Source organism: Enterobacter sp. BNK-8, assembly GCF_048685095.1.
In the GTDB taxonomy this organism is placed as follows: Bacteria; Pseudomonadota; Gammaproteobacteria; order Enterobacterales; family Enterobacteriaceae; genus Enterobacter; species Enterobacter quasiroggenkampii.
Map to the genome: position 1 here is coordinate 3,193,600 of NZ_JBLQTN010000001.1, position 460,060 is coordinate 3,653,659.

At 56.6% G+C, this 460,060-nt stretch carries 417 protein-coding genes, 11 tRNA genes, 3 rRNA genes, 2 other RNA genes, 6 pseudogenes and 1 other annotated feature (2 of these 440 running past the window's edge); of the genes and pseudogenes, 181 read left to right on the forward strand and 258 right to left on the reverse strand.

The annotated features are described in order from the left end of the window. The 4 genes from ACMGGU_RS15370 to ACMGGU_RS15385 form a co-directional block, all read left to right on the forward strand. On the forward strand, positions 1-915 hold the 3' portion of the coding sequence (locus ACMGGU_RS15370) for a PTS transporter subunit EIIC (RefSeq protein ID WP_045908554.1). It extends 630 nt beyond the left edge of the window; only the last 915 of its 1,545 coding nucleotides appear in the window; its start codon lies off the left edge, out of view; the stop codon is at positions 913-915. A gap of 12 nt (positions 916-927) precedes the next feature. Further along, the gene (locus ACMGGU_RS15375; RefSeq protein WP_045908553.1) at positions 928-2,295 is read left to right on the forward strand and encodes a 6-phospho-alpha-glucosidase; all 1,368 of its coding nucleotides are present in this window, start codon (positions 928-930) and stop codon (positions 2,293-2,295) included. A 90-nt stretch (positions 2,296-2,385) separates the two neighbouring features. After that, positions 2,386-3,231, forward strand: coding sequence for a 3-mercaptopyruvate sulfurtransferase (sseA, locus tag ACMGGU_RS15380; protein ID WP_262781307.1), 846 nt, complete (start codon positions 2,386-2,388; stop codon positions 3,229-3,231). Further along, a complete protein-coding gene (locus tag ACMGGU_RS15385; RefSeq protein WP_048029586.1) occupies positions 3,231-4,001 on the forward strand; it encodes a MurR/RpiR family transcriptional regulator in 771 nt (256 codons plus the stop codon). The genes sseA and ACMGGU_RS15385 overlap by 1 nt, the downstream gene beginning before the upstream one ends. A gap of 17 nt (positions 4,002-4,018) precedes the next feature. Here ACMGGU_RS15385 and sseB read toward each other — a convergent pair whose 3' ends face one another. The 11 genes from sseB to trmJ all read right to left on the reverse strand — a co-directional run bounded on the left by sseB (position 4,019) and on the right by trmJ (position 12,814). After that, positions 4,019-4,795: an enhanced serine sensitivity protein SseB gene (gene sseB, locus ACMGGU_RS15390; protein ID WP_032648693.1), complete on the reverse strand. Its 777-nt coding sequence runs from the start codon at positions 4,793-4,795 to the stop codon at positions 4,019-4,021. 141 nt (positions 4,796-4,936) lie between these two features. After that, positions 4,937-6,223 carry an aminopeptidase PepB gene (gene pepB / locus ACMGGU_RS15395; protein WP_420300707.1) on the reverse strand — a complete coding sequence of 429 codons (1,287 nt, stop codon included), beginning with the start codon at positions 6,221-6,223 and terminating at the stop codon, positions 4,937-4,939. Positions 6,224-6,283: 60 nt separating this feature from the next. Beyond that, positions 6,284-6,484: a Fe-S cluster assembly protein IscX gene (gene iscX / locus ACMGGU_RS15400; RefSeq protein WP_003860650.1), complete on the reverse strand. Its 201-nt coding sequence runs from the start codon at positions 6,482-6,484 to the stop codon at positions 6,284-6,286. 1 nt (position 6,485) lies between these two features. Then, entirely contained in the window at positions 6,486-6,821 is a 336-nt protein-coding gene (fdx, locus tag ACMGGU_RS15405; protein ID WP_003860652.1) for an ISC system 2Fe-2S type ferredoxin, read from the reverse strand. A gap of 1 nt (position 6,822) precedes the next feature. Continuing rightward, a complete protein-coding gene (gene hscA, locus ACMGGU_RS15410; protein ID WP_420293223.1) occupies positions 6,823-8,673 on the reverse strand; it encodes a Fe-S protein assembly chaperone HscA in 1,851 nt (616 codons plus the stop codon). 14 nt (positions 8,674-8,687) lie between these two features. Further along, the gene (gene hscB / locus ACMGGU_RS15415; RefSeq protein ID WP_024908642.1) at positions 8,688-9,203 is read right to left on the reverse strand and encodes a co-chaperone HscB; all 516 of its coding nucleotides are present in this window, start codon (positions 9,201-9,203) and stop codon (positions 8,688-8,690) included. A gap of 80 nt (positions 9,204-9,283) precedes the next feature. Continuing rightward, a complete protein-coding gene (gene iscA / locus ACMGGU_RS15420; RefSeq protein ID WP_003860659.1) occupies positions 9,284-9,607 on the reverse strand; it encodes an iron-sulfur cluster assembly protein IscA in 324 nt (107 codons plus the stop codon). Positions 9,608-9,620: 13 nt separating this feature from the next. Further along, entirely contained in the window at positions 9,621-10,007 is a 387-nt protein-coding gene (gene iscU, locus ACMGGU_RS15425; protein WP_003860661.1) for a Fe-S cluster assembly scaffold IscU, read from the reverse strand. Between the two features lie 24 nt (positions 10,008-10,031). After that, positions 10,032-11,246: a cysteine desulfurase gene (gene iscS, locus ACMGGU_RS15430; protein ID WP_008502157.1), complete on the reverse strand. Its 1,215-nt coding sequence runs from the start codon at positions 11,244-11,246 to the stop codon at positions 10,032-10,034. Between the two features lie 119 nt (positions 11,247-11,365). Continuing rightward, positions 11,366-11,857, reverse strand: coding sequence for a Fe-S cluster assembly transcriptional regulator IscR (gene iscR, locus ACMGGU_RS15435; RefSeq protein WP_045399615.1), 492 nt, complete (start codon positions 11,855-11,857; stop codon positions 11,366-11,368). 231 nt (positions 11,858-12,088) lie between these two features. Then, positions 12,089-12,814 (reverse strand): tRNA (cytosine(32)/uridine(32)-2'-O)-methyltransferase TrmJ, encoded by a 726-nt coding sequence (gene trmJ, locus ACMGGU_RS15440; RefSeq protein ID WP_008502159.1) that lies wholly within the window; start codon positions 12,812-12,814, stop codon positions 12,089-12,091. Positions 12,815-12,945: 131 nt separating this feature from the next. Here trmJ and suhB point away from each other — a divergent pair, with 131 nt between their 5' ends. Further along, positions 12,946-13,749 (forward strand): inositol-1-monophosphatase, encoded by an 804-nt coding sequence (gene suhB / locus ACMGGU_RS15445; protein ID WP_003860668.1) that lies wholly within the window; start codon positions 12,946-12,948, stop codon positions 13,747-13,749. Between the two features lie 59 nt (positions 13,750-13,808). Here the strand turns inward: suhB and ACMGGU_RS15450 are convergent, their stop codons facing one another. Next, positions 13,809-14,789, reverse strand: coding sequence for a nickel/cobalt transporter (locus ACMGGU_RS15450; RefSeq protein ID WP_420300708.1), 981 nt, complete (start codon positions 14,787-14,789; stop codon positions 13,809-13,811). Beyond that, on the reverse strand, positions 14,780-15,418 hold the full coding sequence (locus tag ACMGGU_RS15455) for a DUF1007 family protein (protein ID WP_048029583.1): 639 nt from the start codon (positions 15,416-15,418) through the stop codon (positions 14,780-14,782). Before ACMGGU_RS15455 ends, ACMGGU_RS15450 begins: the two co-directional genes overlap by 10 nt. 125 nt (positions 15,419-15,543) lie before the next feature. Between ACMGGU_RS15455 and csiE the strand changes: the two genes are divergently transcribed. After that, a complete protein-coding gene (gene csiE / locus ACMGGU_RS15460; RefSeq protein WP_126534752.1) occupies positions 15,544-16,821 on the forward strand; it encodes a stationary phase inducible protein CsiE in 1,278 nt (425 codons plus the stop codon). Here the strand turns inward: csiE and ACMGGU_RS15465 are convergent, their stop codons facing one another. Further along, positions 16,822-17,961 carry a 3-phenylpropionate MFS transporter gene (locus tag ACMGGU_RS15465; protein ID WP_048226250.1) on the reverse strand — a complete coding sequence of 380 codons (1,140 nt, stop codon included), beginning with the start codon at positions 17,959-17,961 and terminating at the stop codon, positions 16,822-16,824. 173 nt (positions 17,962-18,134) lie between these two features. Between ACMGGU_RS15465 and ACMGGU_RS15470 the strand changes: the two genes are divergently transcribed. Further along, positions 18,135-18,557: a DoxX family protein gene (locus ACMGGU_RS15470; protein WP_024908634.1), complete on the forward strand. Its 423-nt coding sequence runs from the start codon at positions 18,135-18,137 to the stop codon at positions 18,555-18,557. Positions 18,558-18,611: 54 nt separating this feature from the next. On the opposite strand, the gene glyA is transcribed toward ACMGGU_RS15470, so the two are convergent. Next, complete coding sequence (gene glyA / locus ACMGGU_RS15475) at positions 18,612-19,865, reverse strand: serine hydroxymethyltransferase (protein ID WP_008502165.1); 1,254 nt, start codon at positions 19,863-19,865, stop codon at positions 18,612-18,614. A gap of 304 nt (positions 19,866-20,169) precedes the next feature. Between glyA and hmpA the strand changes: the two genes are divergently transcribed. Then, on the forward strand, positions 20,170-21,360 hold the full coding sequence (hmpA, locus tag ACMGGU_RS15480) for an NO-inducible flavohemoprotein (protein WP_252077936.1): 1,191 nt from the start codon (positions 20,170-20,172) through the stop codon (positions 21,358-21,360). 80 nt (positions 21,361-21,440) lie between these two features. On the opposite strand, the gene glnB is transcribed toward hmpA, so the two are convergent. The 5 genes from glnB to purL form a co-directional block, all read right to left on the reverse strand. Then, positions 21,441-21,779 carry a nitrogen regulatory protein P-II gene (gene glnB, locus ACMGGU_RS15485; protein WP_003860685.1) on the reverse strand — a complete coding sequence of 113 codons (339 nt, stop codon included), beginning with the start codon at positions 21,777-21,779 and terminating at the stop codon, positions 21,441-21,443. 80 nt (positions 21,780-21,859) lie between these two features. Beyond that, positions 21,860-23,197 (reverse strand): two-component system response regulator GlrR, encoded by a 1,338-nt coding sequence (gene glrR / locus ACMGGU_RS15490; RefSeq protein ID WP_045908542.1) that lies wholly within the window; start codon positions 23,195-23,197, stop codon positions 21,860-21,862. Next, positions 23,184-23,921 (reverse strand): two-component system QseEF-associated lipoprotein QseG, encoded by a 738-nt coding sequence (qseG, locus tag ACMGGU_RS15495; RefSeq protein ID WP_063622277.1) that lies wholly within the window; start codon positions 23,919-23,921, stop codon positions 23,184-23,186. Before qseG ends, glrR begins: the two co-directional genes overlap by 14 nt. Before the next feature lies 1 nt (position 23,922). Beyond that, the gene (gene qseE, locus ACMGGU_RS15500; RefSeq protein WP_262781313.1) at positions 23,923-25,350 is read right to left on the reverse strand and encodes a two component system sensor histidine kinase QseE/GlrK; all 1,428 of its coding nucleotides are present in this window, start codon (positions 25,348-25,350) and stop codon (positions 23,923-23,925) included. Positions 25,351-25,880: 530 nt separating this feature from the next. After that, on the reverse strand, positions 25,881-29,768 hold the full coding sequence (gene purL, locus ACMGGU_RS15505; RefSeq protein WP_262797265.1) for a phosphoribosylformylglycinamidine synthase: 3,888 nt from the start codon (positions 29,766-29,768) through the stop codon (positions 25,881-25,883). Positions 29,769-30,035: 267 nt separating this feature from the next. Here purL and mltF point away from each other — a divergent pair, with 267 nt between their 5' ends. Beyond that, a complete protein-coding gene (gene mltF / locus ACMGGU_RS15510; RefSeq protein ID WP_048029578.1) occupies positions 30,036-31,586 on the forward strand; it encodes a membrane-bound lytic murein transglycosylase MltF in 1,551 nt (516 codons plus the stop codon). Here the strand turns inward: mltF and tadA are convergent. The 4 genes from tadA to murQ are packed head-to-tail and all read right to left on the reverse strand — an operon-like array spanning position 31,474 to position 34,943. Further along, positions 31,474-31,980 carry a tRNA adenosine(34) deaminase TadA gene (gene tadA / locus ACMGGU_RS15515; protein ID WP_214608234.1) on the reverse strand — a complete coding sequence of 169 codons (507 nt, stop codon included), beginning with the start codon at positions 31,978-31,980 and terminating at the stop codon, positions 31,474-31,476. The two genes, mltF and tadA, sit on opposite strands and share 113 nt — an antisense overlap. 57 nt (positions 31,981-32,037) lie before the next feature. After that, on the reverse strand, positions 32,038-32,673 hold the full coding sequence (gene yfhb / locus ACMGGU_RS15520) for a phosphatidylglycerophosphatase C (RefSeq protein ID WP_045908537.1): 636 nt from the start codon (positions 32,671-32,673) through the stop codon (positions 32,038-32,040). A 3-nt stretch (positions 32,674-32,676) separates the two neighbouring features. Next, positions 32,677-34,038 (reverse strand): PTS transporter subunit EIIC, encoded by a 1,362-nt coding sequence (locus ACMGGU_RS15525; RefSeq protein ID WP_045908536.1) that lies wholly within the window; start codon positions 34,036-34,038, stop codon positions 32,677-32,679. A gap of 11 nt (positions 34,039-34,049) precedes the next feature. After that, a complete protein-coding gene (murQ, locus tag ACMGGU_RS15530; RefSeq protein ID WP_045908535.1) occupies positions 34,050-34,943 on the reverse strand; it encodes an N-acetylmuramic acid 6-phosphate etherase in 894 nt (297 codons plus the stop codon). A gap of 117 nt (positions 34,944-35,060) precedes the next feature. Here murQ and ACMGGU_RS15535 point away from each other — a divergent pair, with 117 nt between their 5' ends. After that, complete coding sequence (locus tag ACMGGU_RS15535; protein WP_045908534.1) at positions 35,061-35,909, forward strand: MurR/RpiR family transcriptional regulator; 849 nt, start codon at positions 35,061-35,063, stop codon at positions 35,907-35,909. A gap of 46 nt (positions 35,910-35,955) precedes the next feature. Then, complete coding sequence (locus tag ACMGGU_RS15540; protein WP_008502177.1) at positions 35,956-36,216, forward strand: YfhL family 4Fe-4S dicluster ferredoxin; 261 nt, start codon at positions 35,956-35,958, stop codon at positions 36,214-36,216. On the opposite strand, the gene acpS is transcribed toward ACMGGU_RS15540, so the two are convergent. From acpS to rseD, 12 genes are all read right to left on the reverse strand, one after another. Beyond that, positions 36,213-36,593: a holo-ACP synthase gene (gene acpS, locus ACMGGU_RS15545; RefSeq protein WP_008502178.1), complete on the reverse strand. Its 381-nt coding sequence runs from the start codon at positions 36,591-36,593 to the stop codon at positions 36,213-36,215. The two genes, ACMGGU_RS15540 and acpS, sit on opposite strands and share 4 nt — an antisense overlap. After that, the gene (pdxJ, locus tag ACMGGU_RS15550) at positions 36,593-37,324 is read right to left on the reverse strand and encodes a pyridoxine 5'-phosphate synthase (protein WP_045908533.1); all 732 of its coding nucleotides are present in this window, start codon (positions 37,322-37,324) and stop codon (positions 36,593-36,595) included. The genes acpS and pdxJ overlap by 1 nt, the downstream gene beginning before the upstream one ends. A 33-nt stretch (positions 37,325-37,357) precedes the next feature. Further along, the gene (gene recO, locus ACMGGU_RS15555; protein WP_023333058.1) at positions 37,358-38,065 is read right to left on the reverse strand and encodes a DNA repair protein RecO; all 708 of its coding nucleotides are present in this window, start codon (positions 38,063-38,065) and stop codon (positions 37,358-37,360) included. A 17-nt stretch (positions 38,066-38,082) separates the two neighbouring features. Further along, on the reverse strand, positions 38,083-38,988 hold the full coding sequence (gene era / locus ACMGGU_RS15560; RefSeq protein ID WP_262797269.1) for a GTPase Era: 906 nt from the start codon (positions 38,986-38,988) through the stop codon (positions 38,083-38,085). Then, on the reverse strand, positions 38,985-39,665 hold the full coding sequence (gene rnc, locus ACMGGU_RS15565) for a ribonuclease III (protein ID WP_003860711.1): 681 nt from the start codon (positions 39,663-39,665) through the stop codon (positions 38,985-38,987). Before rnc ends, era begins: the two co-directional genes overlap by 4 nt. A 222-nt stretch (positions 39,666-39,887) precedes the next feature. Beyond that, complete coding sequence (lepB, locus tag ACMGGU_RS15570) at positions 39,888-40,862, reverse strand: signal peptidase I (protein WP_420300709.1); 975 nt, start codon at positions 40,860-40,862, stop codon at positions 39,888-39,890. Between the two features lie 15 nt (positions 40,863-40,877). Next, positions 40,878-42,677 carry a translation elongation factor 4 gene (lepA, locus tag ACMGGU_RS15575; protein ID WP_008502183.1) on the reverse strand — a complete coding sequence of 600 codons (1,800 nt, stop codon included), beginning with the start codon at positions 42,675-42,677 and terminating at the stop codon, positions 40,878-40,880. Between the two features lie 184 nt (positions 42,678-42,861). Continuing rightward, positions 42,862-43,338, reverse strand: coding sequence for a SoxR-reducing system protein RseC (gene rseC, locus ACMGGU_RS15580; RefSeq protein WP_032653064.1), 477 nt, complete (start codon positions 43,336-43,338; stop codon positions 42,862-42,864). Then, entirely contained in the window at positions 43,335-44,288 is a 954-nt protein-coding gene (gene rseB, locus ACMGGU_RS15585) for a sigma-E factor regulatory protein RseB (RefSeq protein WP_023308851.1), read from the reverse strand. The genes rseC and rseB overlap by 4 nt, the downstream gene beginning before the upstream one ends. Next, the gene (rseA, locus tag ACMGGU_RS15590) at positions 44,288-44,938 is read right to left on the reverse strand and encodes an anti-sigma-E factor RseA (RefSeq protein ID WP_008502186.1); all 651 of its coding nucleotides are present in this window, start codon (positions 44,936-44,938) and stop codon (positions 44,288-44,290) included. Before rseA ends, rseB begins: the two co-directional genes overlap by 1 nt. A 31-nt stretch (positions 44,939-44,969) precedes the next feature. Then, a complete protein-coding gene (rpoE, locus tag ACMGGU_RS15595; protein WP_006176728.1) occupies positions 44,970-45,545 on the reverse strand; it encodes an RNA polymerase sigma factor RpoE in 576 nt (191 codons plus the stop codon). Continuing rightward, positions 45,542-45,625, reverse strand: a complete 84-nt coding sequence (gene rseD, locus ACMGGU_RS15600; protein WP_223605340.1) for a rpoE leader peptide RseD — start codon at positions 45,623-45,625, stop codon at positions 45,542-45,544. Before rseD ends, rpoE begins: the two co-directional genes overlap by 4 nt. 343 nt (positions 45,626-45,968) lie before the next feature. On the opposite strand from rseD, the gene nadB reads away from it, so the two are divergent. Further along, positions 45,969-47,588: an L-aspartate oxidase gene (nadB, locus tag ACMGGU_RS15605; protein ID WP_414456079.1), complete on the forward strand. Its 1,620-nt coding sequence runs from the start codon at positions 45,969-45,971 to the stop codon at positions 47,586-47,588. Here nadB and trmN read toward each other — a convergent pair. Continuing rightward, positions 47,573-48,310 (reverse strand): tRNA(1)(Val) (adenine(37)-N(6))-methyltransferase TrmN, encoded by a 738-nt coding sequence (trmN, locus tag ACMGGU_RS15610; protein WP_126534758.1) that lies wholly within the window; start codon positions 48,308-48,310, stop codon positions 47,573-47,575. The two genes, nadB and trmN, sit on opposite strands and share 16 nt — an antisense overlap. A 132-nt stretch (positions 48,311-48,442) precedes the next feature. Here trmN and srmB point away from each other — a divergent pair, with 132 nt between their 5' ends. Next, positions 48,443-49,771 carry an ATP-dependent RNA helicase SrmB gene (gene srmB / locus ACMGGU_RS15615; protein ID WP_023344704.1) on the forward strand — a complete coding sequence of 443 codons (1,329 nt, stop codon included), beginning with the start codon at positions 48,443-48,445 and terminating at the stop codon, positions 49,769-49,771. Positions 49,772-49,822: 51 nt separating this feature from the next. On the opposite strand, the gene grcA is transcribed toward srmB, so the two are convergent. Continuing rightward, positions 49,823-50,206 (reverse strand): autonomous glycyl radical cofactor GrcA, encoded by a 384-nt coding sequence (grcA, locus tag ACMGGU_RS15620; protein ID WP_008502190.1) that lies wholly within the window; start codon positions 50,204-50,206, stop codon positions 49,823-49,825. Between the two features lie 314 nt (positions 50,207-50,520). On the opposite strand from grcA, the gene ung reads away from it, so the two are divergent. Continuing rightward, positions 50,521-51,210, forward strand: coding sequence for a uracil-DNA glycosylase (gene ung, locus ACMGGU_RS15625; RefSeq protein ID WP_420300710.1), 690 nt, complete (start codon positions 50,521-50,523; stop codon positions 51,208-51,210). A 40-nt stretch (positions 51,211-51,250) separates the two neighbouring features. On the opposite strand, the gene ACMGGU_RS15630 is transcribed toward ung, so the two are convergent. After that, a complete protein-coding gene (locus ACMGGU_RS15630; RefSeq protein ID WP_008502192.1) occupies positions 51,251-52,351 on the reverse strand; it encodes a tRNA/rRNA methyltransferase in 1,101 nt (366 codons plus the stop codon). Positions 52,352-52,555: 204 nt separating this feature from the next. On the opposite strand from ACMGGU_RS15630, the gene trxC reads away from it, so the two are divergent. From trxC to ACMGGU_RS15655, 5 genes are all read left to right on the forward strand, one after another. Next, positions 52,556-52,975: a thioredoxin TrxC gene (trxC, locus tag ACMGGU_RS15635; protein ID WP_045908528.1), complete on the forward strand. Its 420-nt coding sequence runs from the start codon at positions 52,556-52,558 to the stop codon at positions 52,973-52,975. 69 nt (positions 52,976-53,044) lie between these two features. Then, positions 53,045-53,743, forward strand: coding sequence for a tRNA-uridine aminocarboxypropyltransferase (gene tapT, locus ACMGGU_RS15640; RefSeq protein WP_420300711.1), 699 nt, complete (start codon positions 53,045-53,047; stop codon positions 53,741-53,743). A gap of 35 nt (positions 53,744-53,778) precedes the next feature. After that, the gene (locus tag ACMGGU_RS15645; RefSeq protein WP_420300712.1) at positions 53,779-56,442 is read left to right on the forward strand and encodes a bifunctional acetate--CoA ligase family protein/GNAT family N-acetyltransferase; all 2,664 of its coding nucleotides are present in this window, start codon (positions 53,779-53,781) and stop codon (positions 56,440-56,442) included. 110 nt (positions 56,443-56,552) lie between these two features. After that, on the forward strand, positions 56,553-57,908 hold the full coding sequence (pssA, locus tag ACMGGU_RS15650; RefSeq protein WP_023294337.1) for a CDP-diacylglycerol--serine O-phosphatidyltransferase: 1,356 nt from the start codon (positions 56,553-56,555) through the stop codon (positions 57,906-57,908). Positions 57,909-57,953: 45 nt separating this feature from the next. Beyond that, the gene (locus ACMGGU_RS15655; RefSeq protein WP_045908525.1) at positions 57,954-58,277 is read left to right on the forward strand and encodes a YfiM family lipoprotein; all 324 of its coding nucleotides are present in this window, start codon (positions 57,954-57,956) and stop codon (positions 58,275-58,277) included. On the opposite strand, the gene ACMGGU_RS15660 is transcribed toward ACMGGU_RS15655, so the two are convergent. The 8 genes from ACMGGU_RS15660 to rluD all read right to left on the reverse strand — a co-directional run bounded on the left by ACMGGU_RS15660 (position 58,274) and on the right by rluD (position 69,593). Next, positions 58,274-59,569, reverse strand: a complete 1,296-nt coding sequence (locus ACMGGU_RS15660; RefSeq protein ID WP_045908524.1) for an MFS transporter — start codon at positions 59,567-59,569, stop codon at positions 58,274-58,276. The two genes, ACMGGU_RS15655 and ACMGGU_RS15660, sit on opposite strands and share 4 nt — an antisense overlap. Before the next feature lie 209 nt (positions 59,570-59,778). Next, a 5S ribosomal RNA gene (gene rrf, locus ACMGGU_RS15665) occupies positions 59,779-59,894 on the reverse strand. A 70-nt stretch (positions 59,895-59,964) separates the two neighbouring features. After that, a 23S ribosomal RNA gene (locus ACMGGU_RS15670) occupies positions 59,965-62,869 on the reverse strand. 182 nt (positions 62,870-63,051) lie between these two features. After that, positions 63,052-63,127 (reverse strand) — tRNA-Glu (locus ACMGGU_RS15675). Between the two features lie 85 nt (positions 63,128-63,212). Beyond that, positions 63,213-64,754: ribosomal RNA gene (locus ACMGGU_RS15680) — 16S ribosomal RNA — on the reverse strand. Together the 16S, 23S and 5S rRNA genes with 1 tRNA gene alongside form the textbook arrangement of a ribosomal RNA operon. A 427-nt stretch (positions 64,755-65,181) precedes the next feature. Then, complete coding sequence (gene clpB / locus ACMGGU_RS15685) at positions 65,182-67,755, reverse strand: ATP-dependent chaperone ClpB (protein ID WP_045909253.1); 2,574 nt, start codon at positions 67,753-67,755, stop codon at positions 65,182-65,184. Positions 67,756-67,884: 129 nt separating this feature from the next. After that, a complete protein-coding gene (yfiH, locus tag ACMGGU_RS15690; protein WP_048226733.1) occupies positions 67,885-68,616 on the reverse strand; it encodes a purine nucleoside phosphorylase YfiH in 732 nt (243 codons plus the stop codon). Continuing rightward, entirely contained in the window at positions 68,613-69,593 is a 981-nt protein-coding gene (rluD, locus tag ACMGGU_RS15695; protein ID WP_008502468.1) for a 23S rRNA pseudouridine(1911/1915/1917) synthase RluD, read from the reverse strand. Before rluD ends, yfiH begins: the two co-directional genes overlap by 4 nt. 131 nt (positions 69,594-69,724) lie before the next feature. On the opposite strand from rluD, the gene bamD reads away from it, so the two are divergent. The 4 genes from bamD to pheA all read left to right on the forward strand — a co-directional run bounded on the left by bamD (position 69,725) and on the right by pheA (position 72,499). Then, positions 69,725-70,462: an outer membrane protein assembly factor BamD gene (gene bamD, locus ACMGGU_RS15700; protein ID WP_069720409.1), complete on the forward strand. Its 738-nt coding sequence runs from the start codon at positions 69,725-69,727 to the stop codon at positions 70,460-70,462. Between the two features lie 268 nt (positions 70,463-70,730). Continuing rightward, positions 70,731-71,072 carry a ribosome-associated translation inhibitor RaiA gene (raiA, locus tag ACMGGU_RS15705; RefSeq protein ID WP_008502470.1) on the forward strand — a complete coding sequence of 114 codons (342 nt, stop codon included), beginning with the start codon at positions 70,731-70,733 and terminating at the stop codon, positions 71,070-71,072. A gap of 110 nt (positions 71,073-71,182) precedes the next feature. Beyond that, positions 71,183-71,308 (forward strand) — a sequence feature (Phe leader region). Next, positions 71,184-71,231 (forward strand): pheA operon leader peptide PheL, encoded by a 48-nt coding sequence (gene pheL, locus ACMGGU_RS15710; protein WP_100249759.1) that lies wholly within the window; start codon positions 71,184-71,186, stop codon positions 71,229-71,231. Its footprint overlaps the feature before it by 48 nt. A gap of 30 nt (positions 71,309-71,338) precedes the next feature. After that, on the forward strand, positions 71,339-72,499 hold the full coding sequence (gene pheA, locus ACMGGU_RS15715) for a bifunctional chorismate mutase/prephenate dehydratase (protein WP_021242003.1): 1,161 nt from the start codon (positions 71,339-71,341) through the stop codon (positions 72,497-72,499). Here the strand turns inward: pheA and ACMGGU_RS15720 are convergent. From ACMGGU_RS15720 to aroF, 3 genes are read right to left on the reverse strand one after another with little or no spacing between them, the layout of a single operon-like run. After that, a complete protein-coding gene (locus ACMGGU_RS15720; RefSeq protein WP_167213859.1) occupies positions 72,496-73,368 on the reverse strand; it encodes an SMP-30/gluconolactonase/LRE family protein in 873 nt (290 codons plus the stop codon). The two genes, pheA and ACMGGU_RS15720, sit on opposite strands and share 4 nt — an antisense overlap. Positions 73,369-73,428: 60 nt before the next feature. Beyond that, positions 73,429-74,550, reverse strand: a complete 1,122-nt coding sequence (gene tyrA / locus ACMGGU_RS15725; RefSeq protein WP_048226728.1) for a bifunctional chorismate mutase/prephenate dehydrogenase — start codon at positions 74,548-74,550, stop codon at positions 73,429-73,431. Positions 74,551-74,560: 10 nt separating this feature from the next. Further along, the gene (gene aroF / locus ACMGGU_RS15730) at positions 74,561-75,631 is read right to left on the reverse strand and encodes a 3-deoxy-7-phosphoheptulonate synthase AroF (protein WP_045909256.1); all 1,071 of its coding nucleotides are present in this window, start codon (positions 75,629-75,631) and stop codon (positions 74,561-74,563) included. A 214-nt stretch (positions 75,632-75,845) separates the two neighbouring features. Between aroF and ACMGGU_RS15735 the strand changes: the two genes are divergently transcribed. The 4 genes from ACMGGU_RS15735 (at position 75,846) to ACMGGU_RS15750 (ending at position 78,621) form a co-directional block, all read left to right on the forward strand. After that, a complete protein-coding gene (locus ACMGGU_RS15735) occupies positions 75,846-76,220 on the forward strand; it encodes a DUF2799 domain-containing protein (RefSeq protein ID WP_048029288.1) in 375 nt (124 codons plus the stop codon). Between the two features lie 138 nt (positions 76,221-76,358). After that, positions 76,359-76,910, forward strand: a complete 552-nt coding sequence (locus ACMGGU_RS15740) for a YfiR family protein (protein ID WP_198925595.1) — start codon at positions 76,359-76,361, stop codon at positions 76,908-76,910. Next, on the forward strand, positions 76,903-78,123 hold the full coding sequence (dgcN, locus tag ACMGGU_RS15745; RefSeq protein WP_045909259.1) for a diguanylate cyclase DgcN: 1,221 nt from the start codon (positions 76,903-76,905) through the stop codon (positions 78,121-78,123). The genes ACMGGU_RS15740 and dgcN overlap by 8 nt, the downstream gene beginning before the upstream one ends. Before the next feature lie 12 nt (positions 78,124-78,135). Then, a complete protein-coding gene (locus ACMGGU_RS15750; protein ID WP_045909260.1) occupies positions 78,136-78,621 on the forward strand; it encodes an OmpA family protein in 486 nt (161 codons plus the stop codon). A 2-nt stretch (positions 78,622-78,623) separates the two neighbouring features. On the opposite strand, the gene ACMGGU_RS15755 is transcribed toward ACMGGU_RS15750, so the two are convergent. The 7 genes from ACMGGU_RS15755 to ffh all read right to left on the reverse strand — a co-directional run bounded on the left by ACMGGU_RS15755 (position 78,624) and on the right by ffh (position 84,041). Continuing rightward, entirely contained in the window at positions 78,624-79,994 is a 1,371-nt protein-coding gene (locus ACMGGU_RS15755) for a PepSY-associated TM helix domain-containing protein (protein ID WP_420300713.1), read from the reverse strand. Positions 79,995-80,032: 38 nt separating this feature from the next. Continuing rightward, positions 80,033-80,437, reverse strand: coding sequence for a DUF2946 domain-containing protein (locus tag ACMGGU_RS15760; protein WP_420300714.1), 405 nt, complete (start codon positions 80,435-80,437; stop codon positions 80,033-80,035). A gap of 132 nt (positions 80,438-80,569) precedes the next feature. Further along, complete coding sequence (gene rplS / locus ACMGGU_RS15765) at positions 80,570-80,917, reverse strand: 50S ribosomal protein L19 (protein WP_002914145.1); 348 nt, start codon at positions 80,915-80,917, stop codon at positions 80,570-80,572. Between the two features lie 43 nt (positions 80,918-80,960). Next, positions 80,961-81,728: a tRNA (guanosine(37)-N1)-methyltransferase TrmD gene (trmD, locus tag ACMGGU_RS15770; protein WP_008502493.1), complete on the reverse strand. Its 768-nt coding sequence runs from the start codon at positions 81,726-81,728 to the stop codon at positions 80,961-80,963. A 31-nt stretch (positions 81,729-81,759) separates the two neighbouring features. Further along, the gene (rimM, locus tag ACMGGU_RS15775; protein WP_029741020.1) at positions 81,760-82,299 is read right to left on the reverse strand and encodes a ribosome maturation factor RimM; all 540 of its coding nucleotides are present in this window, start codon (positions 82,297-82,299) and stop codon (positions 81,760-81,762) included. A gap of 15 nt (positions 82,300-82,314) precedes the next feature. After that, complete coding sequence (gene rpsP / locus ACMGGU_RS15780) at positions 82,315-82,563, reverse strand: 30S ribosomal protein S16 (protein ID WP_003863133.1); 249 nt, start codon at positions 82,561-82,563, stop codon at positions 82,315-82,317. Between the two features lie 116 nt (positions 82,564-82,679). Then, complete coding sequence (gene ffh, locus ACMGGU_RS15785; protein WP_014884878.1) at positions 82,680-84,041, reverse strand: signal recognition particle protein; 1,362 nt, start codon at positions 84,039-84,041, stop codon at positions 82,680-82,682. A 166-nt stretch (positions 84,042-84,207) separates the two neighbouring features. Between ffh and ACMGGU_RS15790 the strand changes: the two genes are divergently transcribed. Both ACMGGU_RS15790 and ACMGGU_RS15795 read left to right on the forward strand, forming a co-directional pair. Continuing rightward, entirely contained in the window at positions 84,208-84,999 is a 792-nt protein-coding gene (locus ACMGGU_RS15790) for a cytochrome C assembly family protein (protein WP_420300715.1), read from the forward strand. A gap of 18 nt (positions 85,000-85,017) precedes the next feature. Next, a complete protein-coding gene (locus tag ACMGGU_RS15795) occupies positions 85,018-86,304 on the forward strand; it encodes an HlyC/CorC family transporter (protein WP_420300979.1) in 1,287 nt (428 codons plus the stop codon). A gap of 52 nt (positions 86,305-86,356) precedes the next feature. Here ACMGGU_RS15795 and grpE read toward each other — a convergent pair whose 3' ends face one another. After that, complete coding sequence (gene grpE, locus ACMGGU_RS15800) at positions 86,357-86,950, reverse strand: nucleotide exchange factor GrpE (protein ID WP_032646909.1); 594 nt, start codon at positions 86,948-86,950, stop codon at positions 86,357-86,359. A gap of 122 nt (positions 86,951-87,072) precedes the next feature. Between grpE and nadK the strand changes: the two genes are divergently transcribed. From nadK to bamE, 3 genes are all read left to right on the forward strand, one after another. Continuing rightward, entirely contained in the window at positions 87,073-87,951 is an 879-nt protein-coding gene (gene nadK / locus ACMGGU_RS15805) for an NAD(+) kinase (protein WP_008502500.1), read from the forward strand. An 85-nt stretch (positions 87,952-88,036) separates the two neighbouring features. Continuing rightward, complete coding sequence (gene recN / locus ACMGGU_RS15810) at positions 88,037-89,698, forward strand: DNA repair protein RecN (protein ID WP_048029282.1); 1,662 nt, start codon at positions 88,037-88,039, stop codon at positions 89,696-89,698. Positions 89,699-89,836: 138 nt separating this feature from the next. Next, positions 89,837-90,175 carry an outer membrane protein assembly factor BamE gene (gene bamE / locus ACMGGU_RS15815; RefSeq protein WP_008502502.1) on the forward strand — a complete coding sequence of 113 codons (339 nt, stop codon included), beginning with the start codon at positions 89,837-89,839 and terminating at the stop codon, positions 90,173-90,175. A gap of 104 nt (positions 90,176-90,279) precedes the next feature. On the opposite strand, the gene ACMGGU_RS15820 is transcribed toward bamE, so the two are convergent. Then, positions 90,280-90,567: an RnfH family protein gene (locus ACMGGU_RS15820; RefSeq protein ID WP_420300716.1), complete on the reverse strand. Its 288-nt coding sequence runs from the start codon at positions 90,565-90,567 to the stop codon at positions 90,280-90,282. Next, a complete protein-coding gene (locus ACMGGU_RS15825) occupies positions 90,557-90,994 on the reverse strand; it encodes a type II toxin-antitoxin system RatA family toxin (protein WP_420300717.1) in 438 nt (145 codons plus the stop codon). The genes ACMGGU_RS15820 and ACMGGU_RS15825 overlap by 11 nt, the downstream gene beginning before the upstream one ends. Before the next feature lie 156 nt (positions 90,995-91,150). Here ACMGGU_RS15825 and smpB point away from each other — a divergent pair, with 156 nt between their 5' ends. Beyond that, positions 91,151-91,633, forward strand: coding sequence for an SsrA-binding protein SmpB (gene smpB / locus ACMGGU_RS15830; RefSeq protein WP_024908331.1), 483 nt, complete (start codon positions 91,151-91,153; stop codon positions 91,631-91,633). An 89-nt stretch (positions 91,634-91,722) separates the two neighbouring features. Next, positions 91,723-92,086, forward strand: a transfer-messenger RNA (tmRNA) gene (gene ssrA / locus ACMGGU_RS15835). Between the two features lie 141 nt (positions 92,087-92,227). On the opposite strand, the gene ACMGGU_RS15840 is transcribed toward ssrA, so the two are convergent. From ACMGGU_RS15840 to ACMGGU_RS15850, 3 genes are all read right to left on the reverse strand, one after another. Continuing rightward, positions 92,228-93,274 (reverse strand): bifunctional transcriptional activator/DNA repair enzyme AdaA, encoded by a 1,047-nt coding sequence (locus tag ACMGGU_RS15840; RefSeq protein ID WP_420300718.1) that lies wholly within the window; start codon positions 93,272-93,274, stop codon positions 92,228-92,230. Continuing rightward, positions 93,258-94,034 carry an isocitrate lyase/PEP mutase family protein gene (locus tag ACMGGU_RS15845; protein WP_420300719.1) on the reverse strand — a complete coding sequence of 259 codons (777 nt, stop codon included), beginning with the start codon at positions 94,032-94,034 and terminating at the stop codon, positions 93,258-93,260. Before ACMGGU_RS15845 ends, ACMGGU_RS15840 begins: the two co-directional genes overlap by 17 nt. A gap of 131 nt (positions 94,035-94,165) precedes the next feature. Further along, positions 94,166-94,957, reverse strand: coding sequence for a nucleotidyltransferase domain-containing protein (locus tag ACMGGU_RS15850; RefSeq protein ID WP_196352661.1), 792 nt, complete (start codon positions 94,955-94,957; stop codon positions 94,166-94,168). 330 nt (positions 94,958-95,287) lie between these two features. On the opposite strand from ACMGGU_RS15850, the gene ACMGGU_RS15855 reads away from it, so the two are divergent. Further along, complete coding sequence (locus ACMGGU_RS15855; RefSeq protein WP_048226669.1) at positions 95,288-96,091, forward strand: DUF4225 domain-containing protein; 804 nt, start codon at positions 95,288-95,290, stop codon at positions 96,089-96,091. Here the strand turns inward: ACMGGU_RS15855 and ACMGGU_RS15860 are convergent. Beyond that, positions 96,069-96,383, reverse strand: a complete 315-nt coding sequence (locus ACMGGU_RS15860) for a hypothetical protein (protein ID WP_045909269.1) — start codon at positions 96,381-96,383, stop codon at positions 96,069-96,071. The two genes, ACMGGU_RS15855 and ACMGGU_RS15860, sit on opposite strands and share 23 nt — an antisense overlap. Before the next feature lie 403 nt (positions 96,384-96,786). Here ACMGGU_RS15860 and ACMGGU_RS15865 point away from each other — a divergent pair, with 403 nt between their 5' ends. Together ACMGGU_RS15865 and ACMGGU_RS15870 are read left to right on the forward strand one after the other, a co-directional pair. Next, positions 96,787-97,143, forward strand: a complete 357-nt coding sequence (locus ACMGGU_RS15865) for a hypothetical protein (protein WP_420300720.1) — start codon at positions 96,787-96,789, stop codon at positions 97,141-97,143. Between the two features lie 105 nt (positions 97,144-97,248). Next, positions 97,249-97,809, forward strand: a complete 561-nt coding sequence (locus tag ACMGGU_RS15870) for a YceI family protein (RefSeq protein WP_420300721.1) — start codon at positions 97,249-97,251, stop codon at positions 97,807-97,809. Here ACMGGU_RS15870 and ACMGGU_RS15875 read toward each other — a convergent pair. Genes ACMGGU_RS15875 through ACMGGU_RS15885 form a run of 3 tightly spaced genes read right to left on the reverse strand, consistent with a single transcriptional unit; the run spans position 97,801 to position 99,654 of the window. Then, positions 97,801-98,592 (reverse strand): anti-sigma factor family protein, encoded by a 792-nt coding sequence (locus tag ACMGGU_RS15875; RefSeq protein WP_414456198.1) that lies wholly within the window; start codon positions 98,590-98,592, stop codon positions 97,801-97,803. The genes ACMGGU_RS15870 and ACMGGU_RS15875 overlap by 9 nt on opposite strands. Further along, on the reverse strand, positions 98,589-99,146 hold the full coding sequence (locus ACMGGU_RS15880; protein WP_420300722.1) for a sigma-70 family RNA polymerase sigma factor: 558 nt from the start codon (positions 99,144-99,146) through the stop codon (positions 98,589-98,591). Before ACMGGU_RS15880 ends, ACMGGU_RS15875 begins: the two co-directional genes overlap by 4 nt. Then, the gene (locus ACMGGU_RS15885) at positions 99,127-99,654 is read right to left on the reverse strand and encodes a tetratricopeptide repeat protein (protein WP_023294382.1); all 528 of its coding nucleotides are present in this window, start codon (positions 99,652-99,654) and stop codon (positions 99,127-99,129) included. Before ACMGGU_RS15885 ends, ACMGGU_RS15880 begins: the two co-directional genes overlap by 20 nt. A 761-nt stretch (positions 99,655-100,415) precedes the next feature. Here ACMGGU_RS15885 and ACMGGU_RS15890 point away from each other — a divergent pair. The 4 genes and pseudogenes from ACMGGU_RS15890 (at position 100,416) to ACMGGU_RS15905 (ending at position 115,374) form a co-directional block, all read left to right on the forward strand. Beyond that, positions 100,416-110,515, forward strand: a pseudogene (locus tag ACMGGU_RS15890) (BapA/Bap/LapF family large adhesin). An 80-nt stretch (positions 110,516-110,595) separates the two neighbouring features. Beyond that, a complete protein-coding gene (locus ACMGGU_RS15895) occupies positions 110,596-111,999 on the forward strand; it encodes a TolC family outer membrane protein (RefSeq protein WP_045909274.1) in 1,404 nt (467 codons plus the stop codon). Then, the gene (locus tag ACMGGU_RS15900; protein WP_420300723.1) at positions 111,996-114,194 is read left to right on the forward strand and encodes a type I secretion system permease/ATPase; all 2,199 of its coding nucleotides are present in this window, start codon (positions 111,996-111,998) and stop codon (positions 114,192-114,194) included. The genes ACMGGU_RS15895 and ACMGGU_RS15900 overlap by 4 nt, the downstream gene beginning before the upstream one ends. A gap of 10 nt (positions 114,195-114,204) precedes the next feature. Further along, a complete protein-coding gene (locus ACMGGU_RS15905; protein ID WP_086374946.1) occupies positions 114,205-115,374 on the forward strand; it encodes an HlyD family efflux transporter periplasmic adaptor subunit in 1,170 nt (389 codons plus the stop codon). A 48-nt stretch (positions 115,375-115,422) separates the two neighbouring features. Here the strand turns inward: ACMGGU_RS15905 and ACMGGU_RS15910 are convergent, their stop codons facing one another. Then, the gene (locus ACMGGU_RS15910; protein ID WP_196346665.1) at positions 115,423-116,160 is read right to left on the reverse strand and encodes an AraC family transcriptional regulator; all 738 of its coding nucleotides are present in this window, start codon (positions 116,158-116,160) and stop codon (positions 115,423-115,425) included. Between the two features lie 97 nt (positions 116,161-116,257). Here ACMGGU_RS15910 and ACMGGU_RS15915 point away from each other — a divergent pair, with 97 nt between their 5' ends. Then, entirely contained in the window at positions 116,258-116,677 is a 420-nt protein-coding gene (locus ACMGGU_RS15915) for a nuclear transport factor 2 family protein (RefSeq protein ID WP_196346664.1), read from the forward strand. Between the two features lie 2 nt (positions 116,678-116,679). Here ACMGGU_RS15915 and ACMGGU_RS15920 read toward each other — a convergent pair whose 3' ends face one another. The 8 genes from ACMGGU_RS15920 to ACMGGU_RS15955 all read right to left on the reverse strand — a co-directional run bounded on the left by ACMGGU_RS15920 (position 116,680) and on the right by ACMGGU_RS15955 (position 125,342). Beyond that, entirely contained in the window at positions 116,680-117,198 is a 519-nt protein-coding gene (locus ACMGGU_RS15920; protein ID WP_048029268.1) for a DUF6622 family protein, read from the reverse strand. 84 nt (positions 117,199-117,282) lie between these two features. Then, on the reverse strand, positions 117,283-118,317 hold the full coding sequence (locus ACMGGU_RS15925; protein WP_111967724.1) for a fimbrial protein: 1,035 nt from the start codon (positions 118,315-118,317) through the stop codon (positions 117,283-117,285). A gap of 11 nt (positions 118,318-118,328) precedes the next feature. Further along, on the reverse strand, positions 118,329-120,857 hold the full coding sequence (locus ACMGGU_RS15930; RefSeq protein WP_420300724.1) for a fimbria/pilus outer membrane usher protein: 2,529 nt from the start codon (positions 120,855-120,857) through the stop codon (positions 118,329-118,331). 44 nt (positions 120,858-120,901) lie between these two features. Next, entirely contained in the window at positions 120,902-121,561 is a 660-nt protein-coding gene (locus ACMGGU_RS15935; protein ID WP_420300725.1) for a molecular chaperone, read from the reverse strand. A gap of 38 nt (positions 121,562-121,599) precedes the next feature. Continuing rightward, entirely contained in the window at positions 121,600-122,145 is a 546-nt protein-coding gene (locus ACMGGU_RS15940) for a fimbrial protein (protein WP_045909280.1), read from the reverse strand. Between the two features lie 99 nt (positions 122,146-122,244). Next, positions 122,245-122,868, reverse strand: a complete 624-nt coding sequence (locus ACMGGU_RS15945) for a LuxR C-terminal-related transcriptional regulator (protein WP_063622322.1) — start codon at positions 122,866-122,868, stop codon at positions 122,245-122,247. A gap of 384 nt (positions 122,869-123,252) precedes the next feature. Next, positions 123,253-124,434 carry a PLP-dependent aminotransferase family protein gene (locus ACMGGU_RS15950; protein WP_325819528.1) on the reverse strand — a complete coding sequence of 394 codons (1,182 nt, stop codon included), beginning with the start codon at positions 124,432-124,434 and terminating at the stop codon, positions 123,253-123,255. 20 nt (positions 124,435-124,454) lie between these two features. After that, positions 124,455-125,342, reverse strand: a complete 888-nt coding sequence (locus tag ACMGGU_RS15955; protein WP_048029264.1) for a LysR family transcriptional regulator — start codon at positions 125,340-125,342, stop codon at positions 124,455-124,457. Between the two features lie 97 nt (positions 125,343-125,439). Here ACMGGU_RS15955 and ACMGGU_RS15960 point away from each other — a divergent pair, with 97 nt between their 5' ends. After that, a complete protein-coding gene (locus tag ACMGGU_RS15960; RefSeq protein ID WP_420300726.1) occupies positions 125,440-126,042 on the forward strand; it encodes a short chain dehydrogenase in 603 nt (200 codons plus the stop codon). Here the strand turns inward: ACMGGU_RS15960 and ACMGGU_RS15965 are convergent. The 7 genes from ACMGGU_RS15965 to ACMGGU_RS15995 form a co-directional block, all read right to left on the reverse strand. Then, positions 126,036-126,770 carry a class I SAM-dependent methyltransferase gene (locus ACMGGU_RS15965; RefSeq protein ID WP_420300727.1) on the reverse strand — a complete coding sequence of 245 codons (735 nt, stop codon included), beginning with the start codon at positions 126,768-126,770 and terminating at the stop codon, positions 126,036-126,038. The two genes, ACMGGU_RS15960 and ACMGGU_RS15965, sit on opposite strands and share 7 nt — an antisense overlap. Before the next feature lie 125 nt (positions 126,771-126,895). After that, positions 126,896-128,275, reverse strand: coding sequence for an amidohydrolase family protein (locus ACMGGU_RS15970; protein WP_420300728.1), 1,380 nt, complete (start codon positions 128,273-128,275; stop codon positions 126,896-126,898). Between the two features lies 1 nt (position 128,276). Further along, a complete protein-coding gene (locus ACMGGU_RS15975) occupies positions 128,277-129,233 on the reverse strand; it encodes a carbamate kinase family protein (protein ID WP_069720364.1) in 957 nt (318 codons plus the stop codon). Beyond that, on the reverse strand, positions 129,230-130,783 hold the full coding sequence (locus ACMGGU_RS15980) for a hypothetical protein (protein WP_048226635.1): 1,554 nt from the start codon (positions 130,781-130,783) through the stop codon (positions 129,230-129,232). Before ACMGGU_RS15980 ends, ACMGGU_RS15975 begins: the two co-directional genes overlap by 4 nt. An 11-nt stretch (positions 130,784-130,794) precedes the next feature. Further along, positions 130,795-132,210 (reverse strand): DUF1116 domain-containing protein, encoded by a 1,416-nt coding sequence (locus ACMGGU_RS15985; RefSeq protein ID WP_262805775.1) that lies wholly within the window; start codon positions 132,208-132,210, stop codon positions 130,795-130,797. Beyond that, entirely contained in the window at positions 132,210-133,751 is a 1,542-nt protein-coding gene (gene fdrA / locus ACMGGU_RS15990) for an acyl-CoA synthetase FdrA (RefSeq protein WP_420300729.1), read from the reverse strand. The genes ACMGGU_RS15985 and fdrA overlap by 1 nt, the downstream gene beginning before the upstream one ends. Before the next feature lie 109 nt (positions 133,752-133,860). Continuing rightward, positions 133,861-134,466: an ankyrin repeat domain-containing protein gene (locus ACMGGU_RS15995; RefSeq protein WP_048029257.1), complete on the reverse strand. Its 606-nt coding sequence runs from the start codon at positions 134,464-134,466 to the stop codon at positions 133,861-133,863. A 320-nt stretch (positions 134,467-134,786) separates the two neighbouring features. On the opposite strand from ACMGGU_RS15995, the gene ACMGGU_RS16000 reads away from it, so the two are divergent. Next, positions 134,787-135,716 (forward strand): LysR substrate-binding domain-containing protein, encoded by a 930-nt coding sequence (locus ACMGGU_RS16000; protein ID WP_248222183.1) that lies wholly within the window; start codon positions 134,787-134,789, stop codon positions 135,714-135,716. On the opposite strand, the gene ACMGGU_RS16005 is transcribed toward ACMGGU_RS16000, so the two are convergent. Continuing rightward, entirely contained in the window at positions 135,713-135,871 is a 159-nt protein-coding gene (locus ACMGGU_RS16005; RefSeq protein ID WP_045909293.1) for a YqaE/Pmp3 family membrane protein, read from the reverse strand. The genes ACMGGU_RS16000 and ACMGGU_RS16005 overlap by 4 nt on opposite strands. 181 nt (positions 135,872-136,052) lie before the next feature. Here ACMGGU_RS16005 and ACMGGU_RS16010 point away from each other — a divergent pair, with 181 nt between their 5' ends. The 3 genes from ACMGGU_RS16010 (at position 136,053) to ACMGGU_RS16020 (ending at position 137,142) form a co-directional block, all read left to right on the forward strand. Then, positions 136,053-136,352 (forward strand): ArsR/SmtB family transcription factor, encoded by a 300-nt coding sequence (locus tag ACMGGU_RS16010; RefSeq protein ID WP_420300730.1) that lies wholly within the window; start codon positions 136,053-136,055, stop codon positions 136,350-136,352. A gap of 9 nt (positions 136,353-136,361) precedes the next feature. Further along, positions 136,362-136,883, forward strand: coding sequence for a rhodanese family protein (locus tag ACMGGU_RS16015; protein ID WP_262766828.1), 522 nt, complete (start codon positions 136,362-136,364; stop codon positions 136,881-136,883). A 79-nt stretch (positions 136,884-136,962) separates the two neighbouring features. Continuing rightward, complete coding sequence (locus tag ACMGGU_RS16020; protein ID WP_048029253.1) at positions 136,963-137,142, forward strand: hypothetical protein; 180 nt, start codon at positions 136,963-136,965, stop codon at positions 137,140-137,142. Positions 137,143-137,181: 39 nt separating this feature from the next. Here the strand turns inward: ACMGGU_RS16020 and stpA are convergent, their stop codons facing one another. Further along, a complete protein-coding gene (gene stpA, locus ACMGGU_RS16025; protein WP_048029252.1) occupies positions 137,182-137,586 on the reverse strand; it encodes a DNA-binding protein StpA in 405 nt (134 codons plus the stop codon). Positions 137,587-138,080: 494 nt separating this feature from the next. On the opposite strand from stpA, the gene alaE reads away from it, so the two are divergent. Continuing rightward, a complete protein-coding gene (alaE, locus tag ACMGGU_RS16030; protein ID WP_023617655.1) occupies positions 138,081-138,530 on the forward strand; it encodes an L-alanine exporter AlaE in 450 nt (149 codons plus the stop codon). Positions 138,531-138,562: 32 nt separating this feature from the next. Here the strand turns inward: alaE and ACMGGU_RS16035 are convergent, their stop codons facing one another. Continuing rightward, a complete protein-coding gene (locus ACMGGU_RS16035; RefSeq protein WP_008502568.1) occupies positions 138,563-138,907 on the reverse strand; it encodes a DUF2002 family protein in 345 nt (114 codons plus the stop codon). Positions 138,908-139,067: 160 nt separating this feature from the next. On the opposite strand from ACMGGU_RS16035, the gene ACMGGU_RS16040 reads away from it, so the two are divergent. The 13 genes from ACMGGU_RS16040 (at position 139,068) to leuA (ending at position 153,891) form a co-directional block, all read left to right on the forward strand. Beyond that, positions 139,068-139,394, forward strand: coding sequence for a DUF883 domain-containing protein (locus ACMGGU_RS16040; protein ID WP_008502569.1), 327 nt, complete (start codon positions 139,068-139,070; stop codon positions 139,392-139,394). A gap of 252 nt (positions 139,395-139,646) precedes the next feature. Further along, positions 139,647-139,886 carry a glutaredoxin-like protein NrdH gene (nrdH, locus tag ACMGGU_RS16045; RefSeq protein ID WP_021241966.1) on the forward strand — a complete coding sequence of 80 codons (240 nt, stop codon included), beginning with the start codon at positions 139,647-139,649 and terminating at the stop codon, positions 139,884-139,886. Continuing rightward, entirely contained in the window at positions 139,883-140,293 is a 411-nt protein-coding gene (nrdI, locus tag ACMGGU_RS16050) for a class Ib ribonucleoside-diphosphate reductase assembly flavoprotein NrdI (protein ID WP_024907682.1), read from the forward strand. Before nrdH ends, nrdI begins: the two co-directional genes overlap by 4 nt. Continuing rightward, a complete protein-coding gene (gene nrdE / locus ACMGGU_RS16055; RefSeq protein WP_048029251.1) occupies positions 140,266-142,410 on the forward strand; it encodes a class 1b ribonucleoside-diphosphate reductase subunit alpha in 2,145 nt (714 codons plus the stop codon). The genes nrdI and nrdE overlap by 28 nt, the downstream gene beginning before the upstream one ends. 9 nt (positions 142,411-142,419) lie before the next feature. Continuing rightward, positions 142,420-143,379 (forward strand): class 1b ribonucleoside-diphosphate reductase subunit beta, encoded by a 960-nt coding sequence (nrdF, locus tag ACMGGU_RS16060; RefSeq protein WP_420300731.1) that lies wholly within the window; start codon positions 142,420-142,422, stop codon positions 143,377-143,379. A 330-nt stretch (positions 143,380-143,709) separates the two neighbouring features. Further along, on the forward strand, positions 143,710-144,912 hold the full coding sequence (gene proV / locus ACMGGU_RS16065) for a glycine betaine/L-proline ABC transporter ATP-binding protein ProV (protein ID WP_008502574.1): 1,203 nt from the start codon (positions 143,710-143,712) through the stop codon (positions 144,910-144,912). Further along, positions 144,905-145,969 (forward strand): glycine betaine/L-proline ABC transporter permease ProW, encoded by a 1,065-nt coding sequence (gene proW, locus ACMGGU_RS16070; protein ID WP_008502575.1) that lies wholly within the window; start codon positions 144,905-144,907, stop codon positions 145,967-145,969. The genes proV and proW overlap by 8 nt, the downstream gene beginning before the upstream one ends. Before the next feature lie 9 nt (positions 145,970-145,978). Next, positions 145,979-146,974, forward strand: coding sequence for a glycine betaine/L-proline ABC transporter substrate-binding protein ProX (gene proX, locus ACMGGU_RS16075; RefSeq protein WP_048029249.1), 996 nt, complete (start codon positions 145,979-145,981; stop codon positions 146,972-146,974). Positions 146,975-147,139: 165 nt separating this feature from the next. Continuing rightward, positions 147,140-148,324, forward strand: coding sequence for an MFS transporter (locus tag ACMGGU_RS16080; RefSeq protein ID WP_420300732.1), 1,185 nt, complete (start codon positions 147,140-147,142; stop codon positions 148,322-148,324). Positions 148,325-148,637: 313 nt separating this feature from the next. Further along, positions 148,638-149,168, forward strand: coding sequence for a transcriptional repressor MprA (gene mprA, locus ACMGGU_RS16085; RefSeq protein ID WP_023308933.1), 531 nt, complete (start codon positions 148,638-148,640; stop codon positions 149,166-149,168). 126 nt (positions 149,169-149,294) lie between these two features. Further along, the gene (gene emrA / locus ACMGGU_RS16090; protein ID WP_045909303.1) at positions 149,295-150,467 is read left to right on the forward strand and encodes a multidrug efflux MFS transporter periplasmic adaptor subunit EmrA; all 1,173 of its coding nucleotides are present in this window, start codon (positions 149,295-149,297) and stop codon (positions 150,465-150,467) included. A gap of 16 nt (positions 150,468-150,483) precedes the next feature. Beyond that, positions 150,484-152,031, forward strand: a complete 1,548-nt coding sequence (gene emrB / locus ACMGGU_RS16095) for a multidrug efflux MFS transporter permease subunit EmrB (RefSeq protein ID WP_028014182.1) — start codon at positions 150,484-150,486, stop codon at positions 152,029-152,031. Positions 152,032-152,235: 204 nt separating this feature from the next. Further along, positions 152,236-153,891, forward strand: a complete 1,656-nt coding sequence (leuA, locus tag ACMGGU_RS16100) for a 2-isopropylmalate synthase (protein WP_069720354.1) — start codon at positions 152,236-152,238, stop codon at positions 153,889-153,891. On the opposite strand, the gene ACMGGU_RS16105 is transcribed toward leuA, so the two are convergent. From ACMGGU_RS16105 to mltB, 19 genes are all read right to left on the reverse strand, one after another. Continuing rightward, a complete protein-coding gene (locus tag ACMGGU_RS16105; protein WP_395299535.1) occupies positions 153,878-154,642 on the reverse strand; it encodes an AraC family transcriptional regulator in 765 nt (254 codons plus the stop codon). The two genes, leuA and ACMGGU_RS16105, sit on opposite strands and share 14 nt — an antisense overlap. Positions 154,643-154,706: 64 nt before the next feature. After that, complete coding sequence (gene luxS / locus ACMGGU_RS16110; RefSeq protein WP_014833019.1) at positions 154,707-155,222, reverse strand: S-ribosylhomocysteine lyase; 516 nt, start codon at positions 155,220-155,222, stop codon at positions 154,707-154,709. A 153-nt stretch (positions 155,223-155,375) separates the two neighbouring features. Then, complete coding sequence (gene gshA, locus ACMGGU_RS16115; protein WP_420300733.1) at positions 155,376-156,920, reverse strand: glutamate--cysteine ligase; 1,545 nt, start codon at positions 156,918-156,920, stop codon at positions 155,376-155,378. 83 nt (positions 156,921-157,003) lie between these two features. Continuing rightward, on the reverse strand, positions 157,004-157,432 hold the full coding sequence (locus ACMGGU_RS16120; RefSeq protein WP_021241956.1) for a YqaA family protein: 429 nt from the start codon (positions 157,430-157,432) through the stop codon (positions 157,004-157,006). Then, complete coding sequence (gene yqaB, locus ACMGGU_RS16125; protein WP_032648006.1) at positions 157,429-157,995, reverse strand: fructose-1-phosphate/6-phosphogluconate phosphatase; 567 nt, start codon at positions 157,993-157,995, stop codon at positions 157,429-157,431. Before yqaB ends, ACMGGU_RS16120 begins: the two co-directional genes overlap by 4 nt. 250 nt (positions 157,996-158,245) lie before the next feature. Continuing rightward, positions 158,246-158,322: transfer RNA gene (locus tag ACMGGU_RS16130), tRNA-Arg, on the reverse strand. Between the two features lie 27 nt (positions 158,323-158,349). Beyond that, positions 158,350-158,426 (reverse strand) — tRNA-Arg (locus tag ACMGGU_RS16135). A 29-nt stretch (positions 158,427-158,455) separates the two neighbouring features. Further along, positions 158,456-158,532 (reverse strand) — tRNA-Arg (locus ACMGGU_RS16140). A gap of 64 nt (positions 158,533-158,596) precedes the next feature. Next, positions 158,597-158,673 (reverse strand) — tRNA-Arg (locus ACMGGU_RS16145). Between the two features lie 4 nt (positions 158,674-158,677). Continuing rightward, positions 158,678-158,770 (reverse strand) — tRNA-Ser (locus tag ACMGGU_RS16150). Between the two features lie 342 nt (positions 158,771-159,112). After that, positions 159,113-159,298 (reverse strand): carbon storage regulator CsrA, encoded by a 186-nt coding sequence (gene csrA, locus ACMGGU_RS16155; protein ID WP_000906486.1) that lies wholly within the window; start codon positions 159,296-159,298, stop codon positions 159,113-159,115. Between the two features lie 241 nt (positions 159,299-159,539). Further along, complete coding sequence (alaS, locus tag ACMGGU_RS16160) at positions 159,540-162,167, reverse strand: alanine--tRNA ligase (RefSeq protein ID WP_008499543.1); 2,628 nt, start codon at positions 162,165-162,167, stop codon at positions 159,540-159,542. 131 nt (positions 162,168-162,298) lie between these two features. After that, the gene (gene recX / locus ACMGGU_RS16165) at positions 162,299-162,799 is read right to left on the reverse strand and encodes a recombination regulator RecX (RefSeq protein WP_032640869.1); all 501 of its coding nucleotides are present in this window, start codon (positions 162,797-162,799) and stop codon (positions 162,299-162,301) included. 69 nt (positions 162,800-162,868) lie between these two features. Then, positions 162,869-163,927: a recombinase RecA gene (gene recA, locus ACMGGU_RS16170; RefSeq protein ID WP_024907698.1), complete on the reverse strand. Its 1,059-nt coding sequence runs from the start codon at positions 163,925-163,927 to the stop codon at positions 162,869-162,871. Positions 163,928-164,016: 89 nt separating this feature from the next. Next, positions 164,017-164,514: a nicotinamide-nucleotide amidase gene (gene pncC, locus ACMGGU_RS16175; protein ID WP_045908520.1), complete on the reverse strand. Its 498-nt coding sequence runs from the start codon at positions 164,512-164,514 to the stop codon at positions 164,017-164,019. A 129-nt stretch (positions 164,515-164,643) separates the two neighbouring features. Continuing rightward, on the reverse strand, positions 164,644-165,522 hold the full coding sequence (locus ACMGGU_RS16180; protein ID WP_048029245.1) for a metal ABC transporter substrate-binding protein: 879 nt from the start codon (positions 165,520-165,522) through the stop codon (positions 164,644-164,646). 14 nt (positions 165,523-165,536) lie between these two features. After that, positions 165,537-166,397 (reverse strand): metal ABC transporter permease, encoded by an 861-nt coding sequence (locus ACMGGU_RS16185; protein ID WP_395299536.1) that lies wholly within the window; start codon positions 166,395-166,397, stop codon positions 165,537-165,539. Then, positions 166,394-167,047, reverse strand: a complete 654-nt coding sequence (locus ACMGGU_RS16190; protein ID WP_196346645.1) for a metal ABC transporter ATP-binding protein — start codon at positions 167,045-167,047, stop codon at positions 166,394-166,396. Before ACMGGU_RS16190 ends, ACMGGU_RS16185 begins: the two co-directional genes overlap by 4 nt. A 300-nt stretch (positions 167,048-167,347) precedes the next feature. After that, the gene (gene mltB / locus ACMGGU_RS16195) at positions 167,348-168,448 is read right to left on the reverse strand and encodes a lytic murein transglycosylase B (RefSeq protein WP_395299537.1); all 1,101 of its coding nucleotides are present in this window, start codon (positions 168,446-168,448) and stop codon (positions 167,348-167,350) included. A gap of 251 nt (positions 168,449-168,699) precedes the next feature. On the opposite strand from mltB, the gene srlA reads away from it, so the two are divergent. From srlA to gutQ, 7 genes are all read left to right on the forward strand, one after another. Beyond that, on the forward strand, positions 168,700-169,263 hold the full coding sequence (gene srlA, locus ACMGGU_RS16200; protein ID WP_003862164.1) for a PTS glucitol/sorbitol transporter subunit IIC: 564 nt from the start codon (positions 168,700-168,702) through the stop codon (positions 169,261-169,263). Then, positions 169,260-170,219 (forward strand): glucitol/sorbitol-specific PTS transporter subunit IIBC, encoded by a 960-nt coding sequence (gene srlE, locus ACMGGU_RS16205; protein ID WP_251894906.1) that lies wholly within the window; start codon positions 169,260-169,262, stop codon positions 170,217-170,219. Before srlA ends, srlE begins: the two co-directional genes overlap by 4 nt. Before the next feature lie 12 nt (positions 170,220-170,231). Next, on the forward strand, positions 170,232-170,594 hold the full coding sequence (gene srlB / locus ACMGGU_RS16210) for a PTS glucitol/sorbitol transporter subunit IIA (protein WP_022649147.1): 363 nt from the start codon (positions 170,232-170,234) through the stop codon (positions 170,592-170,594). A 14-nt stretch (positions 170,595-170,608) separates the two neighbouring features. Then, positions 170,609-171,388 carry a sorbitol-6-phosphate dehydrogenase gene (gene srlD / locus ACMGGU_RS16215; protein ID WP_023294411.1) on the forward strand — a complete coding sequence of 260 codons (780 nt, stop codon included), beginning with the start codon at positions 170,609-170,611 and terminating at the stop codon, positions 171,386-171,388. 92 nt (positions 171,389-171,480) lie between these two features. Continuing rightward, complete coding sequence (gene gutM / locus ACMGGU_RS16220) at positions 171,481-171,840, forward strand: transcriptional regulator GutM (protein WP_045908515.1); 360 nt, start codon at positions 171,481-171,483, stop codon at positions 171,838-171,840. A 63-nt stretch (positions 171,841-171,903) separates the two neighbouring features. Beyond that, complete coding sequence (gene srlR / locus ACMGGU_RS16225) at positions 171,904-172,677, forward strand: glucitol operon DNA-binding transcriptional repressor SrlR (RefSeq protein WP_021241949.1); 774 nt, start codon at positions 171,904-171,906, stop codon at positions 172,675-172,677. After that, positions 172,670-173,635 carry an arabinose-5-phosphate isomerase GutQ gene (gene gutQ, locus ACMGGU_RS16230; protein ID WP_008499559.1) on the forward strand — a complete coding sequence of 322 codons (966 nt, stop codon included), beginning with the start codon at positions 172,670-172,672 and terminating at the stop codon, positions 173,633-173,635. The genes srlR and gutQ overlap by 8 nt, the downstream gene beginning before the upstream one ends. Here gutQ and norR read toward each other — a convergent pair. Further along, positions 173,632-175,146, reverse strand: coding sequence for a nitric oxide reductase transcriptional regulator NorR (gene norR, locus ACMGGU_RS16235; RefSeq protein ID WP_420300734.1), 1,515 nt, complete (start codon positions 175,144-175,146; stop codon positions 173,632-173,634). The genes gutQ and norR overlap by 4 nt on opposite strands. A gap of 188 nt (positions 175,147-175,334) precedes the next feature. On the opposite strand from norR, the gene norV reads away from it, so the two are divergent. Continuing rightward, positions 175,335-176,777, forward strand: coding sequence for an anaerobic nitric oxide reductase flavorubredoxin (norV, locus tag ACMGGU_RS16240; RefSeq protein WP_420300735.1), 1,443 nt, complete (start codon positions 175,335-175,337; stop codon positions 176,775-176,777). Next, on the forward strand, positions 176,774-177,907 hold the full coding sequence (norW, locus tag ACMGGU_RS16245) for an NADH:flavorubredoxin reductase NorW (protein WP_420300736.1): 1,134 nt from the start codon (positions 176,774-176,776) through the stop codon (positions 177,905-177,907). Before norV ends, norW begins: the two co-directional genes overlap by 4 nt. Positions 177,908-177,988: 81 nt before the next feature. Here the strand turns inward: norW and ACMGGU_RS16250 are convergent, their stop codons facing one another. The 4 genes from ACMGGU_RS16250 to ACMGGU_RS16265 form a co-directional block, all read right to left on the reverse strand. Further along, positions 177,989-179,011: a HoxN/HupN/NixA family nickel/cobalt transporter gene (locus tag ACMGGU_RS16250; protein ID WP_420300737.1), complete on the reverse strand. Its 1,023-nt coding sequence runs from the start codon at positions 179,009-179,011 to the stop codon at positions 177,989-177,991. Further along, on the reverse strand, positions 178,989-181,229 hold the full coding sequence (hypF, locus tag ACMGGU_RS16255; RefSeq protein WP_420300738.1) for a carbamoyltransferase HypF: 2,241 nt from the start codon (positions 181,227-181,229) through the stop codon (positions 178,989-178,991). Before hypF ends, ACMGGU_RS16250 begins: the two co-directional genes overlap by 23 nt. Positions 181,230-181,234: 5 nt before the next feature. Then, the gene (gene hydN / locus ACMGGU_RS16260; RefSeq protein ID WP_032643033.1) at positions 181,235-181,780 is read right to left on the reverse strand and encodes an electron transport protein HydN; all 546 of its coding nucleotides are present in this window, start codon (positions 181,778-181,780) and stop codon (positions 181,235-181,237) included. Positions 181,781-181,914: 134 nt separating this feature from the next. Continuing rightward, the gene (locus ACMGGU_RS16265) at positions 181,915-182,928 is read right to left on the reverse strand and encodes a LacI family DNA-binding transcriptional regulator (RefSeq protein ID WP_069720345.1); all 1,014 of its coding nucleotides are present in this window, start codon (positions 182,926-182,928) and stop codon (positions 181,915-181,917) included. Positions 182,929-183,142: 214 nt separating this feature from the next. Between ACMGGU_RS16265 and ascF the strand changes: the two genes are divergently transcribed. Both ascF and ACMGGU_RS16275 read left to right on the forward strand, forming a co-directional pair. After that, a complete protein-coding gene (gene ascF, locus ACMGGU_RS16270; protein WP_024907719.1) occupies positions 183,143-184,594 on the forward strand; it encodes a PTS cellobiose/arbutin/salicin transporter subunit IIBC in 1,452 nt (483 codons plus the stop codon). An 18-nt stretch (positions 184,595-184,612) separates the two neighbouring features. Continuing rightward, entirely contained in the window at positions 184,613-186,037 is a 1,425-nt protein-coding gene (locus tag ACMGGU_RS16275; RefSeq protein ID WP_262802295.1) for a 6-phospho-beta-glucosidase, read from the forward strand. 88 nt (positions 186,038-186,125) lie between these two features. Here the strand turns inward: ACMGGU_RS16275 and hycI are convergent, their stop codons facing one another. From hycI to hycA, 9 genes are all read right to left on the reverse strand, one after another. Then, positions 186,126-186,581, reverse strand: a complete 456-nt coding sequence (hycI, locus tag ACMGGU_RS16280) for a hydrogenase maturation peptidase HycI (protein WP_063622347.1) — start codon at positions 186,579-186,581, stop codon at positions 186,126-186,128. Then, positions 186,574-186,984 (reverse strand): formate hydrogenlyase maturation HycH family protein, encoded by a 411-nt coding sequence (locus ACMGGU_RS16285; protein WP_420300739.1) that lies wholly within the window; start codon positions 186,982-186,984, stop codon positions 186,574-186,576. The genes hycI and ACMGGU_RS16285 overlap by 8 nt, the downstream gene beginning before the upstream one ends. Then, positions 186,981-187,748 carry a formate hydrogenlyase subunit HycG gene (gene hycG / locus ACMGGU_RS16290; RefSeq protein ID WP_174341001.1) on the reverse strand — a complete coding sequence of 256 codons (768 nt, stop codon included), beginning with the start codon at positions 187,746-187,748 and terminating at the stop codon, positions 186,981-186,983. The genes ACMGGU_RS16285 and hycG overlap by 4 nt, the downstream gene beginning before the upstream one ends. Further along, positions 187,748-188,290: a formate hydrogenlyase complex iron-sulfur subunit gene (locus tag ACMGGU_RS16295; RefSeq protein WP_008499573.1), complete on the reverse strand. Its 543-nt coding sequence runs from the start codon at positions 188,288-188,290 to the stop codon at positions 187,748-187,750. The genes hycG and ACMGGU_RS16295 overlap by 1 nt, the downstream gene beginning before the upstream one ends. Before the next feature lie 9 nt (positions 188,291-188,299). Next, on the reverse strand, positions 188,300-190,009 hold the full coding sequence (gene hycE, locus ACMGGU_RS16300; RefSeq protein WP_045908505.1) for a formate hydrogenlyase subunit HycE: 1,710 nt from the start codon (positions 190,007-190,009) through the stop codon (positions 188,300-188,302). A gap of 15 nt (positions 190,010-190,024) precedes the next feature. Next, the gene (locus ACMGGU_RS16305; RefSeq protein WP_420300740.1) at positions 190,025-190,948 is read right to left on the reverse strand and encodes a respiratory chain complex I subunit 1 family protein; all 924 of its coding nucleotides are present in this window, start codon (positions 190,946-190,948) and stop codon (positions 190,025-190,027) included. A gap of 1 nt (position 190,949) precedes the next feature. After that, entirely contained in the window at positions 190,950-192,764 is a 1,815-nt protein-coding gene (gene hycC / locus ACMGGU_RS16310; RefSeq protein WP_420300741.1) for a formate hydrogenlyase subunit 3, read from the reverse strand. Further along, positions 192,761-193,369: a 4Fe-4S dicluster domain-containing protein gene (locus ACMGGU_RS16315; protein ID WP_023308971.1), complete on the reverse strand. Its 609-nt coding sequence runs from the start codon at positions 193,367-193,369 to the stop codon at positions 192,761-192,763. The genes hycC and ACMGGU_RS16315 overlap by 4 nt, the downstream gene beginning before the upstream one ends. Positions 193,370-193,439: 70 nt before the next feature. Continuing rightward, positions 193,440-193,904 carry a formate hydrogenlyase regulator HycA gene (hycA, locus tag ACMGGU_RS16320; protein ID WP_032653166.1) on the reverse strand — a complete coding sequence of 155 codons (465 nt, stop codon included), beginning with the start codon at positions 193,902-193,904 and terminating at the stop codon, positions 193,440-193,442. Between the two features lie 210 nt (positions 193,905-194,114). Between hycA and hypA the strand changes: the two genes are divergently transcribed. From hypA to ACMGGU_RS16370, 10 genes and pseudogenes are all read left to right on the forward strand, one after another. Then, on the forward strand, positions 194,115-194,465 hold the full coding sequence (gene hypA / locus ACMGGU_RS16325) for a hydrogenase maturation nickel metallochaperone HypA (RefSeq protein ID WP_039265546.1): 351 nt from the start codon (positions 194,115-194,117) through the stop codon (positions 194,463-194,465). A gap of 3 nt (positions 194,466-194,468) precedes the next feature. Further along, positions 194,469-195,332 carry a hydrogenase nickel incorporation protein HypB gene (gene hypB, locus ACMGGU_RS16330; RefSeq protein WP_045908502.1) on the forward strand — a complete coding sequence of 288 codons (864 nt, stop codon included), beginning with the start codon at positions 194,469-194,471 and terminating at the stop codon, positions 195,330-195,332. After that, positions 195,323-195,595, forward strand: coding sequence for a HypC/HybG/HupF family hydrogenase formation chaperone (locus ACMGGU_RS16335; protein ID WP_063622353.1), 273 nt, complete (start codon positions 195,323-195,325; stop codon positions 195,593-195,595). Before hypB ends, ACMGGU_RS16335 begins: the two co-directional genes overlap by 10 nt. A 2-nt stretch (positions 195,596-195,597) precedes the next feature. Beyond that, positions 195,598-196,718, forward strand: a pseudogene (hypD, locus tag ACMGGU_RS16340) (hydrogenase formation protein HypD). Continuing rightward, complete coding sequence (hypE, locus tag ACMGGU_RS16345) at positions 196,715-197,725, forward strand: hydrogenase expression/formation protein HypE (protein ID WP_420300742.1); 1,011 nt, start codon at positions 196,715-196,717, stop codon at positions 197,723-197,725. The pseudogene hypD and the gene hypE overlap by 4 nt, the downstream one beginning before the upstream one ends. Before the next feature lie 55 nt (positions 197,726-197,780). Beyond that, positions 197,781-199,853, forward strand: coding sequence for a formate hydrogenlyase transcriptional activator FlhA (gene flhA, locus ACMGGU_RS16350; protein WP_048224598.1), 2,073 nt, complete (start codon positions 197,781-197,783; stop codon positions 199,851-199,853). Positions 199,854-200,007: 154 nt separating this feature from the next. Further along, entirely contained in the window at positions 200,008-201,006 is a 999-nt protein-coding gene (locus tag ACMGGU_RS16355) for an ABC transporter substrate-binding protein (RefSeq protein WP_048029226.1), read from the forward strand. Next, on the forward strand, positions 201,006-202,043 hold the full coding sequence (locus ACMGGU_RS16360) for a FecCD family ABC transporter permease (protein WP_420300743.1): 1,038 nt from the start codon (positions 201,006-201,008) through the stop codon (positions 202,041-202,043). Before ACMGGU_RS16355 ends, ACMGGU_RS16360 begins: the two co-directional genes overlap by 1 nt. Further along, entirely contained in the window at positions 202,043-202,804 is a 762-nt protein-coding gene (locus ACMGGU_RS16365) for an ABC transporter ATP-binding protein (protein ID WP_420300744.1), read from the forward strand. Before ACMGGU_RS16360 ends, ACMGGU_RS16365 begins: the two co-directional genes overlap by 1 nt. 16 nt (positions 202,805-202,820) lie before the next feature. Then, positions 202,821-204,041, forward strand: a complete 1,221-nt coding sequence (locus tag ACMGGU_RS16370) for an MDR family MFS transporter (RefSeq protein ID WP_048029224.1) — start codon at positions 202,821-202,823, stop codon at positions 204,039-204,041. Between the two features lie 5 nt (positions 204,042-204,046). Here ACMGGU_RS16370 and ACMGGU_RS16375 read toward each other — a convergent pair whose 3' ends face one another. Further along, the gene (locus tag ACMGGU_RS16375) at positions 204,047-204,391 is read right to left on the reverse strand and encodes a nitrous oxide-stimulated promoter family protein (protein WP_045418265.1); all 345 of its coding nucleotides are present in this window, start codon (positions 204,389-204,391) and stop codon (positions 204,047-204,049) included. Positions 204,392-204,566: 175 nt separating this feature from the next. Between ACMGGU_RS16375 and ACMGGU_RS16380 the strand changes: the two genes are divergently transcribed. Together ACMGGU_RS16380 and mutS are read left to right on the forward strand one after the other, a co-directional pair. After that, positions 204,567-204,797 (forward strand): SymE family type I addiction module toxin, encoded by a 231-nt coding sequence (locus tag ACMGGU_RS16380; protein WP_045908493.1) that lies wholly within the window; start codon positions 204,567-204,569, stop codon positions 204,795-204,797. Between the two features lie 113 nt (positions 204,798-204,910). After that, positions 204,911-207,472 carry a DNA mismatch repair protein MutS gene (gene mutS, locus ACMGGU_RS16385; RefSeq protein WP_262797161.1) on the forward strand — a complete coding sequence of 854 codons (2,562 nt, stop codon included), beginning with the start codon at positions 204,911-204,913 and terminating at the stop codon, positions 207,470-207,472. Between the two features lie 137 nt (positions 207,473-207,609). Here mutS and ACMGGU_RS16390 read toward each other — a convergent pair whose 3' ends face one another. The 3 genes from ACMGGU_RS16390 to ACMGGU_RS16400 are packed head-to-tail and all read right to left on the reverse strand — an operon-like array spanning position 207,610 to position 209,861. After that, the gene (locus ACMGGU_RS16390; RefSeq protein WP_003862116.1) at positions 207,610-207,831 is read right to left on the reverse strand and encodes a non-oxidative hydroxyarylic acid decarboxylases subunit D; all 222 of its coding nucleotides are present in this window, start codon (positions 207,829-207,831) and stop codon (positions 207,610-207,612) included. Between the two features lie 10 nt (positions 207,832-207,841). Further along, positions 207,842-209,269, reverse strand: coding sequence for a non-oxidative hydroxyarylic acid decarboxylases subunit C (locus ACMGGU_RS16395; RefSeq protein WP_420300745.1), 1,428 nt, complete (start codon positions 209,267-209,269; stop codon positions 207,842-207,844). Continuing rightward, positions 209,259-209,861, reverse strand: a complete 603-nt coding sequence (locus tag ACMGGU_RS16400; RefSeq protein WP_008499595.1) for a non-oxidative hydroxyarylic acid decarboxylases subunit B — start codon at positions 209,859-209,861, stop codon at positions 209,259-209,261. Before ACMGGU_RS16400 ends, ACMGGU_RS16395 begins: the two co-directional genes overlap by 11 nt. Before the next feature lie 172 nt (positions 209,862-210,033). Here ACMGGU_RS16400 and ACMGGU_RS16405 point away from each other — a divergent pair, with 172 nt between their 5' ends. Beyond that, positions 210,034-210,441, forward strand: coding sequence for a MarR family winged helix-turn-helix transcriptional regulator (locus ACMGGU_RS16405; protein WP_023294441.1), 408 nt, complete (start codon positions 210,034-210,036; stop codon positions 210,439-210,441). Here ACMGGU_RS16405 and ACMGGU_RS16410 read toward each other — a convergent pair. Further along, complete coding sequence (locus ACMGGU_RS16410) at positions 210,438-211,325, reverse strand: LysR family transcriptional regulator (protein WP_333075716.1); 888 nt, start codon at positions 211,323-211,325, stop codon at positions 210,438-210,440. The genes ACMGGU_RS16405 and ACMGGU_RS16410 overlap by 4 nt on opposite strands. A gap of 108 nt (positions 211,326-211,433) precedes the next feature. Here ACMGGU_RS16410 and ACMGGU_RS16415 point away from each other — a divergent pair, with 108 nt between their 5' ends. Together ACMGGU_RS16415 and ACMGGU_RS16420 are read left to right on the forward strand one after the other, a co-directional pair. Continuing rightward, positions 211,434-212,636: an MFS transporter gene (locus ACMGGU_RS16415; protein ID WP_262811442.1), complete on the forward strand. Its 1,203-nt coding sequence runs from the start codon at positions 211,434-211,436 to the stop codon at positions 212,634-212,636. Further along, positions 212,633-213,013: a DUF4440 domain-containing protein gene (locus ACMGGU_RS16420; RefSeq protein WP_262811443.1), complete on the forward strand. Its 381-nt coding sequence runs from the start codon at positions 212,633-212,635 to the stop codon at positions 213,011-213,013. The genes ACMGGU_RS16415 and ACMGGU_RS16420 overlap by 4 nt, the downstream gene beginning before the upstream one ends. 52 nt (positions 213,014-213,065) lie before the next feature. Here the strand turns inward: ACMGGU_RS16420 and rpoS are convergent, their stop codons facing one another. Both rpoS and nlpD read right to left on the reverse strand, forming a co-directional pair. Further along, the gene (rpoS, locus tag ACMGGU_RS16425) at positions 213,066-214,058 is read right to left on the reverse strand and encodes an RNA polymerase sigma factor RpoS (RefSeq protein ID WP_008499600.1); all 993 of its coding nucleotides are present in this window, start codon (positions 214,056-214,058) and stop codon (positions 213,066-213,068) included. Positions 214,059-214,117: 59 nt separating this feature from the next. Further along, positions 214,118-215,191 carry a murein hydrolase activator NlpD gene (nlpD, locus tag ACMGGU_RS16430; protein WP_240613108.1) on the reverse strand — a complete coding sequence of 358 codons (1,074 nt, stop codon included), beginning with the start codon at positions 215,189-215,191 and terminating at the stop codon, positions 214,118-214,120. Here nlpD and ACMGGU_RS16435 point away from each other — a divergent pair. Further along, complete coding sequence (locus ACMGGU_RS16435; protein ID WP_369751013.1) at positions 215,133-215,264, forward strand: peptidase; 132 nt, start codon at positions 215,133-215,135, stop codon at positions 215,262-215,264. The genes nlpD and ACMGGU_RS16435 overlap by 59 nt on opposite strands. 94 nt (positions 215,265-215,358) lie before the next feature. Here the strand turns inward: ACMGGU_RS16435 and ACMGGU_RS16440 are convergent, their stop codons facing one another. The 11 genes from ACMGGU_RS16440 to cysG all read right to left on the reverse strand — a co-directional run bounded on the left by ACMGGU_RS16440 (position 215,359) and on the right by cysG (position 224,154). Then, a complete protein-coding gene (locus tag ACMGGU_RS16440) occupies positions 215,359-215,985 on the reverse strand; it encodes a protein-L-isoaspartate(D-aspartate) O-methyltransferase (protein WP_008499604.1) in 627 nt (208 codons plus the stop codon). After that, positions 215,979-216,740, reverse strand: coding sequence for a 5'/3'-nucleotidase SurE (gene surE / locus ACMGGU_RS16445; protein ID WP_021241911.1), 762 nt, complete (start codon positions 216,738-216,740; stop codon positions 215,979-215,981). The genes ACMGGU_RS16440 and surE overlap by 7 nt, the downstream gene beginning before the upstream one ends. Further along, positions 216,721-217,770, reverse strand: a complete 1,050-nt coding sequence (truD, locus tag ACMGGU_RS16450; RefSeq protein ID WP_045908488.1) for a tRNA pseudouridine(13) synthase TruD — start codon at positions 217,768-217,770, stop codon at positions 216,721-216,723. The genes surE and truD overlap by 20 nt, the downstream gene beginning before the upstream one ends. Continuing rightward, positions 217,767-218,246, reverse strand: coding sequence for a 2-C-methyl-D-erythritol 2,4-cyclodiphosphate synthase (ispF, locus tag ACMGGU_RS16455; protein WP_008499607.1), 480 nt, complete (start codon positions 218,244-218,246; stop codon positions 217,767-217,769). The genes truD and ispF overlap by 4 nt, the downstream gene beginning before the upstream one ends. Next, positions 218,246-218,956 carry a 2-C-methyl-D-erythritol 4-phosphate cytidylyltransferase gene (ispD, locus tag ACMGGU_RS16460; RefSeq protein ID WP_048029219.1) on the reverse strand — a complete coding sequence of 237 codons (711 nt, stop codon included), beginning with the start codon at positions 218,954-218,956 and terminating at the stop codon, positions 218,246-218,248. Before ispD ends, ispF begins: the two co-directional genes overlap by 1 nt. Positions 218,957-218,975: 19 nt before the next feature. Next, a complete protein-coding gene (ftsB, locus tag ACMGGU_RS16465; protein WP_008499609.1) occupies positions 218,976-219,287 on the reverse strand; it encodes a cell division protein FtsB in 312 nt (103 codons plus the stop codon). Between the two features lie 166 nt (positions 219,288-219,453). Next, a complete protein-coding gene (locus ACMGGU_RS16470) occupies positions 219,454-219,780 on the reverse strand; it encodes a DUF3561 family protein (protein ID WP_008499610.1) in 327 nt (108 codons plus the stop codon). Positions 219,781-219,838: 58 nt separating this feature from the next. Continuing rightward, complete coding sequence (cysC, locus tag ACMGGU_RS16475) at positions 219,839-220,444, reverse strand: adenylyl-sulfate kinase (protein WP_252077779.1); 606 nt, start codon at positions 220,442-220,444, stop codon at positions 219,839-219,841. Next, on the reverse strand, positions 220,444-221,868 hold the full coding sequence (cysN, locus tag ACMGGU_RS16480; RefSeq protein WP_420300746.1) for a sulfate adenylyltransferase subunit CysN: 1,425 nt from the start codon (positions 221,866-221,868) through the stop codon (positions 220,444-220,446). Before cysN ends, cysC begins: the two co-directional genes overlap by 1 nt. A 9-nt stretch (positions 221,869-221,877) precedes the next feature. Beyond that, on the reverse strand, positions 221,878-222,786 hold the full coding sequence (gene cysD / locus ACMGGU_RS16485) for a sulfate adenylyltransferase subunit CysD (RefSeq protein ID WP_008499613.1): 909 nt from the start codon (positions 222,784-222,786) through the stop codon (positions 221,878-221,880). A gap of 9 nt (positions 222,787-222,795) precedes the next feature. Next, entirely contained in the window at positions 222,796-224,154 is a 1,359-nt protein-coding gene (gene cysG / locus ACMGGU_RS16490) for a siroheme synthase CysG (RefSeq protein WP_048224629.1), read from the reverse strand. 237 nt (positions 224,155-224,391) lie between these two features. On the opposite strand from cysG, the gene ACMGGU_RS16495 reads away from it, so the two are divergent. Beyond that, positions 224,392-225,435, forward strand: coding sequence for an aminopeptidase (locus tag ACMGGU_RS16495; RefSeq protein ID WP_048029216.1), 1,044 nt, complete (start codon positions 224,392-224,394; stop codon positions 225,433-225,435). A gap of 98 nt (positions 225,436-225,533) precedes the next feature. Here the strand turns inward: ACMGGU_RS16495 and cysH are convergent, their stop codons facing one another. Genes cysH through cysJ form a run of 3 tightly spaced genes read right to left on the reverse strand, consistent with a single transcriptional unit; the run spans position 225,534 to position 229,801 of the window. After that, positions 225,534-226,268 (reverse strand): phosphoadenosine phosphosulfate reductase, encoded by a 735-nt coding sequence (gene cysH / locus ACMGGU_RS16500; protein WP_008499616.1) that lies wholly within the window; start codon positions 226,266-226,268, stop codon positions 225,534-225,536. A gap of 15 nt (positions 226,269-226,283) precedes the next feature. Continuing rightward, a complete protein-coding gene (cysI, locus tag ACMGGU_RS16505) occupies positions 226,284-227,996 on the reverse strand; it encodes an assimilatory sulfite reductase (NADPH) hemoprotein subunit (protein WP_008499617.1) in 1,713 nt (570 codons plus the stop codon). After that, a complete protein-coding gene (gene cysJ / locus ACMGGU_RS16510) occupies positions 227,996-229,801 on the reverse strand; it encodes an NADPH-dependent assimilatory sulfite reductase flavoprotein subunit (RefSeq protein WP_420300747.1) in 1,806 nt (601 codons plus the stop codon). Before cysJ ends, cysI begins: the two co-directional genes overlap by 1 nt. Before the next feature lie 306 nt (positions 229,802-230,107). Here cysJ and queD point away from each other — a divergent pair, with 306 nt between their 5' ends. After that, a complete protein-coding gene (gene queD, locus ACMGGU_RS16515) occupies positions 230,108-230,470 on the forward strand; it encodes a 6-carboxytetrahydropterin synthase QueD (protein WP_420300748.1) in 363 nt (120 codons plus the stop codon). Here the strand turns inward: queD and ACMGGU_RS16520 are convergent. Further along, positions 230,458-232,803 (reverse strand): helix-turn-helix transcriptional regulator, encoded by a 2,346-nt coding sequence (locus ACMGGU_RS16520; RefSeq protein WP_420300749.1) that lies wholly within the window; start codon positions 232,801-232,803, stop codon positions 230,458-230,460. The genes queD and ACMGGU_RS16520 overlap by 13 nt on opposite strands. Before the next feature lie 171 nt (positions 232,804-232,974). Here ACMGGU_RS16520 and ACMGGU_RS16525 point away from each other — a divergent pair, with 171 nt between their 5' ends. Next, complete coding sequence (locus ACMGGU_RS16525; protein ID WP_420300750.1) at positions 232,975-234,144, forward strand: M20 aminoacylase family protein; 1,170 nt, start codon at positions 232,975-232,977, stop codon at positions 234,142-234,144. Positions 234,145-234,169: 25 nt separating this feature from the next. Then, complete coding sequence (locus ACMGGU_RS16530) at positions 234,170-235,567, forward strand: MFS transporter (RefSeq protein WP_420300751.1); 1,398 nt, start codon at positions 234,170-234,172, stop codon at positions 235,565-235,567. A 17-nt stretch (positions 235,568-235,584) separates the two neighbouring features. On the opposite strand, the gene queE is transcribed toward ACMGGU_RS16530, so the two are convergent. The 3 genes from queE to ACMGGU_RS16545 form a co-directional block, all read right to left on the reverse strand. Further along, complete coding sequence (gene queE / locus ACMGGU_RS16535; protein WP_021241905.1) at positions 235,585-236,256, reverse strand: 7-carboxy-7-deazaguanine synthase QueE; 672 nt, start codon at positions 236,254-236,256, stop codon at positions 235,585-235,587. 72 nt (positions 236,257-236,328) lie between these two features. Beyond that, complete coding sequence (locus ACMGGU_RS16540) at positions 236,329-237,018, reverse strand: N-acetylmannosamine-6-phosphate 2-epimerase (protein WP_395299548.1); 690 nt, start codon at positions 237,016-237,018, stop codon at positions 236,329-236,331. Further along, positions 237,018-238,577, reverse strand: coding sequence for a PTS transporter subunit EIIC (locus ACMGGU_RS16545; RefSeq protein WP_063436634.1), 1,560 nt, complete (start codon positions 238,575-238,577; stop codon positions 237,018-237,020). The genes ACMGGU_RS16540 and ACMGGU_RS16545 overlap by 1 nt, the downstream gene beginning before the upstream one ends. A 165-nt stretch (positions 238,578-238,742) precedes the next feature. Here ACMGGU_RS16545 and ACMGGU_RS16550 point away from each other — a divergent pair, with 165 nt between their 5' ends. Next, positions 238,743-239,567: a MurR/RpiR family transcriptional regulator gene (locus ACMGGU_RS16550; protein WP_032675434.1), complete on the forward strand. Its 825-nt coding sequence runs from the start codon at positions 238,743-238,745 to the stop codon at positions 239,565-239,567. 358 nt (positions 239,568-239,925) lie between these two features. After that, a complete protein-coding gene (locus ACMGGU_RS16555) occupies positions 239,926-241,035 on the forward strand; it encodes an SDR family oxidoreductase (RefSeq protein ID WP_262797171.1) in 1,110 nt (369 codons plus the stop codon). Between the two features lie 54 nt (positions 241,036-241,089). Here the strand turns inward: ACMGGU_RS16555 and eno are convergent, their stop codons facing one another. From eno to rlmD, 5 genes are all read right to left on the reverse strand, one after another. Next, positions 241,090-242,388: a phosphopyruvate hydratase gene (eno, locus tag ACMGGU_RS16560; RefSeq protein WP_024909267.1), complete on the reverse strand. Its 1,299-nt coding sequence runs from the start codon at positions 242,386-242,388 to the stop codon at positions 241,090-241,092. An 82-nt stretch (positions 242,389-242,470) separates the two neighbouring features. Then, on the reverse strand, positions 242,471-244,108 hold the full coding sequence (gene pyrG / locus ACMGGU_RS16565; protein WP_032648095.1) for a glutamine hydrolyzing CTP synthase: 1,638 nt from the start codon (positions 244,106-244,108) through the stop codon (positions 242,471-242,473). 223 nt (positions 244,109-244,331) lie between these two features. Beyond that, positions 244,332-245,123 carry a nucleoside triphosphate pyrophosphohydrolase gene (gene mazG / locus ACMGGU_RS16570; protein ID WP_032675437.1) on the reverse strand — a complete coding sequence of 264 codons (792 nt, stop codon included), beginning with the start codon at positions 245,121-245,123 and terminating at the stop codon, positions 244,332-244,334. A gap of 66 nt (positions 245,124-245,189) precedes the next feature. Then, positions 245,190-247,421: a GTP diphosphokinase gene (gene relA / locus ACMGGU_RS16575; RefSeq protein ID WP_008499628.1), complete on the reverse strand. Its 2,232-nt coding sequence runs from the start codon at positions 247,419-247,421 to the stop codon at positions 245,190-245,192. Between the two features lie 51 nt (positions 247,422-247,472). After that, entirely contained in the window at positions 247,473-248,771 is a 1,299-nt protein-coding gene (gene rlmD, locus ACMGGU_RS16580; RefSeq protein WP_045908473.1) for a 23S rRNA (uracil(1939)-C(5))-methyltransferase RlmD, read from the reverse strand. Between the two features lie 57 nt (positions 248,772-248,828). Here rlmD and barA point away from each other — a divergent pair, with 57 nt between their 5' ends. Further along, positions 248,829-251,588: a two-component sensor histidine kinase BarA gene (gene barA / locus ACMGGU_RS16585; RefSeq protein ID WP_048029196.1), complete on the forward strand. Its 2,760-nt coding sequence runs from the start codon at positions 248,829-248,831 to the stop codon at positions 251,586-251,588. Positions 251,589-251,677: 89 nt separating this feature from the next. Here barA and ACMGGU_RS16590 read toward each other — a convergent pair whose 3' ends face one another. The 8 genes from ACMGGU_RS16590 to syd all read right to left on the reverse strand — a co-directional run bounded on the left by ACMGGU_RS16590 (position 251,678) and on the right by syd (position 260,031). Beyond that, complete coding sequence (locus ACMGGU_RS16590; RefSeq protein WP_420300752.1) at positions 251,678-252,817, reverse strand: glycerate kinase; 1,140 nt, start codon at positions 252,815-252,817, stop codon at positions 251,678-251,680. A gap of 77 nt (positions 252,818-252,894) precedes the next feature. Further along, a complete protein-coding gene (gene gudD, locus ACMGGU_RS16595) occupies positions 252,895-254,235 on the reverse strand; it encodes a glucarate dehydratase (protein ID WP_420300753.1) in 1,341 nt (446 codons plus the stop codon). 12 nt (positions 254,236-254,247) lie between these two features. Next, positions 254,248-255,588 carry an enolase C-terminal domain-like protein gene (locus ACMGGU_RS16600; protein ID WP_063622376.1) on the reverse strand — a complete coding sequence of 447 codons (1,341 nt, stop codon included), beginning with the start codon at positions 255,586-255,588 and terminating at the stop codon, positions 254,248-254,250. Further along, positions 255,588-256,943: a galactarate/glucarate/glycerate transporter GudP gene (gene gudP / locus ACMGGU_RS16605; RefSeq protein WP_032675441.1), complete on the reverse strand. Its 1,356-nt coding sequence runs from the start codon at positions 256,941-256,943 to the stop codon at positions 255,588-255,590. The genes ACMGGU_RS16600 and gudP overlap by 1 nt, the downstream gene beginning before the upstream one ends. A gap of 333 nt (positions 256,944-257,276) precedes the next feature. Next, positions 257,277-257,726 (reverse strand): flavodoxin, encoded by a 450-nt coding sequence (locus tag ACMGGU_RS16610; protein WP_229226456.1) that lies wholly within the window; start codon positions 257,724-257,726, stop codon positions 257,277-257,279. A 24-nt stretch (positions 257,727-257,750) separates the two neighbouring features. After that, a complete protein-coding gene (gene truC, locus ACMGGU_RS16615; protein ID WP_229226455.1) occupies positions 257,751-258,527 on the reverse strand; it encodes a tRNA pseudouridine(65) synthase TruC in 777 nt (258 codons plus the stop codon). Then, on the reverse strand, positions 258,524-258,853 hold the full coding sequence (locus ACMGGU_RS16620; RefSeq protein WP_023309024.1) for a YqcC family protein: 330 nt from the start codon (positions 258,851-258,853) through the stop codon (positions 258,524-258,526). The genes truC and ACMGGU_RS16620 overlap by 4 nt, the downstream gene beginning before the upstream one ends. A 632-nt stretch (positions 258,854-259,485) precedes the next feature. After that, positions 259,486-260,031 carry a SecY-interacting protein gene (gene syd / locus ACMGGU_RS16625; protein ID WP_262811455.1) on the reverse strand — a complete coding sequence of 182 codons (546 nt, stop codon included), beginning with the start codon at positions 260,029-260,031 and terminating at the stop codon, positions 259,486-259,488. Positions 260,032-260,100: 69 nt separating this feature from the next. On the opposite strand from syd, the gene queF reads away from it, so the two are divergent. The 5 genes from queF to xni all read left to right on the forward strand — a co-directional run bounded on the left by queF (position 260,101) and on the right by xni (position 266,536). Further along, positions 260,101-260,943 (forward strand): NADPH-dependent 7-cyano-7-deazaguanine reductase QueF, encoded by an 843-nt coding sequence (queF, locus tag ACMGGU_RS16630; protein WP_021241894.1) that lies wholly within the window; start codon positions 260,101-260,103, stop codon positions 260,941-260,943. A gap of 116 nt (positions 260,944-261,059) precedes the next feature. Beyond that, a complete protein-coding gene (ppnN, locus tag ACMGGU_RS16635; protein ID WP_008499641.1) occupies positions 261,060-262,424 on the forward strand; it encodes a nucleotide 5'-monophosphate nucleosidase PpnN in 1,365 nt (454 codons plus the stop codon). 515 nt (positions 262,425-262,939) lie between these two features. Beyond that, on the forward strand, positions 262,940-264,235 hold the full coding sequence (locus tag ACMGGU_RS16640) for an HAAAP family serine/threonine permease (protein WP_420300754.1): 1,296 nt from the start codon (positions 262,940-262,942) through the stop codon (positions 264,233-264,235). Between the two features lie 65 nt (positions 264,236-264,300). After that, positions 264,301-265,668 carry an L-serine ammonia-lyase gene (locus ACMGGU_RS16645; RefSeq protein ID WP_420300755.1) on the forward strand — a complete coding sequence of 456 codons (1,368 nt, stop codon included), beginning with the start codon at positions 264,301-264,303 and terminating at the stop codon, positions 265,666-265,668. Between the two features lie 112 nt (positions 265,669-265,780). Continuing rightward, a complete protein-coding gene (xni, locus tag ACMGGU_RS16650) occupies positions 265,781-266,536 on the forward strand; it encodes a flap endonuclease Xni (protein ID WP_021241892.1) in 756 nt (251 codons plus the stop codon). A 62-nt stretch (positions 266,537-266,598) separates the two neighbouring features. Here xni and rlmM read toward each other — a convergent pair. The 4 genes and pseudogenes from rlmM to ACMGGU_RS16670 form a co-directional block, all read right to left on the reverse strand. Then, a pseudogene (gene rlmM / locus ACMGGU_RS16655) lies at positions 266,599-267,698 on the reverse strand (23S rRNA (cytidine(2498)-2'-O)-methyltransferase RlmM). Further along, positions 267,691-268,086 carry a DUF423 domain-containing protein gene (locus ACMGGU_RS16660; RefSeq protein WP_008499646.1) on the reverse strand — a complete coding sequence of 132 codons (396 nt, stop codon included), beginning with the start codon at positions 268,084-268,086 and terminating at the stop codon, positions 267,691-267,693. The pseudogene rlmM and the gene ACMGGU_RS16660 overlap by 8 nt, the downstream one beginning before the upstream one ends. Positions 268,087-268,125: 39 nt before the next feature. Further along, positions 268,126-269,043, reverse strand: a complete 918-nt coding sequence (gene gcvA, locus ACMGGU_RS16665) for a glycine cleavage system transcriptional regulator GcvA (protein WP_008499647.1) — start codon at positions 269,041-269,043, stop codon at positions 268,126-268,128. Positions 269,044-269,392: 349 nt separating this feature from the next. After that, on the reverse strand, positions 269,393-269,620 hold the full coding sequence (locus tag ACMGGU_RS16670; protein ID WP_008499648.1) for a YgdI/YgdR family lipoprotein: 228 nt from the start codon (positions 269,618-269,620) through the stop codon (positions 269,393-269,395). A gap of 192 nt (positions 269,621-269,812) precedes the next feature. Here ACMGGU_RS16670 and csdA point away from each other — a divergent pair, with 192 nt between their 5' ends. Beyond that, entirely contained in the window at positions 269,813-271,018 is a 1,206-nt protein-coding gene (csdA, locus tag ACMGGU_RS16675) for a cysteine desulfurase CsdA (RefSeq protein WP_420300756.1), read from the forward strand. Continuing rightward, positions 271,018-271,464 carry a cysteine desulfurase sulfur acceptor subunit CsdE gene (gene csdE / locus ACMGGU_RS16680; protein ID WP_420300757.1) on the forward strand — a complete coding sequence of 149 codons (447 nt, stop codon included), beginning with the start codon at positions 271,018-271,020 and terminating at the stop codon, positions 271,462-271,464. The genes csdA and csdE overlap by 1 nt, the downstream gene beginning before the upstream one ends. Here the strand turns inward: csdE and tcdA are convergent. Both tcdA and mltA read right to left on the reverse strand, forming a co-directional pair. Beyond that, on the reverse strand, positions 271,455-272,261 hold the full coding sequence (gene tcdA / locus ACMGGU_RS16685; protein ID WP_006811804.1) for a tRNA cyclic N6-threonylcarbamoyladenosine(37) synthase TcdA: 807 nt from the start codon (positions 272,259-272,261) through the stop codon (positions 271,455-271,457). The genes csdE and tcdA overlap by 10 nt on opposite strands. A 75-nt stretch (positions 272,262-272,336) precedes the next feature. Then, positions 272,337-273,434, reverse strand: a complete 1,098-nt coding sequence (gene mltA / locus ACMGGU_RS16690; protein ID WP_021241890.1) for a murein transglycosylase A — start codon at positions 273,432-273,434, stop codon at positions 272,337-272,339. A gap of 208 nt (positions 273,435-273,642) precedes the next feature. Between mltA and ACMGGU_RS16695 the strand changes: the two genes are divergently transcribed. The 3 genes from ACMGGU_RS16695 to ACMGGU_RS16705 all read left to right on the forward strand — a co-directional run bounded on the left by ACMGGU_RS16695 (position 273,643) and on the right by ACMGGU_RS16705 (position 273,961). After that, positions 273,643-273,719, forward strand: a tRNA-Met gene (locus ACMGGU_RS16695). Between the two features lie 44 nt (positions 273,720-273,763). Then, positions 273,764-273,840 (forward strand) — tRNA-Met (locus tag ACMGGU_RS16700). A gap of 44 nt (positions 273,841-273,884) precedes the next feature. After that, positions 273,885-273,961: transfer RNA gene (locus tag ACMGGU_RS16705), tRNA-Met, on the forward strand. An 87-nt stretch (positions 273,962-274,048) separates the two neighbouring features. Here the strand turns inward: ACMGGU_RS16705 and amiC are convergent. Then, a complete protein-coding gene (gene amiC / locus ACMGGU_RS16710) occupies positions 274,049-275,302 on the reverse strand; it encodes an N-acetylmuramoyl-L-alanine amidase AmiC (RefSeq protein ID WP_021242006.1) in 1,254 nt (417 codons plus the stop codon). A gap of 227 nt (positions 275,303-275,529) precedes the next feature. On the opposite strand from amiC, the gene argA reads away from it, so the two are divergent. Beyond that, a complete protein-coding gene (gene argA / locus ACMGGU_RS16715; RefSeq protein WP_023294467.1) occupies positions 275,530-276,861 on the forward strand; it encodes an amino-acid N-acetyltransferase in 1,332 nt (443 codons plus the stop codon). 34 nt (positions 276,862-276,895) lie between these two features. On the opposite strand, the gene recD is transcribed toward argA, so the two are convergent. The 12 genes from recD to rppH all read right to left on the reverse strand — a co-directional run bounded on the left by recD (position 276,896) and on the right by rppH (position 295,237). Continuing rightward, positions 276,896-278,716 carry an exodeoxyribonuclease V subunit alpha gene (gene recD / locus ACMGGU_RS16720; protein WP_395299554.1) on the reverse strand — a complete coding sequence of 607 codons (1,821 nt, stop codon included), beginning with the start codon at positions 278,714-278,716 and terminating at the stop codon, positions 276,896-276,898. Continuing rightward, complete coding sequence (gene recB, locus ACMGGU_RS16725; protein WP_252077773.1) at positions 278,713-282,255, reverse strand: exodeoxyribonuclease V subunit beta; 3,543 nt, start codon at positions 282,253-282,255, stop codon at positions 278,713-278,715. Before recB ends, recD begins: the two co-directional genes overlap by 4 nt. After that, positions 282,252-285,134 carry a pitrilysin gene (gene ptrA / locus ACMGGU_RS16730; protein WP_126533995.1) on the reverse strand — a complete coding sequence of 961 codons (2,883 nt, stop codon included), beginning with the start codon at positions 285,132-285,134 and terminating at the stop codon, positions 282,252-282,254. Before ptrA ends, recB begins: the two co-directional genes overlap by 4 nt. A gap of 139 nt (positions 285,135-285,273) precedes the next feature. Further along, positions 285,274-288,648 carry an exodeoxyribonuclease V subunit gamma gene (gene recC / locus ACMGGU_RS16735; protein ID WP_063622383.1) on the reverse strand — a complete coding sequence of 1,125 codons (3,375 nt, stop codon included), beginning with the start codon at positions 288,646-288,648 and terminating at the stop codon, positions 285,274-285,276. 12 nt (positions 288,649-288,660) lie between these two features. Next, on the reverse strand, positions 288,661-288,984 hold the full coding sequence (locus ACMGGU_RS16740) for a prepilin-type N-terminal cleavage/methylation domain-containing protein (RefSeq protein WP_045909886.1): 324 nt from the start codon (positions 288,982-288,984) through the stop codon (positions 288,661-288,663). Further along, a complete protein-coding gene (locus ACMGGU_RS16745) occupies positions 288,969-289,370 on the reverse strand; it encodes a DUF2509 family protein (RefSeq protein WP_126533996.1) in 402 nt (133 codons plus the stop codon). The genes ACMGGU_RS16740 and ACMGGU_RS16745 overlap by 16 nt, the downstream gene beginning before the upstream one ends. Further along, positions 289,367-289,927 (reverse strand): prepilin peptidase-dependent protein, encoded by a 561-nt coding sequence (locus tag ACMGGU_RS16750; RefSeq protein WP_126533998.1) that lies wholly within the window; start codon positions 289,925-289,927, stop codon positions 289,367-289,369. Before ACMGGU_RS16750 ends, ACMGGU_RS16745 begins: the two co-directional genes overlap by 4 nt. After that, positions 289,921-290,382 (reverse strand): prepilin peptidase-dependent protein, encoded by a 462-nt coding sequence (locus ACMGGU_RS16755; RefSeq protein ID WP_111967523.1) that lies wholly within the window; start codon positions 290,380-290,382, stop codon positions 289,921-289,923. Before ACMGGU_RS16755 ends, ACMGGU_RS16750 begins: the two co-directional genes overlap by 7 nt. 184 nt (positions 290,383-290,566) lie before the next feature. Beyond that, entirely contained in the window at positions 290,567-291,361 is a 795-nt protein-coding gene (gene thyA / locus ACMGGU_RS16760; protein WP_014885081.1) for a thymidylate synthase, read from the reverse strand. Between the two features lie 6 nt (positions 291,362-291,367). Next, positions 291,368-292,243, reverse strand: coding sequence for a prolipoprotein diacylglyceryl transferase (lgt, locus tag ACMGGU_RS16765; protein ID WP_048224706.1), 876 nt, complete (start codon positions 292,241-292,243; stop codon positions 291,368-291,370). Positions 292,244-292,447: 204 nt separating this feature from the next. Beyond that, positions 292,448-294,694: a phosphoenolpyruvate--protein phosphotransferase gene (gene ptsP, locus ACMGGU_RS16770; protein ID WP_032643187.1), complete on the reverse strand. Its 2,247-nt coding sequence runs from the start codon at positions 294,692-294,694 to the stop codon at positions 292,448-292,450. Positions 294,695-294,706: 12 nt separating this feature from the next. Further along, a complete protein-coding gene (gene rppH / locus ACMGGU_RS16775) occupies positions 294,707-295,237 on the reverse strand; it encodes an RNA pyrophosphohydrolase (RefSeq protein ID WP_013098553.1) in 531 nt (176 codons plus the stop codon). Positions 295,238-295,920: 683 nt separating this feature from the next. On the opposite strand from rppH, the gene mutH reads away from it, so the two are divergent. The 3 genes from mutH (at position 295,921) to ACMGGU_RS16790 (ending at position 298,132) form a co-directional block, all read left to right on the forward strand. Further along, positions 295,921-296,613, forward strand: a complete 693-nt coding sequence (mutH, locus tag ACMGGU_RS16780; protein WP_047747241.1) for a DNA mismatch repair endonuclease MutH — start codon at positions 295,921-295,923, stop codon at positions 296,611-296,613. Positions 296,614-296,741: 128 nt separating this feature from the next. Next, positions 296,742-296,960, forward strand: a complete 219-nt coding sequence (locus tag ACMGGU_RS16785) for a YgdI/YgdR family lipoprotein (RefSeq protein WP_008499668.1) — start codon at positions 296,742-296,744, stop codon at positions 296,958-296,960. A 131-nt stretch (positions 296,961-297,091) separates the two neighbouring features. Beyond that, on the forward strand, positions 297,092-298,132 hold the full coding sequence (locus ACMGGU_RS16790) for an NADP(H)-dependent aldo-keto reductase (protein ID WP_023309049.1): 1,041 nt from the start codon (positions 297,092-297,094) through the stop codon (positions 298,130-298,132). 92 nt (positions 298,133-298,224) lie between these two features. Here the strand turns inward: ACMGGU_RS16790 and lplT are convergent, their stop codons facing one another. Together lplT and aas are read right to left on the reverse strand one after the other, a co-directional pair. Further along, positions 298,225-299,418: a lysophospholipid transporter LplT gene (gene lplT, locus ACMGGU_RS16795; RefSeq protein ID WP_126533999.1), complete on the reverse strand. Its 1,194-nt coding sequence runs from the start codon at positions 299,416-299,418 to the stop codon at positions 298,225-298,227. Next, a complete protein-coding gene (aas, locus tag ACMGGU_RS16800) occupies positions 299,411-301,570 on the reverse strand; it encodes a bifunctional acyl-ACP--phospholipid O-acyltransferase/long-chain-fatty-acid--ACP ligase (RefSeq protein WP_045909892.1) in 2,160 nt (719 codons plus the stop codon). The genes lplT and aas overlap by 8 nt, the downstream gene beginning before the upstream one ends. A gap of 425 nt (positions 301,571-301,995) precedes the next feature. Here aas and galR point away from each other — a divergent pair, with 425 nt between their 5' ends. Continuing rightward, positions 301,996-303,012 carry an HTH-type transcriptional regulator GalR gene (gene galR / locus ACMGGU_RS16805; protein WP_021242019.1) on the forward strand — a complete coding sequence of 339 codons (1,017 nt, stop codon included), beginning with the start codon at positions 301,996-301,998 and terminating at the stop codon, positions 303,010-303,012. Here the strand turns inward: galR and ACMGGU_RS16810 are convergent. After that, a pseudogene (locus tag ACMGGU_RS16810) lies at positions 302,973-303,457 on the reverse strand (GNAT family N-acetyltransferase). The gene galR and the pseudogene ACMGGU_RS16810 sit on opposite strands and share 40 nt — an antisense overlap. A gap of 220 nt (positions 303,458-303,677) precedes the next feature. On the opposite strand from ACMGGU_RS16810, the gene ACMGGU_RS16815 reads away from it, so the two are divergent. Beyond that, the gene (locus ACMGGU_RS16815) at positions 303,678-304,715 is read left to right on the forward strand and encodes a LacI family DNA-binding transcriptional regulator (RefSeq protein ID WP_111967509.1); all 1,038 of its coding nucleotides are present in this window, start codon (positions 303,678-303,680) and stop codon (positions 304,713-304,715) included. On the opposite strand, the gene lysA is transcribed toward ACMGGU_RS16815, so the two are convergent. Then, positions 304,685-305,947: a diaminopimelate decarboxylase gene (lysA, locus tag ACMGGU_RS16820; RefSeq protein WP_047072216.1), complete on the reverse strand. Its 1,263-nt coding sequence runs from the start codon at positions 305,945-305,947 to the stop codon at positions 304,685-304,687. The genes ACMGGU_RS16815 and lysA overlap by 31 nt on opposite strands. Positions 305,948-306,068: 121 nt before the next feature. On the opposite strand from lysA, the gene ACMGGU_RS16825 reads away from it, so the two are divergent. Next, positions 306,069-307,001, forward strand: a complete 933-nt coding sequence (locus tag ACMGGU_RS16825) for a LysR family transcriptional regulator (protein ID WP_126534000.1) — start codon at positions 306,069-306,071, stop codon at positions 306,999-307,001. A gap of 19 nt (positions 307,002-307,020) precedes the next feature. Here ACMGGU_RS16825 and ACMGGU_RS16830 read toward each other — a convergent pair. Beyond that, positions 307,021-307,568 (reverse strand): annotated as a pseudogene (locus ACMGGU_RS16830) (flavodoxin family protein). Between the two features lie 190 nt (positions 307,569-307,758). On the opposite strand from ACMGGU_RS16830, the gene ACMGGU_RS16835 reads away from it, so the two are divergent. Next, a complete protein-coding gene (locus ACMGGU_RS16835; RefSeq protein WP_074180413.1) occupies positions 307,759-308,151 on the forward strand; it encodes a winged helix-turn-helix transcriptional regulator in 393 nt (130 codons plus the stop codon). Positions 308,152-308,165: 14 nt separating this feature from the next. Here the strand turns inward: ACMGGU_RS16835 and ACMGGU_RS16840 are convergent, their stop codons facing one another. The 6 genes from ACMGGU_RS16840 to ACMGGU_RS16865 all read right to left on the reverse strand — a co-directional run bounded on the left by ACMGGU_RS16840 (position 308,166) and on the right by ACMGGU_RS16865 (position 314,757). Next, positions 308,166-308,858 carry an aspartate/glutamate racemase gene (locus ACMGGU_RS16840; RefSeq protein WP_045909899.1) on the reverse strand — a complete coding sequence of 231 codons (693 nt, stop codon included), beginning with the start codon at positions 308,856-308,858 and terminating at the stop codon, positions 308,166-308,168. A 133-nt stretch (positions 308,859-308,991) separates the two neighbouring features. Further along, the gene (locus ACMGGU_RS16845) at positions 308,992-310,407 is read right to left on the reverse strand and encodes a sugar porter family MFS transporter (RefSeq protein WP_045909900.1); all 1,416 of its coding nucleotides are present in this window, start codon (positions 310,405-310,407) and stop codon (positions 308,992-308,994) included. Between the two features lie 314 nt (positions 310,408-310,721). Next, positions 310,722-311,483 carry a 2-dehydro-3-deoxy-D-gluconate 5-dehydrogenase KduD gene (gene kduD / locus ACMGGU_RS16850; RefSeq protein WP_045909901.1) on the reverse strand — a complete coding sequence of 254 codons (762 nt, stop codon included), beginning with the start codon at positions 311,481-311,483 and terminating at the stop codon, positions 310,722-310,724. A 63-nt stretch (positions 311,484-311,546) separates the two neighbouring features. Further along, positions 311,547-312,383, reverse strand: coding sequence for a 5-dehydro-4-deoxy-D-glucuronate isomerase (gene kduI / locus ACMGGU_RS16855; RefSeq protein ID WP_045909902.1), 837 nt, complete (start codon positions 312,381-312,383; stop codon positions 311,547-311,549). A 235-nt stretch (positions 312,384-312,618) separates the two neighbouring features. Further along, complete coding sequence (locus ACMGGU_RS16860; protein WP_045415627.1) at positions 312,619-313,797, reverse strand: acetyl-CoA C-acetyltransferase; 1,179 nt, start codon at positions 313,795-313,797, stop codon at positions 312,619-312,621. Positions 313,798-313,890: 93 nt separating this feature from the next. After that, on the reverse strand, positions 313,891-314,757 hold the full coding sequence (locus tag ACMGGU_RS16865; RefSeq protein WP_048029146.1) for a LysR family transcriptional regulator: 867 nt from the start codon (positions 314,755-314,757) through the stop codon (positions 313,891-313,893). Positions 314,758-314,862: 105 nt separating this feature from the next. On the opposite strand from ACMGGU_RS16865, the gene ACMGGU_RS16870 reads away from it, so the two are divergent. Further along, positions 314,863-315,324, forward strand: a complete 462-nt coding sequence (locus tag ACMGGU_RS16870) for a multidrug/biocide efflux PACE transporter (RefSeq protein ID WP_111967506.1) — start codon at positions 314,863-314,865, stop codon at positions 315,322-315,324. Positions 315,325-315,443: 119 nt separating this feature from the next. Next, complete coding sequence (locus ACMGGU_RS16875) at positions 315,444-316,673, forward strand: amino acid permease (RefSeq protein WP_196365329.1); 1,230 nt, start codon at positions 315,444-315,446, stop codon at positions 316,671-316,673. Positions 316,674-316,711: 38 nt separating this feature from the next. On the opposite strand, the gene ACMGGU_RS16880 is transcribed toward ACMGGU_RS16875, so the two are convergent. Next, positions 316,712-317,182, reverse strand: a complete 471-nt coding sequence (locus ACMGGU_RS16880) for an Lrp/AsnC family transcriptional regulator (protein WP_008499685.1) — start codon at positions 317,180-317,182, stop codon at positions 316,712-316,714. Between the two features lie 115 nt (positions 317,183-317,297). On the opposite strand from ACMGGU_RS16880, the gene ACMGGU_RS16885 reads away from it, so the two are divergent. Further along, positions 317,298-317,909, forward strand: coding sequence for a LysE family translocator (locus tag ACMGGU_RS16885; RefSeq protein WP_048029141.1), 612 nt, complete (start codon positions 317,298-317,300; stop codon positions 317,907-317,909). A 27-nt stretch (positions 317,910-317,936) separates the two neighbouring features. Here the strand turns inward: ACMGGU_RS16885 and ACMGGU_RS16890 are convergent, their stop codons facing one another. Continuing rightward, the gene (locus ACMGGU_RS16890) at positions 317,937-318,209 is read right to left on the reverse strand and encodes a GNAT family N-acetyltransferase (RefSeq protein ID WP_008499687.1); all 273 of its coding nucleotides are present in this window, start codon (positions 318,207-318,209) and stop codon (positions 317,937-317,939) included. 10 nt (positions 318,210-318,219) lie between these two features. Beyond that, positions 318,220-318,450 (reverse strand): 4Fe-4S mono-cluster protein YjdI, encoded by a 231-nt coding sequence (yjdI, locus tag ACMGGU_RS16895; protein ID WP_008499689.1) that lies wholly within the window; start codon positions 318,448-318,450, stop codon positions 318,220-318,222. A 176-nt stretch (positions 318,451-318,626) separates the two neighbouring features. On the opposite strand from yjdI, the gene ACMGGU_RS16900 reads away from it, so the two are divergent. The 9 genes from ACMGGU_RS16900 (at position 318,627) to ACMGGU_RS16940 (ending at position 327,594) form a co-directional block, all read left to right on the forward strand. Then, complete coding sequence (locus tag ACMGGU_RS16900; RefSeq protein ID WP_420300758.1) at positions 318,627-320,267, forward strand: ATP-binding protein; 1,641 nt, start codon at positions 318,627-318,629, stop codon at positions 320,265-320,267. Further along, the gene (locus tag ACMGGU_RS16905; protein WP_420300759.1) at positions 320,251-320,946 is read left to right on the forward strand and encodes a response regulator; all 696 of its coding nucleotides are present in this window, start codon (positions 320,251-320,253) and stop codon (positions 320,944-320,946) included. The genes ACMGGU_RS16900 and ACMGGU_RS16905 overlap by 17 nt, the downstream gene beginning before the upstream one ends. Positions 320,947-321,114: 168 nt before the next feature. Next, positions 321,115-322,203 (forward strand): ABC transporter substrate-binding protein, encoded by a 1,089-nt coding sequence (locus tag ACMGGU_RS16910; protein WP_048224731.1) that lies wholly within the window; start codon positions 321,115-321,117, stop codon positions 322,201-322,203. Positions 322,204-322,283: 80 nt separating this feature from the next. After that, complete coding sequence (locus tag ACMGGU_RS16915) at positions 322,284-324,053, forward strand: ABC transporter permease (protein WP_023294491.1); 1,770 nt, start codon at positions 322,284-322,286, stop codon at positions 324,051-324,053. After that, complete coding sequence (locus ACMGGU_RS16920; protein WP_039265500.1) at positions 324,046-325,116, forward strand: ABC transporter ATP-binding protein; 1,071 nt, start codon at positions 324,046-324,048, stop codon at positions 325,114-325,116. Before ACMGGU_RS16915 ends, ACMGGU_RS16920 begins: the two co-directional genes overlap by 8 nt. A gap of 183 nt (positions 325,117-325,299) precedes the next feature. After that, the gene (locus ACMGGU_RS16925; protein ID WP_088204235.1) at positions 325,300-325,791 is read left to right on the forward strand and encodes an Hcp family type VI secretion system effector; all 492 of its coding nucleotides are present in this window, start codon (positions 325,300-325,302) and stop codon (positions 325,789-325,791) included. Further along, positions 325,788-326,201, forward strand: coding sequence for a polymorphic toxin type 44 domain-containing protein (locus tag ACMGGU_RS16930; protein WP_252152166.1), 414 nt, complete (start codon positions 325,788-325,790; stop codon positions 326,199-326,201). Before ACMGGU_RS16925 ends, ACMGGU_RS16930 begins: the two co-directional genes overlap by 4 nt. Continuing rightward, positions 326,179-326,604, forward strand: coding sequence for a hypothetical protein (locus ACMGGU_RS16935; protein WP_262802534.1), 426 nt, complete (start codon positions 326,179-326,181; stop codon positions 326,602-326,604). The genes ACMGGU_RS16930 and ACMGGU_RS16935 overlap by 23 nt, the downstream gene beginning before the upstream one ends. Positions 326,605-326,787: 183 nt before the next feature. After that, positions 326,788-327,594 (forward strand): DUF4225 domain-containing protein, encoded by an 807-nt coding sequence (locus ACMGGU_RS16940; protein ID WP_111967501.1) that lies wholly within the window; start codon positions 326,788-326,790, stop codon positions 327,592-327,594. On the opposite strand, the gene ACMGGU_RS16945 is transcribed toward ACMGGU_RS16940, so the two are convergent. The 3 genes from ACMGGU_RS16945 to actS all read right to left on the reverse strand — a co-directional run bounded on the left by ACMGGU_RS16945 (position 327,591) and on the right by actS (position 329,387). Next, positions 327,591-327,905: a hypothetical protein gene (locus ACMGGU_RS16945; protein ID WP_015673660.1), complete on the reverse strand. Its 315-nt coding sequence runs from the start codon at positions 327,903-327,905 to the stop codon at positions 327,591-327,593. The genes ACMGGU_RS16940 and ACMGGU_RS16945 overlap by 4 nt on opposite strands. A 584-nt stretch (positions 327,906-328,489) precedes the next feature. Beyond that, positions 328,490-328,563: transfer RNA gene (locus ACMGGU_RS16950), tRNA-Gly, on the reverse strand. An 80-nt stretch (positions 328,564-328,643) separates the two neighbouring features. Further along, complete coding sequence (gene actS / locus ACMGGU_RS16955; protein WP_045335243.1) at positions 328,644-329,387, reverse strand: amidase activator ActS; 744 nt, start codon at positions 329,385-329,387, stop codon at positions 328,644-328,646. 163 nt (positions 329,388-329,550) lie between these two features. On the opposite strand from actS, the gene idi reads away from it, so the two are divergent. After that, positions 329,551-330,093: an isopentenyl-diphosphate Delta-isomerase gene (gene idi / locus ACMGGU_RS16960; RefSeq protein ID WP_039265495.1), complete on the forward strand. Its 543-nt coding sequence runs from the start codon at positions 329,551-329,553 to the stop codon at positions 330,091-330,093. Between the two features lie 38 nt (positions 330,094-330,131). Here idi and lysS read toward each other — a convergent pair whose 3' ends face one another. The 5 genes from lysS to xerD form a co-directional block, all read right to left on the reverse strand. Further along, positions 330,132-331,649, reverse strand: coding sequence for a lysine--tRNA ligase (lysS, locus tag ACMGGU_RS16965; RefSeq protein ID WP_021242046.1), 1,518 nt, complete (start codon positions 331,647-331,649; stop codon positions 330,132-330,134). Between the two features lie 9 nt (positions 331,650-331,658). Then, a protein-coding gene (gene prfB, locus ACMGGU_RS16970) for a peptide chain release factor 2 (RefSeq protein WP_102046748.1) occupies positions 331,659-332,757 on the reverse strand; the annotation gives its coding sequence in 2 pieces (ribosomal slippage) (positions 331,659-332,681 and positions 332,683-332,757; 1,098 coding nt in all). A 90-nt stretch (positions 332,758-332,847) separates the two neighbouring features. Then, complete coding sequence (recJ, locus tag ACMGGU_RS16975) at positions 332,848-334,581, reverse strand: single-stranded-DNA-specific exonuclease RecJ (protein WP_048029122.1); 1,734 nt, start codon at positions 334,579-334,581, stop codon at positions 332,848-332,850. A gap of 5 nt (positions 334,582-334,586) precedes the next feature. Next, entirely contained in the window at positions 334,587-335,300 is a 714-nt protein-coding gene (dsbC, locus tag ACMGGU_RS16980; RefSeq protein WP_023333302.1) for a bifunctional protein-disulfide isomerase/oxidoreductase DsbC, read from the reverse strand. A gap of 28 nt (positions 335,301-335,328) precedes the next feature. After that, positions 335,329-336,225, reverse strand: a complete 897-nt coding sequence (xerD, locus tag ACMGGU_RS16985; protein ID WP_008499709.1) for a site-specific tyrosine recombinase XerD — start codon at positions 336,223-336,225, stop codon at positions 335,329-335,331. Between the two features lie 101 nt (positions 336,226-336,326). On the opposite strand from xerD, the gene fldB reads away from it, so the two are divergent. Next, on the forward strand, positions 336,327-336,848 hold the full coding sequence (gene fldB, locus ACMGGU_RS16990; protein WP_395299559.1) for a flavodoxin FldB: 522 nt from the start codon (positions 336,327-336,329) through the stop codon (positions 336,846-336,848). A 6-nt stretch (positions 336,849-336,854) separates the two neighbouring features. Here fldB and ACMGGU_RS16995 read toward each other — a convergent pair whose 3' ends face one another. Beyond that, entirely contained in the window at positions 336,855-337,265 is a 411-nt protein-coding gene (locus ACMGGU_RS16995; protein ID WP_021242050.1) for a protein YgfX, read from the reverse strand. Next, on the reverse strand, positions 337,246-337,512 hold the full coding sequence (sdhE, locus tag ACMGGU_RS17000; RefSeq protein ID WP_006178375.1) for an FAD assembly factor SdhE: 267 nt from the start codon (positions 337,510-337,512) through the stop codon (positions 337,246-337,248). Before sdhE ends, ACMGGU_RS16995 begins: the two co-directional genes overlap by 20 nt. Positions 337,513-337,806: 294 nt before the next feature. On the opposite strand from sdhE, the gene ygfZ reads away from it, so the two are divergent. Continuing rightward, complete coding sequence (ygfZ, locus tag ACMGGU_RS17005; protein WP_045909913.1) at positions 337,807-338,787, forward strand: tRNA-modifying protein YgfZ; 981 nt, start codon at positions 337,807-337,809, stop codon at positions 338,785-338,787. Positions 338,788-338,871: 84 nt separating this feature from the next. On the opposite strand, the gene trhA is transcribed toward ygfZ, so the two are convergent. Then, positions 338,872-339,531, reverse strand: coding sequence for a PAQR family membrane homeostasis protein TrhA (gene trhA, locus ACMGGU_RS17010; RefSeq protein WP_045335239.1), 660 nt, complete (start codon positions 339,529-339,531; stop codon positions 338,872-338,874). A 265-nt stretch (positions 339,532-339,796) separates the two neighbouring features. Between trhA and ACMGGU_RS17015 the strand changes: the two genes are divergently transcribed. Both ACMGGU_RS17015 and bglA read left to right on the forward strand, forming a co-directional pair. Further along, positions 339,797-340,528 carry a MurR/RpiR family transcriptional regulator gene (locus tag ACMGGU_RS17015; protein ID WP_021242053.1) on the forward strand — a complete coding sequence of 244 codons (732 nt, stop codon included), beginning with the start codon at positions 339,797-339,799 and terminating at the stop codon, positions 340,526-340,528. Positions 340,529-340,644: 116 nt separating this feature from the next. Continuing rightward, entirely contained in the window at positions 340,645-342,078 is a 1,434-nt protein-coding gene (gene bglA, locus ACMGGU_RS17020) for a 6-phospho-beta-glucosidase BglA (RefSeq protein ID WP_023294510.1), read from the forward strand. A gap of 77 nt (positions 342,079-342,155) precedes the next feature. Here the strand turns inward: bglA and ACMGGU_RS17025 are convergent, their stop codons facing one another. The 8 genes from ACMGGU_RS17025 to ACMGGU_RS17060 all read right to left on the reverse strand — a co-directional run bounded on the left by ACMGGU_RS17025 (position 342,156) and on the right by ACMGGU_RS17060 (position 352,188). After that, a complete protein-coding gene (locus ACMGGU_RS17025) occupies positions 342,156-342,899 on the reverse strand; it encodes an SDR family oxidoreductase (RefSeq protein ID WP_420300760.1) in 744 nt (247 codons plus the stop codon). A 70-nt stretch (positions 342,900-342,969) separates the two neighbouring features. After that, on the reverse strand, positions 342,970-345,843 hold the full coding sequence (gcvP, locus tag ACMGGU_RS17030; protein ID WP_395299560.1) for an aminomethyl-transferring glycine dehydrogenase: 2,874 nt from the start codon (positions 345,841-345,843) through the stop codon (positions 342,970-342,972). A gap of 127 nt (positions 345,844-345,970) precedes the next feature. After that, positions 345,971-346,360: a glycine cleavage system protein GcvH gene (gcvH, locus tag ACMGGU_RS17035; protein WP_008499718.1), complete on the reverse strand. Its 390-nt coding sequence runs from the start codon at positions 346,358-346,360 to the stop codon at positions 345,971-345,973. A gap of 23 nt (positions 346,361-346,383) precedes the next feature. Further along, positions 346,384-347,478, reverse strand: coding sequence for a glycine cleavage system aminomethyltransferase GcvT (gcvT, locus tag ACMGGU_RS17040; protein WP_045910150.1), 1,095 nt, complete (start codon positions 347,476-347,478; stop codon positions 346,384-346,386). A 396-nt stretch (positions 347,479-347,874) separates the two neighbouring features. After that, complete coding sequence (ubiI, locus tag ACMGGU_RS17045; RefSeq protein WP_262778839.1) at positions 347,875-349,077, reverse strand: FAD-dependent 2-octaprenylphenol hydroxylase; 1,203 nt, start codon at positions 349,075-349,077, stop codon at positions 347,875-347,877. A gap of 12 nt (positions 349,078-349,089) precedes the next feature. Continuing rightward, complete coding sequence (gene ubiH, locus ACMGGU_RS17050; RefSeq protein ID WP_420300761.1) at positions 349,090-350,268, reverse strand: 2-octaprenyl-6-methoxyphenyl hydroxylase; 1,179 nt, start codon at positions 350,266-350,268, stop codon at positions 349,090-349,092. Continuing rightward, positions 350,265-351,578, reverse strand: coding sequence for a Xaa-Pro aminopeptidase (gene pepP / locus ACMGGU_RS17055; protein ID WP_420300980.1), 1,314 nt, complete (start codon positions 351,576-351,578; stop codon positions 350,265-350,267). Before pepP ends, ubiH begins: the two co-directional genes overlap by 4 nt. A 31-nt stretch (positions 351,579-351,609) precedes the next feature. Continuing rightward, positions 351,610-352,188 (reverse strand): YecA family protein, encoded by a 579-nt coding sequence (locus ACMGGU_RS17060; protein ID WP_024906571.1) that lies wholly within the window; start codon positions 352,186-352,188, stop codon positions 351,610-351,612. Between the two features lie 168 nt (positions 352,189-352,356). Between ACMGGU_RS17060 and zapA the strand changes: the two genes are divergently transcribed. The 3 genes from zapA (at position 352,357) to ACMGGU_RS17075 (ending at position 353,532) form a co-directional block, all read left to right on the forward strand. Beyond that, positions 352,357-352,686, forward strand: a complete 330-nt coding sequence (gene zapA / locus ACMGGU_RS17065; protein WP_006811891.1) for a cell division protein ZapA — start codon at positions 352,357-352,359, stop codon at positions 352,684-352,686. A gap of 41 nt (positions 352,687-352,727) precedes the next feature. Beyond that, a non-coding RNA gene (gene ssrS / locus ACMGGU_RS17070) (6S RNA) lies at positions 352,728-352,911 on the forward strand. 24 nt (positions 352,912-352,935) lie between these two features. Continuing rightward, entirely contained in the window at positions 352,936-353,532 is a 597-nt protein-coding gene (locus ACMGGU_RS17075; RefSeq protein ID WP_104950158.1) for a 5-formyltetrahydrofolate cyclo-ligase, read from the forward strand. 102 nt (positions 353,533-353,634) lie between these two features. Here the strand turns inward: ACMGGU_RS17075 and serA are convergent, their stop codons facing one another. Then, entirely contained in the window at positions 353,635-354,867 is a 1,233-nt protein-coding gene (gene serA / locus ACMGGU_RS17080) for a phosphoglycerate dehydrogenase (protein ID WP_021242062.1), read from the reverse strand. A 266-nt stretch (positions 354,868-355,133) separates the two neighbouring features. Beyond that, positions 355,134-355,793 carry a ribose-5-phosphate isomerase RpiA gene (rpiA, locus tag ACMGGU_RS17085; protein ID WP_014885151.1) on the reverse strand — a complete coding sequence of 220 codons (660 nt, stop codon included), beginning with the start codon at positions 355,791-355,793 and terminating at the stop codon, positions 355,134-355,136. 127 nt (positions 355,794-355,920) lie between these two features. Here rpiA and argP point away from each other — a divergent pair, with 127 nt between their 5' ends. Next, positions 355,921-356,814: a DNA-binding transcriptional regulator ArgP gene (gene argP / locus ACMGGU_RS17090; protein ID WP_008499727.1), complete on the forward strand. Its 894-nt coding sequence runs from the start codon at positions 355,921-355,923 to the stop codon at positions 356,812-356,814. A 43-nt stretch (positions 356,815-356,857) separates the two neighbouring features. On the opposite strand, the gene ACMGGU_RS17095 is transcribed toward argP, so the two are convergent. From ACMGGU_RS17095 to tkt, 7 genes are all read right to left on the reverse strand, one after another. Continuing rightward, positions 356,858-357,589, reverse strand: a complete 732-nt coding sequence (locus tag ACMGGU_RS17095) for an oxidative stress defense protein (protein WP_008499728.1) — start codon at positions 357,587-357,589, stop codon at positions 356,858-356,860. Between the two features lie 91 nt (positions 357,590-357,680). After that, complete coding sequence (gene argO, locus ACMGGU_RS17100; RefSeq protein WP_021242063.1) at positions 357,681-358,316, reverse strand: arginine exporter ArgO; 636 nt, start codon at positions 358,314-358,316, stop codon at positions 357,681-357,683. Between the two features lie 145 nt (positions 358,317-358,461). Beyond that, positions 358,462-359,316, reverse strand: coding sequence for a small-conductance mechanosensitive channel MscS (locus ACMGGU_RS17105; protein WP_039265487.1), 855 nt, complete (start codon positions 359,314-359,316; stop codon positions 358,462-358,464). Positions 359,317-359,502: 186 nt separating this feature from the next. Further along, positions 359,503-360,582: a class II fructose-bisphosphate aldolase gene (fbaA, locus tag ACMGGU_RS17110; protein WP_008499731.1), complete on the reverse strand. Its 1,080-nt coding sequence runs from the start codon at positions 360,580-360,582 to the stop codon at positions 359,503-359,505. 92 nt (positions 360,583-360,674) lie between these two features. Beyond that, the gene (gene pgk, locus ACMGGU_RS17115; RefSeq protein WP_008499732.1) at positions 360,675-361,838 is read right to left on the reverse strand and encodes a phosphoglycerate kinase; all 1,164 of its coding nucleotides are present in this window, start codon (positions 361,836-361,838) and stop codon (positions 360,675-360,677) included. A gap of 49 nt (positions 361,839-361,887) precedes the next feature. Continuing rightward, entirely contained in the window at positions 361,888-362,907 is a 1,020-nt protein-coding gene (gene epd, locus ACMGGU_RS17120) for an erythrose-4-phosphate dehydrogenase (RefSeq protein WP_045909922.1), read from the reverse strand. A gap of 325 nt (positions 362,908-363,232) precedes the next feature. Continuing rightward, positions 363,233-365,224: a transketolase gene (gene tkt, locus ACMGGU_RS17125; protein WP_395299562.1), complete on the reverse strand. Its 1,992-nt coding sequence runs from the start codon at positions 365,222-365,224 to the stop codon at positions 363,233-363,235. A 272-nt stretch (positions 365,225-365,496) separates the two neighbouring features. Here tkt and ACMGGU_RS17130 point away from each other — a divergent pair, with 272 nt between their 5' ends. Next, positions 365,497-366,255 (forward strand): M48 family metallopeptidase, encoded by a 759-nt coding sequence (locus tag ACMGGU_RS17130; RefSeq protein ID WP_021242066.1) that lies wholly within the window; start codon positions 365,497-365,499, stop codon positions 366,253-366,255. 209 nt (positions 366,256-366,464) lie between these two features. After that, a complete protein-coding gene (locus ACMGGU_RS17135) occupies positions 366,465-367,733 on the forward strand; it encodes an OprD family outer membrane porin (protein WP_032653315.1) in 1,269 nt (422 codons plus the stop codon). 49 nt (positions 367,734-367,782) lie between these two features. On the opposite strand, the gene speB is transcribed toward ACMGGU_RS17135, so the two are convergent. Then, the gene (gene speB, locus ACMGGU_RS17140) at positions 367,783-368,703 is read right to left on the reverse strand and encodes an agmatinase (protein WP_008499737.1); all 921 of its coding nucleotides are present in this window, start codon (positions 368,701-368,703) and stop codon (positions 367,783-367,785) included. 448 nt (positions 368,704-369,151) lie between these two features. Between speB and ACMGGU_RS17145 the strand changes: the two genes are divergently transcribed. The 6 genes from ACMGGU_RS17145 (at position 369,152) to ACMGGU_RS17170 (ending at position 384,145) form a co-directional block, all read left to right on the forward strand. Continuing rightward, entirely contained in the window at positions 369,152-369,712 is a 561-nt protein-coding gene (locus tag ACMGGU_RS17145; protein ID WP_045909925.1) for a fimbrial protein, read from the forward strand. Positions 369,713-369,775: 63 nt separating this feature from the next. Continuing rightward, the gene (locus ACMGGU_RS17150) at positions 369,776-370,510 is read left to right on the forward strand and encodes a molecular chaperone (protein WP_196365315.1); all 735 of its coding nucleotides are present in this window, start codon (positions 369,776-369,778) and stop codon (positions 370,508-370,510) included. A gap of 32 nt (positions 370,511-370,542) precedes the next feature. Beyond that, a complete protein-coding gene (locus tag ACMGGU_RS17155; RefSeq protein WP_420300762.1) occupies positions 370,543-373,125 on the forward strand; it encodes a fimbria/pilus outer membrane usher protein in 2,583 nt (860 codons plus the stop codon). A gap of 105 nt (positions 373,126-373,230) precedes the next feature. Further along, entirely contained in the window at positions 373,231-374,142 is a 912-nt protein-coding gene (locus tag ACMGGU_RS17160; RefSeq protein ID WP_231597130.1) for a fimbrial protein, read from the forward strand. Positions 374,143-374,159: 17 nt separating this feature from the next. Next, positions 374,160-375,893 (forward strand): ShlB/FhaC/HecB family hemolysin secretion/activation protein, encoded by a 1,734-nt coding sequence (locus tag ACMGGU_RS17165; RefSeq protein ID WP_395299564.1) that lies wholly within the window; start codon positions 374,160-374,162, stop codon positions 375,891-375,893. A gap of 14 nt (positions 375,894-375,907) precedes the next feature. Then, complete coding sequence (locus tag ACMGGU_RS17170) at positions 375,908-384,145, forward strand: hemagglutinin repeat-containing protein (RefSeq protein WP_420300763.1); 8,238 nt, start codon at positions 375,908-375,910, stop codon at positions 384,143-384,145. Between the two features lie 53 nt (positions 384,146-384,198). On the opposite strand, the gene speA is transcribed toward ACMGGU_RS17170, so the two are convergent. The 4 genes from speA to ACMGGU_RS17190 form a co-directional block, all read right to left on the reverse strand. After that, positions 384,199-386,175 carry a biosynthetic arginine decarboxylase gene (gene speA, locus ACMGGU_RS17175; RefSeq protein WP_008499744.1) on the reverse strand — a complete coding sequence of 659 codons (1,977 nt, stop codon included), beginning with the start codon at positions 386,173-386,175 and terminating at the stop codon, positions 384,199-384,201. 8 nt (positions 386,176-386,183) lie between these two features. Further along, on the reverse strand, positions 386,184-386,315 hold the full coding sequence (gene yqgB, locus ACMGGU_RS17180; RefSeq protein ID WP_127312443.1) for an acid stress response protein YqgB: 132 nt from the start codon (positions 386,313-386,315) through the stop codon (positions 386,184-386,186). A gap of 94 nt (positions 386,316-386,409) precedes the next feature. Continuing rightward, on the reverse strand, positions 386,410-386,553 hold the full coding sequence (locus ACMGGU_RS17185) for a hypothetical protein (RefSeq protein ID WP_418250466.1): 144 nt from the start codon (positions 386,551-386,553) through the stop codon (positions 386,410-386,412). A gap of 116 nt (positions 386,554-386,669) precedes the next feature. Next, the gene (locus tag ACMGGU_RS17190) at positions 386,670-386,840 is read right to left on the reverse strand and encodes a hypothetical protein (RefSeq protein WP_045335271.1); all 171 of its coding nucleotides are present in this window, start codon (positions 386,838-386,840) and stop codon (positions 386,670-386,672) included. 138 nt (positions 386,841-386,978) lie between these two features. Here ACMGGU_RS17190 and metK point away from each other — a divergent pair, with 138 nt between their 5' ends. The 8 genes from metK to ruvX all read left to right on the forward strand — a co-directional run bounded on the left by metK (position 386,979) and on the right by ruvX (position 394,131). Continuing rightward, entirely contained in the window at positions 386,979-388,133 is a 1,155-nt protein-coding gene (gene metK / locus ACMGGU_RS17195; protein WP_048224801.1) for a methionine adenosyltransferase, read from the forward strand. Between the two features lie 427 nt (positions 388,134-388,560). Beyond that, the gene (gene galP, locus ACMGGU_RS17200; RefSeq protein ID WP_048029084.1) at positions 388,561-389,958 is read left to right on the forward strand and encodes a galactose/proton symporter; all 1,398 of its coding nucleotides are present in this window, start codon (positions 388,561-388,563) and stop codon (positions 389,956-389,958) included. Positions 389,959-390,016: 58 nt separating this feature from the next. Next, positions 390,017-390,514, forward strand: coding sequence for a SprT family zinc-dependent metalloprotease (locus ACMGGU_RS17205; RefSeq protein WP_021242073.1), 498 nt, complete (start codon positions 390,017-390,019; stop codon positions 390,512-390,514). Positions 390,515-390,608: 94 nt separating this feature from the next. Then, positions 390,609-391,316, forward strand: a complete 708-nt coding sequence (gene endA, locus ACMGGU_RS17210) for a deoxyribonuclease I (protein WP_021242074.1) — start codon at positions 390,609-390,611, stop codon at positions 391,314-391,316. Between the two features lie 52 nt (positions 391,317-391,368). Continuing rightward, a complete protein-coding gene (gene rsmE / locus ACMGGU_RS17215; protein WP_021242075.1) occupies positions 391,369-392,100 on the forward strand; it encodes a 16S rRNA (uracil(1498)-N(3))-methyltransferase in 732 nt (243 codons plus the stop codon). 19 nt (positions 392,101-392,119) lie between these two features. After that, positions 392,120-393,067 (forward strand): glutathione synthase, encoded by a 948-nt coding sequence (gene gshB, locus ACMGGU_RS17220; RefSeq protein ID WP_023326040.1) that lies wholly within the window; start codon positions 392,120-392,122, stop codon positions 393,065-393,067. An 87-nt stretch (positions 393,068-393,154) separates the two neighbouring features. After that, a complete protein-coding gene (locus ACMGGU_RS17225) occupies positions 393,155-393,715 on the forward strand; it encodes a YqgE/AlgH family protein (protein WP_008499752.1) in 561 nt (186 codons plus the stop codon). Next, complete coding sequence (gene ruvX / locus ACMGGU_RS17230; RefSeq protein ID WP_021242076.1) at positions 393,715-394,131, forward strand: Holliday junction resolvase RuvX; 417 nt, start codon at positions 393,715-393,717, stop codon at positions 394,129-394,131. The genes ACMGGU_RS17225 and ruvX overlap by 1 nt, the downstream gene beginning before the upstream one ends. A 10-nt stretch (positions 394,132-394,141) precedes the next feature. On the opposite strand, the gene ACMGGU_RS17235 is transcribed toward ruvX, so the two are convergent. Beyond that, a complete protein-coding gene (locus tag ACMGGU_RS17235) occupies positions 394,142-395,122 on the reverse strand; it encodes a type IV pilus twitching motility protein PilT (RefSeq protein ID WP_126534038.1) in 981 nt (326 codons plus the stop codon). Positions 395,123-395,139: 17 nt separating this feature from the next. Here ACMGGU_RS17235 and ACMGGU_RS17240 point away from each other — a divergent pair, with 17 nt between their 5' ends. From ACMGGU_RS17240 to ACMGGU_RS17265, 6 genes are all read left to right on the forward strand, one after another. Next, positions 395,140-395,841: a YggS family pyridoxal phosphate-dependent enzyme gene (locus ACMGGU_RS17240; RefSeq protein ID WP_045909932.1), complete on the forward strand. Its 702-nt coding sequence runs from the start codon at positions 395,140-395,142 to the stop codon at positions 395,839-395,841. A 21-nt stretch (positions 395,842-395,862) separates the two neighbouring features. Next, positions 395,863-396,429: a YggT family protein gene (locus tag ACMGGU_RS17245; RefSeq protein WP_063622418.1), complete on the forward strand. Its 567-nt coding sequence runs from the start codon at positions 395,863-395,865 to the stop codon at positions 396,427-396,429. After that, complete coding sequence (yggU, locus tag ACMGGU_RS17250) at positions 396,426-396,722, forward strand: DUF167 family protein YggU (protein ID WP_045909934.1); 297 nt, start codon at positions 396,426-396,428, stop codon at positions 396,720-396,722. Before ACMGGU_RS17245 ends, yggU begins: the two co-directional genes overlap by 4 nt. Positions 396,723-396,725: 3 nt before the next feature. Beyond that, positions 396,726-397,319, forward strand: a complete 594-nt coding sequence (locus tag ACMGGU_RS17255) for an XTP/dITP diphosphatase (protein ID WP_025912468.1) — start codon at positions 396,726-396,728, stop codon at positions 397,317-397,319. Continuing rightward, positions 397,312-398,454, forward strand: coding sequence for a radical SAM family heme chaperone HemW (hemW, locus tag ACMGGU_RS17260; RefSeq protein ID WP_420300764.1), 1,143 nt, complete (start codon positions 397,312-397,314; stop codon positions 398,452-398,454). The genes ACMGGU_RS17255 and hemW overlap by 8 nt, the downstream gene beginning before the upstream one ends. 63 nt (positions 398,455-398,517) lie before the next feature. Then, complete coding sequence (locus tag ACMGGU_RS17265) at positions 398,518-398,880, forward strand: endonuclease domain-containing protein (protein ID WP_420300765.1); 363 nt, start codon at positions 398,518-398,520, stop codon at positions 398,878-398,880. 61 nt (positions 398,881-398,941) lie between these two features. Here the strand turns inward: ACMGGU_RS17265 and ACMGGU_RS17270 are convergent, their stop codons facing one another. The 3 genes from ACMGGU_RS17270 to trmB are packed head-to-tail and all read right to left on the reverse strand — an operon-like array spanning position 398,942 to position 400,760. Beyond that, complete coding sequence (locus ACMGGU_RS17270; protein WP_008499762.1) at positions 398,942-399,658, reverse strand: DUF2884 domain-containing protein; 717 nt, start codon at positions 399,656-399,658, stop codon at positions 398,942-398,944. Between the two features lie 56 nt (positions 399,659-399,714). Continuing rightward, positions 399,715-400,041, reverse strand: coding sequence for a YggL family protein (locus ACMGGU_RS17275; RefSeq protein WP_003862421.1), 327 nt, complete (start codon positions 400,039-400,041; stop codon positions 399,715-399,717). Further along, positions 400,041-400,760, reverse strand: coding sequence for a tRNA (guanosine(46)-N7)-methyltransferase TrmB (gene trmB, locus ACMGGU_RS17280; protein WP_025760376.1), 720 nt, complete (start codon positions 400,758-400,760; stop codon positions 400,041-400,043). Before trmB ends, ACMGGU_RS17275 begins: the two co-directional genes overlap by 1 nt. A 144-nt stretch (positions 400,761-400,904) precedes the next feature. On the opposite strand from trmB, the gene mutY reads away from it, so the two are divergent. From mutY to ACMGGU_RS17300, 4 genes are all read left to right on the forward strand, one after another. Beyond that, positions 400,905-401,957 carry an A/G-specific adenine glycosylase gene (gene mutY, locus ACMGGU_RS17285; RefSeq protein WP_420300766.1) on the forward strand — a complete coding sequence of 351 codons (1,053 nt, stop codon included), beginning with the start codon at positions 400,905-400,907 and terminating at the stop codon, positions 401,955-401,957. 25 nt (positions 401,958-401,982) lie between these two features. Beyond that, positions 401,983-402,255: an oxidative damage protection protein gene (locus ACMGGU_RS17290; protein ID WP_008499765.1), complete on the forward strand. Its 273-nt coding sequence runs from the start codon at positions 401,983-401,985 to the stop codon at positions 402,253-402,255. Between the two features lie 124 nt (positions 402,256-402,379). Continuing rightward, positions 402,380-403,456: a membrane-bound lytic murein transglycosylase MltC gene (mltC, locus tag ACMGGU_RS17295; protein ID WP_420300767.1), complete on the forward strand. Its 1,077-nt coding sequence runs from the start codon at positions 402,380-402,382 to the stop codon at positions 403,454-403,456. A gap of 218 nt (positions 403,457-403,674) precedes the next feature. Next, on the forward strand, positions 403,675-404,931 hold the full coding sequence (locus tag ACMGGU_RS17300) for a nucleoside permease (protein ID WP_008499767.1): 1,257 nt from the start codon (positions 403,675-403,677) through the stop codon (positions 404,929-404,931). Between the two features lie 80 nt (positions 404,932-405,011). On the opposite strand, the gene citG is transcribed toward ACMGGU_RS17300, so the two are convergent. Genes citG through ACMGGU_RS17340 form a run of 8 tightly spaced genes read right to left on the reverse strand, consistent with a single transcriptional unit; the run spans position 405,012 to position 412,323 of the window. After that, the gene (citG, locus tag ACMGGU_RS17305; protein WP_420300768.1) at positions 405,012-405,815 is read right to left on the reverse strand and encodes a triphosphoribosyl-dephospho-CoA synthase CitG; all 804 of its coding nucleotides are present in this window, start codon (positions 405,813-405,815) and stop codon (positions 405,012-405,014) included. Beyond that, a complete protein-coding gene (gene citX, locus ACMGGU_RS17310) occupies positions 405,793-406,332 on the reverse strand; it encodes a citrate lyase holo-[acyl-carrier protein] synthase (protein WP_023618643.1) in 540 nt (179 codons plus the stop codon). The genes citG and citX overlap by 23 nt, the downstream gene beginning before the upstream one ends. Then, positions 406,329-407,852, reverse strand: coding sequence for a citrate lyase subunit alpha (gene citF, locus ACMGGU_RS17315; protein ID WP_420300769.1), 1,524 nt, complete (start codon positions 407,850-407,852; stop codon positions 406,329-406,331). The genes citX and citF overlap by 4 nt, the downstream gene beginning before the upstream one ends. 10 nt (positions 407,853-407,862) lie before the next feature. Beyond that, positions 407,863-408,738, reverse strand: coding sequence for a citrate (pro-3S)-lyase subunit beta (citE, locus tag ACMGGU_RS17320; protein WP_023344877.1), 876 nt, complete (start codon positions 408,736-408,738; stop codon positions 407,863-407,865). Next, positions 408,735-409,028 carry a citrate lyase acyl carrier protein gene (gene citD, locus ACMGGU_RS17325; RefSeq protein WP_021242087.1) on the reverse strand — a complete coding sequence of 98 codons (294 nt, stop codon included), beginning with the start codon at positions 409,026-409,028 and terminating at the stop codon, positions 408,735-408,737. The genes citE and citD overlap by 4 nt, the downstream gene beginning before the upstream one ends. A gap of 16 nt (positions 409,029-409,044) precedes the next feature. After that, positions 409,045-410,067, reverse strand: coding sequence for a [citrate (pro-3S)-lyase] ligase (citC, locus tag ACMGGU_RS17330; RefSeq protein WP_420300770.1), 1,023 nt, complete (start codon positions 410,065-410,067; stop codon positions 409,045-409,047). Between the two features lie 13 nt (positions 410,068-410,080). Further along, positions 410,081-410,944, reverse strand: a complete 864-nt coding sequence (locus tag ACMGGU_RS17335) for a fumarylacetoacetate hydrolase family protein (protein ID WP_045134818.1) — start codon at positions 410,942-410,944, stop codon at positions 410,081-410,083. Positions 410,945-410,961: 17 nt separating this feature from the next. Then, positions 410,962-412,323 carry a 2-hydroxycarboxylate transporter family protein gene (locus ACMGGU_RS17340; protein WP_021242090.1) on the reverse strand — a complete coding sequence of 454 codons (1,362 nt, stop codon included), beginning with the start codon at positions 412,321-412,323 and terminating at the stop codon, positions 410,962-410,964. Positions 412,324-412,667: 344 nt separating this feature from the next. Between ACMGGU_RS17340 and ACMGGU_RS17345 the strand changes: the two genes are divergently transcribed. Continuing rightward, on the forward strand, positions 412,668-414,293 hold the full coding sequence (locus ACMGGU_RS17345) for an ATP-binding protein (RefSeq protein WP_262778826.1): 1,626 nt from the start codon (positions 412,668-412,670) through the stop codon (positions 414,291-414,293). Next, positions 414,283-414,975 (forward strand): response regulator, encoded by a 693-nt coding sequence (locus ACMGGU_RS17350; protein ID WP_262796664.1) that lies wholly within the window; start codon positions 414,283-414,285, stop codon positions 414,973-414,975. The genes ACMGGU_RS17345 and ACMGGU_RS17350 overlap by 11 nt, the downstream gene beginning before the upstream one ends. An 88-nt stretch (positions 414,976-415,063) precedes the next feature. Here the strand turns inward: ACMGGU_RS17350 and ACMGGU_RS17355 are convergent, their stop codons facing one another. Continuing rightward, on the reverse strand, positions 415,064-417,199 hold the full coding sequence (locus ACMGGU_RS17355; RefSeq protein ID WP_262796663.1) for an ornithine decarboxylase: 2,136 nt from the start codon (positions 417,197-417,199) through the stop codon (positions 415,064-415,066). A 181-nt stretch (positions 417,200-417,380) separates the two neighbouring features. Here ACMGGU_RS17355 and ACMGGU_RS17360 point away from each other — a divergent pair, with 181 nt between their 5' ends. From ACMGGU_RS17360 to ACMGGU_RS17370, 3 genes are all read left to right on the forward strand, one after another. Next, positions 417,381-418,094 carry a DUF554 domain-containing protein gene (locus ACMGGU_RS17360; RefSeq protein WP_032653359.1) on the forward strand — a complete coding sequence of 238 codons (714 nt, stop codon included), beginning with the start codon at positions 417,381-417,383 and terminating at the stop codon, positions 418,092-418,094. Positions 418,095-418,189: 95 nt separating this feature from the next. After that, positions 418,190-418,265, forward strand: a tRNA-Phe gene (locus ACMGGU_RS17365). Between the two features lie 543 nt (positions 418,266-418,808). Continuing rightward, positions 418,809-419,627 (forward strand): DUF4225 domain-containing protein, encoded by an 819-nt coding sequence (locus ACMGGU_RS17370; protein WP_023326053.1) that lies wholly within the window; start codon positions 418,809-418,811, stop codon positions 419,625-419,627. On the opposite strand, the gene ACMGGU_RS17375 is transcribed toward ACMGGU_RS17370, so the two are convergent. Both ACMGGU_RS17375 and ACMGGU_RS17380 read right to left on the reverse strand, forming a co-directional pair. Further along, positions 419,605-419,931, reverse strand: coding sequence for a hypothetical protein (locus ACMGGU_RS17375; protein WP_039265473.1), 327 nt, complete (start codon positions 419,929-419,931; stop codon positions 419,605-419,607). The two genes, ACMGGU_RS17370 and ACMGGU_RS17375, sit on opposite strands and share 23 nt — an antisense overlap. 282 nt (positions 419,932-420,213) lie before the next feature. Then, a complete protein-coding gene (locus ACMGGU_RS17380) occupies positions 420,214-420,741 on the reverse strand; it encodes a LuxR C-terminal-related transcriptional regulator (protein WP_045909946.1) in 528 nt (175 codons plus the stop codon). Between the two features lie 672 nt (positions 420,742-421,413). Here ACMGGU_RS17380 and pgaA point away from each other — a divergent pair. The 4 genes and pseudogenes from pgaA to pgaD all read left to right on the forward strand — a co-directional run bounded on the left by pgaA (position 421,414) and on the right by pgaD (position 427,561). Continuing rightward, the gene (gene pgaA, locus ACMGGU_RS17385; RefSeq protein ID WP_420300771.1) at positions 421,414-423,852 is read left to right on the forward strand and encodes a poly-beta-1,6 N-acetyl-D-glucosamine export porin PgaA; all 2,439 of its coding nucleotides are present in this window, start codon (positions 421,414-421,416) and stop codon (positions 423,850-423,852) included. Positions 423,853-423,860: 8 nt separating this feature from the next. Beyond that, positions 423,861-425,810, forward strand: a complete 1,950-nt coding sequence (pgaB, locus tag ACMGGU_RS17390) for a poly-beta-1,6-N-acetyl-D-glucosamine N-deacetylase PgaB (RefSeq protein ID WP_420300772.1) — start codon at positions 423,861-423,863, stop codon at positions 425,808-425,810. After that, positions 425,803-427,130: pseudogene (gene pgaC, locus ACMGGU_RS17395) on the forward strand (poly-beta-1,6-N-acetyl-D-glucosamine synthase). The gene pgaB and the pseudogene pgaC overlap by 8 nt, the downstream one beginning before the upstream one ends. Continuing rightward, positions 427,130-427,561, forward strand: a complete 432-nt coding sequence (gene pgaD, locus ACMGGU_RS17400) for a poly-beta-1,6-N-acetyl-D-glucosamine biosynthesis protein PgaD (RefSeq protein ID WP_406915542.1) — start codon at positions 427,130-427,132, stop codon at positions 427,559-427,561. The pseudogene pgaC and the gene pgaD overlap by 1 nt, the downstream one beginning before the upstream one ends. A 52-nt stretch (positions 427,562-427,613) precedes the next feature. Here pgaD and gss read toward each other — a convergent pair whose 3' ends face one another. From gss to ACMGGU_RS17430, 6 genes are all read right to left on the reverse strand, one after another. After that, on the reverse strand, positions 427,614-429,476 hold the full coding sequence (gene gss, locus ACMGGU_RS17405) for a bifunctional glutathionylspermidine amidase/synthase (RefSeq protein WP_111967476.1): 1,863 nt from the start codon (positions 429,474-429,476) through the stop codon (positions 427,614-427,616). 182 nt (positions 429,477-429,658) lie between these two features. Next, a complete protein-coding gene (locus ACMGGU_RS17410) occupies positions 429,659-430,636 on the reverse strand; it encodes an ABC transporter ATP-binding protein (protein WP_111967475.1) in 978 nt (325 codons plus the stop codon). After that, complete coding sequence (locus tag ACMGGU_RS17415) at positions 430,633-431,610, reverse strand: ABC transporter ATP-binding protein (protein ID WP_031275156.1); 978 nt, start codon at positions 431,608-431,610, stop codon at positions 430,633-430,635. The genes ACMGGU_RS17410 and ACMGGU_RS17415 overlap by 4 nt, the downstream gene beginning before the upstream one ends. Next, positions 431,603-432,448, reverse strand: a complete 846-nt coding sequence (locus ACMGGU_RS17420) for an ABC transporter permease (RefSeq protein WP_048029034.1) — start codon at positions 432,446-432,448, stop codon at positions 431,603-431,605. The genes ACMGGU_RS17415 and ACMGGU_RS17420 overlap by 8 nt, the downstream gene beginning before the upstream one ends. A 5-nt stretch (positions 432,449-432,453) precedes the next feature. Then, positions 432,454-433,407 (reverse strand): ABC transporter permease, encoded by a 954-nt coding sequence (locus ACMGGU_RS17425; RefSeq protein WP_080347320.1) that lies wholly within the window; start codon positions 433,405-433,407, stop codon positions 432,454-432,456. 45 nt (positions 433,408-433,452) lie between these two features. Beyond that, positions 433,453-435,042, reverse strand: a complete 1,590-nt coding sequence (locus ACMGGU_RS17430) for an ABC transporter substrate-binding protein (protein WP_334761409.1) — start codon at positions 435,040-435,042, stop codon at positions 433,453-433,455. A gap of 245 nt (positions 435,043-435,287) precedes the next feature. On the opposite strand from ACMGGU_RS17430, the gene yghU reads away from it, so the two are divergent. From yghU to ACMGGU_RS17450, 4 genes are all read left to right on the forward strand, one after another. After that, positions 435,288-436,154, forward strand: a complete 867-nt coding sequence (gene yghU / locus ACMGGU_RS17435) for a glutathione-dependent disulfide-bond oxidoreductase (RefSeq protein ID WP_334761407.1) — start codon at positions 435,288-435,290, stop codon at positions 436,152-436,154. Between the two features lie 158 nt (positions 436,155-436,312). Beyond that, positions 436,313-436,645 (forward strand): glycine zipper domain-containing protein, encoded by a 333-nt coding sequence (locus ACMGGU_RS17440; protein WP_008499797.1) that lies wholly within the window; start codon positions 436,313-436,315, stop codon positions 436,643-436,645. Positions 436,646-436,837: 192 nt separating this feature from the next. Further along, complete coding sequence (locus ACMGGU_RS17445) at positions 436,838-437,170, forward strand: type II toxin-antitoxin system RelE/ParE family toxin (RefSeq protein WP_008499798.1); 333 nt, start codon at positions 436,838-436,840, stop codon at positions 437,168-437,170. Between the two features lie 12 nt (positions 437,171-437,182). Continuing rightward, entirely contained in the window at positions 437,183-437,509 is a 327-nt protein-coding gene (locus ACMGGU_RS17450) for a DNA-binding protein (RefSeq protein ID WP_196346562.1), read from the forward strand. A gap of 44 nt (positions 437,510-437,553) precedes the next feature. Here the strand turns inward: ACMGGU_RS17450 and ACMGGU_RS17455 are convergent, their stop codons facing one another. From ACMGGU_RS17455 to ACMGGU_RS17465, 3 genes are all read right to left on the reverse strand, one after another. Beyond that, a complete protein-coding gene (locus ACMGGU_RS17455) occupies positions 437,554-437,826 on the reverse strand; it encodes a hypothetical protein (protein WP_048029031.1) in 273 nt (90 codons plus the stop codon). A 203-nt stretch (positions 437,827-438,029) separates the two neighbouring features. Continuing rightward, positions 438,030-438,284, reverse strand: coding sequence for a hypothetical protein (locus tag ACMGGU_RS17460; protein WP_048029030.1), 255 nt, complete (start codon positions 438,282-438,284; stop codon positions 438,030-438,032). Positions 438,285-438,409: 125 nt separating this feature from the next. Then, positions 438,410-439,957 (reverse strand): methyl-accepting chemotaxis protein, encoded by a 1,548-nt coding sequence (locus ACMGGU_RS17465; protein WP_069719969.1) that lies wholly within the window; start codon positions 439,955-439,957, stop codon positions 438,410-438,412. Positions 439,958-440,507: 550 nt separating this feature from the next. Here ACMGGU_RS17465 and ACMGGU_RS17470 point away from each other — a divergent pair. Both ACMGGU_RS17470 and ACMGGU_RS17475 read left to right on the forward strand, forming a co-directional pair. Then, positions 440,508-443,054: an autotransporter domain-containing protein gene (locus tag ACMGGU_RS17470; RefSeq protein WP_420300773.1), complete on the forward strand. Its 2,547-nt coding sequence runs from the start codon at positions 440,508-440,510 to the stop codon at positions 443,052-443,054. A gap of 181 nt (positions 443,055-443,235) precedes the next feature. After that, positions 443,236-444,276, forward strand: coding sequence for an aldo/keto reductase (locus ACMGGU_RS17475; RefSeq protein ID WP_048224895.1), 1,041 nt, complete (start codon positions 443,236-443,238; stop codon positions 444,274-444,276). Between the two features lie 52 nt (positions 444,277-444,328). Here ACMGGU_RS17475 and ACMGGU_RS17480 read toward each other — a convergent pair whose 3' ends face one another. Both ACMGGU_RS17480 and ACMGGU_RS17485 read right to left on the reverse strand, forming a co-directional pair. Next, a complete protein-coding gene (locus ACMGGU_RS17480; protein WP_008499805.1) occupies positions 444,329-444,817 on the reverse strand; it encodes a TIGR00645 family protein in 489 nt (162 codons plus the stop codon). 82 nt (positions 444,818-444,899) lie between these two features. Beyond that, positions 444,900-445,403 (reverse strand): ESA_00282 family adhesion-associated protein, encoded by a 504-nt coding sequence (locus tag ACMGGU_RS17485; RefSeq protein ID WP_045909961.1) that lies wholly within the window; start codon positions 445,401-445,403, stop codon positions 444,900-444,902. Between the two features lie 103 nt (positions 445,404-445,506). Between ACMGGU_RS17485 and ACMGGU_RS17490 the strand changes: the two genes are divergently transcribed. Together ACMGGU_RS17490 and ACMGGU_RS17495 are read left to right on the forward strand one after the other, a co-directional pair. Further along, the gene (locus ACMGGU_RS17490; RefSeq protein ID WP_008499807.1) at positions 445,507-445,911 is read left to right on the forward strand and encodes a hypothetical protein; all 405 of its coding nucleotides are present in this window, start codon (positions 445,507-445,509) and stop codon (positions 445,909-445,911) included. 1 nt (position 445,912) lies between these two features. Continuing rightward, the gene (locus tag ACMGGU_RS17495) at positions 445,913-446,359 is read left to right on the forward strand and encodes a hypothetical protein (RefSeq protein ID WP_045909962.1); all 447 of its coding nucleotides are present in this window, start codon (positions 445,913-445,915) and stop codon (positions 446,357-446,359) included. Here the strand turns inward: ACMGGU_RS17495 and ACMGGU_RS17500 are convergent. The 3 genes from ACMGGU_RS17500 to exbB form a co-directional block, all read right to left on the reverse strand. Beyond that, a complete protein-coding gene (locus tag ACMGGU_RS17500; protein ID WP_420300774.1) occupies positions 446,356-447,807 on the reverse strand; it encodes a methyl-accepting chemotaxis protein in 1,452 nt (483 codons plus the stop codon). The two genes, ACMGGU_RS17495 and ACMGGU_RS17500, sit on opposite strands and share 4 nt — an antisense overlap. Positions 447,808-448,081: 274 nt before the next feature. After that, the gene (gene exbD / locus ACMGGU_RS17505; protein WP_045909964.1) at positions 448,082-448,507 is read right to left on the reverse strand and encodes a TonB system transport protein ExbD; all 426 of its coding nucleotides are present in this window, start codon (positions 448,505-448,507) and stop codon (positions 448,082-448,084) included. 4 nt (positions 448,508-448,511) lie between these two features. Next, a complete protein-coding gene (exbB, locus tag ACMGGU_RS17510; RefSeq protein ID WP_021242115.1) occupies positions 448,512-449,243 on the reverse strand; it encodes a tol-pal system-associated acyl-CoA thioesterase in 732 nt (243 codons plus the stop codon). 251 nt (positions 449,244-449,494) lie between these two features. Between exbB and metC the strand changes: the two genes are divergently transcribed. Then, entirely contained in the window at positions 449,495-450,682 is a 1,188-nt protein-coding gene (gene metC, locus ACMGGU_RS17515; protein WP_045909965.1) for a cystathionine beta-lyase, read from the forward strand. 143 nt (positions 450,683-450,825) lie between these two features. Beyond that, entirely contained in the window at positions 450,826-451,485 is a 660-nt protein-coding gene (yghB, locus tag ACMGGU_RS17520; protein ID WP_024906512.1) for a DedA family general envelope maintenance protein YghB, read from the forward strand. Between the two features lie 48 nt (positions 451,486-451,533). Here the strand turns inward: yghB and ACMGGU_RS17525 are convergent, their stop codons facing one another. After that, positions 451,534-452,433 carry an AraC family transcriptional regulator gene (locus ACMGGU_RS17525; protein WP_045909966.1) on the reverse strand — a complete coding sequence of 300 codons (900 nt, stop codon included), beginning with the start codon at positions 452,431-452,433 and terminating at the stop codon, positions 451,534-451,536. Positions 452,434-452,627: 194 nt separating this feature from the next. Here ACMGGU_RS17525 and yqhD point away from each other — a divergent pair, with 194 nt between their 5' ends. Both yqhD and dkgA read left to right on the forward strand, forming a co-directional pair. Then, positions 452,628-453,791: an alcohol dehydrogenase gene (yqhD, locus tag ACMGGU_RS17530; protein ID WP_045909967.1), complete on the forward strand. Its 1,164-nt coding sequence runs from the start codon at positions 452,628-452,630 to the stop codon at positions 453,789-453,791. 105 nt (positions 453,792-453,896) lie between these two features. After that, positions 453,897-454,724, forward strand: a complete 828-nt coding sequence (gene dkgA / locus ACMGGU_RS17535; protein WP_045909968.1) for a 2,5-didehydrogluconate reductase DkgA — start codon at positions 453,897-453,899, stop codon at positions 454,722-454,724. A gap of 41 nt (positions 454,725-454,765) precedes the next feature. On the opposite strand, the gene ACMGGU_RS17540 is transcribed toward dkgA, so the two are convergent. The 5 genes from ACMGGU_RS17540 to parC form a co-directional block, all read right to left on the reverse strand. Then, on the reverse strand, positions 454,766-455,167 hold the full coding sequence (locus ACMGGU_RS17540) for a carboxypeptidase-like regulatory domain-containing protein (RefSeq protein WP_045909969.1): 402 nt from the start codon (positions 455,165-455,167) through the stop codon (positions 454,766-454,768). A gap of 115 nt (positions 455,168-455,282) precedes the next feature. Beyond that, positions 455,283-457,457, reverse strand: a complete 2,175-nt coding sequence (locus tag ACMGGU_RS17545) for a YgiQ family radical SAM protein (protein ID WP_045909970.1) — start codon at positions 457,455-457,457, stop codon at positions 455,283-455,285. A 131-nt stretch (positions 457,458-457,588) separates the two neighbouring features. Beyond that, the gene (gene ftsP / locus ACMGGU_RS17550) at positions 457,589-459,001 is read right to left on the reverse strand and encodes a cell division protein FtsP (RefSeq protein ID WP_045909971.1); all 1,413 of its coding nucleotides are present in this window, start codon (positions 458,999-459,001) and stop codon (positions 457,589-457,591) included. A 58-nt stretch (positions 459,002-459,059) separates the two neighbouring features. Next, positions 459,060-459,797, reverse strand: coding sequence for a 1-acylglycerol-3-phosphate O-acyltransferase (gene plsC, locus ACMGGU_RS17555; protein ID WP_024906505.1), 738 nt, complete (start codon positions 459,795-459,797; stop codon positions 459,060-459,062). A gap of 163 nt (positions 459,798-459,960) precedes the next feature. Further along, positions 459,961-460,060: the final stretch of a DNA topoisomerase IV subunit A gene (gene parC / locus ACMGGU_RS17560; protein WP_045909972.1), read on the reverse strand. The gene runs 2,159 nt beyond the window's last position; the window shows 100 of its 2,259 coding nt (coding positions 2,160-2,259); the start codon falls outside the window, past its right edge; the stop codon is at positions 459,961-459,963.

A 460,060-nucleotide genomic window follows, 5' to 3' on the forward strand; every position in this document is an offset into this window, starting at 1 on the left:
GGACCGTTTGGCGTGGCCATCTACGGCTTCCTGGAACGCATTCTGGTCCCCACTGGCCTGCACCATCTGGTCTATACCCCGTTCCTCTATACCGAACTCGGGGGCACGCAGGAGGTCTGCGGCACGGTGTATCAGGGCGCGCGCAATATCTACTTCGCTGAGATGGCCTGCCCGGACGTGAAGCAGCTCAGCAGCACCGTGGTGTGGGACGCCCGCGGCATCAGCAAGATGTTTGGCCTGCCCGCCGCGGCGCTGGCGATGTATATGACCGCCAGGCCAGAGCGTAAAGCGGCGGCGAAAGCGATTCTGATCCCGGCGGCGCTGACCTCGCTGCTGGTCGGCGTCACCGAGCCGATTGAGTTCTCCTTCCTGTTCGTCGCCCCGCTGCTGTTCGTGGTGCACGCGGTGCTGACCGGCATCGGCATGATGCTGTTCTCCCTGCTGGGCGTTCACGCCATCGGCGCCAACGGGATTATCGACTTCATCCTCTACAACCTGCCGCTCGGCACGGCCAAGTCCAACTGGCCGATGTACATCCTGGTCGGGCTGATCATGTTCGCCCTCTACTTCGTGGTGTTCCGCTTCCTGATCCTGCGCTTCAACATGAAAACGCCGGGCCGTGAAGATGAGGACCAGGAGACGCGCCTCTACAGCAAGCAGGAGTACCAGGCGAAGGGCAATAACGACGGGCTGGGCGAGTCCATCGTGGTGGGGCTGGGCGGCCGGGAAAATATTGAAGTGGTGGACAACTGCTACACCCGCTTACGCGTCACGGTAAAGGACGTCGCCATTATCGACGAGCCGCGTCTGAAGGCGACCGGCGCGAAAGGGATTATCAAACAAGGTAACAACGTTCAGGTGGTCTATGGGCTGCATGTCAAAAAAATGCGAGAAGCCGTTGAGACGTTTCTCTGAAAGGAGCTAAAGATGTTTACACCCCCATTCATTCTGTCGATTGCCGGCGGCGGCAGCACCTACACGCCGGGCATTGTGAAAAGCCTGATGGTGCGCCTGCAGGATTTCCCGCTGGCCGAAATTCGCCTGTACGATATCGACGAGGCGCGTCAGAACACCATTGCGCCGGTCGTCGAGAAGGTCATTCGCGACCACAGTCAGCACATCAAATTTACCGTCACCAGCGACCCGGAAGTGGCCTTCAGCGGCGCGCATTTTGTCTTCGCCCAGATGCGCGTCGGCCAGTACAAAATGCGCGAGCAGGATGAGAAGATCCCGCTGCGTCATGGCGTGGTGGGCCAGGAAACCTGCGGCCCCGGCGGGCTGGCCTACGGCCTGCGCACGATCCTGCCGATGGTGGAGCTTATCGATCTGGTCGATCGCTACGCGCATGAAAAAGCCTGGATCGTGAACTACTCCAACCCGGCGGCGATCGTCGCGGAGGGCGTGCGCCGTCTGCGGCCAAATGCGCGGGTGCTGAACATCTGCGATATGCCGGTGGCCGCCATGCGCAATATGGGGGCGATTCTGGGTGTCGATCGCCGCAAGCTGGAAGTGGACTACTTCGGCCTGAACCACTTCGGCTGGTTTACCCGCGTGCTGGTGGACGGCGAAGACAAGCTCCCGGCGCTGCGTAAGCATATCGCGAAGTTTGGCCTGCTGACGGAAGATGCGGCTAAAACCGATCCGCAGCATTCCGACCCCTCCTGGGTGAAAACCTGGCGCAACATCAAGCCGATCATGGACAATTTCCCCGAGTATCTGCCGAACCCGTATCTGCAGTATTACCTGATGCCGAACCAGATTGTGGCGCACCAGAACCCGGACTATACCCGCGCCAACGAAGTGATGGACGGGCGCGAGAAAAAGCTGTTCGCCGCCGCCGAAGAATATCAACGCACCGGAATTTTACCGGATGCCTTCCACGTGGGCGTCCACGGCGAGTTTATCGTCGATGTGGCCTGCTCGCTGGCCTTTAACCTGCGAAGCCGCCATCTGGTGATGGTGGAAAACCGCGGGGCGATTACCAATTTGCCGTACGATGCGGTGGTGGAAGTTCCCGCTTATATCACCTCCGAGGGCCCAGAACCGATCCGTATTGGTCAGGTGCCGCTGTTCCATCAGACGCTTTTGCAACAGCAGCTCGCATCTGAACAGCTGCTGGTGGAGGCGACTATCGAAGGCAGCTATGAGAAAGCCTTGCAGGCGTTTACCCTCAACCGCACCGTGCCGACCATGGAACATGCAAAAGCCATTCTGGATGAGATGATTGAGGCCAACCGCGACTACTGGCCAGCGCTGCAAAAAGCCTGGCAGGACGGCGAACCGGTGAAAAAATAGGGGTTTGCTCGCGAGTTGAACGTGGTTTGCTTGTCGGTGTCAGAAAAAACACCGACAATCCTTTTTTACGGAAAAGAATGGAGGCAACCCATGTCCACCTCATATTTTGTCGCTGCCGACTGGCTGATTGAGCACGGCGACGATCCGGAAGTTCAGATTATCGACGCGCGTATGGCCCCTCCGGGACAAGAGCATCGTGACGTGCCCGGTGAATACCGTGCCGGGCATCTGCCGGGGGCGGTATTTTTTGATATTGAAGCCCTCTCCGATCACACCTCTCCCCTGCCGCACATGCTGCCGCGCCCGGAAGCGTTTTCCGTGGCGATGCGCGAGCTGGGCATCAGCAAAGACAAGCACCTCGTTGTCTATGATGAAGGTAACCTCTTCTCCGCGCCGCGCGCGTGGTGGATGCTGAAAAACTTCGGCGTGGAAAAAGTCTCGATTCTTGCCGGTGGGCTGGCGGGCTGGAAGCGCGACGAGCTGCCGCTTCAGCAGGGTGATGTCACGCTGCCGGAAGGTGAATTCGACGCGACCTTTGACACCCACGTGGTAAAACGCCTGACCGACGTGCTGGTCGTGAGCCATGAAAAAACGGCGCAAATCGTCGATGCCCGCCCTGCTCCTCGCTTCAATGCCGAAGCGGATGAACCGCGTCCGGGGCTGAAGCGCGGACATATTCCGGGCGCGCTGAACGTGCCGTGGGGCGATCTGGTTTTTGAGGGCGAGCTGAAAACTACTGACGAACTGCGCGCCATTTTTGACCGGGCAGGGGTTGATTTGCATCGTCCAGTGATTGCCAGCTGCGGTTCCGGCGTAACGGCCTGCGTGGTCATTCTGGCACTCGCCACGCTCGGCATAAGCGACGTCACGCTCTACGACGGCGCCTGGAGCGAATGGGGTGCGCGAGACGATCTGCCTGTCGAACCCGCAAAATAATGGATAACCGCCTGGCCACGCTGTTAACGCGCGGAGCGTCATTGACCCGCGCGGAGTATCGCGTCCTCGCCCACCTCACGGAGCATCCGCTGCTGGTGGGCAATATTACGGTTCGCGAGCTGGCGCAGGCGACGTTCGTTTCTACCGCCACCATTATGCGGCTGTGCCAGAAGCTGGGGTTCAGCGGCTTTAGCGAGTTTATCTGGCACTGCAAGCAGCTGCTCACCGACACGCCGCACATTGCCGTTCAGGGGCAATCGCCCCCTGAGCTCCCGGCGCTGTTTAATCAGTTTATCGCCAACTATCAGCACACCTTTCAGTGGGTCACCCAGGACAAACGCCAACAGTTTGCTAACCTGCTGCGCCAGAAAGAGAGTTTCTTTCTCTACGGGGCCGGGTTCTCTTATCTGTTTGCGGAGTACCTGACCAAGAAGCTGCAGGTGCTGGGCAAAACGGCGTTTATCTCCGGACCGGGCGACAGCCGGAACATTTTTCTCAGCAATGCCGCTCGCTATCAGGTGTTTATTGCCGTCTCGCGCAGCGGCGAAACGGAGCAGGTGCTGGATAAAGCGCGGATAGCCAAAAACGTCGGCATGACCATCGTCGCGTTTACCCGCGCCTCGGCCAACACGCTGGCGGAGATGGCCGACGTTCACTTTGCGCTCTATGACGAAGCGGTACACTTCGCTGCCGAAGCCGCAGGGGTGACGTCGTTTGAGTCGAATCTGGTGCTGCTGATGGATTTACTGCTGCTGGAAGCAACGGGGTGACATTCACCCCGCAGAAATCAGATGATGCGGTTGGTTTTGAGATCGCGCAGGAACCCGCCCCAGCGACGCTCATAGAACGGCGTGATGTGCTCGGTAATAAAGTGGCTGATGCCCTTCTCACCGTTTTTCACCTGACAGATATCAATTGGTTCATCGCCCGGTAGCGTGTCGGTCGCCACGCTGCCCGCCGCCTGAACGATCTCGTCGAAATCGCCATCGGCTTCAATACCGATCAACAGCACCGGCTTTTCGTCCGCACGCTCTTTGATGGAGCAGAGAAACGCGCGCCTGACGGGCTTGAGGGTTTTGAACAGCGTCGTCAGGGAATCAATCATCTGCGCGGGTGGCTCGGCCACTTCAGACAGCAGCAGCGTTTCGCCCCCTTCCAGCACTTCCTGCGTGCTGAGCGGGTTGCCCTCTTCGCCAATCAGGTGGCTGATTTCACGCGGCGTAAACTCTTTCCCGGTCGGCAGCTTCGCGTTGAGGAACAGCGTCTGGCCGAGCGTCATTTCAAACAAGGTACGCACCGGCATCACCACGAACGCCTGTTCGTCTTCAACCGCTTCCTGCAGCGCTTCCAGCGAGGTGAAGAACGGGATCACCGACGTGCCGTCGTCTTTCTCCCAGTGCAGCAGATCCAGCGCGCTGTCTTCTACGACCTGCTCACCTTCCGCGGCGGTGCCCGGCACCCAGACGGTGGACTCCAGCAGCGTGCGGAAAAATGCCGGACGGTGAGCGGGCTCGGTCGCCGCCTGCTCCAGCAGGGTTTCTAATTCGTTTTTGGTATCTGACATAGTTTGGCTACTTCAAAAAATGCCGGGTGGCGCTTCGCTTACCCGGCCTACAAAACCGTAGGCCCGTGCAAGCGCAGCGCCGCCGGGCAATATGATGAATCCGAAGGCGCGCGTAAGCGTAGCGCCACCCGGCAAAAAAGATTACTCAGCCGTCAGCAGGTTCGCCACGGTACGCACGCCCAGACCGGTCGCACCCGCGGACCACTGCTCAACCGCCGCTTTGCGGTACGTTGCAGAGCAGTCAATGTGCAGCCAGCCCTCGTGGTAGTTCTCAACAAAGTGAGACAGGAACCCTGCTGCGGTGCTTGCCCCCGCCGGATACGCCGCGCTGGCGGTGTTGTTCAGCTCGGCAAAGTTGGACGGCAGCTGGCTACGGTGGAACTCGGCCAGCGGCAGACGCCAGAACGGTTCGTTTTCCGCCGCGGCGCTGGCCAGCAGGCGTGCGGCCAGCTTGTCGTCAAAGCTGAACAGCGCGTGGTAGTCGTTACCCAGCGCGGTTTTCGCCGCACCGGTCAGAGTCGCCATGTCGATGATCAGCTCAGGCTTCTGGGCAGACGCGTCGATCAGGCCATCGGCCAGCACCAGACGGCCTTCGGCGTCAGTGTTCATCACCTCAACGTTTTTGCCGTTGCGGTAGCGAATGATGTCGCCCAGCTTGAAGGCGTTACCGCTGACCATGTTGTCCGCGCAGCACAGGTACAGCTTCACGCGCTTTTTCAGACCGCGGGTGATGGCAAACGCCAGCGCACCGGTGATGGTGGCCGCGCCGCCCATGTCGGACTTCATGGAGTCCATGAACGCGCTCTGCTTCAGGCTGTAGCCGCCGGTGTCGAAGGTGATGCCTTTACCTACCAGGCAGGCAAAGACAGGGGCGTCTTTATCGCCGGTTGGGTTGTAGTCCAGCGCCAGCAGCACCGGTGGACGCTCAGAACCACGGCCCACGGTGTGGATCCCCATGTAGTTCTGCTCGCGCAGGTCTTCGCCCTTGGTGATGCGGTAGGACATCTTGTCGCCCGCCACGCCGCACAGCAGGTCAACGGCGCGCTGCGCCAGCTGCTCAGGGCCTAACTCTTCCGCCGGAGCGTTAATGGTGTCGCGTACCCAGTCGATGATTTGCAGACGGCTTTCCAGCTCTTTCTGACCGGCTTCGTCGAGGTTCGACCACTCAATTTTGCGGGTGCCTTTCGGCCCTTTGTAACCCGCCCAGAACGCCCAGCTGCGGTCGGTGTCCCAGCCTTCGCCTTCCAGCGAGACATGCTTAATGCCCAGACCGTCAATTTTACGCGCGGCGCGCTGGATCAGGCCCAAATCATCGTTGCCCGTCAGGTGCAGGGTAATACCGTCGTTGTTGATGCTGTAGCTGGCTTTCTCGCCCCAGCGCGCGTCGGCGGGCTGCGTAGAGAGCGTAATCTTCATCGCTTCGGTCATTTTATTTTTCCTTATTAGCAACTAGCAAACGGGCCGCCTGAAGGCAGCCCGTTTTGTTATTTATTCTGCTTCATCTAACCAGACTAACAGAATCGCCTCCAGAATTTTTTCATTGGATGCGTTTGGATCGTCGTCGAAATCTTCCAGATCGCAGATCCACTGATGCATATCGGTGAATCGTACGGTCTTCGGATCGAGATCCGGGTTCGCGTCGTAGAGCGCTTCGCCGATTTCACGGCTGTCTGTCCACTTCAGTCCCATATTAATGCTCGCGTGCGTGGTTGATGGTGTAGCGTGGGAACTCCACGACCAGATCTTCATCGGTCACCGCAGCCTGGCAGCTTAAGCGGCTGTCTGGCTCCAGACCCCATGCTTTATCCAGCATGTCGTCTTCGTCTTCGGTGCTCTCGGCGAGAGAGTCAAAACCTTCACGCACGATGCAGTGGCAGGTGGTGCAGGCACAGGATTTTTCACAGGCGTGTTCCACTTCGATACCTGCACGCAGGGCCACATCGAGAATGGTTTCACCGGTCTTCGCTTCCAGAACAGCGCCATCCGGACAGAGGTCCGCATGAGGCAAAATTACAATCTTTGGCATATTAAACCTCGTCCACGGACTGGCCTTTCAGCGCGACGCGGACAGATTTGTCCATGCGGCGAGCAGCAAAGTCCTGGGTTTGTTTATCAACGTTTTTAATGGCTTCTTCTATTGCGTCAGCGTCATTACCTTCGGCCACGGCGCTTAAGCGCGCGGCAGCGTCGTCAATCACCTGGCGCTCAGCGGCGCTTAACAGCGCGGCGTCGGCAGCGAGCGCGCCGTTCAGACTCTCCAGCACGCGTGCGGCTTCCACTTTTTGTTCCGCCAGCATACGCGCCTTCACATCCTGCTCGGCGTAGCTCATTGAGTCCTGAATCATGGAGGCGATTTCGCCATCGGTCAGGCCGTAGGACGGCTTCACCTGGATGGACGATTCCACGCCGGTGGATTTTTCCATCGCCGTGACGCTCAGCAGGCCGTCGGCATCCACCTGGAAGGTGACGCGAATATGCGCCCCGCCCGCAGGCAGCGCCGGGATACCGCGCAGCGCAAAGCGCGCCAGAGAACGGCAGTCCTGCACCAGCTCGCGTTCGCCCTGCATTACGTGGATGGACATCGCGGTCTGGCCGTCTTTAAAGGTGGTGAACTCCTGCGCGCGCGCCACCGGAATGGTAGTGTTACGCGGGATCACTTTCTCCACCAGGCCGCCCATGGTTTCTAAGCCCAGCGACAGCGGGATGACGTCCAGCAGCAGCATTTCGCTGTCCGGCTTGTTGCCGACCAGAATATCGGCCTGGATTGCGGCGCCCACGGCAACCACTTTGTCCGGGTCGATAGAGGTCAGCGGCGTGCGGCCAAAGAATTCGCCCACGCGCTCGCGCACCAGCGGCACGCGGGTCGAACCGCCCACCATGACTACTTCCAGCACCTCGTTCGCCTCAACGCCCGCATCTTTCAATGCGCGACGGCAAGCCAGCAGGGTGCGTTTAACCAGCGGGGCAATCAGATCGCTGAACTGATCGCGGGTGATATCACCCTGCCAGCCCGCAACATTGACGGTAACCGTCTGCGCATCGCTCAGGGCGATTTTGGCGTCGATGGCCGCATCCAGCAGTTCACGCTGTACGCGCGCATCGCTGCGATCGCTGATGCCCGCCTGCTCGCGGATGTAGTCCGCCAGCAGATGGTCGAAGTCATCACCTCCCAGCGCGGAATCCCCGCCGGTCGCCAGCACTTCAAACACCCCGCGGCTCAGGCGCAGGATAGAGATATCAAACGTCCCGCCGCCGAGATCGTAAACCGCGATCACCCCTTCCTGACCGGAATCGAGGCCGTAGGCAATCGCCGCCGCCGTCGGTTCGTTCAGCAGACGCAGCACATGCAGGCCCGCCAGACGCGCGGCGTCTTTGGTGCCCTGACGCTGTGCATCGTCAAAGTAGGCAGGAACGGTGATCACCACGCCGTCCAGATCGCCACCGAGCGTTGCCGTAGCACGCTCAGCCAGCGCTTTGAGGATGTCAGCAGAAACACGAATCGGGTTCAGCAGACCGGCCGCGGTCGCAATCATCGGCAGGCCGTTTTCACTTGCCTGCAGCTGATACGGCAGATGCGGGTAGCGGGTCTGAATATCGGCCAGCGAGCGGCCGATCATGCGCTTGACGGAGCTGATGGTATTCGCCGGATCGCGCGCGGCGTTAGCGCGGGCGTCATAGCCTACCGCGTGACCCTGATGCTGGTAGTGGACCACGGAAGGCAGCAGATGGCGCCCCTGCTCGTCAGCCAACGTTTCCGCCTGGCCGCTGCGCACGGTCGCCACGAGGGAATTGGTGGTGCCCAGATCAATACCCACCGCCAGACGACGCTGGTGCGGTGCGGCACTTAAGCCAGGCTCACTAATTTGTAATAAGGCCATAATTGCTTCCGAAATTAAAAATCGAGCAGCTTTTCTTCGAGTTGTTCAGCACTGCTTCGCAGTTTATCGAGAAAACGGAGTTTGCGCACAGTATCTGCCGCCACGTCCCAGGTCTCGTTGTTCAGTTGCTCCACCATCTGCTGATGGCGGGTATCGAACATGCCCTTTACGCGCGTAATAAAGCTTTCCAGACGCGCTTCGTCTTTGGCCTGTTCAATCTCATCGAGCTCTTCGCGAAGCTCCAGCTGCTCCATCAGAAACGCCGTGTCACGCACGGTGTGCTGTTCGCTCGCCAGATCAAAACCGTGGAGCGAGAGCAGATATTCAGCGCGCGCCAGCGGATGGCGCAGCGTCTGCCAGGCCTGGTTGATGGTGGCAGAGTGAGAAACCGCAGCCAGCTGCTCTGCCTGAGTACCGCTCGCGAATTTGTCCGGATGGTACTGACGCTGCAGATCCTGAAAACGGATCGTCAACGCCTGGAGATCAATCGGGTATTGAGCGGGTAGTCCGAAGAGAGTGAAGTAATCCATAACAATCTCAGGGGTAGCCTGTTAAAACAAACCCCACGCGTAGCGGGTAACGCCACGGTGGGGTTTCGGATGACGCGCGGTTAAACGTGGAAGCTTTCGCCGCAACCACACTCGTCTTTGACGTTCGGGTTCGTGAATTTGAACCCTTCGTTCAGGCCTTCTTTAACGAAGTCCAGCTGAGTGCCGTTGAGGAATTGCAGGCTTTTGCCATCGACCACCACCTTCACGCCCTTGTCTTCAAACACGGTGTCGTCAGACGCCGGTTCGTCAACAAACTCCAGTACGTAAGCCATACCAGAACAGCCGGAGGTACGTACGCCCAGTCGCAGGCCAAAGCCTTTACCACGGTTCGCCAGAAAAGAGCTTACTCGCGCGGCAGCGCTGTCGCTAAGGGTAATCGACATACTCAAACCTCAATTATTTTGCTTCACGTTTGCTTTTGTAATCCGCAATGGCGGCTTTGATCGCGTCTTCTGCCAGAATTGAGCAGTGAATTTTCACCGGTGGCAGTTCGAGTTCTTCAGCAATATCCGTGTTCTTGATTGCCTGTGCTTCGTCCAGAGACTTGCCCTTCACCCATTCGGTGACCAGGGAGCTGGACGCGATAGCAGAACCGCAGCCGTAGGTCTTGAAGCGCGCGTCTTCAATGATACCTTCATTGTTGACTTTAATCTGCAACTTCATCACGTCGCCACACGCTGGCGCACCGACCATGCCGCTACCAACAGATTCATCGCTGTTGTCAAAAGAGCCAACGTTGCGTGGGTTTTCGTAATGATCGATGACTTTTTCGCTGTATGCCATGATTGAATTCTCCTTATGTACCGATTAGTGATGTGACCATTCAATGCTGTTCAGATCCACGCCCTGCTTGAACATTTCCCACAGTGGAGAAAGGTCGCGCAGACGGCCAATGGAGTTGCGAACCAGCTTGATGGTGTAGTCAATCTCTTCTTCGGTAGTGAAACGACCTAAAGAGAAACGGATAGAGCTGTGTGCCAGCTCGTCAGTCATACCCAGCGCGCGCAGCACGTAGGATGGCTCAAGGCTTGCAGACGTACAGGCAGAACCGGAAGAAACCGCCAGGTCTTTCAGCGCCATGATCAACGACTCGCCTTCAACATAGTTGAAGCTGACGTTGAGGATGTTTGGAGCACCCTGCTCGAGATCGCCGTTCAGATACACTTCTTCCATATCTTTCACGCCGTCCCACAGACGGTTACGCAGCGTGCGCAGGCGTGCCATCTCGGTTTCCATCTCTTCTTTTGCAATGCGGTAGGCTTCGCCCATGCCCACGATCTGGTGAACAGGCAGCGTACCGGAACGCATGCCGCGCTCGTGACCGCCACCGTGCATCTGCGCTTCGATGCGGATACGTGGTTTACGACGAACGTACAGCGCGCCAATCCCTTTCGGGCCATAGATTTTGTGGCCGGAGAAGGACATCAGGTCCACTTTCAGTTGGCTCAGGTCGATAGGCAGTTTGCCCACGCTCTGGGTCGCGTCCACGTGGTAGATGATACCGCGCGCGCGGCACATTTCGCCGATGGTCGCGATGTCTTGTACCACGCCGATTTCGTTGTTGACGTGCATGATGGAGACCAGAATGGTGTCATCACGCATGGCCGCTTCGAGCTCTTTCAGATCGATAATGCCGTTGCTCTGTGGCGCCAGGTAGGTGACTTCATACCCTTCACGCTCCAGCTGACGGCAGGTGTCCAGCACGGCTTTGTGTTCGGTTTTGCTGGTGATGATGTGCTTGCCTTTTTTCTGATAAAAGTTGGCTGCACCTTTGATCGCCAGGTTGTCGGATTCAGTCGCACCGGAGGTGAAAACAATCTCACGCGGGTCGGCACCCACCAGGTCAGCAATCTGATTACGGGCGATATCGACCGCCTCTTCAGCATGCCAGCCAAAACGGTGTGAACGGGAAGCTGGGTTACCAAAGTTTCCGTCCAGGGTCAGACACTGCATCATTTTCTCGGCAACACGCGGGTCCACCGGCGTGGTTGCGGAGTAGTCGAGATAAATCGGTAATTTCATTGCTCTATAAACTCCGTACATCGCTTCAATGCAAGGAATCAGGCAACCGGCTGGATGTACGACCGAGTACACGGGGCGAGTCTTCGCCCCGGCCTGATTCTGAAATACTTATCGTTTTATTACGCGCGTAATTTGACGTCGATAGCGTCCTGCGCGCGGGTGCTGCGTTGGGAATCATGGCCGTGCTGACGGCCCGATACGTCCAGAACTTCTTGGTTGTTCACCAGCTCACCGAGGGTGATGTTGTTCAGGAAGCCGGTCAGACGGTCGCTCAGATCGCGCCACAGCGCGTGGGTCAGGCACTTATCGCCGCCCTGGCAGCCGCCTTTACCCTGGCAACGGGTCGCGTCAACGGATTCGTCAACTGCGCTGATCACTTCGCCAACTGCAATACTGCCCGCGTCTTTACCCAGCAGATAACCGCCGCCTGGGCCACGAACGCTGGAAACCAGTCCATTTTTACGCAGTCTGGAGAACAGCTGTTCCAGGTAAGAGAGGGAGATCCCTTGTCGTTCAGAAATATCAGCCAACGGAACCGGGCCCGCTTCGGAGTTGAGCGCAACGTCCAGCATCGCGGTCACGGCATAACGCCCTTTAGATGTCAGTCTCATGTCTTACTTAACCTCAAACTCGCCCCTGCCCGGGGTTTTTTATTGTAAAATGGGGTATTGCATAGCAGGGCCAAGTCTGACATTCCTGACTAAAATGGTCAACTATTTACTTGACTGTTTTAGTCAGGTATTTAACCTTCCGTGCCGTTTTTTGTCGGGTGACGCTTCGCGTACCCGACCGACGGTTTTGTAGGCCGGGTAAGCGAAGCGCCACCCGGCGAACAGACGACACTACTCTTTATTCTTTTGCTCAATCGACGCCAGGATCCCGCGCAGGATGTTCAGCTCCTGGCTTTCCGGACGCGCGCGGGTGAACAGACGGCGCAGCTTATTCATTACCTGACCCGGGTGGCCTTCGCGGATAAAGCCGGTCGAGAGCAGCGTCTGCTCCAGGTGACCGTAGAAACGCTCAAGGTCGTCCACCAGCGGGTAAGCCGTCTCTTCTTTAGGCTCAACCTCTTTTTCCTGCGTTGCCAGCCACGCCATACGCACTTCATAGGCGATAACCTGCACCGCCATCGCCAGGTTCAGCGAGCTGTACTCCGGGTTTGCCGCAATCGCGACGTGATAATGACACTTCTGCAGTTCGTCGTTGGTCAGGCCAACGCGCTCGCGGCCAAATACCAGCGCAACCGGTGCCTGTTCTGCTTCCGAGACACTTTTCAGGCCGCATTCACGCGGATCGAGCATTGGCCACGGCAGCGTGCGCGAACGCGCGCTGGTACCGACAACGAGGCTGCAGCCAGCCAGCGCTTCGTCAAGGGTATCGACGATCTGGGCATTGCCGATCACGTCGCTGGCCCCGGCCGCCAGCGCAATAGCCTGCGAGTCAGGTTTCACCAGCGGGTTAACCAGCCACAGGTTCGTTAAGCCCATGGTTTTCATAGCGCGGGCAACGGAGCCCATGTTGCCGGTATGCGATGTTTCGACCAGCACAATTCGAATGTTTTGCAGCATAATTTTTAATGTCTGAATTCAGTGTCTGAAGAATATTCGGGCATATTATCATAAACGGGAGACATAATCCGATCCCGCTGCTATACTCTGCGCCGATTTTCCTGTTCTTTAACATCCAGTGAGAGAGACCGATGCATCCGATGCTGACCATCGCCGTGCGCGCAGCGCGCAAGGCGGGTAATGTAATTGCCAAACACTACGAAACGCCAGACTCCGTAGAAACCAGCCAGAAAGGCAGCAATGATTTCGTGACAAACGTCGATAAAGCCGCAGAAGCGATTATTATCGAAACGATCCGCAAATCTTACCCACAGCACACCATCATCACCGAAGAAAGCGGTGAACATGAAGGTACCGATCAGGATGTTCAATGGGTTATCGATCCACTGGATGGCACCACCAACTTCGTCAAACGCCTGCCACACTTCTCTGTGTCTATCGCAGTACGCATTAAAGGCCGTACTGAAGTCGCCGTTGTGTACGATCCAATGCGTAACGAACTGTTCACCGCGACCCGCGGTCAGGGCGCGCAGCTGAACGGCTACCGTCTGCGCTGCAGCAACGCACGCGATCTGGACGGCACCATCCTGGCGACCGGTTTCCCGTTCAAGGCGAAACAGCACGCGACCACCTATATGAATATCCTGGGCAAACTGTTCACCGAATGCGCGGACTTCCGTCGCACCGGTTCTGCTGCGCTGGATCTGGCCTACGTGGCAACCGGCCGCGTTGACGGTTACTTCGAACTCTCACTGAAGCCATGGGATTTTGCTGCGGGCGAGCTGATCGCGCGTGAAGCAGGCGCCATTGTGTGCGACTTCACCGGCGGCCATAACTATATGTCTACCGGCAACATCGTTGCGGGTAACCCACGCGTTGTTAAAGCCATGCTGGCCAACATGCGTGATGAACTGAGCGATGCGCTGAAGCGTTAATCCAGTTTGTTAAGCCCGGTGGCGCTACGCTTACCGGGCCTACAAAATCCCTCTGTACGCTAGAAAGGCCGTAATCCCCTTCCCACCGGTACCGCACTCATCCACATTGTCACCGCAGCCACCAGCAGAATCACCCCACCCGCCAGCGCAAGCGTGGTCCACCCTATCTGTCGCCACAGCACCGGCGTTTTATTGCCGCTGAATTTGACCGCCAGCTGACGGAAGCTGTGTACCAGCAGCGCTAAAGACGAAATGGTGAGAGAGGTTCCTGCCGCCATCGCCAGCGCGGACAGCATGCCCCAGCCGAACACGCCGATGACCTTACTGAACAGCAGCACCATGATGGCACCCGAGCACGGGCGCATCCCCATCGAGAGAACAATCATTAGCCGCGCGCGCCAGTCGTCGCCGTTCTGTAATTGTTCCTGCGTGGGCAAATGCTGATGTCCGCAGCCGCAGTGTTCATCATGAACGTGATGCGGCGTAAAGGATTTGAACATGGGCTTTTTCAGCAGCGCGCGCAGTTTTTTCAGCGCCCGCCAGCACAGGATCAGCCCCAGCACGCCCACCAGCGCATAGCTCCCTTTCTCCAGCCAGAAGCTGCTCATGTGCAGCTGGCGCGCCGGAAGCTGCAAAAGTGAAAGCACAACAACGACCAGCGCAATCGCCACGCCGCCCTGTAGCAGCGAGGAAGCCAGCGTCAGGCCGATGCTCGATTTCAGCTTTGACGGATGGGTGGCGAGCCAGGTCGTAATCACGATTTTGCCGTGCCCCGGCCCTAGCGCGTGCAGAACGCCATAGACAAAACTGAACGCCAGCAGGGATCCGCCCGCTTTGGTCGGGTTCTCCGCCACCGCCTTCAGCAGTCCGCTCATCTGCTGGTTGACCTCACGCTGCCAGATAATGCTTTTCATCATGACCTGCGGCCAGGCCTGCCACAGCCACAGCGCGCCGCAAACCGCTAACAGCAAAAAGAGCGCCAGCGGCCAGAGATGCAGCCAGCGGCGAGGTTTCCGAACCGGAGAGGAGATCACTGACATTGTAACGTCACCTCCTGTGCGAACTGTTTACCCAATTCCATATCCTCGGGTGGGGCATCGTCCTTGTCGAGTGAGACCGCAAAGTTCAACATCTCTTCGCTGGGCTTCGGGGTATGAACGCCAATTTTGCAGCTTTTTTGCAGCGCGTCCGGCAGTCGTACGTCGCTGTCTTTGTCATAGCGCATATCAACATAGTAGGTGGGATCAAAAGTGGAAAACGTGTACGTTTGCCCGGCCAGCGGCTGAGGATGCGCCAGCGGAAGCACGAACGTCAGCACCGCCTGGTGCCCTTCACGCGTCATCCCGTATTCCGTTGGTCGGTTCAGAAATTTGACCTTTTGGCCGTTATGCCAGAACTCGGTGAAGTAATGCTGGCCGAGCACGTTGGCCATTACTTCCGCTGCCAACTTTTTCCAGATCTCGTCGCCGGGCTTCGCGTTTCCCGCGTCATAGAGCAGGTCAGCCGAGGTGATTTCATCCATCGTCCAGCGCATTTTCAGGCCACTCAATTGCGTGCCGTCGGTGACCAGCTCGGTTTTAAGGTCAATAAAGCTGTGAGGGTGTGCGCTGGCAGTTAAGCTGATAACCGCCAAAAATAACGCTATCGCACATTGTTTAACTGTTTGCATCAATTCCTCACGTCAAAAATTCTGTGATGTTCCCCAGCAATCCTGAATGAAAGGCCTGCCGGCGCGCTTTTCAGCGCTCATCCTTTAGCTATTCTTATCAAACATTCACACTGGATACCCGACAGATGATGACGACGCTTGAAATTCCATCTGTGCTTTCCAGTTCGCAGCGCCGCTGCCAGGTGCTTTTGATGCTTTACCTGCCCGATGCTGCCGTCACCGCACAGAGCATAATCGCTGCCAACGGCGTGGACGACGCGATGGCACGGCAAGATATAGCCGAGACGCGCGATGAAATCCAGCGCTATCACCGGCTGGATATCGTTACGCACCACGACGGCTGCTACCGGATTGAAGGCACAGCCCTGAATCAGCGTTTATGCCTGCTGCACTGGCTGCGCCGGGCGCTACGGCTTTGCCCGCAGTTCGTCTCGCACCAGTTTACCCCCGCATTAAAAACCGCGCTTAAACAACACGGCATCGCGCGCCCGCTTTACGACGATGCGAACCTGCGGGCGCTGATCGGCTTCTGCTCACGCAAGCTGCAGCGCCAGTTTGAATGCCGCGACGTCCAGTTTTTACAGCTCTATCTGCAATACTGCCTCATTCAGCACCAGCTCGGGAATACGCCGCAGTTTTCCCACGTTCAGCGCAGCTGGACCCAGTCGAGAGGGGAGTATTTTACGGCGCAGGAGATCGTGCGCCACTGGAGACGACGCGTCCCGCAGGGTGCCCACGGGGATGAACAGCTGTTTCTGGCGCTGCTGTTTATGATGCTCCGCACCCCCGATCCGGTGCTTGATAAGCACCAGCAGGATCAGCGTCTGCGCCGAGCCATCGTGCGCATGGTGGCCCGCTTTCGTTCGCAGACCGGGATGAACTTCAGCGATGAACAAGGGCTGACCGATCAGCTGTATATCCATCTGGCTCAGGCGCTTGACCGTTCGCTGTTTGAGATCGGCATCGACAATAGCCTGCCGGAGGAGATCCACCGCCTTTATCCCCGACTGTTACGCACGACGAAAGAGGCGCTGTTTGAGCTGGAGGCGGAATTTGGGCTACGTTTTTCCGATGAAGAGATGAGCCTCGTGGCGGTGATTTTTGGGGCCTGGCTGATGCAGGAGACTGACCTGCATGAAAAACAGGTGATCCTGCTGACGGGAGACGATAAAGCCAGTGAGGAGCAGATCGAACAGCAGCTTCGCGAGCTGACGCTGCTGCCGCTCAACATTCGCTATCTGACGCTGCAGGCTTTTCAGAAAGAGGGAGCGCCGCGCGAAGCCGCGCTGGTTATCACCCCCTACCCTACGGCCCTGCCGCTGTTCTCGCCGCCGTTGATTCATGCCGTTGAGACATTGAACGCGCAGCAGCAAGAACATATTCGCGCCATGCTGGAATCGTAGTTACGCGCGTGCGGCCACTTTAGGGCGAACAACGATGGCGGGCAAGGCGACCAGCGCCATCACCCAGAAGACGCCGTGCCCCAGGTGCTGATAGAGGAACCCCGCAAACACCGTCATGATCGCGATACTGCCCCCCATTGCCACTGCCGAATAGACGGCCTGCAGGCGAATCACGTCCCCGCCCTCGCGCGCAGCGATATAGCGCATGGCCGCCAGATGGCACACGGTAAAGGTGCCGCAGTGAAGAATTTGCGCCACAATCAGCCACGGCAGATCGGTCGTCCAGCCCATAATCCCCCAGCGCGCCACGCCGCACACGGCGGAAAGCAGCAGCAGGTCACGCGCGCCAAAGCGGCGGAACAGTTTTTTGCTCAGGGCAAAGATAATGACTTCGGCCACCACGCCCAGCGACCACAGATAGCCCACGGCGGAAGCGGAATATCCTGCGCCTTGCCAGTAGATGGCGCTGAAACCATAGTACGCCGCATGTGCCCCCTGAAGGAGGCACACGCACGCCAGAAAACGCCAGCTCTGTGCGACCAGGCTCCGCCATGCGGGCCAGCCAGCGCTCTCCTGATGGCGGCTTTCCCCTTGCGGCATCACCGATGGTCGCAGCAGCATGCCCAGCAGCATCGAGGCAATACCGATGCTCAACAGGGCAAGAATGGCGCGGTAATCGTACAGGCTGACCAGTTTGCCCACCAGCGCCGAGCCAATCACAAAGGCGATAGAGCCCCACAGGCGCACGCGACCGTAATCCATGGTGATCTGCTTTTGCCAGGTGTTCGCCAGGGCATCCGTTAAAGGCACCAGCGGTGAGAAGAACAGGTTAAAGCCGACCATCACCACCATCAGCCAGGCAAACTGGTGGCTGACCCAGAAGCAGGCCACAAAGACCAGGGTCAACAGAGCAAGAATACGCACAGCCTTGATCAGTAAGGAGGGATCGCTGACGCGCGGGGCGATCAGCAGGCTGCCGAGAAAACGCGCCACCAGCCCGGCTCCCAGCAGGACGCCGATGGTCTCGGGCGTCAGGCCGATACCCTTAAGCCAAACGCTCCAGAAAGGCAGAAAAATGCCGTAGCTAAAGAAATAGGTGAAATAACTGAGCGCCAGCCAGCGCGTGGAATGCAAGACCATGAATCCCTCCCGAAATCGAGGCCATAGTCTGGCGAGAATATAAAAATTAAGCAAGTAGATAGCCTGCTATAAATTAACGAAAATTTAACATTTTGCACAATCGTCTGGCTTATGGCAGGGAATGAAAATATGTATTACGTTTAAATTACTCCACTTGCAGAGGTTTTTCTGCCATGAACTCACTACGTTATCTCGATTTCGGCCAGTCACGTCACCTGCTGCTGCTCATTGGCCGCATCGCACTTGTCGTGCTGTTTATTATCTTTGGTTATCCAAAACTGACGGGGTTTAGCGGCACCGTACAATACATGACCTCGCTGGGCACGCCGATGCCCATGCTGGCGGCCATTATTGCGGTAGTCATGGAAGTGCCTGCCGCTATTCTGATCGTACTGGGGTTTTTCACCCGTCCTCTCGCGGTACTGTTTGTGTTCTACACTCTCGGAACGGCGGTGATTGGGCATCATTACTGGGATATGACCGGTGATGCGGTCGTACCGAATATGATTAACTTCTACAAGAATATCAGTATTGCTGGCGCCTTTATTTTGCTGGCGATTGTCGGACCTGGCGCCATCTCCCTGGACCGGCGTTAAGCCATAAAAAAAGGCCGCATGCGCGGCCTTTTTTATTTCTGCAAAGCAGAGGAATTATGCGTAAACCGGGAAGCGTGCGCAGATATCCAGAACTTTACCTTTGACGCGCTCGATGACGGCTTCGTCATTGATGTTGTCCAGAACGTCACACATCCAGCCAGCCAGCTCTTTCACTTCTGCTTCTTTGAAGCCGCGGCGAGTCACGGCCGGGGAACCGATACGGATACCGGACGTCACGAACGGGCTCTTCGGATCGTTTGGCACGCTGTTTTTGTTCACGGTGATGTTGGCGCGGCCCAGGGCTGCGTCAGCTTCTTTACCGGTCAGGTTCTTATCAACCAGATCCAGCAGGAACAGGTGGTTTTCAGTCCCGCCGGATACCACTTTGTAGCCACGGTTCAGGAACACTTCCACCATCGCTTTGGCGTTCTTAGCAACCTGCTGCTGGTAAACCTTGAACTCTGGCTCCATCGCTTCTTTCAGCGCGACCGCTTTTGCCGCGATAACGTGCATCAGTGGGCCGCCCTGCGCGCTTGGGAACACCGCGGAGTTCAGTTTTTTGTACAGCTCTTCGTCACCGCCTTTCGCCAGGATCAGGCCACCGCGTGGACCCGCCAGGGTTTTGTGGGTGGTGGTGGTCACAACGTGAGCGTGTGGAACCGGGTTCGGGTAAACGCCTGCAGCGATCAGACCCGCAACGTGCGCCATGTCAACGAACAGGTAAGCACCGATGCTGTCTGCGATTTCGCGCATTTTTGCCCAGTCAACGATACCGGAGTAAGCAGAGAAGCCACCGATGATCATCTTCGGTTTGTGCTCTTTAGCCTGCTTCGCCATGTCTTCGTAGTCAATTTTACCGGACTCATCAATACCGTAAGGGATGATGTTGTACAGTTTGCCGGAGAAGTTAACCGGGGAGCCGTGAGTCAGGTGGCCGCCCTGTGCCAGGTTCATACCCAGAACGGTATCGCCCGGCTGCAGCAGCGCGGTGTAGACCGCGAAGTTAGCCTGAGAGCCAGAGTGCGGCTGGACGTTTGCATAGTCAGCGCCAAAAAGTTCTTTCGCACGATCGATAGCCAGCTGCTCAACGATATCAACGTACTCGCAACCGCCGTAATAGCGTTTGCCCGGGTAACCTTCAGCGTATTTGTTGGTCAGCTGAGAACCCTGCGCCTGCATAACGCGCGGGCTGGTGTAGTTTTCGGAGGCGATCAGTTCGATGTGCTCTTCCTGACGTACTTTTTCCTGCTCCATAGCCTGCCACAGTTCGGCATCATAATCGGCAATGTTCATTTCACGCTTTAACATCCGCATCTCCTGACTCAGCTAACAAGTAAATTTTGGCCTGAAAAGGCAGTCCTGTTGGACGACGGGCAACAGTATAACTGATTAGTTGTGTGATAACAGGTCTTGACAAACGATTTTACGCAAACGTTTTCCTTCCCGCCACGCAAGGGTTTGAGGAATAAAGCGCTCGCCCTTTCCAGCGGATTTCTTTTCAGGTTTGTGATGCATATTTTTCATCTTGCAAAGAACCATTTACAACGCAGGGGTATTTTTTATAAGATGCATTTAAAATACATCATTAAAGTGACATCAAAAGGACGCGCTCATGCTCGACGCTCAAACCATCGCTACCGTAAAAGCCACCATTCCCCTGCTGGTGCAAACCGGCCCTAAACTCACCGCCCATTTCTACGATCGCATGTTCACGCACAACCCGGAGCTCAAAGAGATTTTCAACATGAGCAACCAGCGTAACGGCGATCAGCGTGAAGCGCTGTTCAACGCCATCGCGGCGTACGCCAGTAATATTGAAAACCTGCCAGCGTTGCTGCCTGCGGTGGAAAAAATCGCGCAGAAACATACCAGCTTCCAGATCCAACCCGAGCAGTACGACATCGTGGGTGGTCACCTGCTGGCAACCCTCGACGAAATGTTCAGCCCGGGCCAGGAGGTGCTGGACGCGTGGGGTAAAGCCTACGGAGTGCTGGCAAACGTGTTTATCAACCGTGAAGCGCAGATCTACAGCGAAAACGCCAGTAAGAACGGCGGCTGGGAAGGCACGCGCGCGTTCCGCATCGTTGAGAAAACGCCGCGCAGTGCGTTAATCACCAGCTTCGAGTTTGAGCCGGTGGACGGTCAACCGGTGGCCGATTACCAGCCAGGGCAGTATCTGGGCGTGTGGCTGAAGCCTGAAGGTTTCCCGCATCAGGAGATCCGTCAGTATTCTCTTACCCGCAAGCCAAACGGTAAAGGCTACCGCATTGCGGTGAAGCGTGAGGACGGCGGTCAGGTTTCCAGCTGGCTGCACAACGAAGCGAACGTGGGCGACGTGGTCCATCTGGCCGCGCCAGCGGGCGACTTCTTTATGACCGTTGAAGCCCATACGCCGGTCACGCTGATCTCTGCGGGCGTCGGCCAGACGCCGATGCTGGCGATGCTTGATACGCTGGCAAAATCACACCACGGTGCACAGGTTAACTGGTTCCATGCCGCCGAAAACGGCGACGTGCACGCTTTTGCGGATGAGGTGAAAACGCTCGGGGCCTCCCTGCCGCGTTTCACCGCGCACACCTGGTATCGCCTGCCGACGGATGCAGATCGCGCAGCCGCACGGTTTGACAGCGAAGGTCTGATGAATTTAAGCCAGATGGAAGGGGCGTTTAGCGCGCCGGACATGCAGTTCTACGTCTGTGGACCGGTGGCGTTTATGCAGTATGCCGCGCAGCAGCTGGTGGGGCTGGGTGTGAACAAAGACAGCATTCATTACGAGTGCTTCGGCCCGCATAAGGTGCTGTAATCGCCCGGCGGCGCTTCGCTTGCGCGGGCCTACGAAGAGTTTTGTAGGCCGGGTAAGCGCAGCGCCACCCGGCAAGAACGTTAAATCGCGGCGTCGTCTTCTTCGCCGGTACGGATACGGATGACGCGCGCCACGTCAAAGACGAAGATTTTACCGTCGCCAATTTTGCCGGTTTGCGCCGTGCGGATAATGGTGTCCACGCAGGTGTCCACGATATCGTCGCTGACCACGATTTCAATTTTCACTTTCGGCAGAAAGTCGACCATGTATTCTGCGCCACGGTAAAGCTCGGTGTGACCTTTCTGACGACCAAAACCTTTCACTTCCGTCACGGTCATCCCGGTGATGCCGACTTCCGCCAGCGCTTCACGCACATCATCCAGTTTGAAAGGTTTAATAATCGCATCAATCTTTTTCATGGTGGGTCCTTAAACTCTTGCCTGTAAGCTGCCTCGTAATCGATTGCTCACAGTACCATATTCAGGCGAATTTTGCGGTACTACTCTTTAAAATCGTTCGCTTCCAGCTCGTGACGCGAGAGCAGCTTGTAAAACTCGGTGCGGTTGCGTCCGGCCATCCGCGCCGCGTGGGTCACGTTGCCTTTGGTGATCTGCAGCAGCTTGCGCAGATAGTTCAGCTCAAACTGGTTACGCGCTTCGGCAAACGTCGGCAGCGCCGTGTTTTCCCCTTCCAGCGCCTGCTCCACCAGCGCGTCGCTGATGACCGGTGAGGAGGTCAGCGCCACGCACTGCTCAATCACGTTGACCAACTGACGCACGTTACCCGGCCAGCTTGCGGCCATCAGCCGCTTCATCGCATCGGTGGAAAACGCGCGCACGAACGGTTTATGACGATCGGCCGCCTGACGCAAAAGATGGTTCGCCAGCAGCGGGATGTCTTCCGCACGTTCGGCCAGCGCCGGGATCTTCAGGTTGACCACGTTCAGACGGTAGTAGAGATCTTCGCGGAACTCGTTGCGGGCCATCACTTTTGGCAGATCGCGGTGGGTAGCGGAGATAATTCGCACGTTAATATCGATATCGCGGTTGCTGCCCAGCGGGCGCACTTTGCGCTCCTGCAGCACGCGCAGCAGCTTGACCTGCAGCGGCGCGGGCATGTCGCCAATCTCGTCCAGGAACAGCGTGCCGCCTTCCGCCGCCTGGAACAGCCCTTCACGGCTGCTTACCGCGCCGGTGAATGCGCCGCGGGCATGACCAAACAGTTCGGATTCAAGCAGCTGCTCCGGGAGCGCGCCGCAGTTAATCGCAATAAAGGCGTTCTTGCTGCGCGGGCTGGCGTTATGAATCGCCTGCGCGAGGATCTCTTTTCCGGTTCCGCTCTGGCCGTTGATGAGCACGCTGACGTCAGACTGCGCCACCATCCTCGCCTGTTCAAGCAGGCGCAGCATCACGGGACTGCGGGTGACGATAGGCTCCCGCCACGCTTCATCCCCCGCCGGAGCGGCATGTTCCAGCGCGCTGTCGATAGCCTTATACAGCGCGTCTTTGTCCACCGGCTTGGTCAGGAAACTGAATACCCCCTGCTGCGTCGCGGCAACCGCATCCGGGATCGACCCGTGCGCGGTCAGGATAATCACGGGCATCCCCGGCTGCTGCTTCTGGATCTCCGCAAACAGCTGCAGGCCGTCCATTTCATCCATCCGCAGGTCGCTTATCACCAGATCGATTTTCTCGCGGCTGAGAATTTTCAGCCCCTCCAGCCCGCTTTCCGCGGTCACGACGCTGTAGCCTTCACTCACCAGACGCATCCCCAGCAGCTTTAACAGACCGGGATCGTCATCCACCAGTAAGAGATGGGCTGGTTTACGGCTCGTCATGCTTCACATCCTCTTGTTTCGGCGTATCGCTGTCCGGCGCAGCGGATGAACTCCCCGGCTGATATTTACGCGACGAGAGCTGTCTTTCGATATCGGTCAGGTTCTCCAGCTTACGCGTTGTGGTATCCAGCTGCGTACGTAAATGTTGCTGCTGTTGGCGCAGCGTATCAAGCTCGCTATCGGTTGACTGTTGCAGCTTGCTGTAGCGGGAGCGCTCTTCAGAAAGCTGAAGCTGTAGCGTCTGTCCCTCGCGCCAGAGCTGGTATACCGGGCGGATCTGTACCGGAAGATTGACTACAAACGTGTCCAGTCGGGTCACGTTGGCGCGGCGTTCGACGGGAGTGATTTTCGCATCCGCCAGCAAAATCCCACGCTTGAACGCGTCCTGCCAGGTATCATCATCCAGCATCGCCGCTTTCGCGCGGGCATCAACCGGCGCCAGACGCTGGGAGCAGTCTATCCCGCGCAGCCAGAACAGCGGGTTACTTTCGACGTCATGCCCTGAGAGGTTCCAGATGTCGTCACAGCGGGTTGAGAGGAAATCGGCCAGCTGGTTATCGGGCCATTTATCTTCTTGTTTATCGCTAATCGCACTTTGCGGCACATGGGAAACACACCCAGCCAGAAATAAACAGGGCAGGCTCAGGCGAAGCGTGCTGCGGGAAAACACCGCGCGTACGGCGCGGGAAAAGACGTGTGACATACTCACCAGACATAGATTCATTTTATTGATTTTTCCGGCTCAGGGGCAGTTCAATACGGAAGCAAACATCCGAACGTTCGTCCGTGGCAATGTTTAGCTCACCCTGCATGCGTCGTATGCAGTCCCGGGCGATGCTTAAGCCCAGACCACTGCCTTTCACCGCACCTTTCCGCTGATGACTCCCCTGGAAAAAGGGCTCGAAGATCATGGTTTTTTCGTCATCGGGGATCGGGGTGCCGGTGTTAGCGACGTCTATAAACACCCGGAAACCCTTCGTATAGCTTCGGATATAAATGTTACCGGATTCAGTACCATAGTGCACCGCATTGGAATAAAGATTATCCAGCACGCTCATTAGCAGCATGGGTTCAGCGAGACAGGTCGGCGCATTCAGCTCTACACCGGTATGCATCATTTTAGCTCTTGCTGGCAAGCTATGGGCGGAGATCACCATATCCACCAGCGGTTCAATGTCGACGTTTTCCAGTACAACCGCCCCGTCAGCCAGCTTGCGGTTGTAATCCAGCAGTTGCTCAATCAGCTTCTGCAGATTGCGGCTGCTGTTATCCAGGATCTCGACAATTTCTTTCTGTTCGGGCGTAAGCGGCCCTGCCACTTCGTCCGCCAGCAGTTCCGTCCCTTCGCGCATGCTGGCGAGCGGCGTTTTAAGCTCATGGGAGATATGGCGCAGGAACTGATGACGCTGTGATTCAAGCCACGCCAGGCGCTCGGACAGCCAGATAATGCGCTGGCCTACGGATCGCAGCTCGCGGGGACCTTTAAAGGCGACCGTATCTCCGAGTGATTTCCCCTCCCCCAGGCGGTTGATCATCCGCTGAATGCCCTTCACCGGGCCGATGATCATGCGGGTAAAGAGCAGAACCAGCCCGAGGCTCACGAGGAACAGCACCAGCGCCTGCCAGCCGAAGAACTGGCCGCGCTCGGCGATCTCCTGCTGAAGCTGCTGGCCGCGCGAGAAAATCACCGTGCGCGTTGACTGCACCATCTCGGTGTTCGCGTTGGCGAAGGCTTCCAGGCGCGCGGCGGCGGCGGCATCGGGTCCACTATTTTGGCACTGCAGCTGTGCGAGATCGTTCAGATCCTGACGTAACGCCTGATACAGCTTGTCGTCAGGCAATACGCCGGCGTGGGCATCCAGCATTTCGCTGTAGCGCTTGCGCTGACTCTGGTACACCTTTTCCAGCGTGCGATCGTCAAGCACGCAGTACTGACGATAGCTGCGCTCCATCTCCAGGGCGGCGTTGGTCATGGCCTCACTGCGCCGGGCGTCAATGAGCGTCGTGCGGTTGGTTAATGCCGCCTGCGCGCTCAGCGCGTTCAGGCTTTGCCACGCCTGCCAGGCAAGGATCAGCAACGGCAGCAGGATCAGCAGAAAGGCCATCATGACGAGCTGTCGCAGGGAGCGGGGAAAAACGGGCCAGCGTTTCAACGCATTACTCTCTTAATGGGGTTTACGCAGAGCGTAACTGAGTCTGCCCTTCAGATACAACAAAGCCGGGTAAAAACCCGGCTTTGTCATGGAATGAGGCGGTGCCTAACTCGACGTTTCGCCCTGGCCTGATAAAGCATCGCTATGATCAGTAGTTGGACGGCAGGCACCTTTTTGTGCGTCATTCGAAGTTTATGTAGCACGTCCCGAAGGGGCTGACATAAGAAGGTGAATGAGCCACTGGTTAATATTATGCAACACTCGTGCCAGAATGCAAAACAAAAAATTAACACCTTGAAATATATGATTTTTACTCGTTTAACCCGTTCGTTATCGGTTGAATGATTTTCAGGCTAAGTGTCGCTGTTTAGCAACACCTTAGCGGAAACCTTTCCTGCTGCATATAAATCAATAAGTTAAATGTCTCCTTTTGGAGACACCCAAACTAAAGTGTTGTCGCGATTTTGCGACAGAGACAAAAAAGCCCGGTGGCGCTCGCGCTTACCGGGCCTACAGTCAGGACGCTAAACTTAACCCAGCTGCTTACGCGCGTTGCGGAAGATACGCATCCACGGGCTGTCCTCGCCCCAGTTTTCCGGGTGCCAGGAGTTGCTCACGGTGCGGAACACGCGTTCCGGGTGCGGCATCATGATGGTTGCACGACCGCTTTCGCTGGTTACCGCGGTAATACCGTTCACCGAACCGTTCGGGTTGGCCGGGTAGGTTTCCGTGACCTTGCCGAAGTTATCGACAAAGCGCAGCGCTACCAGACCTTTGCTCTCCAGCTGAGCCAGATGCGCGGCATCACGCACTTCGACCTGACCTTCGCCGTGGGACACCGCGATTGGCATCTGTGAACCGACCATTCCCTGCAGCAGCAGAGACGGGCTCTGGGTCACTTCCACCAGGCTGAAGCGCGCTTCAAAGCGGTCAGACTGGTTACGCACAAAGCGCGGCCAGGCTTCGCTGCCCGGGATCAGCTCGCGCAGGTTAGACATCATCTGGCAGCCGTTACACACGCCCAGCGCCAGGGTCTGCGGACGATGGAAGAAGGTTTCGAACTCGTCGCGCACGAGGCTGTTGAAGAGGATAGATTTCGCCCAGCCCTCGCCCGCACCCAGCACGTCACCGTAGGAGAAACCACCGCACGCCACCAGCGCCTGGAAATCTTCCAGACCGGTACGTCCGGCCAGCAGGTCGCTCATGTGAACGTCGATAGCGTCAAAGCCCGCGCGGTGGAAGGCGGCAGCCATCTCAACGTGGGAGTTAACGCCCTGCTCGCGCAGCACGGCCACTTTCGGACGCGCACCGGTCGCAATGTACGGCGCGGCGATGTCTTCGTTGATGTCGAAGGAGAGCTTCACGTTCAGGCCTGGATCCTGGTCATTGGCCTTCGCGTTGTGCTCCTGATCGGCACATTCCGGGTTATCACGCAGGCGCTGCATCTGCCAGGTGGTTTCCGCCCACCACATGCGCAGCGTGGTGCGGCTTTCGCTGAACACGGCGTGACCGTCAGCTTCAATGACGAAGCGATCGCCCTGAACGGCTTTACCCAGATAGTGCACGCAGTCAGCCAGACCGTGCTGCGCCAGAATCGCTTCAACCGCGTCGCGATCTGCCGCACGCACCTGAATCACGGCGCCCAGCTCTTCGTTAAACAGCGCCGCCAGACGATCTTCGCCCAACGTAGCGATGTTGGCTTCAACCCCACAGTGGCCGGTGAAGGCCATCTCAGCCAGGGTCACCAGCAGGCCGCCGTCGGAACGGTCGTGGTAGGCCAGCAGCTTACGCTGCGCCACCAGCGCCTGGATGGCGTCGTAGAAGCCTTTCAGCTGCGCCACGTCGCGCACGTCGGCTGGCTTATCGCCAAGCTGACGGTAAACCTGCGCCAGCGCGGTGGCGCCCAGCGCGTTGTGGCCTTTACCCAGGTCAATCAGCAGCAGGGCGTTATCTTCGGTCGCCAGCTGCGGCGTAACGGTGTGACGTACGTCTTCCACGCGGGCAAACGCGGTGATCACCAGCGACAGCGGGGAGGTCATCTCGCGCTGCTCGTTACCTTCCTGCCAGCGGGTTTTCATCGACATGGAGTCTTTGCCCACCGGAATGGTCAGGCCGAGGGCAGGACACAGCTCCTCACCCACCGCCTTCACGGCTTCATACAGGCCAGCGTCTTCGCCTGGGTGACCGGCAGCGGCCATCCAGTTTGCGGACAGCTTGATACGTTTGATGTCGCCAATCTGCGTGGCGGCAATGTTGGTCAGCGCTTCACCGACCGCCAGACGGGCAGAGGCCGCGAAGTCCAGCAGCGCGACCGGGGTGCGTTCACCCAGCGCCATCGCTTCGCCGTAGTAGCTGTCGAGGCTCGCGGTGGTCACGGCGCAGTTCGCCACCGGGATCTGCCACGGGCCAACCATCTGATCGCGGGATACCATACCGGTCACGGTACGGTCGCCGATGGTCACCAGGAAGGTTTTCTCAGCAACAGCTGGCAGGTGCAGCACGCGATTAACGGCTTCAGCCACGGTAATGCCCTGGCGATCCAGCGCTTTGCCCGCCGCTTTACGGGTCTGCACGTCGCGGGTCATCTTCGGTGTTTTACCGAGCAGAACGTCGAGCGGCAGATCGATCGGCTGGTTGTCGAAATGGGTGTCGCTCAGAGTCAGGTGCTGCTCTTCGGTCGCTTCACCGATGACGGCATACGGCGCGCGCTCGCGGCGGCACAGCTCGTCAAACAGCGGCAGCTGATCCGCCGCAACGGCCAGCACGTAGCGCTCCTGGGATTCGTTACACCAGATTTCCAGTGGGCTCATGCCCGGCTCATCGCTCAGGATATCGCGCAGGTTGAAACGGCCACCGCGACCGCCGTCGCTCACCAGCTCCGGCATGGCGTTGGACAGACCGCCCGCGCCCACGTCGTGGATAAAGAGGATCGGGTTAGCATCGCCCAGCTGCCAGCAGCGGTCGATCACTTCCTGGCAGCGACGCTCCATCTCAGGGTTGTCACGCTGCACGGACGCGAAGTCGAGATCCGCATCAGACTGGCCGGAGGCCATCGAAGAGGCCGCACCGCCGCCCAGACCGATGTTCATCGCCGGGCCGCCGAGCACGATCAGCTTCGCGCCGACGACGATCTCGCCTTTCTGCACGTGATCGGCACGGATGTTGCCGATCCCGCCCGCCAGCATGATCGGTTTGTGGTAGCCGCGCAGCTCTTCGCCGTTGTGGCTGTCCACTTTCTCTTCATAGGTACGGAAGTAACCGTTCAGCGCCGGACGACCAAATTCGTTGTTAAACGCCGCGCCGCCCAGCGGGCCTTCGGTCATGATATCCAGCGCGGTCACAATGCGCTCTGGCTTGCCGAAATCTTCTTCCCACGGCTGTTCAAAGCCCGGGATACGCAGGTTGGAGACGGAGAAACCGACCAGACCCGCTTTGGGTTTTGCACCACGACCGGTCGCCCCTTCGTCACGGATTTCACCGCCGGAGCCGGTCGCCGCCCCCGGCCACGGGGAGATCGCGGTCGGGTGGTTGTGGGTTTCAACCTTCATCAGGATATGCGCGGGCTCCTGATGGAAGTCATAGCGCCCTGCTTCGCGATCGGCGAAGAAGCGGCCCACCTCGGAACCTTCCATCACCGCGGCGTTGTCTTTATAGGCAGACAGCACGTGGTCAGGGGTTTGCTCCATGGTGTTTTTGATCATTTTGAACAGCGACTTTGGCTGCTGTTCGCCGTCAATAATCCAGTCGGCATTGAAAATCTTGTGACGGCAGTGCTCAGAGTTCGCCTGCGCGAACATATAGAGCTCGATGTCGTTCGGGTTACGGTTGAGCTTAACGAACGCATCCTGCAGGTAGTCGATTTCGTCTTCTGCCAGCGCCAGGCCGAGACGCAGGTTGGCGTCAATCAGTGCCTGACGGCCCTGCCCCAGCAGGTCCACGCTCTGTACCGGCGCAGGCTGATGGTGGGAGAAAAGCTTCTGCGCGTCATCGAGAGAGGCAAACACGCTCTCCATCATGCGGTCGTGCAGTTCAGCCGCAACCGCCTGCCACTGCGCGTCGCTCAGGGTAGAGGCTTCCACGTAGTACGCCACGCCACGCTCCAGACGGTTAATCTGGCTCAGGCCACAGTTGTGGGCGATGTCGGTGGCTTTGGAAGACCAGGGGGAGATGGTGCCCGGACGCGGCGTCGCAAGGATCAGTTTGCCGGTTGGCGTATGGCTGCTGAGGCTTGGGCCATACTTGAGCAGGCGTTCCAGCTGTACGCGCTCCTCTGCATTCAGGGGGGCATTCAGGTCAGCAAAATGGACATACTCAGCGTAAATATTGCTTACCGGAAGGTCGGCCGCCTGAAAACGTGCCAGCAGTTTGGTAATACGGAAGGCAGACAGTGCAGGCGAACCACGCAGAATTTCCATCATAAGTCTCTCGTCTTCGAAGCGCCGGGGCGCTTACAGTGTGCGCAAGGGGGGAAAACGGGCGTCATTATAGAGAATCCTGAGCGCCGACGAAACCGTTTGCGTCGAAATAAAATTGACGAAGAGATTTAACAATAGATGTGACCTGTCTCTCTAATTGGTTGCCAAGTGGCGCAAGTTTACGCAAAATGCCGCTCATTCAATGGCAAACCTTATTGTTAACATGGCTACAGCAGACTGAGGCAACCGGCGTCGCAGAGAATTAACTAATTGAAAAAATTAAAGATTAATTATCTGCTCATCGGCATTGTAACGTTGCTGCTGGCAGTGGCCCTCTGGCCTTCCCTCCCCTGGATCGGCAAAGCCGAAAACCGTATCGCCGCCATTCAGGAGCGGGGGGAATTGCGCGTCAGTACCCTTAACTCTCCGCTGATTTACAGCGACATCAACGGCAAAATCATTGGTCTGGATTATGAACTGGCACAACAGTTCGCCGATTATCTTGGCGTGAAGCTAAAAATCACCGTCCGCCAGAATATCAACCAGCTGTTTGATGACCTCGATAACGACGATGCCGATATGCTTGCCGCTGGGCTGGTGTATAACAGCGAGCGCAGCAAAAACTACCAGCCAGGCCCGACCTACTACTCCGTTTCGCAGCAGCTGGTTTATCGCGTCGGGAGTCTGCGCCCGCGCTCGCTGGCCTCGATTAACGATCGGCAGCTGACGATTGCCCCCGGTCACGTGGTGATTGACGATCTGCGTGAGCTCAAGGAGAAGAAATATCCGGACCTGAGCTGGACGGTGGATGCGAAACTCGGCACGACGGAGCTGCTGGAGCAGGTAAAAGATCAGAAAGTCCCCTATACCATCGCCGATTCGGTCGCGATCAGCCTGTTCCAGCGGGTACATCCAGAAATCGCCGTGGCGCTGGACGTCACCGACGAGCAGCCTGTGACCTGGTTTACTCAGCTCGATGACGATCAGACCCTCTCTGCCGCGATGCTCGATTTCTTCAACACCATGAATGAAGACGGTACGCTGGCGCGCCTGGAGGAGAAGTACCTCGGGCATGGTGATGACTTTGACTACGTTGACACCCGCAGCTTCCTGCGTGCGGTAGACAGTGTCCTGCCGGACCTGCAGCCGCTGTTCGAAAAATACGCCCAGGAAATTGACTGGAAACTGCTGGCGGCTATTTCTTATCAGGAATCCCACTGGGATACCCAGGCCACGTCTCCGACTGGCGTACGTGGTTTGATGATGTTAACCAAAAATACCGCGCTGAGCCTGGGCGTCAATGACCGTACCGATGCGGAACAGAGCATCAGCGGCGGCGCGCGCTACCTGCAGGATATGATGGCCAAAGTCCCGGAAACGGTGCCGGAAGAGGAGCGGATCTGGTTCGCGCTGGCGGCCTACAATATGGGCTATGCGCATATGCTGGATGCGCGAGCGCTGACGGCAAAAACGAAAGGCAACCCGGACAGCTGGTCAGACGTAAAGCAGCGGCTGCCGCTGCTAAGCCAGAAGCCATGGTATAACAAGCTGACGTACGGCTACGCGCGCGGGCATGAAGCCTACGCCTACGTGGAAAATATCCGTAAATATCAGATTAGCCTGGTCGGGTATCTGCTGGAGAAAGAGAAAGAGGCGACAGAGGCCAAACAGCTGGCCCAAAGCTACCCTGTCGTGGCGCCGGATGAGCTTAATCGGCCGACGGCTTCAATTCTGCCTTTTGCTGCTTTTTCTGCTGACGGCGCATTCGAAAGAAATCGCTTAATAGCCCCGAACACTCTGGTGCAAGCACCCCGCCGATAGTCTTCACCTGGTGGTTCATCCCCGGGTGACCCAGCACGTCCATCAGTGAACCGGCCGCGCCGGTTTTTTCATCCCGCGCACCGAAGACCAGAGTCCCGATCCGGCTGTGTACCATCGCCCCGGAGCACATTACGCACGGCTCCAGCGTCACATACAGCGTGGTATCAAGCAGGCGATAGTTTTGCAGCACCAGACCGCCCTGACGAAGCGCCATGATTTCGGCGTGCGCCGTCGGATCGTGGCGGCCAATGGGACGGTTCCACCCTTCACCAATCACCTGGTTATTGTGGACCAGCACGGCGCCCACGGGCACTTCGCCCTCGTCCCAGGCACGCTGAGCCAGCGTCAGCGCATGGCGCATCCAGTATTCATGGTCGAGTTCAGGGTTGGACAACGGTTGATACTCCAGTCGAAAAGCGGGGCGCATTATACACGCCGATTATGGATAAGACTATTCGAGTTGCTGGAGTTCACCTGATGGCGTAACGCGCCAGCGGTGCTGGCAAAAATAGAGCAGCGGGTTGTCCTGTTTACTGTCGCTGTAGCCGCTGTACAGGCGCAGCGGCGTACCGATGCGTTTCTCCAGCTGGACCACTTTTTCATGTCCCAGGCAGCGCATCGTCAGCACCCAACCTCCGTAGCCGCGGGCAATTTGCGTGGCAATAAGATTCACGCGCGGAAGCCAGGGGGTATCAAAATAGACTTGCTCCACCAGCGTCTGCGGGGAGCCGGTAATCAGCCAGATGTCCGCATCATTCGCGTCGAGATAGCCCGTAAGGCGCGCCTGCACCACCGGAAAGGCGGCAACGTGGCCGCGAAACCAGTGCGCAAAATCCTGCTCCAGCTGTTTAAGCCGCGCTTCGCTGTGCCCAAACGTACATCCCCACAGCAACAGGCTCATCGGCCATCGCGCCGCACGGCCTTTCACCAGCAGCGCGATACCGATCGCCGGTAAGAGCGGTAGCACGAGCAGCGCATTCAGAGGTAGACGCCGCAGCAGGTAACGCATAAACGTACCAAACATATCCTGCTGATGCAGCGTGCCATCCAGGTCGAAAAAGACAACGCGACGCGCGTGATTTGCCAAACCTTACTCCTCTGGGTCGTTGAATCCTAATAGCCAGGTAAACAGGAACCCGGCGATCACCGCTACTAAATAGCCTAACAGATAGAGCATCACTTTTCCGGTCACGATGGTTAATGCCAGCGGTAAACCCGAAATGCCAAAGGTAATAACGGTTGCGACCTTCCAGTAGCTGATCAGCGCCCCGCCTACCGCGCCGCCCAGACAGGCCGCGAGGAACGGTTTACCCAGCGGCAGTGTGACGCCAAAAATCAGCGGCTCGCCAATACCGAGCAGGCCGACCGGGAGTGCGCCTTTAATCACCTTTTTCAGACGCGCGTTGCGGGTTTTCATCAGTACCGCAATTGCCGCGCCGACCTGCCCTACCCCCGCCATCGACAGGATAGGCAGCAGCGCATTATAGCCATGCGCCTGCACCAGCTCGACGTGGATCGGCACCAGACCCTGATGCAGCCCGGTCAGCACCAGCGGCAGGAAAGTACCCGACAGCACCGCGCCCACTAACAGGCCGCCGCGGTCAATCGCCAGCGACGCACCGTGGGCGATGGCTTCAGAGATCCACCCGCCTAACGGCTGGAGGGCGACAATCGCTACGCTACCGGTAATCAGCGTAGTCAGCAGCGGGTTGAGAATCAGCTCAATCGAGCCTGGCAGAACCGCGCGCAGCCGTTTCTCGATCCAGCACATCAGGATGACCACCAGCAGCACCGCGATCACCCCGCCGCGGCCCGGCTGAAGCGCCTCACCAAACAGCGTGATCTGCGCCAGCTGCGGGCTGGACAAGATGCCCGCCATCACCCCGCCCATCGCCAGCGATCCGCCAAACACCTTCGCGGTATTGACCCCGACCAGAATGTTCATGATGGCGAACACCGCGCTGCCGAAGATCCCAAGAATCCCCAGTAGGTTCGGATACTGCGTGGCGAAATCCCCCACAATATCCGGTCGCTTGAGGATATTGATGATCCCGGTGATCAGGCCCGAAGCAATAAACGCCGGGATCAGCGGAATAAAGACGTTTGCGAGCTGTCGCAGCGCGTCGCTCATCGGGGCTTTATATTTGGCCTTCACCTGCGCTTTGGTGCGCTCAGCATCGTCAATCGACACGCTCGCGCTAACGCCCATCAGCGCCCGCATGGCATCGACAACCTGCGCCGCTTTCCCCGGGCCGACAATCAGCTGATGCTGCTGACCCTGTTTCACGTAGCCGCTGACCCCGGACAGTTGCTTCAGACGTGGCACGTCAAGCTGGTCGTCGTTATGCACCTCGACGCGTACGCGCGTCATGCAGTTTTCGAGACGCTGAATATTTTTTTCCCCACCGATCCCCTGCAGGATACCGCTGGCGAGCGCTGCTGTTTTGTCCATACACGCCTCTGTTAGTTTTCTAATGCCGCCCGTAAGAAGCCGTTATGCGCATCGAGTTTGGCTCTCGCGCTCGCCGCATCCAGCCCGCTTAAGATCATCAGAATGGCAGGCTTAACATCGTGATCGGTCTGTTTGAGCACCGCTTCCGCCTCTTCACGCCCTGCGCCCGTCGCCTCCATCACCATGCGGCAGGCTCTGTCCACCAGCTTGACGTTGGTGGCCTGCATATCCACCATCAGGTTCTGATACACCTTGCCGAACTTCACCATCGCGCCGGTGGAGATCATATTGAGCACCAGCTTTTGCGCGGTCCCGGATTTCAGGCGCGTGGAGCCGGTGAGCGCTTCCGGCCCAACCACCGGAGAGATAGCGATAGCGGCCACCTGTGCAATCGGTGAGCCAGGGTTACAGGAGATGGCGACCGTCGTGCAGCCGGTCTGGTTAGCGTATTCCAGCCCGCCAATCACGTACGGCGTGCGCCCGGATGCCGCCAGCCCGACCACCAGATCCTTCGCCGTCAGATTCAGCGCCTTCAGGTCATCCTCGCCCAGCTGTTTGTTATCTTCCGCCCCTTCAACGGCTTTCAGCAGCGCACCGGGTCCACCGGCAATCAGCCCAACCACCAGACCATGCGGCACTCCAAAGGTGGGCGGACATTCTGACGCGTCCAGGACCCCAAGACGCCCGCTGGTCCCCGCCCCCATGTAAATAATACGTCCACCTGCCTTGAGGGCTTCCGCCGCCGCATCTACCGCTTTCGCCACCTCAGGTAATGTCTCTTTCACTGCCTGCGCGACCAGCGTATCCTGTTGATTAAAGCGGTTAACCAGCTCCAGGGTGGAGAGCGCATCCAGATCCATGGTTTGCGGGTTACGCGTTTCAGAAACAAGTGAGCCAAGATTCATTTTTGTACCTCAAGAATTTTTAATTCATAATAATCACACTATAATGGAATATAAAATTCATTCAGGCGAGCAAAATCCGTATTTGCGCAGATAATCACATTTTCGCCAGGAGACCGTATGAACTGTTTAATTCGCATTCGCCAGCGCTACGCAGGCTTTGCCCAAAGCGACAAGAAGCTGGCGGATTTTCTGCTTTCTCAACCCGATCACGCGCGCCATCTCAGCTCGCAGCAGCTGGCGAGTGAAGCCGGGGTGAGCCAGTCCAGCGTGGTGAAATTTGCGCAGAAGATTGGCTTTAAGGGATTCCCCGCCCTCAAGCTGGCGATCAGTGAAGCGCTGGTCAGTAACCCCAATCCGCAGTCCATGCCGGTGCATAATCAGATCCGCGGAGACGATCCGATGCGGCTGGTCGGCGAAAAGCTGATCAAAGAGAACGTGGCGGCCATGCATGCGACGCTCGATGTGAATACGGAAGAGAAGCTGCTGGAGAGCGTGGCGATGCTGCGCGGCGCGCGGCGAATCATTCTGACCGGCATCGGCGCGTCCGGACTTGTGGCGCGTAACTTTGGCTGGAAGCTGACAAAAATTGGCCTTAACGCCATCGTCGAACAGGATATGCACGCCCTGCTGGCGACCGTACAGGCGATGGATCCTGACGATCTGCTGCTGGCGATCTCCTATTCCGGCGAGCGCCGCGAGATCAACATGGCCACCGATGAAGTCCTGCGCGTCGGCGGTAAAATTCTGGCGATCACCGGTTTTACGCCGAATGCCCTGCAGCAGCGGGCCACGCGCTGTTTATATACCATTGCCGAGGAACAGGCCACGCGCAGTGCGGCTATCTCGTCCACAAGCGCACAAATGATGCTGACGGACCTGCTGTTTATGGCGCTGGTGCAGCAGGATCTGGAGCGTGCGCCCGAGCGCATTCGCCACAGCGAAGAACTGGTAAAGAAACTGGTTTGACGCGTATAATGCCCGCCCAGTTTGTGTTGTTTCTGAGAATTTCCTGATGGCGCTGTTAATTACCAAAAAATGCATTAATTGCGATATGTGCGAGCCCGAATGCCCGAACCAGGCCATTTCGATGGGCGACAGCATTTATGAGATTAACAGCGACCGCTGCACCGAATGCATCGGCCACTATGAAACGCCGACCTGTCAGAAAGTGTGCCCGATCCCCAATACCATCCTGAAGGATCCGGCACACGTCGAGAGCGAAGAGCAGCTATGGGATAAGTTTGTCCTGATGCACCACGCGGACAAACTTTAACTTTCGATGATCACCGTTGCGCTGGCATAGTGGCGCTCATCGGCGATCGTCACGTGCACGTGATTCACGCCCAGCTTCTCGGCCAGCTTTTGCGCCTCGCCCCATAAGCGCAAGCTTGGCTTACCCAGCTCATCGTTAAACACTTCAAACTGGTTGAACGCCAGACCGTTACGAATGCCGGTTCCGAAGGCTTTGGCGGCCGCCTCTTTTACCGCAAAGCGCTTCGCCAGGAAACGCACAGGCTGCTGATGCGCTTCCCAGATGGCCCATTCGTTATCGCTCAGCACGCGTCTTGCGAGGCGATCGCCGCTGCGGGCGATCACCGCTTCAATGCGAGCTATTTCAACGATATCGGTGCCTAAGCCCAGAATGGCCATTACTGACGCGCTTCCTGCATCAGGCGTTTCATCTCTGAGACCGCCTCTTTCAGGCCGCTCATCACCGCACGGCCAATAATCGCGTGACCGATGTTCAGCTCGTGCATTTCCGGGATGGCGGCAATGGGCTTCACGTTATGGTAGGTCAGGCCGTGACCGGCATTGACCTTCAGACCCAGGCTCGCCGCGTAGGTGGCCGCTTTAGCAATACGCTCCAGCTCTTTCGCCTGCTCTTCATCATTTTTGGCATCGGCATAGCAGCCGGTGTGAATTTCGATATACGGCGCGCCCACGTCGGCTGCCGCTTTAATCTGGGTGAAATCGGCGTCAATAAACAGCGAAACCAGGATACCGGCATCCGCCAGGCGCTTGCAGGCATCGCGCATTTTGTCGAGCTGACCGGCCACATCCAGACCGCCTTCGGTCGTCACTTCCTGGCGTTTTTCCGGCACCAGGCAGCAGAAGTGCGGCTGGGTCTCACAGGCAATCGCCAGCATCTCTTCGGTAACCGCCATCTCCAGATTCATACGGGTATCCAGCGTCTGGCGCAGAATGCGTACGTCGCGGTCGGTGATGTGGCGACGGTCTTCACGCAGATGAACGGTAATGCCGTCGGCGCCAGCCTGTTCAGCGATAAACGCCGCCTGAACCGGATCGGGATACGCCGTGCCGCGCGCATTACGCAGCGTGGCGATGTGATCGATGTTGACGCCTAACAGTAATTCAGCCATGACAATCCTCGGTTTTCTTTTCGATTCTGTAGTCTAACGTTTCGGCACAAACTGCCTGAATAATTCGCGGCTCTTTAAGGGCTTGCCGCCAAGATACGGCTTGAGGGCAATCCGGGTAAAGCGTTTTGCTGCGCGCAGGGTATCCTGATCGGGAAACTCGCGCTCATACAGCGCCCGGAGCTGGCGCCCGGTAAAGGTGCTGTTGTCGATCACGATGCTGGCAATAAAGCCCTTTTCTTCGCGGTAGCGGTAGGTCATGGTGTCTTCCACTTCGTCACCGCTGCCCGCACAGTGCAGAAAATCGACCCCGTACCCAAGATGGCCAAGCAGCGCCAGTTCAAAACGCCGCAGCGCAGGCTCGGGCGTGCCGGTTGCGCCAGCCAGCGCCTGGATACAGTGCAGATAATCAAAGAAAAGTTCAGAGAAGCGCGTTTCATGTTCAAGAACGCGTGAGATGAGTTCATTGACATACAGGCCGCTGTAGAGCGTGATGCCCGAGAGAGGAAGCGCCAGGGAGACGGCTTCGGCGCTGCGCAGGGTTTTGACTTCCCCTCGCCCACCAAAACGTACCAGCAGCGGCGTGAAAGGCTGTAAGGCACCTTTCAGGTTAGAACGTTTGGAACGTGCGCCTTTTGCAACAAGGCGCACGCGGCCAGACTCTTCCGTGAAGACGTCCAGCATCAGGCTGGTTTCGCTCCAGGGACGACTATGCAGGACAAAGGCACGCTGCCATCCATCCATATGCTCGTCGTCTTGAGTTACTGGTCTTCGCCGTAACCGAGGCTGCGCAGAGCACGCTCATCATCGGCCCAGCCAGATTTCACTTTCACCCACAGTTCGAGGTGAACCGGCGCTTCGAACATCTCCTGCATGTCCTTACGGGCTTCAATGCCGATAGTTTTGATCTTGGCGCCTTTGTTGCCGATCACCATCTTCTTCTGCCCTTCACGCTCAACGAGGATCAGGCCGTTGATGTCGTAGCCGCCACGCTCGTTGCTCTGGAAACGCTCGATCTCCACCGTCACAGAGTACGGCAGTTCAGCACCCAGGAAACGCATCAGCTTTTCACGGATGATTTCAGACGCCATAAAGCGCTGAGAACGATCGGTGATGTACTCTTCAGGGAAGTGGTGAATCGCTTCCGGGAGATGCTTACGCACGATGCCCGCGATGGTATCCACGTTCAGGCCGGTCTCAGCAGACAGGGGAACGATGTCGAGGAAGTTCATCTGGCTACCGAGCCACTGCAGATGCGGCAGCAGGTCGGCCTTTTCCTGCACGTTATCAACCTTGTTGACCGCGAGGATGACCGGCGCTTTGCCGTCACGCAGCTTGTTCAGCACCATCTCGTCGTCCGGCGTCCAGCGGGTGCCTTCCACAACGAAAATCACCAGCTCTACGTCGCCGATCGAGCTGCTCGCCGCCTTGTTCATCAGGCGGTTGATGGCACGCTTCTCTTCCATGTGCAGGCCCGGGGTATCGACGTAGATCGCCTGATACGCGCCTTCAGTATGGATGCCGACGATGCGGTGACGCGTGGTCTGCGCCTTACGCGAGGTGATGGAAATCTTCTGCCCAAGCAGATTATTCAGCAGGGTGGATTTGCCAACGTTCGGACGTCCGACGATGGCAATAAATCCGCAATAGGTTTTTTCTTCGCTCATTCCAGCTCCAGCATTTTTAACGCCTGTTCGGCGGCAGCCTGTTCAGCCTTACGACGGCTTGAACCTGTGCCTACCACCGGTTCACTCAGGCCACTGACCTGGCAATGGATGGTAAATTCCTGATCGTGCGCTTCGCCGCGAACCTGCACCACCAGATAAGACGGCAGCGGCAGATGACGACCCTGCAAATATTCCTGCAGACGCGTTTTCGGATCTTTTTGTTTATCGCCCGGGCTGATTTCGTCCAGACGGGTCTGATACCAGTTCAGGATCAGCTTTTCTACGGTCTGGATATCGCTGTCCAGGAACACACCACCAATTAATGCTTCGACCGTATCGGCAAGAATAGATTCACGACGGAAGCCGCCGCTTTTCAGTTCACCCGGCCCAAGACGCAGACATTCGCCCAGTTCAAATTCACGCGCGATTTCCGCAAGGGTATTACCCCGAACCAGCGTGGCACGCATGCGGCTCATATCCCCTTCATCCACGCGCGGGAAACGATGATAAAGCGCATTCGCAATCACGAAACTTAAAATAGAGTCGCCTAAAAACTCGAGACGCTCATTATGTTTGCTGCTGGCACTGCGGTGGGTTAATGCCTGTTGCAACAACTCCTGATGATGAAAAGTGTAGCCCAGCTTCCGTTGAAGCCGATTAATTACGATGGGGTTCATGCGATACCAATAAATGAATGCGTCAAAAATGCAGCACACGAAACCGACCTGAGAAAACCAACGCGGTTTCGTGTGCCGTGGCACCCTTGCAGGGCCAACCTTAAACTTCGGGGGAATATTCTATACACAACGACAGGGGATGTCGTTAGTTCGAAGAGATTTATCGGTGAAATAATTCGTGTAGCCGCTTTAATTAGCGGCTACACGTTCATTTAGTGAGAATTAATGGATTCCGCCAATACGATTCAGGCGAACACCGGTCGGCCATTCGCCTTCCTGTTTCTCAAAACTCATCCAGATGGCGGTGGCTTTACCGACCAGATTCGCTTCCGGCACAAAGCCCCAGTAACGGCTGTCCGCGGAATTATCGCGGTTGTCACCCATCATGAAGTAATGTCCTGGCGGTACAATCCAGCTCGCCAGCTGCTGGCCCGGCTGGCGATAGTACATACCCAGCTGATCCTGCGCGATTGGCACGGTGAGGATTCGGTGCGTCACGTCACCCAGCGTCTCTTTGCGCTCAACCAGACGGATACCGTTATCTTTGGTTTCGCCTTTCGGTACCAGGAAGAATCCGCTGGTCGCTTCGCCGCCGTTACGACGGGCAAAGGTCTGCACAAAATCACTTGGCTCAACGTTTGAGTAGGTGATTGGCAGCGCGTTTTCACAGGCGGTACCGGAGCTGCAGCCTGGCTGAACGGTGACTTCTTTCGCAACCGGATCGTAAGTGACTTTGTCACCCGGCAGACCTACCGCGCGCTTGATGTAGTCCAGGCGCGGATCTTCCGGATATTTGAACACCACGATGTCGCCACGTTTCGGATGGCCGGTTTCGATCAGCGTTTTCTGGTAGATAGGATCTTTAATGCCGTAGGCAAACTTCTCTACCAGAATAAAATCACCAATCAGCAGCGTTGGCATCATTGAGCCTGATGGGATCTGGAACGGTTCGTAAATAAACGAACGTACCACCAGCACAATCGCCAGCACCGGAAATACCGAGGCGCCCGTTTCCAGCCAGCCCGGCTTCGGGCCGACTTTCTTCAGGGTTTTCGCGTCAATCCCATCGCCAGTAGCTGCCTGTGCGGCAGCCTGACGTTCACGACGTTTTGGGGCGAAAATAAACTTATCCAGACACCACAGCAGACCTGTCACCAGGGTAGCAATGACCAGGATCAGGGCAAACATGTTCGCCATGCCAACTCCTTAGGGTTATTTGCCGTCTTTACCAACATGAAGGATGGCAAGGAATGCTTCCTGCGGCAGCTCGACGTTACCGACCTGCTTCATACGCTTCTTACCTTCTTTCTGCTTCTGGAGCAGCTTTTTCTTACGGCTGACGTCACCGCCATAGCACTTCGCCAGAACGTTTTTACGCAGCTGTTTCACGGTGGAACGCGCGATAATGTGGTTGCCGATGGCAGCCTGAATCGCGATATCGAACTGCTGACGCGGGATCAGATCTTTCATCTTCTCAACCAGCTCGCGACCACGGTATGGCGCATTGTCGTTGTGGGTGATCAGCGCCAGCGCATCCACACGCTCGCCGTTGATCAGCACGTCTACACGCACCATGTTGGAGGCCTGGAAGCGTTTGAAGTTGTAATCCAGTGACGCATAGCCACGGGAGGTGGACTTCAGACGGTCGAAGAAGTCGAGTACCACTTCCGCCATCGGGATTTCATAGGTCAGCGCGACCTGGTTACCGTGGTAAACCATGTTGGTCTGCACGCCGCGCTTCTCAATACACAGCGTAATGACGTTACCGAGGAATTCCTGCGGCAGCAGCATGTGACATTCGGCAATAGGCTCACGCAGCTCGTGAATATTGTTCAGCGGCGGCAGCTTGGACGGGCTGTCGACGTAGATCACTTCTTTCGAGGTGGTTTCAACTTCATACACTACCGTCGGCGCGGTGGTGATCAGGTCCAGATCGTATTCACGCTCCAGACGCTCCTGAATGATCTCCATGTGCAGCAGACCGAGGAAGCCACAGCGGAAGCCGAAGCCCAGCGCCGTTGAGCTTTCTGGCTCGTAGAACAGGGAGGCATCGTTCAGGCTCAGCTTGCCAAGCGCATCACGGAAGTTTTCATAGTCGTCAGAGCTGACCGGGAACAGGCCCGCGTAAACCTGCGGCTTCACCTTTTTAAAGCCCGGCAGCGCTTTTTCTGCCGGGTTACGCGCACCGGTCAGGGTATCGCCCACCGGCGCACCGAGGATGTCTTTGATAGCGCATACCAGCCAGCCTACCTCGCCGCATGTCAGCTCGGTACGGTCAACCTGTTTTGGCGTGAAGATACCCAGACGGTCGGCGTTGTAGACCTGTCCGGTACTCATAACCTTGATTTTGTCGCCTTTGCGCATGGTGCCGTTTTTAATACGCACCAGGGAGACAACGCCCAGATAGTTATCGAACCAGGAGTCGATAATCAGCGCCTGCAGCGGGGCATCCGGATCGCCTTCCGGGGCCGGAATATCACGCACCAGGCGTTCCAGCACGTCGGTCACGCCGACACCGGTTTTAGCAGAGCAGCGCACGGCATCGGTCGCGTCAATGCCGACAATATCTTCAATCTCTTCCGCGACGCGCTCAGGATCGGCGGCTGGCAGGTCAATCTTGTTCAGAACCGGCACAACTTCGAGGTCCATTTCCATCGCGGTGTAGCAGTTTGCCAGGGTCTGGGCTTCTACGCCCTGCCCGGCATCGACTACCAGCAGCGCGCCTTCACAGGCCGCGAGCGAGCGTGAAACCTCATAGGAGAAGTCAACGTGGCCTGGGGTGTCGATAAAGTTCAGCTGATAGGTTTCGCCATCAGCCGCCTTGTAATCCAGCGTGACGCTCTGCGCTTTGATGGTGATACCGCGTTCGCGTTCCAGGTCCATGGAGTCCAGAACCTGGGCTTCCATTTCACGATCAGACAGGCCACCGCAAATCTGGATAATACGGTCAGACAGCGTCGACTTACCGTGGTCAATGTGAGCAATGATCGAAAAGTTACGTATGTTCTTCATATAGTTAAATAATTATGCCTTACGAATTCCTGGAGGCCGCTGTTCTTAGCCTGACGTTTTTCAGTGCGAAAACGCAGCATTCTACACTACATCTCCGCTACCTGGAAATGGACTTAGCGCCAGGTATAGCGTGAAGAAAGGACGTTTTCTGTTTTAAGACGTAAAAATGATAAAGCCCGATGAATCACCGGGCCTCAGAAGAGAGCGTCTCGACGCGAAGCTGGTCTGGCGCCAGCCCAACGCTGAGAATGACAGGCTGCCACTCCTCGCGCGCGGCAAGCGTCGGGGAGAGGCCTTTGGCAAGCCAGAATCCCCCCAGACCACCTAATGCGGCACCGCACATGGCGGCTCCGTCGGTGCCAAACAGCATCTGGAAAACGCCGCCCATAATAAACAGCCCGATCAGCGGAGAGAGATAGACCAGCATGGCGGAGCTGAGCAGACTGCCTTCCGCGATGCCGAGTTCAACCTTCTGCCCGGCCATCAGCGGCTGTTCGCTTGGCACAGAAATCGTGTGCGATGTTTGCGGCCCGAGCTTATTCAGCACGCGGCTGCCGCAACCGGCTCGGGATGCGCAGCTATTACATGAGGCTTTTACATCGCAACTCACCAGCGCAATGCCGTTTTGCCACGAGACTACCGTCGCCCACTCTTTGATCATTGTGCGGCCCTGAATTTAATGCTGTCGGAGATGCGCTTCGCCGTTTGCGGAGGAAGTTCACCTACAATGGTGATCTCTGCGTTATCGCGTACCGTTGTGCTCACCGTACGGCGCCCGGTACGCAGCATTTGTTCGGCGCTGTTTGCCGTTGCGCGATTGATATTCACCGAGAAGCTGAACAAACCATCGGAATAAAGGCGCGATTCCACCGGCGTTTCAATCGTTGGCAGCTGACGACGGCTGCTGGACACTTCGCTAAACCCTTGTGGGATCCAGGCAGGTACCCAGTTGAAATTAACGGAATCGCCTGCCGGAACGGAAAGCAGCGGCGGCAGGCTGGCCTTAGCCAGATTCTGCATGCTGTTGCCAACCTGATTGTTCACGCTGAAGGAGATAACGCGGAACTGTTCCAGCGTTTCACCGTCACGATCAAGCAGATCTACACGCATGGGGAGTTTGGTTTCCGCGTCGATCCAGACAATATAGCTGTAGCGCGTTCCATCCCGGGCGACAACGCGGATCACCTCACACAGTCTGTCCGCAATACGCGTACGCCCTACCGAGATAAAATCGTAGTAAGGGGCCAGCCGTTTGAAGTCGGTGTAAATGAGTGACGGCAGAGAATCAACGATATAGTCGCCATTCAGCGTGAAAGGCTCCAGGCCGGGCTCGAAATAGCTGATTTCGTTACCACGCTGGACAACTTCCCGACGCGGGCCATCCATCTGTAAAAGCTGGGCGAGCGGCTGGTTATCAAGACGGGCATGGCGATAGCGTAACGACTCGACGCCCTGCTTATTGATGCTGATAAATGCCAACTCGTAATTGAGTGACTGGCTGGCCAGATTCATTTGCTGCAACAACGCCCCGGATGATACATCAGCCGAGGCGTTGGCAGAGAAGAACAGGCTACCCGCCATCAGAGACATGGCGAACCAAAGTTGCTTCATTACTGCGATTGCGTTCCTAAAGTTTGGTTTCCGGGCACCTGCACAGCAGCTTGCTGTGTCTGCGCCTGCTCAAACTGAAGCTGTTCAGAGTGCAGACGACGCTGCAACTCGTAATCCTGCAACATCGCATTAATGCGACGGCGCTGCTCCTGAACCTGCTGTTGCTGGCCGCCGCTGGCGGAAGCATCAGCCGGTACGCCCAGGCTTACCGGGCTGGCTTTGCCCATCATCGGCAGTGTGTTAAACACTGGCGCTTCTGGCTGCTGATTAGTTTCAGACTGAGTATTATAGTGCTGGACGCCAACGATAACTGCAAGCGATACGCATGCAGCCACACCCATTTGTGTAAGCTGGCTGGCCCACGGACGCACCTTTTGCCAGAATGGCATTTTCTGCCACTGGTGAGGCGCGGGTTGAGCTTCAGGAATCAGCGGAGTGGTCTGATGAACAGGCTCATTCTCAATCGCCGCCATGACGCGGGCTGAGATATCGAAATGGAGAACCTCGCCGGTGTCACCGCGAAGGGTGTCACGGATGAGATGGTAACTCTCCCAGGTCTCTTGCATTTCGGGAGAATGAGACAGCTCGTTGAGCAGCTCACTATCCACCGTTTCACCATCCATTAAAGCGGAAAGTTTTTCTTTCTGCATGCCTAATACCTTTTCCAGTATCCCGCTATCGTCAACGCCTGATAAGCGGTTGAACTTTATTATCAATAGCTTCTCGCGCACGGAAAATTCGTGAACGTACCGTGCCGACCGGACAATCCATGATAGCGGCTATCTCTTCATAGCTCAGACCATCCAGCTCCCGTAACGTAATTGCCATGCGTAAATCTTCCGGGAGCGACTCGATCGTGCGAAAAACGATTTGTCTCAGTTCTTCTGACAACATTAAGTTCTCAGGGTTCGAAATTTCTTTCAATGCGCCGCCACTTTCGAAGTTTTCGGCGTCGATTGCGTCCACATCACTAGAAGGCGGACGACGGCCCTGAGCGACCAGATAATTCTTTGCCGTATTGACCGCAATACGGTACAGCCAGGTATAAAAAGCACTATCTCCCCGGAACGAATCCAGCGCGCGATAGGCCTTAATAAAAGACTCTTGCACCACATCAGGCACATCGCCTGACGGTACATAGCGGGAAACCAGGCTCGCCACCTTATGCTGGTAGCGCACCACCAGTAAGTTAAAGGCTTTCTGATCTCCCTTCTGGACCCGTTCAACCAGGACCTGGTCCGTTAACTGCTCGCTCATCCGAGGTAATGTCTCCCCAAACCTAAATTCCACGCGTTATCGAAACGCCACTCTAAAAATACCGCACTTTGAGCAAGCACCGAATTAGAGTGTCTGATCTTCAATAAGTTCCGTAACGCCTTTGTTTTTGTTCATCGCGCCGCAGACTGTTCATTTTCTCTCATTATAAGTCTGTTCACGATACGCACCACTTTCTGACAAGAAACATCTTTTTCCCGCCAGAAGAGTAACGCAACCCAGTCTTTATTTCATCACAAAATCTGACGCTAACGATCTGCTTCGCAAAATAATTTCACTCATTTACCCTCCGTTTACCTCTGCTTACGCGTTTAGTCATTGCAACAGTCATTAAAAAAAACGTGCGATAAATCGCATTCAGGTGCTATTCTGGCCTAACACTGTTTAGTAAATTAAACAACAATCATGAACACAACACCTGAACTCCATTGTGATGTACTGATCATCGGCAGCGGCGCTGCCGGTCTCTCTCTGGCGCTACGCCTGGCTGAGCATCAAAACGTTATCGTTCTGAGTAAAGGGCCGATAAGCGAGGGTTCCACGTTTTATGCCCAGGGCGGGATTGCCGCCGTGTTTGATGAGACAGACAGCATTGCCTCCCACGTCGACGATACGCTGATTGCCGGGGCCGGAATCGTGGATGCGCATGCCGCAGAGTTTGTCGCCAGCAATGCCCGCCATTGCGTGCAGTGGCTCATCGACCAGGGCGTCTTATTCGATACGCAGGTTCAACCCAACGGTGAAGAGAGCTACCACCTGACGCGTGAAGGCGGCCATAGCCACCGCCGCATCCTGCACGCAGCGGATGCCACCGGGAAAGAAGTGGAGACCACGCTGGTCGGCAAGGCGCTGAGCCATCCTAATATTCGGGTGCTTGAACGAAGTAACGCCGTTGACCTGATTATCTCCGACAAGATTGGCCTGCCGGGCACGCGTCGCGTGGTGGGCGCCTGGGTCTGGAACCGCAATAAAGAGAAGGTGGAAACTTGCCAGGCGAAAGCTGTAGTGCTGGCCACGGGCGGTGCCTCTAAAGTGTATCAGTACACCACGAACCCGGACATTGCCTCCGGAGACGGTATCGCGATGGCCTGGCGCGCCGGCTGCCGGGTAGCGAACCTTGAGTTCAATCAGTTTCACCCAACCGCCCTGTACCATCCTCAGGCGCGCAACTTCCTGCTGACGGAAGCCCTGCGCGGCGAAGGCGCCTATCTGAAACGCCCTGACGGCACCCGCTTTATGCCGGACTTTGACTCTCGTGGCGAACTGGCCCCGCGCGATATCGTTGCCCGCGCCATCGACCATGAAATGAAGCGTCTTGGCGTGGATTGCATGTATCTTGATATCAGCCACAAGCCTGCAGAGTTTATTCGCCAGCACTTCCCGATGATTTACGAAAAGCTGCTCAACCTTGGCATCGATTTAACGCGCGATCCGGTGCCGATTGTGCCAGCCGCCCACTATACATGCGGTGGGGTGATGGTTGACGATCATGGGCGTACCGATGTCGATGGCCTGTATGCTATCGGTGAAGTCAGCTATACCGGGCTTCATGGCGCGAACCGTATGGCGTCTAACTCGCTGCTTGAGTGCCTGGTCTACGGCTGGTCGGCCGCAGAAGACATCACCAAACGCATGCCCTACGCCCGCGAGACAGAGCGCCTGCCTGCCTGGGATGAAAGCCGCGTGGAAAATCCGGACGAGCTGGTCGTGATCCAGCATAACTGGCATGAGCTACGGCTGTTCATGTGGGATTACGTCGGGATTGTACGCACCACGAAACGTCTTGAGCGCGCGCTGCGCCGCATCACCATGCTGCAGCAGGAAATTGATGAGTATTATGCCAATTTCCGCGTATCGAATAATCTGCTGGAGCTGCGCAATCTGGTGCAGGTTGCCGAGCTGATCGTTCGCTGCGCGATGATGCGTAAAGAGAGCCGCGGGTTGCACTATACGCTGGACTATCCGGATCAGCTTGCGGAATCCGGCCCGTCGATCCTCGCCCCGCAGGTTTACATAAACAGATAAAACGCCTGGGTCAGGGCAGTGTAATCTTCGGAATAACGCTGGTCTGGCCCACGGATCACCATTCGATCGTTAAAGCATTCACCCTCTTTCGGCGAGAGCGCCAGCAGCACGCGGTGTGGCAGTCGGCCTTCCGTATCCGAAATATCGGTACGCAAACGTAACGTCCAGCCAATCTCCTGCGCGATACCGATGAACGTGTTGCCGGTACTCTCTGGCAGGACCACGCAGAAAAAGCCTTCTTCGGAGATGAGTTCGGCCGCACTGGTGAGCAGCGCTTTATGATCGAGGGAACGGGTATAACGCGCCTGTTCGCGCTCAGGAGTCCCGCACTCAACGCCGGGCGCATAGTAGGGAGGATTGCTGACGATCAGATCGTAACGCGCGGTTTGTTCAGGCGCCCAGGCGAGCACATCGGCGCAGTCCACTTTCATGCGGGCAGTCCAGGGGGATTCGGCCACATTTTCACTTGCCTGCTCTGCCGCCTGCGCATCCAGTTCGACGGCATCGATGGTGACATGTTCTTCCGTGCGCTGCGCCAGCATTAACGCCACCAGCCCGCTGCCGGTACCGATATCAAGAATACGCTTAACCCCTGCGACAGGCGCCCACGCGCCCAGTAAAATACCGTCCGTACCGACCTTCATGGCACAGCGATCGTGAGCGACAAAAAATTGTTTAAACGTAAAACCATCGCGGCGCAGCTGCGCTTTGAGTTGAGACATGTCGGAGCAACCTTCTAAGTGAAACTGGAGTAGCATAGGGGAAAGCGAAGTGGTCGAAAAGCGATATCCATACAAACAGATGAAGATTACAGCCGTAACGTCTATAATCAGCGCCCCACACAGAGGTAGAACATGACTGTAACGACTTTTTCCGAACTTGAACTCGATGAAAGCCTGCTCAATGCACTTGAGAGCAAAGGCTTTACACGCCCGACCGCCATTCAGGCAGCGGCCATTCCGCCTGCGCTTGAGGGCCGCGATGTGCTCGGTTCTGCGCCAACCGGCACGGGGAAGACAGCAGCCTATTTGCTGCCTGTGTTGCAGCATCTGCTCGATTTTCCACGTAAAAAATCTGGCCCGCCGCGTATTTTAATCCTGACGCCGACGCGCGAACTGGCCATGCAGGTGGCCGATCACGCGCGTGAACTTGCGGCAAATACCCATCTGGATATCGCGACCATCACCGGCGGCGTTGCGTATATGAACCACGCCGAAGTGTTCAGCGAAAACCAGGACATCGTCGTTGCGACGACGGGCCGCCTGCTGCAGTACATTAAAGAAGAGAACTTCGACTGCCGTGCGGTTGAAACGCTGATCCTTGACGAAGCCGACCGTATGCTGGACATGGGCTTCGCACAGGATATCGAGCATATTGCGGGTGAAACGCGCTGGCGTAACCAGACGATGCTGTTCTCTGCCACCCTCGAAGGGGAAGCGATTAAAGACTTCGCAGAGCGTCTGCTGGAAGATCCGGTAGAAGTGTCTGCCACGCCGTCCACGCGCGAGCGTAAGAAGATCCACCAGTGGTACTACCGCGCGGACAACCTTGAGCACAAGGTCGAATTGCTCAAACACCTGCTGAAGCAGGAAGATGCGCTGCGCACAATCGTGTTTGTCCGTAAGCGCGAGCGCGTGCATGAGCTGGCAGAAATGCTGCGTAACGCCGGGATCAACAACTGCTATCTTGAAGGCGAGATGGCGCAGATCAAGCGTACCGAAGGCATTAAGCGCCTGACCGATGGCCGCGTTAACGTGCTGGTTGCCACAGACGTTGCCGCTCGCGGGATCGACATCCCTGACGTCAGCCACGTCATTAACTTCGATATGCCGCGCAGCGGCGATACCTATCTGCACCGTATTGGCCGTACCGGCCGCGCGGGCCGCAAAGGGATTGCTATCTCACTGGTCGAAGCGCATGACTACCTGCTGCTGCAGAAAATTGGCCGCTATGTTGACGAGCCGCTGAAAGCGCGGGTTATTGATGGCTTGCGCCCAACCACACGTGCGCCGAGTGAAAAAATGACGGGTAAACCGTCCAAGAAAGCGCTCGCGAAACGTGCTGAGAGAAAAGAGAAAGAAAAAGAGAAACCACGCGTGAAGCAGCGCCACCGCGACACCAAAAATATTGGTAAGCGCCGTAAGCCAAGCTCTGCCGCGCCAGAGACAAAAACGGAAGAGTAAAAAAAAGCCGGGGAAAACCCCGGCTTTTTTATTCCCCCCGTAGCTGAAGCCTTACAGGCTTTCAGTAAAGGTACGCGCGATAACGTCGCGCTGCTGTTCTGGGGTCAGAGAGTTGAAGCGTACCGCATAGCCGGACACGCGAATGGTCAGCTGTGGGTATTTTTCTGGGTGCTCAACCGCGTCCATCAGCGTTTCGCGACGCAGTACGTTTACGTTCAGGTGCTGACCACCTTCCACGCGCACTTCCGGTTTTACTTCCATTGGAATTTCACGGTATTCGATTTCGCCCAGTTTGCTCACCGGCACGATTTCATCTTCAGCAAAACCCGCTTTCGCGACGACACAGCGCGCTTCGTTTTTCTCGCTGTCCAGCAGCCAGAAAGAGTTGAGCAGATCGTCATTTGCAGCTTTAGTAATCTGGATACCTGTAATCATGTGTTGCCTCCCTTAGGCTACATTAACTGATGTCGGCCTCTCGCGGCCAATTGGTAAAACCATTGTTTCTTGTGTGTATATATATCATTCACACCCCGGTGATTTATTGATTTAAATCAACAAAAACACCAACCACATAAAGAGTGTGGTTTGAATTTATTGCTTTAGATCAATTTCACGACCTAACCAATTCAATTTAACCTGCACATTTTCAACATAAATTTAGCCACTTAGCGCGCATTTCAGTGTGCTATTTTGCTCACCGGGCTTTAACAGGTAAGCTAGTCAGAGATTGAAATTCGCAGGAGAGCGAGATGACGACACCTTTAACCTGGCATGACGTGCTGGCAGAAGAAAAGCAGCAGCCCTATTTTATCAATACGCTCAGCACCGTTGCGGCTGAGCGCCAGTCCGGACAGACGATTTACCCGCCGCAGAAAGATGTGTTCAACGCCTTTCGCTACACCGAACTGAGCGATGTGAAAGTGGTCATTCTGGGCCAGGATCCCTATCACGGCCCGGGTCAGGCGCATGGGCTGGCGTTTTCCGTTCGTCCCGGCGTGGCGATCCCCCCTTCTCTTCTCAACATGTATAAAGAGCTTGAGGGAACCGTGCCCGGGTTTACCCGGCCAAACCATGGCTACCTGGAAAGCTGGGCGCGTCAGGGCGTGCTGTTATTGAACACGGTACTCACCGTTCGGGCCGGCCAGGCGCACTCGCACGCCAGCCTGGGCTGGGAGACGTTCACCGATAAAGTCATCAGCCTGATCAACGAACACCGTGAAGGGGTCGTGTTTTTACTCTGGGGATCGCACGCGCAGAAGAAAGGGGCGATTATTGACCGTCAGCGTCATCACGTGTTGAAAGCGCCGCACCCGTCACCGCTGTCTGCACATCGCGGTTTCTTTGGCAGTAATCATTTTGTTCTGGCGAACGAATGGCTGGAAAAACGTGGCGAAACGCCCATTGACTGGATGCCTGTGTTACAGGCAGAGAGCGAATAGTATTTGAATGTGCCGGGTCGGCCCCGGCACATGAAGAGGCTTATGCCTTATTCTGACGCCACCACTCGGCCAGCAGTACACCGGTCGCAACGGATACGTTCAGACTTTCCACATTGCCTGTCCCATCAATAGAGACGCTCAGATCCGCACTGGAGAGCGCCGCATCAGACAGACCATCGCGTTCCTGACCCAGCACCAGCACCATTTTGCGTGGCAGCGTCGCTTTAAACAGCGGCGTACCGGCATGGCTCGAGGTGGTCACGATGGAATAACCCGCTTTACGGAACTGCTCAAGGGCATCCAGCACGCTGTCGCCGGTGATCGGCTGTACGTGTTCGGCTCCGCCTTCCGCAGTACGGATCGCGGCACCGGATTCCAGCAGCGCGGCATCCTGCAACAGCACGCCTTTCACGCCAAAGTGCGCGCAGCTACGCATCATTGCGCCCAGGTTATGCGGGTTGCCCACGTCTTCCAGCGCCAGTACACAGTCATCGGCATCCGCCTGACTGACCCACTGCTGAACGGTCGTACCGTTACGTTTTTTGATCAGGAAGCAGACGCCGCCGTGGTGTTCGGTACCGGATGCTTTGGTCAGCTCGGCATCATCAACCACGTGGTAGGCTTTGCGGTTTGCCGCCATCCAGCGCAGCGCTTCTTTAAAACGCGGGGTTACGCTCTGAATAAACCAGGCGCGGACGATACATTCAGGACGGCTCTGGAACAGCGCCTGGCAGGCGTTCTCACCATACACGCGAGTCTCTTCCGCACGCTGACGGCGCAGCACTTCCGGGTCAATAAAGCTTTTACCGCTGATACCGCCGTGATCGGCCTTTTCTGGCGTTTCGTCGCCAGGGGCACGAGAAACGGTGCGCCACGGGGAGGCGTTATCACGTGAGAAGTCATCCCGCGGACGGTCATCGCGTTTGCGATCGTCACGCTTGCGGTCATCACGTTTGCGGTCATCACCGCGGTTGTTTCTGTCATCGCGGGCGGGGCGACGGCCACCGTCTGCACGAGAAGACGCCGGACGCCCGCCACCTTTTCCGGTACGCGGATTTTGGGTGCGTTTATCAGAGTCATCATCACTGCGGACATACATCACTTTGACCTTGCCGCTTTTATTTTTCATTTCGTCGTTCATGCTTTTCTCCACCAGCGCTGCGCGAAGCGCGCAGATTACCCGATGTGCCAGCGCATAGCCATAATTTCGTACAAAAGCCTGTGACTATTGTTCTCATTGAATAAAACGCATTGTTGTTTCAAACAGGCTCATTGATAATATGTAACATATTAGAAACATTATCGGCATTTTGCCGCTGTCCCACGGCTCTATCAGAGGTTAGTTATGAATACCGTATGTGCCAACTGTCAGGCTCTTAACCGCATTCCGGACGATCGGATTGAAGATGGTGCGAAATGCGGACGCTGCGGCCATGAATTGTTTGATGGCGAGGTCATTAACGCGACGGGTGCTACGCTGGACAAACTCCTCAAGGACGATCTTCCTGTTGTGGTTGATTTCTGGGCGCCCTGGTGCGGCCCATGCCGTAGCTTCGCGCCGATCTTCGAAGACGTGGCCGAAGAGCGCAGCGGAAAAATACGTTTCGTTAAGGTCAATACTGAAGCTGAACCTGAACTGAGCGCCCGTTTTCGCATTCGCAGCATCCCGACCATTATGATTTTCAAAAATGGTGAAGTGCTCGATATGCTCAACGGTGCGGTGCCTAAAGCGCCTTTTGAAAGCTGGTTAAACGAGTCGCTGTAACATTCTCGGGGCACATCTTGTGCCCCGTTCTCGCCTCTGCGAAAATAGGGTTTTTCCTGCATTTCGCCCATGACTGATAACGCTGTTCTTCAATTACGCGCCGAACGCCTTGCGCGCGCTACCCGCCCCTTCCTCGCGCGCGGAAACCGTATTCGCCGCTGTCAGCGCTGCCTGCTGCCGCTGAAGGTTTGCCTGTGCGAAACGCTGGCACCGAGTACGGCGGAGAGTCGTTTTTGTCTGGTCATGTTCGATACCGAGCCGATGAAGCCCAGCAATACAGGTCGCCTCATTGCCGATATTCTGCCGGATACCGCGGCATTTCAGTGGTCCCGTACTGAGCCCCCTCAGGCGCTGCTCGACTTAGTGGCAAGCCCGGACTATCAGCCGATGGTCGTTTTCCCTGCGTCATATGCAGGTGTCGATCGCCGGGTGCTTTCGACGCCGCCAGCCGGTAAACCGCCGTTGTTTATTATGCTGGACGGCACCTGGACCGAAGCGCGAAAAATGTTTCGTAAAAGCCCGTATCTCGACGCACTGCCGGTGATTTCTGTCGATCTGTCCCGCGTCTCCGCCTATCGCCTGCGTGAAGCGCATGCTGACGGGCAATACTGCACCGCCGAAGTGGCCATTGCGCTTCTGGACCTGGCGGGTGATACCGCTGCGGCTCACGCCCTGGGCAACCATTTCTCCTGTTTCCGGGAACGCTATCTGGCGGGAAAAACCGTTCATAAGGGCAGCGTCACAGCAGCCGAGACGGAAAGCGTTTAAAATCATCAGGTCGCTTGCATTCACAGGAGGCCTGCATGAGCCAGCGAGGGTTAGAAGCGCTACTTCGTCCTAAATCCATTGCCGTCATCGGCGCATCAATGAAACCGGATCGTGCTGGCTATCTGATGATGCGCAACCTGCTGGCCGGGGGATTTAATGGTCCCGTCATGCCCGTCACACCGGCGTATAAGGCGGTTCAGGGAGTGCTTGCATGGCCTGATGTACAGAGCCTGCCTTTCGTACCGGATCTTGCCGTACTGTGTACAAACGCAAAACGGAATCCGGAACTGCTGGAATCGCTCGGCAAGAAAGGCTGTAAAACCTGCATTATTCTCTCGTCTCCGCCTGAACAGAAAGCCGAGCTTCTGGCATGCGCCAGCCGCTATCAAATGCGCATTCTTGGGCCAAACAGTCTGGGCCTGCTCGCCCCCTGGCAGGGGCTGAATGCCAGCTTCTCTCCGGTTCCAATCCGCAAAGGCAAGCTCGCGTTTATCTCGCAGTCGGCTGCAGTATCGAACACCATTCTCGACTGGGCGCAGCAGCGTGAAATGGGATTCTCCTACTTCATTGCGCTCGGCGACAGTCTGGATATCGACGTCGATGAGCTACTGGATTTTCTGGCGCGTGACGGTAAAACCAGTGCGATCCTGCTTTATCTTGAGCACCTCAGCGACGCGCGTCGTTTTGTCTCGGCGTCGCGAAGCGCGTCGCGCAATAAGCCTATCCTGGTGATCAAAAGCGGACGCAGCCCTGCGGCACAGCGTCTGCTGCATTCGCATTCCGGCATGGATCCCGCCTGGGACGCCGCCATTCAGCGCGCGGGTTTGCTGCGGGTACAGGATACGCACGAGCTTTTTTCCGCCGTTGAGACGTTAAGCCATATGCGCCCGTTGCGCGGCGAGAAGTTAATGATTGTCAGTAACGGCGCCGCCCCTGCCGCACTCGCCCTGGATGAGCTGTGGCGGCGCTTCGGCAAGCTGGCCACGCTGAGTGAAGAGACGCTGCAGCGCCTGAAAGACGCGCTTCCGACCAGCGTGACGCCCGGCAATCCGCTTGATTTGCGCGATGACGCCAGCAGTGACCGCTATATCAGGGCAATTTCCATTTTGCTGGATAGCCAGGATTTCGATGCGCTGATGATTATCCATTCCCCCAGCGCGGTCGCGCCGGGCAGCGAAAGCGCGCGCGCGCTCATTGAGGCCGTGCGCAATCATCCGCGAGGCAAATATGTCACCCTGCTGACCAACTGGTGCGGTGAGTTTTCTTCGCAGGAGGCTCGGCGCCTGTTCAGCGAAGCCGGACTGCCAACCTACCGCACGCCGGAAGGCACCATTACCGCGTTCATGCACATGGTGGAATATCGCCGCAACCAGAAACAGCTCCGCGAGACGCCGGCGTTGCCCGGCAATCTGACGGCCAATACCGTCGACGTTCACCGGCTGTTGCAGCAGGCAATCGAAGAAGGCGCAACGTCGCTGGATACGCATGAAGTCCAGCCCATTCTGGGCAGCTACGGGATGCAGACCCTGCCGACCTGGATCGCCAGCGATAGCGCTGAGGCCGTGCATATTGCCGAGCAGATTGGCTATCCGGTTGCCCTGAAGCTGCGCTCCCCGGATATTCCGCATAAGTCTGACGTTCAGGGGGTGATGCTCTACCTGCGTACGGCGACTGAGGTGCAGCAGGCCGCAGATGCCATTTTTGACCGGGTCAAAATGGCGTGGCCACAGGCAAGGATCCACGGCTTGCTGGTGCAAAGCATGGCTAACCGCGCAGGCGCTCAGGAGTTACGGGTGGTGGTCGAACACGATCCCGTCTTCGGCCCGCTCATCATGCTGGGGGAAGGCGGTGTGGAGTGGCGCCCGGAGGAACAGGCCGTGGTGGCGTTACCGCCGCTGAACATGAACCTGGCGCGTTATCTGATTATCCAGGCGATCAAAAGCAAAAAGATCCGCGGCCGGAGCGCGCTGCGTCCGCTTGATATTGCCGGGCTAAGTCAGTTCCTGGTACAGGTCTCTAACCTGATTGTGGATTGTGCCGAGATCCAGCGGCTGGACATTCATCCGCTGCTCGCCTCCGGCAATGAGTTTACGGCGCTGGACGTGACCCTGGATATCGCGCCCTTTGAAGGAGACAGAGAAAGCCGTCTGGCGATCCGCCCGTATCCCCTGCAGCTGGAGGAGTGGGTTGAGATGAAAAATGGGGAACGCGCCTTGTTCCGCCCTATTCTGCCGGAAGATGAGCCCCAGCTGCGGGCCTTTATCTCTCAGGTCACGAAAGAGGATCTCTATTATCGCTATTTTAGCGAAATCAACGAATTTACCCACGATGATTTAGCCAATATGACCCAGATCGACTACGATCGAGAAATGGCGTTTGTTGCCGTTCGTCGCGCCGATAAGGGTGATGAGATCCTCGGCGTCACGCGTGCGATTTCTGACCCGGATAACGTCGATGCGGAGTTTGCCGTGCTGGTACGCTCCGATCTTAAAGGTCTGGGCCTGGGAAGACGACTGCTGGAAAAACTCATCAGTTATACGCGAGATCACGGATTGTTACGCCTTAATGGCATTACTATGCCTAACAATCGCGGTATGGTGACCCTGGCGCGAAAACTTGGGTTTGACGTTGATATTCAGCTGGACGAAGGTATTGTTGCCTTGTCCCTCAGTCTGTCATCAGCAGACAAACGCGAGTAAGCTACTGGAAATGTTACCCACTTTGGACGGGACTGGTGGTATCATTGTCCGCTTATGTTGTTTGCATAGTACAGACAACCCTTCAATGAACAGAGAAGAAACGCACTGTGATGTTGTCAAAATTTAAGCGTAATAAACATCAACAACACCTTGCTCAACTACCGAAGATTTCTCAGTCAGTTGATGATGTAGAGTTCTTTTACGCTCCCGCTCATTTTCGGGAGACGCTTCTGGAAAAGATTGCCAGCGCTACGCGACGCATTTGCATTGTGGCACTGTATCTTGAACAGGATGAAGGCGGGCGCGCGATCCTGAACGCGCTCTATGAAGCCAAACGTCAGCGTCCGGAACTGGATGTACGCGTGCTGGTAGACTGGCATCGCGCCCAGCGTGGCCGTATTGGCGCTGCCGCGTCAAACACCAATGCTGACTGGTATTGCCGCACAGCGCAGGAAAATCCTGGCGTTGACGTGCCTGTTTATGGCGTCCCGGTGAATACCCGTGAAGCGCTCGGCGTTCTTCATTTCAAGGGGTTCATTATTGATGACAGCGTGCTATACAGCGGCGCCAGTCTCAATGATGTCTACCTTCATCAGCTCGATAAATATCGCTACGACCGTTACCATCTGATCCGTAATCCGCAGATGGCCGATATCATGTTCAACTGGGTTGATAAAAATCTGGTTCATGGCCGTGGTGTTAATCGTCTTGACGATCCCGAGCGCCCTAAAAGCCCGGAAATCAAAAATGATGTTCGCGCCTTCCGCCAGGAGCTGCGCGATGCGGTCTATCATTTCCAGGGCGATGCGAATAACGAAGAGTTATCCGTTACCCCGCTGGTAGGGCTCGGCAAATCGAGCCTGCTGAACAAAACGATTTTCCATCTGATGCCGTGCGCGGAGCAGAAACTCACTATCTGCACGCCGTATTTCAACCTTCCTGCCGTGCTGGTGCGTAATATCATTCAGCTGCTGCGCGAGGGTAAAAAAGTGGAAATAATCGTGGGTGATAAAACGGCAAACGACTTCTTTATTCCCGAAGATCAGCCGTTCAAAATCATCGGTGCATTGCCTTATCTCTATGAGATTAACCTTCGCCGTTTCCTGAGCCGCTTACAGTATTACGTCAACACTGACCAGCTGGTTGTGCGTCTCTGGAAAGATGAAGACAATAGTTACCATCTAAAAGGCATGTGGGTCGACGATGAGTGGATGCTGCTGACCGGTAACAACCTGAACCCGCGCGCGTGGCGACTGGATCTGGAAAACGCTATCCTGATCCATGATCCGCAGCATGAGTTAGCCGCCCAACGTGAACGCGAGCTGGAGCTGATTCGCACCCATACAACCGTGGTGAATCACTACCGCGAACTGCAGAGCATTGCCGATTATCCGGTGAAAGTTCGCAAGCTTATTCGCCGCTTACGTCGTATCCGTATCGACCGACTTATCAGCCGTATTCTGTAATGTCCAGGCCCTGTCACCCGCAGGGCTTTTTTATGGGGCCCGTTGATGCGTATTCCTCTGTTACTGAGCGTCATTTTCCTGAGTGGCTGTAGCCATATGGCCAACGATAGCTGGTCCGGACAGGATAAAGCACAGCATTTTCTCGCCTCCGCGATGTTGTCCGCAGCCGGTAATGAATATGCCCAGCATCAGGGATACAGCCGGGATCGTAGCGCGGCGATCGGGCTGATGTTCTCAGTAAGTCTTGGGGCATCAAAAGAACTGTGGGATAGCCGCCCCGCAGGGAGCGGCTGGAGCTGGAAAGATTTCGCCTGGGATGTCGCCGGCGCAACGACCGGCTATGCCGTATGGCAGATGGCGCGGTATTAAAGTCGAATGCCTTTCCCTTTGCGATGCAGCATCAGGGAGACAACAAACGCCAGTGCCCCCATTCCCGTTACGTACCAGAAGAATGTCGTTTCGCTTCCCCATGATTTAAGCGACAGCGCTACGTACTCCGCCGATCCGCCAAACACCGCGTTGGCGACCGCATAAGAGAGCCCTACCCCTAACGCACGGACCTGCGCCGGGAACATCTCGGCTTTCAGTATCCCGCTGATGGAGGTGTAGAAACTGACAATCACCATCGCCACCATCACCAGCGCAAAGGCAGCATACGGTGAAGAGACATGCTGAAGCGCAGTCAGAATGGGGACGGTACATAATGCCGACAATCCGCCAAAAATGAGCATCGACGTACGTCGGCCAATTTTATCCGAGAGCGCGCCGACGATCGGCTGTATGAGCATAAAGACAAACAGTGCCACGGTCATGACCACGCTGGCGACGTTTGCGTGCATGCCGGTGGTGTTTACCAGGTATTTTTGCATATAGGTGGTGAACGTATAAAAACTGAGAGAGCCGCCTGCAGTGAAGCCCAGCACCATCAGGAAAGCTTTGCGGTTACGCCATAACCCTTTGAATGTTCCCGCCTCCTTCAGCATCCTGACCTCTTTCTGAGAGGTTTCATCTAGCTGACGGCGTAGCCAAAGTGCAACGACCGCCAGTACAGCGCCCATTGCGAAAGGGATCCGCCATCCCCAGGCGTGAAGTTGTTCGTCCGTCAGAATTTGCTGCAGGATCACCACCACAAGAATGGCCAGCAGTTGACCGCCAATCAGCGTGACGTACTGGAATGAGGCGTAAAAACCTTTACGGCCTTCCAGTGCAATTTCACTCATGTAGGTTGCACTGGTACCGTATTCACCGCCCACCGATAATCCCTGGAATAAGCGGGCCAGCAAAAGTAGTGCCGGTGCCCAGGTACCAATCGATGCATATCCTGGTAAGCAGGCGATCACCAGCGAGCCAAAGCACATCATGCACACCGAGATCAGCATAGAGGCCTTACGCCCGCGACGATCCGCAATACGGCCGAACAGCCAGCCCCCGATGGGCCGCATCAAGAAGCCTGCGGCGAAGACTCCTGCCGTTTGTAGCAGCTGCGTGGTGGTGTTGCCGGAGGGGAAGAAAATATGTGCGAAGTAGAGTGAACAGAATGAGTAGACGTAAAAGTCGAACCATTCAACCAGATTCCCTGAAGAGGCGCTGATGATTGCCCATACCCTTCTTCGGGTATCACTGTGAGCCAGCGTCCCGTTTGATGTCATGCTTTCTGTCATTGTGATTATGCTCCTGCCATAAACTGCGGCGTATTGAGCCTGGAGACTCAATAACCTCGTAAATGAAATGTTATAATTTTGTTATAAATCACATTGAGACAGAGATCACACATTCCATTAGCAGGATAAGGGATTAAGACAAAAGCCAGAGTGGGAAAACAAAAGCAAAAAACCCCGCACCTTCCGGTACGGGGTTCTTCTTAATTGATGCCTGGCAGTTCCCTACTCTCACATGGGGAGACCCCACACTACCATCGGCGCTACGGCGTTTCACTTCTGAGTTCGGCATGGGGTCAGGTGGGACCACCGCGCTAAAGCCGCCAGGCAAATTCTGTTAATCTGTATCAAAGCTGGAAATCGTGTCTGTCTCGTCGCCGAAACATCTTCGGCGTTGTAAGGTTAAGCCTCACGGTTCATTAGTATCGGTTAGCTCAACGCATCACTGCGCTTACACACCCGACCTATCAACGTCGTCGTCTTCAACGTTCCTTCAGGACTCTCAGGGAGTCAGGGAGAACTCATCTCGGGGCAAGTTTCGTGCTTAGATGCTTTCAGCACTTATCTTTTCCGCATTTAGCTACCGGGCAGTGCCATTGGCATGACAACCCGAACACCAGTGATGCGTCCACTCCGGTCCTCTCGTACTAGGAGCAGCCCCCCTCAATTCTCCAGCGCCCACGGCAGATAGGGACCGAACTGTCTCACGACGTTCTAAACCCAGCTCGCGTACCACTTTAAATGGCGAACAGCCATACCCTTGGGACCTACTTCAGCCCCAGGATGTGATGAGCCGACATCGAGGTGCCAAACACCGCCGTCGATATGAACTCTTGGGCGGTATCAGCCTGTTATCCCCGGAGTACCTTTTATCCGTTGAGCGATGGCCCTTCCATTCAGAACCACCGGATCACTATGACCTGCTTTCGCACCTGCTCGAGCCGTCACTCTCGCAGTCAAGCTAGCTTATGCCATTGCACTAACCTCCTGATGTCCGACCAGGATTAGCTAACCTTCGTGCTCCTCCGTTACTCTTTGGGAGGAGACCGCCCCAGTCAAACTACCCACCAGACACTGTCCGCAACCCGGATTACGGGTCTACGTTAGAACACCAGCCATTAAAGGGTGGTATTTCAAGGACGGCTCCATGCAGACTGGCGTCCACACTTCAAAGCCTCCCACCTATCCTACACATCAAGGACCAGTGTTCAGTGTCAAGCTATAGTAAAGGTTCACGGGGTCTTTCCGTCTTGCCGCGGGTACACTGCATCTTCACAGCGAGTTCAATTTCACTGAGTCTCGGGTGGAGACAGCCTGGCCATCATTACGCCATTCGTGCAGGTCGGAACTTACCCGACAAGGAATTTCGCTACCTTAGGACCGTTATAGTTACGGCCGCCGTTTACCGGGGCTTCGATCAAGAGCTTCGCGTTACCGCTAACCCCATCAATTAACCTTCCGGCACCGGGCAGGCGTCACACCGTATACGTCCACTTTCGTGTTTGCACAGTGCTGTGTTTTTAATAAACAGTTGCAGCCAGCTGGTATCTTCGACTGATTTCAGCTCCACCCGCAGGGGCTTCACCTACATATCAGCGTGCCTTCTCCCGAAGTTACGGCACCATTTTGCCTAGTTCCTTCACCCGAGTTCTCTCAAGCGCCTTGGTATTCTCTACCTGACCACCTGTGTCGGTTTGGGGTACGATTTGATGTTACCTGATGCTTAGAGGCTTTTCCTGGAAGCAGGGCATTTGTTACTTCAGCACCGTAGTGCCTCGTCATCACACCTCAGCGTTAAAAAACGACCGGATTTACCTAATCGTTCCGCCTACATGCTTAAACCGGGACAACCGTCGCCCGGCTAACATAGCCTTCTCCGTCCCCCCTTCGCAGTAACACCAAGTACAGGAATATTAACCTGTTTCCCATCGACTACGCCTTTCGGCCTCGCCTTAGGGGTCGACTCACCCTGCCCCGATTAACGTTGGACAGGAACCCTTGGTCTTCCGGCGAGCGGGCTTTTCACCCGCTTTATCGTTACTTATGTCAGCATTCGCACTTCTGATACCTCCAGCATGCCTCACAGCACACCTTCAACGGCTTACAGAACGCTCCCCTACCCAACAACACATAGTGTCGCTGCCGCAGCTTCGGTGCATGGTTTAGCCCCGTTACATCTTCCGCGCAGGCCGACTCGACCAGTGAGCTATTACGCTTTCTTTAAATGATGGCTGCTTCTAAGCCAACATCCTGGCTGTCTGTGCCTTCCCACATCGTTTCCCACTTAACCATGACTTTGGGACCTTAGCTGGCGGTCTGGGTTGTTTCCCTCTTCACGACGGACGTTAGCACCCGCCGTGTGTCTCCCGTGATAACATTCTTCGGTATTCGTAGTTTGCATCGGGTTGGTAAGCCGGGATGGCCCCCTAGCCGAAACAGTGCTCTACCCCCGAAGATGAATTCACGAGGCGCTACCTAAATAGCTTTCGGGGAGAACCAGCTATCTCCCGGTTTGATTGGCCTTTCACCCCCAGCCACAAGTCATCCGCTAATTTTTCAACATTAGTCGGTTCGGTCCTCCAGTTAGTGTTACCCAACCTTCAACCTGCCCATGGCTAGATCACCGGGTTTCGGGTCTATACCCTGCAACTTAACGCCCAGTTAAGACTCGGTTTCCCTTCGGCTCCCCTATACGGTTAACCTTGCTACAGAATATAAGTCGCTGACCCATTATACAAAAGGTACGCAGTCACACCACGAAGGTGCTCCCACTGCTTGTACGTACACGGTTTCAGGTTCTATTTCACTCCCCTCGCCGGGGTTCTTTTCGCCTTTCCCTCACGGTACTGGTTCACTATCGGTCAGTCAGGAGTATTTAGCCTTGGAGGATGGTCCCCCCATATTCAGACAGGATACCACGTGTCCCGCCCTACTCTTCGAGTTCACAACCTGTGTGTTTTCGTGTACGGGACTGTCACCCTGTACCGTGCGACTTTCCAGACGCTTCCACTAACACACAAGCTGATTCAGACTCTGGGCTGCTCCCCGTTCGCTCGCCGCTACTGGGGGAATCTCGGTTGATTTCTTTTCCTCGGGGTACTTAGATGTTTCAGTTCCCCCGGTTCGCCTCGTTAACCTATGTATTCAGTTAACGATAGTGTGACGAATCACACTGGGTTTCCCCATTCGGACATCGCCGGGTCAAAGGTTCATATCACCTCGCCGGCGCTTTTCGCAGATTAGCACGTCCTTCATCGCCTCTGACTGCCAGGGCATCCACCGTGTACGCTTAGTCGCTTAACCTCACAACCCGAAGATGTTTCACTTCTGATTGCGAAAATTTGAGAGACTCGAACACACCTTAAAGATGTGTCGTTTCAATTTTCAGCTTGATCCAGATTTTTAAAGAGCAAATATCTCAAACGTGACTCGCAAGTCAGTTTTGAGATATGACGGCAGGTGACTTTCACTCACGAACCAGCAAGTGGCGTCCCCTAGGGGATTCGAACCCCTGTTACCGCCGTGAAAGGGCGGTGTCCTGGGCCTCTAGACGAAGGGGACACTGAAGTCTCAATCGCAAGACGCCTTGCTATTTACTTTTCATCAGACAATCTGTGTGAGCACTACAAAGGCAGGTTCTTTAAGGTAAGGAGGTGATCCAACCGCAGGTTCCCCTACGGTTACCTTGTTACGACTTCACCCCAGTCATGAATCACAAAGTGGTAAGCGCCCTCCCGAAGGTTAAGCTACCTACTTCTTTTGCAACCCACTCCCATGGTGTGACGGGCGGTGTGTACAAGGCCCGGGAACGTATTCACCGTAGCATTCTGATCTACGATTACTAGCGATTCCGACTTCATGGAGTCGAGTTGCAGACTCCAATCCGGACTACGACGCACTTTATGAGGTCCGCTTGCTCTCGCGAGGTCGCTTCTCTTTGTATGCGCCATTGTAGCACGTGTGTAGCCCTACTCGTAAGGGCCATGATGACTTGACGTCATCCCCACCTTCCTCCAGTTTATCACTGGCAGTCTCCTTTGAGTTCCCGGCCGGACCGCTGGCAACAAAGGATAAGGGTTGCGCTCGTTGCGGGACTTAACCCAACATTTCACAACACGAGCTGACGACAGCCATGCAGCACCTGTCTCAGAGTTCCCGAAGGCACCAAAGCATCTCTGCTAAGTTCTCTGGATGTCAAGAGTAGGTAAGGTTCTTCGCGTTGCATCGAATTAAACCACATGCTCCACCGCTTGTGCGGGCCCCCGTCAATTCATTTGAGTTTTAACCTTGCGGCCGTACTCCCCAGGCGGTCGACTTAACGCGTTAGCTCCGGAAGCCACGCCTCAAGGGCACAACCTCCAAGTCGACATCGTTTACGGCGTGGACTACCAGGGTATCTAATCCTGTTTGCTCCCCACGCTTTCGCACCTGAGCGTCAGTCTTTGTCCAGGGGGCCGCCTTCGCCACCGGTATTCCTCCAGATCTCTACGCATTTCACCGCTACACCTGGAATTCTACCCCCCTCTACAAGACTCTAGCCTGCCAGTTTCGAATGCAGTTCCCAGGTTGAGCCCGGGGATTTCACATCCGACTTGACAGACCGCCTGCGTGCGCTTTACGCCCAGTAATTCCGATTAACGCTTGCACCCTCCGTATTACCGCGGCTGCTGGCACGGAGTTAGCCGGTGCTTCTTCTGCGGGTAACGTCAATTGCTGAGGTTATTAACCTCAACACCTTCCTCCCCGCTGAAAGTACTTTACAACCCGAAGGCCTTCTTCATACACGCGGCATGGCTGCATCAGGCTTGCGCCCATTGTGCAATATTCCCCACTGCTGCCTCCCGTAGGAGTCTGGACCGTGTCTCAGTTCCAGTGTGGCTGGTCATCCTCTCAGACCAGCTAGGGATCGTCGCCTAGGTGAGCCGTTACCCCACCTACTAGCTAATCCCATCTGGGCACATCTGATGGCAAGAGGCCCGAAGGTCCCCCTCTTTGGTCTTGCGACGTTATGCGGTATTAGCTACCGTTTCCAGTAGTTATCCCCCTCCATCAGGCAGTTTCCCAGACATTACTCACCCGTCCGCCGCTCGCCGGCAAAGTAGCAAGCTACTTTCCGCTGCCGCTCGACTTGCATGTGTTAGGCCTGCCGCCAGCGTTCAATCTGAGCCATGATCAAACTCTTCAATTTAAGTTTGATGCTCGTGAATTAAACTTCGTAATGAATTACGTATGTTCACTCAGAGACTTGGTATTCATTTTTCGTCCTAGGACGTTAAGAATCCATGTCACTTTGAGTGCCCACACAGATTGTCTGATAAATTGTTAAAGAGCAGTGCCGCTTCGTTTTCGCTGCGGCGCGGGGTGTGCATATTACGCTTTCCCGCTTCAGAGTCAAGCGTTTATTTTTGCTTTTCTCTGCTGACCCGGCGGCGTGTGTGCCGTTGTTCCGTGTCAGTGGAGGCGCATTATAGGGAGTAATTCTGAACCTGCAAGGATAAAGTGAAATTTATTTACTGACCGCTCACTTTCCAGGCAAAACCGACTCCAGACCTCAATTTTCGCCTGGTTTTTAAACAAAAACGAGCCGCAAGCGGCTCGTTTTTGCGTTTTGTGACTTACTGCACTGCCACGATGCGATCGTCGTTGGCTTCCAGACGGATAACTTTGCCTGGAACCAGCTCCCCGGAGAGGATCTGCTGCGCCAGCGGGTTTTCGATCTGCTGCTGGATAGCGCGTTTCAATGGACGCGCACCGTACACCGGATCGTAACCATTCTTACTCAGCAGCTTCAGCGCATCGTCGGAGATGTGAATTTCATATCCACGCTCTTCCAGACGTTTGTACAGACGCTGCAGCTGGATCTGCGCAATCGACGCAATGTGTTTCTCACCCAGAGGATGGAATACCACCACTTCATCAATACGGTTGATGAACTCCGGACGGAAGTTATGGCTTACTACACCCAGCACCAAATCCTTCATATGGCTGTAGTCCAGTTCACCGAAACGTTCCTGAATCAAATCGGAACCCAGGTTCGAGGTCATAATGACAACCGTATTACGGAAGTCGACCGTTCTCCCCTGCCCGTCGGTCAGACGACCATCGTCCAGCACCTGAAGCAGGATGTTGAACACATCCGGATGCGCTTTTTCCACCTCATCCAGCAGGATGACGGAATAAGGACGACGACGCACCGCTTCTGTCAGGTACCCACCCTCTTCATAACCCACATATCCTGGAGGCGCCCCGACCAGACGCGAGACGGAGTGTTTCTCCATAAACTCGGACATGTCGATACGCACCATCGCATCGTCGCTGTCGAACATAAAGTTAGCCAGCGCTTTGCACAGCTCGGTTTTACCGACACCGGTCGGCCCCAGGAACAGGAACGAACCAATCGGGCGGTTCGGATCGGACAGCCCTGCACGGCTACGACGAATAGCATTCGATACCGCTTCAACCGCTTCATTTTGACCAATCACACGATTGTGGAGATCGTTCTCCATGCGCAGCAGTTTTTCACGCTCGCCTTCCAGCATGCGCGCCACGGGAATACCGGTCCAGCGTGCCAGGACTTCCGCGATCTCGGCATCCGTCACTTTATTACGCAACAGACGCATCGTTTTACCTTCTGACTGCGTCGCGATCTCAAGCTGTTTTTCCAGCTCAGGAATTTTGCCGTACTGCAGCTCAGACATTCGCGCCAGGTCACCCACGCGTCGCGCCTGCTCAATGGCAATTTTTGCCTGTTCGAGTTCAGCTTTAATAGTCTGCGTACCGGAAAGGGAGGCTTTCTCGGCTTTCCACTCTTCTTCCAGCTCGGAATACTGGCGCTCTTTATCGTCCAGTTCTTCATTGAGCATATCGAGGCGTTTCTTACTGGCTTCATCAGACTCTTTCTTCAGCGCCTGCTGTTCCAGCTTGAGCTGAATGATGCGTCGGTCGAGTCGGTCCAGTTCTTCCGGCTTCGAGTCAATCTGCATACGAATGCTCGACGCCGCTTCATCAATCAGGTCGATCGCTTTATCCGGCAGCTGACGGTCAGCAATATAACGATGCGAAAGCGTCGCCGCCGCAACGATCGCCGGGTCGGTGATCTGCACATGGTGGTGCAGTTCATAGCGCTCTTTCAGACCACGCAGGATGGCGATGGTATCTTCAACGCTTGGCTCGGCAACAAACACTTTCTGGAAACGACGTTCCAGCGCAGCATCTTTCTCTATGTACTGACGGTACTCATCCAGCGTGGTGGCACCGACGCAGTGAAGTTCACCGCGCGCCAGCGCAGGTTTCAGCATGTTCCCGGCATCCATCGCGCCGTCTGCCTTGCCGGCACCGACCATGGTGTGCAGCTCATCGATAAACAGGATAACGTTGCCTTCCTGCTTCGCCAGGTCGTTAAGCACGCCTTTAAGGCGCTCTTCGAACTCGCCGCGGTATTTCGCACCGGCCACCAGCGCGCCCATATCCAGCGCCAGTACGCGGCGACCTTTCAGGCCTTCCGGCACTTCACCGTTGACAATACGCTGCGCCAGCCCTTCAACGATGGCGGTTTTACCGACACCCGGTTCACCAATCAGCACCGGGTTGTTCTTGGTACGACGCTGCAGTACCTGAATGGTACGACGAATTTCTTCATCACGGCCGATCACCGGGTCAAGTTTGCCCTGTTCAGCACGCTCGGTCAGATCGACCGTAAATTTCTTCAAAGCCTGACGTTGGTCTTCGGCTCCCTGATCGTTCACGCTTTCACCTCCGCGCATATTCTCAATCGCCTGAGTCACATTGGCGGTGGTCGCACCGGCAGATTTCAGCAGGTCGGTCAAGGTACCCCGTGATTCAAGCGCCGCCAGAACAAACAGCTCTGACGAAATAAAATTGTCCCCACGTTTTTGCGCCAGCTTGTCGCAAAGGTTCAGGACGCGCACCAGATCCTGCGACGGCTGAACGTCGCCGCCGGTCCCTTCGACCTGCGGTAAACGGCTCAGCGCCTGATCGATAGCGGTGCGTAACTGGCCAGCATTAATGCCAGCGGACGTTAATAAAGGACGTACCGATCCCCCTTCCTGATTCAGCAAGGCGCTCATTAAATGAAGAGGTTCGATAAATTGGTTGTCGTGCCCCAGTGCGAGGGACTGGGCATCGGCGAGAGCAAGCTGGAATTTATTAGTAAGACGATCCAGACGCATAACTCCTCCCATAACAGGTCAAATTTGCTACTGGAGATTAAATGAGGTCATCCCTCAATTATTCAAGGTTAATGACCTGAATTATGTGAAAAGAAAACGGCACGTGCCGGATCGTCTTGATTCTTTAGGTTATATCAGCCAAATGAAACTTGCCATACGCCCCGTCGTCTTGTCGCGGCGATAAGAGAAAAAATCACCCTTTTCGGTGAATGTACAGCGATCGCCGCCGAAGATCTGCGTTATGCCGACGCTGTTCAGGCGCTGACGAGCAAGCTGGTAAATATCGGCGAGATATTTATCTCCAGAAGGCAGGAAGGCGTCCACCGCTTGCGGATCTTTATCCATAAAGGCTTCGCGAACCTCCGGCCCCACTTCAAAAGCGCGAGGACCAATGGCCGGGCCAAGCCAGGCCATAATATTGGCGGGCTCATCCTTAAAGCAGGCGACGGTTTCTTCCAGCACGCCTTCACACAGTCCACGCCAGCCCGCGTGCGCTGCAGCCACCTCGGTGCCTGCACGGTTGCAGAACAGCACCGGCAGACAATCGGCGGTCATTACGGCACAAACGGTTCCCGGAGTATTGCTGTAAGAGGCATCAGCGCGTTTAGAAGCATAGGGTTCTCCCGTCAACTTCAGCACCGCCTTGCCATGAACCTGTTCCAGCCAGACCGGATTTGAAGGCAGGTTCCCCGCAGCAAACAGACGCCTGCGGTTCTCTTCCACGTGTTCCAGGTTATCGCCACAGTGTGCGCCGAGGTTCAACGACGCCCACGCGCCCTGGCTAACACCGCCAATACGGGTTGAACTGCAGGCAGCCACGCCGGCAGGCAATGGCCACTCCGGGACAATCAGTTTGGTCATAACCAGTCCACTTGATCCTTATGTTCTTCGAAATCGGCACGCATGGCGTCAATAAGGTCCACCATATCCTGCGGGATAGGCGCATGCCACTCCATCTGAATGCCGGTGATAGGATGGTAAAGACGCAGCATGGTCGCGTGCAGCGCCTGACGGTCGAATTTACGCAATACGCTGATGAACTCATCCGATGCGCCTTTAGGCGGACGAGGACGACCACCGTAGACCTGATCCCCCACCAGCGGATGGGTAATGTGGGCCATATGCACGCGGATCTGGTGGGTACGTCCGGTCTCCAGACGCAGACGCAGACGCGTATGGATACGGAAATGCTCCATAATGCGATAGTGCGTCACCGCCGGTTTACCCATCGGATGCACCGACATATGGGTACGCTTGGTTGGGTGACGGCTAATAGGCTCTTCTACCGTCCCGCCAGAGGTCATATGCCCAATGGCTACCGCCTCATACTCACGGGTGATTTCGCGCAGCTGCAGCGACTCCACCAGACGGGTCTGAGCAGGAACGGTCTTCGCCACCACCATCAGACCGGTAGTGTCTTTATCCAGACGGTGCACGATGCCCGCGCGCGGAACATCCGCGATCGGCGGATAATAATGGAGAAGTGCGTTAAGTACCGTACCGTCAGGGTTTCCCGCACCCGGGTGAACAACCAGATCGCGCGGCTTGTTGATCACCAGAATGTCATCATCTTCATAGACGATGTCCAGTGGGATATCCTGCGGCTCGAAGCGGATTTCCTCTTCGATTTCAGCATTGATGGCGACAGCTTCCCCACCTAACACTTTCTCTTTTGGTTTGTCCCAGATCTTGCCGTTTACCATCACGCGCTGGTCAAGGATCCATTCTTTTATGCGTGAACGCGAATAATCAGGGAACAATTCGGCCAAAGCCTGATCTAAGCGTTGACCGAGCTGATTTTCGGAGACTGTTGCGGTGAGTTCTACTCGTTGTGCCATAAACTGCTTCTTCGTTTAACGTTGGGTTTTACGGCTTTGCCGTTTAATATAGTGTGCTATTGTAGCTGGTCTTAATCGGGAGCAGGAACAGAGTTTCTCCCGGACAAACATTTGAGGAAAGTCAAAACGTCATGACGCGCATGAAATATCTGGTGGCAGCGGCCACGTTGAGCCTGGCTTTGGTGGGCTGCTCCGGTTCAAATGAACAGGTCCCTGACAATCCGCCGAATGAAATCTATGCGACTGCACAACAAAAGTTGCAGGACGGTAACTGGAAACAGGCGATAACGCAACTGGAAGCGTTGGATAATCGCTATCCATTTGGTCCGTATTCGCAGCAGGTACAGTTAGATCTCATCTACGCATACTATAAAAATGCCGATCTGCCGCTGGCTCAGGCAACCATCGATCGTTTCATGCGTCTGAACCCGACTCATCCTAACATCGACTACGTGATGTACATGCGCGGCCTCACCAACATGGCGCTGGACGACAGTGCGCTGCAGGGCTTCTTCGGCGTGGATCGTTCCGACCGTGACCCGCAGCATGCGCGTGATGCCTTCAATGACTTCTCCAAGCTGGTGCGCGGCTATCCGAACAGCCAGTACGTGACCGACGCCACCAAACGTCTGGTGTTCCTGAAAGATCGTCTGGCGAAATATGAATACTCCGTGGCGGAATATTATACCCGCCGTGGCGCATGGGTTGCCGTGGTTAACCGCGTAGAAGGTATGCTGCGTGATTACCCGGATACTCAGGCAACGCGCGACGGCCTGAAGCTGATGGAAAATGCTTACCGTCAGATGCAGATGACCGGTCAGGCTGAAAAAGTGGCGAAAATCATCGCCGCGAACAGCAGCAACACCTGATTTTGCCTCAATGCAAAACGGCAGCCCGAAGGCTGCCGTTTTTTTATTCGTTTCTGAGCGTCGCTGAAGCGCGTTAGCCTCAACACATCCTGTCAACTATGGCCCCAATTTATGCCTTCTACAAGGTAAATCTCACCTCTTCCTGCCCTGCCTCACAAAAAAGATTCCCTGACAAAAACCGACAAAATAACGTGATCTAAATCACACATTTTGACATTAGGTCGGGTATGCTGGAATCACCAAGACGGAAAGACAAGAGGTAAAATTTATGACAATGAACATTACCAGTAAACAAATGGAAATTACTCCGGCAATTCGCCAGCACGTCGCAGACCGTCTCGCCAAACTGGATAAATGGCAAACACATTTGATTAATCCACATATCATCCTGTCCAAGGAACCGCAGGGTTTCATCGCTGACGCAACTATCAATACTCCAAACGGCCATCTGGTCGCCAGCGCAAAACATGAGGATATGTACACCGCTATTAACGATTTGATCAACAAGCTGGAACGGCAGCTCAATAAAGTGCAACACAAAGGTGAAGCCCGTCGCGCCACAACGTCGGTGAAAGACGCCAGCTTCGCGGAAGAAGTTGAAGAAGAGTAATCCTTTAAATTGAGTGTACCGCCAACGCGCCTTCGGGCGCGTTTTTTGTTTTTTATTGACAGGGTGAAAACAGTACGGGTACTTTAACGGTATCACTCACAGGATGACTTTATGAAACTTACGCCGTTCTTCTTCGCATTCTTTTTTACCTTCCCCTGAACGGGAGGCGTTTCGTCGTGTGATAAAGAATGCGAAGACGAACAACAAGGCCTCCCACACCGGGGGGCCTTTTTTATTGATAACGATAAGATGAGACAGGCAACACTATGACACCGGAAAACCCGTTACTGGATCTGCGAGTAAAAATCAGCGCGCTGGATGAGAAACTGCTGGCGCTGCTGGCCGAACGCCGCGCCCTTGCCGTTGAAGTGGGTAAAGCCAAGCTGGACTCCCATCGTCCGGTCCGTGATATCGACCGCGAGCGGGATCTGCTGGAACGGCTCATTCAGCTCGGCAAAGCGCATCACCTCGATGCCCACTACATCACCCGGTTGTTCCAGCTCATCATCGAAGATTCCGTTCTGACCCAGCAAGCGCTACTGCAGCAGCATCTCAATAAAACCAATCCGCACTCTGCGCGTATCGCTTTCCTCGGGCCAAAGGGCTCCTATTCTCACCTGGCCGCACGTCAGTATGCCGCTCGTCATTTCGAAGAATTTATTGAAAGCGGCTGCGCGAAGTTTGCCGACATTTTTAACCAGGTCGAGACCGGCCAGGCGGATTACGCCGTGGTGCCGATTGAAAACACCAGCTCCGGCGCCATCAACGACGTCTACGACTTGCTGCAGCACACCAGCCTGTCGCTGGTCGGCGAGCTGACGATCCCTATCGATCACTGCGTGCTGGTCTCCGGTTCAACGGACCTGAACACGATCGAAACCGTCTACAGCCACCCGCAGCCGTTCCAGCAGTGCAGCCAGTTCCTGAACCGCTATCCGAACTGGAAAATTGAGTACACCGAAAGCACCTCGGCGGCGATGGAAAAAGTCGCCCAGGCGAACTCTCCCACCGTCGCGGCGCTCGGCAGCGAAGCGGGTGGCGCGCTGTATGGTTTACAGGTGCTGGAACGCAACCTGGCAAACCAGACGCAAAACATTACCCGCTTCGTGGTGCTGGCCCGCAAGGCAATCAATGTCTCTGACCAGGTACCGGCCAAAACCACGCTGCTGATGGCCACCGGCCAACAGGCCGGTGCGCTGGTTGAAGCCCTGCTGGTACTGCGTAATCACAACCTGATCATGACCCGGCTGGAATCGCGCCCAATCCACGGTAATCCATGGGAAGAGATGTTCTACCTCGATATCCAGGCCAACCTGGAGTCTGCTTCCATGCAGAAAGCCCTGCGCGAGCTGGGCGAGATCACGCGTTCCATGAAGGTGCTGGGCTGCTACCCGAGCGAAAACGTCGTCCCGGTCGATCCGATCTAACGTTCGATAAAACGGCTTTTCTTCATCCCTGCCACGCTCACCGGCAGGGTGAAGATGGCGCCGGAGAGCGGATATTTCGCCACCTCCTCCGCATCCATATTTTCCCGCGTGGTGGTGATAAAGAGCGTTTTCATATCATCGCCGCCAAAGCAAACCATCGTCGGGCAACGTACCGGCATGCGATACTCTTCCAGCTGCTCCCCTTGCGGTGAAAAACGCGCGATGCGCCAGCCGTCAAACAGCGCGCTCCAGTAGCAGCCATCCACATCCATCGCCGCGCCGTCCGGTATCCCCTCGCCCTCTTTAAACTGACGAAACACCTCTCGCTTACCCGGTTCGCCCTGCTCATCAAGCGGGGTACGGTAAATCACACCGTTTGGCGTGTCTGAGGTAAACATCCACTGCTTATCCGGGCTAAACGCTAAGCCGTTGTGCCCGTGAATATCGCACTGGATCACCTTCGGCGTCAGATCGTTGTCGATGCGCATCAGCAGGGCGCCGTTGTAATCTCCCGGCCCCCAGAACGTGCCCGCATAGAACCGGCCCTGATGGTCGGTCCCCCCATCGTTAAAACGCGCCAGCTGCGGGTTAGAGGGGTTGTCGCACACCTTGCGCTGCAGAAGGCCATGCTTATCGGCAAGCCAGATGCCATTGCGCATGGCGACAATAAACCCGCCGCGCTCGCGCAGCGCGAAACAGCCCACCTCCTCGTGGAAAGAAAGCACGGTGTGTTCCGCCGTCGGCAGATGGTAGCGGTGGATCTCTCCTTCCAGAATATCGGCCCAGTAGAGCGCGTGCTCGTCGGCGCTCCATGTCGGGCATTCAGGCAAATGCCCGGTGTAATTCAACAGCAGCTGCGGTTCGGCCATGACAGTTCCCCAAAATGAAAAAAGCCAGCAATGCTGGCTTTCAGTATATACATCATCGCATTACTGGCGACTGTCATTTGCCTGGCGCAACAACGTCCGGCTCTCATTCTGGAAACGCTGCGCGTAATCGCCAAACCAGTGCTCGACCTTGCGGAAGCTGTCGATAAACGCCTGCTTGTCTCCGTGCTCCAGCAGCGTAATGGCTTCACCAAAGCGCTGATAGTAGCGCTTGATCAGCGCCAGGTTATTTTCCGAGGACATAATAATATCCGCGTACAGTTGCGGATCCTGCGCGAACAGACGCCCGACCATCGCCAGCTCCAGACGATAGATAGGTGAAGAGAGCGCCAGCAACTGTTCAAGCTGCACGTTCTCTTCCGCCAGATGCAGGCCGTAGGCAAACGTCGCAAAGTGGCGCAGCGCCTGAATGAACGCCATGTTCTGGTCGTGCTCAACCGCGCTGATGCGGTGCAGCCGTGCGCCCCATACCTGAATCTGTTCCAGGAACCACTGATAGGCTTCCGGCTGACGACCGTCGCAGTAAACCACCACCTGCTTAGCCAGGCTGCCGCTGTCCGGGCCAAACATTGGGTGCAGACCCAGCACCGGCCCCGTATGCGCCGCCAGCATAGCCTGCAGCGGACCATTTTTGACGGAGGCCAGATCCACCAGGATGCAATCTTTCGGTAAAGGAGGCAGCTTCCCGATGATCTGCTCCGTCACGTGGATCGGCACGCTGACGATAACCATTCCGGCATCTTTCATGAGTTCCGGCGCCTGGGCCCAGTCCTCTTTCTCCAGAATGCGCACCTGATAGCCAGAAAGGGTCAGCATTTTTTCAAACAGGCGCCCCATCTGTCCTGCACCGCCGACAATCACCACCGGACGCAGGGTCGGACAGAGGGTTTTGAAGCCCTTGTCGTTTTCACTGGAATAGGACTCCCGCATCACGCGACGCAGAACATCCTCAATCAAATCCGGCGAAACGCCCAGCGCCTGCGCCTCTTTGCGACGGGAGGCCAGCATGGAGGCCTCGCGCTCCGGGACGTAGATCGGCAGGCCGTATTTACTTTTCACCTCACCGACTTCGGCAACCAGGGCCATGCGGCGCGCCAGCAGATCCAGCAGCGCCTTATCCACTTCATCAATTTGATCGCGCAGTGCGGTCAATTCAGCAACCATAACTACCCTCTTAAGCCAGACGCGTCGCCAGATGGCCGTTTAAATCTTTATGGATCTCACGCAGCAGCGCATCGGTGGTCTCCCAGCTGATGCAGGCATCCGTCACGGAGACGCCGTGCTTCATGGCGCTGCGCGGTTGTTCAGATGATTGATTGCCTTCATGAATATTGCTCTCAATCATCAGACCGATAATCGAACGATTGCCATCTTTAATCTGTGCGACCACGGATTCCGCAACCGCAGGCTGGCGACGGTAATCTTTATTCGAATTACCATGACTGCAATCTACCATCAGTGCCGGGCGCAGTCCCGCCTGCTCCATCTCTTTTTCACACTGCGCCACGTCCGCCGGGCTGTAGTTCGGGGCTTTCCCGCCGCGCAGGATCACGTGACCGTCCGGGTTGCCCTGCGTTTGCAGGAGGCAAACCTGGCCCGCCTGGTTGATACCGACGAAACGGTGCGGCATGGCGGCAGCGCGCATGGCGTTGATCGCCGTCGCCAGACTGCCATCGGTACCGTTTTTAAAACCAACCGGCATCGACAGACCAGACGCCATCTCGCGGTGGGTTTGCGATTCCGTGGTACGCGCGCCAATCGCGGACCAGCTGAACAGATCGCCAAGGTATTGCGGGCTGTTCGGATCCAGCGCTTCGGTTGCCAGAGGCAGCCCCATGCTGACCAGCTCCACCAGCAGGCGACGCGCAATCTTCAGACCTGCTTCCACATCAAACGAGCCATCCATGTGCGGATCGTTAATCAACCCTTTCCAGCCGACAGTGGTACGTGGCTTCTCAAAATAGACGCGCATCACCAGATAGAGGCTATCGCTGACCTCCTCCGCTAATGCTTTAAATCGACGAGCGTACTCAATGGCGGTTTCAGGATCGTGAATGGAGCAAGGACCACACACCACCAGCAGGCGCGGATCGCGGCCGGCGATGATATTTGAAATGGTCTGACGCGAGTGCTCAATCTGAGCCTCCTGCGCGACGCTCAGCGGAAATTCCGCTTTCAGTTGATCCGGAGTAATTAAAACCTGTTCGTCAGTGATATGTACGTTGTTCAGCGCGTCTTTTTGCATGATGGCGATCCTGTAAAGCTCGTTTGCGATAGTTGTTTTCCTCGATGAGGTGAGACCACGATACCATAAAAAGTAAACATTTCAATCCAAAATACGTACACATTAGTTTACAGAAGCCAATTTATTGCAAAAATCAGCCGACAAAAACGTAAAGTTTAAATTACAGACATATTTTCTTAAGCCAGGCTATGCTGAAGAAAAAAGGAGAATGGCTATGCGTTCAATTGCTCTCACGCTGTTGTCGCTGTTTTTAACGGGCTGCCAGATCAATCCTTACACCTTCCAGCCCGACTGGACCAGTCCATCCTGGTTTGATGCCGGTAAAGAAGACGCCATGAATGGCCTGCCGGTTAAAGATAACCAGACCCTGGCCGATAGTTTTAACGACACCCACGTTGATCGTAGTGAATATCTTCGCGGCTATACCGATGGTCAGAAGAGAGTCTGCGAAGAAGGGTTTATTCACGCCTGGGGATTAGCGGGCAAATCTTTCCCTGCCAGTTGCGATACTGTCGAAAACGCGACAAAACTGCGTGCGTCATGGCAAAAAGGAATGGATGAAGGTATGCGTTCCAGCAGACTCAATTAAGTCTGCTTTTAACCACCGGAAAATAAACAACAGTAGGATTTAGCTTAGGTTGGCCTGATGCTATTTCTGACATAATGACGGCTCTGATAAACAATGGTATTCTGCCCGCAACTCTTAAGGACATCTATTTCCGGAGCGATGTGGCGGATTCTGGTGAGAAATTTATTCTTGATCTCTTTTTTCCGACTCACTCTGGTGTTAATGCTGTTCCTTATGGTGGGCCCAGCGACGGCAGGCACGCTTACGGAAACGGATAAATCGGTACGTTCGATTGTCTCAGGCATTGTGAGCTATACGCGATGGCCGTCACTATCCGGGCAGCCCAGACTTTGCGTCTATGCCACTTCTCACTATACACACGCGCTCAGCGGCGACGAAGGGCACAACGAGTTACCCTACACTCCCGTTATTGTACGTAACGATCGGGAAGCCCTGGCCGCGACGTGCGATGCGATATATTTCGGGTCTGAATCACCGGCAAAACAACTTGAATTAATAAGTCAATATCAGGGCAGAGCGTTGCTATTAATCTCAGAGCAAAATCCGGAATGTGTAATTGGCAGTGCCTTTTGCCTGATGATCGATCGCGGCCAGGTACGGTTTTCCGTCAACCTGGATGCATTGACGCGCAGTGGCGTAAGAGTCAATCCGGATGTATTAATGCTGGCACGGAATAAGCAGCATGGATAAAGATTTCACATCAACGCCACGTCCGACGTTTAAAAGAACGTTGAGGCGAAACAGCATGATAAGCGTCATTATTACCATGACGTTAATATGGCTGTTGCTCTGTTTTGCTTCCGTCGTGACGTTAAAACAATACGCGCAAAAGAATCTCGAATTAACCGGCGCCACAATGAGCCACAGCCTGGAAGCATCGCTGGTTTTCAACGACTCGCTGGCGGCCAACGAAACGCTTGCCGCCCTGGGCAAACAGGGGCAGTTTGCCGCGGCGGAGGTGATTAACGCGCATAAAAAGCGGTTCGCCTACTGGTCCTGGAACCCGGAGGATAACAACGACACGCTGGGCGCGCTGGTCAGTCGCTGGCTTTTCCCCGTACCGGTTGCGCAGCCCATCATGCATAACGGCTTAACGATCGGCGAAATCCGCCTTACCGCACGCGACAGTTTGATCAGCCATTTCATCTGGACGTCGTTTGCCGTACTGACCGGCTGCATTCTCTTTGCCGCCGTCGTCGCGCTCATCATAACCCAGTCTTTGCATCGTGGAATGGTCACGGCCCTGCAGAACATTACCGACGTCGTGCATGACGTACGCACGAACCGCAACTTCTCCCGCCGGGTGAAAGACGGCCGTATCGAAGAATTTCACCAGTTTGGCGAGGACTTCAACAGTCTTCTGGATGAAATGGAAGAGTGGCAACTGAAGCTTCAGGCGAAGAACGCTCAGCTGTTGCGGACCGCCATGCACGACCCGCTTACCGGTCTTGCCAACCGCGCGGCGTTTCGTAACAGCATTGCGGCATTAATGAACGACCCTTCAGCCAGAACAAACTCGGCTCTGCTCTTCCTCGACGGTGATAATTTTAAGTTTATTAACGACACCTGGGGACACGCGGCAGGAGACTGTGTGCTCATCGAAGTCGCCAGCAGGATGATGGAGTTTGGCGACAAACGTCATCAGTCTTACCGTCTTGGCGGAGACGAATTTGCCATGGTGCTGTACGGCGTTCACTCTGAGCTTGAGGTTCAACACATTTGTGCTGCGCTTTCGCAGCAGTTTATCCGTCCGTTTGATCTTCATAACGGACAAAAAGCATCGATGTCACTCAGCATTGGCTTTGCTCTGGCGTGGGAAAATGCTTCCGTGGAAGCATTACTGGAGAGGGCTGACCGCAATATGTACCAGGTTAAAAACCAGCGTACGAAAACAATAAGTTAGAAAGGATACACTATGTTAAAACGTTACTTCGCGCCGTTAGTACTGGCCTCACTGGTTCTGGCAGGCTGTCAGTCGCCGCCGGAAGGCAAATTCACTCCTGAGCAAATTGCGGCGATGAAGTCTTACGGTTTTAACGAACTGAACGGTGACTGGTCGCTTGGCATGTCGGACACCATCCTGTTTGATAAAAATGACGCCCGACTGCGCCCGGAAAGTGAAACGCAGATCCAGTCCATGGCCTCTCGCCTGGCCGAAACCGGCCTGAACCACGCGCGAATGGACGGTCACACGGATAACTACGGGGAAGAAAGCTACAACGAAGCGCTGTCGTTAAAACGCGCCAACGCCGTGGCCGACGCCTGGGCGAAGGGGGCCAATATCCCGCGCAGCAATCTCACCACGCGGGGATTAGGTCAAAAATACCCGGTTGCGAGCAACAGTACCCCGCAAGGGCGCGCTGAAAACCGCCGCGTCGCAGTGGTGATCAGCACGCCATAGGGTTATTTAGCGGATGATTCGGCGAGCGTCACTCGGGTTGCCGCTCGCCAGCGCAGCCAGTCCACCAAAACAAACAGCGCCAGACTCACGCCCATAACGGGCAAGCACAGCCCCAGCAGCAGGCTAACCATCGCCGTAACGCCTCTTCCCCATCCTGACAGCGCCAGCCAGCTCTGGCACAGCGTCTGTACCGGGCTCACTGCCGATTGCGCAGGACGACGCATCCACCACATCCGGTATCCCCAGATAATGAGCACGCACAGGGCGAGGCCGAACGCCACGAGCAGCAGCTGATTTGCCTGGCCGAATAAGATCCCCATATGAAAATCCACGCCCCAGCGGGTCAGTTTTGCCATTAGCGGGAAATCCTCAAATCGGGTTCGGTCCAGCACCTGCATCGTATGCGGATCAACCGCAACGGCGTCCACCTGGGTTGGCCAGCTGCGATCGATTTCCGTCACCGTCCAGGCGCGATCTGCCGTTTGCGCCGGGCGGATCTCCAGCTTGCTGGCATCAATCCCCGCTTTACGCGCCGCGCTTAAGACCCCATCAAACTGCGTCAGATCCATCGCCATCTCCGGCATCATCATTCCGCCGTGATGGCTATGGTGTTCGGCATGTTCATCCACGCTCTCCGGCACACCGGAGAGCGTGGTGTTCACCTGAGGGGTGAGCCAGTTCATCTCTGCCCGCAGCTTATCAACGTTCCCGCCAGCCCACTGGGACCAGGTCAGGCCGGTTGCAGAGAATAAGAGCATTCCGCCCAGCAAAGCCCAGCCCAGCGTCACGTGCACGCGACGCCGGTTCTGGAAGCGATTGTTGATCCGTCGTTTGGGTCGGGTATAAAACCACAGGGCAATACCACCCAGCGCGGCCACCCACATCCAGGAGGCCGCCAGCTCGCTGTAGAGGCGCCCAATGTCGCCCAGCATCAGGGACGTATGCAGGTAATCAATAGTCTGACGCAGGGGTAAAATCCCGCTGGTGCCGTATACCGTCAGATCTCCCAGCACCGCCAGGCTCACCGGATCGATAAAGATAGCCCGGTTCTCCGATGGCCCAAGTTTCGGGTCAGCAAACATCACGCGGGTGGTTTCACCTTTAACCAGCCCCGGACGAACGGCGTGCAAACGTAAATCTGATCCAACGGTTTTTTCCGCCACGGCGATTTGTTCCGCCAGAGGCTGCGGCTCGCCCACGGAATCCGTGTGGAGCGCATGCCGGTAGAGCGCATTCTCCAGCTGCGGGGTTGCCACATACAGCGTACCGGTCAGCGCGGCGAAGAAGATAAACGGGCCGACAAACAGCCCAACATAGAAATGGAGGCGACGCAGCAGGTTTCCCCATGCCGCGCGCGAAGTGCAGGTCGTCATACTTTTCCTTTTTAAGGCAAAAAGTTATCAATATTTTTTTAAATGGAAAAAGCAGACTGCCGCGGTGGCGCGCGGGTATCAGGGTAAAGCCAGGGGAAAAAGTGCCAGTGGCTGACCGCCTGACGCGGCGGTTTCACGCGAAGCCTCTGCAGCATCACGCTGAGCAGGACGATCAGCGCCAGCATCATGCCCGGTACATGTGCTAACAGCACGCAGTAGCCGCACGCTTCAGCATGGTCAACAGGTACCGTATGGGACATATCGCCGTGGTGCTCATCCATCGACATCATGCTCATGTCATGATGCATACCCGGCATGGCGCTCATGGGATCTTTTTGCAACGAGACGGAGATCAGCGGCGCCACCACGATCAGCAGGATCGCAAACAGCGCGATCAAGGCCGCTGCGCGTTTCCGGTTTTGCTGATGCAGTACGTTATCCACTTCCCCTCCCCTCAAGAGGCAAGCATTGTAAATGATTTATGACGAAATGGTTAACGCGAGAGGTGCGATGGGATAAAAAAAGGGCCAGCCTTTCGGCCAGCCCTTTCTAACAGGATGTCGCTTAAGCGAATCTTAGTTCAGACGCTCTTTAATACGAGCAGACTTACCAGTACGCTCACGCAGGTAGTACAGTTTAGCTTTACGTACAGCACCACGACGTTTAACAGCAATGCTGTCAACTACCGGAGAGTGAGTCTGGAAGACACGCTCAACGCCTTCGCCGTTGGAAATTTTACGAACAGTGAATGCAGAGTGCAGACCGCGGTTACGAATAGCGATAACCACGCCCTCGAATGCCTGCAGACGTTTTTTGGAACCTTCAACAACCCATACTTTCACTTCCACGGTGTCACCTGGACGGAAGGAAGGTACGTCCTGCTTCATCTGCTCTTGTTCAAGTTGCTTAATAATGTTGCTCATAATTTAATCTCTTATCCTGGGTAAACTGATATTCGGGTGCGTATTACGCATTCCCATCATGTTCATGCTGCTGTTGCGCGTGTTCAGTTTTGAACTCGGCCAGCAACTTTGCTTGCTCTTCAGTCAGAGCCAGGTTTTCCAGAAGTTCAGGTCTTCTAAGCCAGGTTCGGCCCAGCGACTGCTTCAAACGCCAGCGACGTATCTCGGCATGGTTTCCGGACAGTAACACTGCCGGTACTTCCATCCCTTCTAACACTTCAGGACGAGTATAGTGTGGACAGTCCAGCAATCCATCGGCAAAGGAATCTTCCGTTGCCGAAGCTTCATGGCCCAGAACACCCGGAATGAACCGGGCGACAGAGTCAATCAGCGTCATTGCGGGTAACTCACCACCGCTGAGAACGTAATCGCCGATAGACCATTCTTCGTCAATCTCGGTTTGAATTACGCGCTCATCTATCCCTTCGTAGCGACCACAGACCAGAATCAGCTTTTGATTCGTCGCCAGTTCGCTCACGCCCGCTTGATCAAGCTTGCGTCCCTGAGGTGACAGATAAATCACCTTTGCGCCTTCACCTGCCGCGGCTTTTGCTGTGTGAATGGCGTCCCGTAAGGGTTGCACCATCATTAACATCCCCGGTCCGCCGCCGTAAGGACGATCGTCCACGGTACGGTGCCGGTCATGAGTAAAGTCACGAGGACTCCAGCTCTGGATGCTCAGCAGGCCATTCTTTACTGCCCGGCCAGTTACCCCGTAATCGGTAATCGCGCGGAACATTTCAGGAAACAGGCTAATTATGCCAATCCACATAGCGCCGTCTTTTACCGTTTATCCGGAGAATTTAAAAACCAGGATCCCAATCTACTTCAATGGTTTGAGTAGTGAGATCGACTTTCTTGATAACCTGTCCATCGAGGAACGGGACCAACCGCTCCTTGATGCCAAATGCATCTTTCAGGTTTGCCTTAATGACGAGAACGTCATTCGACCCGGTTTCCATCATATCGATGACTTTCCCCAGGCTGTAGCCTTCGGTAGTGACTACCTGGCAACCCATAAGGTCTTTCCAGTAGTAGTCGCCCTCTTCCAGCTGTGGCAACTGCGACGAATCCACGACAATTTCACAATTAGTCAGCGCATTCGCGGCATCACGATCGTCAACGCCTTTCAGCTTGATGATGATGTCCTGATTGTGGTGACGCCAGCTTTCCAGCTCGACCTCTTCCCACTTACCGCCTTTCTGGATAAACCAGGGCTGGTAATCAAAAATGCTATCAGCGTCTTCAGTGGAGGAAAACACTCTGAGCCAACCACGGATACCGTAGCAAGAACCCATTTTTCCCAATACGATCGGTTCAACAGGTGCTTTATTGCTCATCATGACCACCGTGACAGATTAAGCTGCTTTGTTTGCTGCTTTGATCAGCGTAGCAACGCGATCGGAAACAGTAGCGCCCTGGCCAACCCAGTGAGCGATACGATCCAGATCCAGACGAGTTTCTTCTTCTGCGCCAGCGGCCAGTGGGTTGAAGAAACCAACGCGCTCGATGAAGCGACCGTTGCGTGCATTACGGCTGTCAGTCACAACAACCTGGTAGAACGGACGCTTTTTAGCGCCGTGACGTGCTAAACGAATAGTTACCATAACATCCTCTTGTGTGAATAAAACAACCGGGCCCCATCGAGGAACGGAGCCCGGGTGTCATATTAAAAGCCCGAAAATTTTACTCATTTTCGGGCAAAAAGCAATCTCAAAAGCGATTAACGCCCTGGAAAACCGGGAGGCATCATCCCTTTCATGCCGCGCATCATCTTCGCCATGCCGCCTTTTTTCATTTTCTTCATCATGCGCTGCATGTCGTCGAACTGTTTCAGAAGGCGGTTAACGTCCTGCACCTGCATGCCGCAACCGGCTGCGATACGGCGTTTACGGGAACCTTTGATGATGTCCGGGTTAGCGCGTTCTTTCAGCGTCATCGAGTTGATGATCGCCTCCATACGCACCAGCACCTTGTCATCCATCTGCGCTTTCACGTTGTCAGGGATCTGGCCCATGCCCGGCAGTTTGCCCATCAGGCTGGCCATGCCGCCCATGTTTTTCATCTGACGCAGTTGCTCAAGGAAGTCGGTGAGATCGAAACCGTCGCCTTTTTTCAGCTTGCTGGCCAGCTTCTCGGCCTGCGCGCGGTCAACCTTGCTCTCGATATCTTCGATCAGCGACAGCACGTCGCCCATGCCAAGAATACGAGAGGCAATACGATCCGGGTGGAACGGCTCCAGCGCTTCGGTTTTTTCGCCCACGCCAAGGAACTTGATCGGCTTGCCGGTAATGTGGCGAATCGAAAGGGCCGCACCGCCGCGGGCGTCACCGTCCACCTTGGTCAGCACCACGCCGGTTAACGGCAGCGCTTCGTTAAACGCTTTCGCGGTATTCGCGGCATCCTGACCGGTCATGGCGTCGACAACAAACAGGGTCTCTACCGGGTTGATAGAGGCATGCACCTGCTTGATTTCGTCCATCATCGCTTCATCAACGTGCAGACGACCGGCGGTATCCACCAGCAGCACGTCGTAGAATTTCAGCTTCGCCTCTTTCAGCGCGGCGTTAACGATGTCGACAGGCTTCTGCGCCACGTCGGACGGGAAGAAATCCACGCCAACCTGCTCTGCCAGGGTTTCCAGCTGCTTGATCGCCGCCGGGCGATAGACGTCAGCAGAGACCACCAGCACTTTCTTTTTGTGCTTTTCGCGCAGGAATTTACCCAGCTTACCGACGCTGGTGGTTTTACCCGCACCCTGCAGGCCCGCCATCAGCACCACGGCCGGTGGCTGAGCGGCCAGGTTAAGCACCTGGTTCTCTTCGCCCATCGCCGAAACCAGTTCATTACGAACGATTTTGACGAACTCCTGACCCGGGGTCAGGCTCTTGTTAACTTCATGACCAACCGCCTTCTCTTTTACGCGGTTGATAAAATCACGAACAACCGGCAACGCGACGTCTGCTTCCAGCAGCGCCATGCGCACTTCGCGCAGCGTTTCCTTGATGTTCTCTTCAGTAAGGCGTCCGCGGCCGCTGATGTTGCGCAGCGTGCGCGACAAACGATCGGTTAAATTATCAAACATTGTCTCTCGCCTGAGTAGAAACGTTGGGCCGCCATGAGCGACACATACACAGAATTTTGCCGGAGTATAACATGAAGGCGCCTTTGTTGTTATGCAACGGTTGGAGCAGGCGTCACGTAACGTTATACTGCTTCTCTTTCTTATTAAGACAACTGTCGATGCCTATATGCCTGTTTTCGCACTGATCGCCCTTGTTGCCTACTCTGTCAGCCTCGCGCTGATCGTTCCCGGACTGCTGCAAAAAAACAGCGGCTGGCGGCGCATGGCTATTCTTTCTGCGGTCATCGCACTGATTAGCCACGCCTTTGCGCTGGAATCACGCATCATCCCCGGCGACGGCAGCGTGCAAAACTTGAGCGTCCTCAACGTCGGCTCGCTGGTCAGCCTGATGATCTGTACGGTAATGACCATCGTCGCGTCTAAAAATCGCGGCTGGCTGCTGCTGCCGATTGTCTACACCTTCGCGCTGATCAATTTGGCCCTCGCCACCTTTATGCCTAATGAGTTCATTACGCATCTGGAGGCGACGCCGGGGATGCTGGTACACATCGGCCTGTCGCTCTTTGCCTACGCGACGCTGATTATCGCCGCGCTTTACGCCATGCAGCTCGCCTGGATTGACTACCATCTGAAAAACAAAAAGCTGGCCTTTAACCATGAAATGCCGCCGCTGATGGTCATTGAGCGTAAGATGTTCCATATCACCCAGGTGGGGGTGGTGCTGCTGACGCTCACGCTCTGCACGGGCCTGTTTTACATGAAGAACCTGTTCAGCGTGGAGAATATCGATAAAGCGGTGCTCTCCATCATCGCGTGGTTTGTCTATATTGTCCTGTTATGGGGCCATTATCATGAAGGCTGGCGCGGTCGTCGCGTGGTCTGGTTCAACGTCGCGGGTGCGGGCATTCTCACCCTTGCCTATTTTGGCAGCCGCTTCATACAGCAATTTGCTGGCTAAGAAACAAAGGAGTTCCCCCTGGAACACATCTCTACCACCACGCTGATCGTTACGCTGATCGTCATGGTGGTCATCTCCGCCTATTTCTCCGGCTCGGAAACCGGCATGATGACCTTAAACCGCTACCGGTTACGTCATCGTGCTAAACAGGGTAACCGTGCCGCCCGTCGCGTTGAAAAGCTGCTCCGCAAGCCGGATCGCCTGATAAGCCTGGTGCTCATCGGCAACAACCTCGTCAACATTCTGGCCTCCGCCCTCGGCACCATTGTCGGGATGCGCCTGTACGGTAACGCCGGGGTGGCGATTGCCACCGGCGTGCTGACGTTCGTGGTGCTGGTGTTTGCCGAAGTGCTGCCGAAAACCATCGCCGCGCTTTACCCTGAGAAAGTTGCCTACCCGAGCAGCTTCCTGCTGGCACCGCTGCAGATCCTGATGATGCCGCTGGTCTGGCTGCTGAACATGGTGACGCGCGTCCTGATGCGGATGGTGGGAATCAAAGCCGACGTCACTATCAGCAGCGCACTCAGCAAAGAGGAATTGCGCACTATCGTGAATGAATCCCGCTCACAGATTTCCCGGCGCAATCAGGACATGCTCCTGTCGGTGCTGGATCTGGAAAAAGTGAGCGTGAACGACATCATGGTGCCGCGTAACGAAATCGTCGGTATCGACATTAATGACGACTGGAAAGCCATCGTTCGCCAGCTGACGCACTCTCCGCACGGGCGCATTGTGCTGTACCGCGACTCGCTGGATGACGCCATCAGCATGCTGCGCGTGCGCGAAGCCTACCGTCTGATGACCGAGAAAAAAGAGTTCACCAAAGAGGTGATGCTGCGCGCCGCCGACGAGATTTACTACGTGCCGGAAGGAACGCCGCTCAGCACGCAGCTGGTGAAATTCCAGCGCAACAAGAAGAAGGTCGGCCTGGTGGTCAACGAGTACGGCGATATCCAGGGGCTGGTGACGGTCGAAGATATTCTGGAAGAGATTGTCGGGGACTTTACCACCTCAATGTCTCCTTCCCTCGCGGAAGAGGTCACCCCGCAAAACGATGGCTCGGTGCTGATTGACGGAAGCGCAAACATTCGTGAACTCAACAAAGCCTTTAACTGGCATTTGCCGGAAGATGAGGCTCGCACCATTAACGGGATGATTCTGGAAGCGCTGGAAGAGATCCCGGCGGCGGGCACGCGGGTGCGCATTGAGCAGTACGATATCGATATCCTGGACGTGCAGGACAATATGATCAAGCAGGTGAAAGTCCTGCCCATTAAACCCCTGCGCGAAAGTATCGCGGAGTAAGGTTGTAGGCCGGGTAAGGCGAACGCTGCTACCCGGCACTACGGATAGCGAATTACGCTTTCGCTTTCGCCACGGTCACCATCGCCGCGCGAATGGTACGGCCGTTCAGGGTGTAACCTTTCTGCATTACGCCCAGCACTTTACCGGCTTCAATCTCTTCAGATTCAACCATTGCAATCGCCTGGTGAACGTTTGGATCCAGCGGAACGTCGGTATCGGCAATCACTTCCACGCCAAACTTACGCACCACGTCGAGCATGGATTTCAGCGTCAGTTCGATACCTTCGATCATTGCGGCGTTGTCCGGATTCGCTTTGTCAGCCACTTCCAGCGCACGATCGAGGCTATCGATCACCGGCAGCAGTTCGTTGACGAATTTCTCCAGCGCAAATTTATGCGCCTTCTCAACGTCCTGCTCGGTACGGCGACGCAGGTTTTCCATTTCCGCCTTGATGCGCAGAACACCATCGCGTTCGCGATTCTGTGCTTCTACCAGTTGGGCTTCCAGATTCGCAATTTTTTCATCGCGCGGGTCCACCTGCTCAGCAGATGCGTCTGGCTCTACAGCCTCAACTTCATCGTGCTGTTCCGTGATAATTTCTTCAGGGGCTTGCCCCTCAGGCGTTTTCTGTTCTTTACTACTCATGAATTTCTCCGCGTTTTTCTGCATTCATCTCGCTAACTTCGCTTATTATGGGGATCAGTTTCCGGGATTCAAGGGAACAAGACAGATTGTCATCATTCATCAGGCACAAGGACCTCCAGAAAATGAATAATCATTTCAGGTGTATTGGGATCGTCGGGCATCCGCGTCACCCTACCGCACTAACGACACATGAAATGTTGTATCGCTGGTTGTGTAGCAAAGGCTATGAAGTGATGGTCGAGCAGCAGATTGCCCAGGAGCTGCAGCTGAAGAGCGTCAAAACCGGCACGCTGGCGGAAATTGGCCAACAGGCCGATCTCGCCGTGGTGGTGGGCGGTGACGGCAACATGCTCGGCGCGGCCCGCACGCTGGCGCGTTATGACATCAAGGTCATCGGTATCAACCGTGGCAATCTCGGTTTTTTAACCGACCTCGACCCGGACAATGCGCAGCAGCAGCTGGCAGACGTGCTGGAAGGCCATTATATCAGCGAAAAACGTTTTTTACTGGAAGCGCAGGTGTGCCAGCAGGACTGCCAGAAGCGCATCAGCACCGCGATTAACGAGGTAGTTCTTCACCCCGGAAAAGTGGCGCACATGATTGAGTTCGAAGTCTATATCGACGAAATCTTTGCCTTCTCCCAGCGTTCTGATGGGCTGATTATCTCGACACCGACCGGCTCAACCGCCTACTCGCTGTCTGCCGGCGGCCCAATCCTGACCCCCTCTCTGGACGCCATTACCCTGGTGCCGATGTTCCCGCACACGCTCTCCGCCCGCCCGCTGGTGATCAACGGCGACAGCACGATCCGTCTGCGCTTCTCGCACCGCCGTAACGACCTGGAGATCAGCTGCGACAGCCAGATTGCGCTGCCGATCCAGGAAGGTGAAGATGTGCTTATTCGCCGGTGTGATTACCACCTGAATTTGATTCATCCGAAAGATTACAGCTATTTCAATACATTAAGCTCGAAGCTTGGCTGGTCAAAAAAATTGTTCTGATTTAGCATCCAGGACTTTACTGTATATAAAACCAGTTTATACTGTATGAAAACACAGTTATGGTTTTTCATACAGGAAAACAATTATGCTGGCACAACTGACCATCAGCAACTTTGCCATTGTTCGTGAGCTTGAGATCGATTTCCACAGCGGCATGACGGCGATCACCGGGGAAACCGGTGCGGGTAAATCCATTGCCATTGATGCCCTCGGCTTGTGCCTTGGCGGCCGCGCCGAGGGCGACATGGTGCGCATGGGCGCAAACCGTGCCGACCTGTGCGCCCGCTTCTCCCTGAAAGACACCCCTGCAGCTCAGCGCTGGCTGGAGCAGAACCAGCTTGAAGATGGACGTGAGTGTTTACTTCGCCGTGTGATCAGCAGCGACGGTCGCTCACGCGGCTTTATCAACGGCACGGCGGTCCCGCTCTCCCAGCTTCGTGAACTCGGCCAGCTGCTTATCCAGATCCACGGCCAGCACGCGCATCAGCAACTCGTTAAACCCGAACAGCAGAAAGCGCTGCTGGATGGCTATGCGGGTGAGTACGCGCTTACTCAGCTTATGGCGGAGCACTATCGCCAGTGGCATCAGAGTTGCCGCGAGCTCGCTCAGCACCAGCAGCAAAGCCAGGAGCGCGCCGCCCGTGCGGAGCTGCTGGAATACCAGCTCAAAGAGCTGAACGAATTTAACCCGCAGGCGGGTGAGTTTGAGCAAATCGACGAAGAGTACAAACGCCTGGCGAACAGCGGCCACCTGCTCTCAACCAGTCAGAATGCGCTCAACCTGCTGGCGGATGGCGAAGACGTGAACCTGCAGAGCCAGCTGTATAACGTCCGTCAGCTGCTTACCGAACTGGTCGGCATGGACAGCAAACTGTCTGGCGTGCTGGATATGCTGGAAGAGGCGGCCATTCAGATCTCTGAAGCCGGTGACGAACTGCGTCACTATTGTGAGCGTCTGGATCTCGACCCGAACCGTCTGTTTGAGCTGGAACAGCGTATCTCCCGTCAGATCTCGCTGGCGCGCAAGCACCACGTTACGCCGGAAGAGCTGCCGGGCTACTATCAGTCTCTGCTGGACGAGCAGCAGCAGCTTGATGATCAGGCTGACTCGCTGGAAACCCTCTCTCTGGCGGTGAGCCTGCATCATGAACAGGCGCTGGCGACGGCGCAAAAGCTGCATGAAATTCGTCAGCACTATGCTCAGGAGTTAAGCCAGCACATTACCGACAGCATGCACACGCTGGCGATGCCGCATGGCGTCTTCACCATTGACGTTCGCTTTGAAGAGAATCACCTGACGGCGGAAGGTGCGGATCGCATCGAATTCCGCGTCACCACCAACCCGGGGCAGCCGCTGCAGGCGATCTCCAAAGTGGCCTCCGGCGGTGAACTGTCGCGTATTGCGCTGGCGATTCAGGTGATCACCGCGCGTAAAATGGACACCCCGGCGCTGATTTTCGATGAAGTGGATGTCGGCATCAGCGGCCCGACGGCGGCGGTGGTGGGTAAACTGCTGCGCCAGCTCGGCGAATCCACGCAGGTGATGTGTGTCACCCACCTGCCACAGGTCGCGGGCTGTGGCCATCATCATTTTATCGTCAGCAAAGAAACCGACGGTGAAATGACCGAAACGCACATGAAGCCGCTGGATAAACGTGCGCGTCTGCAGGAGCTGGCACGCCTGCTCGGCGGCAGCGAAGTCACGCGTAACACGCTCGCGAACGCGAAAGAACTGCTGGCGGCATAAACTTTTTCGGGATCTCAGGGTCATACAGAACAACAAAAACGCCGCCAGACCGGTTTCAAAGTGGGGCAAGGTCTATTATCATCGGCATATTACATATGAGCCGCGTTCTGCTCGGGCCCGAAAAGGAATCAAATCACTATGCGTTGTAAAATGCTGACCGCTGCCGCAGCGGTTCTTCTGATGTTGACCGCAGGCTGTTCCACTCTGGAGAAAGTGGTTTACCGTCCTGACATCAACCAGGGGAACTACCTTACCCCTAACGATGTGTCCAAAATCCGCGTGGGGATGACACAACAGCAGGTCGCTTATGCACTGGGAACCCCGATGATGTCCGATCCGTTCGGCACTAACACCTGGTTCTATGTATTCCGTCAGAAGCCGGGCCATGAAGATGCGACCCAGCAGACCCTGACGCTGACCTTCAGCAGCGCCGGTGTGTTGACCAACATCGACAACAAGCCTGCCCTGACCAAATAATCCGGTGTCAGAAATGCAAAAAGGTGCTCATTGAGCACCTTTTTTGTTTTGTGTTGATCCCCTCGCCCCTTTGGGGAGAGGGTCAGGGTGAGGGGAAGAAAGCGCTACTTACTGGCCTTCTCCGCGCGCTGACGACGCAACTCTTTCGGGTCGGCAATCAGCGGACGATAAATCTCCACCCGGTCGCCCTCTTTCAGCACATCGCCGAGCTTCACCGGACGGCTATAAATCCCGACCTTATTCTTCGCCAGGTCGATATCGCTGCGAAGCTCGAGGATGCCGGAAGCACGGATGGCCGCCTCAACGGTCGCCCCCTCTTCCAGCGTCACGCGCTGCAGATACTGCTTCTCCGGCAGCGCGTACACCACTTCTACAGCAATCTTATACGACACTGTAAACCTCTTTGGCGCGGGTGGTGAACGCCTGGACCATATTCGATGCCAGCTCTTTAAAGATGCGGCCAAACGCCAGCTCAATCAGCTTACTGGTGAACTCGAAGTCCAGATGGAACTCAATGCGGCAGGCGTCAGCGCTCAGCGGCGTAAACTTCCAGCCCCCCATCAGGGTCTTAAAGGGACCATCCACCAGATGCATCAAAATACTCTGATTGCTCGTCAGCGTATTACGGGTGGTGAACGTCTTGCTGATCCCCGCTTTAGAGACATCCACCGCCGCGGTCATCTGCGTCGGGCCGGACTCCAGAACGCGGCTCCCGGTGCATCCCGGAATAAACTCTGGATAAGACTGAACATCGTTCACTAACTGATACATTTGTTCCGCGCTGTAAGGCACAAGCGCAGTACGGCTAATCTGAGGCATAGCATTTCCCATGGTCACACAACGGACAAATAATAACATTTATCACCTGTTAAAAAAACGCTAAGCCTCATCTCGTGCTAAGATAGCGCGTTAGACCTCACAGGACGCAATGAGGTGACTTTTTGAAATCAGATTACCGACGGCTTTACGACACCTATGACGAAGAAAAAAGCACATAAACCAGGCTCGGCGACCATTGCGCTCAACAAGCGTGCTCGCCACGAGTATTTCATTGAAGAAGAATTCGAAGCTGGCCTTGCGTTGCAGGGCTGGGAAGTAAAATCGCTACGCGCCGGGAAAGCCAACATTGGCGATAGCTACGTGATCCTGAAAGATGGCGAAGCCTTCCTGTTCGGCGCGAACTTTACGCCGCTGACCGTCGCCTCTTCACACTACGTGTGTGACCCAACGCGCACGCGCAAATTGCTGCTGAACAAGCGTGAGCTGGAATCCCTCTACGGACGCATCAACCGCGAAGGTTTCACCGTGGTCGCCCTGTCGCTGTACTGGAAAAACGCCTGGTGCAAAGTGAAAATTGGCGTCGCGAAGGGTAAAAAACAGCACGACAAACGTACTGACCTGAAAGAGCGCGAATGGCAGCTGGACAAAGCGCGCATTATGAAAAACGCAGGACGTTGATTCTGCACACTTATTGTACTATTCAATAAGTTAGCGTTCCGGGCTGGTATCCAGGAAGTGAAATCTGGTATACTCAGTTCAACACTATTGGGGCTGATTCTGGATTCGACGGGATTTGCGAAACCCAAGGTGCATGCCGAGGGGCGGTTTGCCTCGTTAAAAGCCGCAAAAAAATAGTCGCAAACGACGAAAACTACGCTTTAGCAGCTTAATAACCTGCTCTGAGCCCTCTCTCCCTAGCTTCCGCTCTTAAGACGGGGATCAAAGAGAGGTCAAACCCAAAAGAGATCGCGTGGAAGCCCTGCCTGGGGTTGAAGCGTTAAAACTAATCAGGCTAGTTCGTTAGTGGCGTGTCTGTCCGCAGCTGGCGTGCGAATGTAAAGACAAACTAAGCATGTAGTACCGAGGATGTAGAAATTTCGGACGCGGGTTCAACTCCCGCCAGCTCCACCAAAATTCTCCATCGGCGATCACCAGAGTCGACTGATGAAGTCCTGAAAGCCCGCACGGCGCAAGCCCTGCGGGCTTTTTTGTACCCTCAACATGTCCCGCGAAGTCCGTAAAATTTCCCGGCGACACAGAAACATAACGCCATTAAACATTGTTTTTCTCATGCTCAATAAGCCATTCTTTGCGTGAAATCCCCCCTCCATAACCTGTCATCGCCCCATCTTTTCCAATTATCCTGTGACAGGGGATGACAATCGCAATCCGGTTGGCACCGTTAGCGGCAGCGACGGCGCGCACCGCATTTGGCTTATTAAGCCGTAGTGAAATGGCCTGATAGTGTGAGGTCTGTCCATAGGGAACAGCACGCAACACATGCCAGACGGATTGTTGAAAATCACTGCCCGGAGCATCTAAAGCCAGATCAAACTGTCGGCGCGTTCCGGCAAAATACTCGCCGATCTCTTTTACTGTCTGCCGGGTATGGCTGTTTTCGCCGGTGACGATTCTGGCGTTAAATAAACGCTGAATATCGCGGAATTCTGTTTCTAACATCCGGCGATCGGTAAACTCCAGCAGACAGACTCCCCGCTCTGTCGCGCAGACAAACATCGGTCCAAGCGTCGTGGTAAACCGGTGAATGACTATCACCTGGGTTGCCTGAGTCGGCGCTGCGCCAGTAAGCCGCTTGTAGGTATAACCAAAGCCGCTCAGCGATTCATAGCCATTGTCCAGCGCAACATCAGTCGCCGTTCGTCCACTTTTTAGCTCCTGCAGGGCAACGTTCACCCGCTGCATTCGCTGGAAAGCCTGAAAAGTGATGCCGTGATGTTGCAGGAACCAGCGCCTTACCCGCTCCGGGCTGATGCCATGCTGACGAAGCTCCGCGTCTGCTACACGGGATTTGATATCGCGCCTGACAAGCGCAAGCGCCTGCTCAACGAATAATGGCGCGCTGTGCGCATTTTCCGCAGGTCTGCAGACCTTACAGGGACGAAAGCCCTCCGCCAGGGCAGATTTGGCATCTTTATAAAATTCGACATTTTCGCGCTTGGGCTTTCGCGCCCGGCATACCGAAATGCAGAATACGCCAGTGGTTTTGACGCCAACAAAAAACACGCCAGTGTAGTCTGAAGCACGTTCAAGTAATGCCTGATACCAGATATCACACAGATTTTTATCGGTTATTTTCATCGCCAAAAAGTCCTTCAAACGTCTGACGAGATCGGATCGCATGCATGACATCAGTCAGCGTTGACTGCATCGCTGAATGAACAAAATTGCCCATTGAAATGCGGCTTACCCCTGCCCGTTTCAGCCTGTCGAATGACGGAAGATCGGGCATACACATGACATTCAAAGGTAACCCCGTTGCCTCTGCAATGAGGCTGATGTCTTTCTCTGACGTCAGGCAGGGAACAAAAAAGCCGTCAGCACCTGCAGCTTTATAGCGTTGACCCCGTAATATCGTCTCCTGCAACGCGTCTTCATGTCCGAGCAGGTACGTGTCAGTCCGGATGTTCAGAAACAGGCTGTAATTTTCGCTTCTCAGCGTATCGCATACTGTTCTCAGGTTACGGGAAAAATCAGAGGCATCGTCAAGCTGACGAACCCCGTTTATGACTCGGCTGTCTTCGAGGTTAACGCCTGCGACGCCTGTCTGAGCAAGGCGCCGCAGATTGTCTGCTATCTCTTCGGCTGAATCACCATACCCTGCTTCCATGTCAACGCTCAATGGCAGACTGCTGGCAGCCCGGATCCGGGTGACCATATAAAATAACTCATCAAACGGCACTCCCTGCCCGTCGTCATATCCCAGTGTGGACGCTATAGCTGCACTGGACGTTCCCAGAACCTGGTAGCCTGCTTTTTGCGCTGCGACAGCACTGGCGGCATCCCAGACGTTGGCGATAAGAAGAGGCTCATGCTGATAGTGGCGTTCTGCAAAGTTCATATTCATATCCTCTCGATAGATTGAAAATGAATCTAAGCACTCAGGAAGAACCTCACAACCGAAATTCAGACGACCATTTTTTAGCAAACGTCGTCTGAACATGGGTGCGGAACAGACCAAACCTTTTAAGGTCAGGTTCTGGCTTCGAGCATGGCAATAACCGCCCAACGTGCCGCATCGTCTGCGATATTTTCCGGCAGCGCATCAGCCCGCAGAGTGATATAAGCATCAACAGCCTTTCTGATGGCCATGCTAACGGAATCACGTTCGTGCGTTGCCAGCGTCGAAGTCAGCAGGGCATCAGGATCAATGCTGAGGAATTCGATGCGGCGAACCCCACGTTGCGGTAGATTTGCTCGACGGTATAGCATCGGCCCCAGCACTTGCTCCCGGAAGAATGCCAGCATGCCTATCGCTTCAAAGAGTTCTCCCCTTTCCAGCTTCACGACCGCGTAATGAAGCCAGATCCAGGCTCGGGACTCAAACCACTCCGGCGTCATGTTGGGCCAGTGAGCGCTAAATTTTGCCAGCTGGCGCTCCAGAGCCAGGTTATCACGGGTAAATAACACCGCTGGCTCCTCAACGCGTTGAGTGAGCATTTCGAGGGTGACAAATTTCAGATCGACATGAAGAAGTTCGGGGCCATACAGGCAGATAAGCAGACGAGGCTCTCCCACATGTTCCCCGGTGAAAGCATGGAGCAGGTGACCCAATGTTCCGGCGAACACAATACGCTGAGCCATGATTTCGTCATAATAGAGAGGGTCTACCACAACGACAAAATCGAGATCGGAGTATTTATCGAACCCGCCATGAACAAGCGAGCCGCCAGCGAGAAGGGAGTGAATCCGCGAATCAGCCTGAAATTTAAGCTTGAGTTGCTCTGCAAAACTTCTGTGTAAATCGGGTAACGTACTAAGCATACTTTTTCCTATTCACAAAAAAGACAAAGCATTACAGAGTATCGCGCTGTTTATAGGCAGGCCAGATATTTTTTGCAGGAACAATAATGTCCTGAGAGGGTTCTCCCGATGCGTTATATTGCCCTGTAAACTCGGAGAAATTTCTTACCATCGTCGATTACTCGGATATCTGACTAGCATAGTCGTACCAGTAAAGGTAACAAAGCAGTCCTTATGAGATTATGACACGGCCCTCTGCGTAGCCCTTGCTCTGCAAGAACATATGCAAACGAGTAAACATTGTTATATGCTTTTGGCCGGTGCTGGCATAACGCGTTCATGAGGATATATATGGACATTTCACTGCTTACAGGACAACAGACAAACGCATGGTCAGCGACCATGATTAATCTGGAAGCACGTAAACTCATTAATACCGCAAATAGGGTAGCTGCTGACCATCTCAAAGATGGGCTCACCAGAATTCAGTTTATGGAAGACATTAAGTCTTTTATCACTGAGCAATTTTCTCTTGCCCGCAGAGCGACATCCGACGAAGAAGGGATTTCCTATATAAAAAATCTCAGGGCAGAGAACGAAAATCTTCTTGAACAAGATCGCCTGCTCAGAACGAAAGCAGCGCAGCTTTATGCAAGGGTTGAGTTCATTAAGGAAAACAATAAAATTGTTGGCTATGTCATTTCCGCTGTACAGGTTGTTTTTGCTGGGTTACAAGCCGCAGGTGGATTACTCCTTGCGAGCTCGATGACGCCTGTCGGTGTGTTGTTAGGTGCCACACTGGTGATTGATGCGGCTAATACCGTATCCAGAGAAGTGAATAATCAATTACTGAACAAACCTGATTCGCAGGGATTTGTTGCTGACACAGCAATGTCGGTTGCAGAGTTTATGGGATTTCGCGGTGAGACTGGTCTGGCTGCGTATAAAACGGTAAGCCTTGCTGCAAATGCGTACAGCGTATTCGGCTTACTTCGCAAACCGGGTTCCTGGCGTCTTTTTTATTTTATGCGCTCAGATTTTTACAGAAAAATGGACTCTATGAGTCGGCCAAAACTCACCATGAAAATCATCGGATATGGCATAAACGCAAAAATTGTTTTTGACTTGCTGTCTATTGATAATAATCCTGCTTAAAACGCCAGGCTTTATACGTTAATTTGAGGGGAGTCATCCAACAGAAGATACCAAAGATAAACACTACAGCAATGCCTGATGAGATGATATTTTCTCGGGAAGCAAAGCATACCGCCAGGATGAACAGAACCGTAAGTACGACGGAAAGAATGATTGTCCCTTTAAACCGATTTGAAAGCGCAGGAAGCAAAATATCCAGCGTCGAATGCTGAGTATCCACATAACGTTTAAGCTTTTGCAGCTCTTCTTTTGTGAAACCCGACCTAAGCAACGCTTCTTCTGTTATCGCCATGACATTCCTCTCCTTCTAATCAGAGCAAGTATACCGTGATCTTTGCAAAAAAAAACCGACCTACGGGCCAGTAGTTGATATTGTTAACCCCATGACATTGACAAATATCAACACCTTCTTCCTCCCTCCTGTGCAAAATTACCCACACCACCCCGCGCTACGGAATAGCCGCTTAACCCGGAAGGAACGCCACCATGTACAGACCCATAACCGTCATCATATTCATTCTCCTGACGCTCGCCGCCCTCGCGGAAATAGGCGTTTTATCCTTTGGATAATCCTCAGGCGAAATATCTCTCATCAGGGCATGTTGATCTCATTACAGTTTTTTCCTAAAGCCATCCCGTTTCGCCTGTGCCATGCTGAATCACGCTCATAACCGATAACGTTAAATGAGGATATTATGAAAAAAACAATTATCGCATTATCTGCCGTTCTGCTGGCTTCCCCAGTATTTGCTGCGACCACACATGCAACTGACGATACCGTCGCGGCGGCGAACGCAAACGCCAACGAGGCGAAGCAAAAACTGCACGAAGAGCAGAACAAAGGTGAAGAGCTGAAGCTGAAACAGAAGCATGCTGCGGAAGGCAAGAGCGAGAGCCTGCGCAGCAAGGTCAGCGAAGATTCCCAGAAAGCCTGGCATAAAACCAAAGAAGGCACCGAGAAAGGGTGGGATGCCACCAAAGAAGGCGCTGAGAAAGGCTGGAACAAAACCAAAGAAGGTGCCAGCGAGCTGGAAAAGAAAGTCACTGAGTAAGTCGTTATACTCACGAAAAGGTCGCGCTTGCGGCCTTTTTTATTTCTTCGAATATAATTAGCACCTCAGGCGTTTACGCAGTGCGCACTTATCGGAGAAACCACTATGTATCGCCTTTTGGCCTTTCTGACCGTTCTGCTGTTATGCCCTTCCCTGCATGCTGCCCCGAAAAGCTACCTTATCGACTCTGATAACACCGCCATTCGGCTCTCGTGGCATGCCTTCGGCGGCATCCTCTCCTGGGCAACGTTCAGCGGCGTAACGGGTGCCGTGGCGCTCAATCCGGATAACGACGTTGACGACCACATCCACGTCACCATTCCTGTGGCCACCCTGGTGGCCTCAAACAAGCTGCTCACCTGGCAATTAAAAAGCGACATGTTTTTTGATGCGGAGCACTACCCGACCATCGAGTTCATCAGCTCTCGCGTGGTCGTCCAGGGCGCCGGACGGTTCAGGGTGTTCGGCACGCTGACCGTACGAAACATTGCCCGGCCGGTGATCCTGGAGGCCGTGGTGAAAGACCCGCATGCGCAGGCCCCCACGCTGGACGCCACCACGGCGATCTCGCGCGCGTCCTATGGGATGGATAAGTTTGCGCTGGTCGTTGACGATCGTATTGCCATCGCCATTGCGATTCAGACGAACAAGGTGCCGTCACCCTGAGATCAGGCGCTGTAGCTGCTCCGCGTGTTCCCGCAGATAGGACGGCGGGTTGCGGCCAATCAGGACAAACTGGTAGCCCGCTTCCAGCCACCACGCCAGGTTCATGCTGTGCCGCTGCTCCTGTCGGAGCGAGGCCGTCGCCTTCTCATCAACAGGCGAAATACAGAGGGCCATCGGGCCGTAGTCGGGGTTGATCCAGGCAATCTGCGCGATAGACGTCGTTTCATAGCGCAGCATGCGCACCATTTTAAGCTCTGCCCCCTGCAGGGTAAGCTGCGACAGGTTTAGCGTCATGCCGATGTCCTGCCCGGCCCGTTCCAGCCCGCGCTGCAGAACCGGCGTTGCGCTGTCCATATCCAGCAGCGTCTCGACGCTGTACAGGGACATATATTGCGCTTCGAGGTCGCGGATATGGGCGTTCTCATCCTCTGGGCCAGCAGCAGGCCGCAGCAGGTAGCCCAGCCCGGAGCCGACCAGCAAGAAACTGACCGAGGCGGCGATCAGCGCCCGTCGGCTGACGCCAGTCGGCGTGGCGGACTGCGGGTCGGGAAGTGCCGCAAGACGCGCCTGCATCGTCTCAAGAGGCGCGTCATCCAGCAGGGAAGCAAACGCCCCGGCGTAATCCTGGCTGCTTTTCATCAGTTCATCGGTTCGTCCGGCGAGGCGTTCGTCACACTTTAACTGTTCTTCAAACTGCTGCGCGTCGGCGCGACACATCTCGCCATCTATCCAGGCCACGATGGCGTCGTCGTTATAGGGCGGTGTAAAACGGTGCGCGTTCAAGAGCGGTTCTCCTTTACCGGAGGGAGTGCGTCAGCGGATCTGGCAAGCCGAGCCCTCGCCGTCGCCAGCCGGCTCATCACGGTACCGATCGGCACCGCCAGGGTCTCCGCCGCCTCCTGGTAGGTAAAGCCTTCGACATAAACCAAAAATACCGCGTTGCGCTGGGCTTCAGGCAGCGCGTTAACGCGCTGCATTACCTGAAGGTAATGCAGGCGCGTCTCATTCTGTCCGTGGGTGTCCGGCGCCAGCAGCTCGTCGCTGGGAAAAAATCCCTGCCCCTGTCGAACGTGTCGTGCCCGAAGCTCAGAGATCCAGATGGAGTGCAGGATCGCGAACAGCCACCTGTCGATGCGCGTGCCCGGCGTATACTGGCTGCTTCTTTCAAGCGCACGCACGCAGGTGGACTGAACCAGCTCTTCGGCGATATCCCTGTTTCGCGACAGCACCAGCCCATAGCGCCAGAGACGCGGCAGGAGTGCGGCGAGCTGTTGACGAACCTCACGGGTTGCGATGGGTTTTCCCTCCACGAGATAATCAGGATTCCGGGTGTCCATTGATGGCGGCCTGCAGGTCACGGTACTCCTCGCAGGACTGGCCACAGATACCGGCAATCACCTTCAGCTGTTCTTTCGCGAGGTCCGGGCGTCCTTTCACCATCCATGCTTCACCGAGATACTCCCGGGCTTTGGCATAATCCGGCGCGATAGCCAGCGCGCGCTGGTAGTAACCAATCCCTTCGTCCGTGCGGCCCAATTTGCGCGTGGCGAACCCGCGATAGTTCCACGCTTCAGCCGTATTGCCATTTTTCAGCGAATCAAGCAGATTCAGCGCCGCCTGGTACTCCCCTTTCTTCGCGAGATGGTACGCGTAGTTGGTTTTGTCCTGGTCGCTGAGGCTGCTGCTCTTGTCCGGCACGCATTTCTGCGTGGCGCTGTCATACACCTGTCCGGAAGGACAATCAGGCGTTTTGCTCTCGGTACTATTATTGCCCATGGCCAGCGCCAGTGGAGACAGCAGGGAAAAAATCAGCACCGGGATCAAACGAAACGAGGTCGTGTTCATACAAAACTCCAGGGTAAATGGGGAGTGACGTCAGTAAACGTCCGGCTGACGATTTTTATTCATTCTTCGGTGAATTTTTTTTCTGTCCTGAAGTCCTGCCCGCGCCTCAGTCGGAAAGAAAATAAATCAGCTTATTTTCTCTTTGCTTACCCGTTATTATTGCTTACGCGTGATAGCAGAGTTTTAACCCTGTACAAGAATATATTTCATTACCTCAATGACATAATATATCTTACATCAAAAACGTTACCCTAACTTAAACACACGTTAAGCCCGCTTAAACAATAACGCTTAACATGTTATTTAAAATGCTCCCTACCAATTATCATACTGGGTCGTAAACGTTAAATAACAGCGCCATCACAATAAATAAAAAGCATGTAAAAACAAAAAGATAACAAATATGAATTATAAAACACATCAATAGATTAATGCCCCCTTCATTGTTTCCACCTTTATTTACGAAAGCTTAATTTGCACAACACGCATTTTCTGTCTATATCATTTTTATATTCCAGAAACCAATTCCTCTATTAATTACAGGGTTTTATAAAATACAAAACACCCATTAAAACGTTTTTTCATAAGTCATTAGATTCGCTCTGATGTTGCCACTCTGACGCATGGCGGGCATCGTGCGCGCTGAATTTTACGGTGAGAGCTGCTTTATAACAGCAACTGCGCCGGGGCGCCCTTTACCTTCAGCAGAGATGGCTCGTCTTGCTCGCCGTTCATGACACTTCTGCTGGAGTAATAACAAAATGAGCCAAATCTCTGTTATTTCAAAACTTACTGGCGTAGAAACGACCCTGGAAGGTACACAGGTTACGCTGAACCATTCCTCTGTCGTTGAGCTTCACGTCGAGCGAGCGAGCGTCTCCCACTTCGCGCGAAGCGGTAACGACCTGCTGGTGACACTGCACTCCGGCGAAGTGATCACCCTTAAAAATTTCTACGTCGCGGATGCGCAGGGCGTGAGCCAGCTGGTTCTGCAGGACAGCAACGGCGCGTTATGGTGGATTGAAGATCCGGCTGGTGCCGCCACGTACGAATCTATCGCGTCCACGGACGTGCTGCTTGCGGCATCAGGAAGTGATGCCGGTGGCGCCGCCATCTGGCCGTGGGCTCTGGGCGGTATTGCGGCTGCGGGCGGCATCGCGGCCGCGGCAAGTACTGGCGGAGGAGGTGGTGGTGGCGATGACGGTAATAACAACAGCACCAACCCCAACACCCCTGTCGACCCCGCCGATCCGGATACGACACCGCCGAATGCGCCATCCAGCCTTCGTTTCTCCTCAGACGGTAAAACCGTCACCGGTTCCGCCGAACCCGGCAGCACCATCACGCTGAAAGACGCGAACGGCAACGTCATTGGTACAGGAAAAACGGGCAGCGACGGCAACTTTAGCGTCTCCCTCGGAACACCGTTGACCAACGGCGAGCAGGTAACTGCCACCGCAACGGATAGCGCCGGGAATACCAGCCAGGGTTCAAGCGTCACCGCACCGGATCTCACCGCACCCGATGCACCAACGATTGGCAGCGTAATCGACGATATCGCCCCTCAGACGGGGACGGTGACCAACGGCGGCAGCACCAACGATCAGCGGCCGCAGCTCTCCGGCACCGCCGAAGCGGGCTCCACCGTGACGATTTATGACGGCGGAATAGCCATTGGCACCGCGGTCGTCGCCAGCAATGGCACATGGACATTCACCCCGTCCGTCGACCTGAATGAAAGCACCCACCAGATTACCGTACGGGCAACCGACGCCGCCGGCAACACCGGACCAGCCTCACCGGTATTCACCCTCACCGTCGATCTCACCCCTCCGACAGCACCCACCGCGATTGTGCTGCTCGACGATACGGGCATTATCCGAGGAACAATCACGTCGGGCGTGCCTACCGATGCCTCGCAGCCGATTCTGGCGGGAACGGGCGAACCCGGTGGAACCATCACTATTTACGATAACGGCGTGGCGATTGGCACAACGACGGTGCTACCTAACGGTACCTGGAGCGTTACCCCAGGGGGCCCGCTTCCGGACGGTACGCATTCGATCACCGTCACTGAAACCGATGCCGCCGGAAACCAGAGTACGGCATCTGAACCCATCACCTTTACCGTGGACACCACGCCGCCGTCTGCCCCAGGAAACCTCGTGGTGTCAAATGATGGCGGTACCATCAGCGGTATCGGAGAAGCAGGCAGCACGGTGACCATCCGTGAAGGCGATTTCACCCTTGGCACAGTGGTTGTTGATAGCCAGGGGAACTTCAGCCTGACGCTGAGCCCGCCGAGGATCAACGGCGAAATCCTGACCGCTGACGCCACCGACACGGCGGGCAACACCAGTCCAACCACCTCCGCAGCGGCACCGGACATTACCCCGCCGCAGACCCCGGTCATCCTGTCGGTGATTGATGACGTGCAGGCCACCACCGGCCCCGTGGCCCAGAATGGGCTGACCAACGACCGGGCACCGACCCTGAACGGCACGGGCGAGGCAGGCTCGACCATCACGATTTATAACGGCAGCGATGCCCTCGGTACGGTGGTTGTTCCCTCCTCCGGCCAGTGGAGCTTTACGCCGCCCACACCGCTGACCGACGGCACCTGGGTGCTGACCGCGAAGGCGACGGATCCCGCCGGTAACCCGAGCGGGATATCAAATGCGTGGACAATTAACGTTGACGGGACGGCGCCAACCGCCCCGGTGATTTTACAGGTTGCAAACGATATCCCTGGGCAGACCGGCGCGATCGACTTGAACGGGACCACCAACGACGCCACCCCGACGCTCAGCGGTACCGCTGAAGCAAACGCGACGATCAGCCTGCGCGTGGACGGTGTTGAAATTGGTACAACCGTTGCCAATGGCCTCGGCGTATGGAGCTTTACCCCTTCCTCCTCAATCGGTGAAGGCCCCCACACCCTGACCGCCGTCGCAACCGATGCGGCAGGCAACCCCAGCCCCGTCTCCAACACCTGGCCCCTGACGGTTGACAGCGTCGCGCCTGCGGCGCCGGTCATTACCCAGGTGCTCGATGATGTGCCGGAGCGCCTCGGCGCGCTCAATCCCAACGACAGCACCAACGACACCACGCCAACGCTTAACGGTACGGCTGAACCGGGTTCAACAGTCACTATTCGCCTGGATGGCGGCGATCTCACTACGATTCTGATCGACGGCAGCGGCACCTGGACCTATACCCTTACCACGCCGCTTGGCGAAGGTCCTCATACCTTTAGCGTCGTCGCCACCGACGCGGCGGGTAACACCAGCCAGCCCTCAGACGACTTCACCCTGAACGTCGATATCACTGCGCCAGCGGCGGCCACCATCGCCACCGTGATCGACGATGTCGGCGGCGTACAGGGTTCGCTCAACAGCGGCGATACCACGGATGACACTCGCCCCCTGCTGCAGGGCACTGCCCCTGCAGACACGGTGATCACCGTCTATGACGGCACGACTCTGCTTGGCACCGCCATCCTCAACGGCAGCGGCGGCTGGAGCTTCACGCCCGTGACCCCGCTCACCGACGGTCCACATTCCCTGACGGTGCACGCCACGGATGCCGCGGGCAATACCACCATCTCAACGCCATTTGAACTGACGGTGGATACCGTTGCGCCTGCCACGCCGGATATCCCGGCCATTACCGTCAATCCTGACGGCACAGCAACGCCGCTGAACCCGGGCGAAATCACCCGCGACACCACGCCGACCCTGAGCGGTACCGGCAATCCGGGTGATACCGTGACGATCTACAACAACGGCGTCAAAATCGGCGACGCTGTCGTGGACAATACCGGCAACTGGACCTGGACACCGCCATCCCCTCTGGCTGGCGGCACCTATGACATCACCCTGACCGTCACTAACGTGGACGGCACGGGCAACGAAAGCGCCCCGTCGCAGCCGGTCACCATCACCATTGATACCGAGGCGCCGGCTACGCCTGCGGCACCGATCATTACTGACAGCGTCACCCAGATCACCGGCCCCGTTCCCGATGGCGGCACCACCAACGATCCGCGCCCGGTGCTGAGCGGCACCGGTACGCCGAACGACGTTATCAACATCACTGACACGGTCAACGGCGGCACGCCAACTATCGTTGGTACCGTCACGGTAGACAGCAACGGCAACTGGAGCTGGCGCCCTGACAGTAATATTGCGGAGGGCAGCCACGTCTATACCGCCACCGCCACCGATGAAGCGGGCAACGTCTCTGACGCTTCCCCGGCGATCGCGATCACAGTGGATACCGTGGCGCCGGCTACGCCGATATTTGACGCCGTCGGGGGGCAGCCGAATGGTGGCTTTATCACCGACGCGACGCCAACCGTCGGAGGAACCGGCATTAACGGTGAGACGGTCATCGTTTACAACAACGGCGTCGAGGTAGGACGTGTAGATGTCGTTAACGGAGAATGGAGCCTTGTCCTGCCACAACAAACGGACGGCCTGCTGAACATCACCGTTGCAGCAGTGGATGCCGCGGGTAACGTCAGCGCGCTGAGCCCGGTCGTTTCCGTCACCCTCGATACCGTAGCGCCAGAGATCCCCGTCATTAGCGCCGTAGCTGACAGCCAGCTGTCCAATAACGAGCTCTACACGAAAGACGGCACGCCGACACTCACCGGGACCAGCGAACCCGGCACTACCGTTATCGTCTCCGTCGACGGTAACCCGTCTGGCGTGCCGGTGACGATACAGTCGGACGGCAGCTGGAGCTGGACTGCCGGTACAACACTGCCGGATGGTCCTCATACCTTCACCGTCTCGTCTATCGATCCTGCCGGTAACACGTCAGGGAATTCAGCACCGCTGAGCGTGACGGTGGATACCGCCGCGCCTGCCGACCCGATCAACATGGCCCTGGCTCAGGAAGGAACACCGCTGACCGGTAACGCCGAGGCAGGAAGTACCATTACCGTGAAAGACAGCGGTGGTACCGTCATTGGTACCGGCGTTGTCGGCAGCGACGGCAGTTTCTCCATTGCGCTGAGTCCGGCGCAGCTGGATCCGACCACGCTGACCGTGAACGCTACGGACGCCGCAGGGAATGCCAGCGCGGGCGTGCCTTTTGTCGTCACCGACTCGTCGCTTGAGCTGCCGCAGGTGCCTGTCATCACGGCAATCGTCGATGACGTGGACCCGCTCACTGGCGATGTGAAAGGCAAAACCACCAATGACACCACCCCAACGCTTACCGGTACGGCCGAAGCGGGCAGCCTGATTACCATCTATCAGGACGGTAGCGCGACGCCATTGACGACGGTCACCGCTGACGGCAGCGGCAACTGGAGCTATACGCCAGCCGCGCTTGGCGAAGGGCTGCACACCTTTGAGGTGACCGCGACCCTCAACGGTCAGACCAGCGGTCGCTCTCCGGCGGCCAGCGTCACCGTTGACCTTACCGCGCCGGGTACGCCGACCATCGGCGCCGTAATTGACGATGTTGGTCCGGGTACCGGCCCGCTGACCAGCGGCCAGACCACCAACGACAACCAGCCGACCCTCACCGGCACCGGTGCGGTGGGTGATACTATCTCCATCTACAACAACGGCGTGCTGCTGGGGACCGCAGAGGTCGGCATCACCGGCACCTGGAGCTATACCACGCCTGTCCTGGCAGAGGGCAATCACGTCCTGACCATCCGCGAGACCGATCCGGCGGGGAACCAGAGCGGTCCTTCGGCGGGCTTCACCGTCGTGGTGGATTCCGTTTCCGCCACGCCGGTCATCACCAACGTCACGGATAATGTGGGCAATGCCACCACCACGGTGGTCAGCGGTGGTCTCACCAACGACGCCACGCCAACCCTTTCGGGGACAGCGGACGCAAACAGCGTGGTGACCCTTTCCGACGGCGGCACGCAGATTGCCGTAGTGACAGCTGACAGTACCGGCGCATGGACGTTTACCCCTGATACCGCCCTCGGCGAAGGCTCGCACAGCTTCACCGTCCAGGCGACCGACCCGCAGGGCAACCTCAGCGCGGTCTCCGCGCCCTGGAGCGTGGTGATTGACCTGACGGCACCGACGGTTCCAACGCTGGATACGGTAAATGACAACGTCCCAGGCGGCGTCCAGGGCAACCTCACCAGCGGGCAGGTGACCAACGACAACACCCCTACAATTAGCGGCACCGGACAGGCAGGCAGCACTGTTCACATCATGAACAACGGGACGCAGATTGGTACTGCAACCGTTGACGGAAGCGGGAACTGGTCCTTTACCCCAATCACGCCGCTGGGCGACGGCAGCTACGCCCTTCGCGTCTATGCAACGGATGCGGCAGGCAATGCCTCGGCTAACTCATCGGTCTTCGCCTTTACCGTGGATACCGCAGCCCCTGGCGTACCGGTAGTCACCAGCGTGGTTGACGATGTCGGTCCGGTCACCGGGACGCTCACGTCGGGCAATAGCACTAACGACGCGCGTCCGACCTTCAACGGCACGGGCGACGTCGGTGCCACAGTGCACGTGATTGTCGACGGGAGCGAAATAGGTACGGCGGTGGTGAATGCCCAGGGCAACTGGACCTTCACCCCGGGCACCGATCTGGGCGACGGGTCCCATACGATCACCTTCAACGCTACCGATGCGGCAGGCAACACCGGCACCACAACGGCACCGTTTAACCTGACGGTGGATACGGGCGTGCCGTCGGCTCCGGTCATCTCGACCGCGGGTGACAACGTGGGCAGTATTCAAACCCCGCTCTCCTCCGGGCAGAGCACCGACGACACCACGCCGACACTGAACGGCACCGCCAGCGCCAACGCCACGGTCACCGTATATGAAAACGGACAGCCGGTCGGCACCGTGCTGGCGGACGGCAGCGGCAACTGGAGCTTTACGCCGTCAACGCCGCTGTCCAGCGGCAGCCACACCTGGACCGCCACGGTCACCGATGCAGCGGGCAACGTCAGCCCGGCGTCGCCAAACTTTACCCTGATTGTCGATACCACGGCACCGAACGCGCCGGTTATCAGCCAGGCGATAGACGACGTAGGCAGCCTCACCGGACCGCTCACGTCCGGGCAGACGACCGACGACACCGTACCGCGGCTTGTTGGAACCAGCGAACCGTTTGCCACCGTGAAGATCTATGAGGGAACCACCCTGGTCGGAACGGGCACCGCGGACGGCAGCGGGAGCTGGAGTATCTTGCTCACCACCACGCTGGCGAGTGGCCCGCACAACTTCACCGCGCAGGCCACGGATGCGGCAGGCAACACCAGCGTGTCGTCGGCCAGCTTCAGCCTCACCGTCGACACCACGCCGCCTGCGCTGCCGGTGCTGACCAGTATTCTGGATGACGTGGGCAACGCGGCGACGCCGGTTGCCAACGGTGGGTTTACCAACGACGCGCAGCCGACGCTCAGCGGCACGGCAGAAGCGGGGTCCACGGTGAAAATCTTTGATAACGGGGTCCAGATCGGCAGCGTGACAGCGACCGGTGGGGCGTGGAGCTTTACGCCATCTCCGGCGCTGAGCAACGGCGCGCACACGTTGACCTTTACCGCCACCGATGCGGTGGGCAACGCCAGCGCGCCCACCGCCGGGTATGTGATTAACGTCGATACCCTCCCGCCAGCCGCGCCGGTCATCAGTTCAGTCATTGATGATGTCGGCAGCGTCACCGGCCCCGTGACCGGTACGAACCCGACTAACGACACCCGCCCAACGCTGAGCGGGACCGCCGAAGCGAATGCCACGGTTCGGATCTACGACGGCATCACGCTGGTGGGTACGGTCACCGCCGATGGCAGCGGCAACTGGACCCTGCCACAAACCACCACCACGCTGACGCAGGGCACGCATAACTTCACCGCCACGGCTACCGATGCGGCGGGCAACACCAGCGTGGCGTCAGCCGTGACGACGATTATCGTCGATACGACCGCGCCAACGGCACCGACCGGTACCTTCAACGCCGACGGTAGCGTCCTGACCGGGAGCGCGGAGGCGGGCAGCACCGTCACAATCCGCCTTGCGGACGGCTCAACGGTGACCGCCATTGCGGGCAGCAACGGCACCTACAGCTACACCTTCACGAACAAGCAGATCGAAGGCCAGACGCTGCAGATCACCGCTACCGACGTCGCGGGCAACACCTCGCAACCGGGTTCAGCCCTCGCGCCGGTGGTGCCGCTCTCCGCCAGCAATAACGTCGAAGAGCTGGATCTCAGTACCACCGCCACCGTGACCAACAGCCAGTACAGCGACTACGGCTTCCTGCTGGTCGGCGCCGTGGGCAACGTCCTGACGCTGATCGGTAATGACACCGCGCAGGTGAACTTCACGGTGGGCAACGGCGGCAGCGCGGATATTGTGGTCAATGCCAACGCCACAGGGGCGGTGCTCTCTCTGCTCAATACCCTTGAGCTGGTGGTGCAGCACTACGTCAACGGTGTCTGGACAACCGTGGTGGATACCGGCCAGCCGCAGTTTGCCGATCTCCTGACCCTCGGGGCTACCGGCGTCTCGCTGAACCTGACCGGGCTGGCCGACGGCAACTACCGCGTACTCAGCTATAACACCAACCTGCTGGCGACCGGCTCCTACACCAGCCTCGACGTGGCGGTGAAAGAGACCGGTCCGGGTACGGTCACGGGCGATACCAGCCTCAACGGCAACGTGATCCTCGATACGGACCCGACCGCCGGCAGCGACAATGCCCCGGCCGGAACCACCATTTCCACGGTCACTAACGCGCAGGGCGTGACCACCAGCGTGAACGCCGACGGCACGGTGATCCAGGGCAAATACGGTACGCTGACCATCAACCGCGACGGCAGCTACACCTACAACCTGACCGACACCAGCGCCGCGGTCATTGGCCGGACAGAGAGCTTCACCTACACCATCACCCATAACGGCGTCAGCGCGTCGGCGAACCTGGTGCTGTCTCTGGGTGCCGGTACGGTACTCAACGGCATTGTGGCGGTGGACGATACGGCCTCGCTGACCTTTGACACCACCGTAAGTGAGATTAATAACGGCGCCTCGTCTCAGGGTGGCTTTACCGTGGTGGGCATTAATCTCGGCAGCACGCTGGGGCTTAACCTGCTGGACGACATGACCAACCCGATCATCTACAACGTGGAGGAAGGCACGACCCGTACCATGACTATCCAGGCCTCCGTAGGCGGCGTGGCGCTGGCGTCGGTGTTCGATCTGTACGTCTATAAGTTCAACAACGCGACCCAGACCTTCGAGCAGGTCCGCGTCGAGTCGGGCTGGCTGCGCGCGCCGCTGCTGGGGGAACGTCACCACAGCTGACGCTGAACCTGCCTGCCGGGGAGTACCTGTTCCTGCTGAATACCGCGTCCGGGATCGCTGTACTGACGGGTTACACGCTGAGCGTCCTGCAGGATCATGTCTACAGCGTGGCAAGCATCAGCGAAACGACCACGGGCGACGTGCTGGCGAATGATCCGGTTCCGGCGGGCACGCTGGTCACCGAAGTGAACGGCGTGGCGGTCAACAGCAGCGGCACCACCACCATTCAGGGGGAATACGGCACGCTGACCATCAATGCGTCCGGTCAGTACACCTATACCCTGAGGAGCGGCGTGGGCGCGGACCATATCAGCACGCCGGATACGTTCGTCTATACCGTTACCGCACCTGACGGCTCGAAGGATACGGCATCGCTCAACATCACACCAACCGCGCAGGCAATGAATGCGGTCAACGATGTCAGCGCCACGATGGACCTCACCTCGGTGCACCACACGTCGGTCTACTCGGATACCACCGTGGGCGTCGCCAGCTGGACGACGGCCCTGTTCTCATCAACCCAGGGCAGCGGCAGCGGAACCTTCGTTGTCGACCCGAACACCGCGCTGCACAACGCGTCGCTGCACTTTAGCGTGGCCTCGCTGCTGGCGCTGGGCGGGCTGACGGTGAACTGGACGATTAGCGATGCCAACGGCGCGATCCGCAGCGGCTCCTTCAGCGGCGCCTCGCTGCTGGGCGGCAGTATCGACGTCCCGCTGACCGGGCTGGATCTGAACGCCGGGACCTATACGCTGAGCTTTACCGGTAGCGTACCGGGGCTCAGCGTCGGGACCATCACCATCACGCCAAGCGTAAACGGCACCACCTACTCGCTGAGTAATTTCGACGTCACCGGCAGCCACACCGTCAACGGCAATATCTTTGACGGCACCGACTCTGGCGGCGTGCTGGATCAGCTCCACTCGGTGGATACCCGTCTGAGCGTAACCGGCTACAACGGCGTGACCACCACGCTGGATCCGTATACCGGCAGCGCAACGGTGAACATTGTCGGCCACTACGGCACGCTGGCGATCGGCGCTGACGGCCATTACACCTATACCCTCAACAGCGGGGTATCGCTCTCAACCATGACCTCGAAGGAGACCTTCAACTACACCCTGACCGACTCTGCCGGAAGAACGGACAGCGCCACGCTGACCATCAATATGGCGCCGCAGTTCATCAGCTCGGAGCATAACGACGCCATCACCGGTACGGCCTACGGCGATACGCTGATTTACCAGGTGCTGAACAGTACGGTGGGAAATGCCACGGCGGGTAACACCAGCAGCGCCGGAGGCGATCACTGGACCGGGTTCTCGCTGGCGCAGGGGGACAAGATCGACATCGGCGATCTGCTGGTGGGCTGGGACGGTAATACCGCCTCGTTGGGGAATTATATCCATGTCACACAAAGCGGTAGCAACACTGTGATCTCCATCGACCGTGATGGTGCAGGGTCCACCTACACTAATACTGCACTCGTTACGCTTGATAACGTTCAGACCACGTACGACGAGCTCGTTAACCAGCAACACATCATTACCTGATAGCACCTGCAAGAGATGACCCGGGCGCACAGCGCCCGGGCATTAATAATAAAGCTGTACTTTTTTATTAGGGACATGACATGGGAATGAAGATGCCTTACTGGTGGCTCTCGTGCTGCCTGATATCTGTGCCCGCTTTCTGCGCAAATCCGGCGGCAACCATCAATACCGGACAGCTTCGCGAAACGCAGGAACTCCCCTCACTCAACGGCCGCGTGGCCCCGGTGGCTGGCAACGCCGCTCCCGGTTCATTACAGCTTGGCGAAGCCGTTAACCGTGCCGTCACGTGGCACCCGGCCATCAGCGAAGCCGTGGGCAAACTCTACCAGCAGAGCGAAGAGGTGGACGTCGCGAAGTCAAAATACTATCCGCAGATTAATGCCGGCGTGGACAACGGGTATTCCCACGACGGCGACCAGAATGGCTTTACGCCGTCGCTGGTGCTTTCTCTCTCTCAAATGCTCTATGACTTCGGCAAAGTGGCCAGCCAGGTGCGCGCCGAGAGCGCTGGCGTTGCCCAGCAGCAGGCCAACGTGCTGGTGAGTATCGACACCATCGCCCACGATACCGCCGTCGCCATGGTACAGGTGCAGACCTGGCAGCAGATGGTCGACACCGCCAAAGAGCAGCTTGAGGCTCTTTCCTCCATCGGCACGCTAACCCGCCAGCGTAACGACGAGGGCGCCACGTCGCTCTCTGACGTGGTGCAGACCGATGCCCGTATCGAAGGCGCGCGCGCCCAGCTGATGCAGTACCAGGCCAGCCTGGAGAGCGCCCGCGCGACGCTGATGAGCTTTCTCGGCTGGAACAGCCTGAACGCGATCAGCAACGACTTTCCGCAAAAGCTGGCCCGCAGCTGCGATGTCGCCGAGCCGGACGACCGCCTGGTTCCTGCGGTGCTCGCCGCCTGGGCGCAGGCTAACGTCGCCCAGGCTAACCTCGACTACGCCGACGCGCAGATGACACCAACCGTCTCGCTGGAGCCGGAGGTGCGCCACTACATGAACGATCGCTACGCGGGCAGCGACACGCGGGATCGCACCCAGTATTCCGCATGGGTGAAAGTGCAGATGCCGCTCTATCAGGGCGGCGGCCTCACCGCCCGGCGTAACGCCGCCGGACACGCGGTGGAAGCGGCACAGTCCACCATTCAGCGCACGCGCCTGGATGTCCGCCAGAAACTGCTGGAAGCCCGCAGTCAGGTGATGAGCCTGCAAAGCACGCTGCAAATTCAGGGCCGTCAGGAGGCGCTCAGCGCCCGCACCCGCGAACTGTACCAGCAGCAGTATCTTGACCTCGGCTCGCGCCCGCTGCTCGACGTGCTCAACGCCGAACAGGAGGTTTATCAGGCGCGCTTCACCCAGCAGCAGACCCTCGGTCAGCTGCACCAGTTGCAGCTCAACTGCCTGTATAACACCGGGCAATTGCGTCATGCGTTCGACCTTGATAACCGCACCATCCAGACCGTGGAGATCCAGCCATGAAGCAGCGTGATATCCCGCAAGGTGAAAACATGACGGATGAGGCGCTGGCGCAGTGGGCGCAGGCCTTTGGCTTTATCGCCACGCGCTACCGCGTCGCCTGCTCGCCCGGCGCGCTGATCGCAGGCGCACCGTGGCTGAAAGGCAAACCGATGGTGCCCGCCCTCACCCAACTGGCGCGTGAGGCGGGGCTGTCGTTTCAACTGCTCACCGCCGACCAGCAGTCGATCAACAGCTGGCGTCTGCCGGTGGTGGTGGCGCTGAATGACGGCCGGGTCGGCGCGATCGAACACTTCGACGGCGAAGACACGCTGGAAGTCAGCTTCTTCGACGAGCAGACCTACACTAACCGGCTGTCGATGACGGCCATGCTGCCCGCCATCCGCCACGTCATTGCCCTGCGGCCACTCGCCGCGCTGAAGGACAGCCGCGTGGATGCCTATATCTCAAAATATCGCCCGGACTGGCTCTACCGGCTGGTGATGCGCGATCTCCGACCCTACAGCTGGGTAATGCTCGCCGCGCTGTTTATCAACGTGCTGTCGCTTTCCGGGATCGTCTTTTCCATGCAGGTGTATGACCGGGTGATCCCCGCCCAGTCCTACCCGACGCTGTACGTCCTGACCATTGGGGTGCTGATCGCCACCCTGTTTGGCTTCGTGCTGCGCGTGGCGCGCGGGCACATTATGGATCTGCTGGGCAAGCGCTCGGATATGCGCGTCTCGGATCGCGTCTTCGGCCACGCGCTGCGGCTGCGCAACAGTGCGATTCCCCGCTCCACCGGCAGCTTTATCTCACAGCTGCGCGAGCTGGAGCAGATCCGCGAGATGGTCACCTCGTCCACCATCTCGACGATTGTCGACCTGCCCTTCTTTTTACTGTTCGTGGTGGTGCTGGCGATCATCGCCCCACAGCTGGCCTGGATCGCCCCGGTCGCGGCGGTGATTATGGTTCTGCCCGGCCTGCTGCTGCAGAAAAAGCTGGCGGAGCTGGCAAAGCAGTCGGCCCATGAATCAACCCTGCGCAATGCGGTGCTGGTGGAGAGCGTTCAGGGGCTGGAGGACATCAAGCTGATGCAGGCGGAAAACCGCTTTTTGCAGCAGTGGAACAGCTATATCCAGATCACCGCCGAATCCGGCCTGCGCACCCGCGAGCTGACGCAGAACCTGATCAGCTGGGGGATGACCATCCAGAGCCTGGTTTACGCCGCCGTGATTGTGGTCGGCGCGCCGATGGTGATCGACGGCACCCTGACCACCGGCTCGGTGGTCGCCGCCTCGATGCTGGCCTCCCGCATGATCGCCCCGATGGCGACGCTGTGCGGCGTGCTGGCCCGCTGGCAGCAGGTCAAAGCGGCAAAAGAGGGGCTGGACAGCATCATGCAGCTCCCCACCGAAAACCAGCGCGAGGAGACGCCGATCCGCCAGGACGTGCTGCGCGGTCACTATCTCTTTGAGCAGGCGCAGTTCCGCTATCAGCCGGACGATCCGCGCATGGCGCTGCGCATTAATCGCCTCGAGATCGGGCCGGGGGAGAAAGTGGCGATCCTCGGGCGCAACGGCGCGGGCAAATCGACCCTGCTGCAGGCGATGGCGGGCGGGATGGATCTGGCGGCGGGCGAGCTGCGGCTCGACGGCTTCAGCCTGCCGCATCTCGACGTGGCGGACGTGCGGCGCAACGTCGGCTTTATGACCCAACACGCACGGCTGTTTTACGGCACCCTGCGCGAGAACATCACCCTCGGCATGCCGCGCGCCACCGACGAAGAGATCTTTGAGGCGCTGGAACTGACCGGCGCGGCAAGTTTCGTGCAGAAGCTGCCCAAGGGGCTGGACTACCCGATCATGGAAAACGGCGTGGGGCTCTCCGGCGGGCAGCGTCAGTCGATTCTGCTGGCGCGGATGCTGCTGCGCGATCCGAATATCGTGCTGATGGATGAACCCACCGCCTCGCTGGACGAGCACACCGAGCGGGAATTTATCCAGCGGCTGGGCGACTGGCTCGGGCACCGCACCCTGATCGTCGCCACCCATCGCGTACCGGTGCTGGAGCTGGTGGAGCGCGTGGTCGTGTTGAAAGATGGGATGCTGGTGATGGACGCGCCAAAAGCCCAGGCGCTGAGCAACAGCCGTATGCAGCAGCAACAGCAGCAGGCAGCAACCGGACGGGAGTGGAAAAATGAAAATCAGTCAGCGTGACGTGGCGGCAATGGACGATCTGGATAACGCCCTCGACTCGGAAAGCGGCTACACCGGCGCGCGTCGGATCGTGATCTTCTCGCTGCTGATGTTTGTGGTGCTGGGCGTCTGGGCGTGGTTTGGCGTGCTGGATGAGGTGTCAACCGGATCGGGGAAAGTGATCCCCAGCTCGCGCGAGCAGGTTTTACAGTCGCTGGACGGGGGGATCCTCACCGAGCTGAACGTCCACGAGGGCGATCAGGTGCAGGCCGGACAGGTGCTGGCGCGGCTTGACCCTACCCGTTCCGAGTCAAACGTCGGCGAAAGCGCGGCGCGCTACCGCGCCTCTCTGGCCTCCAGCGCCCGCCTGTATGCCGAGGTGAACGATCTGCCGCTGAAGTTCCCTCCTTCGCTGGCGAAATGGCCGGATCTGATTGCCGACGAAACGCGGCTGTACAACTCGCGCCGCGCGCAGCTGGAGGATACCCAGCGGGAGCTTCGCGCCGCGTTAGATCTGGCGAATAAAGAGCTGGCCATTACTCAGCGGCTGGTGAAGACCGGGGCCGCCAGCCACGTGGAGGTGCTGCGCCTGCAGCGGCAGAAAAGCGATCTGGAACTGAAGCTCACCGACGTGCGTTCGCAGTATTACGTCCAGGCCCGCGAGGCGCTCTCCAAGGCCAACGCGGAGGTGGATATGGTTTCGGCGATCCTCAAGGGCCGTCAGGATTCCGTCACCCGTCTGACGGTAAAATCCCCGGTGCGCGGGATCGTCAAAAACATCAAGGTCACCACCATCGGCGGCGTGATCCCGCCCAACGGCGAGCTGATGGAGATTGTGCCGGTGGACGATCATCTGCTGATTGAAACCCGCCTGTCGCCGCGTGATATCGCCTTTATCCACCCGAATCAGGAGGCGCTGGTGAAGATCACCGCCTACGATTACGCCATTTACGGCGGGCTGCACGGGGTGGTCGAGACGATTTCGCCAGACACTATTCAGGACGAGGCCAAGCCGGAGGTGTTTTACTACCGGGTATTTATCCGCACCAGCCAGGATTACCTGGTCAATAAGGCGGGCAGGCATTTCTCGATTGTGCCGGGGATGATTGCTACGGTGGACATTAAGACCGGCGAGAAAACGGTGCTGGATTATCTGATCAAGCCGTTTAACCGGGCGAAAGAGGCGCTGAGGGAGCGGTAGTCAATCGCCGGATGGCGGCTTCGCCTTACCCGGCCTACATTGTAAAGCTCAGCGGGACGTGGGGAGGGCATCAGACCGCAACATCGCCCACTGCCCCGGTGTTTTACCGGTCCATGCTCTGAAAACCTCAATAAATGCGCTGACGCTGCTGTAGCCGCAGGACAGCGCAATCCACCCTACCGGCTTCCCCGCCGCCAGCCACTCCATTGCCTGCATGACGCGCGCCAGCTGCCGCCAGTTAACAAAGTTCATTCCGGTCTGGGCACTAAACCGACGATTGAACGTACGTACGCTCATCCCAGCATGAATAGCATGACTCTCGACCGTCTGGTTATCATCGACAAACTGCAGCAAATGGCTGACCACGTTCTTCAGACGCGGATCCGTCGGCACGGGCAGAGAAAAGTGAATCAGGCGCGTCAGGGCAAGCTCATCCAGCAGCAAAGTCAGCTTTCGCGGATCGTACTCGTTCTCTGCACCACATAAACGGGAAAACAGTGCATGAGTGAGATCGTCGGGCTCGAACAGCGCGGGTGCATCGGCAAGCCCTGCACAGCAGGCGGGGTCAAGATAGATGGCGCAGCCTTCTATTGCGCTTTCAGAAAAGGCGGCATGCTGCTGACCTGGCGGGATCCAGCCGATGTGTTTTGCCGGTACGACCGAGCGCGCCTGCTGCGTCTCAATGACCAGCAGACCCGTTGCAATACGCCACAGCTGGCCGGTGCGATGACTGTGCCACGGTGTTCGATACCCGCCGGGATGACGGAGCGTTTCAAAACTGACCATCTCATTTTGACCGAAAATCGTTATTCATCGACCTATTACAGAAACTACGTCTTCGGCTGTCAAGGATAATGGGGACTCAACCACATAAGGAGCCCATATGAGCATTATCACGTCCCTGGTAGCCCAGCCTGATAACGCCGCGCAGCGCGAAAAAATGGCGTGCCTGCTAACCCGCTTATTCAACGGCGATATCGATCCGGCAGAGGTATTTACGCCCGATTACCAGCAGTTTACGGACGGTCACGCCCTTGACTACCGGAGTTTTATTCAGCACCTGAACCACGTTCGCTCGCAGATCCGCGCGCTCGCCTTTACCGTGGCGGAGATAGCCTGTCATGACGAACTGCTGGCTGACCGGCATATCGTGACGGTCACGTATCCTGATGGTCGTCAGGCAGAGATAGAGGTTTACCTGTTTGCCGCACTGCGTGAAGGGAAAATCTGGCGGATCCATGAAGTCACGCGAGCCCTCAGCGGCGATGCTTCAGATCGCACCCTGGCACACGCGACAGAATAACGTCACTCCGCCGGGCGCGGCGCGGTACGGCTAAACACCTCAACATACCGCGTAAATTTGCCGATAAACACCCCGGCAAACAGCCCGCCGGAGACAATCGCAAGGGCGCTGATGGCGGGCTGCTGCAGCGTCTGCGGCGCGATGGCGCTCATTACCCCCAGCACGTATTTCACCGCGAACGCCAGCATCATAAACGGCAGCGCGGTGTAGTCAGCCTGGCGGCAAAGGGTGCGCGGCGCGGCGGCGCGAGTTACCGCCGTCGGGCGAATCAATGCGTAACCCAGCGCAGCGCCAGCCAGAATGCCCGCAAGCCACATCGACAGCGTCGCGACGCTGAGAGAGCGGTACATCACCAGATCGTAAATATCCCATAGCAGAAAAATGGCCGGGATTATCGCCAGTTTTTCCAGCGTGACCGTGGCGGGCCGGCGGGCCCGGAGCCCACGAGAAACCAGAAACACAAACAGCACCCAGACCCAGATGGGGGTGTGCGTCAGAATACCAGTCAGTTGTTCGAACATAGCTGTTTACCGTGGGCGTCACGCGGCCGTTATCGCGCGGGATAAGTATTGCGCAAAATAGCCCGCGCGCAATCCCCACTTTTGTTACTTGAACGTCACGGTAAAGGTGGCTGTCGCACTGTAATCCCCAAGCTTCGGCGTCGTGGTCGTCCATATAAACCCTGCGTGATAATCATGCGTGAGCCGGTCTCCACCGATCGTTCCTATCTCCTGCGGCGTGTTCAGCGTAATGCGCGGCTCCATCAGGCTGCTGGCGGAAATGATAAAGCCAAAGCCGCTGTCTGCCGCGGGCATGATGATTGCCCCGTCTTTGACCGTATTCGTCGAGCTTAACGTCATCAGCAACGTCTCTCCCGTGCAGGTTTTACCGCTGGCTTCACGCGTCAAATCGACCTGTAGCGTAAAGGGTTTTGTTTTTTCAATCTTACCGGGCGTCGCCCAGCTGCCGTTGATGACGCCAAAGTCGAGGGTATCGGGTACCAGCAGCACTTTTGGCGTGCAGGCCAGAAAGGTGATTTTATCCAGCCCGGTAATGGTCAGGTTAAAGTTACCGTCCTGAGTCACCGTGCCGCCTCGCAGACCGCCGACGCCATCTACCTGGAAGAGCGACAGGCTGACATCCCCCATCACTTTGCCATTGGTGGCCGCCGGAAGGCCGGTGGTTTTGATGTAAACCTGATAGGTGAGCGTGAACGTCTGCGGGGCCGCCGGGGAGAGACAGCCTTTGTTGCCGTTAGGGCGGCACACGGTACCTGGACCAATCTCTATTTTATCGCCTTTCTTCAGCTTGTAATCGACGTTCCTGAAGGTGATGCCAATTTCCAGAGAGTTGTGCACGTTTTTCACCGCATCCTTCGGATCGAGCCATAAATAGGCGCTCTCGCCGTTTGGATAGGCGTCCGTGTCAGAGCAGGTAAACGTCGCCGTGATTGGTGACGATACCCATATTTTGGTGTTGGTGCCGAAGTCACCGATCGACGCTTTGATGATGCTGTTAATGGCAACGTACTGGCTCACCGAGCCCTGGGCTTTACAGGTCAGCGCCATAACGGTGGAAGAAAACAGGCCGAAGCAAAAAATCACCGCGGCGTACAGCATATGTCGTCCCTGAAATTGCATTGTCCTCTCCTTTATCGACAAATTGCGCTGATCTCGCGATAGCCCGCGGTATCCTGTTCTCGCCGTTCCTCATCCGGAAGCTGGATGCGACACTGTTCGTCATCCCCCTCCCCCCAGCGAATGGCGATCGCTTCGCCCGGCAGCACGCCTGAAACAAAAATATCCCCGTCAGGCCCGACAATGCCGTTGTTACGCTCGCCCCGGCTGTAGGCCTGCGCGCCAACCGGCGGCACGCTGTTGTCGGGTCGTTTGCTGTGAATCAGCACGCTGTCGCCCCGATATGTTTCAAACGTCACGCGCGTAATCGCGCCGCGGGTAGGGACGTTATTCTGGGTGGCAACAGGCACGTCCAGCCCCTCCGGGAAGTCCTGGGTGTTTAACGACCAGGTATTGTTGCGATAAGGAATCGCATACGGGGCAACGGCATAGCCCGCAGCGTCGATCCGCACTCCGGCCTGATTCTCTACCCTCACCCCCTGCGCATCCTGAGCCTCAATCAGGGTAAAGGTACTGCCCGGTGGCTGGGACAGCGTCACGCCGCCAGCGTGAGCAAGGATGCCGCCGCTGAGGTTCATGCTGCTTTGCTGCACATCTTCCGCTCTGGAATAGCCCAGCCACAGATTTCCGGCGCCCCCCTTGTAGCCCATGCTCAGATCGCCCGCCGTCCCCTCGGCATCGTTTTGCTGCATCTGCATGGCATAGCTAAGGCGGTTATCCTCAAGCAGGGAGCCACTCAGCCCCGCGGAGGAGGACACGTTTCCGGCACGATCGGCGTGAAGGTCTGTCGTCGCCGTCGCCGGGTGGCTGCCAAAGCTGAGCGGCAGGGACAGGCGCAGGTTAATGCTGCTGTCATGTGCAATGTAGTGGTTGCGCGTATTCTGGTAGTACAGACTCCAGGTCACATTGCCCAGCCGTGAGGTAAAGCCAGACTGAACCGTGGTATCAGAACCGGCATCCTGCCAGTAGCTTTGCTTGCTGAAGGTGAGATAAAGCTGGCTGATCTCACCTATCTGCTGGCTCATTGAGATATCCAGCCGCGCTTTTTTGGTTGCGTAGCGGCTGTCGTAATGGATTTCAGGCTTTGACGCGACCCAGTCAGGGTTATCCTGATCGGCGTCATCCCAGTAATAGGTTTTATATCGGCCATTATCCCAGCGGCGACGTTCCTGAACCGACTCCTGGAAATCGTAATAACCGGACGAGGAGTAACGATAGCCCGCCACCTGGAAATCGGTGCGGGAATCGAGAAAGGATTTCGCGTACAGGAAGCGAGCGCTCCCCCCTTGCTCATCGTCGCCACGCGCCAGCCGCGTGTCGGATAACGCCAGATCGACGGACACCGCGCCAAAATGCCCCATGTTTTTGCCCACGCCCATCGCCGCGCTGCGGTAGTGTTCCGCCGAAAGCAGGCCGCCAGACAGGGTCACCGTATCGCTCATCCCTCTGGCGAGCTGGCTTTCAACAAACGCAGGGGCATAGCCGTCGGCACCGTCATGATATTTTGCGGCCGTGATTTCATAGTTCCACTGCCCCTTGCGAACCAGTCCCGGGAGCACGGTATAGGGGATCACCAGATTGGTTTTCCGTCCGTCGGTTTCAATGATGGTGACAAACAGATCCCCGCTCTGACTGACCGGTACAATGTCATCAAACGCGAACGGTCCCGGCGGCACGTTGGTAGAGTAGATCAGATACTTATTCTGTCGAACCTCCACGCGGGCATTGCTTTCCGCCACGCCTCTGACGACAGGGGCATAGCGCGACTGGCTGTCTGCACGCATCATGGGCTCCGAGGCCAGCTGCACCCCGCGAAACGGAATACTGTCGTAGAGGGTTGTTCCGGTACTCCCTTGTCCCAGCAGCAGACGACTCCTGATTGACGGAAGCGCCCTTTCAGCCCACGACGAGACATTTTTCCAGTGGCCCGTTTCCCCATCCCGCTTTGTCAGGTTCGCCATCTGGCGCAAGCGCCACGCCCCTATATTGATGCCGTTATTCAGGTAAAGGTAGGCGTACTGGCTGTTTTGCCCGTCGCTTCTGATGGTGTTCGCCGCCAGGTTGTAGTTCACAAAAGCGGCATTGATGCCCTCGTCGTAACGCGTGGAGGGTACCGTTCCGCGCGGTTGCGTCAGCATATTGAGCTGGGGAACCTGAATATCCAGCCGGTGCTCGGTCATCGTAACGTTCATGGACGCCCCCGCAATCCGGCGCTCGAGGGGATAGCACGACTCGTCATCGTCAGCGGGAAGAGCGACGGACCACGCGCGCAGCCGATCGGCGCTAATGCACGGGTGCAGCGCGCTGTCGGGCTTATCGCGGACGATCTCAACGTCACGCTGTTCAACGAGCTTTCGGTTAACGTAAACATCGAGGGAATAGGTTCCGGGAATAATGCCGGAATCAGGGTCGATCAAATTAATGAACGATTGCTCGCCCGTTCCATGAAAAAATGCGGTGTTATATTCACTTTGCGCCAGACATTCGCTGCCGGAAACCAGTAAAGAGGTAAGCGCGCACAGGGGGATCCATGTTCGTTGCATAATGATTCATCCATGACATTATTTAATAATCTGCAACGGTGGGCTTAGTGCATTTTCACGTCGGCAACGCCGCCGTAATCGTTAATGTACGTTAAGCCAACCACCCGCGAGCCTTTGGGAAAAGGAATCGTTTCGCTGCCAAAGGGAGCGATCATCGGGGCCGTTATTTTTTGTTCTTTTCCCTGCGGGGTTTTAATAATTAACTGGCTCAGGCTAATATGCAGAGGCCTCGGATTGCTGACGACCAGTGCCTCACTGCTTTTCGTCAGCGTTAACTGACCTATCTGCTCGTCCAGTTTTGCCTTCATCCCAACCGGGCGATAAAAAAGCTTAAGGCGCGTTCGAATCGCCAGCTGCATCACATTAGGCTCGCTGGCCCGGGGCGGTATTTCCTGAACGTTAATCCAGTAAACGCTTTCTCTGTCGGTCGGTAATCCTTTACCGGAATAGATAAAACGTAACACGGCGGATTGATCGGGTTTCACCTTCATAATAGGCGGCGTCACCACCATCTCTTTTCCGGGCTTGTCTGAATCTTCGTCCAGCCAGGTCTGGATAATATAATTTTTTTGCGACGCGTTATGCAGCGTTAACGAGGCCGATTTATTCTCACCGGAATAAATCACCCGTGAACTTTCAATCTGAATAGCTGAAATAGTCGATGCGGAGTACAGCGCAAATAGCGCAATAATAAGTGACTTCATCATACCACCTTAAAAGCAGGCCCGAAGGCCTGCTCCTGTTATTGTTGAACAATGGTGAAGGTGGCCGTTGCGTTTGCTTCCCCGGTGGTGACCGCATCTTTGTTATAGGCGTAATAGTTTGCTTTCAGGAAGAACGTCCCGCTGCCCGAGGTGTCGCCTTCAGCAATGGTGATGCTGGCATCGGATTTATCAAGGGTTTTGGATAAGGTAATGTTCTGGTCGGAGATATCTTTAATCTGAATCCCCACCCCTTTTGCCGTGGTGCTGGCGGTCGCGTTATCCAGGTCCAGCACGTTCGGCTGACCGGACGGGCTGACGCCGTCAAGAACCAGATAATAGGTGCCCGGCTGACAGCCCGTCAGGTTAATGGCAAAGCCCACCTCCGGACCGTTGGCATCTTGTTTTAAGGTTTCCATCGGAATAGTTCCCATCGGAACCGTAATTTCGGCAGTGCTTTCCCCGGAGAGCTTGCAGGATGATGAGCCAATTTGCCCTACAAATTTTAACTTACCGTCTGCCGCATGGGCAAAAGAGGTAAAAAGCCCCAGGGCAACCATCGCCGCGCAAAGAGATTTCAATTTCATATACAGCTCCTTCTGTTTATACAACATATTATGAATAACAGTGCATCGTTTCTACCTGAATACTACACCCGCATAAAACGCTTCATTTCCCGGCGGACGTTATGTAACCTTTATATCCGTTGTCAGATAATGATAAAGCCCGGTAAGACTCTCAACCTGGAGTTTGGAATAAATGTTACGCCGGTGAATACTGACCATTTTCTCACTAATATCGACCTGCCGGGAGATCTCTTTATTACCTTTCCCTGTAATAAAAAATGGCATCAGGTCTAATTCCCGGTGGGTGAGATTTGAATTTTTCTTAATCATCGCCCAGGTTTTATTGGTCACGGATTTTGAAATAATCTGGCCAGCCTTATCTTTGACCATAAAAGTGCTGAGTTTATCAAATGATTCGCTGTTATCAATTAAGATATCCGCAACCGAGTCCAGCAAAATATTTTCAGTCACTTCCACAATTCGCGCATTAGTCGTAATAATAAGTATATTGTCAAAAACATTCTGGCGCTTCATCTTTAACAGTAACAACAGTAAACCGTGGTCAGCAATATAATAGTCAATGATTATCGTGACCGGTGATCTCATTACCATCGTGCTCAGCGTTACGCTGGCTTTTTCAAATGCTAAAAACTTCAGTTCCTGCTTATCTCTCTGGCAATTTTGTATGATTTCACTCAACCCAATTCTGAACCAGACATTATCAGATACACAAATAATCATCATCCGTAACCTTATACTGATCCATGTATAACATTCCGGGAATAGAGCCTGTGAAGTGATTTAACCCTGAGCGAACGCTAAAAAATCATCCAACGACTGCGCTTATTCCATGAGACATTATTCAGATCAAAATGAATGAGATGCAAATAAGAATATGGGCAACAAGTGTAAGAGCAATCCGAAAAAGGATAATACAAAAAATGCTTTTCTTAGAAAAAAAGCATTAATAATTAATGAGTTAGTTAATGTTAATTTTGGTATTACTTTTCGAATACAATCCAAAAACATGGCCCGGGTATGATCCTGCGCAAGTTAACGTGAAGTTCCTGATCTGCATTTTCAGCTTCACCGCTTAAATAACGTCCAGAATCATACCCCGCCATTCTGTCATAAAGAGGCTTTCAGGCGTCGAACGGCTTCTTTCAGCTCTTCATCCGTTGGCGTGACAAACGACATGCGCAGCGTCGCTGGGTCTGGCTCATTGCAGTAGAAAAATTCGCCCGGCACAAATACCACGCCGTTACTTAACGTTTTTTTCAGCCAGCGGGTGGTGTTCATGCCGTTGTTCATTTTCGCCCACAGGAACATGCCGCCCTTCGGCTTGTGGAACGACATCACGTCGCCCAACTCGGCTTCCAGTTCCGTGGCGAACGTCTGGTATTTCTGGCGATAGGCTTCGCGGATCGTTTTAATCTGATCGGCCAGACGGCCGGTCTTCAGGTACTCATACGTCATCAGCTGCGACAGCGTGCTGGTGTGCAGATCGGTGGTTTGCTTCAGGTTCACCACCGCGCGCTTCAGCCATTCCGGCACCACCACCCAGCCTACGCGCGTGCCCGGCGCGAGGATTTTAGAGAAGGTGGAGGTATACACCACGTTTTCTTCGTTGCCGATATCTTTGGCATGGGCAATTAACGGGCGGAAGACTTCATCGGTATAATTAATTTCGCTGTACGGATCGTCTTCAATGATCACGAAGTCATAGCGCTTCGAGAGTTCCACCAGTTGCTTACGGCGCGCTTCGGAAAGCGTGACGCCGCCGGGGTTACCAAATGTTGGAACGATATAGACCGCTTTGATGGCTTTTTTGGCCACCAGCGCTTCGAGCTCATCCACCTTCATGCCGTCGCCGTCGGTGCCAACGGATTCAAAATTCGCCTGCGCCAGGCCGAATACCTGCAGGGCGGCGAGATAGGTTGGACGCTCGACGACAACAATATCGCCCGGGTTAATTAACGCGCGCGCCAGCACGTCGAGGGACTGCTGTGAACCGGAGGTTACGACCACGTCATCCGCCTTACAGCGAATGCCTCGCCCCTCGCAAATGCGCTGAATCTCTTCCCGCAGTCCCGGTACGCCTTCGGTCAGGCCATACTGAAACGCCTCGCCAAAATGCTGAGATAATACGGCATCAGCTGCGATTTTCAGCCCTTCGCGATCGAACAGATCGGGATTAGGAATACCCCCGCCCAGCGAAATGACGCCGGCCATTTTGCTGTGTTTTAATAATTCACGGATGGCAGATGATTTCAGGCCCTGCGCGCTGCTGGCGAGTTTACTCACGGACATTCTTTGCTTACCTTCTGTTTTTATAGTGTGCTCAATCTTAGCAGAATATGGGCGATAAATTCCGTCAGCTTAGGCAGTGGCCGCAAATCCTGGCGCCACAGTAGATGCACAGGCCTTGGCGCGGGCGTGAACGGTTCCATTACCCGCACCAGTCTGCCGCTTGCCAGTTCTTCCGCCACCAGCACTTCCGGTTGCAGCAACAGCCCCGCCCCGGCTCGCGCCGCCATGCGTAAGCCGTAGCCGTCGTTACACCGTAATACGGCATCCCGTTTCCAGCGCACCTCCCCTTCCACGCCCGGCAGCCGCCACTCGTTGCGTGCCGTCCACACCGTGTGCGAAAGACAGAGATGATCCACCAGATCGTCTGGCGTTTGCGGCGTGCCGTGTCGCGCTAAATAGTCCGGCGCGGCGCAGATCACCATGTTGTAGGGGCACAGGTATTTCGCCACCAGATCGTCGTTGCGAACGTCGCCAATGCGAATGGCCAGATCGACGCCCTCCTCCACCAGATCGACCATTCGGTTGGTGAGATCCAGCTCGATGCGTACCTCCGGGTAGCGCTGTAAAAAGGTTGCCGTCAGCGGGGCGATCACGCAGCCGCCAAACGACGTGGGCGCCGTGACGCGCAGGGTGCCAGACGGCGCGGCGCGCAGCCGTTCAACCGCGCTTTCGGCAATCACGACCTGCTCCAGCACCCGCTTCGCCTCGTCGAAGTAGACGCGTCCGGCATCCGTCAGGCTCTGGCGGCGCGTGTTACGCTCCAGCAGGCGGGTGCCAAGCTGGGATTCCAGCAGCGCAACGTATTTCCCCACCATTACCGCCGACATCTCCAGCCGCGCCGCCGCACCGGTGAAGCTGCCACTTTCCACCACGGCAATAAACGTCTCCATGCTGCGGAGCTTATCCATATTCCAAACCTCTGGTTAGCAATCTTCTAACTTTAGCCGAGTTTATCCGCATTTTAATTTATTAAAGAATGAAGGCTCACAACATAAGGAGTCGGCTATGAAAATCGTCATTATTGGTGCCAGCGGTACGGTCGGTCGTGCGGTAACGGAAGAGCTGAGTCGTCGCCACGAGGTCATCCGCGTCGGTCGCACGCAGGGCGACGAGCAGGTGGATATCACCTCGCAGTCAAGCGTTCAGGCGCTCTTCGAGAAAATCGGCCAGGTGGATGCGATTGTGTCCGCCAGTGGTGGCCTCTACTTTGGCCCGCTCGCGACCATGAAAGACAGCGACTTTAACCAGGGGCTGCAGGATAAACTGCTGGGGCAGGTGCGCCTGGCGCTGACCGGCCAGCACTACCTGAATGAAGGCGGCTCGATTACGTTGATAAGCGGGATCGTGGCACACGAACCGATTGCGCAGGGCGTAAACGCCACCACGGTGAATGCCGCGCTGGAAGGGTTTGTTCGCGCCGCAGCCTGCGAACTGCCGAGCGGGATCCGCATCAACCTGATCAGCCCGACGGTGCTCACCGAATCGGTCGACACGTACGATGGCTTCTTCTCGGGCTTCGAAAGCGTGCCTGCCGCCACGGTGGCGCAAGCCTATCGTCGCAGCGTGGAAGGCGTGCAGACCGGGCGCGTATACAAGGTCGGCTACTGATCCTTGCGGGCGGCGATCAGCACCAGCATCGGGCGCTCCGCCTCTTCGGCCAGCGCGGGCCAGACGTCAACCTGCGCCTGCGTTGGTCCCCACTCGTTGACGTTGCTTATCGTTAATCCGGCCCTGATGAGCGCGTTAAGCGTGGTGCCCAGCGTGCGGTGGTATTTGATCACCCCGTCCGCCAGCCAGTTGCTGACGCGCTGGCCTTCGTCCTGATAATGATTCACGCCCCAGAACCGCTCGCCGTTATCGTCGGTGAGCCAGCCCTGACGCGAGGCGCAGGTGTAAATGGGGTGCTCCATCGAAAAGACCAGGCAGCCGCCGGGCTTAAGCGCGCGCTGAACCTCGGCAAATACCGTGTCCAGTTCCGGCAGATAGTGCAGCGCCAGCGAGCTGTAGACCAGATCGACGCTGTTTTCGTCGAGGCTGAGAGAGTCCAGATCGCTACGCTGATAGTGAATCAGTGGGTCCGCGGTAAGCTCCGCTGCGCGGGCGAGCATCTTTTCTGAGATATCGATCCCCGTGACGTGAGCAGCACCCAGCTCGCGCGCGGCGCGGCAGAACCAGCCGTAGCCGCAGCCGAGATCGACAACCGATTTACCGGTTAAATCGGGCAGCAGGCTTTTCAGCGCGGGCCACTCCGGCGCGCCGTCCAGCCCCTGCACCGAGCGCGGAAGCTGGGCGTAGCCTTCAAAAAACGCCGGGTTGTCGTAGATGTTTTGTGCCATGGCAGATCCCTCTTTAAGAATGTGCACAGCAGTATACTGCATTGTCGGGTGGCGGCTTCGCCTTACCCGACCTACAAAATCTCCGAACCGTAGGCCGGGTAAGCGCAGCGCCACCCGGCACCCCATTAGCCCACCGTACCCCAGACCAGATTTCCTTTATGGAACGTTGCGGTACGCGGGGAAATGCGCGCCACGGCTTCGGCGGAACAGGAGGCGTCCACCAGCACAAAGCTGGCGTCATCCTGCGCTTTCGGCCACAAGCGCTCCCCTTTGTCATTCAGCGGCAGCACGTCGCCGGTCGCAATCCCCAGCGCGCGGGAGAGCGTCTGCTCGTTCGGGCGGATGTAGAGCTGGGCGTAAAGATTGGCTTTCTCCAGCATGTCCCCCAGACCGTACGGCGACCAGTGGTCGATCACGCTGTCGGTGCCGGTCATCACAAACACGCCCTTGTCCCGCAACTGCTTCAGCGGCATATGCAGGGTGCCAATCGGCACGGTCGAAGCGATGGTCACCTGCTGCGCCGCCATGCGGGTGGCGATCTCATCCACCTGCTGTTCGTTGAGCGTCGCCAGCGCGAAGGCGTGGCTGATGGTGAGTTTCCCCTTCAGCGCCGGCGTTTTCTCCACGGTTTCGACCATGTAGTTCACCGCCGCCACGCCCGCCGGGCTGGTTTCGTGCAGGTGAATGTCCACCCCTTTGTCGTAGTCCAGCGCAATCTGGAACATCAGATCGAGAGATTTCTCCATCGCGCCGTCAACGTTGGTTGGATCCAGCCCGCCCACGTAGTGCGCCCCGGCCTGCATCGCCTCGCGCATCAGCTTTTCAGAATTCGACAGCAGCAGCCCGTGCTGCGGGAAGGCGACGATTTCGCAGTCAAAACCAGGTTTGCGGCGCGCCAGGACCGCCTGCAAATTTTCCAGGTTTTTCAGACCGGAAACCGGCTCAATGTTGCAGTGGCTGCGGGCGATGGTGGAGCCTTTCGACTGGATCAGGTCGATCAGCTTTTCCGCACGCTCCTGGGTGTAGGGCTGCAGCTCAGGCAACAGCTTCTGTTCCAGGCGGATCATATCCTGAATCGTGGTGCCCGCCGGGCGGTTGAGCGATCGCCACGGGCCGCCGTAGAAGGTTTTATCCAGGTGGATGTGCATGTCGCGCATTGCCGGGAGCATCAGCTTGTTGCCCGCATCGTAGTGCGGCAGCGTGGCGTCGGCGTGGCGCTTGTTGTCGTGCAGGGCGACGATCTTCCCGTCCTTGATCTCCAGCGTTTTCAGCTCGGTACGGGTGCTCGTCGCCACGCCGCCGTCGAAGTTAAACCCGGCTTCGAGCAGCACGTTGTCCAAATAGTAATGTTTCGCGGTGATATTCATAGGCTTACCGGTCTCGCAGAGTGGCTTTGCGGAGTCAGCAGCATACGCGACGGATCCGGTCGCGCCAAACAGCGCGCAGGCGGTCACCATTTTGCCGCTCTGGCTGATAAATTGACGGCGGCTTTTGTGTTCACTCATCTCATCTTCCTTCATTCACAATATGGGTACCGGTTTCCCCGCGCAGCGCGGCGGGCAGGCAGTCTGGCGAGGTGATGATCACCCGCTTGCCGCCGTGGTGTAAAAATTCCAGCGAGGCGACGATTTTGGGCAGCATGCTGCCCGCCGGGAAATGACCTTCTTCCCTGTAGCGCGTCATCTCCGCTACGTTGACGGTGTCCAGCGCCTGCTGGTTTGGCTTGCCGAAGTTGACGCACACCTTTTCCACGCCGGTGGTAATCACCAGCACGTCGGCGCGGATCTCGCGTGCCAGCAGCGCGGTGGAGAGATCTTTATCAATCACCGCGTCAACGCTCTGGTAATCGCCCTGCTCAGTGCGCACCACCGGAATACCGCCGCCGCCCGCGCCGATCACCACAAAGCCTTTTTGCGTCAGGGTCTTGATCGCATCGGCCTCGACAATGCGCAACGGCTGCGGCGAGGCCACCACGCGACGATATCCCCGGCCCGAATCCTCAACAAAGTGCCAGTCCGGGTGCGCGCGCTGCAGTTCGTCGCGCTGCGCCTCGCTGAAGAACGCGCCGATCGGTTTCGTCGGGTGCGTAAAACCGGGATCGTTTTTATCCACTTCCACCTGCGTGACGACCGTAACCGCTTTTTGCTCCCCGCGCGCGGCCAGGCGGTTGTTCAGCGCCTGCTGGATCAGGTAGCCAATGCCGCCCTGGGTGTCCGCCACGCAGTTTGCCAGCGGCGTGAGGGGAAGCCCCTCCCGCTCGTGGGCAATTTCAGCCCGGCGCAGATCCAGCCCCACCTGAGGGCCGTTGCCGTGGGTAAGCACGATGTCATAGTCGGAGGCCAACATTTCGAGCACGGACTCTGCCACCGCTTTAACCGCCTGCGCCTGATGTTCAACCGACTGGCTGGCGTTGTCTTTGATAATGCTGTTGCCGCCAATGGCGACGACCATAAGCTCTTTCATACGTGCTCCTTCGCAACAGTACCCGGCTCAGCGCTCGCCGCTTCACGGCTATCCAGCACATGCTTCACCACAAACATGCCGCCCATCATCAGATACGCGGTGACGAACATCAGCGAACTGCCTTCGGCAAAGCCCACGACCGGAGCGTGGATCACCCCGAACAGCGCCAGCAACGCCCCACCCGCCGCAGCCACGGCACCGCGCAGCGGTTTGTTAATGATGGCGAAAATGGCGATACAGCCCCACAGCATGCTGGCGAGCGGTGCCCCGTTCCCCAGATGGACTAATCCTTCGTAGTAGATCCCTTTGCTGTGCAGCACGTCGGTGCCGATTTTGGCGGCATTCGTACCCGCCGCGCCCATCACGCTGTTCATCATGGTCAGCGCCCAGTTGGCGATCCACGGGAACAGGCAGATGAAGATCACGGGCACTTCCACCTTCGGCGTTTCCCTTACCACCTGATTGGCGGTGACCACGCCGATAAACACCAGAATCGGCACGATGGCGGTCATCGGAATGATGGCGAGCATAAACGCCCCCAGCCCGAACAGCGGCACGATGAACATGGTCACGCCGGAGGCCAGCGTGTAGCCGATGCTCGCACCCATCGCTTTCCAGCCGGGATGGCCGACGTAGACCGTCACCGGGAACGGGTTCCCCATCAGACAGCCGAGCATGGAGGCCAGACCGTTAGCCAGCATGACTTTACGCGTCGGGTATTCATCCCCCGCCGCGTGGGCGCTTTCGATGTTCTCCAGGTCAAAGATGTAGTTCGCCAGACCCAGCGGTACGGCAGAGGCAAGATACGGTAGCGCGTGCGGCAGCCCCTGCAGGAAACCTTCCACGTGCACCTGCGGCGGGTTAAAGCCGAAGGATGACATGGAGGCTTTGATCGCCTCCGGGCTCTGCAGGCCGGAGATCCACGCCAGGGCCGTGCCGGCAATCAGCAACAGCAATCCGGTTGGGATGCGGGCAAAGATCGGCTTTTTACCGAACCAGTTGATGAAAATCAGCAGCAGCACGATAAACGACACGGTCGGCGCCTCGAACGCCTGCAGCATCGGGTTCATCGCCAGCAGCAGCAGACCCAAACCGGACAGGCACGACAGCAGCACGGTGCGCGGGATCATCTTGCGGATGGTTTCCCCTAAAAAAGAGCCGCCCGCCAGGATCATCGCCTCAACAAAGCACCACACCAGGCCAATCTGGATGGCGAACTCCGCATCACCGGTCTGCTGATAGACCGGCATCAGCACCAGGAAGGTCACGGTAAAAATCGACGGCGCGCTCGGGCCGGACGGCAGCGCGGTGACGTCCGTGCGTCCGGTGGCGCGCGCCATCTGCATGCCAAACCAGGCGTAGCAAATACTCGCGGTCAGCACCGCCAGCCCGAAGGCTGGCGCAATGCGTCCATAAACAATCTCCTTCGGGATGCCGACGACAAAAATGAGCAACCCCATCATGGTCAGCAAATTGGTCAGGTTGTTGGTCATCAACCCGAAATACGCCGCCCAGTCACCTCTTTTCCACTCCAGTTTCATGTTTTTCATGGATGCATGCCTTATAAAAAGTAGCGATCGCGGAAGGTCAACAGCGCCTTTTCAAAACAGCTAAACGGCGGGTGAACGATGCCCGCCCCAATCATGCCGATGCCCGCATCTTTATGCGCAATAGCGGTGTTAATTACCGGCAGAATGCCGCTGCCGGCGACTCTGGTGATGTCGATGGCGGTCGGGATCCCCATAAACGAGAGCAACGGAATAGTGACGTTCGGGTTTTCGCCGAGGGTGATTTCGCGCATCTGACGGGAGAAGTCGATAGCTTCCTCCACCGTGCCGCCCACCAGCGCAACGATCGCCGGGGCCGTCGCCATCGCAAAGCCGCCGATGCCGTAGGTTTCGGTGATGGCGCTGTCGCCGATATCCAGCCCGGAGTCTTCCGGCTTATAGCCCGCGAACATCGGGCCGATCACCTGCTGCGCCGGGCCGGTGAACCACTGCCCCGGAAGGCCGGAAACGCGCAGGCCGAACTCGTAGCCGTTGCGCGCCATGGTGGTAACCACGGTGCTGTATTCAATGCCGTGAGCGGCATCCAGGGCGGCTTTACACATCGCCATCCACGTCGGGCCGGAAAAGTAGTCGCTGCTGGCGACAAACTCGAACACCTCGCGCTGCTGCTCAACCGGATAGCCCGCCTGGATCAGCCCCGGGGTCAGCGCCTGGATCAGCAGCGTGGTGCCCGCGTTGTTGCGGTTGTGGCACTCGTCGCCCATGTGCAGCGCCTGGGCCAGCATCAGGCGCAGGTCGATTTCGCCGATAATCTTCATCGCGTCGCGCAGCATCGGGCCGAGCACGTCCCGCATCCAGTGCAGGCGGTCGATGACGCTCTGGTCGTTGGCCCCCATGCGCAGGATCTTCGCCATCTGCTCGCTGAGGTTGGTGAAGGCGCGGTTGCCGTAGGTTTTGTTCTCAACAATGTGCATAAACATCGACGCAGAGGTAACGCCCGCCATGGAGCCCACGCAGTCATGCTCGTGGCACGGCGAGAAGGTGATCTCCCCTGAGGCGGCAAGCCGTGCCGCGTCGTCCAGATCTTTCGCCAGCCCTTCAAACACCAGCGCACCGGTGACCGCGCCTTTCATCGCGCCACACATGTTTTCCCAGGAGACAGGCGGACCAGCGTGCAGAATGGTGGTGCGGGTCATCCCCGGCACGACGTTAATCGCCTGGTCATAGCCCACCAGCACCGGATGGGACTGAATAATGCGCTCAAGGGCGATTTGGTTGGCGGCGGCGATCTTCTCCGCCAGCGGTTTTTCCGCCAGCTGATCCAGCGCTTCAACCACCTGCATATTGCCCTGCCCCGGCGGCGTCCAGTCGAGCTGGGTGACGGGTACGTGCTGCTTTTTAAGATCGTCGCTGAACATCGCGATACCCACGTTAATGACGTTCAGCGGCTGGTTAAATAAGGTGGTCATTATGCGTTCTCTCCTTTGCAGACAAATTCGCGTGCCAGTAATCCGGTATTGGTGCTGCTGCTGGCCCAGATGACGCCTGCGTCGGTCAGCATCTGGCACTGCTGTGCCAGCGACTGCGGATCCTGATCGGTGCCGAGCACGTATCCGAGGATCTCAAGCGGACGGTTATCGGCCTTCGCGATGGCCTGCGCCTCTTTGATCGCGTCGATCATCACCCCCACCGGATCCTCGTGCGCGCCGAAGCCCAGCACAAAGTCCATCACGATGACGCCCACTTCCGGGTCGCGGGCTTCCTGCAGCAGGCGGCTGATGCGGTTGGTCGGGTCGATCATCGGGTGCGGCTTGCCGTTGGTGAAATCGTCGTCGCCAAAGTCGAGGAAGGTGTGGGCTTTACTGACGCTGACGTCCGGCAGGCGTTTAGCGGGATCCGGCTGGATATTGCTGTACACGTCGTCGAACTTCTCCAGCGCGGCAAACATCGCCTCGTCGCACAGGGTGCCGCCGCAGAACAGGCCGCGAATGTACTTCTGCTGCGGGGTGAGGCGGGCGCGCACCTCTTCAATCAATGGCCAGTTGAGCGGGTGCAGATCAAGGGACTCTTTTTTGATGCCGGTAAGCAGAACGGCCTTCAGCGCCGCCTCTTTGGTGCCGCGCGCGAACTGCAGTCCGTCCTCATCGGCGGGCGGTTCATTGCGGCCGAGGAAGCAAACCACCACCGGCTTGCGGCAGGCTCTGGCGCGGGCCAGCACCTTTTCTGCCACGGCAGGAGCCGCTGGTTTGGAGATCAGCGCGATAACCTGGGTGCCCTCGTCGGCTTCCAGCATGTCGATGGCGTCCAGCATCATCAGGCCGCCGATCTTCTCGCTAAGATCGCGCCCGCCGGTGCCAATCAGCTGCGACACGCCGCCGCCAAACTCGTGAATGCGCACGCTCAGCTCCTGGCTGCCGGTGCCGGATGCGCCGACAATGCCAATCGAGCCGCGGCGCACCGCGTTGGCGAAGCACAGTCCCGCGCCGTTGATGATGGCGGTGCCGCAGTCCGGCCCCATCATCAGCAGTCCTTTCTGGTGCGCCAGCTGCTTCAGCGCCAGCTCGTCGTCGAGCGAGACGTTATCGGAGAAGAGCATTACGTTGAGATCGTTTTTCAGCGCCTGACGCGCCTCGCGGGCGGCGAAGGTGCCATTGACGGAGATCACCGCAAGGTTGCTCTCCGGGCGATGGGTTTTAGCGCTGGCAATCGTCGCGTAGCGCGCTTCATGAGAGCCCGCGCTCTCTTTACGCGTGAACAGCGCTTCAATAGCGGCCAGCGTTTCATCATTCGCCGCGTCACCTTTAATGACGATCATCAGGTCGCCGTTTTTCGCCTCATTTAATTCCGGCGTTAACAGCCCGAGGTTTTTTAATACGCCCTTATTCATTTCCGTTGCCATGGCGACAAAGGCCTGTTCAACGCCCGGCAATTTATTGGCTTTAGTGGAAACGGACATTAATGACACGGAGTCAAAATAGGTGTTCTTTTTTATGACAATTTTCGTTGGCATTATTTTCTCCTGAAAGCGGATAAAAGGGGGCCGCCGTCGTGCACAATGCACGTCGGTAAAAAATGCTTTATTTAATTAGCGGCCAGCCGGGACGGGCTGACCGATTGTTTTACGCGCCCGCCGCCAGCAGCAGGTCGGCAATCTCAGTGAAGCCTTTCTCCCGCGCCAGTTCGAGCGGGGTTTTGCCGTATTTGTCGGTCATATGCGGGTTCGCGCCGTGATCCAGTAACAGCTTCACAATCTCTTGCTGTTTCGCACCGCCGTCGTTTAACACAATGGCTTCCAGCAGCGGCGTCCAGCCGACAAAGTTGGTGTGGTTAACGTTGATATCGGTTTTTTCCAGCAGCTCGCGCACGATCTCCACGTGCCCTTTTTCACTGGCAGGCGTAATGCCCACGCCGCCAAAACGCGTCAGGCGGTCGAGATCCGGATTCGCGGGTAATACCAGCCGCAGGAGGGTTAAATCATTGGTCAGGCAGCTAATGAGGAAAGGGTTAAAGCAGGTCTGATCCTGTTTATCAATATCTGCCCCGGCGGCAATTAAAAATTCTACGCAGGAATAGTGTTTTTTCAGGCTGGCAATCGTAACGGCGGTTCTTTTCTGGCGGTTAGTGGCGTTAATATCCACGCCTTTCTCCAGACAGGCTTTTAGCGCATCGCTATTGCCCTCTTCTGCCGCCAGCAGAAATTCCGTAACCAGTTCAGTTGCAGACATATTCAGACTCCCGATGTTTTTCTTTCTGTTGACCTGAGAATAGCAACAGCCTGGTCATAAAAGAATCCGCTTAAAAATGATTCATCGACAGTCAATTCATTGTTGAGTTAAATTCAACAGTTCGGTCAAAACGTGCGTCTGTGCAACCTTTTTCTTATGTTTAGCCGCTTTTTAGCGCGTCAAAACGCATTATGCTTATGTCTGATAAAGCCTTATGCACCAGGGCTTTCGGCAAAGCGTCAGAACTGTGATCGGCTTCAAATGCGTTGTAACAGCGTTGTTAAAATATGTTCAAAACTGATGTCTGACGGAGCCGTGATATGAATTCCATCTTTACCGAAGAGAACCTGCTGGCCTTCACCACCGCCGCCCGCTTTGGCAGCTTCAGCAAAGCCGCCGCCGAACTGGGCGTCACCACCTCCGCCATCAGCTACACCATTAAGCGCATGGAGACCGGGCTGGACGTGGTGCTGTTCGTGCGTAACACGCGCAGCATTGAACTGACCGAGTCCGGCTTTTACTTTTACCGCAAAGCCACCGACCTGCTTAACGACTTTTACGCCATCAAGCGCGGGATTGATACCATCTCACAGGGCATCGAGGCGCGGGTGCGCATCTGTATCAACCAGCTGTTGTATACGCCGCGCCATACCGCGCGGCTGCTGCAGGTGCTGAAAAAGCAGTTTCCCACCTGCCAGATCACCGTCACCACCGAAGTCTATAACGGCGTATGGGACTCCATTATCAACAACCAGGCCAATATCGCCATTGGCGCACCGGACACGCTGCTCGACGGCGGCGGAATTGACTACACCGAAATCGGCGCCATTCGCTGGGTGTTTGCCATCGCGCCGGCGCACCCGCTGGCGTTCGTTCCGGAACCGATAGCGGAAAGCCAGCTGCGCCTGTACCCCAACATCATGGTGGAAGATACCGCGCACACCATTAACAAGAAGGTGGGCTGGCTGCTACACGGGCAGGAGGCGATTCTGGTGCCGGACTTTAATACCAAATGCCAGTGTCAGATTCTGGGCGAAGGGATAGGTTTTTTACCGGAACATATGGCGCGGGAAGCGGTGGAAGACGGGCTGCTGGTGACGCGGCGTATCAATAACCCGCGTCAGGATTCGCGCATGCTGCTCGCCACGCAGCATGCCGCGACCGGCCAGGTCACGCGCTGGATCAAACAGCAGTTTGGCCCCCAGGGCGTGCTGACCGGGATCTACAGCGACTTACTCTGGCGTGCTTAGCTCTTACTCTGAACCCAGAAAGCGTGGATAAGACCCGGGATGTAGCCCAGCAGCGTCAGAATAATGTTGATAATAAACGCCCAGCCGAAACCTTTGCCCAACAGCACGCCCAGCGGCGGCAACAGGATGGTAAAAACAATACGCCAAAAACCCATATCAAAACTCCGTGCAAGCTAATCCATTGAAAATAATAAAGAGAACTATCTCTAAGCATAGCCAGTTTACCTGTCTGCGCCAGTTCTCTCCCCCGCGTTTACCCTCTTTTACGCTTTTGACGCTGGCGTAATGCGCACAATTACTTTAGCATTAACTTAATTAAGCAAATACTAAACTATCATGACCGAACTCGAACAGCTTCAGGCCAGCGCAGAGCAGGCCGCAAACCTTTTAAAAGAGATGAGCAATCCGCGTCGCCTGCTGATCCTCTGCACGCTGTGCGGCGCCCCCGGCACCAGCGCGGGGGAACTGGCCCGCGCGACGGGGCTGAGCCCTTCCGCCACGTCGCAGCATCTGGCGCGCATGCGTGAGGAAGGTCTGATTGACAGTACCCGCGAGGCACAGCGCATTCACTATTTCATTAAAAACGACGCGGTGCATCAGCTCATCAGCACCCTGAAAACCCTTTATTGCCCGTAAGGAGCCGCCATGTCACTTCCCCTTATTTCGCCGCGCGAGGCCAGCGCCCGCATCGCTGAAGGTGCAAAGCTGATTGATATTCGTGATGCCGACGAGTACGCCCGCGAGCATATTCCCGCCGCGCAGTCCATGCCGCTGGATACCTTACCCGGTGGACTTAAAACGCACGCGGGCGAAACGGTGATTTTTCACTGCCAGTCTGGCGCCCGCACCTCAGGCAATGCCGATCGCCTTGCGCAGGCTGCCGCCCCCGCTCAGGCACTGGTGGTCGAAGGGGGCATTCAGGGCTGGAAGCAGGCGGGTCTGCAGACTGACGAAGACAAAACCCAGCCGCTGCCGCTGATGCGTCAGGTGCAAATTGCCGCCGGGCTGCTCATTCTCTGCGGCGTGGTGCTGGGCTATAGCGTCTCCGGCGGCTTTTTCCTGCTCAGCGGCTTCGTAGGGGCCGGGCTGCTGTTCGCCGGTGTGACCGGTTTTTGCGGCATGGCGAGGCTGCTCAAGGTGATGCCCTGGAACCGTCGTACCTCATAAGCAGTAATCGCTGAAATACGCTGTACCCGCCGTCATACGTGGGCTAATGTGAAGATCGCTAAAACGATGAGGAGGTAATATGTTTTCTGTCGGTGATTATGTTCAACCGCGTAAAGGCGGCCCGAAGCTGAAAGTGCTTGAAGTGAATGGTGACAGCGTTGTGGCGGTACAGGCCAGCAATGAGCAAGGCGAGAAATATACCCTGAAAGCGGCCGATCTGGCGCCGTATACCGAAGACGGTGATTTCGGCGTCTGCTGAAAAAAATGCCGGGCGGCGTGTTCCGCCCGGTTTACCTGTTTAGATCAGAAAATCTTCCAGTGATTTGCCGTTTGCCAGCGCGCTGGCAATAGGCTTCGGCGTGCGGCCCTGGCCGGTCCACGTTTTCTCTTCACCGTTCTGGTCAATAAAGCGATATTTGGCATCACGCGGCTTGCGCTTTTTCACTGGCTTACCCGCCTGCCCCAGTTCAGAGCCCAGCAGATCGGTCGGTGAAATACCATCGGCTTTCATTCGTTCCAGCAGGGCATTAATTTTCTCCTGCTGCTCAGCCCGCTGCTGCTCTAATTCCGCCAGCTCACTACGTTTCTCTTCAGCAACGACCCTGACCTTTTCCAGCATTTCCTCAAGAACGTCCAGGGATAATTCGCGTGCCATGGCGCGCAGAGTTCGGATATTATTAAGATTCTGTAACGTCAAAGACATATTATTTGAAAACCTTCTCTTTAGGGTAAATAGATAAATCACCGACAGAATAATTCATTTCCGCTGAAATATCTACCCGCGGGGCGTCCCTGCCAATAGCGTAAATATGTTTTACTGCCACCCTTAATATTATCTTATAACGCCTGTGGGATACGCATGGATTCAATCACCCCATCAATATAAATGGTCATCCTTAATCAAAATTTCAGCATCCTGCGCTGCCCAAAAGCGGGTTGACGCCCTCGTCAGTGTGAAGAGATACAACTCTCTGATTTACATTAAAAAATCATCAAACGAGACACATTATAACGAAGCGAACAAAAAACCATCAATTTTAGAGAATTTTGTGGACAAAACGCGTTTAAATAAAAATTAATCACTAGTTGTTAGTTCAAACATAGAGATATACGCTATACACGTCAAACAAACCAACCTAAAGCACTAATCGCTTAGGGAAAATCGTTTCTTTTGTGTTCTTCTCAAGGAGTTCAGACATGTTCTCACCGCAATCACGCCTTCGCCATGCCGTGGCGGATACTTTCGCGATGGTTGTCTACTGTTCCGTTGTGAACATGCTGATCGAAATATTCCTCTCCGGAATGACCTTCGAGCAGTCACTTTCTTCTCGTCTGGTGGCGATCCCGGTCAATATTATTATTGCATGGCCTTACGGCTTATACCGCGATGCCGTCATGCGTTTCGCACGTCGTATCAGCCCCGCAGGCTGGGTGAAAAACCTGGCGGACGTTCTGGCCTATGTGACGTTCCAGTCGCCGGTTTATGTGGCTATTCTGCTGACGGTGGGCGCGGACTGGCACCAGATCGCTGCGGCGGTCAGTTCGAATATTGTGATTTCAATGCTGATGGGGGCGGTATATGGCTATTTCCTCGACTACTGTCGCCGCCTGTTTAAGGTCAGCCAGTACAGCCAGGCAAAAGCGTGATGTGAAGCGACTGGCGCACGCCAGTCGCAAATTTACTGTACGTCGCCAAACAGTCCCTTCAAAAACCGTTCCAGCGCCATACGCGAGCTGAAACCATGCGGAATACCATAATGCTCATGCGTCTCTCCGCCTAAATAGAGCGGAAATTGCTGATAGTGATCGCAGGTTTTAATATCCGAGGCAGGCTCAGCAAATGACAGGCTTCTGTCTTTCAGCGTCGGGTGAATAATGAGAGCGGTACGTCCCATTCTTGCTTCACGATTAACGTAAACATAATTCTCGCCACGGCGATATCCATACGCTTTTGGCGTCACCTCATCCATGGTGAATCCCTCTTTTTCAAGAACGCGCGCCACCTCATCAGGTCGTAAATACATATCTTTTCCTCGTTATCTTTTCCTGCCCGGCAACCTTACAGTATTCAGCATTAGCAGGGCTTTCAGAATAGTCCATAAACTGCCAGATAACGCGTGATGCGCTTCAGATATTAAATTTCTGAACTAAACTGAACGGGAACGCAAAATTACGGAGGATCGTATGTTTAACAGACCGAACCGAAACGATATTAATGACGATGCGCAGGATATTCGTAATGATGTCAGCCAATTAGCGGACACGCTGGAAGAGGTGCTGAAATCCTGGGGAAGTGACGCGAAGGACGAAGCGGATGCCGCAAAACGTAAGGCTCAGTCTCTGCTCCGTGAAACCCGCGCGCGCTTAAACGGCCGCACGCGTACGACACAGGCTGCCTGCGATGCGGTCAGTTGCGCAACGACCTTCGTGCGCGAGAAGCCGCTCTGTACGCTCGGCACGGTAGCGGCAGTCGGTATCTTTGTGGGCGCTCTGCTTAGCCTGCGTAAATAACCCGCTCACGCACCGTTATCTGCCCCGGTGGTCAGTGGCTGCCGGGGCTTTTCTTTGCCTTCTCGCCTGTAAAACCCGTATAGCCTGCCCTGCCCCGCTGAGCTCATCATCGTGACAACATCAATCTGAATTTCCCATATCTTGTATGGTTGAAACTTAAGATAACTACATCTAGTATTCATTTTAGCAAGACACACACAACCTGACGCGATGATTCGCGCCGTTCTCTCATTTTAAATGGAAATACGAATCATGAGCATTACTATTTACACTCGTAACGATTGTGTTCAGTGCCACGCGACCAAACGGGCGATGGAAAGCCGCGGCGTGGCGTTTGAGATGGTGAATATTGACCAGCAGCCCGAGGCCGCCGATACCCTTCGCGCGCAGGGTTTCCGTCAGCTTCCGGTGGTGGTGGCCGGGGAGACCAGCTGGTCTGGCTTCCGTCCGGACATGATCAACCGCATCGCCGCGCAGGCCGCACGGGCATGAGCAGACTGGTGTTCTTCTCCAGCAGCTCGGAAAACACGCTCCGTTTTATTGAGCGCGTCGGGCTGCCTGCGGTGCGCATTCCGCTTAACGAGCGGGAGCGGATCCGGGTAGAGGAACCTTACATTCTGGTGGTGCCCAGCTATGGCGGAGGCGGCACGGCGGGCGCAGTGCCTCGCCAGGTGATCCGCTTTCTGAACGATCCTCATAACCGGGAGCTGATCCGCGGCGTCATTGCGGCGGGGAATCGCAATTTCGGCGACGCCTTTGGCCGCGCCGGAGATGTCATCTCTCAAAAATGCGGCGTGCCGTATCTCTATCGCTTTGAGCTGATGGGGACGCAGCAGGACGTCGAAAACGTGCGTAAAGGAGTGAACGAATTTTGGCAACGACAACCGCAGAACGGGTAATACAGGCGACGCCGGATTACCACGCATTAAACGCGATGCTTAACCTCTACGACCGGGAGGGACGCATTCAGTTTGATAAAGACCGTGAGGCGGTGGACGCCTTTTTTGCCGCCCACGTGCGGCCCAACAGCGTGACCTTTACGAGCCAGGATGAACGTCTCGACCACCTGGTTAATGAGGGGTACTACGATGCGCGCGTCCTCACCCGCTACGAACGCGCCTTCGTCGTGAAGCTGTTTGAACGCGCCCACGCCAGCGGCTTTCGTTTCCAGACGTTCCTTGGCGCGTGGAAGTTCTACACCAGCTACACCCTGAAGACCTTTGACGGTAAGCGCTACTTAGAAAGCTTTGAAGATCGCGTGGTGATGGTCGCGCTGACCCTGGCGCAGGGCGATGAAGCGCTGGCGCAACAGCTCACCGACGAGATCCTCTCCGGCCGCTTCCAGCCCGCCACACCCACCTTTCTCAACTGCGGCAAAGCCCAGCGCGGTGAACTGGTCTCCTGCTTCCTGCTGCGTATCGAAGATAATATGGAGTCGATTGGCCGCGCGGTGAACTCGGCGCTGCAGCTTTCCAAACGCGGCGGCGGCGTGGCGTTTTTGCTCTCTAACCTGCGCGAAGCGGGCGCGCCGATCAAGCGCATCGAAAACCAGTCCTCCGGCGTGATCCCGGTGATGAAGATGCTGGAGGATGCGTTCTCCTATGCTAACCAGCTTGGCGCGCGCCAGGGCGCGGGAGCGGTTTACCTGCACGCGCACCATCCGGACATTCTGCGTTTTCTCGATACCAAGCGCGAAAACGCCGACGAAAAAATCCGTATCAAAACCCTGTCGCTTGGCGTGGTGATCCCGGATATCACCTTTAAACTGGCCAAAGAGAATGCCGAGATGGCGCTCTTCTCGCCGTATGACGTTGAGCGAATCTATGGCAAAGCCTTTGGCGACGTGGCCATCAGCGAACTTTATGACGTGCTGGTAGCCGACGAGCGCATTCGCAAAAAATATATCAACGCCCGCGATTTCTTCCAGACGCTTGCCGAAATTCAGTTTGAGTCCGGCTATCCGTACATCATGTACGAAGATACGGTAAACCGCGCGAACCCGATTGCCGGGCGCATCAACATGAGCAACCTGTGCTCGGAGATTTTGCAGGTCAACAGCGCGTCCGGCTATGACGAGAATCTGGACTATGCGGAGATCGGCAAAGACATCTCCTGCAACCTCGGGTCGCTGAATATCGCCCACACCATGGATTCCCCCGACTTTGGCCGCACGATAGAAACCGCCATTCGCGGGCTGACGGCGGTGTCGGACATGAGCCACATCCGCAGCGTGCCGTCCATCGAAGCGGGCAACGCTGCGTCGCACGCTATCGGGCTGGGGCAGATGAACCTCCACGGCTATCTGGCGCGGGAGGGCATCGCCTACGGCAGTCCGGAAGGGCTAGACTTCACCAACCTCTATTTTTACACCGTCACCTGGCACGCGCTGCATACCTCGATGATGCTGGCGCGCGAGCGCAACCAGCATTTTGCGGGCTTTGAGCAGTCCCGCTACGCCAGCGGGGCGTATTTTAGTCCGTATCTTGAAGGCGACTGGCAGCCGAAAACCGAAAAAGTACGCGAACTGTTTGCTCGCGCCGGAATTGTGTTGCCGACGCGCGCGATGTGGCAGCAGTTGCGTGATGACGTGATGCGCTACGGCATCTACAACCAGAACCTGCAGGCCGTACCGCCAACCGGCTCGATCTCCTACATCAATCACGCCACGTCGAGCATTCACCCGATCGTGTCGAAAATCGAAATTCGCAAAGAAGGCAAAACCGGACGCGTTTACTACCCTGCCCCGTTTATGACCAACGAGAACCTGGCTCTGTATCAGGACGCATACGAGATTGGCCCGGAAAAAATCATCGATACCTACGCCGAGGCGACGAAACACGTGGATCAGGGACTCTCGCTTACGCTGTTCTTCCCGGATACCGCCACCACGCGGGACATCAACAAAGCCCAGATCTACGCCTGGAAGAAAGGCATCAAAACGCTCTACTACATTCGCCTGCGCCAGCTTGCGCTGGAAGGCACCGAAATTGAAGGCTGCGTGTCCTGCGCGCTGTAAGGAGAAAGGATGAAACTGTCACGCGTGAGTGCCGTTAACTGGAACAAAATCCAGGACGATAAAGACCTGGAGGTATGGAACCGCCTGACCAGCAACTTCTGGCTGCCGGAAAAGGTTCCGCTCTCCAACGATATTCCGGCCTGGCAAACCCTGAGTCACGCCGAGCAGCAGCTGACGATCCGCGTCTTTACCGGCCTGACACTGCTCGACACCATTCAAAATACCGTCGGCGCACCGGCTCTGATGAGTGACGCGCTGACGCCGCACGAAGAGGCGGTGATGTCGAACATCAGCTTTATGGAGGCGGTGCACGCCCGCTCCTACAGTTCGATTTTCTCCACGCTGTGCCAGACCAAAGACGTGGACGCAGCCTACGCATGGAGTGAAGCGAGCGAGTCACTACAGAGAAAGGCGGAGCTGGTGCTGACGTATTATCGGGACGACGAGCCGCTGAAGAAGAAGAGCGCCAGCGTGTTTCTGGAATCCTTCCTCTTCTATTCTGGCTTCTGGCTGCCCATGTACTGGTCGAGCCGGGGCAAGCTCACCAATACCGCCGATTTGATTCGTCTCATCATTCGTGATGAAGCGGTGCACGGGTATTACATCGGCTATAAGTATCAGAAAGGGCTGGAAAAGGTCAGCGACGCGGAGCGAGAGGAGCTCAAAGGGTTTGCGCTTGATTTGCTGATGGATCTGTACGACAACGAGCTGAGCTATACCGAAGAACTCTACGCTGGTACCGGCTGGGAGGAAGACGTGAAGGCCTTCCTCTGCTACAACGCCAACAAGGCGCTGATGAACCTGGGTTACGAGGCGCTTTTCCCACCGGAGATGGCGGAGGTGAACCCGGCGATTCTGTCCGCGCTGTCGCCCAACGCCGACGAAAACCACGATTTCTTCTCCGGGTCGGGTTCATCGTACGTGATGGGCAAAGCGGTGGAAACCGAGGATGAAGACTGGGATTTTTAATGAACGTTAACGTTCATTAATTTAATATAAACCCAACAATTTCCTCTCTAATATTTACAAAGCAACTACACTGTCATTTCTGCGTCATATTCGCCTGAATCACCCGATTCAGGCGAAATTCTCCTGCGCCACAGCAAAAAATTGAGAAAAATTCAGATCACGCTCAGCCCTTTACTCATGGGAAATTCAGCCGTTTCGCTTCCCTGAAAATTCACGTCATAAGTAAAACCAGGGTTGTCTCAGATTCTCAGTATGTTAGGGTTATGCCCGTTAACAATTTACCATGGTAATCATATCGACATAAACAAATAACAGGACACTCTCTATTGCATGGCAATTAAATTAGAAGTGAAAAATCTTTATAAAGTATTTGGCGAGCATCCGCAGCGCGCATTCAAATATATTGAGAAAGGCCTTTCGAAAGAGCAAATTCTGGAAAAAACCGGGCTATCGCTTGGCGTTAAAGACGCCAGTCTGGCCATTGAAGAAGGCGAGATTTTTGTCATCATGGGATTATCCGGTTCGGGTAAATCCACTATGGTTCGCCTTCTCAATCGCCTGATTGAACCCACCCGCGGACAGGTACTGATTGACGGCGTGGATATCGCCAGAATATCAGACGCCGAGCTTCGCGAGGTGCGCAGAAAGAAGATTGCGATGGTATTCCAGTCATTCGCGCTGATGCCGCACATGACGGTACTGGATAATACCGCCTTCGGCATGGAATTAGCCGGAACGCCTGCGCAGGAACGTCAGGAAAAAGCCCTTGATGCCCTGCGTCAGGTTGGGCTGGAAAATTATGCGCATGCGTACCCGGATGAACTTTCCGGCGGTATGCGTCAGCGCGTGGGATTAGCCCGCGCATTAGCCATTAATCCAGACATTTTATTAATGGACGAAGCTTTCTCCGCCCTCGATCCGTTAATTCGCACCGAGATGCAGGATGAGCTGGTAAAATTACAGGCTAAACATCAGCGAACCATTGTCTTTATTTCCCACGATTTGGATGAAGCCATGCGTATTGGCGACCGTATAGCCATTATGCAAAACGGTGAAGTGGTGCAGGTCGGCACGCCGGATGAAATACTCAATAATCCGGCGAATGATTATGTCCGCACCTTCTTCCGCGGCGTGGATATTAGCCAGGTCTTTAGCGCCAAAGATATTGCCCGTCGAACGCCAAACGGCATTATTCGTAAAACCCCAGGCTTCGGCCCGCGCTCGGCGCTTAAGCTGCTGCAGGACGAAGACCGTGAATACGGTTATCTGGTTGAACGCGGCAATAAATTTGTCGGCGTTGTCTCCATCGACTCTCTGAAAACCGCGCTCAGCGAAAACCAGGGCATCGATGCGGCGTTGATTGACGCTCCGCTTGCCGTGGACGCCGAAACGCCGCTCAGCGAGTTGCTCTCTCACGTAGGGCAGGCGCCGTGCGCCGTGCCGGTCGTGGGTGAGGAACAACAGTACGTCGGCATCATCTCAAAACGGATGCTGCTGCAGGCTTTAGATCGCGAGGGGGCAAACAATGGCTGACCAAACTAACCCGTGGGGTACCACTGAAGCGGCGGATAACGCTGCACAATCCGCCGACGCGTGGGGTTCCACGCCAGCCCCCGCCGACGGCGGCGGCGCGGCAGACTGGCTGAACAGCGCCCCCGCGCCTGCGCCAGAACACTTCAACATCATGGACCCGTTCCATAAAACGCTGATCCCGCTGGACAGCTGGGTCACGGAGGGGATCGACTGGGTGGTGACGCACTTCCGCCCGGTGTTCCAGGGGATCCGCATCCCGGTGGATTACATCCTGAACGGCTTCCAGCAGCTGATGCTGGGCATGCCGGCACCGGTGGCGATTATCCTGTTCTCCCTGATCGCCTGGCAGTTTGGCAGCGCCGGCATGGGTGTCGCCACGCTGATTTCGCTGATTGCCATCGGCGCGATTGGGGCCTGGTCGCAGGCGATGATCACCCTGGCGCTGGTGCTGACCGCCCTGCTCTTTTGCATTGTCATCGGCCTGCCGATGGGGATCTGGCTGGCGCGCAGCCCGCGGGCAGCGAAGATTATCCGTCCGCTGCTGGATGCAATGCAGACCACCCCGGCGTTCGTCTATCTGGTGCCGATTGTGATGCTGTTCGGCATCGGCAACGTGCCGGGCGTGGTGGTCACCATTATCTTTGCCCTGCCGCCGATTATTCGTCTGACCATTCTCGGGATCAACCAGGTGCCTGCGGACCTGATCGAAGCGTCACGCTCGTTCGGTGCCAGCCCGCGCCAGATGCTGTTTAAGGTTCAGCTCCCGCTGGCCATGCCAACCATCATGGCGGGCGTTAACCAGACGCTGATGCTGGCCCTGTCGATGGTGGTGATTGCCTCGATGATCGCCGTTGGCGGTCTCGGCCAGATGGTGCTGCGCGGCATTGGCCGTCTCGACATGGGGCTGGCCACCGTCGGCGGCGTCGGGATCGTGATCCTCGCCATTATTCTTGACCGCCTGACCCAGGCCGTCGGTCGCGATTCACGCAGTCGCGGCAACCGTCGCTGGTATTCCACCGGCCCTGTCGGGTTACTCACCCGCCCCTTTAGAAAATAAGGAACAACGATGCGACATAACGTCCTTTTTGCCACAGCGTTTGCCACCCTTGTCTCCACCAGCACGTTCGCGGCTGATCTGCCGGGCAAAGGCATTACCGTGCAGCCGGTGCAGAGCACCATTTCGGAAGAGAGCTTCCAGACCCTGATCGTCAGCCGCGCGCTGGAAAAACTCGGCTACACGGTTAACACGCCGAGCGAAGTGGATTACAACGTGGGCTATACCTCGATTGCCTCCGGTGACGCCACCTTCACCGCCGTGAACTGGCAGCCGTTGCACGACGACATGTATGCCGCCGCCGGTGGCGACAAGAAATTCTACCGTGAAGGCACATTTGTCACCGGCGCGGCGCAGGGATATCTGATCGACAAGAAAACCGCCGACCAGTACCACATCACCAATATCGAACAGCTGAAGGATCCGAAGATCGCCAAACTGTTCGACACCAACGGTGACGGCAAGGCCGACATGATGGGCTGCTCGCCGGGCTGGGGCTGCGAAGCGGTGATTAACCACCAGAACAAGGCCTTTGATCTGGCGAAAACGGTCGACGTGAGCCACGGCAACTATTCAGCGATGATGGCCGACACCATTGCCCGCTTCAAAGAGGGTAAACCGGTGATTTACTACACCTGGACGCCATACTGGGTGAGCGACGTGCTGAAGCCGGGGAAAGACGTGGTGTGGCTGCAGGTGCCGTTCTCCTCCCTGCCGGGCGAGCAGAAAGATATCGACACCAAACTGCCGAACGGCATGAACTACGGCTTCCCGGTGAACACCATGCATATCGTGGCGAACAAAGCCTGGGCCGAGAAAAACCCGGCCGCGGCGAAGCTGTTCTCGGTGATGAAGCTGCCGCTGGCGGACATCAACGCCCAGAACGCGATGATGCACGCGGGTAAATCGTCTGAGGCAGATGTCAAAGGCCACGTCGATGGCTGGATCAAAGCCCACCAGCAGCAGTTTGACGGCTGGGTAAAAGAGGCGCTTGAGGCGCAGAAGTAAAAAACAAAACCCTGCCCCTCACCCTAACCCGCTCCCCAAAGGGGAGAGGACTGGGGTGAGGGGCTAACCGCACAAACACACACATAACAATCCCCCAACATTCACAATCATTCGCTATTATGGTTTCCGGAAAAATAATCACTTAACTAACGATTCCTGAAACCAATGACAAAAACAGCTCAAGGGCTTAGCCCCGCACTCATTCTTTTAATGTCCGTGGCCACGGGTCTGGCCGTCGCCAGCAACTATTACGCGCAACCTCTTCTCGACACCATCGCCCGCGCGTTTGACCTTTCCGCCAGTTCAGCAGGCTTTATTGTCACCGCAGCCCAGCTCGGTTATGCCGCCGGGCTGCTGTTCCTGGTGCCGCTCGGCGATATGTTTGAACGCCGAATGCTGATCGTCTCCATGACCCTGCTGGCCGCCGGTGGGATGCTGATCACCGCCAGCAGCCAGTCGCTGACGATGATGATTATCGGTACCGCGCTGACGGGGTTGTTCTCCGTGGTCGCGCAAATCCTGGTTCCGCTCGCGGCGACCCTCGCCTCCCCGGAAAAACGCGGCAAGGTGGTGGGCACCATCATGAGCGGCCTGCTGCTGGGGATTTTGCTGGCGCGTACCGTTGCCGGGCTGCTGGCAAGCCTCGGCGGCTGGCGCACCGTATACTGGGTGGCGAGCGTGCTGATGGTCGTCATGGCGCTGGCACTGTGGCGCGGGCTGCCAAAAGTGAAGCAGGAAAATCACCTGAACTACCCGCAGCTGCTGGCCTCCGTTTTCAGCCTGTTCACCCAGGATAAACTTCTGCGCACCCGCGCCCTGCTGGGCTGCTTCACCTTCGCCAACTTCAGCATTCTGTGGACGTCGATGGCGTTTCTGCTGGCCGCGCCGCCGTTCAATTATTCCGAAGGGGTGATTGGCCTGTTCGGTCTGGCCGGTGCCGCAGGCGCACTGGGCGCGCGTCCTGCAGGCGGGCTGGCCGACAAGGGCAAATCCCATCTGACCACCTCCACGGGGCTGATATTACTCCTGCTCTCCTGGGCGGCAATCTGGTATGGGCACGTCTCGGTGCTGGCGCTGATCGTCGGTATCCTGGTGCTCGATCTCACCGTGCAGGGCGTTCACATCACCAATCAGACCGTCATCTATCGCGTGAAGCCAGAGGCGCGTAACCGCCTGACGGCCGGGTACATGACCAGCTACTTCATTGGCGGCGCGGCGGGCTCGCTCATTTCCGCCTCGGCGTGGCAGCATGCCGGCTGGTCAGGGGTATGTGCGATTGGCGCCATCGTCGCCACGCTTAACCTGCTAGTATGGTGGCGCGGCTACCATCGTCAGGATGCAATTCATTAAGTTTTACATTGCGTTGGCCTCTTAGGGTGTTAAGAGGCCCTTCACTCTGTTAATGTAAACGTAATCATTTATCCCAGAAATTTTAATGTGGGTGACATATTTACAATTGGCATGAATAGTTCAGACCCCCGTCCTCACATCCTCTCTTCAGCGGGTTCACACCCTACGCTTTCTGTGCTCACCGGGTCACGGACTTACCCGGCGCTTTCTGATGGTGACATTAATTTGGCGGATATAACCGCACAAATAATTCATTTACATTATTTGTCACTATCGTTACTATATCGGCTGTAATTAATGAGGTTATGCCCAAATGGATAGTTCGTTTACGCCCATTGAACAAATGCTTAAATTCCGCGCCAGTCGCCATGAGGACTTCCCGTACCAGGAAATCCTGCTGACTCGCCTGTGCATGCACATGCAGGGTAAGCTACTGGAAAACCGTAATAAAATGCTGAAAGCTCAAGGGATTAACGAGACATTGTTTATGGCGTTGATCACGCTGGAGTCTCAGGAAAACCACAGCATTCAGCCTTCCGAGCTGAGCTGCGCGCTGGGCTCCTCCCGTACCAATGCGACCCGAATTGCCGATGAGCTCGAAAAGCGTGGCTGGATTGAGCGCCGTGAAAGCGACAACGATCGCCGCTGCCTGCATCTGCAACTGACCGATAAAGGTCACCAGTTCCTGCGCGAGGTGCTGCCACCTCAGCACAATTGCCTGCACAAACTCTGGTCCGCCCTCAGCACCGCCGAGCGTGACCAGCTTGAGCACATCACTCGCAAGCTGCTCACCCGTCTGGACCAGATGGATGAAGACGGCGCCGTTCTTGAGGCGCTGCGCTAACGCGACGACACGCTCACCATTCCAGATTCATAAGAAAACCGACAGGCCAGCACGTCACACTGCTGGCCTTTCTGACAACAGGTCGGCTCAGCCGATGTGAAAATAAGAAGATCGTGGAGAACTACAATGAGCGCAAATGCGGAGAGCACTACCCCGCAGCAACCGGCCAACAAGAAAGGCAAACGTAAGAGCGCCCTTCTTCTGTTGACCTTGCTCTTTATCATTATTGCCGTGGCATATGGGATCTATTGGTTTTTAGTACTGCGTCATGCTGAAGAGACTGACGACGCGTACGTGGCAGGGAACCAGGTACAAATTATGGCGCAGGTGTCGGGCAGCGTGACGAAAGTCTGGGCTGACAATACCGACTTTGTGCAAAAAGGCGATGTGTTGGTGACCCTCGATCCAACCGACGCCCAGCAGGCGTTTGAAAAAGCACAGACCGCGCTGGCCTCCAGCGTCCGTCAGACCCGCCAGCTGATGATCAACAGCAAGCAGCTGCAGGCCAACATCGACGTGCAGAAAACCGCACTCGCACAGGCGCAGAGCGACCTGAACCGCCGCGTGCCGCTCGGCACCGCCAACCTGATTGGCCGTGAAGAGCTGCAGCACGCCCGCGACGCCGTCGCCAGCGCTCAGGCACAGCTGGATGTGGCCATTCAACAGTACAACGCCAACCAGGCGATGGTGCTGGGCACCAGCCTGGAAAACCAGCCTGCCGTTCAGCAGGCAGCGACCGAAGTCCGCAACGCGTGGCTTGCCCTGCAGCGTACTAAAATCGTCAGCCCAATGACCGGCTATGTCTCCCGTCGTTCCGTTCAGCCTGGGGCGCAGATTAGCCCGACCACGCCGCTGATGGCGGTCGTACCGGCAGACAACCTGTGGGTCGACGCCAACTTTAAAGAGACGCAGCTTGCCCATATGCGTATCGGCCAGACCGCGACGGTTGTCAGCGACATCTATGGCGATGACGTGAAGTACACCGGGAAAGTGGTGGGTCTGGATATGGGGACCGGCAGCGCCTTCTCCCTGCTGCCTGCGCAGAACGCCACCGGTAACTGGATCAAAGTCGTACAGCGTCTGCCCGTGCGTATCGAACTGGATGCTAAGCAGCTGGCGGATCACCCGCTGCGTATCGGCCTGTCAACGCTGGTGACGGTTGACACCGCCAACCGCGACGGTCAGATCCTGGCAAGCCAGGTGCGTAGCAGCCCGGCTTATGAAAGTAACGCCCGTGAAATTAGCCTCGATCCGGTCAACAAGCTGATCGATGACATCGTGAAGGCAAACGCCGGTTAATCCGAAGGTGAGCGTTATGCAACAGCAAAAGCCGCAAAAACCGCTGGAAGGCGCGCAACTGGTCATTATGACCATTGCGCTGTCGCTGGCGACATTCATGCAGGTGCTGGACTCCACCATCGCAAACGTGGCGATCCCAACCATCGCCGGTAACCTTGGCTCGTCGCTGAGCCAAGGGACCTGGGTCATTACCTCGTTTGGGGTGGCAAACGCCATCTCCATTCCGATCACCGGCTGGCTGGCAAAGCGCGTCGGTGAGGTGAAGCTGTTCCTCTGGTCCACGGTGGCGTTTGTACTGGCCTCGTGGGCGTGCGGCATGTCCAGCAGCCTGACGATGCTGATTTTCTTCCGCGTCATTCAGGGGATTGTCGCAGGGCCGCTGATCCCGCTTTCCCAGAGTTTGCTGCTGAGCAACTACCCTCCCGCAAAACGTTCCGTCGCGCTGGCGCTCTGGTCGATGACCGTTATCGTCGCGCCTATCTGCGGACCGATTCTGGGCGGGTACATCAGCGATAACTACCACTGGGGCTGGATCTTCTTCATCAACGTACCGATTGGCGCCGTCGTGGTATTGATGACGCTGCAGTCGCTGCGGGGACGAGAGACGCGCACCGAACAACGGCGTATCGACAGCATCGGGCTGGCGCTGCTGATCCTGGGTATCGGCAGTCTGCAGATTATGCTCGACCGCGGTAAAGAGCTCGACTGGTTCAACTCGCAGGAAATTATCATCCTGACCATTGTCGCGGTGGTGTCGATCAGCTTCCTGATCGTCTGGGAGCTGACGGACGACAACCCGATAGTCGATCTCTCGCTGTTTAAGTCGCGAAACTTCACCATCGGCTGCCTGTGTATCAGCCTCGCCTATATGCTCTACTTCGGCGCGATTGTGCTGCTGCCGCAGCTGTTGCAGGAGGTGTATGGCTATACCGCCACCTGGGCGGGTCTGGCGTCGGCGCCCGTTGGGGTGATCCCGGTCCTGCTGTCGCCGATAATTGGCCGCTTCGCCCATAAGCTCGACATGCGTCGGCTGGTGACGTTCAGCTTCATCATGTATGCGGTGTGCTTCTACTGGCGTGCGTATACCTTTGAGCCGGGAATGGACTTTGGCGCCTCGGCGTGGCCGCAGTTCATTCAGGGCTTCGCGGTGGCGTGCTTCTTTATGCCGCTGACCACCATCACGCTCTCTGGCTTACCGCCCGAGCGTCTGGCAGCCGCGTCGAGCCTGTCGAACTTCACCCGTACGCTGGCGGGCTCCATCGGTACGTCGATCACCACCACCCTGTGGACGAACCGCGAATCGATGCACCACGCGCAGCTGACCGAAGCGGTGAACCCGTACAACCCGAATGCTCAGCAGATGTATAGCCAGCTTCAGGGGATGGGAATGACGGAGCAGCAGGCGTCCGGCTGGATTGCCCAGCAGATCACCAACCAGGGGCTGATTATCTCGGCCAACGAGATTTTCTGGATATCGGCAGGGATCTTTATCGTCCTGCTGGGGCTGGTGTGGTTTGCCAGACCGCCGTTTGGTGCCGGTGGCGGCGGTGGCGGCGCGCACTAGTCTTGTGCGCGGGTTGCTCGTTCTGTGCGACGGTTGCCCGGTGGCGCTACGCTTACCGGGCCTACGAACGTAGGCCGGATAAGGCGTAGCCGCCATCCGGCAAAAAACCGCACTGTGTCCAGAACGCGACAGCCATTGTCAGTTCCGATAAAGCAGCGCGCCTGAAATCGATTCACGATAGTGAAAAGACAACAGGAGCGCATCATGCTGAACACACCCGCCGACAAGTACCAACCCTATCCCACCCTTTCCCTGCCCGACCGTCGCTGGCCGGAGCAACGCATTACCCGCGCGCCGCGCTGGCTCTCGACCGACCTGCGCGACGGCAACCAGGCCCTTGCCGAGCCGATGGACAGCGCCCGCAAGCTGCAGTTCTGGGCACTGCTGCTGGGCTGCGGATTCAAAGAGATCGAGGTTGCCTTTCCTTCCGCCTCACAGACGGATTTCAACTTCGTTCGCCAGCTGATTGAAGAGAACCGCATCCCGGATGACGTGACGATTCAGGTGCTCACTCAGGCACGGGAAGATCTCATCCATCGTACTTTTGAATCCCTGCGCGGCGCGAAGCAGGCTACCGTGCATCTGTATAACGCCACCGCTCCGCTGTTCCGCCGCCTGGTCTTCGGCATGGAGAAAGCGCAAATCGTTGAGCTGGCGACGCGCTCGACGCGGCTTATTCGCCAGCTGTGTGAGGAAAATCCCGACACCCGCTGGCAATATGAATACTCCCCGGAAACCTTCTGCTTTACCGAGCCGGAGTTTGCGCTGGAGATTTGTGAAGCCGTGGCGGAAATCTGGCAGCCGTGCGACGAGCGGCCTATGGTGATCAACTTACCTGCCACCGTCGAAGTGAGCACGCCGAACGTCTATGCCGACCAGATCGAGTATTTCTGCCGCCACTTCAGCCGCCGCCGCGATGTCTGCATCAGCGTGCATCCGCATAACGACCGCGGTACCGGCGTTGCCTGCGCGGAGCTGGCCGTAATGGCGGGAGCTGACCGCGTGGAGGGCTGTCTTTTCGGTAACGGGGAACGTACGGGTAACGTCTGCCTGGTAACGCTGGCGATGAACCTCTACAGCCAGGGGGTTAGCCCGAATCTGGACTTTAGCGATATGAATCGGGTGGTGGAAGTGGTGGAAACCTGCAATCAGCTGCCGGTCCACCCGCGCCATCCGTGGGCAGGACGGCTGGCCTATACCGCCTTCTCCGGCTCGCACCAGGACGCGATTAAAAAAGGCTTTGATGCCCGCAGGCCAGGCGATCGCTGGGAGATGCCTTACCTGCCCGTCGATCCCCAGGATATTGGCTGTACCTACGAAGCGGTGATCCGCGTAAACAGCCAGTCAGGAAAAAGCGGCAGCGCGTGGCTGATTGAGCAAAACCATGGGCTGAAACTGCCTCGCGCCCTGCAGCAGGATTTCAGCCAGCACGTGCAGCAGGAAACCGATCGTCACGGAAAAGAGATGACGCAAAATGCGCTGTGGCAGCTGTTCCGCACCCGCTACGGCCTGGTGGCAACGCCGCACTATGCGCTGCAATCCTACCGCAGCGATAGCCAGCAGGACGGCCAGCTGCGTTTGACGGCCAGCGTCGTCACACAGGGAGGAACGCGCCAGCTGGAAGGTCAGGGAAACGGTCTGCTCTCCGCTGCCGCTCACGGCCTGAGCCGCTGGGTCAACGCCCCGTTCGTGATTAAGGATTATCACGAGCATACGTTAGGCGAACGCAGCGACAGCCGCTCGGTGGCCTACATCCGCTGTCTGTTCCAGGACGGCAGCAGTCGCTGGGGCGTGGGCATTGATAGCGACGTGGCGCGCGCGTCGCTTCAGGCGCTCTTTAACGCCGTCAGTCGTTCTTAAAGTAATCGCTGGGAGAGACGCCCATCACCCGACGGAACATGGCCGTAAAGGCGCTGTGACTGCCGTACCCCAGATCCAGCGCCACGCGTAATACCGGCTGGCCCTGCGCCAGCCGGACTAAGGCTTCCAGCAGGCGCGCCCTTCTCACCCACTCTCCGCAGCTTAATCCCGTCTGCTGCTGAAAATGGCGGTTCAGCGTGCGCTCGCTCATGTTCATCATGCTCGAAGCCTGCGCGCTGCTCCAGCTTTCACCCGGGTGTTGCCGGATTTGCAGACACAGGCGACGTAGCGCCTCACTTTCCGGCTCCGGCAGGTGAAACGGCAGCACCGGCATAGTGCGGATTTCATCGAGAATGAGCTCATAGACGCGCTCATCCCGGCTTCCGGGTGAGTACGATTCAGGTAAAGCAAGGCAGACGAGGATCAGCTCGCGCAGCAGCGGCGTGATCTGCACGATCTGGCAGGTGGCCGGGAGATCGGCCCGCGCCAGCGGATCGATAAACAACGTTCGCGCCGCCACGTTGCCGGTAATGCGCAAGGAATGCTGCGTGCCCGCAGGCAGCCAGACGCCGCGACCGGGAGGAACAACCCAACAGCCTGATGCGGTATCCACCCGTACCACGCCGCTCAGGGTGTGCAGCAGCTGCGCGCAGTCGTGCTTGTGCCAGGGTTCGCTGTCACCATGAACGTAATCATGGGCAAACGGAACGAGGGGACGGTGGGTAAAGGAGAAGGTTAAGGTTGTGGTCAAAGGAGGCACCAACACAATGTAGGCCCGGTAAGCGAAGCGCCACCGGGCATCCACAGGCACAATACTAGATGTGCAGTTCCTGCAGTTTTTCTTTCGGCAGGGCCAGCTCTTCGTTGCTGTTCACGCGCACATCACGCTCGATGATATGACGCGCGATTTCCTGCGCTTCTTCCAGAGAGTGCATCTGGTAGGTGCCGCACTGGTAAACGTTAAGCTCAGGGATCTGGTTCTGCTCTTTCACCTTCAGCACGTCCTGCATGGCCGCTTTCCAGGCATCTGCCACACGTTTCTCTTCAGGCTGACCAATCAGGCTCATGTAGAAACCGGTACGGCAGCCCATCGGAGAGATATCGATGATCTCAACGCCGTTGCCGTTCAGGTGGTCACGCATGAAGCCAGCGAACAGGTGTTCCAGCGTATGAATGCCTTTCTCCGGCATCACTTCTTTGTTTGGCACGCAGAAACGCAGATCGAAGACGGTGATCGTGTCGCCGTGCGGGGTGTGCATGGTCTTCGCCACGCGGACTGCAGGTGCTTCCATACGGGTATGGTCGACAGTAAAGCTATCTAATAACGGCATACGTCACCTCCGATAGTGATTTTTTTTAAAATAAACTGAACTCTTCTACAGAATGCGCGTCTGAGTATATGAAAGACGCGCATTTGTTATCATCATCCCTGAATTCAGAGATGTATATTTTGGCCACAGCGATGTGGCCTTTTTCTTTTCTGCTTAAGCCTGCTTCGCCAGAAACGCCTCAAACGACTCGGTATCCGCCGCTTCAACCTCTTTCTGACGCACAACGGACGCTTCGTGTTCCGCGACAAAATCTGCTTCGCTCAGGATTTCTAACGGCTCCTGGATCAGCATCTCACGGTACTCCGCCGAGAGTGAACGCCCCGTACCACCAATGCCCTGATCAATCATAGAACGCAGAATGCGTGCTGAGAACGTCAGTTCCGGGTTATCAAAGCATTCCACCAGCTGGTCGCAAATCTGTTGATACGCATCCCCGCCGTCGATGCTGTCCATCGTCCGGGCAACACGCTTCAGATCGCGGAACAGATCTTTGCCGACTTTCGTCAGCGGGAACTGTGCCGTTTCGCAGCCGATACCCAGCGTCAGACCTGGCTTACGCCCTTCCAGAATCACGCGGTTCCAGTTTGTACGGGTACAGAGCAGTTCGTCTGAACTCATTTCCGGCGCATCCGCCAGCACGCACCAGACCATAAACAGATCCAGGAAGCGAATCTGCTGTTCATCAACGCCAATCGGTGAAAACGGGTTGATATCCAGCGAGCGCACTTCAATGTATTCGATCCCGCCGCGCTGCAGCGCATCCGACGGGGTTTCGCCGCTGCGCGTCACGCGCTTAGGACGAATAGGCGCATACAACTCGTTTTCAATCTGCAGGACATTGCTGTTGATCTGCAGACGCTTGCCGTCTTTTTCGAGGCCGATTTTCTCGTACTCTTCCGACGGGGTTTTGATCGCCCGCTTCAATCCTGCCACATATTCGTGCAATTCGTTAAACGTAATACCGAGATTGCTTTGCGATTTATTGGTATAGCCGAGATCGCTCAGGCGCAGAGAGGTGGCGTACGGAAGATAGTACATTCCGCAATCAGTCTTCTCGAACGGCAGCGTCGTCGGTTTTCCCTGCAGGAAAGATGAGCAAATAGCAGGCGATGCGCCGAACAGATACGGGATCACCCAGCCGAAACGGTAATAGTTTCGGATCAGGCGGAAGTAGCCTGCTGAGATGGCATCTTTATCCGTTTCACCGCATTTCGCTTCCCAGAATGCCATTGGCAACGAGAAGTTGTAGTGCACGCCAGAGATGGTCTGCATCAACGCGCCGTAGCGGTTTTTCAGCCCCTCACGGTAAAGCGTTTTCAGCCGGCCGATATTTGACGTGCCGTACTGTGCCAGCTCAATCTCCTGGCCCTGCTCGATATAGCACGGCATGCTGAGGGGCCACATGCGCTCGTCGCCCAGGTTGCGCGCGGTGTAGCGATGGATATCGCGCATGATCGTCAGCATATGATCAATATCACCCTCTACTGGGGTGATGAACTCAAGCAGCGCTTCAGCGAAATCGGTTGTGATCCATTTATGTGTCAGCGCCGAGCCTAACGCCTTCGGGTGACCCGTTGTCGCTAAACTGCCGTCCGCGTTAACGCGCAGCGTTTCACGCTCGAGACCACGCTGAATACCCTTCAATGCCTGAGGGTGGTTTTCCAGCCAGGCCAGCGCCTGAGATACGTCCGGGATCAAATTGACCTCCCGCCTGTCAAAGTAATGTTACTCAGCATAATTGTAATGGTTGACGATTGAAGGTCGCGTATTCATTCCACCAATTAGTGCCACCACGTCATACCCTGCAGCGTTGCCCATGCCACGAGGACATAACGCAACGCCTTGCCAAGGCACAAAAAAAAGAGCACCGGTCCCCAGGAGATGCGCATCCATCCCGCCAGCAGACACAGTAAATCGCCTATTACAGGCATCCAGCTTAATAACAGCGTGGCAGCGCCATAGCGTTTTAGCCAGCCGACTGCCTTTTCCTGCCAGCGCGATTTTTCACGCAGCGGAAAGAAACGCCCAAGAATAACGTTAGTCAGCCCTCCAAGGCTATTACCCATTGTTGCTATTACTACAAGCAGCCAGGGCTGACTCACGCCAGACAACAGCATCGCCACCAGCACCACTTCCGAATTGCCCGGTAACAGCGTGGCGCTGAGAAAACTGCTGGCGAATAATGAGGCAAGTGACAGCGCGTCACTCACAGTAAGCGCACATCCACCGCATCCATTCCGGCATCACGCGCGGCCTGGATGCCGAAATCGGCGTCTTCAAACACGACGCATTTTGCCGCCGGGACGCCCATTAATTCTGCGCAGAGCAGGAAGGTGTCCGGTGCAGGCTTGTGATGTTTAACATGATCGGCGGCAACCACGGCAGAGAAATAGTGGCGCAGGCCAAGATGATTGAGTAATGCCTCTGCAATCGCGCTTTCGCTGCCCGTCCCCACCGACATCGGGCGACGCCCGTGCCACTCTTTTACCACATCAATCAGCGGCAAAGGACGTACGGTATCTAAAAGCATGGCTTTTACCGCATCGGTTTTTTCGCGTGCGAGCAGGTGCGGGTCGAGATCGGCCTGATTCAGTTCAATCACGGCCTGTGCAATACGCCAGGTTGGGGAGCCGTTGAGGGCGATCATCGCCTGAAGGTCGAAACGCATACCGTAGCGGCCCAGGACGTCGGTCCAGGCTTGACGATGCGTGGGTTCGGTATCCAGAAGGGTACCATCCATATCGAAGATCAAACCGTCATACTGTGCGTACATCGTGCTCTCGCTAACCGATTAACAAAGCATTACTTTATCGTAAATGGTGGTTTTTGTCGCTGACAGAGAGTGTGATTGCTGACGGAACGTCGAAGGAATAAACAAAGAAGGAGAAGATGGTGCATCCGGGAGGATTACTCGGCTTACGCCTCGCCCTGCGGGCCGTTGCTAAAGCAACGTTATCCTCCCTGGTGCTTGCGATTAACTCGCTGACCTTAAAACAACAGCATCGCTGTTATCCAGGAGAATATGGTGCATCCGGGAGGATTCGAACCTCCGACCGCTCGGTTCGTAGCCGAGTACTCTATCCAGCTGAGCTACGGATGCATCGGGAAATGCTTTTAGAAACAGTAATGGTGCATCCGGGAGGATTCGAACCTCCGACCGCTCGGTTCGTAGCCGAGTACTCTATCCAGCTGAGCTACGGATGCATCAGGGTACTGCTTTCAGAAATAGTAAATGGTGCATCCGGGAGGATTCGAACCTCCGACCGCTCGGTTCGTAGCCGAGTACTCTATCCAGCTGAGCTACGGATGCATCGGGATTTACTACTGTACTGCTCGATATTCATATCACTTCTAAAGCAATATGAAGTAATAGATGGTGCATCCGGGAGGATTCGAACCTCCGACCGCTCGGTTCGTAGCCGAGTACTCTATCCAGCTGAGCTACGGATGCAAAATGGCGGTGAGGCGGGGATTCGAACCCCGGATGCAGCTTTTGACCGCATACTCCCTTAGCAGGGGAGCGCCTTCAGCCTCTCGGCCACCTCACCACACAACGCCTCTTTCGAGTGCTTCGAGCAACTCGTTAAGAGCTTCTCGTCGCTGCGTGGCGCATATATTACTTTCTGGGACTTATAAGTCAAACAATTTTCCAAAAGCTTTTATCGTTTGCACAAATCACACGCAATTCGCATGTAAAAGCCGCAAAGAGGGTGTTTTATAAGCGGATTTTGCAGGCATCTTCACAGAAAACTGATGCAGAAAGGACGGTGTTGGGACGAGATAAGGGTAACGGAGTGGTTAAAAAGAGAGCGATTGAAATTAAACGGTAACTTTGAGCAGGAAAAATAGCGGGAGGGTTGCGTCTCGCCCGACAGCGAGACGCGACAATATCAGTAACTGGACTGCTGGGATTTTTCAGCCTGGATACGCTGGTAGATCTCTTCACGGTGGACAGATACTTCTTTAGGAGCGTTAACACCAATACGTACCTGGTTACCCTTTACCCCTAAAACTGTCACGGTGACCTCATCCCCAATCATGAGGGTCTCACCAACTCGACGAGTCAGAATCAGCATTCTTTGCTCCTTGAAAGATTAAAAGAGTCGGGTCTCTTGTATCCCGGCATTATCCATCATATAACGCCAAAAAGTAAGCGATGACAAACACGTAAAGTGTAAGCAGTCACGGCATCACATTCTGTTAAACGTAAGTTTAGCCGATATACACAAACTCAACCTGACTTTATCGTTATCGATAGCACAGTGAACAAGACGCCATAACGTTACCGCTATGGCGTCTGCTTGTGCTTTGTAGTTATTACAGTTTCGCGCTTACCCAGCTTTCAACGCTGGCTAATGCCGCAGGAAGTGCCGCCGCATCCGTACCACCGGCTTGCGCCATGTCCGGACGACCGCCACCCTTGCCGCCCACCTGCTGAGCGACCATACCAATCAGTTCCCCTGCTTTTACGCGGTCAGTCACATCCTTAGAGACGCCCGCAATCAGAGAAACCTTACCTTCTGCCACTGTCGCCAGCACGATAACGGTCGAACCAAGCTGGTTCTTGAGATCGTCGACCATAGTACGCAGCATCTTAGGCTCAACGCCCGCCAGATCGCTGACCAGCAGTTTGACGCCCTTAATGTCTACAGCCTTGCTGGAGAGGTTTGCACTCTCCTGCGCCGCAGCCTGCTCTTTCAGCTGCTGCAGCTCTTTTTCCAGCTGACGCGTGCGATCCAGCGCAACGCGCACTTTCTCGCCCAGGTTCTGGCTATCGCCTTTCAGCAGCTGCGCGATGTCGTGCAGCTGATCGCTCTGCGCATGCAGGCTGGCAATCGCACCTTCACCGGTCACTGCTTCAATACGACGCACACCTGCCGCCGTTCCCGACTCGGAAACAATGCGGAACAGGCCGATATCACCGGTGCGCGAGGCGTGCGTACCGCCGCACAGCTCGGTAGAGAAGTCGCCCATGCTCAGCACGCGAACGCGCTCGTCGTATTTCTCGCCAAACAGCGCCATCGCACCTTTTTTCTTCGCGTCCTCGAGATCCATGATATGGGTCTCGATTGGCAGGTTACGACGGATCTGCGCGTTCACCAGATCTTCCACCGCACGGATTTCAGACGGCTTCATCGCTTCAAAATGCGAGAAGTCGAAGCGCAGCACTTTGTCGTTAACCAGAGAACCTTTCTGTGCAACATGGGTACCGAGTACGTCGCGCAAGGCAGCGTGCATCAGGTGGGTTGCCGAGTGGTTCAGACGAATGCGCGCGCGGCGAGCTTCATCAACGTTAGCCTGGACGCCCTCGCCCACTTTCAGAGAACCGGAAACCAGTTTGCCCTGGTGACCAATCGCCTGACCGTATTTTTGGGTGTCGGTCACGCTGAAGCTAAAGCCATTGCCTTTCAGTTCGCCTTTATCGCCAACCTGGCCGCCTGATTCGGCGTAGAACGGCGTTTTGTCCAGAATAACTACGGCTTCCTGACCCGCGCTGATGCTGTCTACGGCTTTACCGTCAACAAACAGAGCGGTCACTTTACCGGTCAGTTCCAGCGCCTCATAGCCTTTGAATTCAGACGCGCTGTCAACGCGGATCATCGCGTTGTAGTCTGCACCGAAGCCGCTGGACTCGCGCGCACGACGGCGCTGCTCTTCCATCGCGGCTTCGAAGCCCGCTTCGTCAACTTTGATGTTACGCTCGCGGCAAACGTCCGCCGTCAGGTCAACCGGGAAGCCGTAGGTGTCGTACAGGCGGAAAGCGGTTTCGCCATCCAGCGTGTCGCCCTTAAGTTTCGCCAGCTCTTCGTCCAGCAGCGCCAGACCGCGCTCCAGCGTACGTGCAAACTGCTCTTCTTCGGTTTTCAGAACCTGCTCTACCTGCGCCTGCTGGCGTTTCAGCTCGTCACCGGCTGACCCCATCACGCCAATCAGTGGCCCAACGAGTTTATAGAAGAAGGTGTCCTTAGCGCCCAGCATGTTGCCGTGACGGATGGCACGACGAATGATACGACGCAGCACGTAGCCACGGTTTTCATTCGACGGGATAACGCCGTCGGCAATCAGGAACGCGCAGGAACGAATGTGGTCCGCGATAACGCGCAGCGATTTGTTGTTCAGATCGGTCGCGCCGGTCACTTCCGCAACGGCTTTGATCAGGGTGCTGAACAGGTCAATCTCATAGTTGGAGTTAACGTGCTGCAGTACCGCGGCAATACGCTCCAGACCCATACCGGTATCAACGGACGGCTTCGGCAGCGGCTCCATCGTACCGTCGGCCTGACGGTTAAACTGCATGAAGACGATGTTCCAGATCTCAATGTAGCGATCGCCGTCTTCTTCCGGGCTGCCTGGAGGGCCGCCCCAGATGTGGTCGCCGTGATCGTAGAAGATCTCGGTGCACGGACCGCAAGGGCCGGTGTCACCCATCTGCCAGAAGTTATCGGACGCGTAAGGCGCGCCTTTGTTATCGCCGATGCGAATAATACGCTCGCGCGGGATCCCGACTTCTTTTTCCCAGATTTCGTAGGCTTCGTCATCGGTTTCATAGACGGTAACCCACAGACGCTCTTTCGGCAGGTTGAACCAGTTTTCACCGGTCAGCAGTTCCCACGCATATTGAATAGCATCGTGTTTAAAGTAGTCGCCGAAGCTGAAGTTACCCAGCATTTCGAAGAAGGTGTGGTGACGCGCGGTGTAACCGACGTTTTCCAGGTCGTTGTGTTTACCGCCCGCACGCACGCAACGCTGTGAGGTTGTGGCGCGGGAATAATTACGCTTGTCGAGACCAAGGAACACATCCTTGAACTGGTTCATCCCGGCGTTGGTAAACAGCAGAGTCGGATCGTTGTTCGGTACCAGGGAGCTGCTGGCAACAACCTGGTGTCCCTTACTATGGAAAAAATCGAGAAACGCCTGACGGATCTCAGCGGTGCTCTTGCTCATAATTATCCTGAAATCAAGCTAACGAAATGTCGTAGCCAGCCTGTATCGGTAAACCGTTGGACAGACCAGCTACTGGAAAAAGTGGGAATAAGATAAGTTTTCTTTGGTGGGAAGTAAAATCCCGCATGCGTTCAATCGGCAAAATTACGCCAGATATCCTGAATATCTTCCATCAGAAAGCCGCGGTAGAGCAAAAAGCGCTGGATTTTGACTTTTTCTGAAAATTCACGCGGCAGCGGTTCGCCGTACTTACGAATAGCCTGCTCTTTTGCCAGCTCGCACCAGTCAATGTCGCATTCGCGCATCGCTTTTTCGATGGACTCCCGGGCCACCCCTTTCTGGTTTAGCTCCTGCCGGATGCGCGCGGGCCCGTACCCCTTGCGGCCACGGCTGGCGAGAAATCGCGAGGCAAAACGCTCGTCATCAAGATAGCGATGCTCATAGCACCATGCGATGACGCGGTCATAATCTTCCGCGGTGGCATCAATCTCTTCCGGGCCGTTTTTACTCATCACCGGTGCCGACAGTTTTCGCCGCAGCTCCTGTTCACTGTGGTCACGAACGGCCAGGATGCGCACCGCGCGATCCAGTAGGCGTGCATACGCGGGTCGACGTGTTGTCGGTTCACTCATAAAAAAACCTGCTGATTCAGAAATGCAAAAAGGGCCGCATCAGCAGCCCTTCATTGTTAAACGAAAGAATTAAAAGTCTTCGTTAGTTTCTTCAGCATCCGCGCTATCAACCGCGAAATCTGGCGTGGAGTCCTGGTTGTTCAGCAGCAGCTCACGCACTTTCTTCTCGATCTCTTTCGCCGCAGCCGGGTTCTCTTTCAGCCAGGAGATGGCATTCGCTTTACCCTGACCAATCTTGTCACCGTTGTAGCTATACCAGGCGCCCGCTTTTTCAATCAGCTTCTCTTTCACGCCCAGGTCAACCAGCTCACCGAAGAAGTTAATACCTTCGCCGTAGAGGATTTGGAACTCAGCCTGCTTGAACGGCGCAGCGATTTTGTTCTTCACAACCTTGACGCGGGTTTCGCTACCGACGACGTTCTCACCCTCTTTCACCGCGCCAATACGGCGGATATCCAGACGGACAGAAGCGTAGAATTTCAGGGCGTTACCCCCGGTCGTGGTTTCCGGGTTACCGAACATCACGCCGATTTTCATACGGATCTGGTTGATGAAGATCAGCAGCGTGTTGGACTGCTTCAGGTTACCCGCCAGCTTACGCATCGCCTGGCTCATCATACGTGCCGCGAGGCCCATGTGAGAGTCGCCGATTTCACCTTCGATTTCCGCTTTTGGCGTCAGTGCAGCAACGGAGTCGACCACGATAACGTCAACAGCACCAGAACGCGCCAGCGCGTCACAAATTTCCAGCGCCTGCTCACCGGTGTCCGGCTGAGAACACAGCAGGTTGTCGATATCGACGCCCAGCTTACGGGCATACACAGGGTCCAGCGCGTGCTCGGCATCGATAAACGCACAGGTTTTACCTTCGCGCTGTGCTGCGGCAATGACCTGCAGCGTCAGGGTGGTTTTACCGGAGGACTCTGGCCCGTAGATCTCTACGATACGGCCCATAGGCAGACCGCCAGCGCCCAGCGCGATATCCAGAGAAAGCGAACCGGTGGAGATGGTTTCCACATCCATGGAACGGTCTTCACCCAGGCGCATGATGGAGCCTTTACCGAATTGCTTTTCGATCTGGCCCAGTGCTGCCGCCAACGCTTTCTGTTTGTTTTCGTCGATAGCCATTATTACTCCTGTCATGCCGGGAGAAGCGACTGTGCTTCACCGTGGATTTCTGTTCTGTTGGTGCAATTATACTGTATGGTCATACAGTATCAAGTGTTTTGTAGAAATTGTTGCCAGAGCGTTTTTAACGCATAAACGGTTGCCTGACGACGCACGCTTTCGCGATCGCCGCTAAAGCACTCCCGGCGGGTGATCCCTTCACCTTTCGCGGTGGCAAAACCAAACCAGACGGTGCCGACAGGCTTCACGTCGCTGCCGCCGTCCGGCCCCGCGATGCCGCTAATGGAAATGGCGAAATCAGCACGCGCCGCTTTGAGCGCGCCAATCGCCATCTCGATGACCACCGGTTCGCTGACCGCGCCGTGCTGTTCCAGCGTGGATTCGCGCACGCCAATCATCTGTGCTTTAGCTTCGTTACTGTAGGTCACAAATCCGCGTTCAAACCAGGCGGAACTGCCGGCAATATCGGTAATCGCTTTCGCCACCCAGCCGCCGGTGCAGGACTCAGCGGTGGTAAGGGTCGCCCCACGTTGCTTAAGCGCAAGGCCAACTATCTCGCTAAGCTGCATCAATTCATGGTCAGTCATTCTCGCTCCAGGCATCAGAAAAACGTGCTGCACAAGATAGCACTTTCTCGTCAGATGTGGGGATGCGCTTCGGGTTTTACGAGGGTGCTTCAGAAAAAAGCCGGTGCGGGCGCACCGGCCGTGGAAAAGTTATTTCATGCTGTTGGCGAGCGTATTCACATTGTGGCGAAACGCCTTAACGTAGGTGTCTGCCACCCCGCCTTTGGCCGACAGCGCTTCGGGGTAAAGCTCGCCCCCCGGCTGCGCGCCCGTCGCTGATGCAATTTGCTTCACCAGACGCGGATCGAGCTGATTTTCCATAAACCAGGTTTTTACGCCGTCGGCTTTGATCTGATTGATAATCTCAGCAACCTGCGCCGCGCTGGCCTCGCTCTCGGAGGACAGTCCCTGCGGCGCCATAAACCTCACGCCGTAGGCACGGCTGAAATAGCCGAACGCGTCATGGCTGGTCAACACGTTACGCTTCGCCTGCGGGATCTGGCTAAAGCGCGTTTTGGCCCAGCTATCCAGCTGGTTAAGCTGCGTGATATAGGGTTTACCGGAGGCTTCCAGCGCGGCTTTGTCCTGCGGATCGGCTTTCACCAGCCCGTTCAGAATATTTTGTGCATACAGCGCCCCGTTCGCCGCGCTGTTCCAGGCGTGCGGATCGGTCACGGTCTTTCCATCTTCCTCAAGCGTGTGGGTTTTCACCCCGGTTGAGGCAACGACCAGTTGTCCTTTGAACCCGGAGGCTTTCACCAGACGGTCAAGCCAGCCCTCCAGCCCCAGGCCGTTCACCACCACCACATCGGCCTTGCTCAGCGCCGCGCTGTCTTTCGGCGACGGCTCGAAGGTATGCGGATCGCCGTCCGGCCCCACCAGCGTCGTCACCTTCACATGGTCACCGCCCACCTCCTGGGTGATATCCCCCAGTATCGAAAAGCTGGTGACCACATTCAGCGTTTTCGCCATCACGCCGTGCGACATCATCCCCAGCGCGAGCGCCACTGCTAATCCTGTACGTTTCATCGTTTCCCCTTGCGTTAAAAATACGCCCGCAGACTGCCAGCGAGCCTGCTTCGCGTACCCAATAAAATGGAAATAAAGAACAGCGCGCTGGCGGTGAGCACGATGGATGGCCCGGCCGGAAGACTCATCGCCCAGGAGAGGCTCAACCCCAGCCATGCGCAGAAAATACCGCTGATGCCCGTCATCAGAAGTAACGCCGGTAGCGTGCGTACCCAGCAGCGAGCTGCCACAGCCGGCAGCATCATCAGACCAACGGCCATCAGCGTGCCGAGCACCTGAAAACCGGCCACCAGGTTAAGGACCAGCAGCGCCAGAAACAGTCCGTGCAGCAGGCCGGGCAGCCAGCGGGCGTTCACCTGTAGCCAGCCGGTGTCAAACGCTTCGGTAACCAGCCCGCGATAGAACATCGCCAGCACAATAAGGGTGAACATGCACACGCCCGTGACAAACAGCGCGGCGTCGTTGTCCACGGCGAGGATGGAGCCAAACAGCAAATGCAGCAGATCGACATTCGACCCACGAAGCGACACCAGCGTAACCCCCAACGCCAGTGAGCCAAGATAAAACCCGGCAAAGCTGGCATCTTCCTTAAGCGGCGTGCGTCGGCTGACCAGACCGGCCAGCAGCGCCACGGTAATGCCCGCGATAAAACCGCCGATACTCATCGCCAGCAGCGACATGCCGCTGAGCAAGTATCCCACGGCGACGCCCGGTAAAATGGCGTGAGAAAGGGCATCGCCCATCAGGCTCATTCTGCGCAGCTGAAGAAACACGCCAAGCGCGGTGGTGCTGACCGAGAGCGCCAGGCAAACCACCAGCGCGCGACGCATAAAGCCGTACTCGATAAACGGCTGAAAAAAGAGATGCCAGATCATGCCACCCTCACCCGCCCGGTTTTCCATTGAGGAACGTCAGCATCCAGCCGTAACGTCTGCGGGAAGTGGCGCGACACCCGCTCACTGTCGTGCAGTACCGCGAGCAGCGTTTGCCCCTGCATATACATCTCCAACATCACATCCATCAGCACGTTGCAGGTGGCCTCATCGACCCCGGTAAAGGGCTCATCCAGCATCACCAGCGGCGCCTGCTGCACCAGGACGCGGGCGAACAGCATGCGCTGGAACTGGCCGCCGGAGAGCTCATCGATGGTGGATAACGCCATGGATTCCAGCCCGACGCGCTCAAGCGCGCTGGCAATGCGCAGCCGCGTTTCGCGGCGAAACCCGGAAAACAGCGAAATGCCCGGCCAGCAGCCCATGCTTACCACGTCCCGAACGGTTAGCGGAAACTGCGCCTCCAGCGCGTGGCGCTGTGCCAGCCAGCCGATTACCGGACGCTTTCCCTGCCAGCGAAAACTGCCGCTTACGGGCGGGATAAACCCGGCGAGCGTTTTCAGTAAGGTAGATTTCCCGCAGCCGTTAGCGCCGACAATCGCAGTCATACTTCCACGCGCAATCGTGCCCGAGAGGGGCCGCGTAACGGGCTGGCGTTCATAACCCGCGACCAGTTCATTCATCACAATCATGGCAACGCCACCGCCCAGCGCACGGCCAGCCCGAGAAAGACAATAAGCACCAGCGCCAGCAAAAGCCGAACCGGAGCAGACAGAGAAAAAAGGAACGTTGACATCTCGACACCATCTTAAATGTTATAACATAACAATAATGAAAGGTGGTTAAGATGTAAATGGCAGGTTTGAAAAGGGAGTGTGGCGAAATGTTTCTGCAAAACGCCCTCTCCCATGGGAGAGGGCATCAGGCCGCACCGTGTGCGCAGCCATGCCGGGTGGCGGCGTTGCCTTACCCGGCCTACCCGCCGGGATAACTTACTGACTAAACGGTGACGCCGCCGGCACGCGGGCCTGCGATACCGCCAGCCCCAGCTGCCATACGGCCATCGCATAGTGGGTGCTGTGGTTATAGCGGGTGATAGTGTAGAAGTTCGGCAGTCCGTACCAGTACTGATAGCCCGTTCCGACATCCAGACGCAGCAGGCTCGCCTGCTGTGCATTGCCCAGCGGCTGCGTTGGCGTTAAGCCTGCCGCGGTCAGCTGCGAAATGCTGTAGTTAGTTTTGAAGCCGTTTTCCAGCCCCGGCGCCTGACCGTTCGCCTGCACCGCCACCTGGCCGCCCGGCACCCAGCCGTGCGCTTTGAAGTAGTTCGCCACGCTGCCGATGGCATCCACCGGATCCCACAGGTTGATATGGCCATCTCCGTTAAAGTCGACGGCATACTGTTTATAGGACGACGGCATAAACTGGCCGTAACCCATCGCGCCGGCAAACGACCCTTTCAGATCGAGCGGATCGTCCTGTTCGTTACGCGCCATCAGCAGGAAGGTTTCCAGCTCGGAAGAGAAATACTCCGCGCGGCGCGGATAGTTAAAGGAGAGGGTCGCCAGCGCGTCAAGGATGCGGGTTTTGCCCATCACGCGGCCCCAGCGGGTTTCCACGCCGATAATCCCGACGATGATTTCAGGCGGTACGCCGTACACCTGCCACGCGCGGTTGAGCGCCTCTTCATACTGATTCCAGAACGCCACGCCGTTTTGCACGTTGTCCGGGGTAATGAACTGTTTGCGATAGCGCAGCCACGCCCCGTTTGGCCCGCTCGGCACCTGGGCCGTCGGCGCCTGTCTGTCCATCAGGCGCAGCACGTAGTCCAGACGCTTGGCCTGAGACAAAATTTCGTGCAGCTGCTGTCTGTCAAAGCCGTGTTTGCTCACCATTTTATCGATGAACTGCTCGGCCTCCGGGTTATTCGCGAAGTCGCCGCCCATCTGCATCATATTGTGCTGCGGCTCCAGCAGGAATCCTCCGGAAGGCGCGCCCGCCGTTTGCTGAACGGCTTCGGTCTTAGGTTTGCTACTACAGGCAGACAGCAGAATAAGCGCAGGCAACAGCGCTGCATAACGACGCTTGAACATGAGACATCCATTTAACGGGTTCGATAAGAACCCAGTATGGTAAAGCATCCGCAACACCTCAAGGAAGCGGTACGCACCTCCCCAACGCAAATCCGTGCTTTTTTCCCCCGAAAATCATTCACCACGTCAATTAACTTTCAAAATAATACATTTTTCTTTCATTGTGAGATCTAACTAACACTTTAAAACCTTTCAAAGTGATTATTATTAGCCGCAGATAGACAAAAACAAACGCCCTACAGGAGAGAAGAATGATAGAAACCATCACCCATGGCGCCGAGTGGTTCATCGGGCTGTTTCAGAAAGGCGGAGAAGTGTTCACCGGCATGGTGACCGGGATCCTGCCCCTGCTGATCAGCCTGCTGGTTATCATGAACGCGCTGATTAACTTTATCGGGCAGCAGCGTATTGAACGCTTCGCCCAGCGCTGCGCCGGAAACCCGCTGTCCCGCTACCTGATACTGCCCTTTATCGGCACCTTCGTGTTCTGCAACCCGATGACCTTAAGCCTCGGCCGCTTTATGCCAGAGAAGTACAAGCCGAGCTATTACGCCGCCGCCTCCTACAGCTGCCATTCGATGAACGGCCTGTTCCCGCACATCAACCCCGGCGAGCTGTTTGTTTATCTCGGGATCGCCAGCGGCCTTACCACGCTTGGCCTGCCGCTCGGCCCGCTGGCGGTGAGCTACCTGCTGGTCGGTCTGGTCACCAACTTCTTCCGCGGCTGGGTGACCGACCTCACCACCGCTATTTTCGAGAAAAAAATGGGCATCCAGCTTGAACAGAAGGTCCATCTTTCAGGAGCCACAGCATGAACCGGATCCGCATTGAGAAAGGCACGGGCGGCTGGGGCGGCCCGCTGGAGTTCGACGCCACCGAAGGCAAAAAGATTGTTTACATCACCGCGGGTACCCGCCCGGCAATCGTCGACAGGCTGCGCGAGCTGACGGGCTGGGAAGCGGTCGACGGCTTCAAGGAAGGCGAACCGCCGGAGACGGAAATCGGCGTGGCGGTGATCGACTGCGGCGGCACGCTGCGCTGCGGCATCTATCCGAAGCGCCGCATTCCGACGGTAAATATTCACTCCACCGGAAAATCCGGCCCGCTGGCGCAGTACATCCTCGAGGACATTTATGTCTCGGGCGTCAAGGAAGACAACATCACCCTGGTGAAGGGGACGTCTGCACCGCAAAAAGCGGCTCCGCGCGAGTACGACACCAGTAAAAAAATTACCGAGCAGAGCGATGGCCTGCTGGCGAAAGTCGGGATGGGCATGGGTTCCGCCGTGGCGGTGCTGTTCCAGTCCGGGCGCGACACCATCGACACGGTGCTGAAGACCATTCTGCCGTTTATGGCGTTCGTCTCGGCGCTGATCGGCATCATCATGGCCTCCGGCCTGGGCGACTGGATTGCCCACGGCCTCGCCCCGCTTGCCAGCCACCCGCTTGGGCTGGTGACGCTGGCGCTGATCTGCTCCTTCCCGCTGCTGTCGCCGTTCCTCGGCCCGGGCGCGGTGATTGCTCAGGTCATCGGCGTGCTGATTGGCGTGCAGATTGGTCTGGGGAACATTCCCCCGCACCTCGCCCTGCCCGCCCTGTTTGCCATTAACGCCCAGGCAGCGTGCGATTTTATCCCGGTGGGGCTGTCGCTGGCGGAAGCACGCCAGGACACCGTGCGCGTGGGCGTGCCGTCCGTGCTGGTCAGCCGCTTCCTGACGGGCGCGCCGACGGTGCTGATTGCCTGGTTTGTTTCCGGCTTTATTTATCAATAAGAGGTGCCTGCTATGACCGTGATTTACCAGACCACTATTACCCGCATCGGCCAGAGCGCCGCCGACGCGCTGAGCGACCAGATGCTGATCACCTTTCGCGAAGGGGCGCCTGCTGATATCGAAGAGTTTTGCTTCATCCACTGCCACGGCGAGCTGAACGGTGAGCTGAAGGCCGGGAGCCAGCTGGAGCTGGGCGAGGCGCGCTATGCCGTGACCGCCGTCGGCGACGTCGCTGAACAAAACCTGCGCGAGCTGGGCCACATCACCCTGCGTTTCGACGGCCAGCCGCAGGCGGAGTATCCCGGCACGGTTCACGTTGAGGGTCCGGTTCCGCAGGCTGTCACCCCAGGCTGCACGTTAAAATTTGTTGCGTAATTAAGGAGATAGACATGAGTCAGGTTGCCGTTGTCATTGGTGGGGGACAAACCTTAGGCGAGTTCCTCTGCCGTGGGCTTGCCGCAGAGGGTTACCGCGTGGCGGTAGTGGACATCCAGAGTGAAAAAGCCGCCCGTGTGGCGGACACCATCAACACCGAGTTTGGTGAAGGAATGGCGTACGGGTTTGGCGCCGACGCCACCAGCGAGCAGAGCGTGATGGCGCTGGCCCGCGGCGTGGACGAGATTTTTGGCCGTACCGACCTGCTGGTCTACAGCGCGGGAATTGCGAAAGCGGCCTTTATTAGCGATTTCGAGCTGGGGGATTTTGACCGCTCGCTGCAGGTCAATCTGGTGGGCTATTTCCTCTGTGCCCGCGAGTTTTCCCGTCTGATGATCCGCGACGGCATTCAGGGGCGCATCATTCAGATCAACTCTAAATCGGGGAAAGTGGGCAGCAAGCATAACTCCGGCTACAGCGCGGCGAAGTTTGGCGGCGTGGGGCTGACGCAGTCTCTGGCGCTGGATCTGGCCGAATACGGCATTACCGTTCACTCGCTGATGCTCGGCAACCTGCTGAAATCGCCGATGTTCCAGTCCCTGCTGCCGCAGTACGCCACCAAGCTCGGCATCAAAGCGGAAGAAGTGGAGCAGTACTACATCGATAAAGTGCCGCTCAAGCGCGGGTGTGATTACCAGGACGTGCTGAACATGCTGCTGTTTTACGCCAGCCCGAAAGCCTCGTACTGCACCGGACAGTCGATTAACGTCACCGGCGGGCAGGTGATGTTCTGAGTTCATTCCCCGGTGGCGCTGCGCTTACCGGGGCTACCATCCCCGCAGGCCGGGTAAGGCGCAGCCGCCACCCGGCCATTAAAGGAGCAGATATGGTTACCGCACTCATTACCGTCGCCGCCCTCGCCTGGCTCTGCCAGATGGCGTTCGGCGGCTGGCAAATCCACCAGTTTAACCGCGCGTTTGACGCCCTGTGCCAGAAAGGCCGCGTGGGCGTCGGGCGTTCCGGCGGACGCTTTAAACCACGCGTCGTCGTGGCTATTGCGCTGGATGAAAACAATAACGTCTGCGATTCCCTCATCATGCGCGGCATGACCGTCTTTGCCCGTCCGGTGAAAATCCAGGCAATCAACGGCATTTCGCTGCAGGAATTACAGCCTGATGTGATCTTTCCCCATGATCCACTCTGTCAGAATGCACTATCATTAGCGCTTAATCTGAAACATGGATAATTTCGTTGTGAAAGATATAGACTTGCGAAATTATCATTTCGCAACCTAAGGAACGAAGCGCCTATGAAACCTCGTCAGCGCCAGGCGGCCATTCTTGAGCATCTGCAAAAGCAGGGAAAATGCTCGGTAGAGGATCTGGCCCACTACTTTGACACCACCGGCACAACGATACGCAAGGACCTCGTATTGCTCGAAAACTCTGGCGCCGTCATTCGAACCTACGGCGGCGTGGTGCTCAATAAAGACGAAGCGGACCCGCCTATTGACCACAAAACGCTGATCAACACCCACCAGAAAGCGCTGATTGCCGAAGCCGCCGTAAAATTTATCCACGATGGCGACTCCATCATTCTGGATGCCGGCAGTACCGTCCTGCAGATGATCCCGCTGCTCAGCCGCTTTAACAACATCACGGTGATGACCAACAGCCTGCACATCGTCAACGCCCTGTCGGAGTTCGACAGCGAGCAGACCATCCTGATGCCCGGCGGGACCTTCCGCAAAAAATCCGCCTCATTTCACGGACAGCTGGCGGAGAACGCCTTCGACCACTTCAGCTTTGATAAACTGTTCATGGGCACCGACGGCATCGATCTGAACGCGGGCGTCACGACGTTCAACGAAGTGTTCAGCGTCAGTAAAGCCATGTGCAACGCCGCGCGGGAAGTGATTTTGATGGCAGACTCGTCGAAGTTTGGCCGTAAAAGCCCCAACATTGTCTGTAGCCTGGAAAGCGTCGACAAGCTGATTACCGACGCGGGTATCGATCCGGCGTTCAGGAAAGCGCTGGAAGAGAAAGGCATCGACGTGATTGTAACCGGAGAGAGAGATGAGTGATTTTCTGTTAGAAACGGGCCGCCAGACGCTGATGCTGGAGCTGCAGGAAGCCAGCCGCCTGCCGGAACGTCTGGGCGAGGATTTTGTCCGCGCCGCCAACACCATTATCCACTGCGAAGGCAAAGTGATCGTGGCGGGCATCGGTAAATCCGGCCACATCGGCAAAAAGATTGCCGCGACGCTGGCCAGCACCGGCACCCCGGCCTTCTTCGTGCATCCTGCAGAAGCGCTGCACGGCGATCTGGGAATGATTGAGAGCCGCGACGTGATGCTGTTTATCTCCTACTCCGGTTCGGCGAAAGAGCTGGATCTCATCATTCCACGTCTGCAGGAAAAATCGGTCGCCCTGCTGGCGATGACCGGGAAATCCCGCTCGCCCCTGGCGCTGGCCGCCAAAGCGACGCTGGATATTTCCGTTGAGCGTGAAGCCTGTCCGATGCACCTCGCCCCGACCTCCAGCACCGTGAATACCCTGATGATGGGCGACGCGCTGGCGATGGCGGTAATGCAGGCGCGCGGGTTTAACGAAGAAGATTTCGCCCGCTCGCATCCGGCGGGGGCGCTCGGGGCACGCCTGCTCAACAAGGTTCACCACCTGATGCGCACTGACGATGCGATTCCGCAGGTCAAACTCGATACCAGCGTCATGGACGCGATGCTGGAGCTCAGCCGCACCGGTCTGGGGCTGGTTGCGGTGTGCGATGACGACGGGTACGTCAAAGGCGTATTCACTGACGGCGACCTGCGCCGCTGGCTGGTGGGCGGTGGCAAGCTGGAAACCAAAGTGTCGGACGCCATGACCCAGGGCGGGCTGACGCTGAACGCCGAGAGCCGCGCCATTGAAGCCAAAGAGGTGCTAATGAAGCGCAAAATCACCGCCGCACCGGTGGTGGATGACACCGGCAGGCTGTGCGGCGCCATCAACCTGCAGGATTTCTATCAGGCCGGGATTATCTAACCCTTCAGCCCGAGACGCTTCGCCAGCCGGTGCAGGTTGGCGACGTCCATCTCCAGCGCCCGGGCGCACGCCGCCCAGTTGCGGTTGTTCTGATCCAGCGCGCGGATAATCATCTGACGCTGAAATGCCTCTGTCGCGTCACGCAGGTTTTCGCTCGTTATCTCCGGAGCTGCATGGGCAATCGTGGGTGCGGTTTCATCATGCTGCGCAAAATGCCGGGCATGTATAACCACTTCATCACCCGAACGCGTTGCTCGCGCCAGCACCACCGCACGGTGAATCGCGTGTTCCAGCTCGCGCACGTTGCCCGGCCAGCCGTAGCTCAGCAGATGCGCCCTCGCCCCCGAGCTTAACACCACGCGGGAAAGCCCCATCCTGAGACGGCACTGTTCGCAGAAATAGCCCGCCAGCAGCAGCACGTCGTCCCCGCGCTCGCGCAGCGGCGGCACGGTAAGCGGGAACACGCTCAGGCGGTGGAACAGGTCGGCGCGGAACTGCCCGGCCAGCACCGCCTCACGCAGGTCGCGGTTGGTCGCCGCCAGCACGCGCACATCCACTCTTAAGCTGCGGTCATCCCCCACGCGCTGGATATCGCCGTACTGTAATACGCGCAGAAGTTTGGCCTGTAGCGACAGAGAAAGCTCGCCTATTTCATCCAGAAACAGCGTACCGTTATCGGCCATTTCGAACTTGCCGCTGCGGTTGCTGATGGCGCCGGTAAATGCCCCTTTGACGTGACCAAACAATTCGCTTTCCGCCACGCTTTCCGGCAGCGCGGCGCAGTTGAGGTACACCAGCGGATTGACCGCGCGCGGCGACGCTTCATGAATCGACTTCGCCACCAGCTCCTTGCCGGTGCCGGTCTCCCCGAAGATCAGCACGTTCAAATCGGACGCGGCAACAATCTCAATCTCTTTTTTGAGCTGCGCCATGCCCGGCGAGAGGCCAATCATCTCCGTGTGCGCCACCTGCTCAAACGCCGCCGGGCTGCCGGGAAGGATATTCTGGCTCTCCAGCTGTTCAATCAGCAGCGCGTTGTTAAGCGCCCCGGCGGCCAGCGCGGCAATCAGGCGCAGCTCCTCGTCGCTGAAGGTGTCGAACTGGTCCGGCGACATGCCGTCGAGGGTCAGCGCCCCAATCAGGTTTTGCCCGGCAAACAGCGGCAGGCCAATACAGGCGTGCACCTTCAGGCTCTCCTGGCCTGGAATCAGCCCGTCATACGGGTCGGGCAGATCGCTGTCCGCCGGGAAACGCACCACGTCACCCGCGCGGGCAATGGTCTCCAGACGTGGATGGCCTTCAAGGGTAAAGCGCCGCCCGAGCACGTCCTTCGCCAGGCCGTCGATCGCCAGGGGAATAAACTGCCGCCCTTCGTAGCGCAGCAGCGCCGAAGCGTCGCACGCCAGCACGTGGCGCAGCGTGGAGATCAGCCGCTGAAAGCGGTCCTGATGGCCGATACCGGTTTGCAGCTCAATGGCGATCTTCGCCAGCACATCTACGGAAAAGCTCATGTCTGCCTCGCTGTCATTTTGACAATGAATATTGTCATAATGACACTGTTTTGGATAGTCATAATGACTACCCATTACGGATCATATAAATATTAGTTTATAAAAATCAACAAGTTAAAAGTTGGCACGCAGCTTGATATAAGCAAACCATCCTATTTGAAAAACGCGATATTACGCTGAGGTTTGCTATGTCTATTCTGGTTAAAAATAACATTCATTGGGTGGGTCAACGTGACTGGGAAGTGCGCGATTTCCACGGGACGGAATACAAAACGCTGCGCGGCAGCAGCTACAACAGCTATCTCATCCGCGAAGGAAAAAACGTGCTGATCGATACCGTCGATCACAAGTTCAGCCGCGAGTTCGTGCAGAACCTGCGCGGTGAAATCGACCTGAATGCCATCGACTACATCATCATCAACCATGCGGAGGAGGATCATGCCGGTGCCCTGACCGAGCTGATGTCGTATATTCCGGACACTCCGATCTACTGCACCACCAACGCCATCGACTCGATCAACGGTCACCACCACCATCCGGAGTGGAACTTCCACACCGTGAAAACGGGCGACGCGCTGGATATCGGCAACGGCAAGCAGCTGATCTTCGTGGAAACGCCCATGCTGCACTGGCCGGACAGCATGATGACCTACATGACCGGCGACGCGGTGCTGTTCAGCAACGACGCCTTCGGCCAGCACTACTGCGACGAACGCCTGTTTAATGACGAAGTGGATCAGACCGAGCTGTTCGAACAGTGCCAGCGTTACTACGCCAACATCCTGACCCCGTTCAGCCGTCTGGTCACGCCAAAAATCACCGAGATCCTCGGCTTTAACCTGCCGGTGGAGATGATTGCCACCTCTCACGGTGTGGTGTGGCGTGAAAACCCCACCCAGATCGTCGAGCTGTACCTGAAATGGGCGGCGGATTATCAGGAAGACCGCATCACGATCTTCTACGACACCATGTCCAACAACACCCGCATGATGGCGGACGCCATTGCCCAGGGCATCAACGAAGTAGATCCGAACGTGGCGGTGAAAATCTTCAACGTGGCGCGCAGCGATAAGAACGAGGTATTAACCAACGTTTTCCGCTCTAAGGGCGTGCTGGTGGGCACGTCCACCATGAACAACGTGATGATGCCGAAGATTGCCGGTCTGGTCGAAGAGATGACCGGCCTGCGTTTTCGCAACAAGCGCGCCAGCGCCTTTGGCTCCCACGGCTGGAGCGGCGGCGCGGTAGACCGTCTCTCTACCCGTTTACAGGATGCAGGGTTTGAGATGTCGATGAGCCTGAAAGCGAAATGGCGGCCGGATATCGACGCCCTGGAAATCTGTCGCCAGCACGGCCGTGACATCGCCCGTCAGTGGGCACTCGCACCGCTGCCGGAAACCACCCCCGCCGCGGCGGTTGCGCCGAAAGCCGAAGCAAAAGCTGCCGCTGCCGACCTCGGTCCTTGCATGCAGTGCAGCGTATGCCAGTGGATTTACGACCCGGAACGGGGCGAGCCGCTGCAGGATGTCGCCCCAGGCACGCCGTGGAGTGAGGTGCCGGACAACTTCCTCTGCCCGGAATGTTCCCTCGGGAAAGACGTCTTTGATGAACTGGCAACGGAGGCAAAATGAACCACGGCATCGTCATTATCGGCTCGGGTTTTGCCGCCCGCCAGCTGGTAAAAAATATCCGCAAACAGGACGCTAACGTGCCGTTGACGCTGATCGCCGCCGACAGCATGGACGAGTACAACAAGCCTGATTTAAGCCACGTCATTAGCCAGAATCAGCGTGCCGACGATCTCACCCGCCAGACGGCGGGGGCGTTCGCAGAACAGTTTAACCTGCGTCTGTTTCCGTACACCTGGGTCACCGATATCGACGCCGACGCCCGTCTGGTGAAAGCGAAAGATAAAACCTGGCAGTACGACAAGCTGGTGCTGGCCACGGGTGCCTCTGCGTTTGTGCCGCCGGTTGAGGGGCGCGAGCTGATGGTCACGCTCAACAGCCAGCAGGCGTATCAGGCCAGCGAAACGGAGCTTCACGACGCCACGCGGGTGATGATTGTCGGCGGCGGGCTGATCGGCACCGAACTGGCGATGGATTTCTGCCGTGCGGGTAAATCCGTCACTCTGGTCGACCACGCGGCGAGCATTCTGTCAGCGCTGATGCCCGCTGAAGTGAGCAGCCGCTTACAGCATCATCTGACCGACATGGGCGTCCATCTGCTGCTGAAATCGCAGCTGCAGAGCCTGAGCAAAACCGGCACCGGCATACGTGCAACGCTCGACCGCAACCGCAGCGTGGAAGTGGATGTGGTGATTGCGGCGACAGGGTTGCGCCCGGAAACGGCGCTGGCGCACCGCGCAGGCGCCGAAATTAACCGCGGCGTGAAGGTAGACTGCTACCTGCAAACCACTCAGCCGGACATTTATGCCCTGGGCGACTGCGCGGAAATTAACGGTCAGGTGCTGCCCTTTTTACAGCCGATTCAATTAAGCGCGCTGTCTCTGGCGAAAAACCTGCTCGGCGGCACTACGCCGGTGAAATTACCCGCCATGCTGGTCAAAGTGAAAACGCCGGAATTACCGCTGCATCTCGCAGGCGAAACGCAGCGTCAGGATCTGGACTGGCAGATTGCCCTTTCGCCGCAGGGCATGGTGGCGCGCGGCATCGATGCTGACGGTCAGATGCGCGCCTTTGTCGTCAGTGAAGACAGGATGAAAGAGGCCTTCGCCCTGCTGAAATCGCTCCCTGCTTAACCCTCGTATTGCCGGGTGGCGCTGCGCTTACCCGGCCTACATGCAGACCCGTGCAAGCGTAGCGCCACCGGGCTGGGTCGTTCAGGAACGTACCACCAGCGCGTCGTAGCCGCGCCAGCGGTAATTCGCCATGGAAATCAGCCAGCAGGCGATAAACAGACCCACGACGACAAACCCGGCGTTGCCCAGATTGTCGTTCACCGTGCCAATCAGATCCCAGAGGCCGCCGCTGAGGGCAAATTTATCCATCAGCAGACCCAACGCTTCCAGCCCGCCGATAAACAGCGCCACCACCACGGAGGTGCCGGTGATGGTCATGTTGTAGTAGAGCTTGCGCTGCGGCTTGTTAAACGCCCAGCCGTAGGCGCCGACCATCAGCAGGTTGTCGAGGGTATCCACCAGCGCCATGCCGCTGGCGAAGAGTGCCGGGAAGATCATGATTGACCACACCGACATCCCGCTGGACGCGCTGGCGGCAGAGATCCCCAACACGCCGATCTCGGTGGCCGTATCAAAGCCGAGACCAAACAGGAAACCGACCAGGTACATCTGCCAGCTTTTATTGACGAGGCGGAAGGTCTTGCCAAACAGCCAGTTCATTACCCCGCCCTGAGCAGGTAGCGTGATGTCATCCTGCACCGGCCTGCCGTGTTTCAGCGCCTGAAAACTGCGCCAGACGCCGCGCAGGATCACCATATTCACCAGCGCCATCGCCAGCAGGAAGGTCGCGGAAACGGCGGTACCAATCAGGCTGCCGGTTTCGTGGAACCACGCCATGTTCTTCTGAAACGCCGTGGCGGTAGCGGCGATGGCAATGGAGGCCAGCACCACGATGGTGGAGTGGCCCAGCGAGAACCACGCTCCCACGCCGGACGGGCGTTTGCCCTGCTGCATCATCTTACGCGTCACGGTATCTATGGCTGCAATGTGGTCAGCGTCCACCGCATGACGCAGTCCGTAGCACCACGCCAGCAGGCTTGCCGCCATCAGCGCCGTGCTGCCGCTAAAGGTGTGCCATGCCCATCCCCAGGCCAGCAGGTTTGCCATTACCAGAGCCAGCAGCAGAAGCGCGGCGCGAGGTTCATTGCGTAACAGTCGTAACATTTTTAGTCCTTTGTAAACATGACCGGGCAGCGGCGACCACCGCCTGCCCGAAGGAGATCGCTCCGTCACCTGCGGGCAGGCGCGAAGGAAAAAGAAGCGTAAAGTCAGAAAGATAATGACGCAGACGCGCGCGCAGCAGACGGTTGTGTAATACCCCGCCGCTGAGACAGATTGTCGACAGCGACTGGCGCCGGGCATGAAACGCGGCGAGCTCCGCCAGCCCTTTTGCCAGCGCATCGTGAAACGCCCAGGCGCGCACGCAGGGTTCCGCCTGCCAGCTCAGCCACTGCTGCCAGAAAAGCGCGAGGTTATCCACTTCCAGCGTCACCGGATGGTCGACACCCGCGCACTGCGATGCCAGGGCTTCCAGCCGGCAGGCCGCTTCCCCTTCGTAACGCTGCGTGTCGATGCCGAGCGCACAGGCAACCGCGTCAAACAGGCGACCACAGGAAGAAGCTCGCGGCGCGTTGATGCCACGCTGGATCGCCGTCGCCAGCAACGGCCAGTTCTGGCGCTGAACCGCATGGGTTTCCGGGTACTGCTGCCAGTCGGGTACAAACGCCAGACACTGGGCGAGCAGATTACGCCACGGCTGCATGGCCGCCAGATCGCCGCCCGGCAGCGCAACGGCAGGCAGACCACCCAAATGCGCATAGTCGAGATAGCTGACCCGCAGGCACTCTCCGCCCCACAACGCGCCGTTTTCCCCCATGCCGATCCCGTCCAGCGTCAGGGCGATAACGTCTCCTCCATCGCGCGGCCAGCCGTTTTCGGCCAGGCACGCCGCGGCGTGGGCGTGATGGTGGTGTACCTCTTCAAGGGGCAACGCCTGCGCCTGTGCCCACTGACGAGCGCGGTACCCCGGATGGGCATCGCACACCACGCGCGCCGGCTGGAAGGCGTAAATGTCCTGCATCACCGACAGCGCGGAACGCCACTGCGCTTCCACCCCCTCGTCACGGAGATCGCCAAAATGCTGGCTCAGCACCGCCTGATTCCCACGCACCAGGCAGAAGGTGTTTTTCATCTCCGCCCCGGTGCACAGCATGGCGGGGATATTGTCGAACCCGGCAGGCAGCGTGATGGCATCGGGCACAAAACCGCGCGCGCGGCGCAGCATCGCACCGTCCCGATCCATCACCGAATCGTCCATCCGCTGCAGAATATCGCGGTTATGCAACAGGAAACCGTCCGCGATGCCGCTGAGCTCATCCAGCGCCTGCCGGTTGGTGATGGCAGGTGGTCTGCCGCTGAGGTTGCCGGAGGTCATCACCAGCGGGCGCTGGCAGTCCATCATCAGAAGGTGCTGCAGCGGGTTCGCAGGAAGCATGATGCCGACGGTATCCAGACCGGGTGCGATACCTTCCGGGAACGCGGGCAGCCAGACTTTTGGCGTGAGCACAATGGGTGCGGCGGGTGAGCGTAGCAGCGTCTGAACCGTCTCCGGCAGGTCATCCGCATGCGGGATCATCACCGCCAGCGGCTTCGCGGGCCGCTGCTTGCGTGACCGAAGCGTCGCGACCGCCTGCGGGTTACGCGCGTCACAGACGAGGTGAAAGCCCCCCAGCCCTTTGACGGCGACAATACCGCCGCTTTTCAGCATCGCGACCGCCGCGCGCAGCGCAGCCTCGCGCTCAGCGGTCATGTCGCCCGCACGCCACATAAGCGCGGGCCCGCAGTCCGGGCAGGCGACCGGCTGGGCGTGAAAACGGCGGTCGGCAGGATTGCGGTATTCGGCTTCACACGGCCCACAGAGCGGGAACGGCGCCATTGCCGTGGCCGGGCGGTCGTAGGGCATGGCGCGGATAATGGTAAACCGCGGCCCGCAGTGGGTGCAGTTGATAAACGGATAGCGATAACGGCGTTCGCGTGGGTCGCCCATCTCAGCCAGACACGCCGGGCAGGTCGCCGCATCGGGGACAATCTGGGTGTCCATCGTCCCGGCCGCGCTGTGGCGGATGGTAAAGTCCTCCGGCACGCGCGCCCAGGTAAACGGCTGCGCTTCCACGCGGTCAATGCGTGCCAGCGGCGGGCAGTCCTGATGCAGCCTCGCGGTAAAGGCCCCCCCATTACCCGCGAGGCGCACCAGCACGCCCTCTCCGTCATTGCAGACGTCACCGGTCAACTGAAGCGCCTGCGCCAGCTGCCAGACGAAGGGACGAAACCCGACGCCCTGCACTTTGCCGCGCACCCGCAGCTGAACGCCGTTGCTGCTCATACGGTTCAGAACAGCAGTGATGACGAGGTGTCGAACGCCGCGCGACGGCGCTTTTCGGCGCTCATCTGCTCAAGCTTGTCGCGATCCACGCAGACCAGCGCGTGCGTCGGGCAGGCTTCCATACAGGCCGGGCCGGCCTCACGGTGGTAGCACAGGTCACATTTGTTGGCTTCGGCTTTGTCCGCGCGCACACTCAGCCCCATACCGCTGTTGCGCACTACCGGACGGACCACCACCTCCATCGCGCCATACGGGCAGGCGACCACGCAGGTTTTGCAGCCAATGCAGCGCTCCTGCATCACGTGCACAAAGCCTTTCTCGCGTTTAATCGCCCCGTTCGGGCAGACGTTCGCGCACGGTGCGTCTTCGCACTGGCGACAGATGGCGGCGGTGGAAATATTCACGCCTTTGATGACGTGGATGCGCGGCAGGAAGGTGTCAGGGGTAAGCGACGCGCAGTCCTGCTCCGCCTGATGGGAAACCACGCACGCCACTTCACAGGTACGGCAACCAATACACTTACTGGCATCGGCCATAATAAAACGGTTCATCTGCTTCTCCAGCATTACAGTTATGCGCGGAGATATTCATAAACCGTGCCAATAATTAACTTATTGATTTTATTTCATTTTAAAAATTAAAACGGTGCCGTCATCGTCACTTATGACGATGACAGCTGTCGACATCAGCGGTGCGGGCCGTCAATAACCGAGTCGCGCAGGACAAGCTCGCCGGAGAAAATTTGCTGATATTTAAACTCACCGCCGTCGAGCATAAAGATCAGGCGGCTGATGGTCTCTTTGATCATCTCCGTTACCGGGATGCGGACGCTGGAGAGCGACGGCACAATGTAAGGCGCGATGGCCACATCGTCGAAACCGATCACCGACACCGCGTCCGGCGTGGCCACGCCGCTGTCGTGCAGCTGCTTCATGGCACCGATGGCCATATCGTCATTGCTCGCCACCAGCGCCGTAAAGCGCTCACCCCGAGCAAGCAGCTCGGACACCGCCGCCGCGCCGCTGGCGGGGTTCCACTTCCCCTGCGCAATCAGCCCCTCGCGCAGCGGAATACCGTGCTGCGCCAGCGCGTCCTTATAGCCGGAGAGACGCTCAACCCCGGTGGGAGAATCCAGCGAGCCGGTGATAAAGGCGATCTCACGATGCCCTTTCGCAATCAGCTGTGACACCGCGTCCTGGCTGGAGGCTTTATGATCGGACCACACGCTGTGGCTGCTGTTTTTCCGCAGGCGGCGGTTGAGCACCATAATGGGCTGCTCGCACTTCTCGACGATCTCATCCATCTCTTCCACGCTCAGAAAACGCGGATAGATGATCACCGCGTCGCAGCGCATATCGAGCAGATACTGGATCGCCTCGCGCTCTTCATCGGCGCTGTGCTTGCCGTCCGCGAGGATCAGCTGCCGCCCTTTCTCCTCCGTCATGCGCGCGGCGTGAAACAGCAGCTCGCTAAAGTAGACGCCGTGATACAAGGTGTTCGTCACCACCAGGCCCAGCGTCTGGGTACGTTTGGTCGCCAGGTTGCGCGCCAGCAAATTTGGGCGATAGCCGCTCTCTTCAATGGCCTGAAACACCCTGTCTTTGGTCTCCTGGCTGACATAGCCATTGCCCGACAGCACCCGGGATACCGTCGCTTTCGAAACGCCTGCCCGCTTCGCCACTTCAAGCATCGTGGTCATGTTGTTATTCCGTCTGAATCTGATGGAGCGCAGTGTACTGCACTGCAGAAAAATTGTCGCAGCGGCGACATCACGCTTTGGGTTCCTACTGGTGATCGGCGTCACGAAATAAAAAAATGGTCAAAAAGCGATCTTGTTTCATTCATAAAAACTCATGATGATTATGTGGAACCGGTTTCCTACATTTCACACAACGATAACAGGATCACATCCGATGGCCAAAAATTACGCTGCGCTGGCGAACGACGTTATCAGCGCGCTGGGCGGCAAAGAGAACATCGTCGCCGTCACCCACTGCATGACGCGACTGCGTTTCGTTCTGAAAGACGAAACCCTCACCGACGCCGCGCGCCTGAAAAGCATCAGCGGCGTGCTCGGCGTGGTGCGCAACGACAACCAGTGCCAGGTGATTATTGGCAATACCGTCTCCCAGGCGTACCGCGAGGTGGTAAGCCTGCTGCCCGCTGACCTGCAGCCCGCGGTGCCGGAAGGCCCGCAAAAGCTGACGCTGCGCCGCATTGGCGCCGGGATCCTCGACGCGCTGATCGGCACCATGTCCCCGCTGATCCCGGCGATCATCGGCGGCTCGATGGTCAAGCTTCTGGCGATGATCCTTGAGATGACCGGCGTGCTGCCCAAAGGCGCGCCGACGCTCACCATTTTGACCGTCATCGGCGACGGCGCGTTCTTCTTCCTGCCGCTGATGGTGGCGGCCTCGGCGGCGGTGAAATTCAAAACCAACATGTCGCTGGCGATAGCCATTGCGGGCGTGCTGGTGCACCCGAGCTTTATCGAGCTGATGGCGAAAGCCGCGCAGGGCGAGCACGTTGAGTTCGCCTTTATCCCGGTGACGGCGGTGAAATACACCTACACCGTCATCCCCGCGCTGGTGATGACCTGGTGCCTGTCGTACATCGAGCGCTGGGTGGATCGCATTACCCCGGCGGTGACGAAAAACTTCCTCAAGCCGATGCTGATCGTGCTGATTGCCGCCCCGCTCGCCATCGTGCTGATTGGGCCGCTGGGCATCTGGATCGGTAGCGCGATCTCCGCGCTGGTCTACACCATTCACGGCTATCTGGGCTGGCTCTCCGTGGCCATCATGGGCGCGCTGTGGCCGCTGCTGGTCATGACCGGCATGCACCGCGTGTTTACGCCAACCATCATTCAGACCATTGCCGAGACGGGCAAGGAAGGGATGGTGATGCCGTCGGAAATTGGCGCCAACCTGTCGCTCGGCGGTTCGTCGCTGGCGGTGGCGTGGAAAACCAAAAACCCGGAGCTGCGCCAGACGGCGCTGGCAGCGGCGGCCTCCGCCATCATGGCGGGGATCTCTGAACCGGCCCTGTACGGTGTCGCAATACGTCTGAAACGCCCGCTGATTGCAAGCCTGATCAGCGGCTTTATCTGCGGCGCGGTTGCCGGTATCGCGGGTCTTGCCAGCCACTCGATGGCGGCACCGGGGCTGTTTACCAGCGTACAGTTCTTCGACCCGGCGAACCCGATGACCATCGTCTGGGTGTTTGGCGTGATGGGTCTGGCAGTGGTGCTGTCGTTTGTTCTGACCCTGATACTGGGCTTTGAGGATATTCCGGTCGAAGACGACGCCGAAAAAGCGCGCGCCCTGCAGACCGCACCGGTACAGAATAACGCAGCAAAAGCATAAATTGAAAGCGAGGTAAGAATGTCTGTTTTTCCACAAGGATTTTTATGGGGCGGCGCGCTTGCCGCCAACCAGAGTGAAGGCGCTTACCGTGAGGGCGGCAAAGGGCTGACGACGGTCGATATGATCCCCCACGGCGCGAACCGCCTGGCGGTGAAGCTCGGTAAGGAAAAGCGTTTTTCGCTGCGTGACGACGAATTCTACCCGAGCCACGAGGCGATTGATTTTTACCATCGCTATAAAGAGGACATCGCTCTGATGGCGGAGATGGGCTTTACGGTGTTCCGCACCTCGATCGCCTGGAGCCGCCTCTATCCGAACGGCGACGAACCGCTGCCGAACAAAGAGGGTATTGCCTTTTACCGCGCGGTGTTCGAGGAGTGCAAAAAATACAACATCGAGCCGCTGGTGACCCTCTGCCACTTCGACGTGCCAATGCACCTGGTGACGGAGTACGGCTCCTGGCGCAACCGCAAAATGGTGGATTTCTTTGCCCGCTACGCCCGCACCTGCTTCGAGGAATTTAACGGGCTGGTGAAATACTGGCTGACCTTCAACGAAATCAACATCATGCTGCACAGCCCGTTCTCCGGCGCGGGGCTGGTGTTTGAGGAAGGCGAAAACGAAGACCAGGTGAAATACCAGGCCGCGCACCACGAACTGGTGGCGAGCGCGCTGGCGACCAAAATCGCTCACGAGGTGAACCCGGAAAACCAGGTCGGCTGCATGCTGGCGGGCGGTAACTTCTACCCCTACTCCTGCAAGCCGGAAGACGTGTGGATGGCGCTGGAGAAAGACCGCGAGAACCTGTTCTTTATCGACGTGCAGGCGCGCGGCAGCTATCCGGCCTATTCTGCCCGCGTGTTCCGCGAGAAAGGCGTCGTGATTGTTAAAGACCCGGGCGATGACGAACTGCTGAAAAATACCGTCGATTTTGTCTCGTTCAGCTATTACGCCTCGCGCTGCGCCTCGGCGGATATGAACGCGAACAACACCAATGCGGCGAACATCGTTAAATCTCTGCGCAACCCGCACATTCAGGTGAGCGAATGGGGATGGGGCATCGACCCGCTCGGCCTGCGCATCACCATGAACATGATGTACGACCGCTACCAGAAGCCGCTGTTCCTGGTGGAAAACGGCCTGGGGGCGAAAGATGTCGTTGATGAAAACGGCGAGATTAACGACGACTACCGCATCAGCTATCTGCGCGAGCATATCCGCGCGATGGGCGATGCGATTGAGGACGGCGTGCCGCTGATGGGTTACACCACCTGGGGCTGCATTGACCTGGTCTCGGCCTCAACCGGTGAGATGAGCAAGCGCTACGGGTTTGTGTACGTTGACCGCGACGACGCCGGGAACGGCACGCTGGAGCGGAAACGCAAGAAATCGTTCGGATGGTATCAGAAGGTGATTGCGAGTAACGGGGGGGATCTCGAGTAGCCTGTTGCCCTCACCCCAGCCCTCTCCCACAGGGAAAGGGAGATGGGTTTGGTAGGCCGGGTAAGGCGAAGCCGCCACCCGGCACTGCTCAGAGCTGAGAAAAACCTCCATCCCCAACCCACCCGGCTAGTCGTGAATACACCACCTCCACCGCCTCCTTCACCGGCGGCGTCATCGGGTAATAAAACCCGACAATGTCCGGCTGAATGCCCAAAAACAGCACCTCGCCCACGTCACCTTTGATCTGATCCACCAGGTAGTTCAGCGGCATATTGTGGGTAGTCATCATAAACATCTCGGCGATGTCGTCCGGGTCAATCAGGCGGATCTCGCCGGGGTTGAGTCCCATATCGGTGGCATCGACGATTAACAGCCTGTCCGGACGCAGCTCGCGGATGGCCACCACGTCGTTTTCCGGCGCGCTGCCGCCGTCAATCACCACCCAGCTGCCCTGCGGGTTCGCGGCGCACATCTCCGCCAGCAGCGGACCCGCGCCGTCGTCGCCCATCATGCTGTTGCCGACACACAGTAAAACGTCAGTCACGTAATCTCCTCACCATCAGGTAGATGGCACTCTCCTGATGAATATCATGCAGCATACCGAGCAGCGTTTTACTCCACGCCTGCTGCTCCGGGGTTTGTCTGCCGAGCGCCGCGTCAAAGGCGTTGGCGAGCATGACAATGTGGTTCGCATCGATCACGATCTCACCGTACTTCGGCACGCCTTCCATTTTGCGCCGCGCCGTACTGCCCTCCTCCAGCGTGGCAATCCACGCCAGGTATTCCGGCCACGGACAGCTCAGTGCGGCCTCCAGGCAGTCAATCACCCCGAGGTGATGCCCAATCGCCAGGCTGTAATAGACCACCTGCTGCGCCGCATCCGGCGTGGCATCGTTCTCATCAATAAACTTACGGCTCAGCTGGCTGAACACCACCGTTTCACTCATCGGATACGCGCCTCATCGACGATGCTGTTCAGGTTCGCCACAATCTCATTGAGGCGCGGATCGTTTTCCGCCTCCAGCCAGCGTGCGACCTGATGCTCGCCCTGGCTCAGCAGGCGCAGATAGTCGTCGGCAATCTGACGGCCGTAGCGATAGCCCGCCAGCCTGCGCGCCGTGCGATCGACCTTCACCCGCAGCGGCTGCACCATGTCCGGGTGCAGAATGGCGGCCGGCTGGTTGTCGAGTTCGCCTGGCTCGCGGGCGTGGATTTTCTGCTCCAGCAGGCCGAGCGCCATCGCGAAGCCGTACAGCGTGGCGGCGGGCGTCGGCGGACAGCCCGGAATGTAGACGTCCACCGGCACGATTTTGTCGGTGCCGCCCCAGACGCAGTAGAGGTCATGGAAGATGCCGCCGCTGTTGCCGCAGGCGCCGTACGAGATGCAGATTTTCGGGTCCGGCGCGGACTGCCAGGCGCGCAGCGCGGGCGAGCGCATAGCGCGGGTGACGGCCCCGGTGAACAGCAGGATGTCCGCATGACGCGGGGACGGCACCACTTTGATGCCGAAGCGCTCGGCGTCAAACAGCGGCGACAGCGTAGCGAAGATCTCAATCTCGCAGCCGTTGCAGCCGCCGCAATCCACGCGGTAGACGTAGGCCGAGCGTTTGATTTTTTTCAGCAGCGACGCCTTCATGCTGGCGATGGATTCGTCCACCGTCATCGGCACCGGAATGCCGTTAGCGTCGCGTGGGCCAAGTAAATTGTCCATCAGCTGGCCTCTCTCATGTGGCGGGTGATATCAATGCGGTCGGACGGCAGCAGGCACTTCTGTCGCTTGCACGCCGGACAGGTTTCAAAGCTTTCACGGTGATGCTCCGCGCGGGCGTCGCCGTTGTGCTGCAGCAGCGCGATGGCGTAGTCGATCTCTTTTTGCACGGCGAACGGGCGCTGGCAGACGCGGCAGTGGCACAGGTCAAAGCGCGACTGCTGCAGGAAATCCTCTTTCTTCCACACCGCCAGCTCGTACTCCTGCGACAGGCGAATGGCGACCGTCGGGCAGACCTCTTCGCAGCGGCCGCAGAAGATGCAGCGCCCGAGGTTAAACTGCCAGGCCAGCTCGCCGGTTTTGAGATCCGTTTCCACCGTTAAGGCGTTCGACGGACAGGCGTTGACGCAGGCCGCGCAGCCGATGCACTGCTGTGGGTTGTGCTCCGGCTTGCCGCGAAAGTTTTTGTCGACCGGCATCGGCTCCAGCGGATAGCGGCTGGTCTGCGTGCCGGTTTTGATCACTTTTTTGATAAAGGTAAACATGACGAATCCTTATTTCAGCGGCGAGTTCTTACGCTCGATGCTGTAGCGCTCAAGCTCTTTATACGGCACCACCTGGCTTTTCTTCTTGCGCACGTCCACGACGGTCATGCGGTCGGTGCAGGAGTAGCACGGGTCGAGGCTGCCGATGATCAGCGGCGCATCAGACACGGTGTTACCGCGCAGCATGTAACGCAGGGTTGGCCAGTTGGCGTAGGTCGCCGCACGGCAGCGCCAGCGGTAGAGCTTCTGGTTGTCGCCGGTCATGCTCCAGTGAATATCGTCCCCGCGCGGCGCTTCGGCAAAGCCGAGGGCAAAGCGGTTTGGAATGTAGGTGAAGCCCTCCACCATCAGCGGGCCGCCCGGCAGGTTGTCCAGACCAAAGTCGATCATGTTCAGCGCGGTGAACACCTCGTTGATGCGCACCTTCAGGCGGGAGATGACGTCGCAGCCCTGCTCGCTGTGCACGGTCATCGGCAGCAGGCCGTAACCGACGAACGGGTGATCGGCACGCGTGTCGCGGGCGTGCCCGCTGGCGCGCACCATCGGGCCGACGTTACTGAAGTCGCGAGCGATCTCAGGATCGAGGCGGCCAATGCCGACGGTGCGCTGCTCGATATTGGGCGTGCTGAGCAGCATGTCCACCAGTTCCTGCACGTCGCGGCGCATCTGCTGCGCCAGCTGGCGGGTCTGGATCATGTCATCTTTCAGCAGGTCGCGGCGGATCCCGCCGATCAGATTCAGACCGTAGGTTTTGCGCGCCCCGGTGAGGATCTCCGCCATCTTCATCGACGCTTCGCGCACGCGGAAGAACTGCATAAACCCGGAGTCAAAGCCGACGAAGTGGCAGGCCAGGCCGAGGTTCAGCAGGTGCGAGTGCAGGCGCTCCACCTCCAGCAGAATGGCGCGGATCATCTGCGCGCGTTCCGGCACCACGATCCCCATGCCGTTCTCTACCGAGGTGGTGTAGGCGGTGCTGTGGGCGAAGCCGCAGATGCCGCACACGCGGTCAGAGAGGAACGTGACTTCGTTGTAGCCCATGCGGGTTTCCGCCAGCTTTTCCATGCCGCGGTGGACGTAGAACAGGCGGTAGTCGGCGTCGATAATGTTTTCGCCGTCGACGAACAGGCGGAAGTGGCCCGGCTCGTCGGAAGTGACGTGCAGCGGGCCGATCGGCACCACGTTATTCTTCTTGCTGCCCAGCTCGTTGATGAATTCGTAGGTTTCACTGTCGGTGGTCGGGGCCGGACGCTGGCGGTAGTCCATGCTGTCTTTGCGCAGCGGATAGAGTTCGTCCGGCCAGTCGTCCGGCAGCACCAGACGGCGTTCATCCGGCAGGCCAACCGGCACCAGGCCATACATGTCGCGCACTTCACGCTCGCCCCAGACGGCAGCGGGCACGCGCGGCGTGACGGACGGGTATTCCGGTTTATTCGGGTCGACCTCGACGCGCACGGTGATCCAGCACTTCTCGCCCTGCTCCATCGACATCACGTAGTACACCGCGTAATTGCCGCACAGCTGGCGCTCGTCGTTACCGAACAGCACCGACAGCCAGCCGCCCTGCCGGTAGTAGAGAAACTCCACCACTTCCGGCAGATAGTTCACCTTTACGGTGACGGTGATCTGGTCTTTGGTTTGCCAGGACTCCTCCAGCACCACGCCGGGGAAAGCCTGATGCAATGCGGCGAGATACTGCTGACCTTTCTTTTCTTCAGACATAAACACTCTCTTTAATCACGCCACCAGCAAGGAGACGAACGCTAAAAATGCAAAACCAAAACCGGCCCAGGTAATGCGTGACGTTTCCACAAAACGCAGACGCGCCATGCTGTTTTCGAACAGGGCAATGACCAGCACGCCGACCAGCAGCTTGAGGACGGCAACCACGACGGCCAGCAGCAGACCGCCCGCGGAGAAGTGCGTCATCTGCCCCCACGGGAAGAAGACGCCGACAAACATCTGCAGCACCACCAGCTGTTTGAGGCTGATGCCCCACTTCAGCACCGCAAAGCCGTAGCCGCTGTACTCGGTGAGCGGTCCTTCCTGCAGTTCCTGCTCGGCTTCGGCCAGATCGAACGGCAGCTTGCCCATCTCGATAAAGGTGGCGAATGCGCAGGCGCACAGCGCCAGCACCAGCGGAAGGGAGCGGGCAACCGGCCAGTAGTACACGGTGTGGGTGATAAAGCTGATGTGCGTGGAACCCGCAACCTGCGCGGCAACCCACAGCCCCAGCAGCAGGATCGGCTCAACCAGCACGCCGAGCATCGCCTCGCGACTGGCACCGATGCCGGTAAACGGGCTCCCGGTGTCGAGACCCGCAATCGCAAAGAAGAAGCGGGCGATGGCAAACAGGTAGATCAGCGTAATCAGATCCCCGAGCGCCGGCAGCGGCGAAGCCACCGTCACCACCGGCAGCGCGGTGGCGATGGTGAGCATCACGCCCACCATCACGAACGGCGCCAGGCGGAAGACCCAGCCTGCGGCATCCGGCGCCACGCTCTGGCGAGAAAGCAGCTTGAAGAGATCGCGATACTCCTGGAGCACGCCAGGACCGCGACGGTTGTGCATCCGGGCGCGCGCCACGCGCGTGATGCCCGACAGCAGCGGCGCGGCGGCAAACAGCACCAGCGCCTGAAGAATTGCCAGTAACAGACTCATGTCAGGCTCCTCGTGAAATCACAACGATCACCAGCACCGCCAGCTCGATAACCGCCAGACGGCGGAACAGCGCGGGTACGGCAGCGCTCTGCCAGCCGGGTACCCAGCGCACCGGGTTCAGCCAGTGGCGCAGCTTCAGCACGGCGGCAAAGTTCTCTTTCACCGGCATAGCGAAACCGTGGGCGGTGATGACCATCGACTGTTCGTGTTCGTAGCCGCAGGCCCATGCTGCACCGCGCGAGCGGGAGGTGAGCCGGTCGCGTTTGAAGAACAGCATCAGCACCAGCGGCAGCAGCGGTGCGCCTATCAGCAGCAGCGCGATCATGGGCTGGGAAACGGTGGTGTTCGCCGTGGTCAGCGGCAGCGGAATGGCATTGCCCAGCAGCGGCAGCAGCCACGGTGCGGCGACGCCGCCCGCGATGCAGCACAGCGCCAGCGCGACCACGCTTACGCCCATCAGTAGCGGTGCGCAGCAGGCGTTCTCAGCCTCACGCGTACGCGGTGCGCCGAGGAAGGTCACGCCATAAACTTTCGCCATGCACATCACCGCCAGCGCCCCGGTAATCGCCAGACCGACCGCCAGCAGCGGCCCCAGCAGACGGGCGATAAACGCCTCGCTCTGACCGAGGGCGAAGAAGGACTGATAGATCACCCACTCCCCGGCAAAGCCGTTCAGCGGCGGCAGCGCGGCCATCGCCATCAGCCCGACCAGCATCGCCAGTGAAATCACCGGCATCTTTTTGCCAATCCCACCGAGCTTTTCGATATCCCGATGGCCGGTGCGGAACCAGACGCTGCCCGCCCCGAGGAACAGGGTGCTTTTAAACAGGCTGTGGTTGATCAGGTGATAAAGACCGCCGATAAAACCGGCCGCAATCAGCGCCGGTTGATTCAGCGCCAGCCCGGTCACGCCCGCGCCAATGCCGAGCAGAATGATGCCGATATTCTCCAGCGTGTGGTACGCCAGAATACGCTGGATATTGTGCTCCATCAGCGCGTACAGGCCGCCGACGAAGGCGGTGATCATGCCCGCAATCAGCAGCACCACGCCCCACCACAGCGGCGGTTGTCCGCCGGTCAGCGTAATCGCCAGGATCCCAAACAGACCGACCTTCATCACCACCACCGAAAACAGCGCGGCGGCGGGCGCGGAAGCATTCGCATGCGCCTGCGGCACCCAGCCGTGCAGCGGGATGATTCCGGCGAGCAGGCCAAAGCCGAGCACGCCCAACAGCCAGACGTCATTCCCCAGCGGATGCCCGTTAAGCGCAGCGAAGTCCAGCGTGCCGAAGCGCTGCCACACCAGCCAGCAGGCCAGCGCCAGCAGCAGCGTCCCGAGGCGTCCCAGTGCAAACCACAATTTCCCGGAGGCGCTACAGCCCGTCAGGAACACGCCGCAGAGCGCCATGATCTCCGCCATCACCACCAGCGCGCCGAGGTTGCTGGCGGTAACGGTACAGACCGCCGTCGCCATCAGCAGGTTCACCAGCAGGCCGTTGGCTTTAGCGTGCGGGTGGCGATGCCACTCGATATTGAACAGGCTGATAAACAGCCCGCACAGGCCAAACGTCACCAGCCAGAGGGCGTTCAGCGGCGTAATCTCAACGGTGTGGCGAACCAGCGGTATGAGGGTGTCAACGGATTGTCCGCCGAGCAAAACAACGCCGCCTGCCGCCAGCGTCAACAGGCTACCTGCCGCCCCGCCGATCCCGGCAACTCCGCCGCTCAGGGTTTTATGGAAGGAGAAGATCGGCGCCAGAATAGCTGCGGCAATAAAACAGGCTACCGCGCCGGTAATCATTATGGCCGCGTTCATTTCGCCCCCTCGTTAAGCGCCTGTAGCAGAGAAAGGTCGCCAAAATCACTGTTGATGGTCAGCTCGCGCTTGCGCTTGCTGGTACGGGCGATGTCGCGAATGTTAACCAGAATCAGCGCTTTCGTCGGACAGGTCCGTACGCAGGCCGGGCCCTGTTCATCGAAGCTGCACAGGTCGCACTTCACCGCCACGGCACGGATGCCGGGCACCCAGTCCAGCAGCGTGCTGACGCGTGCAGGCGCTGGCGGCGCGGGCGGGGCTTTAGGCGAGTTGGCATTGGCCGGAATATGCAGCGGGCGGCTGCCGGAAAATTCAATCGCGCCGAACGGGCAGGCAATGCCGCACAGCTTGCAGCTTACGCACAGGCTTTCGTTCAACTGGACTGCGCCATCCACGCGGGTGATGGCATTTACAGGACAGACACCCGCGCACGGGGCGTCTTCACAGTGATGGCAGAGCTGCGGGGCAGACTCTTTTTCATTACGCATGACGTGCAGGCGCGGCATGGACTGCAGCCCATGCAGGCGATGCGTTTCCGAACACGCCGCCTCACAGGTTCGACAGCCAATGCAGACCGTCGAGTCAGCAATTACAAAACGGTTCACCGGGTTATCCTCTGGTGATAGTCATTTTTGTCGAAAAGCTGTCTTGTCGACACTTCTCGACACGCATGGGTCAGGCCACGTTCGCTGAGGCATTTCCGTCCATCAGCTGCTTCAGGTTGACCGGAAGATCGTGCTCAACGGCGGCGTACAGGCCGTTATAAACCGGCGCGATTTTTTCCAGATAGTGCTCCAGCACCTGCTGGCGATCGCGGTTGCTGACGTGGCCGTCCACCATGCCGTCGGCCATCAGCTGCGCCTTCGCAATACACTGTTTTTCGCCGTCTTTTGTCTCGAGGTAGTACTCAATGGTGTGGCTGTTGAAGTTATCCGCCAGGGTCACGTTGATGGTGAAATGGCCGAAGAGGACAAAGCGCATATCCCCCTGCGCCGCGCAGCTCATCGCGTGGTGAAGACGCGCTTTCGACAAGGTAATGCCCTGAACCAGCGAGTTGCAGTAAAGGTGCCACTGGTCCTGTAACTGTTGATGACGCTGCGCGATGTAATCCGCTTTTTCGCTGATTTCCCAAATAGTCATAGAAGGTATCCGTTTAATGGAGATAGCGGCTGTTAAGCAGATTCCATGCCAGTTTTTATTTTGCTGATTTTAAAGGGATTAAAATGAAAAACCGCTGTCATCACCGCGGTGTCGACGTGTCATTTCGACAGCGTTGACATCGTCACGCCTTAACAAAAACCAAGCTGGCACTGTTATTGCATTACCGGGGCAATTCATTGAGGAGGCGTCATGCACGAAATCACCCTCTGCCAGCGGGCTCTGGAACTTATCGAACAGCAGGCAGTGCAAAACCACGCGAAGCGCGTCACCGGCGTCTGGCTGAAGGTCGGAGCGTTTTCCTGCGTCGAGACCAGCGCCCTGACCTTCTGTTTTGAGCTGGTCTGCCGCGGCACGCTGGCGGAAGGCTGCGAACTGCATATTGAAGAACAGCAGGCGGAGTGCTGGTGCGAGCAGTGTCAGCAGTACGTCACCCTGCTGTCATCGAAGGTACAGCGCTGCCCGCAGTGTCAGAGCGGCGGTCTGCGCATCGTGGCGGATGACGGCATGCAGATCCAACGCCTCGAAATCGAGAAGGAGTAAAGTATGTGTAGTACCTGCGGTTGCGCCGAAGGCAACCTGTATATAGAAGGGGATGAACACCGCCCCCACTCCGCGTTTCGCTCCGCGCCCTTTTCACCCGCCCCACGCCCTGCGGCAGCCCTGACCGGCATTACCTTTGCGCCGCAACGCTCCGATGCGGGCGACCTGCATTACGGCCACGGCGAAGCAGGCACCCACGCGCCGGGCATGAGCCAGCGCCAGATGCTGGAGGTGGAAATCAACGTGCTGGACAAAAATAACCAGCTCGCCGCCCGCAACCGCGCCCGCTTTGCCACCCGCAAACAGCTGGCGCTGAACCTGGTCTCCAGCCCCGGTTCCGGTAAAACCACGCTGCTGACCGAAACGCTCAAGCGCCTGAACGGGCGCGTCTCCTGTGCGGTGATCGAAGGCGACCAGCAAACCGTTAACGACGCGGCGCGCATTCGCGAAACCGGCACCCCGGCGATTCAGGTCAACACCGGCAAAGGCTGCCACCTGGATGCACAGATGATTGCCGACGCGGCCCCGCGCCTGCCGCTGGCAGATAACGGCATCCTGTTTATTGAAAACGTCGGCAACCTCGTCTGCCCGGCGAGCTTCGACCTCGGCGAACGACACAAGGTGGCGGTGCTTTCAGTGACCGAAGGCGAAGACAAGCCGCTGAAGTACCCGCACATGTTTGCCGCCGCGTCCGTCATGCTGCTGAACAAAGTCGACCTGCTGCCGTACCTGAATTTCGACGTGGATAAGTGCCTGGCGTATGCCCGCGAGGTGAACCCGGAGATTGAGATCCTGCTGGTTTCCGCCACGCGCGGCGACGGCATGGACGGCTGGCTACACTGGCTGGAGAGCGAACGATGTGCATAGGCGTACCGGGACAAATTCACGCCATCGACGGTAATCAGGCCAAAGTCGAGGTTTGCGGCATCCTGCGCGACGTCGACCTGACGCTGGTGGGCAGCACCGATGAAACGGGCGCCTCGCGTCTCGGCCAGTGGGTGCTGGTCCACGTGGGGTTCGCCATGAGCGTGATTAACGAAGCGGAAGCCCGCGACACGCTCGACGCCCTGCAAAATATGTTCGACGTGGAGCCTGACGTGGGCGCGCTGCTGTACGGCGAGGAGCGGTAATCATGCGTTACGTTGATGAATACCGCGCGCCGGAGCAGGTGCTGCAGCTTATCGGCCTCCTGAAAACGCGCGCAGCGCGGCTGGACTACACGAAAGAAAGGCCGCTGCGGATCATGGAGGTGTGCGGCGGGCACACGCACGCGATCTTCAAATTTGGCCTCGACCAGCTGCTGCCGGAGAACATTGAGTTTATCCACGGCCCCGGCTGCCCGGTCTGCGTGCTGCCGATGGGGCGCATCGACAGCTGTATTGAAATTGCCAGCCAGCCCGACGTCATTTTCTGCACCTTTGGCGACGCGATGCGCGTGCCGGGAAAAATGGTTCGCTGCTGCAGGCGAAAGCGCGCGGCGCAGACATCCGGATCGTCTATTCGCCGATGGATGCCCTGACGCTGGCAGCGGATAACCCCGCGCGCAAGGTGGTGTTTTTTGGCCTGGGGTTTGAAACCACCATGCCCGCCACCGCCATCACGCTGCAGCAGGCGAAAGCGCGCGGCGTCGATAACTTTTTCTTCTTCTGCCAGCACATTACGCTCATCCCCACCCTGCGCAGCCTGCTGGAAGAGCCAGGCAACGGCATTGACGCCTTTCTGGCACCGGGCCACGTCAGCATGGTGATTGGCACAGACGCCTACGGTTTTATCGCTGAACAGTACAATCGTCCGTTAGTGGTGGCTGGTTTCGAACCACTTGATCTACTGCAAGGTGTCACCATGCTGGTTGAGCAGAAAATAGCGGCCCTGAGTACCGTGGAAAATCAGTACCGCCGCGTGGTGCCGGATGCGGGAAATGAACGAGCGCAGCAGGCGATAGCCGACGTGTTTAGCGTTGAGGGCGACAGCGAATGGCGAGGCCTGGGGCTGATTGCTGAATCCGGCGTGCGCCTGGCGCCAGCCTATCGCGCGTTCGACGCCGAAGCGCATTTCCGCCCGCAGCCGCAGCAGGTTTGCGACGATCCCCGGGCACGCTGTGGCGAGGTGCTCACCGGCAAATGCAAACCGCATCAGTGTCCGTTATTTGGCAATACCTGTAATCCGCAAACGGCGTTTGGGGCGCTGATGGTCTCCTCCGAAGGGGCGTGTGCCGCGTGGTATCAGTATCGCAACCAGGAGAGTGAAGCATGAATACGGTTGAAATGGCGCACGGCAGCGGCGGACAGGCGATGCAGCAGCTGATTAACCGGCTGTTTATGGAGGCCTTTAACAACCCCTGGCTCGCCGAACAGGAAGACCAGGCGCGCATTGACCTCGCCACCCTCACCGCCCAGGGCGACAGGCTGGCCTTCTCCACCGACAGCTACGTCATTGACCCACTGTTCTTCCCGGGCGGCGATATCGGCAAGCTCGCCGTCTGCGGCACGGCGAACGACGTCGCCGTCAGCGGCGCCATCCCGCGCTACCTCTCCTGCGGGTTTATCCTTGAAGAGGGATTACCGATGGAGACGCTCACGGCCGTGGTCAACAGCATGGCGCAGACCGCGCGCGAAGCGGGGATAGCGATCGTCACTGGCGACACCAAAGTGGTGCAGCGCGGCGCGGCCGACAAGCTGTTTATCAACACCGCCGGCATGGGGGCGATCCCCGCCGATATTCACTGGGGGGCGCAGCGCCTCAACGCGGGCGACGTGCTGATCGTGACCGGCACGCTGGGCTGCCACGGGGCGACCATCCTGAACCTGCGCGAAGCCCTGGGGCTGGACGGCGAACTGCGCAGCGACTGCGCGGTACTCACCCCGCTGATTCAGACGCTGCGCGGTATTCCCGGCGTGAAGGCCCTGCGGGATGCCACGCGAGGCGGTGTCAACGCCGTGGTCCATGAGTTTGCGGCAAGCTGCGGATGCGGGATTGAACTCACCGAGCGCAGCCTGCCCGTTAAGCCCGCCGTTCGTGGGCTTTGCGAACTGCTGGGGCTGGACCCGCTCAACTTTGCAAATGAAGGCAAGCTGGTGATTGGCGTTGAACGGGCCGCAGCACAAGCCGTTCTTGAACAGCTGCAGGCTCATCCGTCAGGAAAAGAGGCGGCGATAATTGGTGAAGTGGTTGAGCGCAAAGGGGTGCGCCTGACCGGACTTTATGGCGTGAAGCGCACGCTGGATCTGCCGCACGCCGAACCCTTACCCCGTATTTGCTAGGCCGCGCCACAAGCGGCCAGCATGGATTTTTTGCTCGTTTCTACTGGAAAGCACTATGCCGTATACACCGATGAGCGATCTTGGACAGCAGGGCCTGTTTGACATTACGCGCACACTTTTACAGCAGCCCGATCTCGGTGCGCTGAGCGATGCCCTGACGCGGCTGGTCAGGCAGTCGGCGCTGGCCGACAGCGCCGCGATTGTACTGTGGCATAGCGGAACGCACCGCGCGAGCTACTACTCAACGCGTGACAATGGCAAAACGTTTGAATACGAAGACGAAACGTATCTCGCGCATGGCCCGGTGCGCCGCATTCTCTCCCGACCTGAAGTGCTGCACTGTAACTTTGAGGAGTTCCGGCAGGCGTGGCCGCGGCTCGCGGAGAGTAACCTTTATCAGCCGTTCGGGCATTACTGCATGCTGCCGCTGGCAGCAGAGGGTCAGATTTTTGGCGGCTGCGAGTTTATCCGCACGACCGACCAGCCCTGGAGCGAGGCGGAATACGAACGCCTGCACACCTTTACCCAGATTGTGGCCGTCGTTGCGGAGCAGATCCAAAGCCGCGTGACCAATAATGTGGATTACGACCTGCTGAGCCGCGAACGCGACAACTTCCGCATTCTGGTCGCCATCACCAACGCCGTACTGTCACGGCTCGATATGGACGAGCTGGTCAGCGAAGTGTCGAAAGAGATCCATCACTATTTCAAAATCGATGCCATCAGCATCGCGCTTCGCGGCCATCGCAAGGGCAAGCTGAACATCTACTCGACGCATTATCTCGATGAAGCCAACCCGGCACACGAGCAGAGCGAAGTGGATGAAGCGGGGACCCTTTCGGAGCGGGTCTTCAAAAGCAAAGAGATCCTCCTGATCAACCTCAACGAACAGGATCCGGTGGCACCGTACGAGCGGATGCTGTTTAACACCTGGGGTAACAAAATTCAGACCCTGTGCCTGTTGCCGCTGATGTCCGGCAACACCATGCTGGGCGTGCTTAAGCTGGCGCAGTGCGAGGAAGGCGTCTTTACTACCGCCAACCTGAAGCTGCTGCGTCAGATCGCCGAGCGTATTTCCATCGCCCTGGATAACGCCCTCGCCTATCAGGAAATTCATCGTCTGAAGGAGCGGCTGGTGGATGAGAACCTGGCCCTGACCGAACAGCTCAACAACGTGGACAGCGAGTTTGGTGAAATCATCGGACGTAGCGACGCCATGTACAACGTGCTCAAGCAGGTTGAGATGGTGGCGCAAAGCGACAGCACGGTACTGATTCTGGGCGAAACCGGTACGGGTAAAGAGCTGATTGCCCGCGCCATCCACAACCTGAGCAACCGCAACAGCCGTCGGATGGTGAAGATGAACTGCGCGGCGATGCCCGCAGGGCTGCTGGAAAGCGACCTGTTCGGCCACGAACGGGGCGCCTTTACCGGGGCAAGCAGCCAGCGGCTGGGCCGGTTTGAGCTGGCGGACAAAAGCTCGCTGTTCCTCGACGAAGTGGGCGATATGCCGCTGGAGCTACAGCCGAAACTGCTGCGCGTCCTGCAGGAGCAGGAGTTTGAACGTCTTGGCAGCAACAAGCTTATCCAGACTGACGTGCGGCTGATTGCCGCGACCAACCGCGACCTGAAAAAGATGGTCGCCGACCGCGAGTTCCGCAGCGATCTCTACTATCGCCTGAACGTCTTCCCGATCTTCCTGCCGCCGCTGCGCGAGCGCCCGGAAGATATTCCCCTGCTGGTCAAAGCGTTCACCGCCAAGATCGCGCGTCGGATGGGTCGAAATATCGACAGCATTCCTGCCGAGACGTTACGTACCCTTTCATCGATGGAGTGGCCCGGCAACGTGCGCGAACTGGAAAACGTCATCGAGCGTGCGGTACTGCTGACGCGCGGGAATGTCCTGCAGCTCTCCCTGCCTGAAGTGACGCTGCCTGACGTGAGCGTGCCCGCCGCCGAGACAGCGAAAGAGGGAGAAGATGAATATCAGCTCATTATGCGCGTACTCAAAGAGACCAACGGCGTGGTCGCCGGGCCGAAAGGTGCCGCCCAGCGTTTAGGGTTAAAACGTACTACCCTGCTGTCGCGCATGAAACGTCTCGGGATCGATAAAGAGAGCCTGGTTTAAGCCCCCCAATCCGGCGGTGTTGCTCTGACACCGCCTTTCGTTACCCTGCGCAATTGTCCCTCATTGACACAAAATCGTTTCCTCTGTATAAAATTCCGCCTTAATAATGAGTTTCATTTGCATCAATAATAATATTAATCAAGGGTAGCGTTTCATGAAGAAGGTCATCTGCGCGTTAGGCCTGGCGGTTGCGTCGGTCAGTTCTGCTCTGGCAACCACATATCCTCTGACCATTGAAAACTGTGGCTATAAAGAGACATTCACCAAAGCGCCGGAACGCGTCGTGGCCCTGGGTCAGAATACCGTCGAAATCTTGCTCCTGCTGGGGCTGGAAGATAAGGTGAAGGCCAGCGCCTTCTGGCCGACGAAAGTGTTGCCGCAGCTCGCGGAACAGAACGCAAAAATCAAAACACTGACGGTTGAAATCCCTACCCTTGAATCCGTGCTTGCGCAGAATCCCGACTTTGTCCCCGCCCAAACGCCGCTGTTGCTGGGGCCGGAAAGCAAGGTTGCAAAACGCGACGATCTGATGACCCTGGGCGTGAACAGCTACGTGTCACCGGGCATGTGCGCGACCAAAAAAGCCACGGGCGATATGTACGGCAGCCGCCAGAAACTGTGGGATATGACGTATCTCTATCAGGAGATTGAGGATTTCGCCAAAATCTTTAACGTTGAAGACCGCGGTCAGGCCGTGATTGCCGATTTCAAAAAACGTGAGGCCGACCTGCGTAAGGAATTCGGCAAGAACAAAAAAGACCTCTCGTTTGTCTTCTGGTTCTCCAGCTCATCCCCCTCTGCGGACGCCTACGTAGGCGGTAAAAATAGCCCCTCCGGGTTTATTGCGAGCCTGATGGGCGGGCATAACGCCATCACCTCCGAGACCGAATGGCCAACCGTGGGCTGGGAGAGCATTATTGCCGCCAATCCGGATGTGATTGTGGTCTCCAGCCTGGACCGCAACCGCTGGGCGCTGGATAACGCGGAAGAAAAAATCAAATTCCTGAAGAGCGATCCGGCCGTCAGCCAGCTGGACGCCGTGAAAAAAGGCCACATCGTGGTGATGGACGGTCAGGCCATGAACCCGACGATTCGCACGATTTACGGGGCTGAGCAGGTCGGCGAACAGCTCAGAAAGCTGGGGCTGAACTGATGACAATCGCCGTTCTTCAGGCCCGGCAGAGCCTGGTTCTGACGACCTCGGCTTTGCTCACCCTGGTACTGCTATTTCTGGTGATCGCCCTGAGCGTCAGCGTCGGCGAGCTGTCCATCCCGCTGGATAACGTGTTTTACGCCATCAGCAATAAAATGGGGCTCACCGAGGTTCCGCTCACTCGCATCTATGAAAGCGTCATCTGGGACTTTCGCCTGAGCCGCGCGCTGGTGGCGGCCTGCTGCGGCGCGGGGCTGGCCATCTGCGGTGCCGTATTGCAGAGCTTGCTGAAGAATGCGCTGGCGGAACCCTACGTGCTCGGCGTGTCCGCGGGCGCGTCGACCGGGGCGGTTTCTGTTGTCGTATTGGGGATCGGCACCGGTGCGGTCTCCCTTTCTGCCGGTGCCTTCGCCGGGGCATTCGCCGCGTTTGCGTTTGTCGCGTTTCTGACGAACGGCGCGCGCGGCGGGAATGAACGTACTATTCTGGCAGGCGTCGCCGCCTCGCAGCTTTTTAACGCCATTACCGCCTACACCATCAGCACCTCCGCCAGCGCCCAGCAGGCGCGCGACGTGATGTTCTGGCTGCTGGGCAGCTTCAGCGGCGTACGCTGGCCTGAATTCCAGCTGGCACTGGTCGTGGTGCTGATTGGGTTAGCCATTTGCCTCTACTATTCCCGGGCGCTGGATGCCTTTACGTTCGGTGACGACGCCGCCGCGTCGCTGGGCATTGCCGTTCCCTGGGTGCGCCTGGCGCTCTTTACCACCACCGCGCTGATTACCGCAACCATCGTCAGCATGGCGGGGTCAATCGGCTTTGTCGGGCTGGTGGTGCCGCACGTGATGCGTTTCCTGTTCGGGCCGCTGCACCGCACGCTGCTGATTGCCAGCGCGCTGGCAGGCGCGATCCTGATGGTGCTGGCAGACATTGCCTCACGCATGCTGATTGCACCGCAAAGCCTGCCCGTCGGCGTGGTCACCGCGCTGGTTGGCGTCCCCTTCTTTGCCGTGATTATCTACCGTTCAAGGAATAAGTGATGAGCATCTGCGCGGAAAATATTACCTGGAAGGTCGGCAAAAAAGTCATCGTTAATGACGTCTCGCTGAAGGTGTCACAGGGCGAAACGGTAGGACTGCTTGGCCCTAACGGCTGCGGTAAATCCTCTCTTTTACGTATCCTCGCGGGGCTGCGTCGCCCGGATGCTGGCTGCGTCACCCTGGACGGACAGGACATTACCCGCATCGCCAAAAAACAGCTTGCCCGCCGGGTCGCCTTCGTGGAACAGCACGGCATGACTGACGCTAATATGCGCGTGCGCGACGTGGTGAAACTTGGACGTATTCCGCACCACTCCGCCTTTTCCAACTGGAGCACGCACGATGACGAAACCGTCACCGCCGCTCTGCAGCGCGTGGATATGCTGGATAAAAGCGACCAGGGCTGGCTGAGCCTCTCCGGCGGCGAGCGTCAGCGCGTCCACATTGCCCGCGCGCTGGCCCAGACCCCGACGGAAATCCTGCTGGATGAACCGACCAACCACCTGGACATTCATCATCAGATGCAGCTGATGCAGTTGATCAGCGAATTACCGGTCACCAGCATTGTCGCCATCCACGATCTCAACCACGCCTCGATGTTCTGCGACTCGCTGATTGTGATGCAGAAAGGGCACATTGTGGGGACGGGAACACCGCAGGACATCCTGTCCGAGTCGCTGCTCTGGGACGTCTTCCGGGTCAAAACCAAAATTGAGATCTCACCGTTCCATGGCAAAAAGCACATTCACTTTATCGTTTAGGGGCGAGTGAATAACGATGCCCCTTCGCCCTGCCACCACGCTCTGGCCGCCCGTCTTACTGGGTAGCCAGTTTGTTTTTAACATTGGCTTTTACGCCGTTGTTCCCTTCCTGGCGATATTCCTGCGCGACGACATGCTGCTCTCCGGCGGGCTGATCGGGCTGATCCTCGGCCTGCGCACCTTCTCTCAGCAGGGGATGTTTATCGTCGGCGGTGCGCTCTCGGACAGGTTTGGCGCGAAAGTTGTTATCCTGAGCGGCTGTATTGTTCGCGTTGCGGGGTATCTTCTGCTGGCATTCGGAGGATCGCTGTGGCCGATTATTCTGGGCGCATGTTTGACAGGCGTGGGCGGCGCGCTGTTTTCTCCGTCGATTGAAGCATTGCTGGCGAAAGCGGGCACGCACAGCGAGGCGAAAGGTAAACGAAGCCGGGCGGAGTGGTTCGCGCTCTTTGCGGTCTGCGGGGAACTCGGTGCGGTACTGGGCCCGGTTGCCGGCGCCCTGCTCACCGGCCTGGGCTTTCGCCAGGTGGCGCTGGCGGGCGCAGGGGTCTTTATCGTTGCGCTGGTGGTGCTCTACTTTTGCCTGCCCGCGTCACGCCACGCCTCGCGGACGCTGAAGCTCGTTCCCTGGTGGACGACGTTCCGCCAGCCCCGCTTTGTCGCCTTTATCATTGCCTATAGCTCGTGGCTTTTGAGCTATAACCAGCTCTATCTGGCGCTGCCGGTAGAGATCCAGCGTTCCGGCGGTAACGAGAAAGATCTCGGCCCGCTTTTTATGCTGGCCTCCATTCTGATCATCACTTTACAACTGCCGCTGGCACGTTTCGCCCGGCGCGTGGGCGCGGTGAGGATCCTGCCGGTGGGCTTTTTGCTGCTCTCCGCCGCCTTTGCAAGCGTGGCAATGTTTGCGTCGACGGCACCGCCAGAGGGCTGGCTGCGCCTGCTGCCGTCGGTCTGTTTCGTGACGCTGTTGACGCTGGGGCAGATGCTGCTGGTACCCTCGGCAAAGGATCTGATCCCAAGGTTTGCCGAAGAGTCCACGCTGGGGGCGCACTATGGCGCACTCGCCACCGCTGGCGGAGTCGCGGTCCTGACGGGGAATTTGCTGTTTGGCAGTCTGTTGGATCGCGCCCTGGTGCCCTCCACGCAGGCGATGCTCCCCTGGCTGCTGCTGGCCCTCTTCCCGCTCTGCAGCGCGCTGGCCATGAACGTGATTTGCCGCCCGCTCAGAAGCTGAACCGGTCACTTTTTCGGACGATACTTTTCCGGCAGTTCCGGTACGGGACGACGATCATCCATCAGATGACGGACGGTCAGAATGGGGTGACGCCAGAGCATTCGCGGGCCTGCCCAGCGCATAATTTGCTTCATCTCTTCGCGTTTGGCAGGCTGGTAGCAGTGGACCGGACACTGTTTACAGGCAGGCTTTTCCTCCCCGAAAACGCATTTATCCAGGCGCTTATCGGCATAGGCATTTAGCGCCTGATAGTGCCCCTCTTCCGCAGAGGCCTGAGGACACTGCTTCTGATACAGCGCGATCATTTTCGCGATGGTCTCTTTTTCGCGTGAAATTCGTTTACCGGACATAGCGACTTACCGAACAATAAAGTGCAAAAATAATACACCTTTCAATGCAGAATTTCAGTTTTTGCATGCGGTTTTCTGAAGCCTGATTCCAGTTTTAGCCCTGCACCGCCCGACAATCACTGGTATTTTATACAGGCATCAGTAATGACTTTTATCCGTGTTGTCGGGAGACCCTATGCAAGAACTTGCTATCAACAAACCCTATCGCCATTTAACCGTGGGATATTTCAGAAAGCGCCATGAAGACCGCAATACCAAGATACCGAAGCGCTACAGCGTGCATGCGGCGCTGAGCTTAAAAGGAGACTGGCTTGAACAGGCAGGGTTTACCACCCACTCCCGGGTTCGCGTGGGCGTTGAGCATGGAAAAATAGTCATTGAGTTAATGTCGGAAGATGCCTCGTAAAGCGACGACATTTTTCTGCGCCGTACCTTTTTTTCATGCGACAATAGAAGGAACAAACGGCCACTGAGCCGCTCAAAACGGTTTATATTCAAAGAAATGGACATCATAACTCCATGAGCACACTCGACAATTTCGACGCACATACGCCGATGATGCAGCAGTATCTGAAGCTGAAGGCACAGCATCCGGAAATCCTGCTGTTTTACCGTATGGGCGATTTTTACGAGCTGTTTTATGACGATGCTAAGCGTGCATCGCAGCTGCTCGACATCTCGCTGACCAAACGTGGCGCATCGGCAGGTGAGCCCATCCCGATGGCAGGCATTCCGCACCACGCGGTAGAAAACTACCTGGCGAAACTGGTGAATCAGGGTGAATCTGTCGCCATCTGCGAACAGATCGGCGACCCCGCGACCTCAAAAGGTCCGGTGGAACGCAAAGTCGTGCGCATCGTCACGCCAGGCACCATCAGTGATGAAGCCCTGCTTCAGGAGCGCCAGGATAACCTGCTGGCCGCGCTCTGGCAGGACGGCAAAGGGTTTGGCTACGCGACGCTGGACATCAGCTCCGGGCGTTTTCGTCTGAGTGAACCGGCCGATCGTGAAACGATGGCAGCCGAACTGCAGCGCACCAACCCGGCAGAATTGCTCTACGCCGAAGATTTCGCCGAAATGGCGCTGATTGAAGGTCGTCGCGGGTTGCGCCGCCGTCCGCTGTGGGAATTCGAAATTGATACCGCGCGCCAGCAGCTGAATCTGCAGTTTGGCACCCGCGATCTGATTGGCTTTGGCGTTGAAAATGCCCCGCGCGGTCTGTGCGCGGCAGGTTGCCTCCTGCAGTACGTGAAAGATACCCAGCGCACTGCCCTGCCGCACATTCGCTCTATCACCATGGAGCGCCAGCAGGACAGCATCATCATGGATGCCGCCACGCGCCGTAACCTGGAGATCACGCAGAACCTGGCGGGAGGTGTAGAAAATACGCTTGCGTCGGTCCTGGACAGTACGGTCACGCCAATGGGCAGCCGTATGCTGAAACGCTGGCTGCATATGCCGATTCGCGATACCGCAACGCTGGTTTGCCGTCAGCAGACGATTGCCGCCCTGCAGGATCGGTATACCGAGCTGCAGCCTGTCCTGCGCCAGGTGGGGGATCTGGAACGTATCCTGGCCCGTCTGGCGCTGCGCACGGCGCGACCGCGCGACCTCGCGCGGATGCGTCATGCTTTCCAGCAGTTACCGGATCTGCGTGCGCAGCTGAGCGACGTTGACAGCGCGCCGGTACAGAAACTCCGCGAAACCATGGGTGAATTTACCGAACTCCGCGAGCTGCTTGAACGCGCCATTATTGATGCGCCTCCGGTTCTCGTGCGTGATGGCGGCGTGATTGCTCCGGGCTACAACGAGGAGCTGGACGAATGGCGCGCGCTGGCCGACGGTGCGACAGACTACCTTGATAAGCTGGAGATCCGCGAGCGCGAGCGTCTTGGGCTCGACACCCTGAAAGTGGGTTATAACGCGGTTCACGGTTACTACATTCAAATCAGCCGCGGGCAGAGCCACCTGGCGCCGATTCACTACGTGCGCCGCCAGACGTTGAAAAACGCTGAACGCTATATCATTCCGGAGCTGAAAGAGTACGAAGACAAAGTCCTTACCTCGAAAGGGAAGGCGCTGGCGCTGGAAAAACAGCTCTATGAAGAGCTGTTCGACATGCTGATGCCGCACCTGGCCGACCTGCAACTGAGCGCCAGCGCGCTGGCGGAACTGGACGTGCTGGTGAACCTGGCAGAGCGCGCGGAAACGCTGAACTACACCTGCCCGACCTTTACCGACAAGCCAGGCATTCGTATTACCGAAGGCCGTCATCCGGTGGTCGAGCAGGTACTGAACGAACCGTTCATCGCCAACCCGCTGAGCCTGTCGCCGCAGCGAAGAATGCTGATCATTACCGGTCCGAACATGGGCGGTAAGAGTACCTATATGCGTCAGACGGCGCTGATTGCCCTGCTTGCCTATATCGGCAGCTACGTTCCGGCGCAAAACGTGGAGATTGGCCCCATCGACCGTATCTTTACCCGTGTTGGAGCTGCGGACGATCTGGCGAGCGGTCGCTCAACCTTCATGGTCGAAATGACTGAAACGGCTAACATTCTGCATAACGCGACGGAGCACAGCCTGGTGCTGATGGACGAAGTCGGACGCGGAACATCAACCTATGACGGTTTGTCGCTGGCATGGGCCTGTGCGGAAAGCCTCGCTAATAAAATCAAGGCCATGACGCTGTTCGCCACCCACTACTTCGAACTGACGCAACTGCCGGAGAAAATGGAAGGGGTGGCTAACGTCCACCTTGATGCGCTGGAGCACGGCGACACCATCGCCTTCATGCACACGGTGCAGGATGGCGCGGCAAGCAAGAGCTATGGTCTGGCCGTTGCGGCGCTGGCTGGTGTACCGAAAGAGGTGATCAAGCGCGCGCGTCAGAAACTGCGTGAACTGGAAAGCCTGTCACCGAATGCGGCAGCGACGCAGATTGACGGTACGCAGATGTCGCTGCTGGTACCGGCGGAAGAGACATCGCCTGCCGTGGAAGCGCTGGAAAACCTCGATCCGGATTCACTGACGCCGCGTCAGGCGCTGGAGTGGATTTATCGCTTGAAGAGTCTGGTTTAGTTTTCTGCGATCTTTGCCCGGTGGCGCTGCGCTTACCGGGCCTACGGTTTTTGTAGGCCGGGTAAGGCGAAGCCGCCACCCGGCAAAACAGACCGCACGATGTTATCGCCCGGTAAGCGCAACGCCACCGGGCTTTTTTACAGCAGCGGCGGGATTGTCGGCACCTGCGGCGCCTCATCGATATCCTTCTGCGTCATGCGGAACGCTTCCGGGTAATGTTCGCGGCTGGTACGACGCAACGGTTCGGTATCGCGCCAGGTATACAGACAATGCTGGCACTGATAAACGGTCCAGACCCCTTTCACCGGTGACGTCGCCATCACTTCAATATGCTCATCGGCACAACGTGGACAAATCATCTTTTCCTCCTTATTGGCGTGCAGCCAGCATCGCGGTCAGTTTTTCAGCCCAGGCTTTGGTTTCAGGGAGATCCTGTACCGGCTGGCTATAGTGGCCCCGGGTGTCCGGTGCGACAGGCGTGGTGGCATCGATAATCAGTTTGTCGGTAATGCCCGCCGGGCTGGATCCAGGATCCAGTTCCAGCACCGACATGTTCGGCAACTGCACCAGATCGCCTGCCGGGTTGACCTTCGATGACAGCGCCCACATCACCTGCGGGAGGTTGAACGGGTCGACATCCTCATCCACCATGATCACCATCTTCACGTAGCCCAGGCCGTGCGGCGTGGTCATGGCGCGCAAGCCGACCGCGCGGGCAAAACCGCCGTAACGCTTTTTGGTGGAGATAATCGCCAGCAGGCCGTGAGTGTACATCGCGTTCACCGCCTGCACTTCCGGGAACTCCGCTTTCAGCTGCTGGTAGAGCGGCACGCAGGTGGCTGGCCCCATCAGATAATCAATCTCGGTCCACGGCATACCGAGATAAAGGGATTCGAAAATCGGTTTGGTGCGGTAAGAAACTTTGTCGATACGCACAACCGTCATGTTACGGCCACCGGAGTAGTGCCCGGTAAACTCGCCAAACGGACCTTCAATTTCGCGCTTACGGCCTTCAATCACCCCTTCCAGGATCACTTCAGAACCCCACGGCACGTCGAAGCCGGTCAGCGGCGCGGTAGCAATCGGATATGGGCTTTCACGCAGCGCGCCGGCCATTTCATACTCTGACTGGTCGTATTTCAGCGGCGTCGCGCCCATCAGGGTAATGATCGGATCGTTGCCGAGGGTAATGGCAATCGGCAGGTCTTCGCCGCGCTCTTCGGCTTTGTGCAGATGCAGAGCGATATCGTGCATCGGTACCGGCTGCAGGCCGAGCTTGCGCTTGCCCTTCACTTCCATGCGATAGATGCCGACGTTCTGCTTGCCGAAGTTATCCGGGTCAAGCGGATCGCGTGAGACGACGCACGCTTTATCGAGATAGAACCCCCCGTCGCCATCGTTCAGACGGAACAGCGGCAGAATATCGAACAGGTTAATGTCTTCACCGTCCACCGTATTCTGCGCCCAGGCCGGATTGGCGCGGCGCTCTGGCGCAATCGGGAATTTATCCCAGCGGCGAATAAACTCGTCGATCTGCTTTTTCACCGGCATGTTCGCAGGCAGCCCCATCGAGATGGCATGGTTCTGCCAGGAGCCGATAGTGTTCATCACCACGCGGGCATCGGTAAACCCGCGAATGTTGTCGAACCACAGCGCGGGCGCGCCGTCACCGATGCGGCCGGTCGCGTTGGCTGCCGCCGCCAGATCGGGCTCGGCGTTTACCTCTTCCTCAATTTTCAGCAGTTGCCCTTGCTCATCGAGCGCCTGCAGGAAGCTTCTCAAATCATCAAATGCCATCTTTATTCTCCTGTGAAAAATGTTTCGCCTCCCGCAACCCGTTCCAGCGGCGCGCCTTTTTATGCTCCAGACCAAACTGGTCAAGCACGCGGGTCACAATATGCTGGGTAATGTCATCGGCGGTTTGCGGGTGGTTGTAATACGCAGGCATAGGCGGCACCATCGCCACACCCATGCGGGAGAGCGCAAGCATATTCTCCAGATGAATGGTGCTGAGCGGCGTTTCACGGGGCACCAACACCAGCTTGCGCCCCTCTTTCAGCACCACATCCGCCGCACGGCCCACCAGCCCTTCGGCATAGCCCGCGCGGATCCCGGCCAGCGTTTTCATACTGCAGGGAATGACGATCATGCCGTCGGTACGAAACGAACCGGAGGAGATAGTGGCGGCCTGGTCAGCCGGGCTGTGGACGACGTCAGCCAGCGCAGCAACGTCCTGCGCGGTGTAAGGGGTTTCCAGTTCAATGGTGGTTTTTGCCCACTTCGACATCACCAGATGCGTCTCTACTTCCGGCATTTCCCGCAGCGCCTGCAGCAGCGCCACGCCCAGCGGAGCACCCGTTGCTCCCGTCATTCCCACGATTAATCTCATTCAGCACCTCAATCAATTTGTTCGTACACGAACATTATGAGTAAACTACTCCCGGATCGATTTCCTGACAAGATTGTTCGCATACGATCACACGAATTGCTAAAAAATGCCGCGTTAAAATCCCGAGCAAGAGCGGCTATCATAGAGGGAGATTTTTTCCGTCGGAGTGTTCATGGAACTAAGACAAGAGGCGTTCCACCTGTTACGTCAGCTTTTTCAACAGCATACTGCCCAGTGGCAACATGCATTACCGGAGCTGACCAAGCCGCAGTATGCGGTGATGCGCTCCATTGCCGAGCATCCAGGCATCGAACAGGTGGCATTAACTGAAGTCGCGGTCAGCACGAAAGCGACCCTGGCGGAAATGCTCAGCCGCATGGAGGCACGCGGGCTGGTCAAACGCGAGCACGACCCTGCGGATAAGCGCCGTCGCTTTGTCTTCCTCACGCCAGAAGGTGAGGCCCTGCTTGCAGACTGTAAGCCGGTAGGCAATGAGGTTGATGAGGCCTTTTTAGGCCGTCTAAACAAGGCCGAGCGGGAGCAGTTCTCGGCTCTCATCAAAAAGATGATGCACGATTAATTCACGCTGGTGCGCATAAAATCGATAAAGGTGCGCACTTTCGCTGACACATGCCGGGCATCAGGATAGACCGCATAGATGCCCTGCCGCGCAAAGGTATACTCCGGTAAAACCGTCACCAGCGTTCCCGCATCAAGCGCATCGCGCACCAGCCATTCCGGCAGTAACGCCACGCCACCGCCTGCGAGCGCAAAAGCCATTAGCGACTGAGCGCTGTCGGCAAACAAACGCGGCGCTTTTTTTATCTCCAGCATGTCAGGCACACCGCGGGCATCTTTCACCTGCCAGCGCAGCGGCGATGCTAATCGCTCGTGGATGATCCACTCGGCTTGCGCCAGCTGCGCAAGCGAGTCGATCGGGTTTCGCGCAAGCCACTCGGGCGTTGCGACGGGGAGAATAGAAAAGTGAGAAATCAGTGCGGCGTGGTTGCGCGAATCGACAAGCGTGCCCAACCGGATGGCCACGTCAAAACGCTCCGAGATAAGATCAGCAGGCAGTGACGACGAAGCATGTCGTACGCGAAGATCCGGGTGTTGGTGGCTAAATCTGGCCAGCAACGGCACCACGACCCGGGAGCCAAACTCAGGCGTGGTCGTGATCCGCAGTTCGCCGGTGAGCCCCGCATGGTTCGCGCGGACATCATCCTGCAGCCGTTCGGCGTCCTTCAGAAGCGCCACGCTGCGTTGATGAAACAGCACGCCCGCCTCGGTTAACGTCAGGCGGCGGGTGGAGCGCAGCAGCAGCGTAACGCCCAGCTCATCTTCAAGCTGGCGAATATTGAAGCTGACGACCGCTTTTGTCAGCCCCATCGCCTCGGCGGCCGCCGTAAAACTGCCGGTGTCGGCCACTGCGACAAACATCTGCGTCCGCTGTAGGTTAATCATCATCACGCCCGATACTGTCAAAATATTTTTGACAGTATATCGCGCTTTGTCAGGTTTATCCGTGATTCCCGAGCCGATACGATACGCCCCCTCACCGGAGGATCCACCATGACGTATCGCAGCAAAATTGCCGTTGTCTATCTGCTGGGCTTTTTTCTTGATTTGATCAACATGTTTATTGCCAGCGTCGCCTTTCCGGCAATGGCTCACGCCTTTACTGCCACGCCTTCTGCGCTTGCCTGGGTCAGTAACGGGTATATTGCCGGTCTGACGCTGGTGATCCCGTTCAGCAGCGTGCTCACGCGCCGCATCGGGCCAAAGCGCGTCATCCTGTTTTCGCTTTTTCTGTTCAGTGCCGCCTCTGCTGCGGCAGGCACGTCGGCAACGCTTGAGAGTCTGATCGCCTGGCGAGTGCTTCAGGGCGTGGGAGGAGGCTTACTGATCCCGGTCGGACAGGCGCTGACCTGGCAACAGTTCAGGCCGCACGAGCGGGCCCGACTCTCCTCAGCGGTGATGCTGGTTGCGTTGCTTGCCCCGGCCTGCTCCCCGGCTGTCGGCGGCGTGCTGGTGCAGACGCTGGGCTGGCGATGGATCTTTTTCGCCACGCTCCCGGTGGCTATTGTGACCTTTGTTCTGGCCTGTCTGTGGCTTAAGCACGAAAAACCCACGATGAACGCGGCCAAACTGCTAAACCTGACCTTGCTCGCGGACCCGCTTTTGCGATTTTCCATGCTTGTCTATTTATGCGTCCCCGGCATATTTATTGGGGTGAACGTCACGGGCATGTTTTATCTTCAGCACGAGGCGAACATGAGCCCTGCCGTAACGGGAATGCTCATGCTGCCGTGGTCTGTGGCATCGTTTCTCGCCATCACGGCGACGGGACGTTATTTTAACCGTATCGGCCCCCGGCCGCTGATCGTCATCGGCTGCCTGTTGCAGGCGGCGGGTATTCTGCTTTTGATTGACGTCAGCTCGTCAACACTGTTGCCTGCCGTCGCGTTTACCCTGATGGGCGCGGGAGGAAGCCTGTGCAGCAGTACGGCTCAGAGCAGCGCGTTTCTGACAATGCGCCGGGACGAGATGCCGGATGCCAGCGCGCTGTGGAATCTCAATCGTCAGCTGAGCTTTTTTGCCGGTGCCCTGCTGCTTGCGCAGGTGCTGAACCTGGCGCAGGCGTGGCTGACACCTCACGCCGCCTGGCACGGGATGTTTATTTTTGCTGCAGGCATGACCTTGCTGCCTGTAGTGTACGTTTTTCGTCTTAACAATACGCAGGTGCTAAACCAACTGCGACAGGAGAATTCATGACGCCTTTTGAACACGACATTATCGACCTCCACATTGCGCTTGAAGACTGGTTAGGCAAAGGTGAAGGCGATCCCGACGCCCTGCTCGCCCGTTTCCGTCCCGATTTTCTGATGATCCCGCCGGGCGGTGTGCAGATCGACTATCGCGGCCTGGCCAGTTTTCTGGAAAAACAGCGCGGAAGCCGTCCCGGGCTGAAAATTGTCATTGACGAATTAACCACGATCCAAAGCGGCGAACGGGGTGCAGTGCTTCACTACCGGGAGACGCAAATCCGTCCAGACCTGCCCGTCAACGTGCGCTGGTCGACCGCGGTGCTCAGTCAGGAAGGCGACAACATAACGTGGCGTCTGCTGCACGAGACGGCGGCACAGCCGTAACACAAAAGAAAAAGGCCCGTCTCACGACGGGCCTTTTTTGACGAAAGGTTGCTTATTCGCGGAACAGCGCTTCGATATTCAGACCTTGCCCCTGCAGGATTTCACGCAGGCGGCGCAGACCTTCAACCTGAATCTGACGAACACGTTCACGGGTCAGGCCAATTTCACGGCCGACGTCTTCCAGTGTCGCAGCTTCATACCCCAGTAAACCGAAACGACGTGCCAGCACTTCACGCTGTTTGGCGTTCAGTTCGAACAGCCATTTGACGATGCTCTGTTTCATGTCATCGTCCTGCGTGGTGTCTTCCGGACCGTTATCTTTTTCATCGGCCAGGATGTCCAGCAGCGCTTTTTCGGAGTCGCCACCCAGCGGGGTGTCAACGGAGGTAATGCGCTCGTTGAGACGCAGCATACGGCTTACGTCATCAACCGGTTTATCGAGTTGTTCGGCAATTTCTTCTGCGCTTGGCTCGTGGTCCAGTTTATGGGACAACTCGCGTGCGGTGCGCAGATAGACGTTCAACTCTTTGACGATATGGATCGGCAGGCGGATCGTACGGGTCTGGTTCATAATAGCCCGTTCGATGGTCTGACGAATCCACCAGGTCGCGTAGGTTGAGAAACGGAACCCGCGTTCCGGGTCAAACTTCTCAACTGCGCGGATGAGACCTAAGTTGCCCTCTTCAATCAGATCCAGCAGAGCCAGACCACGATTGCCGTAACGGCGGGCAATTTTCACGACCAGTCGCAGGTTACTTTCGATCATGCGACGACGCGAGGCGACATCACCACGCAAAGCACGACGTGCGAAATAGACTTCTTCTTCGGCCGTTAGCAGTGGGGAGTAACCAATCTCCCCAAGGTAAAGCTGAGTCGCGTCCAGTACACGCTGTGTGGCACCCTGCGATAACAGCTCTTCTTCAGCCAAATCGTTATCACTGGGTTCCTCTTCTACTAAGGCTTTTTCGTCAAAAGCCTCTACTCCGTTCTCATCAAATTCCGCGTCTTCATTTAAATCATGAACTTTCAGCGTATTCTGACTCATAAGGTGGCTCCTACCCGTGATCCCTGAACGAGACACCCTGGCTGGCATGCCCCGTCAAATTATCGCTGCGGCAAATACTGCAGCGGGTTTACGGATTTCCCCTTGTAACGAATTTCAAAATGCAAGCGTGTAGAACTGGTTCCGGTGCTACCCATGGTAGCGATTTTTTGCCCCGCCTTAACTTCTTGTTGTTCCCGGACCAGCATTGTGTCGTTATGGGCGTAGGCACTCAGGTAATCATCGTTATGTTTGATGATAATAAGATTACCGTAACCGCGCAGAGCGTTACCGGCATACACAACGCGTCCATCTGCGGTCGCGATGATAGCCTGTCCTTTACTCCCTGCGATATCGATCCCTTTATTTCCCCCTTCGGAGGAAGAGAAGTTTTCGATAACCTTGCCGTCAGTCGGCCAGCGCCATGCAGAAATCGGCGAACTGGAGGTCATACTGCTGGCAGTCGGTTCAGTAGAGCTAACCACAGGTGCCGTAACCGGTGCTGTGACAGCAGTCGCAGTCCCTTTATTATTCGGCAACATTTTGTTAGCAGTCTGATCACCTGAATCCTCAGAATACGTAATTACAGGTTGTGAAGCAACCACCGTGGTGGATTTTTGTGCAGGCTTAACGCTGTTATTTTGAGCCGTCACATCAGCCGCTGAAACCGTGTTGCCAGGCGTAAGCGGCGTGCCCGTCGCGTTGCCCACCTGGAGCGTTTGCCCGACTTCCAGACCGTATGGGGCCTGGACGTTGTTGCGCTGCGCGAGGTCACGGAAATCGTTCCCGGTGATCCACGCAATGTAGAACAGCGTATCACCGCGTTTCACGGTATAGGTGCTGCCACCGGTGTAGCTACCTTTCGGAATGTTCCCATACTGGCGGTTATAGACTATGCGGCCATTTTGGGTCTGAACAGGCTGTTCAACTGGCTGAACCTGCATTGGCTGTGTAACAGGATGTTGCACAGGCTGAATTTGTGGTGTTTGCTGCGGCGCAGCAGTTCCCATTTTAGGTGGCGGCGTGATTAACATTCCGCTGGACGTGTTACCGGAGCCGCTGTTTCCGCCGACGGAACTGACGGGCGCAGGCGCGTTGTTAGAACTTGTACAGCCTGCCAGCCAGAGCGAAACCAGTGATAATGCCGCAACACGGCTGATGGTGAATTTAGGGCTTCCCGCGCTCATTTATCCCCCAGGAATGTGTTAACTACCAGTGACTTAAAATTTACCGTGATGGCACGAATCTTTCGCGCCACACCATACGCTGAATTTGCCTTAATAACCCTGGATAATTCCGAGTCTCAGGCCAACTCCCCCTTCACCAGAGGCACAAAGCGCACGGCTTCCACGGTGTCGATAATAAACTCGCCGCCGCGCCGACGAACGCGCTTCAACAGCTGCTGCTCGTCCCCGACAGGCAGAACCAGAATGCCCCCCTCGTCCAGCTGCGACAACAGGGCTGCTGGAATTTCAGGCGGGGCCGCCGTCACGATGATCGCGTCAAACGGGGCACGAGCCTTCCAACCCTGCCATCCATCACCGTGTCGTGTCGAAACATTATGTAAATCAAGTTGTTTCAGGCGACGACGCGCCTGCCACTGTAAACCTTTAATCCGCTCAACGGAGCAAACATGATGCACCAGATGCGCCAGGATCGCGGTCTGATACCCCGAACCGGTGCCAATCTCCAGCACGCGGGAGTCGGGCGTCAGCTCCAGCAGCTCCGTCATGCGAGCCACCATGTAAGGCTGCGAAATCGTCTGGCCCTGCCCGATGGGCAGCGCCACGTTTTCCCACGCTTTGTGTTCAAACGCCTCGTCTACAAATTTCTCACGCGGAACCAGGGCGAGCGCTTCAAGCACGTGCTCGTCGCGGATCCCCTGCGCGCGTAGTTGTTCCAGAAGAGTTTGTACACGTTTGTTTACCATTGCGCGTTCACTCCTGCGCGATCCAGCCAGCCCGACACCACATCATGCGCGCTATACGCGGTTAAATCTACGTGCAGCGGGGTAACCGAAACATAGCCTTCCTCCACGGCGGCAAAGTCGGTATCCGGACCCGCATCGCACTTATCGCCGGGAGGGCCGATCCAGTAAAGCGTGTTGCCGCGCGGATCCTGCTGCGGGATCACCTGATCGGCAGGATGTCGACTCCCGCAACGGGTGACGCGGATGCCTTTAATTTCATCAAGAGGAAGATCCGGCACGTTGATGTTGAGGATGCGTCCGGTACGCAACGGCTCGCGGCCGAGCGCCCGCAGGATCGAACAGGTCACCGCGGCGGCGGTATCGTAGTGCGTGTAGCCGTTCAACGAGACCGCCAGCGCCGGGAACCCCAGGTGACGTCCTTCCATTGCGGCCGCCACGGTGCCGGAGTAAATCACGTCATCGCCGAGGTTAGGCCCGGCGTTAATGCCGGAGACGACGATATCCGGACGCGGCCGCATCAGCGCGTTTACGCCCAGAAAAACACAGTCGGTTGGCGTGCCCATCTGTACGGCAATATCGCCATTTTCAAAGGTAAAGGTGCGAAGCGACGACTCCAGCGTCAGCGAGTTAGACGCTCCACTGCGGTTACGATCGGGTGCCACAACCTGCACATCCGCAAACTCGCGGAGGTGTTTCGCCAGGGTCTGAATGCCTGGCGCGTGGATCCCGTCATCGTTACTCAGCAATATTCGCATAATCACCCGAGGTGTTGATTAGTTCCCTGACAACACTGGTGGCAAAGCTGCCTGCCGGCAGCCAGAAGCGTAACTCGACGGTCACGTCATCCCACCAGTTCCAGCTTAACTGCTGCGGATAGAGCAGCATCGCGCGGCGTGCCGCGTCGACTTTTTCCCGCACCAGCAAGGACTGCAATTCTGGCGCATCCGCCACGGCTGACTGCTCGGCAGCCAGGGCGTCGCCCTGTGTTCCCCAGTCGCCCGTGCCAGGCAACGCGGCGGTGATCAGCAGCCCTTTTGCGTCCACGCGCGACTGGACATCGGCCATCTCTTCGGCCGTTGCTACAAACCAGCTTCCGCGTCCCGCTAATTGTAGCGCATCGCCAACAACAACTTGATTCGCGTCCGGTTTTTTCAGCCTTTCGCTCACAATCTGATTAAACAACGCACTGCGGGCCGCCGACAACCAAAAACTGCGTTTATTCCTGTCCCGCACCGGCGCGTCGCTTTGCGCCCAGCGCAGTGCGCCCTGCAGGTTGCTGCCGCCAATGCCGAAACGTTGCGCGCCAAAGTAGTTCGGTACGCCGCGGTCACTGATGGCGTTCAGACGTTTTTCAACGTCTTCACGATCAGTCACTTCGCGCAGCACCAGCGTAAACGCGTTGCCTTTCAACGCCCCCAGACGCAGTTTGCGCTTGTGGCGGGCATATTCCAGTACCTTACAGCCCTCAAGCTCAAATTTGCTTAAATCAGGCATCGTATTGCCGGGAACGCGCGCGCAGAGCCACTGTTCGGTGACGGCGTGTTTATCTTTCTGCCCGGCAAAGCTCACCTCGCGGGCATGAATTTTGAGAAATTTTGCCAGCGCGTCGGCCACAAAGCGGGTATTGCAGCCATTTTTCAGAATACGCACCAGGATATGTTCGCCTTCGCCATCCGGCTCAAAGCCCAGATCCTCGACCACGAGGAAATCTTCGGGGCTGGCTTTCAGTACCCCGTTCCCCTGCGGTTTGCCGTGCAGATATGTCAGGTTGTCGAAGTCTGTCATTTGCTCGCCTTCACCAGCAGCGCCACGGCTTCACAGGCAATCCCTTCGCCACGACCGGTGAAGCCCAGCTTCTCGGTGGTCGTCGCTTTGACGTTCACGTCGTCCATATGGCAACCCAGATCTTCTGCGATAAACACGCGCATCTGCGGAATGTGCGGCAGCATTTTCGGGGCCTGGGCGATAATCGTCACGTCGACGTTGCCAAGGGTGTAGCCTTTCGCCTGGATGCGGCGCCACGCTTCGCGCAGCAGTTCACGGCTGTCTGCCCCTTTAAACGCCGGGTCGGTGTCCGGGAACAGCTTGCCGATATCACCCAGTGCGGCCGCGCCCAACAGCGCGTCGGTCAGCGCATGCAGCGCCACGTCGCCATCAGAATGCGCCAGCAGCCCTTTTTCATAAGGAATGCGCACGCCGCCAATGATAATTGGGCCTTCGCCGCCAAAGGCGTGTACATCAAAACCGTGTCCAATTCGCATTATGCCTTCTCCTGATGGGTCAAACGGGTAAGATAAAATTCCGCGAGCTGTAAATCTTCCGGACGCGTCACTTTAATATTATCAGCACGTCCTTCAACAAGCGTTGGGTGGAAACCGCAGTACTCCAGCGCAGAGGCTTCGTCCGTAATGGTCGCCCCTTCGTTAAGCGCGCGCGTTAAGCAGTCGTGGAGTAATTCGCGGGGGAAAAATTGCGGCGTCAGCGCGTGCCATAGATCGACGCGATCGACGGTGTGGGCGATAGCCCGTTTGCCCGGCTCGGCACGCTTCATGGTGTCGCGCACGGGGGCGGCCAGAATGCCACCCACTTTGCTGGTTTCGCTCAACGCCAGCAGGCGAGCGAGATCGTCCTGATGCAGACACGGACGCGCCGCGTCATGCACCAGCACCCACGGCGCGTTACCGGCAGCCTGAATGCCTGCCAGCACGGAATCGGCGCGCTCGGCACCGCCATCGACAACGGTAATCTGTGGATGATTTGCCAGCGGTAGCTGCGCGAAGCGCGCATCGCCCGGGCTGATAGCGATGATCACCCGCGTCACCCGCGGGTGCGCCAGCAGCGCCGCCACGGCGTGCTCAAGGATCGTTTTATCGCCAATAGAGAGGTATTGCTTGGGACATTCTGTCTGCATGCGCCGGCCAAAACCTGCGGCCGGCACCACGGCGCATACGTCCGAAAAAGTTACTGCCATGTCGTAATCCTGGGCCTGATTATCGATTGTTTTGTGCTGAGCCCTGATTGCGTTTAGACGCATCCGGAACCAGACGATAAAAGGTTTCGCCCGGCTTAGTCATACTGAGTTCATTGCGTGCGCGTTCCTCAATCGCCTCTTGCCCGCCATTGAGGTCATCAATTTCAGCGAAGAGTTGATCGTTTCGCGCCTTAAGTTTGGCGTTTGTTGCCTGCTGAGCCGCGACGTCATCGCTCACCCGGCTATAGTCGTGCAGTCCGTTCTTACCGAACCACAGCGAATATTGCAGCCAGATTAGCAAAGCCAGCAACAGCAGCGTTAGTTTACCCATCCTGCCCCCTGAAAAACGGCATCATCATCCCAAGACTTCCCCAGAGCACTACGCCGGGGTAACAGAGATGCCGCAACATCGCGGGCAAATGTACCACATTTTTTCCGCAGAATCGTCCTGCTCAATATCGTTACACAGTTGGTTACGGTTTGAATTATGGCTGAAGTTAGCCCATGAGCCACAAAAATAACAGACCAAACATCAGAACCACCGTCACAATCGTGACCACGGTACTGTAGAGCAGCTTGCCATTGAGCAGCGAGTGCAGCGCAATGCCGACGACAACCGCCACGGGCATCAGCGCCAGAAAGAAAGGCCAGGTGTAGAGAAAGAAGAACAGCGTGTTGCCGCCGTAGATAAGAAACGGGATACCCAGCGCCAGCAACCATGAGACGAAGCCAATGATGGCCCCAGGAAATGACCAGGTCGTTTCGTCGTCGGTCGCAAGCGGCTCCGACCCGGTGGTGGTAATGTAATGTTCACTGTTGCGCATAGCTAGTCCTGTGACCGTGACTCATCGTTCGGGAAGACAGCTCCCGAACGATACCGTCTCAGGATCTGATAATATCGTCCCGTCTGAGCAGGTCTAATAATTGGCTTACTAAATTTGTTACCAATTGTTGACCCTCCAGGTGAATTTCAGGCGATTCAGGCGCTTCGTAGACCGCGTCAATTCCGGTGAAGTTGCGCAGTTCTCCGGCACGCGCTTTTTTGTACAGCCCTTTCGGGTCGCGCGCTTCGCAAACCTCCAGCGGCGTATCCACAAACACTTCAATAAAGCGATCCTGACCGACGCGTTCGCGCACCATCTGGCGCTCGGCGCGGTGCGGAGAGATAAACGCGGTCAGCACCACCAGCCCGGCATCGGCCATCAGGCTGGCGACTTCCCCGACCCGGCGGATGTTCTCTTTGCGGTCGTCGTCGCTGAACCCTAAATCGCTGCACAGGCCATGGCGCACGTTGTCGCCATCCAGCAGGTACGTGCTTACGCTCTGCTGATGCAATGCCTCTTCCAGCGCGCCCGCCACCGTCGATTTACCCGAGCCAGACAGCCCGGTAAACCACAGCACAACCCCACGGTGACCGTGGAGCTGTTCGCGCTGGGCGACGGTGACCGGATGAGGATGCCAGACGACGTTCTCATCATGCGCGGCCATTACTTGCCTCCCAGCAGATCGCGCGCGCCCCAGTGCGGGAAGTGTTTACGCACCAGCGCATTTAGTTCCAGCTCAAAGGCGCTGAATTCAGAGGCCACAGCAGCCTGTTTAATCGGTTCGCGTACCATACCGGCACCGACGGTAACGTTGGTCAGCCTGTCGATAAAGATAAGCCCGCCCGTCACCGGGTTCTGCTGATACGGATCCAGCACCAGCGGTTCGTCGAAGGTCAGATCGACCAGACCAATACCGTTCAGCGGCAGCTCGGTAACTTCGCGCTGGGTCAGATTGTTGATGTCCACCTGGAACTGAATACCGTCCACGCGGGCGCGGGTCTTCTTGCCAGCAATTTTGATGTCGTAGCTCTGGCCCGGCGTCAGCGGTTGCTCCGCCATCCACACCACATCCACGGAAGCCCCCTGCACGGCGGCCAGGGTTTCCTGGGCATCCACCAGCAGATCGCCCCGGCTGATATCAATCTCGTCTTTCAGCACCAGCGTAACCGCTTCACCGGCACCCGCGTCCTGCAGGTCACCGTCGAAGGTGACGATGCGGGCGATGGTCGATTCCACGCCGGATGGCAGCACCTTGACGCGCTGACCGACCTTCACAGAGCCTGACGCAAGGGTACCGGAGAAACCGCGGAAGTCGAGGTTTGGACGGTTCACGTACTGCACCGGGAAGCGCATCGGCTGGGTGTCGACCACGCGCTGGATTTCAACCGTTTCCAGCACTTCCAGCAGCGTCGGGCCGCTGTACCACGGCATGTTCGCGCTCTGGGAGGCGACGTTATCCCCTACCAGCGCCGAGAGCGGCACAAAGCGGATATCCAGGTTGCCCGGCAGCTGTTCGGCAAAGGTCAGGTAGCTCTGGCGGATCTCCTCGAACTTCTCTTCGCTGAAGTTCACCAGATCCATCTTGTTGACCGCCACCACCAGGTGTTTGATCCCCAGCAGCGTGGAGATAAAGCTGTGGCGACGGGTCTGATCCAGCACGCCTTTACGGGCGTCGATCAGCAGGATCGCCAGGTCGCAGGTCGACGCGCCGGTCGCCATATTGCGGGTGTACTGTTCGTGCCCCGGGGTGTCGGCGATAATAAATTTGCGCTTCTCGGTAGAGAAATAGCGGTAGGCCACGTCAATCGTGATGCCCTGCTCGCGCTCCGCCTGCAGGCCATCCACCAGCAGTGCCAGATCCAGCTTTTCGCCCTGGGTACCGTGACGCTTACTGTCGTTATGCAGGGAGGAGAGCTGATCTTCATAAATCTGGCGCGTATCGTGCAGCAGGCGGCCAATCAGGGTACTTTTCCCGTCATCCACGCTGCCGCAGGTCAGAAAACGCAGCAGGCTTTTGTGTTGTTGCGCATGCAGATACGCTTCCACGCCGCCTTCGTTGGCAATTTGTTGAGCAATAGTGGTATTCATGGCGGCTCCTTAGAAATAACCCTGACGTTTCTTCAGCTCCATGGAGCCTGCCTGGTCGCGGTCAATCACGCGCCCCTGTCGCTCGCTGGTGGTCGACACCAGCATCTCTTCGATGATCTCCGGCAGCGTCTGGGCGTTGGATTCCACCGCGCCGGTCAGCGGCCAGCAGCCGAGGGTGCGGAAACGGACCATCTGTTTTTTGATCACTTCGCCCGGCTGCAGGTCGATGCGATCGTCATCGATCATCATCAGCATGCCGTCGCGCTCCAGCACCGGGCGCTCGGCGGCCAGGTACAGCGGAACGATCTCGATGTTTTCCAGATAGATGTACTGCCAGATATCCAGCTCGGTCCAGTTGGAGAGCGGGAAGACGCGGATGCTTTCGCCTTTGTTGATCTGACCGTTGTAGTTGTGCCACAGCTCCGGACGCTGGTTTTTGGGGTCCCAGCGGTGGAAGCGGTCGCGGAAGGAGTAGATACGCTCTTTGGCGCGGGATTTCTCTTCGTCACGACGCGCGCCGCCGAAGGCCGCATCAAAACCGTATTTGTTCAGCGCCTGCTTCAGCCCTTCGGTCTTCATGATATCGGTGTGTTTGGCGCTGCCGTGCACGAACGGGTTAATACCCATCGCCACCCCTTCCGGGTTTTTATGCACCAGCAGCTCGCAGCCGTAGGCTTTCGCGGTACGATCGCGGAACTCGTACATCTCGCGGAATTTCCAGCCGGTATCCACGTGCAGCAGCGGGAACGGCAGCGTACCTGGATAAAACGCTTTACGCGCCAGATGCAGCATGACGCTGGAATCTTTACCGATGGAGTACATCATCACCGGGTTAGAAAACTCGGCGGCCACTTCGCGGATAATATGGATACTTTCCGCTTCGAGCTGCCGCAGGTGTGTAAGACGTTTTTGGTCCATAACCGTTCCTTAAGCCAAATTTACAACAGAAGAACCAAAGCCTTCTGTATCGGTTGTGTGCTGAAACCAGGCGAGCGTGCTGTGCAGCTGCACCACTTCTCCCACCACGATCAGGGCGGGCATAGGGGCGTCTTTCGCCAGGGTTGCAAGATGTTCCAGGGTGCCCGTCGCAACGTGCTGATCGACGCGCGTACCGCGAGAAATGACGGCAACGGGCGTCGTCGCCTCGCGACCGTGCTGAATAAGCTGTTCACTGATGTCCGCCGCCTTCATCGTGCCCATGTATATCGCCAGCGTCTGGCGGCTCTGGGCGAGATGCGACCAGTCAAACGGCGTGCTGTCCGCCTTATAGTGGCCGGTCACAAAGGTGACGCTCTGGGCGTAATCGCGGTGGGTCAACGGGATACCGGCGTAAGCCGTCACCGCAGAGGCCGCCGTGATGCCGGGCACCACCTGGAACGGTATGCCCGCTTCGGCCGCCGCCTGCAGCTCTTCGCCGCCGCGACCGAAGATAAACGGATCGCCCCCCTTCAGGCGCACCACGGTTTTGCCCGCTTTGGCGGCGTCAACCAGCATCTGGTTGGTGTCGTGCTGCGGCACAGAGTGCTCGCCTGCCCGTTTGCCCACGCAGATTTGCTCCGCGTCGCGACGGATCAACTCGCGCACGCCGTCGGTGACCAGATGGTCGTAGAACACCACGTCCGCGTCCTGCAGCACCTGCAGGCCGCGCAGCGTCAGAAGCCCGGCATCGCCCGGCCCCGCGCCCACCAGAATGATCTCCCCGCCGGTGCTGCCGGGGTTATCCAGTTCGTCTTCAAGAATTTTCTGCGCCGCTGTCTCATTACCGGCATGCATCAGGCTGGCAAAGCGGCCGCGAAACACGCGCTCCCAGAAGCGACGGCGTTCCGTCACGCTGGTCAGGCGCGTTTTCAGATGGTTGCGCCAGTAACTGGCTTTCTCAGCCATCCGCCCGAGGCTGGTCGGTAGCAGCGCTTCGATTTTTTCCCGCAGCACGCGTGCCAGCACCGGTGCGGTCCCGCCGGAGGAGATCGCCACCAGCAGCGGCGAGCGGTCAACGATCGACGGGAAAATAAACGAGCATAAAGGCTGGTCGTCCACCACGTTCACCAGGCGGTAACGGGCCTGAGCGGCGTCGGAGATCCGCCGGTTGAGGTCACGATCTTCGGTCGCCGCAATCACCAGCACGACGCTGTCGATTTGTGACTCGTGAAAATCTGCCTCTGCAACGATCTGCACCTGCGCCCCTGCACGCTGCAGAAACGCAATTTTGCGATCGGCGATTTCACCCGTGCCAACAACCAGCACCGGTTTCTCTTTAATCGCAGCAAATAAGGGCAGATAGTCCACAGGCAACAACTCACTAACAACGAGGAATAGAGGGACTATAGGGGGCGGCTTAGACCGAATGAAATTACGAATTGGAATGAGTAGTTACTCAATGGAATAACGCGATGAAAATGCTAATACCAAAAAGTGCTTAACACACGATATTTCGGGCATTTAAGAGCAATTCAAATTGTGTATGGACGATCACAGTTTCATACTAGGCGGGTGACTATTTTGCTCTGTTTTTAAGGACTCACTATGTTTTCCGCAACGCGCCACCGTATTGCTGCCCTGGCGCTCGGCGTTTGCTTTATTCTTCCCGCTCAGGCAAAAAACCAACCTTATGGTGAAATCGCCAATATGCAGGCGCGGCATATTGCCACCGTTTTCCCCGGTCGCATGACCGGATCGCCTGCGGAAATGCTCTCTGCAGACTATCTTCGCCAGCAGTTTGCCGACATGGGTTATCAGAGCGATATCCGGTCGTTTCACAGCCGCTACGTCTATACCTCACGAAATAAAACGAAAAACTGGCATAACGTGACCGGCAGTACGGTGATTGCGGCCCACGAAGGCACCGCAAAAGAGCAAATTATTATTATGGCGCACCTTGATACCTACGCCCCGATGAGTGACGCCGATACGGATAATAATCTTGGCGGGCTGACGCTGCAGGGCATGGACGACAATGCCGCAGGCTTGGGCGTGATGCTCGAACTGGCCGAGCGGATGAAAGATATTCCCACCCAATATGGCATTCGTTTTGTTGCCACCAGCGGCGAAGAAGAGGGCAAACTCGGCGCTGAGAATCTCCTTAAGCGCATGAGCGCTGAGGAGAAGAAAAATACGCTGCTGGTGATTAACCTCGACAACCTGATCGTCGGCGACAAGCTCTATTTCAACAGTGGGCAGAGTACGCCGGGTACCGTGCGGAAACTGACGCGCGACCGGGCCCTGGCGATAGCCCGCAGCCATGGTGTTTATGCCACCAGCAACCCTGGCGGTAACCCGGATTATCCGCGAGGCACAGGCTGCTGCAACGACGGGGAAGTGTTCGATAAGGCGGGCATTCCGGTGCTGTACGTGGAAGCGACAAACTGGGCGCTGGGCAAAAAAGATGGCTACCAGCAGCGGGCTAAATCGAAGGCCTTCCCGGACGGGACGAGCTGGCACAACGTGATGCTGGACAATCAGCAGCACATCGATCGCGCGCTGCCGCAGCGGATTGAGCACCGCAGTCGTGATGTGGTGAAGGTGATGCTGCCGCTGGTGAAGGAGCTGGCGAAAGCGGGGAAAGCCTGAGGCCGTTAAGCCCGGTGGCGGCTACGCCTTACCGGGCCTACATAGGGAACGAGCCTTAGTAGGCCCGGTAAGCGCAGCGCCACCGGGCAAAAAGGTTATCACCCTTCGTGCAACCCGCACTCGCGCTTCAGCCCGAAGAATCGCGTCTCTTCTTCCGCCATTCCCGGTTCCCACTTACGCGTGGTGTGTGTATCGCCCACCGACAGATAGCCCTGGTCCCACAGCGGATGGTATTTCAGCCCGTGCTTTTGCAGGTACTGATACACCGTCCGGTTATCCCAGTCGATAATCGGCAGCACTTTAAAGACCCCGCGCTGGACCGCCAGTACCGGTAAGGTTGCCCGGCTACCGGACTGCTCGCGGCGCAGACCCGCAAACCACGTCTGCGCATTAAGCTCTTTCAGCGCCCGGTTCATCGGCTCAACTTTGTTAATCTCATTGTACTTCTCAATGCCCTCAACGCCCTGCTCCCACAGCTTGCCGTAGCGCGCCTCCTGCCAGGCCGCGCTTTCCGTCGCGCGGTAAACTTTGAGGTTCAGCCTGAGCTTGTCCGTCAGCTCGTCAATAAACTGGTAGGTCTCCGGGAACAGATAGCCGGTATCGGTGAGGATCACCGGAATGTCCGGACGGATCTGATTCACCAGATGCAGGCTGACCGCCGCCTGAATACCAAAGCTCGACGAGAGCACATACTCTCCCGGCAGGTTTTCCAGCGCCCACGCCACGCGCCCTTCGGCGTCCAGCTTTTCAAGATGGGCATTGGTTTCTGCCAGCGCCAGAATGCGTTCGACTTTTGGCAGGTCATTAAGGGCGTTTAGATCGAGTACGGACATAATTACCTCTCGTGTTTACTCCCAGAAATCCCTGGCGGGATCGAGCACCGGGCGAATGATGCCCGCACGCACCGTAAAGTCGCCGAAGCCTTCACCCGCTTCGCGCTCTTTCGCCCAGCGCCCGACAAGCTCGTCGATGGAATCAAGAATTTCCGGCTCGGTGATGTTCTCGCGGAACATACGCGGAATGCGCGTACCGATACGGTTACCGCCCAGGTGCAGGTTGTAACGACCCGGCGCTTTCCCCACCAGTCCGAGCTCGGCCAGCATCGCACGACCACAGCCGTTCGGACACCCGGTGACGCGCATAACAATATGCTCGTCCGGAATGCCGTGTTTTTCCAGAATCGCTTCCACTTTGTCGGTAAACGACGGCAGGAAACGTTCCGCTTCGGCCATCGCCAGCGGGCAGGTCGGGAACGACACGCAGGCCATTGAGTTTTCGCGCTGCGGCTTCACCGCATCCATCAACCCATGTTCGCGCGCCAGCTTCTCGATCTTCGCCTTCTGGCTTTCCGGCACGCCAGCAATGATCAGGTTCTGGTTAGCCGTAATGCGGAACTCGCCCTTGTGGATCTTCGCAATTTCCAGCAGACCGGTTTTCAGCGGACGCCCCGGATAATCCAGAATACGGCCGTTTTCGATAAACAGCGTCAGGTGCCATTTATTGTCGATACCCTTCACCCAGCCAATGCGATCGCCGCGACCGGTGAATTCATAAGGGCGGATCGGCTCAAACTTGATGCCCGCGCGACGCTCCACTTCCGCTTTGAACGTCTCCACGCCCACGCGCTCCAGGGTGTATTTGGTTTTCGCGTTTTTACGGTCGGTACGGTTACCCCAGTCGCGCTGGGTCGTCACCACCGCTTCCGCCACGGCCAGCGTATGCTCCAGCGGCAGGAAGCCGAACTCGCTGGCGGTACGGGCGTAGGTTTTCTTGTTACCGTGTTCGATGGACAGGCCGCCGCCCACCAGCAGGTTAAAGCCCACCAGCTTGCCGTTTTCGGCAATCGCCACGAAGTTCATGTCGTTGGCGTGCAGGTCGATATCGTTCTGCGGCGGGATCACCACCGTAGTTTTAAACTTACGCGGCAGGTAGGTCTGACCGAGGATCGGCTCTTCGTCGGTGGTGGCGACTTTTTCCTGATCGAGCCAGATCTCTGCATAGGCGCGCGTGCGCGGCAGCAGGTGCTCGGAGATCTTCTTCGCCCACTCGTACGCTTCGGCGTGCAGCTCGGACTCATACGGATTCGAGGTGCAGAGCACGTTACGGTTCATGTCGTTGGCGGTCGCCAGCGCGTCCAGCCCAACGGAGTGCAGCATCTGGTGCACCGGCTTGACGTTCTTCTTCAGAATGCCGTGGAACTGGAAGGTCTGACGGTTGGTCAGACGGATGCTGCCGTAGATCGTGTTTTCACCGGCAAACTTGTCGATCGCCTGCCACTGTTTGGTGGTAATCACCCCGCCCGGCAGACGGCAGCGCAGCAGCATCGCGTGACGCGGCTCCAGCTTCTGCTCTGCACGCTCGGCGCGGATGTCGCGGTCGTCCTGCTGGTACATGCCGTGGAAACGGATCAGCAGGAAGTTGTCGCCTTTGAAACCGCCGGTGAGACCGTCATTCAGATCTTCAGCAATGGTGCCACGCAGATAGTTGCTTTCCAGCTTCATGCGCTCGGCGTCTGTCAGTTTACCTTCGACCACCAGTGGCCCTGGATGTTTTTCGCTCATTAGTAGACATCTCGCTGATAACGGCGCTCAACGCGCAGCTCACTTAAAAATTCGTCCGCCGCTTCGGCATCCATACAGCCGAATTCGGCAATCACTTCCAGCAAAGTCTGCTCAACGTCTTTCGCCATGCGATTGGCGTCGCCGCAGACATAAATGTGGGCACCGTCATTGATCCAGCGCCACAGCTCTGCGCCCTGTTCGCGCAGTTTGTCTTGTACGTATACTTTTTCTTTCTGGTCGCGGGACCAGGCCAGATCGATGCGGGTCAGTACGCCTTCTTTCACATAGCGCTGCCACTCGACCTGGTAGAGGAAATCTTCGGTAAAGTGCGGATTGCCAAAGAACAGCCAGTTTTTACCCGGCGCGCCGTCTGCCGCGCGCTGCTGCATGAAGGCGCGGAACGGCGCAATGCCGGTGCCCGGGCCAATCATGATGACCGGCGTTTCCGGCTTGACCGGCAGGCGGAAGTTATCGTTGTGCTCAATAAAGACGCGCACTTCGCCCTCTTCTTCCACACGATCCGCCAGGAAGCCTGATGCCCCACCCGTGCGGGCGCGGCCTTCGATATCGTAACGCACCACGCCGACGGTAATATGCACTTCACTCTCTACCTCGGCCTGGGAAGAGGCGATGGAGTACAGGCGCGGAGTGAGCGGACGCAGCAGACCGATCAGCGCATCGGCATCCAGTTGAGCCGGAGAGAAGCGCACCATATCGACAATCGGCGTCGTCGCGGCGTAATGCTGCAGCTTCGCCTTGTCGCCTACCAGCGGCAGCAGGGATTCGCTGCGCGTCAACGTGGCATAATTTTCGACGATATTCGGGGTGTTCACCGTCAGCTCAAAATGCCACTGCAACGCTTCAGAAAGCGGCTGCGTTTTGCCGTCAACGGTGACAGGCTCGTCGCCTTTCAGCCACAGCAGCTCAACCAGCTCTTTCACCAGCGCCGGATCGTTCTGATACCAGACGCCCAGCGCATCGCCAGGCTGATAGCGCAGGCCCGAGTCGCCCAGATCGATTTCGATATGGCGCACATCTTTTTCTGAATCGCGGCCGGTAATTTTCTGGTTCACCGACAGGCTCGCCGTCAGCGGCGCCTCTTTGGTGTACGGGCTGGTGTGGATGTCGTTAACAGCACCCGTCGCGGTGAACGCGGCCTGCGCCGACGTCTCTTTCGGCACGCGCGCTTTTAGCACCTCAACGATGCGGGCGCGCCATTCGGCGGCGGCGGCCTGGTATTCAACATCCGCGTCAACGCGGTCCAGCAGGCGCTCCGCGCCCAGCTCCGCCAGCTTGCTGTCGAAGTCTTTGCCGGACTGGCAGAAGAATTCATAGGAAGTATCGCCCAGGCCAAAGACGGCAAACGCCGTGCCATCCAGCTTCGGCGCTTTTTTCGAGAACAGGAACTTATGCAGCGCCACCGCTTCTTCAGCGGGTTCACCTTCACCCTGCGTAGAGGCAACCACCACCAGCAGTTTTTCTGACGCGATTTGCTTAAATTTGTAATCCCCGGCGTTGACCAGGTTCACGTTCAGTTTCGCGGCCAGCAGGTCGTCGCGCAGTGCTTCGGCCACGCGGCGGGCATTGCCCGTCTGCGAGGCGGAAATCAGGGTAATGGCCGGAATTTCAACGGCTGTGGCCGGTGCTCCCGCCACAGCGCCAGGCTGCTGATTGAGCATTCCCCAGAAATAACCGGAGACCCAGGCAAGCTGAGTGGGAGAAAAATCAGAGGTGGCAGCCTGAAGGCGCGCCAGTTGCTCCGGGTTCAGGGGAAGCAAATTTGAAGGTGGGGCCTGTGTTGTCATGCGTCGTTATGTTCCAGTAGCCAAGCGGACTTTAAGCGAATAAATCCAAACTGAAGATAAGGTTAACGGCGAGGATAATAACAATTAAAGAAGGGATGGAAATAACAAATAACCAAATGGACTAACCTGTTTTGGTTGTCATGCTTAGCGATAAAACCGATTAAATAACCTTATGAAATAAAAGAACAAATAGCAATAAACACCCTGAATACGAGGCGGTTGCCGCTCAGAGCCGTTTTAGTTAATGCTAAAAATTGTGCTTTCCGGTACTATGCGGCGGTTTTTTCCGCATTACTGAGAGCGATCATGTCCACCACACTGTTTAAAGATTTCACCTTCGAAGCCGCCCACCACCTTCCGCATGTCCCTGAAGGGCATAAATGTGGCCGTCTGCACGGGCATTCGTTCATGGTGCGTCTTGAGATCACCGGTGAAGTTGATCCGCATACCGGTTGGATCATGGATTTTGCCGAGCTGAAGGCGGCGTTTAAGCCGACCTACGATCGTCTGGATCACTACTACCTGAATGAGATCCCGGGCCTTGAAAACCCGACCAGCGAAGTGCTGGCAAAATGGATTTGGGATCAGATGAAACCGCGGGTACCGCTGCTGAGCGCGGTGATGATCAAAGAGACCTGCACCGCGGGCTGCATCTATCACGGGGAGTGATCGTCCTCATCCTCGCAGGCGTTTAACGGCGTGAGTTCATAAAGAACGAGCGCGTTACTTTCCAGCGACTCCGTGATTTGCCAGCCGTCATAAAGCCGTTCATCGTGTACGGAAAGCGTTGGACGCGCTTTATGTGCAATCCAGTTCCACATCTCTTCGTCAGGCCCGCTTTCGCTTCGAACGCCTTCCAGCAGCGGGTAAAGCGCGCCGTTATGGCGATCGAACAGATGGCGCTTGATGCGCCATCTGCCGCGCTCCCCCTGCAGCTGCAGGTGGTGGTTGTGCTGAAAACGCTGGATAAAGGCCTCTTCACTCGACAACAGCGGATTGAATACCACCACGTTGCGCAGCAGCAGTTGGTAGCCACCTTCATGACGCAGCAGTAGCACGCTCTTGTCGTTAACGAGCACCTCTCCCCGCAGACGCTGCCACAGCCAGAGTACCCAATAGATGGGCCGTGGAAGGCCGTGATTATATTGAAGCGCAAGGCTCGATGTATCGAGGGTGTTGTTCGCCCTCGCTTCCCCCTGTAAACCAGAATTTAGCCAGAAGCCCGCCAGCCAAACCTGTTCTGAAAGCCCGAGCAGGTTTTGCATCAGCAGCGCGCCGCGGAAAAACCAGCCGTTGGTCGCCCGCGTGTTGCCGGTAAGGGTATTCCATGAGAGTAACCATACCGGCAGCGTCCGCTGCCGCTGGCGAAGGGCGGCGAGGATCTGGCGGACCTTTAGCACAGGGTAATTTTCAGACGAGGAAAGATGCGCGGGATCCAGCTGCGCCAGATCGAGCAGCTCATTGGCATCGGCCGGGCACGCGAGGAAATCAGCCTGGTTCAGGATAGCTGACTGGAACAGCGCGTCACCGCCAGGCCCGGTTCCCGTGGGTAAGAAACGATGCCATACGCCAAACTTCGCCTGCGGAAGGTACGACTTGAGCACCGCTCGCTGCGTGTGCCAGGCGTGCTCCTGCGTTTCCGCGTTGGCCTGAGAAGACCAGTGCATCACCGCGTGCCAGCCTGCGGTGACGTCGGGCGAAAAACGGTTAATCGATAGCTGCAAAAAACGCGTCAGCAGATCGCATCGGGTGGTGACGCCCGTGTGCAGCAGCACTGTCCAGCCCTTTTTGGCCACCCAGCTGAACATCTGCTGCAGATTGTACCAGCAGGCGTAGCCGGCCATCTCGGGATCGTCCCACCCCGTGGCGAACAGACGGCTGCTGAGAAAAGGTTCCGCGATATCAATACCCTCAATGGGGATCGCTTCATGAAGCGCCTCCAGATGCTGGCGAACATCCTCCCGCAGCAAATCGTCGAGCTCACGCAGGGTCACGACAAGCCGCGTGCGGCGCAGCGAAGCCGAGATCGGGTGAAGCTGCGCCAGATTCAGGATCCGCTCCTGACGCGGCGCGTGGGCGAGCGGAGGGGGTTCCCAGCCGTGCGCCTCAGCGCCGTTAAGCAGGCCGAAAAGCGTATCCACCGCAACGGGAAAGCGCTGCTCGTCCGCGCTCGCCCGCAGGCGGGACGCCTCTGGGCGATGGCGCCCAGCCTTGCGAAACTCGCCCGGAGACATGTTGTGATACCGCCGGAAGCGATCGGTCATTATGCGCGTGCTGGCAAACCCGTGCTCCAGCGCAATCTGATGCAGAGGACGGCTGGTGAGACGCAGGGCGTCAGCCGCTTTTTCCAGCCGCAGGGCGGTGATGTACTGCATAAAACTGACTCCCGTCTCTTTTCGAAAGAGACGGGAGAGCCACGCTTCTGAGACGAACTCACTCTCTGCGATTTCGGCCAGCGTAATGCGGCGGGTGTAGCTTGCGTCGATCCGCTCCAGGACACGGGCGATGCGCTTGCTTACGTTCGCGTGCTGGTGCCGGGGTTTCTGGCGGGTGGGCTGCTGAAATCGACCGGTTAGCAGCAACAGGATCTCGCTCAGCCAGCGATTCGCCTCCAGCCGATAGCGGCGCGGATCGTTCACCAGCGTCACCACCAGAAGCTGGCGCAGCAGGTGCCGAAGCGCGTCGCACTGCGGCAAGCTCGCGCCGGGCTCCGCCGGAATCGCATAGTCATGGGCAAAAAAGTCTTCGTACAGCTGGATGACCCAGCCCCCGGAGAGGGTGACACGCAGGGTGACGTTAGCGCTCCGGCTGCTGAACCGCCAGCGCTGATGGCGGTTTATTATCGCAAGACCGTTTGTCTGCATCGTTTCTGGCCCAGCGTCGGCGTGCAACTCCCCCTCACCCTCCAGCACCCAGAGTATCGTCAGCGAATCACCTTCATCCTGCGCATAGCGTCGGATGTCCTCAACGGTTACCGCAAACTCACTTTTACGCTGCTTCATTTGCTGCTCCTGCCAGGACAAATAATGACATCCTCTTTTTTGTCATAACTGAATCGTATGAAAAACAATCAGAAAAAAGGCGTCGATTCACAACAAAAAAGGGCGTTTTCCGGCAATGCGATCGACATAAACTCGAAACTAACACCATTTGGCAGGAAAAGGATAACAAAAATGACACATCCAATTGTTGACGCGCTGCGAGGCTCCGAGGCTCAGTTCACTGAATTACGACGCGAGTTTCACCAGCATCCCGAAATCGGCTTCGAGGAGCATAAAACCAGCGACCGCGTCGCGGCACTCCTGAAGCAATGGGGCTATGAGGTCCATCGGGGAATGGCCAAAACCGGCGTGGTCGGCACCCTGAAGGTGGGCAACGGCAGCAAACGTCTGGGCCTGCGCGCCGACATGGACGCACTGCCGATGCAGGAAAATAGCGGCAAAGCGTGGAGCAGCACGGTTGAAGGTAAATTTCACGGCTGCGGACACGATGGGCACACCACTACCCTGCTTTATGCCGCAGAGTATCTGGCCCGTACCCGCAACTTTAGCGGCACGCTGCATCTGATTTTTCAGCCAGCCGAAGAGCTGCTGTATGGCGGGCGCGTCATGGTTGAAGACGGCCTGTTTGAACAATTCCCCTGCGACCATATTTTTGGCCTGCATAATATGCCCTCCCAGCCGCTTGGGAAAATTGGCCTGCGCGATGGCGCCATGATGGCCTCCTCTGACACCATACATATTGAAGTGAACGGCGTAGGGGGACACGGCGCCGTTCCGGAACACACCGTTGATGCTACGCTGGTTGCCTGTCACATCACCCTCGCCCTGCAGTCGATTGTGTCGAGGAATATCACCCCATTCCAGCCGGTCGTCGTGACCGTGGGCAGCATCCAGGCGGGACATGCCCCGAATATTATCAACGATAAGGTATTAATGAAGCTGACCGTGCGCACGCTGGATGAAGCGGTGCGTCAAACCGTCCTGCAGCGGATCCACGACATTGCCGTGGCGCAGGCTGAGAGCTTCAACGCCACGGCCACGATTCGTCACGTGAATGGCAGCCCGGTGCTGCGCAATAGCCCGCAGGCCAATGACATGGTGCGCACGGTCGCGACAGACCTGTTCGGTAAGGATGCCGTCACGTCGGTGAATGCCTTTATGGGAAGCGAAGATTTTGCATTCATGCTCGAGAAAAACCCCAACGGCTGTTACTTCACCCTCGGTGCGGGAGATGAGCCGGACCGCTGTATGGTGCATAACCCAGGCTACGACTTTAACGACAAGCTCCTGCTGACCGGGGCGGCGCTCTGGACTGCGTTAACCGAACACTATCTGCGCTGATTCGCGCCAATCTGAGGGCTGCACGATGAGTACCGTTCCACTGACAGACACAACGTCCTACGCAGGTAACGATCGGCTGCTGGCCGGTATTGTGATGAGCGTCCTGACATTCTGGTTATTTGCGCAGTCTGTGATTAACGTTGTGCCGGCAATGAAAAACAGCCTCGCAATCTCTCTTGAAACCCTTACGCTGGCGGTCAGCCTCAGTGCGCTATTCAGCGGCTGTTTTGTCGTTGCCTGCGGGGGATTTGCCGATAAGTTTGGCCGCGTGCGCATGACGTACATTGGCCTGATGCTGAGCATCATCGGCAGTGCCTTACTCTTCGTATCGTGGGAGCCCGTTCTGTTTTTGCTGGGGAGAGCGATACAAGGTCTGTCAGCGGCCTGCATCATGCCCGCCACGCTGGCGCTGATTAAAACCTGGTATCAAGGCAACGCTCGCCAGCGGGCAATCAGCTTTTGGGTCATCGGCTCATGGGGCGGCAGCGGCCTGAGCTCATTTGTCGGCGGTGCCATCGCCACCACGCTCGGCTGGCGCTGGATCTTTATTTTTTCCATGCTAGTGGCGGCGGTAGCACTCCTGCTGATTCGCGGTACCCCGGAAAGCCGAAGCGACAGCGCACGTCGCCATAAGCTGGATACTAGCGGCCTGGTGAGTTTTGTCCTTATGCTGGTGCTGCTGAATCTGTTTATCAGCAAAGGACACGGTTGGGGCTGGAGCAGCGGCCTGTCATTGCTGGTGCTGGGTAGCGCCGCGCTGGCAGCGGCCTGCTTTGTGCTCAACGGGCGACGCAAGGGTGATGCGGCGCTGATTGATTTTGCCCTGTTTAAAAACCGAGCCTACAGCGCCTCGGTATTCTCTAACTTTTTGCTCAACGGCTGCATTGGTACCATGATGATTGCCAGCATCTGGCTGCAACAAGGCCACCGTCTGTCACCACTGCAAACCGGCATGATGACGTTGGGGTATCTGATTACCGTGCTGGCGATGATCCGGGTGGGGGAAAAGCTGCTTCAGCGCTACGGCGCGCGCCTGCCGATGATGACCGGGCCGCTGATGACCGCAACGGGCATCACGCTTATCTCCTGCACGTTTTTAAGCAAGGAGATCTACATCATCACCGTCTTTCTCAGTAACATTTTATTTGGGCTGGGGCTGGGATGTTACGCTACGCCGTCAACGGATACGGCGGTGATGAACGCGCCAGAAAACAAAGTCGGGGTAGCCTCTGGGGTGTACAAAATGGGCAGTTCGCTGGGGGGAGCGATGGGGATCGCGGTTACCGCGTCGCTCTATGCGCTGCTGCTGCCGCTGGGCATGGCCAGCGCCGCACAGTATGCGCTTCTTTTTAACAGCGCGATGTGTCTCGCTTCGGTGGGAGTGACCTGGGCGTTACTCCCTTCAGGTCGGGCCCCACGATAGGCGGGGCCACGAAAGGGTCAGGCAATATTCAGATATTTGTGCGTCTGCATCGACAGGCGCCAGTTGCGCGCAATACAGGTTTCAATGCACAGGCGCGTTGCATCGTCTTTCTGGCTGATAGGCTGCAGGGCAATCACCCGCTGCTTTTCATCCGTCAGGGTGGCCAGCAGTTCATCCAGCGCTTCGATATCACGCACGCGCCCTACCGGGTGCTTAATCTCATCCGCGCGCTCCAGCGCCTGAGACAGCACGTCGTACCCGCCGCGCATATTCACTTTTGGCGATACCGTCACCCAGGTGGTGTGCGAGCAACGCACTTCATGGGTGCCGCTGGTTTCGATCTGGCAGCTGTAGCCGTTCTTTTCGAGCAGCTCGGTCAGCGGGGTCAGATCGTGGATGCAGGGTTCACCGCCGGTGATCACGACGTGACGGGCCGTCCAGCCCTGACGGCCAATAATGGCCAGCAGATCTTCGGCACTGCCCGCGCCCCACTTATCGCTCTCTTTGGTTTTCGCCAGAATGCTAAACAGCGACACTTCCCGATCTGCGAGCTTATCCCACGTATGTTTGGTGTCACACCAGGCACAGCCAACCGGGCATCCCTGTAAACGAATGAAAATAGCGGGAACGCCGGTAAAGTAACCCTCGCCTTGCAGGGTCTGGAACATCTCGTTAATCGGGTACTGCATAGTCATCTCAGTAAAGGGGATAAACGATAAGTATCGCAGATCCCCGCCGGATGGTCATGCTCCATCGGTGCTTTACGCGCCAATCGCCGCCATAAACCGTTCCGTGATTTGCTGTGGACGGGTGATCGCGCCGCCGACCACCACCGTATGCGCGCCCAGCGCCAGACACCTGGCCGCACGTTCAGGCGTATCCACGTTGCCTTCGGCAACCACGGGCACCGTCACGGCCGCCAGCACCGCTTTCAGGAACGCGCAGTCGTTGTCAGGCAATACATGGCCCGCGGTTTCCGCCGTGTAGCCGTAAAGCGTGGTGCCGACGCAGTCGAAGCCCAGCGCCTGCGCCGTCACGGCTTCCTCCACGGAGGAGATATCCGCCATCAGCAGCACCGCGGGATAGCGTGAGCGGATGCGCGAGACCAGCGTTTCCAGGGATTCTCCGCCGGGACGTTCCCGCGCCGTCGCATCAAGCGCAATGATGTCCGGCGAGACGCTCATGAGCTCATCCACCTCTTTCATTGTCGCGGTGATAAACACCTCACTTTCAGGATAATCCCGTTTGATGATGCCGATGACCGGCAAAGACACCTGCTGCTTTATGGCCTCAATATCCGCCACGCTGTTGGCGCGAATAGCCGCGGCCCCGCCCTGTGCCGCCGCCAGCGCCATTCTCGACATAATAAACGGGCTGTGCAGCGGTTCATTTTCCAGCGCCTGACAGGAGACGACCAGTTTTCCCTTCAGGGTATCCAGTACAGTTTTCATTACGATAAGATCTCTTCCACTTCGTTTTTGATAATCGTGACGTGCGGGCCATAGATGACCTGAACGCCGTTGCCGCGCACGATAACGCCGCGCGCCCCGGTGGCTTTCAGCGCCGCGTCATTCACTTTGCTGCCGTCTTTAACCGTGACGCGAAGACGCGTGGCGCAGCAGTCCACCTCGTCCAGATTGTCTTTTCCGCCTAATCCGGCGATCACCGCAGCAGCGCGTTCGTTTTGCGGCAGACTGACTTCGTCAGCCATCGCCTCCTTTTCCCGACCCGGCGTCGCGAAATCAAAGCGGTTAATCAGATAGCGGAAGGTAAAGTAGTAAAGGAAGAACCACGGTACGCCGACCAGCGGAACGAACATCCAGTTGGTTTTGGCCTCTCCCTGCAAAATGCCGAACAGCACGAAGTCGATGAAACCGCCGGAGAAGGTTTGCCCGATGGTGATATGCAGCATGTGCGCGAGCATGAATGCCAGCCCGTCAAACAGCGCATGGATGACGTAGAGTACCGGCGCAATAAACAGGAACGAGAATTCGATAGGCTCGGTGATCCCCGTCAGGAACGAGGTTAACGCCGCAGAAAGCAGCAGTCCGGCAACGCGTTTTTTGTTCTCGGGTTTTGCCGTGTGGTACATCGCCAGGCACGCCCCGAGCAGGCCAAACATCATCGTGATAAAACGCCCGGACATGAAGCGTGACGTGCCCTCATAGAAATGTTGCGTGTTCGGGTCAGCCAGTTGAGCGAAGAAGATCCGCTGCGTGCCTTCCACGAGGTGTCCGTTGACGATTTCACTCCCGCCAAGCGCGGTGGTCCAGAAAGGCAGATAGAAGATGTGGTGCAGACCGAACGGGCCCAGCATGCGGAGAATAAAGCCGTACAGCAGGGTGCCCAGATAGCCGGTCGCATCCACCAGCCCGCCCAGACCAAAAATCAGCTTCTGGAAATGCGGCCAGACCACGGTCATGAGCGCACCGACGAGTATCGCCGCCAGCGAACTGATAATAGGAACAAAGCGCGAGCCGCCAAAAAAGCCCAGGAACTGCGGAAGCGCAATTTTATTAAACCGATGATGGAGCGCGCAGGTCACCAGCCCAATCACCACGCCGCCAAACACGCCGGTTTCCAGCGTCTGAATACCCAGCGTCATGCCCTGCCCCACGGCCCCCGGGTTCTCATGCGCCAGTTTGCCGGTGAGGATCAGCAGCGCGTTGATGGTGGCATTCATCACCAGAAACGCGAGTAACGCCGCCAGACCCGCCGTGCCCTTATCGCTTTTTGCCAGCCCGACGGCCACCCCAACGGCAAACAACACCGAGAGGTTCGCAAACACGATGGAGCCTGCGCTGCTCATGATGGTGAAAATGGCCTGCAGCCAGCTCACGTCTAAAAACGGATAGGCTGCCAGCGTGTTGGGATTCGATAGCGCGCCGCCTATCCCCAGCAGCAGACCCGCCGCAGGCAACACGGCAATCGGCAACATAAAGGATTTGCCAAAGCGCTGCGCTTTTTCAAACCATCCTCCTGAAGAAGCCCCACTGAATATTTGCATCATTTTTTCATCCCCTTATTAAGCGATGAAAATTTTTACCATATAAATATTTAATAGTGAAAATTATCACCAAAAACCAGGACGACGATCATACTTTTTCAAAATGACTGGCATCTTTCCCCCGCTTTCCGCCACACTAGTCGCAGAGAAACGCATTAAGGATCGAGCATGTCAGACCATGAAAACCTGCTGCTGAAGCTACGCCAGGAGGCTTCCGGGTACAGCCCAACACAACAAAAACTCGGTGAGTTTGTCCTCAGCGATCCAGCCCGGGTGCTCTACCTGACGATCACCGAGCTGGCGCGCGAGAGCCACACCAGCGAGGCCAGCGTCACGCGTCTTTGCCGGACGCTGGGCTGCAAGGGCTATAACGAATTTAAAATGGCGCTTGCGCTGGATATTCAGCAGGGTCAGCCCGCGCGTCAGGCGGGGGATGAGATTGATAACGTGGTGGATGAGTCGGTGCAGGCATTGCAGGATACCGCCAGGCTTCTTGACCGCGCGCTGCTTGAAAAAGCCGCGCTGGCGCTGCATCAGGCGCAGTCGGTGCAGATTTATGGCGTTGCGGCCAGCGCGATCCTCGGGGAGTATCTCCATTACAAGCTGTTGCGTCTGGGGAAACCCGCACAGCTGTTTAGCGATATGCACCGCGCGGCCATGAATGCGACAACGCTTTCAAAAGAGACCCTGGTGGTGGCTATCTCCAGCTCGGGTTCAACGCGGGATTTACTCCACGTGGTGAAGCTTGCCCGCAAACGTGGCGTTAAGGTACTGGCTCTCAGCAATACGCCCCGCAGCCCGCTGGCGTCCCTGAGCGACATGCAGCTGGTGGCCGCCAAGCCAGAGGGGCCGCTTAGCGCGGGCGCGCTCAATGCTAAGGTTGGGGTCATGCTGCTGGTCGAGCTGCTGACTACGTCCCTGATTGCGCTGGATGGTCATTACGGCGACGTTAGCCAGCAAACAGCCAGCGCCACGCTTCCCCTTTTGCTCTGAAAATCATTCGCAGGCTAAATAAAACAGCCTGCGTCTTGTGTCGTCTGATTTACGTTAAGGGGGGGTTAAATCATTTATCCGGTAAATGTTTGGTGTAACAAAGTATTATATTTATTACATTTTGAATTAAGCTAACCACCTGGTGGCCAAGTCATAAAAAACACTAAAATCAACAGATTAAAATATTAATTTTAATAAATTGAATTTTTACCCAACCTGTAATGTCCAATATCTCCACCTGATTTTCTTTCCTTAAAATAAGCTTAAGACGCCATTGATTTCGGCGTTTTATTATTTAAATGCCGTTTACTTTTGCCCGCCTACAATCCGCCTCATCAATCATAATGAGACGGTATTAATGAAGATGTTATTGATTACAGGCGTGACCGGATTTCTGGGCGGTGCAGTACTGGAAAAAATACTCACCAGCGATCAACCCGTAAAACTGCTTTTGCTCGCGCGTGCCAGCGATCCGCAGAGCGGGCTGGAGCGCGTGCTGGAGAACATGCGCAAGTTCAACGTTCCTGAGGACAAACTGGCCTCTCTGAATGTGGATAATATCCTGATTGGCGACCTCAGCCAGCCTGAAGACTTCCTGAACGATCCCCGTCTGGATCGGGTCACGCATGTCGTGAACTGTGCGGCTGTCGCCTCATTTGGTAACAACCCGCTCATCTGGAAGGTCAACGTTGAAGGGACGCTGGCGCTGGCGCGCCGTATGGAGCAAGTCTCAGGACTGCAGCGTTTCCTCCACGTGGGTACGGCAATGTCATGCACGCCGGAGCAGGATTCCCTGGTCGCCGAAAGCGCCGAATTCAGAGAGAATGCTGAACACCTGGTGGAATACACTTATTCGAAGTCAACCATCGAACAGCTGATGCGCCAGAAGTGTCCGAACCTGCCGCTGCTCATCGCCCGTCCGTCCATCGTTGTCGGCCATACCCGCCACGGCTGCACGCCGTCGAGCAGCATTTTCTGGGTCTTTAGCATGGGCCTGATGCTGCAGAAGTTTATGTGCTCCATGGAAGACAGGATCGACGTTGTTCCGGTGGATTATTGCGCCGACGCGCTGTTAATGCTGCTGAACAGCAACGCGCGTCCGGGGGAAGTGGTACACATTTCTGCCGGTGAAGAGAATAGCGTTCGCTTTGCGGATATCGATCAGGCGATGGCGCAGGCGCTGGAGAAAGCCCCCGTCGGGGATAAATATGCGCAGGTTAGCTACGAAACGCTGGTCAGAATGCGCCGCGAGTTGAAAACGATTTTTGGCCCGTGCAACGAACGTCTGATGCTAAAAGCCATGCGGTTATACGGTGCGTTTGCCACGCTTAACGTGCGCTTCAGCAACGATAAGCTGCTGAGCATGGGGATGCCGAAGCCACCCCGGTTTACGGATTATATCGCCCGCTGCGTGCAAACCACCCAGGGGCTGACGATCCCGGAGCAAATGGCGGTCGATTTTAAATAGCCCAAAAAAAATGCCAGTCATTCGACTGGCATTTTCATTTTAAGGCGTAGGCAATTATGCCTGACCTTTGATCTCTTTACGACCGTTGTATGGTGCTTTTTCGCCCAGCGCTTCTTCGATACGAATCAGCTGGTTGTATTTAGCAACACGGTCAGAACGGCTCATAGAACCAGTTTTGATCTGGCCTGCAGCGGTACCCACAGCCAGGTCGGCAATGGTAGCGTCTTCAGTTTCGCCAGAACGGTGAGAGATAACCGCGGTGTAGCCAGCGTCTTTCGCCATTTTGATCGCAGCCAGCGTTTCGGTCAGAGAACCGATCTGGTTGAATTTGATCAGGATGGAGTTAACGATGCCTTTCTCGATGCCTTCTTTCAGGATCTTGGTGTTGGTTACGAACAGGTCGTCACCCACCAGCTGGATTTTGTCGCCCAGTACTTTAGTCTGGTATGCGAAGCCAGCCCAGTCAGACTCGTCCAGACCGTCTTCGATAGACACGATTGGGTACTGTTTGGTCAGGTCTTCCAGGAAGTGAGTGAACTCTTCGGAGGTGAACGCTTTGTTGCCTTCGCCAGCCAGAACGTATTTACCGTCTTTGTAGAATTCAGATGCTGCACAGTCCATCGCCAGGGTGATGTCTTTGCCCAGCTCGTAGCCTGCAGCTTTTACTGCTTCTGCGATAACAGCCAGTGCTTCTGCGTTAGAACCCAGGTTTGGCGCATAGCCACCTTCGTCACCAACAGCCGTGTTCATGCCTTTAGCTTTCAGAACTTTAGCCAGGTTGTGGAACACTTCAGAACCCATACGTACCGCTTCTTTCAGGGATTTCGCGCCAACTGGCTGAATCATGAATTCCTGAATATCAACGTTGTTGTCTGCGTGCTCACCACCGTTGATGATGTTCATCATTGGTACAGGCATGGAGTATTTGCCTGGGGTGCCGTTCAGTTCAGCGATGTGCTCGAACAGTGGCATACCTTTCGCAGCCGCAGCCGCTTTGGCGTTTGCCAGAGAAACAGCCAGGATTGCGTTCGCACCGAAGTTAGATTTGTTTTCAGTACCGTCCAGATCGATCATGATCTTGTCGATGCCAGCCTGGTCTTTGGCGTCTTTGCCAATGATTGCCTGAGCAATAGGACCGTTTACAGCGCCAACCGCTTTCAGTACGCCTTTACCCAGGAAGCGAGATTTGTCGCCATCGCGCAGTTCCAGCGCTTCGCGGGAACCGGTAGAAGCACCTGATGGAGCAGCAGCCATACCAACGAAACCACCTTCCAGGTGAACTTCGGCTTCAACGGTCGGGTTACCACGGGAGTCGATGATTTCACGACCGATGACTTTAACGATTTTGGACATTAGATTTTCCTCAGTACAAGTTAAACTAAAACTCCAGACAAACAACGCGTACCAAAGGTACGCGTTGCCGTTCTAACTTTTTTTACTTCGCCTGACGCTTCTGGTAGTCGCTGGCGGCCTTCACAAAGCCTGCAAACAGCGGATGCCCGTCACGTGGCGTTGAAGTAAATTCCGGGTGGAACTGGCAGGCGACAAACCACGGATGGTTTGGCACTTCAATGATCTCGACTAACTGATCATCCCCGGAGCGTCCCGCAACACGCAGGCCCGCGGCTTCAATAGGTTTCAACAACATGTTGTTGACTTCATAGCGGTGACGATGGCGCTCGGTGATGACCGGCTCGCCATACAGCTTGCGAACCACGCTATCGTCAGTCAGCTGGCAGGCCTGTGCGCCAAGACGCATGGTGCCACCCAGATCGCTCTTCTCGGTACGGACTTCGACGTTACCTTCTTCGTCACGCCATTCGGTGATAAGCGCCACAACAGGGTACTTACAGTCTGGCACAAATTCCGTAGAGTTCGCGTTTTCCATTCCCGCTACGTTGCGCGCAAATTCGATCAGCGCAACCTGCATACCCAGACAGATGCCGAGGTATGGAATATTGTTTTCACGCGCATAGCGCGCGGTGGCGATCTTGCCTTCTACACCACGGTAGCCGAAACCGCCAGGGATAAGAATAGCATCCAGATCTTTCAGGATTTCAACGCCACGCGTTTCAACATCCTGCGAATCAATCAGCTTGATGTTCACGGAGACACGGTTCTTCAGACCACCGTGTTTCAGCGCTTCGATCACGGACTTGTAGGCATCCGGCAGCTCAATGTACTTGCCGACCATACCGATAGTCACTTCGCCTGCCGGATTGGCTTCTTCGTAAATAACCTGTTCCCATTCAGACAGGTTAGCTTCCGGACAGTTCAAGCTGAATCGTTTACAAATATAATCGTCCAGGCCCTGAGATTTCAACAGGCCCGGGATTTTATAAATGGAATCGACATCTTTCATTGAAATAACGGCTTTTTCAGGCACGTTACAGAACAATGCAATTTTCGCACGTTCGTTCGCCGGCACCGCACGATCGGAACGGCAAACCAGGATGTCTGGCTGAATACCAATGGAGAGCAGCTCTTTAACAGAGTGCTGAGTCGGTTTGGTTTTCACTTCACCTGCAGCGGCCATGTATGGCACCAGCGTCAGGTGCATGAACAGCGCGTGTTCACGGCCAATGTCTACCGCCAGCTGACGAATCGCTTCCAGGAATGGCAGGGATTCGATATCACCCACGGTACCGCCGATTTCAACCAGCACCACGTCGTGGCCTTCGCCACCCGCAACAATGCGTTCTTTGATGGCGTTAGTGATGTGCGGGATAACCTGAACGGTGGCACCCAGATAATCACCACGGCGCTCTTTACGCAGAACGTCGGAGTAAATGCGGCCGGTCGTGAAGTTGTTACGACGGGTCATTTTGGTGCGGATGAAACGCTCGTAGTGGCCAAGATCCAGATCGGTTTCAGCGCCGTCTTCAGTAACGAACACTTCCCCGTGTTGGATTGGGCTCATGGTGCCCGGATCGACGTTGATGTACGGATCCAGTTTCATCATGGTCACATTGAGGCCACGGGCTTCAAGAATGGCTGCGAGGGAGGCTGCGGCAATGCCTTTACCCAGAGAGGATACGACCCCGCCGGTCACAAAAATATAGTTCGTTGTCATGCTGAACCTGAGAAGTTAGGGTGAAACGATGGAATAACCAGGACGGGAAAGTAGTATACCCGAACACGGCGAGCGCCACAAACTTTCATTCTCCGTCTCCATTCCAGGCCATGACAAACATAAGGAGTGAGAAAATAGCCCCTTTTGGGTAAATGTTTTTGACGCAAATCAAGCGCTTGTCATTTAAAAAATCACACAAATTGCGCTTGATCGCAAAATTTCGTTAGAGATCAGATTCCTGGCGCTTTACTTCCTGCCAGACTTCTTCCATCGCGTCGAGGTCAATACCGGTCATTTCCAGGCCTCGCGAGGCGACAATCCGCTCTACTTCGCGAAAGCGGCGTTCGAATTTCAGGTTGGCTTTTTGCAGTGCCGTTTCCGCTTTTACCCCCAGGTGGCGAGAAAGGTTGACGGTCGCAAACAGCAGATCGCCCATCTCTTCCTCAAGCTTTGCTTCATCCACCACCGCCTGCTGCGCTTCGTGCATGACTTCGTCAATCTCTTCGTGCACTTTATCCAACACCGGGCCGAGGGAGGTCCAGTCAAACCCCACCGCGGAGCAGCGTTTCTGTATTTTGTGCGCGCGCATCAGCGCGGGCAGGCTCAGCGGGATATCATCCAGCGCGGAGTGCTGGGATTTTTCTGCCCGCTCTGCACTTTTGATCTGCTCCCAGCGGGCCAGCACTTCGGTGCTGTTTTCTGCGGTGGCGTCACCAAAAATATGGGGATGACGGCGCTCAAGCTTGTCGCTGATGGCAGCGCAAATATCGTCAAAGTTAAAGCGCCCTTCTTCCTGCGCCATCTGCGCGTAGAACACCACCTGGAACAGCAGATCGCCCAGCTCGCCGCGCAGGTCGTCAAAATCTTCACGGGAAATGGCGTCCAGCACCTCGTAGGTCTCTTCAAGGGTGTACGGGGCGATGGTGGCGAAAGTCTGCTCTTTGTCCCACGGGCAGCCGTTTTCCGGGTCGCGCAGGCGCTTCATGATGCCGAGCAGGCGGTCGATTTGAGTCATAGTTCTGTCCTGATGAAAAAATGCCGGGGGGCGGCGTTGCCTTACCCGGCCTACGGAAGAGGATGTTTAGCCGCCGTGCAGACGACGCGCGTCAATCACATCCGGCACCTGGTTCAGCTTGCCAAGCACGCGGCCCAGCACCTGCAGGTTGTAGATTTCGATGGTCATATCGATGGTGGCAAGCTGCTCGCGGGTATCGCTGCGGCTGGCGACGCCCAGCACGTTGACCTTCTCGTTGGCGAGAATGGTCGTAATGTCGCGCAGCAGGCCGCTGCGGTCGTTGGCGGTAACGCGCACCACCAGCGAGTAGCCAGCAGAATAGCTTTCCCCCCAGACCGCTTCCACGATGCGCTCCGGCGCATGGGACTGAAGCTCGGCAAGCTGGTCGCAGTCGGAACGGTGAATCGAAATTCCGCGCCCCTGGGTGATAAAGCCGACGATATCATCCCCTGGGATTGGCTGGCAGCAGCGAGCAATGTGGTGCATCAGGTTACCGACACCTTCGACCACCACACGGCCGTTGTCCTTGCTGCGCTGCTGCGGCGCGTAGGTTTTCTGCTGCAACTGCTTCAGCGCCGCCGCGTCCTGCTCTTCCGCGCTTGGCTTATTGAACTGCGCCTGCAGGAAGTTCACCATCTGATTCAGACGAATATCACCGCCGCCAATGGCCGCTAACAGCTCATCAAGCTCGTTGAAGTTGTAGCGCGGCAGCAGGAATTTCTCCGCCTCTTTCAGGCTGATTCCGATATGCTCCAGCTCGTCGTCGAGGATCTGACGACCGGCAAGGATATTCTTGTCACGATCCTGTTTACGGAACCAGGCGTGAATTTTCGAGCGTCCGCGGCTGGTGGTGACATACCCCAGGTTCGGGTTAAGCCAGTCCCGGCTCGGGTTCGGCTGCTTCTGGGTAATGATTTCAATCTGGTCACCCATCTGCAGCTGATAGGTGAACGGAACGATACGCCCGCCAATTTTCGCCCCGATGCAGCGGTGCCCCACATCGCTATGGATGTGGTAGGCAAAATCGAGCGGCGTAGAGCCGGCCGGCAGGTCAACAACGTCCCCTTTCGGCGTAAAGACATACACCCGATCGTCAAAGACCTGGCTGCGCACTTCGTCGAGCATCTCGCCGGAATCGGCCATCTCTTCCTGCCACGCAATCAGCTTACGCAGCCAGGCAATGCGGTCTTCGTGGCCTGAACGCGCCCCGCCGGACGTGCCTTCTTTGTATTTCCAGTGCGCGGCAACGCCCAGTTCGGCATCTTCATGCATCTGTTTGGTGCGGATCTGAATCTCGACCGTTTTACCGCCCGGGCCAAGCACCACGGTATGAATAGACTGATAGCCGTTCGGTTTGGGGTTGGCGACATAGTCATCGAACTCATCGGGCAGATGACGGAAGTGCGTGTGCACTATCCCCAGCGCGGCGTAGCAGTCCTGCAAACGCTCCGCCACGATACGCACGGCGCGCACGTCAAACAGCTCGTCAAAGGCGAGGTGTTTCTTCTGCATTTTGCGCCAGATGCTGTAGATGTGTTTTGGTCGACCGTAGACTTCGGCGCGCACGTTCTCTTCTTTCATCGCCTGACGCAGGCCACCGACAAACTCCTCGATGTAGTGCTCGCGATCGATACGGCGCTCGTGCAGGAGTTTGGCAATCCGTTTATATTCCGCCGGGTGCAGATAGCGGAAGCAGTAATCTTCCAGCTCCCATTTCAGCTGACCAATCCCTAAGCGGTTCGCCAGCGGCGCATAGATGTTTGTACACTCTTTGGCGGCCAGCACGCGCTCGTCTTCCGGCGCATCCTTCACCTCTCGCAGGTGGGCAATACGCTCGGCCAGCTTGATGACCACGCAGCGGAAATCATCCACCATGGCCAGCAGCATCCGGCGAACGTTATCGACCTGCTCTGAGGAGACGGAATCGGTGTGCGCGGCTTTAAGCTGGCGGATAGCCGCCATATCGCGTACGCCGTGGATCAGCGCGACGACGGATTTCCCGACGCTGTCGCGCAGCACGTCTTCGCTGACCACGTCCGCATCCGCAAGGGGGAAGAGCAGCGCGGCCTGCAGCGTTTCGATGTCCATGTTCAGCATGGACAGGATTTCAACCATCTCCACGCCGCGCCACAGGAGAAGATCGGCGTCGGGATGCCCCTGCGTGGTGCGCAGACAATAGGCCCAGGTTTCGGTTAAGCGTTCACACGACTGCTGGCTGGAAATTCCCAGACTTGCGATCCATTTTTGTGGGTCAAACTCCCCAGCTTTATTGAGATGTGCACTTCTTACCGCAACCATTGTCCTCTCCTTTAGGGACCAGGGCCTGTCGAAGTCGACAAGCCAAACAAATTAGATGTGCTCGAACAACACCATCGATTCCAGATGCCCAGTGTGCGGGAACATGTCCAGCATTGCCAGACGCTGAATCTGGTAACCCGCGCTGAGTAATGCCTCGCTGTCCCGGGCAAGGGTTGCCGGGTTACAGGAAACATAGACCACACGCTTCGGCGCGAGTTTAATAATATGTGCCATCACGCCCGGGGCACCGGCACGTGCCGGGTCGAGCAAAATTTTATCGAAGCCCTGCTTTGCCCACGGCTGTTGGGTGACATCTTCCTCAAGATTTTGATGAAAGAATGTCACATTTTGCAAGCCGTTCTGCCGCGCGTTTTCCTGCCCTTTCGCCACCAGCGCCTCAACGCCTTCCACGCCGACGACGCTGGCCGCTTCTCGCGCCAGCGGCAGCGTGAAGTTGCCCATTCCGCAGAACAGATCGAGCACCCGGTCGCTTTTCTGAACATCCAGCCACGCCAGCGCTTTCGCCACCATCTGCTGGTTAACGCCATCATTCACCTGAATGAAATCCCGCGGGCTGAACGTTAAGCGTAGCCCGTTTGACGCATACCAGGGCGCCTCACCGGTAACCTGTTCAAGTATCTCGCTTTGTGGTGCAAGGAAAAGCGCCAGGTCGTGGGAATGCGAAAAGCGTTCCAGTTTTTCGCGATCTTTTTTCGACAACGGCGCGGTATGGCGCAGCACCATCAGCGGGCCATTGTTTGCCATGACCAGTTCGACATGCCCAAGATGGCGAACGCCGTCCAGCCCGGAGAGGCAGATGCGCACTTCCGGAAGCAATGCCTCAAGATGGGGCACCAAAATGGGGCACTGCTTCACGTCAACGATGTCGCTGGAGCCGGCCTTGCGAAACCCCATCTCCAGCCGCTCCGTTTTTGGCTGATAGCTGAGGCTCAGGCGTGCGCGACGACGATAGCCCCAGGGCTCATCGGCAAGAATTTCGTTAACGTCATGTTTAAGCAGACGCGCCAGCGCGCGGCTTTTGCTTTTTTGCTGTAATTCTGTGCTCGCGTGCTGTTGCTGGCAGCCGCCGCACACGCCAAAATGAGGACAGCGGGGCGCCACACGCTCCGGGCTGTCGTTGAGTCGACGCTTAACCTGCCCGCGCGCAAACTGGCGTTTATCTTCCGTCAGCGTAATTTCTGCTCGTTCTGCTGGCAGTAAACCTGTTATAAACAGAGCCTTACCATTGTGGCGTGCCACTCCCTGACCAAACGGATCAAGGTCCGTGGCCTCAACAGTGATGATTTGACGCGTCGTCACGCGTCGCTTTGCAGAGTAGAATTGCGCCATCGCCGAGATTTTTCTCACATAAACATAATTATCTTAATTGTCCCATAACGGAACGCCATGACCAACTACAGCCTGCGCGCGCGCATGATGATTTTGATCCTCGCCCCCACCGTTCTCATCGGTTTGCTGTTGAGTATCTTCTTTGTGGTGCACCGCTATAACGATTTGCAGCGACAGCTGGAGGATGCAGGCGCCAGCATTATCGAACCGCTTGCCGTCTCCAGCGAGTACGGCATGAACCTGCAAAACCGCGAATCCATTGGGCAGTTAATCAGCGTACTCCACCGCCGCCACTCGGACATCGTACGCGCCATTTCCGTTTACGACGAACATAACCGCCTGTTTGTCACCTCGAATTTTCATCTCGATCCGGCGGCCTTAAAGATCCCGGACGGTACGCCGTTCCCGCGTCACCTCACCGTACTGCGGCGCGGCGATATCATGATCCTGCGCACGCCGATCGTGTCGGAGAGTTATTCCCCCGATGAGTCTGCGCAGTCCGACGCCAAATCCAGCAATAATATGCTGGGATATGTGGCGCTGGAGCTGGATCTCAAGTCGGTCCGGCTACAGCAGTACAAAGAGATTTTCATCTCCGGCGTGATGATGCTGTTCTGCATCGGCATTGCGCTGATCTTCGGCTGGCGCCTGATGCGCGACGTGACGGGTCCCATCCGCAACATGGTTAACACGGTTGACCGCATTCGCCGGGGACAGCTCGACAGCCGTGTGGAAGGGTTTATGCTGGGCGAGCTGGATATGCTGAAAAACGGCATCAACTCGATGGCGATGTCGCTGGCGGCCTATCACGAAGAGATGCAGCACAACGTTGACCAGGCGACGTCCGACCTGCGCGAAACGCTGGAGCAGATGGAGATCCAGAACGTTGAGCTGGATTTGGCGAAAAAGCGCGCTCAGGAAGCGGCGCGTATCAAATCGGAATTCCTTGCCAATATGTCGCACGAGCTGCGCACGCCGCTCAATGGCGTGATCGGCTTTACCCGTCTGACCCTGAAAAGCGAGCTGAATCCTACTCAGCGCGATCACCTGCACACCATTGAACGCTCGGCCAACAACCTGCTGGCGATCATCAACGACGTGCTGGACTTCTCCAAGCTGGAAGCGGGCAAGCTGATCCTCGAAAGTATCCCCTTCCCGCTGCGCAGCACGCTCGATGAAGTGGTGACGCTGCTCGCGCACTCGTCGCACGACAAAGGCCTTGAGCTGACGCTTAATATTAAAAACGACGTGCCGGATAACGTCATTGGCGATCCGCTGCGCCTGCAGCAGGTCATTACCAACCTTGTCGGGAACGCCATTAAATTCACCGAAAGCGGTAATATCGACGTCCTGGTAGAGAAACGCTCGATCAGCAGCAATAAGGTCCAGATTGAAGTTCAGATCCGCGATACCGGCATCGGCATTCCGGAGCGCGACCAGTCGCGTCTGTTCCAGGCGTTCCGTCAGGCGGATGCCAGTATCTCCCGCCGTCATGGCGGCACCGGTCTGGGGCTGGTGATCACCCAGCGTCTGGTGAACGAGATGGGCGGCGATATCTCTTTCCACAGCCAGCCAAATCGCGGTTCAACCTTCTGGTTCCATATTAATCTGGACCTCAATCCGAACGTGCTGACCGATGGCCCGGTAACGGACTGCCTGAAAGGCAAGCGTCTGGCCTACGTTGAACCTAACGCTGCGGCGGCGCAGTGTGCGCTCGACATCTTAAGCACCACGCCGCTGGAGGTGGTCTACAGCCCAACCTTCTCCGCTCTGGCCGTTGAGCATTATGACATCCTGCTGATGGGGATCCCGGTCACCTTCACCGGCGAGCTGACCATGCAGCAGGAGCGGCTGGCGAAAGCCGCGTCGATGACCGACTACCTGCTGCTGGCGCTGCCTTGCCACGCGCAGCTGAATGCAGAAGAGTTGAAAAATGACGGAGCCGCCGCCTGCTTGCTTAAACCGCTCACTGCGACCCGCCTGCTGCCCGCGCTCACGGAATATTGCCGTCTTAGCCAGCATGCCCTTCCGCTGATTAACGATGAGCAAAAATTGCCGATGAGCGTGATGGCGGTGGATGATAATCCGGCCAACCTGAAGCTCATTGGCGCATTGCTTGAAGACCAGGTTCAGCATGTGGAGCTGTGCACCAGCGGCGCGCAGGCGGTTGAACAGGCTAAGCAGATGCAGTTCGATTTAATCCTGATGGATATTCAGATGCCGGGCATGGACGGCATTCGGGCCTGCGAGCTGATCCACCAGCTGCCGCATCAGCAGCAAACGCCGGTTATTGCTGTCACCGCGCACGCGATGGCGGGCCAGAAGGAGAAGCTGCTGAGCGCCGGGATGAATGACTATCTGGCAAAGCCCATCGATGAAGAGAAACTTCATAGCCTGCTGTTGCGCTACAAGCCGGGTCATATTGGCGGAACGTACACGGTTTCCAGCGAGCAGGCTGAGATAAGCGTTAATCAGAACGCCACCTTTGACTGGCAGCTTGCGCTGCGCCAGGCGGCAGGTAAACCCGATCTCGCCCGCGACATGCTGCAAATGCTGGTCGCGTTTCTGCCGGAAATTCGCAATAAGGTGGAAGAGCAGCTGGTGGGTGAAAACCCGGAAGATCTGCTGGACGCAATCCACAAGCTGCACGGCAGCTGCGGGTACAGCGGCGTACCGCGGCTGAAAAACCTCTGCCAGCTGCTGGAGCAGCAGCTGCGTGCGGGTACGCCGGAATCGGAGCTTGAACCGGAGTTCCTGGAGCTGCTGGATGAAATGGATAACGTGACGCGCGAAGCGATGAAGGTGCTGGGGAGCTGAGATAAAAGCCCGGTGGCGCTACGCTTACCGGGCCTACAGGTGCACTAACGTAGGCCGGGTAAGGCGAAGCCGCCACCCGGCAATCACAGCTAAAATGCCTGCCCCACTTTCAGCACCGCCGCGATATTTCTTGCGGCCATCCTGACGTTCTCGCCGGCATTTTCCAGCGCGTCTTCCAGCGAGCAGATGGTGTAGATCACGCTAAACACCGCATCAATGCCGTGATCGTGTACCACGCCAACGTCCGCCGTCAGGCTTCCTGCAATGCCGATAACGGGTTTGTTAAAACGTTTCGCCACCTTCGCCACCCCCACCGGGACTTTGCCGTGGATCGTCTGGCTGTCAATGCGGCCTTCACCGGTGATCACCAAATCCGCATCGGCCACCTGGTCGGCCAGGTGTAGCGCATCGGTCACGATCTCAATGCCCTGGCGCAGCTGCGCGCCGCAAAAGGCGTAGAGCGCCGCGCCCATGCCCCCCGCTGCGCCGCCGCCAGCAAGGTTTAGCACATCAATATCCAGGTCCCGGGCAATCACGCTCGCACAGTGCGCAAGCGCGTTGTCCAGGGTGACGATCATCTCGGATGTGGCCCCCTTCTGCGGGCCGAATACCGCTGACGCGCCGTCCTTCCCGGTAAGCGGATTGGTGACATCGCAGGCCACCTCAATCCGGCACTCCGCCAGGCGCTTGTCCAGCCCGCTCAGGTCGATACGCGCGAGTTTTCCCAGCTCGCCCCCGCCCAGCCCAAGAGGCTGTTCATTGTCGTCCAGCAGCTTCGCCCCCAGCGCCTGCACCATGCCTGCGCCGCCGTCATTGGTGGCGCTGCCGCCAATGCCAATAATGATATGCTTAACGCCCGCATCCAGCGCGTGACGAATCAGTTCGCCCGTGCCCCAGGAGGTGGTTTTCAGCGGATTACGCAGCGAAGGTGCAACCAACTCCAGGCCGCTTGCCGCCGCCATTTCAATAAAGGCGCTCTGCTTATCTCCGGACAAGCCATAGAACCCCTCCACGCGCTCGCCCAGCGGGCCGGTCACCGGAACATGCACAATGCTTCCCTGCGTTGCTGCGATCATCGCCTCAACCGTCCCTTCGCCACCGTCCGCGACCGGCAGTGTCACATAAACCGCCTCGGGAAAGATCTCGCGAAAACCACGTTCTATCGCTGTCGCAACCTCAAGCGCACTCAAACTTTCCTTATACGAGTCCGGTGCGATAACAATTTTCATAAGCCATCCTTACGCATAGTCGTTACGTTAAGCATACACCACGTAAAAGACCGTTCGTGGGAGCGGTCCCAATGCGTTTATCGTACCATGCACGGACGTTTATTGTCGAATGTCCAGTCGGGGATCAAATACTGCATCGCCATCGCATCGTCGCGCGCGCCCAGACCGTGCTTCTGATACAGCTCATGGGCCTTCATGACCTGATCCATATCCAGCTCAACCCCCAGCCCCGGCGTGGAAGGCACCTGCACCATGCCACCTTTGATCTCAAACGGCTGCTTAGTCAGACGCTGATTACCTTCCTGCCAGATCCAGTGGGTGTCGATAGCCGTGATGGTGCCCGGCGCGGCGGCGGCGACGTGCGTGAACATCGCCAGAGAGATATCAAAGTGGTTGTTGGAGTGCGAACCCCAGGTCAGGCCAAACTCATGGCACATCTGCGCCACGCGCACCGAGCCCTGCATCGTCCAGAAGTGCGGGTCAGCCAGCGGAATGTCGACTGACTGGAGGGATAAGGTATGCCCCATCTGACGCCAGTCGGTAGCAATCATATTGGTCGCGGTTGGCAGCCCTGTAGCGCGACGGAATTCCGCCATCACTTCACGGCCAGAGAAGCCTTGTTCAGCACCGCATGGATCTTCCGCATACGCCAGCACGCCTTTCAGCAGCTTGCCGATCGCGATCGCTTCATCAAGCGACCAGGCGCCGTTCGGATCCAGCGTCACGCGCGCCTGCGGGAAGCGTTTTGCCAGCGCAGTGATGGCTTCCGCCTCTTCTTCACCGGCCAGCACGCCGCCCTTCAGTTTAAAATCGTTGAAGCCATATTTCTCGTAAGCGGCTTCCGCCAGGCGCACCACCGCATCCGGGGTCATTGCCTCGTCGTGACGAAGCCGGTACCAGTCGCATTGTTCTTCGGGCTGGCTCTGGTACGGCAGTGCCGTCAGCTTGCGGTCGCCGACAAAGAACAGATAGCCCAGCATTTCCACTTCGCTGCGCTGCTGCCCCTCGCCCAGCAGCGACGCAACGTTAACGCCCAGATGCTGGCCCAGCAGATCCAGCATCGCGGCTTCAATTCCGGTCACCACGTGGATAGTGGTGCGCAGATCGAAGGTCTGCAGGCCCCGGCCCCCGGCATCGCGATCGGCAAAAGTATTGCGCACGGTGTTGAGGACATTTTTGTATTCGCCCAGCGTTTTGCCCACCACCAGCGGAATGGCCTCTTCCAGGGTTTTGCGGATCTTCTCCCCGCCCGGAATTTCGCCCACGCCGGTATGGCCAGCATTGTCTTTGATAATGACAATGTTGCGGGTAAAGAACGGCGCGTGCGCGCCGCTCAGGTTCATCAACATGCTGTCATGGCCCGCAACCGGAACGATCTGCATGGCGGTGACGACAGGGGTAGAAAAAGTACTCATCATTCAATCCTTTTATCAGTGACGTCCGAAAACAGGGCGCTTACGGTCAAATGTCCAGCCGGGAATAAGGTACTGCATCGGGCCCGCGTCGTTACGTGCGCCGCCCGGTAATTTTTTATACGCCTCATGGGCTTTCTGGATCCGATCCCAGTCCAGCTCCACGCCCAGGCCCGGCGCATCCGGTACGGCAATTTTGCCCTCTGTGATTTCCAGCGGATTTTTCGTCAGGCGGGCTTCCCCTTCCTGCCAAATCCAGTGGGTGTCGATGGCGGTCGGGTTACCCGGCGCTGCGGCGCCAACGTGGGTAAACATCGCCAGCGAAATATCAAAGTGATTGTTCGAGTGGCAGCCCCAGGTGAGCCCCCAGTCATCGCACAGCTGGGCCACGCGCACTGCGCCGGAGAGCGTCCAGAAGTGCGGGTCCGCCAGCGGTATGTCGACGGCGTTCAGCATCACCGCGTGCCCCATTTCGCGCCAGTTCGTGGCGATCATATTGGTCGCCACCGGCAGCCCGGTGGCGCGTCGGAACTCGGCCATCACTTCACGGCCCGAGAAGCCCTGCTCCGCGCCGCAGGGGTCTTCCGCATAGGTCAGAACATCCCCCAGCCCTTTGCACAGGCTAATGGCTTCATCCAGCAGCCATGCGCCGTTGGGATCGACGGTGATCCGTGCATCCGGGAAGCGCCGTTTCAGCGCCCGGGCCGTTTCAATCTCCTGCTCGCCGGGCAGTACGCCGCCCTTCAGCTTGAAATCCTTGAAGCCGTAGCGATCCTGCGCCGCCTCGGCCAGCCGCACCACCGCGTCGCTGGAGAGCGCCTCCTGGTGGCGTAACTGATACCAGTCGTGGTCGCCCGCGGTTCGGGCCAGATAGGGGAGATCGGTTTTATTGCGATCGCCAACGTAGAACAGATAGCCCAGCACGGTGACTGCATCGCGCTGTTTGCCGGGCCCCAGCAGTTCGCAGACCGGGACATTGAGCGCCTTCCCCAGTAAATCAAGCAGAGCCGCTTCCAGGGCGGCAACCGCGTTGACGCGCAGTTCAAACGTCCAGGCACCTTTTCCGAACGTCTCAAAGTCTGCCGACTGATTGCCCTTATGCACCCGCTGAACCACCTTGTTCAGGCGGGCAATCTCCTGCCCCACGACCTGCGGAATGGCATCGACCAGCGTCTGGTAAATCACCTCTCCGCCTGGCGCCTCGCCCACGCCGGTATTTCCTGCGCTGTCTTTCAGCACGACGATATTACGGGTAAACCAGGCGTTATGCGCACCGCCAATATTGAGCAACATGCTGTCCTGCCCGGCCACCGGGATGACCTTCATCTCCGTGACGGTTGGGCTCGATTGCGTTGTCATCAGCCACGCTCCGCAACAGGTTTAAGTTCGACGCGTTTGATATCCCCCACCAGCACCAGGTAACTCAGGACCGCCACCAGCGCGTGCACACCCACGTAGATTAGCGCACCGTTGAACGATCCGGTGGTGCCGACGATGTAGCCGATAGCGATGGGCGTAACAATCCCGGAGATGTTACCGAACATGTTGAACAAACCACCGCTCAGGCCGCTGATCTCTTTCGGGGCCGTATCCGCCATCACCGCCCAGCCCAGCGCGCCAATGCCTTTGCCGAAGAAGGCCATCGCCATAAAGCCGATAATCATCCACTCGGCATTGACGTAGTTACAGAACACCATGGTCATGGAGAGCAGCATACCGAGCACGATAGGCGTTTTACGCGCGATGTTCAGGGAACCGGTGCGGCGCATCAGCCAGTCGGAAATGACCCCGCCGAGCACGCCTCCCACGAAGCCGCAGATGGCCGGAACCGAGGCGACAAACCCCGCTTTCAGAATCGACATGCCGCGTGCCTGCACCAGGTAAACCGGGAACCAGGTGATGAAAAAGTAGGTCAAGGCATTGATACAGTACTGGCCCAGATAGATCCCGATCATCATGCGCGATCCGACGAGCTGCCTGATCTGCGCCCATTTCTGGCTGAACGGGACTTTCGCCGTCGAGGATTTCTGGTCCATGTTGATCAGCGCACCACCTTCTGCAATGTACTCCAGCTCTTTTTTGTTTACGCCAGGGTGCTGGTTGGGTTCGTGGATCACTTTCAGCCAGATAAAGCTGATGACGATCCCGAGTCCCCCCATAAAGAAGAACACGTGCGACCAGCCCACCTCATGGGTCAGCCAGCCCATAATGGGCGCAAAGATCACCGTCGCGAAGTACTGTGCGGAGTTAAAAATCGCCACCGCCGTTCCCCTCTCCTGCGCCGGGAACCAGGCCGCCACAATGCGGCTGTTGCCCGGGAAGGAAGGCGCTTCCGCTAACCCCACCAGGAAGCGCAGCGTGAAGAGCGCCACGATAATGCCGAAGCCGCTGAAGATATCGACGAAGCCCTGCAGCAGGGTAAAGGCAGACCAGATGAAGATGGACCAGAAGTAGACCCGTTTCGAGCCAAAGCGGTCCAGCAGCCAGCCGCCAGGAATTTGCCCGATGACGTAGGCCCACGAGAAGGCGGAGAAAACGTAACCCATACCCACGGGATCGAGGCCGATATCTTTTGCCATTTCCGAGCCGGCAATCGACAGCGTGGCGCGGTCACCATAGTTAAAGGACGTGACGATAAACAGCATCACCACTATCCAGTAGCGAGCATTGGTGCGCTTTTCAGCGCTGCTCGCTGCGTGGCTTAATGAACTCATTGTTGCACTCCTGAAACATAGCTTTCGCCTGGTTCATTCTGTACAGCACCGGTAGGGTAAGCAGAATGAGATTGATTTTGTCGTTTTGGTACGGCCTGAAGCCGTTTTATCGTGACCGGAAAAGTATATGAAGGAGTGCCTCTTCACCTCACCGTGCAAAAACACAGTATTAAAGGGTGTGAGGGAGGTTGTTTAGGGCATAAGCCCAGAGGAGTGGAAGGTGGTTCACGGAAATGGCGTTTGGGGCGGGGGGTAATGCCGGGTGGCGGCTACGCCTGACCCGGCCTGGAAAACTCGTAGGCCCGCGCAAGCGAAGCGCCGCCGGGCAGCGTGTTATTTGAGAAGTGAGGCCCAGTTCTCCACCCACGGGTTTGATTCGCTTTCTGGCTCCGGGTGTTCACCCGCATCAATCAGCAGCATCTCGCCAACGCGCTGGGCGCTCTGCTCCTGCAGGAGCGCATCGAACTGCTTGCCGCCGCCGCAGAAGTTAGCGTAAGAGCTGTCGCCGAGGGCGATGATGCCGTAGTGAACATCTGGCTGATAGCCAAGCTGGTCTTTAATGCCCTGGAACAGCGGCACGATGCTGTCCGGCAGATCGCCCTGCCCGGTGGTGGAGGTCACCACCAGAATGTATTTATCTTTATACTTTTCCCAGTCCGCCAGATCTGGATCTTCATAGACCGTGGCTTTATGACCCTGGCTTGCCAGAATCGCCTCCGCCTCTTCCGCGACCAGCAGCGAGTTGCCGTACATTGTGCCGACAAAAATGCCTACTTCAGCCATGCTATTTTCCCATATTGAATGCGCTTACTCTTCATCCTGAACGTTGCCCGATACAAACTCAACCCTTTCATTTTCGGGGAGTTGTCCGAGCCAGCCAAACTGTGACAGCGCCTGCATCCAGACGTCGTCAAGCCCCGCGCGGATAGTCAGCGGCTCGCCGGTAAACGGGTGCGTCAGGCTGAGCTCGCTTGCGTGTAACATCAGACGATGGCAGCCAAAATGCTCGGCCGCGCTGCGGTTCTGGCGCAAATCACCGTGTTTGCTGTCGCCAATAATCGGGTGGCGCAGATGCGCAAGATGGCGTCGCAGCTGGTGCTTACGCCCGGTTTTGGGCAGAAGCTCAACCAGGCTGTAGCGTGTGGTCGGAAATTTGCTGGTGGCTACCGGCATTTCCGTCGTCGCCATGCCGCGATAATCCGTCACGGCCGGCTGCGGACCTTTGTCATCGCGGGAAAATTTATCGGCGATTTTGTCCAGTTCCTCCACCAGCGGATAGTCCAGGGTGGCGGACTCGGTCAGCCAGCCACGCACGACCGCGTGATAGCGCTTCTGGATCTGGTGCTGTTCGAACTGCTGCGCCAGCAGACGGCCAGCTTCGCTGGAAAGCCCCATCAGCAGCACGCCGGAGGTCGGCCGGTCGAGGCGATGGGCGGTAAATACATGCTGACCAATCTGGTCGCGAACGGTCTGCATCACCACCACTTTCTCGTCGCGATCCAGCCAGCTGCGGTGCACCAGCCAGCCTGACGGTTTATTCACCGCCACCAGCCACTCGTCCTGATAGAGGATCTCAAGCGTCATGCATCTTCACCGGCAAACAGGGCATCCAGTTTTTCCAGTTCGACCAGCATGACGTCGCGCGCAGGGTGCGTCGCTTCGAGCGCCATTTCATAATAGGGAGAGACAGCAAACGCCTGCGGCAAGGGGTGCCCCCCCTCAAGCAGGGCGTGCATGCGCGGAATTAACACCCACTGCAGCCACTCAAACGGGGCCAGCGTATCCAGGCAAAAGGGCTGGGTGCTGGCGAACGCTTCTGGCTGCGGCGCGGTCTCCTGCCACAGCTGATGTTGGCGCAAAAGGGCTTCGATGGCGTGCAACTGAGCACGAACGCTATCGTGTTGCGTCATAGTAACCTCAACTGAAAATGTGAACGGCGCGCAGCATAGCATTGCGAAAGGCAGAAATAAAAAAAGGGAGCACTGTAAAAACAGTGCTCCCGGTTCGTTCCGCAGCATTCCAGCTACAATTCGTGCTCCCTGCTCATCCGTGACAACTTTTCCTGAAGCCCGAAGGCCTGGTCATCCGTCTACCTTTCGCATCCTGCACACATCTTCCTGACGCGTTTGTTTCATCCTGAAACGTCCTGGCCTTCCTGACCCACCGATCATCCTGACCGGCTCTCGTTCTCCTTCCTGGAGGTGTCCCTTACGCATCCTGCGTTATCCACTTTGCTTCATCCTGAAGCCTTCCTGCAGCGCCATCCTGACGAGTCCTGTGTGAGAAACGCCATCATCCTGATGTTCGTTTCTCGTGTCGGCTTCCTGTCGACGGAGATAGAATCCGCTATTCCGCTTCGTCTTACAACCCACTCAGCCAGAGTTGTAAGACGCCGGGACTCCCTAAAAATAATAGGATGAACAACTAATTCATTGAAAAATAGAGTGATATTAATCTGAATTTAATGAGGTAATACTGAATGTTCCAGCGATCTCTCACAAACCTTGTAAGAGATCTCTCACACGCGCTGTAGCAGCATGGATTACAGAAGGGGCTCAAGTCGGGTGAGGAAATCCGCAAGAGAGGGGGCGAGAGTCTCGCGATTGCGGGTACCGATAGTCTCTTTAATCACTTCACCTGACAGGTTACAGACGGAGATAACGTCCAGCTCGCTGTCCAGCGTGGCAATAAAGAGCGTCGGAGAAAGCTTAAGGCGCTTTTGCGTGACCAGATGACCGATCAGGTTTTCCTGAACACGCTGCAGATCGTCTTCGCTCCAGGTCTGCAACAGCGTCAGCGTCATGTCCGCAAAGCGCGCAGGCATATCCCCTGCAAACTGCGTGGCATAAAATGCATGAACCGCTGGTTGTACCACAATGTCCATTGCCCGTTCAACCGCATTTACATTCTGCTCGCCGGAATTCGGCTTCGGCTGCCAGATCACGTAATCATCAAGCGAAGAGATAATGCATGGCGAAGGGACGCCATATAAATCAGCACTTTGCGGCCACGTGCCCTGCTTTTCATGCCATGCGTCGCAGTAGCGGGTCGTAAAGGTAGTGAGGGCATTTGCAGTTTCGATGTCCACCGATTTCTCTCTTCTTGTCAGACAGGATAAACTCAGGCCATAAGTGTACCTGTAAAGTGGCTATGAAACATGTCTTACGAAAATCATCAGGCGTTAACCGGCTTAACGCTGGGTAAATCGACCGATTACCGCGATACCTACGATGCAAGCCTGCTGCAGGGCGTGCCGCGTAGCCTGAACCGCGATCCTCTGGGACTGCACGCGGACGCGCTGCCGTTCGTGGGTGGCGATATCTGGACGCTGTACGAACTCTCGTGGCTCAACGCGCGCGGCCTGCCGCAGGTGGCGGTGGGTCACGTTGAGCTGGACTACGCCAGCGTGAATCTCGTCGAGTCGAAAAGCTTTAAGCTCTATCTCAACAGCTTTAACCAGACCAAATTCAACAGCTGGGACGACGTTCAGCACACCCTGGAACGTGATTTAAGCGCCTGCGCGCAGGGAAAGGTGAGCGTCTCACTCTATCGCCTGCACGAGCTGGAAGGCCAGCCGGTCGCCCACTTCAACGGAACCTGCATCGACGATCAGGATATCGAGGTGGAAAATTATGAATTCAGCGCGGACTACCTCGAAAACGCGGCGAGCGGCAAGGTGGTCGAAGAGACGCTGGTCAGCCATCTGCTGAAATCCAACTGCCTGATCACGCATCAGCCGGACTGGGGCTCGGTGCAGATCCAGTACCGCGGCCCGAAAATTGACCGGGAAAAGCTGCTGCGCTACCTGGTGTCGTTCCGCCATCACAATGAATTCCACGAGCAGTGCGTGGAGCGCATCTTTAGCGATATTCAGCGCTTCTGCCAGCCAGAAAAATTGAGCGTTTACGCGCGCTACACCCGCCGCGGCGGTCTGGACATTAACCCGTGGCGCACCAATACCGATTTTGTGCCGGCGACGGGCCGGCTGGTGCGTCAGTAATATAAATATTTTCACAATATGCGCGGTATCTTCCGCGCTTTAGGTTGTGAAACGTCACGCGCCAGGGCTATTGTAATCAACAGGGAAAGACGATAATCGTCCCGTAAGGAGCTCACTTGATTACACATATTAGCCCGCTTGGCTCAATGGATATGTTGTCGCAGCTGGAAGTGGACATGCTTAAACGCACGGCCAGCAGCGATCTTTATCAACTGTTTCGTAACTGTTCACTTGCCGTTCTGAACTCCGGAAGCCTGACAGATAACAGTAAAGAACTGCTGTCCCGCTTCGAAAGCTTTGATATCAACGTGCTGCGCCGCGAGCGTGGCGTGAAGCTTGAAGTCATCAACCCGCCGGAAGAGGCGTTTGTCGACGGACGCATCATCCGTTCACTTCAGGCTAACCTGTTTGCCGTGCTGCGTGACATCCTGTTTGTTAACGGGCAGATCCACAACGCAGGCCGTTTTCAGCATCTCGATCTGGAAAGCTCGGTCCATATCACCAACCTGGTGTTCTCCATTTTGCGCAACGCCCGTGCCCTGCACGTGGGTGAAGCGCCGAACATGGTTGTCTGCTGGGGCGGTCACTCCATTAACGAAACCGAATACCTTTATGCGCGTCGGGTGGGTACCCAGCTTGGCCTGCGCGAGCTGAATATCTGTACCGGCTGTGGTCCGGGTGCGATGGAAGCGCCAATGAAAGGTGCCGCAGTGGGTCACGCGCAGCAGCGCTACAAAGAGGGACGGTTTATCGGCATGACCGAGCCGTCCATCATCGCCGCAGAGCCACCTAACCCGCTGGTTAACGAACTGATTATCATGCCGGATATCGAGAAACGTCTTGAAGCGTTTGTCCGTATCGCCCACGGCATCATCATCTTCCCGGGCGGCGTGGGGACAGCGGAAGAGCTGCTCTATCTGCTGGGTATTCTGATGAACCCGGCCAACAAAGATCAGGTTCTGCCGCTGATCCTGACCGGACCAAAAGAGAGCGCCGACTACTTCCGCGTGCTGGACGAGTTTATCGTGCACACGCTGGGTGAAGCCGCGCGTCGTCACTATCGCATCATCATCGACGATGCTGCGGAAGTGGCGCGTCAGATGAAAAAAGCGATGCCGCTGGTGAAAGAGAACCGTCGCGATACCGGGGATGCCTACAGCTTTAACTGGTCAATCCGCATTGCACCGGATCTGCAGATCCCGTTCGAGCCTTCACACGAGAATATGGCGAACCTGAAACTCTACCCGGATCAGCCGGTGGAAGTCCTGGCCGCCGATCTGCGTCGCGCCTTCTCCGGGATTGTGGCGGGCAACGTCAAAGAGGTCGGTATCCGCGCCATTGAGCAGTACGGTCCGTACAAGATCCACGGCGATCCGGAGATGATGCGCCGTATGGATGACATGCTTCAGGGCTTTGTCGCCCAGCACCGCATGAAGCTGCCGGGCTCTGCCTATATTCCTTGCTACGAAATCTGCACCTGACGCTTAGCGATATCTCATCAAAGCCGGGTCGCCCTGTTGCGCGTCCCGGCTTTTTTTATTCCTGATGTAATTCATAGGCATCACTTATATCTTTTACAAAGTTGTCACATACGCAAACGATTACCTGCATTTTGCAACCGTAAATTATCAGCCTTAATCCAAATTACCTGCAAGAAAATACTAAAAACCCATTTCTTTACAGCGAAAGACACCTATATCACGGGGCGGTCTTTCAGCGCACATGTCGTTGGTGGTAGCCTTCGCGCCCGTAAATTCTCTTTGATGTTTTTTTAACAGATAAATGGTCTAAAGATGCCCACATCATAAGTGGATTATTGCATTTGGGATCACGATCACTGATAGATTCATAACTAGAATGTATCTTTCCGCCCGCCAATAGTTACGGGCAAAAATTATTAAAAAACCGTCACTGAACGAATTTCATATTACCGTCAGGCACTTTTTCATCGGATTTGACTAAAAACCTGACAATTCGCTTCCTCCAGGAGATACAGATGGAAACCACTCAAACCAGCACCGTTGCTTCGATTGAATCCCGAAGTGGTTGGCGCAAAACGGATACCATGTGGATGCTTGGCCTTTACGGCACGGCAATCGGCGCTGGTGTACTGTTCCTTCCTATCAACGCAGGCGTCGGCGGTCTGATCCCGCTGATCATTATGGCTATCATTGCTTTCCCGATGACCTTCTTTGCACACCGCGGTCTGACCCGCTTCGTGCTGTCCGGTAAAAACCCGGGTGAAGACATCACTGAAGTGGTTGAAGAGCATTTCGGCGTGGGCGCAGGTAAACTGATTACCCTGCTCTACTTCTTCGCAATTTACCCTATCCTGCTGGTTTACAGCGTGGCGATCACCAACACCGTTGAAAGCTTCATGCTGCACCAGCTGCACATGACGCCACCACCGCGTGCCATCCTGTCTCTGATCCTGATTGTCGGCATGATGACCATCGTGCGCTTCGGCGAGCAGATGATTGTGAAAGCGATGAGCGTACTGGTGTTCCCGTTTGTGGCCGCACTGATGCTGCTGGCCTGCTACCTGATCCCACAGTGGAACGGTGCAGCGCTGGAAACCCTGTCCCTGAGCAGCGCGTCTGCGACCGGTAACGGCCTGCTGATGACCCTGTGGCTGGCGATCCCGGTAATGGTCTTCTCCTTCAACCACTCTCCTATCATCTCCTCTTTCGCCGTGGCGAAACGTGAAGAGTACGGTGATGGCGCAGAGAAGAAGTGCTCCAGCATTCTGGCACGCGCTCACATCATGATGGTGCTGACCGTTATGTTCTTCGTCTTCAGCTGCGTACTGAGCCTCTCCCCGGCGGACCTGGCGGCAGCGAAAGAGCAGAACATCTCAATTCTGTCTTACCTGGCGAACCACTTTAACGCACCGCTGATTGCGTGGATGGCACCGATCATCGCGATGATCGCCATCACCAAATCCTTCCTGGGCCACTACCTCGGCGCACGTGAAGGCTTCAACGGTATGGTGATTAAATCTCTGCGCGGTAAAGGCAAGAGCATTGAAATCAACAAGCTGAACAAAATCACTGCACTGTTCATGCTGCTCACCACCTGGGCGGTAGCGACGCTGAACCCAAGCATCCTGGGCATGATTGAAACCCTGGGCGGCCCGGTCATCGCGATGATTCTGTTCCTGATGCCGATGTACGCGATTCAGAAAGTCCCAGCTATGCGTAAGTACAGCGGTCATGTCAGCAACGTCTTTGTGGTTATCATGGGGCTTATCGCTATCTCTGCGATCTTCTACTCCCTGTACACCATGTTCTGATTCTCACCCGCGCCGTCCCCGGACGGCGCACTCCCTCCTCTCTGACTGAAAGCAATGGACGCATCATGATTAGCGTATTCGATATTTTCAAAATCGGTATTGGTCCTTCCAGCTCTCACACCGTCGGACCGATGAAAGCCGGTAAGCAGTTCACGGATGACTTGATTGCACGCGGCATCTTGCACGACATCACCCGCGTGGTTGTCGATGTATACGGCTCGCTTTCCCTGACCGGGAAAGGCCACCACACCGATATCGCCATTATCATGGGCCTGGCGGGAAACCTGCCGGATACCGTTGATATTGATGCGATCCCTGGCTTTATCCAGGACGTGAACACCCACGGGCGCCTGCTGCTGGCGAACGGCGAGCACGAGGTTGAATTCCCGGTTGACCATTGCATGAATTTCCATGCGGACAACCTGTCGCTGCACGAAAACGGTATGCGCATTACCGCGCTGGCAGGCGACAAAGCGTTATACAGCCAGACTTATTACTCTATCGGCGGCGGTTTTATCGTCGACGAAGACCACTTTGGTCAAACCAGTACTTCCTCTGTCGAGGTGCCGTATCCGTACAAAACGGCGGCAGACCTCCAGCGTCACTGCCAGGAGACGGGCCTTTCCCTCTCCGGTCTGATGATGAAAAACGAGCTGGCGCTGCACAGCAAAGAGGAGCTGGAACAGCACTTCGCTAACGTCTGGGATGTGATGCGCGGCGGTATTGAGCGCGGGATCACCACCGAAGGCGTTCTGCCGGGCAAGCTTCGCGTACCGCGTCGTGCGGCAGCGCTGCGCCGTATGCTGGTGAGCACCGACAAAACGACAACGGACCCGATGGCCGTGGTGGACTGGATCAACATGTTTGCCCTGGCGGTAAACGAAGAAAACGCCGCAGGGGGCCGTGTGGTCACCGCGCCGACTAATGGTGCCTGCGGCATCGTTCCGGCGGTACTGGCGTACTACGACAAGTTTATCCGTGAAGTGAATGCGAACTCGCTGGCGCGCTACCTGCTGGTGGCCAGTGCGATTGGTTCTCTGTATAAGATGAACGCCTCCATTTCCGGTGCGGAAGTGGGCTGTCAGGGTGAAGTCGGCGTGGCGTGCTCCATGGCGGCAGCCGGTCTGGCGGAGCTCTTGGGCGCAAGCCCGGCGCAGGTGTGCATTGCTGCGGAAATCGGCATGGAACACAACCTGGGGCTGACCTGTGACCCGGTTGCCGGCCAGGTACAGGTTCCGTGTATCGAGCGTAACGCGATTGCCTCCGTGAAGGCGGTGAACGCGGCGCGTATGGCGCTGCGCCGCACCAGCGAACCGCGCGTCTGTCTCGATAAGGTTATCGAGACCATGTACGAAACCGGTAAAGATATGAACGCCAAATACCGCGAAACCTCTCGCGGCGGCCTGGCGATGAAGATCGTAACCTGCGATTAAGCCTCTCAGGAAGCCTCGTTTTGCGAGGCTTCTTCCTGTTTTCCCCACCATTCATAGTTTCATGCTGCTGACAGTGTTACCCTTCATGCATTAGATAGAAGGGAGATTATCTGTGGCCGTTCATTTACTTATCGTCGATGCACTTAACCTGATTCGCCGTATCCATGCGGTACAGGGGACGCCTTGTAAAGACACCTGCCTGCACGCGCTGGAACAGCTTATCCGCCACAGTGAACCCACCCATGCGGTCGCGGTATTTGATGACGAAGCCCGCAATACGGGCTGGCGGCACCAGCGTCTGCCCGACTACAAAGCCGGACGCGCACCGATGCCGGACGATCTTCACGCCGAATTACCCATGCTGCGCGCCGCATTTGAACAGCGGGGCGTCCCCTGCTGGGGCGCACAGGGAAATGAAGCCGACGATCTCGCGGCCACCCTGGCCGTAAAGGTGGCGAGTGCCGGGCATCAGGCCACGATCGTTTCAACGGACAAAGGCTACTGCCAGCTGCTCTCCCCCACTATCCGCATTCGCGACTATTTTCAAAAACGCTGGCTGGATGCGCCGTTCATTGCCAGCGAATTTGGCGTATCGCCAGAGCAACTGCCGGATTACTGGGGCCTGGCAGGGATCAGCAGTTCTAAAGTACCGGGAGTGGCCGGGATTGGGCCGAAGAGCGCCGCGCAGTTGCTGACCGATTTTCAGAGTCTGGAAGGCATTTACGCCCGTCTGGACGAGGTGCCAGAAAAATGGCGCAAGAAGCTGGAGGCGCATAAAGAGATGGCGTTTATCTGCCGGGAAATCGCAACGCTACAGACGGATTTACAGCTGGACGGGAATTTACAGCAGTTAAGGTTAGAACGTTAAAACGACGACACGGTTTTGAAGGCCCGGTAAGCGCAGCGCTACCGGGCAAAACAAAGCACGTATTAGCGCTCGTCGCGACGCCCGCCTACGGCTGCCCACCAGCGACGAATATGCACCGTCACCTCTTCGCGGTCGTGATACAGCTGACGCGCCTGGATCTCCACGTTAATCCCATGCTCGTCCATCTGCTCCTGAATGTAGGCCAGGTTCTGCGACACCTCCTCATAGCGCTTTTTCATCGGCAGCTTAAGGTTGAAAATGGTCTCGCGGCACCAGCCGTTTACCAGCCAGGAGGCCATCAGCGCGGCCACTTTCGCCGGTTTCTCAACCATGTCGCACACCATCCATGAGATGTTGTTACGGTTCGGGCGATAGCGGAAGCCGTCTTCACGCAGCCAGGTGACCTGCCCGGTATCCATCAGGCTTTGCGCCATTGGGCCGTTATCAACGGACGATACCCACATGTTGCGTTTCACCAGCTGATAGGTCCAGCCGCCCGGGCACGCGCCGAGATCGACGGCGTACATGCCGTTTGCCAGACGCTCATCCCACTCATCCGCCGGGATAAAGACGTGGAACGCCTCTTCCAGCTTGAGCGTGGAACGGCTTGGCGCATCGGCCGGGAAGCGCAGACGCGGGATGCCCATAAAGAAAGGAGAGTTGTTGGTGGTGTACGAATAGCCCGTATAGCAGCAGCCCGGTGCGATAAAGAAGATATGCACCACCGGACGCTTCGGCGTTTCGTAGTTCGTCAGCACGCCCGCATCACGCAACGCCGCACGCAGCGGAACGGTGAACTTACGGCAGAATTTCATCAACTCTTTACTTTCGTTGGTATCCGCCACTTCAACGCGCAGATCGCCGCCCTTCTCCACCACGCCCTGCAGCATGCCGACAATGGGGGTGATGCGGTCTTCCGGGGAAGATCCTTCAGCAACTCACCCGCGACAAACATCTGGCGCGCAAAGATCAGCGAGCTGAACGGCAGCTCGCGTGCCAGCTTATCCGCATCTTCAGGCTGATAGCATTCAAAAACCACGTAACCCGCGTTTTCTTTTACGCGAGCAAAGCCGAAGATTTCGCGCTTCGCCGCTTTATCGGTAATTTCCGCGGCGCACTCTTTCTCAAACCCCGGGCGACAATATAAAACAACCTTATTCATGAACAACGCCCTTGCGTTTCAGACGGATAGCTCCGATAAACATTAATACCCAACCCGCCAGGAAGCTGACGCCGCCGACAGGTGTAACAAACGCCCACAGGCGTAAATGCGAAAGTGCCAGACAGTAGAGGCTGCCGCTAAAAAGCACCGTGCCCAGCGCCAGGAAGACGCTGCTCCAGTAAAACCAGATGCTGATACGGCGCTGCATCGCCACCGCCAGCCCAAAGATCGCCAGCGTATGGAACGCCTGATATTCAAGGCCGGTCTGGATCCAGCCCATCTCTACAGCGCCCAACGACTTGCTTAAGACATGTGCGCCGAAGGCGCCCAGTGCAACAAAAATAAAGCCACTCACCGCGGCAAAAATCAGCATGAATCGGCTGGTCATGTTTAAGTCCTGAATTAATGCGTGCCCGGCACACAAACGTTATTGTTCATACCTGAAGCGGAATTTTTCTTGCTCGCTTGCCGCTTTCGCCAGTATCCACTGCCGGAAGGCGGCTATTTTACCCAGTTCTGCCTGACTGTCATGACAAACCAGATAAAACGCATTCTTGCTGACCAGTACATCATTAAAAGGGCAGACCAGGCGACCTGCCTCAATTTCGGACTGCGCCATGACGTTATTCGCCAACGCCACGCCCTGCCCGTGAATGGCAGCCTGTAACACCATCGCGCTGTGGCTAAAGATGGGTCCCTGCTGCACGTTTATATGAGTAAGACCTAATTGACGGGTATAAGTTTGCCAGTCGCGTCGAGAGGCATCATGTAAAAGCGTATGCTGCGCCAGGTCAGCGGGGGACTTCAGCGCCTTGTCACCCGTTAACAGCAGGGGAGAACAGACCGGCAGGAGATATTCTGCGTATAATTTCTCAACACGCAAGCCCGGCCAGTTACCGCGACCATAAAAAATCGCGACATCCACGTCATCGGCCAGCTTGTCTTCCTGACGATCCACGGCCTGGATTCGAACGTCTATCCCCGGATAAGCTGAGTTAAAGCTTGAGAGTCTTGGCACCAGCCACTGAATGGCAAAACTGGGCAATAAACTGACAGTCAGGGCACCTTTTGCACTGCGGGCCTGTAGCTTACGCGTGGCTTCAGTGAGCTGCGAAAAAATCTCTTTAATATCCTGAAAATAGCTCTGCCCCTCTTCGGTCAACAGCAACGAGCGGTTGCGTCGACGAAACAGCTTAAGGCCCAGAAAATCCTCCAGAGACTTGATTTGGTGACTTACTGCGGCCTGTGTCACAAAAAGCTCATCGGCTGCGCGGGTGAAGCTCAGGTGACGTGCTGCTGCATCAAAAACACGTAATGCGTTGAGGGGGGGCAATCGCTTTGACATGGTTATCTGGCTTAGATGTTAACGGAATTTAACAAATAGGAAACAACGTTTAACCTATTAGTTTTTTTTATCTGAGCCATTATAATTTGTCCGTTGAGGAACTACCAGCAAATACCTATAGTGGCGGCACTTCCTGAGCCGGAACGAAGAGCTTTTTTCGGAATGCGTGTTCTGAAGGGCTTTTGGCTTACGGTTGTGATGTTGTGTTGTTGTGTTTGCAATTGGTCTGCGATTCAGACCACGGTAGCAACGCTACCAATTTTTCACTTCCTGTACATTTACCCTGTCTGTCCATAGTGATTAATGTAGCACCGCCAATTTGCGGTGCTTTTTTTTCGCCTGCGATCGGTTAATGCTCGATCTCTTTCATCTCTTTCACGTCCGTGCGGTTGATCTGCTGCTTGTTCCCGTTAGCATCTTTGTACGAAATCATCCCGGTATCGTTATCGGTTGTCGGTTTCCCTTCCGAAACGATGGAACGACCATCGTTGGTGTGCATCACGTAGTTGTTACCGGAACAGGCGCTCAGGGCAAAAGTAAACGCACAGGCAGAGATGATTGCAGCTGTCTTATTCATGATTATTCTCCTTTAGCAATTAATGCTATTCAAACCTCGATTTATAACAGGCTAAAACATCCGCCTAACACTATTTAGCATAACCTGCTTTTTTGGGGTCATCAGGATAAGCAGACAATTCCGATAGATATCAACCTCCTTGCCCTGCCGCTGAAATTGCGCGACGATCGTGATATTGAAATGAGGAATCCCATGAACGCTTTCAGTCCTGCGCAGTTCCGCGCACAGTTTCCGGCGCTGGCCGATGCCGGTATTTATCTGGACAGTGCCGCCACCGCCCTCAAGCCACAGGCGGTCATTGACGCCACGCAGCAGTTCTACAGCCTGAGCGCCGGGAACGTGCATCGCAGCCAGTTTGCCGAAGCGCAGCGATTAACCGCGCGCTATGAAGCGGCGCGCGATCGGGTTGCGCACCTGATCAATGCCGAAAGCGGGAAGAGCATCGTCTGGACGCGCGGCACCACCGAGGCCATCAATATGGTGGCCCAGTGCTACGCGCGCCCGCTACTTCAACCGGGCGATGAGATCGTCGTCAGCGAGGCGGAACATCACGCCAACCTGGTGCCGTGGCTGATGGTGGCCGAACAAACGGGTGCACGTGTGGTGAAGCTTCCGCTTGGCGCAGACCTTCTGCCCGATGTGGCCCGTCTCCCCGAGTTAATTACCCCCCGCAGCCGCATTCTGGCGCTCGGACAGATGTCCAACGTTACCGGTGGTTGCCCGGACCTGGCTCAGGCTATTCGGATAGCCCATGCCAGCGGGATGCTGGTGATGGTCGACGGCGCGCAGGGCGTGGTGCACTTCCCCGCCGACGTGCAGGCGCTGGATATCGACTTCTATGCTTTCTCAGGGCACAAGCTCTACGGACCAACCGGTATAGGGGCGTTGTACGGCAAGCCGGAACTGCTGGCAAAAATGACGCCGTGGCTCGGGGGCGGCAAGATGATCACCGAAGTGACTTTTGACGGTTTCAAAACGCAGGATGTGCCTTACCGCCTGGAAGCCGGTACGCCGAACGTGGCGGGTGTCATTGGCCTAAGCGCGGCGCTGGAGTGGCTGGCAGAAACAGACGTTGTTCAGGCTGAAAGCTGGAGCCGGGGACTGGCGACGCTGGCAGAGGAAGAGCTCAAAAAGCGCCCGGGTTTCCGCTCGTTCCGCGTTCAGGACTCAAGCCTGCTCGCCTTTGATTTTACGGGCGTGCATCACAGCGACATGGTGACGCTGCTGGCCGGGTATGGCATCGCCCTGCGCGCCGGGCAGCACTGCGCGCAGCCGCTGCTGGCGGCGCTCGGCGTGAGCGGTACGCTGCGTGCCTCGTTCGCGCCCTATAACACACAAAGCGATGTTGACGCGCTGGTCGCTGCCGTTGACCGCGCGCTTGAAATACTGGTGGATTAATGATTCACGCTGCTTTAGCCGGACATCCGTTTGGCACCGTCATCACTGAAGAGACGTTAAAACAGACCTTTGCCCCGCTTTCACAGTGGGAAGATAAATATCGCCAGCTGATTCTTCTCGGTAAGCAGTTACCAACCCTCTCTGACGATCTCAAGGCGCAGGCGAAAGAGATTGCAGGCTGTGAAAATCGCGTCTGGCTGGGAGTGAGCGTGTCCGGTGAGAAGCTGCACTTCTTCGGCGACAGCGAAGGCCGCATCGTCCGGGGCCTGCTGGCCGTATTGTTGACGGCAGTGGAAGGGAAAAGTGCGGCGGAACTGCTGGCGCATTCGCCGCTGGCGTTATTTGATGAGCTGGGGCTGCGCGCGCAGCTCAGCGCCTCGCGCGGTCAGGGGTTGATCGCGCTCAGCGACGCGGTACTGGACGCCGCCCGTCAGGCTCAGGCCTGACGTTCCGCCTTCGCCATCATCTTCTTCAGGGCGTGAGACACCGCCACAAAGCCGAAGGAAGCGGTCACCATGGTGGCCGCGCCAAAGCCTGAGGCACAATCCATTCTTTTTGGCCCTTCCGCCGTGCTTTTCATCGCACACACGGAGCCATCCGCCTGCGGGTAGACCAGCGCTTCGGTCGAGAACACGCAGTCAACGCCCAGCTTGCCTTTGCTGTTTTTCACAACATTAAAGTCGCTTTTCAGGCGTTCACGCAACTTGGCGGCAAGAGGATCCTGAATGGTTTTCGCCAGATCGGCCACCTGGATCTGCGTCGGATCGATTTGCCCGCCCGCGCCGCCGGTCGTCACCAGTGGGACCTTGTAACGACGACAGTAGGCGATCAGCGCGGCTTTTGGACGCACGCTGTCGATGGCGTCAATCACATAGCTGTAGCCTTTGCTCATGTACTCCGCGACGTTATCTGCCGTCACAAAGTCGTCGATCACCGTCACGCGGCACTCCGGGTTGATCAAACGGATGCGCTCCGCCATGACCTCAGATTTTGCCAGGCCGACGTTATCACGCAGGGCGTGGATTTGACGGTTGGTGTTGGTGACGCACACGTCATCCATATCAATCAGCGTGATTGCGCCAATACCGGTTCTCGCCAGCGCTTCTGCGGCCCACGACCCCACACCACCAATGCCCACGACGCAGACATGCGCATCCGCAAACAGCTGCAGGGCTTTTTCACCATAGAGACGTGCCGTGCCGCCAAAACGCTGGCGCCAGGCATCGCTGATTACCACAGACATAACACCTCAGATGTAAAAAGGGTGAGGTTCTCCTCACCCTGAACAGTAATCCGTATTGCGCTCAGAATACCACAATCAGCCGCTGAATACGTTTCCGGCACCCGGTGCGGCCTTCAGTACCCACACGCGTCCGTAGTGGTTATACCAGCCTGCACGGTGGCCTGCATCCGGGCCAATGCCCTGATAGATATCGAAGTGCTGACCTTTGATCGCGCCGCCGACGTCCAGCGCCACCATCAGACGCAGCTCATACTGGCCGTTGAACTTGCCGTTGTTGTCCAGCAGCGGGACCTCAGCCAGCAACGTGGTGCCCGCAGGAATAATCGAACGATCCGATGCCACCGACGCACGGCCAATCAGCGGTACCGCACTCGCCCCTTTCACCGGCGCGAAGTTTTGCGGTTTAAAGAAGACAAACGACGGGTTCTGCTCCAGCAGCTCACGCACCTCAGCCTCGCTGTGCTTTTCGCCCCACTCGCGGATCGCCTGCATCGACATGTCTTCTTTCTTCACTTCGCCGCGGTCGATCAGCACTTTGCCAATACTGCGATAGGCGTGGCCGTTTTTACCGGAATAGCTGAAGAAGTTAAGCGGTGAACCGTCGCCAAAATCAATGTAGCCGCTGCCCTGAACGTCCATGATGAAGTTATCCATCAGGGAGTTGCTGTAGGCCAGAACGTAATTTTCACTCAGCGCACCGGCGTAGATTTCGGCGCGCGACGGCAGACGACCGCGTTTTGGCGGCATACGGTAGATAGGGTACTGGAATTCACCCTGACGCGTGTGTCGCGCCTGGATAACCGGGGTGTAGTAGCCGGTAAACTGAACGTTGCCGTAATTATCGGCCCCTTCCATCTGCCAGGCGTCGATACCAAACTGGCGCATGTTGCGCGTATCGCCGCCCGCCCGCAGCCAGTCCTGTACCGCGCTATAAACGTTATTCTGTGCGCTATATAAACGCGGTGACGCGTTGCGGATCTGGTAGACCTGCTCGGAGAAATCACCGGCATTAATCGGTGCGCCGACAGCATCAGGCTGATTAACTAAAGAGAAAGGCTGGGATAACTTCCCGTCTTTATACTGTTGACCGCGATCGGTCGGTTTGGAAGAACAGGCCGCAAGAATCGCTACCATTGCGCCCGCCATCAGATACTTCGCCCAACGTCCTTTCATTCTGTCTCGTCTTTAAGTTGCCCATTTCCGCGTGATGAAGATAACAAACCGCCAGGGCTAATGAAATGCGATCGCATGCCCTTTGGCAAATTTTGCGCAAAAAATAGTCCAAACAGCGCCATGTCGTTCAATTTGCATACAAAATCATGATAAATGTGAAAAAGGGGTTGCATCACAAACCTATCCGAGTATAGTGCGCATCCACGGACGCGGGGTGGAGCAGCCTGGTAGCTCGTCGGGCTCATAACCCGAAGGTCGTCGGTTCAAATCCGGCCCCCGCAACCAATTAAAATTTGATGAAGTATCTTCTACGACAGTAGAAAGACGGACGCGGGGTGGAGCAGCCTGGTAGCTCGTCGGGCTCATAACCCGAAGGTCGTCGGTTCAAATCCGGCCCCCGCAACCAATCAAATTTGAAGAAGTAAGCTTCTACAAGAGTAGAAAGACGGACGCGGGGTGGAGCAGCCTGGTAGCTCGTCGGGCTCATAACCCGAAGGTCGTCGGTTCAAATCCGGCCCCCGCAACCAACACTTCTAAAACAATAAACACCCTTAAGGGTGTTTTTTTGTATCTGTCGTTTGTGAATTTGCCGGGCGTAAACCCGGCCAAAAGATCTACCCGCGCCGCGCCAGCGTCGCCCCGTCAGAGAAATACGCACGAATCCCTGCCAGAATCGACTCCGCCACTTCCTGCTGGAATTTTGCCGTCTTGAGCTTACGCTCCTCTTCCACGTTACTGATAAACGCGGTTTCAACGAGGATGGACGGGATGTCCGGCGCCTTGAGTACCGCAAATCCGGCCTGTTCAACGCTGTTCTTATGCAGCTTATTGATGTTGCCCAGCTTGCCCAGCACCGCTTTACCAAACTTCAGGCTGTCGTTAATGGTCAACGACTGCACCATATCGAACATGGTGTGGTCGACGTAGCGATCGCCGCTTTTGCTCACGCCACCGATCAGGTCCGAGGCGTTCTGAGTGTCCGCCAGGTATCGCGCGGCGGTACTGGTTGCGCCTTTGGTTGAGAGCGCAAACACCGACGAGCCGCTTGGCTGACGGCTGGTAAACGCATCCGCATGGATTGAGACGAACAAATCTGCGCGCTGCTTCTGCGCTTTCGCCACCCGGACCTTCAGCGGAATAAAGACGTCTTCATTACGCGTCATATAGGCGCGCATATTGCCTTCTTTATCAATCAGCGCCTTCAGACGACGGGCAATTTGCAGAACCACGTCTTTTTCACGCGTGCGGTATTTCCCCACCGCACCGGAGTCTTCGCCGCCGTGGCCTGGATCGAGCATGATCACAATCGGACGATCGCGCCCTGCTTTCCCCGGCTGCGGACCGCTTTGCGCCGGCGGAACCTGACGCTGCAGATCGCCCTTGTTGTAGTCCTCCAGCAGAGCGAGAAGCGGATCCTGAATATCCGTCGCATTGGCCGGGTAGAGATCCATGACGAGGCGCTCTTTGAACGTCGCGACAGGCGCCAGGGCAAACAGCTGCGGCTTCACGTTCTGCTTCAATTCAAACACCATGCGCACGGTTTGCGGATCGAACTGCCCGACGCGCGCCGATTTAATAAACGGATCGTCGCCGCGGATCTGCGCCGCCATCCCTTTCAGCACGGAGTTGAGGTTAACGCCTTCGAGATCCACCACCACACGTTCCGGGTTGCTTAGGGCAAATTGCTTATATTTCAGCACGCGATTGGATTCGACCGTCACGCGCGTATAGGTCGACGATGGCCAGACGCGCACCGCCACGACCTGACTGGTGGCGGCAAGACCGACCTGACTGACGCTAAGCAACCACATTGCCCCGGCCCCTTTTAACAAACGGCGGCGGCTTATTGCTGAATTGGATCCCGACATGCTTCTCCCGAGCAAGAACACTGACTGATATACAAAATGTCCAGATTGACCGAAAACTTTAACGAATGACGCATAAACTGTCATCTATAAAAGGGTAAACAATCATACGCTAACGCACGGATTACTTATCATTTTCTGTGGGTCGCGGAAAATTTGCGCTTGCACACGCGGCCACAATCGAATAAAAATACAGAAATTACGAATAAACATTCATTAAGGGTTGTGCCATGGTGAAGGAACGTAGAACCGAACTGGTCCAGGGATTCCGCCATTCTGTTCCCTATATCAACGCCCATCGGGGAAAAACGTTTGTCATCATGCTTGGCGGCGAAGCCATTGAGCATGAAAATTTTTCCAGCATCGTCAATGACATTGGCCTGCTGCACAGCCTGGGGATCCGCCTGGTGGTGGTCTATGGCGCGCGCCCGCAGATCGACGCCAACCTGGCCGCTCACCACCACGAGCCGATTTACCACAAGCATACCCGCGTCACGGATGCCAAAACACTTGAGCTGGTGAAGCAGGCGGCAGGCCTGCTGCAGCTGGATATTACCGCTCGCCTGTCCATGAGCCTGAACAACACGCCGCTGCAGGGCGCGCATATCAATGTCGTGAGCGGCAACTTCATCATTGCCCAGCCGCTCGGCGTGGACGATGGCGTGGATTACTGCCACAGCGGCCGCATTCGTCGTATTGATGAAGAAGCCATACACCGCCAGCTGGACAGCGGAGCCATCGTCCTGATGGGCCCGGTCGCCGTTTCTGTGACCGGCGAAAGCTTTAACCTCACCTCAGAAGAGATCGCCACGCAGCTGGCGATCAAGCTGAAGGCGGAAAAAATGATTGGGTTCTGCTCCTCCCAGGGCGTCGTGAACGATGAAGGAACGATCGTGCCGGAACTCTTCCCGAATGAAGCCCAGGCCCGCGTGGAGGCGCTGGAAGCCGAAGGCGATTACTACTCCGGCACCGTCCGCTTCCTGCGTGGTGCCGTGAAGGCCTGCCGCAGCGGCGTGCGCCGTAGCCACCTGATCAGCTATCAGGAAGATGGCGCCCTGCTGCAGGAGTTGTTCTCCCGCGACGGTATTGGTACGCAGATTGTCATGGAGAGCGCGGAGCAGATACGCCGCGCCACCATCAACGATATCGGCGGTATTCTGGAACTGATCCGCCCGCTGGAACAGCAGGGTATTCTGGTGCGTCGTTCACGCGAGCAGCTGGAGATGGAGATCGACAAATTCACCATTATTCAGCGCGATAACCTGACCATCGCCTGCGCCGCGCTCTATCCGTTCCCGGAAGAGAAGATCGGTGAAATGGCCTGCGTGGCGGTGCATCCTGATTACCGCAGCTCTTCACGTGGTGAAATGCTGCTTGAACGCGTGGCGGCACAGGCGCGCCAGATGGGGCTGAGCAAGCTGTTCGTCCTGACGACGCGCAGTATTCACTGGTTCCAGGAGCGCGGGTTCACGCCAGTGGATATTGACTCCCTGCCGGAAACGAAGAAAGAGATGTACAACTATCAGCGCCGTTCAAAAGTGCTGATGGCGGACCTGGGATGATACGACGCCCTCACCGTCCGGCGAGGGCGTTCGTTCAGAGGGACTCAAATATCGCGCCCAGCCCGCTTCGGCGTTCCGTGCGGGTGGCAATCGCCTGCACCAGCACGCGTTCATCGGTATACAGCGACAGGCGCTGACGCGCGCGCGTAATGGCGGTATAGATCAGCTCGCGGGTAATGACGGGGGAAAGCTGCGTGGGCAGGACCAGCGCCGCGTGGTTAAACTCGGAGCCCTGGGATTTATGCACCGTCATCGCCCAGGCGGTTTCATGCTCGGGCAAACGGCTGGGCTGGAAAGACTTCACGCTGCCGTCCGGCATCTGGAACCAGACGCGCAGGCCCTGGCCGCAGTCGAGCGCAATCCCGATATCCCCGTTAAACAACCCCAGCGCGCTGTCGTTACGGGAGATCATCACCGGTCGCCCTTCATACCAGCGCGAGTGCGGGGTACGGTTAATTTTGCGTTTTTGCGCCAGCAACTGTTCCAGCCTGTCGTTAAGACCCCGGACACCAAAGGGACCTTCCCTCAGTGCACAGAGCAGCTGATATTCACCAAATGCGGCAATGACCTGCTCCGGCGGACGCTGCTGTTGTACCCCCGTCAGAAAGTGCTGATACCCCTGCAGGGCATCATACAGCATCGCCTGATACGCCTCCCCGCTTTCCAGCGATTTTTTCTCAATATCCGTAAAGGTTCCGGCAAACACCGCGGAGGTGGCGTGCCTGTCTCCCCGGTTTACGGCCGCCGCAAGCTGGCCGATACCGGAATCGCTGCCGAAACGGTAGCTTTTCTGCAGCAGACACAGGCTGTCGCGCAGCGCGCCCGCAAGCGAGTGGCTTTCAGAGGTGAGCGTACATCCGGTGAGACGGGCGAGCTCCTGGGCGCGTTCAGCGGTATACCCCAGGCTGGCATAGTTGCAGATATCGCCCAGTACGGCCCCCGCCTCCACGGAGGCAAGCTGGTCACGATCGCCGAGAAAAATGACGCGCGCGTGCGGCGGTAGCGCATCAATCAAACGCGACATCATCGTCAGGTCAATCATCGACGCTTCATCCACCACCAGCACGTCAAGGTGCAGCGGATTACCGGCATGATAGCGCAGACGCTGGCTACCCGGCTGAGCGCCAAGCAAACGGTGTAGCGTGCTGGCTTCGTTGGGGAAAAGCGCAAGCTGCTCCCGGGTAAGCGGCAGCTTTTGCAGCGCGCCGCCTAACGACTCCGTCAGACGCGCCGCCGCTTTACCGGTGGGGGCCGCCAGGCGAATACGGCACTTTTGCTCGCCCGATAACTGAATCAGCGCGGCAAGCAGTTTTGCCACGGTGGTCGTTTTCCCGGTGCCCGGACCGCCAGAAATCACCGAGATCCGACGCGTTAAGGCCACTGCAGCCGCCACTTTTTGCCAGTCTGTCGCGTCGTCAGAGGTAAACAGCGCATCCAGCGTTTGCCGGAGCCGCGTTTCATCGCAGGGAAGCGGCGCGTTGGTCTCGCTGAAGAAGCGCGCCACCGTCAGTTCGTTACGCCACAGCCGGTTAAGATACAAACGCTCGCCGACCAGAATCATTGGCGTCCCGGTATCGGCTCCGCTCACGGCAGGCGAACGGCGTAATATCGCCTGCCAGTCCACGGCGTCACCCAGCAGCGCGAAACACGCCTGTAAAGCCGGAGGCATTTTCTCATCCACCGCCAGACGCGACAGCGGCAGACATACGTGCCCCTCCCCCGCGTCTTTGCTCAGAATGGCGGCGGCAAGCATGACGGCAGGCTCCTCGCCTGCCACCATCATGGCAAACTGCACGTCCAGGTGGCGCAGTAATCGTTGTTCAACCGCGTCCAGCAGTAGCGCCTGCATCGTCATGCCACCTCCTCCGTGCCTGCAGCAAACAGGTTATCCATTTTTTCAATCAGTTCCACAGCCGGACGCGTGCTAAAGACGCCGGAACGCGGGTCGTTGGCATCCACGCCGCGCAAGAACAGGTAAATCACGCCGCCAAAATGCGCGTCGTAACGGTAATCGGCAATACGATGGCGCAGGTAACGGTGCAGCGCCAGGGTATAAAGCTGGTACTGCAGATCGTAGCGATGCATTTGCATAGCCGACGCCATCGCCTGTTGGGTATAGGCTGTGCTGTCTTCGCCCAGCCAGTTCGATTTGTAATCCAGCAGGTAGTAGCGCCCGTCGTGGCGGAAAACGAGGTCGATAAAGCCTTTTAGCATCCCCTGCACCTGGCGGAAGTTCAGCGGCGGGCATCCGGCGGATAACGGATCGTACTCGCGGATCAACGCATCAAGCGCCTCGGCCCTGAGCGGGCTGGCGATGGGGAGGTAAAACTCCATCTCCACCTGCTTATCTTTGGCGGTCAACTGTCTAAGCGAGATCCCCTGCGCGGTGAGCGGAGCATGCAGAACCGCGCGGATCCAGTCGGTGAGAACCGGCTGCCATTGCGCGTCGTAACCACCGCTCTGTAACATCTTTAGCACCCACTCTTCGGAAACCGGCTGGGTAAAATCCAGTTCTTCAAACAGGCTGTGCAAAAACGTGCCCGGCGAGGCGCCGCGCGGGAACTGGTGCGGCGTCAGCACCGGCTCAACGGGTACGCTACCGGCGCCTGCGGCATCCACGTCCAGTTTTGGCATCAGATCCTGCGCAATACTCTGCCCGTGCTGTTGTAAGCCGGAGTAGCTGGTCACGCGCCAGTCGTCGGCAATCGTGCGTACCACCCGACGGGCATGGAGATCTGACTCGTGCGGCTCCGGCATGTGCCAGCGGCTGTTGTCGGGCAGCGAAGGAATATGCAGGGCAACATGCTCAGAACAAAGGGATTCGATGCACTGGCGCAGGCCCGCCGCGTCTTTGGGTTCACCCTGCTGAATAAGCCGCCCCAGCGCGCTCAGATGAAAATCGCTCTCCCCGCTCTTTTCGCCCCGACGCCGGAACAGCGGCGCAACGCCCAGGCTGCAGTGCCAGACCGAGCGGGTTAGCGCCACGTAGAGCAGGCGTAAATCTTCCGCCAGACGTTCGGCCTCTGCCAGCTCAACGCTGGACTCCGCGTTGCTGAGATCGAGCACCGCCTCAAAAGACTCGCGATCGTGGTAAAAAGCCTGATCCTGCACACGGTAATTGGCGATAAACGGCAGCCAGACCAGCGGATATTCCAGGCCTTTCGACTTGTGGATGGTGACGATCTGCACCAGATGTTTATCACTCTCGAGGCGCATCTGCTGGCTGGAGGAATTGCTGTTCGGATCGGCAATCTGCTGCGCCAGCCAGCGCACCAGGGCGTGCTCGCTCTCCAGCTGCGTACCCGCTTCCTGCAAGAGTTCGCTGATGTGTAAAATATCGGTCAAACGCCGCTCGCCACCTGCGGTAGCCAGCATATTCTCCGCAATGTGGCGCTGAGCCATGAGCTCGCGCACCATCGCCATCACGCCGCGCTTCTGCCATCTTTCCCGGTAGTGGACAAATTCCTCCACCACAGCATCCCACGCGGCTTCGTCATTGTTGAGGGTATCAATATCGCGCGCGTTCAGTCCGAGCATCGCGCTGGCTAATGCGCTGCGCAGCGTGCTTTCTCGCTCCGGGGCCAGCACGGCCTGCAGCAGCCATAACATCTCCTGCGCCTCAAGCGTTTCAAAGACGCTGTCACGGTTCGAGAGGTAGACGGAGGGGATATTCAGTAACGTCAGGGCGTCGCGGATGAATGCGGCCTCCTGACGGCTGCGCACCAGAACCGTAATATCCGATGCCTTTACCGGGGTGGGGTTATCCCCCTTCCACAGCAGCGCCTCGCCCCGCGCCCCGGCACTGAGCCAGTCACGGATTTGCGCGGCACAGTGCTGGGCCATGGCATTTTGATAGTCGGCAACGCCGCAGCCTTCCCCCTCCAGCAGCCAGAAGTTCATGGCAGGCTGCGTCACGCCGTTAAACTCGAAGCGCAACGAGGCATTTTTCGGGGCAAATTTTACCGGCTGAAACGGGATCTCCCGGAACATAAACGCCGTATCCATACGGCTAAACAGCGCGTTGACGCTTTCCACCATGCCGGGAGAGGAGCGCCAGTTAGTATCGAGCGTGTAATGCGCGTCAACCTCGCTGCGAGCTTTCATATAGGTGAAAATATCCGCGCCGCGGAAGGCGTAGATGGCCTGTTTCGGATCGCCGATTAACAGCAGCGCGGTGTCGGGCTGCTGGCGCCAGATACGGCGGAAAATGCGGTACTGCTGAGGGTCGGTGTCCTGAAATTCATCAATCATCGCGACCGGGAAGCGGGTGCGAATCGCGGCGGCAAGCGCTTCGCCATTCTCACTGCACAGCGCCGCATCCAGGCGGCTCAGCATATCGTCGAAACCCAGTTCACCCCGGCGGCGTTTCTCGCGCGCCACGGCTTCACGAATTTCGGTCATGGCGCGGGTGATCATCAGATCGTTGAGCGTGAGGGGCTCCGCCAGCAGGGTTTCGATCGCCACAAACAGGGGATGCTCAGGCACAATGCCGTCGGCTTTGGTCCGCTCAGCCAGGAAACGTTGGGAGAATTTCTCCAGCGCGTCCGGGAGCTGATAGCTCCGCGTCTCTTCCTGCGCCCAGGCGCTGATCTTATCGATCCATTTTCCCTGATTGCCGCGGTTGAACTTGCGACGGTCAATCCCGGAATTTTCGATAATGGCGTCAATCTCGCCGACTGACTCCATCCATTTTTGCTTGATATCCGCAATTTTCGCGATGATTTTTTCATGCCGCGAGGCCAGGGTTTCATCTGCCGGCGGTGGGGATTTGATGACCGGCGCTTCCCCCTGCAGATAACGATCGATCGCGCGCAGCAGCGCTTCCGGGCCTTTCCAGAGTGCATGTACCGCTTCGGCAATATCACGCTGTAAGGGGTAGCAGTGGCGACGCCAGAAATCCGCGCAGGCCTGATAGCGAAGCACGGACTCATCTTCAATGAGCTGCTGTTCGAACAGCATACCGGACTCGAACGCATTCAGGCTCAGCATGCGCTGGCAAAAACCGTGAATGGTAAAGACGGACGCTTCATCCATCTGCCGTTCAGCGAGCAGCAGCCACTGGGCGGCCTGTTGCTTATCGGCAATCTCTTCCAGAAGGCTGGCGTAGAGGGGGTTATCCGTGCTCTGACGCAGACAGGCAATGCGCAGCTCGTGGATATTGGTACGAATACGGCCCCGCAGCTCCGCGGTAGCGGCCTCGGTGAAGGTGACCACCAGCAGCTCTTCCACGCTCAAAGGACGTGGAAAAGCAGCGTTGCCGCCAAGACCTAACAGCAGGCGCAGATAGAGGGCGGCAATGGTGAAGGTTTTTCCCGTTCCCGCTGAGGCTTCAATCAATCGTTCACCCTGCAGAGGTAAACGTAAGGGATCAAGGGACTCAGCGGTATCGGTCATTCTTTCTTACTCCAGGGCATAGATTGCTGCAGCGCGCTGACGCTCTTCCAGACTTTCCAGCCTTTCGGGTTTACGTACTCCGTTTTCCCGTACTGGCTACCGGAAACCTGAGACAGGATGGTGATACCCTGCGGCTTAATGACCGCCTGATGGAAGAAGTCGGCAACCTTCTGCGGCGTCAGCTGTTTTATCTCGGCCACTACTTTATCACGCGAATCAAATTTCAGATTACCGCGATCGAAATCTTTGCTCAGCTGCGAGGCTTCTTCACCCAGCGTCTGCGGCGGCTGCATCACCTGCGCGATAACGGCCTGCTGGATCTGGGCAAACTCTTCCGGCTTCATGGCGCGCAGTTTTGCTTCCACCTGCGGGAAGAAGGCCTGGTAACGCTGCCAGAGATACGCCGGTTGTTTATCGCTGCTTTGCAGCAGGAAACCCAGCCCCCACTGACGACCGACGTTCATGGAGAAGGCAAACACCGCGTAGCCAAGCTGCTCCTCTGTGCGTAACTGGTTATAGAACCAAGGCTGAATAATCTGTCCCAGCACGGCGCTCTGCGCTGAACTGGCGAATTCATCATAGCCCGTTGGCACAAAGACCGCGGCCAGCGCGGAATCCGTGCTGTTGCCCGCCTTTTCAAAAATCACATTCTGTTTTTTCTCAACCAGCACGTCCTGGTTGCGGCACCACTCGTCGCCTTTAGAGCCGAGCTGAGTGCGAACATTCTCCGCCAGGGTTTTGGCCTGCTCCTCACTCATGTTGCCGACGATCAGGAACTCCGGACGCGTGTTGCTTTTCAGCGCATCGCGGTACGCGAGCACGTCTTTTAAGGAGATGGAAGGCAGCAGCGCGCGGCGATCCTCACGCTGGAAATAAGGAACCTGTGACAGCATTTGCGCCGGCATAAGCGCCAGATCGTAAGCCTTGCCCTTCTCGGCAGAATCCATCATCTGGGCATACCAGGATTTAGCCTGCTCAAGCTGCTCTTCCGTCGGCGTGTAGCTGAAGTAGCCCTCCAGCAGGGCCTGGAACAGCTGAGGCAAGCGCTGGGTATAGCCGTTTGCATTAAGCATCAAACCGTTATTGGCGTTGGTGGAGAAGCTGATCCCGCCCACGGCGGCCTGGTTGCTGAGCTGATCGAGCGCGATACCGGCGAGATAGTCATTGAGCGCGAACATCACCTGATTTTTGGCGCTGTTCATGGCTTTCGGGTTACGCAGCACCACGCTGACATCGGCTTTAGGCTCACTGGCGAAATAGCGGCTTGGGGTATACACGACGCGCAGCGTTGGCTCATCAATGATGAGTTCCGGGTGCGGGTAATCTTTCGTTGTTTTGATCAGCGAGAAGTCATCCGGAATATAGGGGTTCAGCTCCGGCAGCTTCAACGCAATCTCCCCGGCCTTTTTCTGCCAGTCGGCGAAGGTCTGAGCGCTGATTTTATCCACCTGATAAGGGGCATCGACAAAATACGCCGTCTTGTTATGCGGTTCGTTCGGACTGATGTACCAGATGCGGGCATTCTCCGGCGTCATCATCGCCAGGCGAGCTTTTACCGCCCCGGCATCGTACCGGTCGGCAATATTCACCGCGTCGAGAGTATGTTCCACCGGCACGCGGATCATGGTATCCGCCAGCCACTCCACATAGTCCATGTCGCGGGTGATGGACGGGTAGCGGAAATCAAGATCCAGCACGTGCGCGAGTTCATCAAAATAGCGCTTATCGACGCCTTTTTCGCGCAGTAAAGCGAGGTAGCTAAAGATAGCAGCCACGACTTCATCGCGGTTGGCCTGTCCTTTGTCGGTCAGGGTCGCGGAGATCGCCAGCACGCCGCTATTGCCGTTCACAACCGGATCGGAGTCGGCGCGAATGCCTTCCGCCAGCCCCTGCTTTTGCAGCCAGTCAGACAGCGTACCCGGGCTACGGTTACCAATCAGGTAGGTGACCAGCTCATCGGTTTTACTGCGAAACTGCGCCGTATTGTTATCAATGCGGAATTCCACGCGCAGCACTTTACGCGGCATAGCAGGAACGTAGTGGATCACGATACCTTTTTGCGCATCCGTGACCACCGGAACGGTGATTTGCGGCAGGTCGATATTTTTATTCGGCACCCGGCCAAAGGTTTTGGCCGCCATGGCTGCCAGCTCTGGCAACGGTTTATTGCTGTAGATGACCGCCTTCATCAGGTTGGCGGAGTAGTATTTATCGCGAAACGCGTGCAGGGCATCCAGCACCGGGCTGTTCGGTTTGTCGCTCAAGGTTTCCAGGTTACCGCCGGAGAAGCGCGAGCCCGGGTGCGCAGGGTTGATGGTTTCGGCACTGACCTGCGCCATGCGCATACCGTCTCGGGTGCGGGCCATGGTCAACTCGGCATTCACCGCGTTGCGTTCACGCTCGGCGTATTTTTTATCCAGCAACGGCGCGGCGATGGAATCAGCGAGGCGATCGACCGCCCCTTCCAGCGCATCATTTTCAACTTCGAGATAAAAGGCGGTGCGGTACGGTGCCGTACTGGCATTGTGGCTGCCGCCATGCATCTTCAGAAATTCGGACAGGCTATCTGGCTGCGGGTATTTTTTTGACCCCATCAGCGTCATATGTTCCAGATAGTGCGCAAGACCAGGATGAGCGTCAGGATCTTCCAGCGACCCAACCGGCACCACTAATGCCGACAGGGATTTCACCGCCTGCGGGTCGGAAACCAGCAGCACGGTCATCCCGTTATCAAGGCGAATAGCCTGATATTGACGGGTATCTTTTTCGCTCTTACGGATAGTTTCCTGAACGGGTTGCCAACCGGAGTCTGCGTGAGTGACGGGCGCCCAAAGGGCAATAAACAAAACAAACGCTTTAAACAAGGTGCTGCCTGGCATTACGACCTCTTTATCACGGCTACATCATTAACAAACTGCGTGCTGGACACGCCAACATCTCTTTCTTTGGGTACATCAGTCCGTGATAAGAAATGCATCATAAATGAACACCCTTATCTGCGCAATTTTTATACAGCGCTCAGGACTGATTAAATTTAAACAACGGCAGCAGGTAGCGCTGCGCCTCTTCCGTGATAGCCTCCAGGTATTCTGGCTCGAGCGTTCGCCACAAACGCTGATACCAGACATCATCCCCTTCGCCCCGCACCATCATGTTTCCTTCGTAGGCCTGCATAAATTTGCTGCGTGCTTTCTGCAGCGAAGCCTCATCCGTTAACATCGCATCATTCTGCGCGTCATAACAGGCTTTTATCCAGGCGCCGCCACTTTCCGGCAGTAACAGGAGCGGTTTGTTCATTCCCTGTCGGTAGCCCTCAATGTACAAAGAGAGATACCCTAACGCCTGCTCGGCTTCCATCGGCGGGAAGCGCCACTCGCCCTCTTTGCGCACGAAAATCCGGCTTTCGCCTTTATACCCACCCGCACTGTAGACAAGATGTTCGAGCCAGAGTTGCAAACCCTGGGAAACGCTGAGCATAGAGGGTCGCCAGCGCAGCAGCCCATCCGGCTGAACCTGGGTTAACCAGCCCGTGAGCTGTACCCCGTTGCAGTTGAGATCGATTTCAATACTTTTCCCTGGCTGTCGGCACGCTCGTACGCGCTCTGCCAGGGCGGTCATCTCCTGACACTGCGCCTCCCAGACGATCTCCCCAAACGCTCCGTAGGGCAGCTGACCTGCAGCACGGTAGCGGCGGTAAAGTTTGTCGGCATCTTCCTCTTCAACCAGCGCGTTCAGCAGCTGCAGATTTAACTGATAGCGCTCCAGACCTTCCAGCGTAAACGGCTCTGCCTCAGGAATTTCGCTCTCTTCAGAGCGGAAGTTGACCTGCAGTCGTTGCTGGAAAAAGGCGCGCACCGGATGCGCCCAAAACCGCTGAAGCTGCTCGAAGGTCAGAGTGTCGATAGGGCGCGGGGCAAGTTCCTGAATGAAATCGGTATGCGCATTCCCTTCCTTTTTCGCCGCCGGCAACCACTCAAGGGCGTAGCTCTGGCGCTCGCTGGCAATATAGTTCACCGGGTCAAACGGCATGCGGCTGTGGAAACAGGTGATATGGGCTTTCACCCTCTGCTCGCTCTCATCACAGTTGCGCTCCTCATCTCCCGGCAGGTAGTGGCTCTGGCCGATATAGTCCACCAGCTCCTGCACCAGTACGGAGGGGAAACGCTCGCTGTTGTCCTGAATGGAACGACCGATATAGCTGATATAGAGCTTACTCTGCGCGGAAATGAGCGCTTCCAGGAAGAGATAGCGGTCATCATCACGGCGGCTACGATCGCCCCGTTTTGGGTTTGCGCTCATCAAATCGAACCCCAGCGGCGGCAGCGCGCGCGGATACACACCGTCGTTCATGCCAAGCAGGCAGACCACCCTGAACGGGATAGAACGCATGGGCATCAGAGTACAGATATTGACAGGACCCGCCAGGAAACGCTGGCTGATTCGCTCCTGGTCAAGCCGCTGCGTCAGCTCATCCCGCAATAGCGACAGCGGGATGGCCTCGTGGTAGTAGGAATTCACGCCTTCGTCGATGATAGCCTGCCACTGGGTTTCAATGAGCGCCATCGCCGCTTCGGTGTCATTGTCCGGCAGGAAGAAATCATTGAGTAGCGCCCTGCAGACAGGGAGCCATTCTTCAAGTGGACGCGGCTGCAACAGCGCATATCGCCAGCGGTTAAGCTGCATTAATAGCGATGCTAAATGCCCCACCAGTTCAGCAATTAACCCGCTGGACTCATCGTAAGGCAGCACCTCATTCCACTCGCCCTGGCTGCTTTCCATGGCATAGCCCAACAGCATACGCGTCAGGCCAAATCGCCAGGTGTGCTGCCCGGTAGGGGGAAGCTCGAATTCCTGAACGTTATCGTCATCGATCCCCCAGCGTACGCCAGACTCGTTAACCCACTGACGAAGGTAACGCAGCCCCTCTTCATTGATGTTGAAGCGTGCGGCCAGCACGGGAACATCCAGCAACGCCAGGACATCTTCGGAGATAAACCGGCTATCCGGCAGTGACAGGAGAGTGATAAACGCCTGCAATACCGGATGCGACTGGCGGGCACGACGGTCAGATATCGCGTAAGGCAGGTATCGCTCGCCCGTCGCGCTGCCAAAGACGGCCTGAATAAAGGGACTGTAGCTGTCGATATCCGCCACCATCACTACGATATCGCGTGGCGTCAGGTCGGGATCTTCCTGCAGCATCGCCAGCAGCTGGTCGTGAAGCACTTCGACCTCACGCTGCGGGCTGTGGCAAACGTGGATCGTGATGCTGCGATCGTCAGGATCCAGTTTTCGCTTATTGTCGCTGCGTTCGAACTCGTTCGCCGTCACACCCATGACGGCACGGTTTTCCAGATCCAGAATATCTAACTGGATATTATGCAGCAGGCTGTCCGGGGCGATCTCAACAAAGGCATCCACGTCACCTTCCCCTGAGGAAGTGATGTCTGAAAGCATGTGAATGTAGTCACGCCCCAGCTTTCCCCATGAGGCAAGCAGCGGATTGGGCAGGTTCTGAATACCGTCTTCATCGAAAAGCTGCCCGGCCGTCGAGCCGTCTTTAAACAGCGGGATGGATCGTTCTTCAAAAAGGCGTTTTCGTTGGCGGGTCACCAGCCGTGCCAGCCAGCGTTCGTCGAGGATATCCCCCCAGTACTGTCGGCAAGGGTTGGTAAACAAAATATGGATATCAATATGTTTACCCAGCGCATTCAACGCTTTCAGATAGACAGGGGGTAATGCGGATATTCCGCAGATAAATACGCGTGACGGCAGTCGGGCCGGGCGCTCCGACGCATTTTCAAGTATCGAGATAAACCGATCGTAGAGATTGGCACGGTGCCACTTAGGCTGGCCCAGTTTCTCCGTATGCTCTACCAGGGCTTTCCACAGCGGGGCCTGCCATATTTGCGCCTCCGGCAGGCCTTCAACCAACTCGCCCGCTTCCCAACGAATTAACCAGTCAGAGCGATAAACAAGGTATTGGTCGTAGAGATCGGCGGTGCGCGACGCCAGCTGGAACAGCTTGCGCTTGTCGGTATCGTCATTGAGGTAGTGACGCAGCATGGCAAATTCATCGTGCTGCAGCATTTCCGGCAGCAGCGCCATCAGCTTCCAGCTCATGGCCTGCTTGTTGAACGCGCTCTGCTCCGGGATATCCGGCAACACGCGGACAAACATCTCCCAGATGAAGCTCGCCGGCAGCGGAAAATCAATATTCGCGGCAATACCAAACTTGCGGGAAAGCGACATTTGCAGCCACTGTGCCATACCGGTGCTCTGCACCAGCACCATTTCAGGCTCAAAAGGATCGTCAAGCCGCTCGCGCTCAACGATAAACTCCATCAGTGCTTCCAGCACATCCAGACGATTTGAGTGGTAGACCCTTAACATAGACGCTCCCGACTACTGGCTAACCGGGCAATGCAGACGCGTTAACTCACCACGCCGCCCCAGAGGAGAAATAAGTGTAACCGTGATGCTGACACATCCTGCGAGCGTTGTCTGCCCCCGACGGGCCTGCCAGCCTGCAGGAAGAACATTTGTTGAGAGCTGAGACTGGTTCCAGGCATGGTGCCAGAGCTGGCGATACTGGTTAAATGCGGTGAACCGCGCCGCCAGCGCCCGGTGATACCCCGACAGTGCGGTCACGACCACCACCAGCAGCATCATCGCCAGCAGGACCTCAACCATGCTAAACCCTTTTTCTCTGCTCACGGCAGCTGACATAACGCGCTCTCCTTAAGAGGACAAAAATCGCTCCAGCCGTGAGGCGAAAAGCGCACATTCCCGTCGACGATCTCTCCTGCACGCCAGAGCAGCAGGTCGTTGCCGCTGGCTATCAGTAGTACACGCGCCTCACTCAGTTGACGCAAACACACTCGCCATGTCGATGTCGTTTTGCACTGGATTTGTAGCTCTGGCGCCCAGCGCTGAACACGTCCCCACTCAAGCGCGGACTGCGCCGTCGCCTGCTGCTGAAGCGAGCGGCTCTCACCGCCAACGAGCGCACTGAACGTTGTGACCTGCTGGTTTAGCCCCGTCAGGATCAGGGGACCGAGCACCAGTAAAAGCAGAACCAGCGCCAGCGAAGACATCCCGCGTTGACGGCTCACAGGTTATACCCCGTGACCGTATACAACGCCTGCCAGGGTTCTCCTTTATCGCCTTTACGTCTCGCGGCCAGTTCGATATTTACCTCTGGCGCAAAACCGGCATGTTCCACTTTCCTCACGACAAAATGTGCGATCGCAAGCCTGTCCGGGTCCGTGAGCTTTTCCCACCCTTTTCCTTCACACGACGTCGCGCCACGCAGGGTTTCCAGCGCCCCCGATTCCAGACGAAAACCGGTGCTGTCATTTTCTGATGCGCTGCTATCCCAGCGACCGTTACTGTTGGCATCCCATCGCACAATGATGCAGCTCCCCTGCCTGCCGATCGCCAGCGCCTGTCCCTGGCAATTTCCCGCGCAGTATCCCGCACGCTGAAGCTGCTTGCCGAGGGCGAACAGGTCTTGCCAGACCTCTTCTTCCAGCTCTCGCTGGCCAGATTGCAGTAATACGGCCCGCTGTAGCCCGGGTAAAAAACGCGATGCGCTTATCAGCAAAAGGCTGCTCATCGCCGTGGCAATCAACACTTCTGTCAGTGAGAAACCGCACTGCCTCATCAACATGAACCTCCCTCAGAGACCTGACACATCCTGATGCGTCCTCCATTTGAGACAATAATCAACCATTCTCCAGCACGGCTTTGAACGCTTATCCGCCCCGCCCATGCCGTATCCCGTAATCCGTAGAACCCGAGGGACGGCGTGACCTCACCGATCGTGACCTCAGGCCAGAGTGGAATCAGCACAAAGGGACTGTCCTTTTCACAGCCTTGCACGGCAGAGCTCGCCAGACAGTCCCGGTCCCCCATCCGCTGACGGGTAATTTGATGGTCGCGGTTGTGGCGGTTGGCATGGTTGCGCAGAAACAGCAGGTAATCTCGCACCTGGCTGGCGGTTTGCCACAGCCGCTGCTGCCGTTGCCAGCTGTCCCAGCCGTACAGACCGGAGGCGCTAAGGATGACGACAAGCGAAACGGCGACCAGCGTTTCGATAAGCGTAAAACCGTTCTCTTTTTTCATACCGGGAGTGTGGCGAAGCGCCGTGGACATGACGAGCATCGGATCCTCGTTTTACGAGACGTCATCCGGAGAAGTGGGAGAGTTGCAGCGCGTTGCACGCTTTCTGGATAGCGCTTCGGGAAACGGGAGAAAGGCGAAAAAAAACCGGCGCTAAACAGCACCGGTTGTGTCAGGCTTTATCGCATCAGATCGCGACGGGCGCTTTGATGCCCGGGTGCGGGTCGTAGCCCTCAATCTCGAAATCATCAAAGCGATAGTCGAAGATTGATGCCGGTTTGCGTTTGATAATTAGCTTCGGCAGCGCACGCGGTTCGCGGGTCAGCTGGAGATGCGTCTGTTCCATATGGTTGCTGTAGAGATGGGTATCCCCACCGGTCCAGACGAAATCGCCCACTTCCAGGTCGCACTGCTGCGCCATCATGTGAACTAACAGCGCATAGCTGGCAATGTTAAACGGCAGGCCGAGGAACACGTCACAGGAGCGCTGATAGAGCTGGCAGGAGAGCTTTCCATCCGCCACATAGAACTGGAAGAACGCGTGGCACGGTGCCAGCGCCATTTTATCCAGCTCGCCGACGTTCCAGGCGGAAACGATGATGCGGCGCGAGTCCGGATCGTTTTTCAGCTGGTTCATCACGGTGGTGATCTGGTCAATATGGCGGCCATCAGGCGTGGGCCATGCGCGCCACTGCTTGCCGTATACCGGGCCCAGATTGCCGTTTTCATCTGCCCATTCGTCCCAGATCGAGACGTTATTTTCGTGCAGATACGCAACGTTGGTATCGCCTTGCAGGAACCAGAGCAGTTCATGAATGATCGAGCGCAGATGGCAGCGCTTTGTCGTCACCAGCGGGAAGCCTTCCTGCAGATTGAAGCGCATCTGGTGGCCAAAAATGGAGAGCGTACCGGTGCCGGTGCGGTCGTTTTTCGGCGTGCCCTCATCGAGCACTTTTTTCATCAGTTCAAGATACTGTTTCATGGTTCCTCAGGAAATCTGTTGCTGTGGACGACGACGATACGCCCAAATCATCATAATGGCACCCGCGACAATCATCGGAATGGAGAGGATCTGCCCCATGCTGATGTACTGTACCCACTCGCCGGTAAACTGTGCGTCCGGCTGGCGGAAGAATTCGACGATGATGCGGAATGCACCGTAGCCAATCAGGAACAGGCCGGAGACAGCCCCCATCGGGCGCGGTTTGCGGATAAACAGGTTGAGGATGATAAACAGCACCACGCCTTCCAGCGCCAGCTCGTACAGCTGAGACATATGGCGCGGCAGCACGCCGTAGGTATCGAAAATGGACTGCCACTCAGGATGCGACGGCAGCAGCGCCATGTCTTCCGCGCGCGAGCCCGGGAACAGCATGGTAAAGGAAACGCTCGGGTCGACGCGGCCCCACAGCTCACCGTTGATGAAGTTGCCCAGACGGCCCGCCCCGAGACCAAACGGGATCAGCGGCGCGATAAAATCGGACACCTGGAAGAAGTTGCGTTTGGTGCGTTTGGCAAAAATCACCATCACCAGGATCACCCCAATCAGGCCGCCGTGGAAGGACATGCCGCCGTCCCAGACGCGGAACAGATAGAGCGGATCGTTCAGGAATACCGGGAAGTTATAGAACAATACGTACCCAATACGGCCACCGAGGAACACGCCGAGGAAGCCCGCATACAGCAGGTTTTCAACTTCGTTTTTAGTCCAGCCGCTGCCAGGACGGCTGGCGCGACGACCCGCGAGCCACATGGCAAAAATGAAGCCCACCAGGTACATCAGACCGTACCAGTGAAGCGAAACAGGTCCTACTGAGAAAATGACCGGATCAAACTCCGGAAAATGCAGATAACCACTGTTCATCTGTCACCACAAGATGTTGTTATTCCGCTGAAAGTGGACAGCGGTAGAAATGCGATTCTGCCGTAAGCAGAGGCTCCAAAGTTGCGAATCATAGCACAAGGCGGGCGCGGAGGATGCGCCAGAGATGTAAAAGATGTGTATAGGGTTTTATGTACGCTGGTGCCCTCACCTCGCCCCTCTCCCTGTGGGAGAGGGAGAAAGGCTTTAGCGGCCGCCGCGGATCAGACCGCCCATACCGCGTCGTTCCATAAACGCCGCGACCTGATGACGGACCTCCGCTGCCAGCTGCGCCTCAAGGCTGCGTTCTGCCAGCTCGCGGGCATCATCGATGTCGATATGCCGCAACAGGTATTTCACGCGAGCAACAGCGCGACCGTTCATCGACAGATGGCGGTATCCCAGACCAATCAGGATCGCAACGCACATGGAATCCCCGGCCATTTCACCGCACAGGCGTAAATCAATGCCGTACTGCTCCGCTTCTCGGGCAATCATCGCTAAGGCGCGAATAATCGCCGGATGCAGGCTATCGTAGATACTGGCGACGCGGGTATTGTTACGGTCGACGGCCAGAATATATTGCGTCAGGTCATTGGTGCCGACAGAGATAAAATCAACGCGGTTTGCCAGCTGCGGCAGCATAAAGACCATGGAGGGCACTTCAAGCATGACCCCAATCCGCGGTTTCGGGATCGCATAGCCGATCATCTCTTCCACTTCACGGCCAGCACGTTCGATCAGCCGCCGGGACTCGTCGATCTCATCAATGCTGGTGACCATCGGCAGTAAGATGCTGAGATTGCCCGTCGCCGCGTTGGCGCGCAGCATCGCGCGCACCTGGATCAGGAAGATCTCCGGCTGATCGAGCGTAATGCGGATCCCACGCCAGCCCAGGCACGGGTTTTCTTCGCTGATCGGCATATAGGGGAGCTGTTTATCCGCCCCGACGTCCAGGGTTCGCAGGGTGACAGGTTTGTCGTTAAACATCTGCAGCATACCCTGATACTGCGCCACCTGCTCCTCTTCAGAGGGGAAACCGCTCTGCAGCATGAACGGGATTTCTGTTCGGTACAGGCCAATGCCGTCGATGCGGCTGCCCAACTTCTCTTCGTGCTCGGGGCTTAAACCGGCATTGAGCATGACTTTGATCCGCTCACCGCTCTTAAGCTGGGCGGGCAGGTTAACGTCATCTTCCGCCAGCTTGCTTAATTCATTCTCTTCGCTGATAAGACGCTGGTATTCCTGGAGCAGAACCGGCTCAGGATCGACCAGCAGCTCACCGCGATAGCCGTCGACCACCAGCGTACGTCGGTGCAGCACCGACGGCTGAATGTCCGCCCCCATAACGGTAGGGATGCCCAGCGCGCGCACCATAATAGCGGCGTGTGAGTTGGCGGCACCATCGCGCACCACCACACCGGCCAGCCTGTCCTGCGGCAGTTCAGCCAGCGTCGTTGCCGAGAGTTCGTCGGCGACCAGAACAAACCGTTTTGGCCAGGCATTCGGGCCCTGAATGGTGTCATCAAGATGGAACAGCAGGCGCTGCCCCAGAGCGCGCAGATCCCCTGCCCGCTCTTTCAGGTAACCGTCGGTCAGTGCCGCAAACTGGTCGGCAAATTTTTCGATGACCTTCTTAACCGCCCACTCTGCGACCGAGCCTTTATCCACTTCCGCAAAAAGCTCACGGCGCAGGCGCGCATCGGAGAGCAGGTGCGAATAGAGGTCGAAGATGGCCGCCGTCTCTTTTTGCGCGCCTGCGGCAAAACGCTTGCTGTAACGACGAAATTCATTCGCTGCCTCTTCCAGCGCGGCGGTGAGACGCTCGCGCTCAAGCGCTTCATCAAGCGTTGAGGCTTCGTAAACCTGCTCCATTAACGGCAGCGTGGCGTCCATCCAGCCTTCAGCAATCGCTACACCTGGCGATGCCGGAAGGGCACGAATGCGCGTATGGCGATACTGACCAAAGAGCGCGGCAAGCTGAGACTGAGAGAGGATCGCCGCCATCTGCGTGGCCAGCGTGACGAGGAAAGACTCCTCGCTTTCGTCGTACTGACGTAGCTCACGCTGCTGGACAACCAGCACGCCGAGCAACTGGCGACGCTGGATAATCGGCACGCCAAGGAAAGCGCGGAAGCGCTCTTCTTTTACGGAGGGGATGTATTTAAAGCTGGGGTGTTTTTGCGCGTCAGCAAGGTTAATGGGTTCAGCCAGTCGCCCAACCAGACCCACGATACCTTCATCAAATGCGAGCGTAACGGTGCGTCCACGTGGTTTTTTCAAACCACGGGTCGCCATCAGGTAATAGCAGCGCCGATCGTGGTCGGCCAGATACACCGAACAGACCTCGGTCTCCATCGCAAGACAGATGTCGGTGACCAGAATATTCAACGCCTCGTTCAGACGCGGCGCGCTGGCCACCTTCTCGACTATTTCTCGCAAGCGGGTGAGCATGATTTGCGTAGCTTAACCTCTTTTACGTCGCCAGGCAGGTGCGCTCTGCGGCTTAGGCGGGATCTCCTGAAGCTGCATCACCACACTTGCAAACTCTTTCATCACCCTACGGTAAACATCGCGCTTAAATGACACGACCTGACGAACAGGATACCAATAGCTCACCCAGCGCCAGCCATCAAACTCCGGCGTACTGCTGGTTTGCATATTGATGTCTGAATCGTTGCCCACCAACTGCAACAGAAACCACTTCTGTTTCTGGCCGATACAAACCGGCTTTGTGTCCCAACGCACCAAACGTTTCGGTAACTTGTAACGCAACCAGTTGCGGGTCGAAGCCAGGATGCGAACATCTTTTCGGCTCAAACCGACCTCTTCAAAAAGCTCCCGGTACATCGCTTGTTCTGGGGACTCTCCCGGATTGATCCCGCCTTGCGGGAACTGCCAGGAGTGTTGACCATATCGACGGGCCCACATCACCTGGCCCTGACGATTACAAATTACTATTCCTACGTTCGGGCGGTAGCCATCGTCATCAATCACCGGACTACCCCAAACTAAACCTTATATATGAATGATTGTTTCACACTACAGGGAGGCGGTAAACCACTCTCTTACAGGCCTGCAACCTAATAACAATTGAATAACTCACAAATAAGTGCTGAGTTATAAACAGATGAGCGACAGTGAAGGGAATTTTATTCACCTTTTCTGTGGATATAGTTGTGAAGAAGTGTCTGATTACCGATGAACAACCTCAACGACCGCCGCACACCCTCTTTTGCTCGCATTCATTAACATGATTATATTCATAGAGTTAGATGCATTTACGTAAACAAAAAACTGAATAGCGTGACGATCGTCACACCAGGGTTCGTCGTGCTGATGAAAGATCGAACAGCGTCGGTTTTATCCACAGATTGTGCCAATAAGTTAGTCACAATTTGTGTGAAAATTCGATTTTCATCGCACGTCAAGGCTGTAAATGGAAACAGTAGTCAGGGTTATGCCCAGTTATCCCATTTTTCTGTGGATAACATGGTGTAAGATCCTGTTCATTGTCAGTGACCAGATTTGAACAACCGCTTTTTCCACCCAGGCGAAACGATTTCAGACCGATAAAAAAACCTATAAATCATAGAGATGTCATATTGGTACAGAAAAAGTTAAACTCTATCCACAGGGGACAATTTCTTCGTTTATTTTTTAATCAAAAGGTTACCGTCATGCATCCGCTTACACCCTTGGGCTCACCACCGTCCAGTGAGAGCCAGTTGCTACTGCAGGCACAGCGTCTGGCCGGTTTTTCGCTTGGCGAGCTGGCAGCAATGGCCGGGCTGCCGATCCCGAAGGATCTGAAACGGGATAAAGGCTGGATCGGCATGCTGCTGGAGCTGTGGCTGGGTGCCAGCGCAGGGAGCAAACCTGAGCAAGATTTTGCAGCCCTTGGCGTGGAGCTAAAAACCATTCCTGTAGACCGCCAGGGCAAGCCGCTTGAGACCACCTTTGTCTGCGTTGCGCCATTAACCGGCAATACCGGCGTAACGTGGGAAACCAGCCACGTTCGTCACAAGCTGAAGCGCGTATTGTGGGTACCGGTTGAGGGTGAACGTCAGATTCCCCTGGCCGACCGTCGCGTTGGCGCGCCGCTGCTCTGGAGCCCGGACGAGGATGAGGAGCATCAGCTGCGTCTGGACTGGGAAGAGCTGATGGACATGATTGTTCTTGGGCAGGTTGAGCGCATCACCGCCCGACACGGAGAGGTATTACAGCTGCGCCCAAAAGCAGCCAACAGTAAAGCCCTTACCGAGGCAATCGGCGCGCAGGGTGAGCCGATACTGACGTTGCCGCGCGGTTTTTATCTCAAAAAGAATTTCACCGGCGCACTACTCGCACGTCATTTCCTGTTGAAAACATAGTTTTTTACTTATTTTGAGAGCTCTCAAACATAATCGACTGCTTTTTAAGATTTTACCGCTTCCTCAACTCGCCATATCGGGTTAATACTAGATTATGATTTGATACAAGCCAGATGAGGACGATAACGATGAAAAAATGGGCAGTATTAGTGTCAGCAGTCGGTTTAGCGTTTGCCGTATCGGGCTGTAGTAGCGATTACGTCATGGCGACAAAAGATGGTCGAATGATCCTGACCGACGGTAAACCCGAAGTCGACGATGATACTGGTCTGGTCAGCTACCGCGACCAGGAAGGCAATAAAATGCAGATCAATCGCGACGAAGTATCGCAAATTATCGAGCGATAATCAGAGAGAGGTCAGTCGCTTGCTGGCCTTTTTGATTTTTTTCTTCCCCTTTTGCTTCCCCTCTGCCATGTTTATATTCCTTTGTCGGGTACGCCCTGACGCGGTTTATATGTCTACTGAGGAAGCCGGCTATGCATTATCACCGTATCCCCCACAGCGCTCTGGAAATTAGCCAACTGGGGTTGGGCACGATGACATTTGGTGAACAAAACAGCGAAGCCGATGCCCATGCACAACTCGATTATGCCGTCAGCCAGGGCATTAACCTGATTGATGTCGCAGAGATGTACCCTGTTCCGCCACGTCCTGAGACGCAGGGACTGACCGAAACCTACGTCGGTAACTGGCTGGCAAAACGCGGCAACCGTGAAAAGCTGGTGATTGCCTCCAAAGTCAGCGGCCCCGCGCGCAACAACGATACCGGGATCCGCCCGAACCAGATCCTCGATCGCAAAAATATCCGCGCCGCGCTGGACGCCAGCCTCAAGCGCCTGCAAACCGACTATCTCGACCTGTACCAGGTACACTGGCCGCAGCGGCCAACCAACTGCTTTGGCAAGCTCGGGTACAGCTGGAATGAGAGCGCCCCCGCGGTGACGCTGCTGGAAACGCTGGAAGCGCTGACCGAATGCCAGCGTGCGGGAAAAATCCGCTACATTGGCGTGTCTAACGAAACGGCCTTTGGGGTCATGCGCTATCTGCACCTGGCGGATAAGCACGATCTGCCGCGTATTGTGACTATTCAGAACCCGTACAGCCTGCTTAACCGCAGCTATGAAGTGGGTCTGGCCGAAGTGACGCAGTATGAAGAAGTGGAACTGCTTGCTTACTCCTGTCTCGGCTTCGGCACCCTGACGGGGAAATACCTGAACGGCGCGAAACCGGCCGGGGCGCGTAACACCCTCTTTAGCCGCTTCACCCGCTACAGCGGCGAGCAGACGCAGAAAGCCGTTGCCGCTTATGTGGATATCGCGAAGCGTCACGGCCTTGACCCTGCGCAGATGGCGCTGGCCTTCGTGCGTCGTCAGCCGTTTGTTGCCAGTACCCTGCTGGGCGCAACCACGATGGAACAGCTGAAAACCAATATTGAGAGTTTCCACCTGAACCTGAGTGAAGAGGTGTTAGCGGAGATTGAAGCAGTGCATCAGGTTTATACTTATCCTGCACCATAGCCTGACGCTTTTGCCCGCTGGCGCTACGCTTACCGGGCCTACAGGTGCTCAAACCCAGGCCGGGTAAGGCGAAGCCGCCACCCGGCCAGATATCAACGGCGACGTTGCCACATCCACAAACCCGCAATCGCAATCGCAAACAGCCCGCCAAACCCGACGCCAATCCCCACCACCGGCACACCCACTTTTACCGCCAGCGAGTAGAGCCCCAGCATGAACAGCATTGCCAGGTTTTCACCCAGGTTTTGTACCGCAATGGCATTGCCTGCCCCGACGGTCTGCTTGCCCCGCTCCTGCAGTAACGCATTCAGCGGCACTACGAAGAAGCCCCCCAGAATACCAATCAGGATGAGGAGGGCATACGCGGGCAATAACGCATGCTGCAGCGAGAAGATAAGCACCACGACGCCAATCAGGATCCCGGCGGGCATGCAGCGTGCGACCGTCTCCAGCGTGACCAACTTCGCCGCCGCGCCCGCCCCAACCACAATCCCGATAGCCACCATCGCATTAAGATAGGTTGGCGTCGCGTTGTCCGTAATGCCCAGCGCCACCGGCACCCACAGAACCAGCAGGAAGCGCAGGGTGACGCCCGCGCCCCAGAACATGCTGGTCCCCATCAGGGAGAAACGCGTTTCACCGTTACGCCACAGCACGCGGCAGGCGGTAAAGAAACTGCCGGTCATCGGTTTAAATCGCCAGGATTGACCCGGGCGAGCCGCAGGCAGCTTCGGAATAAACAGGTTCGCCACGACCGCCCCGCCATACACCACCGCACACACGCCCAGTGCCGCCAGAACATGCCAGTCGGCCAGCACGCCGCCCGCAACGGAGCCAATCAGGATAGCGGCAATAGTAGATGACTCCATCAGACCATTGGCTTTCACCAGCTTATCCCCGGTGGTCAACTCGCCGAGAATGCCGTACTTCGCCGGGGAGTAGGCGGCGGCTCCAATGCCCACCAGCGTGTAGCCAATAAACGGATTGAAGCCAAAGCAAATGCTGGCCGCCCCCAGCAGCTTGAGACCGTTGGCAAACATCATCACCCGGCCTTTCGGGAAACTGTCCGCCACCTGCCCCACAAATGGAGCAAAAATAATGTAAGCGCCCACAAACACCATCTGCAGGATCGGCTGACTCCAGTCGGGGTAAAACTCGGCTTTCAGCAGCGCCAGCGTGGCAAACAGCAGCGCGTTATCGCCGAACGCAGAGAGAAACTGCGCGGCAATGACGGCCATCATGCCTTTCGACCTGAGGGATGTGTTAGTGTGTACTGACTCACGCATTTTGCTGTTCCGCCTCTTCAACCATGCCTTTCAGGGTCACGAAATCTGGCTTCCCGCTGCCCAGTACCGGGAGCTGTTTCAGGTAGCGAATATCGCGCGGCACGGCCAGTTCAGGAATACCGTGTTCACGCGCATAGCTCAGTAACCTGTCGCGCTTAAGCTCACCGTCGGTCGTAAACAGCACCAGCGCCTCGCCTTTGCTGGCATCGCTCTTCACCACCGTGGCGTGCATCTTCTCGGCGGACACTGCCGTCGCCAGTTGCTCCACCATTTCCAGAGAGACCATTTCGCCGGCAATTTTGGCGAAGCGTTTCGCGCGTCCCTGAATCTGTACAAAGCCCTGTTCATCGAAACGGACGATATCCCCGGTGTCGTACCAGCCGGTTTCAACCTCGCCGTTGACGTTTTCCGCCGTCGGCGCTTCCAGCACGCCCGGGTTTTCCACGCGCAGATACCCGTTCATCACGTTTGGCCCTTTGAGCTGCAGGCGGCCACCGTCCTCAATGCCCGGCACCGCCAGCAGACGCGCGTCCATCCCCGGCAGAATTCGGCCAACCGTACCCGGTTTCGCCGCCATCGGCACGTTAATCGAGACCACGGGCGCACACTCGGTAACGCCATAGCCTTCGAGAATGCGCAGGCCAAACTTGTCCTGCCAGATCTGGCGCGTGCTCTCCTGCAGTTTTTCCGCACCAGCCACCACATACCGCACGCGATAAAAATCATACGGATTGGCGAAACGCGCATAGTTCCCCAGGAAGGTTGAGGTCCCGAACAGAACGGTACAGTTACGGTCATACACCAGCTCCGGCACAATGCGGTAATGCAGCGGGCTCGGGTAGAGGAACACTTCTGCGCCGGTCAGGAGCGGCGTGAACAGCCCCACCGTCAGGCCAAAGGAGTGGAACAGCGGCAGCGCCGACATAAAGCGGTCGTTCGCGGTAAAGTCGGCGATACTTTTAATCTGCTCAACGTTCGCCAGAATGCTCTTGTGGCTGTGGACGACGCCTTTCGGGTTGCCCTCTGAGCCTGACGTGAAGAGGATAATGGCGTCATCTTCCGGCTGCTGTTTGACCTGCGCCAGACGCGGCACCAGCAGATGCGCAAAAATCCACAGCTTGTCGCCGGTGGTCACGTCCGCTTTCAGATCCTCCAGGAAGACCCAGCGCACCTGGGTGAGCTGCTCGGGAAGATGCCAGAGCTTGCCTTTGTCCAGAAACTGACGGGAGGTAAAGACGGTATTAATCTGAGCGGCAGTAATGGCGCTAGTCAGCCCCTTCACGCCCGCCGTGTAGTTCATCATCGCCGGGATCCGGCCCCGGGAAACCGCGCCGAAAATCACCGCCGCGCTGATGCCCGCGTTAGGCAGCATCAGGCCAATCTTTTCGCCCTTTTTGCTGTACTTCTCCAGAATACGGCCCACAAACAGGGTCTTGGTCAGCAGTTTGCGATAGGTATCCGGGGTAAAGTTGATGTCTTCGATGCAGTTTTTCTTCGCGCCATAGCGGTACTGCGCGGAAAGCAGGGATTCGTAGAGCGTTTCGCGCGGGCGCACGGCCATACGCGCTTCCATCATAATCTGATGCAGCATTTCCCCGGCGATTTTACGGCGATCGCGGGCACGCGGCGCGTCGGGCATCGGTAACGACGTTGGCGGCAGGATATGCAACGTGATTTTGGGGAACAGACGCTGCTTCACCAGCCCCTTGAGACGGCTGAAATGGGTCAGCTCCGCGCCTTCAATACGCAGCGGCACCACGGTTGCTTTTGACTTCGCCGCGACAAACCCCGCGCCGTCGTAGATTTTCATCAACGAACCGGTCACGGAGATACGCCCTTCCGGGAAAATGACCACCGGGCGCCCCTGCTCGACCAGGCGTACCAGATGTTTAATCATCATCGGTTTTGTCGGGTCGAGCGGGACAAAATCAATCAACGGCGTGAGCCAGCGCATGTACCACTGCTGGCTGATGGAGGTATACACCGCAAACACCGGGCGCACGGGCAAAAACAGCGCCAGCAGAATGCCGTCTATAAAGGAAACATGGTTTGGTGTGATGAGAACGCGTTCGCCGCGAAGCGCCCGGGCATCGCCGGTGATGCGGATGCGAAACAGAATACGGAAAAGCGTACGGAAGAACCCAAATAGCATCTCAACTCCCTTTGCCAGCCAGTGTGGAGGGTCGATAGTAAATGGTGGCAGATTACACGAGAAGTGGTAAGGGAGCGACAGCAAAAGTGGAGGCGAAAAAAAACCTGCGCATCCGCGCAGGTTGGTGCAAGAGATGAGTACGAAACCGTACTAAGAATTCTCACCAATCAATACCTCTGGGATCTCAACTGTATCAACCTCTTTTACACCCTTGCTATCGGACAATCGCAACAGCCTGAGGCAAAGTGTAACTAAAGGTTCAGATTCACATTCTTCAGACATGACTGGGCGTGTAACGATTACACCGCCAGGGGTGTGCTGCGTCACGTTTGTGGAGCGCGAAAATCCGCTCCCCTTGAATGCACGCCGCTTTTCCGCAACACTATTTGGTGTGTAAACGCTTACCCCCAATAAGAAGGTAATGAATGGCGACAATAAAGGATGTGGCCCGTCTGGCAGGCGTGTCGGTGGCAACCGTCTCGCGCGTAATTAATGATTCACCAAAAGCCAGTGACGCATCACGTCAGGCGGTACAAAGCGCCATGGAATCCCTGAATTATCATCCCAATGCCAATGCCCGCGCGCTCGCCCAGCAGTCTACAGAAACCATCGGGCTGGTGGTGGGGGATGTTTCCGATCCCTTTTTCGGCGCCATGGTGAAAGCGGTTGAACAGGTGTCTTATCAGACAGGCAATTTTTTGCTGATCGGCAATGGCTATCATAACGAACAAAAGGAACGCCAGGCCATTGAACAGCTGATCCGCCACCGCTGTGCGGCGCTGGTGGTTCACGCCAAAATGATCCCGGATGCCGAACTGATTCATCTGATGAAGCAGATGCCGGGCATGGTGATTATCAACCGTATCATTCCCGGTTTTGAGAAACGCTGCGTGGCGCTCGACGACCGCTACGGCGCATGGCTTGCCACGCGGCACCTGATTCAGCAGGGCCATACCCGAATTGGCTATCTCTGTTCCAATCACCCCATTTCCGATGCGGAGGATCGCCTGCAGGGCTACTACGACGCCCTGCGTGAAAACGGGCTGCCGTGTAATGACCGTCTGGTGGCCTACGGCGAACCGGATGAGAGCGGCGGTGAACAGGCCATGACCGAGCTGCTGGGTCGCGGACGGAATTTCACGGCGGTTGCCAGCTATAACGACTCCATGGCCGCAGGGGCGATGGGGGTGTTGAATGACAACGGGATTGAGGTACCGGCGGAAATTTCGCTGATTGGCTTCGACGACGTGCTGGTCTCCCGCTACGTTCGCCCGCGGCTGACCACCGTGCGCTACCCAATCATCACCATGGCAACGCAGGCCGCCGAGCTGGCACTCGCGCTGGCTGAACAGCGTCAGCCGCCGGAAATAACGCATCTGTTTAGCCCGACGCTGGTCCGTCGTCACTCCGTTGCGTCGCCTGCAGAAGCGCAGAGCGAATAACGGTAGAGGTGAACCCGCGTGTTGGGGTATTCCAGCCCATCACCGATATACTGCCAGCCGTAACGTTCGTAGAAGTCGCGGCAGGCAGACCAGAGATGGAGTTCCTCATACCCGGACTGCGCGGCGTAAGCGATAACATGCCGCTGAAGTTCTCCCGCCAGCCCCTTGCCTCGCGCCGCGTCGTCAACGTACAGCGCCGCCAGCCACGGACAGAGATCCTGTCGGGTGATCAAATCGCAGCGCCAGAGCCCCACCGTACCAAGAAGCTTTTCGTCCTCAACGGCAATAAACGTCAGCGGTAATGCCCCCGGCGTCTGGCTGTGCTCAACAATACTGTGGAAAAATTCCCGGGAAGCCCTTCACCAAAGGCCTGCCAGATCCAGTCGGTAACCTGCTCAGCATACTGCGGTGCATCGTAAAGCGGGAGGATAACTGTCTTTTTCACGTTTCACCTGCGTATTCTCATTAATGGGCTGGCCTGACGTCTCCAGCTCGATTGGCGATTATTTTACCAGAGTCAGACTATTTAGTTTGACTTCAGGCAGGCCTGACGAATCGTTACCAAAAAGCGTGATCGTGGCGGAATTTTTGCGCTTCCCGCATCGCTTATACGGCGTAAGCTCTGTGTTAAACTGCAGATCATTACGTGGAAGCAGGAATGTAGAATGGCAACAATGCTGGATGTCTCACTGCGCGCGGGCGTGTCGAAGGCCACGGTATCGCGCGTGCTGAACGGCACGGGTCAGGTTAAAGAGAGTACGCGTCAGCAGGTGTTTGCTGCGATGGAAGAGCTGGGCTATCGGCCGAACTTTCTCGCACGCTCGCTGGCTAACCAGACCAGCAACAGCATTGGTCTGGTCGTCTCGACCTTCGACGGCTTTTACTTTGGCCGCCTTCTCCAGCAGGCGTCGCGGCAGACTGAAACCCACGGGAAACAGCTGATCGTCACCGACGGTCACGACGCGCCGGAACAGGAAGAACAGGCGGTGCAGATGCTGGCCGATCGCCAGTGCGATGCCATCGTGCTTTATACGCGCTATATGAGCGAAAAAGCGATCATCAAACTGATGAACACCGTAAAAACACCGCTGGTGGTCATTAACCGTGAAGTGAGCCAGGCGCCGGATCGCTGCGTGTTCTTCGAACAGCAGGATGCCGCATTTAAGGCTGTGGATTATCTGATCGAACAGGGGCATCGGGAGATCGCCTGTATCACCGTCCCGATCCATACCCCAACCGGGAAAGCGAGGCTGATGGGCTATCGCAAGGCGCTGGAAAAGCACGGCATCCGTCTGGACGAGCGTCGGATAAAGTACGGCGATGCGGGAATGACCGGGGGATATGAGCTTTGCAAGGAATTGATTGCCGACGGTGTATCGTTTAGCGCCCTGTTTGCCTGTAACGACGACATGGCGCTGGGCGCGTCCAAAGCGTTGCACCAGGCGGGGCTTAAAATCCCGCAGGATATTTCACTGTTCGGCTTTGACGATGCCCCTAGCGCGAAATGGCTGGAGCCTGCGCTCTCATCGGTTTATCTGCCCATCGACAATATGATTGTCACCGCCATCGATCAGGCGATCCGGCTGGCAAGAAACCAGCCGGTCGATGCCATCCCGCCGTTTACCGGCACGCTGGTCTTACGCGATTCGGTCACCACCGGGCCCTACTTTACTCAGATGAGTTCTAAAGCCAGCAGTTCCTGAATGGTCTGGCGACGGCGGATCAGCCGCGCCTTGCCGTTATCAAACAGCACTTCCGGCAGCAGCGGGCGGCTATTGTAGTTAGATGACATAGACGCCCCGTACGCGCCGGTGTCGTGCAGCACAAGGTAATCCCCCGGCTTGACCTCTGGCAGCGAGCGGGTCTCCACTTTGCCGCCTTCCTGCTGGGTAAACACGTCACCCGATTCGCACAGTGGCCCCGCAACGACCGTCTCAACGCGCGGCGCCTGCGTTAAATCGCGGCCGTCGGCAGCCAGGGCGGTAATGTGGTGATAGCTACCGTACATGGACGGACGCATCAGGTCGTTAAAGCCCGCGTCAATCAGTACGAAGTGGCGAGACCCCATCTCCTTCACGCTGCGCACCTGCGAAACCAGCACACCGGCTTCTGCCACCAGGAAACGGCCCGGCTCAATTTCCAGTTTTACCGCGTGGCCAAGATGCGCGGCGATTTGATCGCGCGCGGCGCTCCACAGACCGTAATAGTGATCGGTATCGATCGCCTCTTCCCCTTCGCGATAAGGAATGGAGAGACCACCGCCCGCAGAGATCGCCTCCAGATCCTGACCGAAGTCGACAACCTGACGCACCATCGCGCCGCACACCTGCTCCAGGTGGCCGTAATCCACCCCTGAGCCAATGTGCATATGAATGCCCACCAGCTTCAGGCTGTAGCGTTGTAATACCTCCAGCGCGGCAGGCATATCGGCATACCAGATCCCGTGCTTGCTGTTTTCGCCGCCGGTATTGGTTTTTTGGCTGTGACCATGACCAAAGCCCGGGTTCACGCGCAGCCAGACGCGATGGCCGGGAGAAACCTGACCCAACTGCTCCAGCATATCCACAGAACCGGCATTCACCGGGATCTGCAGCTCGTGAACGCGCGCCAGCGTCGCATCGTCGATCACATCGGCGGTAAAGACGATCGCGTCGCTGTCGGCTTTCGGATCGTATCCGGCCGCCAGCGCGCGCTCGATTTCGCCGAGTGAAACGGAGTCCACCTTCACGCCCTGCTCGCGCATCAGGCGCAGAATATGAATATTGGAGCAGGCCTTCTGGGCAAAACGCACCACGTCGAACTGATGCAGGGCGGCGATCTTCTCGCGGACGATCTGCGCGTCGTAGACCCACACCGGGCAGCCAAACTCGGCAGGCAGGCGCAGCAGGTTGTCGGCGTTCAAATCGGTATCAGTCTGGTTCAGCGGGCGTGGCATGGTCTTCTCCGGATAAATGCGTTTTGATGATTACGCCACAGCGCAAAGAGAATAAAAAATATCGTTTTATCGCGAGTCTATGCAAAAATGATATGGACAGTTCTCTGCTTTCAGGTGCCCTATGCCCGCCGTCAATTTACGCCATATCGAGATTTTCCACGCCGTGATGACCACCGGTAATCTCACCGAAGCCGCACAGATGCTGCATACCTCGCAGCCGACGGTAAGCCGCGAGCTGGCCCGCTTCGAGAAAGTGCTGGGGCTGAAGCTGTTCGAACGCACGCGGGGCAGGCTTCACCCGACGGTACAGGGGTTACGTCTGTTTGAGGAAGTCCAGCGCTCCTGGTACGGGCTGGACAGAATAGTGAGTGCCGCGGAAAGCCTGCGCGAGTTTCGCCAGGGCGAGCTGTCGATTGTCTGCCTGCCCGTCTTCTCGCAATCCTTTTTGCCGATGCTGCTCCAGCCCTTTCTGGCCCGCTATCCGGAGGTCAGCCTCACCATCGTGCCGCAGGAGTCTCCCCTGCTTGAAGAGTGGCTTTCGGCTCAGCGCCATGATTTAGGGATAACCGAGACCCTCTCCTCCCCAGCGGGCACGACGCGCACGGAATTGCTCTCCTTAGATGAAGTGTGCGTTCTGCCCGCCGGACATCGGCTTGCCGGTAAGGCGGTGCTCACGCCGGAAGATTTCCATGGGGAAAACTACATTAGCCTGTCGCAGACCGACAGTTATCGACAGCTGCTGGATACCCTGTTTGCCGAGCATCAGGTAAAACGGCGAATGGTGGTAGAAACGCACAGCGCGGCCTCGATTTGTGCGATGGTGCGCGCAGGCGTCGGCGTCGCGGTGGTTAATCCGCTTACGGCGCTGGACTATGCGGAAAGTGGAATTGTTGTGCGTCGGTTTAGCGTCTCGGTTCCTTTTACCGTGAGCCTAATCCGCCCATTGCATCGCCCGGCGTCGGCGCTGGTGGAGGCGTTCAGTGAGCATCTGCAAGGAGGGCTAAGTATGTTGACCGACCGGCTGAATAAGATGTTGAATCAGACGCCCCACTAAACAGCGGGCGCCTGAACACTCAGTTAAAACGTTTCGCAATAGCCGCTACACGCTCGCCGAATTTCACCGCGGTTTGCAGATCGCCGCTGGCAATGGCGCCAGCATCAGCATCTGAAGGAGACTGCACCAGTAAACCAACAGAACCGCCCAGATTATTAATGTCCTGACGGGTAGCGGCAAGCGTATTTGACGGCGGTAGCCCCAGGCTCACCCAAATCCCACCGTGTTGAGAGGCCAGCGTTTGCAGGTATTGTAACGACACCTGCTTATCACCGTTCAGGCTGGCGCTGTTGCTGAAGCCCGCGAACACTTTGTCCTGCCAGCTACGCACGAACCAGGCTTTAGAGGTCGCATCAGCGAATTTCTTAAACTGCCACGGTACGCTTCCCATGTAGGTTGGCGCGCCAAAAATAATCGCTTTAGCATCGTTGAGTTTTTGCCAGTCGCTTTCCTGAATATCGCCATTGCTGTCAATGGCGATCAGCTCGCCTGCGCGCCCTCGGCGACTGTTTCTGCAACGCGTTTAGTATGACCGTAGCCAGAATAATAGATAACTACAACGCTCATGATTTATCTCCTGATGCAATATTGCCTTGTGAGTCAAACGATTAAGACGATTTTAAAATTGCTCTGCGAGCCCGTTGCCATTTTCGGTTCCCTGGTATCAAATAGAAACCTTACGTCGTTTTATACACGCAAATATTCACGGGCGTAAGAAGGCACTTTTATCTCACCTGGTTACCTCGAGGGAACCACCATGACCCCTACAGCAGTATTGAAAAAGGAGATGCCTCCTTACAACGTGTTCGATGAGCGCTGCCCGACACGCGGCGTGCTGACGCGTATCGCCGATAAGTGGGCACTGTTAATCCTTGCGCGCCTTGAGAATGGACCGATGCGCTTTAATCATCTTCAACGCGATATTCAGCGAATCACCAAAAAGGTGCTGACCCAGTCTTTACGCAAGCTGGAACGAGATGGGCTGGTGTCGCGAAAGATATTCGCCACGGTACCTGTCACAGTCGAGTACAGCCTGACACCGCTTGGCCAGACGTTAACTGAAACGGTGACGGTGCTGGCGCACTGGGTGGAAAATAATATTGATGCTATTGTGGCGGCACAATCCGCTTATGACGCCGCCAACACGTAACCAGAACCGGACGCTCAGGACAACATAAACGCCACGGCATCCGCAGCATGGATAGCGGTGGTATCAAATACCGGGAGAGGGCTTCGCTCAACGGGTACCAGTAAACCGATCTCCGTGCAGCCAAAGATCACCCCTTCGGCCCCCTGCTGCGCGAGTTTCTCGATGACGCTGACATAGAAGGCGCGGGAGGTTTCACTGAAGGTTCCAAGGCAGAGCTCGTCAAAGATAATCTGATTGATGCGCGCCCGGTCTTCTTCTTCCGGGATCAGACTTTCGATCCCAAACTCGCTGTGTAAGCGCCCGCGGTAGAAATCCTGCTCCATGGTGTAGCGTGTGCCCAGCAGCGCTACGCGGCGCATCCCGGATGCCGCAATTGCACGCCCGGTCGCGTCAGCGATATGCAGGAACGGCAGCGAGCAGCGGTTCTCAATATGCGACGCCACCTTGTGCATGGTATTGGTACACAGCACTACCCCCTCGGCGCCGGCCCGCTCAAGCCCGAGCGCCGCCTGGGCCAGGATCTCCCCGGCTTTATCCCACTCGCCGCTCGACTGGCAGGCTTCGATTTCATGGAAATCCACGCTGTGCAGGAGCAGGCTTGCGGAGTGCAGACCACCCAGACGCTGCTTCACCCCTTCGTTAATCAGGCGATAATAAGGGATTGTCGATTCCCAGCTCATTCCACCTAACAGGCCGATCGTTTTCATCATCCCTCCTTTTCGTTGATTTCTTCTTTTAACATAACCGATGCCAATAAAAAAAGGCGCTCTGTTCAGCGCCTTGTTAAACCAATATCGGTTATCGCCTGCATACGCTGGAATACGTAGACAGGCAATACGATCACACGCCGATGTTCCGCAGCTTCTCCCCGGCCATCAGCTTGCGCTCGATGTGTTCCAGCGTCACGCCTTTAGTCTCCGGGATCAGCCAGAACGTGATGCCAATAAACGCCACGTTCAGCACCGTATAGAGCCAGAACGTTCCCGCTGCGCCAATCGCGTCCAGCAGCGTCAGGAAAGTCGCACCGATGATCATGTTCGATACCCAGTTGGTGGTCGTGGAGCAGGTGATGCCAAAGTCACGGCATTTAAGCGGCTGGATTTCGGAGCACAGGATCCACACTACGGGCGCGGCGCTCATCGCGTAGCCTGCGATACACATCATGGTCATCCCGACAGAAAGCCAGGAAAGTCCGCTGGAGGCCGTGCCGTTATCAAACTGCATCAGGCAGTAGCCGAGGATCAGCGTGCCGAGCGCCATCACGCTGAAGCCAATTTTGAGCGCCGGTTTGCGGCCCGCCTTGTCCACGGTGAATACGGCAATAAAGGTGGCGAACATGAAGGTCAGCCCGACCACCAGGGTGGCGATCATCTGCTGTTCCGTGGTGGTGAACCCAGCCATTTTGAATATGCGCGGCGCGTAGTACATGATGATGTTCATGCCGGTGAACTGCTGCATCGCCTGCAGCAGCATGCCGAGGAAGACCGCCCGGCGCACGTTGCGGTTGATTTTAAACAGCGCCCAGCCCCCCTGCTTGAGCTTCAGGCTTTCGCGGATCTCGTTCAGCTCTTCGCGGGCTTTTTCGGAGGTATCGCGCAGCATGCGCAGCACCTCTTCTGCCTCCACGTGGCGCCCTTTTTGCGCCAGCCAGCGCGGGCTGTTCGGCAGGAAAATCACTAAGACAATCAGCACCACCGCTGGCAGCGCCAGCACGCCAAGCATTGCGCGCCAGTTGCCGCTGTAGCTGAAGTACGTGTCAGACAGGAACGCCAGCACAATACCCAGCGTGACCATCAGCTGATACATGCTGATCATCTTCCCGCGCACGTTCTCACTCGCCATTTCGGAGAGATAAAGCGGTGCCGTATAGGAGGCAATCCCCACCGCCACGCCCAGCAGTACGCGGGAAAGCAGCAGAACCTCAACGTTTGCGGCAAACGCGGAGCCAATGGAGCCGGCGACAAACAGAATCGCCCCGGCCATCAGGCTGTATTTGCGCCCCAGACGAAACGAGAGCCAGCCGTTGAACAGCGCGCCGATGGCCGCGCCCAGCATCATGCTGCTCACCACCCACTCCTGCAGGCGGCTGCTCAGGGTAAAGTGATCGGTAATAAACGGTAATGCACCGGCAATGACGCCAATATCCAGTCCAAATAACAGGCCCGCCACGGCAGCGGCAATGGAGACAAACTGATTCATGCGCCGGGTATCGCGCAGCGCAGCGGGCATTAGGGTAGAGTCATTTATAGATGTCATATTTTTCCTGCCTCAACAGCAAAATTCGTTAAATGAAATTACGAGATAGTGAAGAAAAGTGTCAGGCGGGAATTCGTGAAGATATGGATTATTTCGCTATGGCATCACGATCTGTGATGGACATTACAATTTCAACTAATGCTGAAATCACACCGTTTTTTATTAATTACCTAATATTTAAGCAATAAAACTGTGATACGCGTCATTTATGAATTTTCAGTATGGATTTTTCATCTTATGTCATATGGATAATGGCAATTTTTAGCCAAAAAAAAACCTCCACCCGAGGGCAGAGGTTCGTCATGCAGGTGGAATTAACGTGCCAGCCAGCCGCCATCAACCGCCACGGTGTAGCCGTTGATATAGTCCGATGCCGACGAGGCCAGAAAGACCACCGGCCCCATCAGATCGCGCGGAAGCCCCCAGCGCCCCGCCGGAATGCGGTCGAGGATTTCCGCGCTGCGCTGCTCGTCTGAACGCAGCTGCTGGGTGTTGTTGGTCGCCATGTAACCCGGCGCAATGGCATTCACATTAATATTATGCTTCGCCCATTCGTTCGCCAGCAGGCGGGTCACGCCCATCACGGCGCTTTTAGACGCGGTGTAAGACGGCACGCGGATACCGCCCTGGAACGAGAGCATGGAGGCAATATTCACGATCTTGCCGCCGTTCCCCTGCGCGATAAAGTGCTTTGCCGCCGCCTGGGACATGAAAAATACGCTCTTGATGTTCAAATCCATCACGTCATCCCAGTCGCGTTCACTGAAGTTGATCGCATCTTCACGGCGAATCAGCCCGGCGTTGTTGACCAAAATGTCGATATGGCCGAATTCCGCCACCGCGCGATCCAGCAGTTCAGGAATGGCATCGATTTTACGCAGGTCGGCGGTCAGGCTCAGGAAACGGCGACCCAGCGCCGTCACGCGTTCGATGGTTTCCGTCGGTTCAACGATATTAATCCCGACGATATCGCAGCCCGCTTCCGCCAGGCCTAACGCCATCCCCTGACCCAGCCCGGTGTCACATCCGGAAACCACCGCCACTTTCCCCTGCAGAGAGAATGCATCCAGAATCATGTTTATTCCTTACTCTTTCAGAGCCTGTCACTCACAGGCAGGTTTACGCTTCACCGCCCGCGACTAGCGCAGATCGCTGACCGCAACATGGTCCATATCATCAAAGACCTGGTTTTCGCCCACCATTCCCCAGATAAAGGTGTAGGCTTTTGTCCCAACGCCGGAGTGAATAGACCAGCTCGGCGAAATCACCGCCTGCTCGTTGTGCATCACGATATGGCGCGTTTCCTGCGGCTGTCCCATCATGTGGAACACGCAGGCGTCCTCATCCATGTTGAAGTAGAAGTAGACTTCCATCCGGCGCTCGTGGGTATGGCACGGCATGGTGTTCCACAGATTCCCTGGCGCAAGCTCGGTCAACCCCATGCTGAGCTGACAGGTCTCCAGCACGTCCGGCACGAAATATTTATTGATGGTGCGGCGGTTGCTGGTGAGGTTGTCGCCCAGCGTCACGGGCGCGACGTCTGCCGTGGTCACTTTTTTGGTTGGACAGGTGGTGTGAGCCGGCGCGCAGTTGTAGTAAAACTTCGCAGGCTTGCTGGCATCGATGCTGGCAAAGACCACGTCTTTCGCCCCTTTACCTACGTACAGTGCCTCGCGATGGCCAATCTCATAGCACTGTCCGTCTACGGTGATGGTGCCCGGTCCGCCAATGTTAATCACCCCCAGCTCGCGACGCTCGAGGAAATAATTCACGCCCAGCTGTTTACCGACCTCGCCGCCCACGGAGACGGTTTTCGTTACGGGCATAATGCCACCCACAATAATGCGGTCGATATGGCTGTAAACCATGGTGTACCTGTCGGCCTCGAATATCTGCTCGACTAAAAATGCCTTGCGCAGCCCCTGAGTATCCAGCGTTTTGGCGTGCGCGCTGTGGATGCTTTCTCTGACGTCCACGGTAACCTCCAGATGTGGTCATGCCCGAAGGCGGGAAGTAAAACGAAACAGCGTTCCGTTTTTCATAATAAGCACATACTATCGGCATAAAGTGAGCTTTTCAATTACATTTAAAACAACGTTTCATTTTTTATTTTTGTTTATAACGGAAATGATGTTCGGATCACACTTAAACCGACGGGAGAAAAAGGGCACAAAAAAACCTCCCGGAGGAGGTCTTTTCAATGAGGAAAGGTTAGCGTTCGATGGCCAGCGCCACCCCTTGCCCGCCGCCGATACAGAGCGTGGCAATCCCTTTGCGGGCATTGCGCTTTTTCATTTCGTGGACCAGCGAAACCAGGATGCGGCAGCCGGACGCCCCGATCGGGTGCCCCAGCGCGATCGCCCCACCGTTCACGTTAACCCGCAGCGGATCCCACTCCAGCATTTTTCCGACGGAGATCGCCTGTGCGGCATAGGCTTCGTTCACTTCGATCAGATCCACATCAGAAAGCTGCCACCCCGCACGCTCCAGACAGCGACGGGTGGCGTAGACCGGCGCGATCCCCATTAGCGCAGGATCAACCCCCACGCTGGCGAATGCCTTAATGCGGGCCAGCACGGGAAGATCGAGTTCGAGGGCTTTGCTTTCGCTCATCATCATGACGGCGGCAGCGCCGTCGTTAATGGAAGAGGCGTTTCCCGCCGTCACCGAGCCCTGCATTTCAAAAGCAGGATTCAGCCTGGCCAGCCCTTCAGCGCTGGCGTCGGTGCGCGGCTGTTCATCGGTATCTACAACCATCACCTCGCCGTTCTGACGCAGCGCGCTGACCGGGACAATTTCGTCGCGAAAACGACCGGAATCAATCGCCGCACGCGCTTTTTGCTGCGAGCTCAGCGCATAGGCATCCTGCACCTCACGGCTGATACCGTACTCGCGCGCCAGATTTTCCGCCGTCACGCCCATATGGTAGTCATTGAAGGCATCCCACAGGCCGTCATGCACCAGGCTGTCGAGCAGCTGACTGTTGCCCAGCTGTGCGCCGGTGCGGCTGTCGGTCAACACGTGCGGCGCGCGGCTCATATTCTCCTGCCCGCCCGCAATGATTACGTCCGCCTCACCACACTGAATGGCCTGCGTCGCGAGATGCAGCGCTTTTAATCCTGAACCACAGACGTCGTTGATGGTGATGGCGGAGACCGTATTGGGCAGCCCGCCCTTCAGCGCCGCCTGACGCGCAGGGTTTTGCCCGGCACCGGCCGTGAGGACCTGTCCCAGAATCACCTCGTCAACTTCATGTGCTGCGATCCCGCTACGTTCCACCAGCGCTTTCACCACCACGCTCCCCAAGTCAACCGCCGAGTGACGCGCAAGCGCTCCCTGAAAACAGCCGATAGCTGTACGCAACGCACCCACTATTACGACATCTTTCATCACGACCTCTGTGTTAAATGACATGACGATAGTAGAGGATTGTTACTGGCAATTATCTTAATTGTTTAAAAATAGTGAGTTTAATCACAAGGATCAGCGTGCATCCTGCAGATACTGTCGCAGCCAGCTTCCGGCAACACCGGGAGGGGATCGTTTATTCCACAGCAGATCGATGCCGATCGCCCGCGGCCAGCCGGGAACATTGAGCTGTACCAGGGATTTCGCGGCGGCAAACTCATCCACCAGCGCGCACGGCAAGACGCACCAGCCAAATCCCTGTACCGCCATACTCAAGAGTAACAGGTAATTCGGGGCTGACCAGACGGGCCCGCGCGCGATCTCCGCCTCGCGCTCAAGATAGGTGCTCAGCCGTAGCTCTCGCCAGCCGTGCAGCTCGTCACGCTGAACGTCATGTTGTCCGGCGAGCGGATGCGTGGTCGCGACATAGATCGCCATGCGGGTCTGCATCGGCAGCCGGATAGCGCCGATATCCGTAGGATAACCGTCTCGCGCCTCGGTGAGGCCAATCTGCGCGCGCTCCTTTTGCAGGAGATCGATCACGTCCTCCTCCTCGCCAATCAGACATTCGAATTCCGTATGGGGAAAGCGCGCGTCAAACTGTTTCATCATCTCTTCCAGCACGTCCGGGTTGAGGGTATCAGAAAGGACAAACGTCAGACGCGCCTCCGTTTGCGCCGATAGCGACACCGCCAGCTCATCCAGCCGCGTGCTGGCGGCGAGAATAGCCTGCACATAGCCCAGCACCTGTTCCCCCTGGGCCGTTAACACCGGCTGGCGTGCCGAGCGGTCAAACAGCTCGAAGCCCAGGTCGGCTTCAAGATTGGCAATGGACGTGCTGACCGTCGACTGGCTTTTACGCAGCCGGCGTGCGGCCGCAGAGAAAGAGCCTGCCGCAACGGTCTCGACAAACGCGGTAAGGGCTTCGGGTGAATAGCGCATAACCTATCTACTTTAGCGATGGATACTATCTTTAATATATCAGCTTTAGCGATGAAAATAGGCCACATCAACGCCCATACCGGCGAATTAACGAGGTCTATCGCTATGCAACATCAGGATGCACTCCACCGTAAACTGCCGGAGCGGATCTTTCATGCAGTCTGTTTTGAAGGAATTGCGACGGCGATCCTCGCCCCTACGGCGGCGTGGCTCATGCAGCGTTCCGTGGTGGAAATGGGTGGGTTGACCATTATTCTGGCGACCACCGCCATGCTGTGGAACATTATTTATAACTTCGGCTTCGACCGTTTCTGGCCCGTTCAGCGCGTCAAACGTACGGCAAAAGTGCGTGCGTTGCATGCGCTGGGGTTCGAATGCGGGTTTATTGTGATTGGCGTGTCGATTGTCGCCGCCGTACTGGGCGTCACCCTGCTGCAGGCATTCACACTGGAAATAGGTTTCTTCCTGTTCTTCCTGCCGTACACCATGTTCTATAACTGGGCGTACGATTGCCTCCGCGAGAAATTTCTTAAGCGCCGCCAGCAACGACGCGCCCTGGCAGGCTAAATGCCTTCTGGCCGGACGCCCGTTCCGGCCAAACGCCTTCGAAGCAACTGCGCTCTCCGTGCATAACTATGGTAAATTGCACTCCATTCCGATGGTTTGATAGTTGATACGTTGCTCTAATGTCGAAAATTTGGTCAAAAGATGAGACTCTCTGGAGTTTCGCTCTCTACGGCACGGCCGTGGGCGCAGGAACGCTCTTCCTGCCCATTCAGCTGGGCTCCGCAGGCGCAATCGTCCTGTTTATTACCGCCCTCGTGGCCTATCCCTTAACCTACTGGCCGCACAGAGCGCTGGCGCAATTTATCCTCTCGTCAAAAACGAAAGGCAACGAAGGGATCACCGGCGCCGTTTCGCACTATTACGGCCGGAAGATCGGCAACCTGATCACCACACTCTATTTCATCGCCTTCTTTGTGGTGGTGCAGATTTATGCGGTGGCCATCACCAACTCGTTAACCGAGCAACTGGGAAAACACCTGACGGTGGATACCGCCGTTCGCGTGCTGGTCAGCCTGGGCGTGGTGCTGGTCCTGAATCTGATCTTCCTGATGGGACGGCATATCACGATAAAAGTGATGGGCTTCCTGGTGTTTCCGCTGATTGCCTATTTCCTGTTTGTCTCGCTCTATCTGATCGGCAGCTGGCAGCCCTCGCTGCTGACCAGCCAGATGGCCGTCGATCGCCACACGCTGCACCAGGTCTGGATTTCAATTCCGGTGATGGTATTTGCGTTCAGCCACACGCCGATTATCTCGACGTTTGCAGTTGACCGTCGCGAGAAATTTGGCGACGGCGCCATGGATAAATGCAAGAAAATCATGAAGGTGGCGTACCTGATTATCTGCCTGAGCGTGCTGTTCTTTGTCTTCAGCTGCCTGCTCTCTATTCCGCCGTCGTACATTGTGGCCGCCAAAGAGGAAGGGGTGACTATCCTGTCCGCGTTGTCGATGATGCCTTCTTCACCGGCGTGGCTGGGAATTTCCGGGATTGTCGTGGCGATAATTGCGATGTCGAAATCGTTCCTCGGCACCTATTTTGGGGTGATTGAAGGGGCGACGGAGATCGTGAAGTCGTCGCTGAATCAGGTGGGCGTGAAAAAGAGCCGCGCCTTTAACCGCGCGATTTCCATTATGGGGGTGTCGTTAATCACCTTTGCCGTCTGCTGCATTAACCCGAACGCCATTTCGATGATTTACGCCATCAGCGGCCCGCTTATCGCCATGATCCTGTTTATCATGCCGACGCTGTCGACGTATCTGATCCCCTCCCTGAAACCGTACCGTTCCATTGGCAACCTGCTGACGCTGATCGTTGGGGTGCTGTGCGTGTCGGTAATGTTCGTCGGCTAACCCCTCTTTGATGCCCGGCGCTCTGCCGGGCATGTCATTCAGTCTCGTCCCGTAACGTCCAGCGGAAAAGGTCTGTCCTGCACCACCGTTTTCATGACAAGCGTTGAGCGAAGATGCTGCACGCCAGGCATGGCGGAAAGCTTCTCGTCATAGAGCTTCTGGAAAGCGGAGAGGTCGCGGGTCACAACGTGCATCAGATAATCGGGATCGCCAAACAGACGCTGCGCCAGCACGATCTGCGGGATCTCCTCCACCGCCTCCTCAAACGCGCTAACCGCCTTTCGGTCCCCTTCTTTCAGCGTCGCAAAGACGATTGCCAGGAAGTTAAACCCCATTTTGGCGGGATCCAGGCTGGCACGGTATCCCGTTATGGCCCCGCTTTGCTCCAGCGCCCGCACGCGACGATGGCAGGGCGAGAGGCTTAGATTGACCCGCTCAGCCAGCTCGGTAAGCGACAGGCGTCCATCAGACTGGAGCGCCGCAAGAATTTTTCGATCAATGCTGTCCATTTGGAAGATTTTCTCAATTTCACCGTGTTATGAGCATAACATTGAAAGCCTATTTCGCAGGGTTAACGATATTCTTTTTCGCAACGTTTAACGCACTGCGGGAGTTTTCAGAACGATGGAAATGAGTATTGTGGCCGGCTTTTGGGTGGTTTCGTTTCTGCTCATCATGACGCCAGGCGCCGACTGGGCCTACGCCATTAGCGCCGGGATTAACGGGCGACGCGTGGTACCGGCGGTGCTGGGGCTGATGTCAGGGCATCTGTTAGCCACGCTCATTGTCGTGGCTGGCGTGGGGGTCGTGATTGCTCAACATCCGCTGGCGTTAACCGGGCTGACCCTCGCGGGGGCCGCGTATCTCCTGTGGCTCGGCATCGGACTGTTGCGTCACCCTGCCGCCCCGGAAAAAGCGAGCCACCACGCGGGAAACTGGCGACAGTGGGCGGTGAAAGGGCTCTGTATTAGCGGCCTAAACCCGAAAGTGTTTTTGCTGTTCCTGGCCCTGCTCCCGCAGTTTACAGACCCGACCGGGAGCTGGTCGTTAGCAATGCAAATGTCCACGCTTGGGATGATGCACCTTATCACCTGTACGCTGGTCTATCTGCTGGTGGGGTATGGTTCAAAAGCGGTGCTGGCGACCCGGCCACAGGCGGCGCGTCGGGTGAGCATGGCATCTGGAGGGATAATGGTGCTGATCGCGATGGTATTGCTGCTTGAGCAGGTAAGATAAAAAAACACCGGCCATCGCCGGTGTTATTTACGCCCGAATATCGTCATATTCCCGCGTTTTATCAAACTCATGTTTCGCGAACGGGCACAGCGGAATAATTTTGCGGTTCTCACCGCGCATCTTCTCCACCACTTTCGCTACCAGCTGTTTACCGACGCCCTGCCCTTTCAGGCTCTCATCCACATCGGTGTGCTCGATAATGCTCAGGTGCTCGCCGGTCGGCACGAAGACAATCTCCGCGACCTGGTTGCCGTTCGCATCATTCACGTAAAACTTGTTATGGCCTTCCAGAATATCCATGGTTCCTCGCTTATTTTTGGCGATACTTCAGCGCACCGCTCGGGCAGGTATCAATCACGCGGACAACCGTTTCAACGTCCACTTCATCGGGAATAATCCACGGTTTACGTTTCAGATTAAACAGCTTTGCACTGCCACGCACGCAGTTACCGGAGTGTTTGCAGATCCCGGTGTTGAAGTAAACGTCAATTTTCTCGCCGGTATAGGCCCGGTAACCCGCATCCAGTAGCTCTTTATCCATGACATTGCCTCTGTAATTATTATCGTGCTGAATGAAGAATAGCCTGACGGGATCCTGATGGCTATAACGCCGAAAACGAAAAGCCAGGTCACAACTCTTTTCTTGCCAGATTGCGTCCGCTATTTGCCCATGTCAGGCTCGGCAAATGTCACTTTTACATAACATCCGCAGGTTGAATGAAACGCAGACTCTCTTTTCAGGTAAAGCTGTTTTTAGCGCTGGTGTGCTTCTCCTGCCTGCTGTTAGTTCTGCTGGGAACGATCCTGTTTCATTTTATTGACCGGCAGCTCCATCACGATCTCGGCCAGCGTGCCCGGGTTCAGGCCAGCCAGATCGCGCTGATGCCGGGTCTGGCGGCAATGGTTGCGGCCAGAGATATCCCCGGCATCGCCCGGTTAATCCAGCCGCTTCGCGCCGAAAGCGATGCCAGCTACATTGTGATTGGCGATACCGAGGAACAGCACCTCTATCATTCGGAATCCCCGGAGCGGATTAATTTACCGATGATCGGCGGAGATAATGCGGAGGTATTAAAGGGCAAAACCATTATTTCCGTGCGCCAGGGCGGGATTGGGGTTTCACTGCGCAGCAAAGCGCCGATCTTTAACGCGCAGCACCAGGTGATTGGTATTGTCTCGGTCGGCTATCTGACCTCCTATATTGCCAATATTAATGCCCGCATTCTCTGGCAGTCCGGGCTGTACGGCGCGGCTCTTCTGCTGCTGCTGTTTATGTTCTCCTGGCTGTTTACCCGCAATCTCAAAAAACAGATGTTCCGACTGGAGCCGAAAGATATCGCTCAGCTGGTTTTGCAGCAGCGCGCGCTATTAGAAGCTATGTATGAGGGGGTATTTGCCGTCAATGAAGAGAAGCAGCTGATTTTAATTAACCGCGCCGCACGAGAAATGCTGGATATTCGGCAAAGTGAGAAAGCGCTTATCGGCAAACCGCTGGAAGACGTTCTGCAGACGTCGCCAGGCTTTTTATCCCAGCGCTACGCCTCGGTGAGCAGTGGCCGCCACGACCAGATTGCCGTGCTGAACCAGCGGGAGGTAATCGTCAACCGTGTCGCGATTGAGGTCGAACCCGGCGTTGAAAGCGGCTGGGTCTACAGCTTTCGCGACAAAAATGACATCAACACCCTCAGCAGCCAGCTCAGTCAGATCAAGCGCTATGCCGATAACCTGCGCATTATGCGCCACGAGCAGCTGAACTGGACCGCCACGCTGGTGGGCTTACTGCAGATGAAACACTATGACGAGGCGATTCGTTACATCCAGGTGCAGTCCGAAGGGGCGCAGCGGGTGCTGGACTTCGTCTCCGCCCGTTTTTCCTCTCCCGCGCTGTGTGGTCTGCTGCTTGGAAAATACGTCAGCGCGCGCGAAAAAGGCATCGAATTGCTGTTTGATCCCGCCTGCCAGCTCACCCGAATGCCCGCCACGCTCAACGAAACGGAGCTGATGTCCATTATTGGTAACCTGCTGGATAACGCGGTGGACGCGACCCTTAAGGCACCGGTCCCCTCGCCGGTGGAACTCTACATTTCTGACCGTAACCAGGAGCTGCTGATCGAGGTGGCCGACCGGGGCTGCGGGGTGGAGGATGCGATGAAGCCGCATATTTTCCGCCAGGGATTCAGCAGCAAACCGGAACGTGAAAACGACATTGTGGGCACCGAGCACGGTATTGGCCTGTATCTGGTGGCAGGATATATCGATAAGGCTGGCGGCAGCATTGAGATTGCCGACAACACGCCACAAGGGACTATTTTTTCTGTGTTTATTCCGAATGGGCTAAAGCATGACCCGAGCACTTGATGTTGTGATCGTTGAAGATGAGCCGCACCTGGCGGAGCTGCATCGCGAGTATATCGAGCAGAATTTTCATTTACGCGTGGTGGGTATCGCCGCGTCGATTGAGCAGGCATGTCGCCTGATTCGTCAGCACCAGCCGCGGCTAATCCTGCTGGACAACTATCTTCCGGACGGTAAAGGCGTGGAGCTCATCGATAACCCGCTGCTGAAAAGCTATGAGTGTTCAGTGATCTTCATCACCGCCGCCAGCGATATGCAGACCTGCAGCCACGCCATGCGCAGCGGCGCGTTTGATTACCTCATCAAGCCCGTCTTTTTCCAGCGCCTGCACGCTTCGCTGGAGCGGTTTATGCGCTTCATCCACACCGTGCAGCAGGTGAAGGTAGTCGACCAGCATGCGCTGGATCGCCTGTTTCATCTGCCTGCCGCGGAAGCCTCCGTTACGCCGTCCACAAAGGGCATTGAGCCCCAGACGCTGGAACGCATTAAACGCCTGTTCGCCGAGCATCCCGAGAGCGCGATGTCGGTTGAGGAGGTGGTGGAAAACGTGGGGATCAGCAAAACCACGGGTCGCCGTTATCTTGAATACTGCGTGGAGAGCGGGTTAATCAGCGTTGAAATGCTGTACGGCAATATTGGCCATCCTCGCCGGTTATACCGCAAAGCCCCCGATAAACCGTAATCCGCAACCGTTCGTTGGCTAACGTTCGCGGATTTTATGGTGTTAATTGCTGAAACGACGGCGACAATCACACTTCGGAATCATTGCCCTCGCCTCCCTATTGTCGGAGGCGCGCTTTACGCTATGTTGACAATTAGTTCCTCAAATGTAACTAAAAGGTTAACTATAATGTCGAACACGTTCCGAATTTCTCTGCTTACCGCTACCGTACTGTTCTCTGCTTCTGCACTGTCTGCCCTGCCGCAGGGTTATCCTGCTGAGTATCAAAAAGTGGTTGATGCCGCCACGAAAGAGGGCAAGGTTGTCATCTATTCCACCACCGACATCAAAGCTGCCGGGCCGCTGATCCAGGGCTTCGAAAAAACCTACCCAGGCATTAAAGTCGAATACAACGACATGAACAGCACCGAGTTGTACAACCGTTTCATCAGCGAACAGGCTTCCGGCGGCGTGAGCGGCGACGTGGTCTGGAGCTCCTCGATGGACACCGGCCTGAAGCTCGCCACCGACTACGCCATGGAGTACAAATCTCCGGAGCAAAGCCAGCTGCCGAAATGGGCGGTCTGGAAAGATAAGGCCTACGGCACCACCTATGAGCCAGTGGTCTTTATCTACAACAAGCGTCTGATCCCGGCTGGCGACGTGCCGGATTCTCACGCCGCGCTGGCGAAGCTGATTGCCAGCCAGACGGACAAATTCAAGAACAAAGTCACCACCTACGATATCGAAAAATCGGGTCTGGGCTTTATGCTCTCGGTGCAGGATCACAACGCCGATCCGAACTACTTTAAGACCCTGGCCGACGTCGCCAAAGGGGGCCTGTCGGTGCAGTCGTCTACCGGCACCATGATGGAGCGCGTCTCCTCTGGTGAAAACCTGATCGGCTTCAACATCCTCGGTTCTTATGCGGAAGCGCGTGCGAAGAACGATCCGTCACTCGGCATCTCCTATCCGAAGGATTACACCCTGGTGCTGTCACGCGTGTCGTTCATCAGCCAGCAATCGCAAAACAGCAATGCCGCGAAGCTGTGGCTGGACTACGTGCTCTCTGAACAAGGGCAAAACATTCTGGCCAATCAGGCGGACATCCCCTCCATTCGTAACGATATCGAAGGCAAGAATGATATCGACGGCCTGACCAAAATCCTCGGCAACGCGCTGAAGCCGATCCCGGTTGATGAAACGCTACTGGAATACCTGCAGCCGAAAAAACGCCTCGAGTACATCAAAGAGTGGCGTACCGCCGCCGGTAAATAAGCGTCTGAGTGCGGCGCTGGCCGCCGCGCTCCCTTATCGACTGAGTTCGTTTTTCTGGGCTGCAATACCAGGGATACCCCATGAATACATTACGCAGAAAGTGGCAAAGCCTGCCGCGAGGCATCGTCGTGCTGATAACCGCCCTGGTTATCTACACGCCGCTGTCGTTTATCGTGATACAGAGCTTCCTGTCCGCGCCGTTCTTTTCGCCGTCAAAAGAGTGGAGCTTTGAATCATTTGATTTTATTTTCACCGACCCCGATTTTTATAAAGCCCTGAAAAGCGGCTTTATTCTGGCCTTCGGGCTGGTCTTTATCTCTATCCCGCTGGGTGGCGTGCTGGCGTTTCTGATGGTGCGTACCGACCTGCCCGGTCGCCGGCTGATTGAGCCGCTGATCCTGGTCCCGATTTTCGTTTCACCGATGGTGCTGGGCTTCGGCTACGTGGTGGCCGCCGGTCCGGTGGGCTTTCTCTCCCAGTGGGCTGAGGCGCTGATTGGCTTTGTGCCGTGGAACATCTACGACATGTCGAGCATTGTGGTCATTGCCGGCCTGACGCACGTCCCGCACGCCTATCTGTATATCTCGTCAGCGCTGCGTAGCGTGGGCTCCGACGTGGAAGAAGCCGCGCGCACCGCGGGCGCGTCGCCCTGGCAGGTGATGACCTCCGTCAGCCTGCCGATGGTGCGCCCGTCCATTCTGTACGCCACCGTGCTGCTGTTCTTCCTGGGGCTGGAGGTGTTCGGCCTGATGCTGGTCCTCGGCGACCCGGAAGGCAACATGGTGCTGGCGACCTATCTCTATAAGCTGACGAACAAGATGGGTACCCCATCCTATAACCTGATGGCGGCGGTTGCCGTGGTGCTGATCTGCATCACCATCCCGCTGGTGATGCTCCAGCGTCGCCTGATGCGCACCGCCAACCGCTTCGTCACCATGAAGGGCAAGGCCTCGCAGGCCCGCGCGCTACCGCTGGGTAAATGGCGCTGGGTGGCTGGCGCGGTGATTGCCTTCTGGCTCACCGTCACCATCGGAGTTCCGCTGCTCGGCGTGGTGCTGCGCGCGTTTATCTCCAACTGGGGCGTGGGCGTTTCGCTGTGGGACGAGCTTTCTCTGAACACCTTCCGCACCATCTGGGCGCAGCCCAACCTGCTGCGCGCCATCGTCAACTCCATGGCGATTGGCGTCATTGGCGGCGCGCTGGCCGTGGTGTGCTACCTGTTTGTCGGCATTGCCATGCACCGTAAGCCGGACAACACCACGCGTTTCCTGGACTACAGCGTGCTGGTGCCGCGCGCCGTGCCTGGCCTGCTGGCGGGTCTGGCCTTCCTGTGGGTGTTCCTGTTCCTGCCGATGTGGCTGGATAACTCGCTAAAATCAGGCTGGCTTTCCGGGTTTGCCTGGACCGACTGGATGCGCGAAAACGTCATCGTCTGGCTGCGTTCGCTGCGCAGCACCATTTTCAGCGTCTGGCTGGCCTATACCGTGGTGTGGATGGCTTACGGGCTGAGGCTTATCTCTTCCACGCTGCTGCAGGTAGGGCCGGAGCTTGAAGAAGCCGCGCGCAGCACCGGGGCAACGCGCGGGCAGATCACCCGCCACGTCACTATTCCGCTCTCCCGCTACGGTCTGATCGGTTCGTGGCTGCTGATGTTCCTGATCTTTGAACGCGAATACTCAACGGGTGTGTACCTGCTTTCACCCGGCACGGAGACCATCGGCTCGATGCTGGTTTCCCTCTGGGCCGCGGGTGCCATTGATATCGTGGCGGCGCTCTCTTTCATTAACATCCTGCTTGTCGTGGTAGGTCTGGGCATTGCCCTTCGTTTCGGAGTGAAAATACATGATTGAATTAGCGGTTGACGATCTGCACTTAACCTACGGCGACAATCCTGTTTTAAAAGGTGTCTCCATGAACCTGAAGCGCGGCGAAGTGGTCTCCTTGTTAGGCCCCTCCGGCAGCGGCAAAACCACCCTGCTCCGCGCCGTCGCGGGTCTGGAAAAACCGACCCAGGGCTCGATTGTGATTGGCAACAATAAAGTTTACGACGGCACGCCGCGCAGTGAGGTCCCGGCGGAAGAGCGTAACCTGGGGCTGGTATTCCAGTCCTACGCCCTGTGGCCGCACAAAACCGTGTTTGAGAACGTGGCCTATCCGCTCAAGCTGCGCAAAGTCCCGGCCAAAGAGATCCAGCAGCGCGTGCAGGACGTGCTGGACCAGCTGGGTCTGGGCCATCTTGGCAAACGTCACCCGCACCAGCTCTCCGGTGGGCAGCAGCAGCGCGTGGCGATTGGCCGCGCGCTGGTGTACAACCCGCCGGTGATTTTGCTGGACGAGCCGCTTTCCAACCTCGACGCCAAGCTGCGCGAAGAGGCCCGCGTGTTCCTGCGCGAGCTGATTATCAAGCTCGGGCTGTCCGCGTTGATGGTGACGCACGACCAGAACGAAGCGATGTCCATTTCCGACCGTATCCTGCTGCTCAACAACGGCAAAATTGAGCAACAGGGCACGCCGCAGGAGATGTACGGCTCGCCGAAGACGCTATTTACCGCCGAGTTTATGGGCAGCAACAACCGCCTGCACGGCAAGGTCACCGAAGTGCGCGACGGCAGAGCGCGTATCGAAGGCAAAGGCTGGGTGCTGTGGGGCCAGGCGGGCGAAGGGGTACAGAGCGGTAATGACGCCACGGCGGTGATCCGCGTCGAGCGCGTCGCGGTGGTTGAGGGGCCAGGGGAAAATCAGCTTGAGCTGCCGCTGCTCACCAGCATGTATCTCGGCGACCGCTGGGAATACCTGTTCCGCACGGTGGGAGATGATTTTGTGATCCGTGCGTATGGGCATGAGGTGCGGGATCCACAGCACTGCCATCTTTCGCTGCCGGAGAAGCATGTTTGGGTGTTCCCGAAAGGGTGAGGGTGAGTGTGAGAGGAAAAGGCTGCGGGATGCGGCCTTTTTACATTAGAAATGTATTTAGTTTAACTTAACTCAAACTCAATAAAATATAACGCTTTGAATTTGATACGCTTATTTACCACCCACTTTCCCTGTCGGTACAATTTCCTTATGAATTTGTATAACAACATGAGGAAAAGAAAAATGGCTATTCCAGCTTACCTATGGCTTAAAGATGACGGCGGCGCAGACATTAAAGGCTCTGTAGACGTTCAAGATCGTGAGGGCAGCATTGAGATCACCGGATTTTCCCATAATCTCAGCATTCCAACGGACGGAATGACGGGAAAGATCACAGGAACCCGCAAGCACTCAGCTGTGCTAATTCAAAAAGAGTTTGATAGTTCATCCCCCTACCTCTATAAAGCCGTAGCCACTGGTCAGACGCTAAAATCTGCTGAGTTCAAATGGTACAAGATCAACGACGCAGGACAGGAAGCGGAATACTTCAACTTCCTGCTTGAAGGCGTAAAAGTTGTCGGCGTTTCGCCAGTGATGCACGACACCAAAGATCCGACCAAAGAGAAGCATACCCACCTTGAGTGCGTAGAACTTCGTTATGAAAAAATCACATGGAAATACTGCGATGGTAACGTGCAGTTCACCGATGCATGGAATGAGAGAGCGCAAGCGTGAGATACCCAACATTAGCGGCATCACCTCACCCGCCGTTTGATGTGTCCTCTTTCGCCCCGCCAGGCGTGAATATCGTCAGTAATATGATGATGGCTCGCTTTCATCGTGGCCCGTCAGCCCTCACCTATGCATGGTTTTATCAGCAGGTAAGAGGGCATGGACCATGGGATTACAAACAGCGCGATAGACAGTTCGAGAGTTTTGGAAACTTCCATTACGGGGCTGTTGGTCACGCTGCGGGGATTCCTGACGAAGTATTACTTAGGGGCGCAGGATGGGCGCAAAGTCGCGCAGGAACAACTGATGCGGCTTTTGGTAATTGGTATGGCTCAACGCCTTACGGCGATGATCCTAATGACCAATATTGGATAAGAGCGGGTATCGACTATGCAAAACGCACAGGTTTTTAAGAGACGGTATCTTCTTCTGATACCGTTGATTGTTATCGCCTTTGGGGTTTACAACATGCTGCACTTCTCACCACTTGAGCAAGAGATTATCAAGAAGGTGAAAGTAAACAACCAGGCTAATCTATTCATCACGGAAGCGAGTGCAGGCGCCACCACAGGCTTTTCCTACCGTTTCTATTTGTATGATGCTAACAAAGACGATAAATCATTTATTAAGAGTCTGAAGGACGATGACGAGCCTTTCATGATCACTACGGACAAAAACGCATTGAGGAAAGTCGAAAATGATGCGATCTATCTGTCAGTGAAGGGAACCATCTACACCTTTCACAACCAGGCGGCTTATAGAGTGCATGATTCAATCTACTTAGTACCTGTCTACCTCACAGCCATACCCTTCTAAGAGCATAGCCAGCTTTCACGCTGGTGTGACGCAGTGGCAACACCAGGATATTTTAAGCAGGAAGATGTAAACTGGGAGAATAAAGAGACGGCCCCCCACGGGGCGGGTTGTGAAAGTATTTCCTGTTGTCTTCGACCTTATTGCACTTAAAATGACCAGACACATTTTGGGATGGAGTCTTTAATGGATATTGCGCTGCTCAACAGGGGGTGGAACAGAACATGGTCAGATACCATGGTAAATCTGGAAGCCCGGAAACTCGTCGAAACTGCAAATCGGCTATCAGCATTCTATTTGCAAGATGGGATAACACGTATCAAGTTTGTCGAAGAGATAAGGCAGGTCGTAGAGAAAGAATTTGAAACTGCACGACGGGCCAAAACCGATGAAGAATGCATTGCATGCATCAAAAATCTGCGTGCCGAAACAGATAATCTGCAAGAACAAGAACGCTTGTTAAGAACCAGAGCCGCCCAACTTTATGCAAAGGTCGAGTTTGTCAGGGAAAACAATAAAATCGTCGGATACGTGATTTCGGCAATTCATATAGTGGTATCTGGAGCAGCATTATTTGGTGGGATGGTTATGATGTCCACTATGACCCCTGTTGGAGTTCTTGCAGGAGCAGTTTTATTTGTTGATGGTATTAACGGTATAACAAAAGAAGCAAGCCATCTTCGCTATGGTGAACAATCCAAATCGGAAGGAATTTTTGCTGATGGCGCAATGGAGACCGCACAATTTATGGGGTTTAGCCCAAAAAGTGGATTAGCTCTTTATAATACGGTGACTCTAGGGACGAGTGTCTATAGTATCTTCGGCTTAGCAAGGAAACCCGGAGCTTGGCGATTATTCCGTTGGCTGCCGCGTGATTACTACCGAAAAGTTGACACAATGAGCAAGCCTAAGCTAACGATGAAAATCGCTGGATATGGTGTCAAAGCGAAAGTCATTTTTGATCTTCTGGCTACTGATAACAGTACTAATTAAGATTTGTTCGCTCTACAGAATCGCCAAGATTTATAAGCAAGTACAGGCGGTTGTATAAAAATTGCAACCGCTGCGCCACAAGAAAGGCCAATAGCACCAGAGAAAACACTCTGCTCAGATGCGAACATCACAAGAAAAATGAATACAGCAAGGCAACCGGATACAACCCACACGGCAAGAATAAATCGCCTGGCCAGGTCCCTGATTGCATTCCCCAACGTTCCACCATAGCTTTCAACGTTGTTCTTTATCTTCTTCAAATCCGATGGTGTAAAGCCAGAACTCAACAAAGCCTCATCAGTAACATCCATATTGTCCTCTCCGCATTTCTTAACTGGCAATGGCACACATAATCATAGAGATGAACTTTACAGTAATCCACTTGATGTTTGTGCAATGTATTAGATTTCAGACAATAGAAGCCATAAAGCCCCGTTAGTGGTACAAGCAACAAGCGGAGCATAGCGACTGCATCAGGCCAACCTGGTTGGTTTCGCTTTGCGAAAGTCACCAGTGACCTAATCAGATTGTCAGAGGGATCACACCTTATGAGGGTGCTCGTGTACCTTTCGGAGCGTGAGCGAAACGCTGGAAAGGCCTGCATATCGTGTGCAGGTACGTTTACCACTATACACCTGTTTACGCAGCCACAAGGCTGCACATCGGGCTTAAATGCGTATGATCAATCTGTTCGGGAGTTATGCTTTTTGTTCGTTGTTTTGCTGTCGCGGTAAGAACCTGGAACCACCGCCAGCGTGATGATATGCTCCCTTGTACCACGGACCAATCACGCGACAGGTGCGGGCGTAGAACAATGGGTAGTTTAAGTTGTACCTGCTAAAGCGGGGCAACGTAACTAACTGATAAATAATAACTTGTTGTTTTGTCAGGAGATTGGAGCGGGCGAAGGGAATCGAACCCTCGTATAGAGCTTGGGAAGCTCTCGTTCTACCATTGAACTACGCCCGCTTTGAGGTGCGTAAGGCATTATAGACCTTACGCACCTTCATACAAGCCTCTTCACAACTAACTGGCGATTAAATAATCACTTAGCACTTCGGTTTGCTGCCGGGCGCAGGAAGATAGCGCTGCGGATCGATGGCCGTCGCCTTATAGCGGATCTGGAAGTGCAGCTTCACTGAATCCGTACCGGTGCTGCCCATGGTGGCAATCTTCTGCCCGGCTTTGACGTTCTGCCCGTTGTTGACCAGCATCGTGTCGTTGTGCGCATAGGCCGTGATGTAGTCTTCGCCATGCTTAATCATGATCAGGTTACCGTAGCCACGCAGCTGGTTACCGACGTAAACCACCTTCCCGGCCCCGGAGGCATAAACCGGGGTACCGCGCGCAGCGGCGATATCAATACCCTTGTTGCCACCTTCAGAGAGTGAGTAAGGGGCGACCACTTTACCGCTGGCAGGCCAAATCCAGCAGCGCTGTCCAACCGGCGGCCATGACGATTGCGGCACCTGATAGGACGGCGTCACTTTGGCGGTTTTGCCTTTCGAAGAGGACTTTTTACCCGCGGACGATCCGCCGCTAACCTTTAGCTGCTGCCCCACCTCGATGGTGTAGGGCGGAGAGAGATTATTCAGCCGCGCCAGATCCTTCACGCTTGTCCCCGTTGCGCGTGAAATCCTGTACAGGGTGTCCCCGCGTTTGACGGTGTAGACCGAACCGGAATAGCTTCCCGTATCCGAAGATTTGCTCCCTGAACAGCCCGCCAGTAATAGCGTCAGCGTCAGGCAAAAAATAGCGGTAAGGGGTTTTCTCGTCAGGCTTCCTGCAAACAAAACAGATCCTCGGTCAGCGTGAATGGCGCACTATGATAACAGCCAAAACGAACAGGGGTCATGCCCTTTTCCGCTCTACGAGCCAAACCGTTCGTATAAGAATGCAGTATAATGCTTCGGCTGATGGTGCTGAACCACTCGGCAATTTGGCACTGGAGCATCAATGAGTATTCAAGAACACGTTATTTTGGTAAACGACCAGGGAATGGTGATTGGCACTCAGGAAAAATATGCCGCGCACACGTTACATACCCCGCTGCATCTGGCGTTCTCTTCCTGGCTTTTTAACGCAAAAGGCGAATGTCTGATCACCCGACGCGCCTTAAGCAAAAAAGCCTGGCCCGGCGTCTGGACCAACTCCGTGTGCGGCCACCCGCAGTCGGGTGAAGAGACAGTCCAGGCGATAATCCGCCGCTGCCGCTTTGAAGTGGGCGCAGAACTGACCGATATCACCGCCGTCGCCCCTGAATTTCGCTATCGGGAAACCGACCCGTCCGGGATCGTGGAAAACGAAATTTGCCCGGTGTTCGCCGCCCGCATCACCAATGACGTGACGATAAACGAAGATGAAGTGATGGACTATCAGTGGGTTGAGCTGGACGCGCTATTCCGCGCGCTGGACGCGACGCCCTGGGCCTTTAGCCCGTGGATGGTCATGGAAGCGACAACCGCCCGCGAAAAACTTAAAGCCTTCGCGGCGCAATAAAAAAGCCCCTTTCGGGGCTTTTTTTACATCTTAACGCCTTATTTCACCGGGCGCATCGCCGGGAACAGGATCACGTCACGGATGGTGTGGCTGTTGGTGAACAGCATCACCATACGGTCGATACCAATCCCCAGACCTGCCGTTGGTGGCAGGCCGTGCTCCAGCGCGGTCACGTAGTCTTCGTCGAAGAACATCGCTTCGTCGTCGCCTGCCGCCTTCGCGTCAACCTGATCCTGGAAGCGCTGAGCCTGGTCTTCCGCATCGTTCAGCTCGCTAAAGCCGTTGCCGATTTCACGGCCGCCGATGAAGAATTCGAAGCGGTCAGTGATTTCAGGGTTCTGGTCATTACGACGCGCCAGCGGAGAGACTTCAGCCGGGTACTCGGTAATGAAGGTCGGCTGAATCAGGTGCGCTTCGGCCACTTCTTCGAAGATCTCGGTCACGATACGGCCCAGACCCCAGCTCTTCTCTACCTTGATACCGATGCTTTCGGCGATCGCTTTCGCAGAATCGAAGTTATCCAGATCGGCCATGTTAGTTTCCGGACGGTACTTCTTGATCGCTTCGCGCATGGTCAGTTTTTCGAACGGCTTGCCGAAGTCGAAGACTTCTTCACCGTAAGGAACCTGCGTGGTGCCCAGAATATCCTGCGCCAGCGTACGGAACAGGGATTCGGTCAGCTCGATCAGATCTTTGTAATCCGCATACGCCATATAGAGTTCCATCATGGTGAACTCTGGGTTATGACGAACGGAGATCCCTTCGTTACGGAAGTTACGGTTGATCTCGAACACGCGGTCAAAACCACCAACCACCAGACGCTTCAGGTACAGTTCCGGCGCGATACGCAGGTACATGTCCAGGTCCAGGGCGTTGTGATGGGTGATGAACGGACGCGCAGACGCGCCGCCAGGGATCACCTGCATCATCGGGGTTTCCACTTCCATAAAGTCGCGGTTCACCATGAACTGGCGGATACCGGCCATAATCTGGGAGCGAATTTTGAAGGTCTTGCGGGATTCATCGTTAGAGATGAGATCCAGGTAGCGCTGACGATAGCGCGCTTCCTGATCCTGCAGGCCGTGGAATTTGTCCGGCAGCGGGCGCAGGGCTTTGGTCAGCAAACGCAGCTCGGTGCAATGGATAGACAGTTCACCGGTTTTGGTTTTGAACAGTTTACCTTTCGCGCCCAGGATATCGCCCAGGTCCCACTTCTTGAACTGCTCGTTGTAGATGCCTTCCGGCAGATCGTCACGGGAAACGTACAGCTGGATACGGCCGCCAACGTCCTGCAGGGTCACGAAGGAGGCTTTACCCATGATACGACGGGTCATCATGCGGCCCGCAACGGCCACTTCAACGTTCAGCGCTTCCAGCTCTTCGTTCTCTTTCGCGTCGAAGTCAGCGTGCAGTTGGTCTGAGGTGTGGTCACGACGAAAATCGTTCGGGAACGGCACGCCCTGCTCGCGCAGCGCTGCCAGCTTCTCGCGGCGGGTTTTCAGTTCGTTGTTAAGATCGACTACCGCGTCAGCGCCCTGTGCTTGTTGTTCAGACATGTTGGTTCCTCATAACCCTGCTTTCAAACTTGCTTCGATAAATTGGTCCAGGCTGCCGTCCAGCACCGCCTGCGTGTTGCGGGTTTCAACCCCGGTACGCAGGTCTTTGATGCGGGAGTCATCAAGGACGTAAGAACGGATCTGGCTGCCCCAGCCGATGTCAGATTTATTGTCTTCCATCGCCTGTTTCTCAGCATTTTTCTTCTGCATCTCCAGCTCATAAAGCTTCGCTTTCATCTGCTTCATGGCCTGGTCTTTGTTCTTATGCTGGGAACGGTCGTTCTGGCATTGCGTTACCAGCCCGGTTGGAATGTGGGTAATACGCACCGCCGATTCCGTACGGTTAACGTGCTGGCCGCCCGCGCCGGATGCGCGATAAACGTCGATACGCAGGTCCGCCGGGTTAATTTCGATATCGATATCTTCATCAACTTCCGGGTAAACAAACGCGGAGCTGAAGGAGGTATGACGACGGCCGCCGGAGTCGAACGGGCTCTTACGCACCAGGCGGTGAACGCCGGTTTCAGTGCGCAGCCAGCCATAGGCGTAATCACCGATGACCTTGATGGTGACGGATTTAATACCGGCCACTTCACCTTCAGACTCTTCGATAATTTCGGTTTTGAAGCCGCGCGCTTCGGCCCAGCGCAGATACATACGCATCAGCATGCTGGCCCAGTCCTGCGCTTCGGTACCACCGGAACCTGCCTGAATATCGAGATAACAGTCAGCGCTGTCGTATTCGCCGGAGAACATGCGACGGAATTCAAGCTGCGCCAGCTTCTCTTCCAGCACGTCGAGTTCTGCTACGGCTTCGTTAAAGGTTTCTTCGTCGTCAGCTTCGACGGCCAGCTCCAGCAAACCGGAAACATCTTCCAGCCCCTGGGCCATTTGATCCAGCGTATCTACGATAGCTTCGAGAGAGGAACGCTCTTTACCCAGCGCCTGTGCGCGTTCAGGTTCGTTCCAGACGTCCGGCTGTTCCAGCTCGGCGTTTACTTCTTCAAGACGCTCTTTCTTGGCATCGTAGTCAAAGATACCCCCTAAGAACGTCAGAGCGCTCCGTGAGGTCCTGAATACGGTTTTTTACCGGATTAATTTCAAACATGGTCTGTTTTCTTTTATGGACTTGTCAAAATGCGGTGATAAGAGCGGGATTGTACCGAATCCACGCCCTTTTTTATAGAGATTACTGCCGCTAAATTGGCCAGATATTGTCGATGATGATCTGAAGGGTGCGGTTACCGCGAAACTCGTTGATGTCCAGTTTGTACGCCAGCTCGACCTCACGTACGCCGTTGTCCGGCCATACCGCTGTGTCAACGTTAAAGGCAATACCGTCCAGCAGCGGGCCGCCGCCGACCGGTTCAACCATCACCTTCAGATGACGTTCGCCGACGATGCGTTGCTGCAGCAGGCGGAAACGGCCGTCGAACAGCGGCTCCGGGAACATCTGCCCCCATGGACCGGCATCGCGGAGCATTTGCGCCACGTCCATCGTCATCTCAAGCGGTGAAAGCTCGCCATCGGACACCACTTCACCCTGCAGCAGGGCCGGGTCAATCCAGTCGGTGACCAGCTCGCCGAAGAGGCGCTGGAACTCGTCGAATTTCGCCTCTTCCAGCGACAGGCCTGCCGCCATCGCATGGCCGCCGAACTTGATCATCAAGCCCGGATACAGCGTATCGAGACGCTCCAGCGCGTCGCGCATGTGCAGCCCCTGAATCGAGCGGCCAGAGCCTTTCAGCGTGCCGTCGCCTGCGGGAGCGAAGGCGATCACCGGGCGGTGGAAGCGCTCTTTGATGCGCGACGCCAGAATGCCGACCACGCCCTGATGCCACTCGGGATGGTACATCGCCAGGCCGCCCGGCAGCGTATCACCGCTGCGTTCAAGCTTTTCGCACAGGGTCAGCGCTTCGGCCTGCATCCCCTGCTCAATCTCTTTACGTGTCTGGTTCAGGGCGTCCAGCTCGTTGGCCAGCACGCGCGCTTCACCGATGTTGTCGCACAGCAGCAGCGCGACGCCAACGGACATATCGTCCAGTCTTCCGGCCGCGTTCAGGCGCGGCCCGAGGGCAAAGCCCAAATCGCTTGCCGCCAGCTTGAGCGGGTCGCGGTTGGCGATTTCCAGCAGCGCCTTGATCCCCGGGCGGCACTTGCCTGCCCGGATACGGCTCAAGCCCTGCCAGGTCAAAATACGGTTATTGGTATCGAGCGGGACCACGTCAGCGACGGTACCCAGCGCCACCAGATCGAGATATTCGGCCAGGTTTGGTACGGCAATACCGCGGGATTCGAACCAGCCCTTGTCGCGTAACAGGGTACGCAACGCCAGCATCAGATAAAACGCCACGCCTACGCCCGCAAGGGATTTCGACGGAAAATCACAGTCGCGCAGGTTGGGGTTAATAATCGCCTCGGCGGCAGGCAGCGTTTCACCGGGGAGATGGTGATCGGTAACCAGCACCGGGATCCCCAGCGCGTGGGCATGATCAACCCCCGCATGGGAAGAGATCCCGTTATCGACGGTCATGATCATCTGAGCACCGCGGGCGTGGGCCTGATCGACCACTTCCGGGCTGAGTCCGTAGCCGTCTTCAAAACGGTTCGGCACCAGATACGTGACGTTATCGCAGCCCAGCGCGCGCAGGCTGAGCACGCTCAGCGCGGTGCTGGTGGCGCCGTCGGCGTCGAAATCCCCTACCACCACGATGCGCGTGCCCTCACGCAGGGCGTGGTAGAGCATTTCAGTGGCTTTTTCGATGCCGTTCAGCTGCTGCCAGGGCAGCATCCCTTTCACGCTGCGTTCAAGATCTTCAGCGCGACGCACGCCGCGGCTGGCGTAGAGGCGCTTCAGCAGCGGCGGGAGATCGTCCGGTAAATCAACCGGTTCAACCGCCTCGCGGCGGCGCAATTTTATCGGGGCTTTCACGCGGATTATTTACCACTAACCTGTTTCTGGTGCGCGTCGAGGAACTCTTTCATCTCTTTTGGTCCCTGATAGCCCGGAACGACATACCCGTTGCTCAGGACAATCGCTGGCGTACCGCTCACGCCAAACTGCACGCCCAGCGCGTAGTGGTTAGCAATGTCGATATCGCAGGAGGCTGGCTTAACCTCTTTTCCGCTCATCGCATCATCAAAGGCTTTGTTGCGGTCTTTCGCACACCAGATGGCCTTCATGTCCTGCTCTGGCTGGCTCTGTACGCCCGCGCGCGGGAAGGCCAGATAGCGCACGGTAATACCCAGCGCGTTGTAATCTTTCATCTCTTCATGCAGCTTGTGGCAGTAGCCGCAGGTGATGTCGGTGAAGACGGTAATGACGTGTTTTTCCTGCGCCGCCTTATAGACGATCATCTCTTTTTCGAGCGCGTTCAGGTTTTTCATTAGCAGCTGGTTGGTCACGTTGACCGGCTGCGCGCCGCTCACGTCGTACATTGGCCCCTGAATAATGTGTTTTCCGTCTTCGGTGACGTACAGCACGCCGCTGTTGGTCAGTACCGTTTTCATTCCGGCGACCGGTGCTGGCTGAATATCGCTGCCGGTGACGCCAAGCTTAGCGAGCGACTGTTTGATAGCGGCGTCGTCAGCATGGGCGAAACCGGTAAAGGAGGCTGCCAGCAGGGTGAACAGCGCGAAACTCTTTTTCATAGTTGATCCTGTTACAATTCGTCGGCACTCACGCACGAGGGTGGTGCTGTTGGTGTAGCTGCCGCAGGCGTTCCGTCGCGACATGGGTGTAAATTTGCGTCGTGGAAAGATCGCTATGTCCCAGCAGCATCTGCACCACGCGTAAATCCGCGCCGTGGTTGAGCAGATGCGTCGCGAAGGCATGACGCAATACGTGCGGCGAAAGCTTTTCACTGTCGATACCGGCCAGTGTGGCGTAATGCTTGATGCGATGCCAGAACGTTTGCCGCGTCATCTGCTGTGCGCGCTGGCTCGGAAACAGAACGTCGATAGATGCGCCGTTGAGCAGCCACGGGCGACCGTGCTCCAGATACGTTTCCAGCCAGTAAACCGCCTCTTCGCCCAGCGGAACCAGCCTTTCCTTGTTTCCTTTACCGATGACGCGCACCACGCCCTGACGCAGGCTGATGTCGCTCATCGTCAGGCCAACCAGTTCCGAAACGCGCAGGCCGGTAGCATACAATAGCTCAAGCATGGCTTTATCGCGTAACTCCAGCGGCAGGTCAACTGCCGGTGACTGTAATAATCTCTCAACTTGTGCTTCGCTCAGATCTTTCGGCAGCCGCTGCGGAAGTTTTGGGGATGCCAGCAGCGCGCTGGGATCGTCCTCGCGGATCTTCTCACGGTAGAGATGCTGGAACAGCCGACGCATGGCGCTGAGCAAGCGCGCAGAACTGGTCGCTTTGTAGCCCCCTTCGACACGTTCACCGAGCAGTGCCTGCAGGTCGTCGCTTTGCGCGCTCGCCAGCGAGAGCTGCCGACGGGCCAGCCACTCCACCAGCATGGTAAGATCGCGCCGATAGGCGCTGAGCGTATTCTCGGCCAGATTTTTTTCCAGCCACAGCGCGTCGAGAAACTGTTCAACGAGTGCGAGATCCTTTTCCACATCAGCCCCTTTGATTCTGCAGTCAGGTCATTATGCCTGATTGTGACCGGTTTCTGGTACACTACGCGCAAAGTCAACGCAAGAATTGAGATTGTTACGCGATGAATATTGGTCTGTTCTATGGTTCCAGCACCTGCTACACCGAAATGGCGGCAGAGAAAATTCGCGACATCATTGGCCCGGAACTGGTGACGTTGCATAACCTGAAAGATGACGCGGTCGCGCTGATGGAACAGTACGATGTGCTGATCCTCGGCATCCCAACTTGGGACTTTGGTGAGATACAGGAAGACTGGGAAGCCATCTGGGAGCAACTCGATTCAGTCAATCTCGACGGCAAGATTGTTGCCATGTACGGGATGGGAGATCAGCTGGGTTACGGGGAGTGGTTCCTGGACGCGCTCGGCATGCTGCACGACAAGCTGGCGCCGAAAGGGGTGTCGTTCATCGGCTACTGGCCAACCGAAGGTTACGAGTTCACCAGTAAAAAGCCGATTATTGCCGACGGCGAGCTGTTTGTTGGGCTCGCGCTGGATGAAACCAACCAGTACGATCTTAGCGATGAACGCCTGCAAAACTGGTGCGAGCAGATTCTGGGCGAAATGGCAGAAAAGTTTAGCTAACGCCTATTACCCCTGCGTCGTCTGTTGCAACAGCATCCGGCGCAGGTCTCGCCACTCGGCAGCATCCATACTGTCAGCCGCCAGCCAAAGATGCTGGCAACGCCCGCCGTCCACCTTGCGTAACCGTAACATCATGCCGCAGTTGAGCATCCAGGGCATACCGAGAATATCCCACTCTTTTCCCTGCCAGCGCAGGCGGGAATCCATCAGTAGCTTGATCTCTCCCTGACGGGCATTAATGCGACGCTGGCTGCGTACGCTGTCAAACACGACAAACGAGAGTAACAGCAGCCACAGCGGCGTATAGCTCAGCGGCCACGGCATCAGTAACACAAAGGCCGCAACCAGGCCGTGGAGCAACAAAGACATCCACTGCGAGCGCCACGAGACGCGAAGATCAGATTGCCACAGGACCACGTTCCCGATTCCGTGTTTGAATTAATTGCACCATCCGTTGCAACTCGGTGTCGGCGGGTTTGCCGTGGTTCATCAGCCAGTTGAATAAATCCGGATCGTCAGACTCAAGCAGGCGAACAAACAGACGCTTATCATCGTCGCTTAAGGTGTCATACTCATATTCGAAGAAAGGCATGATGGAAATATCAAGTTCACGCATGCCGCGACGGCACGCCCAGTGAATACGGGCCTTGTTGTTAATATCCATGTTCAGTTTCCTGCATTACGTTTGGCACAGTCGGTACCCCATTCAGTGTTCTTTATTTCTCTACGGGGACACCAGCTAGTGTAACGTGTTTTTGAGCGTTTCATTACTGGAATATTGCGATCGACGAGCAGGCTTCCAGAATAATCCCTACAAAGACAGCGGATTACATTATTTTGCGTGGTGTTACGCACAACCGGTTTATGGCACAAATGGCCTGTTGAAAGCGCTTGCATTGCCTGCAGGCTCTTTTACCATTAGGCATTATCAAAGCGTTAAGCAATTCAGGATATCGTTATGGCCTTTACACCATTTTCTCCTCGCCAGCCCGCCGCCTCTGCGCGTCTGCCGCTGACGCTTATTTCTCTTGATGACTGGGCGCTGGCGACGCTCACCGGTGCCGACGCCGAAAAATATCTGCAGGGCCAGGTGACCGCCGACGTCAGTCAGATGACCGAACACCAGCACCTGCTGGCCGCCCATTGCGACCCAAAAGGTAAAATGTGGAGCAACCTGCGTCTGTTCCGCCGTCAGGACGGTTTTGCCTTTATTGAGCGCCGCAGCCTGCGTGACGCCCAGCTCAAAGAGCTGAAAAAATACGCGGTCTTCTCCAAAGTCACTATCGCCCCGGACGACGAACATGTCCTGCTGGGTGTGGCCGGCTTCCAGGCGCGTGCGGCGCTGAAAAATCTCTTCAGCGAACTGCCGGATGCGGAAAAGCAGCTCGTCAGCGAAGGCGCGACCTCCATCCTGTGGTTTGAACACCCGGCAGAGCGTTTTCTGTTAGTCACCGATGCTGAAACCGCCGAGCGCGTCACCGAGGCGCTGCGCGGCGAAGCGCAGCTTAACAACAGTCAGCAGTGGCTGGCGCTGAATATCGAAGCGGGTCTGCCGATCATTGACGCCGCAAACAGCGCGCAGTTTATTCCTCAGGCAACGAACCTGCAGGCGCTGGGCGGCATCAGCTTTAAAAAAGGCTGCTATACCGGCCAGGAGATGGTCGCACGAGCAAAATTCCGCGGGGCAAACAAACGCGCGTTATGGACACTCGCGGGCCATGCCAGCCGCGTACCTGAAGCAGGGGAAGATTTAGAGCTGAAGATGGGTGAAAACTGGCGCCGTACCGGCACCGTATTAGCCGCCGTACAGCTGGATGATGGACGTCTTCTGGTGCAGGCCGTTATGAACAACGACATGGAAGCGGACAGCGTGTTCCGCGTGCGTGACGATGTGAACACACTGAGCATCGAGCCTCTGCCCTATTCACTGGAAGAGTGATGCTGTATCGCCCGGTGGCCCTGCGCTTACCGGGCCTACAAATCCCGTAGGTCGGGTAAGGCGAAGCCGCCACCCGACAAAAAACTACGCCTGCCCCACATACAAATAAATCGCCAAAAAGTGGCACACGCTGCCGCCCAGCACAAAGCCGTGCCAGATGGCATGGTTGTACGGAATACGCTTGCAGACGTAGAAAATGACGCCGAGCGAATACACCACGCCGCCTAAGGCCAGAAGCGTGACGCCCCCTATCGACAGTTTGATTGCCAGCTGGTACACCACGATCAGCGACAGCCAGCCCATGGTCAGATAGGTGACCAGCGACAGCACTTTAAACCGGTGCGCAATGGTGAGCTTAAACAGGATCCCGAGCAGCGCCAGGCTCCAGATAACAATCATCAGGCCGCGCGACAGCGGTGAGTTGAGCCCCACCAGCAGAAACGGCGTGTAGGTGCCTGCAATAAGAAGGTAGATAGCGCAGTGGTCAAACTTCTTGAGCCACATCTTGGCCCGCTGATGCGGGATCGCGTGATACAGCGTCGAGGCCAGAAATAGCAGGATCATGCTTCCGCCATACAGGCTGTAGCTGGTAATAGCCATTGCGCTGGCATTGGCATCGACCGCCTGCACCAGCAATAACACTAAACCGACAATCCCAAACACCAGGCCAATGCCGTGGCTGATGCTGTTGGCTATTTCCTCAGCCAGCGAATATCCCTGTGCGATTAATGGTCTACTCACCATACAAAACTCCGGGAAAACAAAAGATGATTATTCATCGCATCACTATGCTAACTGAGAATGATTCCAGTGAACACCTGTTAGCTAAAATAATTTCACTTCAGGATTTATACCTTAAAATCATAGGCATAAATGAATTTTTCACCTAACATTTGTTCACATTAAAATTTAACCATTAAGAATCAAGAGCATAAAAATGGATCCTGCCGTCTGGCCGCATGTTATGATGGATACATGAGGTCTGAATAAGAGTTATGCCATTGTGAGTATCTTTACCCACTCCGCCATTGCCAGTCTCAATAACCTGGAGATGATGGTCTACAATTATGTCATTAAAAACCGTGACAAAGTCATGTACATGACCATCCGCGAGCTGGCGGATGCGGCGGGTGTCTCGACGACCACTATCCTGCGCTTTTGCCGCAAGCTTAACTGCGAAGGCTACTCGGAGTTTCGCGTACGCTTTAAGCTTTATCTTGAACAAAACGAGCCCCAGCAGGCGAATTTCGGCGCCAGCGAAATTATCAGCTTCTTTAAAAGCGTAAATAATGAAGAGTTCGACGCGTTATTAGATAGTGCGGTCGATATTATTTTATCGTCGGAACGCATTATATTTGTCGGCGCAGGAACGTCAGGCTCGCTGGCAAAATATGGCGCACGTTTCTTTTCTAATATCGGAAAATTCAGTAACCATATTGATGACCCTTATTTCCCGGTCACCAATGACATGGCGAAAAATGCGCTGGCGATTGTGCTCTCCGTCTCGGGTGAGACCGAGGAGATCCTGCGCTTCGCCAGCCAGTTTAGCCTGCATCATTGCAAGGTGCTCTCCATTACCAGCCACGAGCACTCGCGTCTCGCAAAACTGGCGGACTTTAATCTCTCCTGGCACGTTCCCCAGACGCGTATTGCGGGCGTCTACGATATCACCACGCAAATTCCCGTCATCTATATTCTGGAATCTCTCGGCCGTAAGCTGGCGAAGAAACTTGCAGAATAAAACATCCTGTTTTTTTGATGTAACAAATCACATTATGCCCAATTTGTTATATCGTGACATTTAATTTCGCTTTGCTAGACTCGATGCCAATAAGCCATTTATTGAGAATAGCAGCGATGAAAAAATTGACCTTACCAAAAGATTTTTTATGGGGTGGCGCGGTTGCCGCTCACCAGGTTGAAGGCGGCTGGAACAAAGGCGGCAAAGGGCCAAGCATTTGCGACGTATTAACCGGCGGCGCACACGGCGTACCGCGCGAAATCACGCAGGACGTGGTGCCGGGGAAATATTATCCCAATCATGAGGCGATTGATTTCCACGGCCATTACAAAGAAGACATTAAGCTTTTTGCCGAGATGGGCTTCAAGTGTTTCCGCACCTCGATTGCCTGGACGCGTATCTTCCCGAACGGTGACGAAACGCAGCCAAACGAAGAAGGGCTGAAGTTTTACGACGACATGTTCGATGAGTTGCTGAAATACAACATCGAACCGGTGATCACCCTCTCCCACTTCGAAATGCCGCTGCACCTGGTGAAGGAGTACGGTAGCTGGACCAACCGTAAAGTGGTCGATTTCTTTGTGCGCTTCGCGGAAGTGGTCTTCGAGCGCTACAAAAACAAGGTCAAATACTGGATGACCTTCAACGAAATCAACAACCAGCGTAACTGGCGCGCGCCGCTCTTCGGCTACTGCTGCTCGGGCGTGGTCTATACCGAACATGAAAATCCGGAAGAGACCATGTATCAGGTCCTGCACCACCAGTTTGTGGCCAGTGCCCTGGCGGTGAAGGCCGCGCGCCGCATCAACCCGGAGATGAAAGTCGGATGCATGCTGGCGATGGTGGCGCTCTATCCGTTCTCCTGCAAACCGGAAGACGTGATGTTCGCCCAGGAATCAATGCGCGAGCGCTACGTCTTTACCGACGTCCAGCTGCGGGGTTACTACCCATCTTACGTCCTGAATGAGTGGGAACGCCGTGGCTTCTCCATCAAAATGGAAGCGGGCGACGAGCAGATCCTGCGTGAAGGCACCTGCGACTACTTAGGCTTCAGCTACTACATGACCAACGCAGTGAAGGCGGAAGGCGGTACCGGCGATGCCATTTCCGGTTTCGAAGGCAGCGTACCGAACCCGCACGTGAAGGCCTCCGACTGGGGCTGGCAGATTGACCCGGTAGGCCTGCGCTATTCCCTGTGCGAACTGTACGAGCGTTACCAGAAACCGCTGTTTATCGTGGAAAACGGCTTCGGCGCCTACGACAAGGTAGAAGAAGACGGCAGCATCAACGATGACTATCGCATCGACTACCTGCGTGCCCACGTGGAAGAGATGATCAAAGCCGTTACCCACGATGGCGTGGATCTGATGGGCTATACGCCATGGGGCTGTATCGACTGCGTGTCGTTTACCACCGGCCAGTACAGCAAGCGCTACGGCTTTATCTACGTGAACAAGCACGACGACGGCACGGGCGACATGTCGCGTTCCCGTAAGAAGAGCTTCGAGTGGTATAAGGGCGTGATTGCCAGCAACGGCGAGGCGCTGTGATTTTTTGCCCGGTGGCGCTGCGCTTACCGGGCCTACACGAACAGTAGGCCGGGTAAGGCGAAGCCGCCACCCGGCTTTTATTTCCCGCCCGCCAGCTCTATAAAACTCCCCGTCACATACGACGCCTTTTCGCTCAGCAGCCAGACAATCGCCTGGGCGACCTCTTCCGGCTGGCCGCCGCGCTGCATCGGCAGTAACGATTTTACGCGATCCACTCGCCTCGGCTCTCCGCCGGAAGCATGGATATCGGTATAGATCAGACCGGGACGGACGCAGTTAACGCGAATGCCCTGCGCCGCGACCTCCAGCGATAAACCCGTTGTCAGCGAATCCACCGCCCCCTTGGACGCGGCGTAATCCACATATTCACCCGGCGCGCCCAGACGGGACGCTGCGGAAGAGACATTCACTATCGCCCCGCCCTTGCCGCCATGTTTGAAGGACATGCGTTTTACCGCTTCCCGACAGCAGAGGAAATAGCCCGTGACGTTGGTCGCCAGGACACGGTTAATGCGCTCGGCGGAGAGATTCTCGATGGTGGACTGCTCAAACAGGATCCCCGCATTATTGACCAGCGCGGTCAACGGCTCGCCTTCGCGATCGAGGCTGTTAAACATCGCCAGCACCTGAGCTTCATCGCTGATGTCTGCACGTACAGCAAAGGCTTGACCACCCGCATCCACAATCTGCCTGATGACGTCCTGCGCGGCGTTAATGTTGTGATGATAGTTCACCGCCACGGTGTAGCCTTCGCGAGCCAGCTGCAGCGCGGTGGCTTTCCCGATGCCGCGGCTGGCGCCGGTGACCAGTGCAATTGCCATTATCTTCTCCCAATAAAAAAGCCGGGTGGCGGCTTCGCCTTACCCGGCCTACGTTACTACATCAGCAATGTTACTGGTATTCGCTCATCGGCACGCAGGAGCAGAACAGGTTACGGTCGCCGTAGACGTCATCGAGACGCTTCACGGTCGGCCAGTATTTGTTCGCCACACCTGCCGGGAAGACCGCCAGCTCGCGGGAATAACCGTGGTTCCACTCCGCCACCATCTCGTGCTGGGTGTGCGGGGCGTTAACCAACGGGTTATCTTCCAGCGTCCACTCACCGTCCTGCACGCGATCGATCTCCATGCGGATGGCCAGCATCGCGTCGATAAAGCGGTCCAGCTCGGCTTTGCTTTCGGACTCCGTTGGCTCCACCATCAGCGTGCCCGCAACCGGGAACGACATGGTAGGCGCGTGGAAGCCGTAGTCGATCAGACGCTTGGCGATGTCCAGCTCGCTAATGCCAGTCTGCTCTTTCAGCGGACGAATATCGAGGATGCACTCATGCGCCACGCGACCGTCGCGGCCGGTATAGAGCACCGGGAAGGCAGACTTCAGGCGCGTCGCAATATAGTTGGCGTTCAGAATGGCCACCTGGCTCGCCTGCTTCAGCCCTTCCGCGCCCATCATGCGGATATACATCCAGCTGATTGGCAGGATAGAGGCGCTACCGAACGGTGCCGCAGAGACCGCGCCCTGACGGGTCAGCATGCCTTCAATCTGAACCACGCTGTGGCCCGGCACAAACGGCGCCAGGTGCGCTTTCACGCCGATTGGCCCCATGCCCGGGCCGCCACCGCCGTGCGGAATACAGAAGGTTTTGTGCAGGTTGAGGTGCGATACGTCCGCACCGATAAAGCCCGGCGAGGTAATGCCCACCTGCGCGTTCATGTTTGCGCCGTCGAGGTATACCTGACCGCCGAACTGGTGCACCACGTCGCACACTTCACGGATGGTCTCTTCATACACGCCGTGGGTGGACGGATAGGTCACCATGATGCAGGAGAGTCGGTCGCCCGCCTGCTCGGCTTTCGCGCGCAGGTCAGCCAGGTCGATGTTGCCGTTTTTATCGCACGCCACAACCACCACTTCCATGCCCGCCATCTGGGCAGAGGCCGGGTTGGTGCCGTGGGCGGAGCTTGGGATCAGGCAGATATCGCGATGGCCTTCGTTGCGGCTTTCGTGATAGTGACGGATTGCCAGCAGGCCCGCATATTCACCCTGCGCGCCGGAGTTCGGCTGCATGCAGAGCGCGTCGTAACCGGTCAGCTTCACCAGCCAGTCGGAAAGCTGGTTGATCATCACGTGATAACCTTCCGCCTGCTCTGGCGGGCAGAACGGGTGCAGCTCGGAGAATTCAGGCCAGGTGATTGGGATCATCTCTGCCGCGGCGTTCAGCTTCATGGTGCAGGATCCCAACGGGATCATCGCCTGGTTCAGCGCCAGATCCTTGCGCTCCAGAGAGTGCATGTAACGCATCATCTCGGTTTCGCTGTGGTAGCGATTAAAGACCGGGTGCGTCAGGATGGCGTCGTTACGCAGCATGCTGTCCTGAATGGAGCGGCTGTCGAGCGCAACTTCTTTGTCGAGCGCATCAATGTCCAGACCGTGCGCGTCACCCAGCAGCACGCTGAACAGGTTCAGGATATCGTCGCGGGTGGTGCTTTCATCCAGCGTAATGCCGACGGCGTTGTGGATGTCGCTGCGCAGGTTGATCTTTGCCGCGTCCGCGCGGGCCAGCACGGCGGCCTTGTCCGCCACGTCCACGCACAGGGTGTCGAAGTAGTGGGCATGGCGCAGCTTAAGACCTTTTTGCTGCAGGCCGCAGGCCAGGATATCGGCCAGGCGGTGAATGCGGCTGGCAATGCGTTTCAGGCCAGCCGGGCCGTGGAACACGGCGTACAGGCTGGCGATGTTAGCCAGCAGCACCTGTGAGGTACAGATGTTGGAGTTCGCTTTCTCGCGGCGGATATGCTGCTCGCGGGTCTGCATCGCCATGCGCAGCGCGGTATTACCGGCAGCATCTTTGGAGACGCCGATAATACGGCCAGGCATGGAACGTTTGAATTCATCTTTCGCGCCGAAGAACGCCGCGTGCGGGCCGCCGTAGCCCATCGGTACGCCGAAGCGCTGTGCTGAGCCGAATACGATATCCGCGCCCTGTTTGCCCGGCGCCGTCAGCAGCATCAGCGCCATAAAATCGGCGGCAACGCTCACAACCACCTTGCGGGATTTCAGCTCGGCAATCAGCGCGCCGTAGTCGTGAACTTCACCGGTGGTGCCCACCTGCTGCAGCAGCACGCCAAAGACATCCTGATGATCCAGCACTTTGTCAGCGTCGTCGACAATCACGTCAAAGCCGAAGGTTTCCGCACGGGTGCGCACGACGTCCAGCGTCTGAGGATGCACGTCCGCCGCCACGAAGAAGCGGTTAGCGTTTTTCAGCTTGCTCACGCGCTTAGCCATCGCCATCGCTTCGGCGGCAGCTGTCGCTTCATCCAGCAGAGAAGCGGAGGCGATATCCATGCCGGTCAGGTCCAGCGTCACCTGCTGGAAGTTCAGCAGCGCTTCCAGACGGCCCTGGGAGACTTCTGGCTGATACGGCGTATAGGCGGTGTACCAGCCCGGGTTTTCCAGCATGTTGCGCAGGATCACCGGCGGTAACTGCACGTTGGTGTAGCCCATGCCAATGTAAGACTTATAGCGCTTGTTCAGGCCGGCGATGGCCTTCAGCTCCGCCAGCGCGGCGAATTCCGTAGTGGCTTCCCCCACCTGAGGCGGCGTGGCAAGCTGGATGTCTTTTGGCACAATCTGGCCGATCAGTGCGTTTAATGAATCCGCGCCAACTGTCTTTAGCATCTCCTGCTGTTGCTGAGCATCCGGCCCAATGTGACGTTCGATGAAGGCGCCACGGTTTTCAAGCTGGCTTAAAGTCTGTGTCATGAGCGATGGTTCCTGAAACGTGCAGTGAATCGTAGTTATCTGTAACGCTGTTGCCCGGTGGCGCTAACGCTTACCGGGCCTACGTTGATCTCCAGGCCGGATAAGCGCAGCGCCATCCGGCACAACGTTATTCGTCTTCCAGTAGTGCTTCGTATGCGGTCGCATCCAGCAGCGCGGCAACCTGGGATTCGTCGCTGGCTTTGATCTTGAAGATCCAGCCGCCTTCATAAGGCTCGCTGTTGACCAGCTCTGGCGAATCGCTCAGCGCGTCGTTGACGGCAACAATTTCACCGCTTACCGGCGCGTAGATATCGGATGCTGCTTTTACGGACTCCGCCACGGCGCAGTCGTCGCCCGCGCTCACGGTCGTGCCCACGTCAGGCAGGTCAACAAACACCATGTCGCCCAGCAGCTCTTGCGCGTGCTCGGTGATCCCTACGGTGTAAGTGCCGTCCGCCTCTTTGCGCAGCCACTCGTGTTCTTTGCTGTATTTCAGTTCTGCTGGCACATTGCTCATTGAAGTTCTCCTGATAAAAATGATTAGGCGACCGGCTTACCGGCGCGAACAAAAATCGGTTTGGTCACGTTGACCGGCATTTCGCGGTTGCGGATTTGCACCACCGCCGTTTCGCCAATCCCCGCCGGCACGCGTGCCAGTGCAATACTGTAGCCCAGCGTCGGAGAGAAGGTTCCGCTGGTGATCACGCCTTCGCGAGGATTGCCGTCAGCATCGGTAAAGCGCACCGGCAGTTCGCCGCGCAGCACGCCCTTCTCGGTCATTACCAGGCCCACCAGTTGTTCAGTGCCCTTCTCGCGCTGCATCTCCAGCGCTTCACGGCCGATAAAGTCACGGTCAGCCGGTTCCCACGCGATGGTCCAGCCCATATTGGCGGCCAGCGGAGAGACACCTTCATCCATCTCCTGACCGTAGAGGTTCATGCCCGCTTCCAGACGAAGCGTATCGCGCGCGCCCAGACCCGCAGGCTTCACGCCCGCTTCCACCAGCGCACGCCAGAAATCAGCGGCCTTCTCGTTTGGCATCGCAATTTCGTAGCCCGCTTCACCGGTGTAGCCGGTGGTGGCGATAAACAGATCGCCCGCCTGCACGCCAAAGAACGGCTTCATGCCAGCGGTGGCGTTGCGCTGCTCGTCGTTAAACAGAGAGGCGGCTTTCGCCTGCGCGTTTGGTCCCTGCACGGCGATCAGCGACAGATCGTCACGGACGGTGATGTCGATGGCATAAGGTTCGGCGTGTTGGGTGATCCAGGAGAGGTCTTTTTCGCGGGTGGCGGAGTTTACAACGAGGCGGAAGAAATCTTCAGTGAAGTAATAGACGATAAGGTCATCAATCACGCCGCCCGAGGCATTCAGCATGCCGGTATAGAGCGCTTTACCCGGCGTCTTCAGTTTGGCGACGTCGTTTGCCAGCAGATAACGCAAAAACTCCCGGGTGCGGCTACCGCGCAGATCGACAATTGTCATGTGGGACACGTCGAACATACCGGCATCGGTGCGCACCGCGTGGTGCTCATCAATCTGCGAGCCGTAGTGCAGCGGCATCATCCAGCCATGGAAGTCCACCATGCGGGCGCCGCATAACACGTGTTGTTCGTACAAAGGAGTCTGTTGAGCCATCTTGTCCTCGTTGAAAAATTCACCGTGAAACCCGGTATCGGCCCCGCGTTCGGGCACCGACGCAAACGTTCTCTTTTACCTGAACTTACCACCGAAACCGGCGGTTAACCATAAGGCAAAATGGGTCATCACATTAGCTTATGACAAAAAATCGCTAAAAAGCCTACAGAGTTATTCACTGGAAAAATGCGATTAACCCCGCACAAAATTAACAATGATCTAACAGGATTTAGCACATGGTGATATTTCGTGCGGAAAATCGGGCCGAATTTCCGTAACGAGAAAAATGCGACATTAGATTATCTAATGCGAAAAATGACGTGAAATTAGAATATTTCAAACGAGGGAATTTCCCGGCGCAGAGGCCGGGAAAATAAAGTGTGACGGGGATCTAAGTTAGCGCAGCCAGTCAGGGAGATCGTTAAGACCCATCGCCTGACGGAGAAGTTGAGGTTTGACGCCAGGAAGCGTATCGGCCAGTTTAAGACCGATATCGCGCAGCAGTTTTTTCGCCGGATTTGCCCCGGCAAACAGCTCGCGGAAGCCCTGCATGCCCGCCAGCATCATCGCCGCACTGTGCTTGCGGCTGCGCTCGTAGCGACGCAGATAGAGATGCTGGCCGATGTCTTTTCCTTCGCGATGCAGGCGACGCAGCTCCTCGACCAGCTCCGCCGCGTCCATAAAGCCAAGGTTAACGCCCTGCCCGGCCAGCGGATGAATGGTATGCGCCGCATCCCCCACCAGCGCCAGACGGTGCGCCGCAAACTGACGCGCGTAGCGGCCGGTTAGCGGGAACACCTGACGTTCGCTTTCAAGAGAGCACAGGCCAAGGCGGTTATCAAAGGCCACGCACAGCGCCTGGTTAAAGGCCTCCGGCGTCGCCTCATGCATCTGCCGGGCTTTGTCCGGCACCAGGGACCAGACGATCGAGCACAGGTGCGGATCGGCAAGCGGCAGGAACGCCAGTATGCCGTCGTTGTGGAAAATCTGGCGCGCCACGCCGCCGTGCGGCTCTTCGGTGCGGATCGTCGCGACCAGAGCGTGATGACGATAGTCCCAGAAGGTCAGCGGGATATCGGCTTTATTACGCAGCCAGGAGTTGGCACCGTCAGCACCGACCACCAGGCGCGCGGTCAGCATGTCGCCGCTCTGCAGGGTGATAAACGCCTCGTTTTCGCCCCACGCCACCTGCTGGATCTGCGCAGGCGCAATCAGCGTCACGTCGCTGCACTGCTGTGCTTTTTGCCACAGCGCGTGGTGGATCACCGCGTTTTCAACGATGTGGCCCAGATGGCTATAGCCCATGCTTTCATCATCAAAAGCAATATGACCAAAGCTGTCCTTATCCCACACCTCCATGCCGTGATAGCAGCTGGCGCGGTTCGCCACAATATCTGACCAGACGCCAAGGTGCGTCAGAAGCTTTTCGCTGGCCGCATTAATGGCCGAGACGCGGAGTTCCGGCGGCGCATCCGGGGCAACGGGCTGGGGCTGTTTTTGCTCCAGTACCGCCACGCGCAGGCCGCTGCCCTGTAATCCACAGGCCAATGCCAGTCCGACCATTCCGCCGCCAACGATGGCGACATCAACATTTTGCACGGTGATAACTCCTTAACGCGCAACCCAACCCAGGGTCCGCTGCGCCAGCACGTCACGTGCCGGAATGAATAGTTCCATCGCCATCAGCCCGAGATTGCGACCCGCAACCAGCGGTGCCCAGCGATTGGCAAAAAGATGGACCAGGCCATCGGTCACACCGATGGTGGCCTCTTTATCCGCCTGACGGCGCTTCTGGTAATGACTCAGCACCGAATACGCCCCGCAGTCTTTTTGCTCGCCCCATGCCTGCGCCAGTGATTCGGCAAGGCTCATGACGTCGCGTAAGCCAAGGTTAAAGCCTTGCCCCGCGATGGGATGCAGCGTCTGCGCGGCGTTACCGACAAGCGCCAGACGATGGGAGATGGACTGAGATGCCGTAGTCAGCGAAAGCGGATAGACCGTCCGCTTGCCGGCATGGGTAATACGCCCCAGCCGCCAGCCAAAGGCTTTCTGCAGCTCGGTGCAAAAACGTTCGTCGGACCAGGCCTTCACCTCTTCAGCCTTATCCTGCGGATGACACCAGACCAGGGAACAGCGCCCGTCCGACATCGGCAGCATCGCCAGTGGGCCATGCTGCGTAAAGCGCTCAAATGCCCTGCCGTTGTGGTCAGCTGCGGTAGCGACGTTCGCAATGACCGCCACCTGGCCGTAAGGCTGCTGGCGCCACTCCACGCCGCACTGGGTGCCGAGCGAGGAGCGCGAACCGTCCGCAGCGACCAGAAGCTGGCCTTCAAGGGCGGTGCCGTTTTCCAGCGTCACGCTGACCGACGCTTCACTTCGGCTCACGCTGGCCACGCGCGCGGGGCAATGCAGCGTGACGCCCGGCGCGTCCTGGAGCAGGCGGAACAGACGCAATCCGACGTCGTGTAGCTCAACAACCTGACCCAGGGCATCAATCCGGTAATCCTGCGCATCCAGTGTGACAAAGCCCGCATGGCCGCGATCGCTGACGTGAACGGTCTCGATCGCCGCAGCTCGGTCGGCAATTGCCTGCCAGATACCAATGCGCGAAAGCTGCTGGCAGGTGCCCTGCGCCAGCGCGATGGCGCGGGCATCAAACCCGGGGTGGTTGGACGCCTCTGGCGCAACGGCTTCCACCAGGTGCACCGGAAGCTGCCCCTGCGTCAAATGCGAAATGGCCAGCGCCAGCGTGGCCCCGGTCATGCCGCCGCCAACGATAATCACGCTCATGCGCGCGCCGCTGCCATCAGCGCCTCGATATCGTCAGCGTTTTTCACGACGCTGGCGGTCAGGTTTTCGTTACCGGTCTCGGTAATCACGATGTCATCTTCAATACGAATACCAATCCCGCGGTACGCTTCAGGCACGTCGGCATCCGGCGCGATATAGAGACCCGGCTCCACGGTTAACACCATGCCCGGCTCCAGCACGCGGGAACGGTCGGTGCCGTAGGCGCCAACGTCATGCACGTCCAGCCCCAGCCAGTGGCTCAGGCCGTGCATAAAGTACGGTCGATGCGCATTTTCAGCAATCAGGGTATCTACGTCCCCTTTCAGGATACCGAGCCTGACCAGACCGGTAATCATGATGCGCACCACTTCACCGGTCACTTCCTGGATGGAGGTACCCGGACGATACAGCCTGAGCGCCGTCTCAAGGGATTCGAGAACAATGTCGTAAATCGCGCGCTGTGCCGGCGAGAATTTACCGTTCACCGGGAAGGTCCGGGTGATGTCCCCCGCATAGCCCTGATATTCGCAACCGGCGTCAATCAGCACCAGATCGCCGTCGCGCAGCGCGCTTTCGTTTTCGGTGTAGTGCAGAATGCAGCCGTTTTCCCCGCCGCCAACAATGGTGTTGTAGGAGGGATAGCGCGCGCCGTGGCGGTTAAATTCGTGGTGAATTTCGCCTTCCAGCTGGTATTCGAACATCCCGGGACGGCATTTCTCCATCGCGCGGGTATGCGCCAGCGCGCTGATTTCGCCCGCGCGGCGCATCACGTTCAGCTCTTCTTCAGACTTGAACAGGCGCATCTCATGCACCACCGGACGCCAGTCCGTCAGCGTGGCCGGTGCGGACAGGTTCTGCCGCGAGCCTTTGCGCAGCTTATCCAGCGCGGTGAAGACAATCTCATCGGCGTAAGCATATTCGCCCTGCGCGTGATAGAGCACGTCGAGGCCGTTAAGCAGCTGGTAGAGCTGCTGGTTGATTTCGCTAAACGCCAGCGCACGGTCGACGCCCAGCTTTTCCGGTGCGGCCTCTTGCCCTAAGAGGCGACCAAACCAGATTTCGGCCGTCAGATCGCGCACGCGGTTGAAAATCACGCTGTGGTTGTGGGTGTCATCGCTCTTAATCAACACCAGTACCGCTTCCGGCTCGTTAAAGCCGGTGAAGTACCAGAAGTCGCTGCTCTGGCGATAGGGATATTCGCTGTCGGCGCTGCGCGTCACTTCAGGCGCGGCAAAAATCAGCGCGGCGCTGCCCGGCTGCATTTTTGCCAGCAGCGCCTGACGGCGGCGCGAATACTCTTGACTCGAGATAACCATGACACCCTCCTGTGCGTTATTTTTCTTAATGTAAGGTTGGCTTGCGGACTTCCGGCGCAGTCGGCTGTGAGCGCGTAAAGTTGTCGTGGCACAGCAGTGCCGCCACGCGCACGTACTCGATGATCTCTTCGAGAGACATTTCCAGCTCTTCCTGGTCTTCGTCTTCATCGTAGCCAAGCTGGGCGATGTTGCGCAGATCGTCGATCGCTTCACCCGCTTCGCCGGTGACTTTATCCAGTTTAGGCTGCGTGACGCCCAGACCCAGCAGATAGTGATTTACCCACCCCGCCAGCGCATCGGCGCGATCGAACACGCTGACGTCGTCGCCTTCAGGCAGATAAAGCTGAAAAAGGAAGCCATCGTCTTCCAGCGAATCACTGATGGCGGCATGCATTTTACGCAGCGCTTCCGCCAGCTCGTGACCAAACGCCAGCCCTTCATTCGTGAGGTCGTGGATCAGCGGCTGCCATGAGCTGTCGCTGTTTCCGCCGCACAGCATGCCACTGATCAGACCGTGCATTTCGGCAGGGGTTAAACCGACTCCCTGCTGGTTCAGTAACTGGTTTAAATCCTTGTAACCAGGCATTTCGTTCTGTATAGACATGCGCATTCGTCATCATTGGGGGGAAGTTTCATGATATGCTACCACTTTGGACCCTGGTGATACCAGAAAAGGGCTTGTATCTTCACATCAGGGTAGCTATAGTGTCGCCCCTTCGCAGCCCCCGGGGCATCAGGCGAAGGCAGCGCAGTCAATCAGCAGGAAGGTGGCATGTCTGCACAACCCGTCGATCTCCAGATTTTTGGCCGTTCACTGCGAGTGAATTGTCCGCCTGAACAAAGGGATGCTTTGAATCAGGCTGCGGACGATTTGAATCAGCGGTTGCAAGATCTAAAAGAACGCACTAGAGTCACAAATACTGAGCAGCTGGTTTTCATCGCCGCGTTGAACATCAGCTATGAACTGACTCAGGAAAAAGCGAAGACCCGCGACTACGCGGCAAGCATGGAGCAGCGCATTAAAATGCTCCAGCAGACCATAGAACAGGCATTGCTTGATCAAGGTCGCAATCCCGAAAGACCGGGACCCAAGTTTGAATAACACTTCTCAGTTGACTATGGTAGAGTAACTGTGAAGACAAAATTTCTCTGAGATGTTCGCAAGCGGGCCAGTCCCCTGAGCCGATATTTCATACCACAAGAATGTGGCGCTCCATGGTTGGTGAGCATGCTCGGTCCGTCCGAGAAGCCTTAAAACTATGACGACACATTCACCTTGAACCAAGGGTTCAAGGGTTACAGCCTGCGGCGGCATCTCGGAGATTCCCTCTCTTTTCTTCTACCGACTACCATGACTCAATTCCCTGAAGTTTCGGCTTCACGCCAGGACATTCGTCAGCTCATTCGTCAACGCCGTCGTGCGTTAACCCCCGTTCAGCAAGCGCATTTTGCCCAGCAGGCCGCCGCCCGTATGATGGCGTATCCCCCTGTCGTGATGGCGCGCACGGTTGCCCTGTTTCTGTCATTTGATGGAGAACTGGATACCCAACCGCTGATAGAGCAACTCTGGCGCGCCGGGAAGAAGGTATACCTGCCGGTGCTACACCCGTTCAGTGAAGGCAATCTGCTGTTTTTGCACTATCACCCGCACAGCGAGCTGGTGGTGAATCGTCTGAAAATCACCGAACCGAAACTCGACGTGCGCGACGTGCTGCCTCTGTCACAGCTGGATGTGCTGATTACGCCGTTGGTCGCGTTTGATGAGCAGGGACAGCGCCTGGGAATGGGCGGTGGTTTTTACGACCGGACACTGCAAAACTGGCAGCAGTATGGATTGCAGCCGGTGGGCTACGCGCATGATTGCCAGGGCGTGGAGGCGTTGCCGGTAGAAAAATGGGATGTGCCGTTACCGGCGGTGGTGACGCCCAGTAAAACGTGGCTTTGGTAGAATAAAGCCGGGTGGCGGCTACGCCTTACCCGGCCTACATAAATCCTCGAACATTGTAGGTCGGGTAAGCGTAAGCGCCACCCGACACCACAGACCGCACCATCAGTACAGCAGACGCGCGCGAATCGTCCCCGGAATGGCCTTCATGCTCAGCAGCGCTTTCTCGGCCACATCGTCATCCGCTTCGATATCAATAACCACATAGCCCATCTGCGAGTTGGTCTGCAGATACTGCGCGGCAATGTTTACGCCCTGCTCGGCAAAGATCTGGTTAATCGCGGTCAGCACGCCTGGACGGTTTTCGTGGATGTGCAGCAGACGACGGCCACCGTGCAGCGGCAGAGACACTTCCGGGAAGTTCACCGCAGAGAGCGTAGAACCGTTGTCGGAGTATTTACTCAGCTTACCCGCCACTTCAAGACCGATATTCTCCTGCGCTTCCTGGGTAGAACCGCCGATGTGTGGCGTCAGGATCACGTTGTCGAACTCGCACAGCGGAGAGGTAAACGGATCGCTGTTGGTCGCAGGCTCCGTCGGGAAGACGTCGATGGCGGCGCCCGCCAGGTGCTTACGCTTCAGCGCATCGCACAGCGCAGGGATATCGACAACCGTGCCACGCGCGGCGTTAATCAGCAGTGAGCCCGGCTTCATCAACGCCAGCTCTTCCGCACCCATCATGTTTTTGGTGGACGCATTTTCCGGCACGTGCAGGCTCACCACGTCACTCATGTTCAGCAGGTCAGACAGGTGTTGAACCTGGGTGGCATTGCCCAGCGGCAGCTTGCTTTCGATATCGTAAAAATAGACATGCATACCGAGAGATTCCGCCAGAATCCCCAGCTGGGTACCGATGTGACCATAGCCGATGATACCCAGTTTTTTTCCACGGGCTTCGTAGGAACCCGCAGCCAGTTTGTTCCAGACGCCGCGGTGTGCTTTGGCGTTAGCCTCCGGAATGCCGCGCAGAAGCAGCAGCAGTTCGCCAATGACCAGCTCCGCCACGGAACGGGTGTTGGAGAACGGGGCGTTGAAGACAGGAATACCGCGTTTCGCGGCAGCATTCAGGTCAACCTGGTTGGTACCGATGCAGAAGCAGCCGATAGCCACCAGCTTTTCCGCCGCGGCAATCACATCTTCAGTCAGGTGAGTACGGGATCGCAGGCCAATGAAGTGGGCATCACGGATGGACGCTTTCAGCTCTTCGGTATCGAGCGCGCCTTTGTGAAATTCGATGTTGGTGTAACCTGCCGCACGAAGGCTATCGATTGCTTTTTGATGCACGCCCTCGACCAGCAGGAATTTAATCTTGTCTTTCTCCAGTGATACCTTTGCCATTTACCCGACCCTGTTTTTGTCTGAACTGATGTTGTGCTGGATATAAATCCGCTGTAGCCAACATATCAAAAAAAACTATTGCAGCAATATGAACGTTTGCGTCGGCACGCTGAAGGAAAGTCATACAGCGCAAAATGGCAGAGGAAAATGCTATGGAAATTTACAAACGCGGAAGGATCGGCAAAAGAGGCATAAAAACGTGACACAAGTCACCGAATTTAGCGTATCAAAAATTTTTTAGCGGGGGGAGGACTCCCCCCGTCAGATCATTTTACGATGGTTTTCACACCGTCAGCGGTGCCGATCAGCGCCACATCCGCGCCACGGTTGGCGAATAGCCCTACGGTCACGACGCCAGGAATGGCGTTGATGGCATTTTCCAGCGCAATCGCGTCGAGAATTTCCAGACCGTGAACGTCGAGGATCACGTTACCGTTGTCGGTCACTACGCCCTGACGATATTCCGGGCGACCGCCCAGCTTCACCAGCTGACGGGCAACCGCGCTGCGGGCCATCGGGATCACTTCAACCGGCAGCGGGAAATTCCCCAGAATGTCTACCTGCTTGGAGGCGTCGGCGATGCAGATAAACTTGTCCGCAACGGAGGCGATGATTTTTTCACGCGTCAGCGCCGCGCCGCCGCCTTTGATCATCTGCATGTGGCCGTTGATTTCATCCGCACCATCAACGTAAATCCCCAGACGATCCACTTCGTTGAGATCGAAAACGGTAATGCCGAGGCTTTTCAGCTTTTCCGTGGAAGCATCAGAGCTGGAAACCGCGCCCTCGATCTGCCCCTTCATCGTGCCCAGCGCATCGATAAAGTGTGCCGCGGTTGATCCCGTACCGACACCGACAATGGTACCCGGCTGTACGTACTGGAGAGCGGCCCATCCTACTGCTTTTTTCAGTTCATCCTGCGTCATGATCGTTTTGCCTGTGGTGTGAAAACTCAGGGCGCATTATAGAACACGTCGAATGGAATTCGTCTGCCACAAAGGGAAAATTGTGTCATAGTGCAGAATAAGCAAAATTAAGGAGCCAGCCAGAGCAATGAAACGTCCGGACTACAGAACACTACAGGCACTTGATGCAGTTATTCGTGAACGAGGTTTTGAGCGCGCGGCGCAAAAGCTTTGCATCACGCAGTCCGCCGTCTCTCAGCGTATCAAACAGCTTGAAAATATGTTCGGCCAGCCGCTGCTGGTGCGTACCGTGCCGCCACGTCCAACCGAGCAAGGACAAAAGCTCCTCGCCCTGCTGCGCCAGGTTGAACTGCTGGAAGACGAGTGGCTGGGTGACGAGCAAACGGGCTCTACGCCGCTGCTGCTCTCTCTGGCGGTCAACGCCGACAGTCTGGCAACCTGGCTGCTGCCGGCCCTGGCGCCGGTCCTCGCGGACTCCCCTATCCGCCTGAATTTGCAGGTTGAAGACGAAACCCGCACCCAGGAGCGCCTGCGTCGCGGTGAGGTAGTTGGGGCGGTCAGTATCCAGCCTCAGGCGCTGCCAAGCTGTCTTGTCGATCAGTTAGGCGCCCTGGATTACCTGTTTGTGGGTTCAAAAGCCTTTGCGGAACGCTACTTCCCCAACGGCGTCACCCGCGCGGCGCTGCTGAAAGCCCCTGCCGTGGCGTTCGACCATCTGGACGATATGCATCAGGCGTTCCTGCAGCAAAACTTCGACCTGCCGCCGGGCAGCGTGCCGTGTCATATCGTTAACTCGTCTGAAGCCTTCGTGCAGCTTGCGCGCCAGGGCACGACCTGCTGCATGATCCCGCACCTGCAGATTGAGAAAGAGTTGAAAAGCGGTGAGCTGATTGACCTGACGCCAGGGCTGTATCAGCGCCGGATGCTCTACTGGCACCGTTTTGCGCCGGAAAGCCGGATGATGCGCAACGTCACCGACGCGCTGCTGGCGTACGGGCATAAAGTATTGAGACAGGATTAAAAAGAAAAGCCGGGTGGCGGCTACGCCTTACCCGGCCTACAGATTACTGAGCCGGTTTCGGCTGTGCTGCAACGGGTTCCAGCTGGAAGACCACATCCACCTGATCGTCGAACTGAATGGTTGGCTGCTCGTAAGTTTCCTGAGCGGACACCGGGGCGGCATCAGCCTTCATCATACGAACCATCGGGCTTGGCTGGTAGTTAGAGACGTGGTAACGCACGCTGTAAACCGGACCGAGCTTGCTCTTAAAGCCAGAAGCCAGCTGTTCCGCCTGGTGAATGGCATCATCAATCGCCGCTTTACGCGCTTCGTCTTTGTATTTCTCCGGTTGCGCAACGCCCAGCGACACGGAACGGATCTCGTTCAGGCCCGCCTTCAGCGCACCGTCCAGCAGCGAGTTAAGCTTATCCAGCTGACGCACGGTCACTTCAACGGTACGCACGGCACGGTAGCCTTTCAGGATGCTTTTGCCATTCTGGTAGTCGTAATCGGGTTGAGTACGCAGGTTCGCAGAGTTGATATCTTTTTTACCGACACCGTTCTGCTCGAGGAAAGAGAGGTATTGCGCAACGCGATCGTCAGCCTGCTTCTTGGCCGTCGCCGCATCTTTCGCCGCCACATTCACCTCAATTGCCAGGGTTGCAACATCGGGTACCGCGTCCACGCTTGCGGTGCCTGACGTGACGATGTGCGGGCCATCCGGCAATTCGCTTGCCTGCACCGACACCGCACCGAAACTTACTAATGCCGCCAGGGCCATCACTTTAAACTTCACTGTCATTCCTCCATGTTGCGAAGAGTGCCCATTAACAGGGCGCATGCCAGCAAGCTTAGCGGGTCTTGTTCAGTTGTCCATAAGACAAGGATTAGTTGAACAATTCCTGGACATGATGAATCCCCTCTTTCGCCAGCTGGAAAGCGATAAACCACATCACCAGGCCGACCAGGGTATTAATGATGCGCTGGGCTTTGGCCGTACGCAGGCGGGGCGCCAGCCATGCCGCCAGAATGGCGAGACCGAAGAACCACAGGAAAGAGGCGCTGACCGTGCCGAGCGCAAACCAGCGTTTCGGTTCAACGTCCAGTTGACCGCCCAGGCTGCCCAGCACGACGAAGGTGTCGAGATAGACATGAGGGTTTAGCCAGGTCACTGCCAGCATGGTGACGATAATCTTCCAGCGGCCCTGCTTCATGACCTCCGCGCTCGCCAGCTCGAGGTTGCTGCTCATCGCCGTTTTTAGGGCGCCGAATCCGTACCAGAGCAGAAACGCCACGCCGCCCCAGGTGACCAGCGCCAGCAGCCACGGAGACTGCATCAGCAGCGCGCTGCCGCCAAAAATCCCGGCGCAGATCAGCAGTAAATCGCTTACCGCGCACAGCAGGGCAATCATCAGATGGTACTGGCGGCGGATGCCCTGATTCATCACGAACGCATTTTGCGGGCCGAGGGGAAGGATCATGGCTGCACCTAAGGCAAGCCCTTGAAAATAATAAGATAGCATGACGATTTTCTCGCAGTGTTGTTCTGGAAGCCGACTATACTGCGCGAATTACATAAGAGGAAATGGATAATATTAATTGGGTATTAGCGGAGCTTATAAAAATAAAGCCCGGTGGCGCTAGCGCTTACCGGGCCTACGGGTGACGTTATTCTGCTTCTTTGACTTTTTTGACGTTTACGTCCATCTGCGGGTACGGGAAGCTGATGCCGTTGGCGTCGAAGTCGCGCTTAATGCGCTCCAGCACGTCCCAGTACACGTTTTGCAGATCGCTGCTTTTGCTCCAGATACGCACCACAAAGTTAATGGAGGAAGCGCCGAGTTCATTCAGGCGAACCGTCTGCTCTTTGTCTTTCAGGATACGGTCGTCTGAAGCAATGATGTTGGTAATCAGCGACTTCACCTGATCGATATCGGAGTCGTATGCCACGCTAATAATCAGTTCGTTACGACGCACCGGCTCACGGGAGAAGTTGATGATGTTGCCCGCGATAATTTTCCCGTTCGGCACGACCACGATGCGGCCATCGACGGTGCGCATGGTCGTTGAGAAAATTTGTACCTGCAGCACGGTTCCGGCAATGCCGCCAAGGTCAACGTACTCGCCGGAGCGGAACGGACGGAAGGTCACCAGCAGAACGCCTGCCGCCAGGTTTGAAAGCGAGCCCTGCAGCGCCAGACCAATAGCCAGACCGGCGGCACCGAGAACGGCGATGACAGAGGCGGTTTGCACCCCAACACGGCCCAGCGCCGCAATCAGCGTAAAGGCGATAATGCCGTAACGCACCAGTGCGGAGAGGAAGTCAGCCACCGTGGCGTCAATGTGACGGGCCAGCATCACGCGGTTAACCGTATTCGAGACAATACGCGCCACGATCATCCCGACGATGATGATGGCAATCGCCGCGACGATGTTCACGGCATAGCTCAGCAGCAGGGCCTGGTTGCGCACCAGCCAGTTACCGGCGTTATTGATGCTGTCTACAACATCGAGTTGTTCCATTTATTCTTCCTTTTGTTAAACCAAAACACAAAATCCATCCCCCATGGAGACAGGCAGGTCTGTAAAGGGTAAACAAAAAGCACTGGTTTTGCCAAACAGATCACAAAAGCAGGTCTGGCAGGGTATTGAAAAAGCATAAAAAAAGGCCCGCATTTGCGGGCCTTCTGATGCTGTTAGCAGCTCAAATTACAGAACGTCGATCGCGTTCAGTTCTTTGAAAGCCTGCTCCAGACGGGTCACCATGGACGTCTGCGCTGCGCGCAGCCATACGCGTGGATCGTAGTATTTCTTGTTTGGCTGGTCTTCGCCTTTCGGGTTGCCCAGCTGGCCCTGCAGGTAAGCTTCGTTCGCTTTGTAGTACTGCAGGATACCGTCCCAGGTTGCCCACTGGGTGTCGGTATCGATGTTCATTTTCACAACGCCGTAGCTTACGGAGTCTTTGATTTCCTGAGCAGAAGAACCGGAACCGCCGTGGAAGACGAAGTTCAGGCTGTTGTGCGGCAGGTTGTGTTTCTTGGAAACGTATTCCTGAGAATCACGCAGGATGGTTGGGGTCAGAACCACGTTACCTGGTTTGTAAACGCCGTGTACGTTACCGAAGGACGCTGCGATGGTGAAGCGTGGGCTGATTTTGCTCAGCTCGGTGTAAGCGTAATCAACGTCTTCTGGCTGGGTGTACAGTGCAGAAGCGTCCATGTGGCTGTTGTCCACGCCGTCTTCTTCACCGCCGGTGCAACCCAGTTCGATTTCCAGGGTCATGTCCATTTTGGCCATGCGCGCCAGGTACTTAGAGCAGATTTCGATGTTTTCGTGCAGTGACTCTTCAGACAGGTCGATCATGTGAGAAGAGAACAGTGGCTTACCGGTTGCCGCGAAGTGTTTTTCACCCGCGTCCAGCAGACCGTCGATCCACGGCAGCAGTTTCTTCGCGCAGTGGTCAGTGTGCAGGATAACTGGAACACCGTAGTGCTCAGCCATCTGGTGAACGTGGTGCGCACCAGAGATAGCGCCCAGGATTGCAGCACCCTGAGGAATGTCAGTTTTCACGCCTTTACCTGCGATGAACGCAGCGCCGCCGTTAGAGAACTGAACGATAACCGGTGCTTTAACTTTTGCAGCGGTTTCCAGTACGGCGTTGATGGAGTCGGTACCCACGCAGTTAACTGCTGGCAGAGCGAAGTTGTTTTCTTTAGCTACCTGGAACACTTTCTGTACGTCATCACCAGTGATAACGCCAGGTTTTACGAAATCAAAAATTTTAGACATGTTGCTTAGTCCTGTATCTTCGGCCGTTAGAAAAGGTGCGAGCTCTTAAAAGCGCGCTGAAAATTGGGCAGGTTTCCCTGCCCTTGAATGGCTTACTTCTTAGCGCGCTCTTCGAGCATTGCTACTGCTGGCAGTACTTTGCCTTCCACGAATTCGAGGAATGCGCCGCCACCAGTGGAGATGTAGGAGATCTTGTCAGCGATACCGAACAGGTCGATTGCTGCCAGGGTGTCACCACCGCCTGCGATAGAGAACGCTTCGCTGTCTGCGATAGCGTTAGCAACGATTTCAGTCCCTTTGCGGAAGTTCGGGAATTCGAACACGCCAACCGGACCGTTCCACAGGATAGTTTTTGCGTTTTTGAGGATTTCAGCCAGTTTCTGTGCAGAAACGTCGCCCAGATCCAGAATCTGCTCTTCGTCTTTGATGTCGTTTACAGACTTCAGAGTCGCGGTTGCGGTTTCGGAGAACTCGGTCGCGACGCGAACGTCAGTTGGAACCGGGATATCACAGGTACCCAGCAGGCGTTTGGCTTCGTCAACCAGGTCTGCTTCGTACAGGGATTTACCCACGTTGTGGCCCTGAGCGGCAACGAAGGTGTTCGCGATACCACCACCAACGATCAGCTGGTCAGCGATTTTAGACAGGGAATCCAGAACGGTCAGTTTGGTAGAAACTTTAGAACCACCAACGATAGCGACCATCGGACGAGCAGGTTCTTTCAGCGCTTTACCCAGCGCTTCCAGTTCGTCAGCCAGCAGAGGACCGGCACACGCAACGTCTGCGAATTTACCGATACCGTGGGTAGACGCCTGAGCACGGTGCGCCGTACCGAAGGCATCCATCACGAACACGTCGCACAGTGCAGCGTATTTTTTGGAAAGGGTTTCGTCGTCTTTCTTCTCGCCTTTGTTGAAGCGAACGTTTTCCAGAACAACCAGTTCACCGGCTGCAACGTCAACGCCGTCCAGGTAATCTTTCACCAGGCGAACCGGGTTGGACAGTTTGTCTTTCAGGTAATTAACCACTGGCAGCAGAGAGAACTCTTCGTTGTACTCGCCTTCAGTTGGACGACCCAGGTGGGAGGTGACCATCACTTTAGCGCCCTGCTTCAGAGCCAGCTCGATGGTTGGCAGAGATGCACGGATACGCGCGTCGCTGGTCACTTTGCCATCTTTAACCGGTACGTTCAGATCGGCACGGATGAAAACGCGTTTACCAGCCAGATCCAGATCGGTCATCTTAATTACAGACATGGTGAATCCTCTCGTTGATTCTTAAAGTTTTGCAGACGCACGATGCGTCTTACCTGAAACCTTGAGCAGCCATTGCTAACGTGGTGTCGAGCATTCGGTTAGCAAAGCCCCATTCGTTATCACACCAGACCAGCGTCTTGATAAGGTGTGCGCCACTAACCCTCGTTTGCGTGCCATCGACGATGGCGCTGTGCGGGTCGTGGTTAAAATCTACTGAGACCAACGGTAATTCCGTATAGTCAACTATACCATGAAATGCCCCCTGTGCCGCTTTTTGCAGCAACAGGTTGACTTCACAGGCTTTTACCGGTTTTTTCACCGTTACGCTAAGGTCGATTGCGGTGACGTTGATTGTTGGGACGCGCACGGCAATCGCTTCAAAACGGTCATTGAACTGCGGAAAAATTCGGGTGATCCCTGCCGCCAGTTTCGTATCCACCGGAATGATTGACTGGCTCGCTGCACGCGTGCGCCGTAAATCCGGGTGGTAAGCGTCAATGACCTGCTGATCGTGCATGGCGGAGTGAATCGTGGTCACGGTGCCGGACTCAATGCCATACGCATCGTCTAACAATTTGATGACCGGAATAATGCAGTTGGTGGTACAGGAGGCGTTGGAAACAATGCGGTGTTCGGCCTGCAGCTCATGCTGGTTGACGCCAAACACGACCGTCGCGTCGAGGTCGTTACTGCCGGGATGAGAAAACAGAACTTTTTTCGCGCCGGCTGTCAGATGCGCTTCGCCATGTTCGCGATTGCCATACACACCGGTACAGTCAAGTACGACATCCACACCCAGTTCACGCCAGGGTAGCCCGGAGATGCTGTTCTCATGCAGCACACGAATCGCGTCATCACCCACAAAAAGCTGATCTCTTTCCTGGCGCACATCCCAGGCAAAGCGTCCGTGGCTGGTGTCATACTTCAATAAATGCGCCATGCCCGCAGCATCCGCCAGTTCATTGATTGCCACCACGGTTATTTCCGCCCGACGTCCGGATTCATACAAAGCACGAACCACATTACGCCCGATGCGACCGAAGCCATTAATCGCTACGCGTACGGTCATAGATCTCCTGCAAAGCAATCCCTGAGTGTGAGGTGGCTGAAAGAGTAATCCAGCTACGCCCGAAGGGGAATCCTTGCTGTCACAAACTGCGATTGATTGGTCAATTGTCGAACATTTAATCGACTGAAACGCTTCAGCAAGAATAAGCGAATCGGGGAATAAAAGGAATGTCTGTCCAGATGAATAAGCGAGCTATATGACTTGCGTCACATTTTCGGTGGAATAATGACGCAAAAAAAGCCGGGTGGCGCGCTAGCGCTTACCCGGCCTACTTTCGAGCCATTTGTAGACCCGGTAAGCGTAGCGCCACCGGGCAAAACGGCGATTACAGCAGTTCTTTCGCTTTCGCGATAACGTTCTCAACGGTGAAGCCGAACTCTTCGAACAGCTGCTCTGCCGGAGCAGACTCACCGAAGGTGGTCATGCCGACGATAGCGCCGTTCAGGCCCACGTATTTGAACCAGTAGTCAGCGATACCCGCTTCCACTGCCACGCGAGCGGAAACCGCTTTAGGCAGTACGGATTCACGGTAAGCGGCATCCTGCTTATCGAACGCGTCGGTAGACGGCATGGAGACCACGCGCGCCTTCACGCCTTCGGCAGTCAGTTTTTCCCATGCGGCAACAGCCAGTTCGACTTCAGAACCGGTAGCGATGAAGATCAGCTCTGGCTGGCCCGCGCAATCTTTCAGCACGTAACCACCGCGAGCGATGTTCGCCAGCTGCTCTGGCGTACGCTCCTGCTGTGCCAGGTTCTGACGGGAGAGGATCAGCGCGGTAGGACCGTCCTGACGCTCAACGCCGTATTTCCACGCTACCGCGGATTCAACCTGGTCACATGGACGCCATGTGCTCATGTTCGGGGTCACGCGCAGAGAAGCCACCTGCTCTACCGGCTGGTGAGTTGGACCGTCTTCGCCCAGACCGATGGAGTCGTGGGTGTAAACCATCACCTGACGCTGTTTCATCAGCGCCGCCATACGCACGGCGTTACGCGCATATTCAACGAACATCAGGAAGGTAGAGGTGTACGGCAGGAAACCACCGTGCAGGGAGATACCGTTGGCAATCGCAGTCATACCGAATTCACGTACACCGTAATGGATGTAGTTACCGGCAGTGTCTTCGTTGATTGGCTTAGAACCGGACCACAGGGTCAGGTTAGATGGCGCCAGATCAGCGGAGCCGCCGAGGAATTCAGGCAGCAGAGGACCGAACGCTTCAATGGCATTCTGAGACGCTTTACGGCTCGCGATTTTAGACGGGTTCGCCTGCAGCTTAGCGATGAACTCGTTCGCTTTCGCGTCGAAGTCAGACGGCATTTCACCTTTCATACGACGGGTGAATTCAGCCGCTTCCTGTGGGAAGGCTTTCGCGTAAGCCGCGAACTTCTCGTTCCACGCCGCTTCTTTCGCCTGGCCTACTTCTTTTGCATCCCACTGAGCATAGATCTCAGATGGGATTTCGAATGCAGGGTATTTCCAGCCCAGCGCTTCGCGGGTCAGTGCGATTTCCGCGTCGCCCAGCGGCGCGCCGTGGGAGTCGTGCGTACCCGCTTTGTTCGGAGAACCGAAGCCGATGATGGTTTTGCACATCAGCAGGGACGGTTTGTCCGTCACAGCGCGCGCTTCTTCTACTGCACGTTTAATCGAGTCAGCATCGTGGCCATCAACGCCACGCACAACGTGCCAGCCGTAAGCTTCGAAACGTTTAGCGGTGTCGTCAGTGAACCAGCCTTCAACGTGACCGTCGATGGAGATACCGTTGTCGTCATAGAACGCAACCAGTTTACCCAGCTTCAGGGTACCTGCCAGGGAGCACACTTCGTGAGAAATGCCTTCCATCATGCAGCCATCGCCCATGAACGCGTAGGTGAAGTGGTCAACGATGTCGTGGCCAGGACGGTTGAACTGCGCCGCCAGGGTCTTCTCAGCGATCGCCATACCCACAGCGTTAGCAATACCCTGACCCAGCGGGCCGGTGGTGGTTTCTACGCCAGCGGTGTAGCCCACTTCCGGGTGACCTGGAGTTTTGGAGTGCAGCTGACGGAAGTTTTTCAGCTCTTCGATAGGCAGATCGTAGCCGGTGAGGTGCAGCAGGCTATAGATCAGCATAGAGCCGTGGCCGTTAGACAGTACGAAACGGTCGCGGTCAGCCCATGACGGGTTCTGCGGGTTGTGGTTCAGGAAATCGCGCCACAGGACTTCGGCGATATCAGCCATACCCATAGGGGCCCCAGGGTGGCCGGATTTGGCTTTCTGTACTGCGTCCATGCTCAGCGCACGAATAGCATTAGCAAGCTCTTTACGTGAGGACATTTTAACTCCAGATCGGACTGTTAAAGGCCATGCCCTTGACGACAGCGCGTTTTGGGCTACGCCGGAAAAAAGTGCCAACAATGTAACCCAAGCGGCATGCCATGTACATGGACCATTCTTTTGCAGCTTAAGAAATCTCTGGATCATGCTCGCATGTTGCGCAATCTACTCGCCCGGCCCTGTAGATATTCCTTATACTTAGCGCGACACCGGCTTCGCTGACGGTGCACTTTTCGGATTTTATTCAGATTAACGAGTACGGAAGCAACCTCATGAAAATGCGTGCAATAGTGCTGGCCCTGGGTACAACGCTCCTGCTGAGCGGCTGTCAGAATATGGATTCTAACGGCCTGATGACCTCAGGCGCAGAGGCCTTTCAGGCCTATTCCCTGAGCGATGCGCAGGTAAAAGCGCTGAGCGACCAGGCCTGTAAAGATATGGACGGAAAAGCCACGCTTGCGCCGGCTAACAGTACCTACACGCAGCGTCTGAATAAGATTGCTTCCGCGCTGGGCGATAACATCAACGGCCAGCCGGTGAACTACAAGGTTTACATGGCGAAAGACGTCAACGCCTTCGCGATGGCGAACGGCTGTATCCGCGTTTACAGCGGCCTGATGGATATGATGACCGACAACGAAGTGGAAGCGGTCATCGGCCATGAAATGGGCCACGTTGCGCTGGGCCACGTGAAGAAAGGGATGCAGGTTGCCTTAGGCACCAATGCCATCCGCGCAGCGGCGGCCTCAGCAGGCGGTATCGTTGGCAGCCTGTCCCAGTCACAGCTTGGCGACGTGGGTGAAAAACTGGTGAACTCCCAGTTCTCCCAGCGTCAGGAGTCCGAAGCGGATGACTACTCCTACGATCTGTTGCGCAAACGCGGCATTAATCCATCCGGTTTAGCCACCAGCTTTGAAAAACTGGCCAAACTGGAAGCAGGACGTCAAAGCTCTATGTTTGACGATCACCCTGCCTCAGAAGAGCGCGCACAGCATATTCGCGACCGTATGGCCGCAGACGGAATTAAATAATTTCAGAAGGAGGCAGTTTTGCCTCCTTTTTATTTCGCATGAATTGTTAACTTAACAGCACGTATCGATAACACCCCTGAAAGCCCCGCCAAATCTACCCTGTTACATTGAAACGTCTGGTCACATAATTATTGCAAAGGTCACTTTTTCCGGTAATTATCCCCCCTGCAGTTATTCAATTAATATATCCAGACAGAGACGTTCCCTCCGTGAAAAAAGAATTATCATTAATTGCTTTAAGTTTATTTTCCGCATTACCTGCCGCTGCAAGCCAGCAATCCGACAGCCAGGGTTTTATTGACGACAGCCATCTGGACCTGTTTTTACGCAATGCGTATATCAGCCGTGATTATCATCAGGGCCAGCAGGATAAAGCCGAATGGGGTCAGGGGATCATCGCCACGTTTGCATCCGGCTATACCGAAGGGCTGGTGGGCTTTGGTGTGGACGGTATTGCTCAATACGGCGTGCGCCTGGACGGCGGTCGCGGCAAGAGCGGCGCAGGCGGCATCGACTTCTTTAAGCAGGAAGACGACGGCCGGGCAAAATCCGATCTGGCAAAGTTTGGCGCAACCGCCAAAATGCGCATCTCGAATACCGTACTGAGCTACGGGAATCAGCGTCCTGAGCTGCCCATCGTCAATGCCGACAGCTCTCGCCTGCTCTTTGAAAGCTACACCGGCACCATGCTGACCTCAAAAGAGATCGACGGTCTGGAAATCAACGCCGGTTATTTCACCGACGAGCAGCGTAAAAGTGACGACCGCCACGACAGCGGGCTGAAGAGCCTCTCCTTCGGCGGCGCGAGCTACCAGTTCAACGATCAGTTCAGCGGCGCGTTTTACGCCTCTCACAATGAAGAGGTGATGAACAAGCAGTATCTGGGCCTGAACTTCAAACAGCCGTTCAGCACCGGGCAGCAGCTGGTGCTCGACTTCAACGGCTATAACTCCCGTCTCGATCAGAGTTACGCGGACAGCCTCGATACGGGCCGCAGCAACGCTATCTGGAGCCTGGCGGCGAGCTACATCTGGGATATTCACACGTTCAAAGTGGCGTACCAGCAGAGCAGCGGCAGCACCGGCTACAACTACGGCGGCTACCGCGACCAGGGCGGCGTAGGTGATGGCGGTAACACCATCTGGCTGGCAAACTCCTACTGGTCTGATTTTAACGGCGAAGATGAACGTTCCTGGCAGGCATCCTACGGTCTGGACTTTGGCGGCCTTGGCCTGCCGGGTCTGAGCTGGACCACCGCCTACGTGCGCGGGGACAACATCAAAACCGCGGAAACCAGCAACGGCAAAGAGCACGAGTGGTTTAACCAGATCCAGTACCAGGTGCAGGATGGCCCGGCGAAGGATCTGAAACTGAAACTGCGCTATTCCGTGCTGCGCGTCTCCAGCAACGCCAGCGACTATAACGTGGGCGGGGACGAGATCCGCGCTTACGTGGAATACCCGTTTAACGTGTTCTAAAGGCAATAAAAAACCTCTCCAGGGAGAGGTTTTTTACGCCAGAAGAGGCTTATTCGCCTTTTTTGGCTGCCTGGATGTAGAGCATTTCCAGTGCCAGGGTCGCTGCGGCCAGCGCAGTGATCTCGGACTGGTCATACGCAGGCGCCACTTCCACCACGTCCATCCCGACAATGTTGAGATCCTTCAGGCCGCGCACCAGCTTGATGGCGCGGTCTGAGGTCAGGCCGCCGATTACCGGGGTACCGGTACCCGGTGCAAATGCCGGATCGAGGCAGTCGATGTCGAAGGTCAGATACACGGGCATATCACCCACGATCTGCTTCACCTGCGCGAGGATGTCATCCACGCCGCGGTCGTTAACCTGACCCGCATCCAGCACGGTGAAGCCGTTATCTTTGTCGAACTCAGTGCGAATACCGATCTGCACGGAGTGGTTCGGGTCGATCAGACCTTCGTTCGGCGCGGTAAAGAACATGGTGCCGTGGTCAAACTCACAGCCGTTGGCGTAGGTGTCGGTATGCGCATCAAAGTGTACCAGCGCCATTTTACCGAAGTGCTTCGCGTGGGCGCGCAGCAGCGGCAGGGTCACGAAGTGGTCGCCGCCGAAGGAGAGCATGCGCTTACCGGCAGCCAGCAACTTCTCGGCGTGGGCCTGCAGCTTTTCGCTCATCTCACGCGCATCACCAAAGGCATACACCAGGTCACCGCAGTCCACCACGTTCAGGCGCTCGCGCATGTCGAAGTTCCACGGGAAACGGTTGTGCTCCCAGGCCAGGTTAGTGGAAACCTGACGGATCGCTGCCGGGCCATGACGCCCACCCGCACGGCCTGACGTTGCCATGTCGAACGGCACGCCAGTGATCACCCAGTCCGCGTCACTGTCGTACGGCTGGAAGTTCATCGGAAGGCGTAAAAAACCAAACGCGTTAGATACCAGAGAGTTATCGTACTGATGACCTAAAGTGCTCATGTCCTGTCCTCGTATCATAGATAGACGATCGTTGCTAAAGGTGAAAAAAAATCCCTTCCGCGTCGTTAAGCCCGACGAGGAAGGGATCTTTTCATATCGTAATGCTGTATGGCGCTAAGAATAGCGCCTGACTCCATTAAATTCAAGCGACTCATAAATACAAATTATATAGCCAACCCTTACCATTCATCGAATAAAACAATAGCCATAAAAATATTATAATCTTTACATTCTTAATATTTCCCCAATGAATATTTAAATGCTCCCATTACGGGCTCACCCTTTATAATTCAAGAGTAAAGCCTTTCCATAACACATTCATACATACATAAACAGCATGAGATAGTCCGAATTCGGATTTTATTTAGTTATAGCGTGTAGTTTTCTCTTTTTTTACTCCCTACAATCCCGCCGCTTTATTAAAATTTATTTCTAAATGTAATTACTTATGAACAAATATTTAAAAATTGGTCTTTTTACCATTCTGGCGGGAGCGGGTTCTGCAGCAGCGGCAGAAGATGGCACGATTACCTTTGACGGTACTATCAGTGACGCAACCTGTGCTATTACAGGCGGTGATGCACAGGGTGAATCTACCTCTCCTGATTTCACCGTGCATCTGCCAAGCGTCAGCACCACCGCGCTGGCAACAGCTGGTCAACGCGCGGGTGACACGCCATTCTTCATTAAACTGAGCGGTGCAAATTGCACCAACAACAAAGTCGCCAGCGTCTTCTTCGAACTGGCACAGAGCACCAATATCAACGCCACCACCGGTAACCTGAGAAACACCGTCACGACGGGCGGTGCCGATAAAGTTGAAATCGGTCTGTTAGATTCCAGCAAAGCGGTTATGAACCTGAACACCGCAAACAACAGCCCGAAAACAGCGACCATTACAGGTAATACCGCTCGCTTCGACTACTGGGCGCAATACGTTGCCACCGGCGGTGCGGCGACGGCCGGTAAAGTCACTACTGACGTCGTTTATTCCATTAAGTACCAGTAATACCTCTAAGCAGTGGGATTTATCCCACTGCTTTCCCTGCCACATTTAGGAACGTTGAGCCTGATGGTCAGTAATATTTTCAAAGTGATGTTAATGGTGACATTGACGTGGTTCCCCTGCGCCAACGCCACTATACAAATTTTAACGACTCGCGTGGCATTCAATGCAAACGAGAGTGAACAAACCGTTCGCGTGAATAACCTCAGCAAAAACCCGGAGCTGGTGCAGGTATGGCTTTCCAGCACCGATAAAACCGATGGAACAGAGAAGGAAAACCTTCCGTTCTTTATCAACCCTCCCGCTGCGCGCGTTAACGGTCAAAAAGGGAAAGTTTTCCGTATCTTCCAGACAGCGGAAGCCGCAGGAAAATACCCGAAAGATCGCGAAACGCTGCTCTGGCTAAACGTGCTGGATATTCCACCAGAACTGCCTGAAGAGGCGGATCAGAACCAGATAAAAATGGCGTTCCGCACAATGATCAAATTTTTCTATCGCCCAGCGGGCCTGAAGGGCAATCCCATGCAGGCGGGCGACGATCTGAAGTGGGAATTGCGTAAAGCGGCAAAAGGCTACGACGTGGTGGGAACCAATAACTCACCTTTCCACGTGAGCATGACCAGCGTCTGGCTGACGAATGCCGACAATAAAGACATCGAGATCCCGGGTGACATGATTGTCCCTTATGGAACGCTGGTTTATCACTTTCCGCAGGTCAGCGCAGTGAGCGGACGCGGCATATTTAAATACAACTATATCACTGATTTAGGCGCATATATTAAGCGCACTTATAACTTTTAATATTTTATACGTTCTACCTTTGGGAAGGTTAAATGTCAGCACGCCATAATAAATACAGGCTTCTCAAAAAAGCGAAAAGTACCCTTGGCCAGATCATTATTCTGGCATTGTGCGTTTCAGGCCAGGCTAACGCCGAAGCAGAGAAAAAAGCGGTAAACTTTTCTCGCGGCTTTATGAATTTCTATAACAGTGGGTTAGACCTTAGCCAGTTCGACGGGGTAGATAAAATCCAGCCCAGAGATTACAAACTGGAAGTATTTAGTAACCTGCGGAAATTAGGCACCTGGCCCATTTCATTTATTCCGGCAAAAAATAAGCAGGGCGTAAATGCCTGCATGACGCCGGAAATGATTATCCGCTTTGACGTCGACACCCGCAAACTGCCGGAAAACTGGAAGACGGGCGGCTGCCTGATCCTTGAAACGCTTGTGCCCGGCGCAACCGTGACCTACAACCAGGATGATGAGCGTCTGGACGTCACCGTCCCGCAGGCGATGCTGCTTAATACGCCGGAGGGATACATCAGCCCTGAGCTATGGGACGACGGTGAACCTACCCTCATGGCCTCCTATGCGCTGAGTGGTTCAAGCACGCGCAACCGTGAGTTGGGCGAAACCAGCAACTATCTCTTTGGTAACCTGCAAACGGCGATGACCCTCGGGGCGTGGCGTTTTGTGACCTATGACACTCTGAACCTCGGCAATGATATTGACGATGAGGGGGTCGATCATCTGCAGGCATTTGCCAGCCGGGGGATTGCAGCATTGCAGTCTGAAGTGGTGCTGGGCGATCTCAACACCAGCGGGGAGATGTTTGATACAACGGCCATTCGCGGCGCAAGGCTTGCCACCGACGATCGCATGCTGCCGGACTCCGTGCGCTACTACGCGCCTGTTGTACGGGGTTTTGCCAACAGCAACGCCACAGTCACCATCAAGCAGTCCGGCAGCACCCTCTACGAAAAAGTGGTGCCGCCGGGTGAGTTTGCCATCAGCGATCTCTATGCAACAGGCTACAACGGCGATCTGGAGGTCACCGTCAAAGAGACGGATGGCACCATCAACACCTTTACGGTCCCCTACTCCAGCGTTCCGCAGCTGCTGCGCGAAGGTTACTTCCGCTATTCGCTCTCGTCGGGGGAAATGCGTAATACGTATCTTGCCGATGCGCCATGGATGACCGAGGGCACGCTTCAGTACGGTCTGCTGAATAATCTGACGGGGTACGTAGGTGCGCAAACCGCGTTTGATGGCGATTACAACGCCCTGCTGGGTGGTGTGGCCATCAATACCCCGCTCGGGGCATTAGGTCTGGACGTTACCCGCTCTTATACGAACTTTAACACAGGTATGGGGAGCGATGACTGCGGTTCACTGTGTGACATGTCCCTGCGAATCAGTCTTGCTAAAAACCTTTCAGAAACCGGTACAAACTTCAGCCTGGTAGGTTACCGCTACTCCAGTAAAGATTACTACTCGCTGGCGGATGCCGTCAGCGTGAAGCAGGCGCTGGAGCACGGTAACGACCGATATTTACCCGAGCGCTACCGTGAACGCCTGGAAGCAAACATCAACCAGATGCTGCCTGCGGGCTGGGGAAGTTTTTACGTCAGTGGTTTCATCGGCAACGTCTGGAACGATGAACTGGGCCGCACGGAAAAATCCAACTACGCGCTGGGATACAACAACCGGTTTGGCACGTCGACCTGGGGTATTTCACTTGGCCGAACCAATAATGAAGACGGTGGTCATGACGATACGATCTACCTGAGCGTATCCATGCCGCTTGGCCATCGTTATGAAAAACAAGCCCGCCTGGGGGCGAACTTTAGCTACAACAGCGATGAGGCCACCATCCGCACCTCGCTCAGCGGCTCGGCTGGCGAGCGCTCACAGTATGGCTTCAGCGGCTACTTCAGCGAGTCCAGCAGGCCGGAAACCAACTTCGGTACCAACCTTTCTTACGTGGGCGATAGCGCTTCCGGCGGCGTCGCGTTCAGCCAGTCCCTCCACAGCTTCATGGGCGGTCTGAATATGAACGGTGGCGTGGTTGTGCACCGTGGCGGCATCAATTTGACCCCAACGTTAGGCGACACCATTGGCGTAATCGAGGCCAAAGGCGCTGAAGGGGCAAGAGTTTACCCTGATTCAAATGCGGTCATTAAAGATAACGGCTATGGCATTGTCGGCTATCTGACGCCTTACCGATACAACGATGTCTTCATTGATCCAAAAGGTACATCAATGAGCGTCGACGTCGAGGATACGCGTAAGAGCATTGTGCCCACCGCGGGTGCCGCCGTGCATATCAAAATGGAAACGCAGCAGAAGCAACAGACCTTTGTGCGCTTCACACATGCCTCCGGGCAGAAGATCCCCTTCGGTGCATCCATTACCGACGGTAGCGACGCCACGCTCGGTATGGTCGGCCAGGGTGGCCTGGCAATGTTGACCTTGCCTGAATCTGGCAAGCCGATCGTTATTAAATGGAATAGCAATAAGGTGATGAATACGTGCTCAGCAGAGGTCAATCACCTTTCTGATAACAGAAAAAACCGCAATATGAGTAAAGCCACCTCCTTTGATGCAATAGATATTATCTGCAAAGGCCTTTAAGAGAAAATGAATAAATACATTACGACTCTGCTTTATCTCCTTATATTATCACTGTTATGGATATTTAGCCTTGAAGTAAAAGCCTCAGCGTGCAGAATCGACGGTGTGGAAAAGGTGTTAAATATCACAGACAACATTACGCTGAACCCTGCGGATAAAGGCTCCGCAGGAACGGTATTATGGTCTAAAACCTATACCGCACCTAACATCAAATATAGCTGTGATGAATCAACGCAAACGCAGTGGCACACTGCATACAGCCGAAATTATCTCTCTTCATCGATAGATAAAGTCTATGCAACCGAAATTCCGGGCATTGGTATTCGGATGAAATGGCCAGCCAATACCGGAAACGCCTGGGTGCCGGGTAACTCCGGCTCTCCTGTGACCTGTAGTCCGAGCTGTTCAATCGATAACAGCACGGTGCTACTGGAGTTTGTTCAGACCGGCACCATTAATCAGGGTGAAACCGAGATCCCTGCCGGTGAAATGGTTAACGTAAAAGTCAAACCTTTGCTCACGCCAGAGGATGAGCTTCGTATTCTTACTATCAATTTATCAGTACCGATTAAAGTGAATACGCGTTCATGCTCCATTTATCCCTCGTCGACAAACGTCAATTTAGGGACCTACAGTATTGCCTCATTCCAGAACACACCAAATTACCAGGGCGATAAAAAAGACTTTTCTATTACCATCACGTGCCCGGAAGCGGAACAAGTTGGCTTAACTATCTCTTCTATGCTCAGGACAAAATTCGCAGAATCGAGCGGTATTCTGGGGGTGGAGACCGGCGAAGGCTACGCCCAAAACTTCGCGATTATGGTTTACGAAAAATCGAGCACGTATGTTTCAACGCCCCTTATTCTTGAGAAACTCATTGTTTTCCCGGTTTCATCCCGAGTAACGAAAAACTATCAGGCTCAGATTTACGTTCCTACAGAAGTTAATCGCGCAAATTCATTAAGTGCTGGCAGGGTGGTCGGCGCAATTCAATACACCATGGCTATACAATAATTTTCAAGGAGAGATTCGTGCTTCAGCGTTTTTCAAAATATGCGCTTTTATTAGTGCCGCTCATTCCTGCGGCTCACGCTACGGCGGCACTTCCCGGCCAGCAAAATAAACAGGAACTGGATCGTCTCGAAAGACAAACCAGCCAGGCATTAATAGAAGAAGCCAAGCGGAACGAACGGTTAATCCAGCAACAAAAAAAATTGCGTGAAGCCGGAGAAGAAACCCTGACCAGCAGCGACTCGAGCTGGCGCTTTCAGATCAATCATATCGTTATTCTTGATGATGTCCTGTTTGACGGTTCGCCACTGCGTCAGGCGATTATCGATCGCTATGAAGGCAAAATGCTCGGCAGAACAGAAATATTTGAACTGGTTAAAGAGCTGACCGATTTTTATATTTCCCGCGGTTATGCCACAACGCTTATTGGTATTGAGCCAGGGAATATCAAAACGGGTACGCTCTCTCTACGGGTGCTGTGGGGGAAAATAAACAATCTTAAGGTTAACGGGCATGAACCGTCTCTCCGTGAACGCACGCGCCTGTTCACTGCCTACCCCTTTGCGAAAGACAAGATTCTGAACATGCAGGATATCGATCAGATGGTCGAAAACCTGCTGCGCGTTTATCCCAAAGACAATATTGATATTCAGCCGTCGATTGTAAACAGCTATTCCGATCTTAATCTGCTGCACAAGCCTGAGTTCCCCCTTTCCGTTGCCGCGGGCCTTAACAACTCTGGCATTAAGGCTGACGGCTGGCAGCAGTATTATGGCAGCGTAACCGCTAAAAACATTGCCGGTATCAATGATATTTTCAACGTATATTATTCATGGAATAACCTGAAAAATAACCAGGATAATCAGGATGCGTGGTCAACGAGTTACAGCATCCCGCTGGGTTACTGGTCATTCGACGCGCTTTATTACAAATCCAGCTACGATAAAACCCTTGCCGGCAATAACGCCAGTTACGCGTCTGACGGAGATTCAGACCGCGCTTCACTGCGTATCAGCCGCATGCTGGGCCGTAACGCCACGGGTAAAACCAGCTGGTGGGCAAAAGTCGAAAGACGTAACAGCGACAACAGCATTGAAAACCACCGTATAGACGTCAGCTCTAAAACCTATACCGCGATTTCGTCAGGCGCAACGTGGGTCGGTGCCCTGATGAACGGCTGGTTCTATGGCGATGTGGGCGTGACGGCGGCGGTTCCCTGGTTCGGTTCTGCCTGGAAAAACGATGCCGATCTCAAAGGTTTTGACCTTGATTACGTCAAGTACAACGGCATTGCCAGCTGGACGCGTCCGCTTTTTCAGGCTGGCCGTCTGGGTGGCGTCTATGAACTCAACGCCGGGTTCCAGTACACCCCGCACGTCCTGGTCAGCGATGCAAAATTAACGCTGGGCGATGAATTCACCGTGCGCGGATTTAAGGACGATAGCCTGCTGGTTGATAGCGGCGGCTGGATCGCCAATACGCTGCAGTTTCCTTTTGATATTGGCATCGGCGGTATTTATCAGCTTATTCCCTATTTAGGTTATGACCTGGGGTTTGCCAAAGATAATTGCCCTAAAGGTGTCAACGTATGTGACAGCCAATTCATGATGGGTGGCTCGGTCGGAATTAAAGCTACCGGTAGCCATTTCTCAACATATGTCCTCGCGGGCTGGCCTATAAAAAAACCAGATTCACTGGAAGAGAATACCGTCGATAACACGGTCGTTTATTACAAGATGGAAGTAACTTTCTAATTTAAGGAATTTTTATGAGCAATAATAAAACTTCAAAAACGAAGCTAACCGCTGGGAATTTACATAAACACCTTTGTCCCCTTTTTATTTCGATAGCGGGTATCCTCGCCGCTAATGCCGAAGCCGCGACGGTGCCGGATGCCAGCCAGAGCAAAGGGCCAACCATGGGCCAGGCGGCTAACGGCACGCCAGTCGTGAATATCACCGATCCGAATGCGAAAGGTGTTTCACTGAATAAATTTGACCAGTTTAACGTTGATAAAAATGGTCTGATCTTTAACAACAGCATGCAGGATGGCGTGTCTAAGATCGGGGGCTATACGGTTAAAAACGCCCAGCTTGAGCATGAAGCAAAAGCCATTATCAGTGAAGTGACGGGTGCCCAGGCCTCCTATATTAACGGAACGATGGAAGTCTTTGGCAGAAAAGCGGACGTGATCGTTGCCAACGAAAACGGCATTAGCGTTAACGGCGCCACCACCATTAATGCCAACAGCCTGACGCTGAGTACCGGTAAGGTACAGATGAAAGAGGACGGCAACTATAAACTTGCGGTTGAGAAAGGTAACGTTTCTGTCACGGGACAAGGTATTTCTACCGAAGGGCTGACTTACTTCGACATCGTTAGCCGCAGCGCTCAACTGGAAGGTGAAATTGCGGGTCAGGCCGATATCAAGGTTGTTGCGGGCCAGAACGATTACGACCTCTCCAGCCGCGTGCATAGCGTTCGCAATGCGGGTGACGGACACGCACCGGATGTCGCGATTGATGGTCGGGCAATGGGGTCGATGTACGGCGGTAAAATTCAGCTTATCAGTACCGAGTCCGGCGCGGGCGTCCGTCACCAGGGCAGTATCATAGCCACGGATGATATTGAGATCAGCGCTAACGGCGACGTGACGCTGACGGGCATACGCAGCGACAAAAACGTCACCGTCAGCGGCAACAATATTGCCCTCAATAAAAACAGCAGCGGCGCCGGGAGCACCGAAGCGCAGAATAATATTATTCTGCATGCCCTCTCCGGCCTGACGGTGAATAACGACCTGATCTCCCGTACCGGTACCATCCGCATTGATGCGTCTACCCTGCTGCAAAACACGGCGGCGATCCTCGCGCAAAACAATGCGACGACAGCGGTTCCCGCGATTCAGATTAATGTTGCCGGGCAGTACACCCTTTCCGGCAAACTCAAGGCGCTGGATGCTAACGGAGCCGTCATTTCCGGTGGCGTCGTTACGTTAAAAAATGGCGATTTTGTCGTCATTCAGAATGGCCAGCAGGTGCCATTCAGCACTCTCGTCTCCGACGCGGAGGTCGTGAGCAACAGTGGTGATATCAACATCACTGCGGGCAGCATGACCAACAATGAAGGCGTTATTCTCGCGAAGAAAGGAACGCTTCAGTTCAACCTCACCGGCGCGTTTGAAAACAAGGGTTCCGTCAGCGCCACAGGGGATATCCGGATTGCATCAGGTTCGATGAAGAACAATGGCATTCTCTATGCCAGCAACGCCCAGACGCTGTCTGTCGGTCATCTTGACAATGCAGGCCGCCTTTATGCGGATAACAATCTGGTCATGACCGCCAGCGCCCTTAACAACAGTGGTCATATCGGTGCGGATAGCGGTGAGGTGCGCATTAACGTCAACGGTGATGTGTCAAACAGCGGTACCCTGAGCGGTAACGATGCGCTGATCTTTATTGATGCCGACGGTAATATCGTCAACGACGGCACCATTGCCAGCAACAAGCATGATGTGACGCTGACATCCGGCGGTGACACCCTCAGCAATACCGGACGTATTGCAGGTCGTAATGTCTCCGCCAGTACCCGTAAGGCCGGTGCAACCGTCAGTAACCGCGGCAACGTCAGCGCGAGCGAGAAGTTGACCATCGCCACCGAGAATCTGAAAAACCAGGGCGGCACGCTGAGTGCGGGCACAGACATGCAGCTTGATGTCAAAAAAGCGCTGCTGAATAGTCAAAAAGGCAGCATTGTTGCCGGAAAGAATCTGACCCTAAATGGCGACGGCGCACTGGCTGTAAACAATAACGATGGGCTGATCCAGGGCGAAAATGTCCATGCCAGCGGAATTTCCACCCTCGCAAACACGCATGACGCACTGATCGCGGCAAGAGAAAACCTCTCCGTTTCAGCAGCATCGTTGCTTAACGACGCCTCAACGATTCAGGCCGGTAGCCTGACGCTCGATCGCGTTAGCGCCATCGATAACCTGAACGCCGCCACGCTGTATGCCAGCAAGACGCTGCAACTGACCCATCTCAACACGCTCAATAACACCGGCAGCTTTGTGATTTCTGACGGCACGCTGTCATTGTCCGATGTGAACACCCTCAATAACACTGAAGGTGCAACCCTGTTCGGCGCAGAAAACACCACGCTGAGAAACGTAGGTACCCTGAATAACAGCGGCGCCTCGATGATTAAATCGGATGCCGCTCTCTCCATCGCGGGAGCAACCACGCTTAACAACAGCAGCGATGCGGTGATTGCCTCTGCTGGCGATCTGAATATCAGCGGCGTGAAGACGTTGAACAACCGCGCCGTGATGATCGGCAACGGGACCATTGCGATCGACGACGTTGACGACCTGAATAACGAAGGTGTGGTTCAGGCGGGCCTGGATCTGATCATTCGCAACGTTAAAAACCTGACCAACAAAGGCGAAGATCATGTGTTGGTTGCGCTACGTAATCTGACGATTGAAGACGTTGAGTCCCTCGTCAACAGCGACAGCGCGGTGATCTCCGCCAATATGAAAACGGTCCTGAACGCCATTGGCGTTGTGACAAACCGCACGGCGGGCATCATCCAGGCCGTTAATGGACCGCTGGAGATTGTTGCCGACACGCTGAGCAATCTCGGCAGCATCACCGCTGATGATGGACAGCAGTCAGTGTCCACTATCGTGGCGGGCGGCGACATCACGATTAACGCGCAAAACCTGGCCAACACCGAACAGGCGGTGATTGTGTCGACGCAAAGCGACGTGTCTCTTAACGTCGCTCACAATGTGATCAACTCTGACGCGGCAGTGATCTCTGGGGCAAATAACACCACCCTTAATGTGGCCGGAGGAACGATCACCAACGAAAGAAATGGTCTGATCGCCGGTAATAACGTCACGATCAACGCGTCGAAACTGAATAATCATGAATCTGGCGTAACGGTCGCCAGAAACGACATGAATCTCAACCTTGACACGCTAAATAACACCAGCGGCATCCTCGAAGCGGGTCATGATTTAATGCTCAGGGTGAAAGATTCCCTCACCCTGGATGACATGACCCGTAATATCCGCGCGGGTCATGATATGACGCTGAGCACCGAAGGCTCCCTGTTCAATAACACCATGATGGAAGTGATTGGCAACCTGACGCTGCAGGCAGACGGTAAATTTGTCAACAGCAAGTCTGTCGTGACGGGCGGGGATATGCACATCCATGCCGGTGGGATGACGAACAACAGTAACAGCCTGCTTTGGTCGCTGGGGCAGATGGATATCGATGTCCGCAATGGCACCTTTGTTAACGATTTTACGGGCAACATTCTGAGCATGGGCGACATGTCGCTCATCGCGAAAAGCCTGATTAACTACGCCGGGATCATTCGTTCCGAGCAAAATATTAATATTGATGCAGCCTATCTGGAAAACCAAAGCACCTATACGGGCGGCACGATTTCGCAAACCCAAACGCAGGACGCAGTGGGCCAGTGGTCCGGTGTAGATAACGTGATGACGCAGGTCAGCATCACCACGGTGCTGCACATTCCGGTATTGAGCTCCGATATCGCCATGGACAAACTTGGCGAAATCAGCGCGGGCAAAGATATCAATATCAACCAGCGCGATATCTTCGCGGACAAAGAGATCAAAAATACCGGCGGCCTGATCCAGGCGGGACGTGATATCACCATTACCGGTAATCTTCTGAACTCGCCAAAATATACGTCGGAATCGATGTATGATTATCTGCACCTCACGCTCAATGAACCGATCGTGCTGACCGACTTCTGGAAGGTGGCATCGGAGCACTACACGACGCTGACCTTCAGCTCGCTGTATCAATACCTCGATTTCGTCTTTGGCGACGGCGAGCCCGAGACCAAAAGCGGCAGCGAGGATCCGAACAGAGATCGTAGCTATAAATCCCTGATCGACGCCGCAAATACCTCAACCCAGCTCAGCTATGTCATGAGCAAAGTGTTTGGCGAAACGTGGAACGCGCAGGAGTACGGTACCCTGAGCGCAGCATGGCACAGTCTCAACGACGGTGATGCCAGCACTAACTCACTGAAGAAAAATATGATCTACTTTGTGCCGTCTGAAAAAGGCGAAATCACGGCGGGTCGTAACTTCACGCATAATGGCGGCACCCTGGATAACGGCCTGGCGAACGCGGGTACGATCAGAGAGAACGCCACTGTTCAGAATATCGACGTGGGTGACTACAGCGTAGATACGGTCATTGCGGGCTATGATGTTGCCGTCAATACCAAAACGCTGGAAGAGCTGGCCATGGGGATTAGCCCGCTGCCGACCATAAAGGATTTGGTCTCCCTGCCGGGGATGTTTGAAGTCACAGACGAATTCAAAAAAGCCTCCGCGGCGGCGAAAAACGGTACCGAATACAGCGGCCCGGCCAACCACATCATTCCAATTTTCGAAACGCGCCCGGAAATGATCGACCAGAGCAAGTACAGCGGCTCTGACTACTATTTCGACAAGGTGGATTACACCACCACCGAGACCGTTAACGTCATTGGGGATAACTACTTCATCTCCGAATTGATTCGTCGAGAGATCAGCCGCTCCGTGGGCAGCATGTTTGCGATACGAGACGGTCTCGAAGGCGATGCGCTGGTGCAGAATCTGATGGATAACGCCGGGATTGCGGCGAAAAACAGCGATCTGAATCTGGTGGTGGGCCAACCCCTGAGCGAAGAGCAGCGCAATGGGCTGACCCAGGATATCGTCTGGTTCGTGAGTCAGAACATCAAAGGGACGGAAGTGCTGGTACCGGTAGTCTACCTTTGCCCTGAAACCCTTCGCCAGCTGGCTTCCGGTGATATCAGCAATGGCACAGCGTCCATCGCTGCCGGGAATAGCCTGTCTGTTGATGCCACCGCCATCAACAACGTGAACGGTACCCTCTCCTCCCGGGGTGACGTTACGCTGGTGGCCGAGGGTGATATCAAAAATATCAGCAACGCGACGAATGCCGGCATCTCTGCGGGTAATAACGTCTCAATGACGTCGGAAAAGGGCAGCATTGCCTCTAACGGTGCGGCAGTGAACGCCGGTGGCGACATTGACATGAAGGCTGAACAAGGCGACATCACGCTGACCGCGTCTGTCGGCCACGGCGAAGACGGCAAGCAGATGATTCATGCGCACGATGACGGCGTCACCGCTGGCGGCAGTATCAATATGCAGGCGAAAACTATCACCTCCAACGCGGCGGATATTACGGCAGGTCAGGACGTGACCATGAAGGCAAGCGAAGGTGACGTCACCTTCAACGACCTGCATCAGATTGATTCTACCCGTACCATCGATACCGAGATCACCGGTCTGTCCAGCTATACCACCACCGACACCAAAACGGTCAGCGGGGAAGCTATCGGCTCAACCGTTAAGGCTGGCGGTAACGTTCAGATTGATGCCGGCAAGAATGTGGTCATGGAAGGCGGGAGCATTAACGCCAACGGCGGCGCCATCAATGCGGCAGAAAACGTTGAGATAAAAACCTCTGAAAACGTGTCCGTTCAGGAACAAACCACGCAGTCTCGTCAGTTTATTGCTGATGCCTCAATCAGCGGCGGCGGTAAATCCGCCTCAGTGTCCTACGGCAAAAACGAGGGCACCACAAAAAATACCACCTCTGGCGACTACTCCAGCGCGGGCGGTAGCTCTGAAACCTCCGCGGTTGGCGACAAACCGGGCCGCGCGCCGATCACCGATACGGCAGGTTTCAGGGTGGGTATGGAAGACACGACCGATACCGTGTCGACCCAGAGCAAGCAGAACACCAATGCGTCCATTAATTTTGCCGATTCCGGTTCCGTGAATGCAGGAAAAACGGCGGATATTGGCGGCGCTGACCTTTCAGCCGGCGATAAGCTCAGCATTAACGCGCAGGATGTCGCCAGCACCAAATACGAGGATGAAACCAAAACCGCCACCACCCACAAAGACCGCTTTGTCGGTATTTCAGGTGAGGCCCACAGTGCCGTAGCTGACGCGATCGACAAAACCGGTAATCTGATTGATAAATCGCAGAAAGGTCAGTCAATTAACGGCGGAACCACGACGGCGGAAGTGCTGGGCGATGTGTCCAACATCCTGTTGAACGATCTTGCTGGCGCCTCCGTCACTTTCGGCGGTAACACGACGAAAACGAAAGAAACGAGCACCGCAACGGCGGAGAACATCACCAATATCAATGCTAAAAACGTCAGCATTAATTCGACTAACGATACCACGCTCAACGGCGTGAACGTGAACTCGCAGAAGACGGAGATCAATGCGGGTGGCGATGTGGACATCAACGCGGCGAAATCAACAACCTCTTACACCAGTGAAACCGACAAACACAAAGGCGGTATTACCGCAGGCGTAGGCGTGGATATTACCGGCATAAGCGGCGGCGTTTCGGTCGATTACAACGGCAGTACGGAGCACGGTTCCGGCAGCTCGACGTCGTACCAGAACAGTACCCTCACCGGCGAAAATGTGACGGTGAACGCGGGCGGTGATATGCACATGAAGGGCGCTAACATTGATGCTGCGAAGGCCGATGTGAATGTCGCGGGCGACATGACTGTCACCTCCGTGCAGAATACCGAGCACACCGAAAGCAGCCGCGGTAACTGGGGCGCCTCGGTGGGCATATCGGGCACGTCGACAGGCGTTATCCCTAACGTATCCGTAAACGGGGGCGGAGGCTCCGAGAGTTACGATTCGGCTAAAACAGCGAAGCAGTCCGGTATCAATACCACGGGCGAACTGAATGTCAAAACCGGCGGCGACCTGAACATGACCGGGGCCAACCTGGTGTCTCAGGACGGTACGGGCTCGGTGAACGTTGCAGGCGATATCAATGCGAAAACGCTGGAAGACCACGTTGAGCAGGATGGTTTGTACGGCGGCGGCGGTATCGGCCTGAGCGTGAAGGACAAAAAGGCCGTCGTGCCGTCTGCGAACATCTACGTCGATACCGTGGATGAAATTCACTACAACGAAACGCAGAAATCCACCATCGCAGTGGGTGACACGACCAGCGCGGCGGTAAACGGTGAGCTCAACGCCGATAAAGAGGCAATGTCGACCGTGACGCGTGATGAGAAAGAAGCAGGAAATAACATCTCCTACACGCTCGCCGATCCGGGCATCCGCAAGAAGAAGAAAAACGGCGCTGACGCAGACAGCGATACGCCAGCGGTGCCGGATGACGGCCATACGGGCGGTGGCGGTTGTCCACACAAGTGTACGCCGACTAAGCCGGGCTCAGCGCAGCAGACCACGACAACGACGACGCGCACCACGTCCGATTCTCAGCACATGACGGTTGAGAAAACGACGGCGTCAACGACCTCCACGTCCGCCTCTTCGGTGGTGCATAAAGAGGCCGTCGCGTCTGAAACAGCACACAGTGAAGCCGTGCCGAAAGTCGTGCCGTCAGCGTCTCAGCCGTTGACGCCAAAAGCAAAACCAGAGGCCGCAACGGTTACGCCAGTGAAGAAATGGGCCGTACCGGAAACTCACTATCCGGTGCTTTCTCCGGGCTCCGCGACGGCTAAAACCGGTAAAGACATGCCGAAAACACCGGACCACAGGAAGTGGAATGGCGACATGACCAACGGCGTTGCGCCGTCCAGCAACACCAAAGGCGATGACGTCAAGCTCTCTCCGGGGTCGTCCACCGGTCAAACCGGGATGGATATGCCGAAAACGCCGGAGCACAAGCAGTGGAATGGCGACATGACCAATGGCGTTGCGCCGTCCAGCAACACCAAAGGCGATGACGTTAAGCTCTCTCCGGGATCGTCCACCGGTCAAACCGGGATGGATATGCCGAAAACGCCGGAACACAAGCAGTGGAACGGTGACATGAGCAAAGGTGCGATGAACGTGCGTCCCCAGTGGAAGGCGTTGCAAATCGATCGACCGATTAATATCTATGCCCCGGTGACCATCACCTTCACCGACCAGCAGTACAGCTAAAACAAAAGGGTCTGACTTTCGTCAGACCCTTTTTTTAACGCCCCATTCGTGCGTTATTCGTCTTCCAGGTACGTATAACCGTACAGACCCGCTTCAAACTCTTCCAGGAACTGCTGCTGCAGCGCATCGTCCAGCCCGGTGTTTTTCACCTGGTCGCGGAACTGCGTCAGCAGGGTTTTCGGATCGAGCTGAACGTATTCCAGCATGTCCGCCACGGTATCCCCTTCGTCAGACAGCTCAACTTCCACGCTGCCGTCAGGGAAGACAAACACGTCAACCGCCTCGGTATCACCGAACAGGTTGTGCATGTTGCCGAGGATCTCCTGATACGCGCCGACCATAAAGAAGCCCAGCATCGGCGGGTTCTCCGGATCGTACTCCGGCATTGGCATCGTCGTTGCGATACCGTCGCCATCAACGTAGTGGTCGATTGCGCCGTCAGAGTCACAGGTGATGTCCAGCAGCACCGCGCGACGTTCCGGGGCGTGGTTCAACCCTTCCAGCGGCAGAACCGGGAACAGCTGATCGATACCCCAGGCATCCGGCATCGACTGGAACAACGAAAAGTTGACGTAGATCTTATCCGCCATTCGCTCCTGCAGCTCGTCGATAATCGGACGATGCGCACGGTTGCTCGGGTCGAGCTGTTTCTGCACTTCATGGCACATGTTCAGATAGAGCTGCTCCGCCCACGCGCGCTCCTGCAGGCTGAAGGTGCCTGAGGAATACCCCACGTGGATGTCGTGCAGGTCCATCTGGCTGTCGTGCAGCCATTCGCGCAGGGAACGACGCGTGCCCGGCTCGTGCATTTCCTGCCAGGTTTCCCACATGCTCTGCAGGGAACGCGGCGCATCGTCTGCCGGCGGCGTCGCTTCGGTGGTTTCGCTGCGCTCAACGCCGATGATGTTCGAGACCAGCACCGTATGGTGCGCGGTGACCGCGCGACCGGATTCGGTGATCACCGTCGGGTGCGGCAGGCCGTTCTCTTCACAGGCATCGCCGATCGCCCAGATAATGTTGTTCGCGTATTCGTTCAGGCCGTAGTTCACGGAGCAGTCAGACTGCGAGCGGGTCCCTTCGTAGTCCACGCCCAGGCCGCCGCCCACGTCGAAGCACTGAATATTCACGCCAAGCTTGTGCAGCTCAACGTAGAAACGCGCTGACTCACGCACGCCGGTCGCGATGTCGCGAATGTTGGCCATCTGCGAGCCGAGGTGGAAGTGCAGCAGCTGAATGCTGTCCAGACGACCACGCTCGCGCAGAATTTCTACCAGCTGCAGCACCTGGTTCGCCGCCAGGCCGAACTTGGATTTTTCGCCGCCGGAGGACTGCCATTTGCCGGAACCCTGTGACGCCAGACGCGCACGCACGCCAAGGCGTGGCACCACGTTCAGACGCTCGGCCTCTTCCAGCACGATGGCGATTTCAGTCATCTTCTCGATAACCAGATAGACCTTGTGGCCCATCTTCTCGCCAATCAGCGCCAGACGAATGTATTCACGGTCTTTATAGCCGTTACAGACGATCACTGAACGGGTCATGCCCGCATGGGCCAGAACCGCCATCAGCTCCGCTTTGGAGCCGGCTTCCAGACCCAGCGGCTCGCCGGAGTGGATCAGAGATTCGATCACGCGGCGGTGCTGGTTAACCTTGATGGGGTAAACCAGGAAGTAGTCGCCTTTATAGCCGTAGGATTCACGCGCGCGCTTGAACGCGGCGTTAATAGAACGCAGGCGATGTTGCAGGATCTGCGGGAAGCAGAACAGTGCAGGCAAACGCTGGCCCTGAGCTTCACGGGCTTTCACCAGTTTGGCGAGATCCACGCGCGCTTCAGGGACGTCCGGATCCGGGCAAACGCTGATGTGGCCCAGTTCGTTGACGTCGTAGTAGTTATTGCCCCACCAGGCAATATTGTAAGTGCGCAGCATCTTGCTGGCTTCCTCGGAGCTCATCGCAACCTCCTGCATAGAACGTAGTACACCCTGTTCGCCCGCTGACGAAGGCGAAAAAGAAGACATGTCGTCAGACATAGCGAACCTCAACTCTTTGTATTAAGTGTAAAACAGTTGACTACTATCGCAGCGTTATACGGCGATAACAACCCATAAACGGCTCCGTTTCCCAGCAGAGTATGCTGAAATCCAGACCGTGCGACCGGTTTCTTATTCATATCATTGTAAAACACGTATCCGAACTCTGTATGACAAGGTTCGGCGAAACCACGAGAAAACTCTTGTATTAACAAGAGCGCCCTTGTTCAGTTTTCACAAAGCGTGACCGGCCCTGGAATCCTGAGAAGCGCCGAGATGGGTATAACATCGGCAGGTTTGCAGACTAGAAATGCGGGTTGCGGGAATCAAATGCGCGCCAGAACGGCTGCGCTGAATTAGCGGAAAACGATGGTTCATTATCTCGTATCACCTCCACGGCCGCCTCTGCTGAAACGGACCCCAAGCCAAAGCTAAAAGTTCACTGCTTTACCCGGCTGGAAGTGGCGACACGATGAGTTCATCGAGCGCTTATTTTATATGAGCCGCGCGCCGCGTTTTATACCGAGAAGGGGGCTAAAAAGCAAAACAAAAATGCGCGTGTTGCCAGCACCGTCAGGAATTTTTGCCAGCAGCAATTTCAACTGAGTGAGAGATGAGTCAAAAAAAACTGGAAATCGGGTGAAGAAGTGACCTAAAATAGCCATCCAGATGTTAATCCATCTATACTGATTAACACTCATACTGCCAGTGTCAAAAACCTGCAGGCCTTGGTAGAATTATCTCCTTTGGCTATTCCACACAGCAGCTTGAGCTAACCAAATTCCTCTTAGGTGAAATAAAACATGGCAAAACACCTGTTTACGTCCGAGTCCGTATCAGAAGGACATCCTGATAAAATTGCTGACCAAATTTCCGATGCGGTGCTGGATGCGATCCTCGCGCAGGATCCAAAAGCGCGCGTCGCGTGTGAAACCTATGTCAAAACCGGCATGGTTCTGGTTGGCGGTGAGATCACCACCAGCGCATGGGTTGATATCGAAGAGATCACCCGTAACACGGTGCGTGAGATCGGTTATGTGCATTCTGATATGGGCTTTGATGCCAACTCCTGCGCGGTACTGAGCGCGATTGGCAAACAGTCTCCAGACATCAACCAGGGCGTTGACCGTGCCGATCCGCTGGAACAGGGCGCGGGCGACCAGGGCCTGATGTTCGGCTATGCAACCAACGAAACCGACGTGCTGATGCCAGCACCGGTCACCTACGCACACCGTCTGGTGCAGCGTCAGGCTGAAGTGCGTAAGAACGGCACCCTGCCGTGGTTGCGTCCGGATGCAAAAAGCCAGGTCACCTTCCAGTACGACGACGGTAAAATTGTCGGTATTGATGCGGTCGTTCTGTCCACCCAGCATTCCGAAGAGATCGATCAGAAATCCCTGCAGGAAGCAGTGATGGAAGAGATCATCAAGCCGGTTCTGCCAACCGAATGGCTGAGCAGCGCCACTAAATTCTTCATCAACCCAACCGGACGCTTTGTGATCGGCGGCCCAATGGGTGACTGCGGCCTGACCGGTCGTAAAATTATCGTTGATACCTACGGCGGCATGGCGCGTCACGGTGGCGGTGCATTCTCCGGTAAAGATCCATCAAAAGTGGACCGTTCTGCAGCGTACGCAGCACGTTATGTAGCGAAAAACATCGTGGCTGCCGGCCTGGCTGACCGCTGTGAGATTCAGGTTTCCTATGCTATCGGCGTGGCTGAACCCACCTCCATCATGGTTGAAACCTTCGGTACTGAGAAAGTGCCTGCAGAACAGCTGACCCTGCTGGTGCGCGAGTTCTTCGACCTGCGTCCATACGGCCTGATTCAGATGCTGGATCTGCTGCACCCAATCTACAAAGAAACCGCTGCATACGGTCACTTTGGTCGCGAACATTTCCCATGGGAAAAAACCGACAAAGCCGCGCTGCTGCGTGAAGCTGCCGGTCTGAAGTAATCGACTGACATCGCTTTTAAAAGGCCAGCCTTCGGGCTGGCCTTTTTTTTGTCGGGTGGCGGCTACGCCTTACCCGACCTACGGGGTACGGAGCTTCTGTAGGCCGGGTAAGGCGCAGCCGCCACCCGGCTGAAAGGCGCACCGTTTGGAACCGATTACACCGCAGCGGATGTCTTCCGCTTTCAGAATATTCTCTTTGCGTGATCGCCTTTCTTCTGCTGTTACATTCCCTTTCAGTTAAGTCTGAAATGTGTCCTTTCGCGATGCGCATCACCTCATTTACCTCTATATTTTCAAAGCCTTAATTTTATTTACGGTTACACACGAGTGTAACCGATTACACCAATGTGATTAATCTCACATATTTTTACGGGTCGCTCACCTACCCTTAACATCAATAAAACTGATAACCCAACTGGAGGGCATAATGCCTGACAATAAAAAACAGGGGCGTACGTCCAACAAGGCGATGACATTCTTCGTCTGTTTCCTCGCCGCCCTGGCAGGATTACTTTTTGGCCTGGATATCGGCGTGATTGCCGGTGCATTACCTTTCATCACTGACGAGTTCCAGATCAGCGCTCACACTCAGGAGTGGGTGGTGAGCTCCATGATGTTTGGCGCGGCCGTCGGGGCCGTCGGCAGCGGCTGGCTCTCCTTCAAGCTCGGACGTAAAAAGAGCCTGATGATCGGCGCGATCCTGTTCGTTGCCGGCTCACTCTTCTCTGCCGCAGCGCCTAACGTTGAGGTCCTGCTGGTTTCCCGCGTACTGCTCGGTCTGGCCGTGGGCGTGGCGTCCTATACCGCCCCGCTTTACCTGTCTGAAATTGCGCCGGAGAAAATCCGCGGCAGTATGATTTCGATGTACCAGCTGATGATCACCATCGGTATCCTGGGCGCGTACCTTTCCGATACGGCGTTTAGCTACAGCGGCGCATGGCGCTGGATGCTCGGCGTGATCATCATCCCTGCAGTTCTGCTGCTGATTGGCGTCTTCTTCCTGCCGGACAGCCCGCGCTGGTTTGCTGCAAAACGTCGCTTCCACGATGCCGAACGCGTGCTGATGCGCCTGCGCGATACCAGCGCAGAAGCGAAAAACGAGCTGGAAGAGATCCGCGAAAGCCTGAAGGTCAAACAGTCCGGCTGGGCGCTGTTTAAAGAGAACAGCAACTTCCGTCGCGCCGTTTTCCTCGGCGTACTGCTGCAGGTGATGCAGCAGTTCACGGGGATGAACGTCATCATGTACTACGCGCCAAAAATCTTTGAGCTGGCGGGTTATACCAACACCACCGAGCAGATGTGGGGGACCGTCATCGTGGGTCTGACCAACGTGCTGGCGACCTTTATCGCCATCGGTCTGGTGGACCGCTGGGGACGTAAGCCAACCCTGACGCTGGGCTTCCTGGTGATGGCGGCCGGTATGGGCGTCCTCGGTACCATGATGCATGTGGGCATTCACTCCCCAACCGCCCAGTACTTTGCGGTAGGCATGCTGCTGATGTTTATCGTCGGGTTTGCGATGAGCGCCGGTCCGCTGATCTGGGTGCTGTGCTCTGAGATCCAGCCGCTGAAAGGGCGTGATTTTGGTATCACCTGCTCTACCGCAACCAACTGGGTTGCGAACATGATCGTCGGCGCAACGTTCCTGACCATGCTCAATACCCTGGGCAATGCCAACACCTTCTGGGTCTACGCCGGTCTGAACATCTTCTTTATTGTGCTGACCATCTGGCTGGTTCCAGAAACCAAACACGTGTCTCTGGAACATATTGAACGTAACCTGATGAAAGGTCGTCCTCTGCGCGAAATCGGCGCCCACGACTGATCCTCTTACGGGAGGCGCCTCTTGCGCCTCCCCGCTTCGCGCTTTATGCTCTGCCCCTATGAAAGCACCCCGTCTCCCCATCGCCATTCAGCAGGCCGTTATGCGCAGCCTGCGGGAAAAACTCGCCCAGGCGAACCTGAAGCTCGGTCGCAACTACCCTGAACCCAAACTCGTCTACCAGCAGCGTGGCACCTCGGCCGGTACTGCCTGGCTTGAGTCGTATGAGATCCGCCTTAACCCGGTGCTGATGATGGAAAACCAGCAGGCGTTTATCGATGAAGTGGTGCCGCACGAGCTGGCGCATCTGCTGGTGTGGAAACACTTTGGCCGCGTCGCGCCGCATGGAAAAGAGTGGAAGTGGATGATGGAGGCGGTGCTCGGCGTTCCGGCCCGCCGCACGCATCAGTTCGAGCTGGAATCGGTACGCCGCAATACCTTCCCCTACCGCTGTCAGTGCCAGCAGCACCAGCTTACCGTCCGCCGCCATAATCGCGTGGTGCGCGGCGAGGCGACCTACCGCTGCGTCAAATGTGGCGAGCCGCTGGTGGCGGAATAATTATCTGAACTTTCAGGAACTTTCCTGATCTGACTGATTGCATACAGGAACAACATTCGCTACGTTGCGGGCTCGTTTTGACACGGAGTGTAAGATGTCCCGTAATTTTTCTCTTGCGGTCGCCTTTTTGACGACAGCGCTCTCAGGCCACGCCCTGGCCGACGGTATCAACAGTTTCTCTCAGGCCAAAGCGGCCGGTGTTAAGGTCAACGCCGACGTGCCGGGCGATTTCTACTGCGGCTGTAAAATTAACTGGCAGGGTAAAAAAGGGGTCGTTGACCTTGAATCCTGCGGCTACAAGGTGCGTAAAAACGAAAACCGCGCCAGCCGTATTGAATGGGAACATGTCGTTCCGGCCTGGCAGTTTGGCCACCAGCGCCAGTGCTGGCAGGATGGCGGACGAAAAAACTGTGCCAAAGACCCGGTTTACCGCCAGATGGAAAGCGATATGCATAACCTGCAGCCTGCGGTGGGCGAAGTGAACGGCGACCGGGGTAACTTCATGTACAGCCAGTGGAACGGTGGCGAAGGCCAGTACGGCCAGTGCGGTATGAAGATTGATTTTAAAGAGAAAGTCGCCGAGCCCCCTGCCCGCGCGCGCGGCAGCATTGCCCGCACCTACTTCTATATGCGCGACCGTTACGATCTCAACCTGTCCCGCCAGCAGACGCAGCTGTTCAACGCCTGGGACAAGCAGTACCCGGTGACGGAGTGGGAATGCCAGCGCGACGAACGTATCGCCAGAGTCCAGGGGAATCACAACCCTTATGTCCAGCGGGCTTGCCAGGCGCAAAAGAGCTAACCTACACTAGCGGCAATTCGCTTACATCGTATGAGACACGGAATTTCTGACTATGCGCATTCCCCGCATTTACCATCCTGAACTGATTACCGCAGGCCGCGAAATCGCCCTGTCTGATGACGCCGCCAACCACGTTGGCCGCGTGCTGCGCATGGGCGCCGGTCAGGCAATACAGCTGTTCGACGGCTCGAACCAGGTTTTCGACGCCGAAATTACGCGGGCAGATAAAAAAAGCGTACACGTGAACGTCCTGCGCGGTGAAGTGGATGACCGGGAATCACCGCTGCACATCCATCTGGGCCAGGTGATGTCGCGCGGCGAGAAAATGGAGTTCACGATCCAGAAATCCATTGAACTGGGTGTAAGCCTCATTACGCCACTTTTTTCTGAGCGCTGTGGCGTTAAACTGGATGCGGAACGTCTGAACAAAAAGATCCAGCAGTGGCAGAAAATTGCCATCGCGGCTTGTGAACAGAGTGGCCGCAACCGGATTCCAGAGATCCGCCCGGCGATGGACCTGGAGGAGTGGTGTGCTGAAGAGGACAGTGGGCTGAAGCTCAATCTTCATCCGCGCGCCAGCGCCAGCATCAATACGCTGCCCCTGCCCGTTGAGCGCGTTCGCCTGCTGATTGGCCCCGAAGGCGGCCTGTCGGCGGACGAAATTGCGATGACGGCACGTTACCAGTTTACTGATATTCTGTTGGGACCACGCGTTCTGCGCACTGAGACAACGGCACTCACGGCCATTACCGCGCTACAGGTACGGTTTGGCGATCTGGGTTGACGCATTATTGGAGAGAAAGATGATCAAGCTCGGCATCGTGATGGACCCCATCGCAAACATCAACATCAAGAAAGATTCCAGCTTCGCCATGCTGCTGGAAGCGCAGCGTCGCGGCTATGAACTCCACTATATGGAGATGAACGATCTTTACCTGATCAACGGTGAAGCCCGCGCCCGCACCCGCATCGTTAACGTCGAGCAGAACTACGACAAATGGTATGAGTTCGGCACCGAGCAGGACATTGCGCTGGCCGATCTCAACGTCATTCTGATGCGTAAAGATCCGCCGTTCGACACCGAGTACATCTACTGCACCTATATTCTCGAACGTGCCGAAGAGAAGGGAACGCTGATCGTCAACAAGCCGCAGAGCCTGCGCGACTGTAACGAGAAGCTCTATACCGCCTGGTTCTCTGACCTGACGCCGGAAACCCTGGTGACCCGCAGCAAAGCCCAGCTAAAAGCATTCTGGCAGAAGCACGGCGACATCATCATGAAGCCGCTGGACGGCATGGGCGGCGCGTCGATTTTCCGCGTGAAAGAGAGCGATCCGAACATTGGCGTGATTGCCGAAACGCTGACCGAACTGGGAACGCGTTACTGCATGGCGCAGAACTATATTCCGGCGATCAAAGACGGCGACAAACGCGTTCTGGTGGTGGATGGCGAACCGGTCCCTTACTGCCTGGCGCGTATCCCGCAGGGTGGCGAAACCCGTGGTAACCTGGCGGCCGGTGGCCGTGGTGAGCCGCGTCCGTTGACCGAAAGCGACTGGGAAATTGCCCGCCGCGTTGGCCCTACGCTGAAAGCCAAAGGCCTGATCTTCGTCGGTCTGGATATCATCGGCGATCGTCTGACCGAAGTGAACGTCACCAGCCCGACCTGCATTCGTGAAATTGAGGCGGAATTCCCTGTCTCAATCACCGGCATGCTGATGGACGCTATCGAAAAACGTTTACAAAAATAACCTAACAATACTATTAGTGACAGCGCCTGAGTTTGTCCCCATACTGGGCGCTGTCGCTTTTTAAACCAGGAAACAGTACCTCTGACAATGAATTTACAGCATCACTTTCTTATTGCCATGCCTGCTCTCCAGGACCCGATTTTTCGCCGCGCCGTGGTTTATATTTGTGAATACAATGAAGACGGCGCGATGGGCATTATCATTAATAAACCGCTGGAAAATCTTCAGGTTGAAGGGATTCTGGACAAGCTGAAAATCCCGGCTGAAGCGCGACTGCCGGAAATCCGGCTTGATAAGCCCGTGATGCTGGGTGGACCTCTCGCAGAAGATCGCGGTTTTATCCTGCATACGCCGCCAGTATTCTCTTCCAGCATTCGCATCTCCGACAACACCGTTATCACGACCTCGCGTGACGTGCTCGAAACGCTGGGCACCGCAGAGCAGCCTTCTGAAGTGCTGGTGGCGCTGGGCTATTCCTCGTGGGAGAAAGGCCAGCTTGAGCAGGAGATCCTCGATAACGCCTGGCTCACCGCGCCTGCGGACATGAATATCCTGTTTAAAACGCCGATAGCCGATCGCTGGCGCGACGCGGCGAAACTGATTGGTATTGATATTCTGACCATGCCTGGCGTAGCGGGGCACGCCTGATGAGCGGAACGCTTCTGGCCTTCGATTTTGGTACCAAAAGCATCGGCGTCGCCGTGGGGCAGCGCATCACCGGTACCGCGCGCCCGCTTACGGCCCTGAAGGCCAACGACGGTACGCCGGACTGGAACCTCATTGAGCGCCTGCTCAAGGAGTGGCAGCCGGATGACGTGATTGTAGGGCTGCCACTGAACATGGACGGTACCGAACAGCCGCTAACCGCCCGGGCGCGTAAGTTCGCCAACAAAATCCATGGCCGCTTTGGCGTCTCCGTGAAGCTGCACGACGAGCGTCTGAGCACCGTCGAAGCGCGCGCGGGTCTGTTTGAGCACGGCGGCTTCCGGGCGCTGAACAAAGGCAGCGTGGACTCCGCTTCTGCCGTCATCATCCTCGAAAGCTATTTCGAGCAGGGCTTTTAAGCACAGGGGCCTACAGCCGCCCCTGCGCCCGTCTCTCCGCCAGGCTCTGGTCAAAGTTCTGCATGCCTGCCTGCTGACCGGTTTGAATGATGCCGGGAAGTTGCCACGTTTTCCCTTCACGAATGAGATTCGCCGCCGCGGCGGTATTCACCAGCAGTTCATACAGCGCGACGCGCCCGCCCTGAAGATCGGGAAGCAGTTTCTGCGCCAGCACCGCCCGCAGGCTGCCAGCCAGCTGGTTACGCACCGGATCTTTCTCCTGCGCCGGGAACGTATCGACCAGCCGCTCAATCGCCTGCGATGCCCCGCGCGTATGCAGCGTCGCCAGCACCAGATGCCCGGTCTCTGCTGCCGTCAGCGCCAGGCGGATCGTTTCGCTGTCGCGCAGCTCCCCGAGCAGAATCACGTCAGGATCCTGGCGTAAGGCGCTGCGCAGCGCGTCGGCAAATGACGGGCTGTGCTGACCAATCTCCCGCTGCTGGATCAGGCAACGCTCGCTCTGGTAGATAAATTCCACCGGATCTTCGAGCGTGAGGATATGGCCGTCAGTGTGGTGGTTGAGAAAATCGACCATCGCCGCCAGCGTCGTGGATTTACCGCTGCCGGTCGCCCCCGTCACCAGAATCAACCCGGACTCATTGGTTAACAGTTCCGGGATGGCCCTCGGCGCACCCAGTGAAGCGAGCTGCGGACAGGTACGCGGCAATAGCCGCAGGGTCACAGAGACACCGCGCATCTGCTTAAAGGCACTGCCGCGCAGGCGCTGACCTCCCGCCACCGTCGCGGCAAAATCCACCTGCCCGCTGGCCCACCATATCCCCTGCTGCTCATCATTGAGCCACGCTTTTAACAACGCCCCGACGTCGGGAGGAGGAAACGGTGCCGGTTCAAGGCGGCCCGTTCTGCGCCAGCGGGGTGGCGAATCACTGCACAGGTGTAGATCGGAGACGTTATGCTTTACACTAAGGGCCACAATTTCTTCCACATCCATAGACTACTCCTCGGAAAATGAACGACATTGCGCATAACCTGGCACAGGTCCGGGACAAAATCTCAGCCGCCGCAGCGCGTTGCGGCCGGGCTTCAGAAGAAATTACGCTGCTTGCAGTCAGCAAAACCAAGCCTGCGAGCGCCATCGCAGAAGCCATTGACGCAGGCCAGCGGGCGTTTGGTGAAAACTACGTGCAGGAAGGCGTGGATAAAATTCGCTACTTCCAGGAACAGGGGAAGACGGATCTGCAGTGGCACTTTATTGGCCCACTGCAGTCGAACAAAAGCCGTCTGGTGGCAGAGCACTTCGACTGGTGTCACACCATTGATCGCCTGCGTATTGCGACGCGTCTGAACGACCAGCGTCCGGCAGAGATGCCAGCGCTTAACGTGCTGATTCAGGTCAACATCAGTGACGAAAACAGCAAGTCCGGCATTGCGCTGAGCGAGCTGGATGCGCTGGCAGCCGAAGTGGCCGAACTGCCGCGCTTAACCCTGCGTGGTTTGATGGCAATCCCAGCGCCTGAGTCAAGTTATGAAAGGCAGTTTGCCGTGGCACAGCAAATGGCTGTAGCATTTGAGGCGCTTAAAGCGCGCTATCACACGGTAGACACGCTTTCTCTGGGCATGTCGGATGATATGGAAGCTGCCATTGCGGCAGGCAGCACGATGGTGCGCATCGGCACGGCAATTTTCGGTGCGCGCGACTACTCAAAATAATAAGGAAACCTGAGGAACGCCATGAAGACGTTGACTTTCCTGCTCTCAACGGTCATTGAGCTGTACACGATGGCGCTTTTGCTGCGCGTCTGGATGCAGTGGGCCCGCTGTGATTTTTACAATCCGTTCTCGCAGTTTGTCGTGAAAATCACGCAACCTGTTGTCGGACCGCTGCGCCGTATTATCCCGGCCATGGGTCCCATCGACAGCTCGTCTCTGCTGGTGGCGTTTATTCTGAGCGTTATCAAAGCGATCGTGCTGTTTATGGTCATCACCTTCCAGCCGATTATCTGGATTGCCGCCGTTCTGATTCTGATCAAAACCGTCGGCCTGCTGATTTTCTGGGTGCTGCTGGTCATGGCGATCATGAGCTGGGTGAGCCAGGGCCGTAGCCCGGTAGAGTATGCCTTGATTCAGCTGGCCGAGCCGCTGCTGCGTCCAATACGTAACCTGCTTCCGTCTATGGGCGGCATCGATTTTTCGCCGATGATCCTGGTTCTGCTGCTCTATGTGATCAACATGGGGATCGCTGAACTGCTGCAGTCCACGGGCGATATGCTGCTGCCGGGGCTGTGGATGGCGCTATGAGTGCAGTAAGCACCTGCGCTGACGGGCTGGTTTTACGGCTGTATATTCAGCCGAAAGCCAGCCGTGACAATATTGTTGGACTGCATGGCGACGAGTTAAAAGTCGCCATCACCGCCCCACCGGTTGACGGCCAGGCGAACGCGCATCTGACCAAATATCTGGCAAAACAGTTTCGCGTCGCCAAAAGCCAGGTCATCATTGAAAAAGGCGAACTGGGGCGACATAAACAGGTAAAAATCCTTAATCCGCAATCTATCCCGACGGAAGTCGCGGCTCTGACAGAACAGGACTAAACCATGCAGAAAGTTGTTCTCGCGACCGGCAACGCCGGTAAAGTGCGCGAGCTGGCCTCGCTATTAAATGATTTTGGTCTGGACGTGGTCGCCCAGACCGATCTTGGCGTGGATTCCGCCGAAGAGACGGGGCTGACGTTTATCGAAAACGCGATCCTCAAAGCCCGCCATGCCGCGCAGATTACGGGCCTGCCCGCGATTGCCGACGACTCCGGCCTGGCCGTAGACGCCCTTGGCGGCGCGCCGGGGATCTACTCCGCGCGCTATTCCGGCGTTGACGCTACCGACCAACAGAATCTGGAAAAGCTGCTTGTCGCCCTGAAAGACGTCCCGGACGAGCAGCGCACCGCGCAGTTCCACTGCGTGCTGGTCTATCTGCGTCACGCGGAGGACCCGACGCCCATCGTCTGCCACGGCAGCTGGCCAGGCGTGATTACCCGTGAAGCGGCTGGCAACGGCGGCTTTGGTTATGACCCGATTTTCTTTGTCCCTTCCGAGGGCAAAACCGCTGCGGAACTGACCCGCGAAGAGAAAAGCGCGATATCCCACCGTGGACGCGCGCTGAAACTGTTACTGGAAGCACTGCGTAATGGCTAATTTGCCACCTCTGAGTCTTTATATTCACATCCCGTGGTGCGTGCAGAAATGCCCGTACTGCGATTTCAACTCGCACGCGCTGAAGGGCGAAGTGCCGCACGATGACTACGTTGCGCATCTGCTGGCCGACCTGGACGCGGATGTACCTTACGCACAGGGACGTGAAGTTAAGACCATTTTCATTGGTGGCGGTACGCCGAGCCTGCTGTCAGGCCCGGCGATGCAAACGCTGCTGGACGGCGTGCGTGCGCGCCTGAACCTGGCAGCGGATGCTGAAATTACGATGGAAGCCAACCCCGGCACCGTTGAGGCCGACCGTTTTGTCGACTATCAGCGCGCGGGCGTGAACCGCATCTCCATCGGCGTGCAGAGCTTTAGCGAGCCGAAACTGAAGCGCCTGGGGCGTATTCACGGCCCGGAAGAGGCGAAGCGCGCGGCAAACCTGGCGACTGGGCTTAATCTTCGCAGCTTTAATCTCGATTTGATGCACGGCCTGCCGGATCAGTCGCTGGAAGAGGCGCTGGACGACCTGCGTCAGGCAATCGAACTGAACCCGCCGCACCTGTCGTGGTATCAGCTCACCATCGAGCCCAACACCCTGTTTGGCTCGCGCCCGCCGGTGCTGCCGGATGACGACGCGCTGTGGGATATCTTCGAGCAGGGTCACAGGCTTTTAACCGCTGCGGGCTATCAGCAGTACGAAACGTCGGCGTATGCGAAGCCGGGCTACCAGTGTCAGCACAACCTGAACTACTGGCGCTTTGGCGACTATCTCGGAATTGGCTGCGGCGCGCACGGTAAGGTGACTTTCCCGGACGGGCGCATTCTGCGCACCGCCAAAACCCGTCACCCGCGCGGGTATATGGAAGGCCGCTACCTGGAGCGTCAGCACGACGTCGAGGCGGCGGATAAACCGTTTGAATTCTTTATGAACCGCTTCCGCCTGCTGGAAGCCGCGCCGCGCGCGGAGTTTGCGCTGTACACCGGGCTGCCGGAATCGGTGATTCGCCCGCAGATCGACGAGGCGCTGGCCCAGGGATATCTTAAGGAATGTGATGATTACTGGCAGATCACCGAGCACGGCAAACTGTTCCTCAATTCCCTTCTTGAGCTGTTCCTCGCCGAAGATTCCTGAAGGCTGATTCAGGATTTTGCATCCCATTCTGCCGGCTGAGGGAAAGGCTGGCAGAGTGTGGGGATGGAAATTACGCGTTCATATGCAAAACAGCTCAGACGCGAGCTGACAACGGAAGAAAGGCGGCTTTGGTATCTACTGCGCAGCCGCCGTTTCGAAAATTATAAATTTCGCCGACAGCATCCGGTAGGAAACTACATACTGGATTTCGCCTGCTGCGAAGCACGTCTGGCAGTTGAGATGGATGGCGGACAGCATGATGAAAATCAGGAATACGATCGTCAAAGGACGTTGTGGTTAAACCAAAAGGGCTGGCACGTTATTCGATTCTGGAACAACGAACTTTGGAATAATGAAGAGGCTGTGTTGGAAAAGATCCTTGAGACACTGCAAATGCTGCAACCCTCACCCCGGCCCTCTCCCTGAAAGGGAGAGGGCGCAAATCATCCCCTCGCCCCTTTGGGGAGAGGGTTAGGGTGAGGGGAACTTACTTCAGCGTCCCCACCAGCGCCTTCCGGCTGTCTTCCAGCGACACCACGCGTTTACACACGTCTTTGCCGAACTGCTGGAAATCATCTTCCTGGTTTTTCCACTCGTTCTGAATGGAGGTTTGCAGGCCGCCCAGACTGCCCAGCACGCCCTGCAGCGGGTTACCGCCGCCTTTCAGCACCGCTTTGGCACCCATCTCGTTGATGCTGTCCTGCAGGATGCCGCCCATCGCCTGGTTCACTAGCTGCTGCCCGTCGGCACGGACCTGATCAATCGCCTTGTAGTGGAACGTCAGGCCGTCGGAGCGCGTCTCAATAATCCGGTTCATCTGTTCTTTAAGCTGCTTGTCCAGCTTCGTCAGGCGGGTACGCATGTTGCTGCTCTCCCCCACCTCTTTGGTGATAATCTTATCCAGCGCCACGCGGCTCTTTTCGACGCGCGTCAGGGCACCTTCATTAATCCACGGCAGCGCGGTACGCAATTCGGACTGGTAGTCTTTCGCCTGCTCGCGCTGTGCGGCAGTCAGGTTGTACTGCTTGCCGTTATAGGTGACGTTCCCTTCTGGCGTAATCACCAGATTGCCGTTCTCGCCTTTGACCTGCACGGTTTGCGGGCTTAACACCACGTCATCACGCGGGGTGACGCTACATTGATAATCCGCATGGGCGGTGAATCCGGTTGCCATTAAAGCAACAGCCAGCAACGTTTTGCGCATCTTAAACACTCCCTCAGACAAAACGGGCCAGCTAATGCTGGCCCCTTACTGCTTAATTAGTCCCACCAAACGTCGAAAAGTTCGCTGACGCGGACATCTTCGAGCTTGTGGTCTTCAAGCCATTTACGGACCAGAGCCTGATGTTCTTCGGTGCATTTACCCACTTCCTGGGTGCAGATCAGACCTTCCCAGGCCAGATAGCCGCTACCGTCGAAGGCCAGTTTGTTTGGCTCGATCACCTCGTTGATGAACGCATCCACGTCCTGATCGATCTGCTCAACGCTGGTGCCTTCCGGGAAACGCCACGCAACGGAGAAGCCCACTTCCTGGAATTCTTCGATGTGCATCTTTTTACGCAGACGACGGCTACGATTCTTTGCCATTATTTCACCCTCTCGAACATTAAGTCCCATACACCGTGACCAAGACGATGGCCACGCTGTTCAAATTTCGTTACCGGACGCGATTCCGGACGCGGTACATAGTCGTTGCTCGCAGACTGGTTTTTGTAACCGTCCAGCGACGACATCACTTCCAGCATATGTTCCGCATACGGTTCCCAGTCGGTCGCCATATGGAAGACACCGCCCAGCTTCAGCTTGCTTTTAACCAGCTCGGCAAACGGCGCCTGAACGATACGGCGTTTATTATGACGCGCTTTGTGCCACGGGTCAGGGAAAAAGAGCTGAACCATGGTTAAAGAATTGTCAGGAATCATTTTGTGCAGCACTTCCACCGCGTCGTGACACATCACGCGCAGGTTCTCAACGCCCTCTTCATGGGCCGTTGCCAGACACGCACCAACGCCCGGGGAGTGGACTTCGATACCGAGGAAGTTCTGCTCCGGGCGCGCTTTCGCCATGGTCACCAGTGAGGCGCCCATACCGAAGCCAATTTCCAGCGTGACCGGCGCGTCGCGACCAAACAGCTCGCTGAAATCCAGAGGCTGCTCGCTGAACTCAACGCCCATCACCGGCCAGTAGTTGTCCAGCGCGTGTTGCTGACCTTTTGTCAGGCGGCCCTGACGACGGACAAAGCTGCGAATACGGCGCAGCGGGCGACCGTTTTCATCAAATTCCGGTGAAATGACGTCGTTTTTCATAAAAGAGTTGTCTGCTTGTGAGAATGTTCGGGAAACGGGCATTATCCAAAGTTAAGGCTTCTATGCAAGCATGGGAAAGATCCGGTTTACAGCAGATTGACGCTGTGCTGCAATCTGCGTCCCTGATTATGCGAATCGATGACCATGCAAGCCTCTCAATTTTCAGCCCAGGTGCTGGACTGGTACGACAAATACGGGCGTAAAACCCTGCCCTGGCAAATTGAAAAAACGCCTTACAAAGTATGGCTCTCCGAGGTGATGTTGCAACAAACGCAGGTCGCCACGGTAATCCCTTACTTCGAGCGTTTTATGGCGCGCTTCCCGACGGTGACCGATCTGGCCAACGCCCCGCTGGACGAGGTGCTGCACCTGTGGACCGGTCTTGGCTATTACGCCCGCGCGCGTAACCTTCACAAGGCCGCTCAGCAGGTTGCGACGCGCCACAACGGGAAATTCCCGGAAACCTTCGACGAGGTGGCCGGTCTCCCCGGCGTCGGACGCTCAACCGCAGGCGCTATTCTCTCTCTGTCTTTAGGCAAGCATTTCCCGATCCTCGACGGCAACGTAAAGCGCGTGCTGGCACGCTGCTATGCCGTTGACGGCTGGCCGGGGAAGAAGGACGTTGAAAAACGCCTGTGGGAAATCAGTGAAGCGGTCACTCCTGCCAACGGCGTCGAGCGCTTCAACCAGGCAATGATGGATCTTGGCGCGATGGTCTGCACGCGCTCAAAGCCCAAATGCGAACTCTGCCCGGTGAGTAACCTCTGCGTGGCGTATGCCAACCATTCCTGGGCGCAGTATCCGGGTAAGAAACCCAAACAGACGCTGCCGGAGCGCACCGGCTACATGCTGCTGATGCAGCACGGTGACGAAGTCTTCCTGGCCCAGCGTCCGCCGAGCGGTCTGTGGGGTGGTCTATACTGCTTCCCACAGTTTGAAGATGAAGACTTGCTGCGTGAATGGCTTAAACAGCGTGGGATTGCTGCCGATAACCTGACGCAGCTGACCGCGTTTCGCCACACCTTCAGCCATTTCCATCTGGATATTGTGCCGATGTGGCTTCCCGTGTCCTCCTTCGCCTCGTGCATGGATGAAGGCACCGCTCTCTGGTATAACTTAGCGCAACCGCCATCAGTCGGGCTGGCGGCTCCCGTGGAGCGCCTGTTACAGCAATTACGTGCCGGTGCAATGGTTTAGCATCGGTCAAAAAAGAGGAATGAGTATGGCCAGAACGATTTTTTGTACTTTCCTGCAGCGTGACGCTGAAGGCCAGGATTTCCAGCTTTATCCGGGCGAGCTGGGTAAACGCATCTACAATGAAATCTCCAAAGAAGCCTGGGGACAGTGGCAGAAAAAGCAGACCATGCTGATCAACGAGAAGAAACTCAGCATGATGAACCCGGAACACCGCAAGCTGCTGGAGCAGGAGATGGTGAGCTTCCTGTTCGAAGGTAAAGACGTGCACATCGAAGGCTATACGCCACCGGAAAAATAATATCGAGCGGCTGTTGCCGGGTGGCGCTACGCTTACCCGGCCTACAAAACCGTAGGCCCGGGCAAGCATAGCGCCGCCGGGCAACAGCAACGACCAGGCAAACACAACACGCACTCCCGGAATGATGAAAAAACTTTTAGCGCTAGCCCTTGTTGCGCCGTTGCTGGTCTCGTGTTCGTCAAAAAAAGGCGATGATTACAACGAGGCCTGGATCAAGGACACCAACGGTTTTGACATTTTGATGGGGCAGTTTGCCCATAACATCGAGAATATATGGGGATTTAACGAAGTTCTTATTGCCGGACCTAAGGACTACGTTAAGTACACCGACGCCTATCTGACCCGTAGCCACATCAACTTTGATGAGGGGACGATCACGATTGAGACCATCGCAGGCACGGACCCTGAGGCACGACTCCGTCAGGCGATTATCAAAACCCTGCTGATGGGTGACGATCCGGGCTCTATCGATCTCTACTCCGATGCCGACGATATCACCATCTCGAAAGAGCCGTTCCTGTACGGTCAGGTTGTCGATCAGACCGGTCAGCCGATCCGCTGGGAAGGTCGCGCCACGAAATTTGCCGACTACCTGCTGCAGACGCGCCTGAAGAGCCGCTCTAACGGCCTGAAGATTATCTACAGCGTCACCATCAACCTCGTCCCGAACCACCTCGACAAGCGTGCGCATAAATATCTGGGCATGGTGCGTCAGGCCTCGCGTAAGTACGGCGTGGATGAGTCGCTGATCCTGGCGATTATGCAGACCGAATCCTCGTTTAACCCGTATGCGGTAAGCCGTTCCGACGCCCTGGGGCTGATGCAGGTGGTGCAGCACAGCGCCGGGAAAGACGTCTTCCGTGCGCAGGGGAAATCCGGCACGCCGAGCCGCAGCTATCTGTTCGACCCGCAGAGCAACATTGATACCGGCACCGCCTATCTGGCGATGCTGAACAATGTGTACCTCGGCGGTATCGATAACCCAACGTCGCGTCGCTATGCGGTGATCACCGCCTATAACGGCGGCGCGGGCAGCGTGCTGCGCGTCTTCTCGAATGACAAAGTGCAGGCCGCGAACATCATCAACAGCATGGCGCCGGGGGATGTCTACTCCACCCTCACCACCCGCCACCCGTCTGCGGAATCCCGCCGGTACCTGTATAAGGTGAATACGGCGCAGAAAAACTATCGTCGTCGATAATCAACACACCTTCTCCTGCAAGGAGAAGGTGTTCTGCTTCCCCCCACCCATACGAAAATGTTATTTGCATCACAATCCAAACTGCAAATTAATGTGGATTGCATTTTTTTGCGGGAGATAACAAAACATATCGTTGCCAACTGATAGAATTGCATCAAATAACAACCCTGAATGTTCCTATAACAACATATCTCCCGCTCACTTGTGAGGAAAGTAACATGAACCTTAAGCTGCAGCTTAAAATATTGTCGTTTCTGCAGTTCTGCCTGTGGGGTAGCTGGCTGACTACACTCGGCTCCTATATGTTTGTGACGCTCAAGTTCGATGGTGCGTCAATCGGTGCCGTATACAGCTCGCTCGGTATTGCGGCGGTCTTCATGCCGACGCTGCTGGGGATCGTGGCGGATAAATGGTTAAGCGCCAAATGGCTGTACATGCTTTGCCATCTGGTGGGCGCGGGGACGCTGTTTATGGCGGCTCAGGTGACCACGCCGGGGGCAATGTTCATGGTGATCCTGCTTAACTCGCTGGCCTATATGCCAACGCTTGGGCTGATCAACACCATCTCCTACTACCGTCTGAAATCCGCGGATATGGATATCGTGACCGATTTCCCGCCAATCCGTATCTGGGGCACCATCGGCTTTATCATGGCGATGTGGGGCGTAAGCTTCGCGGGCTTCGAACTGAGCCATATGCAGCTCTATATCGGTGCGGCGCTCTCCGTGCTGCTGGCGATCTTCACCCTGACGCTGCCAACCATTCCGGTGTCTAACCAGCAGAAAAACCAGAGCTGGAGCACCATGCTCGGCCTGGATGCCTTCGCGCTGTTCAAAAACAAACGCATGGCGATCTTCTTTATCTTCTCCATGCTGCTGGGCGCGGAGCTGCAGATCACCAACATGTTCGGCAACACCTTCCTGCACAGCTTCGATAACAATCCGCTGTTCTCCGGCAGCTTTATCGTTGAACATGCGTCGGTGATGATGTCCATCTCTCAGATCTCTGAGACGCTGTTCATCCTTACCATCCCGTTCTTCCTGAGCCGCTACGGCATCAAGAACGTCATGCTGATCAGTATCGCGGCGTGGATGTTGCGCTTCGGTCTGTTCGCCTATGGCGACCCAAGCCCGTTCGGCACCGTGCTGCTGGTGCTGTCGATGATTGTTTACGGCTGCGCCTTCGACTTCTTCAACATCTCCGGTTCGGTGTTTGTGGAAAAAGAAGTGAAGCCTGAAATCCGCGCCAGCGCGCAGGGTATGTTCCTGATGATGACCAACGGCTTCGGCTGTATTCTGGGCGGCGTGGTGAGCGGTAAAGTGGTTGAGATGTACACCACCAACGGCATCACCAACTGGCAGCCGGTGTGGCTGATCTTCGCGGCGTACTCGCTGGTGCTGTTCTTCGCGTTCATCGCGCTGTTCAAGTACAAGCACGTACGTGAACCGCACGGTGCGCAGCCGATCGCGCATTGATTGTTGTGCCCGGTGGCGCTAGCGCTTACCGGGCCTACAAAACCAGACCGTAGGCCGGGTAAGGCGAAGCCGCCACCCGGCTATTTTATTCCAGACAGCACCCACCCCACCGACAGTAAATCCGCGCTGCCGCCCGGGCTCAGGTTCCGTTCAATCAGTGCGTTATCCATTCTGATCAACGCCTCGCGGTCCCAGCCGTTAGCCAGCAGTTCCCGCGCGTAGCCCTGAACGTAGCGCAGCCCTTCCATGCCGCCGCGAGATACCAGATTGCTGTCCTGATTGACGGCCATCAGGCGTAACAGCAGGCCGTGAAGTGAATGTCCATTCCACTGCGCCAGCGCCTTACGCACCGTCGCAAAGCCGCTCTCCGCCTCACCGCGCGCGCCGGTTAAGCCGTACTGATGGAACTGTCGCTCGCCCGCCGTCGCCTGTCCGCTGCGTGCGGCCAGCTCCCGCGACACCAGCCCGCGGCAGATGTTACTCACCTCACAACAGAGGCTCTCTGCGGAGATATTTTTCACACGCCCGGCGGCGAAGCACAGTAAACCCAGGGCAAAAATCCCGCCTTTGTGGGTGTTCGCTCCGTTCGTCGCGGCATACATCGCCTGCTCGCAGGCCAGCCCTATAGGGCGGAGAAGGCGTAGCTGTTCGCCAGCGGGTTTATCCGCATGCGCGCTGCCCAGCTCGGCAAAGCGCGAAAACCACGGCGTAATTGCCACGATGCTGCGAACAAACAGCGCGTGGTCCATATCGCGATGGGAACCGTTGTTGAGCGTGTCCACCAGCCCCGGCTTGGGCGTCAGCTCCAGCTCCTGCCACAGCGCCGCTTCAGCAAGCGCGGGCACGTCAACCGGGTGCGGTTTAGTCGCGAGCAAACCAGTCATCGATCGTCTTCTCCACGCGGGAAACCACCTGCTCAACGGGGTGGTTGCGCGAACGGGAACAGGCGTGGGCGGGCGCGTCGCAGATCAGGCAGCGCCTGAGATTCGCCCCCAGCGACTGACGCCCGACGTGGCCGTGCTGAGGGCAAATCACGTCCAGATCCCACAGCCTGCCGAGCGGGTGCGTCTGCTCCAGATCCGCACAGTGCGCTTTGATTTCCACCGCCGGATGGGCCACGCACCAGAGGGCTTCAGGTCCGGTCGGGAGCCACAGCACCTGACGGTCCAGCACCTGCCAGCGGTTTTCCCACAGCAGCTGGTCGCACATCTGCAGCGCCACGCCCATGGTATTGCGGTAGCGCAGGCTGTCCTTGATCTCCCCTGGCGTGACCAGAGTGAGGGAAATCACCGGTTGTTGATAGTGCTCAAGCATGTCAGCCTGGCGCGCTGCGCGGCGCTCTTTCGCCGCCAGCAGTTCGTCAAGGCTGACACCCGCCCGCACGGGTGTCGCTAAAGTCATACTTCCTCCTTCACCTGTCGCACGGTGTCGATCACGCTGCCGTCGCGGTAGCGGATCACCCCGACGATTTTGTCGGTAAACTCAATCGGTTTCGGGACGCCGGTCAGGGAGATCGCCCGCTCGTACAGCGCGTTGATATCCACAACCTTCAGCCCGGCTTCCATGAGTCGTTCGCGGATCTCCGGGCGCGCCGGGTTGACCGCGATGCCGTGATCGGTGACCAGCACGTCGATGCTCTCCCCCGGCGTGAGGCGCGTGGTAACCCGCTTCACGACCGTCGGAATGCGGCTGCGCAGCAGAGGGGCAACGACGATGGTCAGGTTCGCCGCGGCGGCCACGTCGCAGTGCCCGCCGGACGCGCCGCGCATCACGCCGTCGGATCCGGTGATGACGTTGACGTTGAACTCGACGTCGATTTCCAGGGCGCTGAGGATCACCACGTCGAGCTGATCGCAGCTTGCCGCCTTGCTGCCGGGGTTGGCGTAAACGTTGGTGGAGATCTCGACATGGTTCGGGTTGAGCGCCAGCGAGGCCGCCGCCTGACCGTCAAAGCACTGGGTATCGAGCAGCTTTTCGATGAGCCCCTTCTCGTGCAGATCCACCAGGCTGCCGGTGATGCCGCCGAGCGCAAAGCGCGCCTTCACGCCGCTGCGCTCCATCTTCTCTTCCATAAAGCGGGTGCAGGCCGTGGCCGCCGCGCCGGAGCCGGTCTGCATCGAGAAACCCGGCTTGAAGTAGCCGGAATGCTCGATCACGTCCGCCGCATAGCGGGCGATCATCAGCTCGCGCGGGTTGCTGGTGACGCGCGCCGCGCCGACGCTGATTTTCGCCGGATCGCCCACGCTCTCAACCTGCACGATGTAGTCCACCTGGTCCTGCACCAGGCTCGCGGGCATATTCGGGAACGGCACTAGTTCTTCAGTCAGCAGCACCACCTTGTGGGCAAAGTGCGCGTCCACCATGGCGTAGCCCAGGGAGCCGCAGCACGATTTGCCGTGCGTCCCGTTGGCGTTGCCAAACTCATCGCTGCACGGCACACCGAGAAATGCCACGTCGATATTCAGCTCGCCGTCCTGGAGCAGCTTCACGCGCCCGCCGTGGGAGTGAATTTGCACCGGCTCGTCCATCAGCCCGTGGGAGATGGCGTCCGCCAGCCTGCCGCGCATGCCCGAGGTGTAAATCCGGGTGATGACGCCGCTTTCGATATGCTCGATCAGCGCGTCGTTGCAGGTCATCAGCGAGCTGGAGGCCAGCGTCAGGTTTTTGAAGCCCATCCGCGCCAGCAGCGCCACGACGGTGTTGATCACCCGGTCGCCTTCGCGAAACGCATGGTGGAAGGAGATGGTCATCCCGTCCTGCAGGCCGCAGCGCTTAACCGCCTCTTCAACAGAGGCGCAGAGCTTGCGGCTGTGCTTCGCATCGCTGTCCGCCAGCCACGGCGTGGTGCTGTGGGCGGTATCAAAGGGTTTTAAGTCCCGCAGATGGGGAAAATTCACATGAAGAAGTTCAGTCTGATTCATTGTCTTATCCTTACCGACGCACGCCGGAAGCCGCCGCGCGCTCCAGCACCACCTGCGCGTGGTTAATAATCGGTGCATCCACCATTTTGCCGTTAAGCGACACCACGCCCAGGCCGTTACGCTCGCCCTCTTCTGCCGCCTCAATCACCCTTCTGGCGTGATCCACCTCTTCCTGCGTCGGGGCGTAGGCGTTGTGCAGCAGGTCAATCTGGCGCGGGTTAATCAGCGATTTGCCGTTGAAGCCCATCTTGCGGATCAGATCGACCTCGCGCAGGAACCCGGCCTCGTCGTTAACGTCTGACCACACCACGTCGAAGGCGTCGATACCCGCCGCGCGGGCGGCGTGCAGCACGGCGCAGCGGGCGTAGAACAGCTCGGTGCCGTCGCCGCGCTCGGTCTGCATGTCCATCACATAGTCAAAGGCGGCCAGCGCAATGCCGATGAGGCGCGGAGAGCTGCGGGCAATCGCCACGGCGTTGATGACGCCAATGGCCGATTCAATCGCCGCCATCACGCGGGTGGAGCCGATCTCGCGGCCGCACGCCTGCTCGATGCGCTCGAGGTGGCCCTCCAGCTCGTAGATATCGTCCGGGGTATCGGTTTTCGGCAGACGAATCACATCCACGCCTGCCCGCACGGCGGCTTCCAGATCCAGCAGGCCAAACGGCGTGCTCAGCGGGTTAATGCGCACCACGGTTTCGATATCCTGATACATCGGGTGCTGCAGCGCGTGAAACACCAGCATGCGCGCGGTATCCTTCTCGCGCAGGGCAACGGCGTCCTCAAGGTCAAACATGATGGAGTCGGGACGGTAGATAAAGGCGGTGGAGAGCATGGCGGCATTGGCGCCAGGCAGGAACAGCATGCTGCGGCGGAGTTTGCTCATTTCAGCGCCCCCCAGTTGATGGCCTGTTCATCGGCGGCACGCATCAGCGCGCTTTGCAGACGGGCGCGAATCACACAGTCCAGCGCCCCTTTGTCTTCAATAATGATTAATCCCTGGTGCACGTTCATGGCGCGCAATGTGTCGTTGACCACCTGGCGAATGTGCTCGCCAAACTGCTTAATCACTTCGCTGTGGATGACGATCTCCAGCTCGCCGTGAGCAGGAGCGATTTTCACCATCAGGTCGCTGGACTCCTGCGTTCCGGCCAGCGCCTCCCTTACAATTTTCATGATAATTTCCTGGTAGTTAAGCGACTTCCGCACTCGCACGGTAATGCGTTTCGAGATGCGCGAAGGTGGAGTCCGGGACAATCTCCCGGATCCGGGAAAACTGCTGTGTCTTCAGTAATCGGCGCACTTCGGACGCCGATATGGCGTTGCCGGTGGCCTTGATGCGCGGCATTTCCACCACCTCGATATGCGAGGCCAGCAGGTCGTGCAGCGTCTGGTTGTACTGGCGGGTGATATCGCAGAACGGCTCCGAGCCGATGAAGCGGTGCGTAATGCCGAGCGCCGGGGCGATAAAGTCCCGGAAGATCAGCACGTCGATCTCGCTCCACGCCTGCTGCACTTTGCCGGTCTCCTTCAGGAAGTAGGCCGGAAACGTGGCGCGAGAGATGATGTACTGCGAGCCTTCATGCACCACCACGTTGGGCAGATGCGCCACGCCCGCGCGCACCATCTCGAGCCGCGCGCTGAACGGGAAGAACGAGGCGTCTTCACGCACCACGAACAGGTGCAGGGCGTCACACTGCGCTGCCGACTGCTCCACCAGATGGCGGTGGCCGAGGGTGAACGGATTGGCGTTCATCACGATGGCGCCAATCTTCTCCCCGCACTTGCGGTTCGCGCGCAGAGAACGGCAGTAGCGCGCGATCCCCTGCGGGGTGTTCTCCATCAGCACGGCGTTGTTCCCGCTCTGGGCAATCGGCCAGAAGCCGCTGCGGGCAAAGCGCTCCCGGTTGCACGGACGGGTGCAGAGGAAGAGGTGAAAATGGCCGCGCTCCAGCGCCGCATGTTCCACCTCTGCCAGCAGTCGCGCGCTGAGGTTCTCGCCGCGAAGCTGCTCGTTAACCGCCACGCACTTGACGACGTTGGCGGCAAGTCCTGCGCAACCCACCAACTGCGAGCCGGACCAGGCTTCGACGAACAGCGTGATGTCGTTGTCCAGACCAAGGCCGCTGTCTGCCAGCAGATAACGGATCTGACTTAAGCGTTCCGGATGTTTCGCCACCAGCGTGTGGCGAAAATCGATGGGTTGCGAGTGCATGCTGCCGCCTTACTTAATGTGCTGCCGCAAGCCCGACGGCTGGCGCTTCCACAATCACGTTGCTCAGATGACCGATATGCTCGATCTCCACCTCAATGCGATCGCCCTCTTTCATAAACAGCGGCGGGTTACGCTTTTTACCCACCCCACCAGGGGATCCGGTGATGATCACATCGCCAGGACTTAAGCGGGTGAAGGTGCTGATGTACTCGATCAGCTCCGCAACCTTGTGGATCATGCTGCTGGTGTTGTCTTCCTGCACCATGCGGCCGTTCAGCCAGGTGCGAATCGCCAGTTGGTGCGGATCGGGGATCTCATCCGCCGTCGCCATCCACGGACCAAACGCGCCGGTCTGACGCCAGTTTTTACCGGCGGTGAACCAGGTGTGCTGCCAGTCGCGGGCGGAGCCGTCCATGTAGCAGCTGTAGCCAGCGACGTGGCGCAGGGCGTCGTCGCGGCTGATGTTCTCCCCGCCTTTACCGATGATCACCGCCAGTTCGCCTTCGTAGTCGAATTCGCTGGAGTGGCGCGGCTTCAGCACCGGCTCGTTGTGGCCGGTCTGTGAATCCGGGAAGCGGACAAACAGCGTCGGGGCCGGGTTGTGCTGGTCAAACTCCTTGCGCTTGTCGGCGTAGTTCATGCCCACGCAGAGGATTTTTTCCGGCTGCTCAATCACCGGTAAGAAGGTGATGGCGCTCATCGGCACGTCCACGGCATCGTTCAGGTAGCGGGTGGCCTGCGCCAGCCCGTTGCCCTGCAGCAGCGCCTTGAGGTCGCTGTAGCGGTCGCCCAGACGGCGGCCTAAATCAATCACGCCGTCGGCCTGCACGATGCCGTAGCTGCGTTTTCCCTGGTATAAAAAGCTTGCGAGTTTCATTGTTCTTTCCTGAAAACTTAAACGAGGAAGTTGCCCAGAATCAGCAGAGAAATGGAGACGTTAATCGCCCCGCCGATACGGGTAGCAATCTGGGCGAACGGCATCAGGCTCATGCGGTTGCCTGCGGTCAGGATCGCCACGTCGCCGGTACCGCCCTGGCCGCTCTGGCAGCAGGAGACGATGGCGACATCAATCGGGTGCATGCCAATCTTTTTGCCAACGAAGAACCCGGTCGCCACCAGCGCGGAGACGGTGCTGATAATCACCAGCAGGTTGGTCAGCGTGAAGGCGGCCACCAGTTCATGCCATGGGGTGATGGCCACGCCAACGGCAAAGAGAATCGGGTAGGTCACAGAGGTCTGGAAGAATTTGTACACCACCTGAGAGCCCTCCAGCAGGCGCGGAGAGGCGCCATTGCAGAGCTTCACCAGCACCGCCATAAACAGCATGCCGACCGGCGCAGGCAGGCCAATCAGCTTGTGGCCGAGCATGCCCAGCATGTAGAGCAGCACCGCCAGCAGCGCGCCGGAGGCGATCGTGGTCACGTCCGCTTTGCCGGAGAATGCAGGCTGAGAGACGGTGGCATCGGCATTGGCGCGGTTAGGCATCAGTTGGCCTTCACCGGTCAGATGCGGGTAGCGTTTACCAAGCTGGTTCAGGCAGCCGGAGATGATGATCGCCGTCAGACCGCCGAGCATGACCATCGGCAGCACGCGACCGAGCGCCACGCCCTGGTCCATATGCAGCAGGGTGGCATAGCCGATGGAAAGCGGGATCGCCCCTTCCCCAACGCCGCCCGCCATGATTGGCAGGATGATAAAGAAGAAGATCTGGAATGGCTCAAGACCCAGCGCCAGGCCGACGCCCATCCCCACCAGCATGCCGACGATTTCGCCGCACAGCATCGGGAAGAAGATGCGCAGGAAGCCCTGAATCAGCACCGTGCGGTTCATGCTCATGATGCTGCCGACAATAATGCAGCAGATATAGAGGTAGAGGATGTTGGTGGATTTGTAGAACTTGGTGGTGGACTCGACCACCACGTCCGGCAGCAGGCCATAATAGACCAGCGCGGAAGGGATAAAGGTGGCGCAAATCGCCGCCGCGCCGAGCTTGCCGACAATCGGCAGGCGTTTGCCAAACTCGCCGCAGGCAAAGCCGAAGAAGGCCAGCGTCGCCACCATCACCACGATATCGCTCGGCAGTTTTCCGCCCAGGCAATCAATCGCGATCAGTGCCCCCGCCAGAACGAACAGCGGCAGAGGAATAATCCCGATTTTCCAGGTATCCATAATATGCCACCAGCGCTCTTTAAGCGAAGGTCGCTGAATTTCAATCGGGTCGTGGGTAACAGAGAAAGAATCGTCAGTTGTGCTCATAATAAGCCCCTTGGTTATTTTGTGCGTTCAGCTTAGAGTCACAAAGGCTTACTTTATGTGAGGAATGGCATATTAAAAGCGAAGTTTTAATGGCAGCTATGGTTTTAATGGTTTCTTTTATTTAATGTGATTTATGCCTTATTTATGGTCGTGGTTTTTATGGTTTCTTTTCTGAATTGAACAAACAAATAACATTTATTCGTGCAGCCAGATGCCACCCGTCTTTGGGATAACGCTTTTACAGCGCCCGCTGTGCAAGGGATCACAAGTTTTCGGCAAAGCGGGCGCCCGCGTGAAAAAAGATGATATATTGGCGATCTTTGTCGCTACCTTGCGTGAGAGTTATGAAAGTCTCTTTCCAGATAAAGCTGTTTATTTCGCTGGTTGCCTTTTTCTCAGTGCTTTTTGCGTTACTGGGCGGATATTATTATGCCGATGTCGGGAAACAGCTTTATCAGGAAATGAGCACGCGCGCCAAAATACAGGCTGAAGAGATTGCGCTTATTCCAACATTGCGACATGAAGTTGAACAAAAGAATATCTCCGCCATCCATGACTTTATGCAGAAGATGTCTGCGCACAGTGACGCCAGCTTTATTGTGATTGGCGATAATAAGGGCCAGCATCTTTTTCACTCCGTCTTCGCCGACAGAGTGGGCACCACGCTGGTAGGCGGTGACAACGACGCCGTATTGCAGGGTAAAAGCACCACCACCATCCGTAAAGGCGGGTTGGGCATTTCGCTGCGCAGTAAAGCCCCCATTTTCAACGCTGCCGGACAGGTGGTCGGCATTGTTTCGGTCGGCTATCTCACCAGCTACCTGGACACCATTACCGTCAGTAAAGTGGTCAATATCCTGATTGCCGCCGTGCTGCTGCTGATTGCTCTCTTTATCTTCTCCTGGTTCTTTACCCGCAGTATTAAGAAGCAGATCTTCTCCCTTGAGCCGCGCGAGATCGGCCTGCTGGTGCGCCAGCAGAAGGCGCTGATGGAGTCTATTTATGAAGGGGTGATTGCCATTGACGATCAAAGGCGGATTGAGGTGATCAACCAGGCGGCGCGCAAGCTGCTGGGGCTGAGCCAGCCGGCCCGCGAGCTGCGCGGGCAGCTGATAAGCCAGGTGATCGATCCGGTCCCGTTCTTCGACACGCAGACGATGCTGGCGAAAGATACCCATGACGAGATTTGCCGTTTTAACGATCTGACGGTGATTGCCAGCCGGGTCCACATCATGCTTGAGGGGTCGCTGCAGGGCTGGGTGATCACCTTCCGCGATCGCAACGAGATCGACTCGCTTAGCGCCCAGCTTAGCCAGGTCAAACGCTATGTCGATAACCTCCGCATAATGCGTCATGAGCAGCTAAACCGGATGACCACCCTCTCCGGCCTGCTGCACATGGGCCGCTATGAGGAGGCGATTGGCTACATTCAGGCGCAGTCTGAACACGCCCAGGAACTGCTGGACTTTATCTCTTCGCGCTTTAGCTCCCCGACCCTGTGCGGCCTGCTGCTGGGCAAAGCCGCCCGCGCGCGGGAGAAAGGCGTCGAACTGAGTTTCGACCCGGCATGTCGGCTGGACAGACCGTTCCTGCCGCTGGGGGAGCAAGAGCTGATTTCGATTATTGGCAACCTGCTGGATAACGCCATCGAAGCGACACAGCGGTCGCCGCTTCCCCACGCGCCGGTGGAGGTGCTGATAAAGCTCAGCGAACAGGAGCTGATCATTGAAGTGGCCGACCAGGGCGTGGGCATCAAGCCGGAGATCCGTGACCGGATCTTTGAGCGCGGCATCACCACCAAAACACGCGGCGATCATGGGATTGGTCTGTATCTGATCGAAAGCTATGTCACACAGGCTGGCGGCGCGATAGAAGTTGCCGATAATACGCCGCGCGGCGCCATTTTCTCCCTGTTTATCCCGGCCACGGGAACCGCCCGGCAACTGGAAGACACCGACTATGCAACATGAACTTATCGACGTACTGATTGTTGAAGACGAGAACGAACTGGCGCAACTGCACGCGGAGCTGATAGGCAAACATCCGCGTCTGAGGCTGGTGGGCATTGCCTCGTCGCTGGCTGCGGCCCAGGTAGAGCTTGCAAACAAACAGCCGCAGCTGGTGCTGCTGGATAACTATCTGCCGGACGGCAAAGGGATCTCGCTGATCAATAACCCCATGCTGGCCCGCGCCAACTGCTCGGTGATTTTTATTACTGCCGCCAGCGATATGGACACCTGCAGCCAGGCGATCCGCAACGGCGCGTTCGACTACATCCTCAAGCCCGTCTCCTGGAAGCGGCTCAGTCAGTCGCTGGAGCGGTTTGTGCAATTTGCCGAACAGCAGAGGGTCTGGAAGATTGTCGACCAGCAGAACGTGGATTCGCTGTATCAGCTTCAGGCGAAAAACTACCGCCAGGACAACGGCAGCAAGGGCATTGAGGAAAATACGCTGGCGCGGGTGCAGTCGCTGTTTAACGACAAGGCAATGCACTGCTTTACCGTGGATGAGGTGGTGAGCGAGACGGGATTGAGTAAAACCACCACCCGCCGCTATCTGGAGCACTGCGTGGAGACGGGGTTTCTCAGCGTGGAGATGCTGTACGGCAAGATTGGGCATCCTAGGAGGATGTACCGCCGCGCAGAAGCCTGAAGCTGTATTGTAGGCCCGGTAAGCTTGCGCCACCGGACAAATCGCCGGGTGGCGCTGACGCTTACCCGGCCTACGTTCGGGCAAGAGTCTACTTCAACACATATCCATACAGCCGCTTAATCCCGTCGGCATCCTTCTCGCTGTAAACGCCCTGCAGCTCCGGCGAGAAGCCCGGCAGCAGGTTGATGCCCTCCTCCAGTGCCAGGAAGTAACGCTGTACCGCCCCGCCCCAGACTTCACCCGGGACCACGCACAGTACGCCCGGCGGATAGGGCAGCGCGCCTTCGGCCGCAATTCGCCCTTCGGCATCCCGGATGCGAACCAGCTCCACGTCTCCGCGAATATACGCCTGATTGGCATCCTGCGGATTCATCACCACCTCAGGCAGGCTCTCCTTGCGGAACATCGCCTTCTGCAAATCCTTCACGTCAAAGCTGACGTAGAGATCGTGCATCTCCTGGCACAGCTGGCGGAGGGTATAATCCCGGTAGCGCACCGGGTATTTCTGGAAGATCGTCGGCAGCACGTCCGACAGCGGCGTATCGTCTTCAATATGCTGTTCAAACTGGCCCAGCATCGCCACCAGTTGCGCCAGCTTCTCGCTGCTTTCAGCAGGCGTCAGCAGGAACAGAATCGAGTTAAGGTCGCATTTCTCCGGCACGATGCCGTTTTCACGCAGGTAGTGCGCCAGAATCGTCGCCGGGATCCCGAAATCGGTGTACTCCCCCGTCTCGGCATCGATGCCCGGCGTGGTCAGCAGCAGCTTGCACGGGTCGACAAAGTACTGCTCGCTTGCATAGCCCTCAAACCCGTGCCAGTTGGCCCCCGGCTCGAAGCTGAAGAAGCGCAGCTCGCTGGCAATGGCGTGCGTCGGATGATCCTGCCACGGCCGCCCCGCCACCACCGGTGGGATAAACGGTTTGATCATATGGCAGTTGGCAATGATCGCCTTGCGCGCCTCAATGCCCAGCTCGACGCACTCCGCCCACAGCCTGCGTCCGCTCTCCCCTTCATGTATTTTCGCGTTGACATCCAGTGCCGCAAACAGCGGGTAAAACGGGCTGGTGGAGGCATGCAGCATAAAGGCGTTGTTCAGCCGCTTGTGCGGGCAGAAACGCGCCTGACCACGAATGTGGTTATCCTTTTTATGGATCTGCGAGGTTTGCGAGAATCCGGCCTGCTGTTTGTGCACCGACTGGGTCACGAAAATCCCCGGATCGTTCTCGTTCAGCTCCAGCAACAGCGGGGATGTTTCCGCCATCATCGGAATAAATTGCTCGTAGCCCACCCAGGCGGAGTCAAAGAGGATGTAGTCGCACAGATGGCCGATCTTGTCGATCACCTGACGGGCGTTGTAGATCGTCCCGTCGTAGGTGCCTAGCTGAATGATCGCCAGGCGGAACGGACGCGCCTCGTCGGCCTTCTCCGGCGCCGCCTCGCGTATCAGATCCCGCAGATACGCGTCATCAAAGCAGTGGTCGTCAATCCCGCCAATAAAGCCAAACGGGTTACGTGCGGCCTCAAGGTAAACCGGCGTGGCACCCGCCTGGATCAGCGCCCCGTGGTGGTTAGATTTATGGTTGTTGCGGTCGAACAGCACCAGATCGCCGCGGGTAAGCAGCGCGTTGGTCACCACCTTGTTGGCCGCCGACGTCCCGTTCAGCACGAAGTAGGTTTTATCCGCGTTGAACACTTTCGCCGCGAATTTTTGCGCATGCTTGGCGGACCCTTCGTGGATCAGCAGATCGCCCAGCTTCACGTCGGCATTGCACATGTCGGCGCGAAATACGTTCTCACCGAAGAAATCATAGAACTGCCGCCCTGCCGGGTGTTTTTTGAAAAAGGCGCCGTGCTGGTGTCCTGGACAGGCGAAAGTGCTGTTGCCCATCTCCACATACTGACACAGGGTGTCAAAAAACGGCGGCAGCAGGTTCTCTTCGTAACGGCTGGCAGCAGTTTCCAGCTCCAGAAACTCCTGATCTTTACCCGAGATGACCGCGGTGGCGCCGTCAGGCACCTCCGTTGGTTCCTGAGAGAAAATAAACACCGGTAGCTGAAAGCCCGTGCGTTTCAGCAATGCAAGGATGCCGCTGCGACTCTCTGTCGTCGTCATGACGACGGCTGCCACATCGGTGAAATCCGTGCTGTCCAGCGTCACCTTTTCGCGGTGCGTAGACACAGTTGAGAGCAGCTCGCGGCTAACGGCGATTTTCATGGTTTTCATAAGCGCAATTACCCTCACCGAACGGTGAGACAGGGAGGAGAAAATTCGCGCAATAATGTCACCTTTTATTTTGAGGTGCAAGAAGGAATCAGTATGCACGAAACCACCCAAAGCTAAGGCCCGCGCAGTGCTGACGTGCCATAATAATGCAATATCAATGATTAAATAACAGGAGTTAATTTTGGTTATCGGGCCATTTATCAACGCAGGAGCCGTATTGCTGGGCGGCGTACTCGGCGCAGTGCTAAGCCAGCGGCTGCCGGAGCGTATTCGCACCTCCATGCCCTCAATATTCGGCCTTGCATCGTTAGGGATCGGTATTCTGTTGGTGGTCAAATGCGCCAACCTGCCGGTGATGGTGTTGGCCACCCTGCTCGGCGCGCTGATTGGCGAATTTTGCTATCTGGAAAAAGGCATTAACAGCGCGGTGAGCAAAGCCAAAAACCTGATAGCCCGACCGGGCAAGGCGAAACACGGCACGCACGAGACGTTTATTCAGAACTATGTCGCCATCATTATTCTGTTTTGCGCCAGCGGCACCGGGATTTTCGGTTCGATGCAGGAAGGGATGACGGGCGACCCGAGCATTTTGATTGCAAAAGCGTTTCTTGATTTCTTCACCGCCACCATTTTTGCCACCACGCTCGGCATTGCCGTGGCGGCGATTTGCGTCCCGATGCTGCTTATCCAGCTGGCACTGGCTACCTGCGCCACGTTAATTCTCCCGCTCACTACGCCGGCGATGATGGCAGACTTTACCGCCGTCGGCGGCCTGCTGCTGCTGGCTACCGGGCTGCGCATCTGTGGGATCAAGATGTTTGCCGTGGTGAACATGCTGCCCGCACTGCTGCTCGCCATGCCGCTCTCCGCGCTCTGGACGCACTTTTTCGCTTAAGGATGCGGCGAAATGGTGAGAGATTGCGCAGTCCGTAACGAAAACAACATTTTTCGTTGACGCCACCGGGCAGATCGGGTTTAATGCGCCCCGTTGCCCGGATAGCTCAGTCGGTAGAGCAGGGGATTGAAAATCCCCGTGTCCTTGGTTCGATTCCGAGTCCGGGCACCACTATTTAAAGAACCCGCCCTCGTGGCGGGTTTTTGCTTTCTGAGTCAACAACTTGTTGGTTTATCAGTAGTTACCCCCCTTATCTTTCCTCCGGCCCCGCTTCCCGGTGGTACAAAATGGGCATTATGATAAAGCCTACCAAAGACCGAAACGGCACCTACTATACAGTGGACACATACCGGATTGCTCAGGGCCTCCGAAAACGTCCAGTCGTGCTGCACATCCGGCCTGATTGATGGTGAAATTCCCGACAAAAACGGCTGGCTTTCTGCTGGTGTTGCCCTTTCCCTACTACAGCGGCCACTCAAGCCAGAACGGGCTTCTCATTGATGCCATTGAGCAAAAATCTGGCCTGATACATCCGGTGATGCCCGGTGAAAGCCGTCTAGTAGGCCGAGGTGTGTAGCTGCAAAAAGCGACTTCTGCTTCAGACCCCGTAACCGCATTGCTACTATATTGTGCATGCGTTGGCACGCATGGCAGTCAGAGGGAGCCGTTTATCAGTCTAAACAGACGCCGGTAAAGCAATTGAGAGGAATTACAATGGATGCAGCATTGCTTAACATGATGCAATCAGGTGGAAGAAATAAAGCCTGGGCGGAAACGATGGTGAATATGGAAGCCAGGAAACTGGTAAATACAGCCAACACTCTGTCGGCTTTTCATCTCAGCGATGGTCTGACTCGAATGAAGTTCATTCAGGAAATTCGGGACCTCATAGAACAACAGTTTACGCTAGCTCGTCAGGCTAAATCAGATAAAGAATGCATGGACTGCGTTAAAATACTTCGAGAAGAAAACTATAACCTCCTGGAACAAGCTCGTTTATTACGAACGAAGGCAGCGAAGCTTTACGCGAAAGTCGAGTTCATCCGAGAGAATAACAAAATTGTTGGGTATGTTATCTCGGCAGTTAGCGTTGTCCTGGCCGGTGCTGAAATAGCCGCAGGATTTACACTGATTGGCACGATGACCCCTCTCGGAGTTCTTGCTGGTGCGATTCTGGTTACTGACGGGGCAAACAGCATCAGTAAAGAAGTGGCTCGCTACGCAACGAACAACACTACCAGTGAAGGGCTGGTCGCGAATGCCGCGATGTCTACAGCTGAGTTTATGGGCTTTAGTCGTGAGAATGGTTTAGGTGTCTACAAATCAATCTCACTGGCCGCTAATGCGTATACCATTTTTGGCTTGTTACGGCGACCTGGTACCTGGCGACTGTTTCGTTATCTACCCACAGACTATTACCGAAAGGTGAGCACATTGAGCCGCCCGCAGCTTACAATGAAAATAGCGGGTTACGGCGTGAAAGCTAAGATTATTTTTGATCTGTTGTCCGTCAGCGACCCGTCTCAGAATTAGTCAGCATTTTACGGTAACGCCAGGATTTGTAGCCAAGTTTTGCTGGCGTTATATACCAGATAAAAGGTAGTACAATCAATAACGTGAGCGCAAGTGTCAGACTTGTATCCCTGGATGCAAGTAAAAGAGTTAAAGCCAGTATGATAAAGGCAATAATAGTTATCCACTTCATTGCCTTAAAACGATTGGCCAGATCATGAGTTACGCTATCAAACGAACCACCGTAATTCTCGATATTGTTTTTAAGCTTTTGAAGATCTCGTTTACTAAAACCTGATTTTAAAAGTGCTTCTTCGCTGGTCATTCTACTAACCGTCCCATAACTCACTGAAACATGTGACGAAGTTTAACTGAATTTGACGGATAAATCGCTACCTGACGATATTTGTCAAATTTATATTTATATCAAATAGTTGAAGATATCTTACAGTGGCGGTGACCAGACTCTTCAATCGTGTCCATGACAACGTCCTTATGTCGTTTTGAGCCAGAGTAAATCCAAACCCAAGGCCAGGAAGTTGTCCTCATCCAGCGTTCTCAAACCTCAGAATACCGCCCGCAATTATGCTTTTGTTCTCTCCCCAACCTAGGGATCGTTCCCACCTGTGCCCAGCAGTTTGTTTTTGAAGATAAACAAACACGCCTCGTTGAAGTTCTCCGCCCCCAGCCGTTCTGAGAGCGCCGTCCGTTTGCGATAGAGACTTTTCACCGACGTATTCAGCTCGCCTGCAATCTCCTCCATTGACATCCCTGCCCTCAGCAACCGCAACATGATCGTTTCATGCGTACTCAGCCGTAAATTCAGCAGCCACTTCGTGGTCAGGCGTCGGCCCTTCATATTGAGCACCAGGTTAAACAGCGAGGCCATGTCTGGCGCCGTCAACGACGTGTTCATAAACAGCTTCATACTGAGCAGATTCTCCTCGCGGTGGCGCATATCAAGCATAACGCAGCAGATCGTTTTTCTCGTTCTGGCCGGATGGCGTATCAGGTAATCATATAAACGGAGCGGACAACGACTATCAATCAATACAGAATATTCATCTGCACCGTTATCAAATATGTTTCTGTCAATCGAATCGAGCAGGATAATATCCGGAAAAAATATCCGCATGCCCCTGACAAGGTAGCGATCCTGAGTCACTAACACTATTGAAGTTGCCACTAACCATCCCTTTTAGATTAAAGCAAGAACGATCCTGCGAAAAGAAGACCGCCTTCGTTTTATAGCGCTGTTATATTAACGATAAATGTATTCTGGCTTTAGACATCCCTCAATACACACATTGATGAGTAAGACTTCCTGTAGACTATCATTCAATGGCTGCCATTAATTATAAATAAAAAACAATCGCAGAAAAGTCACTTCTCTAAACATTAAGAATTTTTGTCATGAAACTTCCCAAACATGCACCAGAAAGTACTTTAATTGAGGCAGATATGCGTCATTAAAAATATATACAAAACTGTCACAATAAAAATAAAACCATTATATTTCAATGCATTACAATTAAGCATTCAATTCAAAATAAACACAAAAAGCTGCTCATTACAGAATTATCTCAAAACTACGCAGCCGCTTTTCAGCATATTTATCCGGCAACATATCAGGTGTACATTACCTCCCATCCAGTCTACTGAGATGAGGTTCCATAATTACCTTTAAGTAAGTACCCCGTAACATCACTGCATTCAGATTTAATGTTCTCATTTATGGCCTTTTACGCTGAGCTTAAAGGCGGCCGTGTTATGCAATGGATTCATGAAAAACAAATGGCAAATAGATATGGAAAGATCACTTAGCTTCAGTACATTATTCTTTTATCGCACCCTAACATTATTGTTTCTGTTATTACTCTTTCCTGTTCTGGTTCAGGCTACGGAATCCGTTTATGAGCAACAGATTCAACAGGCGCGTAACGGTAATTACACGTCGTTTCTCGATTATCTTCAGCGTTATCAGCAGCAGCATGCCCTGACGCCTGAACACGTTGCGGACTGGTTACAGGTGGCGGCCTGGGCAGGCCATGATGACGAGGTTATTCAGGTCTGGCAGCGCTACAGCATTTATATGCCGCTGCCCGCCCGCGGCATTGCGGCTGTCGCACAGGCCAGGCGAAATCAAAAAGCGTGGCAGCCCGCTCTGGCGCTCTGGAAAGAAGCGCGCAGCCTTGAGTCGGATAACGACGATTATCGTATCGGCTATATCAAAACCCTGGCCGATGCCCGTAAAGATACGCTTGCCCTGCAGGAAGCCCGACAGCTGGTGGCGGAGGATCCATCGCAGGCGCATCTCCAGACACTGGCGTACGTCTGGCAACGCCAGGGAAAAAGCTGGGATCGGCTTTTAGCCGACACGCGCGCGCTGGATATCGCGCCAGAAAATCACGCGCTTCTTCGCGAGCTGATCGACGCGCTAACGGATAACCGGGTCAATACTCCCGCGCTCCTGCTTTCACAAAAGGTGGCGCTGTCTCCCGCGGAGCGTCGTCGTCTTGAGCTGAATGCCGCCGCCGAAAGCGTGCGCCTTGCAGATGTGCCAGGCAGAACAGAAAAAGAGCGCCTGCAGCTTGCGCAATCTGCGCTGAATCGTTACGACGCGCTGCTTTCTCGCTGGCGAAGCGAGCCACAGGCGGCGGAAGACATCGTCCTTGCGCGTATCGACCGGCTCGGCGCGCTCTACGCTCATGCCGAATACCCACAGGTCATCAGCGAATATCAGGATCTGACGGCAGCCCGGCATCCGTTGCCGGGCTGGGCAATCGGCTGGGTGATCTCCGCATATCTGCAGGAGAAAAACGCTGCCGCCGCCTTCGCGCTTCTGCAACGCTATCCGCAATACGCATCTAACCCGCAGGACGAAGAGCACGCGCTTTTCTACGCCTGGCTGGATACGGGAGAGTATCCGTCTGCCCGCAGGTATGCAGAGCGCCAGACCCGCAACGTTCCCTGGACCCGTTACGATTTCGGCTCCCCTACCCCTCAGCCGAACGATCGATGGCTTGCCGGCCAGTCGCTCCGTTTTAACTATTTGCTGGCGACGAATGCCCTGCCAGAAGCCGAAAAGCTGGCGCGACGTCTGGCAACAACCGCGCCGGGCAATCAGGGATTGCAGATTGACTACGCCACGCTGCTTCAGGCGCGGGGTCTGCCGCGCGCGGCGGAGCAAACGCTGAAAATGGCGGAGGCGCTGGAGCCCTCGAATCTGGAGCTTGAGCAGCAGCAGGCTTACGTCGCCATGGATCTGCAGGAGTGGCGGCAGATGGATTTACTGGCCGACGACGTCGTTGCCCGCGCGCCGCGCGATCGCAGCGCCAGGCGTCTGGACAGGCTCCGCACCGTCCACCATATGTCCGAGCTGCGCCTCAACGCGAGCAAGGGTTTGCACTCCGATAACCCCGTCAGCGGGACGCACGACCTCAACTGGGACGCCACGCTCTATGGCCCGCCCGTAGCGGATAACTGGCGGCTGTTTGCCGGCACCCGCTATGCCGAGGGTAATTTCGATGAAGGCAAAGGCACCAGCCGTCACCTGTTGGGCGGTATCGAATGGCGGCCACGCGATCTCCAGCTCGAAGCCGAGCTCTCCAGCAACCGCTATCACGGGGCGAACAAGCCGGGCGCTCGCCTCTCAACAACGTACTTTGTCACCGATAACTGGCAGGTCAGCGGCAGCCTTGAGCGCCTGTCGCGCACCACGCCCCTGCGGGCGTTACGCAACGGGATCAGCGCCAACCGGGGAGAAGGTGGCGTGCGCTGGTATCAAAACGAGCGTCGTGAGTACCAGTTCAACGCCGCCCTCAGCCGCTTCTCGGACCATAACCGCCGACAGGAATACACCCTCACGGGTAAGGAGCGTCTCTGGCAGACACCGTCCCTGACGCTGGATCTCGAACCGGGGATCGCTGCCAGCAAAAACAGCCTGCGGGACACCCTCTATTACAACCCGGCGCGGGATCTCTCCGTGACGGCCGCCCTGGCCGTTGACCATGAGATGCTCCGCCATTACGACACCCTCTGGAGCCAGCAGTTCGTGGCGGGAGGCGGCCGCTACTGGCAGAAAAATCAGTCCGCTGGTGCCATCGCTCTGCTGGGTTACGGACAACGCGTTCAGTGGAACAACGTCATGGATACCGGCGTGATGCTGAACTGGGACAAGCGCCCTTACGACGGCAAACGCGAGAGCAACCTCTCCGTCACGTTTGATGCGACTTTACGCTTTTAAGGATGATGATGATGAACACACGTTTTTCCGCGAGCCTGATACTCCTCGGCTGGCTCTGCCTCAGCGCGAGCGTCTGCGCGCAGGCATTTTCGTTTATTGCGCCCAAAGATCGGCCGCAGCTGGAGGCGAGCAAACCCTGGCCGCAGAACCAGTTTCTGGTGCTGGCCTACCACGACGTCGAAGACGATGCCGCCGATCAGCGCTACCTCTCCGTGCGCACCAGTGCGCTAAACGAGCAGATAAGCTGGCTGCTGCATAACGGGTATCACGTCATCAGCGTGCAGGACATTCTCGATGCCCATGACGGAAAAAAAACGCTGCCGCACAAAGCCGTTCTGCTCAGCTTTGACGATGGCTACAGCAGCTTTTACACCCGCGTCTGGCCACTGCTTCAGGCGTGGAACGTTCCTGCGCTGTGGGCGCCGGTGGGCAGCTGGGTGGATACGCCGGAAAATCAAAAAGTTAACTTCGGCGGCCTGATGACGCCCCGCGATCGTTTCGCGACGTGGGACATGGTGCGCGAGCTCAGCCGGTCTCCGCTGATTGAGATCGGATCGCACACCTGGGCCTCGCATTACGGCATTCCGGCTAACCCGCAGGGCAGCCGCGAACCGGCCATCGCCAACCGCTTTTATGATAAAGCGACGGGCCGCTATGAAACCGATCGGCAGTTCAACCAGCGGATCGGCGATGACGTTCGCAAAGTGACAGACAAAATTACGCAGGTAACGGGCAAGGCGCCGCGCGCCTGGGTCTGGCCCTATGGTGCGGCCAACGGCACGTCGCTTGCCATCGCCAGACAGCAGGGTTATCAGCTGGCCTTTACCCTTGAGGACGGGCTGGGGAACGTGCAGGAGCTGGGCAATATCCCCCGTCTGCTGATCGCCGGCAATCCCTCGCTCAAGGCATTTGCCAGTACGGTCAGCCAGGTTCAGGAGCGCGAACCCGTGCGCGTCATGCACGTCGATCTCGACTACGTTTACGATCCCGATCCGGCCCAACAGACGCAAAACATCAACAGGCTGATCCAGCGGGTCTACGACATGAAAATCAGCCATGTTTTCCTGCAGGCGTTTGCCGACCCGCAGGGCGACGGCAGGATCAAGGCGCTCTATTTTCCCAACCGCCAGCTGCCGGTCCGGGCCGATCTGTTTAATTTTGTCTCCTGGCAGTTGCAAACTCGCGCGGGCGTGAAAGTCTTCGCGTGGATGCCGGTGCTCTCGTTCGATCTCGATCCTGCCCTGCCGCGCGTGCAGCGTCGGGATCGTCAGACCGGCCGGTTAAGCGATGCCACCGATCCCTATATCCGGCTTTCTCCGAGGAACCCGCAGGTGCGCAAGCAGGTGACGGACATCTATGAAGATCTGGCCCGCTACGCCAGCTTCAACGGGATCTTGTTCCATGACGATGCGGTGCTGACCGACGTGGACGATGGCGGGCAGGACGCCGCTCAGAACACCACGCGTCAGAAAAGCCAGCTGCTGATTGGGTTTACCCACGCCCTGAGCCTGGCGGTGAAGCACATCCGCGGCCCGCAGATAAAAACCGCCCGCAATATGTTCGCCTTACCCATTCTGCAGCCCGAAAGCGAAGCGTGGTTCGCGCAGAATCTTGACGATTTTCTGGCGGAGTATGACTGGACGGTGCCGATGGCCATGCCGCTGATGGAGTCCGTCCCGGCAGACGAAAGTGATGCCTGGCTGGCGCGTCTGGTGAAAGCGGTCGCCACGCGTCCCGGCGCGCTCGATAAAACCATTTTTGAACTGCAGGCCAGGGACTGGGAGCGGAAACCGCAGCGCGCCGTTTCCGACAGCCAGCTGGCACAGTGGATGCGCGTGCTCCAGCTGAACGGCGTCAAAAACTACGGTTACTACCCCGATGATTTCATCAACAACCAACCTGATATCTCACGCATCAGGCCTGTATTTTCTTCGTACTGGTACCCTGACAATGACTGATCGCATTATCGCCTTTTCCATTTTATGTCTGGTATTCGGGTTGCCGTTAGGCGTGGCCGCCCTCTTTACCGGCGAGCTGATTCTGGACTTTGTGTTCTTCTGGCCGCTGTTCATGTCCGTGCTCTGGATAACCGGCGGGCTCTATTTCTGGTTTCAGCTTGAACGCCACTGGTCGTGGGATAAAGAGACGCCCGCCCCGACGCTCGCCGGTGAGCCGCTCATCTCCATTCTGATCCCTTGCTTCAACGAGGAACGAAATGCCCGGGAGACGATTAGCGCCGCGCTGGATCAGCGGTATGAAAACATCGAGGTTATCGCCATCAACGACGGCTCGTCTGACAACACCGCGCAGGTGCTGCAGGCGCTGGCGCAGGAGCAGCCGCGCCTGCGGGTGATTAATCTCGCGGAAAACCAGGGGAAAGCGCTGGCGCTCAAAGCCGGGGCAGCGGCGGCCCGGGCGATCTGCTGGTCTGCATTGACGGTGATGCCCTTCTCGATCGCGATACGGCAGCGTATCTGGTGGCGCCGCTGATTCAGTATCCCCACGTCGGGGCGGTCACCGGGAATCCGCGTATTCGCACGCGCTCCACGCTGATCGGCCGCATTCAGGTGGGCGAGTTCTCTTCGATTATCGGGCTCATCAAGCGGACGCAGCGGATCTATGGCCGGGTCTTTACCGTCTCGGGCGTCATCGCCGCCTTTCGCCGACAGGCGCTGGCGGACGTCGGGTACTGGAGCCCGGACATGATCACCGAAGACATCGACATCAGCTGGAAGCTGCAGTTGCGCCACTGGGATATTTTTTTCGAGCCGCGGGCGCTGTGCTGGATCCTGATGCCGGAGACGCTCAAGGGCCTGTGGAAACAGCGTCTGCGCTGGGCCCAGGGCGGCGCGGAGGTGTTTCTGGTCAACCTTCGCAGGATTGTGCGCTGGGAGCATCACCGCATGTGGCCCCTGTTTCTTGAGTATGCCCTGTCAACGCTGTGGGCCTTCGCCTACGCGATGACGGTGCTGTTATTTATTCTCAGCCATATCGCTCCTGTTCCTGCCAGGCTGACCGTGGAGAGCCTTTTTCCACCAGAGTTTACCGGGCTACTGCTGGGCGTGATGTGCCTCCTGCAGTTCCTCGTCAGTTTGTACATCGAGCGGCGCTATGAACGGAAGGTGGCCAGCTCGCTTTTCTGGGTGATCTGGTTCCCGATGGTGTACTGGATGATCGGCCTGTTCACCACCCTTGTCGCATTTCCAAAAGTCATGCTTAAACGCCAGCGTGCCCGCGCGCGCTGGATCAGTCCGGACCGGGGAAAAGGACGCATTTAATGAACGAAAATACCTTAATTCTGACCGAACATCGGCTGCTGCCACGTCTTTTCGATACCGCGTTAACGCTGGTGGCGTGGGGAGGCTTTCTGTTTTTCCTGTATGCCCGGCTCTGGATGCAGCTCACCGAGGAGAGCGACTACCGCTGGGGCGTCATTATTGCGTCTTTTAATACGGTGTTGCTCTACCTGCTGTTTGCTGCGCTCAACGGCTGGCTGCTGATTTTGTGGTATCAGTACAATCGCCGTCGGGCCCACGTGAGGCGGCGTCAGCCGGGCTATTTTCACCAGGAGGAGCTGGCCCGCAGCTTTAATGTTTCACCGCAGATCATCTCCGAGATGAGCCAGTACAACCTGCTGACGGTCTATCATGACCAGATTGGCCGCATCATCGATCTGAAGATCAACGGGCAGGAAGAGGAAGAACAGTAGCAAAAAGCCCCCGCAGGATGCCCTGCGGGGGCTTTTTTATTGCGGGTAAGAGCTACTTATCTTTAACCACGATCAGCGGCTCAATATCGCTCTCTTTCTTCACCACCAGCGAGTCATCGCCGCGCAGACAGGTCCCGCCGTAGTTCCCGCCCACGGTAAAGGTACAGACCTGAATGTACTTACCGTCGACGTTTGGCAGGCACCACAGCTGCTGGTAGATGTTTTTACGGTCGACAAACTTGCCGCTGGATTTATCCAGCAGTTCGTCCTGGGCGCTAATCAGGTCGATATTGCTGCCGCAGCGTCCGGCAATCGGCTTGACGGCGTATCCGGTCTGCTTCAGCAGATCGTTGACCTCAAAATCGGTGTCGAGCAGGTAACGGTGATTCGGGAACAGTTGCCACAGCACCGGAAGAATCGCTTTGTTGCCGGGAATGACGGTCCACAGCGGTTCAAAGACCAGCACCTCCGGGCGCAGCAGGACGTCAATCAGGCGCACCTCGCCTTCAGGATGTCCGGTGCGGATCGGCACGGCGGCGTATTCGGTTTCGCTGACCTCACGGATCTGCTCAATCGCCGTTTCCCACGCCCAGGTTTTCCACACGCAGTTGACGTGGCGACCTTCGTCGTCAATCAGCTGTCCGGCGGCATCCCAGCTCAGCGCCCCCAGCCCGTGGAGGATTTTGGTCTCGAACCCGGCCTGCATCAGCGAACGCTGAATAAAGAGCGCGTGATAGTCCTCTTCGACATCGTTGTCCTGCATGATGTGGACGAATGGCCGGGCGTGGCTGTGCTTCCAGGCGCCGGTCAGTTCTTCCAGCAGGCCTTCTGCCGGGTTATGCCCGTTGCCGCGATAGCCATTTTTCACCCACTCCTCAAGGATAAGCCCGCCCTCGGTATGGCAGGAGGCGGAGTCGGCGTTGTACTCGTAGACCTTGATGCCGCGCTCATCCATGCAGAAATCCATACGACCGGTGATCATATGGTGACGACGCCACTGCCAGGAGAGGCGCAGGCGCGGCCAGAGGATTTTCGGGATGTCGAAAAGCGCCAGCAGGCTGTCGTCTCTCAGCACCTTGTCCGTGGCGTGCAGATACATCAGGTGCAGCTCGTTGGTGGCTTTGATCAGCTCCTGTTCCGCGCTTTCGGTAATGGTGAAGTACTGACAGGGATCTTTGTTGATCACGTGACCGTTGGCGCGAACATACGCCTGCTGCAGCGCGTCATTTTCGTTGAGCCACTTGCCGTCGAACTGACGTTTGTTTTTCAGCCGCGCGCCGCTGATTTTCAGCAGTTCGCCGTCGATTTCCGGCTGGGGAATGCTGTGTTCCGTATCCTCGGTCTGGATCATCCAGCCGAGAATTTCCGTGTCGTTGAAGGTGTCGTGGATTGTATAACACCCGTTTTCCACGCTCAGGCGCAATTCGCGCGTCCACTGCTGCCCGAGCGGCAGCGGGGAGTGAATGACGTTCTGCTCGGCGATACGCACCTTATCGTCCAGAAGCTGGGTGATCACCGCCACGTGGCCGGTCTCATGAAACTCGCCGCCCTTTTGCCAGATCAGCAGCGCTCCGGCGCACGGCGCACGTTTTGAGCCGTTGGCAAAAGCCTGAAGGGGCAGAATGTTATCGTTAACCACCTGACGCAAAAAGCGCAGGGAGAAGATTTCCCACGCCATGCCGACGTCGGTAAACACGAAACCATAGTTGAGGAACAGGAAACGGCGGGCAAACTCAACGCACTGCCACTTGTGGCCCATGTATTCATTGCCAATGTAGCTGCGAAAATCCGCGTCTTCCGGATAGTTTCGCGGGTCCAGACTGCTGTAATTTGAAGAGTAAATCGCCACGCCACCGGGCGCATAGCCTAACAATGTCCCGAAGGGCGCATCACTGCTTAACATTCCTTTACGCATGTATCCAACCTAAAACAGGCAGGCGGCAATTTTTATAGGTTGTCGTCGTCTGCACGTTGTAATTAACCTGACAGAGGAGCGTTTATCATACACCTGCGTGGTAAATAATTCGCCTTACCCGGCCGACAAAACATAAACCCTGTAGGTCGGGTAAGCGAAGCGCCACCCGACACGTTTAAGGCTCACATCTTAAACAACCAGCATGCCGCAAAATGTCCTGGCGCGATCTCCTGCATCGCTGGCTCCTGTGTCTGGCAAACCGGCATGCTATGCGGGCAGCGGCTGCAGAACTTACAGCCCGGCAGCGCGGACGTAGGGCCGGGCATTTCGCCGCGCAGGGTTGCGTCTTCGAGGTTGCGAATGCGCGGGTCGGGCTGGGGAACCGCCGCCAGCAGCGCGCGGGTATAAGGGTGCGCCGGACGCTGATACAGTTCATTCGCCGGGGCCACCTCCACCAGCTTACCGAGATACATCACCCCAATGCGGCTGGAGATATGACGCACCATCGAGAGATCGTGGGCAATGAACAGATAGGTCAGCCCCAGCTCCTGCTGCAGATCCTGCAGAATATTCACCACCTGCGCCTGCACCGAGACGTCCAGCGCCGAGAGCGGCTCATCGCACAGCACAAATTCAGGACGCACGGACAACGCGCGGGCAATACTGATGCGCTGGCGCTGCCCGCCGCTGAACTCATGCGGGAACCGCTCAAGGTGCTCCTGCTTCAGCCCGACTTTGTAGAGCAGCGTTTCCGTCCGTTCGCGCTGTTCTTCACGGCTGTAGCCGTGGATCTGCATCGGCTCGGCCACCAGTTGCCGCACCGTCATGCCGGGGTTAAGCGAGGAGTAAGGGTCCTGAAAAATCGCCTGCATCCGCTTACGCAGCGGCTTGAGCTCTTTTTCACGGGCATGGGCAATCGCCTGTCCGGCAAAGTGGATTTCGCCCGCAGTGATATCGAAGAGGCGCAGGATGGCGCGCCCGAGGGTAGATTTTCCACAGCCGGACTCTCCCACCAGGCCAAACGTCTCGCCGGGTTGAATATCAAAGCTCACGCCATCAACCGCCTTCACGGCCGTGCCTTTACGCAGCAAACCGCCGTTAAGCGGATAGTGTTTGCGCAGATCGCGCACGCTCACTAATGGCACCTGTTGTTCACTCATGCCTGAATCTCCTTATCGGCCCATAGCCAGCAGGCGGCGCGATGGCCCTCTCCCATGGCGTAAAAAGCGGGCTGCCGTTCACACTGGGGCATGCGTTTCGGGCAGCGTTCGGCGAAGGGACAGCCCGGCGGCGGGTTAAGCAGACCAGGCGGCGCGCCCTCAATGGGCGATAAACGTTGGTTGACCTCATCCGGGCGCGGCAGCGAGGCCAGCAGCCCCTGGGTGTAAGGATGCGCAGGGCGATAAAAAATGTCTTCCACGCTCCCCTCTTCCATTACCAGCCCGCCGTACATCACCACCACGCGGCTGCAGACCTGCGCCACCACGCCGAGATCGTGGGTGATCAGCAGAATCGCGGTTTGGGTCTGCTGTTGCAGGCTTTTCAGCAGACGCAGGATCTGCGCCTGAATGGTGACGTCCAGCGCCGTGGTCGGCTCATCGGCAATAAGCAGCTTAGGGTTGCAGGAGAGCGCAATGGCGATCATCACCCGCTGGCGCATCCCGCCGCTAAACTCGTGGGGATACTGGTCGTATCGGCGTTCCGCCTCAGCAATCCCCACCTGTTCCAGCATGGCGATCGCCGCCGCTTTGGCCGCTTTTTTGGTCAGTCCTTTATTGCGCATCAGGATCTCCGCCATCTGTTTGCCGATGGTCAGCACCGGGTTCAGGGCGGTCATCGGATCCTGAAAAATCATCGCGATCTCGTTGCCGCGAATGGCGCGCATCTGCGCAGGGGTTTTCTGCGCCAGATCGTCATTCTGGAAGCGGATGCTGCCGCCGGTTATCCGTCCATTGTTCCCCAGAAGCTGAATGATCGACTTACAGGTGACGCTTTTCCCGCAGCCCGACTCGCCGACGATGCCGACAAGTTCTCCCGGCTGCACCTGAAAGCTCACGCCGCGCACCGCGTGAACCTCGCCCTCGCGGGTGCGGAAGGTGGTTTGCAGGTTCTCAAGCGCTAACAGGTTACTCATCGCGATTCGCTCCTGGCTCAAAGGCGGTGCGGAACACATCGCCCAGCACATTAAAGCTGAACACCGTCAGCAGGATCAGAATACCGGGGAACATCGCCAGCCACGACGCTTCGCCAATATACGACTGGGCGTTGTTGAGCATGCTTCCCCACGACGCCGCCGGTGCCTGCACGCCGAGCCCAAGGAAGCTGAGCGTCGACTCCATCAGAATGGCCGAGGCGATATTGAGCGTGGCGGCCACGATAATGGTCGGCAGCACGCCGGGAATAATGTGGCGCACGATGATGCGCAGCGGGTTTTCCCCCGACGCGCGGGCATAAAGCACATACTCGCGCTCTTTCACCGATAAGGTTTCTGCGCGCACCAGCCGCGACATGTTCATCCACGTCAGCAGGCTGATGATCAGAATGATGTTATCCACGCCCGGCTTGAGGTACGCATTCACCACCAGCAGCAGGAAGAATGCCGGAATGGCCATCAGGATATCCACGGCGCGCATCATCAGGTTATCCAGCCAGCCGCCAAAATAGCCGCTCACCGTTCCCACCACCGTGCCGATAAGCGTGGAAAAGAGCATGGCGAGAAAACCGACCATCAGGGAGATCTGGCCGCCATACAGCGCGCGGGTGAAGTAGTCGCGTCCATACTCGTCGGTGCCGAACCAGTGTGCGGCATCCGGCGGTAGCGTGCGTGCGCCGAGCGCCATCCGATCCGGATCGTACGGACTTAACCCCGCACAGAGCGCGGCGACAACGAAAATAAAAAGCACAAACAGGGAGAACTGCGCCGGACGATTGCGGCGCAGCTGGTGACGAACCTGCAGCCAGCGTCTGCTCATCCGGGTTACCTCAGCGTACGAATGCGGGGATCGGCGAAGCGATAAAGCAGATCGGCGATCAGGTTACCGACGATCAGCATCATCGATGAGAGCATGATGATCGCCATGATCAGCGGGTAGTCCAGCGAGGCGATCGACTGGATCCCAAGCAGCCCCATCCCCGGCCACGAGAAGACGCTTTCCGTCACATAGGCCCCCACAATCAGCTCACCAAAAGACAGGCCGAACAGGGTGATCACCGGTAGCAGCACGTTTTTCAGCACGTGGCGGAACAGAATGCTGGAACGCGTGGCGCCGTAAGCCAGCTGGGTCTGCACGTAGTCGGCCGAGAGCTGCGAGATGGTGTTGGAGCGGATGTAGCGCACATAGCTGGAGAGGTTGTAGAACGTGAGGGCAATACACGGCAGCACGCCGTGACGCAGCACGTCCAGCGCATTATCTTCCATGCCGATGGTGCGCATCCCCATGCTGGGGAACCAGTTAAGCTGCACGGCAAAGACCGTAATGAGCAAGATGCCGAACCAGAAAATCGGCACCGAGATGCCGATATAGGCAAACAGGTTAAGCACGTGATCCAGCCAGCGGTGCTTAAATGCCCCCGCCAGCAGGCCGAGCGGGATGGCCAGCACGATCGCCAGCAGCAGCGACGCGCCCATCAGCCCCAGCGTGGCCGGAATGCGCTCGCCGATCATCTCCAGCACCGGGCGGTGGTAGATCAGCGAATAGCCGAGATCGCCCTGCAGGACGTTTTTCAGCCACAGGACGTACTGCGTGACCAGGGGCTTATCCAGCCCCAGGCTCTGGCGAATACGTTCGATATCTTCCGGAGCCATACGCGGCGTAATGTACGCCGCCACCGGATCGCCAGGCGCGAGCTTGACCAGCAAAAACGCCACCAGTGAAATAAAGAACAGCATCGGCAGCAGCTGCAGCAGCCGACGCGTGAGAAGTGTGTTCACGACATGCCCTTACCAAGGCCCCGACCCGACGGTCGGGGCAATCGCTTATTTCTGATAGATTTTTGACAGATCCTGGAACAGATAGACCGGTTTCGGCTCCGCTTCCTCGGTACCGCCAAAACGCTTGTCCACCGCGACGGTCGCATTGGTATAGGCGATCGGGTAGTACGTCATGTCGTTTGCCACGGTCTGCTGAATTTGCTTGTAGATATCAGCCCGTTTCGCGGCGTCAGTTTCCACGGCGCCTTTATCCCACAGGGCATCAAACTGCGGATTTTTGTAATGCGCGTAGTTATAGGCTTCGTTGCTCATGAACAGCGATTTGTAGCCGTCCGGCTCGGAGCCCATGATGTAGCCGCCCAGGTTCAGCTCCCACGCGGTGTTGTTCATATCGAGGCTGCGCTGGGACATGGCGTTGGAATCCAGCGGCATCAGCTCCACGCTCACCCCAATGCCCTTCAGCGCCTGCTGAATATAGAGCGCCATGCTCTCCTGGGTTTTGTTGGTGTTCACATACGCCAGGCGCAGCTTGAGGTTATCCGGCGCGCCGGATGCTTTAAGCTGCTCTTTGGCCTTTTGCAGATCGAATGTGTACTGTTCAACGTCATCCGTCTTGTAAAGCGTATCGGGCGTCAGGAACGAGGTCGCCGGTTTGGCGTAGTCCAGCGAGGTAAAAGCGGTCTGGGTCAGCTCGTCTTTGTTGATGGCGTAAGCAATGGCCTGACGCAGCTCTTTGCTCTTCATCACCGGCACGTTCTGGTTGAACGTCATATAGGCCAGGCGGCCTTCCGGATAGACCACGAAGTCAAACTTACCGGTGTTTTTCAGACGGTTCACATCCTGCGGATCAACCATCTTGAGGTTGATTTCACCGTTTTGCAGCGCCAGGTTGGCGGCGTTACTGTCCTTAGCGAAACGGTAGGTGACCGAATCAAGCTTCGCTTTGCCGTTCCAGTAATCGTCAAAACGGGTCAGGGCGTAATATTGTCCGGCGCGGTACTCTTTAAATTTGAACGGCCCGGAGCCGACCGGTGCATCGTTTTTGCTGCTCTTTTCCAGGTCGCCTTCAGCGGCGAACACGTGCTGCGGGATCGGGTAGATCTGTACCAGTGTGCCGGTAAAGGCCGCGCTGACCTGCGGTAAGGTGAACTTAACGGTGCGGTCGTCAACCTTGCTTACCTGTACCGGCTTATCGCCGTAGGTGAACATGCTGCGGAAGAAGCTGTGCTGTTTGGCATCCAGCAGCTTATTGAACGTAAAGACCACGTCGTCCGCCGTCAGCGGCTGTCCGTCCTGCCATTTCAGGTTGGGTTTTAACGTCAGGGTGTAGCTCAGGTTGTCAGCGGAGGGCGTCAGGCTTTCCGCCAGGCCCCACTCGATCTTACCGTTATTGAAGCTATAGAGCGGGGCATAGAGCGCCTGCATGATGGTTAACGTGGTACGGTCGCTGGCATAGAGCGGATTCACGGCTAACGGATCGCCGGAGGTAATCCCGATAATCAGCGAACCGCCCGCTTTTGGCGCGTCGCTTTTTGCCGCAGGGGGCGTATTGGTCTCTTTATTTTTCGCATCATCACAGCCCGCCAGGCCTAACGCGATCGAAACGACCACTGCCGATAACAGAAGCTTGCGCATCTCACTAACTCCTTGCCTTATAAAGTGTTTATGACTGCATCTTTTATTTATGTTGAAGCATCATATGCAGCTTTATCCATTAACGCATTAGTTATGAAAATGCAATTTTCGATTAAGCTTATGCCGGATTTGATATATATAAGCAGCAGAAGGAATAGCGGTTAATTGCTTGCGCTCACAACGTTAAACTGTTCACAAATCTCCTGCTACACTGCCTCAACACATCACAAAAAAGGCAGGCCAACATGTCAGACAACACCTATCAGCCACCCAAAGTGTGGGAATGGAAAAAGAACAACGGCGGCGCGTTCGCCAACATCAACCGCCCCATTTCCGGCGCGACCCATGAGAAAGATCTTCCTGTCGGTTCGCACCCGCTGCAGCTCTACTCGCTGGGCACACCGAACGGCCAGAAAGTGACGATCATGCTCGAAGAGCTGCTGGCGCTGGGCGTAACGGGCGCGGAGTACGACGCGTGGTTGATCCGCATCGGCGAGGGCGATCAGTTCTCCAGCGGCTTCGTTGAGGTGAACCCGAACTCGAAAATCCCGGCGCTGCGTGACCACTCCACGACCCCGCCAACGCGCGTCTTTGAATCCGGCAATATCCTGCTCTACCTGGCAGAGAAATTCGGCCACTTCCTGCCGAAAGATCCCGCGGGACGCACCGAGACGCTGAATTGGCTGTTCTGGCTGCAGGGCGCGGCGCCGTTCCTCGGCGGCGGTTTTGGTCACTTCTACAACTATGCCCCGGTGAAAATCGAGTACGCGATTGACCGCTTCACCATGGAAGCCAAACGCCTGTTCGACGTGCTGGATAAACAGCTGGCACGCGGTCGCTACGTGGCGGGTGAGGAGTACACCATCGCGGATATCGCCATCTGGCCATGGTTCGGCTGCGTGGCGCTGGGCAGCGTGTACAACGCCGCCGAGTTCCTGGATGCAGAGAAGTACACCAACGTGCAGCGCTGGGCGAAAGACGTGGCGAATCGCCATGCCGTTAAGCGCGGACGTATCGTTAACCGCACCAGCGGCGAGCTGAACGAGCAGCTCCACGAACGCCACGCGGCGAGCGACTTCGAGACCAATACGGAAGACAAACGTCAGGCGTGACGACTGGCCGGGCGGTCCGCCGCCCGGCAACAGAGATCCTTGCTCAGGGCATGATTGGCCTAAAGGTTGAGCCGGTATTGCTGGCACTATCTGTGCGTTTTTCTCACCTCAGAGTGAGAAGCAACGTATCAACCGACAGCAGTCACAAAGGATCTGTTATGAAACTGATTAAAACAACGCTGGTTATCAGCGCCCTCATTTTTTCCACCTCGGGAATGGCCATCGATAAAACCGCCGCTGGCGCGGTAGCAGGCGCTGCCATTGGCGCGGCCACGGGCAAAGATCTGAAATCCACCGTTGGCGGTGCCGTTGTTGGCGCAGGCACGGGGGCCATGTTCAAAAACGGCGACAAAGGTAAAGCCGCGCGTAAAGGCGGCGCCGTAGGGGCTGCCGTGGGCGCAGGTGCCGCGGCGGTTACCGGCAAGAGCGTGCTGAAAGGTGCAGCCGTTGGCGCAGGCACGGGCGCGCTGATTGGTGAAGCGACGCACTGATAAACTTCGCCGGGCGTCGCAGCGCGTGCCCGGCCTCATGGCTGTTCAGTAATAACCCCGCACCCAGTCTCGCATTTTTGCGAGCCGCTTTCCGAAATAGCATTTCCCCTCTGTCGCAGCGATGTTAACAATTGCCAGTCGTAGCCTGAAGATTACAATGCATTTGCTTATCGTAAACTACAGGCTACAATAATGGCTAAGGTTAAACACTACATCACAGCTGACGGGTATGACCCTTTTGATGCCTATCTAAGAAGTGTGAAAGATCCCATAGCAAAAGCCATGATTGCCACGCGTGTCGCCAGAATGTCAACGGGTAACTATGGTGATTGTAAACCATGCAGAGAGAGCGTTTCAGAGCTCAGAATTAACCAGGGGCCGGGTTACCGTGTCTATTTCAGCGAAGTCTCCGATCCGGCAGATGGCGCAGTGAGTCTGGTGCTACTGACTGGAACGAAAAAAAAGCAAAGTGCAGATATTGAAAGAGCCGTTGAGTACCTCAACGACTACAAGCGCAGGATATAAAAGGAAATCGCAATGGCTAAATCAGTACTCCATGATGACGCAATGGTACAGCTCCTGAAAGATTCTCCGGATTTCGCGCCCGTATATCTTCATCAGGCTTTCATTGAAATTGACGAGCCCGGAGGCTATGAGGCATTCATGCTGGCTTTACGGCATGTTATAGAAGCCTCCGGCGGGATGACTGTCATTGCAAAACGCGCAGGCATTTCTCGCGAATCACTCTACAAATCACTGTCACCAAAAGGTAATCCTTCATTTAAGCGTATCGCCGAAGTGGCATCTGCAACGGGATACCCAATATCCCGAATTGCAACAGCAGGATTAAACACAACAGCGTGAGAGCCACTCCAAAATAGGCCCGGATGTGCGACCCGGGCAATACATCAATGGTGATCGTCATACTGATGCTCAATCACCATCCCTTCCGCCACGCTCGCCACATGGCGTGCACGCGGATGATAGACCGGTGCAGGGGCGGCATACGTTGTTTGTGCAGGTGCAGGCGCAACGCTTACCGCCTCAGGAACCGTGGCTGACTGCGGAACAATCACGACCTTATACCCGGTAGGAACATCGACCGTGACGCTCTGGGCCATCGCTGTATTGACCACGGCAAAACCTGCCAGGGCAGCAAATAAAATAATACGGTTTTTCATAAATTGAATTATTTCCGGTATCAAGAAGATAATTCATTATGTCGACTGAATCTTAAGACAATATTAATTTTCATGTTCTGGAATGTGCAGAAAATGCCAAATATATTGTTACAAGCAAATAATTTAATATTTAAAAAATATTGACTTACGTTTTTTTAAAAAGGCGGCAAGAAATACGCTTGCATGCCGCCTCACCTGTTATGTTAATACTTAATATCCCGCGCTTTTTGCCGTCCGGCCTGTTTCATCTGACGCTTGTCCTGGCGGCAGTCGTGATTACTCTGGTTATTGTTCGCCACGCAGGTCTGCTTCACCTGCCGTGACGCATCGCGGGTTTCCTGCCTGACATCACGCGCTACGCGCCGTTCTTGCGCCTGCTGGGTCGCACTGGCGGAAACCGAGAAAAGCGTCAGAAAAATGAGAGAAAGGACAGGGATAAAAGATAACGATCTGTTCATAGCAACACCTCGTAGAAGAGAGCCCAGAACGTCAGGGGTTAGCAAAAGAATAGCAGTTTCAGCGCCGCTGAATGAGGAAGGCGTTAATAATATAAGGCCGCACAAGGCGGCCTTATCACGTTGCGTTATGCCGTCAGGCGGAACTTCTGCACCGAGCGCTGAAGATCTTCGGTCTGACGCTCCAGCGCCGCCGCCGCCGCGGAAACCTCCTCCACCAGCGAGGCGTTTTGCTGGGTAACACCGTCCATCTGGGTAATGGCAATTCCGACCTGCGAAATACCCTTACTCTGCTCCTCAGAGGCCGAGGCAATTTGCTTCATAATGGTCGTCACTTCCGTCACGTCCCGCAAAATCGCATCCATGGTGGTGCCGGTATCGCCCACCAGCTTCGCCCCCTGCTCGACGCGGGACACGGAGTCGGTAATCAGCCCTTCAATCTCTTTTGCCGCGTTGGCGCTGCGGCTTGCCAGGTTGCGAACTTCGCCTGCGACGACGGCAAAGCCTCGGCCCTGTTCACCCGCGCGTGCGGCTTCAACCGCCGCGTTGAGTGCCAGAATATTGGTCTGGAAGGCAATGCTGTTAATGACGTTGGTGATTTCAGCAATTTTCTTCGAGCTTTCCGAAATACCGCTCATGGTGGTCACCACCTCTTCCACCAGCGAGCCGCCGCGGCTGGCGGTGGTTGAGGCTACATCGGCCAGCTGGCTTGCCTGGCGCGCACTCTCCGCGTTCAGCTTCACCGTGGCGGTCAGCTGCTCCATGCTGGCAGCCGTCTCTTCCAGCGCCGCCGCCTGCTCTTCGGTACGGGAGGAGAGATCGTTGTTACCGCTGGAAATCTCCGTCGCGCCGCGCCAGATATTTTCACTGCCGGAGCGGATCGTGCTGACCGCTTCGCGTAGGCTGTCCTGCATGGCGCTCAGCAGCGGCACCAGTTGGCCCACGCAGTTGCGGCCGAACGGCTCGATGGGCTGGCTGAGATCGCCCTGGGCAATCTGGCGGAACTGCTGGCGAATGCGATCCAGCGGTTTAACCAGCATCGCCACCAGATAACGGTCGGTGAAGAGCAGGATCAGCAGGCCGACGATCGTGGCGATGATAATCACCGTGCGGGTCATGCTGGTCAGGCCGTCCACCACCACGCGGGTACTGTCGAGCGACTTCGCGGCAGCATTGTTAAACTCTTCAGCCGCCGCACCGAACGCGCGGCTCAGCGGTGGGGTGACGTTGTTGGCCTGCTGACGATAGCCGTCCAGCGCGCCCAGTTTCGCCTGCTGCATTTGCGGCGTCACGCCCTGTTCGAGCAGCGCCTGCCAGGCACCGATCACCCGTGAAGAGACCTGCTCATCCATTGGGCCTGGAGAAATGGCTTTCATCTCAGCCAGCTTCTTGCCCATGTTATCCAGCGCCTGCTGGGCAGAGGCCAGATCCGGCGTGCCGCCTGCGGCTTTGACTTCCATTGCGCGGCTCAGACGGGTCACAAAGCGGAAATACTGATCGTTGCCCTGGCTGAGCACCGTCATCTGCTTGACCAGCTGGCGGTCCACCTCGTTGCCATCTGAAACGCGAGACAGGGACCAGGTGCTGTACAAGCCAACACCCGCCCACATTACACAAAAGATCCCGAGAATCGTCAGCATGACGAAACGGATCGTGAAATTACGGAGCATATTCATAAGTCTTCCTTGCCGTGAGGGTGAATTCGCCCAGAGGCGAGTCTTACCCTCGTTATCGGCAGAAACTGGCGAAGTTATACTATTTCGCGCGTAATTTTATAAAAATCTTCACTACCCTGCCGTTCGCCGGAAAAGGATAATCGCCGCGGGGTAAATCTAACTGCACAATACGTGTTTTCATATTTCAGCAGCCGTCAAAATGTAAAACAGGCAAACAGTTAATTAACCTCATGATCCGAAAGGGTTAATATCCCGGTGAATAAGAAGGTCAAAGAACCGCACGACCGGTCAAGAAACCCTTTAATTTGTATGCAAATCATTCAAAAATATTTAGCACATGAATTAATTCAAATTTATTAATTAGATTTAATTATTTAAACGTCAATTATTGCTCGATATATATCTTCAGATTTCATTACATCCTTAGCCGCTAAGAAAGTTCTTATTTTAAATAAATTCAATTAAAAAGAGCCGGACAATTTTCGACTCATCCAGAGAACTTAAAATGCGCAAATTAATGAATCGTACGTTGCTTTCGCAATGTGTCTTAGTGGCTTTAACGTCATTTGGTGCCCAGGCTGCCGTCACTCCCGCTACGCCCTGCCAGCCTGGCGTGACGTCGCAGACCTGCGGCTTATCGAAATATAAAGATAATAGTTTCTATGAAGATCCCGGCGTGACTAATGCCATTATGGCCGACGCCAACGCAAATAATATCTTTATGGATGGAAGCCGTGAATCAGGGGATACCCAATCATTAACCGTTTCTGGTACCGACATGTCCGGCCATTATATTCAGGGCAGCAACGGGGGGACGGCTAATATTACGGTGAATAACGGCGCCACCGTCGATATGATCGAAGTGGGCAATACCGGTGCGACCACCAATACGACGGTAACCATCGATGACGCCACGCTGAATGGCGAAAATGACGCCGGAAGCTACGAGGGCAAGAAAGCCTATATGATGGGTTCCGCCATTTACCTCGACCCCATGGATAAAGGTTACCACACCGTCAACGTTGAGGACGGCAGCATGCTGCACGGCAGTATTCTCAGTGCTGGAGCCGGTGCACAAAATATTGCCATCAGCAACAGCACGATGGATAAAGGCGGTATTTACGCGGGTAGCGATAAATCTGATACCAATATTACGCTGACTAACGCTTCCGTGGATGCCTCGCAGAGCGAAATCGCGCAGAACATCGACACGCTGGCGGTAAAACTGAGCGAATACAAGCCCTTCAGCGACATCAACCTGGATGCTTTTGGCGATGTCGCCATCGCGATGTACGGAACGAAGGCTGATTCGCTGGCGCTGAATAACAGCACGGTCACCGGCGACATTGGGGCCTTTAACGAAAACGGCACCACGCTGATTTCACTGACCAATAACAGCGTGGTAAATGGCAATGTGACCGTCGATGGTAACTCCGCAAATTCCGTTCTGGTGGATAACAGCACCGTGAATGGCGAGATAAATACCAGCCAGAATACGGGCAATAGCACAATTACGCTGCAGAACAACGCAACCGTCAACGGTGATATTACAACGGGTGCAGGTGATGATACGGTCGTGCTGACCAATGATTCACATGTCAATGGCAATGTTAACGGTGGTGACGGCAGCGATACTCTGTCAATGGATGCGGGCAGCTCCATATCCGGACAAATAAGCCAGTTTGAAACGGTAAATACCACCAGCGATAACAGCATTGCCATTGATAAAATTAACGATGCAACCAACTGGAGTTTGCAAAACGGTTCAACCCTGATTGCCAACACCACCGGCAGCAATGCGCTGGTTACCATGAGCACCGACAGCTACGTGAATTTCGGTAATATTACCGGCGCAAATAACGCCGTGGTGGTGAACAGCATTACGCCGTCAGCGCAAAATCAGCAGGGGATAGTCCTGGGGACCTTCACCACGTCGGGCAGCAGTGCGCCGCAGAATTATGCAGCAGCCACATTTACCAACGGCGACCAGACCGTGGAGAACCGTAGCGGCGCGTATAACTACAACAACAGTCTGAATATTGTTGCAGCCGACAGCGTGCCTCAGGCTCAGCTGACTGCAGATAATAGCCAGAGCTGGAATATTGAATTTAATAGCCAGAAGGGCAACCTTGCGAGCGACGTTCAGGGGCTGGTAGCCGGCCTGGATGCAGCGGAACAGGCCGGGCATCAGGTAGCGGATGACATCAGCAACCACATGAACCAGGTGCATCTGGCAAACCTGCTGGGAGAACAGCAGGACGGTGCGCAGGTCTGGGGCGATTTCCTTTATCAGAACGGTAATTTCAGCAACGACGTCGACTATAAAAGCATCACTCAGGGTGCACAGGGCGGCGTAGACTGGACGGCGCATCTGGACAACGGCGACAGCGTCACCGGCGGTATCGCGCTGGCATGGACGCGCAGCCGCGTGCAGGACACCAGCGACGGTGCGGATAGCTTCAAAGACAGCGTTTACGGTAACTACTACAGCCTGTATGGCGGCTGGCAGCAGGCGCTGAACGGCCGAACCTGGGGTCTGTTTGCTGACGGCAGCTTCAGCTACGGCGATATGCGTTACTCGTTGTCTGCCAACAACGTGACGGGCGATACCAGCGGCATGACGGAAGCGCTGCACGGCTCCACCGATGGCAGTCTGTATCTGGCGCAGGCCTGCACCGGGGTGAACGTGTTGCTGCCAGGCGAAACGCTGCTGCAACCCTACGCCACTCTTGGCTGGGATCAAACCAAAGCGAACGGCTTCTCTGACAGCGAAGTCACCTTTGCCGACAGCCAGGTCTCTTCCTGGAACGGCGGCGCGGGCGTGAGGCTCACCACCACCCTTCGCGATCTGAACAAAAACGTGAAGGTGATGCCGTGGATCGACGCGCGCTTCCAGAAAGAGTTCAGCGATAACACCGACATTCAGGCGGCGGATTATCACAATACCGCCGGTCACAACAACACCATGGGCATCTTTGGGGCAGGCATCAACGCCACCATCGCCCATAACTTCACCCTGACCACTGGCGTCTATGTCGGTACTGGCGATGTGGATAACGATGCCAGCGTACAGGCGGGGATGAGCTATAGCTTCTGATAGTCGTCTGATTGCCCGGTGACCTGCGTGTACCGGGCAGTGCAGGGCTCAATGTCTGACGCATCCCGGGGAAAATTGCTGGCAGGGAGTTCTGCCATCGCTTCTCCCCGGGATTTGTGTTTTGATAAGGACAGAATGAAAACGACGTTTCAAAAAATTATCGATAAGAAAAGGAGACATCATGTCCTGGTACCCTGCCCCTGACCGCTACGAGAATATGCAGTACCGCCACTGTGGCAAGAGTGGCCTGCGCCTGCCCGCGCTGTCGCTGGGACTGTGGCACAGCTTCGGCCATGTCCAGCCTCTTGAAGCCCAGCGGGCGCTGCTGCGCAAAGCCTTCGACCTCGGCATCACCCATTTCGATCTGGCCAATAACTACGGACCTCCGGCGGGTAGCGCGGAAGAGAATTTCGGCCGCCTGCTGCGGGAGGACTTTGCCGCGTACCGCGACGAGCTGGTTATCTCCACCAAGGCCGGTTACGACATGTGGCCGGGGCCATATGGTTCGGGCGGGTCACGCAAATATCTGCTCGCCAGCCTCGATCAAAGCCTGAAGCGCCTGGGCGTCGAATACGTGGATATTTTCTATTCCCACCGCGTGGATGAAAACACGCCGATGGAAGAGACAGCCTCTGCGCTGGCGCAGGCGGTGCAGAGTGGGAAAGCGCTGTATGTGGGCATTTCCTCCTACTCAACCGGGCGCACGCAAAAAATGGCCGAGCTGCTGCGCGAGTGGAAGATCCCCCTGCTGATCCACCAGCCGTCCTATAACCTGCTCAATCGCTGGGTCGATAAGACCGGTTTGCTGGATGCGCTGGCAGCAAACGGGACCGGGTGTATCGCCTTTACCCCGCTGGCGCAGGGGCTGCTGACCGGAAAATACCTGAACGGTATTCCTGAAGATTCACGCATGCAGCGTGAAGGCAAGAAAGTCCGCGGTCTGAACGAAAAAATGCTGACCGAAGCTAACCTGAACAGCCTGCGTTTGCTGAGTGAGATGGCGCAGGCGCGGGGTCAGACCATGGCGCAGATGGCGTTGAGCTGGTTGCTGAAAGACGCGCGCGTGACGTCAGTGCTGATTGGCGCAAGCCGCCCGGAACAGATTGAGGAGAACGTTCGGGCGCTGGATAACCTGCACTTTACTGAGGATGAACTCAAGCGGATTGACCAGCATGTCGCGGATGGAGAGTTGAATCTATGGCAGGCGTCGTCGGATAAATAAGGCCGCACAGAGCAGTCCCCTCTCCCTTTTGGGGAGAGGGTTAGGGTGTATTTTACTTCTTACTGATCTTATCCAGATACCCCATCACAAACGCAGACAGCACAAACGTCAGATGGATAATGACATACCACATCAGTTTGTTATCCGGCACGTTCTTCGCGTCCATAAACACGCGTAACAGGTGGATAGAAGAGATCGCCACAATCGACGCGGCCACTTTATTCTTCAGCGACGAGGCATCCATTTTGCCCAACCAGCTGAGCTTCTCTTTACGCTCGTCGATATCCAGTTGGGAGACAAAATTCTCGTAGCCGGAAAACATCACCATCACCAGCAGTCCGCCCACCAGGGTCATATCCACCAGCGACAGCAGAACCAGAATCAAATCCGCCTCGGCAATAGAAAAAATGTTCGGCAGAACGTGCAGGATTTCCTGAAAGAACTTAATCGTCAGCGCGATAAGCGCCAGCGAAAGGCCAAAATAGACGGGGGCCAGTATCCAGCGAGAGGCGTACATGGCGTTTTCAAAAAAGCGTTCCATAAAGTCCTGTTTGCAAAAGAAACCAGCGCCCAGTATATCCCAATGGCGCTGACTGTTTGCAATAACTCACCAGTCTGGTGACTCAGACGTTGTCGGGGTTAACTTCCGGACGGGCATACTCTGGCCAGACCAGCACCACCAGCTCCGGGTAGGCTTCCAGGCTAAACTCACGAAAACACTGACGCAAATTTAATACGTCCAGATCGGAATAAGAGACCTTCTCGCCGTTAAGGCAGCGTTTTTTGATATTGTCATAATATTTATACACGGCTGAATTCAGGTCGCTACAGCGACGCTGTGCCTCAAACAGTCCTGGCGTGTCATTAATTTCCGACATTTTCATGCGTTTAATTGTCGCGTGTAAAAAGTCGATATATTCATGGTTCACCCGCCAGTACCAGACAGGCGTAACGGAGTTCATCAATACAGAGAAATGGTCTTCTCCTTCCTCTTTTGTCATGAGTTCCGGTTGCGGCGGTTCACTGGCGTCTTTCGACACTTTCGTTTTATTGAACTCCTGCATCAATAAAAGCACACCAGCGGTCAGTAATAGTAATGTGATGACCGTAAAAAAGATGCTGTTCATGGGTAGGCTCCATTTTTTTTGATTTTAAATTTGCCTCATGATATTGTCAACGAATCTCACGCCTTTACCAACCCCACCCTGTTGAAATTAAAGGAAATTAAAAATGCTGCCCGACTATCTCGTCCCGGCTAAGTACCACATTACGCCTGTGGAACAGCAACCGACGGAAGCAGAAAAAGAGGTCAGTTTCACTCAGGGGAAAAGAAAGCTCTCTGATTTCGAGCCTGATATATTAATTGGTGTTTCCCGCACCGGCAAATCCCGTAATATGTTGCTGGAAGAGCACGATCGCCATATTAAAGACCGCTTATTTCGCGCCATAAAAATTGAAGCCTTCGTCCACCTGCTGAACGATCTGCAGGCCGAAGGAGAAATAGATGCCCAGAAACTAAGTCAAATATTGGCCGAAAAAACCAAAGAAATTAACGAAGCGGGCAATGAAATTTGGCTTAACTTAATTACGCGCGAAAAAAACAACCCAATTTTTTATAGCCTGGGGGAGGATTAACGTGAAGGAAGTTAAAAACAACGACGTTTATTTGACTTTAGATGATAAGAAAAGTGATGAATTTATCTTAAAGCAAAATCTCGATGCGCTGCGAAACACAAAAAATGACGAGATGACGCGTATTACCCAGGACCTGGTATCGATCCCGGCAACGCTGGTGCGGCTGAAATGGCAGAATCGCCGTGAAATTTATCCGCTACAGGTCAAAGAAGAAATTTACGGTGCCGTGATGAACGCCATCATGGAACAGCGGCCAGAGCTGAAAGAGAAGCTTCTGGGTCGCCTCGAGGCCAATTACCAGTATCTGCTTGCCAGAGAAATCGCCACTCTGCGCCTGACGCGCAAACTGTCAGACGGTGAGTACCGTACCTCAAACGTCACCTGCGTTGCGCTTGATGAGGACGCGCTGGCGTCTGGCGCCAGCGCCCCTTCCGAACCGCAACGCTAATTAAATCTGAATACGGCAATCGCCTCTTTTAACTGCCCCGTCTGCTGCCGCTGCGCTTCAGCCACCTGCAGCGTTTGCGCTACGTGACGCACGTTCTCCTGCACGCTGGCATCGATGCTGGCAATACTGTCGTTCATCTGCGCAATGCTCGCCCGCTGCTGCTCGCTCATCTGCGACAGCTCCTCCAGAAGCGAGCGGAGCCCTTCAATGCTCTCAATGATCGACTTCATTGTCATACCGGCCTGCTCAACCTGCTCGACGCCCTGCAGCGTGGTTGCCTGCGATGCGGTCAGCAGCTGGCGAATGTCTTTTGCAGCTCCCTCGCTGCGCTGGGCCAGCACGCGCACTTCCGAGGCAACTACCGCGAAGCCTTTGCCATGTTCCCCCGCTCTGGCAGCCTCGACCGAGGCGTTGAGCGACAGGATATTGGTCTGGAACGCAATCCCGTCGATCAGCTCCAGAATGGCGTAAATGCGCTGCGACTCCTCGCGAATGTGCTCCATCGCCGCAATCGCCTGCCGTACGTTATGGCCTCCCTGCTCCGCCACGTTACTGGTACTGAATGCCACCTCCCGAACCTGGCGGGCTTTTTCACTGGTCAGGGTGGCGACAGCCCTCAGTTGTTCCATCGCACTGGCCGCCGTCGCCAGCGAACTTGCCTGGTGATCGGTACGTTCCGACAGCGCGCTGTTGCGTTGCCCTAACGCGCGAGATGCCTCCAGCAGTTGCCCAATATTGGTGCTGACCTGCTCAAGCGTGGCGCGCATGGTGCCCAGCGTCAGGCTGAACGTGCGGGCAAAGGGAGACTCTGCGGGTGCCGCATCGACGGCCAGCGTGAGATACCCCGGTTCGCGATTGATCACCCCCGCCAGCCTTGCCACCTCGCTCGCCGAGCGGGCGTCCTGCTCCATACGAATCGCCAACAGAACCAGGATCGCGGTCTGGACCACCACAAACAGCCCGTGGAAAACCACCATATGAAAGCCGGTGTGCATGAACACCACGACGCCGTACAGGTCGTTTTCCTGCAGATAGTTGAACACCAGGTGATGTAATGCGATGACCGCCGCCCCCATCACCAGCGGGCGCCAGTCTCGCCAGGCAAGGAGCGCGGAAAGCAGGACGAAAACCGAGAAATGGTATTCGGTTTCACCTTCGCCCAGATGAATCAGCAGCGCGGAAAATGCCATTAGCACACACGCAGAGCTCAGGCGGAGCAACAGCGCGCCGGGGAACACCATCGTCAGCAGCGTCGATAAACAGGCCAGAGAGGTGCCGACAATCGCCCCCTGCATGATGTTTTCGTTGATATAGCCCACGCCCAGCGAGATGGCCCACAGCGACCAGATGAGCACCAGTATTAGCCTGTCGGCGCGTCGTCGAATGGCAGAAAGCGAAAACAGATCGTTTTGAGGCGCGTGCGGATACAGCCATGTCATCGTAGCCATAGGGAGTCTCTTGCTGTGCAGGTGAAAAGATCCTTCGAAGAAGGACTGTTTTTATTATCTTTTTTTAAGCGTAGTGGGGATATTCCACGACGCCATTTCAGCAAAAGATATATTTTAATGGCGCAGGCGAATACTGATATTTACTTAACTATCAATACATTATTAACGTTGGCTTTATTGATAAAGAAATATGAAGAATAGGGATATACAGCAGTAAATAATAACGATGTTGCGTGGCAGAAAACAAAAAAGCTGGCTTTCGCCAGCTTTCGTTCTATTTTTTGGCCGCTTTCTCTTCGCCGACCAGCCCAATCTTCAGGTAACCCGCCTGATGCAGCGTGTCCATTACCTTCATCATGGTTTCATAATCCACGGTTTTATCCGCACGGAAGAAGACCGTAGTGTCTTTCTTACCGCCAGTAAGCTGATCCAGCGCCGGGATGACAGAGTCGGCCGTGACCGGGTCATTGCCAAGGAACATGGATTTATCGGCCTTCACGGACAGATAGACAGGCTTTTCCGGACGCGGCTGCGGCTGGCTGGACGAGGCCGGCAGATTCACCTTCACGTCGACCGTGGCCAGCGGCGCGGCCACCATGAAGATAATCAGCAGAACCAGCATGACGTCGATAAACGGCGTCACGTTGATCTCATGCATTTCGCCGTTATCGTCCAGATTTTCGTTTAGACGCATCGCCATAATATCAACCCACGCGCAGTTTGGACGCCGCGTGCACCGGCTTAACGGCGCTGGCATTCAGGTCGAGATCGCGACTCTGCAGCAGCAGTACCTGCGCGGCAACGTCACCGAGCGTCGCTTTGTAGCTGCCAATCATACGCGCGAAGATGTTGTAGATAACCACCGCCGGAATCGCCGCGACCAGACCAATCGCCGTCGCCAGCAGCGCTTCTGCGATACCCGGTGCCACAACCGCCAGGTTGGTGGTTTGAGTCTGCGCGATACCGATAAAGCTGTTCATGATGCCCCAGACCGTACCGAACAGACCGATAAACGGTGAGATCGCGCCGATCGTCGCCAGATAACCATTACCGCGCCCCATGTGTCGGCCAACGGCCGCCACGCGACGCTCCAGACGGAAACCGGTACGTTCTTTGATGCCTTCGTTATCTTCACTGCCCGCGGAGAGTTCCAGCTCGTTCTGTGCTTCATTCACCAGCAGGGTAGTCAGGCTTTTCGCGTGGAAGGATGAGGTCATATCTGAAGCCTGATCCAGAGAGCGGGCTTCTGCCAGCTGTTGCTGTTCCCGCTTGAGGCGACGCTTCTGCGAAAGCAGCTCGGCGCTCTTGCTGAAGAAGATAGCCCAGGTGACAACGGACGCCAGAATCAGGCCGATCATCACAATCTTAACCACGATGTCAGCATGCTGATACATGCCCCAAACGGAGAGATCCGCCTGCATCAAATTATTACCCACTCTGTATCTCCAGGACGCAAATCACAAAATCTGAACGTAATAATATCAAAACGTCGTCGAATTGATAGTAGTTCTCATTAGTATTTGCATAGTGCCGCAATTTTCGTTCACTTTCCTTGCGCTTACGCAGTAAAAATTTCTTATGCGGTTTTTTGCTAATATTTTCTGCTTATTCGATAAGCCTGCGGGTGCAGTTTTTTCCAATCGTGGTAGTCTGGACGTCCAGACGTATAAAAACAGGGTTAGCGAACATGACAACGAAGCATCTTGATACCACGCTGGTACAGGCAGGACGCAGCAAAAAATATACCCAGGGATCGGTTAACAGCGTGATTCAACGCGCCTCCTCGCTGGTATTTGACACCGTTGAGGAGAAAAAAATCGCCACGCGCAACCGCGCAAAAGGCGGGCTGTTTTATGGCCGTCGCGGCACGCTAACCCATTTTTCTCTGCAGGAAGCGATGTGCGAGCTGGAAGGCGGCGCAGGCTGCGCGCTGTTCCCGTGCGGGGCGGCAGCGGTCGCCAATACCATTCTGGCGTTTGTGGAACAGGGCGATCACATCCTGATGACCAACACCGCCTACGAGCCCAGCCAGGACTTCTGTACCAAAATCCTCAGCAAGCTCGGCGTGACGACCGGCTGGTTCGACCCGCTGATTGGTGAAGGTATTGCCGAACTTATTCAGCCAAACACGCGCATTGTGTTCCTGGAATCACCGGGGTCGCTCACCATGGAGGTCCACGACGTGCCGGCTATCGTGAAGGCCGTGCGCAGTAAAGCGCCAGAGGCGATCGTTATGATCGACAACACCTGGGCGGCAGGCGTGCTGTTCAAAGCGCTGGACTTCGACATTGATATTTCGATTCAGGCGGCGACGAAGTACCTGATTGGCCACTCTGACGGGATGATTGGCACCGCGGTCTCCAACGCGCGCTGCTGGGATCAGCTGCGTGAAAATGCCTACCTGATGGGCCAGATGGTGGATGCCGACACGGCCTACATGACCAGCCGCGGACTTCGCACGCTGGGCGTTCGCCTGCGTCAGCACCATGAAAGCAGTCTGACGGTGGCCGAATGGCTGGCGCAGCATCCGCAGGTTGAGCGCGTGAATCACCCCGCGCTACCTGGCAGTAAAGGCCATGAGTTCTGGCAGCGTGACTTTACAGGCAGCAGCGGGTTGTTCTCGTTCGTGCTGAAAAAACGGCTGAATAATGACGAGCTGGCCAGCTATCTGGATAATTTTACCCTCTTCAGCATGGCCTACTCGTGGGGCGGTTTTGAATCCCTGATCCTGGCTAACCAGCCGGAACAGATTGCGGCCCTGCGCCCCGGTGGCGACGTGGACTTCAGCGGTACCCTGATTCGACTGCATATTGGTTTAGAAAATGTTGACGATCTGATTGCGGATTTAGCAGCAGGGTTCGAGCGTATCGTGTAGAGTGCTGGCTGAAAATGTACTCCCTGGACGCTTTTGTGGACACCGCAAGCGGAAAAGTCTGCATGAGTTGCGCCCGGGATCAAACCCGACGGGCGAATAAGGGAGTACAATAGCGCTATATCTGCTGTTCCACAGGAAAGTCCATGGCTGTTATTCAAGATATTATCGCGGCGCTCTGGCACCACGATTTTGCCGCGCTGGCGGATCCTCACGTCGTCGGTATCGTCTATTTCGTGATGTTCGCAACTCTGTTTCTGGAAAATGGATTACTGCCAGCCTCGTTTTTACCCGGTGACAGCCTGCTTTTACTTGCCGGGGCGTTAATCGGTAAAGGCGTCATGGACTTCACGCCAACGATGGTTATCCTGACCTCCGCTGCCAGCCTGGGCTGCTGGCTGAGCTATCTGCAGGGCCGCTGGCTGGGGAACACGCGCGTCGTCAAAAGCTGGCTGGCGCAGCTGCCGCATAAATATCATCAGCGTGCGACCTGCATGTTTGACCGGCACGGCCTCCTGGCGCTGCTGGCCGGACGTTTCCTCGCGTTCGTTCGCACCCTTCTGCCGACGATGGCGGGCATTTCCGGTCTGTCGAACCGCCGCTTCCAGTTCTTCAACTGGCTGAGCGCCCTGCTGTGGGTTGGCGTGGTCACAACGCTCGGCTACGCGCTGAATATGATCCCCTTCGTGAAACACCACGAAGATCAGGTGATGACCTTCCTGATGGTGCTTCCGATGTTCCTGCTGGTGGCGGGTCTGGTGGGAACCATCGCGGTGGTGATTAAGAAGAAGTACTGCAGCGCATAATTCAACTAAGCCGGGTGGCGCTATCGCTTACCCGGCCTACGTTTTTCGTCAGACTCCCTGCATCGTTCTTATACGTGACGCATCCTCTCCCGGCGTGACGCCGAAATAGCGCTTAAACTCCCGACTGAACTGCGAGGCACTTTCATAGCCCACCCGCATCGCCGCCGCGCTGGCCTTCATGCCATCGTGGATCATCAGCATCCGCGCCTTATGCAGCCGGTAGGTTTTGAGGTACTGCAGCGGCGAAGTGCTGGTCACCGATTTAAAGTTATGGTGAAACGCCGAGACGCTCATGTTCGCTTCCGCCGCCAGCTGGTCGACGCTGAGGTTTTCCGTGTACTGGCTTTCGATACGCTTGAGCACGCGGCTTATCAGGCTGAAGTGGGTTTGTCGGCTCACCAGAGCGAGTAACGCGCCGCCGCCCGGGCCCAGCAGCACGTGGTAGAGGATCTCGCGGACGATCTGCTTGCCCAGAATGCGCGCGTCCAGCGGCCTCTCCATCACATCCAGCAGACGCTCAATGGCGCAGAGGATCTCTTCCGACAGCGTCGCCGAGTTAATCCCGCTTGAGGCCATCGAAGGCTGGAAGAGTTCATCTTCGCCAATCTCCATCAGCAGCTCCTGCAGTTGAAGGATGTCGACATTGACACGAATACCCGCCAGCGGAACCGCCTCTGTCGCGAAGGTTTCACATTCAAAGGGTAAAGGTACCGTCAGAAGCAGATATTCATTGGTGTCGTAGCGGAACACGCGCTCGTTGATATAGCCAATTTTATGGCCTGAGAAGAGAAAAACGATGCCCGGCTGGTACATGACCGGCGTGCGCGTCCCCGGCTGCGTGCCATAGAGCAGGCGAATGTCCGGCAGCAGCTCGCTGGCACGATTTTCATTATCTATCAATCTCTTAATCTGCACAGTGAGCTGCTGGCAGATAGCCTCACGGTTCATCTTGCGTTACTCCGGGTGCGGTTTTCGACGTTGACAGTGTGCGTTGTTTTCCGCGCTTTCTCCAGCGCTCTGTAGAAATGGGCAAGACATCGGCAGGAATGTGCATTGAGGGCGTAGCCCCGGATCGCCACAATGAGCAGCATCAGGTCGCCCTCTGCGCACCACGGTTTTTCACCCACTAAAGGGAACGAGCAATGAACAACTTTAATCTCCACACCCCAACCCGCATTCTGTTTGGTAAAGACGCTATCGCTGACCTGCGCGCACAGATCCCTGCTGACGCCCGCGTGCTGATCACCTACGGTGGCGGCAGCGTGAAAAAAACCGGCGTGCTGGATCAGGTTTACAGCGCGCTGGACGGTCTGGACGTGCGTGAGTTTGGCGGCATTGAGCCAAACCCGTCCTACGAAACGCTGATGAATGCGGTAAAAATCGCCCGCGAAGAAAACATCACCTTCCTGCTGGCGGTCGGCGGCGGCTCCGTGCTGGACGGTACCAAATTCATCGCCGCTGCGGCGCACTACGCTGACGGCATCGATCCGTGGCACATTCTGGAAACCCGCGGCAGCGACATCAAAAGCGCCATCCCGATGGGATCCGTGCTGACCCTGCCAGCGACGGGTTCTGAATCCAACAAGGGCGCGGTGATCTCCCGTAAAACCACCGGTGACAAGCAGGCCTTCATGAACGAACACGTTCAGCCTGTGTTCGCCATTCTGGATCCGGTTTACACCTACACCCTACCAGCGCGTCAGGTGGCGAACGGCGTGGTCGATGCCTTTGTACATACCGTTGAGCAGTACGTCACGTATCCGGTGAATGCCAAAATTCAGGATCGCTTCGCGGAAGGCATTCTGCTGACGCTCGTCGAAGAGGGTCCGAAAGCGCTGAAAGAGCCGGAAAACTACGACGTTCGCGCCAACGTGATGTGGGCGGCTACACAGGCGCTGAATGGCCTGATCGGCGCTGGCGTGCCGCAGGACTGGGCAACCCATATGCTGGGCCACGAGCTGACGGCGATGCACGGTCTGGATCATGCGCAGACGCTGGCCATTGTGCTGCCTGCACTGTGGAACGAAAAACGCGACACCAAACGCGCCAAGCTGCTGCAGTACGCCGAGCGCGTGTGGAACATTACCGAGGGTTCTGACGACGCGCGCATTGATGCTGCCATCGAAGCGACCCGCAGCTTCTTTGAAGGTCTGGGCGTTCCAACGCGTTTGTCTGGCTACGGCCTGGACGGTAGCTCCATCCCTGCCCTGCTGGCGAAACTCGAAGAGCACGGCATGACCCATCTGGGCGAGCACGGCGACATCACGCTGGACGTCAGCCGTCGTATTTACGAGGCGGCACGCTAAGCGTTTTTGTCCCCCCGACTTTCGTTTTTTGACATTTCGTCCAGACTTAATGCACACCCCATCGCCGGAGTCTCCCTCCGGCGATGCGCACCTGAAGGAGGAAAAATGGCAAACCAAACCGTAATCAAGCTGCAGGACGGCAACGTGATGCCCCAGTTGGGGCTAGGTGTATGGAAAGCCGGTAACGACGAGGTCGTCTCCGCCATTCATAAAGCCCTGGAAGTCGGCTACCGGTCGATTGACACCGCCGCCGCGTACAAAAACGAGGACGGCGTAGGTACCGCACTGGCCAGCGCCGGTGTCCCTCGCGATGAGTTGTTCATCACCACGAAACTGTGGAATGACGATCAAAAGCGTCCCCGCGAAGCCCTGCAGGAGAGCCTGGAGAAACTCCAGCTCGATTTCGTCGACCTGTATCTGATGCACTGGCCGGTTCCGGCCATCGACCATTACGTTGATGCCTGGAAAGGGATGATTGAACTGCAGAAAGAGGGGCTGGTGAAAAGTATCGGCGTCTGTAACTTCCAGGTTCATCACCTGCAGCGGCTGATTGACGAGACGGGCGTCGCGCCTGTCATTAACCAGATCGAGCTGCACCCGCTGCTGCAGCAGCGGCAGCTTCATGCCTGGAACGCCACGCATAAAATCCAGACCGAGTCCTGGAGTCCGCTGGCGCAGGGTGGCCAGGGCGTGTTCGATCAAAAAATTATCCGTGAACTGGCGGATAAATACGGCAAAAGCCCGGCGCAAATCGTCATTCGCTGGCATCTGGACAACGGCCTGGTGGTGATCCCGAAATCGGTCACGCCATCGCGCATCGCCGAGAACTTCGACGTCTGGGATTTCCGGCTGGACAAAGATGAGCTGGGCGAGATTGCGAAGCTGGATAAGGGCAAGCGTTTAGGGCCGGACCCGGATCAGTTTGGCGGATAATACTTAAAACGAGCCCGGTCTTCCGCCGGGCTCGTTTTAATTTATAAACCGGACTGACATCTCGCTTCTCCGGGAAGATCAGGTAATGTGCAAATAACGTTGTACGCTTTCCCTTCCAGTTTATGTGGCCCACCGAGACCGCCGCCTACTTCTGCACGATATTCCTTTCCGTTGACGCTTATCTGGAGCGGGGTGTGATAAATCCAGTCCATCGGACCTATTGGCAGAAAAAAGATCCACTCATGCTGGCTCTGAAAAGCAAAACGACCGTTGTCGTCAGAAAGCGTTTGCTCCCTCTCTAATGTTATTTTAGCGCCCGGGACTGGCTTACCTGCGCTGTCGATTAGACGTCCTTCCACTTCTGGCTGTGTCTGGCGGTGCATTACACAACCGCATAACGTAAGGCCAATCAGCATCGCTCCTGTTAACTTCCTAATTTTCATTTTGGGCCTCCTACCCTTATGCAGAAAAAAGCCGGGTGGCGGCTGCGCCTTACCCGGCCTACGCGCTGACCTGTAGGCCCGGTAAGCGCCAGCGCCACCGGGCTTTGTTACAGGTTTAACCGATCTTACGTTTTACGTTCTTCTTCATTCCCGCTCCACCGTTCGAACGCTGATGCACAATCGGCGTGTGCTTGGTCAGCGCCGGGCGCGTATTGCGGTTCTGGCGACGCGCTTCGCGCATCTCCTCCAGCGTCGGGGCCGGTACCAGACAGTCGCGGCGCGAGCCGATCAGGTGTTTTTTACCCATCTCTTCCAGCGCCTGGCGGATCAGCGGCCAGTTTTTCGGATCGTGGTAACGCAGCAGCGCCTTGTGCAGACGACGCTGTTTATCCCCTTTCGGCACCACCACCTCTTCACTCTTGTAGCCAATCTTACTCAGCGGGTTCTTGCCGGTGTAATACATGGTCGTCGAGTTGGCGAGCGGTGACGGATAGAAGTTCTGCACCTGATCCAGGCGGAAGCGGCGCTGCTTCAGCCACAGCGCCAGATTGACCATGTCCTCATCACGCGTGCCGGGGTGCGCTGAGATGAAGTACGGGATCAGATACTGCTCTTTGCCCGCCTGCTTCGAGTAGGTGTCGAACAGTTCTTTAAAGCGGTCGTAGCTGCCCATGCCCGGCTTCATCATCTTCGACAGCGGGCCTTCTTCGGTATGCTCCGGCGCAATCTTCAGATAGCCGCCGACGTGGTGCGTCGCCAGCTCTTTGATGTAGCGCGGATCTTCCACGGCAATGTCATAACGTACCCCGGACGCGATGAGGATCTTCTTGATGCCTTTCAGATCGCGCGCGCGTCGGTAGAGGTTAATCGTTGGCTCGTGGTTGGTATCCATGTGCTCGCAAATGCTCGGATAGACGCAGGAGAGACGGCGGCAGGTTTGCTCCGCGCGCGGCGACTTGCAGCGCAGCATATACATGTTCGCGGTTGGACCGCCAAGATCGGAAATCACACCGGTAAAGCCCGGCACCGTGTCGCGAATGGCTTCGATCTCGTTGATGATCGACTCTTCCGAACGGCTCTGAATGATGCGCCCCTCGTGCTCGGTAATGGAGCAGAAGGAGCACCCGCCGAAGCAGCCGCGCATGATGTTGATCGAGAAGCGGATCATCTCATACGCCGGGATACGGGCGTTGCCGTACGCCGGGTGCGGCACGCGCTTGTACGGCAGCGCAAAGACGCTGTCCATCTCTTCGGTGGAGAGCGGGATGGCCGGCGGGTTGATCCAGATAAAGCGCTCGCCGTGCTTCTGCATCAGCGCGCGGGCGCAGCCCGGGTTGGTTTCATGGTGCAGAATACGGGACGCATGGGCGTAGAGCACCTTGTCGGCTTTCACCTTCTCATAGGACGGCAGCAGCACGTAGGTCTTTTCCCATGGCTTCGGGCGCGGCGGCTGCACGACGATAGCCTTCGCTTCCGCTTTCTTTGGCTCTACCGGTTTGTTATCCGCACACGGCAGATCGTCGCCATACGGGTGTGGGATCGGGTCGATTTTGCCCGGCATATCGATGATGCGGGAATCCACGCCGCGCCAGCCCGGCAGCGCCTCTTTTACCATGATCGCGGTATTGCGCACGTCGCGGATGCTGCTCACCGGCTCGCCCTGTGACAGACGGTGCGCCACTTCCACCAGCGGACGCTCGCCGTTTCCGTAAATCAGCATGTCGGCTTTGGAATCCACCAGCACCGAGCGGCGCACGGTATCAGACCAGTAATCGTAGTGCGCGGTACGGCGCAGGCTCGCCTCAATACCACCCAGGATCACCGGCACGTCTTTCCAGGCTTCTTTGCAGCGCTGGGTATAGACGAGGGTCGCGCGGTCCGGACGTTTGCCCGCCACGTTATCCGGCGTGTAGGCGTCGTCATGACGAAGCTTACGGTCGGCGGTATAGCGGTTGATCATCGAGTCCATGTTACCTGCGGTCACGCCGAAGAACAGGTTGGGTTTACCCAGACGCATAAAGTCGTCTTTGCTGTTCCAGTCAGGCTGGGAGATGATCCCCACACGGAAGCCCTGCGCTTCAAGCATACGGCCACAGATGGCCATGCCGAAGCTCGGGTGGTCAACGTAGGCATCGCCCGTGACCAGAATGATGTCGCAGCTGTCCCAGCCCAGTTGGTCCATCTCTTCCCGGGACATCGGCAGGAACGGCGCCGGTCCAAAGCAGGCCGCCCAGTACTGGGGCCAGGAGAAGAGGTCACGATCCGGCTGGATCAGGGAAATTGCGCTCATAATGCTTCCGAAGAAAAAATAGACAAAAGGGCGGGGATTATACGCTGGATCATTGTGGGAAATGAAGGGGTATTATGCGGGCTGTTGCCCTCACCCCAACCCTCTCCCACAGGGAGAGGGAGAAAAGCAATTTACGGCGCCGGGTTGACCAGCATTTGACCCACCGACCCCCTGTCCATCATCTCCAGCGTCTGGCTGTGGAACAGGAACGGGAAGTGCGGCCACGAAGGCTGGCCGTAGTAGACGAGCAGCTCAACCTGGCCGTCCACCCAGACGGTATCTTTCCAGCCGCGATCTTCCGGGAACGGCATCGCGCCGTTGACGTTGCGGATCAGGAACGACACCCCTTCAATATGGAACGACTGCGGCATATCTGAACGCACCGTCCAGCGCTCCCAGGTGCCCTGCTGCGCGGTGATATCAATGCGGTTGACGTCCCACAGCGCGCCGTTGATGCCCGGGTCGTCGCCCAGGCTGATATCACGGCTGCGCACCGGCGAGCCGCTCATGATCTCCTGCGGCAGCAGACGCATGGGCAGGCTATCGGTCACCAGCGGCAGCAGGCCGGTTGGACGCAGGGTCAACACCAGGGTGGAGACAAGTATGCTCGACGGTTCAAAGAACCCGCGAATACGGTCGACAATGCTGGCCGCTTCACCGCAGGTGACAGACACTTCATCCCCGTTGGTCATATCAATGAGAATTTCGCGACGCTCACCCGGCGCGAGCGCCAGCTGTTTGACGGACACCGGCGCCGGTAAAAAGCCCTGATCGCCGGAGATCACGTGCAGCGGACGGCCATCGCTCATCTGCAGCTGATAGCGGCGCGAGTTAGACGCGTTGAGCAGGCGCAGGCGCACCCAGCCACGGGACACTTCGACATACGGGCTCTGCGCGCCGTTAACCAGCAGCGTATCGCCGACGAAGCCACCGCTGCCCGGCTCGCTGTATTCCGGCGTGCCGAAATTATCCAGACGTTTGTCCTGGATGATAATCGGGAAGTCATCCACGCCGTAGTGGTTCGGGATCGGCAGGGATTTGCTGACTTCATCTTCCACCAGCCACATGCCGGCCAGGCCGTTATAGACCTGCTGCGCCGTGCGGTTAGGCGTGTTGGCGTGATACCACAGGGTTGCCGCACTCTGGCGAATCGGCAGAACGGGCGCCCAGTCGGCGCTGGGTGACATCATGCGCGCCGCGCCGCCAATCAGCGGGCCAGGCACCTGCAGGCCGCTGATGGTCATGGCGACATTTTCAGGGGTACGATTACTGTAGATGAGCTTAACGTCATCGCCATTCCACACGCGTATGGTCGGCCCAAGGTAACGTCCGTTAATGCCCCAGACCGGCGCACGCGTCCCCTGGGTAAAGGACCAGTGGCTGCGCTGCAGCGTCAGGAAAAGCGGCTGACCGCGACGGGATTCAATGAGTGGCGGAATAGGCAGCGGCTGTTGCTGCCCGGCGGCGCTGGCTGTCAGCGGCATCGCACCCGCACAAAGGGCGATCCCCGAAGCCTGAATAAACTGACGCCGACTTAGTGACATATAAGCTCCATCTGAAACGACTAACAACGCGGGAATTCGTTTTCCCTTCAACGCCGGATTAAATCTTACCGGCGGCTTCTCTCTCTGCGACTTCTTTGTCGAGCAGCGCAATATGCTCAGCCATCAGATCACGGCAGTGCGCGGCCAACTCGCGCACCTGATCTTTACCGTATTTGCTGGTATCGACGGGTGGCAGCATTTCGACAATCACCAGCCCGTTATTCAGGCGGTTAAGATTAATCTTATTCGAAGTATTGGAAACGCACACAGGAATAATTGGAACACCTGCCGCAATTGCGGCATGAAACGCACCGGTTTTAAACGGCAGCAGGCCGCGGCCACGGCTGCGCGTCCCTTCCGGGAACATCCAGATTGAAATTTTGCGCTTTTTAAAATGATTCACCACTTCTGCAATGGTGCTGTGCGCTTTTGCACGGTTATTACGGTCAATCAGCAGGTTACCAGTAAGCCAGTACAGCTGACCAAAAAACGGGATCCATAGCAGGCTTTTTTTGCCCACCGTCACGGTCGGTGGAAGCACGATATTAGAGGCCGTCACCATATCGTAGTTGTTCTGATGGTTGGCGATATAGATGGCGTTACCGAAATTCTCCGCCCCTTCCGGCAGACGTTTTTCAACTTTCAGACCAAACAGCGGCGCAAGGCGCCCGAACATATGGCCAAAGGTGGCGACATGCTTCGGATTACGCGGGCTGAACAGGCAATAAATAGAGCCGAAAATACAGACCAGAATGCAGTAGATAACGGTAAGAATAAGACGAACAATATATAGCATAGCGACCTCTGAAGCCCTAACAGCTGACAATTATACTTCACCTGTGGCCAGGTAAGGACTTTATTACGAGCGCGTATTGTTAATCGCAACGCACGAATTAACAACGATTTTACGGGAAATTTTATTGAAATTCCCCCTCCGGACAGAGGGGGATATCACGACATTACTCTTCGCTGTCACCCGCAGCGCTGCGTGCAGGAGAGTCTATCTCCACGCGATCGATACGCTGCAGACCGCGCATCAGCGAGCCGCGGCGACCGCGC

Excerpts from the sequence above, each read along its gene's own strand:
- pncC (WP_045908520.1), bottom strand. The coding sequence starts at position 164,514 with ATGACTGACCATGAATTGATGCAGCTTAGCGAGATAGTTGGCCTTGCG.
- ACMGGU_RS16825 (WP_126534000.1), top strand. The coding sequence starts at position 306,069 with ATGCCCGCCGTCAATTTACGCCATATCGAGATTTTCCACGCCGTGATG.
- sseA (WP_262781307.1), top strand. The coding sequence starts at position 2,386 with ATGTCCACCTCATATTTTGTCGCTGCCGACTGGCTGATTGAGCACGGC.
- ACMGGU_RS16910 (WP_048224731.1), top strand. The coding sequence starts at position 321,115 with ATGTCGAACACGTTCCGAATTTCTCTGCTTACCGCTACCGTACTGTTC.
- luxS (WP_014833019.1), bottom strand. The coding sequence starts at position 155,222 with ATGCCGTTATTAGATAGCTTTACTGTCGACCATACCCGTATGGAAGCA.
- ACMGGU_RS16470 (WP_008499610.1), bottom strand. The coding sequence starts at position 219,780 with ATGCGCAACAGTGAACATTACATTACCACCACCGGGTCGGAGCCGCTT.
- ACMGGU_RS16440 (WP_008499604.1), bottom strand. The coding sequence starts at position 215,985 with ATGGTAAACAAACGTGTACAAACTCTTCTGGAACAACTACGCGCGCAG.
- rpoE (WP_006176728.1), bottom strand. The coding sequence starts at position 45,545 with ATGAGCGAGCAGTTAACGGACCAGGTCCTGGTTGAACGGGTCCAGAAG.
- ACMGGU_RS17475 (WP_048224895.1), top strand. The coding sequence starts at position 443,236 with ATGTCCTGGTACCCTGCCCCTGACCGCTACGAGAATATGCAGTACCGC.
- ACMGGU_RS17480 (WP_008499805.1), bottom strand. The coding sequence starts at position 444,817 with ATGGAACGCTTTTTTGAAAACGCCATGTACGCCTCTCGCTGGATACTG.
- murQ (WP_045908535.1), bottom strand. The coding sequence starts at position 34,943 with ATGAATCTTGGCTCACTTGTTTCTGAAACGCGTAACCCGCAAACCATG.
- citE (WP_023344877.1), bottom strand. The coding sequence starts at position 408,738 with ATGAGCAAACTCCGCCGCAGCATGCTGTTCCTGCCTGGCGCCAATGCC.
- ubiH (WP_420300761.1), bottom strand. The coding sequence starts at position 350,268 with ATGAGCGTGATTATCGTTGGCGGCGGCATGACCGGGGCCACGCTGGCG.
- galP (WP_048029084.1), top strand. The coding sequence starts at position 388,561 with ATGCCTGACAATAAAAAACAGGGGCGTACGTCCAACAAGGCGATGACA.
- ACMGGU_RS16005 (WP_045909293.1), bottom strand. The coding sequence starts at position 135,871 with ATGGGTTTTTGGCGTATTGTTTTTACCATCCTGTTGCCGCCGCTGGGC.
- ACMGGU_RS16265 (WP_069720345.1), bottom strand. The coding sequence starts at position 182,928 with ATGACCACGATGCTTGAAGTGGCGAAGCGGGCAGGCGTTTCGAAAGCG.
- ACMGGU_RS15915 (WP_196346664.1), top strand. The coding sequence starts at position 116,258 with ATGAGCATTATCACGTCCCTGGTAGCCCAGCCTGATAACGCCGCGCAG.
- citC (WP_420300770.1), bottom strand. The coding sequence starts at position 410,067 with ATGCACTCGCAACCCATCGATTTTCGCCACACGCTGGTGGCGAAACAT.
- pssA (WP_023294337.1), top strand. The coding sequence starts at position 56,553 with ATGTTGTCAAAATTTAAGCGTAATAAACATCAACAACACCTTGCTCAA.
- ACMGGU_RS17270 (WP_008499762.1), bottom strand. The coding sequence starts at position 399,658 with ATGCGCAAAACGTTGCTGGCTGTTGCTTTAATGGCAACCGGATTCACC.
- ACMGGU_RS16550 (WP_032675434.1), top strand. The coding sequence starts at position 238,743 with ATGTCAGACCATGAAAACCTGCTGCTGAAGCTACGCCAGGAGGCTTCC.
- pgaA (WP_420300771.1), top strand. The coding sequence starts at position 421,414 with ATGGAAAGATCACTTAGCTTCAGTACATTATTCTTTTATCGCACCCTA.
- ACMGGU_RS16925 (WP_088204235.1), top strand. The coding sequence starts at position 325,300 with ATGGCTATTCCAGCTTACCTATGGCTTAAAGATGACGGCGGCGCAGAC.
- cysJ (WP_420300747.1), bottom strand. The coding sequence starts at position 229,801 with ATGACAACACAGGCCCCACCTTCAAATTTGCTTCCCCTGAACCCGGAG.
- csiE (WP_126534752.1), top strand. The coding sequence starts at position 15,544 with ATGATGACGACGCTTGAAATTCCATCTGTGCTTTCCAGTTCGCAGCGC.
- ACMGGU_RS16645 (WP_420300755.1), top strand. The coding sequence starts at position 264,301 with ATGATTAGCGTATTCGATATTTTCAAAATCGGTATTGGTCCTTCCAGC.
- ACMGGU_RS16180 (WP_048029245.1), bottom strand. The coding sequence starts at position 165,522 with ATGAAACGTACAGGATTAGCAGTGGCGCTCGCGCTGGGGATGATGTCG.
- ACMGGU_RS17340 (WP_021242090.1), bottom strand. The coding sequence starts at position 412,323 with ATGAGCACAACTGACGATTCTTTCTCTGTTACCCACGACCCGATTGAA.
- ACMGGU_RS15955 (WP_048029264.1), bottom strand. The coding sequence starts at position 125,342 with ATGGATAAGCTCCGCAGCATGGAGACGTTTATTGCCGTGGTGGAAAGT.
- zapA (WP_006811891.1), top strand. The coding sequence starts at position 352,357 with ATGTCTGCACAACCCGTCGATCTCCAGATTTTTGGCCGTTCACTGCGA.
- ruvX (WP_021242076.1), top strand. The coding sequence starts at position 393,715 with ATGAGCGGAACGCTTCTGGCCTTCGATTTTGGTACCAAAAGCATCGGC.
- ACMGGU_RS15945 (WP_063622322.1), bottom strand. The coding sequence starts at position 122,868 with ATGATGATTATTTGTGTATCTGATAATGTCTGGTTCAGAATTGGGTTG.
- pyrG (WP_032648095.1), bottom strand. The coding sequence starts at position 244,108 with ATGACAACGAACTATATTTTTGTGACCGGCGGGGTCGTATCCTCTCTG.
- ACMGGU_RS17060 (WP_024906571.1), bottom strand. The coding sequence starts at position 352,188 with ATGTCTATACAGAACGAAATGCCTGGTTACAAGGATTTAAACCAGTTA.
- iscR (WP_045399615.1), bottom strand. The coding sequence starts at position 11,857 with ATGAGACTGACATCTAAAGGGCGTTATGCCGTGACCGCGATGCTGGAC.
- eno (WP_024909267.1), bottom strand. The coding sequence starts at position 242,388 with ATGTCCAAAATCGTTAAAGTCATCGGTCGTGAAATCATCGACTCCCGT.
- ACMGGU_RS17300 (WP_008499767.1), top strand. The coding sequence starts at position 403,675 with ATGAACCTTAAGCTGCAGCTTAAAATATTGTCGTTTCTGCAGTTCTGC.
- ACMGGU_RS17450 (WP_196346562.1), top strand. The coding sequence starts at position 437,183 with ATGGCTAAATCAGTACTCCATGATGACGCAATGGTACAGCTCCTGAAA.
- gcvH (WP_008499718.1), bottom strand. The coding sequence starts at position 346,360 with ATGAGCAATGTGCCAGCAGAACTGAAATACAGCAAAGAACACGAGTGG.
- ACMGGU_RS16915 (WP_023294491.1), top strand. The coding sequence starts at position 322,284 with ATGAATACATTACGCAGAAAGTGGCAAAGCCTGCCGCGAGGCATCGTC.
- ACMGGU_RS15985 (WP_262805775.1), bottom strand. The coding sequence starts at position 132,210 with ATGACCACCTTATTTAACCAGCCGCTGAACGTCATTAACGTGGGTATC.
- ACMGGU_RS17240 (WP_045909932.1), top strand. The coding sequence starts at position 395,140 with ATGAACGACATTGCGCATAACCTGGCACAGGTCCGGGACAAAATCTCA.
- srlA (WP_003862164.1), top strand. The coding sequence starts at position 168,700 with ATGATAGAAACCATCACCCATGGCGCCGAGTGGTTCATCGGGCTGTTT.
- ACMGGU_RS17485 (WP_045909961.1), bottom strand. The coding sequence starts at position 445,403 with ATGAACAGCATCTTTTTTACGGTCATCACATTACTATTACTGACCGCT.
- recX (WP_032640869.1), bottom strand. The coding sequence starts at position 162,799 with ATGAGTGAACCGACAACACGTCGACCCGCGTATGCACGCCTACTGGAT.
- ACMGGU_RS15905 (WP_086374946.1), top strand. The coding sequence starts at position 114,205 with ATGGACGATCTGGATAACGCCCTCGACTCGGAAAGCGGCTACACCGGC.
- speA (WP_008499744.1), bottom strand. The coding sequence starts at position 386,175 with ATGTCTGACGACATGTCTTCTTTTTCGCCTTCGTCAGCGGGCGAACAG.
- truC (WP_229226455.1), bottom strand. The coding sequence starts at position 258,527 with ATGACGCTTGAGATCCTCTATCAGGACGAGTGGCTGGTGGCGGTGAAT.
- grpE (WP_032646909.1), bottom strand. The coding sequence starts at position 86,950 with ATGAGTAGTAAAGAACAGAAAACGCCTGAGGGGCAAGCCCCTGAAGAA.
- ACMGGU_RS15790 (WP_420300715.1), top strand. The coding sequence starts at position 84,208 with ATGCCTGTTTTCGCACTGATCGCCCTTGTTGCCTACTCTGTCAGCCTC.
- ACMGGU_RS17355 (WP_262796663.1), bottom strand. The coding sequence starts at position 417,199 with ATGAAAACCATGAAAATCGCCGTTAGCCGCGAGCTGCTCTCAACTGTG.
- aroF (WP_045909256.1), bottom strand. The coding sequence starts at position 75,631 with ATGCAAAAAGACGCGCTGAACAACGTACATATCACTGACGAACAGGTT.
- nrdI (WP_024907682.1), top strand. The coding sequence starts at position 139,883 with ATGAGCAGACTGGTGTTCTTCTCCAGCAGCTCGGAAAACACGCTCCGT.
- ACMGGU_RS17290 (WP_008499765.1), top strand. The coding sequence starts at position 401,983 with ATGGCCAGAACGATTTTTTGTACTTTCCTGCAGCGTGACGCTGAAGGC.
- ACMGGU_RS17130 (WP_021242066.1), top strand. The coding sequence starts at position 365,497 with ATGAAAATGCGTGCAATAGTGCTGGCCCTGGGTACAACGCTCCTGCTG.
- ACMGGU_RS16890 (WP_008499687.1), bottom strand. The coding sequence starts at position 318,209 with ATGGATATTCTGGAAGGCCATAACAAGTTTTACGTGAATGATGCGAAC.
- ACMGGU_RS17245 (WP_063622418.1), top strand. The coding sequence starts at position 395,863 with ATGAAGACGTTGACTTTCCTGCTCTCAACGGTCATTGAGCTGTACACG.
- rnc (WP_003860711.1), bottom strand. The coding sequence starts at position 39,665 with ATGAACCCCATCGTAATTAATCGGCTTCAACGGAAGCTGGGCTACACT.
- ACMGGU_RS15740 (WP_198925595.1), top strand. The coding sequence starts at position 76,359 with ATGTGGCGGATTCTGGTGAGAAATTTATTCTTGATCTCTTTTTTCCGA.
- ACMGGU_RS15375 (WP_045908553.1), top strand. The coding sequence starts at position 928 with ATGTTTACACCCCCATTCATTCTGTCGATTGCCGGCGGCGGCAGCACC.
- ACMGGU_RS15455 (WP_048029583.1), bottom strand. The coding sequence starts at position 15,418 with ATGCAAACAGTTAAACAATGTGCGATAGCGTTATTTTTGGCGGTTATC.
- endA (WP_021242074.1), top strand. The coding sequence starts at position 390,609 with ATGTCCCGTAATTTTTCTCTTGCGGTCGCCTTTTTGACGACAGCGCTC.
- hscA (WP_420293223.1), bottom strand. The coding sequence starts at position 8,673 with ATGGCCTTATTACAAATTAGTGAGCCTGGCTTAAGTGCCGCACCGCAC.
- ACMGGU_RS16185 (WP_395299536.1), bottom strand. The coding sequence starts at position 166,397 with ATGATCTGGCATCTCTTTTTTCAGCCGTTTATCGAGTACGGCTTTATG.
- ACMGGU_RS16405 (WP_023294441.1), top strand. The coding sequence starts at position 210,034 with ATGGAACTAAGACAAGAGGCGTTCCACCTGTTACGTCAGCTTTTTCAA.
- galR (WP_021242019.1), top strand. The coding sequence starts at position 301,996 with ATGGCGACAATAAAGGATGTGGCCCGTCTGGCAGGCGTGTCGGTGGCA.
- ACMGGU_RS17105 (WP_039265487.1), bottom strand. The coding sequence starts at position 359,316 with ATGGAACAACTCGATGTTGTAGACAGCATCAATAACGCCGGTAACTGG.
- pepB (WP_420300707.1), bottom strand. The coding sequence starts at position 6,223 with ATGACCGAAGCGATGAAGATTACGCTCTCTACGCAGCCCGCCGACGCG.
- ACMGGU_RS16360 (WP_420300743.1), top strand. The coding sequence starts at position 201,006 with ATGACAATCGCCGTTCTTCAGGCCCGGCAGAGCCTGGTTCTGACGACC.
- ACMGGU_RS17225 (WP_008499752.1), top strand. The coding sequence starts at position 393,155 with ATGAATTTACAGCATCACTTTCTTATTGCCATGCCTGCTCTCCAGGAC.
- ACMGGU_RS16920 (WP_039265500.1), top strand. The coding sequence starts at position 324,046 with ATGATTGAATTAGCGGTTGACGATCTGCACTTAACCTACGGCGACAAT.
- ACMGGU_RS17420 (WP_048029034.1), bottom strand. The coding sequence starts at position 432,448 with ATGAGCAGACGCTGGCTGCAGGTTCGTCACCAGCTGCGCCGCAATCGT.
- mprA (WP_023308933.1), top strand. The coding sequence starts at position 148,638 with ATGGATAGTTCGTTTACGCCCATTGAACAAATGCTTAAATTCCGCGCC.
- gutQ (WP_008499559.1), top strand. The coding sequence starts at position 172,670 with ATGAGTGATTTTCTGTTAGAAACGGGCCGCCAGACGCTGATGCTGGAG.
- ACMGGU_RS15925 (WP_111967724.1), bottom strand. The coding sequence starts at position 118,317 with ATGCAATTTCAGGGACGACATATGCTGTACGCCGCGGTGATTTTTTGC.
- barA (WP_048029196.1), top strand. The coding sequence starts at position 248,829 with ATGACCAACTACAGCCTGCGCGCGCGCATGATGATTTTGATCCTCGCC.
- ftsP (WP_045909971.1), bottom strand. The coding sequence starts at position 459,001 with ATGTCACTAAGTCGGCGTCAGTTTATTCAGGCTTCGGGGATCGCCCTT.
- amiC (WP_021242006.1), bottom strand. The coding sequence starts at position 275,302 with ATGTCGGGATCCAATTCAGCAATAAGCCGCCGCCGTTTGTTAAAAGGG.
- ACMGGU_RS16365 (WP_420300744.1), top strand. The coding sequence starts at position 202,043 with ATGAGCATCTGCGCGGAAAATATTACCTGGAAGGTCGGCAAAAAAGTC.
- pgk (WP_008499732.1), bottom strand. The coding sequence starts at position 361,838 with ATGTCTGTAATTAAGATGACCGATCTGGATCTGGCTGGTAAACGCGTT.
- recD (WP_395299554.1), bottom strand. The coding sequence starts at position 278,716 with ATGACGATGCAGGCGCTACTGCTGGACGCGGTTGAACAACGATTACTG.
- rseB (WP_023308851.1), bottom strand. The coding sequence starts at position 44,288 with ATGAAGCAACTTTGGTTCGCCATGTCTCTGATGGCGGGTAGCCTGTTC.
- ACMGGU_RS17445 (WP_008499798.1), top strand. The coding sequence starts at position 436,838 with ATGGCTAAGGTTAAACACTACATCACAGCTGACGGGTATGACCCTTTT.
- ACMGGU_RS15885 (WP_023294382.1), bottom strand. The coding sequence starts at position 99,654 with ATGAACACGACCTCGTTTCGTTTGATCCCGGTGCTGATTTTTTCCCTG.
- iscA (WP_003860659.1), bottom strand. The coding sequence starts at position 9,607 with ATGTCGATTACCCTTAGCGACAGCGCTGCCGCGCGAGTAAGCTCTTTT.
- ACMGGU_RS16905 (WP_420300759.1), top strand. The coding sequence starts at position 320,251 with ATGACCCGAGCACTTGATGTTGTGATCGTTGAAGATGAGCCGCACCTG.
- ACMGGU_RS17460 (WP_048029030.1), bottom strand. The coding sequence starts at position 438,284 with ATGAACAGATCGTTATCTTTTATCCCTGTCCTTTCTCTCATTTTTCTG.
- ACMGGU_RS16670 (WP_008499648.1), bottom strand. The coding sequence starts at position 269,620 with ATGAATAAGACAGCTGCAATCATCTCTGCCTGTGCGTTTACTTTTGCC.
- rplS (WP_002914145.1), bottom strand. The coding sequence starts at position 80,917 with ATGAGCAACATTATTAAGCAACTTGAACAAGAGCAGATGAAGCAGGAC.
- rimM (WP_029741020.1), bottom strand. The coding sequence starts at position 82,299 with ATGATGAGCAATAAAGCACCTGTTGAACCGATCGTATTGGGAAAAATG.
- hscB (WP_024908642.1), bottom strand. The coding sequence starts at position 9,203 with ATGGATTACTTCACTCTCTTCGGACTACCCGCTCAATACCCGATTGAT.
- ACMGGU_RS16000 (WP_248222183.1), top strand. The coding sequence starts at position 134,787 with ATGAATTCCATCTTTACCGAAGAGAACCTGCTGGCCTTCACCACCGCC.
- aas (WP_045909892.1), bottom strand. The coding sequence starts at position 301,570 with ATGCTATTTGGGTTCTTCCGTACGCTTTTCCGTATTCTGTTTCGCATC.
- ACMGGU_RS16640 (WP_420300754.1), top strand. The coding sequence starts at position 262,940 with ATGGAAACCACTCAAACCAGCACCGTTGCTTCGATTGAATCCCGAAGT.
- hypB (WP_045908502.1), top strand. The coding sequence starts at position 194,469 with ATGTGTAGTACCTGCGGTTGCGCCGAAGGCAACCTGTATATAGAAGGG.
- ACMGGU_RS15750 (WP_045909260.1), top strand. The coding sequence starts at position 78,136 with ATGTTAAAACGTTACTTCGCGCCGTTAGTACTGGCCTCACTGGTTCTG.
- ACMGGU_RS17370 (WP_023326053.1), top strand. The coding sequence starts at position 418,809 with ATGGATGCAGCATTGCTTAACATGATGCAATCAGGTGGAAGAAATAAA.
- iscX (WP_003860650.1), bottom strand. The coding sequence starts at position 6,484 with ATGGGACTGAAGTGGACAGACAGCCGTGAAATCGGCGAAGCGCTCTAC.
- ygfZ (WP_045909913.1), top strand. The coding sequence starts at position 337,807 with ATGGCCTTTACACCATTTTCTCCTCGCCAGCCCGCCGCCTCTGCGCGT.
- yghB (WP_024906512.1), top strand. The coding sequence starts at position 450,826 with ATGGCTGTTATTCAAGATATTATCGCGGCGCTCTGGCACCACGATTTT.
- ACMGGU_RS15995 (WP_048029257.1), bottom strand. The coding sequence starts at position 134,466 with ATGTCTGCAACTGAACTGGTTACGGAATTTCTGCTGGCGGCAGAAGAG.
- bglA (WP_023294510.1), top strand. The coding sequence starts at position 340,645 with ATGAAAAAATTGACCTTACCAAAAGATTTTTTATGGGGTGGCGCGGTT.
- argA (WP_023294467.1), top strand. The coding sequence starts at position 275,530 with ATGGTGAAGGAACGTAGAACCGAACTGGTCCAGGGATTCCGCCATTCT.
- ACMGGU_RS15450 (WP_420300708.1), bottom strand. The coding sequence starts at position 14,789 with ATGTCAGTGATCTCCTCTCCGGTTCGGAAACCTCGCCGCTGGCTGCAT.
- ACMGGU_RS17465 (WP_069719969.1), bottom strand. The coding sequence starts at position 439,957 with ATGAATATGCTCCGTAATTTCACGATCCGTTTCGTCATGCTGACGATT.
- mltB (WP_395299537.1), bottom strand. The coding sequence starts at position 168,448 with ATGTTCAAGCGTCGTTATGCAGCGCTGTTGCCTGCGCTTATTCTGCTG.
- rsmE (WP_021242075.1), top strand. The coding sequence starts at position 391,369 with ATGCGCATTCCCCGCATTTACCATCCTGAACTGATTACCGCAGGCCGC.
- ACMGGU_RS16940 (WP_111967501.1), top strand. The coding sequence starts at position 326,788 with ATGGATATTGCGCTGCTCAACAGGGGGTGGAACAGAACATGGTCAGAT.
- truD (WP_045908488.1), bottom strand. The coding sequence starts at position 217,770 with ATGACAGACTTCGACAACCTGACATATCTGCACGGCAAACCGCAGGGG.
- trxC (WP_045908528.1), top strand. The coding sequence starts at position 52,556 with ATGAATACCGTATGTGCCAACTGTCAGGCTCTTAACCGCATTCCGGAC.
- idi (WP_039265495.1), top strand. The coding sequence starts at position 329,551 with ATGAGTATTCAAGAACACGTTATTTTGGTAAACGACCAGGGAATGGTG.
- ACMGGU_RS17440 (WP_008499797.1), top strand. The coding sequence starts at position 436,313 with ATGAAACTGATTAAAACAACGCTGGTTATCAGCGCCCTCATTTTTTCC.
- nrdH (WP_021241966.1), top strand. The coding sequence starts at position 139,647 with ATGAGCATTACTATTTACACTCGTAACGATTGTGTTCAGTGCCACGCG.
- ACMGGU_RS17375 (WP_039265473.1), bottom strand. The coding sequence starts at position 419,931 with ATGACCAGCGAAGAAGCACTTTTAAAATCAGGTTTTAGTAAACGAGAT.
- cysD (WP_008499613.1), bottom strand. The coding sequence starts at position 222,786 with ATGGACCAAAAACGTCTTACACACCTGCGGCAGCTCGAAGCGGAAAGT.
- csdE (WP_420300757.1), top strand. The coding sequence starts at position 271,018 with ATGATTCACGCTGCTTTAGCCGGACATCCGTTTGGCACCGTCATCACT.
- ACMGGU_RS16035 (WP_008502568.1), bottom strand. The coding sequence starts at position 138,907 with ATGTATTTACGACCTGATGAGGTGGCGCGCGTTCTTGAAAAAGAGGGA.
- ACMGGU_RS17380 (WP_045909946.1), bottom strand. The coding sequence starts at position 420,741 with ATGCGGATATTTTTTCCGGATATTATCCTGCTCGATTCGATTGACAGA.
- ACMGGU_RS15930 (WP_420300724.1), bottom strand. The coding sequence starts at position 120,857 with ATGCAACGAACATGGATCCCCCTGTGCGCGCTTACCTCTTTACTGGTT.
- recC (WP_063622383.1), bottom strand. The coding sequence starts at position 288,648 with ATGTTAAGGGTCTACCACTCAAATCGTCTGGATGTGCTGGAAGCACTG.
- rlmD (WP_045908473.1), bottom strand. The coding sequence starts at position 248,771 with ATGGCGCAATTCTACTCTGCAAAGCGACGCGTGACGACGCGTCAAATC.
- relA (WP_008499628.1), bottom strand. The coding sequence starts at position 247,421 with ATGGTTGCGGTAAGAAGTGCACATCTCAATAAAGCTGGGGAGTTTGAC.
- hypE (WP_420300742.1), top strand. The coding sequence starts at position 196,715 with ATGAATACGGTTGAAATGGCGCACGGCAGCGGCGGACAGGCGATGCAG.
- yghU (WP_334761407.1), top strand. The coding sequence starts at position 435,288 with ATGTCAGACAACACCTATCAGCCACCCAAAGTGTGGGAATGGAAAAAG.
- bamD (WP_069720409.1), top strand. The coding sequence starts at position 69,725 with ATGACGCGCATGAAATATCTGGTGGCAGCGGCCACGTTGAGCCTGGCT.
- trhA (WP_045335239.1), bottom strand. The coding sequence starts at position 339,531 with ATGGTGAGTAGACCATTAATCGCACAGGGATATTCGCTGGCTGAGGAA.
- ACMGGU_RS16395 (WP_420300745.1), bottom strand. The coding sequence starts at position 209,269 with ATGGCATTTGATGATTTGAGAAGCTTCCTGCAGGCGCTCGATGAGCAA.
- trmD (WP_008502493.1), bottom strand. The coding sequence starts at position 81,728 with ATGTGGATTGGCATAATTAGCCTGTTTCCTGAAATGTTCCGCGCGATT.
- ACMGGU_RS16815 (WP_111967509.1), top strand. The coding sequence starts at position 303,678 with ATGGCAACAATGCTGGATGTCTCACTGCGCGCGGGCGTGTCGAAGGCC.
- ACMGGU_RS15525 (WP_045908536.1), bottom strand. The coding sequence starts at position 34,038 with ATGGACAAAACAGCAGCGCTCGCCAGCGGTATCCTGCAGGGGATCGGT.
- metK (WP_048224801.1), top strand. The coding sequence starts at position 386,979 with ATGGCAAAACACCTGTTTACGTCCGAGTCCGTATCAGAAGGACATCCT.
- dsbC (WP_023333302.1), bottom strand. The coding sequence starts at position 335,300 with ATGAAAAAGAGTTTCGCGCTGTTCACCCTGCTGGCAGCCTCCTTTACC.
- ffh (WP_014884878.1), bottom strand. The coding sequence starts at position 84,041 with ATGTTTGATAATTTAACCGATCGTTTGTCGCGCACGCTGCGCAACATC.
- thyA (WP_014885081.1), bottom strand. The coding sequence starts at position 291,361 with ATGAAACAGTATCTTGAACTGATGAAAAAAGTGCTCGATGAGGGCACG.
- rpsP (WP_003863133.1), bottom strand. The coding sequence starts at position 82,563 with ATGGTAACTATTCGTTTAGCACGTCACGGCGCTAAAAAGCGTCCGTTC.
- ACMGGU_RS15825 (WP_420300717.1), bottom strand. The coding sequence starts at position 90,994 with ATGCCTCAGATTAGCCGTACTGCGCTTGTGCCTTACAGCGCGGAACAA.
- ACMGGU_RS16420 (WP_262811443.1), top strand. The coding sequence starts at position 212,633 with ATGACGCCTTTTGAACACGACATTATCGACCTCCACATTGCGCTTGAA.
- ACMGGU_RS15720 (WP_167213859.1), bottom strand. The coding sequence starts at position 73,368 with ATGGCCGAACCGCAGCTGCTGTTGAATTACACCGGGCATTTGCCTGAA.
- gudD (WP_420300753.1), bottom strand. The coding sequence starts at position 254,235 with ATGATGAGTACTTTTTCTACCCCTGTCGTCACCGCCATGCAGATCGTT.
- era (WP_262797269.1), bottom strand. The coding sequence starts at position 38,988 with ATGAGCGAAGAAAAAACCTATTGCGGATTTATTGCCATCGTCGGACGT.
- srlR (WP_021241949.1), top strand. The coding sequence starts at position 171,904 with ATGAAACCTCGTCAGCGCCAGGCGGCCATTCTTGAGCATCTGCAAAAG.
- ptrA (WP_126533995.1), bottom strand. The coding sequence starts at position 285,134 with ATGCCAGGCAGCACCTTGTTTAAAGCGTTTGTTTTGTTTATTGCCCTT.
- glrR (WP_045908542.1), bottom strand. The coding sequence starts at position 23,197 with ATGACGAGCCGTAAACCAGCCCATCTCTTACTGGTGGATGACGATCCC.
- ACMGGU_RS17155 (WP_420300762.1), top strand. The coding sequence starts at position 370,543 with ATGTCAGCACGCCATAATAAATACAGGCTTCTCAAAAAAGCGAAAAGT.
- ACMGGU_RS16790 (WP_023309049.1), top strand. The coding sequence starts at position 297,092 with ATGCATTATCACCGTATCCCCCACAGCGCTCTGGAAATTAGCCAACTG.
- hypA (WP_039265546.1), top strand. The coding sequence starts at position 194,115 with ATGCACGAAATCACCCTCTGCCAGCGGGCTCTGGAACTTATCGAACAG.
- ACMGGU_RS16415 (WP_262811442.1), top strand. The coding sequence starts at position 211,434 with ATGACGTATCGCAGCAAAATTGCCGTTGTCTATCTGCTGGGCTTTTTT.
- ACMGGU_RS17170 (WP_420300763.1), top strand. The coding sequence starts at position 375,908 with ATGAGCAATAATAAAACTTCAAAAACGAAGCTAACCGCTGGGAATTTA.
- ACMGGU_RS16080 (WP_420300732.1), top strand. The coding sequence starts at position 147,140 with ATGACAAAAACAGCTCAAGGGCTTAGCCCCGCACTCATTCTTTTAATG.
- ACMGGU_RS16370 (WP_048029224.1), top strand. The coding sequence starts at position 202,821 with ATGCCCCTTCGCCCTGCCACCACGCTCTGGCCGCCCGTCTTACTGGGT.
- ACMGGU_RS16190 (WP_196346645.1), bottom strand. The coding sequence starts at position 167,047 with ATGATTGTGATGAATGAACTGGTCGCGGGTTATGAACGCCAGCCCGTT.
- ACMGGU_RS15935 (WP_420300725.1), bottom strand. The coding sequence starts at position 121,561 with ATGAAGTCACTTATTATTGCGCTATTTGCGCTGTACTCCGCATCGACT.
- rseC (WP_032653064.1), bottom strand. The coding sequence starts at position 43,338 with ATGATCAAAGAGTGGGCGACGGTAGTCTCGTGGCAAAACGGCATTGCG.
- surE (WP_021241911.1), bottom strand. The coding sequence starts at position 216,740 with ATGCGAATATTGCTGAGTAACGATGACGGGATCCACGCGCCAGGCATT.
- ACMGGU_RS15980 (WP_048226635.1), bottom strand. The coding sequence starts at position 130,783 with ATGAAAAACATGAAACTGGAGTGGAAAAGAGGTGACTGGGCGGCGTAT.
- yfiH (WP_048226733.1), bottom strand. The coding sequence starts at position 68,616 with ATGACCAAACTGATTGTCCCGGAGTGGCCATTGCCTGCCGGCGTGGCT.
- ACMGGU_RS16885 (WP_048029141.1), top strand. The coding sequence starts at position 317,298 with ATGGAAATGAGTATTGTGGCCGGCTTTTGGGTGGTTTCGTTTCTGCTC.
- ACMGGU_RS16935 (WP_262802534.1), top strand. The coding sequence starts at position 326,179 with ATGCAAAACGCACAGGTTTTTAAGAGACGGTATCTTCTTCTGATACCG.
- ACMGGU_RS16785 (WP_008499668.1), top strand. The coding sequence starts at position 296,742 with ATGAAAAAATGGGCAGTATTAGTGTCAGCAGTCGGTTTAGCGTTTGCC.
- srlE (WP_251894906.1), top strand. The coding sequence starts at position 169,260 with ATGAACCGGATCCGCATTGAGAAAGGCACGGGCGGCTGGGGCGGCCCG.
- ACMGGU_RS17235 (WP_126534038.1), bottom strand. The coding sequence starts at position 395,122 with ATGGATGTGGAAGAAATTGTGGCCCTTAGTGTAAAGCATAACGTCTCC.
- ACMGGU_RS16410 (WP_333075716.1), bottom strand. The coding sequence starts at position 211,325 with ATGATTAACCTACAGCGGACGCAGATGTTTGTCGCAGTGGCCGACACC.
- tyrA (WP_048226728.1), bottom strand. The coding sequence starts at position 74,550 with ATGGTTGCTGAATTGACCGCACTGCGCGATCAAATTGATGAAGTGGAT.
- rpoS (WP_008499600.1), bottom strand. The coding sequence starts at position 214,058 with ATGAGTCAGAATACGCTGAAAGTTCATGATTTAAATGAAGACGCGGAA.
- ACMGGU_RS16015 (WP_262766828.1), top strand. The coding sequence starts at position 136,362 with ATGTCACTTCCCCTTATTTCGCCGCGCGAGGCCAGCGCCCGCATCGCT.
- iscS (WP_008502157.1), bottom strand. The coding sequence starts at position 11,246 with ATGAAATTACCGATTTATCTCGACTACTCCGCAACCACGCCGGTGGAC.
- queF (WP_021241894.1), top strand. The coding sequence starts at position 260,101 with ATGTCTTACGAAAATCATCAGGCGTTAACCGGCTTAACGCTGGGTAAA.
- ACMGGU_RS16520 (WP_420300749.1), bottom strand. The coding sequence starts at position 232,803 with ATGAAGCAGCGTAAAAGTGAGTTTGCGGTAACCGTTGAGGACATCCGA.
- trmJ (WP_008502159.1), bottom strand. The coding sequence starts at position 12,814 with ATGCTGCAAAACATTCGAATTGTGCTGGTCGAAACATCGCATACCGGC.
- ACMGGU_RS16750 (WP_126533998.1), bottom strand. The coding sequence starts at position 289,927 with ATGTTGATGAGGCAGTGCGGTTTCTCACTGACAGAAGTGTTGATTGCC.
- ACMGGU_RS15535 (WP_045908534.1), top strand. The coding sequence starts at position 35,061 with ATGAACTGTTTAATTCGCATTCGCCAGCGCTACGCAGGCTTTGCCCAA.
- metC (WP_045909965.1), top strand. The coding sequence starts at position 449,495 with ATGACAACGAAGCATCTTGATACCACGCTGGTACAGGCAGGACGCAGC.
- ACMGGU_RS16380 (WP_045908493.1), top strand. The coding sequence starts at position 204,567 with ATGCAAGAACTTGCTATCAACAAACCCTATCGCCATTTAACCGTGGGA.
- gss (WP_111967476.1), bottom strand. The coding sequence starts at position 429,476 with ATGCGTAAAGGAATGTTAAGCAGTGATGCGCCCTTCGGGACATTGTTA.
- cysC (WP_252077779.1), bottom strand. The coding sequence starts at position 220,444 with ATGGCCGCGCATGATGAGAACGTCGTCTGGCATCCTCATCCGGTCACC.
- citX (WP_023618643.1), bottom strand. The coding sequence starts at position 406,332 with ATGACTTTAGCGACACCCGTGCGGGCGGGTGTCAGCCTTGACGAACTG.
- hypF (WP_420300738.1), bottom strand. The coding sequence starts at position 181,229 with ATGAGCAGCAACGGCGTTCAGCTGCGGGTGCGCGGCAAAGTGCAGGGC.
- ACMGGU_RS17525 (WP_045909966.1), bottom strand. The coding sequence starts at position 452,433 with ATGAACCGTGAGGCTATCTGCCAGCAGCTCACTGTGCAGATTAAGAGA.
- bamE (WP_008502502.1), top strand. The coding sequence starts at position 89,837 with ATGCGTTGTAAAATGCTGACCGCTGCCGCAGCGGTTCTTCTGATGTTG.
- ACMGGU_RS17025 (WP_420300760.1), bottom strand. The coding sequence starts at position 342,899 with ATGGCAATTGCACTGGTCACCGGCGCCAGCCGCGGCATCGGGAAAGCC.
- lgt (WP_048224706.1), bottom strand. The coding sequence starts at position 292,243 with ATGAACAGTGGTTATCTGCATTTTCCGGAGTTTGATCCGGTCATTTTC.
- ACMGGU_RS16020 (WP_048029253.1), top strand. The coding sequence starts at position 136,963 with ATGTTTTCTGTCGGTGATTATGTTCAACCGCGTAAAGGCGGCCCGAAG.
- ACMGGU_RS16590 (WP_420300752.1), bottom strand. The coding sequence starts at position 252,817 with ATGAAAATTGTTATCGCACCGGACTCGTATAAGGAAAGTTTGAGTGCG.
- flhA (WP_048224598.1), top strand. The coding sequence starts at position 197,781 with ATGCCGTATACACCGATGAGCGATCTTGGACAGCAGGGCCTGTTTGAC.
- ACMGGU_RS16355 (WP_048029226.1), top strand. The coding sequence starts at position 200,008 with ATGAAGAAGGTCATCTGCGCGTTAGGCCTGGCGGTTGCGTCGGTCAGT.
- ACMGGU_RS15465 (WP_048226250.1), bottom strand. The coding sequence starts at position 17,961 with ATGGTCTTGCATTCCACGCGCTGGCTGGCGCTCAGTTATTTCACCTAT.
- pgaD (WP_406915542.1), top strand. The coding sequence starts at position 427,130 with ATGAACGAAAATACCTTAATTCTGACCGAACATCGGCTGCTGCCACGT.
- ACMGGU_RS15940 (WP_045909280.1), bottom strand. The coding sequence starts at position 122,145 with ATGAAATTGAAATCTCTTTGCGCGGCGATGGTTGCCCTGGGGCTTTTT.
- ACMGGU_RS15470 (WP_024908634.1), top strand. The coding sequence starts at position 18,135 with ATGAACTCACTACGTTATCTCGATTTCGGCCAGTCACGTCACCTGCTG.
- ACMGGU_RS15965 (WP_420300727.1), bottom strand. The coding sequence starts at position 126,770 with ATGGCACAAAACATCTACGACAACCCGGCGTTTTTTGAAGGCTACGCC.
- yqaB (WP_032648006.1), bottom strand. The coding sequence starts at position 157,995 with ATGTACGCACAGTATGACGGTTTGATCTTCGATATGGATGGTACCCTT.
- hycG (WP_174341001.1), bottom strand. The coding sequence starts at position 187,748 with ATGGACAATTTACTTGGCCCACGCGACGCTAACGGCATTCCGGTGCCG.
- gcvA (WP_008499647.1), bottom strand. The coding sequence starts at position 269,043 with ATGTCAAAGCGATTGCCCCCCCTCAACGCATTACGTGTTTTTGATGCA.
- ACMGGU_RS17410 (WP_111967475.1), bottom strand. The coding sequence starts at position 430,636 with ATGAGTGAACAACAGGTGCCATTAGTGAGCGTGCGCGATCTGCGCAAA.
- grcA (WP_008502190.1), bottom strand. The coding sequence starts at position 50,206 with ATGATTACAGGTATCCAGATTACTAAAGCTGCAAATGACGATCTGCTC.
- plsC (WP_024906505.1), bottom strand. The coding sequence starts at position 459,797 with ATGCTATATATTGTTCGTCTTATTCTTACCGTTATCTACTGCATTCTG.
- norW (WP_420300736.1), top strand. The coding sequence starts at position 176,774 with ATGAACCACGGCATCGTCATTATCGGCTCGGGTTTTGCCGCCCGCCAG.
- ACMGGU_RS15920 (WP_048029268.1), bottom strand. The coding sequence starts at position 117,198 with ATGTTCGAACAACTGACTGGTATTCTGACGCACACCCCCATCTGGGTC.
- srlD (WP_023294411.1), top strand. The coding sequence starts at position 170,609 with ATGAGTCAGGTTGCCGTTGTCATTGGTGGGGGACAAACCTTAGGCGAG.
- leuA (WP_069720354.1), top strand. The coding sequence starts at position 152,236 with ATGCTGAACACACCCGCCGACAAGTACCAACCCTATCCCACCCTTTCC.
- ftsB (WP_008499609.1), bottom strand. The coding sequence starts at position 219,287 with ATGGGTAAACTAACGCTGCTGTTGCTGGCTTTGCTAATCTGGCTGCAA.
- alaE (WP_023617655.1), top strand. The coding sequence starts at position 138,081 with ATGTTCTCACCGCAATCACGCCTTCGCCATGCCGTGGCGGATACTTTC.
- recO (WP_023333058.1), bottom strand. The coding sequence starts at position 38,065 with ATGGATGGATGGCAGCGTGCCTTTGTCCTGCATAGTCGTCCCTGGAGC.
- mutH (WP_047747241.1), top strand. The coding sequence starts at position 295,921 with ATGCATCCGCTTACACCCTTGGGCTCACCACCGTCCAGTGAGAGCCAG.
- gcvT (WP_045910150.1), bottom strand. The coding sequence starts at position 347,478 with ATGGCTCAACAGACTCCTTTGTACGAACAACACGTGTTATGCGGCGCC.
- recN (WP_048029282.1), top strand. The coding sequence starts at position 88,037 with ATGCTGGCACAACTGACCATCAGCAACTTTGCCATTGTTCGTGAGCTT.
- mltC (WP_420300767.1), top strand. The coding sequence starts at position 402,380 with ATGAAAAAACTTTTAGCGCTAGCCCTTGTTGCGCCGTTGCTGGTCTCG.
- ACMGGU_RS17205 (WP_021242073.1), top strand. The coding sequence starts at position 390,017 with ATGAAAGCACCCCGTCTCCCCATCGCCATTCAGCAGGCCGTTATGCGC.
- ACMGGU_RS15880 (WP_420300722.1), bottom strand. The coding sequence starts at position 99,146 with ATGGACACCCGGAATCCTGATTATCTCGTGGAGGGAAAACCCATCGCA.
- mutS (WP_262797161.1), top strand. The coding sequence starts at position 204,911 with ATGAGCACACTCGACAATTTCGACGCACATACGCCGATGATGCAGCAG.
- gudP (WP_032675441.1), bottom strand. The coding sequence starts at position 256,943 with ATGAGTTCATTAAGCCACGCAGCGAGCAGCGCTGAAAAGCGCACCAAT.
- ACMGGU_RS17455 (WP_048029031.1), bottom strand. The coding sequence starts at position 437,826 with ATGAAAAACCGTATTATTTTATTTGCTGCCCTGGCAGGTTTTGCCGTG.
- ACMGGU_RS16865 (WP_048029146.1), bottom strand. The coding sequence starts at position 314,757 with ATGCGCTATTCACCCGAAGCCCTTACCGCGTTTGTCGAGACCGTTGCG.
- ACMGGU_RS15645 (WP_420300712.1), top strand. The coding sequence starts at position 53,779 with ATGAGCCAGCGAGGGTTAGAAGCGCTACTTCGTCCTAAATCCATTGCC.
- ACMGGU_RS15845 (WP_420300719.1), bottom strand. The coding sequence starts at position 94,034 with ATGAACTTTGCAGAACGCCACTATCAGCATGAGCCTCTTCTTATCGCC.
- ACMGGU_RS15755 (WP_420300713.1), bottom strand. The coding sequence starts at position 79,994 with ATGACGACCTGCACTTCGCGCGCGGCATGGGGAAACCTGCTGCGTCGC.
- emrB (WP_028014182.1), top strand. The coding sequence starts at position 150,484 with ATGCAACAGCAAAAGCCGCAAAAACCGCTGGAAGGCGCGCAACTGGTC.
- gshB (WP_023326040.1), top strand. The coding sequence starts at position 392,120 with ATGATCAAGCTCGGCATCGTGATGGACCCCATCGCAAACATCAACATC.
- yjdI (WP_008499689.1), bottom strand. The coding sequence starts at position 318,450 with ATGGATAAAGAGCTACTGGATGCGGGTTACCGGGCCTATACCGGCGAG.
- csdA (WP_420300756.1), top strand. The coding sequence starts at position 269,813 with ATGAACGCTTTCAGTCCTGCGCAGTTCCGCGCACAGTTTCCGGCGCTG.
- ACMGGU_RS16295 (WP_008499573.1), bottom strand. The coding sequence starts at position 188,290 with ATGTTTACCTTTATCAAAAAAGTGATCAAAACCGGCACGCAGACCAGC.
- ACMGGU_RS15865 (WP_420300720.1), top strand. The coding sequence starts at position 96,787 with ATGAAAAAAACAATTATCGCATTATCTGCCGTTCTGCTGGCTTCCCCA.
- mltA (WP_021241890.1), bottom strand. The coding sequence starts at position 273,434 with ATGAAAGGACGTTGGGCGAAGTATCTGATGGCGGGCGCAATGGTAGCG.
- nrdF (WP_420300731.1), top strand. The coding sequence starts at position 142,420 with ATGAAACTGTCACGCGTGAGTGCCGTTAACTGGAACAAAATCCAGGAC.
- ACMGGU_RS15895 (WP_045909274.1), top strand. The coding sequence starts at position 110,596 with ATGGGAATGAAGATGCCTTACTGGTGGCTCTCGTGCTGCCTGATATCT.
- mutY (WP_420300766.1), top strand. The coding sequence starts at position 400,905 with ATGCAAGCCTCTCAATTTTCAGCCCAGGTGCTGGACTGGTACGACAAA.
- ACMGGU_RS16375 (WP_045418265.1), bottom strand. The coding sequence starts at position 204,391 with ATGTCCGGTAAACGAATTTCACGCGAAAAAGAGACCATCGCGAAAATG.
- csrA (WP_000906486.1), bottom strand. The coding sequence starts at position 159,298 with ATGCTGATTCTGACTCGTCGAGTTGGTGAGACCCTCATGATTGGGGAT.
- lepB (WP_420300709.1), bottom strand. The coding sequence starts at position 40,862 with ATGGCGAACATGTTTGCCCTGATCCTGGTCATTGCTACCCTGGTGACA.
- rseA (WP_008502186.1), bottom strand. The coding sequence starts at position 44,938 with ATGCAGAAAGAAAAACTTTCCGCTTTAATGGATGGTGAAACGGTGGAT.
- ACMGGU_RS15655 (WP_045908525.1), top strand. The coding sequence starts at position 57,954 with ATGCGTATTCCTCTGTTACTGAGCGTCATTTTCCTGAGTGGCTGTAGC.
- ACMGGU_RS16945 (WP_015673660.1), bottom strand. The coding sequence starts at position 327,905 with ATGGATGTTACTGATGAGGCTTTGTTGAGTTCTGGCTTTACACCATCG.
- ACMGGU_RS16860 (WP_045415627.1), bottom strand. The coding sequence starts at position 313,797 with ATGAAAGATGTCGTAATAGTGGGTGCGTTGCGTACAGCTATCGGCTGT.
- ACMGGU_RS16840 (WP_045909899.1), bottom strand. The coding sequence starts at position 308,858 with ATGAAAACGATCGGCCTGTTAGGTGGAATGAGCTGGGAATCGACAATC.
- yqhD (WP_045909967.1), top strand. The coding sequence starts at position 452,628 with ATGAACAACTTTAATCTCCACACCCCAACCCGCATTCTGTTTGGTAAA.
- ACMGGU_RS17335 (WP_045134818.1), bottom strand. The coding sequence starts at position 410,944 with ATGAAACTCGCAAGCTTTTTATACCAGGGAAAACGCAGCTACGGCATC.
- pdxJ (WP_045908533.1), bottom strand. The coding sequence starts at position 37,324 with ATGGCTGAATTACTGTTAGGCGTCAACATCGATCACATCGCCACGCTG.
- ACMGGU_RS15385 (WP_048029586.1), top strand. The coding sequence starts at position 3,231 with ATGGATAACCGCCTGGCCACGCTGTTAACGCGCGGAGCGTCATTGACC.
- acpS (WP_008502178.1), bottom strand. The coding sequence starts at position 36,593 with ATGGCCATTCTGGGCTTAGGCACCGATATCGTTGAAATAGCTCGCATT.
- ACMGGU_RS15870 (WP_420300721.1), top strand. The coding sequence starts at position 97,249 with ATGTATCGCCTTTTGGCCTTTCTGACCGTTCTGCTGTTATGCCCTTCC.
- tkt (WP_395299562.1), bottom strand. The coding sequence starts at position 365,224 with ATGTCCTCACGTAAAGAGCTTGCTAATGCTATTCGTGCGCTGAGCATG.
- ACMGGU_RS17275 (WP_003862421.1), bottom strand. The coding sequence starts at position 400,041 with ATGGCAAAGAATCGTAGCCGTCGTCTGCGTAAAAAGATGCACATCGAA.
- lysA (WP_047072216.1), bottom strand. The coding sequence starts at position 305,947 with ATGCCACGCCCGCTGAACCAGACTGATACCGATTTGAACGCCGACAAC.
- dkgA (WP_045909968.1), top strand. The coding sequence starts at position 453,897 with ATGGCAAACCAAACCGTAATCAAGCTGCAGGACGGCAACGTGATGCCC.
- ACMGGU_RS16545 (WP_063436634.1), bottom strand. The coding sequence starts at position 238,577 with ATGATGCAAATATTCAGTGGGGCTTCTTCAGGAGGATGGTTTGAAAAA.
- emrA (WP_045909303.1), top strand. The coding sequence starts at position 149,295 with ATGAGCGCAAATGCGGAGAGCACTACCCCGCAGCAACCGGCCAACAAG.
- ACMGGU_RS17265 (WP_420300765.1), top strand. The coding sequence starts at position 398,518 with ATGGAAATTACGCGTTCATATGCAAAACAGCTCAGACGCGAGCTGACA.
- iscU (WP_003860661.1), bottom strand. The coding sequence starts at position 10,007 with ATGGCATACAGCGAAAAAGTCATCGATCATTACGAAAACCCACGCAAC.
- pheA (WP_021242003.1), top strand. The coding sequence starts at position 71,339 with ATGACACCGGAAAACCCGTTACTGGATCTGCGAGTAAAAATCAGCGCG.
- ACMGGU_RS17500 (WP_420300774.1), bottom strand. The coding sequence starts at position 447,807 with ATGGCTACGATGACATGGCTGTATCCGCACGCGCCTCAAAACGATCTG.
- raiA (WP_008502470.1), top strand. The coding sequence starts at position 70,731 with ATGACAATGAACATTACCAGTAAACAAATGGAAATTACTCCGGCAATT.
- ACMGGU_RS16845 (WP_045909900.1), bottom strand. The coding sequence starts at position 310,407 with ATGACATCTATAAATGACTCTACCCTAATGCCCGCTGCGCTGCGCGAT.
- nadK (WP_008502500.1), top strand. The coding sequence starts at position 87,073 with ATGAATAATCATTTCAGGTGTATTGGGATCGTCGGGCATCCGCGTCAC.
- ung (WP_420300710.1), top strand. The coding sequence starts at position 50,521 with ATGACGACACCTTTAACCTGGCATGACGTGCTGGCAGAAGAAAAGCAG.
- lepA (WP_008502183.1), bottom strand. The coding sequence starts at position 42,677 with ATGAAGAACATACGTAACTTTTCGATCATTGCTCACATTGACCACGGT.
- fdrA (WP_420300729.1), bottom strand. The coding sequence starts at position 133,751 with ATGCCAACGAAAATTGTCATAAAAAAGAACACCTATTTTGACTCCGTG.
- ACMGGU_RS16600 (WP_063622376.1), bottom strand. The coding sequence starts at position 255,588 with ATGACAACGCAATCGAGCCCAACCGTCACGGAGATGAAGGTCATCCCG.
- ACMGGU_RS16530 (WP_420300751.1), top strand. The coding sequence starts at position 234,170 with ATGAGTACCGTTCCACTGACAGACACAACGTCCTACGCAGGTAACGAT.
- ACMGGU_RS16620 (WP_023309024.1), bottom strand. The coding sequence starts at position 258,853 with ATGACGCAACACGATAGCGTTCGTGCTCAGTTGCACGCCATCGAAGCC.
- hycE (WP_045908505.1), bottom strand. The coding sequence starts at position 190,009 with ATGTCTGAAGAAAAGAAAGGTCAGCAGTATCTCGCCGCATTGCATCAG.
- fldB (WP_395299559.1), top strand. The coding sequence starts at position 336,327 with ATGAATATTGGTCTGTTCTATGGTTCCAGCACCTGCTACACCGAAATG.
- ACMGGU_RS16285 (WP_420300739.1), bottom strand. The coding sequence starts at position 186,984 with ATGAGTGAAACGGTGGTGTTCAGCCAGCTGAGCCGTAAGTTTATTGAT.
- pgaB (WP_420300772.1), top strand. The coding sequence starts at position 423,861 with ATGATGAACACACGTTTTTCCGCGAGCCTGATACTCCTCGGCTGGCTC.
- ACMGGU_RS17545 (WP_045909970.1), bottom strand. The coding sequence starts at position 457,457 with ATGAGCGCAATTTCCCTGATCCAGCCGGATCGTGACCTCTTCTCCTGG.
- lysS (WP_021242046.1), bottom strand. The coding sequence starts at position 331,649 with ATGTCTGAACAACAAGCACAGGGCGCTGACGCGGTAGTCGATCTTAAC.
- ACMGGU_RS16010 (WP_420300730.1), top strand. The coding sequence starts at position 136,053 with ATGACCGAACTCGAACAGCTTCAGGCCAGCGCAGAGCAGGCCGCAAAC.
- ACMGGU_RS17075 (WP_104950158.1), top strand. The coding sequence starts at position 352,936 with ATGACTCAATTCCCTGAAGTTTCGGCTTCACGCCAGGACATTCGTCAG.
- ACMGGU_RS15975 (WP_069720364.1), bottom strand. The coding sequence starts at position 129,233 with ATGAAAGAGCTTATGGTCGTCGCCATTGGCGGCAACAGCATTATCAAA.
- rluD (WP_008502468.1), bottom strand. The coding sequence starts at position 69,593 with ATGGCACAACGAGTAGAACTCACCGCAACAGTCTCCGAAAATCAGCTC.
- nadB (WP_414456079.1), top strand. The coding sequence starts at position 45,969 with ATGAACACAACACCTGAACTCCATTGTGATGTACTGATCATCGGCAGC.
- yqgB (WP_127312443.1), bottom strand. The coding sequence starts at position 386,315 with ATGAATAAGAAACCGGTCGCACGGTCTGGATTTCAGCATACTCTGCTG.
- recB (WP_252077773.1), bottom strand. The coding sequence starts at position 282,255 with ATGACCGATACCGCTGAGTCCCTTGATCCCTTACGTTTACCTCTGCAG.
- tcdA (WP_006811804.1), bottom strand. The coding sequence starts at position 272,261 with ATGTCTGTGGTAATCAGCGATGCCTGGCGCCAGCGTTTTGGCGGCACG.
- ACMGGU_RS15735 (WP_048029288.1), top strand. The coding sequence starts at position 75,846 with ATGCGTTCAATTGCTCTCACGCTGTTGTCGCTGTTTTTAACGGGCTGC.
- ACMGGU_RS15850 (WP_196352661.1), bottom strand. The coding sequence starts at position 94,957 with ATGCTTAGTACGTTACCCGATTTACACAGAAGTTTTGCAGAGCAACTC.
- stpA (WP_048029252.1), bottom strand. The coding sequence starts at position 137,586 with ATGTCTTTGACGTTACAGAATCTTAATAATATCCGAACTCTGCGCGCC.
- trmN (WP_126534758.1), bottom strand. The coding sequence starts at position 48,310 with ATGTCTCAACTCAAAGCGCAGCTGCGCCGCGATGGTTTTACGTTTAAA.
- hycC (WP_420300741.1), bottom strand. The coding sequence starts at position 192,764 with ATGAACGCGGCCATAATGATTACCGGCGCGGTAGCCTGTTTTATTGCC.
- argP (WP_008499727.1), top strand. The coding sequence starts at position 355,921 with ATGAAACGTCCGGACTACAGAACACTACAGGCACTTGATGCAGTTATT.
- sdhE (WP_006178375.1), bottom strand. The coding sequence starts at position 337,512 with ATGGATATTAACAACAAGGCCCGTATTCACTGGGCGTGCCGTCGCGGC.
- ACMGGU_RS16040 (WP_008502569.1), top strand. The coding sequence starts at position 139,068 with ATGTTTAACAGACCGAACCGAAACGATATTAATGACGATGCGCAGGAT.
- ACMGGU_RS15950 (WP_325819528.1), bottom strand. The coding sequence starts at position 124,434 with ATGTCCGTGAGTAAACTCGCCAGCAGCGCGCAGGGCCTGAAATCATCT.
- ACMGGU_RS16495 (WP_048029216.1), top strand. The coding sequence starts at position 224,392 with ATGTTTTCCGCAACGCGCCACCGTATTGCTGCCCTGGCGCTCGGCGTT.
- ACMGGU_RS16540 (WP_395299548.1), bottom strand. The coding sequence starts at position 237,018 with ATGAAAACTGTACTGGATACCCTGAAGGGAAAACTGGTCGTCTCCTGT.
- ACMGGU_RS17345 (WP_262778826.1), top strand. The coding sequence starts at position 412,668 with ATGAAAGTCTCTTTCCAGATAAAGCTGTTTATTTCGCTGGTTGCCTTT.
- gutM (WP_045908515.1), top strand. The coding sequence starts at position 171,481 with ATGGTTACCGCACTCATTACCGTCGCCGCCCTCGCCTGGCTCTGCCAG.
- fdx (WP_003860652.1), bottom strand. The coding sequence starts at position 6,821 with ATGCCAAAGATTGTAATTTTGCCTCATGCGGACCTCTGTCCGGATGGC.
- purL (WP_262797265.1), bottom strand. The coding sequence starts at position 29,768 with ATGATGGAAATTCTGCGTGGTTCGCCTGCACTGTCTGCCTTCCGTATT.
- srmB (WP_023344704.1), top strand. The coding sequence starts at position 48,443 with ATGACTGTAACGACTTTTTCCGAACTTGAACTCGATGAAAGCCTGCTC.
- proV (WP_008502574.1), top strand. The coding sequence starts at position 143,710 with ATGGCAATTAAATTAGAAGTGAAAAATCTTTATAAAGTATTTGGCGAG.
- srlB (WP_022649147.1), top strand. The coding sequence starts at position 170,232 with ATGACCGTGATTTACCAGACCACTATTACCCGCATCGGCCAGAGCGCC.
- epd (WP_045909922.1), bottom strand. The coding sequence starts at position 362,907 with ATGACCGTACGCGTAGCGATTAATGGCTTCGGTCGCATCGGGCGTAAT.
- ispF (WP_008499607.1), bottom strand. The coding sequence starts at position 218,246 with ATGCGAATTGGACACGGTTTTGATGTACACGCCTTTGGCGGCGAAGGC.
- ACMGGU_RS16900 (WP_420300758.1), top strand. The coding sequence starts at position 318,627 with ATGAAACGCAGACTCTCTTTTCAGGTAAAGCTGTTTTTAGCGCTGGTG.
- ACMGGU_RS16400 (WP_008499595.1), bottom strand. The coding sequence starts at position 209,861 with ATGAGATTAATCGTGGGAATGACGGGAGCAACGGGTGCTCCGCTGGGC.
- ACMGGU_RS16335 (WP_063622353.1), top strand. The coding sequence starts at position 195,323 with ATGTGCATAGGCGTACCGGGACAAATTCACGCCATCGACGGTAATCAG.
- ACMGGU_RS16250 (WP_420300737.1), bottom strand. The coding sequence starts at position 179,011 with ATGTTACGACTGTTACGCAATGAACCTCGCGCCGCGCTTCTGCTGCTG.
- ACMGGU_RS17540 (WP_045909969.1), bottom strand. The coding sequence starts at position 455,167 with ATGAAAATTAGGAAGTTAACAGGAGCGATGCTGATTGGCCTTACGTTA.
- queE (WP_021241905.1), bottom strand. The coding sequence starts at position 236,256 with ATGCAGTACCCGATTAACGAGATGTTCCAGACCCTGCAAGGCGAGGGT.
- lplT (WP_126533999.1), bottom strand. The coding sequence starts at position 299,418 with ATGCGTGAGTCAGTACACACTAACACATCCCTCAGGTCGAAAGGCATG.
- sseB (WP_032648693.1), bottom strand. The coding sequence starts at position 4,795 with ATGTCAGATACCAAAAACGAATTAGAAACCCTGCTGGAGCAGGCGGCG.
- ACMGGU_RS15960 (WP_420300726.1), top strand. The coding sequence starts at position 125,440 with ATGAAAATCGTCATTATTGGTGCCAGCGGTACGGTCGGTCGTGCGGTA.
- ACMGGU_RS15630 (WP_008502192.1), bottom strand. The coding sequence starts at position 52,351 with ATGAACGACGAAATGAAAAATAAAAGCGGCAAGGTCAAAGTGATGTAT.
- fbaA (WP_008499731.1), bottom strand. The coding sequence starts at position 360,582 with ATGTCTAAAATTTTTGATTTCGTAAAACCTGGCGTTATCACTGGTGAT.
- ACMGGU_RS17145 (WP_045909925.1), top strand. The coding sequence starts at position 369,152 with ATGAACAAATATTTAAAAATTGGTCTTTTTACCATTCTGGCGGGAGCG.
- argO (WP_021242063.1), bottom strand. The coding sequence starts at position 358,316 with ATGCTATCTTATTATTTTCAAGGGCTTGCCTTAGGTGCAGCCATGATC.
- ACMGGU_RS15900 (WP_420300723.1), top strand. The coding sequence starts at position 111,996 with ATGAAGCAGCGTGATATCCCGCAAGGTGAAAACATGACGGATGAGGCG.
- ACMGGU_RS15840 (WP_420300718.1), bottom strand. The coding sequence starts at position 93,274 with ATGAAAATAACCGATAAAAATCTGTGTGATATCTGGTATCAGGCATTA.
- speB (WP_008499737.1), bottom strand. The coding sequence starts at position 368,703 with ATGAGCACTTTAGGTCATCAGTACGATAACTCTCTGGTATCTAACGCG.
- gcvP (WP_395299560.1), bottom strand. The coding sequence starts at position 345,843 with ATGACACAGACTTTAAGCCAGCTTGAAAACCGTGGCGCCTTCATCGAA.
- ACMGGU_RS17415 (WP_031275156.1), bottom strand. The coding sequence starts at position 431,610 with ATGAGTAACCTGTTAGCGCTTGAGAACCTGCAAACCACCTTCCGCACC.
- tapT (WP_420300711.1), top strand. The coding sequence starts at position 53,045 with ATGACTGATAACGCTGTTCTTCAATTACGCGCCGAACGCCTTGCGCGC.
- trmB (WP_025760376.1), bottom strand. The coding sequence starts at position 400,760 with ATGAAAAACGACGTCATTTCACCGGAATTTGATGAAAACGGTCGCCCG.
- ptsP (WP_032643187.1), bottom strand. The coding sequence starts at position 294,694 with ATGCTCACCCGCTTGCGAGAAATAGTCGAGAAGGTGGCCAGCGCGCCG.
- ACMGGU_RS15660 (WP_045908524.1), bottom strand. The coding sequence starts at position 59,569 with ATGACAGAAAGCATGACATCAAACGGGACGCTGGCTCACAGTGATACC.
- hycA (WP_032653166.1), bottom strand. The coding sequence starts at position 193,904 with ATGACTATTTGGGAAATCAGCGAAAAAGCGGATTACATCGCGCAGCGT.
- cysN (WP_420300746.1), bottom strand. The coding sequence starts at position 221,868 with ATGAATACCACTATTGCTCAACAAATTGCCAACGAAGGCGGCGTGGAA.
- cysH (WP_008499616.1), bottom strand. The coding sequence starts at position 226,268 with ATGTCCGTACTCGATCTAAACGCCCTTAATGACCTGCCAAAAGTCGAA.
- ACMGGU_RS16275 (WP_262802295.1), top strand. The coding sequence starts at position 184,613 with ATGTCTGTTTTTCCACAAGGATTTTTATGGGGCGGCGCGCTTGCCGCC.
- alaS (WP_008499543.1), bottom strand. The coding sequence starts at position 162,167 with ATGAGCAAGAGCACCGCTGAGATCCGTCAGGCGTTTCTCGATTTTTTC.
- ACMGGU_RS16305 (WP_420300740.1), bottom strand. The coding sequence starts at position 190,948 with ATGAGTCTGTTACTGGCAATTCTTCAGGCGCTGGTGCTGTTTGCCGCC.
- suhB (WP_003860668.1), top strand. The coding sequence starts at position 12,946 with ATGCATCCGATGCTGACCATCGCCGTGCGCGCAGCGCGCAAGGCGGGT.
- ACMGGU_RS17255 (WP_025912468.1), top strand. The coding sequence starts at position 396,726 with ATGCAGAAAGTTGTTCTCGCGACCGGCAACGCCGGTAAAGTGCGCGAG.
- ACMGGU_RS17185 (WP_418250466.1), bottom strand. The coding sequence starts at position 386,553 with ATGAACCATCGTTTTCCGCTAATTCAGCGCAGCCGTTCTGGCGCGCAT.
- ACMGGU_RS17490 (WP_008499807.1), top strand. The coding sequence starts at position 445,507 with ATGCTGCCCGACTATCTCGTCCCGGCTAAGTACCACATTACGCCTGTG.
- ACMGGU_RS15540 (WP_008502177.1), top strand. The coding sequence starts at position 35,956 with ATGGCGCTGTTAATTACCAAAAAATGCATTAATTGCGATATGTGCGAG.
- norR (WP_420300734.1), bottom strand. The coding sequence starts at position 175,146 with ATGAGCTTTTCCGTAGATGTGCTGGCGAAGATCGCCATTGAGCTGCAA.
- citD (WP_021242087.1), bottom strand. The coding sequence starts at position 409,028 with ATGAAAATTGTAAGGGAGGCGCTGGCCGGAACGCAGGAGTCCAGCGAC.
- ACMGGU_RS15860 (WP_045909269.1), bottom strand. The coding sequence starts at position 96,383 with ATGGCGATAACAGAAGAAGCGTTGCTTAGGTCGGGTTTCACAAAAGAA.
- dgcN (WP_045909259.1), top strand. The coding sequence starts at position 76,903 with ATGGATAAAGATTTCACATCAACGCCACGTCCGACGTTTAAAAGAACG.
- mazG (WP_032675437.1), bottom strand. The coding sequence starts at position 245,123 with ATGACTCAAATCGACCGCCTGCTCGGCATCATGAAGCGCCTGCGCGAC.
- ispD (WP_048029219.1), bottom strand. The coding sequence starts at position 218,956 with ATGGCAGTAACTTTTTCGGACGTATGCGCCGTGGTGCCGGCCGCAGGT.
- qseG (WP_063622277.1), bottom strand. The coding sequence starts at position 23,921 with ATGAATCTATGTCTGGTGAGTATGTCACACGTCTTTTCCCGCGCCGTA.
- recA (WP_024907698.1), bottom strand. The coding sequence starts at position 163,927 with ATGGCTATCGACGAAAACAAACAGAAAGCGTTGGCGGCAGCACTGGGC.
- queD (WP_420300748.1), top strand. The coding sequence starts at position 230,108 with ATGTCCACCACACTGTTTAAAGATTTCACCTTCGAAGCCGCCCACCAC.
- ACMGGU_RS17150 (WP_196365315.1), top strand. The coding sequence starts at position 369,776 with ATGGTCAGTAATATTTTCAAAGTGATGTTAATGGTGACATTGACGTGG.
- hemW (WP_420300764.1), top strand. The coding sequence starts at position 397,312 with ATGGCTAATTTGCCACCTCTGAGTCTTTATATTCACATCCCGTGGTGC.
- rpiA (WP_014885151.1), bottom strand. The coding sequence starts at position 355,793 with ATGACGCAGGATGAACTGAAAAAAGCAGTAGGATGGGCCGCTCTCCAG.
- citG (WP_420300768.1), bottom strand. The coding sequence starts at position 405,815 with ATGACTGGTTTGCTCGCGACTAAACCGCACCCGGTTGACGTGCCCGCG.
- ACMGGU_RS16525 (WP_420300750.1), top strand. The coding sequence starts at position 232,975 with ATGACACATCCAATTGTTGACGCGCTGCGAGGCTCCGAGGCTCAGTTC.
- ACMGGU_RS16610 (WP_229226456.1), bottom strand. The coding sequence starts at position 257,726 with ATGGCTGAAGTAGGCATTTTTGTCGGCACAATGTACGGCAACTCGCTG.
- ACMGGU_RS16875 (WP_196365329.1), top strand. The coding sequence starts at position 315,444 with ATGTCGAAAATTTGGTCAAAAGATGAGACTCTCTGGAGTTTCGCTCTC.
- yggU (WP_045909934.1), top strand. The coding sequence starts at position 396,426 with ATGAGTGCAGTAAGCACCTGCGCTGACGGGCTGGTTTTACGGCTGTAT.
- serA (WP_021242062.1), bottom strand. The coding sequence starts at position 354,867 with ATGGCAAAGGTATCACTGGAGAAAGACAAGATTAAATTCCTGCTGGTC.
- ACMGGU_RS16740 (WP_045909886.1), bottom strand. The coding sequence starts at position 288,984 with ATGTCAGCTGCCGTGAGCAGAGAAAAAGGGTTTAGCATGGTTGAGGTC.
- ACMGGU_RS17190 (WP_045335271.1), bottom strand. The coding sequence starts at position 386,840 with ATGGCTATTTTAGGTCACTTCTTCACCCGATTTCCAGTTTTTTTTGAC.
- hydN (WP_032643033.1), bottom strand. The coding sequence starts at position 181,780 with ATGAACCGTTTTATTATGGCCGATGCCAGTAAGTGTATTGGTTGCCGT.
- ACMGGU_RS15855 (WP_048226669.1), top strand. The coding sequence starts at position 95,288 with ATGGACATTTCACTGCTTACAGGACAACAGACAAACGCATGGTCAGCG.
- exbD (WP_045909964.1), bottom strand. The coding sequence starts at position 448,507 with ATGGCGATGCGTCTAAACGAAAATCTGGACGATAACGGCGAAATGCAT.
- ACMGGU_RS16870 (WP_111967506.1), top strand. The coding sequence starts at position 314,863 with ATGCAACATCAGGATGCACTCCACCGTAAACTGCCGGAGCGGATCTTT.
- ACMGGU_RS16660 (WP_008499646.1), bottom strand. The coding sequence starts at position 268,086 with ATGACCAGCCGATTCATGCTGATTTTTGCCGCGGTGAGTGGCTTTATT.
- ACMGGU_RS16880 (WP_008499685.1), bottom strand. The coding sequence starts at position 317,182 with ATGGACAGCATTGATCGAAAAATTCTTGCGGCGCTCCAGTCTGATGGA.
- ACMGGU_RS15910 (WP_196346665.1), bottom strand. The coding sequence starts at position 116,160 with ATGGTCAGTTTTGAAACGCTCCGTCATCCCGGCGGGTATCGAACACCG.
- clpB (WP_045909253.1), bottom strand. The coding sequence starts at position 67,755 with ATGCGTCTGGATCGTCTTACTAATAAATTCCAGCTTGCTCTCGCCGAT.
- ascF (WP_024907719.1), top strand. The coding sequence starts at position 183,143 with ATGGCCAAAAATTACGCTGCGCTGGCGAACGACGTTATCAGCGCGCTG.
- kduD (WP_045909901.1), bottom strand. The coding sequence starts at position 311,483 with ATGATTCTGGATGCATTCTCTCTGCAGGGGAAAGTGGCGGTGGTTTCC.
- citF (WP_420300769.1), bottom strand. The coding sequence starts at position 407,852 with ATGAATCAGACTGAACTTCTTCATGTGAATTTTCCCCATCTGCGGGAC.
- glyA (WP_008502165.1), bottom strand. The coding sequence starts at position 19,865 with ATGTTAAAGCGTGAAATGAACATTGCCGATTATGATGCCGAACTGTGG.
- ACMGGU_RS16555 (WP_262797171.1), top strand. The coding sequence starts at position 239,926 with ATGAAGATGTTATTGATTACAGGCGTGACCGGATTTCTGGGCGGTGCA.
- ACMGGU_RS16390 (WP_003862116.1), bottom strand. The coding sequence starts at position 207,831 with ATGATTTGTCCACGTTGTGCCGATGAGCATATTGAAGTGATGGCGACG.
- hmpA (WP_252077936.1), top strand. The coding sequence starts at position 20,170 with ATGCTCGACGCTCAAACCATCGCTACCGTAAAAGCCACCATTCCCCTG.
- ACMGGU_RS15970 (WP_420300728.1), bottom strand. The coding sequence starts at position 128,275 with ATGAGTGAACACAAAAGCCGCCGTCAATTTATCAGCCAGAGCGGCAAA.
- smpB (WP_024908331.1), top strand. The coding sequence starts at position 91,151 with ATGACGAAGAAAAAAGCACATAAACCAGGCTCGGCGACCATTGCGCTC.
- ACMGGU_RS17430 (WP_334761409.1), bottom strand. The coding sequence starts at position 435,042 with ATGCGCAAGCTTCTGTTATCGGCAGTGGTCGTTTCGATCGCGTTAGGC.
- cysI (WP_008499617.1), bottom strand. The coding sequence starts at position 227,996 with ATGAGCGAAAAACATCCAGGGCCACTGGTGGTCGAAGGTAAACTGACA.
- norV (WP_420300735.1), top strand. The coding sequence starts at position 175,335 with ATGTCTATTCTGGTTAAAAATAACATTCATTGGGTGGGTCAACGTGAC.
- ACMGGU_RS16835 (WP_074180413.1), top strand. The coding sequence starts at position 307,759 with ATGACCCCTACAGCAGTATTGAAAAAGGAGATGCCTCCTTACAACGTG.
- ACMGGU_RS17350 (WP_262796664.1), top strand. The coding sequence starts at position 414,283 with ATGCAACATGAACTTATCGACGTACTGATTGTTGAAGACGAGAACGAA.
- proW (WP_008502575.1), top strand. The coding sequence starts at position 144,905 with ATGGCTGACCAAACTAACCCGTGGGGTACCACTGAAGCGGCGGATAAC.
- glnB (WP_003860685.1), bottom strand. The coding sequence starts at position 21,779 with ATGAAAAAGATTGATGCGATTATTAAACCTTTCAAACTGGATGATGTG.
- proX (WP_048029249.1), top strand. The coding sequence starts at position 145,979 with ATGCGACATAACGTCCTTTTTGCCACAGCGTTTGCCACCCTTGTCTCC.
- ACMGGU_RS16755 (WP_111967523.1), bottom strand. The coding sequence starts at position 290,382 with ATGAAAAAAGAGAACGGTTTTACGCTTATCGAAACGCTGGTCGCCGTT.